Annotated in this window: 438 protein-coding genes, 1 tRNA gene, 1 other RNA gene and 4 pseudogenes (1 of these 444 cut by a window edge); 257 read left to right on the top strand and 187 right to left on the bottom strand. The window is 71.8% G+C overall.

The window, feature by feature from the left end; all coding sequences use genetic code 11:
• Positions 1-462: the 3' end of an alpha/beta hydrolase gene (locus AB0M80_RS02220; protein ID WP_364557653.1), read on the top strand. It extends 729 nt beyond the left edge of the window; 462 of the gene's 1,191 nt are visible here — the last part of the coding sequence; the start codon falls outside the window, past its left edge; it ends in the stop codon at positions 460-462.
• Complete coding sequence (gene tsaE / locus AB0M80_RS02215) at positions 459-920, top strand: tRNA (adenosine(37)-N6)-threonylcarbamoyltransferase complex ATPase subunit type 1 TsaE (protein ID WP_364557650.1); 462 nt, start codon at positions 459-461, stop codon at positions 918-920. The genes AB0M80_RS02220 and tsaE overlap by 4 nt, the downstream gene beginning before the upstream one ends.
• A 93-nt stretch (positions 921-1,013) precedes the next feature.
• On the opposite strand, the gene AB0M80_RS02210 is transcribed toward tsaE, so the two are convergent.
• The 3 genes from AB0M80_RS02210 to AB0M80_RS02200 all read right to left on the bottom strand — a co-directional run bounded on the left by AB0M80_RS02210 (position 1,014) and on the right by AB0M80_RS02200 (position 4,835).
• Positions 1,014-1,976: a serine hydrolase gene (locus AB0M80_RS02210; RefSeq protein ID WP_364558556.1), complete on the bottom strand. Its 963-nt coding sequence runs from the start codon at positions 1,974-1,976 to the stop codon at positions 1,014-1,016.
• 113 nt (positions 1,977-2,089) lie between these two features.
• The gene (locus tag AB0M80_RS02205; RefSeq protein ID WP_364557647.1) at positions 2,090-3,418 is read right to left on the bottom strand and encodes a carboxyl transferase domain-containing protein; all 1,329 of its coding nucleotides are present in this window, start codon (positions 3,416-3,418) and stop codon (positions 2,090-2,092) included.
• Entirely contained in the window at positions 3,411-4,835 is a 1,425-nt protein-coding gene (locus AB0M80_RS02200) for an acyl-CoA synthetase (protein ID WP_364557645.1), read from the bottom strand. The genes AB0M80_RS02205 and AB0M80_RS02200 overlap by 8 nt, the downstream gene beginning before the upstream one ends.
• 99 nt (positions 4,836-4,934) lie before the next feature.
• Here AB0M80_RS02200 and tsaB point away from each other — a divergent pair, with 99 nt between their 5' ends.
• Genes tsaB through tsaD form a run of 3 tightly spaced genes read left to right on the top strand, consistent with a single transcriptional unit; the run spans position 4,935 to position 7,122 of the window.
• Positions 4,935-5,600 (top strand): tRNA (adenosine(37)-N6)-threonylcarbamoyltransferase complex dimerization subunit type 1 TsaB, encoded by a 666-nt coding sequence (gene tsaB, locus AB0M80_RS02195; protein ID WP_364557642.1) that lies wholly within the window; start codon positions 4,935-4,937, stop codon positions 5,598-5,600.
• Positions 5,597-6,076 carry a ribosomal protein S18-alanine N-acetyltransferase gene (gene rimI, locus AB0M80_RS02190; RefSeq protein WP_364557639.1) on the top strand — a complete coding sequence of 160 codons (480 nt, stop codon included), beginning with the start codon at positions 5,597-5,599 and terminating at the stop codon, positions 6,074-6,076. Before tsaB ends, rimI begins: the two co-directional genes overlap by 4 nt.
• Entirely contained in the window at positions 6,076-7,122 is a 1,047-nt protein-coding gene (gene tsaD, locus AB0M80_RS02185; RefSeq protein ID WP_364557636.1) for a tRNA (adenosine(37)-N6)-threonylcarbamoyltransferase complex transferase subunit TsaD, read from the top strand. The genes rimI and tsaD overlap by 1 nt, the downstream gene beginning before the upstream one ends.
• Before the next feature lie 94 nt (positions 7,123-7,216).
• Here tsaD and AB0M80_RS02180 read toward each other — a convergent pair whose 3' ends face one another.
• On the bottom strand, positions 7,217-9,094 hold the full coding sequence (locus AB0M80_RS02180; RefSeq protein WP_364558553.1) for an N-acetylmuramoyl-L-alanine amidase: 1,878 nt from the start codon (positions 9,092-9,094) through the stop codon (positions 7,217-7,219).
• A 255-nt stretch (positions 9,095-9,349) separates the two neighbouring features.
• Here AB0M80_RS02180 and groES point away from each other — a divergent pair, with 255 nt between their 5' ends.
• Together groES and groL are read left to right on the top strand one after the other, a co-directional pair.
• Entirely contained in the window at positions 9,350-9,643 is a 294-nt protein-coding gene (gene groES, locus AB0M80_RS02175) for a co-chaperone GroES (protein WP_004559922.1), read from the top strand.
• A 97-nt stretch (positions 9,644-9,740) separates the two neighbouring features.
• A complete protein-coding gene (gene groL, locus AB0M80_RS02170) occupies positions 9,741-11,354 on the top strand; it encodes a chaperonin GroEL (protein ID WP_364557633.1) in 1,614 nt (537 codons plus the stop codon).
• Positions 11,355-11,516: 162 nt separating this feature from the next.
• Here the strand turns inward: groL and AB0M80_RS02165 are convergent, their stop codons facing one another.
• Positions 11,517-11,837: a WhiB family transcriptional regulator gene (locus AB0M80_RS02165; RefSeq protein ID WP_364557631.1), complete on the bottom strand. Its 321-nt coding sequence runs from the start codon at positions 11,835-11,837 to the stop codon at positions 11,517-11,519.
• A gap of 191 nt (positions 11,838-12,028) precedes the next feature.
• Between AB0M80_RS02165 and AB0M80_RS02160 the strand changes: the two genes are divergently transcribed.
• From AB0M80_RS02160 to AB0M80_RS02140, 5 genes are all read left to right on the top strand, one after another.
• Positions 12,029-12,973 (top strand): MerR family transcriptional regulator, encoded by a 945-nt coding sequence (locus AB0M80_RS02160; RefSeq protein ID WP_364557628.1) that lies wholly within the window; start codon positions 12,029-12,031, stop codon positions 12,971-12,973.
• A gap of 63 nt (positions 12,974-13,036) precedes the next feature.
• Positions 13,037-13,891 carry a hypothetical protein gene (locus AB0M80_RS02155; protein ID WP_364557625.1) on the top strand — a complete coding sequence of 285 codons (855 nt, stop codon included), beginning with the start codon at positions 13,037-13,039 and terminating at the stop codon, positions 13,889-13,891.
• Positions 13,892-14,022: 131 nt separating this feature from the next.
• Positions 14,023-14,619, top strand: a complete 597-nt coding sequence (locus AB0M80_RS02150) for a response regulator transcription factor (protein ID WP_003073605.1) — start codon at positions 14,023-14,025, stop codon at positions 14,617-14,619.
• A gap of 394 nt (positions 14,620-15,013) precedes the next feature.
• Complete coding sequence (locus AB0M80_RS02145; RefSeq protein ID WP_364558551.1) at positions 15,014-15,586, top strand: sigma-70 family RNA polymerase sigma factor; 573 nt, start codon at positions 15,014-15,016, stop codon at positions 15,584-15,586.
• Positions 15,587-16,522, top strand: a complete 936-nt coding sequence (locus tag AB0M80_RS02140) for an anti-sigma-D factor RsdA (protein ID WP_364557622.1) — start codon at positions 15,587-15,589, stop codon at positions 16,520-16,522. It begins immediately after the preceding gene.
• A gap of 67 nt (positions 16,523-16,589) precedes the next feature.
• Here AB0M80_RS02140 and AB0M80_RS02135 read toward each other — a convergent pair whose 3' ends face one another.
• Positions 16,590-16,985 (bottom strand): DUF5319 domain-containing protein, encoded by a 396-nt coding sequence (locus AB0M80_RS02135; protein ID WP_003073549.1) that lies wholly within the window; start codon positions 16,983-16,985, stop codon positions 16,590-16,592.
• 129 nt (positions 16,986-17,114) lie between these two features.
• Here AB0M80_RS02135 and guaB point away from each other — a divergent pair, with 129 nt between their 5' ends.
• The 3 genes from guaB to AB0M80_RS02120 all read left to right on the top strand — a co-directional run bounded on the left by guaB (position 17,115) and on the right by AB0M80_RS02120 (position 20,533).
• Positions 17,115-18,626: an IMP dehydrogenase gene (guaB, locus tag AB0M80_RS02130; RefSeq protein ID WP_364557620.1), complete on the top strand. Its 1,512-nt coding sequence runs from the start codon at positions 17,115-17,117 to the stop codon at positions 18,624-18,626.
• A 165-nt stretch (positions 18,627-18,791) separates the two neighbouring features.
• A complete protein-coding gene (locus AB0M80_RS02125) occupies positions 18,792-19,322 on the top strand; it encodes a hypothetical protein (protein WP_364557617.1) in 531 nt (176 codons plus the stop codon).
• Between the two features lie 77 nt (positions 19,323-19,399).
• Complete coding sequence (locus AB0M80_RS02120) at positions 19,400-20,533, top strand: GuaB3 family IMP dehydrogenase-related protein (RefSeq protein ID WP_364557614.1); 1,134 nt, start codon at positions 19,400-19,402, stop codon at positions 20,531-20,533.
• On the opposite strand, the gene AB0M80_RS02115 is transcribed toward AB0M80_RS02120, so the two are convergent.
• The gene (locus AB0M80_RS02115) at positions 20,517-20,717 is read right to left on the bottom strand and encodes a DUF397 domain-containing protein (RefSeq protein ID WP_364557611.1); all 201 of its coding nucleotides are present in this window, start codon (positions 20,715-20,717) and stop codon (positions 20,517-20,519) included. The two genes, AB0M80_RS02120 and AB0M80_RS02115, sit on opposite strands and share 17 nt — an antisense overlap.
• A 155-nt stretch (positions 20,718-20,872) precedes the next feature.
• Here AB0M80_RS02115 and AB0M80_RS02110 point away from each other — a divergent pair, with 155 nt between their 5' ends.
• The 3 genes from AB0M80_RS02110 (at position 20,873) to AB0M80_RS02100 (ending at position 24,880) form a co-directional block, all read left to right on the top strand.
• Positions 20,873-22,585 carry a GMC family oxidoreductase gene (locus AB0M80_RS02110; protein ID WP_364557608.1) on the top strand — a complete coding sequence of 571 codons (1,713 nt, stop codon included), beginning with the start codon at positions 20,873-20,875 and terminating at the stop codon, positions 22,583-22,585.
• Positions 22,586-22,595: 10 nt separating this feature from the next.
• Positions 22,596-23,303 carry a maleylpyruvate isomerase family mycothiol-dependent enzyme gene (locus tag AB0M80_RS02105; RefSeq protein ID WP_364557605.1) on the top strand — a complete coding sequence of 236 codons (708 nt, stop codon included), beginning with the start codon at positions 22,596-22,598 and terminating at the stop codon, positions 23,301-23,303.
• A 71-nt stretch (positions 23,304-23,374) separates the two neighbouring features.
• Positions 23,375-24,880, top strand: a complete 1,506-nt coding sequence (locus tag AB0M80_RS02100; protein ID WP_364557602.1) for an FAD-binding oxidoreductase — start codon at positions 23,375-23,377, stop codon at positions 24,878-24,880.
• On the opposite strand, the gene AB0M80_RS02095 is transcribed toward AB0M80_RS02100, so the two are convergent.
• A complete protein-coding gene (locus AB0M80_RS02095; RefSeq protein WP_364557599.1) occupies positions 24,877-26,322 on the bottom strand; it encodes an aldehyde dehydrogenase family protein in 1,446 nt (481 codons plus the stop codon). The genes AB0M80_RS02100 and AB0M80_RS02095 overlap by 4 nt on opposite strands.
• A 54-nt stretch (positions 26,323-26,376) precedes the next feature.
• Positions 26,377-27,411, bottom strand: a complete 1,035-nt coding sequence (locus AB0M80_RS02090; RefSeq protein ID WP_364557596.1) for an alcohol dehydrogenase catalytic domain-containing protein — start codon at positions 27,409-27,411, stop codon at positions 26,377-26,379.
• Positions 27,412-27,486: 75 nt separating this feature from the next.
• On the opposite strand from AB0M80_RS02090, the gene AB0M80_RS02085 reads away from it, so the two are divergent.
• Positions 27,487-28,092 (top strand): rhomboid family intramembrane serine protease, encoded by a 606-nt coding sequence (locus tag AB0M80_RS02085; protein WP_364557593.1) that lies wholly within the window; start codon positions 27,487-27,489, stop codon positions 28,090-28,092.
• Here the strand turns inward: AB0M80_RS02085 and AB0M80_RS02080 are convergent.
• Positions 28,060-28,605, bottom strand: coding sequence for a DinB family protein (locus AB0M80_RS02080; RefSeq protein WP_364557591.1), 546 nt, complete (start codon positions 28,603-28,605; stop codon positions 28,060-28,062). The two genes, AB0M80_RS02085 and AB0M80_RS02080, sit on opposite strands and share 33 nt — an antisense overlap.
• A 107-nt stretch (positions 28,606-28,712) precedes the next feature.
• On the opposite strand from AB0M80_RS02080, the gene guaA reads away from it, so the two are divergent.
• Positions 28,713-30,269 (top strand): glutamine-hydrolyzing GMP synthase, encoded by a 1,557-nt coding sequence (gene guaA, locus AB0M80_RS02075; protein ID WP_364557588.1) that lies wholly within the window; start codon positions 28,713-28,715, stop codon positions 30,267-30,269.
• Positions 30,270-30,331: 62 nt separating this feature from the next.
• Here the strand turns inward: guaA and AB0M80_RS02070 are convergent, their stop codons facing one another.
• Positions 30,332-30,574 carry a hypothetical protein gene (locus AB0M80_RS02070; protein WP_364557585.1) on the bottom strand — a complete coding sequence of 81 codons (243 nt, stop codon included), beginning with the start codon at positions 30,572-30,574 and terminating at the stop codon, positions 30,332-30,334.
• Positions 30,567-31,838, bottom strand: coding sequence for a PspC domain-containing protein (locus AB0M80_RS02065; protein ID WP_364557582.1), 1,272 nt, complete (start codon positions 31,836-31,838; stop codon positions 30,567-30,569). Before AB0M80_RS02065 ends, AB0M80_RS02070 begins: the two co-directional genes overlap by 8 nt.
• A gap of 120 nt (positions 31,839-31,958) precedes the next feature.
• Between AB0M80_RS02065 and AB0M80_RS02060 the strand changes: the two genes are divergently transcribed.
• Positions 31,959-33,266, top strand: coding sequence for a PspC domain-containing protein (locus tag AB0M80_RS02060; protein WP_364558548.1), 1,308 nt, complete (start codon positions 31,959-31,961; stop codon positions 33,264-33,266).
• 7 nt (positions 33,267-33,273) lie between these two features.
• Positions 33,274-33,954, top strand: a complete 681-nt coding sequence (locus AB0M80_RS02055) for a response regulator transcription factor (protein ID WP_364557579.1) — start codon at positions 33,274-33,276, stop codon at positions 33,952-33,954.
• Here AB0M80_RS02055 and AB0M80_RS02050 read toward each other — a convergent pair.
• Positions 33,951-34,862: a DMT family transporter gene (locus AB0M80_RS02050; RefSeq protein ID WP_364557576.1), complete on the bottom strand. Its 912-nt coding sequence runs from the start codon at positions 34,860-34,862 to the stop codon at positions 33,951-33,953. The two genes, AB0M80_RS02055 and AB0M80_RS02050, sit on opposite strands and share 4 nt — an antisense overlap.
• Before the next feature lie 103 nt (positions 34,863-34,965).
• Between AB0M80_RS02050 and AB0M80_RS02045 the strand changes: the two genes are divergently transcribed.
• Positions 34,966-35,868: a LysR family transcriptional regulator gene (locus AB0M80_RS02045; protein ID WP_364557573.1), complete on the top strand. Its 903-nt coding sequence runs from the start codon at positions 34,966-34,968 to the stop codon at positions 35,866-35,868.
• Here the strand turns inward: AB0M80_RS02045 and AB0M80_RS02040 are convergent.
• From AB0M80_RS02040 to AB0M80_RS02010, 7 genes are all read right to left on the bottom strand, one after another.
• On the bottom strand, positions 35,865-36,992 hold the full coding sequence (locus AB0M80_RS02040; RefSeq protein WP_364557570.1) for a protein kinase: 1,128 nt from the start codon (positions 36,990-36,992) through the stop codon (positions 35,865-35,867). The genes AB0M80_RS02045 and AB0M80_RS02040 overlap by 4 nt on opposite strands.
• A 13-nt stretch (positions 36,993-37,005) precedes the next feature.
• Positions 37,006-38,631: a protein kinase gene (locus tag AB0M80_RS02035; RefSeq protein WP_364557567.1), complete on the bottom strand. Its 1,626-nt coding sequence runs from the start codon at positions 38,629-38,631 to the stop codon at positions 37,006-37,008.
• A gap of 215 nt (positions 38,632-38,846) precedes the next feature.
• The gene (locus AB0M80_RS02030) at positions 38,847-39,707 is read right to left on the bottom strand and encodes a hypothetical protein (protein ID WP_364557564.1); all 861 of its coding nucleotides are present in this window, start codon (positions 39,705-39,707) and stop codon (positions 38,847-38,849) included.
• Between the two features lie 261 nt (positions 39,708-39,968).
• On the bottom strand, positions 39,969-41,690 hold the full coding sequence (locus tag AB0M80_RS02025) for a hypothetical protein (protein WP_364557561.1): 1,722 nt from the start codon (positions 41,688-41,690) through the stop codon (positions 39,969-39,971).
• Between the two features lie 334 nt (positions 41,691-42,024).
• Positions 42,025-42,339, bottom strand: coding sequence for a hypothetical protein (locus AB0M80_RS02020; protein ID WP_364557558.1), 315 nt, complete (start codon positions 42,337-42,339; stop codon positions 42,025-42,027).
• 65 nt (positions 42,340-42,404) lie between these two features.
• Positions 42,405-42,701 carry a chorismate mutase gene (locus AB0M80_RS02015; protein WP_013222709.1) on the bottom strand — a complete coding sequence of 99 codons (297 nt, stop codon included), beginning with the start codon at positions 42,699-42,701 and terminating at the stop codon, positions 42,405-42,407.
• A 161-nt stretch (positions 42,702-42,862) separates the two neighbouring features.
• Complete coding sequence (locus AB0M80_RS02010; RefSeq protein WP_364557555.1) at positions 42,863-43,288, bottom strand: DUF1707 domain-containing protein; 426 nt, start codon at positions 43,286-43,288, stop codon at positions 42,863-42,865.
• Positions 43,289-43,456: 168 nt separating this feature from the next.
• On the opposite strand from AB0M80_RS02010, the gene pcrA reads away from it, so the two are divergent.
• Positions 43,457-45,871, top strand: a complete 2,415-nt coding sequence (gene pcrA, locus AB0M80_RS02005; protein ID WP_364557552.1) for a DNA helicase PcrA — start codon at positions 43,457-43,459, stop codon at positions 45,869-45,871.
• A gap of 839 nt (positions 45,872-46,710) precedes the next feature.
• Here the strand turns inward: pcrA and AB0M80_RS02000 are convergent.
• A complete protein-coding gene (locus AB0M80_RS02000; protein ID WP_364557549.1) occupies positions 46,711-47,391 on the bottom strand; it encodes a M23 family metallopeptidase in 681 nt (226 codons plus the stop codon).
• A 779-nt stretch (positions 47,392-48,170) separates the two neighbouring features.
• On the opposite strand from AB0M80_RS02000, the gene AB0M80_RS01995 reads away from it, so the two are divergent.
• The 9 genes from AB0M80_RS01995 (at position 48,171) to AB0M80_RS01955 (ending at position 58,361) form a co-directional block, all read left to right on the top strand.
• Positions 48,171-49,952 (top strand): hypothetical protein, encoded by a 1,782-nt coding sequence (locus tag AB0M80_RS01995; RefSeq protein ID WP_364557547.1) that lies wholly within the window; start codon positions 48,171-48,173, stop codon positions 49,950-49,952.
• Positions 49,942-50,265 (top strand): hypothetical protein, encoded by a 324-nt coding sequence (locus tag AB0M80_RS01990; protein ID WP_364557545.1) that lies wholly within the window; start codon positions 49,942-49,944, stop codon positions 50,263-50,265. The genes AB0M80_RS01995 and AB0M80_RS01990 overlap by 11 nt, the downstream gene beginning before the upstream one ends.
• 118 nt (positions 50,266-50,383) lie before the next feature.
• On the top strand, positions 50,384-51,553 hold the full coding sequence (gene sucC, locus AB0M80_RS01985) for an ADP-forming succinate--CoA ligase subunit beta (protein ID WP_364557542.1): 1,170 nt from the start codon (positions 50,384-50,386) through the stop codon (positions 51,551-51,553).
• Position 51,554: 1 nt separating this feature from the next.
• Entirely contained in the window at positions 51,555-52,445 is an 891-nt protein-coding gene (gene sucD, locus AB0M80_RS01980) for a succinate--CoA ligase subunit alpha (RefSeq protein WP_086843519.1), read from the top strand.
• A gap of 207 nt (positions 52,446-52,652) precedes the next feature.
• Positions 52,653-53,432, top strand: coding sequence for a DUF5336 domain-containing protein (locus tag AB0M80_RS01975; protein WP_364557539.1), 780 nt, complete (start codon positions 52,653-52,655; stop codon positions 53,430-53,432).
• Positions 53,433-53,872: 440 nt separating this feature from the next.
• Positions 53,873-55,315 carry a DUF6350 family protein gene (locus tag AB0M80_RS01970; protein WP_364557537.1) on the top strand — a complete coding sequence of 481 codons (1,443 nt, stop codon included), beginning with the start codon at positions 53,873-53,875 and terminating at the stop codon, positions 55,313-55,315.
• A 77-nt stretch (positions 55,316-55,392) separates the two neighbouring features.
• On the top strand, positions 55,393-56,010 hold the full coding sequence (gene purN, locus AB0M80_RS01965) for a phosphoribosylglycinamide formyltransferase (RefSeq protein ID WP_364557534.1): 618 nt from the start codon (positions 55,393-55,395) through the stop codon (positions 56,008-56,010).
• Positions 56,000-57,571 (top strand): bifunctional phosphoribosylaminoimidazolecarboxamide formyltransferase/IMP cyclohydrolase, encoded by a 1,572-nt coding sequence (gene purH, locus AB0M80_RS01960; protein ID WP_364557531.1) that lies wholly within the window; start codon positions 56,000-56,002, stop codon positions 57,569-57,571. The genes purN and purH overlap by 11 nt, the downstream gene beginning before the upstream one ends.
• Before the next feature lie 25 nt (positions 57,572-57,596).
• Positions 57,597-58,361 (top strand): hypothetical protein, encoded by a 765-nt coding sequence (locus AB0M80_RS01955; protein WP_364557528.1) that lies wholly within the window; start codon positions 57,597-57,599, stop codon positions 58,359-58,361.
• Here the strand turns inward: AB0M80_RS01955 and AB0M80_RS01950 are convergent.
• Positions 58,358-59,116 (bottom strand): hypothetical protein, encoded by a 759-nt coding sequence (locus tag AB0M80_RS01950; RefSeq protein WP_364557525.1) that lies wholly within the window; start codon positions 59,114-59,116, stop codon positions 58,358-58,360. The genes AB0M80_RS01955 and AB0M80_RS01950 overlap by 4 nt on opposite strands.
• A gap of 45 nt (positions 59,117-59,161) precedes the next feature.
• Entirely contained in the window at positions 59,162-59,650 is a 489-nt protein-coding gene (locus tag AB0M80_RS01945; RefSeq protein WP_364557522.1) for a GNAT family N-acetyltransferase, read from the bottom strand.
• Positions 59,651-59,703: 53 nt separating this feature from the next.
• Here AB0M80_RS01945 and AB0M80_RS01940 point away from each other — a divergent pair, with 53 nt between their 5' ends.
• The 5 genes from AB0M80_RS01940 to AB0M80_RS01920 all read left to right on the top strand — a co-directional run bounded on the left by AB0M80_RS01940 (position 59,704) and on the right by AB0M80_RS01920 (position 66,694).
• Positions 59,704-60,258, top strand: a complete 555-nt coding sequence (locus AB0M80_RS01940; protein WP_364557520.1) for an HD domain-containing protein — start codon at positions 59,704-59,706, stop codon at positions 60,256-60,258.
• A 157-nt stretch (positions 60,259-60,415) separates the two neighbouring features.
• Positions 60,416-61,111: a hypothetical protein gene (locus tag AB0M80_RS01935; protein WP_364557517.1), complete on the top strand. Its 696-nt coding sequence runs from the start codon at positions 60,416-60,418 to the stop codon at positions 61,109-61,111.
• A gap of 229 nt (positions 61,112-61,340) precedes the next feature.
• Positions 61,341-62,903, top strand: a complete 1,563-nt coding sequence (locus AB0M80_RS01930; protein WP_364558545.1) for a DNA polymerase Y family protein — start codon at positions 61,341-61,343, stop codon at positions 62,901-62,903.
• A 2-nt stretch (positions 62,904-62,905) separates the two neighbouring features.
• Complete coding sequence (locus AB0M80_RS01925) at positions 62,906-63,355, top strand: hypothetical protein (RefSeq protein ID WP_364557514.1); 450 nt, start codon at positions 62,906-62,908, stop codon at positions 63,353-63,355.
• Positions 63,356-66,694, top strand: coding sequence for an error-prone DNA polymerase (locus AB0M80_RS01920; RefSeq protein WP_364557511.1), 3,339 nt, complete (start codon positions 63,356-63,358; stop codon positions 66,692-66,694).
• Here AB0M80_RS01920 and AB0M80_RS01915 read toward each other — a convergent pair.
• Genes AB0M80_RS01915 through AB0M80_RS01905 form a run of 3 tightly spaced genes read right to left on the bottom strand, consistent with a single transcriptional unit; the run spans position 66,687 to position 68,668 of the window.
• Positions 66,687-67,415: a methyltransferase domain-containing protein gene (locus tag AB0M80_RS01915; protein WP_364557508.1), complete on the bottom strand. Its 729-nt coding sequence runs from the start codon at positions 67,413-67,415 to the stop codon at positions 66,687-66,689. The genes AB0M80_RS01920 and AB0M80_RS01915 overlap by 8 nt on opposite strands.
• A 31-nt stretch (positions 67,416-67,446) precedes the next feature.
• On the bottom strand, positions 67,447-67,878 hold the full coding sequence (locus AB0M80_RS01910) for an acyl-CoA thioesterase (protein WP_364557505.1): 432 nt from the start codon (positions 67,876-67,878) through the stop codon (positions 67,447-67,449).
• Positions 67,844-68,668 carry a helix-turn-helix domain-containing protein gene (locus tag AB0M80_RS01905; RefSeq protein WP_364557503.1) on the bottom strand — a complete coding sequence of 275 codons (825 nt, stop codon included), beginning with the start codon at positions 68,666-68,668 and terminating at the stop codon, positions 67,844-67,846. Before AB0M80_RS01905 ends, AB0M80_RS01910 begins: the two co-directional genes overlap by 35 nt.
• Before the next feature lie 73 nt (positions 68,669-68,741).
• Here AB0M80_RS01905 and AB0M80_RS01900 point away from each other — a divergent pair, with 73 nt between their 5' ends.
• A complete protein-coding gene (locus tag AB0M80_RS01900; protein ID WP_364557500.1) occupies positions 68,742-69,224 on the top strand; it encodes a VOC family protein in 483 nt (160 codons plus the stop codon).
• A gap of 44 nt (positions 69,225-69,268) precedes the next feature.
• The gene (locus AB0M80_RS01895) at positions 69,269-69,856 is read left to right on the top strand and encodes a pentapeptide repeat-containing protein (RefSeq protein WP_364557497.1); all 588 of its coding nucleotides are present in this window, start codon (positions 69,269-69,271) and stop codon (positions 69,854-69,856) included.
• Positions 69,857-69,903: 47 nt separating this feature from the next.
• On the opposite strand, the gene AB0M80_RS01890 is transcribed toward AB0M80_RS01895, so the two are convergent.
• A complete protein-coding gene (locus AB0M80_RS01890) occupies positions 69,904-72,933 on the bottom strand; it encodes a glycohydrolase toxin TNT-related protein (protein ID WP_364557494.1) in 3,030 nt (1,009 codons plus the stop codon).
• Between the two features lie 187 nt (positions 72,934-73,120).
• On the opposite strand from AB0M80_RS01890, the gene AB0M80_RS01885 reads away from it, so the two are divergent.
• The gene (locus AB0M80_RS01885) at positions 73,121-73,975 is read left to right on the top strand and encodes a bifunctional methylenetetrahydrofolate dehydrogenase/methenyltetrahydrofolate cyclohydrolase (RefSeq protein WP_103341087.1); all 855 of its coding nucleotides are present in this window, start codon (positions 73,121-73,123) and stop codon (positions 73,973-73,975) included.
• Positions 73,975-74,298 carry a DUF3017 domain-containing protein gene (locus AB0M80_RS01880; RefSeq protein ID WP_364557491.1) on the top strand — a complete coding sequence of 108 codons (324 nt, stop codon included), beginning with the start codon at positions 73,975-73,977 and terminating at the stop codon, positions 74,296-74,298. Before AB0M80_RS01885 ends, AB0M80_RS01880 begins: the two co-directional genes overlap by 1 nt.
• Here the strand turns inward: AB0M80_RS01880 and AB0M80_RS01875 are convergent.
• Complete coding sequence (locus AB0M80_RS01875; protein WP_364557488.1) at positions 74,295-75,482, bottom strand: MFS transporter; 1,188 nt, start codon at positions 75,480-75,482, stop codon at positions 74,295-74,297. The genes AB0M80_RS01880 and AB0M80_RS01875 overlap by 4 nt on opposite strands.
• A gap of 194 nt (positions 75,483-75,676) precedes the next feature.
• Entirely contained in the window at positions 75,677-76,000 is a 324-nt protein-coding gene (locus tag AB0M80_RS01870; RefSeq protein ID WP_364557485.1) for a metalloregulator ArsR/SmtB family transcription factor, read from the bottom strand.
• Between the two features lie 108 nt (positions 76,001-76,108).
• Between AB0M80_RS01870 and AB0M80_RS01865 the strand changes: the two genes are divergently transcribed.
• A complete protein-coding gene (locus tag AB0M80_RS01865) occupies positions 76,109-77,287 on the top strand; it encodes an MFS transporter (protein WP_364557483.1) in 1,179 nt (392 codons plus the stop codon).
• On the opposite strand, the gene AB0M80_RS01860 is transcribed toward AB0M80_RS01865, so the two are convergent.
• Complete coding sequence (locus tag AB0M80_RS01860; RefSeq protein WP_364557480.1) at positions 77,284-77,472, bottom strand: DUF1918 domain-containing protein; 189 nt, start codon at positions 77,470-77,472, stop codon at positions 77,284-77,286. The two genes, AB0M80_RS01865 and AB0M80_RS01860, sit on opposite strands and share 4 nt — an antisense overlap.
• A gap of 83 nt (positions 77,473-77,555) precedes the next feature.
• Here AB0M80_RS01860 and AB0M80_RS01855 point away from each other — a divergent pair, with 83 nt between their 5' ends.
• Positions 77,556-77,936: a hypothetical protein gene (locus AB0M80_RS01855; protein WP_364557477.1), complete on the top strand. Its 381-nt coding sequence runs from the start codon at positions 77,556-77,558 to the stop codon at positions 77,934-77,936.
• Positions 77,926-78,507, top strand: coding sequence for an HhH-GPD-type base excision DNA repair protein (locus AB0M80_RS01850; RefSeq protein WP_364557475.1), 582 nt, complete (start codon positions 77,926-77,928; stop codon positions 78,505-78,507). The genes AB0M80_RS01855 and AB0M80_RS01850 overlap by 11 nt, the downstream gene beginning before the upstream one ends.
• Positions 78,508-78,518: 11 nt before the next feature.
• On the opposite strand, the gene AB0M80_RS01845 is transcribed toward AB0M80_RS01850, so the two are convergent.
• Positions 78,519-79,298: an AraC family transcriptional regulator gene (locus tag AB0M80_RS01845; RefSeq protein WP_364557472.1), complete on the bottom strand. Its 780-nt coding sequence runs from the start codon at positions 79,296-79,298 to the stop codon at positions 78,519-78,521.
• A 50-nt stretch (positions 79,299-79,348) separates the two neighbouring features.
• On the opposite strand from AB0M80_RS01845, the gene AB0M80_RS01840 reads away from it, so the two are divergent.
• Both AB0M80_RS01840 and AB0M80_RS01835 read left to right on the top strand, forming a co-directional pair.
• Positions 79,349-79,762: a DUF2000 domain-containing protein gene (locus AB0M80_RS01840; protein WP_364557470.1), complete on the top strand. Its 414-nt coding sequence runs from the start codon at positions 79,349-79,351 to the stop codon at positions 79,760-79,762.
• Between the two features lie 75 nt (positions 79,763-79,837).
• Positions 79,838-80,326, top strand: coding sequence for a hypothetical protein (locus AB0M80_RS01835; protein ID WP_364557467.1), 489 nt, complete (start codon positions 79,838-79,840; stop codon positions 80,324-80,326).
• On the opposite strand, the gene AB0M80_RS01830 is transcribed toward AB0M80_RS01835, so the two are convergent.
• From AB0M80_RS01830 to AB0M80_RS01815, 4 genes are all read right to left on the bottom strand, one after another.
• Positions 80,316-80,654 carry a hypothetical protein gene (locus AB0M80_RS01830; RefSeq protein WP_364557464.1) on the bottom strand — a complete coding sequence of 113 codons (339 nt, stop codon included), beginning with the start codon at positions 80,652-80,654 and terminating at the stop codon, positions 80,316-80,318. The genes AB0M80_RS01835 and AB0M80_RS01830 overlap by 11 nt on opposite strands.
• Positions 80,655-80,721: 67 nt before the next feature.
• Positions 80,722-81,339: a class I SAM-dependent methyltransferase gene (locus AB0M80_RS01825; RefSeq protein WP_364557461.1), complete on the bottom strand. Its 618-nt coding sequence runs from the start codon at positions 81,337-81,339 to the stop codon at positions 80,722-80,724.
• Positions 81,340-81,348: 9 nt separating this feature from the next.
• On the bottom strand, positions 81,349-81,729 hold the full coding sequence (locus AB0M80_RS01820) for a DUF2203 domain-containing protein (protein WP_364557458.1): 381 nt from the start codon (positions 81,727-81,729) through the stop codon (positions 81,349-81,351).
• Positions 81,730-81,754: 25 nt separating this feature from the next.
• On the bottom strand, positions 81,755-82,276 hold the full coding sequence (locus AB0M80_RS01815) for a hypothetical protein (RefSeq protein ID WP_364557455.1): 522 nt from the start codon (positions 82,274-82,276) through the stop codon (positions 81,755-81,757).
• Between the two features lie 258 nt (positions 82,277-82,534).
• On the opposite strand from AB0M80_RS01815, the gene AB0M80_RS01810 reads away from it, so the two are divergent.
• Together AB0M80_RS01810 and AB0M80_RS01805 are read left to right on the top strand one after the other, a co-directional pair.
• Positions 82,535-83,758: an NADP-dependent isocitrate dehydrogenase gene (locus tag AB0M80_RS01810; protein WP_364557452.1), complete on the top strand. Its 1,224-nt coding sequence runs from the start codon at positions 82,535-82,537 to the stop codon at positions 83,756-83,758.
• A gap of 182 nt (positions 83,759-83,940) precedes the next feature.
• Positions 83,941-84,237 carry an SH3 domain-containing protein gene (locus AB0M80_RS01805; RefSeq protein ID WP_364557449.1) on the top strand — a complete coding sequence of 99 codons (297 nt, stop codon included), beginning with the start codon at positions 83,941-83,943 and terminating at the stop codon, positions 84,235-84,237.
• A 328-nt stretch (positions 84,238-84,565) separates the two neighbouring features.
• On the opposite strand, the gene AB0M80_RS01800 is transcribed toward AB0M80_RS01805, so the two are convergent.
• Positions 84,566-85,324 (bottom strand): MBL fold metallo-hydrolase, encoded by a 759-nt coding sequence (locus AB0M80_RS01800; RefSeq protein WP_364557446.1) that lies wholly within the window; start codon positions 85,322-85,324, stop codon positions 84,566-84,568.
• Between the two features lie 67 nt (positions 85,325-85,391).
• On the opposite strand from AB0M80_RS01800, the gene AB0M80_RS01795 reads away from it, so the two are divergent.
• The 6 genes from AB0M80_RS01795 (at position 85,392) to AB0M80_RS01770 (ending at position 90,772) form a co-directional block, all read left to right on the top strand.
• Positions 85,392-86,210: an exodeoxyribonuclease III gene (locus AB0M80_RS01795; RefSeq protein WP_364558542.1), complete on the top strand. Its 819-nt coding sequence runs from the start codon at positions 85,392-85,394 to the stop codon at positions 86,208-86,210.
• A 415-nt stretch (positions 86,211-86,625) separates the two neighbouring features.
• Complete coding sequence (locus AB0M80_RS01790) at positions 86,626-87,003, top strand: hypothetical protein (protein WP_364557443.1); 378 nt, start codon at positions 86,626-86,628, stop codon at positions 87,001-87,003.
• A gap of 46 nt (positions 87,004-87,049) precedes the next feature.
• Complete coding sequence (trpS, locus tag AB0M80_RS01785) at positions 87,050-88,084, top strand: tryptophan--tRNA ligase (RefSeq protein ID WP_364557440.1); 1,035 nt, start codon at positions 87,050-87,052, stop codon at positions 88,082-88,084.
• Between the two features lie 75 nt (positions 88,085-88,159).
• Positions 88,160-89,170, top strand: coding sequence for an inner membrane protein YhjD (gene yhjD, locus AB0M80_RS01780; protein ID WP_364557437.1), 1,011 nt, complete (start codon positions 88,160-88,162; stop codon positions 89,168-89,170).
• Positions 89,171-89,228: 58 nt separating this feature from the next.
• Positions 89,229-90,338 carry an acyl-CoA dehydrogenase family protein gene (locus AB0M80_RS01775; RefSeq protein ID WP_364557434.1) on the top strand — a complete coding sequence of 370 codons (1,110 nt, stop codon included), beginning with the start codon at positions 89,229-89,231 and terminating at the stop codon, positions 90,336-90,338.
• On the top strand, positions 90,335-90,772 hold the full coding sequence (locus AB0M80_RS01770) for a helix-turn-helix domain-containing protein (RefSeq protein WP_364557431.1): 438 nt from the start codon (positions 90,335-90,337) through the stop codon (positions 90,770-90,772). The genes AB0M80_RS01775 and AB0M80_RS01770 overlap by 4 nt, the downstream gene beginning before the upstream one ends.
• Here AB0M80_RS01770 and AB0M80_RS01765 read toward each other — a convergent pair.
• Positions 90,769-92,019, bottom strand: coding sequence for a D-alanyl-D-alanine carboxypeptidase family protein (locus AB0M80_RS01765; RefSeq protein ID WP_364557428.1), 1,251 nt, complete (start codon positions 92,017-92,019; stop codon positions 90,769-90,771). The two genes, AB0M80_RS01770 and AB0M80_RS01765, sit on opposite strands and share 4 nt — an antisense overlap.
• 43 nt (positions 92,020-92,062) lie before the next feature.
• On the opposite strand from AB0M80_RS01765, the gene AB0M80_RS01760 reads away from it, so the two are divergent.
• Positions 92,063-92,302 (top strand): hypothetical protein, encoded by a 240-nt coding sequence (locus tag AB0M80_RS01760; RefSeq protein WP_364557425.1) that lies wholly within the window; start codon positions 92,063-92,065, stop codon positions 92,300-92,302.
• A 68-nt stretch (positions 92,303-92,370) separates the two neighbouring features.
• Complete coding sequence (locus AB0M80_RS01755) at positions 92,371-93,765, top strand: S8 family serine peptidase (RefSeq protein WP_364557423.1); 1,395 nt, start codon at positions 92,371-92,373, stop codon at positions 93,763-93,765.
• Between the two features lie 61 nt (positions 93,766-93,826).
• Here AB0M80_RS01755 and AB0M80_RS01750 read toward each other — a convergent pair whose 3' ends face one another.
• Genes AB0M80_RS01750 through sdhC form a run of 4 tightly spaced genes read right to left on the bottom strand, consistent with a single transcriptional unit; the run spans position 93,827 to position 97,232 of the window.
• Entirely contained in the window at positions 93,827-94,597 is a 771-nt protein-coding gene (locus AB0M80_RS01750; RefSeq protein ID WP_364557420.1) for a succinate dehydrogenase iron-sulfur subunit, read from the bottom strand.
• Positions 94,597-96,351 carry a succinate dehydrogenase flavoprotein subunit gene (gene sdhA, locus AB0M80_RS01745; protein WP_364557417.1) on the bottom strand — a complete coding sequence of 585 codons (1,755 nt, stop codon included), beginning with the start codon at positions 96,349-96,351 and terminating at the stop codon, positions 94,597-94,599. The genes AB0M80_RS01750 and sdhA overlap by 1 nt, the downstream gene beginning before the upstream one ends.
• Positions 96,352-96,370: 19 nt before the next feature.
• Positions 96,371-96,787, bottom strand: coding sequence for a succinate dehydrogenase hydrophobic membrane anchor subunit (locus AB0M80_RS01740; RefSeq protein WP_364557414.1), 417 nt, complete (start codon positions 96,785-96,787; stop codon positions 96,371-96,373).
• A 1-nt stretch (position 96,788) separates the two neighbouring features.
• Positions 96,789-97,232 carry a succinate dehydrogenase, cytochrome b556 subunit gene (gene sdhC / locus AB0M80_RS01735; protein WP_364557411.1) on the bottom strand — a complete coding sequence of 148 codons (444 nt, stop codon included), beginning with the start codon at positions 97,230-97,232 and terminating at the stop codon, positions 96,789-96,791.
• A gap of 497 nt (positions 97,233-97,729) precedes the next feature.
• Between sdhC and AB0M80_RS01730 the strand changes: the two are divergent.
• From AB0M80_RS01730 to AB0M80_RS01695, 8 genes and pseudogenes are all read left to right on the top strand, one after another.
• Positions 97,730-98,190, top strand: a pseudogene (locus AB0M80_RS01730) (glycoside hydrolase family 27 protein); the annotation flags it as partial.
• Positions 98,170-99,408 carry an NPCBM/NEW2 domain-containing protein gene (locus AB0M80_RS01725; RefSeq protein WP_364558540.1) on the top strand — a complete coding sequence of 413 codons (1,239 nt, stop codon included), beginning with the start codon at positions 98,170-98,172 and terminating at the stop codon, positions 99,406-99,408. The pseudogene AB0M80_RS01730 and the gene AB0M80_RS01725, both read left to right, overlap by 21 nt.
• Before the next feature lie 320 nt (positions 99,409-99,728).
• The gene (locus AB0M80_RS01720) at positions 99,729-100,871 is read left to right on the top strand and encodes a BMP family ABC transporter substrate-binding protein (protein WP_364557408.1); all 1,143 of its coding nucleotides are present in this window, start codon (positions 99,729-99,731) and stop codon (positions 100,869-100,871) included.
• 76 nt (positions 100,872-100,947) lie between these two features.
• Positions 100,948-102,531, top strand: coding sequence for an ABC transporter ATP-binding protein (locus tag AB0M80_RS01715; protein ID WP_364557406.1), 1,584 nt, complete (start codon positions 100,948-100,950; stop codon positions 102,529-102,531).
• Positions 102,528-103,619 carry an ABC transporter permease gene (locus AB0M80_RS01710; RefSeq protein WP_364557403.1) on the top strand — a complete coding sequence of 364 codons (1,092 nt, stop codon included), beginning with the start codon at positions 102,528-102,530 and terminating at the stop codon, positions 103,617-103,619. Before AB0M80_RS01715 ends, AB0M80_RS01710 begins: the two co-directional genes overlap by 4 nt.
• Positions 103,616-104,881 carry an ABC transporter permease gene (locus AB0M80_RS01705; protein WP_364557400.1) on the top strand — a complete coding sequence of 422 codons (1,266 nt, stop codon included), beginning with the start codon at positions 103,616-103,618 and terminating at the stop codon, positions 104,879-104,881. The genes AB0M80_RS01710 and AB0M80_RS01705 overlap by 4 nt, the downstream gene beginning before the upstream one ends.
• 9 nt (positions 104,882-104,890) lie before the next feature.
• Positions 104,891-105,280 (top strand): cytidine deaminase, encoded by a 390-nt coding sequence (locus AB0M80_RS01700; RefSeq protein WP_364460478.1) that lies wholly within the window; start codon positions 104,891-104,893, stop codon positions 105,278-105,280.
• Positions 105,277-106,554, top strand: a complete 1,278-nt coding sequence (locus AB0M80_RS01695) for a thymidine phosphorylase (protein ID WP_364557397.1) — start codon at positions 105,277-105,279, stop codon at positions 106,552-106,554. Before AB0M80_RS01700 ends, AB0M80_RS01695 begins: the two co-directional genes overlap by 4 nt.
• Here the strand turns inward: AB0M80_RS01695 and AB0M80_RS01690 are convergent.
• Positions 106,551-107,075, bottom strand: coding sequence for a hypothetical protein (locus AB0M80_RS01690; RefSeq protein WP_364557394.1), 525 nt, complete (start codon positions 107,073-107,075; stop codon positions 106,551-106,553). The genes AB0M80_RS01695 and AB0M80_RS01690 overlap by 4 nt on opposite strands.
• Before the next feature lie 192 nt (positions 107,076-107,267).
• Positions 107,268-108,392: a PA containing protein gene (locus tag AB0M80_RS01685; RefSeq protein ID WP_364557391.1), complete on the bottom strand. Its 1,125-nt coding sequence runs from the start codon at positions 108,390-108,392 to the stop codon at positions 107,268-107,270.
• Between the two features lie 212 nt (positions 108,393-108,604).
• Here AB0M80_RS01685 and AB0M80_RS01680 point away from each other — a divergent pair, with 212 nt between their 5' ends.
• Complete coding sequence (locus tag AB0M80_RS01680) at positions 108,605-109,699, top strand: adenosine deaminase (protein WP_364557388.1); 1,095 nt, start codon at positions 108,605-108,607, stop codon at positions 109,697-109,699.
• A 110-nt stretch (positions 109,700-109,809) separates the two neighbouring features.
• Positions 109,810-111,012, top strand: coding sequence for an MFS transporter (locus AB0M80_RS01675; protein WP_364558537.1), 1,203 nt, complete (start codon positions 109,810-109,812; stop codon positions 111,010-111,012).
• Between the two features lie 57 nt (positions 111,013-111,069).
• Here the strand turns inward: AB0M80_RS01675 and AB0M80_RS01670 are convergent, their stop codons facing one another.
• The gene (locus tag AB0M80_RS01670) at positions 111,070-112,338 is read right to left on the bottom strand and encodes a primosomal protein (protein ID WP_364557385.1); all 1,269 of its coding nucleotides are present in this window, start codon (positions 112,336-112,338) and stop codon (positions 111,070-111,072) included.
• A 151-nt stretch (positions 112,339-112,489) separates the two neighbouring features.
• Here AB0M80_RS01670 and AB0M80_RS01665 point away from each other — a divergent pair, with 151 nt between their 5' ends.
• Positions 112,490-114,994 (top strand): DUF3516 domain-containing protein, encoded by a 2,505-nt coding sequence (locus tag AB0M80_RS01665; RefSeq protein WP_364557381.1) that lies wholly within the window; start codon positions 112,490-112,492, stop codon positions 114,992-114,994.
• Positions 114,995-115,034: 40 nt separating this feature from the next.
• Here AB0M80_RS01665 and AB0M80_RS01660 read toward each other — a convergent pair whose 3' ends face one another.
• Entirely contained in the window at positions 115,035-115,625 is a 591-nt protein-coding gene (locus tag AB0M80_RS01660; RefSeq protein ID WP_364557379.1) for an NAD(P)-binding domain-containing protein, read from the bottom strand.
• Positions 115,626-115,692: 67 nt separating this feature from the next.
• Here AB0M80_RS01660 and AB0M80_RS01655 point away from each other — a divergent pair, with 67 nt between their 5' ends.
• A complete protein-coding gene (locus AB0M80_RS01655; RefSeq protein ID WP_364557376.1) occupies positions 115,693-116,016 on the top strand; it encodes a helix-turn-helix domain-containing protein in 324 nt (107 codons plus the stop codon).
• Here the strand turns inward: AB0M80_RS01655 and AB0M80_RS01650 are convergent.
• The 4 genes from AB0M80_RS01650 to AB0M80_RS01635 form a co-directional block, all read right to left on the bottom strand.
• Positions 115,907-116,608 (bottom strand): hypothetical protein, encoded by a 702-nt coding sequence (locus tag AB0M80_RS01650; protein ID WP_364557373.1) that lies wholly within the window; start codon positions 116,606-116,608, stop codon positions 115,907-115,909. The genes AB0M80_RS01655 and AB0M80_RS01650 overlap by 110 nt on opposite strands.
• 196 nt (positions 116,609-116,804) lie before the next feature.
• The gene (locus tag AB0M80_RS01645; RefSeq protein WP_364557370.1) at positions 116,805-116,999 is read right to left on the bottom strand and encodes a ferredoxin; all 195 of its coding nucleotides are present in this window, start codon (positions 116,997-116,999) and stop codon (positions 116,805-116,807) included.
• Positions 117,000-117,035: 36 nt separating this feature from the next.
• Positions 117,036-118,226 carry a cytochrome P450 gene (locus AB0M80_RS01640; RefSeq protein WP_364557367.1) on the bottom strand — a complete coding sequence of 397 codons (1,191 nt, stop codon included), beginning with the start codon at positions 118,224-118,226 and terminating at the stop codon, positions 117,036-117,038.
• Positions 118,227-118,236: 10 nt separating this feature from the next.
• Positions 118,237-119,460 carry a cytochrome P450 gene (locus AB0M80_RS01635; RefSeq protein WP_364557365.1) on the bottom strand — a complete coding sequence of 408 codons (1,224 nt, stop codon included), beginning with the start codon at positions 119,458-119,460 and terminating at the stop codon, positions 118,237-118,239.
• 179 nt (positions 119,461-119,639) lie between these two features.
• Between AB0M80_RS01635 and AB0M80_RS01630 the strand changes: the two genes are divergently transcribed.
• Both AB0M80_RS01630 and AB0M80_RS01625 read left to right on the top strand, forming a co-directional pair.
• On the top strand, positions 119,640-120,278 hold the full coding sequence (locus AB0M80_RS01630; RefSeq protein ID WP_364557363.1) for a helix-turn-helix domain-containing protein: 639 nt from the start codon (positions 119,640-119,642) through the stop codon (positions 120,276-120,278).
• 286 nt (positions 120,279-120,564) lie between these two features.
• Positions 120,565-121,218: a hypothetical protein gene (locus tag AB0M80_RS01625; protein WP_364557360.1), complete on the top strand. Its 654-nt coding sequence runs from the start codon at positions 120,565-120,567 to the stop codon at positions 121,216-121,218.
• A gap of 46 nt (positions 121,219-121,264) precedes the next feature.
• Here the strand turns inward: AB0M80_RS01625 and AB0M80_RS01620 are convergent, their stop codons facing one another.
• The 4 genes from AB0M80_RS01620 to AB0M80_RS01605 all read right to left on the bottom strand — a co-directional run bounded on the left by AB0M80_RS01620 (position 121,265) and on the right by AB0M80_RS01605 (position 125,245).
• Positions 121,265-122,146 carry an aldehyde dehydrogenase family protein gene (locus tag AB0M80_RS01620; RefSeq protein ID WP_364557357.1) on the bottom strand — a complete coding sequence of 294 codons (882 nt, stop codon included), beginning with the start codon at positions 122,144-122,146 and terminating at the stop codon, positions 121,265-121,267.
• The gene (locus tag AB0M80_RS01615; RefSeq protein ID WP_364557355.1) at positions 122,139-123,572 is read right to left on the bottom strand and encodes an aldehyde dehydrogenase family protein; all 1,434 of its coding nucleotides are present in this window, start codon (positions 123,570-123,572) and stop codon (positions 122,139-122,141) included. Before AB0M80_RS01615 ends, AB0M80_RS01620 begins: the two co-directional genes overlap by 8 nt.
• Positions 123,572-124,546, bottom strand: coding sequence for a deoxyribose-phosphate aldolase (gene deoC, locus AB0M80_RS01610; protein ID WP_364557352.1), 975 nt, complete (start codon positions 124,544-124,546; stop codon positions 123,572-123,574). Before deoC ends, AB0M80_RS01615 begins: the two co-directional genes overlap by 1 nt.
• A gap of 84 nt (positions 124,547-124,630) precedes the next feature.
• Complete coding sequence (locus tag AB0M80_RS01605) at positions 124,631-125,245, bottom strand: DUF1707 domain-containing protein (RefSeq protein ID WP_364558534.1); 615 nt, start codon at positions 125,243-125,245, stop codon at positions 124,631-124,633.
• An 85-nt stretch (positions 125,246-125,330) separates the two neighbouring features.
• On the opposite strand from AB0M80_RS01605, the gene AB0M80_RS01600 reads away from it, so the two are divergent.
• The 4 genes from AB0M80_RS01600 (at position 125,331) to AB0M80_RS01585 (ending at position 128,321) form a co-directional block, all read left to right on the top strand.
• Positions 125,331-125,765 (top strand): protein-tyrosine phosphatase family protein, encoded by a 435-nt coding sequence (locus tag AB0M80_RS01600; protein WP_364557349.1) that lies wholly within the window; start codon positions 125,331-125,333, stop codon positions 125,763-125,765.
• Between the two features lie 5 nt (positions 125,766-125,770).
• Positions 125,771-126,394 carry a uracil phosphoribosyltransferase gene (gene upp, locus AB0M80_RS01595; protein ID WP_364557346.1) on the top strand — a complete coding sequence of 208 codons (624 nt, stop codon included), beginning with the start codon at positions 125,771-125,773 and terminating at the stop codon, positions 126,392-126,394.
• 80 nt (positions 126,395-126,474) lie between these two features.
• Entirely contained in the window at positions 126,475-127,044 is a 570-nt protein-coding gene (locus tag AB0M80_RS01590; protein WP_364557343.1) for an RNA polymerase sigma factor, read from the top strand.
• On the top strand, positions 127,041-128,321 hold the full coding sequence (locus AB0M80_RS01585) for a hypothetical protein (RefSeq protein WP_364557341.1): 1,281 nt from the start codon (positions 127,041-127,043) through the stop codon (positions 128,319-128,321). Before AB0M80_RS01590 ends, AB0M80_RS01585 begins: the two co-directional genes overlap by 4 nt.
• On the opposite strand, the gene AB0M80_RS01580 is transcribed toward AB0M80_RS01585, so the two are convergent.
• Positions 128,294-128,911, bottom strand: a complete 618-nt coding sequence (locus tag AB0M80_RS01580; RefSeq protein WP_364557338.1) for a TetR/AcrR family transcriptional regulator — start codon at positions 128,909-128,911, stop codon at positions 128,294-128,296. The genes AB0M80_RS01585 and AB0M80_RS01580 overlap by 28 nt on opposite strands.
• 83 nt (positions 128,912-128,994) lie before the next feature.
• Here AB0M80_RS01580 and AB0M80_RS01575 point away from each other — a divergent pair, with 83 nt between their 5' ends.
• The 8 genes from AB0M80_RS01575 to AB0M80_RS01540 all read left to right on the top strand — a co-directional run bounded on the left by AB0M80_RS01575 (position 128,995) and on the right by AB0M80_RS01540 (position 137,640).
• Positions 128,995-129,396, top strand: a complete 402-nt coding sequence (locus tag AB0M80_RS01575) for a MerR family transcriptional regulator (RefSeq protein WP_364557335.1) — start codon at positions 128,995-128,997, stop codon at positions 129,394-129,396.
• Between the two features lie 50 nt (positions 129,397-129,446).
• Positions 129,447-130,370, top strand: coding sequence for an aldo/keto reductase (locus AB0M80_RS01570; RefSeq protein ID WP_364558531.1), 924 nt, complete (start codon positions 129,447-129,449; stop codon positions 130,368-130,370).
• Between the two features lie 248 nt (positions 130,371-130,618).
• Positions 130,619-132,160 (top strand): NAD(P)-binding domain-containing protein, encoded by a 1,542-nt coding sequence (locus tag AB0M80_RS01565; protein ID WP_364557332.1) that lies wholly within the window; start codon positions 130,619-130,621, stop codon positions 132,158-132,160.
• A complete protein-coding gene (locus AB0M80_RS01560; protein ID WP_364557329.1) occupies positions 132,160-133,230 on the top strand; it encodes an alpha-hydroxy acid oxidase in 1,071 nt (356 codons plus the stop codon). The genes AB0M80_RS01565 and AB0M80_RS01560 overlap by 1 nt, the downstream gene beginning before the upstream one ends.
• A complete protein-coding gene (locus AB0M80_RS01555; protein WP_364557326.1) occupies positions 133,227-134,456 on the top strand; it encodes a cytochrome P450 in 1,230 nt (409 codons plus the stop codon). Before AB0M80_RS01560 ends, AB0M80_RS01555 begins: the two co-directional genes overlap by 4 nt.
• Positions 134,453-135,733, top strand: coding sequence for a cation:proton antiporter (locus tag AB0M80_RS01550; RefSeq protein WP_364557323.1), 1,281 nt, complete (start codon positions 134,453-134,455; stop codon positions 135,731-135,733). The genes AB0M80_RS01555 and AB0M80_RS01550 overlap by 4 nt, the downstream gene beginning before the upstream one ends.
• Positions 135,734-135,796: 63 nt before the next feature.
• Positions 135,797-136,444, top strand: coding sequence for a response regulator transcription factor (locus AB0M80_RS01545; RefSeq protein WP_364558528.1), 648 nt, complete (start codon positions 135,797-135,799; stop codon positions 136,442-136,444).
• The gene (locus AB0M80_RS01540; RefSeq protein WP_364557320.1) at positions 136,441-137,640 is read left to right on the top strand and encodes a HAMP domain-containing sensor histidine kinase; all 1,200 of its coding nucleotides are present in this window, start codon (positions 136,441-136,443) and stop codon (positions 137,638-137,640) included. Before AB0M80_RS01545 ends, AB0M80_RS01540 begins: the two co-directional genes overlap by 4 nt.
• A 176-nt stretch (positions 137,641-137,816) precedes the next feature.
• On the opposite strand, the gene hisS is transcribed toward AB0M80_RS01540, so the two are convergent.
• The 8 genes from hisS to AB0M80_RS01500 all read right to left on the bottom strand — a co-directional run bounded on the left by hisS (position 137,817) and on the right by AB0M80_RS01500 (position 145,342).
• A complete protein-coding gene (hisS, locus tag AB0M80_RS01535) occupies positions 137,817-139,106 on the bottom strand; it encodes a histidine--tRNA ligase (RefSeq protein WP_364557318.1) in 1,290 nt (429 codons plus the stop codon).
• Positions 139,107-139,140: 34 nt separating this feature from the next.
• The gene (locus AB0M80_RS01530; protein WP_364557316.1) at positions 139,141-139,530 is read right to left on the bottom strand and encodes a hypothetical protein; all 390 of its coding nucleotides are present in this window, start codon (positions 139,528-139,530) and stop codon (positions 139,141-139,143) included.
• Positions 139,531-139,613: 83 nt separating this feature from the next.
• Complete coding sequence (locus tag AB0M80_RS01525; RefSeq protein WP_364557313.1) at positions 139,614-140,780, bottom strand: amidohydrolase family protein; 1,167 nt, start codon at positions 140,778-140,780, stop codon at positions 139,614-139,616.
• Position 140,781: 1 nt separating this feature from the next.
• Positions 140,782-141,945, bottom strand: a complete 1,164-nt coding sequence (locus AB0M80_RS01520) for an MAB_1171c family putative transporter (protein ID WP_364557310.1) — start codon at positions 141,943-141,945, stop codon at positions 140,782-140,784.
• Between the two features lie 58 nt (positions 141,946-142,003).
• On the bottom strand, positions 142,004-142,525 hold the full coding sequence (locus AB0M80_RS01515; RefSeq protein ID WP_364557307.1) for a hypothetical protein: 522 nt from the start codon (positions 142,523-142,525) through the stop codon (positions 142,004-142,006).
• Positions 142,522-142,950 carry an XRE family transcriptional regulator gene (locus AB0M80_RS01510; RefSeq protein ID WP_364557305.1) on the bottom strand — a complete coding sequence of 143 codons (429 nt, stop codon included), beginning with the start codon at positions 142,948-142,950 and terminating at the stop codon, positions 142,522-142,524. The genes AB0M80_RS01515 and AB0M80_RS01510 overlap by 4 nt, the downstream gene beginning before the upstream one ends.
• A gap of 305 nt (positions 142,951-143,255) precedes the next feature.
• On the bottom strand, positions 143,256-143,708 hold the full coding sequence (locus AB0M80_RS01505) for an NAD(P)H-dependent oxidoreductase (protein ID WP_364557302.1): 453 nt from the start codon (positions 143,706-143,708) through the stop codon (positions 143,256-143,258).
• On the bottom strand, positions 143,708-145,342 hold the full coding sequence (locus AB0M80_RS01500) for a phospho-sugar mutase (RefSeq protein ID WP_364557299.1): 1,635 nt from the start codon (positions 145,340-145,342) through the stop codon (positions 143,708-143,710). Before AB0M80_RS01500 ends, AB0M80_RS01505 begins: the two co-directional genes overlap by 1 nt.
• Positions 145,343-145,372: 30 nt before the next feature.
• Between AB0M80_RS01500 and AB0M80_RS01495 the strand changes: the two genes are divergently transcribed.
• Positions 145,373-146,533: a nucleotide disphospho-sugar-binding domain-containing protein gene (locus tag AB0M80_RS01495; RefSeq protein ID WP_364557296.1), complete on the top strand. Its 1,161-nt coding sequence runs from the start codon at positions 145,373-145,375 to the stop codon at positions 146,531-146,533.
• Positions 146,534-146,604: 71 nt separating this feature from the next.
• Here AB0M80_RS01495 and AB0M80_RS01490 read toward each other — a convergent pair whose 3' ends face one another.
• Genes AB0M80_RS01490 through AB0M80_RS01480 form a run of 3 tightly spaced genes read right to left on the bottom strand, consistent with a single transcriptional unit; the run spans position 146,605 to position 148,762 of the window.
• Positions 146,605-147,384: a purine-nucleoside phosphorylase gene (locus AB0M80_RS01490; protein WP_364557293.1), complete on the bottom strand. Its 780-nt coding sequence runs from the start codon at positions 147,382-147,384 to the stop codon at positions 146,605-146,607.
• On the bottom strand, positions 147,381-147,806 hold the full coding sequence (locus tag AB0M80_RS01485; protein ID WP_364557290.1) for an ABA4-like family protein: 426 nt from the start codon (positions 147,804-147,806) through the stop codon (positions 147,381-147,383). The genes AB0M80_RS01490 and AB0M80_RS01485 overlap by 4 nt, the downstream gene beginning before the upstream one ends.
• Positions 147,806-148,762, bottom strand: coding sequence for a hypothetical protein (locus tag AB0M80_RS01480; protein ID WP_364557287.1), 957 nt, complete (start codon positions 148,760-148,762; stop codon positions 147,806-147,808). Before AB0M80_RS01480 ends, AB0M80_RS01485 begins: the two co-directional genes overlap by 1 nt.
• A 108-nt stretch (positions 148,763-148,870) precedes the next feature.
• On the opposite strand from AB0M80_RS01480, the gene AB0M80_RS01475 reads away from it, so the two are divergent.
• Complete coding sequence (locus AB0M80_RS01475) at positions 148,871-149,497, top strand: MerR family transcriptional regulator (RefSeq protein WP_364557284.1); 627 nt, start codon at positions 148,871-148,873, stop codon at positions 149,495-149,497.
• Here AB0M80_RS01475 and AB0M80_RS01470 read toward each other — a convergent pair.
• Positions 149,494-151,239: a serine/threonine-protein kinase gene (locus AB0M80_RS01470; RefSeq protein ID WP_364558526.1), complete on the bottom strand. Its 1,746-nt coding sequence runs from the start codon at positions 151,237-151,239 to the stop codon at positions 149,494-149,496. The two genes, AB0M80_RS01475 and AB0M80_RS01470, sit on opposite strands and share 4 nt — an antisense overlap.
• Positions 151,240-151,391: 152 nt before the next feature.
• Here AB0M80_RS01470 and AB0M80_RS01465 point away from each other — a divergent pair, with 152 nt between their 5' ends.
• The 6 genes from AB0M80_RS01465 to AB0M80_RS01440 all read left to right on the top strand — a co-directional run bounded on the left by AB0M80_RS01465 (position 151,392) and on the right by AB0M80_RS01440 (position 159,324).
• Positions 151,392-153,245, top strand: coding sequence for a methylmalonyl-CoA mutase family protein (locus AB0M80_RS01465; protein WP_364557281.1), 1,854 nt, complete (start codon positions 151,392-151,394; stop codon positions 153,243-153,245).
• Positions 153,242-155,410, top strand: a complete 2,169-nt coding sequence (gene scpA / locus AB0M80_RS01460) for a methylmalonyl-CoA mutase (protein ID WP_364557278.1) — start codon at positions 153,242-153,244, stop codon at positions 155,408-155,410. The genes AB0M80_RS01465 and scpA overlap by 4 nt, the downstream gene beginning before the upstream one ends.
• Positions 155,411-155,413: 3 nt before the next feature.
• Positions 155,414-156,409 carry a methylmalonyl Co-A mutase-associated GTPase MeaB gene (gene meaB / locus AB0M80_RS01455; RefSeq protein WP_364557275.1) on the top strand — a complete coding sequence of 332 codons (996 nt, stop codon included), beginning with the start codon at positions 155,414-155,416 and terminating at the stop codon, positions 156,407-156,409.
• Positions 156,410-156,458: 49 nt separating this feature from the next.
• A complete protein-coding gene (locus AB0M80_RS01450; RefSeq protein WP_364557272.1) occupies positions 156,459-156,764 on the top strand; it encodes a hypothetical protein in 306 nt (101 codons plus the stop codon).
• Between the two features lie 205 nt (positions 156,765-156,969).
• A complete protein-coding gene (locus tag AB0M80_RS01445; protein ID WP_364557269.1) occupies positions 156,970-158,271 on the top strand; it encodes an amidohydrolase in 1,302 nt (433 codons plus the stop codon).
• 219 nt (positions 158,272-158,490) lie between these two features.
• The gene (locus AB0M80_RS01440; RefSeq protein WP_364558524.1) at positions 158,491-159,324 is read left to right on the top strand and encodes a DUF559 domain-containing protein; all 834 of its coding nucleotides are present in this window, start codon (positions 158,491-158,493) and stop codon (positions 159,322-159,324) included.
• Positions 159,325-159,393: 69 nt separating this feature from the next.
• On the opposite strand, the gene AB0M80_RS01435 is transcribed toward AB0M80_RS01440, so the two are convergent.
• Positions 159,394-159,846 carry a gamma-glutamylcyclotransferase gene (locus AB0M80_RS01435; RefSeq protein WP_285988293.1) on the bottom strand — a complete coding sequence of 151 codons (453 nt, stop codon included), beginning with the start codon at positions 159,844-159,846 and terminating at the stop codon, positions 159,394-159,396.
• A gap of 128 nt (positions 159,847-159,974) precedes the next feature.
• Between AB0M80_RS01435 and AB0M80_RS01430 the strand changes: the two genes are divergently transcribed.
• From AB0M80_RS01430 to AB0M80_RS01415, 4 genes are all read left to right on the top strand, one after another.
• The gene (locus AB0M80_RS01430; protein WP_364557266.1) at positions 159,975-161,375 is read left to right on the top strand and encodes an NAD(P)H-quinone dehydrogenase; all 1,401 of its coding nucleotides are present in this window, start codon (positions 159,975-159,977) and stop codon (positions 161,373-161,375) included.
• Between the two features lie 72 nt (positions 161,376-161,447).
• The gene (locus AB0M80_RS01425; RefSeq protein WP_364557263.1) at positions 161,448-161,927 is read left to right on the top strand and encodes a hypothetical protein; all 480 of its coding nucleotides are present in this window, start codon (positions 161,448-161,450) and stop codon (positions 161,925-161,927) included.
• Positions 161,928-162,080: 153 nt separating this feature from the next.
• Positions 162,081-162,728 carry a class F sortase gene (locus AB0M80_RS01420; protein WP_364557260.1) on the top strand — a complete coding sequence of 216 codons (648 nt, stop codon included), beginning with the start codon at positions 162,081-162,083 and terminating at the stop codon, positions 162,726-162,728.
• 80 nt (positions 162,729-162,808) lie between these two features.
• Positions 162,809-163,612, top strand: a complete 804-nt coding sequence (locus AB0M80_RS01415) for a VOC family protein (protein WP_364557258.1) — start codon at positions 162,809-162,811, stop codon at positions 163,610-163,612.
• Between the two features lie 48 nt (positions 163,613-163,660).
• Here AB0M80_RS01415 and glpK read toward each other — a convergent pair whose 3' ends face one another.
• Both glpK and AB0M80_RS01405 read right to left on the bottom strand, forming a co-directional pair.
• A complete protein-coding gene (gene glpK, locus AB0M80_RS01410; protein ID WP_364557255.1) occupies positions 163,661-165,175 on the bottom strand; it encodes a glycerol kinase GlpK in 1,515 nt (504 codons plus the stop codon).
• A gap of 33 nt (positions 165,176-165,208) precedes the next feature.
• Positions 165,209-165,958, bottom strand: coding sequence for an MIP/aquaporin family protein (locus AB0M80_RS01405; RefSeq protein WP_364557253.1), 750 nt, complete (start codon positions 165,956-165,958; stop codon positions 165,209-165,211).
• A gap of 235 nt (positions 165,959-166,193) precedes the next feature.
• Between AB0M80_RS01405 and AB0M80_RS01400 the strand changes: the two genes are divergently transcribed.
• Positions 166,194-167,927: a glycerol-3-phosphate dehydrogenase/oxidase gene (locus AB0M80_RS01400; RefSeq protein ID WP_364557250.1), complete on the top strand. Its 1,734-nt coding sequence runs from the start codon at positions 166,194-166,196 to the stop codon at positions 167,925-167,927.
• A 152-nt stretch (positions 167,928-168,079) separates the two neighbouring features.
• On the opposite strand, the gene AB0M80_RS01395 is transcribed toward AB0M80_RS01400, so the two are convergent.
• The 6 genes from AB0M80_RS01395 to AB0M80_RS01370 form a co-directional block, all read right to left on the bottom strand.
• The gene (locus tag AB0M80_RS01395) at positions 168,080-168,610 is read right to left on the bottom strand and encodes a GNAT family N-acetyltransferase (protein ID WP_364557248.1); all 531 of its coding nucleotides are present in this window, start codon (positions 168,608-168,610) and stop codon (positions 168,080-168,082) included.
• Positions 168,611-168,669: 59 nt separating this feature from the next.
• Positions 168,670-169,695, bottom strand: a complete 1,026-nt coding sequence (locus AB0M80_RS01390; RefSeq protein WP_364557245.1) for a hypothetical protein — start codon at positions 169,693-169,695, stop codon at positions 168,670-168,672.
• Between the two features lie 75 nt (positions 169,696-169,770).
• Positions 169,771-170,157: a DUF1707 domain-containing protein gene (locus AB0M80_RS01385; protein ID WP_364557242.1), complete on the bottom strand. Its 387-nt coding sequence runs from the start codon at positions 170,155-170,157 to the stop codon at positions 169,771-169,773.
• A 19-nt stretch (positions 170,158-170,176) separates the two neighbouring features.
• Positions 170,177-170,713, bottom strand: a complete 537-nt coding sequence (locus AB0M80_RS01380) for a DUF1707 domain-containing protein (protein WP_364557239.1) — start codon at positions 170,711-170,713, stop codon at positions 170,177-170,179.
• Positions 170,714-170,771: 58 nt separating this feature from the next.
• Positions 170,772-172,565, bottom strand: a complete 1,794-nt coding sequence (locus AB0M80_RS01375) for an acetyl/propionyl/methylcrotonyl-CoA carboxylase subunit alpha (protein ID WP_364557236.1) — start codon at positions 172,563-172,565, stop codon at positions 170,772-170,774.
• Between the two features lie 106 nt (positions 172,566-172,671).
• Positions 172,672-172,947 carry an SAV_915 family protein gene (locus AB0M80_RS01370; protein WP_364557233.1) on the bottom strand — a complete coding sequence of 92 codons (276 nt, stop codon included), beginning with the start codon at positions 172,945-172,947 and terminating at the stop codon, positions 172,672-172,674.
• A gap of 114 nt (positions 172,948-173,061) precedes the next feature.
• Between AB0M80_RS01370 and AB0M80_RS01365 the strand changes: the two genes are divergently transcribed.
• Entirely contained in the window at positions 173,062-173,784 is a 723-nt protein-coding gene (locus AB0M80_RS01365) for a hypothetical protein (RefSeq protein ID WP_364557231.1), read from the top strand.
• Between the two features lie 52 nt (positions 173,785-173,836).
• On the opposite strand, the gene AB0M80_RS01360 is transcribed toward AB0M80_RS01365, so the two are convergent.
• Together AB0M80_RS01360 and AB0M80_RS01355 are read right to left on the bottom strand one after the other, a co-directional pair.
• A complete protein-coding gene (locus AB0M80_RS01360; RefSeq protein ID WP_364557228.1) occupies positions 173,837-175,189 on the bottom strand; it encodes a dicarboxylate/amino acid:cation symporter in 1,353 nt (450 codons plus the stop codon).
• A gap of 100 nt (positions 175,190-175,289) precedes the next feature.
• Positions 175,290-175,919, bottom strand: a complete 630-nt coding sequence (locus AB0M80_RS01355) for a nucleoside triphosphate pyrophosphatase (protein ID WP_364557225.1) — start codon at positions 175,917-175,919, stop codon at positions 175,290-175,292.
• Positions 175,920-176,037: 118 nt separating this feature from the next.
• Here AB0M80_RS01355 and AB0M80_RS01350 point away from each other — a divergent pair, with 118 nt between their 5' ends.
• On the top strand, positions 176,038-177,900 hold the full coding sequence (locus AB0M80_RS01350) for a glycoside hydrolase family 3 N-terminal domain-containing protein (protein ID WP_364557221.1): 1,863 nt from the start codon (positions 176,038-176,040) through the stop codon (positions 177,898-177,900).
• A 70-nt stretch (positions 177,901-177,970) separates the two neighbouring features.
• Here the strand turns inward: AB0M80_RS01350 and AB0M80_RS01345 are convergent, their stop codons facing one another.
• The 4 genes from AB0M80_RS01345 to AB0M80_RS01330 form a co-directional block, all read right to left on the bottom strand.
• Positions 177,971-179,587: a DHA2 family efflux MFS transporter permease subunit gene (locus AB0M80_RS01345; protein ID WP_364557218.1), complete on the bottom strand. Its 1,617-nt coding sequence runs from the start codon at positions 179,585-179,587 to the stop codon at positions 177,971-177,973.
• Positions 179,568-180,194: a helix-turn-helix transcriptional regulator gene (locus AB0M80_RS01340; protein ID WP_364557215.1), complete on the bottom strand. Its 627-nt coding sequence runs from the start codon at positions 180,192-180,194 to the stop codon at positions 179,568-179,570. Before AB0M80_RS01340 ends, AB0M80_RS01345 begins: the two co-directional genes overlap by 20 nt.
• Positions 180,195-180,332: 138 nt before the next feature.
• The gene (locus AB0M80_RS01335) at positions 180,333-181,916 is read right to left on the bottom strand and encodes a TROVE domain-containing protein (protein WP_364557213.1); all 1,584 of its coding nucleotides are present in this window, start codon (positions 181,914-181,916) and stop codon (positions 180,333-180,335) included.
• 101 nt (positions 181,917-182,017) lie between these two features.
• Positions 182,018-182,086 (bottom strand) — tRNA-OTHER (locus tag AB0M80_RS01330).
• 361 nt (positions 182,087-182,447) lie between these two features.
• On the opposite strand from AB0M80_RS01330, the gene AB0M80_RS01325 reads away from it, so the two are divergent.
• Together AB0M80_RS01325 and AB0M80_RS01320 are read left to right on the top strand one after the other, a co-directional pair.
• On the top strand, positions 182,448-183,341 hold the full coding sequence (locus AB0M80_RS01325) for an LLM class flavin-dependent oxidoreductase (protein ID WP_364557211.1): 894 nt from the start codon (positions 182,448-182,450) through the stop codon (positions 183,339-183,341).
• Between the two features lie 9 nt (positions 183,342-183,350).
• Positions 183,351-183,809, top strand: coding sequence for a MarR family transcriptional regulator (locus tag AB0M80_RS01320; RefSeq protein ID WP_364557209.1), 459 nt, complete (start codon positions 183,351-183,353; stop codon positions 183,807-183,809).
• A gap of 5 nt (positions 183,810-183,814) precedes the next feature.
• On the opposite strand, the gene AB0M80_RS01315 is transcribed toward AB0M80_RS01320, so the two are convergent.
• The 8 genes from AB0M80_RS01315 to AB0M80_RS01280 form a co-directional block, all read right to left on the bottom strand.
• Positions 183,815-184,036: an acyl-CoA carboxylase subunit epsilon gene (locus AB0M80_RS01315; RefSeq protein WP_364557206.1), complete on the bottom strand. Its 222-nt coding sequence runs from the start codon at positions 184,034-184,036 to the stop codon at positions 183,815-183,817.
• Positions 184,033-185,670 (bottom strand): acyl-CoA carboxylase subunit beta, encoded by a 1,638-nt coding sequence (locus AB0M80_RS01310; RefSeq protein ID WP_364557203.1) that lies wholly within the window; start codon positions 185,668-185,670, stop codon positions 184,033-184,035. Before AB0M80_RS01310 ends, AB0M80_RS01315 begins: the two co-directional genes overlap by 4 nt.
• A gap of 71 nt (positions 185,671-185,741) precedes the next feature.
• Positions 185,742-186,422, bottom strand: coding sequence for a DUF6338 family protein (locus AB0M80_RS01305; protein WP_364557200.1), 681 nt, complete (start codon positions 186,420-186,422; stop codon positions 185,742-185,744).
• A gap of 6 nt (positions 186,423-186,428) precedes the next feature.
• Complete coding sequence (locus tag AB0M80_RS01300; RefSeq protein ID WP_364557197.1) at positions 186,429-186,656, bottom strand: hypothetical protein; 228 nt, start codon at positions 186,654-186,656, stop codon at positions 186,429-186,431.
• Between the two features lie 35 nt (positions 186,657-186,691).
• Entirely contained in the window at positions 186,692-187,339 is a 648-nt protein-coding gene (locus AB0M80_RS01295; RefSeq protein ID WP_364557194.1) for a response regulator transcription factor, read from the bottom strand.
• Positions 187,336-188,442: a sensor histidine kinase gene (locus AB0M80_RS01290; protein ID WP_364557191.1), complete on the bottom strand. Its 1,107-nt coding sequence runs from the start codon at positions 188,440-188,442 to the stop codon at positions 187,336-187,338. The genes AB0M80_RS01295 and AB0M80_RS01290 overlap by 4 nt, the downstream gene beginning before the upstream one ends.
• Positions 188,443-188,476: 34 nt before the next feature.
• The gene (locus tag AB0M80_RS01285) at positions 188,477-189,274 is read right to left on the bottom strand and encodes an SRPBCC family protein (protein ID WP_364557188.1); all 798 of its coding nucleotides are present in this window, start codon (positions 189,272-189,274) and stop codon (positions 188,477-188,479) included.
• A gap of 55 nt (positions 189,275-189,329) precedes the next feature.
• The gene (locus tag AB0M80_RS01280) at positions 189,330-189,746 is read right to left on the bottom strand and encodes a MarR family transcriptional regulator (RefSeq protein ID WP_364557185.1); all 417 of its coding nucleotides are present in this window, start codon (positions 189,744-189,746) and stop codon (positions 189,330-189,332) included.
• Positions 189,747-189,823: 77 nt separating this feature from the next.
• Here AB0M80_RS01280 and AB0M80_RS01275 point away from each other — a divergent pair, with 77 nt between their 5' ends.
• A complete protein-coding gene (locus AB0M80_RS01275; protein WP_364557183.1) occupies positions 189,824-190,387 on the top strand; it encodes an NAD(P)H-dependent oxidoreductase in 564 nt (187 codons plus the stop codon).
• Positions 190,388-190,409: 22 nt separating this feature from the next.
• Here the strand turns inward: AB0M80_RS01275 and AB0M80_RS01270 are convergent, their stop codons facing one another.
• Both AB0M80_RS01270 and AB0M80_RS01265 read right to left on the bottom strand, forming a co-directional pair.
• Positions 190,410-190,532 (bottom strand): hypothetical protein, encoded by a 123-nt coding sequence (locus AB0M80_RS01270; RefSeq protein ID WP_364557181.1) that lies wholly within the window; start codon positions 190,530-190,532, stop codon positions 190,410-190,412.
• A complete protein-coding gene (locus AB0M80_RS01265) occupies positions 190,529-190,894 on the bottom strand; it encodes a helix-turn-helix domain-containing protein (protein ID WP_364557179.1) in 366 nt (121 codons plus the stop codon). Before AB0M80_RS01265 ends, AB0M80_RS01270 begins: the two co-directional genes overlap by 4 nt.
• Positions 190,895-190,976: 82 nt before the next feature.
• On the opposite strand from AB0M80_RS01265, the gene AB0M80_RS01260 reads away from it, so the two are divergent.
• Together AB0M80_RS01260 and AB0M80_RS01255 are read left to right on the top strand one after the other, a co-directional pair.
• Positions 190,977-191,834, top strand: a complete 858-nt coding sequence (locus AB0M80_RS01260; RefSeq protein ID WP_364557177.1) for an NAD(P)-binding domain-containing protein — start codon at positions 190,977-190,979, stop codon at positions 191,832-191,834.
• A complete protein-coding gene (locus AB0M80_RS01255) occupies positions 191,831-192,580 on the top strand; it encodes an SDR family oxidoreductase (RefSeq protein WP_364557175.1) in 750 nt (249 codons plus the stop codon). The genes AB0M80_RS01260 and AB0M80_RS01255 overlap by 4 nt, the downstream gene beginning before the upstream one ends.
• On the opposite strand, the gene AB0M80_RS01250 is transcribed toward AB0M80_RS01255, so the two are convergent.
• On the bottom strand, positions 192,564-193,340 hold the full coding sequence (locus AB0M80_RS01250) for an NAD(P)H-dependent oxidoreductase (RefSeq protein ID WP_364557173.1): 777 nt from the start codon (positions 193,338-193,340) through the stop codon (positions 192,564-192,566). The two genes, AB0M80_RS01255 and AB0M80_RS01250, sit on opposite strands and share 17 nt — an antisense overlap.
• A gap of 70 nt (positions 193,341-193,410) precedes the next feature.
• Here AB0M80_RS01250 and AB0M80_RS01245 point away from each other — a divergent pair, with 70 nt between their 5' ends.
• Positions 193,411-194,409 carry a helix-turn-helix domain-containing protein gene (locus AB0M80_RS01245; protein WP_364557171.1) on the top strand — a complete coding sequence of 333 codons (999 nt, stop codon included), beginning with the start codon at positions 193,411-193,413 and terminating at the stop codon, positions 194,407-194,409.
• A gap of 23 nt (positions 194,410-194,432) precedes the next feature.
• Positions 194,433-195,317 (top strand): transglutaminase domain-containing protein, encoded by an 885-nt coding sequence (locus AB0M80_RS01240; protein WP_364557169.1) that lies wholly within the window; start codon positions 194,433-194,435, stop codon positions 195,315-195,317.
• Here AB0M80_RS01240 and AB0M80_RS01235 read toward each other — a convergent pair.
• Positions 195,274-196,176 carry a LysR family transcriptional regulator gene (locus tag AB0M80_RS01235; RefSeq protein ID WP_364557167.1) on the bottom strand — a complete coding sequence of 301 codons (903 nt, stop codon included), beginning with the start codon at positions 196,174-196,176 and terminating at the stop codon, positions 195,274-195,276. The two genes, AB0M80_RS01240 and AB0M80_RS01235, sit on opposite strands and share 44 nt — an antisense overlap.
• Before the next feature lie 96 nt (positions 196,177-196,272).
• Here AB0M80_RS01235 and AB0M80_RS01230 point away from each other — a divergent pair, with 96 nt between their 5' ends.
• Positions 196,273-196,656 (top strand): nuclear transport factor 2 family protein, encoded by a 384-nt coding sequence (locus AB0M80_RS01230; RefSeq protein ID WP_364557165.1) that lies wholly within the window; start codon positions 196,273-196,275, stop codon positions 196,654-196,656.
• A 422-nt stretch (positions 196,657-197,078) separates the two neighbouring features.
• On the opposite strand, the gene AB0M80_RS01225 is transcribed toward AB0M80_RS01230, so the two are convergent.
• Both AB0M80_RS01225 and AB0M80_RS01220 read right to left on the bottom strand, forming a co-directional pair.
• Positions 197,079-197,729 (bottom strand): TetR/AcrR family transcriptional regulator, encoded by a 651-nt coding sequence (locus tag AB0M80_RS01225; RefSeq protein WP_364557163.1) that lies wholly within the window; start codon positions 197,727-197,729, stop codon positions 197,079-197,081.
• A gap of 25 nt (positions 197,730-197,754) precedes the next feature.
• Entirely contained in the window at positions 197,755-198,573 is an 819-nt protein-coding gene (locus tag AB0M80_RS01220) for a class I SAM-dependent methyltransferase (protein ID WP_364557161.1), read from the bottom strand.
• Between the two features lie 189 nt (positions 198,574-198,762).
• Here AB0M80_RS01220 and AB0M80_RS01215 point away from each other — a divergent pair, with 189 nt between their 5' ends.
• On the top strand, positions 198,763-199,350 hold the full coding sequence (locus tag AB0M80_RS01215) for a dihydrofolate reductase family protein (protein ID WP_364557159.1): 588 nt from the start codon (positions 198,763-198,765) through the stop codon (positions 199,348-199,350).
• On the opposite strand, the gene AB0M80_RS01210 is transcribed toward AB0M80_RS01215, so the two are convergent.
• From AB0M80_RS01210 to AB0M80_RS01195, 4 genes are all read right to left on the bottom strand, one after another.
• Positions 199,340-200,194, bottom strand: coding sequence for a sigma-70 family RNA polymerase sigma factor (locus AB0M80_RS01210; RefSeq protein WP_364557156.1), 855 nt, complete (start codon positions 200,192-200,194; stop codon positions 199,340-199,342). The two genes, AB0M80_RS01215 and AB0M80_RS01210, sit on opposite strands and share 11 nt — an antisense overlap.
• Positions 200,195-200,276: 82 nt before the next feature.
• Positions 200,277-200,675, bottom strand: coding sequence for a nuclear transport factor 2 family protein (locus AB0M80_RS01205; RefSeq protein ID WP_364557154.1), 399 nt, complete (start codon positions 200,673-200,675; stop codon positions 200,277-200,279).
• Between the two features lie 55 nt (positions 200,676-200,730).
• The gene (locus AB0M80_RS01200; protein ID WP_364557151.1) at positions 200,731-201,069 is read right to left on the bottom strand and encodes a VOC family protein; all 339 of its coding nucleotides are present in this window, start codon (positions 201,067-201,069) and stop codon (positions 200,731-200,733) included.
• 11 nt (positions 201,070-201,080) lie between these two features.
• Entirely contained in the window at positions 201,081-201,407 is a 327-nt protein-coding gene (locus AB0M80_RS01195) for a DUF6223 family protein (RefSeq protein ID WP_364557149.1), read from the bottom strand.
• 192 nt (positions 201,408-201,599) lie between these two features.
• Here AB0M80_RS01195 and AB0M80_RS01190 point away from each other — a divergent pair, with 192 nt between their 5' ends.
• Together AB0M80_RS01190 and AB0M80_RS01185 are read left to right on the top strand one after the other, a co-directional pair.
• Entirely contained in the window at positions 201,600-202,706 is a 1,107-nt protein-coding gene (locus AB0M80_RS01190) for a histidine kinase (RefSeq protein WP_364557146.1), read from the top strand.
• The gene (locus AB0M80_RS01185; protein ID WP_364557143.1) at positions 202,703-203,350 is read left to right on the top strand and encodes a response regulator transcription factor; all 648 of its coding nucleotides are present in this window, start codon (positions 202,703-202,705) and stop codon (positions 203,348-203,350) included. Before AB0M80_RS01190 ends, AB0M80_RS01185 begins: the two co-directional genes overlap by 4 nt.
• Before the next feature lie 21 nt (positions 203,351-203,371).
• Here AB0M80_RS01185 and AB0M80_RS01180 read toward each other — a convergent pair whose 3' ends face one another.
• Entirely contained in the window at positions 203,372-204,400 is a 1,029-nt protein-coding gene (locus AB0M80_RS01180; protein ID WP_364557140.1) for a C40 family peptidase, read from the bottom strand.
• Between the two features lie 81 nt (positions 204,401-204,481).
• On the opposite strand from AB0M80_RS01180, the gene AB0M80_RS01175 reads away from it, so the two are divergent.
• From AB0M80_RS01175 to AB0M80_RS01155, 5 genes are all read left to right on the top strand, one after another.
• Positions 204,482-205,276 (top strand): biotin--[acetyl-CoA-carboxylase] ligase, encoded by a 795-nt coding sequence (locus AB0M80_RS01175; RefSeq protein ID WP_364557137.1) that lies wholly within the window; start codon positions 204,482-204,484, stop codon positions 205,274-205,276.
• Positions 205,277-205,361: 85 nt separating this feature from the next.
• Positions 205,362-205,970: a PH domain-containing protein gene (locus tag AB0M80_RS01170; protein ID WP_364557134.1), complete on the top strand. Its 609-nt coding sequence runs from the start codon at positions 205,362-205,364 to the stop codon at positions 205,968-205,970.
• Positions 205,970-206,899, top strand: coding sequence for a hydroxymethylglutaryl-CoA lyase (locus AB0M80_RS01165; protein WP_364557131.1), 930 nt, complete (start codon positions 205,970-205,972; stop codon positions 206,897-206,899). Before AB0M80_RS01170 ends, AB0M80_RS01165 begins: the two co-directional genes overlap by 1 nt.
• 108 nt (positions 206,900-207,007) lie before the next feature.
• On the top strand, positions 207,008-207,991 hold the full coding sequence (locus AB0M80_RS01160) for a TNT domain-containing protein (RefSeq protein WP_364557128.1): 984 nt from the start codon (positions 207,008-207,010) through the stop codon (positions 207,989-207,991).
• A complete protein-coding gene (locus tag AB0M80_RS01155) occupies positions 207,991-208,251 on the top strand; it encodes a hypothetical protein (RefSeq protein ID WP_003105220.1) in 261 nt (86 codons plus the stop codon). The genes AB0M80_RS01160 and AB0M80_RS01155 overlap by 1 nt, the downstream gene beginning before the upstream one ends.
• A 15-nt stretch (positions 208,252-208,266) precedes the next feature.
• On the opposite strand, the gene hisN is transcribed toward AB0M80_RS01155, so the two are convergent.
• Positions 208,267-209,052 (bottom strand): histidinol-phosphatase, encoded by a 786-nt coding sequence (gene hisN / locus AB0M80_RS01150; protein ID WP_364557125.1) that lies wholly within the window; start codon positions 209,050-209,052, stop codon positions 208,267-208,269.
• Between the two features lie 42 nt (positions 209,053-209,094).
• Between hisN and AB0M80_RS01145 the strand changes: the two genes are divergently transcribed.
• Both AB0M80_RS01145 and AB0M80_RS01140 read left to right on the top strand, forming a co-directional pair.
• Complete coding sequence (locus AB0M80_RS01145; RefSeq protein WP_364558522.1) at positions 209,095-209,790, top strand: response regulator transcription factor; 696 nt, start codon at positions 209,095-209,097, stop codon at positions 209,788-209,790.
• 3 nt (positions 209,791-209,793) lie between these two features.
• Complete coding sequence (locus AB0M80_RS01140; protein WP_364557122.1) at positions 209,794-211,077, top strand: ATP-binding protein; 1,284 nt, start codon at positions 209,794-209,796, stop codon at positions 211,075-211,077.
• A 55-nt stretch (positions 211,078-211,132) separates the two neighbouring features.
• Here the strand turns inward: AB0M80_RS01140 and AB0M80_RS01135 are convergent.
• The 5 genes and pseudogenes from AB0M80_RS01135 to AB0M80_RS01115 all read right to left on the bottom strand — a co-directional run bounded on the left by AB0M80_RS01135 (position 211,133) and on the right by AB0M80_RS01115 (position 217,008).
• Positions 211,133-211,776: pseudogene (locus AB0M80_RS01135) on the bottom strand (response regulator transcription factor).
• Positions 211,777-211,795: 19 nt separating this feature from the next.
• Complete coding sequence (locus tag AB0M80_RS01130) at positions 211,796-212,644, bottom strand: NAD(P)H-binding protein (protein ID WP_364557120.1); 849 nt, start codon at positions 212,642-212,644, stop codon at positions 211,796-211,798.
• A gap of 9 nt (positions 212,645-212,653) precedes the next feature.
• The gene (locus tag AB0M80_RS01125) at positions 212,654-213,943 is read right to left on the bottom strand and encodes an MFS transporter (RefSeq protein ID WP_364557117.1); all 1,290 of its coding nucleotides are present in this window, start codon (positions 213,941-213,943) and stop codon (positions 212,654-212,656) included.
• 236 nt (positions 213,944-214,179) lie between these two features.
• On the bottom strand, positions 214,180-214,704 hold the full coding sequence (locus AB0M80_RS01120; protein WP_364557115.1) for a GtrA family protein: 525 nt from the start codon (positions 214,702-214,704) through the stop codon (positions 214,180-214,182).
• Positions 214,705-214,779: 75 nt separating this feature from the next.
• Positions 214,780-217,008, bottom strand: coding sequence for a sigma-70 family RNA polymerase sigma factor (locus AB0M80_RS01115; RefSeq protein WP_364557113.1), 2,229 nt, complete (start codon positions 217,006-217,008; stop codon positions 214,780-214,782).
• Between the two features lie 270 nt (positions 217,009-217,278).
• On the opposite strand from AB0M80_RS01115, the gene AB0M80_RS01110 reads away from it, so the two are divergent.
• From AB0M80_RS01110 to AB0M80_RS01080, 7 genes are all read left to right on the top strand, one after another.
• Complete coding sequence (locus AB0M80_RS01110; protein WP_364557111.1) at positions 217,279-218,124, top strand: GGDEF domain-containing protein; 846 nt, start codon at positions 217,279-217,281, stop codon at positions 218,122-218,124.
• Between the two features lie 70 nt (positions 218,125-218,194).
• Entirely contained in the window at positions 218,195-219,544 is a 1,350-nt protein-coding gene (locus tag AB0M80_RS01105; protein WP_364557109.1) for a glycosyltransferase 87 family protein, read from the top strand.
• Positions 219,519-220,730, top strand: coding sequence for a glycosyltransferase 87 family protein (locus AB0M80_RS01100; RefSeq protein ID WP_364557106.1), 1,212 nt, complete (start codon positions 219,519-219,521; stop codon positions 220,728-220,730). Before AB0M80_RS01105 ends, AB0M80_RS01100 begins: the two co-directional genes overlap by 26 nt.
• Before the next feature lie 12 nt (positions 220,731-220,742).
• On the top strand, positions 220,743-221,927 hold the full coding sequence (locus AB0M80_RS01095) for a 5-(carboxyamino)imidazole ribonucleotide synthase (RefSeq protein WP_364557103.1): 1,185 nt from the start codon (positions 220,743-220,745) through the stop codon (positions 221,925-221,927).
• A 14-nt stretch (positions 221,928-221,941) separates the two neighbouring features.
• Complete coding sequence (purE, locus tag AB0M80_RS01090; protein WP_364557100.1) at positions 221,942-222,439, top strand: 5-(carboxyamino)imidazole ribonucleotide mutase; 498 nt, start codon at positions 221,942-221,944, stop codon at positions 222,437-222,439.
• 99 nt (positions 222,440-222,538) lie between these two features.
• Positions 222,539-223,681 carry a hypothetical protein gene (locus AB0M80_RS01085; protein WP_364557098.1) on the top strand — a complete coding sequence of 381 codons (1,143 nt, stop codon included), beginning with the start codon at positions 222,539-222,541 and terminating at the stop codon, positions 223,679-223,681.
• Entirely contained in the window at positions 223,678-224,529 is an 852-nt protein-coding gene (locus AB0M80_RS01080; protein ID WP_364557095.1) for a hypothetical protein, read from the top strand. The genes AB0M80_RS01085 and AB0M80_RS01080 overlap by 4 nt, the downstream gene beginning before the upstream one ends.
• A gap of 58 nt (positions 224,530-224,587) precedes the next feature.
• Here the strand turns inward: AB0M80_RS01080 and AB0M80_RS01075 are convergent, their stop codons facing one another.
• Positions 224,588-226,261: an AMP-binding protein gene (locus tag AB0M80_RS01075; RefSeq protein ID WP_364557092.1), complete on the bottom strand. Its 1,674-nt coding sequence runs from the start codon at positions 226,259-226,261 to the stop codon at positions 224,588-224,590.
• Positions 226,262-226,367: 106 nt separating this feature from the next.
• Here AB0M80_RS01075 and AB0M80_RS01070 point away from each other — a divergent pair, with 106 nt between their 5' ends.
• The 5 genes from AB0M80_RS01070 (at position 226,368) to AB0M80_RS01050 (ending at position 230,730) form a co-directional block, all read left to right on the top strand.
• Positions 226,368-227,525, top strand: coding sequence for an acyl-CoA dehydrogenase family protein (locus AB0M80_RS01070; RefSeq protein ID WP_364557089.1), 1,158 nt, complete (start codon positions 226,368-226,370; stop codon positions 227,523-227,525).
• Between the two features lie 290 nt (positions 227,526-227,815).
• Positions 227,816-228,745 carry an alpha/beta fold hydrolase gene (locus AB0M80_RS01065; RefSeq protein WP_364557086.1) on the top strand — a complete coding sequence of 310 codons (930 nt, stop codon included), beginning with the start codon at positions 227,816-227,818 and terminating at the stop codon, positions 228,743-228,745.
• A 68-nt stretch (positions 228,746-228,813) separates the two neighbouring features.
• Positions 228,814-229,239 carry a hypothetical protein gene (locus tag AB0M80_RS01060; protein WP_364557083.1) on the top strand — a complete coding sequence of 142 codons (426 nt, stop codon included), beginning with the start codon at positions 228,814-228,816 and terminating at the stop codon, positions 229,237-229,239.
• Positions 229,240-229,361: 122 nt separating this feature from the next.
• Positions 229,362-230,177, top strand: coding sequence for a DUF1206 domain-containing protein (locus tag AB0M80_RS01055; protein WP_364557080.1), 816 nt, complete (start codon positions 229,362-229,364; stop codon positions 230,175-230,177).
• A 112-nt stretch (positions 230,178-230,289) separates the two neighbouring features.
• Entirely contained in the window at positions 230,290-230,730 is a 441-nt protein-coding gene (locus AB0M80_RS01050; protein ID WP_364557078.1) for a DoxX family protein, read from the top strand.
• 61 nt (positions 230,731-230,791) lie between these two features.
• Here AB0M80_RS01050 and AB0M80_RS01045 read toward each other — a convergent pair whose 3' ends face one another.
• Positions 230,792-231,505, bottom strand: coding sequence for a TIGR03089 family protein (locus AB0M80_RS01045; RefSeq protein WP_364557075.1), 714 nt, complete (start codon positions 231,503-231,505; stop codon positions 230,792-230,794).
• Positions 231,506-231,611: 106 nt separating this feature from the next.
• Between AB0M80_RS01045 and AB0M80_RS01040 the strand changes: the two genes are divergently transcribed.
• On the top strand, positions 231,612-232,448 hold the full coding sequence (locus AB0M80_RS01040; RefSeq protein WP_364557072.1) for an NAD(P)H-binding protein: 837 nt from the start codon (positions 231,612-231,614) through the stop codon (positions 232,446-232,448).
• Between the two features lie 34 nt (positions 232,449-232,482).
• On the opposite strand, the gene AB0M80_RS01035 is transcribed toward AB0M80_RS01040, so the two are convergent.
• Both AB0M80_RS01035 and AB0M80_RS01030 read right to left on the bottom strand, forming a co-directional pair.
• On the bottom strand, positions 232,483-233,628 hold the full coding sequence (locus AB0M80_RS01035; protein WP_364557069.1) for an LCP family protein: 1,146 nt from the start codon (positions 233,626-233,628) through the stop codon (positions 232,483-232,485).
• Positions 233,629-233,851: 223 nt separating this feature from the next.
• Positions 233,852-235,390 carry an LCP family protein gene (locus tag AB0M80_RS01030; RefSeq protein ID WP_364557066.1) on the bottom strand — a complete coding sequence of 513 codons (1,539 nt, stop codon included), beginning with the start codon at positions 235,388-235,390 and terminating at the stop codon, positions 233,852-233,854.
• A 138-nt stretch (positions 235,391-235,528) separates the two neighbouring features.
• Here AB0M80_RS01030 and rfbB point away from each other — a divergent pair, with 138 nt between their 5' ends.
• Complete coding sequence (gene rfbB, locus AB0M80_RS01025; protein WP_364557064.1) at positions 235,529-236,518, top strand: dTDP-glucose 4,6-dehydratase; 990 nt, start codon at positions 235,529-235,531, stop codon at positions 236,516-236,518.
• 5 nt (positions 236,519-236,523) lie between these two features.
• Positions 236,524-237,429 (top strand): dTDP-4-dehydrorhamnose reductase, encoded by a 906-nt coding sequence (rfbD, locus tag AB0M80_RS01020; RefSeq protein ID WP_364557062.1) that lies wholly within the window; start codon positions 236,524-236,526, stop codon positions 237,427-237,429.
• A 24-nt stretch (positions 237,430-237,453) separates the two neighbouring features.
• Here rfbD and AB0M80_RS01015 read toward each other — a convergent pair whose 3' ends face one another.
• From AB0M80_RS01015 to AB0M80_RS01005, 3 genes are read right to left on the bottom strand one after another with little or no spacing between them, the layout of a single operon-like run.
• On the bottom strand, positions 237,454-238,539 hold the full coding sequence (locus tag AB0M80_RS01015; RefSeq protein ID WP_364557060.1) for a glycosyltransferase family 1 protein: 1,086 nt from the start codon (positions 238,537-238,539) through the stop codon (positions 237,454-237,456).
• Positions 238,532-241,033, bottom strand: coding sequence for a glycosyltransferase (locus tag AB0M80_RS01010; RefSeq protein WP_364557058.1), 2,502 nt, complete (start codon positions 241,031-241,033; stop codon positions 238,532-238,534). Before AB0M80_RS01010 ends, AB0M80_RS01015 begins: the two co-directional genes overlap by 8 nt.
• Positions 241,034-241,065: 32 nt before the next feature.
• The gene (locus tag AB0M80_RS01005; RefSeq protein ID WP_364557056.1) at positions 241,066-242,001 is read right to left on the bottom strand and encodes a glycosyltransferase family 2 protein; all 936 of its coding nucleotides are present in this window, start codon (positions 241,999-242,001) and stop codon (positions 241,066-241,068) included.
• A 9-nt stretch (positions 242,002-242,010) separates the two neighbouring features.
• Between AB0M80_RS01005 and AB0M80_RS01000 the strand changes: the two genes are divergently transcribed.
• The 3 genes from AB0M80_RS01000 (at position 242,011) to AB0M80_RS00990 (ending at position 245,251) form a co-directional block, all read left to right on the top strand.
• Positions 242,011-243,087 (top strand): glycosyltransferase family 1 protein, encoded by a 1,077-nt coding sequence (locus AB0M80_RS01000; RefSeq protein ID WP_364557054.1) that lies wholly within the window; start codon positions 242,011-242,013, stop codon positions 243,085-243,087.
• Between the two features lie 105 nt (positions 243,088-243,192).
• Positions 243,193-244,323, top strand: a complete 1,131-nt coding sequence (locus AB0M80_RS00995; protein ID WP_364558519.1) for a glycosyltransferase family 1 protein — start codon at positions 243,193-243,195, stop codon at positions 244,321-244,323.
• Between the two features lie 67 nt (positions 244,324-244,390).
• The gene (locus tag AB0M80_RS00990; protein ID WP_364557051.1) at positions 244,391-245,251 is read left to right on the top strand and encodes a glycosyltransferase family 2 protein; all 861 of its coding nucleotides are present in this window, start codon (positions 244,391-244,393) and stop codon (positions 245,249-245,251) included.
• Here the strand turns inward: AB0M80_RS00990 and AB0M80_RS00985 are convergent.
• Entirely contained in the window at positions 245,248-245,706 is a 459-nt protein-coding gene (locus tag AB0M80_RS00985) for a hypothetical protein (protein WP_364557049.1), read from the bottom strand. The two genes, AB0M80_RS00990 and AB0M80_RS00985, sit on opposite strands and share 4 nt — an antisense overlap.
• A gap of 141 nt (positions 245,707-245,847) precedes the next feature.
• Between AB0M80_RS00985 and AB0M80_RS00980 the strand changes: the two genes are divergently transcribed.
• Positions 245,848-246,936, top strand: coding sequence for an NDP-sugar synthase (locus AB0M80_RS00980; RefSeq protein WP_364557046.1), 1,089 nt, complete (start codon positions 245,848-245,850; stop codon positions 246,934-246,936).
• 3 nt (positions 246,937-246,939) lie between these two features.
• Positions 246,940-247,836: a DNA-3-methyladenine glycosylase 2 family protein gene (locus AB0M80_RS00975; protein WP_364557043.1), complete on the top strand. Its 897-nt coding sequence runs from the start codon at positions 246,940-246,942 to the stop codon at positions 247,834-247,836.
• A gap of 19 nt (positions 247,837-247,855) precedes the next feature.
• On the opposite strand, the gene AB0M80_RS00970 is transcribed toward AB0M80_RS00975, so the two are convergent.
• Genes AB0M80_RS00970 through AB0M80_RS00940 form a run of 7 tightly spaced genes read right to left on the bottom strand, consistent with a single transcriptional unit; the run spans position 247,856 to position 252,616 of the window.
• Positions 247,856-248,083, bottom strand: a complete 228-nt coding sequence (locus AB0M80_RS00970; protein ID WP_364557040.1) for a hypothetical protein — start codon at positions 248,081-248,083, stop codon at positions 247,856-247,858.
• A 2-nt stretch (positions 248,084-248,085) separates the two neighbouring features.
• The gene (locus AB0M80_RS00965; RefSeq protein WP_364557037.1) at positions 248,086-248,451 is read right to left on the bottom strand and encodes a GntR family transcriptional regulator; all 366 of its coding nucleotides are present in this window, start codon (positions 248,449-248,451) and stop codon (positions 248,086-248,088) included.
• Positions 248,448-248,942 (bottom strand): hypothetical protein, encoded by a 495-nt coding sequence (locus AB0M80_RS00960; protein ID WP_364557034.1) that lies wholly within the window; start codon positions 248,940-248,942, stop codon positions 248,448-248,450. Before AB0M80_RS00960 ends, AB0M80_RS00965 begins: the two co-directional genes overlap by 4 nt.
• Positions 248,943-248,969: 27 nt before the next feature.
• Positions 248,970-249,515, bottom strand: coding sequence for an NUDIX hydrolase (locus AB0M80_RS00955; RefSeq protein WP_364557031.1), 546 nt, complete (start codon positions 249,513-249,515; stop codon positions 248,970-248,972).
• Positions 249,512-250,858: a coenzyme F420-0:L-glutamate ligase gene (locus AB0M80_RS00950; protein ID WP_364557028.1), complete on the bottom strand. Its 1,347-nt coding sequence runs from the start codon at positions 250,856-250,858 to the stop codon at positions 249,512-249,514. The genes AB0M80_RS00955 and AB0M80_RS00950 overlap by 4 nt, the downstream gene beginning before the upstream one ends.
• Entirely contained in the window at positions 250,842-251,840 is a 999-nt protein-coding gene (cofD, locus tag AB0M80_RS00945) for a 2-phospho-L-lactate transferase (RefSeq protein WP_364557025.1), read from the bottom strand. Before cofD ends, AB0M80_RS00950 begins: the two co-directional genes overlap by 17 nt.
• Positions 251,837-252,616, bottom strand: coding sequence for a GNAT family N-acetyltransferase (locus AB0M80_RS00940; RefSeq protein ID WP_364557022.1), 780 nt, complete (start codon positions 252,614-252,616; stop codon positions 251,837-251,839). The genes cofD and AB0M80_RS00940 overlap by 4 nt, the downstream gene beginning before the upstream one ends.
• Before the next feature lie 58 nt (positions 252,617-252,674).
• On the opposite strand from AB0M80_RS00940, the gene AB0M80_RS00935 reads away from it, so the two are divergent.
• The 3 genes from AB0M80_RS00935 (at position 252,675) to dapC (ending at position 254,375) form a co-directional block, all read left to right on the top strand.
• On the top strand, positions 252,675-252,857 hold the full coding sequence (locus AB0M80_RS00935; protein ID WP_364557020.1) for a hypothetical protein: 183 nt from the start codon (positions 252,675-252,677) through the stop codon (positions 252,855-252,857).
• 109 nt (positions 252,858-252,966) lie between these two features.
• Positions 252,967-253,287: a ferredoxin gene (gene fdxA, locus AB0M80_RS00930; RefSeq protein WP_003083029.1), complete on the top strand. Its 321-nt coding sequence runs from the start codon at positions 252,967-252,969 to the stop codon at positions 253,285-253,287.
• Positions 253,284-254,375: a succinyldiaminopimelate transaminase gene (gene dapC, locus AB0M80_RS00925; protein WP_364557017.1), complete on the top strand. Its 1,092-nt coding sequence runs from the start codon at positions 253,284-253,286 to the stop codon at positions 254,373-254,375. Before fdxA ends, dapC begins: the two co-directional genes overlap by 4 nt.
• On the opposite strand, the gene AB0M80_RS00920 is transcribed toward dapC, so the two are convergent.
• A complete protein-coding gene (locus tag AB0M80_RS00920) occupies positions 254,369-254,986 on the bottom strand; it encodes a TetR/AcrR family transcriptional regulator (RefSeq protein WP_364557015.1) in 618 nt (205 codons plus the stop codon). The two genes, dapC and AB0M80_RS00920, sit on opposite strands and share 7 nt — an antisense overlap.
• 81 nt (positions 254,987-255,067) lie before the next feature.
• On the opposite strand from AB0M80_RS00920, the gene AB0M80_RS00915 reads away from it, so the two are divergent.
• Positions 255,068-256,480 carry an FAD-dependent monooxygenase gene (locus AB0M80_RS00915; protein ID WP_364557012.1) on the top strand — a complete coding sequence of 471 codons (1,413 nt, stop codon included), beginning with the start codon at positions 255,068-255,070 and terminating at the stop codon, positions 256,478-256,480.
• A 4-nt stretch (positions 256,481-256,484) separates the two neighbouring features.
• On the opposite strand, the pseudogene AB0M80_RS00910 reads toward AB0M80_RS00915, so the two are convergent.
• The 3 genes and pseudogenes from AB0M80_RS00910 to AB0M80_RS00900 form a co-directional block, all read right to left on the bottom strand.
• Positions 256,485-256,949, bottom strand: a pseudogene (locus tag AB0M80_RS00910) (CHAD domain-containing protein); the annotation flags it as partial.
• A gap of 119 nt (positions 256,950-257,068) precedes the next feature.
• Positions 257,069-258,052: a 2,3,4,5-tetrahydropyridine-2,6-dicarboxylate N-succinyltransferase gene (dapD, locus tag AB0M80_RS00905; RefSeq protein ID WP_364557010.1), complete on the bottom strand. Its 984-nt coding sequence runs from the start codon at positions 258,050-258,052 to the stop codon at positions 257,069-257,071.
• 28 nt (positions 258,053-258,080) lie between these two features.
• Complete coding sequence (locus AB0M80_RS00900) at positions 258,081-258,491, bottom strand: hypothetical protein (protein ID WP_364558516.1); 411 nt, start codon at positions 258,489-258,491, stop codon at positions 258,081-258,083.
• Positions 258,492-258,535: 44 nt separating this feature from the next.
• On the opposite strand from AB0M80_RS00900, the gene dapE reads away from it, so the two are divergent.
• On the top strand, positions 258,536-259,606 hold the full coding sequence (gene dapE, locus AB0M80_RS00895) for a succinyl-diaminopimelate desuccinylase (protein WP_364557008.1): 1,071 nt from the start codon (positions 258,536-258,538) through the stop codon (positions 259,604-259,606).
• Positions 259,607-259,743: 137 nt separating this feature from the next.
• Complete coding sequence (locus tag AB0M80_RS00890; protein WP_364557006.1) at positions 259,744-260,544, top strand: DUF3152 domain-containing protein; 801 nt, start codon at positions 259,744-259,746, stop codon at positions 260,542-260,544.
• Between the two features lie 4 nt (positions 260,545-260,548).
• Here AB0M80_RS00890 and AB0M80_RS00885 read toward each other — a convergent pair whose 3' ends face one another.
• From AB0M80_RS00885 to AB0M80_RS00860, 6 genes are all read right to left on the bottom strand, one after another.
• Positions 260,549-261,601, bottom strand: coding sequence for a chitinase (locus AB0M80_RS00885; RefSeq protein ID WP_364557003.1), 1,053 nt, complete (start codon positions 261,599-261,601; stop codon positions 260,549-260,551).
• A 142-nt stretch (positions 261,602-261,743) separates the two neighbouring features.
• Positions 261,744-263,348: a M28 family peptidase gene (locus AB0M80_RS00880; protein WP_364557001.1), complete on the bottom strand. Its 1,605-nt coding sequence runs from the start codon at positions 263,346-263,348 to the stop codon at positions 261,744-261,746.
• A gap of 101 nt (positions 263,349-263,449) precedes the next feature.
• A complete protein-coding gene (locus AB0M80_RS00875; protein WP_364556999.1) occupies positions 263,450-265,711 on the bottom strand; it encodes a M4 family metallopeptidase in 2,262 nt (753 codons plus the stop codon).
• A gap of 331 nt (positions 265,712-266,042) precedes the next feature.
• Positions 266,043-267,311 carry a helix-turn-helix transcriptional regulator gene (locus tag AB0M80_RS00870; protein WP_364556996.1) on the bottom strand — a complete coding sequence of 423 codons (1,269 nt, stop codon included), beginning with the start codon at positions 267,309-267,311 and terminating at the stop codon, positions 266,043-266,045.
• Positions 267,312-267,382: 71 nt separating this feature from the next.
• Positions 267,383-269,401: a M4 family metallopeptidase gene (locus AB0M80_RS00865; RefSeq protein ID WP_364556993.1), complete on the bottom strand. Its 2,019-nt coding sequence runs from the start codon at positions 269,399-269,401 to the stop codon at positions 267,383-267,385.
• A 255-nt stretch (positions 269,402-269,656) separates the two neighbouring features.
• Entirely contained in the window at positions 269,657-270,943 is a 1,287-nt protein-coding gene (locus AB0M80_RS00860; RefSeq protein ID WP_364556990.1) for a helix-turn-helix domain-containing protein, read from the bottom strand.
• A 120-nt stretch (positions 270,944-271,063) separates the two neighbouring features.
• Between AB0M80_RS00860 and AB0M80_RS00855 the strand changes: the two are divergent.
• The 4 genes and pseudogenes from AB0M80_RS00855 to AB0M80_RS00840 form a co-directional block, all read left to right on the top strand.
• A pseudogene (locus AB0M80_RS00855) lies at positions 271,064-271,324 on the top strand (cellulase N-terminal Ig-like domain-containing protein); the annotation flags it as partial.
• Between the two features lies 1 nt (position 271,325).
• A complete protein-coding gene (locus AB0M80_RS00850) occupies positions 271,326-272,612 on the top strand; it encodes a glycoside hydrolase family 9 protein (protein ID WP_364558513.1) in 1,287 nt (428 codons plus the stop codon).
• 9 nt (positions 272,613-272,621) lie between these two features.
• Positions 272,622-273,407: a TIGR00730 family Rossman fold protein gene (locus AB0M80_RS00845; RefSeq protein ID WP_364556988.1), complete on the top strand. Its 786-nt coding sequence runs from the start codon at positions 272,622-272,624 to the stop codon at positions 273,405-273,407.
• On the top strand, positions 273,407-273,991 hold the full coding sequence (locus AB0M80_RS00840; RefSeq protein WP_364556986.1) for a TIGR00730 family Rossman fold protein: 585 nt from the start codon (positions 273,407-273,409) through the stop codon (positions 273,989-273,991). Before AB0M80_RS00845 ends, AB0M80_RS00840 begins: the two co-directional genes overlap by 1 nt.
• On the opposite strand, the gene AB0M80_RS00835 is transcribed toward AB0M80_RS00840, so the two are convergent.
• A complete protein-coding gene (locus AB0M80_RS00835; RefSeq protein WP_364556983.1) occupies positions 273,988-274,824 on the bottom strand; it encodes a LysR substrate-binding domain-containing protein in 837 nt (278 codons plus the stop codon). The two genes, AB0M80_RS00840 and AB0M80_RS00835, sit on opposite strands and share 4 nt — an antisense overlap.
• Positions 274,825-274,894: 70 nt before the next feature.
• Here AB0M80_RS00835 and AB0M80_RS00830 point away from each other — a divergent pair, with 70 nt between their 5' ends.
• Both AB0M80_RS00830 and AB0M80_RS00825 read left to right on the top strand, forming a co-directional pair.
• Positions 274,895-275,611, top strand: a complete 717-nt coding sequence (locus AB0M80_RS00830) for an SDR family oxidoreductase (RefSeq protein ID WP_364556980.1) — start codon at positions 274,895-274,897, stop codon at positions 275,609-275,611.
• Positions 275,612-275,683: 72 nt separating this feature from the next.
• Positions 275,684-276,112, top strand: coding sequence for a peptidase inhibitor family I36 protein (locus AB0M80_RS00825; RefSeq protein WP_364556977.1), 429 nt, complete (start codon positions 275,684-275,686; stop codon positions 276,110-276,112).
• On the opposite strand, the gene AB0M80_RS00820 is transcribed toward AB0M80_RS00825, so the two are convergent.
• Positions 276,109-276,783 (bottom strand): lysophospholipid acyltransferase family protein, encoded by a 675-nt coding sequence (locus tag AB0M80_RS00820; protein ID WP_364556974.1) that lies wholly within the window; start codon positions 276,781-276,783, stop codon positions 276,109-276,111. The genes AB0M80_RS00825 and AB0M80_RS00820 overlap by 4 nt on opposite strands.
• Positions 276,784-276,834: 51 nt before the next feature.
• Between AB0M80_RS00820 and AB0M80_RS00815 the strand changes: the two genes are divergently transcribed.
• A complete protein-coding gene (locus tag AB0M80_RS00815) occupies positions 276,835-277,737 on the top strand; it encodes a glucosyl-3-phosphoglycerate synthase (protein WP_364556971.1) in 903 nt (300 codons plus the stop codon).
• Here the strand turns inward: AB0M80_RS00815 and cydC are convergent.
• Genes cydC through AB0M80_RS00795 form a run of 4 tightly spaced genes read right to left on the bottom strand, consistent with a single transcriptional unit; the run spans position 277,673 to position 282,977 of the window.
• On the bottom strand, positions 277,673-279,265 hold the full coding sequence (cydC, locus tag AB0M80_RS00810; RefSeq protein WP_364556968.1) for a thiol reductant ABC exporter subunit CydC: 1,593 nt from the start codon (positions 279,263-279,265) through the stop codon (positions 277,673-277,675). The two genes, AB0M80_RS00815 and cydC, sit on opposite strands and share 65 nt — an antisense overlap.
• A complete protein-coding gene (gene cydD / locus AB0M80_RS00805; RefSeq protein WP_364556965.1) occupies positions 279,262-280,818 on the bottom strand; it encodes a thiol reductant ABC exporter subunit CydD in 1,557 nt (518 codons plus the stop codon). The genes cydC and cydD overlap by 4 nt, the downstream gene beginning before the upstream one ends.
• A 9-nt stretch (positions 280,819-280,827) precedes the next feature.
• The gene (locus AB0M80_RS00800) at positions 280,828-281,814 is read right to left on the bottom strand and encodes a cytochrome d ubiquinol oxidase subunit II (protein WP_364556962.1); all 987 of its coding nucleotides are present in this window, start codon (positions 281,812-281,814) and stop codon (positions 280,828-280,830) included.
• Between the two features lie 2 nt (positions 281,815-281,816).
• Complete coding sequence (locus AB0M80_RS00795) at positions 281,817-282,977, bottom strand: cytochrome ubiquinol oxidase subunit I (RefSeq protein ID WP_364556959.1); 1,161 nt, start codon at positions 282,975-282,977, stop codon at positions 281,817-281,819.
• 60 nt (positions 282,978-283,037) lie between these two features.
• Between AB0M80_RS00795 and AB0M80_RS00790 the strand changes: the two genes are divergently transcribed.
• From AB0M80_RS00790 to AB0M80_RS00770, 5 genes are read left to right on the top strand one after another with little or no spacing between them, the layout of a single operon-like run.
• A complete protein-coding gene (locus tag AB0M80_RS00790) occupies positions 283,038-283,355 on the top strand; it encodes a helix-turn-helix transcriptional regulator (RefSeq protein WP_364556956.1) in 318 nt (105 codons plus the stop codon).
• Positions 283,352-284,020: a permease prefix domain 1-containing protein gene (locus tag AB0M80_RS00785; RefSeq protein WP_364556953.1), complete on the top strand. Its 669-nt coding sequence runs from the start codon at positions 283,352-283,354 to the stop codon at positions 284,018-284,020. Before AB0M80_RS00790 ends, AB0M80_RS00785 begins: the two co-directional genes overlap by 4 nt.
• Positions 284,017-284,340 (top strand): DivIVA domain-containing protein, encoded by a 324-nt coding sequence (locus AB0M80_RS00780; RefSeq protein WP_364556950.1) that lies wholly within the window; start codon positions 284,017-284,019, stop codon positions 284,338-284,340. The genes AB0M80_RS00785 and AB0M80_RS00780 overlap by 4 nt, the downstream gene beginning before the upstream one ends.
• Complete coding sequence (locus AB0M80_RS00775; RefSeq protein ID WP_364556948.1) at positions 284,337-284,807, top strand: SRPBCC family protein; 471 nt, start codon at positions 284,337-284,339, stop codon at positions 284,805-284,807. Before AB0M80_RS00780 ends, AB0M80_RS00775 begins: the two co-directional genes overlap by 4 nt.
• Positions 284,800-285,363, top strand: a complete 564-nt coding sequence (locus AB0M80_RS00770; protein WP_364556945.1) for a DNA-3-methyladenine glycosylase I — start codon at positions 284,800-284,802, stop codon at positions 285,361-285,363. Before AB0M80_RS00775 ends, AB0M80_RS00770 begins: the two co-directional genes overlap by 8 nt.
• A 21-nt stretch (positions 285,364-285,384) precedes the next feature.
• Here the strand turns inward: AB0M80_RS00770 and AB0M80_RS00765 are convergent, their stop codons facing one another.
• Positions 285,385-286,179 carry an enoyl-CoA hydratase-related protein gene (locus tag AB0M80_RS00765; RefSeq protein ID WP_364556942.1) on the bottom strand — a complete coding sequence of 265 codons (795 nt, stop codon included), beginning with the start codon at positions 286,177-286,179 and terminating at the stop codon, positions 285,385-285,387.
• Between the two features lie 198 nt (positions 286,180-286,377).
• Here AB0M80_RS00765 and AB0M80_RS00760 point away from each other — a divergent pair, with 198 nt between their 5' ends.
• Both AB0M80_RS00760 and AB0M80_RS00755 read left to right on the top strand, forming a co-directional pair.
• Positions 286,378-286,545 carry a DUF3117 domain-containing protein gene (locus AB0M80_RS00760; RefSeq protein ID WP_013222969.1) on the top strand — a complete coding sequence of 56 codons (168 nt, stop codon included), beginning with the start codon at positions 286,378-286,380 and terminating at the stop codon, positions 286,543-286,545.
• A gap of 90 nt (positions 286,546-286,635) precedes the next feature.
• On the top strand, positions 286,636-288,087 hold the full coding sequence (locus AB0M80_RS00755) for a leucyl aminopeptidase family protein (RefSeq protein ID WP_364556939.1): 1,452 nt from the start codon (positions 286,636-286,638) through the stop codon (positions 288,085-288,087).
• On the opposite strand, the gene AB0M80_RS00750 is transcribed toward AB0M80_RS00755, so the two are convergent.
• Positions 288,012-288,782, bottom strand: coding sequence for an alpha/beta hydrolase (locus AB0M80_RS00750; protein ID WP_364556936.1), 771 nt, complete (start codon positions 288,780-288,782; stop codon positions 288,012-288,014). The two genes, AB0M80_RS00755 and AB0M80_RS00750, sit on opposite strands and share 76 nt — an antisense overlap.
• A gap of 119 nt (positions 288,783-288,901) precedes the next feature.
• Between AB0M80_RS00750 and AB0M80_RS00745 the strand changes: the two genes are divergently transcribed.
• Positions 288,902-289,243 carry a helix-turn-helix domain-containing protein gene (locus AB0M80_RS00745; RefSeq protein WP_364556933.1) on the top strand — a complete coding sequence of 114 codons (342 nt, stop codon included), beginning with the start codon at positions 288,902-288,904 and terminating at the stop codon, positions 289,241-289,243.
• Here the strand turns inward: AB0M80_RS00745 and AB0M80_RS00740 are convergent.
• Positions 289,240-290,136, bottom strand: coding sequence for a LysR family transcriptional regulator (locus AB0M80_RS00740; protein WP_364556930.1), 897 nt, complete (start codon positions 290,134-290,136; stop codon positions 289,240-289,242). The two genes, AB0M80_RS00745 and AB0M80_RS00740, sit on opposite strands and share 4 nt — an antisense overlap.
• A 62-nt stretch (positions 290,137-290,198) precedes the next feature.
• On the opposite strand from AB0M80_RS00740, the gene AB0M80_RS00735 reads away from it, so the two are divergent.
• Positions 290,199-291,386 carry an MFS transporter gene (locus AB0M80_RS00735; RefSeq protein ID WP_364556927.1) on the top strand — a complete coding sequence of 396 codons (1,188 nt, stop codon included), beginning with the start codon at positions 290,199-290,201 and terminating at the stop codon, positions 291,384-291,386.
• Positions 291,387-291,395: 9 nt separating this feature from the next.
• Here AB0M80_RS00735 and AB0M80_RS00730 read toward each other — a convergent pair whose 3' ends face one another.
• Positions 291,396-292,040 carry an O-methyltransferase gene (locus tag AB0M80_RS00730; protein WP_364556924.1) on the bottom strand — a complete coding sequence of 215 codons (645 nt, stop codon included), beginning with the start codon at positions 292,038-292,040 and terminating at the stop codon, positions 291,396-291,398.
• A gap of 212 nt (positions 292,041-292,252) precedes the next feature.
• On the opposite strand from AB0M80_RS00730, the gene sigE reads away from it, so the two are divergent.
• The 4 genes from sigE (at position 292,253) to tatB (ending at position 295,792) form a co-directional block, all read left to right on the top strand.
• Positions 292,253-292,843: an RNA polymerase sigma factor SigE gene (sigE, locus tag AB0M80_RS00725; protein ID WP_364558510.1), complete on the top strand. Its 591-nt coding sequence runs from the start codon at positions 292,253-292,255 to the stop codon at positions 292,841-292,843.
• On the top strand, positions 292,840-293,490 hold the full coding sequence (locus tag AB0M80_RS00720; RefSeq protein WP_364556921.1) for a zf-HC2 domain-containing protein: 651 nt from the start codon (positions 292,840-292,842) through the stop codon (positions 293,488-293,490). The genes sigE and AB0M80_RS00720 overlap by 4 nt, the downstream gene beginning before the upstream one ends.
• Before the next feature lie 284 nt (positions 293,491-293,774).
• Positions 293,775-295,292: a trypsin-like peptidase domain-containing protein gene (locus AB0M80_RS00715; RefSeq protein ID WP_364556919.1), complete on the top strand. Its 1,518-nt coding sequence runs from the start codon at positions 293,775-293,777 to the stop codon at positions 295,290-295,292.
• 77 nt (positions 295,293-295,369) lie between these two features.
• Positions 295,370-295,792: a Sec-independent protein translocase protein TatB gene (gene tatB, locus AB0M80_RS00710; protein ID WP_364556916.1), complete on the top strand. Its 423-nt coding sequence runs from the start codon at positions 295,370-295,372 to the stop codon at positions 295,790-295,792.
• Positions 295,793-296,027: 235 nt separating this feature from the next.
• Here tatB and AB0M80_RS00705 read toward each other — a convergent pair whose 3' ends face one another.
• The 4 genes from AB0M80_RS00705 to AB0M80_RS00690 are packed head-to-tail and all read right to left on the bottom strand — an operon-like array spanning position 296,028 to position 299,945.
• A complete protein-coding gene (locus tag AB0M80_RS00705) occupies positions 296,028-297,173 on the bottom strand; it encodes a P-loop NTPase (protein ID WP_364556913.1) in 1,146 nt (381 codons plus the stop codon).
• A 10-nt stretch (positions 297,174-297,183) separates the two neighbouring features.
• Positions 297,184-297,693, bottom strand: a complete 510-nt coding sequence (locus tag AB0M80_RS00700; protein WP_364556910.1) for a DUF1003 domain-containing protein — start codon at positions 297,691-297,693, stop codon at positions 297,184-297,186.
• Positions 297,686-298,963, bottom strand: a complete 1,278-nt coding sequence (locus AB0M80_RS00695; RefSeq protein WP_364556908.1) for a CBS domain-containing protein — start codon at positions 298,961-298,963, stop codon at positions 297,686-297,688. The genes AB0M80_RS00700 and AB0M80_RS00695 overlap by 8 nt, the downstream gene beginning before the upstream one ends.
• 10 nt (positions 298,964-298,973) lie before the next feature.
• Positions 298,974-299,945 (bottom strand): aminoglycoside phosphotransferase family protein, encoded by a 972-nt coding sequence (locus tag AB0M80_RS00690; protein WP_364556905.1) that lies wholly within the window; start codon positions 299,943-299,945, stop codon positions 298,974-298,976.
• A gap of 94 nt (positions 299,946-300,039) precedes the next feature.
• Between AB0M80_RS00690 and AB0M80_RS00685 the strand changes: the two genes are divergently transcribed.
• Positions 300,040-300,927, top strand: coding sequence for a slipin family protein (locus AB0M80_RS00685; protein WP_364556902.1), 888 nt, complete (start codon positions 300,040-300,042; stop codon positions 300,925-300,927).
• On the opposite strand, the gene AB0M80_RS00680 is transcribed toward AB0M80_RS00685, so the two are convergent.
• Together AB0M80_RS00680 and AB0M80_RS00675 are read right to left on the bottom strand one after the other, a co-directional pair.
• Positions 300,924-301,673, bottom strand: a complete 750-nt coding sequence (locus AB0M80_RS00680; RefSeq protein ID WP_364556899.1) for a DUF4190 domain-containing protein — start codon at positions 301,671-301,673, stop codon at positions 300,924-300,926. The two genes, AB0M80_RS00685 and AB0M80_RS00680, sit on opposite strands and share 4 nt — an antisense overlap.
• 45 nt (positions 301,674-301,718) lie before the next feature.
• Positions 301,719-302,120, bottom strand: a complete 402-nt coding sequence (locus tag AB0M80_RS00675) for a DUF4190 domain-containing protein (protein WP_364556897.1) — start codon at positions 302,118-302,120, stop codon at positions 301,719-301,721.
• A 141-nt stretch (positions 302,121-302,261) separates the two neighbouring features.
• Here AB0M80_RS00675 and AB0M80_RS00670 point away from each other — a divergent pair, with 141 nt between their 5' ends.
• The 6 genes from AB0M80_RS00670 to ugpC all read left to right on the top strand — a co-directional run bounded on the left by AB0M80_RS00670 (position 302,262) and on the right by ugpC (position 308,668).
• The gene (locus AB0M80_RS00670) at positions 302,262-303,458 is read left to right on the top strand and encodes an acyl-CoA dehydrogenase family protein (RefSeq protein WP_364556894.1); all 1,197 of its coding nucleotides are present in this window, start codon (positions 302,262-302,264) and stop codon (positions 303,456-303,458) included.
• A gap of 125 nt (positions 303,459-303,583) precedes the next feature.
• Positions 303,584-304,108: a general stress protein gene (locus AB0M80_RS00665; protein ID WP_364558508.1), complete on the top strand. Its 525-nt coding sequence runs from the start codon at positions 303,584-303,586 to the stop codon at positions 304,106-304,108.
• 244 nt (positions 304,109-304,352) lie between these two features.
• Positions 304,353-305,675 (top strand): ABC transporter substrate-binding protein, encoded by a 1,323-nt coding sequence (locus AB0M80_RS00660; RefSeq protein WP_364556891.1) that lies wholly within the window; start codon positions 304,353-304,355, stop codon positions 305,673-305,675.
• On the top strand, positions 305,672-306,643 hold the full coding sequence (locus tag AB0M80_RS00655) for a sugar ABC transporter permease (protein WP_364556888.1): 972 nt from the start codon (positions 305,672-305,674) through the stop codon (positions 306,641-306,643). The genes AB0M80_RS00660 and AB0M80_RS00655 overlap by 4 nt, the downstream gene beginning before the upstream one ends.
• Positions 306,643-307,482 (top strand): carbohydrate ABC transporter permease, encoded by an 840-nt coding sequence (locus AB0M80_RS00650; RefSeq protein WP_364556885.1) that lies wholly within the window; start codon positions 306,643-306,645, stop codon positions 307,480-307,482. Before AB0M80_RS00655 ends, AB0M80_RS00650 begins: the two co-directional genes overlap by 1 nt.
• A 4-nt stretch (positions 307,483-307,486) precedes the next feature.
• On the top strand, positions 307,487-308,668 hold the full coding sequence (gene ugpC, locus AB0M80_RS00645) for a sn-glycerol-3-phosphate ABC transporter ATP-binding protein UgpC (RefSeq protein ID WP_364556882.1): 1,182 nt from the start codon (positions 307,487-307,489) through the stop codon (positions 308,666-308,668).
• Between the two features lie 51 nt (positions 308,669-308,719).
• Here the strand turns inward: ugpC and AB0M80_RS00640 are convergent, their stop codons facing one another.
• Positions 308,720-309,592 (bottom strand): hypothetical protein, encoded by an 873-nt coding sequence (locus AB0M80_RS00640; protein WP_364558505.1) that lies wholly within the window; start codon positions 309,590-309,592, stop codon positions 308,720-308,722.
• A gap of 287 nt (positions 309,593-309,879) precedes the next feature.
• Between AB0M80_RS00640 and AB0M80_RS00635 the strand changes: the two genes are divergently transcribed.
• The gene (locus tag AB0M80_RS00635) at positions 309,880-310,074 is read left to right on the top strand and encodes a PspC domain-containing protein (RefSeq protein ID WP_364556880.1); all 195 of its coding nucleotides are present in this window, start codon (positions 309,880-309,882) and stop codon (positions 310,072-310,074) included.
• A gap of 39 nt (positions 310,075-310,113) precedes the next feature.
• Positions 310,114-310,527, top strand: a complete 414-nt coding sequence (locus AB0M80_RS00630; RefSeq protein ID WP_364556877.1) for a hypothetical protein — start codon at positions 310,114-310,116, stop codon at positions 310,525-310,527.
• A 3-nt stretch (positions 310,528-310,530) separates the two neighbouring features.
• Here AB0M80_RS00630 and AB0M80_RS00625 read toward each other — a convergent pair whose 3' ends face one another.
• Complete coding sequence (locus AB0M80_RS00625) at positions 310,531-311,196, bottom strand: TetR/AcrR family transcriptional regulator (protein ID WP_364556874.1); 666 nt, start codon at positions 311,194-311,196, stop codon at positions 310,531-310,533.
• A gap of 118 nt (positions 311,197-311,314) precedes the next feature.
• Here AB0M80_RS00625 and AB0M80_RS00620 point away from each other — a divergent pair, with 118 nt between their 5' ends.
• Positions 311,315-312,814: an MFS transporter gene (locus tag AB0M80_RS00620; protein ID WP_364556871.1), complete on the top strand. Its 1,500-nt coding sequence runs from the start codon at positions 311,315-311,317 to the stop codon at positions 312,812-312,814.
• A 48-nt stretch (positions 312,815-312,862) separates the two neighbouring features.
• Here AB0M80_RS00620 and AB0M80_RS00615 read toward each other — a convergent pair whose 3' ends face one another.
• The 6 genes from AB0M80_RS00615 to corA all read right to left on the bottom strand — a co-directional run bounded on the left by AB0M80_RS00615 (position 312,863) and on the right by corA (position 318,380).
• Positions 312,863-313,522 carry a response regulator transcription factor gene (locus AB0M80_RS00615; protein ID WP_364556868.1) on the bottom strand — a complete coding sequence of 220 codons (660 nt, stop codon included), beginning with the start codon at positions 313,520-313,522 and terminating at the stop codon, positions 312,863-312,865.
• Complete coding sequence (locus tag AB0M80_RS00610) at positions 313,519-314,664, bottom strand: histidine kinase (protein WP_364556865.1); 1,146 nt, start codon at positions 314,662-314,664, stop codon at positions 313,519-313,521. The genes AB0M80_RS00615 and AB0M80_RS00610 overlap by 4 nt, the downstream gene beginning before the upstream one ends.
• Positions 314,661-315,494 carry a type II CAAX endopeptidase family protein gene (locus tag AB0M80_RS00605; protein ID WP_364556862.1) on the bottom strand — a complete coding sequence of 278 codons (834 nt, stop codon included), beginning with the start codon at positions 315,492-315,494 and terminating at the stop codon, positions 314,661-314,663. Before AB0M80_RS00605 ends, AB0M80_RS00610 begins: the two co-directional genes overlap by 4 nt.
• Before the next feature lie 139 nt (positions 315,495-315,633).
• The gene (locus tag AB0M80_RS00600) at positions 315,634-316,473 is read right to left on the bottom strand and encodes a chromosome partitioning protein ParB (RefSeq protein ID WP_364556860.1); all 840 of its coding nucleotides are present in this window, start codon (positions 316,471-316,473) and stop codon (positions 315,634-315,636) included.
• Complete coding sequence (locus tag AB0M80_RS00595) at positions 316,470-317,120, bottom strand: metallophosphoesterase (RefSeq protein WP_364556857.1); 651 nt, start codon at positions 317,118-317,120, stop codon at positions 316,470-316,472. Before AB0M80_RS00595 ends, AB0M80_RS00600 begins: the two co-directional genes overlap by 4 nt.
• Positions 317,121-317,297: 177 nt before the next feature.
• Positions 317,298-318,380, bottom strand: coding sequence for a magnesium/cobalt transporter CorA (gene corA / locus AB0M80_RS00590; RefSeq protein ID WP_364556855.1), 1,083 nt, complete (start codon positions 318,378-318,380; stop codon positions 317,298-317,300).
• A gap of 331 nt (positions 318,381-318,711) precedes the next feature.
• On the opposite strand from corA, the gene AB0M80_RS00585 reads away from it, so the two are divergent.
• Together AB0M80_RS00585 and AB0M80_RS00580 are read left to right on the top strand one after the other, a co-directional pair.
• Positions 318,712-319,215, top strand: a complete 504-nt coding sequence (locus AB0M80_RS00585) for a MaoC family dehydratase (RefSeq protein ID WP_364556852.1) — start codon at positions 318,712-318,714, stop codon at positions 319,213-319,215.
• A 7-nt stretch (positions 319,216-319,222) separates the two neighbouring features.
• Positions 319,223-320,317 (top strand): DUF2332 domain-containing protein, encoded by a 1,095-nt coding sequence (locus AB0M80_RS00580; RefSeq protein WP_364556850.1) that lies wholly within the window; start codon positions 319,223-319,225, stop codon positions 320,315-320,317.
• Here the strand turns inward: AB0M80_RS00580 and AB0M80_RS00575 are convergent, their stop codons facing one another.
• Entirely contained in the window at positions 320,318-320,731 is a 414-nt protein-coding gene (locus AB0M80_RS00575) for an NUDIX domain-containing protein (RefSeq protein WP_364556847.1), read from the bottom strand.
• A 196-nt stretch (positions 320,732-320,927) separates the two neighbouring features.
• Between AB0M80_RS00575 and AB0M80_RS00570 the strand changes: the two genes are divergently transcribed.
• The 7 genes from AB0M80_RS00570 (at position 320,928) to AB0M80_RS00540 (ending at position 327,229) form a co-directional block, all read left to right on the top strand.
• Positions 320,928-321,092, top strand: a complete 165-nt coding sequence (locus tag AB0M80_RS00570; RefSeq protein ID WP_162146229.1) for a hypothetical protein — start codon at positions 320,928-320,930, stop codon at positions 321,090-321,092.
• A gap of 21 nt (positions 321,093-321,113) precedes the next feature.
• Positions 321,114-321,674, top strand: coding sequence for a PH domain-containing protein (locus AB0M80_RS00565; protein ID WP_003095467.1), 561 nt, complete (start codon positions 321,114-321,116; stop codon positions 321,672-321,674).
• A gap of 49 nt (positions 321,675-321,723) precedes the next feature.
• Positions 321,724-322,596, top strand: a complete 873-nt coding sequence (locus tag AB0M80_RS00560) for a PHP domain-containing protein (protein ID WP_364556844.1) — start codon at positions 321,724-321,726, stop codon at positions 322,594-322,596.
• A gap of 1 nt (position 322,597) precedes the next feature.
• Positions 322,598-323,227 (top strand): MarC family protein, encoded by a 630-nt coding sequence (locus tag AB0M80_RS00555; RefSeq protein ID WP_364556841.1) that lies wholly within the window; start codon positions 322,598-322,600, stop codon positions 323,225-323,227.
• Between the two features lie 123 nt (positions 323,228-323,350).
• Positions 323,351-325,813, top strand: a complete 2,463-nt coding sequence (locus AB0M80_RS00550; RefSeq protein ID WP_364556838.1) for an alpha-L-rhamnosidase C-terminal domain-containing protein — start codon at positions 323,351-323,353, stop codon at positions 325,811-325,813.
• A gap of 111 nt (positions 325,814-325,924) precedes the next feature.
• On the top strand, positions 325,925-326,776 hold the full coding sequence (locus AB0M80_RS00545) for a PD-(D/E)XK nuclease family protein (RefSeq protein WP_364558502.1): 852 nt from the start codon (positions 325,925-325,927) through the stop codon (positions 326,774-326,776).
• Between the two features lie 12 nt (positions 326,777-326,788).
• Positions 326,789-327,229, top strand: a complete 441-nt coding sequence (locus AB0M80_RS00540; RefSeq protein ID WP_364556835.1) for a hypothetical protein — start codon at positions 326,789-326,791, stop codon at positions 327,227-327,229.
• Between the two features lie 420 nt (positions 327,230-327,649).
• Here AB0M80_RS00540 and AB0M80_RS00535 read toward each other — a convergent pair whose 3' ends face one another.
• The gene (locus AB0M80_RS00535; RefSeq protein WP_364556832.1) at positions 327,650-328,966 is read right to left on the bottom strand and encodes a hypothetical protein; all 1,317 of its coding nucleotides are present in this window, start codon (positions 328,964-328,966) and stop codon (positions 327,650-327,652) included.
• A gap of 26 nt (positions 328,967-328,992) precedes the next feature.
• Complete coding sequence (locus tag AB0M80_RS00530) at positions 328,993-330,615, bottom strand: DEAD/DEAH box helicase (RefSeq protein WP_364558499.1); 1,623 nt, start codon at positions 330,613-330,615, stop codon at positions 328,993-328,995.
• Positions 330,616-331,032: 417 nt separating this feature from the next.
• Between AB0M80_RS00530 and AB0M80_RS00525 the strand changes: the two genes are divergently transcribed.
• From AB0M80_RS00525 to AB0M80_RS00515, 3 genes are all read left to right on the top strand, one after another.
• Positions 331,033-331,686, top strand: a complete 654-nt coding sequence (locus AB0M80_RS00525) for a ferritin-like fold-containing protein (protein WP_364556830.1) — start codon at positions 331,033-331,035, stop codon at positions 331,684-331,686.
• A gap of 119 nt (positions 331,687-331,805) precedes the next feature.
• Positions 331,806-332,036: a DUF3107 domain-containing protein gene (locus AB0M80_RS00520; RefSeq protein ID WP_364556827.1), complete on the top strand. Its 231-nt coding sequence runs from the start codon at positions 331,806-331,808 to the stop codon at positions 332,034-332,036.
• A gap of 120 nt (positions 332,037-332,156) precedes the next feature.
• On the top strand, positions 332,157-332,606 hold the full coding sequence (locus AB0M80_RS00515; protein WP_364556825.1) for a pyridoxamine 5'-phosphate oxidase family protein: 450 nt from the start codon (positions 332,157-332,159) through the stop codon (positions 332,604-332,606).
• Between the two features lie 5 nt (positions 332,607-332,611).
• Here AB0M80_RS00515 and AB0M80_RS00510 read toward each other — a convergent pair whose 3' ends face one another.
• The gene (locus tag AB0M80_RS00510) at positions 332,612-332,929 is read right to left on the bottom strand and encodes a DUF4873 domain-containing protein (RefSeq protein WP_364556822.1); all 318 of its coding nucleotides are present in this window, start codon (positions 332,927-332,929) and stop codon (positions 332,612-332,614) included.
• A complete protein-coding gene (locus AB0M80_RS00505; protein WP_364556819.1) occupies positions 332,926-333,696 on the bottom strand; it encodes a TetR/AcrR family transcriptional regulator in 771 nt (256 codons plus the stop codon). Before AB0M80_RS00505 ends, AB0M80_RS00510 begins: the two co-directional genes overlap by 4 nt.
• A gap of 55 nt (positions 333,697-333,751) precedes the next feature.
• Between AB0M80_RS00505 and AB0M80_RS00500 the strand changes: the two genes are divergently transcribed.
• On the top strand, positions 333,752-334,660 hold the full coding sequence (locus AB0M80_RS00500; RefSeq protein ID WP_364556816.1) for a diiron oxygenase: 909 nt from the start codon (positions 333,752-333,754) through the stop codon (positions 334,658-334,660).
• A complete protein-coding gene (locus tag AB0M80_RS00495; protein ID WP_364556814.1) occupies positions 334,657-335,574 on the top strand; it encodes an alpha/beta hydrolase in 918 nt (305 codons plus the stop codon). The genes AB0M80_RS00500 and AB0M80_RS00495 overlap by 4 nt, the downstream gene beginning before the upstream one ends.
• Here AB0M80_RS00495 and AB0M80_RS00490 read toward each other — a convergent pair.
• The gene (locus AB0M80_RS00490; protein ID WP_364556813.1) at positions 335,561-336,187 is read right to left on the bottom strand and encodes a TetR/AcrR family transcriptional regulator; all 627 of its coding nucleotides are present in this window, start codon (positions 336,185-336,187) and stop codon (positions 335,561-335,563) included. The genes AB0M80_RS00495 and AB0M80_RS00490 overlap by 14 nt on opposite strands.
• A gap of 112 nt (positions 336,188-336,299) precedes the next feature.
• Between AB0M80_RS00490 and AB0M80_RS00485 the strand changes: the two genes are divergently transcribed.
• The 12 genes from AB0M80_RS00485 (at position 336,300) to AB0M80_RS00430 (ending at position 350,957) form a co-directional block, all read left to right on the top strand.
• Entirely contained in the window at positions 336,300-337,277 is a 978-nt protein-coding gene (locus tag AB0M80_RS00485) for an alpha/beta hydrolase (protein WP_364556810.1), read from the top strand.
• 82 nt (positions 337,278-337,359) lie between these two features.
• Complete coding sequence (locus AB0M80_RS00480) at positions 337,360-338,517, top strand: DUF3152 domain-containing protein (protein WP_364556807.1); 1,158 nt, start codon at positions 337,360-337,362, stop codon at positions 338,515-338,517.
• A 114-nt stretch (positions 338,518-338,631) separates the two neighbouring features.
• On the top strand, positions 338,632-339,807 hold the full coding sequence (moeZ, locus tag AB0M80_RS00475) for an adenylyltransferase/sulfurtransferase MoeZ (RefSeq protein ID WP_364556804.1): 1,176 nt from the start codon (positions 338,632-338,634) through the stop codon (positions 339,805-339,807).
• A 92-nt stretch (positions 339,808-339,899) separates the two neighbouring features.
• The gene (locus AB0M80_RS00470; protein WP_364556802.1) at positions 339,900-340,697 is read left to right on the top strand and encodes a TIGR02569 family protein; all 798 of its coding nucleotides are present in this window, start codon (positions 339,900-339,902) and stop codon (positions 340,695-340,697) included.
• Between the two features lie 51 nt (positions 340,698-340,748).
• On the top strand, positions 340,749-341,174 hold the full coding sequence (locus AB0M80_RS00465) for a hypothetical protein (protein ID WP_364556799.1): 426 nt from the start codon (positions 340,749-340,751) through the stop codon (positions 341,172-341,174).
• A 196-nt stretch (positions 341,175-341,370) separates the two neighbouring features.
• On the top strand, positions 341,371-343,419 hold the full coding sequence (locus AB0M80_RS00460) for a molybdopterin oxidoreductase family protein (protein WP_364556796.1): 2,049 nt from the start codon (positions 341,371-341,373) through the stop codon (positions 343,417-343,419).
• A complete protein-coding gene (locus AB0M80_RS00455) occupies positions 343,416-344,843 on the top strand; it encodes an FAD-dependent oxidoreductase (RefSeq protein WP_364556793.1) in 1,428 nt (475 codons plus the stop codon). Before AB0M80_RS00460 ends, AB0M80_RS00455 begins: the two co-directional genes overlap by 4 nt.
• Positions 344,840-346,234 (top strand): nitrate/nitrite transporter, encoded by a 1,395-nt coding sequence (locus AB0M80_RS00450; protein WP_364556790.1) that lies wholly within the window; start codon positions 344,840-344,842, stop codon positions 346,232-346,234. The genes AB0M80_RS00455 and AB0M80_RS00450 overlap by 4 nt, the downstream gene beginning before the upstream one ends.
• Position 346,235: 1 nt before the next feature.
• On the top strand, positions 346,236-348,758 hold the full coding sequence (gene nirB / locus AB0M80_RS00445; protein ID WP_364556788.1) for a nitrite reductase large subunit NirB: 2,523 nt from the start codon (positions 346,236-346,238) through the stop codon (positions 348,756-348,758).
• Positions 348,755-349,096, top strand: coding sequence for a nitrite reductase small subunit NirD (gene nirD / locus AB0M80_RS00440; RefSeq protein ID WP_364556785.1), 342 nt, complete (start codon positions 348,755-348,757; stop codon positions 349,094-349,096). Before nirB ends, nirD begins: the two co-directional genes overlap by 4 nt.
• Positions 349,093-350,196 (top strand): uroporphyrinogen-III synthase, encoded by a 1,104-nt coding sequence (locus tag AB0M80_RS00435; RefSeq protein ID WP_364556782.1) that lies wholly within the window; start codon positions 349,093-349,095, stop codon positions 350,194-350,196. Before nirD ends, AB0M80_RS00435 begins: the two co-directional genes overlap by 4 nt.
• A gap of 95 nt (positions 350,197-350,291) precedes the next feature.
• A complete protein-coding gene (locus tag AB0M80_RS00430) occupies positions 350,292-350,957 on the top strand; it encodes a DUF4097 family beta strand repeat-containing protein (protein WP_364556781.1) in 666 nt (221 codons plus the stop codon).
• 23 nt (positions 350,958-350,980) lie between these two features.
• Here AB0M80_RS00430 and AB0M80_RS00425 read toward each other — a convergent pair whose 3' ends face one another.
• Positions 350,981-352,084: a crosslink repair DNA glycosylase YcaQ family protein gene (locus AB0M80_RS00425; protein WP_364556778.1), complete on the bottom strand. Its 1,104-nt coding sequence runs from the start codon at positions 352,082-352,084 to the stop codon at positions 350,981-350,983.
• Between the two features lie 9 nt (positions 352,085-352,093).
• A complete protein-coding gene (locus AB0M80_RS00420; protein WP_364556776.1) occupies positions 352,094-352,489 on the bottom strand; it encodes a DUF3224 domain-containing protein in 396 nt (131 codons plus the stop codon).
• Positions 352,490-352,552: 63 nt separating this feature from the next.
• Here AB0M80_RS00420 and AB0M80_RS00415 point away from each other — a divergent pair, with 63 nt between their 5' ends.
• Together AB0M80_RS00415 and AB0M80_RS00410 are read left to right on the top strand one after the other, a co-directional pair.
• Positions 352,553-353,521: a YafY family protein gene (locus AB0M80_RS00415; RefSeq protein ID WP_364556773.1), complete on the top strand. Its 969-nt coding sequence runs from the start codon at positions 352,553-352,555 to the stop codon at positions 353,519-353,521.
• Entirely contained in the window at positions 353,514-354,329 is an 816-nt protein-coding gene (locus AB0M80_RS00410) for a uroporphyrinogen-III synthase (protein WP_364556770.1), read from the top strand. The genes AB0M80_RS00415 and AB0M80_RS00410 overlap by 8 nt, the downstream gene beginning before the upstream one ends.
• Here AB0M80_RS00410 and AB0M80_RS00405 read toward each other — a convergent pair.
• Complete coding sequence (locus AB0M80_RS00405; RefSeq protein WP_364556768.1) at positions 354,326-354,649, bottom strand: MGMT family protein; 324 nt, start codon at positions 354,647-354,649, stop codon at positions 354,326-354,328. The two genes, AB0M80_RS00410 and AB0M80_RS00405, sit on opposite strands and share 4 nt — an antisense overlap.
• A gap of 237 nt (positions 354,650-354,886) precedes the next feature.
• Here AB0M80_RS00405 and AB0M80_RS00400 point away from each other — a divergent pair, with 237 nt between their 5' ends.
• Together AB0M80_RS00400 and AB0M80_RS00395 are read left to right on the top strand one after the other, a co-directional pair.
• A complete protein-coding gene (locus AB0M80_RS00400) occupies positions 354,887-358,060 on the top strand; it encodes an ATP-dependent DNA helicase (protein ID WP_364558497.1) in 3,174 nt (1,057 codons plus the stop codon).
• A gap of 94 nt (positions 358,061-358,154) precedes the next feature.
• Positions 358,155-361,397 (top strand): ATP-dependent DNA helicase, encoded by a 3,243-nt coding sequence (locus AB0M80_RS00395; protein ID WP_364556765.1) that lies wholly within the window; start codon positions 358,155-358,157, stop codon positions 361,395-361,397.
• 146 nt (positions 361,398-361,543) lie between these two features.
• On the opposite strand, the gene AB0M80_RS00390 is transcribed toward AB0M80_RS00395, so the two are convergent.
• A complete protein-coding gene (locus AB0M80_RS00390; protein WP_364556764.1) occupies positions 361,544-361,912 on the bottom strand; it encodes a hypothetical protein in 369 nt (122 codons plus the stop codon).
• 91 nt (positions 361,913-362,003) lie between these two features.
• Here AB0M80_RS00390 and AB0M80_RS00385 point away from each other — a divergent pair, with 91 nt between their 5' ends.
• A complete protein-coding gene (locus AB0M80_RS00385; RefSeq protein WP_364556762.1) occupies positions 362,004-363,083 on the top strand; it encodes a potassium channel family protein in 1,080 nt (359 codons plus the stop codon).
• A gap of 81 nt (positions 363,084-363,164) precedes the next feature.
• A complete protein-coding gene (locus tag AB0M80_RS00380; RefSeq protein WP_364558494.1) occupies positions 363,165-363,593 on the top strand; it encodes a hypothetical protein in 429 nt (142 codons plus the stop codon).
• Here the strand turns inward: AB0M80_RS00380 and AB0M80_RS00375 are convergent.
• Entirely contained in the window at positions 363,586-364,608 is a 1,023-nt protein-coding gene (locus tag AB0M80_RS00375) for a neutral zinc metallopeptidase (protein WP_364558491.1), read from the bottom strand. The two genes, AB0M80_RS00380 and AB0M80_RS00375, sit on opposite strands and share 8 nt — an antisense overlap.
• 251 nt (positions 364,609-364,859) lie before the next feature.
• Here AB0M80_RS00375 and AB0M80_RS00370 point away from each other — a divergent pair, with 251 nt between their 5' ends.
• The 5 genes from AB0M80_RS00370 to AB0M80_RS00350 are packed head-to-tail and all read left to right on the top strand — an operon-like array spanning position 364,860 to position 370,095.
• Positions 364,860-366,062, top strand: a complete 1,203-nt coding sequence (locus AB0M80_RS00370) for a hypothetical protein (RefSeq protein ID WP_364556759.1) — start codon at positions 364,860-364,862, stop codon at positions 366,060-366,062.
• Positions 366,056-366,697 carry a DUF4129 domain-containing protein gene (locus tag AB0M80_RS00365; protein WP_364556756.1) on the top strand — a complete coding sequence of 214 codons (642 nt, stop codon included), beginning with the start codon at positions 366,056-366,058 and terminating at the stop codon, positions 366,695-366,697. The genes AB0M80_RS00370 and AB0M80_RS00365 overlap by 7 nt, the downstream gene beginning before the upstream one ends.
• Positions 366,694-367,833 carry a DUF4350 domain-containing protein gene (locus AB0M80_RS00360; protein WP_364556753.1) on the top strand — a complete coding sequence of 380 codons (1,140 nt, stop codon included), beginning with the start codon at positions 366,694-366,696 and terminating at the stop codon, positions 367,831-367,833. The genes AB0M80_RS00365 and AB0M80_RS00360 overlap by 4 nt, the downstream gene beginning before the upstream one ends.
• Positions 367,830-368,801 carry a MoxR family ATPase gene (locus tag AB0M80_RS00355; protein ID WP_364556750.1) on the top strand — a complete coding sequence of 324 codons (972 nt, stop codon included), beginning with the start codon at positions 367,830-367,832 and terminating at the stop codon, positions 368,799-368,801. The genes AB0M80_RS00360 and AB0M80_RS00355 overlap by 4 nt, the downstream gene beginning before the upstream one ends.
• Position 368,802: 1 nt before the next feature.
• Positions 368,803-370,095, top strand: a complete 1,293-nt coding sequence (locus tag AB0M80_RS00350; protein ID WP_364556749.1) for a DUF58 domain-containing protein — start codon at positions 368,803-368,805, stop codon at positions 370,093-370,095.
• Between the two features lies 1 nt (position 370,096).
• On the opposite strand, the gene AB0M80_RS00345 is transcribed toward AB0M80_RS00350, so the two are convergent.
• Positions 370,097-371,104, bottom strand: coding sequence for a stage II sporulation protein M (locus AB0M80_RS00345; RefSeq protein WP_364556746.1), 1,008 nt, complete (start codon positions 371,102-371,104; stop codon positions 370,097-370,099).
• Positions 371,105-371,138: 34 nt separating this feature from the next.
• On the opposite strand from AB0M80_RS00345, the gene AB0M80_RS00340 reads away from it, so the two are divergent.
• Entirely contained in the window at positions 371,139-372,101 is a 963-nt protein-coding gene (locus AB0M80_RS00340; protein ID WP_364556743.1) for an RDD family protein, read from the top strand.
• 12 nt (positions 372,102-372,113) lie between these two features.
• Here the strand turns inward: AB0M80_RS00340 and AB0M80_RS00335 are convergent, their stop codons facing one another.
• Positions 372,114-373,376 (bottom strand): neutral zinc metallopeptidase, encoded by a 1,263-nt coding sequence (locus AB0M80_RS00335; RefSeq protein WP_364556740.1) that lies wholly within the window; start codon positions 373,374-373,376, stop codon positions 372,114-372,116.
• A 401-nt stretch (positions 373,377-373,777) separates the two neighbouring features.
• Between AB0M80_RS00335 and AB0M80_RS00330 the strand changes: the two genes are divergently transcribed.
• The 11 genes from AB0M80_RS00330 to AB0M80_RS00280 all read left to right on the top strand — a co-directional run bounded on the left by AB0M80_RS00330 (position 373,778) and on the right by AB0M80_RS00280 (position 387,759).
• Positions 373,778-375,499: a DUF2207 domain-containing protein gene (locus AB0M80_RS00330; RefSeq protein WP_364556738.1), complete on the top strand. Its 1,722-nt coding sequence runs from the start codon at positions 373,778-373,780 to the stop codon at positions 375,497-375,499.
• Between the two features lie 2 nt (positions 375,500-375,501).
• On the top strand, positions 375,502-377,103 hold the full coding sequence (locus AB0M80_RS00325; protein ID WP_364556735.1) for a DUF2207 domain-containing protein: 1,602 nt from the start codon (positions 375,502-375,504) through the stop codon (positions 377,101-377,103).
• 9 nt (positions 377,104-377,112) lie between these two features.
• Entirely contained in the window at positions 377,113-378,405 is a 1,293-nt protein-coding gene (locus AB0M80_RS00320; protein WP_364556733.1) for a pitrilysin family protein, read from the top strand.
• On the top strand, positions 378,402-379,781 hold the full coding sequence (locus AB0M80_RS00315) for a pitrilysin family protein (RefSeq protein WP_364556731.1): 1,380 nt from the start codon (positions 378,402-378,404) through the stop codon (positions 379,779-379,781). Before AB0M80_RS00320 ends, AB0M80_RS00315 begins: the two co-directional genes overlap by 4 nt.
• Positions 379,781-380,800, top strand: coding sequence for an NAD(+) diphosphatase (gene nudC / locus AB0M80_RS00310; RefSeq protein WP_364556729.1), 1,020 nt, complete (start codon positions 379,781-379,783; stop codon positions 380,798-380,800). Before AB0M80_RS00315 ends, nudC begins: the two co-directional genes overlap by 1 nt.
• 205 nt (positions 380,801-381,005) lie before the next feature.
• Positions 381,006-382,217, top strand: a complete 1,212-nt coding sequence (locus tag AB0M80_RS00305; protein WP_364558488.1) for an ROK family transcriptional regulator — start codon at positions 381,006-381,008, stop codon at positions 382,215-382,217.
• An 11-nt stretch (positions 382,218-382,228) separates the two neighbouring features.
• The gene (locus tag AB0M80_RS00300) at positions 382,229-383,587 is read left to right on the top strand and encodes an extracellular solute-binding protein (protein ID WP_364556727.1); all 1,359 of its coding nucleotides are present in this window, start codon (positions 382,229-382,231) and stop codon (positions 383,585-383,587) included.
• Positions 383,584-384,609, top strand: a complete 1,026-nt coding sequence (locus AB0M80_RS00295; RefSeq protein WP_364556724.1) for a sugar ABC transporter permease — start codon at positions 383,584-383,586, stop codon at positions 384,607-384,609. Before AB0M80_RS00300 ends, AB0M80_RS00295 begins: the two co-directional genes overlap by 4 nt.
• Positions 384,606-385,496, top strand: coding sequence for a carbohydrate ABC transporter permease (locus AB0M80_RS00290; protein WP_364556721.1), 891 nt, complete (start codon positions 384,606-384,608; stop codon positions 385,494-385,496). Before AB0M80_RS00295 ends, AB0M80_RS00290 begins: the two co-directional genes overlap by 4 nt.
• Positions 385,493-386,758, top strand: a complete 1,266-nt coding sequence (locus AB0M80_RS00285) for a 6-phospho-beta-glucosidase (RefSeq protein ID WP_364556719.1) — start codon at positions 385,493-385,495, stop codon at positions 386,756-386,758. The genes AB0M80_RS00290 and AB0M80_RS00285 overlap by 4 nt, the downstream gene beginning before the upstream one ends.
• Positions 386,755-387,759: a BadF/BadG/BcrA/BcrD ATPase family protein gene (locus AB0M80_RS00280; RefSeq protein ID WP_364556716.1), complete on the top strand. Its 1,005-nt coding sequence runs from the start codon at positions 386,755-386,757 to the stop codon at positions 387,757-387,759. The genes AB0M80_RS00285 and AB0M80_RS00280 overlap by 4 nt, the downstream gene beginning before the upstream one ends.
• Before the next feature lie 48 nt (positions 387,760-387,807).
• Here AB0M80_RS00280 and AB0M80_RS00275 read toward each other — a convergent pair whose 3' ends face one another.
• The 4 genes from AB0M80_RS00275 to AB0M80_RS00260 form a co-directional block, all read right to left on the bottom strand.
• Positions 387,808-388,317: an SRPBCC domain-containing protein gene (locus AB0M80_RS00275; protein WP_364556713.1), complete on the bottom strand. Its 510-nt coding sequence runs from the start codon at positions 388,315-388,317 to the stop codon at positions 387,808-387,810.
• Positions 388,314-388,637 carry a metalloregulator ArsR/SmtB family transcription factor gene (locus AB0M80_RS00270; protein ID WP_364556710.1) on the bottom strand — a complete coding sequence of 108 codons (324 nt, stop codon included), beginning with the start codon at positions 388,635-388,637 and terminating at the stop codon, positions 388,314-388,316. Before AB0M80_RS00270 ends, AB0M80_RS00275 begins: the two co-directional genes overlap by 4 nt.
• Positions 388,638-388,745: 108 nt before the next feature.
• A complete protein-coding gene (locus tag AB0M80_RS00265) occupies positions 388,746-390,113 on the bottom strand; it encodes a gluconate:H+ symporter (protein WP_364556707.1) in 1,368 nt (455 codons plus the stop codon).
• Positions 390,110-390,604: a gluconokinase gene (locus AB0M80_RS00260; RefSeq protein WP_364556704.1), complete on the bottom strand. Its 495-nt coding sequence runs from the start codon at positions 390,602-390,604 to the stop codon at positions 390,110-390,112. The genes AB0M80_RS00265 and AB0M80_RS00260 overlap by 4 nt, the downstream gene beginning before the upstream one ends.
• A 101-nt stretch (positions 390,605-390,705) precedes the next feature.
• On the opposite strand from AB0M80_RS00260, the gene AB0M80_RS00255 reads away from it, so the two are divergent.
• Both AB0M80_RS00255 and AB0M80_RS00250 read left to right on the top strand, forming a co-directional pair.
• Entirely contained in the window at positions 390,706-391,419 is a 714-nt protein-coding gene (locus AB0M80_RS00255; RefSeq protein ID WP_364556702.1) for an FCD domain-containing protein, read from the top strand.
• Between the two features lie 40 nt (positions 391,420-391,459).
• Positions 391,460-392,350, top strand: a complete 891-nt coding sequence (locus AB0M80_RS00250; RefSeq protein WP_364556700.1) for a cobalamin biosynthesis protein — start codon at positions 391,460-391,462, stop codon at positions 392,348-392,350.
• A gap of 34 nt (positions 392,351-392,384) precedes the next feature.
• On the opposite strand, the gene AB0M80_RS00245 is transcribed toward AB0M80_RS00250, so the two are convergent.
• Together AB0M80_RS00245 and AB0M80_RS00240 are read right to left on the bottom strand one after the other, a co-directional pair.
• Positions 392,385-393,221, bottom strand: a complete 837-nt coding sequence (locus tag AB0M80_RS00245) for an SURF1 family cytochrome oxidase biogenesis protein (RefSeq protein ID WP_364556697.1) — start codon at positions 393,219-393,221, stop codon at positions 392,385-392,387.
• Between the two features lie 59 nt (positions 393,222-393,280).
• Entirely contained in the window at positions 393,281-393,745 is a 465-nt protein-coding gene (locus tag AB0M80_RS00240) for a low molecular weight protein-tyrosine-phosphatase (protein WP_364556694.1), read from the bottom strand.
• A gap of 323 nt (positions 393,746-394,068) precedes the next feature.
• Between AB0M80_RS00240 and AB0M80_RS00235 the strand changes: the two genes are divergently transcribed.
• The 4 genes from AB0M80_RS00235 (at position 394,069) to AB0M80_RS00220 (ending at position 398,836) form a co-directional block, all read left to right on the top strand.
• Entirely contained in the window at positions 394,069-394,899 is an 831-nt protein-coding gene (locus AB0M80_RS00235; RefSeq protein WP_364556691.1) for a Nif3-like dinuclear metal center hexameric protein, read from the top strand.
• 10 nt (positions 394,900-394,909) lie between these two features.
• The gene (locus AB0M80_RS00230; protein ID WP_364556688.1) at positions 394,910-395,647 is read left to right on the top strand and encodes a C4-type zinc ribbon domain-containing protein; all 738 of its coding nucleotides are present in this window, start codon (positions 394,910-394,912) and stop codon (positions 395,645-395,647) included.
• Positions 395,648-395,724: 77 nt separating this feature from the next.
• Positions 395,725-396,909: a bifunctional RNase H/acid phosphatase gene (locus AB0M80_RS00225; RefSeq protein WP_364556685.1), complete on the top strand. Its 1,185-nt coding sequence runs from the start codon at positions 395,725-395,727 to the stop codon at positions 396,907-396,909.
• 184 nt (positions 396,910-397,093) lie between these two features.
• Positions 397,094-398,836: a hypothetical protein gene (locus AB0M80_RS00220; RefSeq protein ID WP_364556682.1), complete on the top strand. Its 1,743-nt coding sequence runs from the start codon at positions 397,094-397,096 to the stop codon at positions 398,834-398,836.
• Positions 398,837-398,986: 150 nt separating this feature from the next.
• On the opposite strand, the gene AB0M80_RS00215 is transcribed toward AB0M80_RS00220, so the two are convergent.
• The 4 genes from AB0M80_RS00215 to AB0M80_RS00200 all read right to left on the bottom strand — a co-directional run bounded on the left by AB0M80_RS00215 (position 398,987) and on the right by AB0M80_RS00200 (position 404,253).
• Positions 398,987-400,228, bottom strand: coding sequence for an SLC13 family permease (locus tag AB0M80_RS00215; protein ID WP_364556679.1), 1,242 nt, complete (start codon positions 400,226-400,228; stop codon positions 398,987-398,989).
• A 167-nt stretch (positions 400,229-400,395) separates the two neighbouring features.
• The gene (locus tag AB0M80_RS00210; protein ID WP_364556676.1) at positions 400,396-403,239 is read right to left on the bottom strand and encodes an AAA family ATPase; all 2,844 of its coding nucleotides are present in this window, start codon (positions 403,237-403,239) and stop codon (positions 400,396-400,398) included.
• Positions 403,240-403,270: 31 nt separating this feature from the next.
• On the bottom strand, positions 403,271-403,678 hold the full coding sequence (locus AB0M80_RS00205; protein ID WP_364556674.1) for a hypothetical protein: 408 nt from the start codon (positions 403,676-403,678) through the stop codon (positions 403,271-403,273).
• Positions 403,675-404,253, bottom strand: coding sequence for a sigma-70 family RNA polymerase sigma factor (locus AB0M80_RS00200; protein WP_364556672.1), 579 nt, complete (start codon positions 404,251-404,253; stop codon positions 403,675-403,677). Before AB0M80_RS00200 ends, AB0M80_RS00205 begins: the two co-directional genes overlap by 4 nt.
• 247 nt (positions 404,254-404,500) lie before the next feature.
• Here AB0M80_RS00200 and AB0M80_RS00195 point away from each other — a divergent pair, with 247 nt between their 5' ends.
• The 13 genes from AB0M80_RS00195 to AB0M80_RS00135 all read left to right on the top strand — a co-directional run bounded on the left by AB0M80_RS00195 (position 404,501) and on the right by AB0M80_RS00135 (position 419,649).
• On the top strand, positions 404,501-405,169 hold the full coding sequence (locus AB0M80_RS00195) for a DUF4142 domain-containing protein (protein WP_364556670.1): 669 nt from the start codon (positions 404,501-404,503) through the stop codon (positions 405,167-405,169).
• 8 nt (positions 405,170-405,177) lie between these two features.
• Positions 405,178-405,990, top strand: a complete 813-nt coding sequence (locus tag AB0M80_RS00190; protein ID WP_364556667.1) for a ferredoxin — start codon at positions 405,178-405,180, stop codon at positions 405,988-405,990.
• Positions 405,987-407,222, top strand: coding sequence for an FAD/NAD(P)-binding oxidoreductase (locus tag AB0M80_RS00185; RefSeq protein ID WP_364556664.1), 1,236 nt, complete (start codon positions 405,987-405,989; stop codon positions 407,220-407,222). The genes AB0M80_RS00190 and AB0M80_RS00185 overlap by 4 nt, the downstream gene beginning before the upstream one ends.
• A 20-nt stretch (positions 407,223-407,242) precedes the next feature.
• Positions 407,243-407,640, top strand: an RNA gene (gene rnpB, locus AB0M80_RS00180) — RNase P RNA component class A.
• 137 nt (positions 407,641-407,777) lie between these two features.
• Positions 407,778-408,632, top strand: coding sequence for a hypothetical protein (locus AB0M80_RS00175; protein WP_364556661.1), 855 nt, complete (start codon positions 407,778-407,780; stop codon positions 408,630-408,632).
• A gap of 454 nt (positions 408,633-409,086) precedes the next feature.
• Positions 409,087-409,353: a hypothetical protein gene (locus AB0M80_RS00170; protein WP_004562703.1), complete on the top strand. Its 267-nt coding sequence runs from the start codon at positions 409,087-409,089 to the stop codon at positions 409,351-409,353.
• A 12-nt stretch (positions 409,354-409,365) separates the two neighbouring features.
• Complete coding sequence (locus AB0M80_RS00165; protein WP_364556659.1) at positions 409,366-409,902, top strand: hypothetical protein; 537 nt, start codon at positions 409,366-409,368, stop codon at positions 409,900-409,902.
• Between the two features lie 3 nt (positions 409,903-409,905).
• On the top strand, positions 409,906-412,854 hold the full coding sequence (locus tag AB0M80_RS00160) for an ATP-binding protein (protein ID WP_364556656.1): 2,949 nt from the start codon (positions 409,906-409,908) through the stop codon (positions 412,852-412,854).
• Complete coding sequence (locus tag AB0M80_RS00155) at positions 412,851-414,935, top strand: magnesium transporter (RefSeq protein WP_364556654.1); 2,085 nt, start codon at positions 412,851-412,853, stop codon at positions 414,933-414,935. The genes AB0M80_RS00160 and AB0M80_RS00155 overlap by 4 nt, the downstream gene beginning before the upstream one ends.
• 3 nt (positions 414,936-414,938) lie before the next feature.
• Positions 414,939-415,538, top strand: a complete 600-nt coding sequence (locus AB0M80_RS00150; protein WP_364556651.1) for a hypothetical protein — start codon at positions 414,939-414,941, stop codon at positions 415,536-415,538.
• A 2-nt stretch (positions 415,539-415,540) separates the two neighbouring features.
• Positions 415,541-416,542, top strand: a complete 1,002-nt coding sequence (locus AB0M80_RS00145) for a C40 family peptidase (RefSeq protein ID WP_364556649.1) — start codon at positions 415,541-415,543, stop codon at positions 416,540-416,542.
• 2,650 nt (positions 416,543-419,192) lie between these two features.
• On the top strand, positions 419,193-419,420 hold the full coding sequence (locus tag AB0M80_RS00140) for a hypothetical protein (RefSeq protein ID WP_364556646.1): 228 nt from the start codon (positions 419,193-419,195) through the stop codon (positions 419,418-419,420).
• Positions 419,421-419,451: 31 nt separating this feature from the next.
• Positions 419,452-419,649, top strand: a complete 198-nt coding sequence (locus AB0M80_RS00135; RefSeq protein WP_364556643.1) for a hypothetical protein — start codon at positions 419,452-419,454, stop codon at positions 419,647-419,649.
• On the opposite strand, the gene AB0M80_RS00130 is transcribed toward AB0M80_RS00135, so the two are convergent.
• Positions 419,646-420,590: an ATP-binding protein gene (locus AB0M80_RS00130; RefSeq protein ID WP_364556640.1), complete on the bottom strand. Its 945-nt coding sequence runs from the start codon at positions 420,588-420,590 to the stop codon at positions 419,646-419,648. The two genes, AB0M80_RS00135 and AB0M80_RS00130, sit on opposite strands and share 4 nt — an antisense overlap.
• Before the next feature lie 127 nt (positions 420,591-420,717).
• Between AB0M80_RS00130 and AB0M80_RS00125 the strand changes: the two genes are divergently transcribed.
• The 5 genes from AB0M80_RS00125 (at position 420,718) to AB0M80_RS00105 (ending at position 426,055) form a co-directional block, all read left to right on the top strand.
• Positions 420,718-422,124: an RNB domain-containing ribonuclease gene (locus AB0M80_RS00125; RefSeq protein WP_364556637.1), complete on the top strand. Its 1,407-nt coding sequence runs from the start codon at positions 420,718-420,720 to the stop codon at positions 422,122-422,124.
• A gap of 37 nt (positions 422,125-422,161) precedes the next feature.
• Positions 422,162-422,938, top strand: a complete 777-nt coding sequence (locus AB0M80_RS00120) for a helical backbone metal receptor (RefSeq protein ID WP_364556634.1) — start codon at positions 422,162-422,164, stop codon at positions 422,936-422,938.
• 104 nt (positions 422,939-423,042) lie between these two features.
• Positions 423,043-424,200 (top strand): serine hydrolase domain-containing protein, encoded by a 1,158-nt coding sequence (locus tag AB0M80_RS00115; RefSeq protein ID WP_364556631.1) that lies wholly within the window; start codon positions 423,043-423,045, stop codon positions 424,198-424,200.
• 44 nt (positions 424,201-424,244) lie between these two features.
• The gene (locus AB0M80_RS00110) at positions 424,245-425,396 is read left to right on the top strand and encodes a histidine kinase (RefSeq protein ID WP_364556629.1); all 1,152 of its coding nucleotides are present in this window, start codon (positions 424,245-424,247) and stop codon (positions 425,394-425,396) included.
• Positions 425,393-426,055, top strand: coding sequence for a response regulator transcription factor (locus AB0M80_RS00105; RefSeq protein ID WP_364556626.1), 663 nt, complete (start codon positions 425,393-425,395; stop codon positions 426,053-426,055). The genes AB0M80_RS00110 and AB0M80_RS00105 overlap by 4 nt, the downstream gene beginning before the upstream one ends.
• Here AB0M80_RS00105 and AB0M80_RS00100 read toward each other — a convergent pair.
• Both AB0M80_RS00100 and gabT read right to left on the bottom strand, forming a co-directional pair.
• Positions 426,052-427,479, bottom strand: coding sequence for an aldehyde dehydrogenase family protein (locus AB0M80_RS00100; RefSeq protein WP_364556624.1), 1,428 nt, complete (start codon positions 427,477-427,479; stop codon positions 426,052-426,054). The genes AB0M80_RS00105 and AB0M80_RS00100 overlap by 4 nt on opposite strands.
• On the bottom strand, positions 427,476-428,831 hold the full coding sequence (gene gabT, locus AB0M80_RS00095) for a 4-aminobutyrate--2-oxoglutarate transaminase (protein WP_364556621.1): 1,356 nt from the start codon (positions 428,829-428,831) through the stop codon (positions 427,476-427,478). Before gabT ends, AB0M80_RS00100 begins: the two co-directional genes overlap by 4 nt.
• A 106-nt stretch (positions 428,832-428,937) precedes the next feature.
• Here gabT and AB0M80_RS00090 point away from each other — a divergent pair, with 106 nt between their 5' ends.
• A complete protein-coding gene (locus AB0M80_RS00090; protein ID WP_364556618.1) occupies positions 428,938-430,389 on the top strand; it encodes a PucR family transcriptional regulator in 1,452 nt (483 codons plus the stop codon).
• A 51-nt stretch (positions 430,390-430,440) separates the two neighbouring features.
• Here the strand turns inward: AB0M80_RS00090 and pip are convergent, their stop codons facing one another.
• Positions 430,441-431,385 carry a prolyl aminopeptidase gene (gene pip / locus AB0M80_RS00085; RefSeq protein ID WP_364556615.1) on the bottom strand — a complete coding sequence of 315 codons (945 nt, stop codon included), beginning with the start codon at positions 431,383-431,385 and terminating at the stop codon, positions 430,441-430,443.
• A gap of 447 nt (positions 431,386-431,832) precedes the next feature.
• On the opposite strand from pip, the gene AB0M80_RS00080 reads away from it, so the two are divergent.
• Both AB0M80_RS00080 and AB0M80_RS00075 read left to right on the top strand, forming a co-directional pair.
• Positions 431,833-432,759: an undecaprenyl-diphosphate phosphatase gene (locus AB0M80_RS00080; protein WP_364556613.1), complete on the top strand. Its 927-nt coding sequence runs from the start codon at positions 431,833-431,835 to the stop codon at positions 432,757-432,759.
• A gap of 1 nt (position 432,760) precedes the next feature.
• Complete coding sequence (locus AB0M80_RS00075) at positions 432,761-433,630, top strand: cytochrome c oxidase assembly protein (RefSeq protein ID WP_364556611.1); 870 nt, start codon at positions 432,761-432,763, stop codon at positions 433,628-433,630.
• On the opposite strand, the gene panB is transcribed toward AB0M80_RS00075, so the two are convergent.
• Positions 433,627-434,508 carry a 3-methyl-2-oxobutanoate hydroxymethyltransferase gene (gene panB / locus AB0M80_RS00070; protein ID WP_364556609.1) on the bottom strand — a complete coding sequence of 294 codons (882 nt, stop codon included), beginning with the start codon at positions 434,506-434,508 and terminating at the stop codon, positions 433,627-433,629. The two genes, AB0M80_RS00075 and panB, sit on opposite strands and share 4 nt — an antisense overlap.
• 238 nt (positions 434,509-434,746) lie before the next feature.
• Between panB and lysX the strand changes: the two genes are divergently transcribed.
• From lysX to AB0M80_RS00055, 3 genes are all read left to right on the top strand, one after another.
• Positions 434,747-438,070 (top strand): bifunctional lysylphosphatidylglycerol synthetase/lysine--tRNA ligase LysX, encoded by a 3,324-nt coding sequence (lysX, locus tag AB0M80_RS00065; protein WP_364556607.1) that lies wholly within the window; start codon positions 434,747-434,749, stop codon positions 438,068-438,070.
• A 63-nt stretch (positions 438,071-438,133) separates the two neighbouring features.
• Complete coding sequence (locus AB0M80_RS00060; RefSeq protein WP_364556604.1) at positions 438,134-438,700, top strand: hypothetical protein; 567 nt, start codon at positions 438,134-438,136, stop codon at positions 438,698-438,700.
• A gap of 72 nt (positions 438,701-438,772) precedes the next feature.
• Positions 438,773-439,363, top strand: coding sequence for a DinB family protein (locus AB0M80_RS00055; RefSeq protein WP_364556602.1), 591 nt, complete (start codon positions 438,773-438,775; stop codon positions 439,361-439,363).
• Between the two features lie 230 nt (positions 439,364-439,593).
• Here the strand turns inward: AB0M80_RS00055 and AB0M80_RS00050 are convergent, their stop codons facing one another.
• Positions 439,594-440,127 carry a methylated-DNA--[protein]-cysteine S-methyltransferase gene (locus tag AB0M80_RS00050; protein ID WP_364556600.1) on the bottom strand — a complete coding sequence of 178 codons (534 nt, stop codon included), beginning with the start codon at positions 440,125-440,127 and terminating at the stop codon, positions 439,594-439,596.
• An 83-nt stretch (positions 440,128-440,210) separates the two neighbouring features.
• Here AB0M80_RS00050 and AB0M80_RS00045 point away from each other — a divergent pair, with 83 nt between their 5' ends.
• Both AB0M80_RS00045 and AB0M80_RS00040 read left to right on the top strand, forming a co-directional pair.
• On the top strand, positions 440,211-441,551 hold the full coding sequence (locus tag AB0M80_RS00045) for a S8 family serine peptidase (protein WP_364556598.1): 1,341 nt from the start codon (positions 440,211-440,213) through the stop codon (positions 441,549-441,551).
• The gene (locus AB0M80_RS00040) at positions 441,551-442,174 is read left to right on the top strand and encodes a VOC family protein (RefSeq protein WP_364556596.1); all 624 of its coding nucleotides are present in this window, start codon (positions 441,551-441,553) and stop codon (positions 442,172-442,174) included. Before AB0M80_RS00045 ends, AB0M80_RS00040 begins: the two co-directional genes overlap by 1 nt.
• Before the next feature lie 57 nt (positions 442,175-442,231).
• On the opposite strand, the gene AB0M80_RS00035 is transcribed toward AB0M80_RS00040, so the two are convergent.
• Positions 442,232-443,953 (bottom strand): NAD+ synthase, encoded by a 1,722-nt coding sequence (locus AB0M80_RS00035; RefSeq protein WP_364556594.1) that lies wholly within the window; start codon positions 443,951-443,953, stop codon positions 442,232-442,234.
• Positions 443,954-444,056: 103 nt separating this feature from the next.
• Positions 444,057-446,396 (bottom strand): accessory Sec system translocase SecA2, encoded by a 2,340-nt coding sequence (gene secA2, locus AB0M80_RS00030; protein ID WP_364556591.1) that lies wholly within the window; start codon positions 446,394-446,396, stop codon positions 444,057-444,059.
• A gap of 155 nt (positions 446,397-446,551) precedes the next feature.
• Between secA2 and AB0M80_RS00025 the strand changes: the two genes are divergently transcribed.
• Positions 446,552-448,114 (top strand): alpha/beta hydrolase, encoded by a 1,563-nt coding sequence (locus AB0M80_RS00025; RefSeq protein ID WP_364556589.1) that lies wholly within the window; start codon positions 446,552-446,554, stop codon positions 448,112-448,114.
• Between the two features lie 61 nt (positions 448,115-448,175).
• Here the strand turns inward: AB0M80_RS00025 and AB0M80_RS00020 are convergent, their stop codons facing one another.
• Positions 448,176-448,793 (bottom strand): LppX_LprAFG lipoprotein, encoded by a 618-nt coding sequence (locus AB0M80_RS00020; protein WP_364556586.1) that lies wholly within the window; start codon positions 448,791-448,793, stop codon positions 448,176-448,178.
• 87 nt (positions 448,794-448,880) lie between these two features.
• On the opposite strand from AB0M80_RS00020, the gene AB0M80_RS00015 reads away from it, so the two are divergent.
• From AB0M80_RS00015 to AB0M80_RS00005, 3 genes are all read left to right on the top strand, one after another.
• On the top strand, positions 448,881-450,161 hold the full coding sequence (locus AB0M80_RS00015; protein WP_364556583.1) for an MFS transporter: 1,281 nt from the start codon (positions 448,881-448,883) through the stop codon (positions 450,159-450,161).
• A 61-nt stretch (positions 450,162-450,222) separates the two neighbouring features.
• Positions 450,223-451,566, top strand: a complete 1,344-nt coding sequence (gene glnA, locus AB0M80_RS00010) for a type I glutamate--ammonia ligase (RefSeq protein WP_364556580.1) — start codon at positions 450,223-450,225, stop codon at positions 451,564-451,566.
• Positions 451,566-453,122, top strand: coding sequence for an amidase (locus AB0M80_RS00005; RefSeq protein WP_364556577.1), 1,557 nt, complete (start codon positions 451,566-451,568; stop codon positions 453,120-453,122). The genes glnA and AB0M80_RS00005 overlap by 1 nt, the downstream gene beginning before the upstream one ends.
• Positions 453,123-453,532 lie beyond the last annotated feature (410 nt).

The following is a 453,532-nucleotide window of genomic DNA, read 5'->3' as shown; positions in this document are numbered from 1 at the left end:
GGGCTCGCGGGCTGGCAGCCGGGGCTGGTGGAGTTCGTGCGCGCGGCGGGCGGGCAGCTGACCCGGCAGGCGGTGCGCCGGCTGGCCTTCGGCAGCCGTGACGTCGCGCCGCGGCTCGTCGACTTCATGCTCGAGATGCTGGAAGTGACGCCGGTGCGCGGGCTCGTCAACTTCGTCGACACGCTCGGCAGCCACAACCGGTACGCGGCGCTGGCCGGCCTGAAGCACGCGGAAGTGCTGGTCATCGGCGGCGACTCGGACCGGTTCACGCCGTTCTCGCACGCCGAGCGGATCGCGGCCGAGCTGCCCGACGCCGAGCTGGTGCGGGTCCGCGGCGCCGGGCACATGGTCCAGCTCGAGCAGCCCGAGCTGGTGAACAGCCATCTGATCGATCTCCTGCAACGCTGTTCCGATGCGGACGGCGTGACCTCGTCCCGGCGAACCTGGTGGTGGCAGCGTTGAGCATGGTGTTTCCCACGCCCGAAGAGACAATGGACTTCGGGCGGGCCCTCGGCCGCGTGCTGCGCGCGGGCGACCTGGTCCTGCTGGCCGGGCCGCTCGGCGCGGGCAAGACGACGCTGACCCGCGGCATCGCGGACGGCCTCGGCGTCGGCGGCCGAGTCAGCTCCCCGACGTTCGTCCTGGCCCGCGTCCACCCGGCGGGCACCGCGGGCGTGCCGCTGGTCCACGTGGACGCGTACCGCCTGGGCGGCGACCTGTCCCAGCTCGACGACCTGGACCTGGACACGGACCTGGAGCGCTCGGCGATCGTGGTCGAGTGGGGCGAGGGCTCGGCGGAGCGCCTGTCGGACGACTACCTGGTGGTCCGGCTGGACCGCCGCGAGGACGATGTCCGCGAAGTGACCCTGGAACCGCACGGCACCTGGGCCGACCGCACTCCGGACCTGGTGCGGGCGTAAGTCCGCACCGGGTCGTGCCAATCGGGGTTCGGAACTGCCGGAGGGCAGCGACCGCCCTGTGTCCACGGTGGTCGCTGCCCTCTGTAGCTGCTCTCAGCCGCCGTTGGACGGCTGGTAGACCGGTGCCCGGAATGCCTTGGTGCCGGCGCCCGCGATCTTGTCGACCGCGCGCAGGAACTTCGGTCCCATCTTCGCGGTGGCCTGCCGGACCGGGTGCGTGGCCCCGAAGTCCTCCGGGGTCGCCTGGCCGTGCGCGAACATCGAGTAGATCAACACCGGCTTGCCCGCGGCGTCGAACATGATTCCCGCCTCGTTGCGGCCGTCGTTCAGCCAGCCCGCCTTCGTGGCGATCCTCGCCCGATCGACGGACGACATCTCACGCCGGATACCGTCGGTGAACGCCACCTGCGACCGCAGGATGGACAGCAGGTAATCCGTCGACGCCGGGCTCAGCAATGTCCCCGCGAGCAGCGCCTTCAGCAGGTCGTGGGTCTCGCGCGGAGTGGTCTTGCCGAGGAAGTAGCGGTTCGGGTTGGCCACCGGCGTGACCTGGGTCTTGGGGAAGCCCTTGGTCACCAGGATCTGGTTGATCTCGGCCGCCGGAACCACGAGCCCCACCAGCCGGACGCACGTGTCATCCGAAACAGTGAGGAACAGCGACAGGACGTGACCCAGCGTGAACGCGCTCGGGTACGCCTTGTCCAGGATGATGATGCCGTCGCCACCCGGCACGACGATGCTCTCCGGCACCTGGACCTGCTGGTCCAGCGTGAGCAGGCCACGGTCGATCTTGTCCATCAAGGCGACCGCGACGGCCACCTTGTTGACGCTGTACGCCTCGACGATCTCGTCGGCCGCCACATCAACGGCCACCTGGTCGGCCACGCTGATGTAGGAGTTCCAGATGCCGCCTGCCTCAGCGGCCGCGTTGTCGTAGACGCGCTTCACCTTCTGCCTGGCCCGGTCCGGTGTGGCCGGGCTGGCCTCGATGTCTGCTTCCTGCGCGAACGCGGGAGAGCCGGCCAGAATGCTTCCAGCGGCGACAGCGGTCCCCAAACCGAACGCCGCTCGCCTGTTGAGTCGATACCCCATCGCAAGATCCAACCACGGATGGATGAACCGAAACACCTCATCGAGGAATACCGTGCCGCCGACGGCCGCGACGTCGATCAGCGAGCCGGACTCACCACCGCCCGCGCCACGCCCAGGTCCACCAGGTCCTGCGGCCGCAGGTGCAGCTGGTTGGCGATGTCCGGCACCTCCGTGGCCGGGCGCTTGAGGATCGCCGCCGCGGCCTCCGGCGACGTCACCGAGAAGTAGGCGTCCGGGGCCACCCACGTCGAGCCGGCCGCGGCGAACGCCAGCGCTCCGCCCGAGCCGCCTTCGCCGATCACCAGCGTCGTCACCGGGACCGAGGCCGTCGCGACCGCCTCGAACATCTCCGCGATCGCGCCGCCCGCGCCCGCCTGCTCCGCCGCCGCGTCGTTCGCCGCGCCCGGGGTGTCGACCAGCGTCAGCACCGGGATGCCCAGGCGCGACGCCAGCCGCACCAGCCGGGCCGCCGTCCGGAAGCCCGAGGGCAACGTCGGCGTGCCGCACTGGGCCGCGTACGCGATCGTCCGCCCGTCGCGCCAGCCGAAGCCGCACGCGACACCGGGATCCGTGCCGCCGACGCGGTCGCCGCTGACGTCCTCCCGCCAGTCGAAGTACGCGTCGAGGTACTCCGGCGCCCGCGCCCGCGATGGTGACCGCGCCGCCTGGACCGCCTCCCAGCCCGTCGAAGGCACCGAAACGGCCCGCAGCGCGGACGGCGGCGGAGCCGCGGCCGACGAATGCGCGGTCAGCAGCCGCAGCCACCGTTCCAGCGCCGCGCCGAGTTCCTCCGGTGCCACCACGGCGTCGACCTGACCCCAGCCGAAATGCGCCTCCGCGGTGTACGCCTCCGGCGAGCCCGCCGGGCGCACCCGCGAGCCCGCGAAGCCGACCTGCGCTTCCGGCAGCGCGAGGATGACGTCGGCGCCCGCACCGAGCGTCGCCCAGCCGCCGCCGGTCGTCGGGTCGCGCAGCACCGAGATCTGCGGGACGCCCACCGAACGCGTCAACGCCGACGCCCGCGCGACCCGCTGCAGCTGCATCAACGCCCGCATGCCCTGCTGCATCCGGCTGCCGCCGGTCGCGATCAGCGACACCACCGGCAGCCGCACGTCGCGGGCGTGCGCGAACGCCGCTTCGATCCGGTCGCCGGTGCGCTGCCCGAGCGAGCCGCCGAGGAACCCGAACTCGAAGGCGATCAGCACGGCTTCGACGTCGCCGATCTTCGCCGTCCCGCAGAGGACCGACTCCTTTTCGCCGGTGCGTTCTTCCGCGGCGGTGCGCGCTTCGCGGTAGCCCGGCCAGCCGATCGGGCCGTCCGCGGGCTCGTCGCGCAGCGGGGTGGCGAACTCCGCGAAGCCGCGCGCGATGGCGCCGAGGATCTCGCGCGCCGGCAGCCTAGGCACCGAGTGCCCGCTTCACGACCTTGCCCATGTCGTTGCGCGGCAACGCGTCCAGGAACCGGACGACCCGTGGGCGCTTGTGCGGCGCGAGCAGCCGGGCGACGTGGTCGGCGAGCTCTTCGGCCGACGGAGGCTCGCCGTCCGGCACGATCCACGCGACGACCCGCTCGCCGAGATCGTCGTCCGGCTCGCCGGTGACGGCCGCTTCGGCGACTTGCGGGTGTTCGAGCAGCGCGTTCTCGATCTCGCCCGCGCCGATCTTGTACCCTCCGCTCTTGATCAGGTCGGTCGCCTTGCGCCCGACGATCCGGACGTACCCGTCGGCGTCGCGCGTCGCCATGTCGCCGGTGCGGAACCAGCCGTCGTCGAACGCGGCCGCGGTCGCGTCCGGCCGGTTGAGGTACTCGGTGAACAGGTTGGGGCCGCGGACCTGGATCTCGCCGACGGTTTCGACGTCGTCGAGCACCTCGCCCGCGTCGCCGACCAGCCGCAGCTCCACCCCGCGCAACGGCACGCCGACCGTGCCGGGCTTGCGCTCGCCGTCCGCGCGGACGCTGGTGTTCATCAGCGTCTCGGTCATGCCGTAGCGCTCGACGACCTGCTGGCCCGTGGCCGCGGTGATCCGCTGGTGGTCGTGCACCGGCAGGGCCGCCGACCCGGAGACCAGCAGCCGCGCGCCCTTGAGCGCCTCCACCAGCGCGGGGTCCGCACCGACCTCGCCGGCGATGCGGTGGTACATCGTCGGGACGCCGAACAGCATCGTCGCCCCGGCCGTCAGCTCCCGCGCGACGCCGTCGGTCGAGAACCGGCCGAGGTGGCGCACCGAACCGCCGCGGCGCAGCGGGCCGAGGATGCCGAGGATCAGCCCGTGCACGTGGAACAGGGGCAGCGCGTGCACCAGGGTGTCCGCGTCGGTCCAGCCCCAGGCGTCCTCCAGGGCGTCCAGTGTGGTCGCGAGCGCCCGGCGGGGGAGCACGACGCCCTTCGGCGGGCCGGTGGTGCCCGAGGTGTAGACGATCAAGGCGGGGGACTCGGGGTCCGGTTCGTCCGGGATGGACGTGCCCTCGCCGGTGAGCGGGATGTCGCGGCGCGGCAGGCCCGCGAGCCCGGCGGGCAGCTCGACGCCCGGCTCGGCCAGGACGAGCGCGGGTTCGCTGTCGGCGAGGATGTGGGCGAGCTCGCGTTCGCCGATCTTGGGGTTGAGCGGCACCGCCGGCACCCCGGCGAGCAGCGCGGCGACGACCGCGACGCTCGTGTGCACGGTCGGCGTCGCCCACACCGCGACCCGGCCGGGTGGCAGCTCGCGGGCGAGACCGCCGGCGACAGCGGCGAGGTCGTCGTAGGTCAGGGTGTGGTCGCCGAAGCGCAGGGCTTCCTTCGCGGCGCCGGCGACGAGCGTGGGGAACAACGGGTCGGGCACCGCGGGGACCTCCCAGTGTCGGACTCCAGTCGCACGTTACCGTGCGGATCCGTCCCCTGCAGCAACCAGCCGAAGGCGCTGGTCGTAGGCTGGGACACCGTGTTGGTACTGGCGATCGATACCTCGACCCCGGCGGTGACCGCGGGCGTCGTCGCGCTGGACGGCGATTCGGTGGAGACGCGCGGTGACCGCGTCACGGTCGACCCCCGCGCCCACGGAGAGCTGATCACGCCGCACGCGCTGGCCGCCGCCGAGGCCGCCGGGGTGACCCTCAAGGACCTCGACGCGATCGTCGCCGGCGTCGGCCCCGGGCCGTTCACCGGCCTGCGCGCCGGGATGGCCACGGCCGCCGCGCTCGGCCACGCCCTCGGCATCCCGGTGTACCCGGTCTGCAGCCTCGACGCGCTGGCCGCCGACGTCGCACCGGGTGACAACGCTTTCCTCGTCCTGACCGACGCCCGGCGTCGCGAGGTCTACTGGGCCGCCTACGACGCCGCGGGGCGGCGCACCGACGGCCCGCACGTCCAGCGGCCCGCCGACCTCGAGACCGACGTCGAGGTGGCGGCCGGGGACGGCGCCCTCCTCTACGCCGCCACCCTCGACGTCCGGCCGATCGAGCCGCGCTTCCCGTCGCCCGCCGGGCTGGTGAAGGTCGCTCGGAGCGCCTTGCTCGCGAAGGAACCGCCCGCCCCGCTGACGCCGCTCTACCTGCGCCGTCCCGACGCGGCCGAGCCCGCCGCGCCGAAACGGGTGACCGCTCCGTGAGACTCGAGCCCTTGCGCCGCATGGACATCGCCCGGTGCGTGGAGATCGAGAAGATCCTGTTCCCCGGCGACGACCCGTGGAGCGCCCGCGCCTTCCACTCCGAACTGGACGTGGGCAACTTCTACCTCGCCGCGCGCCCGGACGAGGGCGACGAACTGCTCGGCTACGCCGGGCTGGCCGTCGTCGGCCGCCGCCGCGGCGAGTACGAGGCGACCGTCCACACCATCGGCGTCGCGCCCGAACACCAGGGCCAGGGCATCGGCAAGGCGCTGCTGCAGGCGCTGCTGACCCGCGCCGACGAGTTCGAGGCGCCGGTCTTCCTCGAGGTCCGCACGGACAACACCACCGCGCTCGCCCTGTACGAGCGCCACGGCTTCGAACGGCTCGGCATCCGGAAGCGCTACTACCAGCCTTCCGGCGCCGACGCGTACACGATGGTCCGCCCGGCGCGGACCCGAGACGGGGTGACGCGCTGATGGCCCGCATCATCATGGGCATCGAAAGCTCGTGCGACGAGACCGGCGTCGGCCTGGTCCGGCTGCACGACGACGGCACGGTCGAGCTGCTCGCGGACGAGGTGGCCTCCAGCGTCGAGCAGCACGCCCGCTTCGGCGGCGTGGTGCCCGAGGTCGCCAGCCGCGCCCACCTCGAAGCGATGGTCCCGACGGTCGAGCGGGCGTTCGCCACAGCGGGTCTCTCACTGTCCGATGTGGACGCCATCGCGGTGACGGCGGGACCGGGACTGGCGGGCGCGCTGCTCGTCGGCGTCTCCGCGGCGAAGGCGTACGCGACGGCGCTGGACGTGCCGCTGTACGGCGTCAACCACCTGGCCGGGCACATCGCGGTCGACACGCTGCAGCACGGGCCGTTGCCGGTGCCGTGCCTGGCCCTGCTGGTCTCGGGCGGCCACACGCAGCTGCTGCGCGTCGACGACATCGCGTCTTCGATCACCGAACTCGGGTCCACTGTGGACGACGCGGCCGGCGAGGCCTACGACAAGGTGGCCCGCGTCCTCGGCCTGCCGTACCCGGGTGGCCCGCCGATCGACAAGGCGGCCAAGAACGGCGACCCGACGGCGATCGCGTTCCCCCGCGGCATGACGGGCCCGCGCGACGCGAAGTTCGACTTTTCCTTCTCCGGCTTGAAGACGGCGGTCGCGCGCTGGGTCGAAGGCACCGCTCGCCGCGGCGGGGAAATCCCGGTGGACGACGTCGCGGCTTCGTTCCAGGAGGCCGTCGCCGATGTGCTGACCGCGAAAGCGATCCGCGCGGCCAAGGAGCAGGGGATCGGCACCATAGTGATTTCCGGCGGCGTGGCGGCGAACTCCCGGCTGAAGGAGCTGGCGGCGGAGCGCTGCGCGGCGGCGGGCATCGAGCTGCGGGTCCCGCGCCCGCGCCTGTGCACGGACAACGGCGCGATGATCGCGGCACTGGGCGCGCACGTGGTGGCGGCGAAGCGCCCGACGGCACCGCTGGAGTTCAGCGCGAACCCGGCGTTGTCGGTCGAGGTGGTTTCGCTCTAGCGTCGCGCGTTCGCGTGCCGGGCAGTTCGTCGATACCGGTTCTGCGATACCTGAGTGGAGGCCGCGCTCGACGCGCGGCCTCCACCCCGGTGCGTCAGAACGCCGGGACGATCCGGACGTCGTCCGCCTTGACGAACGCGATCCGGTGCCCGAACTGGATCTGGACGTACTTGAGCTTGCCCTTCACCACCACGTGGTTCGCCGGGTCGAACGTGGTCGCCGAGTAGTACTCCGAGCCGACCGTGCCGCCCGACGAGTACTTCTGGCCGGCGAGCAACGTGTACGGCAGCGGCGCGATCGCCTGCACCGGCACGGTGGCCGGGTAGGCCTCCGGCTCGGGGTAGGCGCGCCCGAACACCGGCACCGACGTGACGCCGGGCTTCGGCGTCACGACCCAGCCGATCGCGGGCTTCGCGACCCGGGCGTTGCGCGGGTTGTGGAACCAGCCCTTCTGCCCCAGGTACCAGATCGCCGTCCAGTCGCCGCTGACGCCGGCGACGGCGTACCGCTGCCCGGTCGCCGCGCGGCTGCCGACGTCGGAGACCTCCATCGTGGACGCCGCGCCCGTCGGGTGCAGGCCGACGTCGACCAGCAGCGGGGACGCCTCGTCGGGCTGCGAGTGCAGCACGACGGCCTCCGAGCCGCGCCGCACGCAGGCGGTGCCGGGGCCGTCGCAGCCGGTGAACGCGGGCTGGTTCTTCGCGAAGTCCGGGTCGATGGTGACCAGCGACGAGCCGGGCAGGCCGAACCCGCCGAGCGGCGCGCCCATCAGGTCGAAGTAGTGCGACCAGTCCCAGTAGGGGCCCGGGTCCCAGTGCATGCCCCGGATCGTCGCGGGGGTCGTGCCCGGCACGTTGTCGTGGCCGATGATGTGCGCCCGGTCGAGCGGGATGCCGTACTTGCGCGAGAGGTAGCCGACGAGCTTCGCGCTCGAGCGGTACATGGCCTCGGTGTACCAGGTGCCCTTCGCGGCGAAGCCCTCGTGCTCGATGCCGATCGACTTCGCGTTGACGTACCAGTTGCCGGCGTGCCAGGCGACGTCCTTGGTCGGCACGTGCTGCGCGATCAGGCCGTCGGCCGAGCGGATGGTGTAGTGCCAGCTCACGTACGTCGGGTCCTGGACGAGGTCGAGGACGTTGTTCCAGTAGCCCTCGGTGTCGTGGATGACGATGTGGTCGATCTTCTGGCTGTTCGGCCGGTCGGCGAGGTCGTGGTTGCCGTAGTCGTCCTTCGGCAGCTCCTGGTACGGCGCGGGGACCGACTCGCAGGCGACCCGCTTCGGGCACTCGACGTTCGCGGCCGCCGTTTCGGCGTGCTGCGGGAGGGCCAGGTCCGGCGTCGGGCTCAGCGTGACCTGCTGGCCGTCGTCGGTCGTCCGGGCGGTCCCGGACTTGATGGTCTCGAACACCTCGTCGGCGAAGGTCTGCGCGGCAGCCTGGTCGGCGGAGCCGCTGTACCGCGCGACGGCGCCGTACCAGTCCTGGGCGCCGAGCTCCCGCTGGTACTTCGCGAGCAGGGCGGCGCCGCCCCGGATGTTCTGGGTGGGATCGGTGCGCACGGTCGCCGCGTCGGTGCCGAGGAGCCGCGCGGCCTCGTCGACGGTCTGCAGCGTGGGCGGCGGGGTGGCGGGCCCGGCCTGCGGGTGCCGCGCGGGGCGTGCGTCGTCGCCGCGCGGGTCTTCGGCCCCCTCGTCGTGGTGCGTGCCACCGGTGCCGGCTTCGCGCAGGTCGGTGAGGTGCATCGGGCCGTACCCGGCGGAGGTGCTCGGCGTGCCGGCGTTGAAGTCCCACCGCGACTCGAGGTAGGAGACGCCGAGCAGGACGTTCTGCGGAACACCGAACTCACTCGCGGCGGCGGCGAAGTCGCGCTGCCGCTGGCCGGTGGTGTCGGCCTGGGCCGGAGCAGCGGCCAGGCCGGAGAGGAGAGCGACGGCGGCGGCTACGGCCGCCGTTCTCGGAACGGGGCGGGACATGGGCATGAACCCCCAGGGTGCAGGTGCCAGAGGTGAGAACCTAACCAGAAACCCACGCCGGGGGTAAGGGGCGCGTCCGACCTGCCCGGGAGACGGGGATATCGCCCTTCGGGTGGACCCTGGTTGCACGGCTGGCACTCCCGTGGCTAGAGTGCTAATCGCACGGCCCGACAGCCCCGGCACCCGCGACGGCGGGGGTGGTAGAGCCGTAACCACATCCTGCCAACGCTTTCGACGACCGTGGAGGTCAACCCGGTGAGCGTGAACATCAAGCCGCTCGAGGACAAGATCGTTGTCCAGACGAGCGAGGCCGAGGAGACGACCGCTTCCGGCCTCGTCATCCCCGACACCGCCAAGGAGAAGCCCCAGGAGGGCAAGGTTCTGGCCGTGGGCCCGGGCCGGATCGACGACAAGGGCAACCGCGTCCCGCTGGACGTGAACGTCGGCGACGTCGTCATCTACTCGAAGTACGGCGGCACCGAGGTCAAGTACAACGGTGAGGACTACCTCATCCTCTCCGCCCGCGACGTGCTGGCCGTCATCAACTGACGTCCGCTCGCAGCGCATGACGCCCCGGGCCCCGCACAAGCCGGGGGACGGGGCGTTCCTGCGTTCTGGACCCACCGAAAGGTAAGCGGAAACCGCTATGCCCAAGCAGATCAAATTCGACGAGGACGCTCGTCGCGCACTCGAGCGCGGGGTGAACAAGCTCGCCGACGCGGTCAAGGTCACCCTCGGCCCGCGTGGCCGTCACGTCGTGCTCGACAAGAAGTTCGGCGGGCCGACCATCACCCTCGACGGCGTGACCGTCGCCCGTGAGATCGAGCTCGCCGACCCGTTCGAGAACCTCGGCGCGCAGCTCGCCAAGAGCGTCGCCACCAAGACCAACGACGTCGCCGGCGACGGCACCACGACCGCGACCGTGCTCGCGCAGTCGCTGGTGAAGGTCGGCCTGCGCAACGTCGCGGCCGGCGCCAACCCGACCGCGATCGGCCGCGGCATCGAGGCCGCCGCGGAGAAGGTCATCGCGGTCCTCAAGGAGAAGGCGACCCCGGTCAAGGGCCGCGAGAACATCGCCCAGGTCGGCACCGTCACCTCCCGCGACGCGAACATCGGCGCCCTGCTCGGCGAAGCCGTCGAGAAGGTCGGCGAGGACGGCGTCATCACCATCGAGGAGTCGTCGACCCTGGCGACCGAGCTGGTGATCACCGAGGGTGTCCAGTTCGACAAGGGCTTCCTCTCGGCGCACTTCGCGACCAACCCGGAGGAGCAGAAGGCGATCCTCGAGGACGCCTACATCCTGCTGGTCCGCGAGAAGATCTCCTCGCTGGCGGACCTGCTGCCGGTGCTCGAGAAGGTCGTCGAGGCCAAGAAGCCGCTGCTGATCATCGCCGAAGACGTCGACGGCGAAGCGCTGTCGACCCTCGTGGTGAACTCGCTGCGCAAGACGATCACCGCGGTCGCCGTCAAGGCGCCGTTCTTCGGTGACCGCCGCAAGGCGTTCCTGGACGACCTCGCGGTCGTCACCGGCGGCGAGGTGATCTCCACGGAGATCGGCATGAAGCTGGCCGACGCGAACCTCGGTTCGCTCGGCAGCGCGCGGCGCATCGTCGTCACCAAGGACGACACCACCATCGTCGACGGCGCCGGCACCAAGGACGCCACCCAGGCGCGGATCGCGCAGATCCGCAAGGAGATCGAGAGCACCGACTCCGACTGGGACCGCGAGAAGCTGCAGGAGCGGCTCGCGAAGCTCGGCGGCGGTGTCGCGGTGATCAAGGTCGGCGCGGCCACCGAGACCGAGCTGAACGAGCGCAAGCACCGCATCGAGGACGCCGTGGCCGCGACCAAGGCCGCCGTCGAAGAGGGCATCCTGCCCGGCGGTGGTTCGGCTCTCGTGCACGCCGTCAAGGAGCTCGACGGCTTCCTCGGCCTCGAAGGCGACGAAGCGACCGGTGTCAAGATCGTGCGCGACGCGCTGTCCGCCCCGCTGTTCTGGATCGCGACCAACGCGGGCCACGAGGGCGCGGTCATCGTCAACAAGGTCCGGGAGCAGAGCTGGGGGCAGGGCTTCAACGCCGCCACCGGCGAGCTGACCGACCTGCTGGCCGCCGGCATCGTGGACCCGGTCAAGGTGACCCGGTCCGCGGTGGCGAACGCCGCCTCCATCGCCCGGCTGGTCCTCACCACGGAGTCGTCCGTGGTCGAGAAGCCGGCCGACGAGGAGCCCGCCGCGGGCGGCCACGGCCACTCGCACTGACGCAGTCCACGTCCGGAGCGGGGCGGCACCTCCACGGAGGTGCCGCCCCGCTCTGCGTCTGCCGGCCCCCGCCTCCCCGCCCCTGGAGGGGGGCCGGAACGGGCTCGGACAGCACGGAGGGCGGCACCCCACCCGGTGCCGCCCTCCGAGGTCGGTGGGCGCTCAGCCGCCGGACATGCTGAACGCGCGTTTGTCGGACTTGATGATGTGCTCCCGTTCGGACTCCGAGAGCCCGCCCCAGATGCCGTACGGCTCGTGCACCGCGAGCGCGTGGCTGCGGCACATCTCCAAGACCGGGCAGCTCAGGCAGACGGCCTTCGCCCTGGCCTCCCGCCGTGCCCGCGCCGGGCCGCGCTCGCCGTCCGGGTGAAAGAAGGACGCACTGTCCATTCCCCGGCACGACCCTTCGAGCTGCCAGTCCCACATGTCGGCGTTGGGTCCTGGGAGCCTGCGCGTGTCTGCCATCCTGACCGCCTCCGTCATCCGGTCGATGCCGCTAGCTGCTCTGCTGTGGTGCCGATACTCCATTCGGTGCAACGGCGGTAACGTTAGAAGCGCGCCAATAGTTGTTCAAGCGATTCGGTGCGATTCAGCCGTTAGGCATCCCCCGGATGTGTGAGCAGGCCTTTCGCCTCCGGTTGCCGACTCCGCTGAGTGCCTGGATATTGAGCCTCGTGGGAGCTGGGTCGGGCACCGAAGAACCCACCCTGCCGGTGGCCTCTGTCGCCCGCCGGCTCGGGGTCGCGCCGTCCACCCTCCGAACCTGGGACCGCCGCTACGGACTGGGCCCCAGCCGGCACACCGACGGCCGCCACCGCCGCTACGGCAGCTCCGACATCGGCCGGCTCGAACTGATGCAGCGCGCGTTGCTGAGCGGCGCGTCGACGGCCGAGGCGGCGCGGTACGCCCTCGAGCAGATGCCGCGCTCCGGACCGCCGCAGCCGGAGGAACCGGGGGAACCTCCCGAGGCCGGCGCCGCCGACGACGGCCACGAGGTCCGCTCCCGCCTCGCCCGGCGGCTGAGCACCGCGGCCCTCGCCATGGACGTCGGCGCGGTGCAGCGGATGCTCGCCGACACCATCGCCGAACTCGGCGTGCTCCCGGCGTGGACCGGCGTGATCGAGCCGGTGCTGTCGGCGCTCGGGGCCCGCTGGCGCGGCGCCAGCGCGGGCGCCGAGGTCGAGTACCTGCTCGCGGAGTGCGTGTTCGCCGCGCTGGTGCGCGCGACCCCGGTGCTCGACGAACCCCGCAACACCCGCCCGGTGCTGCTCGGCTGCGTCCCCGGCGAGCGCGACACGATGCCGATGTACGCGCTGGCCGCGTCACTGGCCGGGCGGCGGATCGGCGCCCAGCTGTTCGGGGTGCCGCTGCCCGCCGAGGTCCTGGCGGTCGCGGTGCGCCGCAGCGCGCCCGCGGCCGTGGTGCTGTGGGCGCACGGGCACGGGGTCGCCGACGCCCGCCTGTTCGCGAGGGTCTCCCGCGGACGCCAGCGCACCAGGCTGTTCGCTTGCGGCCCCGGCTGGGACCCGGCCGGGCTGCCGGACAAGGTCGAGCTCCTGACGGACCTCCCGGGCGCGGCGGACCGCCTCGAGCACGTCCTGGTCGGCGTGCGCGGCTAACGGATCCGCGCAGCCGGTCACTTCGATCATGTTTTTGTCGGTGCGACCCGCTAGAAAGGACGGGTGCACGAACCCGCCCTGAGGGCCGCCGCGTTCGGGAGCGCTCCGCTGCCCGATCCCGCCGTCACGCGCGGCGGCGGCAGCCCGCGGGAACGGCTGCTCGCCGCCGTCGTGCTGGGGGCCCAGGGCCGGTACGCGGCCGCCGCGACCCTTCTCGACGGACTTCGAAACGGGACCGACCCCCTCGAAGCCTCCCTCGCCGCCAGCACTCTCGCGGCGCACCGGCGGCAGCTGGGCGGCCACCGGCACGCCCGTGCGCTCGACGGTGAGGCCTTCGCCAAAGCCGCCGGCCTGGAAACCGGGCGCGATCCCGACGGCCTCGACGCCGCCGGTGCGAGAGCCGACGCCCTGCTCGGCCTCGCCGCCGACAACCTCGCACTGGGCCGGTTGAGCGCCGCCCGCAGGCTGGCCGCCCGGGCCGCCGCCCAGGACGCCGGGTGGCGCGCGCGGGTCCGGGGCGGCTGGGTCGGTGCCGAAATCGAACTCGCCGCAGGTCAGGGCGCCGCCGCGGTGCCGCACGCCGAGCGGTCCTTCGAAACGGCGCTCGCGCGCGGTGCGCGGCGGCACTCGGTGAAATCCGGGATTGTGCTGGCTGTCGCCCTGCGGGTGGCCGAGGCTCCCGATCACCGGAAGATTTCGGACGACCTTGTCGGAAATGCAATGGCGGCCGCCGAGGAATGCGAACTCCTTTCACTTTTGTGGCCGGCGGCCCTCGTCGCGGTCGACCTGCGCCCAGGACACGCCGAGGAGTATCGATTCAGAGTGGCGCAGGTGTTGCACGCAGTGTTACGAAGCGCAGATCCTTGCGGGAGGAGGGTTGCGGGGGAATCACCATGGGTCCCCGTCCCGGGTGGTTGAGCCGTCGGAATGGGGTGTTCCGGCATCCGGGCTAAGAAAGTTCAAAAAAAGCCACCGGATCGTGTCAAGGTTCGGGCTAAAGCGTCCGATAGGGGAAGAGGAATGTCACCCGGCTGCAGGAAGGAAACCCCGTGACGACGGTCTTGATCTGCGACGACCGACGCAGTGTCCGTGAAGGGCTCACCCGAGTGATGTCCGCGGTCCCTGGGGTCAGTCGCATCGACTGCGTAGCGCACGGTGACGAGCTGCTGGCCCGGTACTCCCGTCAGCCCGTCGACGTCGTGCTGGTCGGGACGCAACGCGCGGTCCCGACGGGTGTCGAAGCCACCCGGCGGCTCGTCTCGGCCAACCCCCAGGCGAACGTCATCGTCTTCGGCGCCCCGGACGACGCGGGCAGCATCGCCGCCGCGATCGCCGGCGGTGCCCGCGGCTACCTCCGCTGGGACGCGTCCCGGCCGGAGCTGGTCGCCGCACTGGCCCACACCCTCGCGAGCACCTCGGTGCCCGCGCCCCGTCAGCCGTCCGACCCGGGCGTCCAGCTGACCGAGCGCGAGCTTCAGGTGCTCCGCGGGATGAGCCAGGGCAAGAGCAACGGCCAGATCGGCCGCGAGCTCTACCTGTCCGAGGACACGGTCAAGACCCACGCCCGGCGGCTGTTCCGCAAGCTCGGCGTGCGCGACCGCGCGCAGGCCGTGGCGCACGGCTTCCGTCGCGGCCTGGTCAGCTGACCCGTCCACGCGGCACTCTCCTCGATCCTGACACGGCCGGATGCAGGTGACGACGGGCCAGGGCGCACCGCCCTGGCCCGTACCTGTGTGGTCCCCATCACACTCCGGCGCCCACCAGGGCACCCTCCGCGGCGGCCCCCGCCCCGGTCCCCGTCCCTCCGACGGATCTCGTACCCGCGACGCCCGTTCGCTCGTTGGATCGGTGTTGCCGGGCGCGGGACGGCACGACAATCCGTATTTCCGCGGCTCCCGAGGCCGCGGCGCGCCGGGGAGCACCGCGCGCGCCGAGCCGGGGCGGAGCGAAGGTACGGTAGCGGTCTCCGGCGCGCGGTGGAGGCGACCACGAGCCGGGTTCTTTGCACACCTACGCGTAACACTGGGACTGTTGTCTGCGATGGCCAATGTGGGGGATGGACTGGATGAACCGGTCGCCGCTGCTGTCGAGGGAGATCCCCAGGCAGTGGAGCGGCTGCTGGCTGCCATCCGTCCACTGGTAGTGCGGTATTGCCGCGCCCGGGTTGGCAGGCAGGAGCGATCGTTCGCTTCAGCGGACGACGTTGCGCAGGAGGTGTGTCTCGCGGTGCTAACGGCATTGCCCTCGTACCGCGATCAAGGCCGCCCGTTTCTGGCCTTCGTGTACGGGATCGCCCAGCACAAGGTGGCCGACGCGCACCGCGCGGCGGCGCGCAACCGGTCCGAGCCGGTGGCCGAGATACCCGACGAGGTCGAAGTCGGGGTCGGGCCCGAGCAGCGGGCGCTGCAAGGTGAACTGAACGAGCGGATGTCCCAGTTGTTGCAGGTGCTGCCGGACAAGCAGCGGGAGATCGTGGTGCTGCGCGTGGTCGTCGGCCTGTCGGCGGAGGAGACCGCGGATGCGGTCGGCTCCACCCCCGGCGCCGTCCGCGTCGCCCAGCACCGCGCCCTCGCGCGGCTGAGAAAGGTCCTGGCCGCGGAGGAGGTGATCTGAGTGACCGGTCACGAGAAGAGATTCGAGCCGGACGACGTTTTCGGCAGTGGCCTGACGGCGTCGGAGGCGGAGTTCGCCGCCGACCTGTCGGCCGTGCAAGCCGACGACGCGCTGCTCGATGCGCTCGGCGGGTCCGACCCGGCGCTGGCCGACGGTCTCGGCGACCAGGAGCTCAATGCGTTGCTGGTGGCGTGGCGAAGAGACATCGACAGCGAGCCCCTGGCCGAGCTCGTCGACGTCGACACCGCGGTGCGCACCGTCAGTACCGCCGCTCTCGCGAGGCGGCACGCTTCGAGCGGACGCCGCCGCAGGCTGCTCGTCCCCATTGCTGTCGCCGCCGCTGTGCTGGCGATCGCGTTCACCGGGACCGGGCTGGCCGCGCGCTCCGCGCAACCCGGAGACACGCTGTGGGGCCTCGCCAAGGTCCTCTACTCCGACCACACCCGTTCGGTCGAGGCGGCCGCGACCGCGAAGCTCGACCTCGAGAAGGCCAACCTGGCCATCGCGGGTGGCAACCTCGACGCCGCCCGCCAGGCCCTCCAGGACGCCCAGGCCGCCCTGTCGCAGGTCACCGACGAGGAGAACCGCGACCAGCTGATGGAGCAGCACCGGCAGCTCGCCGCCCAGCTGCAGAACCCGGAAGCGCCGGTCCAGGGCCCGATCCAGACCTCGGTGCCGCCGGTGGTCCCCGGCGCCCCCTCGTCGCAGGTGCCGCCGGCCGGCTCGGCGACGTCCATCCCCGGCAGCGGCAGCGGCACCACGAGCCTGCCCGGCAGCGGGACGCCGACCCCGACGCCCCCGCCGCCGACCACCGAGACGCCGACCCCGACGCCCACCCCGCCGCCGACCACCACGGTCGCGAGCGGGAACGATCCGGGCACGCCGCGCAGCGAGTCCGCCGGCGGCCAGCCGCAGGGCGTCAGCGAAACGCCGTAGAACCGGACAGGTACGAAAAAGCCCTGGTGAGTTTGCTCACCAGGGCTTTTTCGTGGGTTGCGGACGCTCAGTAGGCGCTTTCGTTGGCCGTCACGCCGTCGGCGAAGCCGCGGCAGTAGTCCCAGCTCACGTAGTCGCCGGGGTTCGGGTCGTAGGCCGGCTCGTGCGGCCGCATCCGCCCGTCGGCCAGCAGTTGCTCGAGGCTCGCCCGCAGCAGGTGCCAGTCGTGGTAGTGCGGTTCGTCGCACTCACCGCAGTCGACGACGATCCCGCGAACCCCGCGGGGTTCGAGGAGCGCCTGGTAGACGGCCAGATCCGAGAGATCGGCCAGGAGTTCGGTGCGTTCGGAATCGCTGATCGGCTCGTCCAGCCGGTCCTCGGGGTCTCCGAATGCGCGGGCCGGGTCGTCCGGGTCGTCCGCGAACGGGTCTGGAGGCAGGACATCATGCGCCACGGCCTGCACGGTACCGGGCGGCCCCGCCGGCCCGCCCACCGCCCGGGGCGGGCGGTGGGCGGCAGATATCATGAGGGGAAGGCTCCGAGTCGCCACAGCGACCCCGCTCATCCCGCGCCAGGAAGGCCCTTCACCCGCATGACCAGCGACGGCACCACCGCCCCCGTTCCGGCCAAGTTCGCCATGCTCGGCCTGACCTTCGACGACGTGCTGCTGCTGCCGGCCGAATCGGACGTGGTCCCCAGCACGGTCGACACGAGCACCCGGCTGACCCGGAACATCACCCTCGGCGTCCCGCTGGTGTCCGCGGCGATGGACACCGTCACCGAGGCGCGGATGGCCATCGCCATGGCCCGCCAGGGCGGCATCGGCGTGCTCCAGCGCAACCTGCCCGTCGACGAGCAGGCCGCCGCGATCGAGGTCGTCAAGCGGTCGGAGGCCGGCATGGTCACCGACCCGGTCACCTGCTCGCCGGACGCCACGCTGGCCGAGGTCGACGCCCTGTGCGCGCGGTTCCGCATCTCCGGGGTGCCGGTGACCGACGCGGCCGGGACGCTGGTCGGCATCATCACCAACCGCGACATGCGGTTCGAGGTCGACCACAGCCGCCCGGTGTCCGAGGTCATGACGAAGGCGCCGCTGATCACCGCGCAGGTCGGGGTGTCGGCGGACGCGGCGCTCGGCCTGCTGCGCCGGCACAAGATCGAGAAGCTGCCGATCGTCGACGGCGCGGGCAAGCTGCGCGGCCTGATCACGGTCAAGGACTTCGTGAAGACCGAGCAGTACCCGAAGGCGACGAAGGACCCGGACGGGCGGCTCATCGTCGGCGCGGCGGTCGGGGTCGGCCTGGACGGGCACAAGCGCGCGATGGCGCTGGCCGACGCGGGTGTCGACGTGCTGATGGTCGACACCGCCCACGGGCACTCCCGGGCCGTCGTCGAGATGGTCTCGCTGCTGAAGAAGGAGCTGGGCGACTCCGTCGACATCGTCGGCGGCAACGTCGCGACGCGAGCCGGCGCGCAGGCGCTGGTCGACGCGGGCGCGGACGGCATCAAGGTCGGCGTCGGCCCGGGCTCCATCTGCACCACCCGGATCGTGGCGGGTGTCGGCGTGCCGCAGATCTCGGCCATCTACGAGGCCGACCAGGCGGCCCGGCCGGCGGGCATCCCGGTGATCGGCGACGGCGGCATCCAGTACTCGGGTGACATCGCGAAGGCCATCGCGGCCGGGGCGTCCACGGTGATGCTGGGCAGCCTGCTCGCCGGCACCGCCGAGTCGCCGGGCGACCTGATCCTGGTCAACGGCAAGCAGTTCAAGGTCTACCGCGGCATGGGCTCGCTGGGCGCGATGCAGTCCCGCGGCCAGGGCAAGTCCTACTCGAAGGACCGTTACGCCCAGGACGACGTGCTCAACGAGGACAAGCTGGTGCCCGAAGGCATCGAAGGCCGGATCCCGTTCCGCGGCCCGCTCGCGAACGTCGTGCACCAGCTGGTCGGCGGCCTGCGCGCGGGCATGGGCTACGCCGGCGCCGAGACGATCGCGCAGCTGCAGGAGGCGCAGCTGGTCCGGATCACCGCGGCCGGCCTCAAGGAGAGCCACCCGCACGACATCACGATGACCGTCGAGGCGCCGAACTACACGACCCGCTAGTCCTGGGGCTCGTCGATGCGCCGCCTGTTTCACGGCACGCGTGGGACAGGCTGGTTCACGGCACCCGTTAGGCCGGTCGTGCACCTGCTGGGTCATCGTGACCTAGCGTGCTTACGGTAATCGGTCTATCGCCTTCTGTGGCGGTCGTAGTGTGCACTAGAGCGCATGACGGTCGGCCGGTTCACCCGCGTGCTGCGCAAGGTGTTCTTCACGGCCGTCGCCTTGGTGTCGCTGTTCCTCGGCGGCGTGGTCTGCCTGATGTGCCAGGTGCTGGCCGGCCGGGACGCGCCGACCTACCGCGTCGAGGGCCACGTGGTGTCCCACGAGCAGGGGGCGCTCCCGGTCGGCGGGGACGAGGACGCGGAGAGCCACACCATCGCCGTGGACGCCGCGGGCGGGCGGCACTACCGCGTCACCGCGGTCGGTCCCGGCCTGGACCTGCCACCCGGCCAGCCGGTGACGCTCGACGTCTCCGCGGCCGACGGCAGCATCGCCTACCTGCGCGCGGGCGGCGGGGTCGTCGACCTGCGCTCGGGCGTGATCCGGCCGGTGGTGCTGATCGTCGCCAGCCTGCTGGCCCTGGGCGCGGTGTACTTCGGCGCCGTCCGGCTCAACGTCTACCCGCCGGTGGCGACCTGGCTGGCCCTCGCGCTGGGCGCGGTGCTGGCGCCGGTCGCCGTGTTCGTGCGGGTCTAGACCCCCGTGCGCGGGTCACCCACGCGGCCTAGCGACAATGGGGCACGGCAGATCGTCGTCGTTCGAGGAGGCTTCACGTGCGGGACCTGGTCGAGATCGGGATGGGCCGCACCGCGCGGCGGGCGTATGACCTCGACGACGTCGAGATCGTGCCGTCGCGGCGGACCCGGTCGTCTTCGGTGGTGTCCACCTCATGGCAGATCGACGCCTACCGCTTCGACCTGCCGCTCGTCACGCACCCGACCGACGCGATCGTCTCGCCCGGCACCGCGGTCGCCGTCGGCGAGCTGGGCGGCCTGGGCGTGCTGAACGCCGAAGGCCTCTGGGCGCGGCACGCGAACGTCGAGGACGCCATCTTCCAGCTGGTCCGCGCGGCCGAGGACCTCGAGGACCCGACCGCGGTCGGCCGCGTGCTGCAGGAGCTGCACGCCGCGCCGATCCGGCTCGACCTGCTGACCGAGGCCATCAAGACGGTCCGCGAATCCGGCGTCACGGTGGCCGCGCGCGTCAGCCCGCAGCACGCCGCCGAGCTGACCCCGGACCTGATCGCGGCCGGCGTCGAGATCCTCGTCGTGCAGGGCACGATCATCTCCGCCGAGCACGTCGTGCGCGACGCCGAGCCGCTGAACCTCAAGGACTTCATCGGCCGCCTCGACGTCCCCGTCATCGCCGGTGGCGTCAGCGACTACCGCACCGCGATGCACCTCATGCGCACCGGCGCCGCGGGTGTCATCGTCGGCCACGGCTACACCCCGGGCGTCACCAGCACCGACCGCGTGCTCGGCATCGGCGTCCCGATGGCCACGGCGATCATCGACGCCGCGGCCGCCCGCCGCGACTACCTCGACGAGACCGGCGGCCGGTACGTCCACGTGCTCGCGGACGGCGGTATCACGGTGTCGGGTGACATCGCCAAGGCCATCGCGTGCGGCGCGGACGCCGTGATGCTCGGCTCCCCGCTGGCCGCCGCCTCGGACGCGCCCGGCCAGGGCCTGTACTGGACGGCGGCGGCCGCGCACCCGTCGCTGCCGCGCTCGCGCGTGGCGGCCGGCCCGGACTACGCCGTCGACCTCAAGACCCTGCTGTTCGGGCCGTCGTCGGACGCGGAAGGCGTGGTGAACCTCTTCGGGGCGCTTCGCCGGGCGATGGCGAAGACGGGCTACTCGGACCTCAAGGAGTTCCAGCGGGTGGGGCTCACCGTTCGCCGGTGAGCTGCGCGAGGAACGCGGCGAAGGCGCCCGTGGAGTAGACGAGCACCGGGCGGGCCGGGAGTCCGGCCTGCTTGGTGTCCCGCACGCCGACGACACCGGCCGCGGTGCCGATCTCGACGCAGGCGTTCTCTTCGAAGTGGCTGTGGCTCGACTTGCGCCAACCGGTCAGCTGCTGGGGGCCCATCGTGGTCCCTCCCGGAAATCGTGTCCCGCCCGGCGGGTCCTCGCCGACGTGGACATCGAGCACTGTGGTAGTTACCCACAATTGCCGTCGGACAACCATAACTCGCGAGTAACTTACCTCTGGTCAGAACGCGGGGCCGGAGTTACGCTCCAGGTGTGACTGCCAGTAACACCACCACCAATGCGGGTGGCCTCGACTACGACGTCGTCGTGGTGGGGTCGGGGTTCGGCGGCAGCGTCGCGGCGCTGCGGCTCACCGAGAAGGGCTACCGGGTGGCCGTCGTCGAGGCGGGCCGCCGGTTCGCCGACGACGAGTTCGCGAAGACGTCGTGGGACCTCAAGCGCTACTTGTGGGCGCCGCAGGTCGGCTGCTACGGCATCCAGCGCATCCACATGCTCAACGACGTCATGGTGCTGGCGGGTGCCGGCGTCGGCGGTGGCTCGCTCGTGTACGCGAACACGCTGTACCGGCCGCTCAAGCCGTTCTACGCCGACTGCCAGTGGGCGCACATCACCGACTGGGAGTCCGAGCTCTCCCCGCACTACGACCAGGCGAGCCGCATGCTCGGCGTGGTCACCAACCCGACCGTGACCCCGTCGGACGTCGTGATGCGCGACGTCGCGAAGGACATGGGCGTCGCCGGCTCGTTCCACCCGACGCCCGTCGGCGTCTACTTCGGCAAGCCGGGCGAGCGCGCGAAGGACCCGTACTTCGGCGGGGCCGGCCCCGAGCGCACCGGCTGCACCGAGTGCGGCTCGTGCATGACCGGTTGCCGCGTCGGGGCGAAGAACACACTGGTCAAGAACTACCTCTACCTCGCGGAGAAGAACGGGGCGAAGGTCATCCCGCTGACCACGGTGACCGCCGTGACGCCGTTCGACGGCGGCTACGAAGTCAGTCTCAAGAAAACCGGGACGACGTCGAAGCGGTTCCGGACCACCATCACCGCCGAGAAGGTCGTCTTCGCCGCCGGCACCTGGGGCACCCAGAACCTGCTGCACCGGATGAAGGACACCGGACGGCTGCCGGGGCTTTCGCGCCGGCTCGGCGAGCTGACCCGCACCAACTCCGAGGCCATCATCGGCGCCGCCCGCACCGAGGTCGACGAGAGCCGCAACTTCAGCCGCGGCGTCGCGATCACCTCGTCCATCCACCCGGACGAGAACACCCACATCGAGCCGGTCCGCTACGGCAAGGGCAGCAACGCCATGAGCCTGCTGCAGACCATCGCCACCGACGGCTCTTCGCCGGTGCCGCGCTGGCAGCAGGTCGCGCGGTTCCTGCTCCGGCACCCGATCCAGTCGGCGCGGATGCTCAACGGCTACCGCTGGAGCGAGCGCACGGTGATCCTGCTGGTGATGCAGAGCCTCGACAACTCCATCACCACCTACACCAGGCGCGGGCTCTTCGGCCGCCGCAAGTACACGTCCAAGCAGGGCCACGGCGAGCCGAACCCGAGCTTCATCCCGGCCGGGCACGAGGCGAACGTCCGCGCCGCCGAGCACATCGGCGGCATCGCCGGCGGTACCTGGGGCGAGATCTTCGACATCCCGCTGACGGCGCACTTCATCGGGGGCGTCCCGATCGGCGCCACCGCCGACGAAGGCGTCATCGACCCGTACCACCGGGTCTACGGCTACCCCGGGCTGTCGGTGGTGGACGGCGCGGCGATCACCGCCAACCTGGGCGTGAACCCGTCGCTGACCATCACGGCCCAGGCCGAGCGCGCGTTCTCCTTCTGGCCCAACAAGGGCGAGGAGGACGCGCGGCCGCCGCAGGACGTGCCGTACGCCCGGCTGGAGCCGGTGGCGCCGAAGAACCCGGCCGTTCCGGCCGAGGCCCCCGCGGCGCTGCGGCGATCCTCCTAGACTCGGGGCCGTGACGGCATCCGATAAGGCACCCGCGCTGCTCGACGGCGTCCGGCGGCTCGACGACGAATGGGCGCGGGCCATCGGTGGCCTCGGCGAACCCGAGCTGCGCGCCCCCAGCGCGTTGCCCGGCTGGTCGCGCGCGCACGTCCTCGCGCACGTCGCGCGCAACGCCGATGGCCTGCACAACCTGCTGACCTGGGCGGACACCGGCGTCGAGACCCCGATGTACCCCAGTGCCGATGCGCGCGAGCGGGATATCGAGGCCGGCGCGCAGCACGCGGCCGCCGACCTGCTCGCGGACTTCGTCGCGTCGGCCGGGCGCTTCGAGCGGTACGCCGCCGCGATGCCGGACGACGCCTGGGCGCGGGAGGTCCGCAACCGGCAGGGCGCGCCCGTCACCGGGGTGGTCGTGGCGCGGATGCGGCTGTCCGAACTGACCATCCACCTCGCCGACCTCGACCGCGGCTACGACCTCGACCGCGTGCTGACGCTGCTCGGCCCGCTCGCCGAGGACGTCGTCCAGCACGCCATCACCTCCCGCGGCGCCCACCTCCCCGCGCTCCGCCTGGTCGCCGACGGGTTCGAGTGGACGATGGGCGCGGTCTCCGGCGCGACCGTCCGCGGGTCCGCCGGCGAGCTCCTGGCCTGGCTCAGCGGGCGCTCCGACGGCTCCGCCCTCGACGGCGACGTGCCCCGGATCCCGGCCTGGGCGTAACCGGTCCGCTCCGCCCGGTGAACGCCCTGCGCCCGCTCTACACTGGGCGTTCCCGGCCCGAGGAGTCCGCTGTGGACAGTGAGCACGACCAGGGGCGGTCCGGCGTCCCCCGGAGGACGTTCCTGCGCATCGCGGGCGTCTCGGCGGCCGGAGCCGTCGCCGCCGCGTGCGGGCCGGACAGCCCCACGGCCCCGGTCGCTTCGACCGCCCCGGCCGCCACGACGTCCGCGCCGCCCGCCACCGGGCTGCCCTCCGGGCCGCCGAACTGGGACGAGCTGCGGACCCAGCTGACGGGCGGCCTGCTGCGGCCGGTCAGCGAGGGCTACGACACCGCCAAGCTGGCGTTCAACCCCCTGTTCGACAGCAACAACCCGGTCGCCGTCGCGACCGCCTCGACCGTCCAGGACGTCCAGGCCTGTGTCCAGGCCGCCGCCGGGCGCGTCACCATCGCGGCGCGCAGCGGCGGTCACAGCTACGCCGGTTACTCGGTGCCCGAGGGCGGGCTGGTCGTCGACGTGGCCGCGCTGAACAAGATCGAGGTCCAGGGCGGCAAAGCCGTGATCGGCGCCGGCGCGAAGCTGAAGGACGTCTACGCCGCGCTGGCACGGGCCGGGCGCGCGCTACCCGCCGGGTCCTGCCCGACGGTCGGGATCGCCGGGCTGACCCTCGGCGGCGGCATCGGCGTGCTCGCCCGCAAGTACGGCCTGACCTGCGACCACTTGAGTTCCGCGCAGGTCGTCGTGGCCGACGGCCGGACGCTCACCGCGTCCGCGGGCTCCGAACCGGACCTGTTCTGGGCCCTGCGCGGCGGGGGCGGTGGCAACTTCGGCATCGTCACCGAATTCACCTTCGACACCGATCCGGCGCCGGAGGACCTGACGGTGTTCTCGCTGCACTTCCCGGCCGGGGCCGCGGCCGGCGTGCTCGCCGCGTGGCAGCAGTGGATCGCCTCGATGCCGCCGGAGCTCTGGGCCAACCTGGTGCTCTCGGGTGGTTCGCCGGTCCAGTGCCGCGTCGGCGGCTGCTACGTCGGCGGTACCGCCGGCCTGAACACGCTGCTGAACAACCTGACCACCAACGCCGGCGCCCGGCCGACGCAGCGCGTGGTGAAGAGCCTGGACTACCTCGGCGCCATGAAGTACTTCGAGGGCAGCTCGAACCGCCAGTCGTTCGTCGCGTCGTCGCGGATCATCACCACCCCGGTCGATGCCGCGAAGCTCGTCGCGGTCGCCGACGGCCGGCCGGGCATGGACCTGCTCATCGACGGTCTCGGCGGCGCGGTGGCCGGGCCGGCCAAGGACGCGACCGCGTTCTGGCACCGCGACGCGCTGGCCAGCGTGCAGGTCTACGCGCCGGCGACGGCGAAGACCCGGGCGACGGTCACGAAGTCGGTCGGCGAGGTCGTCGCGGGACTCGCCGCGGCCGGTGCGGGTGGCGGGTACGTCAACTACATCGATCCCGCCCTGCCCGACTGGAAGGCCGCCTACTACGGCGACAACGCGGGACGGCTCAAGGACGTCGCGCAGAAGTACGACCCCGACAGCGTCTTCCGGTTCGGGCAGGGCGTCACCGGTTAGAGGTCGATGCCGGTGAAGACGGTGACGCGTTCTTCCGTCAGGTCGTGCATCGCGGCGAGCACGCCTTCGCGGCCGACGCCGGAGCCCTTGACGCCGCCGTAGGGCATCTGGTCGGCGCGGTAGGACGGCACATCGCCGATGATCACGCCACCGACCTCCAGCTCGGCCGACGCGTGGAACGCCAGCTGGACGTCGGTGGTGAAGACCCCGGCCTGCAGGCCGTACGCGGATTCGTTGACCGAGCGGAAGGCGGCGTCCACACCGTCCACAACGGACACCGCGAGGACCGGGCCGAAGATCTCCTCCGCCCAGGCCCTGGTGCCCGGCGGGACGTCGGTGAGCAGCGTCGGGGCCACGGTCGCGCCCTCGCGGGTGCCGCCGGTGAGCACCTTCGCGCCGGCCTCGACGGCCTCGTCGACCCAGGCGATGATCCGTTCGGCGGCGGCTTCGTCGACCACCGGGCCGACGTCGGTGTTGCGGTCGTACGGGTCGCCGGTCCGCTGCGCCTCGACGGCTTCCCGCAGCGCGGGCACGAACTCCTCGGCCACGGCGGCGTCCACGATCACCCGCTGCACCGCGATGCAGGACTGCCCGGCCTGGTAGTTGCCGAAGGTGGCGATGCGGTGGGCGGCGCCTTCGGGGTCGGGCCAGTCGCGCAGGACGACGGCCGCCGCGTTGCCGCCGAGCTCGAGCACGACGTGCTTGCGCGGCGCGGCGTCCTTGAGCGACCAGCCGACCGGACCGGAGCCGGTGAAGGACACGACGGGCAGCCGCGGGTCGGCCACGAGGGCCTGGGTGTCCTCGTTCCCCAGCGGCAGCACCGAAAACGCGCCTTCCGGCAGGTCCGTCTCGGCCAGGATCTCGCCGAGGACGAGCGCCGACAACGGCGTCCGCGGCGCGGGCTTGACGATGATCGGGGCACCGATCGCCAGCGACGGCGCCACCTTGTGCGCGACCAGGTTGAGCGGGAAGTTGAACGGCGCGATGCCGAGCACCGGCCCGCGCGGGACGCGGCGGGTCAGCGCCAGCCGCGCCTCGCCCGCCGGGTCGGTGTCGAGGCGCTGGACTTCGCCGGTGAAGCGGCGGGCCTCCTCGGCGGCGATGCGGAACACCGACACCGCGCGCTTGACCTCGGCCTCGGCCCACTTGAGCGGCTTGCCGTTCTCGGCGGTGATCACTTCGGCGATCTCCTCGGCGCGCGCGGCGAGCGCGCGGGAGACGTGGTCGAGGGCCCCCGCGCGCAGGTGCGCGGGGCTGCGCCGGAACTCCTTGGCGACCGAGGCCGCGGCGGCCACCGCGCGTTCGACCTGCTCCGGCCCGGGCACGGCGACCGTGGCGACCTCGCTGCCGTCGTACGGGTGGTGCACGACGAGGGTGGTGGCGCCCGGTTCGGGGCGACCGGCGATCCAGGCGGGGCGCGGCTCGGGGGTGATCATGTCCATGCGTACCAACGTAATCCGGGTGGGGATCCGGCAGCGGAACCCCACCCGGACGGGTCACGGCTTGATGAGCACCTTCAGCGCTTCGCGGTCCGCCATCGCGCGGTAGCCGCCGGGGACCTCTTCGACGCCGATCGTGCGGTCGAAGACCTTGCCGGGCTGGTACCGGCCGTCGAGGACGTCCGGCAGCAGCTCGGGGATGTAGTGCCGGGCCGGGGCGACCCCGCCGGTGACGGTGATGTTGCGCCGGAACAGCGTCGGGCCGATGGGCCCCTCCTCGTACTGCGGGACGCCGACCCGGCTGACCGCGCCGCCCGGGCGCACGACGCCGATGGCCATCTCGAAGGCGGGCTTCGTGCCGACGCATTCGAGGACGGCGTGGGTGCCCTCGCCGCCGGTCAGCTCGCGGACCTTCGCGATGCCCTCCTCGCCGCGCTCGGCGACGACGTCGGTCGCGCCGAACTCGCGCCCGAGGTCGGTCCGCGCCCGGTGGCGTCCCATGAGGACGATTCGTTCGGCGCCCAGCCGCTTCGCGGCGAGGACGGCCGAGAGACCGACAGCGCCGTCGCCGATCACCGTGACGTTCTGGCCGCGGGTCACCCGCGCCTTCGTCGCGGCGTGGTGACCGGTCGGGAAGACGTCCGACAGCGTGAGCAGCGACGCGAGCAGCGCGTCGTCCTCGGTGTGCGGCACCTTGACGAGGGTGCCGTCGGCCTGCGGCACGCGGACCGCTTCGCCCTGGCCGCCGTCGACGCCCTTCGCGCCCCAGAAGCCGCCGTGCAGGCAGGACGTCTGGAGCCCTTCCCGGCAGAACTGGCAGGTGTTGTCGGAGTAGACGAAGGGCGCGATGACGAGGTCGCCCTTCTTGATGCTTCTGACGTCCGCACCGGCCTCCTCGACGATCCCGAGGAACTCGTGCCCGATCCGGCGGCCGTGCTCGCTCGGCGCCATGTCGGCGTACGGCCAGAGGTCGCTGCCGCAGATGCAGGACCGCACGACCCGCAGGATGACGTCGGTCGGCTCGGCCAGCTTGGGGTCGGGGACCGTTTCCACCCGCACGTCACCGGCGCCGTAGATGACTGTTGCTCGCATGCAGGTGCCTTTCCCTGGGTGGAAAGTGACAAACGGAAGGGGTGCGGCCACGTTGACGCGCCTAGATTTTCGTCCATGACCTCGCGCACCGCATCCCGCAGCCCGTTCGGGGCGCTCGCCCCGGTGGCCCGCCGCCCGTACCTGACCGCCGTGGTCTTCGCGGTGACCTTGGCCTGCGGCATCGCGCAGCTGGTGCACCCGCCGCTGTACGACGCGATGCACCGCGACGCGGCCCGCATCGACGCCGGCGAGTGGTACCGCCTGGTGACCGGCATGTTCTTCCAGGACGGCTGGGCCTTCGGCCTGACGTCGAACCTGCTCTGGCTGGCGGTCTTCGGCACGCTCGCCGAGCGCGTGTTCGGCCGCGCGCGGTGGCTCGTCCTCTACTTCGGCTGCGGCCTGTTCGGCCAGGTCATGAGCTACGTCTGGCTCAATCCGGTCGGGGCGGGCAACTCGATGTGCGTCACCGGCCTGATCGGCGCTCTGGCGGCGGTGGTCATGGTCGCTTCGGGCCGCTACGGCGTGGTGCTGCCGGTCCAGTTCCGCGTCGTGGCGTTCGCGGTGCCGCTGCTGGCCGTGGTGGACACGCTGGTGCACGACAACCACGGCCTGCCCTGCCTGCTCGGCCTGGCCCTGGGCTTCCTGCTGCTACCGGCTCCGGTAAAGGTCGCGCAGCAGTAGCACCTCCGCGCAGTGGTGGATCATCTCGCGGTGGATGTGCAGCACCAGCGTGGCCATCGGGTACTCCGCGTACGGGCCCTCCGCCGGCCCGCACGGCCGTGCCATGGCCTCTTCGTCGAGTGACTGCACCCCGGCGACCCACTGCGCGTAGAGGTCGTCGAGTTCCGAGAGCGCCTCCGCGGCCGTCCCGGGATAGGGAAACGTGTCGTAGCCGATCGGCGCGCCGCCGAAGTGCGACCCGATCCGCGCGCCGAGCACGCCGACCAGGACGTGGCCGAGCCGCCACGCGATCGTCGTGACCGGCGGCGGGGTCGGTTCGGGGAAGGCGAAGTCGATGGTGAACGGGCCGGTGCCGGGTTCGTCGTCCGACTTGCGCGGCCGCACGGTCCAGCAACCCGGGACCGGCTCCCACCGGTATTCCTCGTCGGTGAGGCCCTCGAGCTTCGGGCGCACCAGGACCTTCCAGTGGAAGTCGAGCTGGTCGGTCAGTTCCTTCGTCCAGTTCACAGCCATACCGCGCACCGTAGGTCCGATCGAGGACAGGGGCGGCCCTGAATCCCGGGTGGCCCAGCCCACCTGGGACGATGGGGGAGAACCCACTTCTCTTCTGGAGGCGCCAGGTGCCCAGTCCCACCGGTCCGGTTCTCGTCGTGGACTTCGGGGCGCAGTACGCGCAGCTGATCGCCCGGCGCGTCCGCGAGGCGCAGATCTACTCGGAGGTCGTCCCGCACAGCGCGTCGACCGAAGAGATCCTCGCGAAGAACCCCGCGGCGATCATCCTCTCCGGCGGCCCTTCGAGCGTGTACGCCGAAGGCGCGCCGGGCATGGACCCGAAGCTCACCGAAGCCGGCGTGCCGATGTTCGGCATCTGCTACGGCCACCAGCTGCTGGCCAGCGCGCTCGGCGGGGTCGTCGAGCCGACCGGGGTCCGCGAGTTCGGCCGCACCGAGGTCCGCGTCACCGGCGACGGCGGTGTCCTGCACGCCGGTCTGCCCGCGCACCAGCCCGCCTGGATGAGCCACAACGACAGCGTCACCAAGGCCCCGGAGGGCTCGGTCGTCACCGCGTCCTCCGACGGCGCCGAGGTCGCCGGCTTCGAAGACGTCGAGCGCCGCTTCGCCGGCGTCCAGTACCACCCGGAGGTCGCGCACTCGCCGCACGGCCAGGAGGTGCTGCGCCGGTTCCTGCGCGACATCGCCGGTATCGAGCCGCAGTGGACGACGTCGTCGATCGTCGAAGACCAGGTCAAGCGGATCAGCGAGCAGATCGGCGACGGCCGCGCGATCTGCGGCCTGTCCGGCGGCGTCGACTCCGCCGTCGCCGCCGCGCTGGTCCAGCGCGCCATCGGCGACCGGCTGACCTGCGTGTTCGTCGACCACGGCCTGCTGCGCGCGGGCGAGCGCACCCAGGTCGAGCAGGACTTCGTCTCCGCCACCGGGGTCAACCTCGTCACGATCGACGCACGGGAACGCTTCCTCGACGCGCTGGCCGGCGTCACCGACCCGGAGCAGAAGCGCAAGATCATCGGCCGCGAGTTCATCCGCGTGTTCGAGCAGGCCGAGCGCGACCTCAAGGCCGCGGGCGACTACCGGTTCCTCGTCCAGGGCACGCTGTACCCGGACGTCGTCGAGTCCGGCGGCGGCGAGGGCACGGCCAACATCAAGAGCCACCACAACGTCGGCGGCCTGCCGGACGACCTGCAGTTCGAGCTGGTCGAGCCGCTGCGGCTGCTGTTCAAGGACGAGGTCCGCAAGGTCGGCACCGAGCTGGGCCTGCCCGAGACGATCGTGCAGCGCCAGCCGTTCCCCGGGCCCGGCCTGGGCATCCGCATCATCGGCGCGGTCGATCAACACCGCCTCGACACCCTGCGTGCGGCCGACCTGATCGCGCGCGAGGAGCTGACGGCGGCCGGGCTGGACCGCAGCATCTGGCAGTGCCCGGTGGTGCTGCTCGCCGACGTCCGCAGCGTCGGCGTCCAGGGCGACGGCCGGACCTACGGCCACCCGGTGGTGCTGCGCCCGGTGTCGTCCGAAGACGCGATGACCGCGGACTGGACGCGGCTGCCCTACGAAGTCCTGGAGCGGATCTCGACCCGCATCACCAACGAGGTCGCGGAGGTCAACCGGGTGGTGCTGGACGTGACGTCCAAGCCGCCGGGCACCATCGAGTGGGAGTGACCTCCCGGTGAACGGACTCGAGGCCCCGGCGTGGGATCCGGGGCCTCGAGAGTTCCGGTGGGTCAGCGTCGCCGCTTGCTGCCGAACGACGCGGCGAGGAGCAGCAGCCCCACGAACACCGCACCGCCGGCGATCACCCAGCGGAAGTCGAACGAGGGCAGCCAGCTCGCGCCGTCCGAGAGGACGTACGCCGACACCAGCAGCGTCGCGACGCCGACGATCAGGGTGAAGATGTCCAAGCCGCCGCGCTGGGCGGGCTGGGCGTCGGCCGGGTTGTCGTAGGCGTAAGGGTTCTGGTCAGCCACGTCGCACCTCCACGTTGCCCACACTGTTCGAGACGTGCAGGGTGATCTGCTGGCCGCCGACGCCGTCGCGGCCGTTGTCCGTTCCGGTCAGCGCTTCCTGGCTGACGCCGTCGCTCGAGCGGCCGAAGCACGACGCCTCGCCGGCGCCGGTGTGGCAGTCGAAGGTGACGTCCGCGGTCTCCGGCACGATGACCGTGGTGTCGCCCGCGCCATTGGACACGGTCGTCGCGTAGGGCGCGCCGGCCGCCACCTTGGTCAGGTCGATGTCGAGGTCGCCCGCGGCGTGCTGGTAGACCGGCAGCACGTCGGCCACCGCCACCGGCGTCGCCCCGAAGTCGCCGACGCCGCCGCGCACGTCGAAGTTCTCGAACGGCGCTGTCGTCAGGACCATCCCGGCGATCGCCAGCGGCACCGCGAGCCCGATCAGGCCGCGCCCGCCGCCGGTGAACGCACCGGTGACCAGGCCGATCCCGACCACGCCGAGCACCAGGCCGATGATGTGCTGCGCGGTGAACCAGCCGGCGCCGTCGAGGGCGGCGAGCACCCCGGCCCCGGCGGTCAGCACGGCGAGCGCGAAGGTGGCCGAGCCGACCTTCGACCGGGGACGCCGCTGCGGCGCCCGGTACGACGGCGACGGCGTGGGTCGCGGCTCGTGCACGGGCGGCGCGTCGGGCAGGTCCCAGCCGGCCGGGTCGGCGGCGAGGGGGTCCCAGCCCCGTGCCGGCGACGGCGCCTCGGCGGTGTCGGTCATGGTGAAGGCTCCGTTTCCGGTGAAGGCCGGGTACGACGTCCGCGCCGCAACGGGCGCGGGGCGGTTCTCGTGGCCGCGGCTGCGGTGCAGCAGGTAGAGCGCGGTGGCGATGAGGGCGCAGCTGATGAGCCCGCCGCCGTCGAACCACGAGCCGGTGATCGAGCCCCCGGTGCTGACGACGGTGAGGACCATGAGCACGACGGCGAACGCGGGCGAAACCGACGACCGGCCGCGCCCGATGAGGCCTTCGAAGCCGGAGACCTCGTCGCTCTCACCCGGCAGGAACAGCCACCCCAGCAGGTAGAAGGGAACGCCGAAGCCCCCGAAGATCGTCGTGACCACCAGGGCGATCCGCACGACGACGGGATCGATCCCGTACCGGTGACCGATGGCCGCGGCCACCCCGGCCAGCTTCCGCCCGGCGTGCGGCCGCCGGGGCCGGCTGGCCCAGAAGTCCTTGACGGTCTCCTCGAAGCCGTTCAGGACACCCGCCTTCTCACTCGCACCACTCATACCGAGAAGCATGCGGCACCCGCGGCGGCGGAACATCCGGGATGGTCCCTGAGGTTTCCCCTGGCTCGGGGGCGTCCACCGGATCAGGGGTTTCCCCGATGGAACCGCACACCGGTGCGTGTGACCATGGACGGCGTGCAGGAGTCCCTCGACCACGTCACCGCCGAGCAGGCGATCCCGGCCACCACGGACCCGTCCGCGCCGAAGATGTACCGGCGCCGGTCCGGGCGGGCCATCGCCGGTGTGGCCGGCGGTCTCGCCGACCACCTCGGTGCGCCGGTCGTCTGGGTGCGGACGGCCTTCGCGCTGCTGGCCGCGCTCAACGGCGCCGGGCTGCTCGCCTACGGCCTCCTCTGGGTGTTCGTCCAGCAGCAGTCCGAAGAAGCCGCGGACGCGCCGACCCCGAAGGAACGCCAGCAGGCGTTCGGCCTGATCGCGCTGGGTGTCGGCCTCGCCGTCGCCAGCGGGACGCTCACCGGGTTCATCAGCGGCTGGGTGGCGGTGCCCCTGGCCGTGGCCATGCTCGGTGCCGCGGTCGTCTGGCGCGAGGCCGACGAGTCGCAGCGCCGCCGCTGGAAGGTCGGCGCGAAGGACGGCTTCGCCGGGGCGTTCCTCGGCGGGGGCGGCTGGTCGGCCGCCATCCGGATCGTCGCCGGCGTTGCGCTGGTGATCACCGGCATCGGCGTTGTCGTGCTCCGCAGCGGCAGCCTCGACCAGGTCCAGTTCGCGCTGATCGCCGTCATCGCCACCCTGATCGGCGTCGCCGTGCTGACCGTGCCGTTCTGGCTGCGGCTGGTCCGGGACCTCTCCGACGAGCGCAAGGCCCGCATCCGCACCGACGAACGCGCCGAGATCGCCGCCCACCTGCACGACTCCGTGCTGCAGACCCTCGCGCTGATCCAGAAGCAGAGCGAGTCACCGCGCGAGGTCGCGCGGCTGGCCCGCAGCCAGGAGCGCGAGCTGCGCGGCTGGCTCTACGGCCCCAACGGGTACGGCAAGCCGGCCGAGAAGGTCGAGGAAGCCACCGGGCAGTTGTCCGAAGCGCTCGCGACGGCGTGCGGCGAGGTGGAGGACACCTTCGCCATCTCGGTCGGCCAGGTCGTCGTCGGCGACGCGGAACTCGACGAGGCGCTGGTCGCGCTCGTCCAGGCGGCCCGCGAGGCGATCGTCAACGCCGCCAAACACGCCGGCGTCGAGGAGGTCAGCGTCTTCGCCGAGGTCGAGCCGACGTCGGTCACGGTGTTCGTCCGCGACCGCGGCAAGGGCTTCGACCCCGACGTCGTCCCGGACGACCGCCACGGGCTCGCCGACTCGATCCGCGGCCGGATGACCCGCCACGGCGGCACGTGCAAGGTCCGCACCGCGCCGGGGGAGGGCACCGAAGTGCAGCTCGCCATGCCGGTGAAAGCGGGCAAGGGAGCGGCGTGAGGCGGCTATGCTCGAAGACGTGACGGAAAGCCAGCGTGAACCGGTCAAGGTGTTCCTCGTCGACGACCACGCGCTGTTCCGCGCGGGGGTGCGCACCGAGCTCGACTCGATCACCGACGAGGTCCGCGTCGTCGGCGAGGCCGGTTCGGTCGCCGAGGCCGTCGCCGGGATCGCCCGCACGAAGCCGCAGGTGGTGCTGCTCGACGTCCACATGCCCGACGGCGGCGGCGCCGAGGTGCTGCGCCGCGTCCGCCCGGAGCTGCCGGACGTGGTGTTCCTGGCCCTCTCGGTCTCCGACGCCGCCGAGGACGTCATCGCGGTCATCCGCGCCGGCGCGCGCGGCTACGTCACGAAGACGATCTCGTCGAAGGAACTGGTCCGCGCGGTGGTCCGCGTCGCGGACGGCGACGCGGTGTTCTCGCCGCGACTGGCCGGCTTCGTCCTGGACGCATTCGCCGACCGCCCCGGCTCGGCCCCGATCAGCGACCCCGAGCTGGACCTGCTGACCCCGCGCGAGCGCGACGTCCTACGGCTGCTGGCCCGCGGGTACGCCTACAAGGAAATCGCGTCGGAGCTGTTCATCTCGGTGAAGACGGTGGAGACGCACGTGTCGAGCGTCCTGCGGAAGACCCAGCTGTCGAACCGCTACGAGCTCTCCCGCTGGGCCTCCGACCGCCGCCTCGTCTAGACGCGCTCCTCCACCACGACCGGCTCCGGCGCGGCCACCCGCTTCGGGAGCCGCGTCAACGCCACCCCGCCGAGCACCACGACCATCCCCGCGATGACCCGCAGGTGCAGCTGCTCGCCCAGGAACACCGCGCCGAGCAGCACCGACACCACCGGCAGCAGGTAGCCGACCACGGACGCCGCGACCGCGCCTTCGCTCGCCAGCAGCTGGTAGTTCAGCGCGAAGGCGAAGCCCGTCGACCCGATGCCCAGTACCAGGACCGCGAGCAACGGCCCCGTGGAAACGTGCACCGGCGCGAATCCGCCCGCGGGCAGCGCCAGCACCAGCATCCCGCTGGCCAGCAGCATCTGGCCCGCCGAAGTCGCGTACGGCGACAGCGACGGATCCGACAGGTACTTGCCCTCGTAGACGAACGCGAAGCCGTAGCTCGCCGCCGCCGCGAGGCACGCCAGCGCGCCCCAGCTCACCAGCCCCGACGCCTGCCACGGCGCGAAGATCAGCAGGATCCCGCCGAGGCCGACGATGAGCCCGGCCAGCCGCGCCCCGGTCATCCGCGACGACGTCCCCATCAGCGGGGCCGCCAGCAGCACCCACAGCGGCGTCGTCGAGTTCAGCACGCCGGTGATCCCCGAATCGACCGTCGTCTCGCCGATCGCGAACAGCAGGAACGGCAGCGCGTTGTGGAAGAACGCCGCGACCGCCAGGCGTCCCCACATCCGGCGGTCACGCGGGAGCCGGGCCCGGTGCAGCCGGCACAGCACCAGCAGCATGGCGGCGCCGAGCACCAGCCGCGCCAGCACCAGCTGCACCGGCGAGAACATCCCCAGCCCCAGCTTGATCCAAAAGAAACTCGAGCCCCACATCAGCGCCAGCGCGGCGATTCTGAGCAGGGTCTTCGTCTCGCCCACCCCAGTCCTCCTTCGACAACCAGGGCCAGCTTCGTCGGGGGCAGACGTAAGGACAAGCCAAAATAACTGCAGGGATACTTAAGCTCAGCTGTACGATCGGAGCATGCTCGACGTTCGCCGCATGCAGGTCCTCCGTGCCGTCATCACCAGCGGGTCGATCACCGCCGCGGCCCGCAACCTCGGCTACACGCCGTCCGCGATCAGCCAGCAGCTGTCCGCGCTGGAACGCGAGGCCGGCACCGAGCTGCTCGAACGCGTCGGGCGCGGCGTCCGGCCGACCCCGGCGGGGTCGCTGCTGTCCGAGCACGCCGAGACGCTCAGCGCCGAGCTCGCCAAGGCCGAAGCGGCGTTGACCGAGCTCAAGGAGGGCCGCATCGGCCGCGTCTCGATCCGCTACTTCGCGACGGCCGGCGCGTCGCTCGTCCCGCCCGCCATCGCCGCGGTCCGCCGGGAGCACCCCGGCGTGCGCCTCGACCTCAAGCTGGTCGAACTCGACGACCCGCTCCTGGACGTCGAATCGGGCGAGGCGGACGTCGCGATCACCGTCTTCCCCCGCAAGACCCCGCCCGCCAAGGGCGTCGAGCTGGTGCACCTGCTCGACGACCCGTACCGCGCCGTGCTGCCGAAGACCCACCCGCTGGCCCGCAAGCGCGTGCTGGACCTGACGGAGTTCGCCGAGGAGCCCTGGGTCGGCGTCGACGGCCTGCCCGGCGTGTGCCGCGACATCCTGTTCGGCGCCTGCGCGTCCGCCGGCTTCGCGCCGAACGTCGTGGTCGAATCCGAGGACTACCAGACGGCGCAGGGGTTCGTCGCCGCCGGCATCGGCGTCGGCCTGATCCCCGAACTCGGGCTCGGCGCGCAGCACCCCGGCGTGGTCGTCCGCAAGATCCGCAACCCGGAGCCGGTCCGCGCCATCCACGCCGCGGTGGCGTCCCGGGCCTGGGGCCACCCGGCCGTCCGCACACTGCTGGAAGCCATGCGCGCGGCGACCGCGAAGGTCGCTTAGACGAAGAACAGCTCCGTCACGAGGATGCCGACCAGCACCGCCACGAGGATCGCGGCCACGGTGATCAGCGTCTTCTTCGACACCGGCAGGTTCCACGTCTCGGCCTGCGGCTGAGGTCCCCGCGCGGGCGCCGGCGCGTACTGCGCCGGCTGCGGTACCGGCTGCATCCGTTGCGTCTCCTCCGCCGAGGAGTAGCCGGGCGCGGCGACCGGGACCTGCTGCTGGAACTGCGGTCCCGACGGCGGGATCTGCTGCTGGAACTGCGGTCCCGACGGCGGCATCGGCGGTCCCGCGGGCGCCAGCCCCGGGTTGAAGGGCGGTGGCGGCGGGGGCGGGATGCCGGGCGCGGTCGGCGGGATGAACGCCGTCTCGCGGCCTTCGGTGATCGCCTTCAGCGAGCGGACGGTGTCCGCCATCGTCGGCCGGGTCGTCGGGTCCGCGCGCAGCATCTTGCGCAGCGCCTCGGTGAGGACGCCCGAGTTCTGCGGCGGGCGTTCGGACGACTGGCCGTCGTCCCCGAACGGTGGCACGCCTTCCACGGAGGTGTAGAGCGTCGCGCCGAGGGAGAAGACGTCGGCCGCCGGCGTGCCCGGGAGCCCGCGCGCGACCTCGGGCGCCACGTACGCCGGGCTCGGGCCGCCGCCGCTGATGCCGATGTCGGTGAGCTTCACGCCGCCGTCGTCGGCCAGCAGCACCGTGCCCGGCTCGAGGGTGCGGTGCACGAACCCGGCCGCGTGGATGGCCGCCAGTGCGTTCCCGAGCTGGATGCCCAGCTGCGCCGCCTGATCGGGGGTGAGCCTGCCGTGCTCGGCGAGGAACGTCGCCATGCTGCGGGACGGGATGTACTCCATCACCAGCCAGACGTCCTGGCCGTCCGGCAGCACGTCGAACACCTTGATCGCGCACGGGTGCTCGATGCGCGCCGCGTCCTTGCCCTCCTGCATGGCGGCCGCGCGCGCCTGCTCGGCGCGCTCACCCGCCCCGACCGGCAGGTACATCCGCTTCATCGCGACGGTGCGGAACAGCCGCGTGTCGAACGCCAGCCACACGATGCCTGCGCGGCCGCGGCCGATCGGCTGGTCCAGCCGGAACCGGCCGCCGACGATGGTTCCTTCAGAACTCAAGTCGGATCCTCGATCATCCGTTGGCCGGCGGCGGGCTCGACGTTGTGGTGGGGTCTGCGCTTGTCGTCGGCGACTCGGAAGTCGACGGCTTCGTCGGCGTTGTCGACTTCGGTGTCGTGGTCCTCTCCGGTTCGGTGTTCCGCGACGTCGTCGCGCGCTTCGACGACGAGGTCGTCTCCGACACCGGAGGGGGTACTTCCGCCGTGCTGATCGGCTCTTCCGTCGTCGACGGGAAAGACTCCGACGTCGCGACGGGCGCCGGCTTGGTGCTCGACACCGGCGCGGCCGGCGCCGAGGGGTTGTTCGGGCTCAGCAGCCAGACGACGAGCGCGACCAGGCCCACGACCACGATGCCGCCGATGATCGCCGGGCGCTTCCACGAGCCGGGCTTCTCGTCGTCCTCGTCGGCCGGGCCGGTCTGCGGGCGTGACCGGGGCGGTGGCGGCGGGGCGGGCTCGTCGTCGTAATCGTCATAGTCGTCCTCGTACCCGCCCTGCTCGTGCGGCGGTACCGGCACCGCGCGGGTCGCGGCCAGCCCCGGCGGCACGCCGCCGGCCGCGGCGTGGTCGTCGTCGCGGTAGTCGCCGTACCCGTCGTAGTCGTTCTCCGGGTAGCCGGTGCCCTCCGGGTAGTCGTCCTCGTCGTAGTACGGCACGGCCTGCGTCGGGGGCCCGCCGCCGAGCAGCGTGCCCGAGTGGCCCGCGGGGACCTCGTCGAACATCTGGGTCGCGTTCGGGTCGGCGACGGCGGCCGCGCCGAGGACGCCGGCGGACGGCGCCAGCATGGTCTCGTCCGCCGGGCCGCCGAGCGGGGTCTCTCCGCGCGCGACGGCCGCGAGCAGCTCCTCGCACTCTTCGGCGGTCGGCCGGTGCTCGACGTCCGGGTGCAGCAGCACGGCCAGCACGCTCGCCAGCGGCCCGGACTGGCGCGGCGGGTTGATCTGCCCGGCCGCGACCGCGTGCAGCAGGCTCAGCGTGTTCTCGGACAGCCCGAACGGCGGCTGGCCCTCGCACGCCGCGTAGAGCGTCGAGCCGAGGGAGAAGACGTCGGACTCCGGCCCGGGCTCGCCGCCGATGGCGACCTCGGGGGCCAGGTAGGCGGGGGTGCCGGCGATCATCCCGGTCTTGGTGACCGTGACGTCGTCCTTGGCGCGGGAGATGCCGAAGTCGGTGATCTTCACGACGCCGTTGGCTCCGAGCAGGATGTTGCCCGGCTTGATGTCGCGGTGCACGATCCCGACCGCGTGCGCCTCGCGCAGCGCCGCGGCGACCTGGGCGCCGATGCGCGCCACCTCGGTCGGCGGCAGCGTGCGGCGTTCCTGCAGCACGGCGGCCAGGCTGGTGGAGTTCAGGTACTCCATGATCAGGCACGGCTGGCCGCTGTCGTCGGTGACGACGTCGAAGACGGAGATCGCGTTCGGGTGGTGCAGCCGGGCCGCGATCCGGCCCTCGCGCATCGTCCGCTGGCGGGCGTCCTCGGCGTCGTGCTCGTCCAGGTGCGGCTGGAGCAGGAGCTGTTTGATGGCCACGGTGCGGCCCAGGACCTCGTCCTGCGCCTGCCAGACGGCTCCCATCGCGCCCGTGCCGATCCGGCCGGCGATGCGATATCGACCGGCGACCAGACGACCCTCGTCGCTCACGCGACCTCCCTTTGGGCTCCGACTTCACCAGGGCGTGAGGATCGGTACCTGGTGACGCGGCCACGAGCATGCCGCTTCGCTGGAGCGTATGCACATGTCGTGGGCTCTGAACCGGCTTTTTCGAGACCGGCTCGTGACAAGGCTAGGCGCTCACTCTGCGCACACGAATCCGGCACGGACACTTGAGCCAGGGGTGAACGGGTGATCGCGGTGCGCTACATGTACTGGGCCGAGACGAGCTCGGCTTCGGTGATCAACCCACCCGCGTCGGCCACCCGGAAAAGCTGGGTGACGCGCACCAGTGCGCCGTCCGGCCGGTGCAGCGTCGCGACCGCGAGGATCGAGCCGTCCGGCTTGATCTGCGTGTCGGCCTCCTGGACGTCGATGGCGTCCATCGCGCTCCAGGTGCGGACCAGCTCGCCGGCCGTGCCGTCGGCCAGTGCGGGGCTCAGCAGCGCCAGCGCGCCCGCCGAGTTGCGGGCGATGGCGGCGTAGAAGTCCTTGACGGCCTGGATCTTGCGGCTCGCGCTGCGGGCGTCGGCAGCCTTGTCCGGAACCGGGGTGGCGGCGGCCGGCACCGCTTCGGTTCGCGGGCTGCCGTTCGCCGGGTGGGTGGCCGCCGGCGCGTTCTCGGAGTGCGTGCCCGGCGTCGTCCCGGCCCGCTCCGGCGCGCTGCCGCCGGCCTGGTGCTGCGGCACGGCGAGGCCGCCGAGCTCCGCGGCACCGGTGAAGCCGGCCGGCGTGGCCTGGCCGCCGGAGGGGGACGCGGCGCGGTGGGAACTGGTCAGCATCGGCGCGGCGATCACCGCGCCGGCGACGAGCGCGCCCGCGGCGACGAGCCCGGTCAGCTTCGCGCGGCGCGCGAACCGGCTTTCCGGGTCGCCGGATTGCTCGGCCAGCGCCGGCTCGCGGGCCGGCTCGGTCCGCGCCGGCAGGAACTTCTGCGGGTCGCGGAAGACCTGCTCGAGATGGTCGCGTTCGGCGTCGGCGACGCCGTCCAGGATCTCGGCCGGGATGACGTCCTCGACGCGGACGGCGTGGGGTACCTCACGCCGGGTGCGCTGCCGATCAAGCACGAAAGTCCTCGCTCTGGTGTTCCGGGGACGGCGACCCGGCCGTTCGCCGGATTGCCGTTGGTCCGGTCGGCCGACTCGTGGCCGGGGTTCCGGATTCGCTGTCGTCAGGTAACCCCGTGTGGACGAACACCGCCAGGGTCTGTCGCCGGAATGCCGTCATCACACGACGAGCGGCAGCTTATGTCACCCACCCGGACCAGGCATAACCGCTCGGCGCACCGCACGTGCATCAGAACGGGCGAACCGCACGTGCAAGGTTGGCTACTGTCCGTCAGCCGCGATCTTGTCGCCGTCGCCGAAGGTCAGCGTGCGCTCCTCGATCGTCTTGGTCCCGTCGGTGTGGGTGACCTCGACGGTGTTGACCGTGACACCGCGCTGCTGATCGATGCTGACCTTTTTGACTTCGAAGTAGGCGATGCCGGCGTACCGCCGGGCGAGCGCCTGTGACCCCTGGTCGTGCAGCCCGCCGGTGGTCACCGACGACGCCGCGGCGGGGTCGGTGGTAACGGTGTTGAAGAACTTCTCCGAGTTGTCCCCCATGGTCTGGGCGTCCGGCGGGAAGGAGTACCACCACGGCGGCTTGACCGGGGTTTCGCGCTGGGCGGGCGTGACGGGCGGCTTCCGCGGCGGACCGCTCGGGGCGGCCGCGGCGGCCGGGCCGGTCGTCGCCGGCTCCGGCGCGGCGGTGCTGCCGGCCGGCGGGGTAGGCACGCCGTCGACCGGCCCGGCGCCACCGTCCGCGGGGGGCTTCCCGGCGGTGCTCCCCGGCCGGGACGCCGTCTCCGGTCCCGCCGCGGAACCGCCCTCCGTGGGCGGCCGGTGCTCCCCGGTGGGGTCGGCGATCGTCGGCGCGCCCTGGTAGCCCGGCCACGCGCCCTGCACGGCCTGGTCCATCGGTGGCTTCCCGACCAGGAAGGATCCGGCGCACAGCAGCCCCACGACCACGGCGCCGGACGCGCCGGTGGCGAACCAGGCCGCCTTCCGCCACGTCTTCGGCGGCGTCACCGACGCGGGCACCGACCCGATGGTGAAGCCGCCCAGCCCGTCGATCGGGGGCGCGGAGTAGATGCGGACGTCGTCTTCGTCCAGGTCCACGCAGCGCGGCGCCGGAGCGGCCAGCGAGACGCGGGTGCGACGGGCGGCCTGATCGGCACGGGACTCGGCGACCGGCGCCTCGTGCGGCGCTTCGGCGGGGTTGGACTCGATGTCGTCATCCTCGAAGGCGTCGAGAGGCAGGCTGCCGTGCGCGGCCGGGAAAAGCGGCGGCGCGGGCCGCCGGTCACGGGGCTGCGGCAGCGACGGCTGCGACGGTTGCGGCAGCCACGGCAGTGACGGCTGGGGGAGTGGGAGCGATCCGGTCATCGGCAGGTCGGCTGGTGCTTGGCCGGTGGGGTAGCGGCGCCGGGGGCGGGAGGCGGGCATCGGCAGGTCGGCCGGCGTCTGTTCAGGGGGGTAGCCGCGCCCGAAGCTGGGTGTCGGGAGGTCGGCCGGCGTCGGTCCGATGTCGTGGCCGCGCAGCGGGAAGGGGCCGGTCATCGGCAGGTCGGCCGGCGTCTGTTCAGGGGGGTAGCCGCGCCCGAAGCTGGGTGTCGGGAGGTCGGCCGGTGTCGGTCCGATGTCGTGGCCGCGCAGGGAGAAGGGGCCGGGCATCGGCCGATCGGCCGGCGCCTGCCCAGTGGGATAGCCGCGCCGGAGGCGGGAATCGGACACGGGCAGATCCGCCGGCGCCTGCCCGGTCGAGTAGCCGCGGAAGGGGTGGGAGCCGGGCATCGGCGGGTCGGCCGGCGCCTGTCCGGTGGGGTGACTCCGCATCAGCGGCGATCCGGTCATCGGCGGGTCGGCCGGTGCCTGTCCGGCCGCGTGGTGGCGCACGGGGCGGTGCTGGGGCAACGGCGGCGTCCAGCTCTCCGCGCCGCCGCGCCGGTGCCGTCCGGGATGCGCGGGCGCGGTGCCGCGTCCGTGGAACTCCGTGCCGTGGCTCATGTGAGCTCGACCACCCGGCGGAACGGTCCTGACGCCATCCGGCCCCGGGACGACCCGATCGGAGCACCCTCACGCGCGGAATCCTGTTCGGAATCCTGCGCAAATGCACGCGCACGCGACTGTGGACGCACGGGGCCGCTGCCCCCGCGCGTCTTGCCGGCCTCGCCCGACCCGGACGCAAGGGTCCTCACGACGTCAACCCTAGGAGCATCCGGCGGAGAAAGTCGCCCCCAAACCTGCAAGTTGCAGAGGTTTCACTCGGTCGGGCGCGACCGAACGGGCGATGGTGACGCTGCGAAGTTTCCCGTCGGCCATCGGGCCCTGATCAGGCCTTTCAGCCTCCCGTGCGGTAACGGTCCCGGGTGGATTGCAGCGCCTTCGTCGCCACGACGCCGCTACCGGCCGCGACGATGATCGCGAAGACGTCGAGCGTCGGCCCACCGGCCGTGAGCAACCAGGCGAACAGCGAAGCCGCGGTCGTCCCGCCGGCCACCGCCCACCGGCTGCGGACGTACTGCGCGACCGGAGCGCCTCCGGCGCGCTTACCGGCCGCGTTGTTGAGCAGCGCCAGATACCCCACATGGCCCAGCGCGGCCAGCACACTCACGAGCGTGACGATGACGGCGATGAGGTTCACGAGCCAGTCCATGACCACAGTCTGCCCGCACCCGGGCCACCGGTGCCTCGGGGAAGTCCCCGAATTCGCCGCAACCGTTACCGGCCGAGCCGCCCGCGTCCGAGGTTCAGCAGCGCCATGGCCAGCTGCCGGCCGTCCGGGCCGAGTTCGCGGTAGCGCGCGAGCACGTCCATCTCGCGGTTGTAGACGATGCGCGTGCCGCCGGCGGCCATCCGCGCGGCCCCGATCGTCTTGGACACCTCGACCCGGCGTTTCACCAACCGCAGGATCTCCTTGTCCAGCCAGTCGATCTCCTCGCGGAGCGACGCGATGTCGTCGCCCGCGGGGGTGTGCTCGGCGGGCTGGCCGTCGGCGTTCGTCGCGTGTGCGTTCATCGGGGCCTCTTCCTTGAAGCCCGGACCCGGCCCCAGGGACGGCGACAGCCCCGGGTCCGTGGACTCCGGGGCTGGCGTGATGGCGGTTCGGGCACTACGCGATCACGGGAGCCGGAGTCCGGGTCCCGTAAAAAAATCGCTCTGCGTAGTGCCGCATGCGATCAGTATGGCACAGCGGCACCGGAACGCTCCCGGAACGAGCGCACCCGAGCATGAACCAAGAGGCTCACCGCGAGCCAGAACATCGGGAAGGCCGGCCAGAAGAACCCGGGCCCCAGCACCGCCCAGCGGACGATCGCCAGCACCGCGACCGCGACCGCCACGGCGAGGTGCAGGCGCAGCGCGGGATGGCACCGCAGCGCCTCCCGGGTGAGCGGGAAGCCGGGCCGCGGCGGCGCGGGCCGCGGCAGGTCGGTGGTGAGCGCGGTCAGTTCGTCGGTGAACCGCGCGGCGTAGACGCGGGTGAGGCGCTCTTCGACCTCGTCGAGGGTGAGCCGGCCTTCGGAACCGGCGTTCTGGACGGTGGTGGCGACGCGTTCGCGATCGGCGTCGGCGGCCCGGATGCGGGCGGGGCTGGTGTCTTCCATGTCCGTCGATGCTCCGCGCGCCGGGCCCGCGGCGCGTCGGCCGGCAGGCGACACCTCCCGCTACGCCCGCCGCGGTAGCCCACCCGCCGAGCACCCCGCCGGAACGGCTCGCGCCGCGTCGGCAGGCTTTGCCGGAGCCCTACCCGCCCGGGGTAGCGTGGACGCACGATGGACACCCTCTTCGATCTCCCCGCCGCCACCCCTGCGCGCAAGCCCGCCGCCGGCGGGCAGGCCGAGCTGCTCGACGACCTGAACCCCGCCCAGCGCGAAGCCGTCACCCACGCCGGTGGCCCGCTGCTGGTGGTGGCGGGCGCGGGATCGGGCAAGACCCGGGTGCTGACCCGCCGGATCGCCTACCTGCTGGGTCAGCGCCGGGTGCACCCCGGCGAAATCATGGCGATCACCTTCACCAACAAGGCGGCCGCGGAAATGCGCGAGCGCGTCGCCGCGCTCGTCGGGCGCCGCGCGAACGCGATGTGGGTGTCGACGTTCCACTCGATGTGCGTGCGGATCCTGCGCCGTGAAGCCAAGACGCTGGACATGTCGTCGAGTTTCTCCATCTACGACTCCGACGACACCAAGCGGCTGATCACCTTGGTGGCGCGGGACCTCGACATCGACCCGAAGCGGTACGCCGCACGCACGCTCGCCGTGCACATCTCGAACCTGAAGAACGAGCTCACCGACCCGGAGACCGCCGCGGCGAACGCGGGCAACGACCTCGAGCGCCGCGTCGCCGAGGTCTACGGCGAGTACCAGCGGCGGCTGAACCAGGCCAACGCCTTCGACTTCGACGACCTCATCATGCGCACGGTCTCGCTGCTGCAGGCGTTCCCGGACGTCGCCGAGTACTACCGGCGGCGGTTCCGCCACGTGCTGGTCGACGAGTACCAGGACACGAACCACGCGCAGTACACCCTGGTCCGCGAGCTGGCCGGGACCACGCCGAACGAGTCGGGCGTCGAGCCGGCGGAGCTGGTCGTCGTGGGCGACGCGGACCAGTCGATCTACGCCTTCCGCGGCGCGACGATCCGGAACATCGAAGAGTTCGAGCGGGACTTCCCGAACGCGCACACCATCCTGCTGGAGCAGAACTACCGCTCCACGCAGACGATCCTGTCCGCGGCGAACGCCGTCATCGAGCGGAACCCGAACCGCCGGGCGAAGCGGCTGTGGACCGATTCGGGCGACGGCGAGAAGATCGTCGGCTACGTCGCGGACAACGACCACGACGAAGCCGCGTTCGTCGCGGGCGAGATCGACGCGCTGGCGGAGAAGGGCGAAGCCGACTACTCCGACGTCGCCGTCTTCTACCGCACCAACAACCAATCCCGCGTCTTCGAAGAGATCTTCATCCGGCTCGGCCTGCCGTACAAGGTCGTCGGCGGCGTGCGGTTCTACGAGCGCCGCGAGGTCCGCGACATGATCGCGTACCTGCGGGTGCTGGCGAACCCCGAGGACACGGTCAGCCTGCGGCGCGTGCTGAACGTGCCCAAGCGCGGCATCGGCGACCGCGCGGAGGCCGTCGTGGCGACGCACGCCGAGCGTGAGCGCATCTCGTTCGCGCAGGCGCTGCGGGACGCCGTCGAGGGCAAGGTGCCGCTGCTGAACCCGCGCTCGGTCAAGGCGATCGGCGGGTTCGTGGCGCTGCTCGACGAGCTGGGCGTGCTGATCGCGGACGGCGCGGAGGTGCACGACGTCCTGGAAGCCGTGCTGGACAAGACCGGCTACCGCGTCGAGCTCGAGGAGTCGGACGACCCGCAGGACCACACGCGCGTGGAGAACCTGGACGAGCTCGTCACGGTGGCGCGCGAGTTCACCGAGATCACCGCCGCGGTCGTCGCGGACGAGAACGCCGAGCTGGTCGTGGACGAGGGCGTCCCGGCGCCGGGCTCGTTGCCGGCGTTCCTCGAGCGCGTGTCGCTGGTCGCGGACGCCGACTCGGTGCCATCCCCCGACGGCGGCGAGGAGGGCGACGGCGGCGCTGGCGTGGTCACGCTGATGACCGTGCACACCGCGAAGGGCCTGGAGTACCCGGTGGTGTTCTGCACCGGCTGGGAGGACGGCGTCTTCCCGCACATGCGTGCTTTGGGCGACCCGACGGAACTCGCCGAGGAACGGCGGCTGGCGTACGTCGCGATCACCCGCGCCAGGAAGCGGCTGTACGTCTCGCGCGCGATCACGCGCTCGGCGTGGGGCCAGCCGTCGATGAACCCGGCTTCGCGGTTCCTCGACGAGCTGCCGCCGGACCTCGTCGACTGGCGGCGGCTGGAGCCGTCCAGCAGCGGCTTCGGCTCGTTCGGCTCCGGTTCACGCGGCACCCCGCGGGCGGCGACCACCTGGGGCGGCCGCCGGTCTTCCTCGCCGTCTTCGTCGGGGACGCCGTCGTTCGGCAAGGGCTGGAAGGACACGGTGGCGCTGAAGCTGGACGTCGGCGACCGCGTCAGCCACGACAAGTACGGCCTCGGCACGGTGATCTCCTGCGACGGCGTCGGTCCGCGAGCCACGGCCACGATCGACTTCGGCGCGGCGGGCAAGGTCCGCCTGATGCTCATCGGCAGCGTCCCGATGGTGAAGCTGTAGCGCTACCCGTCCGAGTGAATCCGGCGGCGATCCCGGCGATCGCCGCCGGAATCGTCGTACCCATCCGCTAGAACTGACCCGGTAATCGAACACGAGTTCGACGAGGGGGTAGTGCGGTGTGGACGCGGTGCTGTTTGGCCTGCTGGCCGAAGGGGTACAAAAATACCTGCGAGGAGTTCTGGGGACGACGGTTCCGGATCGGGGTCGGGAGCCTTCGGGGGCCTCAGGAATTCCCTCGCGTGCGGGAGCGGAGGCGTGCCGGCTGGCCGCCGCCTGGCGAGCGCTGCTCAGGCAGCACGAGCTCGGCGCGGACGGGCGTTGTGTCACCTGCGGCCGGGGACGCCGCTGGACGACCAGAGCTCGAAGTGCCGCGCGTGTCCGCTCCGCGAAGGGCACAGGGGGAGCTGTGCCCTGGGGCTGGCTGCCGGTGCGGCGGCCGGCGGAGCTGTGCACGGTGTGGCAGGTGGCGGTGGCCTACTTCATCCGCCGCTTGCCGGGCGGGCAGCGGTAGGCGGTTGCGGGCGCTGAGCGGCCTGCGGGCGGTTTTTTCCAGCCTGGGCGTGGTTCTGAGCGGCCGGAGGTGCCCGGAACGGCCTGGTGGCCGTTCCGCGGCGGATCGTCACCGGCTGTCGTTTCGGTGGTGCGGCCGTGCGGTTCGGACGTTCTTCGGCGGCCGATCGAGCGGCAGCGGCGCGGTGCCGGCCGGAGCGGGGATGCGCGCGACCGAGGAGCGTCTTCGGTCCTCGGCGACGAATCATGGCTCTACGGCGGGATTTCCGCTGTCACACGCGCCGGTGGTGCTTGATCGCGTGCCGATGTCCGGGTGGAGAACGAGCGGATCAGAGGGCGACGCCGCGCGCGGCCAGCCAGGGCCGGGGGTCGATCTTCTTGGTGCCGTTCTGCCACACCTCGAAGTGCAGGTGCGGGCCGGTGCTCTGACCGCGGTTGCCGATCTCGGCGATCTGCTGGCCGCACTTGACCTTCTGCCCCGCCTTGACGGAGAAGCTGTTCATGTGGCCGTAGACCTGGACCGTGCCGTCGTCGAGCTGGATCCGGACCCAGAGGCCGAAGCCGCTGGCCGGGCCGGCCTCGATCACTTCGCCGTCGGAGGCGGCGTAGATCGGGGTGCCGATCGAGTTGGCGATGTCGATGCCGAGGTGGCTCGTGCCCCACCGGGCACCGAAGCCCGAGGTGAAGGTGCCGTGCGCGGGCAGGCAGGTCTTGGGGCGAGCGGCTTCTTCGGCGGCCTTCTTGGCGGCGTCGGCTTCGCGCTTCTCGCGGGCCTGCGTGACGGAGGCGCTGTCGGCGAGCTTGGCGGCCTCGGCGGAGGCGTCGACGGTGTGGCCGGTCGGCAGGAGTTCCGGGGCGCCCCCGGTGCCCGCACCTCCCGCGGTCAGCGAAGCGCTGGCGTCCTGGCTGTTGGCCAGCGGCGTCACGGCCGCGTCGGAGTCGGTGATCGTCTTGAGGGTCGAGCCCGCAGCAGCGGCGGCGAACGCACCAGCCGCAACGGCGGCAACCACGACACGGCCGCGAAGGGCCGAAGAGGGCGGGGCGATGCGGTGCGCACCCCGGACACGAACGACCGCACCTTCCAGTGCGTCCTTCAATGCCGGGGAAGGAGCTTGGCCGCCGGGGGAGCGGTGTGAAGCCAAGACAGGGCCTTCCATCGTCGGGGAGCCAGATCGAGGACTGCGGGCGGGGGAACCCGGTGAGCAACCTCGGGGGTGGTTTGCTCGGTGTCCTACTTCGTGACCTGACTGTAATGGGGACCCCGGGACAGTAACGAAGGGGTACCGCTGTCGGCAAGACGTGCCCCCGCTGTCGGCCGATCGGGTGGAGTCCGCAGCACGCTCACCTGTGGAAATCACCCAAAGTTAGAGGGGGTTTACGGCTTTCGGTGTGACTTGCCTTACAAGGGTTTGAGGTGGTGAAGGCCCATCAAGGGCGTCCGCGGGTCCCTCCGGGCGGGAATAACGGTTTGCGAGAGGAAGTTGAAGCGCGTTCGACGACTCGCGCCCCGGCGACGGCTCGCCGGTGGCCCGGACTTGCTAGCGTCGCGGGCAATATGCCCCCACGCTCAGAGCCCCCCACCGGAAGCACCCCCGGCCCCCGGCAAGAACCCGCGGAGCGAGGTTCGACCAAGCCGGCTTCGAGTCCCCCTGGCGCACCGCAATCCTCGGAACCGCCCGCGGGCGGTTCCGGCGCGGGCCGGGCTGCGCGAGGGTCCGCCGAGCCGGTCACCAGTGGGTGGGGCAGCGCGCAAGACTCCACGGGCGGTTCCGGCAAACCGTCCCCGGCCATGCCCCCGGCCGGCTCGGCGGCGTCCCCCCGCACCACCGAACCCCCCGCCCCGCACTGGGCCGACGACACCCGAAACCGCCCTCTGGCCGGAGCGCTCGGCCTCGCCGCCCTCGGCGCCGTCTCCCTCACCGCCGGCGCCGTCGTTCCCGTTTCGCCCTCCGCCGCTCCCGGGTTCACCAGCTGGCCGTGGCTGGCCCTGCTCGCGCTCGGTCCCGTTGTCGCCGCCGTCTGGTTCGCCGTCGCCGGGAAACCCGCGCTCGGGGGCGGGCTCGTCCTCGGGCTCGCCGCCCTCGCTCCCGGGCGGCTGGTGCTCGACTCGCAGTTCGTCGTGAACGGCCCGCTCACCATCCGGCCCGAGCTGTACCTGCCCGACCGGTTCCTCGGCGGCTCGGCCGTCGGTGCCGGGTTCTGGCTGCTCGTCGCCGGGCACGTCCTCACCGGGGCCGCCGGCCTGCTCGCCTGGCGCGCCCTCCGTAGTCACGAAGAACCCGAACGCCGGCGCTGGCGGCTGCTCGTCCCGCTGCTCGCCGTCGTCGCCGGGGCGGGGCTGCTGACCGCTCCCGTCCAATCCGGCAACGGTTTCCTGCTCGCCCGCGGCGCCTTCGAAGGGCCGTGGCCCGCCCTCGGCGGCTACCTCCTGCTCGCCGCCGCCCTGCCGCTGGCCGCTGCCGTCGCGCTGGCCGCTCCGGTCGAACACGTCGCTCGCGGTGCGCTCGCCGGGCTGGCCGCGGCCGCCTGGGGGGTCGCCGCGCCGTCCGTGCTGGCCGGTCTCTTCCGGGACGATCTGCACGTCACCTGGGGGCCCGCGCTCGTACTCGTCACGACGGCGATCGTCGCCGGCCTCGCCGGTACGCGGCTGACCGAACGCACCGGCAAGCCCGAAGCGGACCTCGCCGGTGGCGCGAAGCTGCCCGGCCTCTTCTGGTGGCGGCTCACCACCGGGCTGCTCGGCCTGGCCACCGCGATCGCCGCGCTCATCGGCGCCTTCGCCCCGCAGGTCGCCGTCACCGCGCTGAACCCGGGGGCCGCCGCACCGGTCAGCGCCGCCGCCGAAAGCCCCGCCCGCTGGTTCCTCCTCGTCGCCGCGCTCGTGCTCGCCGTCCCCGCCGCCGGGGTGCTCGTCCCGAAGACGGCCGCCGTCGCGCGGCCGGTGCTCGGGGTCGCCTGGGCCGGGATCGTCCTGGCCGGCACGGCCGTCCTCAACACGGCGCTGACCGCCACCCAGGCCGGCAACCTCGCCGGGTTCGGGGGCGCGGCGGCGCCGGTCTTCACCTACGACCTCGGTGCGGGCGCCGCCTGGACGTTCGCCGCGCTCGTGCTCGCCGCACTGGCCGCGCTCGCCGCCGTCGGGACCGGCGTCGTCGAACGCGAAGACGCCGGGGACGGCACCGAGCCGGACAAGAACGTGCTCACCCCCGCCGCGGCCGGCGCGGTGCTGGCCGTCGCCGCGTTCGGGCTGCCCGTCTTCGCCGTTCCCGGCTACGTCGCCGCCGGCCTCTGGTCCCACCTCGACACCCCGTCGTGGGGCCTGCTGACCGCCGTCGCGGTCGTCGTCGGCGCGGCCGTGCTCGCGACGCGGTCCCGGCCGCGGCCGGCGGCCGCCCTGCTCGCCGGCGCCGCCCTGCTCACCGGCCTGCACGCCGCGGAGCTGCCGCTCGTCGGCGGCGCGCTCGGCGGCGCGAGCCCGGCCACCGGGTTCTGGGTCGCGCTCGCCGCCACGGCCGCGTTGCTGATCGCCGCGGGTATGGCAGTGAGTCACAGAGGACGTCGTGCGCCGTGAGCGCCTCCGGGTGCTCCTCGTCGAGTTCACCCGCCCCGATCCGGCCGCCGTCGCGCTCGGCCGCGTCCTGCGCGACGGAGGCGTGGAGGTCATCCACGCCGGCCCTGTGGACACCGTCGAACAGATCCTCCGCACCGCCGAGCAGGAGGACCCGGACGCGGTCGGCGTGCTCGGCGCCGCGCCGCCCGAAGACCTCGAGGACGCGCTCGGAGACGTCCGCGTCTTCACGGCCGCGACCGCCGGAGAAGTGGTGGAACGGCTCGCCGGTGGGCGGTCTCACACCGCTGAAGCACCGTCTGACCGCGCACGGTGACCGACTTCACCAGGTGCGGAGTCCCCTGCGTCTGCGCAGGTCGCTAACCTCGACTGGTCCGACAGCGCGGTCCGGTCGCGGACCACCTGCAGTGGCGTGTCGTCAGGAGACTGGAGTAGTGGACCTCTACGAGTACCAGGCGAGGGATCTCTTCGCCGCCCACGGAGTACCGGTTCTGCCGGGCTCGGTGGCTACCAACCCCGAAGAAGCCAAAGCCGCCGCGGAGCAGATCGGCACCCAGGTCGTCGTCAAGGCGCAGGTGAAGGTCGGTGGCCGCGGCAAGGCCGGTGGCGTCAAGCTGGCCCAGACGCCGGACGAGGCGAAGGAGAAGGCGGAAGCCATTCTCGGCCTCGACATCAAGGGCCACATCACGCGTCGCGTGCTCGTGGCGGAGGCCTCGGACATCGCGTCCGAGTACTACTTCTCCTTCCTGCTGGACCGGGCGAACCGCACCTTCCTGGCGATGGCCTCGTCGGAAGGCGGCATGGAGATCGAGCAGCTCGCCGTCGAGCGCCCCGAGGCGCTCGCGAAGATCCCCGTCGACGCGATCGCCGGCGTGGACAAGGCGAAGGCCCTCGAGATCCTGAAGGCCGGCAACTTCCCGGCCGACATCATCGACGAGGCCGCCGACGTCGTGGTGAAGCTCTGGGAGACCTTCGTCTCCGAGGACGCCACCCTGGTCGAGGTCAACCCGCTGGTCCGCGACCCGCAGGACAAGATCATCGCCCTCGACGGCAAGGTCACCCTCGACGAGAACGCGGACTTCCGCCAGCCGGGCCACGAGGCCCTGGTGGACAAGGACGCGGAGAACCCGCTCGAGGCGAAGGCCAAGGCCAAGAACCTCAACTACGTCAAGCTCGACGGCCAGGTCGGCATCATCGGCAACGGCGCGGGCCTCGTGATGTCCACTTTGGACGTCGTGGCGTACGCGGGCGAGAAGCACGGCGGCGTGAAGCCGGCGAACTTCCTCGACATCGGCGGCGGCGCGTCGGCGGAGGTCATGGCGGCCGGGCTGGACGTCATCCTCAACGACCCCGACGTGAAGAGCGTGTTCGTCAACGTCTTCGGCGGCATCACCGCCTGCGACGCGGTGGCGAACGGCATCGTCGAGGCCCTGAAGATCCTGGGCGACGAGGCCGCCAAGCCGCTGGTCGTCCGCTTGGACGGCAACAACGTCGTCGAGGGTCGCCAGATCCTGGCCGACGCGAACCACCCGCTGGTCACCGTGGTGGACACAATGGACAACGCGGCCGACAAGGCTGCCGAGCTCGCCGCGGCAGGTGCGTGAGATGTCGATCTTCCTCAACGAGAACAGCAAGGTCATCGTCCAGGGGCTCACCGGCTCCGAGGGCATGAAGCACGCCACCAAGATGCTGAAGTCCGGCACGAACATCGTGGGCGGCGTCAACGCCCGCAAGGCCGGCCAGACCGTCACCATCGAGGGCAAGGACCTCAAGGTCTTCGGCACCGTCGAAGAGGCGATCAAGGAGACCGGCGCCGACGTGTCGGTCATCTTCGTGCCGCCGAAGTTCGCCAAGGATGCGGTCATCGAGGCGATCGACGCCGAGATCCCGCTCGCCGTGGTGATCACCGAGGGCATCCCGGTGCACGACTCGGCCTACTTCTGGGCCCACGCCGTCGCGAAGGGCAACACGACCCGCATCATCGGGCCGAACTGCCCCGGCGTGATCAGCCCCGGCAAGTCGAACGCCGGCATCATCCCGGCCGACATCACCGGCCCCGGCAACATCGGCCTCGTGTCGAAGTCGGGCACGCTGACCTACCAGATGATGTACGAGCTGCGGGACATCGGCTTCTCCACCGCGGTCGGCATCGGCGGTGACCCGATCATCGGCACCACGCACATCGACGCCCTCGAGGCGTTCGAGGCGGACCCCGAGACCAAGGTCATCGTGATGATCGGCGAGATCGGCGGCGACGCCGAAGAGCGCGCCGCGGCGTACATCAAGGAGAACGTGACGAAGCCGGTCGTCGGCTACGTCGCGGGCTTCACCGCGCCCGAGGGCAAGACCATGGGCCACGCCGGCGCCATCGTCTCCGGCTCCTCCGGCACGGCCGCCGCCAAGAAGGAGGCCCTCGAGGCCGCCGGCGTCAAGGTCGGCAAGACCCCGAGCGAGACCGCCGTCCTGGCACGTGAGCTGTACAACAACCTCGGCTGAGGTTGACGCAGCACTCCTGGTGAGGCCGGGCACCGCACAGGTGCCCGGCCTTTCCTCGTCCCGGCACGAAACCTCGCGACGGATTCACACGTCTGGTGGGCTGGCGGCCTTCGAGTGCGCTAGCGTTCTGCGCACACAAGCCACCTCGTCTTTCCCCCTGGGCGCCGCGCGCCCGGAGTGCCGGTCGAACCGACAGGAGTGCATCCGATGACCTTCCCCAGCGGTGGGCCTGGCTACCCCCAGCAGGGTGGCGGCCAGCAGCCCCCCGGACCGCCGTCCAGTGGCTTCCCGGCGCAGCAGCCGCACTCGCACTCGCACCAGGCGCCGTCCGGTGCGGCGAGCCTGACGCAGAACCTGCCGCTGCTCCTCGCCCTGGTCGTCGCCGCCCTCGGCCTCGTGCAGTACTTCCTCGGCTTCTCCGACAACGGCGAAGTCGGCCTCGGCGGGACGCTCCTGCTGGCCGGTGGCCTGCTCGCCGCGATGCACGCGCTGCCGAAGGGCCCGAAGACGCTGCCGTTCGCCGCGCTGCTGAGCGTCCTCGGTGCGCTGGAGGTGCTGGACGCGCTGGTCGGAATGCAGACTTCGCCCGGCATCGTCACCGTCATCCTGATCCTGGGGATCCTGCAGATGCTCGTCGCGGTCGGCGCGCTGCTGATCGCGCACGACGTCATCAAGCCGCCGACGCCCAAGCCCGCCGCACCGTCCTACGGCGGCCAGTACGGCCAGCCCGGCCAGCAGCAGCAGTACGGCCAGCCCGGTCAGCAGTTCGGCCAGCCGGGCCACGGGCCGGGCCCGGTCGGCGGCTCCGCTGAGCCGTCCGCGCCGTTCTCGCAGCCGGGCCAGTACGGCTCGCCGAACCCGCCGTCGACCACCCCACCCCCGGGGCAGCAGGCCACGACGTACGCCCCGCAGCAGGGCCAGTTCTTCCAGCAGCCGCCGCCGGAGAACCCGGGCACGCCGCCCGGTGGCTTCGGCAAGTCGAACTGACGCAGCCCGGAACCCGGACACCCGCTGTGACGCTCCCTGTCACAGCGGGTGTTTCGCGTCCGGGGTGACCCGACCGGGTGGGTGACCGCGGCTGGCGGCGGCGTGGCTGATCCGGGTGAGCCTGCTCGGGCACCCGCTGGGAGCTCCCTGTCACGGCGGGTGTTTCGCGTTCGGGGTGACCAGGCCGGGTGCGTAACTCCGGCTGGCGGCGGCGTGGCTGATCCGGGTGAGCCTGCTCGGGCACCCGCTGGGAGCTCCCTGTCACGGCGGGTGTTTCGCGTTCGGGGTGACCAGGCCGGGTGCGTAACTCCGGCTGGCGGCGGCGTGGCTGATCCGGGCGAACCCGCTCGGGTGTTTCGCGTCCGAGGTGACCCGACCGGGTGAGCAACCCCCTCCGGCGGCGGCGTGGCTCACCCGGATGGACCAGCCCGGATGCCAGGGTGCGGATCATGGATCTGCTCACCGACGACCCCCACCCGCCGGGTGCCGCGGTGGGCGACCCACGGCCCGGCGTCGAACCCGCCGGCGCGGCCAGGCTGCGGATCCTGCTCGCCGCCGCCCTTGGTCCGCTGGTCACCGGCTACACCGCCGTCGCGACCGTGCTGGCCCTGGTCGCCCTCACCGCCGGGCGCACCGCCTTCTCCGGCACCGGGGTGCTGCTGGCCGCCGGGCCCGGCTGGCTCGCCGCGCACCAGGTGCCCCTCGGCCTCGGCGGTCACCCACTCGGGGTGCTGCCGCTGCTGCCGACGCTGGGCGTGGTCGCGTTGGGCGCGCGGACGGCGTCGGGCGCCGCCCGCCGCCTCGGCTGCCGGTCGTTCCGCGAAGCCCTGCCGGTGCTGGTCACGATCACCGGCGCGCACGCCGTGTCCGGGCTCGTCGTCGCGCTGTGCGCGCAGGGCTCGCCGGTGACGGCGAACCCGGTGACCGCCTTCGCCGTGCCCGGGCTGCTCGCCGCGGCGGCGTCGTGCGCGGGCATCACCCGGTCGTGCGGGCTCCCGGACGTCGCGGCGGAGCGCCTCGACCCGCTGGCGCTGCGCGGGCTGCGGGCCGGCGCGATGGGCCTGGCGGTCCTGGTGACCTGCGGCGCCGCCGTGTTCACCGTCGCCACCGGGCTGTCGTGGGGGACGGTGTCCGACAGCTACGAGCCCGGGTTCGGCACCAGTTTCGGGCTCTTCCTGCTTTCCCTGCTGTACCTGCCGAACGCCGTGACGGCCGCGCTGTCCTTCGTCGCCGGGCCCGGGTTCTCGGTCGGCTCGCTGACCGTCGGGATGTTCGGTTACCACGGCGGCTCCGTGCCGGCCGTCCCGCTGCTCGCCGGCCTGCCCGAGCACCACGCGGCGTGGTGGCCGGCGCTGCTGGTGCTGCCCGCGGCGGCCGGCGCGCTGACCGGCTGGTCGCTGCGCAAGGTCGACGCCGAGCCGGCGCAGCGCATCCGCGCGGTCGCGGTGGCCGGCGCCGTCGTCGCGCTCGGCTGCGTCGTGCTGGGCACGCTGGCCGGCGGGCGCCTCGGCGACGGCCCCTTCGACCCGGTGAGCGTCCCCGTCGGCGTCGCTTCGGTCGTCGCCTTCTGCTGGATCGTCATCCCGGGTTCGTTCGTCGCGTTCTTCGCGGGCGAGCACGAGCCGCCCGCGCCGCCGCCGGAAGCGCTCGAAGACAACGAGGCTTTCGAGGACGCCGAGGAGATCGACGTCGAAGCGGCGTCCGAAGCCGTCGAGGAACTCGAAGCGGCTGCAGTGTCCGAAGAGGACGCGCAGTTCGAAGCCGAGGCCGAGGCCGAGCTCGGCCTCAAAGAACCGGCGGAAGCCGCCCCCGAAACCGGCGACGCTGTGACCGGAGGCACCGAGACCTGCGGCGACGTCGAGCCGGGCGAGGGCGACCGTTAGGGTTGACGTGACCTGGTGAAGCGCCGTGCGCCCGGCTGCGCACCGCCCGCGGCAAGGAGCCCGCTCTGTCTCAACGGTTGGAGCTGCCCACTCCGGTGAAGCTCGTCGTGCTCGCGTCGGGCTCCGGCACCCTCCTGCAGTCGGTGCTGGACGCCACCGGGCGGTCCGGCTTCCCGGCCAAGGTCGTCGCCGTGGGCGCCGACCGCACCGGCATCGAGGCGCTCGCCCGCGCCGAGCGCCTGAGCATCCCGTCGTTCGCCGTCCGCGTCGCCGACCACCCGGACCGCGCCGCGTGGGACAAGGCGCTGGCCGAGGCCGTCGCGGCGTACCGGCCGGACCTGGTCGTCTCCGCCGGGTTCATGAAGATCCTCGGGAGTGAGTTCCTCGGCCGCTTCACGGTGATCAACACGCACCCCGCGCTGCTCCCGTCGTTCCCCGGGATGCACGCGGTCCGCGATGCACTGGAGGCCGGGGTCAAGGTCACCGGCTCGACCGTGCACTTCGCGGACGCCGGAGTCGACACCGGGCCGATCATCGCCCAGGAAGCGGTCGTCGTGGAGCACGACGACACCGAAGACGTCCTGCACGAACGGATCAAGGCCGTCGAACGCAGGCTGCTGGTGGAAACGATCGAGCGACTCGGCCGCGGTGGCTGCACCGTGGACGGACGAAAGGTGACATTTCGTGAGCACTGACCTGGGACGGCGCCCGGTCCGCCGGGCGCTGATCGGCGTCTCGGACAAGGCGGGCCTCCTGGACCTCGCGACCGGCCTGCACGCGGCCGGCGTCGAGATCGTCTCCACCGGCGGCACGGCGAAGGCCATCGCCGACGCCGGTGTCCCGGTCACGCCGGTCGAGCAGGTCACCGGCTTCCCCGAGTCGCTCGACGGCCGGGTGAAGACGCTGCACCCGCACGTGCACGCCGGGCTGCTGGCCGACCAGGGCAACCCCGACCACGTCGAGCAGCTGCGCAAGCTGGACATCGCGGCGTTCGACCTGCTCGTCGTGAACCTGTACCCGTTCGCGCAGACCGTCGCGTCCGGCGCGAGCCCCGAGGACTGCGTCGAGAACATCGACATCGGCGGCCCGGCGATGGTCCGCGCGGCGGCGAAGAACCACGGCAGCGTCGCGGTCGTCGTCGACCCGGCCCGCTACGGCTGGGTGCTCGAGCGCGTCGCCGACGGCGGCTTCGGCTTCGAAGACCGCAAGCGCCTCGCGGCGCAGGCGTACGCGCACACGGCGGCGTACGACACGGCTGTCGCCTCGTGGTTCGCCAGCGCGTACGCCCCCGACGAGGACACGGTCGACGCCGGCTTCCCGGACTTCCTCGGCGCTACCTGGGAACGCGCCGACGTCCTGCGCTACGGCGAGAACCCGCACCAGAAGGCCGCGCTGTACAAGAGCGAGCGGCCCGGTCTGGCGCACGCCGAGCAGCTGCACGGCAAGGCCATGTCCTACAACAACTACGTCGACACCGACGCCGCGCGCCGCGCCGCCTTCGACTTCGCCGAGCCCGCCGTCGCGATCATCAAGCACGCCAACCCGTGCGGCATCGCGATCGGCGCGGACATCGCCGAGGCCCACCGCAAGGCCCACGCCTGCGACCCGGTTTCGGCCTACGGCGGCGTCATCGCGACGAACCGGCCGGTCAGCCGCGAGGCCGCGGAGCAGATCGCCGAGGTCTTCACCGAGGTCGTGCTGGCCCCGGACTTCGACGCCGAAGCGCTGGAGATCCTGCAGCGCAAGAAGAACATCCGGCTGCTGAAGCTGCCGGTGATCGAACGGCCGTTCCCGATCGAGTTCCGCCCGATCTCCGGCGGCGTGCTGCTGCAGACGATCGACGCGATCGACGCGCCGGGCGACGACCCGGCCGGCTGGCAGCTCGCCACCGGCAACCCGGCCGACGAGCAGACCCTGCGCGACCTCGAGTTCGCTTGGCGTTCGCTGCGCGCGGTCAAGTCCAACGCCATCCTGCTGGCCGCCGACGGCGCGACCGTCGGGGTCGGCATGGGCCAGGTCAACCGGGTCGACTCGTCGCGGCTCGCGGTGGCGCGCGCGGGCGACCGGGCCAAGGGCTCGGTCGGCGCGTCGGACGCGTTCTTCCCGTTCCCGGACGGCCTGGAGGTGCTGGTCGAGGCGGGGGTCCGCGCGATCGTGCAGCCCGGTGGCTCGGTCCGCGACGCCGAGGTCATCGCGGCCGCGGAGAAGGCGGGCGTCACCATGTACCTGACGGGGACGCGCCACTTCGCGCACTGACCCGCGCTTCGAGAGGGAGGGCTCGATGCAGCAACCGCCGCAGTACGGCTACGGCCAAGGTCAGGAGGGGTACCCGGGTCAGCCGCAACAACCCGGGTACCCGCCGCAGCAGGGCTACCCGCAGCAGCCGGGCTACCCGGCGCCCGGGTACCCGCCTGCCGGGTACGGCGCGCCGATGCCGCCGCCGAAGAAGAAGCGGACCGGGCTGATCCTCGGGATCATCGGTGGCGTCGTCGTGCTGCTCGGCGCGGGCATCCCGCTGGGCATCTTCGCGAGCGACTACTACGCGAGCACCGGCGCGGCACCGTCGTCGTCGCCGGTGCCCGCCGAATGCCAGGTCCCGGCGGAGGTGTTGGAGAAGGCGGGCTTCCCGAGTTTCGTCCTGGGCGGCCCGGGCACCCAAAATGTGCCGAACCTCGAGCAGGTCGGGTGCAGCTGGAAGCCGGGGCCGGACGAGTACGTCCGGGACGCCACCATGCACGTCCAGATCACGCGGTACACCGGGGAGAACGCGCGCGAGAGGGCGAACGGCGACGTCATGCCGACGAGGCCGGAGCTCACCCCGACGGACGTGCGCGGCATCGGCGACAAGGCGATGCTGGTCCGGCTGGCCACCAGAAGCGCGTTCAGCGGAGCCGAACTGCACGTCCTGAAGGGCACGACCGTCGTCATCCTCGAAGTGTCCGGCTGGGACAAGGGGTTCTTCTCGAACTCGCCGATGCCGCAGGAGGAGTCCGACGCCACCGTGCAGGCGGTCGGCGCGGAGATCGTCAAGAAGCTGTCACGCTAGGCGGGCGCCGGCAGCGTCTTGCAGAGCGCGACCGGGAACTTCGGCTCGGCCGCCAGGATCTCCGCGCAGCCGGCGGACCGGGCCTGCGCGAACGACGTCCACCCCGTGTCGCCCCAGCGGAAAGCGGTGCGGGCCGGCGGGTCGGTCTGGCGCATCAGGAGGTCGAGGACCAGCCAGCCCGGGTCGCAGACGCGGGTGGTGCCCGGGCTTTCGGCGCCCGCGGCGGACACCGCCGCGCCGATCCACGCGGGGTCGCAGTGGTCGGCGGGCGGGGCGCAGGTGCCCTGGCGGTCGCAGTGGCCCCAGCCCGCGCCGAGCTTGTGCCAGGCGTTGCCGGTGTCGGCGTTGAGGATCACCGTCCGGTCGGCGATCGGGCCCGACGTCGTCAGCCGCAGCTCCGCGGGCACCTTGTCCTGGCAGCCGCCCGCCGCGGGACGGGTCGAGTAGACGACGTCGGCGCGGATGTCGGTCTTCGCCTCCACGACCTGCTCGATCCGCGGCTCGCGGACGCAGCCGGGGTCCTTGCCGGGCAGCGCCACCTGCACGAACAGGCTGTGTTCGTCCGGGCCGGGGCGGATCCCGGTGACGTCGGCGCGGAACGAACGCCACGCCGCGCCGATGGTCGTCGGCGCCGGAGCCGCGGCCGTGGCCCCGGGCACCCCGCCGCCGGCGGTCAGCACGACGGCGACCACCGCTCCCGCCGCGACGAGCGCGCCGGCGATCCACAGGATCGGCCGTCTCCGCGGTTCGGTCATCGCCACCCCCCAAGTCCACCGGGCAATCTAGCCGACGCCGCAGCGTCAGGCGCCCGGACCGGGTTTTTCGCGCAGTGTGACGTCCTTCTCCAGGTACACCGCGCCGCGGATGTGGCCGCCGGCCGCGGGCGCGTCGGTCAGCCGGTAGCCGGCCCGCTGGTACAGCGCGATGTTGCGGGCGCTGCGCGCCCCGGTGAACAGGGCGAACCGGCGGGCTTCGACGGGCGCCTGCGCTTCGGCGTGGGCGAGCAGCCGCCGTCCGAGCCCGCGCCCGGCGAAGTCCGGCGCGACCATCAGCCTGCCGAGTTCCCAGCGGTCCCCGTCCAGGCGGGCGCGCACGGCGCCGATCAGCCGGTGGTCCTGCCGCAGCACCCACACCGACCACGTCTTCGTCCAGTCGCGGACGTCTTCGAGGGTTTCGTGCAGGGCGGGGATGTCGAGGGTGTCGTTGAGGACGGCCTCCTGGACCCAGCAGCAGCGCTGCAGAACCAGCAGTTCGGGGCAGTCCTCGGGGCGGACGTCGGTGAGCTCCACGCCGTCTGTCTAATGATCGGCTCCGGCGCGGGCAACTTCATTACGGTGGCGGGGTGAACTTGCGCAACGCCCTCGATGCGCCCGGGTACGCCCCACTCCCGCCCCGGGCCCGGACCTTGCTGGAGACGCTGGCTGCGCCGCCGCGGCTGGGGGCGCACCTGCGGGTCGTGCACGACGTCGCCGTCACGTTGACCGGCTGGGCGGGGCCGCGGGTGGATTTCGACGCGCCGGCGGTGTTGTTCGGCGCGGCCACGCACGACATCGGGAAGGTCCGGCACCCCGCGGAGCTGTCCGGTGCGGGGTCGGAGCACGAGCTCGCCGGGTACTCGTTGCTGCTTTCGGAGGGGATCGAGGAGGGTTTGGCGCGCTTCGCGCGGACGCACGGCTCGTGGGACGTTCCCGACGCCCCGTTCGAAGACCTGCTCGTCACGCTGGCGGACAAGGTGTGGAAGGGAAAGCGCGTTCCGGACCTGGAGCAGCAGGTCACCGAGCGGCTCGGCGGGCCGCCGTGGGAGACCTTCCTGGCCCTCGACGACGAGCTCGAGCGGATCGCCGCGGGCGCCGACGCGCGCCTGGCCTTCCAGGCCTCGTACCCCACGACCGGGTGACTTGACACCCCGGACGGTTCACGGTTGACTTGTCCATGTCGAACAGGTGTTCGACAATGGAACCGCCGCCTTCCCCGCGGCGAACCAGTGCCGTCGGTCGCGTTCTTTGGGAGAGGCTCGGCCGCCGGCCCTAGTCCGTGGTGGGGAGGTGCGTGCGGTGACTGCTGTGGTGGAGCCGCCGGTGGCCCGGCTGGCGGCCCTGCCCGGGGTCAGCACGGCGAGCCGGGTGGCGGCCCAGGCCGAGCGGGCCAGGGCGACGGGAAGGGTGCTCCCGGTCGTCCCGGCGCTGGCCGGGCTGCTGCCCGACGCCGGGCTTCGGCGCGGGAGCACAGTGGCGGTCCACGGGGGGACGTCGCTGCTGCTCGCGCTGCTCGCCGAGGCCACCGCGCGCGGGGCGTGGGCAGCGGTGGCCGGCCTGCCGTCGCTGGGGCTGGCGGCGGCGGCCGAGTACGGCGTGGACCTCGCCCGGCTGGCGCTGGTCCCCCGGCCGGGCGTGGAACTCCCGGCGGTGATCGCGGCGTTGCTCGACGGCGTCGACCTGGTGGCGGTCCACGCGGAGACGGTGCAGGCGGCCGTGGCGCGGCGGCTGTCGGCCCGTGCCCGTCATCGTGGCGCGGTGCTGCTGTCGGTCGGGGCGTGGCCGGGCGCGGACGTACAGCTGTCGTGCCGTCGCTTGCCTTGGTCGGGCCCCGAGGAGGGGTACGGCCACCTCCGGGAGCGCCGGGCAGTGGTCCGGGCCCAAGGCCGCGGCGCGGCGGCCCGCCCGGTCTCGGCGGAGCTCCGCCTCCCGGCAGCGGGCGGCGAGGTGACCCGGGCGGTCCCTGCGCGGGAACTCCGTGAGGCCACGGCATGAGCCCCCACCTCCGTCCTGCCCCCTCCCGCCTCCCGCGCCCCCGGCTCACCCCCCGTCCCCGACCCAACCACGCGAGTCGACCCCTCAATCACGCGTGTCGGCCGTCTGGGTACGTGTGTCGGCCGTTCAGGCACGCGTGTCGGTCTTCTGCGTACGCGTGTCGGCCGTCGCTTGGGGAGGTCGCATGACCGTCCCGGCCCAACGCGGCACCCCCGGCACGCCCACCCGCATGCTGGTCCTGTGGTGCCCGGACTGGCCCGCCGTCGCGGCCGCGGCCGTCGGCGGGGTTGGCGCGACCCAGCCCGTTGCCGTCTTCAGTGGCAACCGGGTCGTTGCCTGCAACGCCGTGGCCCGGCGGGGTGGTGTCCGGCGGGGGATGCGGCGGCGGGAGGCGCAGTCGAACTGTCCGGAGCTGGCCGTCTTCGGGGGGGACGACGGCCGGGACGCGCGGCTGTTCGAGGCCGTCGTGCGGGCGGTCGAGGGACTCGTCGTCGGCGTTGAGGTCGTGCGGCCCGGTCTGGTCGCCGTCCCGGTCGCCGGCGCCGCGGGTTACTTCGGCGGGGAACACGCGCTCGTCGAGCGGCTCGTCGACGAGGTCGCCGCCGCGGCCGGGGTCGAGTGCCAGGTCGGCGTCGCCGAGGGCCTCTTCGCCGCGACGCTCGCCGCCCGGTGCGGTGAGTTCGTCGAACCCGGGCGGGTCGCCGAGTTCCTCGCTCCGCTTCCGGTCACCGAGCTCGACCAGCCCGGCGCCGACCGCGCGGAGCTGGCCGACCTGCTGCGCCGGCTCGGGTTGAAGACGCTCGGCGCGTTCGCCGCCCTGCCGGAACGGGACGTCGCCAACCGGTTCGGCGCCGCCGGGATCCTCGCGCACCGGCTGGCGCGCGGCCGTTCCGAACGGCCGCCGCTGCGCCGCCGTCCGCCGCCGGAACTGAGCCTGACCGAGGAGTTCGACCCGGTCGTCGAGCGGGTCGACGTCGCGGCGTTCCTCGCCAAGGGCCTCGCGGCGCGGTTCTGCGCGGGCCTCGCCGGGCAGAGTCTCGCCTGCACCCGGCTCGGCATCTACGCGGTCACCGAGGAAGGCGAACACGTCGGCCGGGCGTGGCGGTGCGCGGAACCGCTGACCCCCACCGGCGTCGCCGACCGCGTGCGCTGGCAGTTCGAGGGCTGGCTGCGCGCCGCACCGGGGCAACGCCCGACGTCCGGTGTGGTGCGGCTGCGGCTGGACCCCGAGGAGGTCGTCGAAGGCCGGTCGTTGCAGCTCGACCTGTGGCGCAACGGCGGCTCCGACGAAGATGACGAGCGGGCCGCCCGCGCGTTCGTGCGGGTCCAGGGCCTGCTCGGGCCCGAAGGCGTGCTCACCCCGGTGCTCGACGGCGGCCGCGACCCCGCGGGCCGGGTCCGGCTGGTGCCCTGGGGCGACCCCCGCGAGCGGACGACGCCGCCGGACGCGACCTGGCCGGGACGGCTGCCGTCCCCGTCCCCGGCGACGGTCCTCGACCGGCCGGTGCCGGCGCAGGTCTTCGACGACGGTGGCCGGGCCGTCGGGATCACGGCCCGCGACCAGGTGACGGCGCCCCCGAGACGGCTGACCATCGCGGGCGGCGCGGCTCGGGAGGTCGTGGGCTGGGCGGGCCCGTGGCCCTTGACGGGCGACCGCCGGCGGCCGGGCCCGCGGCGGGCGCGGCTGCAGCTGGTGCTGGCCGGCGAGGGAGACGAGCCACCCGAGGCGGTGCTGGTGCACGGCGCAGGCACGGAAAATCCACTGTGGACGGTCGAGGGAGTGTACGACTGAGCATGGACGAGGACTACGCACGACGGCTGCGAAACTGGCTGCGAGCCAAGCCCGGAGCAACGCCTCGCGGGACTTCGGAGGAGCGCGAGTGGTTGCGCGAGATTCCCGAGCCGGCAACGGATGAGGGGCGCGCTCACCAGGCCGACTCGCCCGACCGGTGGTCGGTGCACGGGCAACTGCCCGAGCCGCCCGCCGAAGACGACGATTGGGTCTGCCCGGTGATCGCGTTGCCGGTTCCACGCTCTTCCCGGGAAAACGGGTGCCGCATGAGCGACGCCGAGGCCCGCTCCCGCCGGAACCACCCGACGAACGTGGATCGCCGCGCGGAGCCGCCGAGCCCCCACCCCATGTTCGACGCCGAGGCGAGCTCCCGCTGGAACCACCCGACGAACTGGCACCGCCGACGCCGCGAAGCCGAGCAGCAGCGGCGAGACGAGCCCGGAGGCCACTGAATGGGCTGGAACAACCCACCCGTCCGCTGGAAGGACCTCGCCCGCACCCTCGCCGGCGGCCTCCCGCACGGCGACCGCGGCGACCGCGGCAACCGCGGCGACCACGGCGACAGTCCCGCCTGGAGCCGTCACCGCGACTCCTACCGCCGCCCGGCCGACCTTCCCGCGCGTGGCCGTGACGATGGCGGCGAGGCCGTCCGCGTCCCCTACGCCGAGCTGCACTGCCACTCCAACTTCAGCTTCCTCGACGGCGCCAGCCACCCCGAAGAACTCGTCGAAGAGGCCGCGCGGCTCGAACTCGACGCCATCGCGCTCACCGACCACGACGGCATGTACGGCGTCGTGCGCTTTGCCGAGGCCGCCCGGGAACTCGGCGTCAACACCGTCTTCGGCACCGAACTCAGCTTCGGGCTTTCCGGTCCGCAGAACGGCGTCCCCGATCCGGAAGGCGAGCACCTCCTGCTGCTCGCCCGCGGTGACCAGGGCTACCGGGCCCTCTGCCGCGCCATCACCGCCGGCCAGATCCACCACCAAGCCGAAAAGGGACGGCCCAGTTACGACCTCGGTGCGGTCGCCGAGGAGGTCGCCGGGCAGTGCGTGGTGCTGACGGGCTGCCGCAAAGGCGCGGTGCGCTCGGCCCTCGTCGCGCACGGCCCGGCGGCCGCCGCGGAACAGCTCCGGATCCTCGTCGACCGCTTCGGCCGCGATCACGTCTACGTCGAGCTCACCGACCACCGGCAGCCGCTGGACAGCACGCACAACGACCTGCTGGCGAAGCTCGCCGGGAACCTGGGCCTGCCGACCGTCGCCACCACCGCCGCGCACTACGCCCGGCCCGAACGCGCCCCGCTGGCCGATGCCCTCGCCGCGATCCGGGCCCGCCGGGGGATCGACGATTTGGAGGGCTGGCTGCCGGCCGCCGGAACCGCGTTCCTGCGCAGTGGCGCCGAAATGGACGTCCTGTTCCGGCGGTACCCCGGCGCGGTGCGGCGCAGTGCCTTGCTGGGCGCGGAATGCGCGTTCCCGCTGAAGCTGATCGCGCCCGAGCTGCCACCCTTCGACGTGCCCGAGGGCCACACCGAAACGACCTACCTCAGGAAACTCACCGAGGAAGGCGCCGAGGAGCGCTTTGCCGGCAAAGCCCACGAAGAGAAGGCGAAGGCGCAGGTCAAGCACGAACTGGCCATCATCGAAGAGCTCGGCTTCCCGGGCTACTTCCTGATCGTCTGGGACATCGTGCGGTTCTGCCGCCAGCACCACATCCTGTGCCAAGGCCGCGGCTCCGCGGCGAACTCGGCCGTCTGCTACGCGCTCGGCATCACGAACGTCGACTCCGTCGCCTACGAGCTGCTCTTCGAACGCTTCCTCGCCCCGGACCGGGACGGCTACCCCGACATCGACCTCGACATCGAGTCCGACCGCCGCGAAGAGGCCATCCAGTACGTCTTCGAGAAACACGGCCGCCTGAGAACCGCCCAGGTCGCGAACGTGATCACCTACCGCGCCCGGTCCGCCGTCCGCGACGCCGCCCGCGCGCTGGGCTACTCCCCGGGCCAGCAGGACGCCTGGAGCAAGCAGATCGACCGCTGGGGTTCGCTGCGCAGCACCGAAAAGGACCACGACCACGACATCCCGGACGAGGTCGTGCAGCTTGCCTTCGCGCTCGAGGACTTCCCGCGGCACCTGGGCATCCACTCCGGCGGGATGGTCATGTGCCAGGAGCCGGTGAGCCAGGTCGTGCCGGTCGAGTGGGCGCGGATGGCCGGCCGCAGCGTGATCCAGTGGGAGAAGGAGGACTGCGCGGCCGCCGGGCTGGTCAAGTTCGACCTGCTCGGTCTCGGCATGCTGTCGGCGCTGCACTACATGATCGACCTCGTCGAGGAGTACAAGGGCGAGCGTGTCGACCTGGCCGAGCTCGACCTCGCCGACCAGCGGGTCTACGACATGCTGTGCGGCGCCGACGCGATCGGGGTCTTCCAGGTGGAGAGCCGCGCCCAGCTGGCCACGCTGCCGCGGCTGCAGCCGCGCGAGTTCTACGACCTCGCCGTCGAAGTCGCGCTGATCCGGCCCGGCCCGATCCAGGGCGGCTCGGTGCACCCGTACATCCGCCGCAAGCAGGGCCGCGAGAAGTGGACCTACGACCACCCGCTGCTGGAGAAGGCGCTGCACAAGACCAAGGGCGTGCCGCTGTTCCAGGAACAGATGATGCAGATCGCACTGGACGTCGCGAACTTCACCGCGGCGGAGGCCGACCAGCTGCGGCACGCGATGGGGTCGAAGCGATCGGACCGCAAGATGGACCGGCTGCGGCAGCGGTTCCTCGAGGGCGCCGCCGCGAACGGGGTCGAAGAAGAACTCGCGCAGAAGATCTTCCTGAAGCTCAAGGCCTTCGCGAACTTCGGGTTCCCGGAGAGCCACGCGCTGAGCTTCGCGCACCTGGTCTTTTCGAGCGCCTACTTCAAGTACTACCACCCGGACGCGTTTCTCGCGGGCCTGCTGCGCGCGCAGCCGATGGGGTTCTACTCGCCGCAGTCGCTGGTCGCCGACGCGCGGCGCCACGGCGTCACCGTGCACGGCCCCGACATCAACCGCAGCCTGCCGCACGCGACGCTGGAAACCTTACCGGACAAGGGAAAGCTCCACGCCGTACGCACCGGGCTGAGCACCGTGCGGAAGATCGGGGAAGACGTCGCGAAGCGGATCGTGGCCGAGCGGGCGGAGAACGGCGAATACCGCGACATGGCCGACGTCGCCCGCCGGGTGCGGCTCACCACGCCGCAGATCGAGGCGCTGGCCACGGCCGGTGCGTTCGCCGGTTTCGGCGGGAATCGCCGCCAGGCGCTGTGGATCGCGGGCGCGGTCGCCGGGGAACGCCCGGAAAAGCTGCCCGGCCTGGTCGGCGCGCAGGCGCCGGTGCTGCCCGGAATGGACGGCCTCGACGTCGCGGCGGCGGACGTCTGGGCGACCGGGGTGTCGCCGGACAGCTACCCGACCGAGTTCATCCGCGACCGCCTCGACGAGCTCGGGGTCGTCCCGGCCGGCGGCCTCGCGGACCTCGACGACGGCGCGCGCGTGCTGATCGGCGGGGCGGTCACGCACCGGCAGCGCCCCGCGACCGCGGGCGGCGTCACCTTCCTCAACATCGAGGACGAAACGGGGATGGTCAACGTGATCTGCACGCTCGGCCTGTGGCAGCGTTACCACCGGGTCGCGCGCAGCAGCCCGGCGCTGCTGATCCGCGGGGTGGTGGAGAAGGCCGACGGCGTGGTCAGCGTCCTCGCCCACCGCCTCGAGCCGCTGCCGATGCGCATCAAGGCGAAGTCGCGGGACTTCAGGTGAGGGGGCGCCGGACGATCGTGATGATCTCGGGGCTCGTCTCGGTCACCGGCGAACGGTCCCAGTAGCCGTACTGCTCGTCGACGACCAGCCCGGCGTCTTCGACGAACCCGTTGAGCGAGGGGACGTCGAGGAAGCGCAGGGTGCTCTCGCTGTACTTCGGTGCGTCCCAGTCCGGGCTCTCGTACGTCGTCGTGAAGCTGACGTACCCGTTCTCGAACGGCCCGGCGTCGTTCCACGACCGGACCTCACCGGTTTCCCAGACGTGCGAAGGCGTCCAACGCTCCCAGCCGCGGGCGGCCGGATTGCGCGTCTCGAAGCCGAACCGGCCGCCGGGGCGCAATGCGCGGCGAACGGCCGAGAACGCCGTGCGCAGCTCCTCGTCGGTCAGCAGTACCTGGAACGCGTGGCCGGTCATCACCGCGAAGTCGAACTCGCCGTCCCAGGCGGCGGTCGACAAATCGCCGAGTACCCATTCGACGTCGTCGCGGCGGCGGCCCTGCGCGAGCATCCCCTCGGCGGGGTCGAGCCCGACGAGCCGTCCTTCGTGGCCGGACTCGCGCGCCCAGTGCAGCAGGGAACCGGTGCCGCACCCGACGTCGAGGACGGACTCCGCGGCCATGATCATCGGCAGGTAGAACGCGAAGTCGCCGCTGCTCTCCCGCGGGTTCATCGCGTCGTACAGCGAGGCGAGGCCGGCGTCGGCGTAGTGCTCATCGGGCATGGCGTCACCGTAGTGATCGACACCGGGAGCCTCATCCGGTTTTCGGGCCCAGGCCGAGCAGTTCGGGGCGCGCGGCCAGCTCCCGCCAGTACGCGCCGGGGTCGGGCAGCAACCGCCGGCGGTCGAGGTCGAGCAGGCCGGACACGCTCGCGACGTCGGCGACCAGCGTGCCGTCCGGCGTGCGGAACTCCTGCGTGACCCGCGAAGTCTTGCCGGTGCCCCAGTGGAACGCGCAGCTGACCGAGACGTCGCCGCGCGGCAGGAGTTCGCGGTGGAACCGCACGGTCGTCTCCAGGTTGACCGGGCCGATCCGGCGCGCGGTCAGCTCGGCCGGATCGATCCCCGCGGCCTGCGTGCACGCCCAGCGCGCGTGGTCGGCGTAAGCGAGGTAGGCCGGGCCGCGGACGTGGCCGTTGGCGTCGATGTCGTCACAGCGCACCGGGATGGTGACGTGGAAGGTCATGCCCGCGATCGTGGCCCCAGGCCGCGGGCGCCGTCTGGAACTTTTCGGCCACCCGCACCAGCGCCGCGGGGGAGGAGCCCGACAGGCGGCGGCATTCGCGGCCGAGGTGGGACTGGTCGGCGTAGCCGAGGTCGGCGGCCACGCCGGCCAGCGACGTCCGCCGGGCGGCCAGGGGATCGAGCTGACGCAGGAACCGCTGGAACCGCCGGACGCGGTGCAGCTGCCGCGGCCCGGCGCCGACCGCGTGCACCAGGTGCCGCCGCAGCGCGCGTTCGCTGACGCCCACCGCTTCGGCGACCTCCGCGCCGCGAGCCGTCACACCGAGCGCGTGGACCGCGGCGAGCACCCGCCGGTCCGGCGCCGCGCTTCGCCGGGCGACGAGCCGTTCGAGAACTCCGCGCCGGCCGTCGGGATCGGCCGTCGCCGCCAGCACTTCTTCGGCCCGCCGGGCATCCGCACCCCAGAGATCGCTCAGGCGCACCTCGCCCGCGGGCAGTTCCGGCATCGGCGTGCCGAGTACGGCGGCCGCAGCACCGCACCGCAGCCGCACGCCGACCCGCGACGAGGACGCCGGGACCCACAGCCACAAGGGAGCGCCGACGGTGACGACGACCGTGAGCGCGTCGCCGTCCCAGACGAGGTCCGCGCACCCGTCCGGGAGCACGCGCAGGGGGCGCGCCCAGCCGGTGTGCCCGTGCCAGCCGCAGGCGAGCACGTCCGCGAGCGCGGGCGGCGGCGCCACTTCGCGGTACACCGACCGCGCCGCCACCGGCCGCAGCGGAATTCCCATGAACCCAGTATGCAGCGGCCAGTAACTGACCTGTTTCGGTCCTAAGTTCGACTGGACGAACCGAGGAGGAAACATGGTCAACCCCGTTCCCGACGGCTACACGACGGTCACCCCGTGGATCATCGGCCGCGACACCGATGGCCTGCTCGACTTCCTGAAGCGGGCCTTCGACGCCGAGGAGCTCGGCCGGGTCGTCGGCGAGGACGGCAAGATCGGGCACGCCGAGGTCCGCATCGGCGACGCCGTCGTGATGGCCTTCGACAGCCGCGACGACTGGCTCGACACCCCCGCCTACCTGCGGCTCTACGTGCCGGACAGCGAGGAGACCCAGCGGCGCGCCGTCGAAGCGGGCGCCACCGAGGTGACGCGCCAGACGGTGCTCTTCTTCGGCGACCGCGTCGGCCGGGTCCGCGACCCGTTCGGCAACCTCTGGTGGATCCAGACCCGACTGGAGGACCTCGACGAGGCCGAGCTGGTGCGGCGCGCGCAGCTGCCCGAGTACGTCGACGCCATGCGGTACGTCCAGAGCGCGGAGCTGGTCACCGGCCGTCCATAGTGGACGGATGCGAGGCCTCTCCGCCGGTGTGGCACCCTGGGGCCGTGCTGGAGACCGGGGAGGACTACCGCGAAGCGGTGCTGTCGGGACAGTGGTGGGAAAAGCGGCGGTTCACCGGCTGCGACTTCACCGGGGCGGACCTGAGCGGGCTGCGGACCCGAGGCTGCACCTTCGACGACTGCGTGTTCAGCCGGGCCGATCTGTCGCGCTCGCGCCACGACGCATCGGCGTTCCGCTCGTGCACCTTCGACCGGACGGTGCTCGCCGAGAGCCGCTGGACGGCGTGCTCGCTGCTCGGCACGTCCTTCACCGACAGCGGGTTCGGCGGGATCGCGCTCACCGAGTGCGACCTCTCACTGGCGTCCCTGGCGAAGGCGCGGCTGCGCAGGCTGGGGCTGTCGGGCCTGCGGCTGCGGGAAGCCAACCTGATGGAAGCCGACCTCACCGGCGCCGACCTGCGCGGCAGCGACCTGACCGGCGCCCGCCTGCAGGGCGCGAAGCTCGAAGGCGCCGACCTGCGCGGCGCGCGCCTCGACGCGAACGCGCTGGTGCAGGCCGACCTGAGGGGGGCCGAGGTCGACGTCGAAACGGCGATCGCCTTCGCCGCCGCCCACGGCCTCGTCATCCGCTGAAACGCGAAGAACCGGCGATCGGAGCCGCCGGTTCTTCGCTGGGAAAGTCAGTCGATCGGGGGTTCGCCCGGGTCGAGTTCGATCAGGTCGCCCTCGGCCAGGAGTTCCTCGATCGACGCCGGCAGCAGGTACGCCGACCCGCCGCCCGGCTGGTTGAACCACGGGATCGCGACGCCGGCCAGCGCCTCCAGCGGCCGTTGCACCCGGTAGACGTGGTACGGGCGGTTGACCCACTCCGGCACCAGCGACCGCTCGGCGAACGGCGTGCCCGCCGCATACGTCAGGTTGCCGTTCGGGCCGCCGAAGCGGTCCAGCTCGCTGCCCGCGGGCAGCTCGCGCAGCTCCTTGCCGCGGAACAGCGTCAGCGGCGGCTCACCGGCCATCGGCGAGATCGGCCACTGCTGCTGGCCACCGCCGCCCCCGCCGTTGACGGCCGGGCGGCCCGGTTCCTCCCGGCGCGGCAGCGCGGACGGTGACGCGGACGGCCCCGGCGGGACCGGCGGCACGCCCGGCGGCACGGGGGCCAGGACGGTCGGAGCCGACTGCGGCGGCTCCCGCCGAGGCGGCACCGGGGCCGGCGGCAGCAGCCCGACCTGCTGAGCCTGCGGCGGCGGCCCGGCCGGGACCGGGGCGGGCGGAGCGGGCTGACGCGGGGGTGCCGGCGGCTCGTCGTCCTCGAGGTCGCCGAACAGCTCATCGGCGCTGGTGAACGCCGTCTGCTCCTGCGCGGGCACCGGCTCGGGCTTGCGGACCGGGTACGAGCCGGTCGCGATCTCGGGCGACAGCGTCGCGACGACCCGCTGCGGCGCCGGTTCCGGCTCGGGTTCCGGCTCCGGCGCGGGCGGCTCCTCGGTGGGCACCTGGCCCTCCGGGTTGAGCAGCAGCTTGCCGAGCATGAACGCGGCCGCGTCCTCGGCGTCGCCGAACACCGCGGGGTTGCTGAGCTTGCCGTCGTACCAGCCGACACGCCAGCCGTCCTCGACCTGCTCGACGCTCCACCCGTGTTCGGCGGGTTCGCCCAGCTTGTAGTCGCTTTCGGGCACGTCGAGCTCGTCCAGCTTGGCCTGCAGGCCGGCGAGCACCGGGTGGTCCGGGGTCTCGCGGCGCAGCGCCCGGCGGCCCGGCCGGGGTGCCTGCTGCTGCGGCGGACCGGCCGGCTCGGCCTGGGCGGCGGGCTGGGGCGCAGGCGCCTCCGGCACCGGCAGCAGGCCGGGCACCTCGGGCTGGGTGATCATGGTCGGCGGGCCCGGGTCGAACACGGGCTGCTCCCCGCGCCGGGGCGGCTGGCCCGGGGGCTGGAAGGCGTGCGGAGGCCCGTCTTCCGGCCGGGCCGGCTGACCCGGCGGCTGGAAGGCGTGCGGGGACCCGTCTACGTGCCGCGGCGGCTGGAAGGCTGCGTGCTCGTCGTCCTGCCGTCCCGCCTGGCCAGGGGCGAACGCGGGGTGTTCCAGTTCGTCGTGCCGTCCGGCTTGGCTGGGGTCGAAGGGGGCGTGTCCCGGTTCGTCGTGCCGTCCCGCTGGGGCGGGGTCGAAGGCGGGGTGTTCCAGTTCGTCGTGCCGTCCCCCTTGGGCGGGGGCGAACGCGGCGTGTCCCGGTTCGTCGTCCCGTCCGGCCGGTCCGGAGTCGAATGCGGCGTGCGCGGGCTCGTCCTCCCGGTGGGCCGCCGGTTCCTCCTCGTGCCGGGGCGGACCCGGCTCGAACGCCTGCTCGGCGGCCGGGAAGGCGCGCTCGTCCTCCCGCGGCGGCTGGAACGCGGCGTGCTCGTCGTCGCGCCGAGGGAAGGGCGTGCCGTCCCGCGGCGGCTCCTGCTCGTGCCCGATCGGCTGGTCGGGGACGTATTCCGCGGTCTCCTCGAGGTCGGGCACGCGGCCCGGCTCCGGCGACGAGCCGTTCGCCCCCGCGGCGTGCTCGGGCTGCTGGGCGTACTCCTCTTCGCCGTACTGGTGGTCCTCCTCGGCGAAGCGGTCGTCGAACTCCTGGTCGTCGTAGCCCTCTTCGGCGTATTCGTGCTCTTCGGCCGGAGCCTCCGGCTCGGCCGGGGCGTGCACCGAGAGCGGCGCCTCCACCGGTGCGGGCGGTTCCTGGTGCTGCGGCGGCGCCGCGGCGGGCGGCGGGCCCGCGGGGGCCTGCTGCTGCGGTGGCACCGGCTGCTGGGGCGGCGGCGGACCCTGGGGCGGCGGGCCGGCCGGGCGCTGCTGCGGCGGCGGTGGCTGGTTGCCCCGGGTCAGGTACGCGGCGGCGGCCTGCAGCAACGGCTCGTCCACCGGCGGCAGCTTGAAGCCGACCGCGCGGACGTGCTCGACCAGGTCCGGTTCGGGTGAAACGCCGTACTTGTGGAGGTAGAAGTTGACGGCGGCGGGCCAGATCCACTGGCCGTCGCTGTGGAAGGCGACCGGGACGGTGGCCTCCGGGTTCGCGGCCAGCCGGTCGATGTCGTAGCCGCGCTCGGGCACCACCAGCGGCGCGTGCTCCAGGTACTCCAGCAGCCGGTCCTGCTCCTCGCCCTCGAGGTCGGGGCGGTTGATCACCGGCCGGCCCGCCGGGCCGACGGTGTCGAAGATGCGGGCGATGCGGAAGTGCGGCCCCGGCTGCTCCGGGCCGAGCCCGGACATCCGCCGGATCAGCCATTCGGGCACGTTCTCCTCGGTGCGGGGGAACATCCGCAGCTCGTCGGAGTAGGCCTGCGGCGGCGGCGCGAGGTTCCACACCGGTTCGTCGCGGTTGTACTCGAGGTTGTAGCTGGAGGGGTGGTCGAGCTGGTAGCGCGCGTTGAACCACGTTCCGCGGCCGTCGCGGTACATGCCGCCGCGCAGCCTGCCGAACAGGGTTGCGATGTCGTGGGTGGCGAGCCACTCGTGCACCGTGCCGTCTTCGGTGACGATCTCGCCGGTGAGCTCGTGGTACCTCCCGACGGCTCGGTACTCCGCGGTGACCTTGCGCCAGTCGCGGGGGGCGGCACGGAGCAGGGCAAGTCCGATCTGCTTGACCAGGGTGTCCTGCTCGGTCGCGTTCAGCTGCGTCGTCGGTTGTGCCACGGGGACATTTTGACTGTTCGCGCGCGCAAGTGCACCCCGCATGTGGGTTTTGCCGCCCGGTCACCCGGTGGCACACGGCCTGACCTCGGGTGATGCGACGTGCGGTAGATCACAGCTTGATCGCGGGCATCGTCGCGAATGGACCGTGTGGGGTAGCGATCACTCTACGCGGTGCGACCGACCGCGCCTGGAAGCGACGCGCGGGGGCCGCTTTGCCAGAATGGGGCCCGTGACGGCGAAGATTCTCGACGGCAAGGCCACCAAGAACGCCATTTTCGCGGAGCTCGAGCCGCGCGTCGCGGCCTTGGCCGCGAAGGGGGTGACGCCGGGCCTGGGCACCGTCCTGGTCGGCGACGACCCGGGCTCGCACTCGTACGTGCGGATGAAGCACGCCGACAGCGGCAAGATCGGGATCAACTCGATCCGCCGCGACCTGCCGGCCGACATCACCCAGGAGAAGCTCGAAGCCGTCATCGACGAGCTGAACGCCGACCCGGCCTGCCACGGCTACATCGTGCAGCTGCCGCTGCCGAAGCACCTCGACGCGAACCGCGTGCTCGAGCGGATCGACCCGGAGAAGGACGCCGACGGGCTCGCGCCGGTCAGCCTCGGCCGGCTCGTGCTGGGCCAGCGCGGCGCGCTGCCGTGCACGCCGTACGGGATCATCGAGCTGCTCAAGCGCCACGGCGTCGAGCTGAACGGCGCGCGCGTCACGGTCGTCGGCCGCGGCATCACCGTCGGCCGCACGCTGGGTCTGCTGCTGACCCGTCGCAGCGAGAACGCCACCGTCACCCTGTGCCACACCGGCACGCGCGACCTCGCCGCCGAGGTCCGCCGCGCCGACGTCGTGGTCGCCGCGGCCGGCGTGCCGGGGATCATCACGCCGGACATGGTCGCCCCGGGCGCCGCGGTGCTCGACGTCGGCGTGTCCCACGTGGACGGCAAGCTCACCGGCGACGTCCACCCGGGAGTCGCCGAGGTTGCCGGCTGGATCTCGCCGAACCCCGGCGGGGTCGGCCCGATGACCAGGGCGATGCTGGTCAGCAACGTCGTCGAGGCGGCGGAACGCTCGGTCCAGGGCTGATGACGGTGACCGAGGACCGGCGGGACATCGGCGACCGCCGGAGCAGGCAGACCCGGTTCACGCAGCTGCCGTTCACGCTGGTGCTCCTGGTGGTGGCCGTCGCCGCGCTGCGGATCTTCCAGTACCACTGGCGGGAGGGCGCGGCGCTGATCGGCGCCGCGCTCCTCCTCGCCGCGGTGCTGCGGGCGGCGCTGCCGACGGCCAAGGCCGGGCTGCTGGCGATCCGCGGCAAGGTCGTGGACATCGTGACCTTCACCGCGCTCGCGGCGGCCATCCTGTTCGTCGCTTTGACGATCATCGGCGGCCCGTTCGGCTCCTCTTAGGACGCCATCGCGAGTTCGCGCCGCCGTTCGACGCGGGCTTCGCGGCGGTCCAAAGTGCCCGAGACGATGGCCAGGGTCAGGCCGAAGACCGCGAGCAGTGCGCCGACCCAGTTGGGGGCGACCAGGCCGAGGCCGCCCGCGATGACCAGGCCGCCGAGGTAGGCGCCGATCGAGTTGGCGATGTTGAACGCGGACTGGACGGCGGCCGACACCAGGGACGGAGTGCCGCCTGCCTTTTCCATGATCCGCGCCTGCATCATCGGGCCGATCATGAACCCGGCGACGCCGACGAAGAAGATCGTGATCGCCGCGCCGACCTTGCCCTGGGCGGTGATGGTGAAGATGCCCAGCACCGACGCCAGCGCCAGCAGCGCGATGTAGAGGCTCGGCATCAGCGCGCGGTCGGCGAGCCGGCCGCCGAGCAGGTTGCCGATCGTCATGCCGACCCCGGCCAGCGAAAGCAGCAGGGTGACGTTCGACGGCGAGTAGCCGGCGACGTCGGTCAGCATCGGCGTGATGTAGGACAGGCAGGCGAACACACCACCCAGCCCGAACGTGACGATCGCCAGCGCCAGGTGCACCTGCGGCCGCTTGAACGCGCCGAGTTCGTTGCGCAGCGACGCCTCGGCGGCGGGCTTGCCCTGGTGCGGGACGAGCTTCGCGATGGCCGCGATGGCGACCAGCCCGATCAGGGCGACGACGCCGAAGGTGGCGCGCCAGCCGACCTGCTGGCCGAGCAGCGTGCCCAGCGGCACGCCGATGACGTTCGCCAGGGTCAGGCCGAGGAACATCATCGACACGGCCTTCGCGCGCTGGCCGGGGCCGACCAGGCTGGAGGCGACGACGGCGCCCGCGCCGAAGAACGCGCCGTGGGGCAGGCCGGCGAGGAACCGGAACGCGACGCCGAACTCCTGGTTGGGGGAGAACGCGAACAGGCCGTTGCCGAGCGTGAACAGGCCCATCATGGCCAGCAGCATGGTCTTGCGCGGCAACCGCACGGCGGCCGCGGTGAGCAGGGGGGCGCCGATGACGACGCCGAGTGCGTAACCGGAGATGAGGTAGCCGGCGGTCGGGATGTCGACGCCGAAGTCGGCGGCCGCCTGGGGCAGCACGCCCATCATGACGAACTCGGTGGTCCCGATGCCGAAAGCTCCGATGGCGAGCGCGAGCAGCGCGACGGGCACGGCACTCCTTCCAAGGTGGGTAAACGATTACTCAGCCGATCGCAGGTTGGGTACTGGATCGGTTCAGTTGACGGGCAAAAATAGAGACAGCCGATCGGCCCCAGCGCCGTGAGCTGCCTACGCCCTAGTCCAACAAGGGAAGGGGGCCGTTGTCATCCCGATATCGGGTGACGATCCACACCGTAACGCCGTGCTCAGCGCGGAGCGGCCAGGACGCCGGCCAGCAGGCCCGGGAACAGCGCGTCGAGATCCTTGCGGCGCAACGAATTGAACCGCGTCGTGCCTTCCTGGCGGCCGGCCACGACGCCGGCGTGGCGCAGGATGCTCAGGTGGTGGGTGAGTGTGGACTTGGTCACCGGCACGGTGAGCCCGCCGCACGCGATTTCCTGCCCGGTGGCCGCCAGCTGCCGGACGATGGCCAGGCGCACCGGGTCGGCGAGGGCGCGGAGCACGCCTTCGATGGTGATCTCGTCCCGGGTCGGGTGGGCGATCGGGGGCAGGGTGTCGGTCTTGGCCATGCGCCCATTGTACGACGCTGGTCGAAATTGCGGCAGGGACGTAGTACGGTGACTGTCGAACTACGACGTTCGTCGAACCAATCCCTGCTTCGCTTGGGGGCTCAGTCCATGTCCGCATTTGCTCCTTCGAGGATCTCGGTCCTCGCCTTCGGCGCCTTCGGCGTCGGGACCAGCGGCTACATCGTCGCCGGGCTGCTGCCCGCGCTGACCGGTGAGCTGCACGTCTCGGCCACGGCCGCGGCGCAGCTCGTGACCGCCTTCGCCATCGCGTACGCGGTCGGCTCGCCGGTGTTCGCCGCCGCCACCGGCACCTGGGAACGCCGCACGCTGCTGGTCGCCGCGCTCGCCGTCACCGGCGCCGGCAACCTGTTCGCCGCGCTCGCACCCGGCTACGGCTCCCTCCTCGTCGCCCGGGTGGTGACCGCGGTCGGCGCCGCGGTGTTCACCCCCGCGGCGAGTGCCGTGGCGGCCGAGCTGACCGCGCCCGAGCGCCGGGGCCGCGCGGTCGCGCTGGTGTTCGGCGGCCTGACGGTGGCGCTCATCTTCGGCGTGCCGCTCGGCAGCCTGATCTCGCAGCACCTCGGTTACCGGCCGGCGTTCGCGCTGGTCGCCGTCTTCTCGCTGGTGAGCGCGCTGGCCGTGCGGCTCGCGCTGCCCCGGGTCGCCGCGCCGCCGCGGGTGAGCCTGGCCGAGCGGTTCGCCGCGGGCCGCGACCCGCGGGTGCTCGTCATGCTGGCCACCACGGTGCTCGCCTGCCTGGCCGCGTTCATGGTCTACACGTTCGTCTCGCCGCTGCTGGCCGCCACCGCCGGCGTGCACGGCACCACCGTCACGGTGCTGCTCTTCTGCTACGGCGTCGGCGGCGCGATCGGCAACTTCGCGGGCGGCCGGGTGACCGACCGCTGGGGCTCGCGGACGCCGCTGCTCGTGGTCACCGCGGCCACCACCGTCGTGATGGCGTTGCTGCCGCTGACGACGGCGACGCCGATCGCGGCCGGGATCTCGCTGTTCGTGTGGGGCCTGGCGACGTGGTCGTTCAACCCGCCGGTGCAGCACCGCTTGATCGAGCTGTCGCCGGGCCACGCCGGGCTGGTGCTCTCGCTCAACGCGTCCGCGATCTACCTCGGCGTCGGCCTGTCCGGCGTCGTCGGGGGAGCGGTGCTCGCTTCGGGCGGCCCGCTGCTGCTGCCCGAGGTCGCGGCCGCGCTGACCCTCGTGGCCCTGCTGCTGGTGGGCTCGACGTGGGGGCGGGTCCGCGAGCCTCGGGAACAGGTCGCCGTCGGCTAATCGGCGTGCGTCAGGACTTCGCAGTCGGGGCCGGGGTAGACGAGCCCCTCGTGCCCGTCGGCGAACCGCACCAGATAGGGCGGCGCGCCGTCGGGGCCGCGGACTTCGAGGATTTCGCCGTGCTGCTCGGCCGACCCGACCGTCCGGCCGTGCACCTGGATCCGGTCTCCTACTCCTGCGTGCATGGGCTTCACCTCCGTGTCCAGGGTAGGAGCGGGCCGGGGCCGCTGGTAGCCCGGCGATCGGGTGGCGTGGGAGGGTTTCCGAAGTGGACGGTCAACGGGCCGCGGTGGCGGAGAACGCAGCGTGGTGCGCGCTGGTCGGCGGCGGCGGGCGCTGGGGCCCGCGCGCTTGGTCCGTGGCGGTGCTGTCCCGCGGCGAGAACCTGGTCGTGGCCCACCGCGGCGACGACGTGGCGGGGCTGTCCAACTTCTCGGGCCCGGACGAAGGCTGGCCGGGCGCGGTGGCAGCGGTCGCTTCGGCGTTCCCGGGGCTGCCGGTGGTCGGCTACGAACACGGCGAAGCGCTGCAGGTCGCCCTCGGCCACGGCGCACGGCCGCTGGGTCCGCTGCGCGTGTGGGTTTCTTCGGCACTCCCGGAGATCCCCCGAGGTGGCGCGGCCTGCCAAGATGGCCCGCATGACGCGTGAACTGCACCTGACCGGCGAGGAAGCGGCCGACCGGCTGCTCGGCGAGGACCCGGTGGCGCTGCTCGTCGGCATGCTGCTCGACCAGCAGATCCCGATGGAGGTCGCCTTCATCGGGCCGCGGAAGATCGCCGACCGGATGGACGGCTTCGACGTCCGCAAGATCGCCGAGGCGGACCTGGAGGAGTTCGTCCAGCTGTGCGTGACACCCCCGGCGATCCACCGCTACGGCGGCTCGATGGCCCGTCGGGTGCACGCGCTCTGCCAGCACGTCGTGGAGCACTACGACGGCGACGCGGAGGCCATCTGGACCGCGGGCCGCCCCAAGCCGGACGGCGCGGAGGTGCTGAAGCGCCTGAAGGCCTTGCCGGGCTACGGCGAGCAGAAGGCGAAGATCTTCCTGGCCCTGCTGGGCAAGCAGCGCGGCGTCCACCCGAAGGGCTGGCGCGAGGCAGCCGGCGCGTACGGCGACCGCGGATCGCGTCGCTCGATCGCGGACGTCGTGAGCCCGAAGACACTGCAGGAGGTCCGCGCCTTCAAGAAGGCCGAGAAGGCCGCAGCGAAGGCTCAGTAGCGGCGACGCCGTCACCGGGTTTTCGCGTAGCGCGACGGCGTCGTGCCCAGGTAGCGCTTGAAGTGCCGCGTCAGGTGGGCCTGGTCGGTGAACCCGGCCGCGGCGGCGACTTCGGCGGCCGGGGCGCCGCCGAGCAGCAGCCGGCGTGCTCGGTCGACGCGGCGGCCCGTCAGGTAGCGGTGCGGCGGCAGGCCGAACCGGGCCCCGAAGCAACGGACCAGGTACGCGGGGTGCGCGCCGAGCGTCTCGGCGGCTTCGGCGAGGGTCAGCGCTTCGGGGAGCTTCGCGTCGAGGAGGTCCCGGAGGTCGTCGGCGAGGCCGCGTTTCGGGGGGTGCGACGCCGGCCGCCCGAGGTGGGTGCGCAGCCGGTCGGCGACCAGCACGAGCCGGCTCTCCGCCTCCAGCGCGTCACCGGGCTCGGCGAGGGACTCGTGGAGCTGGTGGATCCGGGTGCGCAGCAGGCCGTCGGCGACGCTCGGCCGGTCGACCGCCGCGCCGATGAGGTCGTGGCCCAGCACCGACGCGTCCAGGTAGAGCACGCGCTTGCGGAAGCCGTGGCTGGTCGCGGCCCGTCCGTCGTGCGCGACGTTCGGCGGCAGCAGCGTCACGGCCGGGCCGAGCGCGCCGTGGTGGTGGCGGTCGAGGTCGTAGCGGATGACGCCGTCGTCGACGATCAGCAGCGTCCACGTGTCGTGCGTGTGGAGTGGGTAGGCGTGCGTGGTGAAGCGGGCGTGGAAGACCTCGGCGATCCCCGGGACCGCCGGCTGCCAAGCCGAGACGCGCGCCTCCATGTCAAGAACGTACAAGACGCGCGGGTGGCCGCCGGGTGAGTCTTTCCGGCATGAGTTCCTTCGACACGAAGATCGCCGTTCTGCTGCGCGACGACCTGGCGTCCTGGCAGCGGCTGAACGTCACCGCGTTCCTGGTGAGCGGAATCGCCCACGTGACCCCGGAGCTGATGGGCGAGCCCTACGAAGATGCCGACGGCACGCAGTACCTGCCGATGTTCGGCCAGCCGATCATGGTCTTCTCGGGCACGGCGGCCGTCCTGACCGCGGCGCACGGCCGCGCGCTGGGCCGCGGGCTGCGGTTTTCGATCTTCACCGACGACCTGTTCCACACGGGCAACGACGCCGACAACCGGGCGGCGGTGCGCGCGGTGCCGGCCGAGAAGCTGGCGCTCGCCGGGATGGCGGTGCACGGGCCGAAGAACGCGGTGGACAAGATCCTCAAGGGTGCTGCATTGCACCGTTGAGCCCTTTCCCGGTTCCCGGAGTGCTGGCAGCATGATCGTGATGCCGCAGCCGGCGGCCTCGGGATGGGGGGTTCCGTGAATTCACTTCGTCGTGCCTGCGTGGTCCTGTCGGCGGCGGCCGGGCTGGGCTTGGCGTTCGTCCCGGTCGCTTCGGCGGATTCGGTGCAGACGGTGGACTACACCTCGGAAGACGGCGCCTGGCCGCTGAAGGGCAGCGCCCACTACGCGGCGCCGGGCGACGAGATCGCCGTCTGGGAGAACCACGGCGTGCTGAAGATCGACGTCCAGTCGGGGCTGAAGGATCTGCGCGTCGAGCTGAGCGCCCCGGCCGGGGAGACCCTGCACACGGGCACGTACTCGGGCGCGCGGTTCCGCGGCCAGAGCGACCCGGCGCTGACCACCCCGGGGATCTTCGTGGTCACTGGGAACTTCGGCTGCGGCGACGACTACGCGGACTTCACGATCGACCGCCTCGACGCGACCGGCGTGGACGTCACGTTCGTCCAGCACTGCGGCAGCCCGGACGGCCCGGCCACCCACGGTGAGGTCCACTTCACGGCCTGAGCCGCTCCACCGGCGGCAACGTCCCGGAGGTCACCCAGGCGACCCAGCCGGTGGGCCGGAAGACGCAGTTCCCGGACCACACGCGGCTCGCGCGTCCGCCGAGCAACCGGACCGCACGCCACAGGTCGTCGTCGGCGTCCTTGCGTTCGAAGGTGACGCGGTTCGCCGCGGTCGCGCAGAAGACACCGGTGGGCGAAGACGTCAGCCGGTCCCGGCGCTGGAGGAACCAGCCGTCGGGATCGGCGGGCGTGCCTGCCCAGCTTGACGGCTCCTCGATGCAGTGCCCGGCGACGGCCGGATCCGCGCTGAGCTCGAAAACCTCGACCACGGAGACCTCGCCCGGCACGCGCCGGTAGTCCGCGTACGACTCCAGCCGCAGCGAGACCGCTCCAGGTTCACGGGGCCGTCGCGTGCACCAGGAAGACGCTCCGCACCCGGTCCCCGCCGTCGACCGTGAACGTCCTCGCCGAGACGTCCACGAACCCGGCCGCTGCCGCCAACGCCGCCGCCCCGGCCTCGTCGAGCGGGAAGGACAGGTCCCCGGGCACGAACTCCGCGAACGGCCCGGACGGCTTGAAGCGCGCCCCCGACACGACCGAGAACGCCAGCCGCCCACCCGGCTTGAGCACCCGCAGCCAGTCCGCGAACGCGACGGCCCCCAGGAAGTGCAGCGAGGACGCGCACAACACGACGTCGGCGGACCCGTCCGGCGACGGCATCGGCACCGCCGGCCCGACCTGCCACGTGATCAGCCCCGACGGATCCAGCGAATCGGCCTTCGCCTCGGCCTTCGCGAGCATCGCCGGCGAAAGGTCGACGGCCAGCACGCGCCCCGGCTTCAGCCGCAAAGCCGCGTACGCCGCGAAGCCCGTTCCGGTAGCGACGTCGAGGACGAGCTCCGGCTCGGCAGGCAGCGGCGCGACCAGCGCATCCGCCACCTGGGCGTGGAAGGTGTCTTCGTCGTAGTGCTCGGCCGTACTGTCGAAGAGGGCAGCCCTCGATGCGTGGTCCACGAACCCAACCTAGTCCGGCCGGCCAGCGGTTTTCAGCGGCCGGCGGCCGGCGAAGCCCAGGTCGGCGCGGTGGTACCAGCCCAGCTCGCGGTCACCCTCGAGCCAGCACAGCAGCACGTCCGTGCCGTCCAGCTCGGCCGGGAAATCGACCAGCAGCGGCGCGAACCCCTTGAGCTCGGCGCCGGTGCGCTGCACCGTCGTCATCAGGTCGTCGAGGCGGGCCTGCGCGGCCTTCCACTCGGGCAGGCCGCCCAGCTCGGTGGCCCGGCCGCCCGGCCGCAGCGATGCCGCGAGCTCCGCGGCGTCGGCGCGGACGCGGACCAGTTCGTCGAGCACCGGCCGCAGGCGCGCCAGTTCGTCGCGGGCCTCCGCGACGGTGAACAGTCCCATCCGCCGATGATGCCACCGGCGTGCGTCAGGCTTCGCGCCGCCGCCGGACCAGCGCGTTGGCCAGCCCGCTGCCGACCAGCAGGAAGCCCACGGCGAGCAGGCCGCCGATGAAGAGGAAGTCCATGACGCCGTAGGCGATGTCGCTCTTCGGCATCAGGTTCACCAGCCGGAACCCCCATTCCGGCATGGCCATCGCGGCGACGCCGGGCAGCACGCCGTAGATCAGCCCGCCGAGGATCGGGCCGACCGCCGACAGCGCGCCGAGCGCGGCGACGACCAGCAGCAGGATCGCCCCGCCGGCCAGCAGCGCGATGCCCAGCGCGTCGCGGTTGGTGCTCAGCGTGGCCTGGATCAGCTGCTGCTGGCGCAGCCCGCCCCAGCTCACCAGGCCCAGGGCGACCGGCGTGAGCACGAGCCCCCCGAGTGCGCTCACCACGTGCGCGCCGCCCCGGCGCGGCCGCTCCTCGAGCACGTCGGTCGTGTCGCCGGAGTCCTCGTAGTCGTTCTCGTAGTCGTCTTCGTAGTCGGCGTACCGATGGGTCGACATGGCCGTCACCTCCCGCATCATGGATTCACGGGTGGCATCGTGCCCTGGTTCACCGCCGAACGCGACGGTCGCTCGCCGAGCGGTCGGATCGGCTGACCGGCGGCTTCCCGCCCGGTGATCCGTGCCACAACGGGCGGGTGGAGACTTGATGCCGACCACTACTGGAACTATCCAGCTCGGTCAAGCAGTACGCTTGTACCGCTACCGGCGAGACGTTTTGAAGCAACGCGAAGATCCGCGGAAGGAGCACCGCTGCTCATGGCCAAGATCAAGGTCCAGGGCACCGTCGTCGAACTCGACGGCGATGAGATGACCCGCATCATTTGGCAGTTCATCAAGGACAAGCTGATCCACCCGTACCTGGACGTGAACCTGGACTACTACGACCTGGGCATCGAGGAGCGGGACCGCACCGACGACCAGGTCACCATCGACTCCGCGAACGCCATCAAGAAGCACGGCGTCGGCGTCAAGTGCGCCACGATCACCCCGGACGAGGCGCGGGTCGAGGAGTTCGGCCTCAAGAAGATGTGGCTGTCCCCGAACGGGACGATCCGCAACATCCTCGGCGGCGTGATCTTCCGCGAGCCGATCGTCATCCAGAACATCCCGCGGCTGGTGCCGACGTGGACGAAGCCGATCATCATCGGCCGCCACGCCCACGGCGACCAGTACAAGGCGACCAACTTCAAGGTCCCCGGCCCGGGCAAGCTGACCATCAGCTACACCCCGGACGACGGCTCCGAGCCGATGGAGTTCCAGGTCGCGCAGTTCCCCGAGGGCGGCGGCGTCGCCATGGGGATGTACAACTTCAAGAAGTCGATCGAGGACTTCGCGCGCGCGTCCCTGCAGTACGGCCTCGACCGCGGCCTGCCGGTCTACCTCTCCACCAAGAACACCATCCTCAAGGCCTACGACGGCCAGTTCAAGGACGTGTTCGAGGAGATCTTCCAGAACGAGTTCAAGGCCGACTTCGACGCCAAGGGCATCTCCTACGAGCACCGCCTGATCGACGACATGGTCGCCGCGGCGATGAAGTGGGAGGGCGGCTACGTCTGGGCGTGCAAGAACTACGACGGTGACGTCCAGTCCGACACGGTCGCCCAGGGCTTCGGCTCGCTCGGCCTGATGACATCGGTGCTGCGCACGCCGGACGGCCGGACCGTCGAGGCCGAGGCCGCGCACGGCACGGTGACCCGGCACTACCGCCAGCACCAGCAGGGCAAGCCGACCTCGACGAACCCGATCGCGTCGATCTACGCCTGGACCCGCGGCCTCGAGCACCGCGGCAAGCTGGACGGCAACCAGGAGCTGATCGGCTTCGCGAACACGCTGGAGCAGGTCGTCGTCGAGACCGTCGAGAGCGGTCAGATGACGAAGGACCTCGCGCTGCTCATCAGCAAGGACCAGCCGTGGCAGACGACCGAGGAGTTCCTCGCGACGCTGGACGACAACCTGGCGAAGAAGATCGCCCAGGGCTGAGTTTTTCGACTGGAAGCCCCCTTCCCGCTTCGCCGGGAAGGGGGCTTTCGCTTGATCACGCGTTGTCACCTTGCGCGTGAGCCGCTGGCGCCTCCGGGTGGTTGCTGCGTCCGGCGCTGTCGGTCCGGGTAAAGGATTGCCTACCCTTGGCGGTGGACGGGGCTCGCGGGTTGGAGGCAGGCATGTCGAAGAAGACTTTGCTGATCTTGGGCGCCATCGTCCTGGTTGTCATCGTTTACGCCATGAACACGGGCAAGCAGGCTTCGGGCGCTTCGGCCACCGGCTGCAAGGTGACCGTGACCGCGGACGTCCTGAACGCCCGCGAGGCGGCGGACGGCAACGCCAAGATCGTCGGCAAGTACCTGCGCGACGCCCAGTTCGACGCGCTGCCGGGCGTGCAGAACGGCTTCCGGAAGGTGGCCGACGACAAGTGGGTGGCGGCGGCGTTCACCGAGCCCGTCGCCGGTTCTGCCTGCTGATTTTCAGGTCCTTCGGACGCCGAGCTTCCTCGCGCGTTTTTTGTCGGTGGTCGGTGCTAGAACTGATCACGTCGAAAAACGCTGGTGGGCGGCGGTGAGGCGCCAGGAGGGAGAGCACGTCCGGGGGCGGGCGACAACTGAATCGCGGCACGAGCCGGAAGGGTCCGCGGGGTCTCCAGGGGGAGTCTCGCGGGCTGGTCGGAATGGTCGGGCTGGGGCGGCGTGGGTTGGCGGGGATCGGTCCTGGGGACCGCGCTCGGACGGGGGTCGGAGCGCGAAGGGGAGATCTTCGGCGGGCTGGCGTCTCCCAGTCGCGGTCGAGCGGGCGTCAGAGCGCGACCGTGAGGTCCTCTTCCGCGACCAGCACCTCGCCGCCGAACTCGGCGCGGGCCTCCTCGGCCGCCGCGGTGCGGTCGGTGCCGGGCCAGAAGTGGGTGAGCAGGAGCCTGCGGGCGCCGGCTTGTGCGGCCCAGTGGCCCGCCTCCGCCGCGGTCATCAGGTAGCGGGGCTCTCCCTCCGGCGGTGGGGTGCGGAGGGTGGCGTCGCAGATGAACAGGTCCGCGTCGCGACCGAGGTCGGCCAGCAGGGGTGACGGTCCCGTGTCGCCGGTGTAAGCCACCGTCAGCCCGGGCGCGGTGAGGCGCACGCCGAAGTTCGGCTGGTGGTGCGGCAGCGCGTGCGGCGTCATGCGGAACGGCCCGATGTCGGCCGGCTCCGCGAGGTCACGCACCTCGAACAGCGTTGCCGGGTGCGGACGCGGCTCCATCGCCTCGAGCCGGCGGGTGGTGCCGGGCGTGCAGTGCAGGGGCAGGCGCGCCGAGGGGTCGCCGGCCTGGACCGTGTAGTGCCACGCCCGGCCCAGCGCGCTCACGTCGGCGCAGTGGTCGGGGTGCTCGTGGGTCACGACCACGGCGTCGGGCAGCCCGTCGCGGCAGTGCGTGAACAACCGCGAGGCCGCGCCGTACCCGAGGTCGAGGACCACGCGAAAGCCGCTGTGCGCGAGCAGGAATCCGGCGCAGGCACGGCCGGGCTCCGGCCACGCGCCGCAACTGCCCAGCACGGTCAGCCGGCTCGCCGCTTCGCTCATGAGCGACAAGTCTGGCAGAGCCGCCGACCAGCCCCGACGGCCCGGCGACGCCACCCCGGCCGGTAGCGTGCACGGCGTGCTGACCGTCTCCACCGTGAACGTCAACGGCCTCCGCGCCGCCGCCAAGAAGGGCTTCGTCGAGTGGCTCGCCGCCACGAAGGCCGACGTCGTCGCCTGCCAGGAGGTGCGCGCCGAAGCGAGTCAGCTGCCCGCCGAGGTCGTCGAGCCCGCAGGGTGGTTCTCGGTGCACGCGCCGTCGGCCGTCAAGGGGCGCAACGGCGTCGCCGTGTACAGCCGCGTCGAGCCTGAAGAGGTGCGCGTCGGCTTCGGGGAGCCCGAGTTCGAGGACAGCGGGCGCTACCTCGAGGTGCACTTCCCGACCGTCGTCGTCGCGAGCCTCTACCTGCCCAGCGGGGACGTCGGCACCGCACGCCAGGACGAAAAGGAACGCTTCATGGCCGCGTTCCTGCCCTACCTCGCCGAGCTGCGGGCCAAGGCCGCCGCGGCGGGGCGGGAGGCCGTCGTCGTCGGGGACTGGAACATCGCCTACGACACCGCCGACCTCAAGAACTGGCGCGGCAACCGCAAGAGCTCCGGCTTCCTGCCCGAGGAACGCGCCTGGCTCGGCCGGGTCTACACCGAGGCGGGCTACACCGACGTCCAGCGCCGGCTCGACCCCGACGGCCCCGGCCCGTACACCTGGTGGTCCTACCGCGGCCAAGCCTTCGACAACGACTCCGGCTGGCGCATCGACTGCCAGCTCGCGACGCCCGGCCTCGCCGGCAAGGTCGTCGAAGTCGTCGTCGAACGGGCCCCCGCTTACGACCAGCGCTGGTCCGACCACGCTCCGGTCACCGCGACCTACGACATCGAATTCCCCGGCTAGGACCGCGAAAAAGGCCTCTCCGGCCGGAAGCCGGAAAGGCCCTGCTCGCCGCGCCCGGCTCAGCAGGAGAGGTTGCCGTCGGGACCCGAGGATCCCGGCGAACCGCGTGTTCAGGACTGATCCGCGCTGGGACAAATGGCTCAGCGTGAGCAAATCTCGCGGAGAACGGGTGACCTCCGGTCGGACACGCTCCGGTCACCCTCTACGTCAAGTAGTAGTCGGCCCTCACTCGTTCGGGTGGTTGGCGTGAACCGTGGGGGTGCCCGGGCCGTATTACCGGATGAGCGCTACCCTCGCTTCCGAGTCGATCAGTACCGGCCGGTCTTGACACGCTCGGTAGTTTTCTGACCAGTAGCACGCAGCGTCTCACTCGGATGGGTGAGCGTTTCGCTCGTCACTCGCGGGAGGCACTCCGGTGCGCAACCCAGGTCGAACCCTGTTGCGGTCCACGCTGCGCGGCTTCCGCGCGGCCGCGGTGGTCGCGCTCGTCCCGGCCGGCCTGCTGCCGGCGGGTGGCGGCAGCGCGTTCGCCGCCGTCACGACGACCGCGCGGGCCGACTCCAACGCGGAGACCTTCGGCTTGCTCGGTCCCGTCGGACTGGTCGCGGTCGCGCTCGGCATCATCGGCATGACGCTGGGTGTGCTCCGCCAGCGCCGCAAGACCCGCCTCGCCGAGGCCGCTCCCGCCGTCCCGGAAGTCCCCGACCCGGTCACGGCGATGGCCGAAGCCGTGCTCGGCGAGCCCGACGTGTCGCCGGCTCGCCCGTTCCTCACCCAGCGTCCGAACGCCTGAGGGCCCTCGGCGCCCGCCGGTCGTCCCGGCCTGGAAGAATCCTGACGTGTCCGAAGAGCAGACCGTCGCAGCAGAGCGCCGCCCGCGGGTCCTGTCCGGGATCCAGCCCACCGCCGACTCGTTCCACCTCGGCAACTACCTCGGCGCGCTGCGCCAGTGGGTGCGGATGCAGGACACCCACGAGACGTTCTACTGCGTGGTCGACCTGCACGCGATCACCGTCGAGCAGGACCCCAAGGTGCTGCGGCAGCGCACCCGCGTCTCGGCCGCCCAGCTGCTGGCCATCGGCATCGACCCGCAGCGCAGCGCCCTGTTCGTGCAGAGCCACGTGCCGGAGCACGCCCAGCTGAGCTGGGTGCTGGAGTGCCAGACCGGCTTCGGCGAGGCCGGCCGGATGACGCAGTTCAAGGACAAGTCCGCGAAGCAGGGTGCCGACCGCTCCAGCGTCGGCCTGTTCACCTACCCGATCCTGCAGGCCGCGGACATCCTGCTGTACCAGGCCGACGCGGTCCCGGTCGGCGAGGACCAGCGCCAGCACCTGGAGCTGACGCGCAACCTCGCGCAGCGCTTCAACAACCGGCTGGGCAAGACGTTCGTCGTGCCCGAGCCGTACATCATCAAGGACACGGCGAAGATCTACGACCTGCAGGACCCGACGGCCAAGATGAGCAAGTCGGCCTCCAGTGCCAACGGTCTCGTCGAACTCCTCGAAGACCCCAAGCGGTCCGCGAAGAAGATCCGCTCGGCGGTCACCGACACCGGGCGCGAGGTGGTGTTCGACGCCGAGAACAAGGCGGGCGTGTCGAACCTGCTGACCATCTTCTCGGCGCTGACCGGGCGGTCGATCGCCGACCTCGAAACTGCGTACGAGGGCAAGGGCTACGGCGACCTGAAGAAGGACCTCGGCGAGGTGTTCGTCGAGTGGGTGACGCCGGTCCAAGACCGCGTCAAGTCCTATTTGGACGACGTGGCGGAGCTGGACAAGGTCCTCGCCGCGGGCGCCGAGCGCGCCCGCGAGGTGGCGTCGAAGACGCTGGCCAAGACGTACCAGCGGATCGGGTTCCTACCGCCGGTGCGGTGAGGCCGGCGCGGCCCGGTCTCCCCCACGCCTACTGCTCGCGTTGCGGGGTTCACCGGGCGTGGTTAGCGTTTCACGGTGGCGAACGAAGAAACGAAGGAAAAGCTGCTGCCGCGGCTGCGGCGGAAGTACCCGTGGCTGGATCACCTCATCCGGGCCAACGACGCCTTCACCGAGCGGTACGGCAACCACTACGCCGCCGCGATCACCTACTTCAGCGTGCTGTCGGTCTTCCCGCTGTTCATGGTCGCGTTCGCCGTCGTCGGGCTGGTCGTCAACCACGACCAGACGATCATCCACAAGATCACCGACGGCATCAACGACGCCGTGCCCGAGGGGCTGCGCGGCCTGGTGAAGAGCATCGTCGACGGCGCGCTCGACTCGGGCAGCGGGATCGGGATCTTCGGGCTGCTGATCGCGCTCTACTCCGGGATCGGCTGGATGTCGAACCTCCGCGACGCCCTCACCGCGCAGTGGGGCCAGGAGAAGCAGCAACAGCCCCTCGTGAAGACGACCCTCAAGGACCTGGTCGCGCTGATCGGCCTGGGCGTGGCGCTCATCGTCTCGTTCGCGCTGACCGCCGTCGGGGGCGGGGTCGGGCAGTTCCTGCTCGAACTCGTCGGTCTCGAACGCGCCACCTGGGCGATCGTCCTGCTGCGCGGGGCCACGATCGTGCTCGGCCTGCTCGCCAACACCCTGGTCTTCCTGTGGGTCATCGCGCGCCTGCCGCGCGAGCGGGTCGAGCTGCGCAGCGCCGTCAAGGGTGCGGCGTTCGCCGCCGTCGGGTTCGTCATCCTGCAGCAGGTCGCCACCCTCTACCTGGCGAGTGTCACGAAGTCGCCGTCGGCCGCGCTGTTCGGGCCGGTGATCGGCCTGCTCGTGTTCGCCAACCTCGTCTCCCGCTTCCTGCTGCTCGTCACCGCGTGGACCGCGACGGCGAAGGAGAACCAGCACGAGGTCGTCGCGCCCCCGCCGCCGGTGCGGCTCGAGCAGCAGGTCACCGTGCAGCGCGGGCCCGGGTTCGGCGCCGTCGCGGGGGCGTTCGGCGCCGGGGCGCTGCTCGCGTGGCTGGGCCGCCGCAAGCCTTGACACCCGGCCGGGCGGTAAAGAAACTGAACCGGTAAGAAATGCGAACCGGAGGGGTTTCGTGCTGCTGGACGCCGCCCGCGAGTGTGCCGACCTCGCCAGGACCGTCGCGACCGTGACCGAACGCGAGCGCGCTCTGCCGCCCGAACTGGTCGCGAAGCTGACTGACGCCCAGCTCTTCCGCACCGGCGTCCCCGGCTACCTCGGCGGTCCCGAAGCACCGCCCGCCGTCAGCCTCGAAACCGCCGAGACGATCGCGCGCGGCGACGCGTCGGCCGGCTGGTGCGTCTCGATCGCCGTGACGAGCAGCCTGCTCTCGGCCTACGCCCCGCGCGAGTGCGCCGAGGAGGTCTTCGGGGACCCGAAAACGGTCGCCGCCGGGGTGTGGGCGCCGCGCGGGACCGGCGAGAAGGTCGACGGCGGGTACGTCGTCTCCGGCCGCTGGGCGTTCTGCAGCGGCATCCCGCACGCGGACTGGCTCTTCGCCGGGTTCGTTCACGAGAAAGCGCTCTACGTCGCCGCGTTGCCGAAAGCCGAGATCGAGGTGCTCGACACCTGGCACACCAACGGCCTGCGCGGCACCGGCAGCCACGACTGCGTCGCCGACGCACTGTTCGTCCCGGACCACCGCGTCTTCTCGGTGATGGCCGGGCCACCCGCGGACGCTGTGGCGCTGCACCGGTTTCCGCTGTTCGGGTTCTTCGCCCTTTCGGTCGCGGCGGCCGCGCTGGGCAACGCGCGCGGCGCGATCGACGACCTGGTCGAACTCGCCTCGACGCGCAAACCCCTCGGCTCCAGCCGGTCGCTGGCCGAGCGGTCGCCGACGCAGGCCGCCGTGGCGGAGGCCGAGGCGGCCCTGCGTGCCGCGCGGCTGCTGTTCTACGGCAGCATCGACGACGCCTGGCAGGCCGCGCAGGGCGCCGAACCGGTGCCGGACGCGCTCAAACTGGGCCTCCGGCTGGCCGCGACGCACGTGACGCGCACGGCCGCGAAGGTCGCCGAAAGCATGTACGACCTCGGCGGCGGCGCGGCGATCTACGAGACTTCGCCGTTGCAGCGCCGGTTCCGCGACGCGCACACCGCGACCGCCCACTTCCAGGTGAACCGGGCCAGCTACGAGCTGTCCGGCAAACTGCTGCTGGGCGTCCCGGCCCGGACGGAACAGCTGTGACCGACCTCGGGCACCGGTTCACGGCGGACTCGGTCGGCCGCGCGCTCGACCTGGTCGGCGAGCGGTGGAGCCTGCTCATCCTGCGCGAGACGTTCTTCGGCGTGCGCCGCTACGGCGAGTTCGCGCGCAATCTGTCCATCCCGCGCCCCACGTTGTCCGCCCGGCTGAAGACCCTCGTCGACGCGGGGGTGCTCGAACGCGTCGACCCGGTGCCGGAGTACGTGCTGACCGCTGCGGGGCGTGACCTCTTCGGCGCCGTCGTCACGCTCATGCAGTGGGGCGACCGGTACCTCGCGGGGCCGGAAGGGCCGCCGATCCTGTTGCGGCACCACGACTGCGGCGAGATCGCCGAGACGTTCGTGGCCTGCGGGCACTGCGGTGGCGCGATCGCCACCGACCGGGTGACCCCGGAACCCGGGCCCGGTTTCCGCTAGCGCTCGGCCCGCCTGCGCTGGTGGCCGACCACGAACCCGCCGACGATGATCAGGAACACCACCAGCGTGATGATCCAGCCGGTGACGCCGAACGGGTCTTCCTTCGGCGCGGCGGCCGCCGCGGACGTGCTGCCGTGGCCGGTGCCGCCGTCGGCGAGCACGGACGGGTCGCCGTTCGCCGACGTGGTGGCCGGTGCCTGGTAGGTGATCCGGCCGACCGGCTCGGCGTGGTCGTTCTCCAGCTCGAAGCCGTAGTCCAGCAGCTTCGCCGCCTGGTCGACCACCTTCGTCGGCTTCTGCTCGGCGCGCAGCATGACGACCGCGAGCCGCTTCCCCTTGCGCTGCGCCGCGCCCACGTAGGTGTGGCGGGCGTCGTCGGTGAAGCCGGTCTTGCCGCCGAGGAAGCCGGGGTAGACGCCGAGCAGCTTGTTGTCGTTGTAGATCGGGATGGCCGGCTTGCCGCCGGCCGGCGGGATCTCGAAGTTCTTCGTCGAGACGACCTTCGCGAACTCAGGCTGCTTCATCGCGTAGTGGAAGATCAGGCTGAGGTCGTAGGCCGAGGTCGACATGCCCGGCCCGTCCAGGCCCGACGGCGTCGCGGCGCGCGTGTCGAGCGCGCCGATGCGGGCGGCCAGCGCGTTCATCTTCGCCACCGCGGAATCGGCGCCGCCGAGCGCCGTGGCGAACGCGTGCGCGACGTCGTTGCCCGAGTGCATCAGCAGGCCGTGCAGCAGCTGGTCGACGGTGTACTGGCCACCGGCGGCGAGGCCGACGCAGGTGCACTCCTGCTCCGCGTCCTCCTTCGTCGCGACGACCACCTGCTGCGGGTTCAGCTCGGTGACGACGACCAGCGCGAGCAGCGTCTTGATCAGCGACGCGGGCCGCTGCCGGGCGTGCGGGTCCTTCGCCGCGACGACCGCGCCGGTGTCGAGGTCCTGCACCAGCCACGACGCCGCGGTGTTGCCGTCCGGCGGGTTGAGCGCGCCGTCCGGGGTGACCAGGCCGCACTCGGCCATCCGCGAGCCGCCGGCCGGGACCGCGGGCACGGCCAGTGGCGCCGGGGCCTGCTTGCCCGGTGCGGGCTTCTCCGAGGTGTCGACCGGCGGCGGGGGAGCCTGGCGGTTCGCGCACTGGCCCTGCTGCGGCGCGGCCGACGCCGGCGCCGGCGCCGGGGAGCCGAGGGCCAGGAGGGCGGCGGCGAGCGTCGTCGTGAAGACCTTGAGCGACCGGGAGACCACAGAGTGCACCCACGCAATCTAGCGCCGCGACCGGCGTCGCATACTCAGGGGCATGCGCATTTCGCGAGGCACCTCGCTGTTCCTGCTGGCCTTCGGTGGGTGGTCGTGGATCATCTGGATCACCTTCGCCAAGAACCTGTGGGACAGCGACCGGGCCTGGACCCCCGACGGCTCGCCCACGGCCTACTTCGTGGTGCACGCCGTGCTGACCGTCGTGTCGTTCGTGCTCGGCACGATCATCGGCGTGCTGGGCTGGCGCGGGGTGCGCGCGGCTTCGCGCGTCGACGCCTGAATCCCCTCCTTGGTCGGTGGCGCGGGCCTGCGGGCCGGTTTAGGTTGACCACCGAACCTGGAGGTGGAATGTCCCGTTTACGCCGAATGGCGGCCCCGCTCGTGCTGGCCGTCGGGGGCGGCCTGTTCGCCGCGGCACCGGCCGCGGAGGCCGCACCGGCCGTCTGCGACACGACGAGCACGCCGTACACCTACGTCGTGACGTACCAGCCGGGCACCCGCGCGTCGGCCGTCGACAAGGAACTGGCGGCCAAGTGCGGCACGAAGGTGGCCTACTACGCCGAGATCGGCGTCGCGATCGCCAGCTCGCGCAACGCGGACTTCCAGCAGAAGATCGGCGTCTACCGGGCCTACTCGGGCGGCAAGGACGTGGCTTCGGCCGCCTCGGCCCGGACTTCGCTGGGCGCGGTGCGGACGCTGGAGGACACGCGCTCGACGGCCGCGGCGGGTGACCTGTCCGCGCAGCAGTGGGACATGAAGGCCATCCACGCGCCGGAAGCCAACAAGATCTTCCAGGGCAGCCGCGCGGTGACGGTCGGCGTGCTCGACTCGGGCATCGACGCGACGCACCCGGCTCTCAGGGCCGCGGTCTCCGCTTCCGCTTCGGCCGGCTGCGTCACGGGGGCGCCGGACCTTTCCCCGGCGTCCTGGGCCCCCACGACGTCGGACCACGGAACGCACGTGGCGGGCACGATCGCGGGCAAGGACCAGGCCGCGGGCTTCACGGGCATCGCGCCGGGCGTGCGGCTGGCCTCGGTGAAGGTCGTCAACGACGCCGGCTACATCTTCCCGGAATCCGCGGTGTGCGGGTTCGTCTGGGCGGCCAAGCACGGCTTCCAGGTGACGAACAACAGCTACTACGTCGACCCGGGCATGTTCTTCTGCTCCCGCGAGCCGGGCGACGCGGCGGCTTACGAGGCCGTCCGCCGCGCGATCGAGTACTCGACCCACCACGGCGTCCTGAACGTGTCGGCGGCGGGCAACTCGGGCTTCGACACGACGGCGCAGACGTCCGACCCGAACCGCCCGCACCCGGTGGACTCGTCGTGCGGCATCCTCCCGAAGGCGATCGACGGGGTCGTGACGGTGTCGTCGGTGGGCTACGCGGGCACGAAGTCGTCGTTCAGCAACTACGGCGAAATCGACGTGACGGCCCCGGGCGGCGACTTCATCCAGACCCCGCCGGAGGGCGCGGGCCCGTCGTGCCCGCTGTCGACCACGGTGTTCGGCGGCCCGTACGGCTCGAAGTGCGGGACGTCGATGGCTTCCCCGCACGCGGCGGGCGTCGCGGCGTTGCTGGCTTCGCGGTTCCGGGGGATCCCGCCGCAGCTCCTGGCGAAGATCCTGACGGGCGAAGCGGACCCGGTGAAGTGCGCGTCGACCGAGACGGAGTGCACGGGGCCGGTGAAGAACAACTCGTACTACGGCCACGGCCTGGTCAACGCCCTGGACGCGGTCCGCTAGCGACAACGGAGAAAGGCCTCCCCGCTCAGCCGAGCGGGGAGGCCTTTTTTCGTCGGAGCACTCAGACGCGCTTGAACAGCAGGGCGCGCTTCACTTCCTGGATCGCCTTGGTCACCTGGATCCCGCGCGGGCAGGCGTCCGTGCAGTTGAACGTCGTCCGGCAGCGCCAGACACCCTCGCCGTCGTTCAGGATGTCCAGGCGCTCCTCCGCTGCCTCGTCACGCGAGTCGAAGATGAACCGGTGGGCGTTGACGATCGCCGCCGGGCCGAAGTACGAACCGTCGTTCCAGTACACCGGGCAGGACGACGTGCAGCACGCGCACAGGATGCACTTCGTCGTGTCGTCGAAGCGGTCGCGGTCGGCCTGGGACTGGATCCGCTCGCGCGTCGGCTCGTTGCCGTAGTTGATCAGGTACGGCTTGATCGCGCGGTACGCCTCGAAGAACGGGTCCATGTCGACGTACAGGTCCTTCAACGTCGTCAGGCCCTTGATCGGGGCGATCGTGATCGTGGTCTTCTTGCCGTTCTTCTCCAGCAGGTCCTTCATCAGGACCTTGCAGGCCAGCCGGTTGATGCCGTTGATCTGCATGGCGTCGGACCCGCACACGCCGTGCGCGCACGAGCGGCGGAACGAGAACGTCCCGTCGATGTAGTCCTTGACGTAGAACAGCAGGTTCAGCAGCCGGTCGGTGCGCTGCGCCGGGACGTCGTAGGACTCCCAGTGCGGCTCGGTGTCGACCTCCGGGTTGAAGCGGAGGATCTTCAGCGTGACCGTGATCGGGGTGTGCTCGTCGGACGCGGCGGGAGCGTCTTCGGTGGTGGCCGCAGTCATCAGTACTTCCGCTCCATCGGTTCGTAGCGGGTGAAGGTCACGGGCTTGTAGTCCAGCCGGATGTCGGAGTTCAGCCCGGCGCCCTGCTTGTAAGCCATGGTGTGCCGCATGAAGTTCGTGTCGTCGCGGTGCGGGTAGTCCTCGCGGGCGTGACCGCCGCGGGACTCCTTGCGCGCCAGCGCGCCCACCACGAGCACCTCGGCGAGTTCCAGCAGGAAGCCGAGTTCGACGGCCTCGAGCAGGTCGGTGTTGTACCGCTTGCCCTTGTCCGCCACGGTGATCCGCTGGTACCGCTCCTTGAGCGCCTGGACGTCGGTCAGCGCCTGCTTCAGCGTGTCCTCGGTCCGGTACACCGAAGCGTGCGAGTCCATCGTCTGCTGCATTTCCTTGCGGATGTCGGCGACGCGCTCGTCGCCGTGCTCCGACAGCAGGCCCGCGAGCTGCTCCTCGACCAGCTTGGTCGGCTCCTCGGGCAGCTCGACGTGCTCGTGCGCCAGCGCGTACTCCGCGGCGGCGATGCCGGCGCGGCGGCCGAACACGTTGATGTCGAGCAGCGAGTTGGTGCCGAGCCGGTTGGAGCCGTGCACGGACACGCACGCGACCTCACCCGCGGCGTACAGGCCGGGGATGACGTTCTCGTTGTCCCGCAACGCTTCGCCGTGCACGTTGGTCGGGATCCCGCCCATCACGTAGTGGCAGGTCGGGAACACCGGCACCGGCTCCTTCACCGGGTCGACGCCCAGGTAGGTGCGCGAGAACTCGGTGATGTCCGGCAGCTTCGTCTCGAGGACCTCGACCGGCAGGTGCGTGACGTCGAGGACGACGTAGTCCTTGTTCGGGCCGCACCCGCGGCCCTGCAGCACCTCCTGCACCATGGAGCGCGCCACGATGTCGCGCGGCGCCAGGTCCTTGATGGTGGGGGCGTAGCGCTCCATGAACCGCTCGCCGTCGGCGTTGCGCAGGATCCCGCCCTCGCCGCGGACGGCTTCGGAGATCAGGATGCCCAGGCCCGCGAGGCCGGTCGGGTGGAACTGGAAGAACTCCATGTCCTCCAGCGGCAGGCCCTTGCGGAAGATGATGCCGAGGCCGTCACCGGTGAGGGTGTGCGCGTTCGACGTCGTCTTGAAGATCTTGCCCGCGCCGCCGGTGGCGAACACGATCGACTTCGCCTGGAAGACGTGCAGCTCGCCGGTGGCCAGCTCGTAGGCGACGACGCCGGAGGCGACCGGGTGGCCGTTCTCGTCTTCGGACAGGATCAGGTCCAGCACGTAGAACTCGTTGAAGAACTCGGTGCCGTGCTTGACGCAGTTTTGGTACAGCGTCTGCAGGATCATGTGACCGGTGCGGTCCGCGGCGTAGCAGGCGCGGCGGACCGCGGCCTTGCCGTGGTCACGCGTGTGCCCGCCGAACCGGCGCTGGTCGATCTTGCCCTCGGGCGTGCGGTTGAACGGCAGGCCCATCTTCTCCAGGTCGAGCACCGCGTCGATGGCCTCCTTGGCCATGATCTCCGCGGCGTCCTGGTCGACGAGGTAGTCGCCGCCCTTGACCGTGTCGAAGGTGTGCCACTCCCAGTTGTCCTCTTCGACGTTCGCCAGCGCGGCGCACATGCCGCCCTGGGCCGCGCCGGTGTGGGACCGGGTCGGGTAGAGCTTGGTGAGGACCGCGGTGCGGGCACGCTGGCCGGACTCGATCGCCGCGCGCATGCCGGCGCCGCCGGCACCGACGATCACCACGTCGTACTTGTGGAACTGCATGAAAAAGTCTCCGAGACTTTTAGTTCGCGGGCATGTTCGGGTCGAAAGTGAAGATCACCATCGTGCCGACGGCCAGGATGAGCACCATGGACGTGTACAGCAGGATCTTCAGCCAGAACCGCGTGCTGTCCTTGCGGGCGTAGTCGTCGATGATGACGCGCAGGCCGTTGCCGCCGTGGATCTCGGCGAGCCACAGCATCAGCAGGTCCCAGAACTGCCAGAACGGCGAGGCCCAGCGGCCGGCGACGAAGCCCCAGTTGATCCGGTGCACGCCGCCGTCGAGGATGTTCATGATCAGCAGGTGGCCGAGCACCAGGATGATCAGCGCCATCCCGGAGATCCGCATGAACAGCCAGCTGTAGAGCTCGAAGTTGCTGCGGCGCGCGGCGGGGCGCTTCGGCGAGCGCGGCTTGTCGAGGGTGAGCGACTCGGCCATGTCAGTTACCCCCGAAGAGCATTTCGGCGGTGCGCTTCAGCATGAAGAACGCACCGGGGACCATCACGACGACCCAGACCACGCCGATCACCCAGAGCATCGTCTTCTGCAGCTTCGGGCCCTTCGACCAGAAGTCGACCAGCATGACGCGGATGCCGTTGAGCGCGTGGAACAGCACCGCGCCGACCAGGCCGACCTCCAGGAGGTTGACGATCGGCGTCTTGTAGGTCTCGATGACCTGGTCGTAGGTGTTCGGCGACACGCGCACCAGCGCGGTGTCGAGCACGTGCACGAACAGGAAGAAGAATGTGAGCACGCCGGTGATGCGGTGCAGGACCCAGGACCACATGCCGGGGTCGCCCCGGTAGAAGGTCCCCTGCCGGCGTGAGGCACCCGCCCGATCGCTCGCCTCTGCCGCTGTGGCAGTGCTCGCCGTGGTGGACATCGGTGAACGGCCTCCAACGTCTGACTGTGCGCCCGGTGGCCGGTGAGGTCCGCAGCCGCTGCCGGAGCGGCGGCGATGCCGAGATCATCGTCATCGAGCCTGGATGAAACGGATGCTAGACCCGCACCCGGAGTGCGGCTCACCTCCGGGTTCCCCTCTGTGATGGACCAGACACCGGTACTCCGGCACCGCCACCCGGCGGTGTGGTGCAGCGCACTCGGCGGCGCGGCGCGGTGCGGTGTCCCGGTGAGTGGAGATCCGACCTCTGTAGGATCTGATATCTGATGCGCTACGCCGAACGGCTGGCAGCTCTCGTGTGTCATTGACCATTCCGGACGCCGTTCCTAGTGTCGCTCGGGCAAACATCGGATCTCTCACGATGGGGTGACGTTCTGGTGAGACGACTCGGCCTGGTGATCGCCGTCGCGGCTCTGCTGCCCGTGGTGTCGGTCACGCCCGCCCAAGCACTGCCCGACGGACTGGCGGCGACCCCGCCGATGGGCTTCAACAACTGGAACACCACCGGCTGCGCCGTCGACGAGCGGCTCATCCGCGTCACCGCCGACATCTTCGTCGACAAAGGACTCAAGGCCGCCGGCTACGAGTACGTCAACGTCGACGACTGCTGGGCCGAACCGGAACGGGACGCCGAAGGGCGCATGCAGGCGAACAAGGCCCGGTTCCCGAGCGGATCAAGGCGCTGGCCGACTACGTCCACTCGAAAGGGCTGAAGTTCGGCATCTACACCAGCGCGGGCACGCTGACCTGCGCGAAGACCATGCCCGGCGCGCTCGACCACGAGGGCGTCGACGCGCGGACGTTCGCGGACTGGGGTGTCGACTACCTCAAGTACGACAACTGCAACAACCAGGGACGGCCCGCGCTCGAGCGCTACACGAAGATGCGGGACGCGCTGAAGAAGCCCGGTCGCCCGATCGTGTACTCGCTCTGCGAGTGGGGCGAGAACAAGCCGTGGGAGTGGGGTGCCGACGTCGGGCACCTGAATCAGCACTGCGGCGCGGAGCGCCTCCGTGTCCTGCGCAACGCCGAGGTCATCGCGCTCGACCAGGACCGCCGCGGCGTCCAGGCCCGCGTCCTGTCCAACCAGGACGGACACTGGGTGTTCGCCAAGCCCCTCGCCGGTGGCGACGTGGCCGTCGCGTTGTTCAACGAGACGACCTCCGGGGCCACGATCGGCACCACCGCGGCCGCCGCCGGGCTGCCGAAGGCCGCCGGGTACACCGCGCGCGACCTCTGGGCGCACCGCGACCTCCAGACGGCGGGCCGGATCTCCGCGGTCGTCCCGCCGCACGCGACGGTCGTCTACCGGGTCCACGCGGGCGGCTCGTGGTGGCGGAACGCGCCGCTGGTGAGCACCGGCATCGAGCTGGCCGCGCCGGTGCCGGGCGTGCCGGGGGAGATCACGCCCGCCGGGAAGCCCTTCGAGGTCACGGTGTCCGCCACCGACGAGGCCCGTGTCCCGGTGTTCGACCCGCGCGTCACGCTCACCGCGCCCGGCGGGTGGCACGTCGAACAGCCGGCCCGGCCGCGGGCCGTCGTGCTCGGGACCGGGGAGACCGCTGCAGGGCGCTGGCGGGTGACTCCGCCCGCCGGGACCGAGGGCACGACAGCGGTGCTGAGCGGCGGCGTCACCTACCGGGCGCTCGGGTTCGGGCAGGTCGGCTGGACCGGTTCCCAGCAGCTGACCGTGCCCGCGGCGCCGCCGGCCGCGCCGGCGTGGGCGAGCGACCTGCGCTGGGCGGCGGAGAAGAACGGCTACGGCCCCGTCGAGCGCGACATGTCCAACGGCAGCACCCCCGCCGGCGACGGCAAACCGCTGACGATCAACAGCGTCGTTTACCCGAAGGGGCTCGGAGCGCACGCGCCGAGCGAAGTCGTCTTCTACCTCGGCGGCCGCTGCACGGCGTTCACCGCGGACGTCGGCGTGGACGACGAGCGCGAGGCGACGAACAAGCAGGGCTCGGCGACGTTCGAGGTGTACGCCGACGGCGTGAAGGTGGCGGCCACGGGGGTCCGGACGTGGCAGGACCCGGCGGTGCCGCTGGCGGCGGACCTCCACGGGGCCCGGTACCTGCGGCTGGTCGTCACCGACGGCGGGGACGGCAACTCCTACGACCGCAGCGACTGGGCCTCGGCGCGGCTGGCTTGCGCCTGAGTGCCCTCATCTCACAGAGTGACCGGGTCGGTCCAACTGTCGGCCGGCCCGGCACACTGAGTGACGCGAAACGGTATTTCGGCCGCCCCGAAGGGACGCAACCCGCCGAAAGCCGCATCTTGTCCGGGTGATGATCACGTTCGGTGTCCAGTTCGTCGCACGTGCGACTCGTGAGTAAACGTTTGTGTTACGTAGCGTGCCTTTCCTATGGCGCATTCCGGTCCGGCGGGTACGGTCTGGCGGTCGACCCGGCAGTAGGGCCGGGTCGTGCCCTTGACCATCCGCTGGATCAGCGGGGAGGGAGAAACACGTTGCGTCGCATGCGTGGAACCGCGCTGGCCGCCGCGGCCGTGGCCGGGGTGCTCGTCCTGGCCGGGTGCGCCAAGGACTCGAGCGGTGGCAGCAGCAACAACAGCGCCGCGCCTTCGTCGGGTGGCTCGGACTGCGTCACCGCGCAGAAGCCGCCCGCCGCGCCTGCCGCCTCGAGCAGCACGGCCGCCGCCGGTGGCAAGGTCGACGGCAGCAAGCTGAAGATCGGCCTGGCCTTCGACGTCGGCGGCCGGGGTGACGCGTCGTTCAACGACGCCGCCGCCGCGGGCACCGACAAGGCGAAGTCCGACCTCGGCGTGACGACGGTCAGCGAGAGCACCGCCAGCGCCAGCGAGGCCGAGTCGGCCAAGCAGCAGCGTCTCGACCAGATGGCCTCCTCGGGCCTGAACCCGATCGTCGCGGTCGGTTTCGCCTACGCGAAGTCGGTCGAGGCCGTCGCGGCGAAGTACCCGAACACCAAGTTCGCCATCGTCGACGACGACTCGATCAAGCTGCCGAACGTGACGTCGCTGGTCTTCGCCGAGGAGCAGGGTTCGTTCCTGGCCGGCGTCGCCGCCGCGTACAAGAGCAAGAGCTGCCACATCGGCTTCGTCGGCGGTGTCAACACCCCGCTGATCCAGAAGTTCGAGGCCGGCTTCCTGCAGGGCGCGAAGACGGTTTCGAACAAGATCAAGATCGAGGACGAGTACCTCACCCCGGCCGGTGACTTCTCCGGGTTCCAGGACCCGCCGAAGGGCAACGCGAAGGCCGCGGCCGAGATCGCCAAGGGCGCGGACGTCATCTACCACGCCGCCGGCGCCTCGGGCAAGGGCGTGTTCGACGCCGCCAAGGCGGGCAACGCGCTGGCCATCGGGGTCGACTCCGACCAGTACAACCAGAAGACCGTCGAGGCCGACAAGGACGTCATCATCACGTCCATGCTCAAGCGGGTCGACGTCGCGGTGTTCGACTACATCACCGCGCTGGCCAAGGGCGACCTGACGACCCTGCCGAAGCGGTTCGACCTCAAGGTCGACGGCGTCGGTTACGCCACCTCGGGTGGCAAGGTCGACGACATCAAGGACGTCCTGGACGGCTACAAGGCGCAGATCATCTCGGGCGCCATCACCGTTTCGGACAAGCCGCAGAAGTAGCGCACTACGCGTCGGGGCTCGGAGGGATTTCCCTCCGAGCCCCCACGTGTTTCACAGATATGGAATTCTCCCGCCCATGAGCACAGCCGAGGCCCCGGCCGAGGCCGTCCCCGACCGGGGCGCCCCCGCCGTCCAGCTGACCGGGATCACCAAGCGCTTTCCCGGCGTGGTGGCCAACTCCGACGTCAACCTCACCGTCACCGCCGGCGAGGTGCACGCCATCTGTGGCGAGAACGGCGCCGGCAAGTCCACCCTGATGAAGATCCTGTACGGCATGCAGCCGCCGGACGAGGGCACCATCGCGATCAACGGCGAAGAGGTGAAACTGCGCAACCCGCAGGACGCCATCCGCGCCGGCATCGGGATGGTGCACCAGCACTTCATGCTGGCCGACAACCTGACCGTCGGCGAGAACGTCTTCCTCGGCGCCGAGGGCCTGCACGGCATCGGCCGCGCCGCCCGCGCACGGCTGGCCGAGCTCGCCGAGCGGACGGGCTTGCGCGCCGAGCCGGACACGCTGCTGGAGGAACTCGGCGTCGCCGACCGCCAGCGCGTCGAGATCGTCAAGGTGCTCTACCGCGGGGCGAAGATCATCATCCTGGACGAGCCGACCGCGGTGCTGGTCCCGCAGGAGGTCGACGCGCTCTTCGCGACCGTGCGCGAGATGAAGGCCGGCGGGTACACGTTCCTCTTCATCTCGCACAAGCTCGACGAGGTCCGCGCGATCGCCGACACCGTCACGGTGATCCGGCGCGGCACGACCGTCGGCACCGCCGACCCGAAGACCATCACCTCCCGCCAGCTGGCGGAGATGATGGTCGGGTCCGAGCTCCCCAGCCCGGAAACCCGCGAATCGACCGTCACCGACCGACCCGTGCTGCGGCTGACCGGGCTGACGCTGGGCGCCGAGGGCTCCGGCCGCAACGTGCTCGACGACGTCACCTTCACCGTGCGCGCGGGCGAGGTCCTCGGCATCGCCGGGGTCGAGGGCAACGGCCAGACCGAGCTCGTCGAGACGATCATGGGCATGCGCAAGGCGAGCGGCGGCACCATCGAGCTCTTTCATGAGACTGGCACTGGCGTAAGCGAGGCCAGGGACATCACCAAGGTGGGCACCCTCGCGCGGCGCGAGGCCGGCATCGGCTACATCGCCGAGGACCGCACCCGGCACAGCCTGCTCCTCACGCAACCGTTGTGGGTCAACCGGATCCTCGGCTACCAGACCCGGGAACCGGTTTCGAAGGGACAGCTGCTCGACATCGCGGGCGCCCGCGCCGACACCGAGCGGATCGTCCGCGACTACGACGTCCGCACGCCGGGCATCGACGTCCCGGCCGCGGCGCTCTCGGGCGGCAACCAGCAGAAGCTGATCGTCGGCCGGGAGCTGTCCGGCCACCCGGTCCTGCTGGTGGCATCGCACCCGACGCGCGGCGTCGACGTCGGCGCACAGGCGCTGATCTGGGAGCAGCTCCGCCAGGCCCGCGCCGCCGGGCTCGCGGTGCTGCTGATCTCCGCCGACCTCGACGAGCTGATCGGCCTGTCCGACACCATCCGGGTCATGCTGCGCGGGCGCCTCGTGAGCGAGGCCGACCCCGCCACGGTGACCCCGCAGGAACTCGGCTCCGCGATGACCGGCGCGGGAGAGGGTGACGAAGAATGACCTCCTGGCGCACCAAACTGCTGCCGCCGCTGCTGGCGATCGTGTTCGCCGTGCTGCTGTCGGCGATCGCGCTGATCATCTCCGGGGCGGACCCGCTCCAGGCGTACGGCACGATGATCAGCCAGATGTTCAAGGGCTCGACCGCGGTCGACACCGTGAACCTGGCGACCGTCTACTACCTGTCCGGGCTCGCGGTCGCCATCGGCTTCCAGATGAACCTGTTCAACATCGGCGTCGAGGGCCAGTACCGGTTCGCCGCCGTCGTCGCGGCCATCGCCGGCGGCGCGATGAAGCTGCCGCCGGTGATCCACGTGGTCGCGATCCTGGTGGTCGCGGTCCTCGCGGGCATGGCCTACGCGGCGGTTCCGGCCGTCCTCAAGGTGACCCGCGGGGTCAGCGAGGTCATCTCGACGATCATGCTCAACGCGATCGTCGCCGGGATCATCGCCTTCCTCATCAACGCCGACCAGTTCGGCGTGCAGACCGGCAACAACATCGGCACCCGCGTGATCGAGCCGTCCGGCCGGATCCCGGGCATCCCGCTCGGCTCGGGCACGCTGTTCGGCTTCGTGCTCGTCGCGGCCGTTGTCGGCGTCGCCTATTGGTTCATGCTCAACCGCACCCGGTTCGGCTTCGAGCTCAAGGCGTCCGGCGAGTCCACCACCGCGGCCGCCGCGGGTGGCGTGAGCGCCAAGAAGATGACGCTGATCGCGATGCTGCTCTCCGGTGGTGTCGCCGGTCTGGTCGCCATGCCGGAGCTGCTCGGCCGCGACTACAACTACGGCATCACCGCGACGCAGATGTACGGCTTCACCGGCATCGCGGTCGCGCTGCTCGGCCGCAACCACCCCGGCGGCATCGCGCTCGGCGCGCTGCTGTGGGCGTTCCTCGACACCTCCGCGGTGTCGCTGGAGCAGATCAACGTGTCCAAGGAGATCGCGACGATCATGCAGGGCATCATCGTGCTGTCGGTCGTCGTGGCGTACGAGGTCGTGCGGCGCGCCGACCTCGCGGCCGAACAACGCAGGGTCGGGCGCGCACTCGCCGCCCGCAAGGGCTCCTCGGTCGCCGAAGGGGGTGCGGTGTGATCACCGACGTCGCTCCCGAGTCCGGCTCGACCACGCCGGTCCGCCGCCGGCGTGGCCGGATCCCCGGCTGGCTCCGCGGGGTCATCTGGGCCGTGATCGCCATCGCCGTCGTCTCCACGGCGTCCTACTCCACCGGCGTCGCCGCGCTGACGTCGTCGAACACCGCGTCGACGGCGTTGCGCCTGGCGCTGCCGATCCTGCTGTGCGCGCTGGGCGGCCTCTGGGCCGAACGCGCGGGCGTGGTGAACATCGGCCTCGAGGGCATGATGATCCTCGGGACCTGGGGCGCCGCCTGGGGTTCGTACTACGGCGGCGTGTGGTCCGGCCTGCTCGCCGCGCTCGCGTTCGGCGCGCTGGGCGGCCTGCTGCACGCGGTGGCGACGGTGACGTTCAACGTCAACCACATCGTCTCCGGCGTCGCGATCAACCTGCTGGGCCTGGGTGTCACGAAGTACCTGGCGAACCTGATCTTCGCGCCGATCTCGGGCAACCCGCGGCAGTCGCCGGTGGTGCCGAAGTTCGACACCTACTCGGCGACGTTCCTCTCGGACTGGCTGGGCGACCTGGAGAAGGAACAGCGCGTCGGCATCTCCGACGTCGCCGGCATCCTGCGCGGGCTCGTCACCGAGGTGGCGCCGCTGACGATGATCGCGATCATCCTGGTGCCGGTGAGCTTCTGGGTGCTGTGGCGGACGCGGTTCGGCCTGCGGCTGCGTTCCTGCGGCGAGAACCCGGTGGCCGCCGAGTCGCTCGGCGTGAACGTGTACCTGCACAAGTACGTGGCCGTGGTGATCTCCGGCGCGCTCGCCGGGATGGGCGGCGCGTCGCTGGTGCTGCTGCGCGGCGGCGCGGACTACCTGGAGAACCAGACGAACGGCCGCGGGTACATCGGTCTCGCGGCGATGATCTTCGGCAACTGGCGGCCGGGCGGCCTGCTCGGCGGCGCGGCGCTGTTCGGCTACGCGGACGGCCTGCAGCTCGCCGGCGGCGGGGAAGCGGTGCTCGCGCTGCTGTACGGCGCGGTGATCCTGGTCGCCGTGATCGTCGTCGTGCAGCTGTTCCGGCGGCAGTGGATCGCGGCCGGGCTCGGCGTCGTCGGCGCGGGCGTGCTGTACGCGATCTACTGGGCCAACGACACGCTGTCGTCGGACCTGATCCCGTACACCGCGCACTTCGTGACGCTGATCGTGCTGGCCGTGGCTTCGCAGCGGCTGCGGCCGCCGAAGGCCGACGGCCAGCCGTACCGGCGAAGGGAGGACTGAGTGTCTGACGTGTCTACAGTGGATTGGGACGCTCTGCGTTCGCAGGCGATCGAAGCGGCTTCCCATGCGTACGCGCCTTATTCGGGCCTGCACGTCGGGGTGGCCGGGATCGTCGACGACGGTCGCGTGGTCACCGGGTGCAACGTCGAGAACGCGTCCTACGGGCTCGGGTTGTGCGCCGAGTGCACGATGGCCGGGCAGCTGCGGCTGTCCGGCGGCGGGCGCCTGGTCGCCGTGGCGTGCCGCAGTGGTGCCGGTGACCTGCTGATGCCGTGCGGGCGCTGCCGCCAGATCCTGTTCGAACTGGGCGGTTCGGCTTGCCTGGTGGACACCCCGCGCGGGGTGCTGCCGATGTCCGAAGTCCTGCCGGACGCCTTCGGCCCGGACGACCTGCCGTGACGGGCTTCGCGGCGGTCGACGTCATCCGCACGAAGCGGGACGGCGGCCGGTTGACCGACGAGCAGATCGACTGGGTCGTCGACGCGTACACCCGCGGTGTCGTGGCCGAGGAGCAGATGTCGGCGCTGGCCATGGCGATCTTCCTGAACGGGATGGACGCGGGTGAGATCTCGCGCTGGACGCACGCGATGATCGCCTCCGGTGAGCGGCTGTCCTTGAACGTCTCGCGCCCGACGGTGGACAAGCACTCGACGGGCGGGGTCGGCGACAAGATCACGCTGCCGCTGGCGCCGCTGGTGGCCGCGTGCGGCGCGGCGGTGCCGCAGCTGTCCGGGCGCGGGCTGGGGCACACGGGCGGGACGCTCGACAAGCTGGAGTCGATCCCGGGCTGGCGGGCTTCGCTGTCCACCGCCGAGATCGCGGCGCAGCTGGAGGACGTCGGCGCGGTGGTCTGCGCGGCGACGTCCGGCCTGGCGCCCGCGGACAAGAAGCTGTACGCGCTGCGGGACGTGACTTCCACGGTGGAGTCCATCCCGCTGATCGCGAGCTCGATCATGAGCAAGAAGATCGCGGAAGGCGCGTCCGGGCTGGTCCTGGACGTGAAGTTCGGGTCGGGCGCGTTCATGAAGACGCTGGAGCAGGCGCGTTCGCTGGCCTCGACGTTGACCTCGATCGGCGCCGACCACGGCGTCCCGACGACGGCGCTGCTGACCGACATGAACGTTCCGCTGGGGCGGGCGGTCGGCAACGCGGTGGAGGTCGCGGAGTCGGTCGAGGTGCTGCAGGGCGGCGGCCCCGCGGACGTGGTCGCGCTGACTCTCGCCCTGGCCCGCGAGATGCTGGCGCTGGCCGGTATTTCCACGGACCCCGCCGCGGTGCTGGCTTCGGGCGAAGCGTACGAGGTCTGGTGCCGGATGATCTCCGCCCAGGGCGGCGACCCCTCGGCGCCGTTGCCCACGCCGTCTCACGTCCACGTGGTTTCGGCGCCCGCTTCGGGTGTGCTGGCTTCGCTGGACGCGTACGCGGTGGGCGTCGCCGCGTGGCGGCTCGGCGCGGGCCGGGCCCGCAAGGAGGACCCGGTCCAGGCCGCGGCCGGCGTGCTGTGCCTGGCGAAGCCGGGTGACGCCGTCTCGGAGGGCGAGCCGCTGCTGGAGCTGCACACCGACACGCCGGACGCGGTCCCGGCGGCCCTGTCGGCCCTTGAAGGCGGCTTCACGATCGCGGACTCGGCCCCGGTGCCGGGCCCGATCGTCGTGGAGACGGTGCGGGGCTAGGACACCTGAATGGTGGCGGCGACCGGCGTGGCGCCGCTGCCACCGCAGGAACCGATCCACGTGCCGGTGCTGTAGTAGAGGACGTAGCTCCTCGTCGCCAGGGTGACCGGCCCGGCGGTGGGCAAGGTGAGCTGCCCGGTGCCGCCGGTCATCCGGAACGGCGTGCCGGCGGCGATCGCGGGGTTGGTCATGCCGGCGGCGTCGACCCGGCCCGAAGCGGCGCCTCCGAGTTCGAGCGCGACGTAACCCGTGTACTTCCCGGCGGGCTCGGTTGGGCCCCAAGCCGGCGCGACCTGCTTGAGGTCGGCCTGCACGGTGACGGTCTGGCCGGCGGTCGCCGTCGCGGGTGCGGTCACGGTGATTTCGAAGGTCTTGACCCCGGCGGGTCCGCCGAAGGAACCACAGCCCCAGGTGACGGAGACGGTCCCGGCCTCGGCCGCGGCGGGAGCGACTACCCCCAGTCCGGCGGCGACGGCCACCACGGCCACGGTCTTGCCGATCTTCTTGCGCAGTACCTTCATCGCGAATCCCCCTCGGTGTCGGGTTCCGAGGATGGCGTGAGCCGGGACGCGAGGACGTCTCCCGAAATGCCGGACTGGTCCGTTTCGCTAGCAAAATGATCACCCGGTCGAGTGATCTCCAACGTCGTTCATGGCCCGGACATGACGAGGCCCCCGCCGGAAACCGGCGGGGGCCTCGGTCAGCGGGCTTGCTTACTCCGTGGGCTCTTCCGAGCCGTCGCCCGTCTTGGCCTTCGCGTCGGCGGGCTTCGGAGCCCGGCCGTTGCGGGAGCTGCGACGCGGCTGGCGCGGGGCCGGCGGGGGCGGGGAAATCTGCTGGACGGCCGGGCCGCCGCCGAGCATCAGCTCCGCGAACGTCGCCATCGCTTCGTCGAGCTGGCCGCCGATGCGGCGGACGCTCTCATCGTTGCTCCTGCGGACCAGCGAGTCCAGCGAGTCGGTGTCCGGCTGCTTCGACAGCGTGCCCTCGACCTTGGCCAGGCCGGTCTTGAGCGCGCCGTCGAGGTCGCCGATGCCGGACAGGAAGCCGTCTTCCACCTTGTCGAGGCGGCCGGCCAGTTCGTCCAGGCGGGTGGTGACCGTTTCGAGCCGGTTGCCCAGGTTCTCCAGCCGGTCGGACGCGTCGATCATCTCGCCGGTCTCGGTCAGCGCGACCTTGAGGGCCTCGGTGTTCGCGTCGATCCGGTCGTGCGTCGTGCGGCCCAGCTCGCCGACCCGCTCCTGCGTGACGCGGCTGAGCTCGTCGACCTTGTTCCGCAGCTCGTGGTCGGCGTGGTCGACGCGGTCGCGCAGCGCCGACTCGGCCTGCTCGATCCGCTCGCGGACCGGGCCGTGCACCGACTGCGGCAGCGCCTCGAGCTTCGTGTCCTGCTTGTCGAGGTGCCCGCCGAGCTCGTCGATCCGGCGGTGGATGTTCTGGAGCTTGTCCTCGAGCCCGTCCATCCGCCCGGCGACGCCTTCGAAGCGCGCGGCGACGCCGTCGAGGCGGCCGTCGAGCTGCGCGAAGGGCTTGGCGAGCTTGTCGACGATGCTCTCGACCGCGCGGGTCAGCGCGGCGATCGCGCCGTCCTGCGCCTCGAGGCGGGACATCGTCTCGTCGAGGCGTTCGGCCAGGACGCTGACCTCGGTGCGGTCGGGCATCTCGGACAGCCGCTTGCGGACCGCGCCCAGCGAGTCCACCGGCGCGAGGCGGGCGTAGATGTCGTCGAGCGCGTCGAAGATCTGCTGCTGCTCGCTCTCACGCACTTCGGCCGCGCGCACCAGCATGTTGCGCATCCGGTCGAAGGACGGGGCGGCAATGTGGTTGTCAGTGGTCACTGCTGTGTGTCCTTCGTCGGCGGGGAAATGGAGGGACGTGCCACGAAGCTTATCGATTGCGAAATTGCTGTGCGTATGGCCCCCGTGAAGTGCCTATTGCGGAGGCCGCCCCCGGATGGCCGATTCGTCACATGATCGGCAACGCTGAGGGTGAACCCGAAGCTGAGAGTTACCGCCATGTAGGGGAATGACAACGAGGTTACCGTTGGGGCATGCCTGACGAAAGCCCTGTTCTGCCCAGCGAGACACTCCTCCGCGCGCCCAAGGTGCTGCTGCACGACCACCTCGACGGCGGCCTGCGCCCGGCCACCGTCGCCGAGCTCGCCGAGGCCACCGGCTATGCCGGTCTCCCCACCACCGACCCCGCCGAGCTGGGCCGCTGGTTCCGCCGTGCGGCCGATTCCGGCTCCCTCGTTTCCTACCTCGAGACCTTCGCGCACACCTGCGGGGTGATGCAGACGGAGGAAGCGCTGGTCAGGGTGGCCGCGGAGGCGGTGGAGGACTTGGCCGCCGACGGCGTCGTCTACGCCGAGGTGCGCTACGCACCGGAGTTGTTCGTCGAACGCGGTCTGTCACTCGATGCGGTGGTCGAGGCCGTCCAGGCGGGGTTCACGGAGGGCGCACGGCGAGTGGCCGCGAACGGTGGCCGCATCCGCGTCGGGACGTTGCTCTGCGCGATGCGCCAGCACGCCCGCGCGCTCGAGATCGCGAACCTGGCCATCCGCTACCGGGACGCGGGCGTCGCCGGGTTCGACATCGCCGGGCCCGAGGACGGATTCCCGCCGACCCGCAATCTCGACGCGTTCGAATACCTGCGCCAGAACAATGCGCATTTCACCATTCACGCGGGCGAAGCCTTCGGTTTACCGTCCATTTGGGAAGCGATTCAGCACTGCGGCGCCGAGCGGCTCGGGCACGGTGTGCGCATCATCGAGGACATCAAGACCGACGCGGACGGCACGGTCCACCTTGGACGGTTGGCCGCGTACGTCCGCGACCGCCGCATCCCGCTGGAGATCTGCCCGACGTCGAACGTCCAAACAGGCGCGGCGCCCTCGATCGCCGAGCACCCCATCGGCCTGCTGAAGCGGCTGCGCTTCCGGGTGACCGTGAACACGGACAACCGGCTGATGAGCGGATGCACGATGACCAGCGAATTCGCCGCGCTGCACGAGACCTTCGGCTATGGCCTCGACGACTTCCGCTGGTTCACCATCAACGCGATGAAATCCGCGTTCATCGATTTCGACACCCGGATCGCGCTCATCGACGACGTCATCAAGCCCGGGTACGCCGCCCTGGCCTGATCGCCGCTCCCGGGACCGCACCCGCCCGCAAGGTGGTTGCGGTCCTTAGGCACGCCAACTATCGTTCACTATGTAGGAATAACTTCTCATTATTTGAGACGGTGACGAAGATGGCGCAGGTCGCGAGCGGTTCGGGTGCGCAGGTGCAGGCAAGTCGTCGGCGGTGGCTCATCCTCGCGCTCGGCCTCGCGGCGCAGACCGCGAGCTGCTCCTTCCTCTACGGCCTCCCGTTCCTGGTCCCGGCCATGCGCGCCGCGGAGGGGCTGACGCTGGCCGAGGCCGGCACGGTCGTCGCGGCGCCGAGCATCGGGCTGCTGTTCACCCTGATCGTGTGGGGCGCGGCTGCGGACCGTTACGGAGAGCGCCTCATCATGGCCCTCGGCCTGGGCAGCTCGGGGTTACTCCTGGTGTACGCCGGGGCAGGAAATCACCCGGTCGGGCTCCTCTTTGGGGTGTTTTTAGCGGCCGGCGCCTGTACGGCGTCGGTGAACGCGGCGAGTGGTCGCGTCGTGATGGGCTGGTTCGCGAAGTCCGAGCGGGGCGTGGCGATGGGGATCCGCCAGACGGCCCAGCCGCTCGGCGTCGGCGTCGCCGCCCTCGGCCTGCCGCCGCTGGCCGCGCACTTCGGGTTCCGCGCGGCGGTCCTGCTGCCGGCGGCGCTGGCGATCGTCGTGGCGCTGCTGGTGGCGTGGCTGGTGACGGACCCGCCTCGGCCCCCGCGGGCGGCGACGGGGGAGAAGCCGCCTTCGCCGTACCGGCACGCGACGCTCTGGCGGGTGCACGGGGCGAGCGCGCTGCTGGTGGTGCCCCAGTTCGCGGTGTCGGCGTTCGCGCCGGTGTACCTGGTGGCCGTGCAGCACTGGAGCCCGCTGTCGGCGGGCTGGTACCTGGCGGTGGTCCAGGTGCTGGGCGCCGCGGGGCGGCTGGGGTCGGGCTGGTGGTCCGACCGGGTGGGCAGCCGCCTGCGCCCGATGCGGCAGCTCGCGTTCGCCAGCTGCTCGGTCATGCTCCTGGTGGCGCTCGGCGACACGACCTGGCCGTGGCTGGTGCTGCTGGCGCTGGCCTTGGCGGGGGTGATCACGGTGGCCGACAACGGCCTCGGCTTCACGGCGTCGGCGGAGCTGGCGGGCCTGGCGTGGTCGGGCCGCGCGATGGGCACGCAGAACACGGGCCAGAACATCGCGGCCTCGCTGACCCCACCGTTGCTCGGCCTGGTGATCGGCGACAGCAGGTACGCACTGGCCTTCTGCGTCGCGGCGATCTTCCCGGCCCTGGCGATCGCGGTGGTCCCGACCCGCGCCGAACACGACTGACGGCACGACGAAGGCCGCCTCCCCGACCCCGCGGGAGGCGGCCTTCGACAGCGGAACTTACGCGACCGTCAGGCGGTTCTCGAAAGTTTCGACGAGCTTCCGCCAAGCGCCCTGCTCCGCGTCGAACGGCGCCGAAGGCTGGAGGCGCGTCGGGTCCGGGCGGAGCACGTACGACACCAGCCAGCCCAGGCTTTCGTTGCCCGCCAGCGCCGTCTCGGCCGAGTCGTCGCCCGCCCACTCCGCCGCGTCCGTGACCAGCTCGACCGCCAGCTCCAGCTGCGTCGGGTCGATCGCCTCCGGGCCTTCCGCGATGTCCGCGTCCAGGCCCGTCAGCACGTACGTGTTCTCCGGGTCGACCTCGATCTCGAGCTCGCCCGCCGTCGCCTTCGCCAGGACCTCGTCCCACGTGGACACGTCGGCGAGGTCGGTGTCGGCCAGGTCCTTGCCGTCGGCGAGTGCGCGGGCGAGGGCTTTCTCCGACGTGAAGACGTCGATCTCGCCCTCGCTGCCGAGGAACACCGGCGCGTCGTCGAGGTAGCAGCGCAGCGTGTAGTACTCCGCGCCGGACGTGATGATCTTGATCGGGTCGATGCCGACCTCGGCCCAGAACCCGACCGGGCCCTCGTCTTCGTCCTCGTCCTCTTCCGCGTCGGCGGAGTCGGGCGTGTCGATGGCCTCGAGGTCCTCTTCGCCCTCGGCGCCGGCCTCGGCCTCCGCGGACTCCTCGTGGAACGCCGCCAGCTCCTCGGCGGTCTGCTCCAGCACCTTCTCGTCGACCTCCGGCTGGGTCACCAGGCCGTCGATCGCGTCGAGCACGGTGTCCCACTTCTGCGACACCGTCTCGGACAGGTCGTTCCACACCTGCACGCCGACGCTGCCGGTGAACGGCAGCGTGCCCTGGTCGAGCAGCGAGAAGCCCTCGGTCGAGTCGAGGATCTCGTGGACCTCTTCGAGGTCGCAGACGTCGGCGAGCGACCGCACGATGCCGACGATCTCCGCCAGCTCCGCGATGTGCCAGACGTCCGGCTCCTCGGCGACGAGCTCGGGCACGCCGACGAGGTCGTACGTGTGGTCCTCGTCCGGGATCAGCTCGGGCACGTTCAGCGACGGCACCGCGTCCCAGGCCGGGTGGTCGAGCAGGTCGTGCCGCTCGGACGTGCGGACGAAAGCGGCCAGGTGAGCGGCGTCGGGGAAGGCGTACAGGTCGTCCTCGTCGCCGAGGAACGCTTCCCACTCCTCGCCGTCTTCCCGCCAGCGCGGGGCCCACAGGGTGACGACGTCGCCCTGCGGCAGCCCGAGTTCGATCGGGATGATGTCCTGTGCCATTCCTAAGCCCTCCGGATTACCGCCCGTGTGCGCGCGAGACCGAAAGTATGCTCCAGTCCATGCGCGGTACCGCGAAGCCTACGGGTTTCGCGCGCGCGACGCGATTGCCCCTGCCGACTTTGCGGTGAGCGGATGAGACGATGGGGGCCTGATGACTCTCACCGACCTCCTGCCCGCGGACCCCGACCCCGACACGCTCTTCGAAGCCTTCTCCACCTGGACGGCCGAACGGGGCCTCGAGCTGTACCCGGCGCAGGAGGAGGCGGTGATCGAGGTCGTCTCCGGAGCGAACGTCATCCTGTCGACGCCGACCGGCTCCGGGAAGAGCCTCGTCGCCGTCGGCGCGCACTTCACCGCGCTCGCCCAGGGCCGCCGCAGCTACTACACCGCCCCCATCAAGGCCCTCGTCTCGGAGAAGTTCTTCCAGCTCATCGACATCTTCGGCGCCGACAACGTCGGGATGATGACCGGCGACTCCAGCGTCAACCCGGACGCCCCGATCATCTGCTGCACGGCCGAAATCCTGGCGAACATCGCGTTGCGGTTCGGTGCGGACGCCCCCGTCGGGCAGGTCGTGGCCGACGAGTTCCACTTCTACTCCGAGCCCGACCGCGGCTGGGCGTGGCAGGTGCCGCTGCTCGAGCTGCCGAACGCCCAGTTCATCCTCATGTCGGCGACCTTGGGTGACGTGTCCTTCTTCGAGAAGGACCTCACCCGCCGCACCGGACGCCCGACGGCGGTGGTCACGTCGGTGCAGCGCCCGGTGCCCCTGACCTTCCGGTACGCGCTGACGCCGCTGCACGAGACGATGTCCGAGCTGCTCAACGGCGGTCAGGCGCCCGTCTACGTCGTGCACTTCTCGCAGGCCGCGGCCATCGAGCGGGCGCAGACGCTGATGAGCATCAACGTGACGACGAAGGCCGAAAAGGAGGCCATCGCCGAGCTGCTCGGCGACTTCCGGTTCTCCGCCGGCTTCGGCAAGACGCTCTCGCGGCTGGTCCGCCACGGCATCGGCGTCCACCACGCCGGGATGCTGCCGAAATACCGCCGGCTGGTCGAGACGCTCGCGCAGTCCGGGCTGCTCAAGGTGATCTGCGGGACCGACACCCTCGGCGTCGGCATCAACGTGCCGATCCGGACCGTCGTCTTCTCCGCGCTGACGAAGTACGACGGCGTCCGCCAGCGGCACCTCAAGGCGCGCGAGTTCCACCAGATCGCCGGCCGGGCCGGGCGCGCGGGCTACGACACCGACGGCTACGTCGTCGTGCAGGCGCCGGACCACGTCGTCGAGAACGCCAAGGCCCTCGAGAAGGCCGGCGACGACCCGAAGAAGAAAAAGAAGATCGTCCGGAAGAAGGCGCCGGAGGGCTTCGTCAACTGGACCGAGAGCACGTTCGACCGGCTGATCGCGGCCGAGCCGGAGCCGCTGACGTCCAGCTTCAAGGTCACCCACTCGATGCTGCTGAACGTGGTTTCGCGCCCGGGCAACGCGTTCGACTCGATGCGGCACCTCCTGGAGGACAACCACGAGGACCGGCCGGCGCAGCGCAAGCTGATCCTGCGCGCCATCGCGATCTACCGCGGGCTGCTCGCCGCCGGCGTCGTCGAACGGCTGTCCGAACCGGACGAACAGGGCCGGGTCGTCCGGCTCACCGTCGACCTGCAGTTCGACTTCGCGCTCAACCAGCCGCTTTCGCCGTTCGCCCTGGCCGCGATCGAGCTGTTCGACCTCGAGTCGCCGAGCTACGCGCTCGACGTCGTATCCACTGTGGAATCCACAGTGGACAACCCGCGGCCGGTGCTCTCGCAGCAGCAGTTCAAGGCGCGCGGCGAGGCCGTGCAGGCGATGAAGGCCGAAGGCATCGAGTACGACGAGCGCATGGAGCTGCTCGAGAACGTCAGCTACCCGAAGCCCCTCGAAGAGCTGCTGCAGGGCGCGTTCCACAGCTACCGGCAGGGCCACCCGTGGGTCGACGACTACGAGCTGTCGCCGAAGTCGGTCGTGCGGGACATGTACGAGCGCGCGATGAACTTCGTCGAGTACATCGGCTTCTACCAGCTGGCCCGGTCCGAGGGCCTGGTGCTGCGCTACCTCGCGGACGTCTACGACGCGCTGCGCCACACGGTTCCGGACGAGGCGAAGACCGAGCCGCTGCAGGACCTCATCGAGTGGCTCGGCGAGCTCGTCCGCCAGGTCGACTCCAGCCTGCTCGACGAGTGGGAAGCGCTGCGGCACCCTTCGGAGGAAGGGCCGGTGTCGCACCGGCCGCCGGAGCTGCCGCCGGCCGTCACCCGCAACGAGCGCGCGTTCCGCGTCCTGGTGCGCAACGAGCTGTTCCGCCGGGTCGAGCTGTTCGCCCGGCGGGCGTACAACGTGCTGGGCGAGCTCGACGCGGCGTCCGGCTGGGACGCCGACGCCTGGGAAGACGCCATCGAGGACTACTTCGAGGAGTACGACTCGCTCGGCAGCGGCCCGGACGCGCGCGGCCCGCAGCTGCTGCTGATCGACCAGCAGCCGGACGTCTGGAAGGTGCGGCAGATCTTCGACGACCCGGCGGGCGACCACGACTGGGGCATCAGCGCCGAGGTCGACCTGGCCGCTTCGGACGAGGCCGGGATGGCGGTCGTCCGCGTGACCGACGTGGGTGCGCACTAGGCGGTCGATCCGGCATGGGCGGGCCGTCGAAGACGGCCGCTCAGCCCACCGGCGCGAGGATCGCCTGGGCGTCTTCGCCCGCGAACCACAGGCCGATGGCGAACGCCGCCGTCGCCTCCAGGAGGGCGGCGCGGTCCAGACCGCCGCCGTGGACCGGAGTGGCGCCGATGTCGCGGACCAGCCGGCCGACCACCTCCAGCGCCGCCGGGTCGTCGCCGCACAGGGGGACCGACAGCGGGCGGCCGTTCCACGCCGGGGGTGTCAGCTGCCAGACGTCCGTCGGCGCCAGGTTGAACGCCTTCACCACGTGGGCTCCCGGGGCGGCCGCGGCGATCCGCGACGCCACCGGGGCGCCCGTCAACGCCGGGTCGTTGGTGCAATCGACCAGGACTTTCCCGGTGAGCGAGCCGGCCGCCGCGAGGACCTCGCCGACCGCTCCGGCCGGGACAGCCAGCAGCAACACGTCGGAAGCCGCCGCCACCTCGCGCCACGTCCCCGTGGATGCACCGAGCCGTGCGGCCAAGGCCGTGGGGTCGGAACGGCCGCTCACCAGCAGTTCGTGCCCGGCGCGCGCCCAGTGCGCGCCGAGCGCGTCCGCCATGCCGCCCGTGCCGAAAATCCCGATCCGCATTCGTCCTCCTCGTGCTTGGCTGTACCAGGACGACGGTAGGAACCCCGGCAGGAACCGAAAGGTAACCATGGACTTTCTCGCCGACTGCCGGACGCGGCTCGCGTTCGACCTGGTCGCCAACACGTGGAACCCGGTGACGCTGTGGGCCCTGCGCGACGGCCCCCGCCGGCACGGCGAACTGCGGCGGGCGATCGGCGGGATCAGCGCGAAGGTGCTCACGGAAACCGTGCGGCGCTTGGAGTTCGACGGTCTCGTCGAGCGGCGCGAAGGCGCGTACGCGCTCACACCGTTGGGGAAGACGCTGCTCGAACCGATCGAGGGCTTCGGTCGGTGGGCCGCCGAGCACGGCGACGACGTCGTCGCTGCTCAAACCCGAGCACGACCAGCATGACCAGTGACAACGCCGGCAGCGGGCGGCCCCAGAACGTGCTGATCGTGACGTCGGCCAACGGCGTGAAGACGCCGGCGGCGAAGACCCACGTCGGCGCCGTAGGCGGCTTCGCGGCCGAAGACCACGACGTCCGCTTCCACGGCTTCGCCACCGAAAGCCACACCTGGAAGGCGAGGACGCTCGCCATCAGCGCCGTCCCGGCGACCTGCGGCCAGGCGACGACGTCCGCCGCGCCCGCGCGGGCCGCCGCCGCGGAGTCGTGCAGCGCGCCGGAAAGCAGGAAGATCCCGGCGTAGAGCTGCGCGAACGTCAGCACGAACTTCGCCAGTACCCACCAGTGCCGGAAGTAGCCCCACGCCGTCGATCCGGCCAGCACGAGCCCGGTGAACGCCGCGGCGTTGGCCATCGGCGCGAGCAGGACGGTGTCGATCCGCTGCGCCATCGACGTCGCGGCGACGGCCTGGCCGGGATCCGACGCCGCCAGCGACATCAGCACCACCAGCCCGAGGGCCTGGCTCATCCAGGCGACGGACGACACGACGTGCAGCCAGACGACGGCCTGGCGCCAGCGGGGAGAAGTCTTCGTAGTCACGGGATCCAGGCTCGCCGAGCAGCCGCGGCGGCACATCGGGCGCGACCCGGGTTTCACCCCGGACCCGCCAGAGCCGTGGTCTGCACCCGGTGCAGTACGACGCCCGGTCGTGCGTACTCCCGTGGAGGTATCACCGCGCCGTGAATGCCACCTTGAGGGACTCAACGTCCCTCGAGGTGGCATTCACGGACCTGGGTCACTCCTGGAGGGAGAGGGCCTGGCTCGGACAGACGTGCACGGCTTCACGGGCCTTTTCGACCAGCTCGCCGTGCGGCTGGTCGTCGAGCACGATCACCGTGCCGTCCTCCTCGCTCTGGTCGAACAGCGAGGGCTCGGTGAGTACGCACTGACCGGCGCCGACGCACTTGCCGGTGTCCGCGATGATCTTCATGGTCCTCTTCTCCTGTGGTGGTATGGCAGTTCGTCTCTACCAGGTCACCGGCAACCGGTACAGGCCGAAGATGGCCGCGTCGTCCTTGAACGGCAGGTCGTCGACCGGTGCGGCCAGCTTGAGTTCCGGGATGCGGCGGAAGAGCGTGTCGAAGACGATTTGCAGTTCCATCCGGGCGAGGTTCTGGCCGAGGCACTGGTGCGGTCCGAACCCGAAGGCGACGTGGTGGCGCGCGCCGCGCTCGATGTCCAGCTCGTCGGGGTTTTCGAACGCGGTTTCGTCGCGGTTGGCCGCGTAGCCCAGCGCCAGCACGCCTTCGCCGGCCCGGATCAGCTGCCCGCCGACCTCGACGTCCTCGACGCACAGCCGGGCCGTGGCGGCGTCGACGATGGTGAAGTACCGCAGCAGCTCCTCGACGGCGTCGAGCGTCTTGCCCGGGTCGTCCTTGACGAGAGCGAGCTGGTCCGGGTTCTCCAGCAGCCCGACCGTGCCCAGCGAGATCATGTTCGCCGTCGTCTCGTGCCCGGCGACGAGCAGCAGGAATCCGGTCGCGGCCAGCGATGCCCGCCGGTAGGTGCCGTCTTCGCGCAGCTTGACGATCTGCCGGCCGAGCAGGTCGTCCGGCGGATTCGCCTCCTTCCCGGCGATGAGGTCGCTCATGTACTCGCGCACGGCCTCGACCGCGGCCCGCCGTTCCTGCGGGGGCGTGTCGCGCTTGATCAGCTTCGTCGTGTGCGTCTGGAAGAAGTCGTGGTCGGCGTACGGCACGCCGAGCATCTCGCAGATGACCAGCGACGGCACCGGCAGCGACAGCGCCTCGACCAGGTCGCCCGGCTTCGGGCCGGCCAGCAGCGCGTCGATCCGCTCGTCGACGATCTCCTGGATCCGCGGCCGCAGCGCCTCCATCCGGCGCACGGTGAACTCGCCGAGCACGGCCTTGCGAGCCGGCCCGTGCTCCGGCGCGTCCATGGTGATCATGGTGCGCTCGTCGTCCGGCCGCCGGAACCCCGGCACCAGCTGCGGGAAGTCCGGGTGCTGCCGGTCGGCGCTGAACCGCCGGTCGTTCAGCACGGTCCGGACGTCTTCGTGCCTGCTGACCACCCAGGCCTTCCGGCCGCCGGGCAGCCCCACCCGGGTGACCGGCTCCTCCTCGCGGATCTCGGCGTACGCCGGCGGCGGCGCGAACGGGCACGTCCGCGTCATCGGGAACTCGTGAACGGCGGTCATGGCGTCCCCCTCACCAGGTCACGGGCAGGCAGTAGAGACCGAAGATCGACGAGTCGTGCTTGAACGGCAGCTGGTCCACCGGTGCGGCCAGCTTGAGCTCCGGGATGCGGCGGAAGAGCGTGTCGAAGACGATCTGCAGTTCCATCCGGGCCAGGTTCTGGCCGAGGCACTGGTGCGGCCCGAAGCCGAAGGCGACGTGGTGGCGCGCGCCGCGCTCAAGGTCGAGGTCGTCGGGGTTCTCGAACGCGGTCTCGTCGCGGTTGCCGGAGTAGCTGAGCCCGAGCACGCCCTCGCCTTCGCGGATCAGCTGCCCGCCGATCTCGACGTCCTCGGTGGCGACGCGCGAGGTCGCGAACTCGGCGATGGTGAAGTACCGCAGCAGCTCCTCGACGGCGTCGAGGGTCTTGCCGGGATCGTTCTTGATGATTTCGAGCTGGTCCGGGTTCTCCAGGAGCGCGACGGTGCCGAGCGAGATCATGTTCGCCGTCGTCTCGTGCCCGGCGAGGAGCAGCAGGAAGGCCAGCGAAACGAGTTCGTCGTGGGCGACGTCGCCGTGCTCTTCGCGCTGCTTGAGGATCTGGCGGCCGAGCAGGTCGTCGGTCGGCTCGGCCTCCTTGGCGGCGACGAGCCGGTCGAGGTACTCCTGCAGCTCGTCGACGGCCTTGACCCGGGTTTCCTGGTCGATCTCCCGGTTGAGCAGCGTCGAGCTGCGCACCTGGAAGAAGTCGTGGTCGGTGTAGGGGACGCCGAGCTGCTCGCAGATGACCAGCGACGGCACCGGCAGGGACAGCGCCGAGACCAGGTCCGCGGGCTTCGGACCGGCCAGGATCGCGTCGATGTGCTCGTCGACGATCTGCTGGATCCGCGGCTGCAGGGCCTTCATGCGCTTGACGGTGAACTCGCCGACGACCTCGCGCCGGGCCGCGCCGTGCTCCGGGGGGTCCATGTTGATCAGCGACGCGGTGAAGTTGGTCCGCCGGATCGGGCGGCCGTCCCGCGTCAGGAACGGGAAGCCGGGGTTGAACCGGTCGGAGCTGAACCGCGGGTCGGTCAGCATCTGCCGGACCTCCTCGAGCCGCGTCAGCGCCCACGCCTCCTGACCTGACTGCAGCTTGACGCGCTGGACCGGACCGGCTTCACGCAGCTTCTCGTAGGCCGGCGGCGGGGCGAACGGGCAGGTGCGGAGCAGTGGAAAGGTCTCGTCCCGCGTGGCGGGCTCGGCCAGTTCAGTCATTTCGGACCCCCTAAATCGGACGGAAAGTATGCGGAGGATTACATTCCGGTTCTCTCGTCCAAGGTACCGAAGCGGAAGGACATCGTCCACTAGATGCCGGCTACCCGATCGAGGAGGCAGTGCGTGGCCCGTTGACCATGCGAGAATCACCCCGCGCGATTCAGCGAGAGGCGAACGGCATGACGGCAGACCCCGAGACCACCCTGCGGGCGGACGCGCGGCGCAACCGCGACCAGATCCTGGCCGCCGCGAAGAGCATGTTCGCCGTTTCCGGTCCCGAGGTGCCGATGGAGGAGATCGCCCGCGCGGCCGGTGTCGGCGTCGGCACGCTCTACCGCCGGTTCCCGGACCGCGACGCGCTCGTCCGCGCCGTCGCCATGGACAACTTCGAGCGGGTGCTGATCGATGCGCGCGTCATCGCCGCCGAGGAGACGTCGTCGTGGCGCGCGCTGGAGCGCCTGCTGCGGCAGTCGGTGGCGCTGCAGCTGAGCGTGCAGCTGGCGATGGTGTCGCACCGGGCGCTGGTGATCCTGAAGAACGACCCCGAAGTCCGCCGGCTGCGCGACGAGATTCTCGAGGTCCTCGACGGCTTCGTCCACGGCGCGCAGGCCGAGGGCAAGCTCCGCCCGGACGTCGGCGCGGGCGACATCGCGATCCTGTTCGCCACGCTGCTGCGCCAGATGCGCGCGAAGTCCCCGGACGTGGCCGAGATGGCGGCGCGCCGGTGCGTCGGCATCATGATCGACGGCCTCAGCGCCCGGCCGGGCACCGAGCTGCCGGGGCGTCCGATCACTTCACGGGACCTCGACCCCGACTGACTCCGCCGATTTCCGTGTTAGGGTTCCGCCTCGTTCTGCCGGAATGGTGGCCACGGGCGGGAAAATGCGACGAAGAATGCTATCCGTGTTGTTGGCGATTTCCTTTCCGGTGATCGCCGGGTGCGGTGGAGCGCCCGTCGACGGCGTGGCGGCCGCTCCGGCGCCGCCGCCGGATCCGGTGGCCACGTCTTCGGCTGCTGCCTCTTCTGCCGCATCGGCGACCACCGGCTCACCCGCGTCCCGACCTGCGCCTCCGTCGACTCCGGCGCCCCCGTCGACCACGCCGGTGCGGAGTTGCCGCAGCCCGGAGTTCACGACCAGCGACCCCGACGGCGGCTGGCCGGACGGCGGCTACTACGTCCACAACAACATGTGGAATGCCGGTGAAGCGGGCCCGGAAACGTTGCGGGCGTGCGCGTACGACAACTGGTACGTCGAATCCACCCAACCCGATTCGACGTCGGTGAAAACCTATCCGAACGTGCACAAGGACATCGACGACCAGAACGGGAAACCGTTCAACGACTATTCGGTGATCAAATCCACCTTCGCCGGCCGCGGCCCGGGCACCGGCGTCTACGACGTGGCCTACGACCTCTGGCTGAACGGCGTGGGCGACGGCGAGGGCGTCACCGAGGTGATGGTGTGGACGGAGAACCGCAAGCAGCAACCCTCGGGCGACAAGCTGACGACGTACACGGCCGGCGGCTTCACCTACGACGTCTGGGCGGACGAGGACGGGTACGTGGCGTTCGTTTCGCGGTCGACGCAGTACGCGGGCAGCGTCGACCTGAAGGCGATGATCGCCTGGGCGATCGGCAAGGGCCTGATCCCCTCGAACCCGACGGTCAACCAGATCGGCTACGGCATCGAGTTCTGCTCCACCGCCGGCGGGAAGGCGCGGTTCACGTTGTCGGACTTCTCGGTGACGATGAGCTAAAGGCCGCCACCCGGGCGTACCCGGGCAGCGGCCTCCGCTCGTGCCCTCAGACGCCCAGCGGGTGCCAGACCGTCTTCGCCTCCAGGTACCGCCGAAGCCGCGTGAGGTCCGGAGCCGTCGTCCAATCCGGCTCGGTCTCCGGGACTGTCAGCACTCTCTTCACCGTGTTCGCCGCTTCGCTTGCCAGGCCCGGGCGGTCCGCCGGGGCGGCTCCCGTCGGGTCCAAGGCGTTGACGTCTCCGTGCGAGGCCAGCCAGGGGCCCAGTTCGGCCGCGTGGCCCGTGAGGATGTTCGCCACGCCGCCCGGGACGTCCGACGTCGCCAGGACCTCCGACAGCGTGATCGCCGGCAGGGGCCGCTCCGCGCTCGAGACCACCACCGCCGTCGAGCCCGTCGCCAGGACCGGGGCCAGCACCTCGACCAGGCCCAGCAACGACGAACCCTGCGGCGCCAGCACGCCCACCACGCCCGTCGGCTCCGGGAGCGTGAACGAGAAGTACGGGCCCGCCACCGGGTTCGCCGAACCCAGCACCGAAGCGATCTTGTCCGTCCAGCCCGCGTACCAGACCCAGCGGTCGATCGCCACGTTCACCAGGGACTCGGCCTTCTTCGCCGCCAGGCCTTCCGACGCCGAAACCTCCGCGATGAACTGGTCGCGGCGGCCTTCCAGCACTTCGGCCACCCGGTAGAGCACCTGGCCGCGGTTGTACGCCGTGGCCGCGGCCCAGCCGGGGAACGCCTTGCGCGCCGCCACCACCGCGTCCCGGACGTCCTTGCGGGACGAGTGGGCCGCGTTCGCCAGGAACTTGCCCTTGCTGTCGGTCACCGGGTACACCCGGCCGGACTCCGAACGCGGGAACTTGCCGCCGATGTAGAGCTTGTACGTCTTGGCGACGGAAATCCGCTCAGACTGCGTCGAATCAAACACTGAGGTACGCCTCCAGCCCGGTGCGGCCGCCTTCGCGCCCGAAGCCGGATTCCTGGTAGCCGCCGAACGGAGCGGCGGGGTCGAAGCGGTTGAAGGTGTTGGCCCAGACCACGCCGGCGCGCAGCTGGTTCGCCATCCACAGGATCCGGGAACCCTTCTCGGTCCAGATGCCGGCCGAAAGCCCGTACGGCGTGTTGTTCGCCTTCGCCACAGCCTCGTCCGGGGTGCGGAACGTCAGCACCGACAGCACCGGGCCGAAAATCTCCTCGCGCGCGATCCGCATCGACTGGTGGACGTTCGCGAACACCGTCGGGGCGAAGAAGAACCCGCGGTCCGGGAGCGCGCACGGGCTGGACCAGCGCTGCGCGCCCTCGGCGTCACCCGATTCGACGAGCCCGCGGATCTTCGCCAGCTGCTCGGCCGAGTTGATCGCGCCGACGTCGGTGTTCTTGTCCAGCGGGTCGCCGACGCGCAGCGTCGAGACGCGGTAGCGGAGCTTCTCCAGCACCTCCTCGGCGATGGACTCCTGGACCAGCAGGCGGGAGCCCGCGCAGCAGACGTGGCCCTGGTTGAAGAAGATGCCGTTGACGATGCCCTCGATGGCCTGGTCGAGCGGCGCGTCCTCGAACACGATGTTCGCCGCTTTGCCGCCGAGCTCCAGCGTCAGCTTCTTCGCCGTGCCCGCGACCTGGCGCTGGATCGCCTTGCCCACCTCGGTCGAACCGGTGAAGGCGATCTTGTCGATGTCGGCGTGTTCCACGATGGACGCACCGATGTCGCCCGCGCCGGGCAGGATGTTCGCCACGCCCGGCGGCAGCTCGGCCTGCTGGCAGATTTCGGCGAACACCAGCGCGGTCAGCGGGGTCGTCTCGGCCGGCTTCAGCACCACGGTGTTGCCGGTGGCCAGCGCCGGGGCGATCTTCCAGGCCAGCATCAGCAGCGGGAAGTTCCACGGGATGATCTGGCCCGCGACACCCAGCGGCCTGGGGTTCGGGCCGTAGCCCGCGTACTCCAGCTTGTCGGCCCAGCCCGCGTGGTAGAAGAAGTGCGCGGCCGCCGTCGGGACGTCGGAGTCGCGCGACTCCTTGATCGGCTTGCCGTTGTCGAGGCTTTCCAGCACGGCCAGCTCGCGCGAACGTTCCTGGATCAGCCGCGCGATGCGGAAGAGGTACTTCGCGCGCTCGGTGCCCGGCATTTTCGACCAGACACTCGTGTACGCCTTGCGCGCGGCCTTGACCGCGGTGTCCACATCGGACTTCGACGCGGTGCCGACCTCGGCCAGGACCTCTTCGGTGGCCGGGTTGATCGTCTTGAGCGGCTCACCCGAGCCGTCGACGAATTCGCCGTTCACGAACGGCTTGTAGGAGTCCTTCAGGTTCGCGATGGCGCGCGACTCCGGCGCCGGTGCGTACTCGAAAACAGGCATCAGTCCACCGTCACGTAGTCGGGGCCGCTGTAGTGGCCGTCCACCTGGGTGCGGCGCTGCAGCAGCAGGTCGTTGAGCAGGCTGGACGCGCCGAAGCGGAACAGGTCCGGGGTCAGCCACTGCTCGCCGGCGACCTCGTGCACGGCGACCAGGTACTTGATCGCGTCCTTCGTGGTCCGGATGCCGCCGGCGGGCTTGACGCCGCGCAGCTCGCCGGTCTGCACGTGCCAGTCGTGGACGGCCTGCAGCATGATGTGGGTGACCGGCAGCGTCGCGGCGGGGGAGACCTTGCCGGTGGAGGTCTTGATGAAGTCCCCGCCGGCCAGCAGCGCCAGCCACGACGCGCGCCGCACGTTGTCGTAGGTCGCCAGCTCGCCCGTCTCGAGGATGACCTTCAGGTGGGCCTCGCCGCAGGCTTGTTTCACGGCTTGGATTTCTTCGAAGACGTCCATGTACCGGCCTTCGAGGAAGGCCCCGCGGTCGATCACCATGTCGACCTCGTGCGCGCCCGCGTCGACGGCGATCTTGGTGTCGGCCAGCTTGATTTCGCGGCTGGTGCGCCCGGCGGGGAAGCCGGTGGCGACGCTGGCGACGTGCACGCCGCTGCCCTTGAGCGCATCGACGGCGGTGGCGACCATGTCCGGGTACACGCAGACGGCGGCGACGCGCGGGGTGTCCTGGCGTTCGGGGTCGGGCCGGACGGCCTTCGCGGCGAGCGCCCGGACCTTGCCGTGGGTGTCGGCGCCCTCCAGCGTGGTCAGGTCGACCATGGAGATGGCGGTGTCGATGGCCCACCGCTTGGCGTCCTTCTTGATGCTGCGCGTGCCGAGGCCCGCCGCGCGCTGCTCGACGCCGACCTGGTCGACACCGGGCAACCCGAACAGGAAGCGGCGCAGGCTCGCGGCGTCGCGAGTCGCGTCCACCAGCGGTGCCGGGGTGGCCGGCGCCGCTGACGTGCTGGTCGTGGCTGTCATGGGCCTGAGTCTAGGCGGCGGGTCCGACAACGCGAGTCCCCGTGCACTGTGACGCTCGGTGCCACTCGCGTCACGTTGCCGAGGTCAGTCCCCTTCGATCTGCGGCGGTTCGGACCGCTTCGCCCGCTTCCGGTACACGACGACCCCACCCCAGAAGGCGAGCCCGTTGATCTTCACCGTCGGGGCCGTCGGCGGGGCCGGGGGCGCTCCCGACTTGTCCTCCAGCACGAACCCGCCCATGAAGCCGATGCCCGTGACGTCCACGTTGATGTCGTCCGGGACCGTGATCTGGATGCCGCCCATGATCGCGACCGCCGTGATCGTGCAGTGCTTGTCCGCGAACCGGGCCTGCCTCAGGTCGATCTCCGCGCCGCCCCAGAACGCGAAGCTGTTGTGCTGCGGCGGCAGGACCCAGCTGCCCTTGCGGACCGCGCCGGACAGCACGCCGATCGACACCGGCGAGCCCGGGTGGCCGCCGATGCGCTGGTCCGGGAAGCCCAGGGCGCGGGTCACCGCCGGTTCGACGGCTCCCGAAGCAGACGGCAGGTCCACCGTCACCGGTTTGAGTTCGCCGAGCGTTTTGGCCGCGTAGACCGTCGAGAGGCGCTCTTCCAGCTCGTTGACCGTGATCCGCCCTTCGGAGAGGGCGTTGTGCAGCACCTGGGCGACACGTTCACGGTCCGCGTCGGAAGCCCGCATCTGGTCGGGCGTCAGTTCGCTCACCCGGGGCAGCCTATCGGCGAAAACCACTCAGCGTGTCCATCTTCTGGAGGACACTGGTCCGATGGGATCCACGACAGTCGAGTTCCCGGACGGCGTCCGGGTCCGCGGCCGTGGGCTGGGGCGCCCGCGGCCCGACGAACCCGAGCCGGACTTCGGGCTCTACCTGGGCACGAGCCGGTTGCGGCGCAAGCACGGCGGGGGCATCACCTGGCCCCACGAATGGGTCACGTGGCCGGATTTCCTGCTGCCGACGCACCCGGGAACCGCACGGCGCCAGATCAAGGCGCTGCACGACCGGGCGAAGACGGAATCCGTCGAAGTCGCCTGCTACGGCGGCGCCGGCCGGACCGGCACGGTGCTGGCCTGCCTGGCCACGCTCTCCGGCGTTCCGGCTGAGGACGCCGTCGCCTGGGTGCGGGCGCACTACCACGAACGAGCCGTCGAAACGCCCTGGCAGCGCGGCTGGGTGAAGAGCTTCGCCAAACAGCTAGATTGACCCGCATGGATGTGCACGTCGTCGACCACCCCCTCGCGAAGGCCCGGCTCTCCACGATGCGCGACGCGCGCACCGACAGCGCCGCGTTCCGGGCCGCGCTGCACGAGCTGACCGTCATGCTGGTCTACGAAGCCACGCGCGACGTGCCGGTGAAGATCGAGCGGATCCACACGCCGGTCGCCCGCACCGAGGGCTACACGCTGGCCAAGCCGCCGCTGCTGGTCCCGGTGCTGCGCGCGGGGCTGGGCATGGCCGACCAGGCGCACAGGCTGATCCCGGACGCGCAGATGGGCTTCGTCGGCCTGGCGCGCGACGAGGAGACGCTGAAGCCGACGCCGTACCTCGAGTCGCTGCCGGAATCGCTCGCCGACCGGCCGGTGCTGGTGCTCGACCCGATGCTCGCCACCGGCGGCTCGATGGAGTACACGATCCGGCTGCTCACCGACCGCGGCGCCGACGACGTCACGGCCATCTGCGCGCTCGCCGCACCGGAGGGCCTGGCGCACCTGGAGAAGACCGGCCTGCCGGTGCGGGTGGTCACGGCGAGCATCGACGAACGCCTCAACGACTCGGGCTTCATCGTCCCGGGCCTCGGCGACGCGGGTGACCGCCAGTACGGCGCCGTTTAGGGCGGGGGAGCGCCGCCTCGGGTGGCCTGGTCCGGTGAAGCCGCGCGCAACGTCCCCGCCGGTGCCGGCCACTGAGGGGTGTGACCAGCCATGTGACGGGGGCGCCGGTGGGTGACCGGGCACTGTGGGACCGCGCGGCCGGCGGGGACGAAGCGGCCTTCGGCGAACTCTTCGAGCGCCACGCCGAGGCCGTCTGGAACCACGCCTACCGGCTGACCGGCTCGTGGGCCGGCGCCGAAGACCTGACGTCGACGACGTTCCTGACCGCCTGGCGCCGCCGCGCCGACGTGACGCTGGTGCGCGACAGCGCGCTGCCGTGGCTCTACACGGTGGCCGGCAACGCCGCCCGCGACGAACACCGGGGCGCGAGACGGCGGCTGCGGCTGCTCCGGAAGATCCCGGACGCGCCGGTGGTGTCCGACCACGCCGACGCGGTGGCCGAGCGGCTCGACGGCGAGCAGCGGCTCCGCGAGATCGTCGAAGCCGTCCGGACGCTGCCGAAGGCGCAGCGGGAGGTCGTCGAACTGTGCCTGCTCGGTGACCTGAGCGCCGCCGACGCCGCGGCGCTGCTGTCCGTCGCCGAGGTCACCGTCCGCGCCCACCTGTCCCGGGCCCGCGCCCGGCTGCGCACGCTGCTGGAGGACAAATGAGCGACGACTTCGGTTTCCGAGGCCTGCCGCCCCGGCGCGGGCTGCCCGACGACGTCCGCGCCCGCTTGCGCGCCGAAATCCGCCAGGGCATCGGGAAACCACGGCGGGCGAAGCACGTCTGGTACGCCGCCGCGGCGGCCGTCGTGGTGCTGGCCGCGGGCGCGGTCGTCGCGACGCAGATGGTCCGGCCGCAGCCCGTGGCCGGACCCGCGCCGGGGCCGGGCACCGAGGTCCCCAACCGGCTCACCCTCGACGTGCGGGTGGCGACCTCGTCGCTGGACCGCTGCTGGGCCGCGGTCCAGGCGGCAGGCAAGCAGGACCGCGTGCCCCCGCGCGCGGAGTGGGTCCCCCTGTTCACGGAGGTCATGCGGGCGGACTCGGTGGTCGCGGCGACCGCCGCCGGCCGGCCGATGTTCTGCGAGACCACCGAGACGACCGTGACGCTGTCGGACCCGGCAGCCACCCCCGCCTACGCGCCGGACACGCGCACGGGACTGCTGCTGCACAGCGCGACCGGGATGGTCGGCGGGGTCCTCGCCCCGGGAGAGGACCGGCTCTTCCTCGACTCGCGAACCGAGGACGGGGACAACATGTCGCAGTCCATCTCCTTTTCCCCGGTCACCCGGCAGTTCGTCGGGATGACCCGGAGCGACCCGGTGCGGACGACGCTCACCATCGGCCGGCCGATGCAACCGGGCGCGAAAACGTTGCCCCCGGCGCCGCCGCCCCTGCTTTCGGTCGTCGACCGGCCGGTGACCGCCGACCGGACGTCAGCCGCGGGCCGGGCGCTGGGCGACTGCCTGGCGGCGGCAGAGTTGGAGGCGATCCCCGACGCCGCGGCCTACGCGCCGGGGCCGCTGCTCGAGACGGACGAGTACCGGGTGGTATCGGGCCGCTACGGCAACCGGCTCGTGGTGTGCACGACCGAGCCCGACTACCGGCGGCCGGGGAGGGCGAAGTCCCGCGCCTTCGCCGATCCGTTCGGGCCGCAGGCACCGCCGGCGCACACCTTGCCGGTGGACACCCTGGGCCATCCCCAGACGGGTGCCCCGCCGGGGAAGGCCCGCCGGCCGTTCGCCGCGGCCCTGCCCACGACGGCGGTGAAGGCGACCATCGACTTCGGGATCGGAGCGAGCGTCGAGGCCGACGTCGTCGACGGCATGGTCGTCGTGTGGGCCCCGGCGAACATCCAGGTCCTCCCGGAGACGAAGGTCCACGTGCAGGCGCGTGACGCGCGGGGCGGGGTCGTCTACGACGGGTCGTTGCCGCTGGTCTGAGGCCGCAGCCAGCCGGAGGCGTTCGCGCGCAGGGCGGCCTCGTACGAGTTGGTGACGTCGAACCCCTCCGGCAGGTTCCCGGTCAGTTCCAGGGACACCAGGCCGTGCACGATGCCCCAGCACCCGACCGCGATCGTCTCCGGCGGGACGTCGAGGAAGACGCCGTCGGCGACGGCGCGGCGGATGATCCGTTCCAGGGGCTCGAGCGTTTTGCGGGCGAGCTTCTCGGCGTCCTCGTTCGGCTCGAACCCGGGTACCGATCTGCTGAACATGATCCCGTACAGGTGCGGGTCGGCCAGCGCGCTGGTGCGGTAGGCGCTGCCGAGCGCGACGAGGTCCTCGACGGCGTCGCCGGTCAGCGGCGTCCCGGCCATCCGGGCGCCGAAGCGGCGGAAGCCCTCGTTGTAGAGGGCGTTCACCAGATCGGGTTTGCTGCCGAACAGCGAATACACGGCGGTGGTCGACGTCCCCGCGTCGGCGGCCAGCTTGCGCAGGGAAAGCGCCTTCGGCCCGTCGGACGCGATGAGCTCGCCGGCCCGGTCGAGCAGCTTGAGCCGGAGCGCTTCGTCGTGCGTGCGGGGTCGCGCCATGTACCCAGCGTATCGGAACGGTGTTATGGATGACCAGGCGTGGAGTTGACCTGGAGTGCACTCCAGGTCGTAGTGTCGAGCGCATGAGCTACTCGATAGCGGAAGCCGCTCGACGTAGCGGACTGTCCATCGACACCCTCCGGTACTACGAGCGCATCAAACTGCTCGACCCGCCCGCACGGGACACCGCGGGCCGCCGGGCCTATTCCGACGACGACCTCAACTGGCTGGGCTTCCTGACCAAGCTGCGCACCACCGGGATGCCCATCAAGAGCATGCGCGAGTACGCCTCCCTGCGTCGCCACGGCGTCGCGAGCGCGGGCCGCCGCAAGGCCTTGCTGGTGGAACAGCGCCGGTCGGTCGCCGAGCGGATCGCCGAACTGCAGGGCTGTCTGGACGTCCTGGACTACAAGATCGAAAACTACGAACGGGTCGAGCAGAAGGTGCTCGGGATCGAACCCGGCATGGAGGGAATTTCCGCGTGAAGAACAGGAAGCTGGGCGGCCTGGAAGTCGGCGCCCAGGGGCTCGGCTGCATGGGGATGAGCCAGGCCTACGGCGTCCGCGACAACGACGACGAGTCGATCGCGACCATCCACCGCGCGCTCGACCTCGGCGTGACGCTGCTGGACACCGCGAACGTCTACGGCAACGGCGTCAACGAGGAGCTGGTCGGCCGCGCGATCGCCGGCCGCCGCGACGAGGTCGTGCTCGCGACGAAGTTCGGCATCGTGTGGACGGACGGCGCCATGGGCGCCCGCGGTGACGCCGCGTACGTCAAGCAAAGCTGCGACGAGTCGCTGCGCCGCCTCGGCGTCGACCACATCGACCTCTACTACCAGCACCGCGTCGACCCGGACACGCCGATCGAGGAGACCTGGGGCGCGCTCGCCGAGCTGGCCGAGGCCGGGAAGATCCGGTACGCGGGGATCTCGGAGGCCGGTGCCGCGACGATCCGGGCCGCGCACGCCGTGCACCCGGTGACGGCGTTGCAGAGCGAATGGTCGCTGTGGACGCGCGGCATCGAAGGCGAAATCCTCGACACGTGCCGCGAGCTCGGCATCGGGATCGTCCCGTTCTCCCCGCTGGGCCGCGGGTTCCTCACCGGCGCGGTGACGTCGGTGCGTGACCTCCCGGAGGACGACATGCGCCGCGGGCTGCCGCGGTTCGCCGAGGGCAACTTCGAGCGGAACATCGCGATCGTCGAGGCCCTGCGCGCGCTGGCCGAGGAGAAGGGCGTCACCGCGGGCCAGCTCGCGCTGGCGTGGGTGCAGGCGCAGGGCGAGGACGTCGTGCCGATCCCCGGGACCAAGCGCCGCACGTACCTCGAGGAAAACGTGGCGGCGGCGTCGCTCGAGCTGACCGCGGCCGACGTCCAGGCGATCGAAGCGGCCGCCCCTGCCGACGCGATCGCGGGAGAGCGCTACCCCGAGCGGCTCGCGCGCGCGGCCGGGAAGTAAGCCCGTATCCCGCGTGATGGGAGACGGAACTCGCGTGATGGGAGACGGAACTCGCGTGATCCGGGCCGTCACGGCTCCAAACACGCGAGTTCCGGCTCTGATCACGCGGCTTACGCGGCTGATCACGCGAGTTCCGGCTGCGGTCACGGGCGCGGCCGGGAAGTAACGCAGCTCTGAGGCGTTTCTGAGATCTCCGGGGCAGGCTCGGCGCCGATCACGTGGTCGGTGCCGAGCTCCAGGAGGTCGTCGTGGCGGAGGAAGTGCTCGATTGTCTGGTCGTCGGGGCCGGGCCGGCCGGGCTGCAGCTGGGGCAGTTCCTCGGCCGGGCCGGGCACCGGTACCTGGTGCTGGAGGCCGGCTCCGCGCCCGGTCACTTCTTCGAGACCTTCCCGCGGCACCGGACCCTCATCTCCATCAACAAGAAGCACACCGGGTACACCGACCCGGAGCTCAACCTCCGGATGGACTGGAACTCGATCCTCGCCGACGGCGACGACAACCCGGTGCTGTTCACGGACTACAGCGAACTGCTCTTCCCGGACGCCGAGGACTTCCTCCGCTACCTCGCCGACTACGCCGCGAAGCACGAAGTGGACGTCCGCTACGACACGCGGGTGACGCGCATCCGCCGGGAGCCGGAAAGCGCTCTCTTCGTCCTCACGGCCGGTGCGGCCGAATTCAAGGCCCGGCGGCTGATCATGGCGACCGGCGTGACCAAGCCGTACCTCCCGCGGTTCCCCGGTGTCGAGCTCATCGACCAGTACGTGGACGTCAGCGTCGACCCGGAGGAGTTCACCGACCAGCGCGTCCTCGTGCTCGGCAAGGGCAACTCCGCCTTCGAGACCGCCGACAACCTGATCGAGAAGGCCGCCGTCGTGCACGTCGGCGGGCCGAGACCGGTTAAGCTGGCCTGGCGCACGCACTTCGTCGGCCACCTCCGCGCGTACAACGCGGGCATCCTGGACATGTACCAGCTCAAGCTGCAGCACGCGATCCTCGACGGCGACGTGCGCGAGGTCCGCAAGGACGCCGACGGCTACCACGTCAAGTTCGCCTTCGCCCGCGCCGACGAGGTCGTCAAGGAGATCCGCTACGACCGGGTGATCGCCTGCACCGGCTTCCGGTTCGACGCGTCGCTGTTCGACGAGGACTGCCGTCCGCAGCTCACCATCGACGACCGGTTCCCGGCGCAGACCTCGGACTGGGAGTCGGTCAACGTGCCCGGCCTCTTCTTCGCGGGCACGATCACGCAGGTCCGCGACTTCAAGAAGGCCACGAGCGCGTTCATCCACGGCTTCCGCTACGGGGCCCGCGCGCTGGTCAAGGTGCTGAACGAGCGCTACCTCGACATCCCGTGGCCGCACACCGTGCTGCCCGCCAAACCGGACGCGCTGACCGACGCGGTCATCACCCGGATCAACCGGACTTCCGCGCTCTACCAGCAGTTCGGCTTCCTCGCCGACGTCGTGGTCGTGGACGGTGACACCGCCCGCTACCTCGAAGAGGTGCCGGTCGACCGGGTGCTGGACGACCCGCCGGAGGACGCCTACGTCGTCACCCTCGACTACGGGCCGGACCACGACAAGGTCGACCCGTTCGACTTCGTCGCCCGCGCCGCCCAGGACCGGGCCAACGACCGCGGCGAGGGCCACTACCTGCACCCGATCGTCCGGCACTACCGCCGCGGCGAGCTGGCCGCCACCCACCACGTGACCGAGAACCTCGAGAACGAGTGGGACAAGGAAGTCCACGTCGGCCCGCTGACCGCCTTCTTCACGCAGGAGCTGTGATGCGCACGGTCGCGGAGTTCGAGGCGGTGGCCCGGGAACGCCTCGAGCCGGCGCACTACGACTACTTCGCGGGCGGCGCGCAGGACGAAATCACCCTGCGGGAGAACGAAACGGCGTTCCGGCAGCTGCGGCTGGTGCCCCGGGTGCTGCGCGGCAGTGACAAGCGCGACCTGAGCCTGACGCTGCTCGGCACGCCGTCGTCGATGCCGATCCTCGTCGCGCCCACGGCGTTCCACCGGCTCGCGCACCCCGACGGCGAGCTCGCCACCGCCCGGGCGGCGGCGCGGGCGGGCACGATCATGATCGTCAGCATGGCCGCCACGACGGCGATCGAGGACATCGCCGCGGCGGCCCGCGAGGTCGCGCCGGATCCCGGGCTGTGGTTCCAGCTCTACCTGCAGCCGGATCTGGAGTTCACCGAGGCGATCGTGCGGCGCGCCGAAGCGGCAGGCGTCAAGGCGTTCGTCGTCACCGTCGACTCGCCCGTGCTCGGCCGGCGCGACCGCGACGACCGCAACGCCTTCCACGACCTGCCGCCCGGGCTGGCCGTGGAGAACCTGCGCAACCTGGGCGAAAACCGCAGCGGCGGCAACGCCAGCCATGTCCGGGAGATCGTCATGTCGGCCGGGCTGAACTGGGACCACATCGCGTGGCTGCGCTCGAAGACCAAGCTGCCCGTGCTGATCAAGGGTGTGCTCCACGCCGAGGACGCGCGGCTGGCCGTGCACCACGGCGTGGCCGGCCTCGTCGTGTCCAACCACGGCGGCCGCCAGCTCGACACCGTGCCCGCGACCATCGACGTGCTGCCCGACATCGCGGCGGCCGTCGGCGGCGCCTTGCCGGTGCTGCTGGACGGCGGGATCCGGCGGGGCACCGACATCGTCAAGGCGCTGGCGCTGGGTGCGGACGCCGTCGGGATCGGCCGCCCGATCGTCTGGGGCCTGGCCGCGGGCGGCCGCGAAGGCGTCTCGGACGTGTTGGAAATGCTGCGGGCCGACTTCGATCAGGCACTCGCGCTCTGCGGCGGGCGGAACCCGGCCGACCTCACCCCGGACCAGGTGCGGCGATGATCGGCAAGGTGCTCGGCTGGCTGCCCGCCCGGGTCGTCGCCCTGCGGATGAGGATCTTCGCGCTGGTCAACGGCCAAGACGCGGTGACGATCCCGGGTCCGCAGGTCGGCGTCGCCGACTTCCGGCGCGTCTACGCCGACCCGGCGGCGAACGGCCGCAGCCGCGGCGCCGCGCTGTCCGACCTGTTCTGGTACTGGCTGTCGCCGGGGCCCGAGGTGCACCAGGAACACCTCGAAGCCGGGCCGCGCTACGACGAGGTCGCCAAGTGCACCCGCCACATCCTGGTCAAGTCCAAAAAGGACTCCGAAGAGCTGACCCGGCGCGTCGCCTGCCACGTCCTGGACGGCGTCGGCCCCGGGCTCGTCCGGCTGCGTGACGAGATGATGCCGATCTGGGCCGAGCTGTACTACGAGCTGGTGTTCGACGAGCCGTGCCCGCCGGAAGCGCGGGACCTCATCGTGGCGCACGCGGACGACGTCGCCTCGGCGCTGAAGTGTGTGCGGCCGCGGAACATGCGCCGCCGGGCGCGGCTGACGAAGTACCTCGGACAGCGCCTCGCCGACGTCCCGCACCCGCTCCCGGAGTCCCTGACGCCGGCGGAGCAGGCCTACTACCTGCAGGGCACCTTCTTCACCACTGCCGTCGTGCAGATGTCGGAAGCGATGGCGCACCTGCTGATGATCATCGCGCAGGACGAAAGCATCCAGCAGCGGCTCGTCGACCACCCGGAGGACATCGACCGTGTCATCGACGACGGGTTGCGCGAGTACCCGTTGTTCGGCATCGCGCACCGGATCTCCACCGCGGACATCGAGCTGGACCACCTCACCATCCCGGCCGGAACGGTGCTGTGCTTCAGCTACCCCGATTTCGCCGCCCAGTCCACAACGGATGAGTTCATCCCCTTCGGCGTCGCACAGAACCGTGCTTGCCCGGCGCGCGGGCTGGCGCCGCCGACCATGCGGGTCGTGACGCGGGAAGTGCTGCGCCGCTTCAGCCTCGCCTCCACGGCCGCGCACACCCGCTCGATCCCCAACCGGGGGCCGGTGCTGCTGACGCCCCGCGGTGCCCGCCACCGGCGCCGGCCGCTCGTCTGGATCGCGGTCCGCGACCGCTGGGAAGACGTCTGGCGCAGCTTCGCCCAGCTCGTGTTCGGCACGTACATGGTCCTCGATGCCCGTCATCAGGCCCTTTGCTCGACCTACTTCGCCGGAGGCAACCGATGAGCCCGTCCGAAGCGGCACCGGTCTTTTTCCTCGCCGTGGTGGTGATCCTGGCGGTGGTCCGGCTGGTCTGCCTGGCCGCGGTCAAGCTCGGCCAGCCACCGGTGGTGGGGGAGATGATCGCCGGGGTGCTGCTCGGCCCGTCGCTGTTCGGGCTGCTGCTGCCGGACGTGCAGGCCGCGCTGTTCCCGGACGGCATCCGCTCGCTGCTCTACGTCGGCGGCCAGATCGGCCTGGTCATCTACATGTTCGGTGCCGGCTACGAGTTCAACCTGAGCAGCATCGTGCAGTCGCGGAAGTCGGTCGCGGCCATCTCCTCGGCCGGGACGCTGGTGCCGCTGGCGCTCGGGATCGGGGTCGCGGTCCTCGGCACGTCGTGGGTCGACATCGGCAAGGACGGCGTTTCGCCGGTCACCTCGGCCGCGTTCGTCGGGGTGGCGGTGGCGATCACGGCGTTCCCGATGATGGTCCGGATCATCACCGAACGCGGGATCGCGTCGACCAGGTTCGGCTCGCTGGCCCTGGCCTGCGGCGCGCTCGACGACGTGCTCGCGTGGCTGCTGCTGGCCGTCGTGCTGGGCATGCACGCGGGGTCCGCCGGGCCGGTCGCGCTGGCGCTCGGCGGTGGGCTGCTGTTCGCGCTGGCCGTGTTCACCTTCGGGCGGCGCCTGCTGAACCGGATGATGGGCAGCGACCGGGTGACCGTCGACCAGCGGGTGCTGATCACCTCGATGACCCTGTTCGCGGCGGCCTGGTTCACCGACACGGTCGGGCTGTACGCGGTGTTCGGCGCGTTCTGCATCGGCGTGGCGTTCCCGCGCGGTCTCGCCTCCGACGCGGTCCTGGCGAAGATCATGCCGATCGGCCGCATCGTGTTCGTCCCGCTGTTCTTCACCTACTCCGGCCTCAACACCCGGTTCGCGCTGCTCGCCGACCCGAAGCTGCTCGCCTTCGCCCTGATCACGGTGGTGGTCGCGATCGTCGGCAAGCTGGGTGCGTCCTGGGGCGCGGCCCGGCTGGCGGGGGAGCCGCCGGCGATCGCCTCGCGCGTCGGCGTGCTCGTCAACGCCCGCGGCCTGATGCAGCTGATCGCGCTCAACATCGGGCTCGCCGCCGGGATCGTCTCGTCCGCGTTGTTCACGGTGCTGGTGCTGGTCGCGCTGGTCACGACGATCATGACCGCGCCGTTGCTGAGCTGGCTCGACCGGCGCGATGCCCGCAAGGGGACCACCGAGGTACTCCTGACGGCCGAACCGATCCCGGTGACCGGGAAAAGTTGATCCTCGAGTTCGGAAAATCACTGCCAGTATGGATCCGTGCGCGATGGGGTGGCGAAATCGAGGGTGCTGCTGGTCGAAGACGACCGGGAACTGGCGGGCATGCTGGGTGAGCTGCTCGCGGACGAAGGCTACGAGACCGAAGCGGCCCACGACGGCCAGCGGGGCTTGCACCTCGGGCTCACCGGGCACTACGACGTGCTGATCATCGACCGCCGTCTCCCGGTGCTCGACGGGCTGGAGCTGCTCCGGCGGCTGCGGACCCGTGCGGTGACCACGCGGGTCCTGGTGCTCTCGGCGCTGGGCGAGGTGGCCGACCGCGTCGCCGGGCTCGACGCCGGCGCGGACGACTACCTCGTCAAGCCGTTCGAGGCCGAGGAACTGCTGGCCCGGCTGCGTGCGCTGGGCCGCCGTGACCTCGAAGGCGCCGAGTGCCTCCCCCTCGGCACGGCGGCGCTCGACTTGCTGCGCCACGAGGTCGTGCTGCCGCGCGGCGAGCGGATCACGTTGTCCGGGCGGGAGTTCGAGCTGCTGCGGACGCTGGCGCAGCGGCCGAAGGCGATCCACCCGCGGGCGGCGCTGCGCACGCGGGTGTTCGCCGAGTCGACCGGCGAGTCCATTGTGGACACGTATGTGTACTACCTGCGGCTCAAGCTCGGCCGCGACGCCGTGCGGACCGTGCGCGGCCTCGGGTACCAGATCGGCGTGGTGTGAAGCCCCGCGGCGACCCCGAAGAGCGGGCCCTGCGGCGGGCGCGGTGGGCGATCACCGCGCAGATCGCCGTCGTGGTGTCGCTGCTCGTGGCCGTCGCGGGCGCGATCGCGTACGGGATACTGCTGGCCGGGCAGCACGCCGACGCCGACCGGGTACTGACCAGGACGATCCAGCTCGGCCCCGGCACGACCCCGCCCGGCTGCGTCTGGCTGTTCACGCCCGGGGCACACGCGCCTTCGGGGACACCTCCGGCGGGAATGCCGCTCCCCGAACTGAACGCGTTCGTGCCGTCGCCGGGCGACGTCCACACCGAACGGCGGTCGATCGGCGGGATGACGCACACGATCCGGGTGGAGAACCGCGGCGGCGTCGTGTCCCAGGCGTTCTTCGAGGAGCGCTACCAGATCCAGGACCGCGCGTCGCTGGTGTTCGGGCTCGGCGTCGCCGAGGTGCTCGCGCTGCTGGCGGCCCTGGGGTGCGGGCGGGTGCTGGCCCACCGGGCGATCCGGCCCCTGGAAGACGCCCTGCGCCGGCAGCGGACCTTCGTCGCGGACGCGTCCCACGAACTGCGGGCCCCGCTGACCCGGCTGCACACGCGGGCGCAGCTGCTGGCCCGGCGGTCGTCCGGCCGCGACGCGGCCGAGCTCGACCAGCTGGTGCGCGGCACGCGGGAGCTCGGCGAGGTCGTCGAGGACCTGCTGCTGTCCGCGCAGGCGTGCGGCGAACGGCCCTCGTTGGAGCTGGTCGAGCTGGGCGTGCTGGCCGAGGAAGCCGTCGCGGCGGAGGCGGTCCGCGCGGGGGAGAGCCGGATCCGGCTGGCCGTGACGCGGGAGCGGCGGCCGTACGTCGTCCAGGGCGTGCCGACGGCGTTGCGTCGCGTCCTGTCGGCGTTGCTGGACAACGCGCTCGGCCACACCCCGCCGGGCGGGTCGATCGAGGTCTCGCTCGGCGTACCCGACGAGCGGCACGTGGAGCTGCGGATCCAGGACACGGGCGTGGGCTTCCCGCCGGCCGATGCGGACCGCATCTTCGAGCGCTTCGCCCGCGGCTCCGACGGCGACGGCCGCCGCTTCGGCCTCGGCCTGGCCCTGGTCCGCGAGGTGGTCACGGGCCACGGCGGCACGATCGCGGCCGCCGCCCGCCCCGGAGCCGGAGCCACGTTCACCCTCCGCCTCCTCCGCGCCGACCCGATGTGATCCGGCAGCCGACACGCGTGATCCGAGCCGTTCGACGGCGGACTGGCGCAGGTGTCCGTTGGTGTGGCACGCGGCTTCGGCCAGCTCTGCCCGTGACGGCCGGCGGCTCAGCGGCGTTTCCCGCATTCCCCTTCGGCGCCCAGGATGCCCCGGGCGCCGAAGGGGAGTCGAACCGATTACGCCAGCAGGGCCTGGACGGCTGCGGGGGCGTCGGCGATCGCGACCGGGTTCTGCTCCCGCGTGGCCAGGCTCCGGACCGTGACGTTTCCGGCGGCCCAGTCCTCCTGGCCGATGATCACCACCGCGGCCGCGCCCGCCTTGTCCGCGCGGGTCAGCTCCTTGCCCAGCTTGCGGTGCTCGATCGGGGTCGACGTCCGCAGCCCTGCGGCACGCAGCGAGTGCGCCACCGAACGAGCCGCGTCCGAGAGGTCCTCGGTCACCGGGATCACCATGACGTCGACCTCGCTGCGCGGGGCCGGCGTCAGCCCGTGCGTGTCGAGGAAGTCGATCAGCGTCACGTCGCCCATGCCGAAGCCGATGCCCGGGATCTGCTGCGGCGTGAACATCGACGCGAGGTCGCTGTAGCGGCCGCCGCCGAAGAGGGCGCGGCGGTTCTCCGGCGAGGTGTCGAAGACCTCGAACACCGTCGACGTGTAGTACGCCAGCCCGCGCACGATCATCGGCTCGTACTTCACCAGCGAGCCCGCGCTGCTGTTCAGCACGCGCACCAGGTTCGACTGCTCCCGCACCTCGGCCGGCAGCTCGTCCAGCAGCGCCTCGCCCGCGTCGAGCGTCTCGGCCAGCTTCTCGAACTGCTTGTCCGAGAGCCCGATCTCCCCGGCGCTCTCGGCCAGCTTCTCGCGCGGGTACTTCTCCCAGCGGTCCACCAGGGCGAACACCTGGGACAGGTGGTCCTCCGACACACCGGCGACGTCGGTGAGCGCCGAGGACAGCAGGTTCCGGTCGTTGACGCGCAGCACGAACATGTCCGGCGTCGCGCCGAGCGCGGCCATCAGGTCGTGCACCAGCTCGAAGATCTCGATCTCGCAGTTGGCGCTGTCCGAGCCGAAGATGTCCGCGTTGATCTGCCAGTGCTCGCGCACGCGGCCACGCTGCGGCGCCTCGTAGCGGTGGCAGTTCGGGTGGCTGTACCAGCGCACCGGGAACGACAGCGACTTCGCGCTCCCGGCGATCATCCGCGCCACCGACGGCGTCATCTCCGGGCGCAGCGCGAGCCGCCGCCCGCCCTTGTCGGTGAGCGTGTACAGCTGCTTGTCCGCGATCTCCTGGCCGGACTTCCGCTCGTAGATCTCGGCCGATTCGAGGATCGGGCCGTCGTAGCGGAGGAAGCCGCGGCGCTCGAGGACGTCGTAGAGATGACCGAACACCTGGGTACGCACGGACATTTCGGCGGGCAGGAAGTCCCGGGTCCCCTTGTAGGGCGCGGTCGGCAGGTATTCAGGCACGTCATCAGCTTAACGACCGGCCGCATGCGGGTTTTCAGGGGAAGGCGACTCCGTACGCCGTGAGCAGCGTCGCCGCGGCCAGGAGCACCGCGCCCACGGACGTCACGCGCCCGCCGACCTTGCCCCGGCCGGGGATCAGGTGAACGAAGAATCCACCCGATTGGGCGAGGATTCCCCACAGCAGCAGGAAACAGGTGACCCACAGCGTGGTGTCGGACAGGGTGGTGCGGCTGAGGATCTGCAGCGCGACCAGGGCGAGCACCAGCAGGACGCCGGCGTGGGCGTGGCCGGCGCGGAACATCGCGCGCTGGTGTTCGGTGAGCTTGCGGTCGCGCATGACGCCCATCAGCGCGTAGCCGCCGTACATCACGGTCGGCAGCGAGACCAGGGCGATCACCGTGAACAGCTGAGTGGGTCCGTGCATCGGGGCTCCTTCGAAGGATGAGGACGCCACAGTAACACTGTTTTAAAACGCTGTCACCAAACTGCTCGTGCCCCGTCGCGGAACTAGGCGATGCGGCCCTGGGCCAGCACCAGCAAGGGGTTGCGGAGAGCGGTGAGCGACGCGAGGGGGTCGCCTTCGACGACCAGGACGTCCGCCGCGAGCCCGGCCTCGAGACGGCCGGTCACCGAGGCGAGCCCCAGGCCGGCGGCGCTGTCCTCGGTCGCGATCTCCAGGATCCGGCGCCGGGGGAAACCGAGCCATTCGTACAGCTCCAGCGCGCCGACCGGGTCGTCGAACACCGAGCCGGGCAGGCCCGCGTCGGTACCGGAAAGCAGCCGGACGCCGTGTTCCTCGAGCCACGGCAGCCGCCCGTACATCGCCTGCGCGACGTCGTCGCCGAGCTTCTCGACGATCACGCGCCAGTTGCGGCTGCTCGTCGAGCACGCCGCAATGCCTTCGGCGGCCATCCGCTTCGCCACGTCCGAGCGGCGGTCGAACGACTTCGGCCCGGTCAGGAAGCTGCAGTGCTCGATCGTCGCCACCCCGGCCTCGACGGCGGCCTCGATCGCGTCGGCGCCGTGGGCGTGCGCGGCGACCGGCAGCCCGTGCCGCGCCGCGTGTCCGGTGACCACGCCAAGCTGCCGGGCGTCGAACTGCGACTCCCACATGTCGGCGCCGCCCTCGGTGATCTGGCCGCCGCTGGCCATCACCTTGATCACGTCCGCGCCCGCCGCCGCGTTCGCGTCGATCAGGGCGCGGATTTCGTCGTCGGAAGCCGTTTCGCCCCCGAAAAAGTGGCAGTGGCCGCCCGGCACGGTGATCGGCGGCCCGGACACGAGCAGCCGCGGCGCCGCGGAACCCTCGAACGACCGCCGGACGGCCGCGCCGAGGTGGCCGCGGTCCCCGAGGTCCCGCACGGTCGTGACGCCGCTGCGCAGCAGCTGCCGCACTCGCGACCGCGCGCCGTCCAAGGGCGAGGAGTCCGCTTCGAAGTGCGGCAGCATCTCGCGGGACGCGTCGAACGCCAGGTGCACGTGGACGTTGCACAGCCCGGCCAGCGCGGTACCGGTGGGGAAGTCGTGCCGGGAAGCATCCGGTGCGGCCTGCGCGACGACGTCCGCGCGCGGGCCCGCCGCGACGATCACACCGTCGCGCACCAGTACGGCACCGTCCCGGACCGGCGCCGACGGTCGCGGCAGCACCCGGCCGGCGGTGATCAGCGTGTCCACGTCACTTCCCGTTCTCCATCGCGGCCGACAGAGCGAGCAGCGGCCGGACGTCGGATTCGAGGTCGTCGGCCCCGGCGGGCAGGACCTGCTTGGCGCGGCCGTCGCTGGCTTCGCCGGCCGCGTGCCGCCGCAGCGCCGCCTTCAACGCTTCGGCCGCGGCGCCGGGATCGGTGGCGACGACCTCGCCGAAGTCCGCGTCCAGGTACGGCGACAGCTGCACCAGGCCGTCCCGGATCTCGATCACCCGGCGGTAGTGCACGCGGTGGGTGCCGCGTGGGGACAGCCGGTCGCCGCGGCGCGGCGGCGTCCGCAGCACGATGCTGGGGAACGCCCCGACCAGGACCGTCCACAAGGGAGCGAGAGCCTGGTGTTCGCGCCGGTGCTGGCGGCGGCGCCGCAACGCCGAAACCCGCGCCCGCAGCCCCGGGTAGGTGACGCCGACGAGGAACAGCATCCCGCCGGCGATCACGAACGGCACGCCGAGCAGCAGCAGGACCTTCACGACGGGACCGAACACCCACGCCACCACGATGTAGAGCGCGCGGAAGATGCTGCCGGCGGCGGCGCTCGCCATGCCGATCGCACTCAGCCGCAGGCCGATCCGCAGGTTCCGGTCGGCCACCCGCTGATACCGCACGATCCAGGCCGTGCAGGCGACGAGACCGTAGATCAGGTACAGCCCGGCGCCGAGGTAGAAGACCGCGACCCCGCTGTCGTGGATCGTCGACGGCCCCAGCGGCAGGCCCCGCAGCTGGAGGGGCGTCCGGCTCATCGCGACGAGCATCAGCGCGATCGCCGCCGCCAGCGGCACCAGCTCCACCACCACCCGGCGGTACCGGCGGGGGCCCAGCGCCGAGCCGAGGAAGAAGATCACCAGTGCGCAGAGGCCGCACGCCAGCAGGGCGTTGTTCGCCACCCGCGCCGCACCCCGCCCGAGGAGCGCGTCCACCTCGTCGGAGATCACCGGTTGCTGCAGCAGGAACGCCGCCGCGAACCCGGCCACGCACGCGGTGACGGCCCAGTTCGGCACCGTCGGTGCGCGCTGCACCTGGTAGATCCGCCACGCGAGCGCGGCGGCGAACAGCACCAGCGCGATCAGGTTCACGGGACGGTGCCTTTCGGGACCAATCCGACCACAGTCACGGCCGGATGGCTTTCGCAGCATCGGTTGCGTGCCGCTCGGGGGGCCGGCCTGCTTTTGGTCGGATTGGTAAGAAGTGTGCTCACAACCACCCTTGGTGATCGCCGAGCGCCCCCTGGATCCGGCGGAGATCCCGGTCAGCGGCGCGCCGGGGGATCGTGTAGTTCAGGACCGACGCCCATTCGAGGATGATCGTCGCGACCGTTTCGGCTTCCCACTCGTGCGCGTCATCGTAGGACGAACGCCGCAGTGCGCGGTGTACGGCATCCGGGTCAAGATCCGGCGCGGGACCGCGCAGGAAGTCCGCCGGCTCGGCGTCGCCGTGCGGGTGGTGGTCCGCCAGCATGTGCCCCAGCTCGTGCAGGATGATGTGGTCCTGGTGCGATTTCGTCGTTTCGGCCTGGTAGAAGATGTAGTCCGCGGACGACGTCGCGATCCAGCAGCCGAACGGCCCCGGCACCTCCAGCGGGTACGCGATCAGCCGGATCGGCCGCCCGCGTCGCTCGCCCAGCCGCGCGCACAGCACCTCGACGTCGAGCGGCGGCCCGATGTCCAGCTCCTTGAGCAGTTTCCGGCAGCGGCGGCGCAGCTCGCGTTCCTTCATCGCACGGTGCTTCCCGGACCCCGCCCCTCGCGGTCCCCCGGGGGGCGGCCCTCGCGTTCGGCCCGCTCGTAGCGTTCGACGAGCTCCAGGAGGTCCATCACCTGCCGCCGTCCCTGCGGGGACAGCTCCTGCGCGCGCATGGCCATCAGCTGGGCCTCACCCGCGGGCGCCGCGGCCACCTCTTCGTCGAAGAAGTACGTCACCGGCACGCCGAACAGCTTCGCCAGCGCCTCGACGTAGTGGATCTTCGGGTTGACCCGCTTGCCTGTGGCGAGCTGCTGCAGGTAGGCGGGCGACATCGCCGGGCCGCCCGACCGCTCGACAGCGGCGGAGATCTCCCGGTAGCTGTGCGGTGCGCGGCCGTCCACCCGAGCGGCCTCGATCAGGGCGCTCAGACGTTCCGCGAAGGTGCGTTCCCGTGCCATCTCCACCCCCTGGGAATCCAGCCGCGAAAATTCTAACCGGAAACCACTGTACGCACATGTTGACAGCCATCGTATGCAGTGGTTTACAGTTGGCTCGCCTCTCGCCTGGCGGTCCGTGCCCTGGGGGTGCACGGAACGGCTCAGGCGAGAGGTTGTCGCGCCTTCGACTCGTCATGATCGGCGGTCTGTAGTACGCTTCGGGGGCCAAGGTCGATCGCACTCGTGGCGAACCCTTGGCCACGGCCTGTTGCCGGAGGTCGACCCCCAGGGCTTCCGGTGACAGGCCCCTTAATTTCCGGCCACGCTCAGCCCATCAGGGTGGCGGCCACCGTGGCGCCCAATTCGGTACACGCCGCCAAAGTCTGTTTGTCCGGATCACCCGTCGTGATGACGGATTCCGCCGCTTTGGCCCACGACAAGCCCGTCGTGATGGCCAGCAACTGGCGTTCCGTGCCCGAAGTGTCGCTGTTGCCGTGAATCCAGTACCCGAACGGGCGGCCTCGCGTCGCGTCCAGGCACGGGTAGTAGATCGTGTCGAAGAAGTGCTTCAGCGCGCCGCTCATGCTGCCCAGGTTCGCCGGCGTGCCCAGCAGGTAGCCGTCCGCCTCGAGGACGTCGGGGACGGTGGCCGCCAGAGCCGCGCGGCGGACCACCTCCACCCCCTCGACGTCCGGGTGCGTCGCGCCCGCCACGACCGCTTCGAACAGCGCCTGCGTCGACGGCGACGGCGTGTGGTGGACGATCAGCAACCTCGGCATCAGGCGAGCAGCTCCTCGACGTCCGCGCGCAACGCCGTCAGCCGTTCCTGCGCCGCCCCCCGCGCGTCCGTCAGCGCGCCCGTCACCGGGGCCACCACCTGCAGGTACGCCTTCAGCTTCGGTTCGGTCCCGGACGGCCGCACGACCACGCGCACCCCTTCGCCGGTCAGGCGCACCACGTCGGCGTCCGGCAGCAGGTCTTCGAGCACGACCTCGACGCCGCCGAGCCGCGACGGCGGCGTCTCCCGCACCTTCGCCATCAGCCGCCCGCGGACCGCCAGGTCCGTGACGCGCAGCGAAACCTGGTCGGTCAGGTGGACGCCGTGGTGCTGGGCCAGTTCGTCGAGCACGTCCAGCGGCGTGCGGCCCTGCGCCTTCAGCTGCGCGGCGAACCCGGCGGCCAGCGTCGCGGCGGCGATGCCGTCCTTGTCCCGCACGAAGCCGGGGTTCACGCACAGCCCGAGCGCCTCTTCGTAGGCGAAGACCAGCCCATCGCCGGCTCGCACCAGCCACTTGAAGCCGGTCAGCGTCTCGGCGTAGCGGGCGCCCTCGGCCTTCGCGATCTCGCCGAGCATCGACGACGACACGATCGTGGTGGCCACCAGCGGGTCCGGCAGCACCGTTCGGTCCACTGTGGACAGGACGTACGAGCCGAGCAGCACGCCGGTCTCGTCGCCGCGCAGCATGCGCCACCGCCCGTCCCGTTCGCGCACGCCCAGTGCGCAGCGGTCGGCGTCCGGGTCGAGCGCGATCGCCAGGTCGGCGTCCACATCGGACGCCAGCGCCAGCAGCAGGTCCGTCGCGCCCGGCTCCTCGGGGTTCGGGAACGACACGGTCGGGAAGTCCGGGTCCGGCACGGCCTGGGCGTCGACCAGGTGCAGGTCGGTGAGCCCGGCCCGTTCGAACGCCGCGCGCAGCGTCTCGGCGCCGACGCCGTGCAGCGCCGTCGCGGCCACCCGCACCGCGCGCTCGTGCCCCATCGGCAGCGTCGCGACCTCGTCGAGGTAGCGGTCCAGCAGGTCGGTGACCTCGGCGCCGGGCTCCCGCGGCACGCCGACGGCGGCCGGCGCGGCCTCGATGGCGCGCTCGATCTCGCCGTCCGACGGCGGGACGATCTGCCCGCCGGTCGCGTCGTAGAGCTTGTACCCGTTGTCCGCCGGGGGGTTGTGCGACGCGGTGATCTGGATCCCGGCCACCGCGCCGAGCCGGCCGACGGCGAACGCGAGCACCGGCGTCGGCAGCGGCCGGGGGAAGACCTTGACGTCGAAGCCCGCCGCGGTCAGCACCTCCGCGGCCGCGGTCGCGAAGGCTTCCGAGCCGTGCCGCGCGTCGCGGCCGACGACGACCAGCGCGCCGCCGTGCCCGTGCGCCTTCAGCCACTCCGCCACCCCGGCCGTCGTGCGGGTGACGACGGCGACGTTCATCCCGTTCGGCCCGGCGCGCACCGGGCCGCGCAGGCCGGCAGTGCCGAACTCCAGGGGGCCGGCCATCCGGCCGGCCAGGTCTTCGGCGGCGCCGGCGTCGCCGCCCATCGCGCGGGCCAGCACGGCCTGCAGCTCGGCGCGGGAGCCGTCGTCGGGGTCGTCGGCGATCCAGCGGAAAGCGGCGTCACGCAGGGTGGAATTCAATGTCACCGCGTCAGCCTACGGGCTATGGTCGGGTAGGTGCGCTTACTGTTCACCTCACTGGGGTCCTTCGGTCACACCTTCCCGCTCGTCCCGCTGGCGGTCGCCGCGCGCGACGCGGGCCACGACGTCGTCTTCGCCACTTCCGAAGATTTCCTGCCACAGCTGCGAAAAGCCGGGCTCGAAACGGCGGTCGCCGGGCTCGCCATCAAGGACGCGTTCGGCCAGGCGTTCGCCGAGGCCGGGCCGTCCGGCCCGCGACGCCCGCCCGGCGACATCCCGCGGGAGGAGCTGTTCCCGGTCGTCGCGAAGGTGTTCGGCGAGCTGATGCCGAAGCGGTTCGTCGCCGACCTGCTGCCGCTGTTCGAGCACGTCCGGCCGGAGCTGGTCGTGAGCGAGGCGGGCAATTCGGGCGGGGCGTTCGCCGCGCTGAAGGCCGGGCTTCCGGTGGTGGCGCACGGATTCGGCCGGGTGTCCAGCGACGACCCGATGGCCGTCATGATCCGTGCCGCGATCCGCGAGCACGGTGCCACGTTGGGGATCGAGGTCGGCGAGGACCTGGCGTTCGGCGGCCCGTTCATCGACATCTGCCCGGAGTCGGTGCAGGAGCCGGGTTTCGTGGCGCGGACCCGCCGGGTCCCGCTGCGCCCGGTCGGCTGGAGCGAGCCGGGCGAACTGCCGCCGGGCGTGCTGGACAAGCGGCGTCCGCTGGTCTACCTGACGCTCGGCACGGCGATGGGCCACGCGGGCGTGCTCACCGAGGCGATCGCCGGTCTGTCCGGTTTGGACGTCGACGTCCTGGTCGCCACCGGCCCGTCCCTGCCCGATGACGCGCTGGGCGAGGTCCCGGAGAACGTCCGGCTCGAGGCGTGGGTCCCGCAGGCGGCGCTGCTCCCGCACGTCGACCTGGTGGTCCACCACGGCGGCAGCGGCACGACGCTCGGCGCGTTCGGCGCGGCCCTGCCGCAGCTGCTGATGCCGCAGGGCGCGGACCAGTTCAGCAACGCGGACACGGTGCTCGCGGCCGGCGTGGGCGACCGCCTGCTCGGCACGGAGGTCACGGCCGAGGCCGTGGCTGCGAAAGCCCGTCACCTGCTCACGGACTCGTCGGTCCGCGACGCGGCCCGCGTCCTGGCCGAAGAGGTCGCGGCGATGCCGTCCCCGGCCGACGTCGCCGCCCAGCTCCCCACCCTGGTCTGAGTTCCGGCTCGAATCACGCGAGTTCCGGCTTGAATCACGCACTCACGTGATTCAAGCCGGAACTCGGCAGGTCAGGCGCGGGTGACCAGTTCCCGGAGGAGGGAGCCCATCCGGGTCGCGGCCGCGCGGCCGGCTTCCAGGACCTCTTCGTGGTTCAGCGGTTCCCCGGTCATGCCCGCGGCCAGGTTCGTCACCAGGGACAGGCCGAAGACCTCGACGCCGGCCGCGCGGGCGGCGATCGCCTCCAGGACCGTCGACATGCCGACCAGGTCCGCGCCCAGCGTGCGCAGCATCCGGATCTCCGCCGGCGTCTCGAAGTGCGGCCCCACCAGCCCCGCGTAGACGCCCTCCTCCAGCGACGGGTCGATCTCGCGGGCGACGCCCCGCAGCCGCGCGGAGTACAGGTCCGTCAGGTCGACGAAGTTCGCGCCGACGATCGGGGAGCGCGCGGTCAGGTTCAGGTGGTCCGAGATCAGCACCGGCTGGCCCACGTGGAAGCCCTCGCGCAGCCCGCCCGCCGCGTTCGTCAGCAGCACCGACCGGACGCCGGCCGCGGCCGCGGTGCGCACGTTGTGCACCACCTGGTCGACGCCCTTGCCCTCGTAGAAGTGCGTCCGCCCCAGCATCACCAGGACGTTCTTGCCGCCGACCTTCAGCGAGCGGATGGTGCCGCCGTGGCCCACCGCGCCGGGCGTGGTGAAGCCGGGCAGTTCGGCGAACGGGATCTCCGTCTCGCACTCCCCGATGACGTCCGCCGCCGGGCGCCAGCCCGACCCCAGGACCACCGCGATGTCGTGCGCGTCCACGCCGGTGCGCTTGGCGATGGCGGCCGCGGCCTCGTGTTCACTCATGCGAGGGAGCGTATCCGGACGCTCCTCACCACCAGGAACACCACCAGCCCGAACGGCGAGAGGAAGATCGTCAGCGCCAGGATCGGACTGACGATCCACGGCGAGATCTTCAGCGAGCGAGCCTCGAGGTACATCCACCGCGCGATGAACAGGTCGAACGCGATGAGGTGCGCCCAGACCAGCCCGGCACCCCACGGCGTGGCCAGCAGCGTCTGCAGGACGCCGAGGTCGGGCCGGAGCATCGCCCGCCCCCACTCGCCGAAGTGCGGCAGCACGAGCCCGAAGTAGCACACGAGCGGCAGCAGCGGCACCCACGGCGACGCCATGATCCGCGCCGTCCAGCGCCACTTCGGCGCCAGGATCATCAGCGCCCAGAACGGCGTCGCCAGCGGGAACGCCCAGGTGAACAGTGCCTCGGCCATCACGCCGCCACCCGCTCCGGCGCGCGGACGACCGCCAGTGCCCCCAGCCCGACGGCCCCGGCCAGCAGCGCGAACGCCCACAGCGTCGTCGCGTCGGGGTGCACGATGGACTGTGCCCGCAGGGCCTGCCAGGTGACCAGCGCGATCAGCCCCGCGTAGCCGGCCGCGCCGATCAGGACGAGCCGCGCGCGGACGACGTCATCCCGCAGCCCGGGGAAGCGCGCGGCCAGTGCGGCCAGCGCGATGGCCAGCAGCGGCAACGCCTGCAGTGCGTGCATCCCGACGAAGTGCGGGATCCGCAGGTCGCCCGCCACCGTGCTCCAGCCGAGGATCGGCAGGCCGGGGCCGCCGTCGGCGAGGCCGACGGTGTGCCCGCCGACCACGTCCCGCCGTCCACCGGTCTGCCAGTGGGCGAGCTGCTGCGCGGTCGGGTTCGTCATCAGGGCGCCCAGCGACATCCCGGCGAGCGAGAGCACGGCTCCGGCGCGCACGGCCCAGAAGCTCGCCCGGTCGGGCACCTTGGTGAACAGCATCAGCACGGTCAGCGCGAGCGTCGCGACCCACAGTCCCGCGATCATCACGCCCATGATGCGGAAGATCGCGGCGTCCTGCGGGGTCGCGCCGTTGAAGTGGCTCGCGCGGCCGCGCGCGGCCTGGAACACCAGCAGGACGTACTCGGCGGCGAAGAGCAGCACCAGGGCGCTCGTCAGCACGCTCGCCGTGCGCCGGAACCGCGGCAGCAGCGAGACGAGCCAGCTCCACGTGCCGAAGTAGAGCGCCGCGGACACCGCGAACTTGAACGGCTTGGCCCAGATCGGCGCGCCCGCCAGGGTCCGCTGGTCGAGGAGCAGGGCGGCGACGCACAGCACCGCCAGCACCCCGTAGGCGGCGGCCGCGAGCGTGGACGGCCGGTGCCACCCGTTCGTTCTGCTCCGGAGATCGGCAAGGATGGTCATGGTGGCCTCCCAGAATGGATAGCGATGCTCTCTGTTGTGGGAAGTTAAACTATCCATACTGAGAAGTCTTCAGGATTGCCCCGGAGACCGACCCCTGGAGCGATGCGCATGCGGATGGCCGAACTGAGCGCCGAGTCGGGGGTGCCGGTCGCGACCGTCAAGTACTACCTGCGCGAAGGCCTGCTCCCGCCCGGCGAGCGCACCAGCCCGAACCAGGCGCGGTACGCCGCGGCCCACGTCCAGCGGCTGCGGCTGATCAAGGCGCTCACCGAAGTCGGCGGCCTGTCACTGGCCTCGGTCGCTGCCGTGCTGCGCGCGATCGACGACCGCGAGACCCCGCACCGAACGATGGGTGTCGTCCAGCGGGAGCTGGCCGGGCCGGCGCCGAAGGTGTCCGACGAGGGCGTCGAGTGGGCGACTGCGCTGCTTGACGACCTCGTCCACCGCCACGGCTGGAAGCGGCACGAACCCGGGAACGCCGTGGTCGACAACCTCGTCGCCGCGCTGGCCACGGCGAAGGAACTCGGCCAGGAGACGCTGACCGAAGGGCTCGACGAGTACGCCCGGCTCGCGAAGCGCGTCGCGGAACTCGATCTCGCGGCGGTGGCCGGCCGGACGTCGGTGGAGGAGATCATCGAAACCGGGCTGGTCGCCACCGTGCTCGGTGACCGGATCTTCGCCGGGTTGCGCTACCTCGCCCAGGAGCGGGTGTCACGCGAGGTCCTCGAAAGTTAGTCCGAGACGCTCAGGGTGGGGGCGACCCGGTCGAAGACGTCCTGGCGGCCCGAGTTCTCCTGCTCGGCCGGCACGGTGACCGAAAGGATCCACAGGCTGGTGCCCGCCTGGGTCAGGTTCATGAACGTCACGCGGGTGCCGCCGCCCCCGCCGCTTTCCGGCAGGGTGCCGCCCTCGGCCAGGCGGTAGGTCAGCGTCGTGCCCTTGCCCCCCGGCAGCGGCGACGGCCCGAACAGCTGGAACGCGTCGCCCGGGTAGGACGCCTTCAGCCAGGAGATGTACTCGTCGTCGCCGGGGAACTGGGCGAAGTACTTGGCCAGCCGCTCCACCCGGAGCGACCGGCGGCCGTCGGGCGAGACGTACTGGACCGCCGTGCTCGCCCCGAACTTCGTGGTGGTGTGCGGGGCGACGAACTTCTGCCAGCCCGCGGGTACCTGGAGGCCGAACTGCCCGCCGTTGCCGGTCACGTAGCTCGCGTCGCCGGACTGCTGCACCAGCGACGGGGCCGGCACGTCGGTGGGGCCGTTCGACGTGCTCCGCGGGGCGGCCTCCGGGGGCAGCAGCGACTGCCCGCCGACCGCCCTGGCCAGCGCGAACCCGCCGCCCGCGGCGAGGAGGAACAGCAGGATCGCCACCGCGACGAGCACGGCGGTGGCCGTGGAGGTGCGCCGGGCCGGCCGCGTCAGAGGCGGCGGCGGGACGAACACCGTCGGCGGGTCTGTGGCCGGTGCCGGGGCGGGCGGGCGCAGGAACGGCAGCGGGCCCGGGTCGGCGGCGAGCTCGCTGCTCGACGCCTCGGCCTTCTTCTCCGCCTTGACCTTGCCCTTGTCCTTCTCGGGCAGGACGGTCTTGATGACCTGCGTGTCGGTCGCGTCCGGCTGCGCGGAGGTCTTCTTGCCGTCCGGGGTGTGGAACAGCTCGGCCCCGAACAGGTCGAGCGGCGTCTTCGTCTGCAGCGGGTAGAGCCGGTGCCGGACCTCGCGCAGCGTGATCCGCTTGTTCGGCTCCTTCTTCATCAGCGCACCGATGACGTCGGCCAGCGGGCCGGCCTTCGGCTGGGGCACCTTCCCGTTGACGACCTTGCCGACCGTCTCCAGGGGGTCGCCGTCGGCGTCGTACGGCGGCGCGCCCTCGACCGCGGCGAACAGCGTCGCGCCGAGGCCCCAGAGGTCCGCGGCCGGTGTGACGGCGCCGCCGGAGGCCACTTCCGGCGCGATGTAGGCGGGCGAGCCGAGCATGATCCCGGTGCGGGTCATGGTCGCTTCGGAGACGTTGCGGGCGATGCCGAAGTCGGTCAGCTTGATCCGGCCGTCGCTGGCCACCAGGACGTTGCCCGGCTTGACGTCGCGGTGGGTGATCCCGGCGGAGTGCGCGGCCTCCAGCGCGGACGCCACGGCGATGCCGACCGCGGCGGCCTGCCCGACGGTCAGCGGCCCGTGGTCGCGCAGGATGTGCGCCAGGCTGCGCGAGGGCAGCAGCTCCATCACCACGAACGGCTGGTCGTCCTCGCGGGCGACGTCGTGCAGGATGATCACGTTCGGGTGGGACAGCACGGCGATCGCGCGCGCCTCGCGCAGCGTGCGCTCCCGCAGCTCGTCCGCCTGTGACGCCGGGATGCCCGGCGGCACCTTCATCTCCTTGACGGCCACCTGCCGGTGCAGGAACTCGTCGTAGGCCGACCAGACGGTGCCCATCGACCCGGAGCCGAGCACCGAACGCAGCCGGTAACGACCGGCGACCACTCGTGTCTCTTCGCTGGAGGGGGGCACGCGCCAATTGTGGCGTACGCGACCGGCAGTCCCGACGCAGCGTGCGGGTTCCGGCCCCTAACGTGCCCCCTAGCGCGACTAGAGTCACAGGTCGAGCGCGGCGAGTGCCTCTACCATCACAGGTTATGACTGAAGTGGCCGGTCCGGAGTCAGTGCCGATCTCCGAACTCGACCTGGCGGCCGAGTTCCCCCAGGCGACGCGCGAGCAGTGGCAGGAGCTCGTCGCGGGTGTGCTGCGCAAGAGCGGCAAGCTCCCCGAAGACTCCACAGCCTCCACGGACTTCGCGGGCGCCCCGGAGAGCAAGCTCGTCACGCGGACCTACGACGGGATCGAGATCCAGCCGCTGTACACGGCCGAGGACGTCCCCGGTGACCTCGGCTTCCCCGGTCTGCCGCCCTACGTGCGCGGCGCCCGGCCGGAGGGCCAGGTCAGCACCGGCTGGGACGTGCGGGCCCGGTTCACCGGCGACGACGCCCGCGCGGTCAACAAGGCGATCCTCGCCGACCTCGAAGGTGGCGTGACGTCGATCTGGCTCTCGGTGCCACCCGAGTCGCTCGCCGACGCGCTGAACGAGGTGTACCTCGACCTGGCGCCCGTGGTCCTGGACGCCGGTGCTTCGTACGAAGCCGCTGCCGAAGCGCTCTTCGAGCTGTTCGCCGAACGCGAGATCCCGGCGAGCGAGGCCACCGCCGTGCTGGGCGCGGACCCGATCGGGCTGGCGGCCCGCTCCGGCTCGGTCGTGACGCTCGAACCGGCCGCCGCCCTCGCGGCGCGTGTCGCCGGGAAGTACCCGAAAGTGCGGACGATCGTCGCCGACGGCCTGCCGTTCCACGAAGCCGGTGGCTCGGACGCGCAGGAGCTGGGGGCGCTCGTCGCCGCCGGTGTCACCTACCTGCGTTCGCTGACCGACGCCGGGCTGGACGTCGAGGCCGCGGCCGGGCAGCTCGAGTTCCGGCTCGCCGCGACCGCCGACCAGTTCTCGACCATCGCGAAGCTGCGCGCGGCGCGCCGCCTGTGGGCGCGCGTCGCCGAGGTCTGCGGCTTCACCTCGCCCATGCGCCAGCACGCCGTGACGTCGCCGGCCATGCTGACCCGGCGCGACCCCTGGGTGAACATGCTGCGCACGACCGTGGCCTGCTTCGGCGCGGGCGTCGGCGGCGCGGACGCGGTCACCGTGCTGCCGTTCGACGCCGCGATCGGCCGTCCGGACGGGTTCTCCGCCCGGGTCGCCCGCAACACCCACGCCGTGCTGCTGGAGGAGACCAAGCTGGCCGGCGTGGCCGACCCGGCGGGCGGCTCCTGGTACGTCGAGAAGCTCACCGACGACCTCGCGCACGCCGCCTGGGCCGAGTTCACCGCGATCGAGGCGGCCGGCGGCCTGGTGGCGGAGCTGGCGTCCGGCGCGCTGGCGTCGCGGCTGGCCGAGACGTGGGAGAAGCGCTCGAAGCGGATCGCGACCCGCCGTGACCCGCTCACCGGCGTCAGCGAGTTCCCGAACCTGGCCGAGAAGCCGGTGGTCCGCGCGCCGGCGGAGTCCACTGTGGAAGGTGGGCTGCCGCGGCACCGGTACGCCGAAGGCTTCGAAGCCCTTCGAGACGCGTCCGATGCCTACCTCGCCGCACACGGTTCGCGGCCCCAGATCTTCTTGGCCACGCTCGGCCCGGTCGCCGCGCACACCGCGCGCGCCGGGTTCGCCGCCAACCTGTTCCAGGCGGGCGGGATCGAAGCCGTCAACCCGGGCGCCACGGACGACCTGCCCGGCGCGTTCCGGGCGTCCGGCGCCCGGATCGCCTGTCTCTGCGGCACCGATGCCGCGTACGCCGCCGAGGCGTCCGACGTGGCCGCGTCCCTCGGCGCCGAGTACGTCTTACTGGCGGGCAAGGGGTCCTACGACGGCATCGACGGGAACGTCTTCGCCGGGTGCGACGCCCTGGAAGTCCTCAACGGCCTGCACGCCAAGCTGGGAGTTGCGCGATGACCATCCCGAACTTCGCCGGCGTCGACCTCGGCACGCCCGCACCCGCCGACCGCGAGACCTGGGCGCGCGCGGTGGAGAGCGCCACCGGCAAGGGCCCCGACGCCCTCGCCTGGGAGACGCCCGAAGGCATCGGCGTCAAGCCGGTGTACACCGCCGCCGACCTGTCCGATGTGGACTTCCTCGGCACGTACCCCGGCATCGCGCCCTTCCTGCGCGGCCCGTACCCGACGATGTACGTCAACCAGCCGTGGACCATCCGCCAGTACGCCGGGTTCTCCACCGCCGAGGAGTCCAACGCCTTCTACCGGCGCAACCTCGCCGCCGGGCAGAAGGGCCTGTCGGTCGCCTTCGACCTGGCCACCCACCGCGGCTACGACTCCGACCACCCGCGCGTCTCGGGTGACGTCGGCATGGCGGGCGTCGCGATCGACTCCATCTACGACATGCGGCAGCTCTTCGACGGCATCCCGCTGGACAAGATGTCGGTGTCGATGACCATGAACGGAGCCGTACTGCCGGTACTGGCGCTGTACGTGGTGGCAGCAGAGGAGCAAGGGGTCAAACCCGAGCAGCTCGCGGGGACCATCCAGAACGACATCCTCAAAGAGTTCATGGTCCGCAACACCTACATCTACCCGCCGCAGCCGTCGATGCGGATCATCTCCGACATCTTCTCGTTCACTTCGCAGCACATGCCGAAGTACAACTCGATCTCCATCTCCGGCTACCACATGCAGGAAGCCGGCGCGACCGCCGACCTCGAGCTGGCCTACACGCTCGCCGACGGCGTCGAGTACCTCCGCGCCGGCGTCGACGCCGGGCTGGACGTCGACAAGTTCGCGCCGCGGCTGTCGTTCTTCTGGGCGATCGGCATGAACTTCTTCATGGAGGTCGCGAAGCTGCGCGCGGCGCGTCTCCTGTGGGCGAAGCTGGTGAAAGGCTTCTCGCCTGCCAATTCGAAGTCGCTTTCGCTGCGGACGCACTCCCAGACGTCGGGCTGGTCGCTGACCGCGCAGGACGTCTACAACAACGTCGTCCGGACGTGCGTCGAGGCGATGGCCGCGACCCAGGGGCACACGCAGTCGCTGCACACGAACGCCCTCGACGAGGCCCTCGCGCTGCCGACGGACTTCTCCGCGCGGATCGCCCGCAACACCCAGCTCCTGCTGCAGCAGGAGTCCGGCACCACGCGCGTGATCGACCCGTGGGGCGGCAGTGCCTTCGTCGAGAAGCTGACCTACGACCTCGCGCGCAAGGCGTGGGGCCACATCACCGAGGTCGAGCAGGCCGGCGGCATGGCCAAGGCGATCGACGCGGGCATCCCCAAGCTGCGCATCGAGGAGGCCGCGGCCCGCACCCAGGCCCGCATCGACTCCGGGCGGCAGCCGGTGATCGGCGTGAACAAGTACCAGGTCACGGGCGACGAAGACATCGACGTGCTCAAGGTCGACAACGCCGGTGTCCGCGCCCAGCAGCTGGAGAAGCTGCGGCGGCTGCGTGACGAGCGTGATCCCGCGGCCACCGAGGACGCGTTGCGGCGGCTCACCGAGGGCGCTCAGCAGGGCGGCAACCTGCTGGAACTGGCCATCGACGCGGCCCGCGCGAAGGCCACGGTCGGCGAGATCTCCGACGCGCTCGAGAAGATCTGGGGCCGCCACTCCGGCCAGATCCGGACCATCTCGGGGGTGTACCGCGAGGAGGTGGGGAAGACGCAGAACGTCGAGAAGGCCCGTCAGCTGGTCGAAGAGTTCGCCGCGGAGGAGGGCCGCCGTCCGCGGATCCTCGTCGCGAAGATGGGCCAGGACGGCCACGACCGCGGCCAGAAGGTGATCGCCACCGGCTTCGCCGACCTCGGGTTCGACGTCGACGTCGGCCCGCTGTTCTCCACCCCGGCCGAGGTCGCCCGCCAGGCGATCGAGGCGGACGTGCACGTCGTCGGCGTCTCGTCGCTGGCCGCCGGGCACCTGTCGCTGGTGCCCGCGCTGCGGCACGAGCTCGCCGAGCTGGGGCGCGAGGACATCATGGTCGTGGTCGGCGGCGTCATCCCGCCGCAGGACTACCCGGCGCTGCGCAATGCCGGAGCTGCCGCGATCTTCGGTCCCGGCACGGTGCTCGCGGACGCGGCCATCGACCTGCTCGGCCAGTTGTCGGCGCAGGAGTCCTGACCCTTGCCGCGCAAGATCGACGTCACCGCCTACGCCAAGGGGGTCCTGGCGGGTGACCGCGGGACGCTGTCGAAGGCGATCACGCTGGTCGAGTCGCAGCGGGAGGACCACCGCGCGCTGGCGCAGGAACTGCTGGTCGAGCTGCTGCCTGCGGCCGGTGGCGCGCGGCGCGTCGGTATCACCGGCGTCCCCGGTGTCGGCAAGTCGACATTCATCGACCAGCTGGGCACCGACCTGACCACGGCCGGGCACCGGGTGGCCGTGCTGGCCGTCGACCCGTCGTCGACGCGGACCGGCGGGTCGATCCTCGGCGACAAGACCCGGATGGCCCGGCTGGCGGTGGATCCGCGGGCGTTCATCCGGCCGTCGCCGACGTCCGGGACCTTGGGCGGGGTCGCGCGCGCCACGCGCGAGACCATCGTGCTGATGGAGGCCGCCGGCTACGACGTCGTGCTGGTCGAGACGGTCGGCGTCGGGCAGTCCGAGGTGACCGTGGCGAACATGGTCGACTGCTTTCTCTTCCTGACGCTGGCCCGCACCGGCGACCAGCTCCAGGGCATCAAGAAGGGCGTGCTGGAGCTCGCCGACGTCATCGCCGTCAACAAGGCCGACGGCGACCACGAGCGGGACGCGCGCCGCGCCGCCCGGGAGCTGGCGGGCGCGTTGCGGATGATCTACGGGCCCGAAGCGTCCTGGACGCCACCGGTGCTGACCTGCAGCGGCCTGCACAACCGGCGTCTCGACGAAGTCTGGGGCGCGATCGAGCAGCACCGCGAAACGCTCACGGCGTCCGGCGAACTCGACGTCCGGCGGCGGCAGCAGCAGGTCGACTGGACCTGGGCGATGGTGCGCGAACAGCTGCTGGGTCGGCTGGCGGCGCATCCGGAGGTGCGAACGGTCGTTCCCGACGTCGAACGGGCGGTGCGGGACGGTGAACTGACGGCTACCCTCGGTGCACAGCGGATCCTCGACGCGTTCGGTCCACCGCGTGGTGGCTGACGTCCGGGCGGTCCGCGGGCAGAATGCCTGGGCGTGGCGAAAGGATGACATGGCGAAACTGCGGGGTCTGGTCCTGGTCGGCCTGCTGGGCGCGGTGCTGTTCACCGCGTCGCCTGCGCTGGCCGGGCAGCTGCGTCCGGTGGCCGTTCCGGTGACGGTGGCGCACGTGGCGGCGGTGCCCGTCCCGGCACAGGCCACGGCTGATCCGGGCCCGGTGCTCGACCCGGCCCAGACCGACAAGGCCAACAGCGAAAAGACCAAGAACAAGCTGATCGCGGGCCTGATCGCGGCGGCTCTGCTCGGCATCGTGATCTGGGGCCGCAAGATCCGTTCGAAGAAGGCCAAGGGTTCCTGACGCCGGATCGCGTTCGGCTTTGCCGAAACTCTGCACGCCGTTCAACGCAGATCCGCTACCGGCCGTCTAGGACGGCCGTTTTCGAGGCGCGGCTTGCCGCCTGCATGGTGCACGATCGTCTGCAAATGCGTACGACAGATCGATCGGCACGACGCGTGACCCCAGCCGCTGCGCGGGTTGCCCGTGTTGCGGGAGGAGGTGCGGCGTGACGGTGTTGGACTCACGGCCGGACGTTCCAGGCGACCCCCAAGGGCGCATCATCAACCCCATGGAGGGGTCCGAGGCGCTCATTTCCGAGGCCGGCGTAAGCATGGCTCCCGTGGAGGACCTTGGTGCGGGCCGCGGCCCGTTCTGGCTGGACGACTGGCTGCGCGCCAACGCGACCGACGTGCTGGCGTGGCGCCGGCACATCCACGGGCACCCGGAGCTGTCGCGGCACGAGTTCGCGACCACGGAACTGGTCGTCACGCTGCTGCGCGCGGTCGGGCTCAAGCCGTGGGTGCTGCCGGGCGGCACCGGCGTGGTCTGCGACATCGGCCGTGGTGAGCGGTGCGTGGCGCTGCGCGCGGACATGGACGCGCTACCGCTCACGGAGGCGACCGGGCTGCCGTACGCGTCGACCGTCGAGGGCGCGGCGCACATGTGCGGCCACGACGCCCACACGGCGATCCTGCTCGGCGCGGCCCGCGCGCTGGCCGGCGCGCCGGAGCTGCCCGGCCGGGTGCGGCTGATCTTCCAGCCGGCCGAGGAGGTCATGCCCGGTGGCGCGCTGGACATGATCGCGGCGGGCGCGCTGGACGGCGTCGAGCGGATCTACGGCCTGCACGTCGACCCGCGGCTCGAGGTGGGTTCCGTGGGGATGCGCGTCGGCGCGCTGACGTCCGCGGCGGACCTGATCGAGCTGCGCCTGACGTCGCCGGGCGGCCACACGTCCCGGCCGCACCTGACGGCCGACCTGGTGCACGCGCTGGGCACGGTGATCACTTCGCTGCCCGCGGTGCTCTCCCGCCGGGTCGACCCGCGGTCGGGAACGGTCCTGGTGTGGGGCGCGGTCCACGCGGGCCAGGCGGCCAACGCGGTCCCGCAGGACGGCGTCCTGCGCGGCACGCTGCGCACGGCCGACCACGAGGTCTGGACGGCGCTGGAGCCCCTGGTGGCGTCGTCGGTGGAGTCCCTGCTGGCCCCGACGGGGGTCGGCTTCTCGCTGGACTACCGCCGAGGCGTCCCCCCGGTGGTCTCGGACGCCGAGTCGACGGCCCTGATGCGCGCGGGCACCGAAGCGGCCCTCGGCGAGGGCGCGGTGGCGTCGACAGAGCAGTCTTCCGGCGGCGAGGACTTCGGCTGGTACCTGGAGCACGTCCAGGGAGCCTTCGCCCGCCTCGGCGTCTGGTCCGGCCCCCCGGCCCCCCAATCCGACATCCACCGCCCCACCTTCGTCCTCGACGAGCGTGCCCTCCTCTGCGGAGTCCGAACCCTCGTCCACACCGCCCTAACCTCCCTCGCCTAACCCGTGTCGTCCACCTGGATACGCGTGTCGTCCATCCAGGTACGCGTGTCGTCCGTCTGTGCACGGAAGTTGTCCCCAGAGTTATCCACAGGCAGATAGTTATCCACAGGTGTGGAATCAGGCCCTTCCGAAGATCACGGGAAGGGCCTGATCCTGAGTGTCGTGAGCGACTGGGGTGGACGGCACGGCGCGGCAACACGTCGCCGTGCCGTGGACGAAATGGGGCAGCGCGCCGTACGTGAGGCGCTGGCGAGCGGCTTGCTCACGCAGCCTTGGCGCGGGGTAGTCATGCGTGCCAATGATGCGCTTAAGCTGAAAACGAGAGCGGAGGCGGCCCTGCTGGCCGTGGCCCCGCCGGTCGTGTTGTCCGGGCAGACATCTCTTGCCTTGCACGGGATTTCGGCTGCCGAAGGATCGGCCATCCACGTCACCGTGCCGTACGAGCGCCGGATCAAGTCGAAGCCGGGACTCGTCGTCCACCAGGGGTACTACCGGCCGACGGACGTGATCGAACTCGACGGCCTGGCCACGTTCCCGATCGATCTTGCGATGGCCGAGTTCCTCTGCGATGGCGACCGCCGGACCGCCTTCGCTGCGCTCGACGAGTCTCTCCGAGGCCTGCCCCCGGACCACTTCGGGAAGCTCCGTGAGAACATCCGCGGCCGTCTCGACGACCGCCGGGATCGCCGAGGTATCCACAGGGCGCTGACGCTTCTCGACCTTGCCACCGGCAAGGCGGAATCGCCGCCGGAGAGCATCCTCAGACTGGTTGTGGTCGGGGCCGGGTTCCCCGTCCCGGAGCCGCAGTACCAGATCACCGACTTCGATGGCCGGTTGATCTACCGGCTCGACATGGCGTGGCCGTCGCGGCGTATTGCGCTCGAGTACGACGGGTATGCCGCCCACGAAAACCAAGGCGACTACGACGCGGAGCGAGATAGCCGAATGACCGCGCGCGGCTGGCTCACTATCCGCGCCGCCGCGGAGGACCTTCGCGATTCGAGCCGATTGCTGAGGGAACTCCGCGAAGCATTCCGGCTCCGATCCGCCTAGGCTTCCGCCCCGAACGGACGACACGCGTACTCAGCCGGACGACACGCGTACCTGGATGGACGACACGGGTTAGCCGGTGATGCCGGAGCAGGGGCGGGTTCTCAGGTCGTCGACGTAGTCGGCCGGGGCGCCGGCCGCTTCCGCGGCGTCGGCCAGGACGCCGAGGTAACGCGCGGACGGGAGGCCGCCTTCGTAGGCGTCCAGGACGTACAGCCAGGCCAGGACCGAGCCGTCCATGGTCTGGACGCGGAGGCGGATCTTCGAGTGGATCCCGAGCTCGCCGCCTTCCCAGCGGTCCAGCCCGGTCTCGTCCAGCGGGGTCACGTCGTAGAGCACGACGAAGACCCGCGATCCGGGGTCCTCGACGATCGTGGCCAGGGCACCTTCCCAGCCGAGGTCCTCGCCGCCGAAGGTCAGGCGCCACCCCTCCAGCCAGCCGGAGCCGGCCATCGGAGAGTGGGGCGCTCGCTCCAGCATCTGGGCGGGCTCCATGTTCGATCCGTACGCGGCATACAACGGCACGACGACAGCGTAGCGACACCTCCCTCACCCGAGTGGACGCACTCGCCGTGTTCGCCCACTTCAGTGTCCGGTCACCTTCGCCGCGTACGGTGAGACCACCGCAAGTACGCACTTCGAGGAGGACTCAGGTGACCAGGATCGTGATCATGGGCGGGGGCCCGGCCGGCTACGAAGCCGCGCTCGTCGCGGCCCAGCACGGCGCCGACGTCACGATCGTCGAACGGGACGGCCTCGGTGGCGCGTGCGTCCTCTACGACTGCGTCCCGTCGAAGACGTTCATCGCGAGCTCGGGCGCGCTGGCCAAGATGCACGACCTCGGCGAGCTCGGCATCAACACCGACATGGCCGACACGAGCATCGACCTCCCGACCGTCCACGGCCGGGTGAAGGGCCTCGCGCTCGCCCAGTCCGCCGACATCCGCGCCCGCGTCCAGCGCGAAGGCGTCCGCGTCGTCATCGGCGAAGCACGCTTCTGCGACGAAGAGCCCGGCCTCGCGACCCACAAGGTCGCCGTCACGACGAAGGACGGCACCGAGAAGCTGCCCGCCGACGTCGTCCTGATCGCCACCGGCGCCACCCCGCGCGTGCTGCCCGGCGCGGTCCCGGACGGCGAGCGCATCCTCGACTGGCGTCAGCTCTACGAGCTCCAGGAGCTGCCCGAACACCTCGCCGTGATCGGCTCGGGCGTCACCGGCGCCGAGTTCGCGTCCGCCTACACCGAGATGGGCGTGAAGGTCACCGTCGTCTCCAGCCGTGACCGCGTGCTGCCGCACGAAGACGCCGACGCCGCCGCGGTGCTCGAAGAGGTCTTCTCGCAGCGCGGCACGACCGTCGCGAAGCAGGCGCGCGCCGACCGCGTCGAGCGCACCGAAAAGGGCGTCAAGATCCACCTCGCCGACGGCCGCGTGATCGAAGCCAGCCACGCGCTGATGACCGTCGGATCGGTCCCGAACACCAAGGACATCGGCCTCGACAAGGTCGGCATCTCGCCCGGCCCCGGCGGGTTCATCACCGTCGACCGCGTTTCGCGCACCTCCGTTCCCGGGATCTACGCCGCCGGCGACTGCACCGGCGTGCTCATGCTGGCCTCGGTGGCGAGCATGCAGGGCCGCATCGCGATGTGGCACGCGCTGGGGGAGGGCGTCGCGCCGATCAAGCTCAAGACCGTCGCCGCCAACGTGTTCACCCACCCGGAGATCGCCACCGTCGGCATCAGCCAGCAGGCGATCGACTCCGGCGAGGTGCCCGCGCGCACCATCATGCTGCCCCTGGCCACCAACGCGCGCGCGAAGATGGAGGGCCTCCGCCGAGGCTTCGTGAAGCTGTTCTGCCGCCCCGCCACCGGCGTGGTCGTCGGTGGCGTCGTCGTGGCGCCGCAGGCGAGCGAGCTCATCCTTCCCATCGCGCTCGCCGTCCAGAACCAGCTCACAGTGGACCACCTGGCACTGACATTTTCGGTGTACCCGTCGTTGTCGGGCTCGATCACCGAGGCCGGGCGCCAGCTCATGCGCCACGACGATCTCGACTGATCGGGCACGCAACCCGGGCGCCCCCGTCGCGTCTTGTCGGTGGTAAGGCTGAAGGACGCGAAAGGTGCGAAGGTGCGCAAGACGGTGGTTTTCGTTGCAGCAGTGGTGATCGGGGCGACGGCGCTGGCGGGACCGGCGGTGGCGCAGAGCACCGGTTCCACGCCGAGCGCGAGTCCGACGTCCGGCCCGGCGCCGAGCACCACCGCGGGTTCGGTTCAGCTCAACGTGAACACCGCGATCAACCAGACGCTGGTGGACAAGTACGTCCGCGACGCGCCGAACGTCGCACTGGCGAAGTGCGAAGGCGCTTCGCCGGCGTTCTCCTCGCCGGTGCTGACCTTCACGAACTACACCCCCGGCCCGTTCATGGGCGCCGACGCGAACATCAGCGCCGACGTCGAACTGAAGCCGGGCACCGCGGCGGGGACGTACCCGCTGACCGTCACCTGCGGCGGCCAGACGTACAGCACGCAGTTCACGGTGCCCGCCGCCCAGGTCGCGAAGGTGCCGTCCGGCGCCGCGAAAGCGGGCGACGGCAGTATGGCGGGCTGAGTTCCCGAATCCGGAAACGACCACCTCGGAGCGCCGCTCCGAGGTGGTCGTTTCCGTTCGAGACCTGCGCGCGGCCGCGGAGGTACCGTCAGGACTCAACCGATCGGTCCACCCGGACGTGTGAACTTGCAGGCGCCGGTCACGGGGGAGAGCATGACCACGAGAATCACGAGCAGACGGGGTGTGCTGATCGCCCTCGTCATCGCGTTGCCGGCGGCGCTGGCCGTGCTGGTCCTGACGCTCGGCGGCGGATCCGGGCCGCCCGCTGCGCAACCACCACCCGCCCAGCCGGTCGCGGTGATGCCGGAACCGCAGGGTGCGCGCCAGGACGCCGTCGCGACGCTGCCCAAGTCCGAGCCCGTCTCGATCGACATCCCGAAGATCGGCGCCCGCTCGTCGCTGATCCCGCTGGGGCTCAACCCGGACAACACCATCGAGGTACCGCCGGTGACCACACCGCTGCAGGCGGGCTGGTACACCTACGCGCCGACGCCGGGCGAGACCGGCCCGGCGGTCGTCCTCGGGCACGTCGACGGCAACCACCGGAAGGGCATCTTCTTCCGGCTCAAGGAGCTGGCCGCCGGCGACCGGATCTCGATCGCCCGCAAGGACGGCACCACGGTGGTGTTCGAAGTGACGAAGGTGCACCAGGTGCCGAAGAAGGATTTCGAAGGTGAAGGCGTCTACGACGACACGGCCGGTCCCGAGCTGCGGCTGATCACCTGCGGCGGCGTCTTCGACCGGAACGCGCGCAACTACGTCGACAACATCGTCGTCTACGCCCGGCTGGTCCAGGCCTGATTTTCGGTTTTTGTCGGTGCCCGGTGCCAGACTGTGCCGGTCGTCACCAGAGGCGGCGCAGACGAGGGTTGGGAGTCGGCATGGTGTTCCGGGACGAAAGATGGCCCGACGGTACGCCCGGCTGGGTGGATCTGATGGTGCCCGACCAGGCGAAGGCGGTGGCCTTCTACGGCGGCCTGTTCGGCTGGGACGTGCAGCGGGGCGGTGAGGAGACCGGCTTCTACGGCATGGCGGAGCTGCGGGGACGCCCGGTCGCCGGCATCGGCGGGATCCCGCCGGGCCAGGACATCACCCCGGCGTGGACGACGTACCTCGCGGTGTCCGATGCGGACCGGACGGCCGCGGCGATCACCGAGGCGGGCGGGCAGGTCGTCATGCCGGTGATGGACGTGCTGAAGGAGGGCCGGATGGCCGTCGTGGCCGATCCGGCGGGCGCGGCCTTCGGCCTGTGGGAGGCCGGCAACCACATCGGCACGCAGGTCACGGCGACCCCGGGCACCCTGGCGTGGAACGAGTGCATGAGCCGGGACTACCCGGCGGCGAAGGCGTTCTACGAGGAGGTCTTCGGCTACGGCTTCCAGGACCTGTCCGGTGACGACTTCACCTACACGGTGCTGCTCATCGACGGGCGCCCGATCGGCGGGCTCGGCGCGGTGCCCGGGTCGGTGCCGCCGGAGGTGCCGTCGTACTGGACGGCGTACTTCTGGGTGGCGGACGTCGACGCGAGCGCGGCGAAGGTGACCGAGCTCGGCGGCTCGGTGCAGGGGAAGCCGTTCGACTCGCCGTACGGGCGGCAGGTGCGGGTCACCGACGACCAGGGCGTGCCGTTCATGGTCGTCGCCCCCAACGAGCAGTCGGGCGAGCCGGAGGGCTGGGAAGGGTGAGCAGGCGGGCCGGGAGCGCCACGAGGCGGCACCCCCGGCCCTCGCCGGTCAGTCCTCTTCGGAGACCCAGTCGAAGGTCTTGGTGACGGCCTTCTTCCAGTTGCGGTACTCGCGCTCGCGGCGGGAGTCGTCCATCGCCGGATCCCACTGCTTGTCCTGGGCCCAGTTGGTGCGGATGTCGTCCTCGGACGCCCAGAACCCGACGGCGAGACCGGCGGCGTACGCGGCACCCAGCGCGGTGGTCTCGTTGACCACCGGGCGGATCACCGGCACGCCGAGGATGTCGGCCTGGAACTGCATGAGCAGCTCGTTGACGACCATGCCGCCGTCCACCTTGAGCGACTTCAGCGGGACTCCGGAGTCGGCGTTCATCGCGTCGATGACCTCGCGCGACTGGAAGGCGGTCGCCTCCAGCACCGCGCGGGCGAGGTGGCCCTTGTTGACGAACCGGGTGAGCCCGACGATCGCGCCGCGAGCGTCGGACCGCCAGTAAGGAGCGAACAGACCGGAGAACGCCGGGACGAAGTACGCGCCGCCGTTGTCCTCGACGCTGCGCGCGTGCTCCTCGATCTCGGCCGCGGTCGCGATCATGCCGAGGTTGTCGCGCAGCCACTGCACCAGCGAACCGGTGACGGCGATGGAGCCTTCCAGCGCGTAGATCGTGTCGTTCGAGCCGATCTTGTAGCAGACCGTGGTGAGCAGCCCGTTCTGCGACATCACCTTTTCGGTGCCGGTGTTGAGCAGCATGAAGTTGCCGGTGCCGTAGGTGTTCTTGGCTTCGCCGGGCGAGAGGCAGGCTTGGCCGAACGTCGCGGCCTGCTGGTCGCCCAGGATGCCCGCGATCGGGACGCCGGCCAGCGCGCCCTTCTCGCGGACCTTGCCGTACTCCTCGGACGAGGAACGGATCTCCGGCAGCATCGAAAGGGGGATGCCCATCTCGCCGGCGATCTCGGCGTCCCACTGCAGGGTGTCGAGATCCATCAGCATGGTGCGGGAGGCGTTGGTCGGGTCGGTGACGTGCACGCCACCGTCGGCCCCGCCGGTCATGTTCCACAGCACCCAGGTGTCCATGTTGCCGAAGACCAGGTCACCGGCCTCGGCCTTCTCGCGCGCGCCCTCGACGTTGTCCAGAATCCACTTGATCTTGGGGCCGGAGAAGTAGGTCGCGAGCGGGAGGCCGACCTTGTCGCGGTAGCGCTCCTGGCCGCCGCCGAGGTTGCCGAGCTCGGTGACGATCCGGTCGGTGCGGGTGTCCTGCCAGACGATCGCGTTGTACACCGGCTTGCCGGTGGTCTTGTCCCAGACGAGGGCGGTTTCGCGCTGGTTGGTGATGCCGACGGCGGCGATGTCCTTGGCCGTCAGGTCGGCCTTGGCCAGCGCGCCCGCGGCGACCCGGCGCGTGTTCTCCCAGATCTCTTCGGCGTTGTGCTCGACCCAGCCGGCGCGGGGGAAGATCTGCTCGTGCTCGCGCTGGTCGACCGAGACGACGCGGCCCTCGTGGTTGAAGATCATGCACCGGGTGGAGGTGGTGCCCTGGTCGATCGCGGCTACGTACGAAGTCATTTGTGCTCCCGGAATCGGCGTCGGAGGAGGCGATCAGGTCAGGTTGTGGACGAGGAGGTAGACGAGTGCGGCGAGGGCGCCGCCGACGAGCGGGCCGACGACGGGGATCCACGAGTAACCCCAGTTGGCGTTCGCCTTGTTCCGGATCGGCAGCAGGAAGGCGTACGCGATGCGCGGGCCGAGGTCGCGGGCCGGGTTGATGGCGTAGCCCGTCGGCCCACCGAGCGAGGCGCCGATCACCAGCACCACGAACGACACGCCCGCGTAGCCCAGCGCGGAGTTGCCGAAGTTCGGCGTCCCGCCGTCGCCCGTGGCGTAGGTCGGGCTGAGCAGGATCCACACGACCAGGACGAAGGTGCCGATGACCTCGGTGACGAGGTTCCACGCGACGTTCGGGATTTGGGGTCCGGTGGAGAAGATGCCGAGGGTGTTCTCGGGCTCGGGGTGGTCGTCGAACTGCAGCTTGTAGGTGGCCCAGCACAGCACCGCGCCGATGATGGCGCCGGCCATCTGGCCGATGACGTAGAAGGGGACGTCGGCCCAGGGGGTTTTGTCGGCGATGGCGAGCCCGAGGGTCACCGCCGGGTTCAAGTGCGCGCCGCTCGGCGCAGCGATGCTGGCGCCGGTGAAGACCGCGAACGCCCAGCCCAAGTTGATGAACAGGAAGCCCGAATTGAAGCCGTTGTTCTTGCGCAGCACGTGGTTGGCCACCACGCCGTTGCCGAGCAGGATCAGGGCCGCCGTTCCCAGTAGTTCCCAAACGATTATTGCCCCAGCACTCACCGCTGCACCTCCACACTGGACACTCTGCGCAGGGTCGATCACGGCGTGCCACGGCACCGTTGCCGACCCACGTCCGCGCGACGTTACCGGGGCGTAGAAGCTACTTCCAAGCGCCGGGCCGCCGAATCTTTTTCAAGATCGCGGAGGGTTACGCCACAAGTGTCATCCGTGGACGGGCGGAGGGTCACCGGGTCGTGCGATGCTGGAAGCCTCGCCAGCACGAGGAGGATGTCACGTGGCGCAGCACGCAGCGGAGACGAACCCGGCTCGACTGGGCCCGGCCAAGCGGGAAGAGACCTGGCAACGGCTCGGCAACGAGACCTTCGACCTCGTCGTGATCGGCGGCGGCGTCGTCGGCGCGGGCACGGCACTGGACGCCGCGACGCGGGGACTGCGGGTCGCGCTCGTCGAAGCCCGCGACCTCGCGTCCGGGACGTCGAGCCGGTCGAGCAAGCTCTTCCACGGCGGCCTGCGGTACCTGGAGCAGCTCGAGTTCGGGCTGGTCAGGGAGGCGCTGCGCGAGCGTGAGCTGATGCTGACGACCCTCGCGCCGCACCTGGTGAAGCCGGTGAGCTTCCTCTACCCGCTGACGCGCCGCGTGTGGGAGCGGCCGTACACCGCGGCGGGCCTGCTGATGTACGACACGATGGGCGGCGCCCGCAGCGTCCCGGGGCAGAAGCACCTGACCCGCGCCGGCGCGCTGCGGATGGTGCCGGCGCTCAAGCGGTCGGCGCTGATCGGCGGGATCCGCTACTACGACGCCCAGTCCGACGACGCCCGCCACACGATGACGGTGGCGCGGACGGCCGCGCACTACGGCGCGGTCGTGCGGACGTCCACGCAGGTCGTCGGGTTCCTGCGCGAGGCCGACCGGGTGTCCGGCGTCCGCGTGCGCGACGTCGAGGACGGGCGCGAAACGGAGGTCTCGTCGGCCGCGGTGATCAACTGCACCGGCGTGTGGACCGACGAGCTGCAGCGGCTGTCGGGCGGGCGTGGCCGGTTCCGGGTGCGCGCGAGCAAGGGCGTGCACATCGTCGTCCCGCGCGACCGGATCGTGTCGGAGTCGGGGATGATCCTGCGCACCGAGAAGTCGGTGCTGTTCGTCATCCCGTGGGGCAACCACTGGATCGTCGGGACGACGGACACGGACTGGAACCTCGACCTGGCCCACCCGGCGGCGACGAAGCACGACATCGACTACATCCTCGAGCACGTGAACACGGTCCTGGCGACGCCGCTGACGCACGACGACATCGAAGGCGTGTACGCGGGCCTTCGCCCGCTGCTGGCGGGAGAGAGCGAAGAGACGTCGAAGCTGTCACGCGAGCACGCGGTGGCGAGGGTGGCCCCGGGCCTGGTGGCGATCGCGGGCGGCAAGTACACGACGTACCGGGTGATGGCGGCGGACGCCGTCGACGCGGCGGCGGTGGACCTGCCGGGCCGGTCCCAGCCGTCGATCACGGACAAGGTCCCCCTGCTGGGCGCGGACGGTTACCACGCGCTGGTCAACCAGGCCGACCACCTGGCCGCCGAGCACGGTCTGCACCCTTACCGGGTGAGGCACCTGCTGGACCGCTACGGCTCGCTGGTCCACGAGGTCCTCGCCTCGGCGGAGGGCCGCCCGGAGCTGCTGAAGCCGATCGAGCACGCCCCGGATTACCTGGGCGTCGAAGTGGTGTACGCGGCTTCGCACGAGGGGGCGCTGCACCTGGAGGACGTCCTGGCCCGCCGAACGCGCATCTCGATCGAGTACGCGCACCGAGGCGTCGACTGCGCCGAGCAGGTGGCGGCACTGGTGGGTGAAGTCCTCGGCTGGTCCCCCGAAACGGTGAAGCACGAGATCGAGGTCTACCGGGCGAGGGTGGAGGCGGAGCGCAAGTCCCAATCGCAGCCGAGCGACGAAGCGGCGGACGCCTTGAGGTCGGCGGCCCCGGAGGCCCGGTCGGGCATCGTGGAGCCGGTGAGCTGAGGGTTGTCCACAGCCCCGCCGGGTTGTGGACACCTGAGGCCGGCGGGCGCCTTCGGACGGGTTTTGTCCGGGGCGGCCGATAGACTGGCCTTGGGGCCGCCCCCCTGGGAGTGGCGGGGGATGTTCGGCGGGCGGGAACTGCCGAGTGGCGGTCAGGACGTCCGGTGCCAGCGGATCAGGCGTTCACCCGTCGGAGCCGGATCCGGTTCCGGGCCGATCAACGTGAACCCGCATCGCTGCGCCACGATCGCCGATGCCACGTTGCTCTCTTCGTACCGGTAGCTGATCTCCGCCAGCCCCAACCCCCCGAAGCCGAAGCGAAGTGCCGCGTTCAACGCCGTCGTCGCGATGCCCTTGCCGCGCTCCGTGGGGTGGACCCAGACCGTCGCCTCCGCGTACTCCGCGTCGAGGTTCAGCTCGCGTAGGCCCACTTCGCCCAGGAGCCTTCCCGATGTCGGCTCCGCTATCGCCCACGAACAGCGCTCGTCGCACGCCCACTGGGCCGCTCGCAGGGCCACGTACTCCGTGGCCTCGGCCAGGGTGCGCAAGCGGTAGTTGAGCACGTACTTGCGGTGCGTCGGGTCGGCGAACGCCTCCATCAGCAGCGGACGGTCGTCGATGTGCCGGTCGGCGCGCAGCTGGCGCAGGTAGTACGTGCCCGCGTTGATCTCCACCGGTTCCACTCCACCGAGCCTAGCCAGGCCGGGAGCACGCCGCTCCCGGCCTGGCGATCACGACCGGCTCACGGGTTGAAGCGCCAGATCACCGGCACGCCACCTTCGTCGAGCGGGCCGTTCGACGCGCAACCCACGAACGTGCCGTCGTCACTGACGTGGAACGGCTGGTAGCTGAGGTAGCTGCCGGGCTGCTTCAGGCCGCCGCCCGGAATCGTGCCGCGCCACGCGATCGGGTTGCCGGCGGACGTACCCGGGATCGGGGCCAGCCCGGCCGTCAGGCCGCCGCCGTTCAGGTCGATGGCGTAGTCGCCGCCGGTCAGCGGCACCGGGTTCTCCGGCGTCGTCCACCGCACCGCCTGCGACGTGTTGGCGTTCGACGCGAACCCGACCACGACGCCGTTGCGGATCGCCGAACCGTGCGGGTTCGAGAAGCCGGCGATGTCGGCCAGCGGACGGCTCACCCCGTTCTTCCAGACGACGTCGCGCTGGAACCCGTTGAACAGGATCGCGCCGTCGTCGTCGATGTCGGTCACGCCGTCCGTGCCGGCCGGCCAGTCCAGGACCGTCGGGGCCGTGGCCCCGGCAGGCCAGACGGCCGGCAGGTGCTTCGCCGGATCGCCGGTGGGAAGCGTTCCGACCGCGTCGCCGCGCCGGTTCACCGCGTGCAACCCGAAGTCGCCGTACCCCGGCGGTGCCGCCCAGAGGTGGAAGCCGGTGGCGTCGAGCGTGAAGGTCCGGTCGGCGCCGGTGTCGTAGTCGAGCGCCTCGCCGTACACCCGGCCGGCGCTGTCTTCGCCCTGAACCATCGCCCACTCGAAGCCGTCCGGTACGCCGCGCAGCACCGGCTTGCCGCCCCGCCAGCTCACCACCTGCAGCTTGTTGTCGACGATGAACGACCCGGTGTACTCGCCGTGTCCGTCCGAAGCGGTCAGATAGCCGCGCCCCGCGGGGTTGGCCCCGGCGGGCAACGGCAGCAGCGTCGCCTGCCAGCCCAGCCGTCCGGTCGCGGCCTGCGCCGGCCCCGCCGCCAAGGCCGCGACGGCGATCGCCACGGTGGCGAGCACCCCCGATCGCGCCCACATCTTGTTCATGGATCCTCCTTTTCCCCCGACCTGCGTGATCACCACGTCGGAACGCGGGAACAGGTTGTCCGGCAAAAGGAGCAATCAGGACCGGCGGCGGCGGGCCCCCGCGATCATCGCGACGACCAGCGGCAGCGCGACGGAAATGATGAGCAGCCGGCCCCGGGAAAGGATCAGCACCGCGATCGCGAGGACGATCGCGATCGGCACCGCGCCCGCGGTCAGGAAGCGCACCAGCGCGTTGTCGTCCGAAGACGCCACCGGGACCCGGGGCACGGCAGTGCCGTTGAGCAACGCGCTCGGACGAGGCGACGGCAGGTCGTCGAACAGCGGGATGAGCTCGCTGACCCGCTTGGCCGCGGTGACCTTCGCGGTCCGCGCCCCGTACTCGTCGATGTCCAGCCGCCCGGTGCGGACGTGCTCTTCGAGGACGTCCAGGGCGTCCTGGCGCTCGGCGTCGCTCAACCGCATGTCGTCACCCACGGCGGGATCAGCGGCCCGGCTCGCGTCGGTAGGAGTCGCGCAGCTCGCGCCGGCGCCCCCGGTCGCGCAGGTGCCGCTCGTGGCGGTCGCGGCGGTGGTCGTGCCCGCCGTGCCCGCCGTGCCCCCACATCGACCTGCCGAAGACGGCGATCCCGATCGGGACGAGGATCAGCGCCCCGTGCGCGATGCCGGTGGCGATGAGCGCGATCGTGACGAGGAAGGCCAGCGGCACGAACGCGGTGATGAAGCGCTGCGCCGGGGACCACTGCGCCGGCGCCCCGGAACGCACCGGTTCGGGCTCCTTCGCCACCTCGGGAGCCGCGACGGCCTTCGGGACGTCGTCGTACTGCGGGTGCGGGGCCGGCAGGTCCGCGAAGACCTCGCCGAGCTCGCCGCGCGTTTTGGCCGCGGTGATCCGGGCCGAGCGTTCGCCGTACTCGTCGATGTCGATCCGTCCCGCGGTCATGTGCTCACCGAGCGCGGACAGCGCGGACTCGCGGTTCTGGTCGCTGATCCGCAGCTGCGGAGACGGGACTTCGGTCACGTAGTCGATGGTAGGCCGCCCCGGGGGCGGCCCACCACGACATCTGTAACGAACAGTGCTACTTGATCTCGAGAAGCTGCGTGCCCTGCGTCACGGCGGCGCCGACCTCGACCGAAAGACCGGTGATCGTGCCCGATTTGTGGGCGGTGACCGGGTTCTCCATCTTCATCGCCTCGAGGACGACGATCAGCTCACCGGCTTCGACCGTCTGGCCCTCTTCGACGGCGACCTTCACGATGGTGCCCTGCATCGGCGCCGTGACGGCGTCGCCGCTCACCGACGCCTTGGTGCCGCCGGCGCGCTTGCGCGGCTTCGCCTTGATCGCGGTCCCGCCCCCGCCCCCGCCTTCGAGCGCGAACCCGCCCGGCAACGACACCTCCAGGCGCCGCCCGCCGACCTCGACCACGACGTTCTGCCGCGGCTGTTCCTCGGCGGCCTCGACGTCCGGCGCCACGAACGGCTCGATCCGGTTGTCGAACTCCGTCTCGATCCAGCGCGTGTGCACGCTGAAGCCGTTTTCGTCGCCGATGAACGCCGGGTCGTTCACGATCACGCGGTCGAACGGCAGGACCGTCGCCATGCCTTCGACGACCATCTCGTCGAGCGCGCGGCGGCTGCGCTCGAGGGCGTTGTTCCGGTCCGACCCGGTGACGATCAGCTTCGCCAGCATCGAGTCGAACTGCCCGCCGATGACGCTGCCCGACTCGACGCCGGAGTCGACGCGCACGCCCGGCCCGCTCGGCGCGACGAACTTCGTCACCGTGCCCGGCGCGGGCAGGAAACCGCGGCCGGCGTCCTCGCCGTTGATGCGGAACTCGATCGAGTGGCCGCGCGGCTCGGGGTCTTCGGTGATCCGCAGCTTCTCGCCGCGCGCGATGCGGAACATCTCGCGGACCAGGTCGAGGCCGGTGGTCTCCTCGGACACCGGGTGCTCGACCTGCAGCCGGGTGTTGACCTCGAGGAAGGAGATCGTGCCGTCGACGGCGACGAGGTACTCGACCGTGCCGGCGCCGTAGTAGCCGGCTTCCTTGCAGATCGCCTTCGCGGACTCGTGGATGCGCTTGCGCTGCTCGTCGCTCAGGAACGGCGCGGGCGCCTCTTCGACGAGCTTCTGGTGCCGTCGCTGCAGCGAGCAGTCGCGGGTGCCGACGACGATCGCGTTGCCGTGCATGTCGGCCAGCACCTGCGCCTCGACGTGCCGCGGCTTGTCCAGGTAGCGCTCGACGAAGCACTCGCCGCGGCCGAACGCGGCGACCGCCTCGCGCGTGGCCGACTCGAACAGTTCGGGGATTTCCTCGCGGGTGCGGGCGACCTTGAGGCCGCGGCCGCCGCCGCCGAACGCGGCCTTGATGGCCACCGGCAGGCCGTGTTCGTCGGCGAACGCGACGATCTCGGCGGCGTCCTTGGCCGGTTCCTTCGTGCCCGGCACCAGCGGCGCGCCCGCGCGCATGGCGATGTGGCGGGCGGTGACCTTGTCGCCGAGGTCGCGGATGGCCTGCGGGCTCGGCCCGATCCAGGTCAGCCCGGCGTCGAGGACGGCCTGGGCGAAGTCCGCGTTCTCGGAGAGGAAGCCGTAGCCCGGGTGCACCGAGTCGGCGCCCGAACGCTTGGCCGCGTCCAGGAGCTTGTCGAAGTTCAGGTAGCTCTCGGCGGCCGTCGAACCGCCCAGCGCGAAGGCTTCGTCGGCCAGGCGGACGTGTGGCGCGTCGCGATCCGGGTCGGCGTACACCGCGACACTGGCCAGGCCGGCGTCCTTGGCCGCTCTGATGACGCGTACCGCGATTTCGCCACGGTTGGCGACCAGGATCTTGGTCACCGGACCACCCGTGGATTCGCCGACCTGCTCGGCCACCCCGCACCTCCTGCGTCCGACAGCTGCATTGCTGACCGCCCACGCGGCATCAGGGAAGTCTACGGATATGAGGTCGGGAGTCTCTTGAGTGAGAGGTGAACCACGCTCAGACGTGGTGGCGCAGCTCCTCGGGCAGCGGCGAATCGAGCACGATCACGTCGTACGGGTTCGCCGAGTGGATCTTCGCCAGGTGCTCGGTGTTCACCAGCGCCCACGGCTGGTGCTCGCCGCAGCAGTCGATCAGCCGGTCCAGCGCGGTGAACGCGACCAGCGCGGTGCGGCCGTCCGGCGTGCGGCGCAGCTCGATCGACGCGCCTTCGGTTTCGGCGCTGACCGGGCCGGTCGGGAGGTAGAGGGCCGGCGGCAGGTTCGGGTTCGTCACCCGGACAACATAGACGGACACGTTCCGCTACACGTGACCCCGTCGGGTTGAACCGGCCACATCGCGCCGGGGCGCTGCCGACGGACGGTCGCGAAGCGGCTTACGCTCTGTCTTATGCGGACTACGGCGGCGCGGACGCCCCGGCCGGCGCTGCTCACCGCGGTGCTGGCCGCGATGGTGACCGTCGGCGCGATCGGCGCCGTGTTCCTCCTGCGCCCGCGGCCGGAGGTGCCGTCCGGCCTGGCCGAACCCGCCGCGGCCCCGGTGCCGCCCGCGGTGACCTGCGGCGGCAGCCCGTGCCGCGAGCTCGCGGCGGTGACGGTCGGCGGCACGCCGGTGGTGCTGCTCACCGACGCGGTGGGTGGTTCGGCGCGGCTGCGCGTCGGGCCCGAGCCGGGGACGGTGTTCGAACTGTCGATCGCCCAGCTGGGCGTGCGGCTGGACCGGAACTCGCTGCGCTGCATCGACGGCCCGGCCCCGGCGTGCCTGGTCCGCGGCGACGTCGGCGACGACGGCACGGCCGCGTACGGCGAGCTGCTGGTCGGCAGCGGGGGAGTGTGGCGCGACCCGGGCAAGCCGTTCTACGCGGACGCCGGGACGCTGGCGCTCTACGACGTCACGGCCGACGCCAGCCCCGACGTGATCGTGGTCCGCCACGACTGCCCGGACTCGGCGTCCGGCACCCCGAAGTGCGCGGCGGCCCCGGTGCTGGGCGAGGTGTACGATCTGGCGGGCCGGTCGGTGGGCTGCACGCGGCGGGTGACGTCGCCGTCGGACCTGCGCGGCTGGCCGGACATCCGCCTCACCCGCGCCGACCTGCGCGCCTGCCCGTCCTGAACACCGTGAAGGCCACCTCGAGGACTCGAGGTGGCCTTCACGGACTTGCGGATCAGGCGGGGGCGGGTTCGGTGTGGCGAGCCGCGGAGCCGTCGTCGGAGTGCTCGGGACGGTCGGTGGGCGCGTTGAGGACCTCGTCGTCGAGGAGGCCTTCGCTGCGCGCCACGATCGTCGGGACCACGATCTGGCCCGCGACGTTCGTCGCCGTGCGCATCATGTCCATGATCGGGTTGACCGAGTAGATCAGCGCCAGGCCCAGCGCCACCTGCTTGGCGTCGAGGCCGATGAACGACGTCGTCAGGGTGAACGCCGTCAGCCAGCCGGTGGTCCCGGCGGTCGCCAGTGCGCCGACGACGGCGACCACCACGATGCCCGCGTACTGCCAGAAGTTCAGCGACACCCCGGCCAGGTTGGCGACGAAGATCGCCGCGATCGCCGGGAACACCGCCGCGCAGCCGTCCATCTTGGTCGCGCTGCCGAGCGGGGTCGCGAAGGCCGCGTACGCCGGCTGGACGCCGAGGTTGACCGCGGACTGGCGGGTCAGCGGGAGCGTCGCGGCCGAGGACTGCGAAGCGAACGCGAACTGGATCGCCGTGCCCGCCTTCGCGAAGAACGTCAGCGGGCTGACCTTCGCCACGAACTGCAGCAGGATCGGGTAGACGACGAAGAGCACGACCAGGCAGCCGACGTACACCGCGAGCGTGGTGGAGAACAGCGGCCGGAACAGCGCGTCGCCGTAGTTCGAAACCGCCGCGCCGATCAGGCCGATGATGCCGATCGGGGCGAGCCGGACGATCCAGCCGAGGTAGCGCTGGATGATCTCGAACACGCTCGTCGTGAAGTCCACGAACGGCTTGGCCTTGTCACCCAGGCTGTACGCGGCGGCGCCGATGACCAGCGCGAGGAACAGCACCTGCAGCGTCTCGCCGTCGGCAAACGCTTTCACGAAGTTCTCCGGCAGCAAGCCGTCGACGAAGGCGCTCCACGAGCCCCAGTGGTCCACGCTCTGCGCGGCCTTGTCGGCGTTCTTCGCGGTCGCTTCGACGCCGCCGAGCCCGCCGGCGCCCGGGTTGAAGATCCGGCCGACCGCGATGCCGATCAGCGACGCGATGAACGACGTGATCGCGAACCACAGCACGGTCTTGCCGCCGAGGCGCGCGGCGGTGCGGCCGCCGCCGAGCCCGCGGAGGCTGTTGATGCCGACCACGATCGCCGTGAAGACCAGCGGGATCACCGCGATCTGCAGCAGCGTGGTGAAGATGGTGCCGATCTGGTCGAGGAGATCGGTCAGCCAGCCGGCTTCGGTCTGCCGCGCGACGACACCCAGCAGGGCGCCGACGACGAGCGAGCCGAGAACCGCGGCCGCGAACACCCGCGGCTTGGTGTATGTCCGTACGAAAGACACGGGGCGACTCCGGTGCTCGAAAGTATCTTGTATTGCCTCGTCAAGAGAACGTTAGGCAAGCGAGCACTCTTCCGGATCACCCGTTGGTGTGGCGCCTTTCTCAGGATGCGGGAGGCCGCCAGAGATCCACGACACTCACGCCGACCTCGGCGAGCAGCCGGCGCGTCAGCGGGAGGCTGATGCCGATGACGCTCGTGTGGCCGCCGTCGAGACTTTCGACGAACCAGCCGCCCAGGCCGTCGATCGTGAACCCGCCGGCCACGTGCAGCGGCTCGCCGCTGGCGACGTAGGCGTCGATCTCCTTCTCCGTCGGCGTGTCGAAGCGGACGGTCGTCGACTCCCGGCCGGACGCCTCCTTGGCGCGCGTCCCGCTGTCGAGCCGGACGACCGCGTGGCCGGTGAGGAGTTCACCGGATGTTCCCGCCATCGCGGCCCAGCGGCTCCGCGCGATCTCCGGGGAACCCGGCTTTCCGACCATCTGCCCGCCGATGTTCAGCATCGAGTCGCAGGCGACGACGACGGCGTCCGGGTGTATCGCGGCGACCTTGTCGACGACGGCTTCGGCCTTGGCCGTGGCGAGGGCGGTGACGAGCTCCGACGGCGACGGATCGGTCAGCGACGCGGCAACGGCGTCCTCGTCGACGCCGGACACGAACACGGCGGGATCGAGGCCCGCGGAGCGCAGGAGGGCGAGGCGGGCGGGGGACTGGGAGGCGAGGACGAACTGCACACCGGAAACGTACCCGGCCGCCTGTCGTGACCGAATTGTGACCGGCGTCACTCTGCTGGAGAGCTATTTTGTTGTGGCTCGCAACTTATGGATCTACGGATCGTCACGGAGAGAACACATGCCGCTCCTCCGCACCACGAGATCGCTGCGCGCCACCAGAACCACCGTCTTGGCCGGCCTCCTCCTCGCGGGCACGGCCGTCGTCCCGATGGCGTCCGCGTCCGCGACGCCGCTCTACCGGAACCCGCACGCCTCAGTGTCCGAACGGGTCAAGGACCTGATGGCGCGGATGACGCTCGACGACAAGGTCGGGCAGATGACCCAGGGCGAGCGGGGCGCCGCGACCCCCGCCCAGTCCGCCGCCGCCCGGCTCGGGTCCATCCTCTCCGGCGGCGGTTCGACGCCGACGCCGAACACCCCGGCCGGGTGGGCGGACATGGTCGACGCCTACCAGAAGGCGGCGACGTCGACCGGTCTCGGCATCCCGATCATCTACGGCGCCGACGCCGTGCACGGCCACAACAACGTCTACGGCGCGACGGTCTTCCCGCACAACATCGGCCTGGGCGCGGCGAACGATCCGCGGCTGGTGGAGAAGATCGGCGCGGTCACCGCCGAAGAGACCGCCGCCACCGGCGTCAAGTGGGCCTTCGCGCCTTGCCTCTGCGTCGCCCGCGACGACCGCTGGGGCCGCACGTACGAATCCTTCGGCGAGATCCCCCGCAACGCCGTCGAGAACTCCGTGGTCATCGAGGGCCTGCAGGGCCGCGAGCTCGACGACAACACGTCGGTGCTGGCCACGGCCAAGCACTTCATCGGCGACGGCGGCACCACCGGTGGCGACGACCAGGGCAACACCCAGATCAGCCTGGACGAGCTGCGGCGCATCCACTTGCCGCCGTTCCGGGCCGCGGTCGACCACGGCGTCGGCTCGGTGATGATCAGCTTCAACAGCTGGAACGGCGTCAAGGACCACGGCAACAAGTTCCTGATCACCGACCTGCTCAAGGGCGAACTGCGCTTCTCCGGGTTCGTGATCTCCGACTGGAACGGCATCGACCAGATCGACGGCCAGGAAGGCTTCACCGCCGCCGAGGTCAAGCAGGCCGTCAACGCCGGGATCGACATGATCATGGTCCCCTACGACTACCGGAAGTTCATCGACACGCTGAAGGCCGAAGTCCTCAACGGAGACGTCCCGATGTCCCGCATCGACGACGCCAACCGGCGGATCCTCACGAAGAAGTTCGAGCTCGGCCTGTTCGAGCACCCGTACACCGACCGCTCGCTGCAGCAGGACTTCGGCAGCGCGGCGCACCGCGCCGTCGCGCGGCAGGCGGTGCGCGAGTCGCAGGTGCTGCTGAAGAACGACGGCGTGCTGCCGCTGGCCAAGCGGAACAACAAGATCTTCGTGGCCGGGAAGAACGCGAACGACATGGGCAACCAGGCCGGCGGCTGGACGCTGACCTGGCAGGGCCAGAGCGGTGAGCGGGTCATCCCCGGCACGACGATCCTCGACGGCATCAAGGCCGGTGCCGGGAAGGACACGGTGGTGACCTATGACCGTGCGGGTGGCGGAATCGACTCCGGCTACAACGTCGCGGTCGCCGTGGTGGGCGAAACGCCGTACGCCGAAGGGGACGGAGACCGGCCGGGCGGCCTCGGCCTCGACGCCGAAGACCTCGCCCTGATCGCCAAGCTGAAGGCCTCGGGCGTGCCCCTGGTCGTGGTGACCGTCTCCGGGCGGCCGCTGGACATCGCGGCGCAGCTGCCGTCGGTGAAGGGGCTGGTCGCGGCCTGGCTCCCGGGCTCGGAAGGCGCCGGCGTCGCGGACGTGCTGTACGGCGACTACAACCCGACCGGGAAGCTGAGCTTCACCTGGCCGAAGAGCTCCTCCCAGGAACCGATCAACGCCGGTGACGGCAAGCAGGGCCTGTTCCCGTACGGGTACGGCCTGTCCTACCGCCGCCACCACCGCTAGACCACCGCTCCCGCGGTCCGTGCAGGCCCCCGTTCCGGTACCCGACACCGGAGCGGGGGCCTGCACGGGTTCAGGCCGTGGCCGCTTCCGGAGCGGGTGCCGCCGGTGTCTGCCAATGCGGCTTGACCCGCCGCATCACGGCCGCCGAAACCACCCCCAGCAGGAGCACGCCCATCGGCAGCAGCATCGTCACGCGGGCCGCGTCCGTCAGTCCACTGTGGACCGCTTCGGTGGCCAGCTTCCCCGCCTGCGCGGCGATCTCCGCGGGCAGCCCCGGCATCGGCGACGGACCGCCCGCCGAGCCGAACTCCCCGGTGCTCGCCGCCGCGTGCGCGATCCCTTCGGTGAACGGCGCCCGGTACTGCTCCGGCAGCTGCGAAGCCGCCTTCGTGGCCTCGTCCGCGATGGACGCGCTGATCCGAGCCTGCAGCAGCACGCCGATCGCCGCGCTGCCGAGCACGCCACCCACCTGGCGCGCGGTGTTGAAGATGCCGGACGCGGTCCCGGCCAGCCGCGGCTCGACCGAGCCCATCGTCAGGTTGCTCATCGGCGAGAAGATGCAGCCGATGCCGAGCCCGCACACCAGCAGCGCCGGGACGAACGACCACGGGCTGCTCGTCGGCGTCGCCTGCAGCGCGATGATCCCCAGCCCGGCCGCGAGCGCCGCCAGGCCGAACATCACCAGGTACTTGCCGTTCACCTTGTCCGACGCGCGCCCGACGAACGGCGCGATGATCCCGGACAGCAGCGACATCGGTGCGGTGAGCAGGCCGGCCATGGTCGGGCTCAGCCCGAGCACCGACTGGATGTAGATGATGAGCGGCAGGAACATGCCGGTCATCGCGAAGCCGACGGTGGTCGCGGTGAGCGTCCCGGCCGAGAAGTTCCGGTTCGAGAAGACCTGCAGCGGCAGGAGCGGCTCACGCTTGTTCACGCGCTGCCACACCACGAACGCCACCAGCAGCAGCACGCCCGCGCCGATGATTTCGAACACGGTGATCCCGCCCCAGACCGTGCCCCAGTCGTACTGCTGGCCGTTCTGGACGCCGAACACGATGCACAGCAACGCCAAGCTCGAGAGCACGATCCCCAGCAGGTCGAACGAGTGCGAGTGCTTCGGCTGCCAGTCCGGCACCAGCATCAGCGTCGCCACGATGGCGATCACGCCGATCGGCACGTTGACGAAGAAGATCCACTCCCAGCCCAGGTGGTCCACCAGCACGCCGCCGAGCAGCGGGCCCGCGATCGTCGCCAGCCCGGCGACGCCGCCCCACATGCCCATCGCCGGGCCGCGCTTGGCCGGCGGGAACAGGTGCGTGATGAAAGCCAGCGTCTGCGGCGTCATCAGCGCGGCGCCCAGCCCCTGCACGGCGCGCGCGGCGATGAGCATCTCGACGCTGCCGGACAGGCCGCACCACAGCGACGCGCCGGTGAAGACGACCAGCCCGGCGAGGAAGACGCGCTTCGGGCCGAAGCGGTCGCCGAGCCGGCTGGTGAACAGCATCGGCACGGCGTAGGTGAGCAGGTAGACGCTGATCACCCAGACGACCGCGTTCAGCCCGGCGCCCAGCTCGCGCAGCATGGTGGGGATCGCGATCGACACGATCGTCGTGTCGAGCAGGATCATGAAGAAGCCGAGGCACAGCGCGCCCAGCGCCGCCCACGGGTTAGCTTGTCTTGCGTTCATCGTCGTCTTCCTTGGTGATGAGCGTGAGCTTGGGTTGTCCGTCGTCCTGGAACGGGATCCGCCCGGACCGCAGGTCGTCGAGGAGCCGTTCGGTCCACTCGAGCTCGAACTTCCGTTGGTCGCACTTGTAGCGCCAGTCCAGCCAGTAGATCGGCGGCGTCTGGTCTTCGGCCAGCCGCAGCAGCACGGCCTGGTCGGCGGCCACCGCGGCGCGCAGCCGCGTGACCCGGTGTTCGAGCTCGATCAACGAGGTTTCCTTCCCCAGTTCGTCGATCACGGCGAGCCCGGACAGGTAGGCGGGGAACTCTTCGACGAGGTCACCGAGCAGCTCGCGAGCGCGCTGGTTGAACTCGTCCAGGCCCGTCTGCGTCATGCCGTAGACGGTCCGTTCGGGCCGCCGCCCGTCACGCTGGGTGTCGACGATCTCGATGAGGCCGTCGCGGTTCAGGCGTTCCACGGTGTGGTAGAGCGAGCCCGCTTTCACGTTGACCCGCATGTTGACGTACCGCTCGCGCATGAGCTGGGTCATCTCGTACGGGTGCATGGGCTTCTCGTGGAGCAGCTCCAGCACGGCGATGCCGAGTGGCGTCAGCTTGGCCGCAGCCATGGCGGAATCCCTCCATGTCGTTTATTCCAGATGGACTATACGACGTGGGCTAGTGCCGGGTCCACGCTCATTTTTGTGACGGTCCGTACACGGCGTGAAGCCCCCATGATCTCGTCATGGGGGCCTCCACGGCGTCTTTCAAAACGGCCAGTCGGCGTTCTTGCCCCGCTCGAGCAGCGGGATCATCCGGAACGCCTGGTCGGTCAGGCCGCCGAACGTGTGCCGCTGCGCGCGGCCGGACGGCGCGTGGCCGGCCAGGTAGCCCGCCAGGTTCCACGTGTACAGCGGCACGTGTGCGGGCAGCGCCTGTCCGACGTCGCCGTACGCGGCCTGCTCGTCGGTGAGGATGACGACGCGGTCGTGCTTCGCGAAGTGCTTCTTCACCGCGCCCGCCGTGTCGGTGCCGCCGCCGATGAAGAACCCGCCGGACTTCCAGCGCTCGACGTCGCTCAGCAACGATCCACCCCGGGTCAGCTTGAACACCTGGGTGCTCTTGCGGCTCCAGTAGCCGTCCGAGAACGACACGACGTCGGCCTTCGCGCAACGCCGTCCGAGCGCCAGGCCGAAGACCGCGGCCGCGTCCCAGCGCATCAGGCTGCCGTCCTTGCTGAAGCGGTCGTTCATCGACGCCGAGGTGTCGACGAGGATGAGCGTCCGGCCGCCCAGCACCGGCACGTTGGCCAGCGCGTGCGCGATCGCCTGCTCCAGGGCCCACGCCCACCGCAGCGACGGCGCCGCGCGGTGAGCCGCCAGGAACCGCATCGGCAGCTGCCGCGACTTCGCGACCTGCGCCGGGTCGGCGAGCCGCTCGGCGACCCGCTGCGCGACGGCGTCCGAGACGCCGGCCTCGTCGAAGTTGCGGAGGTTCCGCAGCAGGGCCATGTAGCCCATCGACGGGATCAGCGCCTCCCAGACGCGCGCGTCCAGCGGGCCCTGCAGCCACCCGGCGACCGACTCCCACGTCATGCCCGCGACCCGCAGGACGCCCGCCGCCCCGGGCCGGCTGAACAGCTCACGCCGGCGGCCCGCGTCCCACGACAGCAGCTCGCGCCGCATGCGCAGGGTCGCCAGGCAGTCCGGGACCGCGTTGCCGCGGTGGTGCCGCTCGTCGAGGATGTGCCGGAACAGCTCGCCCTGTGCGTCGTCGCGCTTCGCCGGGTGGGTCAGCTCGAGGACGTCGGCGAACCGGAACGCCCGCGCGGCGGAGTCCCACTTGACGAAGGACCGCTCGTCGTACAGCTTCGCCGCCGCGTCGGCGACGCCGCGCTTGACCGGCTTCGGCACGGCCCGGCCGTGCACGGAAGTCCAGTACGCGAGCAGCTCACCGGGCTCGTCGGCCCGCTGCAGCACATCGGCGACGACCTGGCGGCTCACCCCGTCGAGGCCGGCGTCCCGCCGCGCCTTGGCGAACTCGGCCGCGCCGACGAGCGAGGCCGTACGCAGGTTCGCGTCGGTGCGCAGCCAGCGCAGGAACCGGGCGGTCCACTGCGGATCGTCCGAAGTGGATCGATGGATCAGCTCGGCGTACCGGGTGTCGCGGGCGTCCGCGGACTCGTAGAAGGTGTGCTCACCGACCAGGTTGCTGACGGCGAGCAGGAAGAGCGCGGACTTCGCGTCGCGCGCGTAGCCGGCGCCGCCCTCGTAGGTGACGGTGGACGGCGTGGCCTCGCCGCGGACCGGCGAAGTCGCGGCGGGTGCTCGTGCGGTGTTGAACTTGCTCATTTTTCCCCCCTCCTGGAGGGAGCCACGGCCACAGCGACGCCCGAGATCGAAGTCGGTGAAGGTACGTTTGCTGCTCTGCCCCTGAGCTACCGGACCGTGTGTGGTCCGGGAGGGATTCGAACCCCCGACCTGCCCATCAAGAGTGGAAGTAACCCTCGCCTGCGCACCGGGCATCGGTGCGGCCGTGGCTCCCGAGATCTGGTTCGCCTGCGTGGCGACGCACCGGGAGTGCGTGTGAAGTTGGGTGCCCGAGGTCTCGGCCGGCGAAGGTGCCGACCGGCCACGGTGAGGTGGCCGGGTTTGGATTCGAACCAAGGGGATACCGGAAGTAACCTTCCCCGTCGCACCGGGCGAAACCCAAGCTAGCAAGGAAAGCGCGTCGGCTCGAACGGTTTTTTCGCCCGGCGCCCTTGGGGTGACCTCCCACGCCAGGAGTCGCTGCTACCGCGCCGGCGCGCCCGGCAACGTCGAACAGTTCGCACTAAGAACTACCTGTGCTATGTTCGTAGTACGAACTAACTGGGAGGAATCATGGTGCACTTCGGCATCGGCGTGTCCACGGCGGTGGCCGCCGTGTCCGAGACCCTGCGGCTGGCCGTCCAGGCCGATCGCGGCGGGCTCGACCTGGTCACGGTGTCCGATCACCCCTACTACGCCGACCGCCTCGACGCGTACGCCGAAATCGGGGTTCTGCTGGGGAAGACCGAACGGGTTTCCGGTCTGGTCAGCGTCACGAACCTGCCGACGCGGCCCGCGTCGATGCTGGCTCGCACCGTCACTTCGCTGTCCGCGCTGAGCGGTGGCCGGATCGTGCTCGGCATGGGCGTCGGCGGGCTGTGGGACGACATCGCGCGGCTCGGGTTCACCAAACTGACTCCCGGGCAGGCCGTCCGGGCGTTCGAGGAGGGGATCCGGCTGGTGAAGCTGCTCGGCGGGGGTGGCGAGCCGGTGACCTTCGACGGCGAGTTCTACCAGGTCACCAATCTGGAGCCGGCCGCGGAAAAGATGCCGCCGGTGTGGACCGGCTCGGTCGGGCCGAAGTCGCTCGCCGTCACCGGCCGCGTGGCCGACGGGTGGATGCCCGGCCACGCCGCGGACTGGCTCAGCGAGCGCTACCGCACGTCCCGTCCGCTGATCGACAAGGCCGCGGTGGACGCCGGCCGCGACCCCGCCGACATCGCCACCGTCTACAACTTCCCCGGCCGCATCACGGCGCAGCCCCTTCCAGAGACCCGCGCCGACGACGGACGCTGGATCGGCGGCTCGCCGGACCAGTGGATCGAGGAGCTGACCGGCGCGGTGCTGGAGCACGGCGCCGCCGGGTTCGTGCTCTTCGGGCCGGGCGGCAGCACACCCGACGAGGTCGCCACCGCGCGCTGGGCCGAAGAGATCGTGCCCGCCGTGCGGGAGGCCGTCGCGAAGTAGGCTGACGGGATGGGGAAGAGCGGGGCGGACCTCGGTGTCGTGGCCGGGCTCGTGCGGGCGTCGTTCCTGGTGAACGCCGTCTACGCCGAGTCCGCCCGCGAGTACGGGCTCACCGTGCAGCAGGGACAGCTGCTGTGCGTGCTGATGGGCCGGCCGTACGGCATGGGTGACCTGGGCGCCACGCTCGGCCTGGAGAAGTCCAGCCTCACCGGCCTGGTCGACCGCGCGGTCCGGCGCGGGCTCGTCCGGCGCGAGCCCGACCCGGACGACCGCCGTGCCGTGCACGTCGTCCTGACCGAAGAAAGCCGCGCACTGGCGGAGGACTTCTACGCGGCGACGTGCCGCAGGGTCGACGAGCTGGCCACGAGCCTGAGCACGCCGGACCGCGACCGGCTCGCGGCGCTGCTGGGCACGATCGTCCGGGAGAACGAAGCCCCGGCGGTCTTCCTGGACACCCTGCGGCGCTGAGCGCGTCAGCCCTGCGGGAAACCCGAAGCGCGCCAAGCACCTTCGCCGGGGTGAAGCGGCTTACGCAGTGAAGCCGCGTGATCGCCCCACCACGACGTACGCGGCTTCGGCTTCTCCGGCGTCTTCGCCACCGACGCCGCGGCGACGACCGCCGTCAGCGCCGCCAGCTCGGCGTCGCTCGGGTTGCCCCGGACCACCCGCAGCAGGGGGTTCTGTTCGCCGCTCACAGCGGGATGTTCCCGTGCTTCTTGGGCGGCAGCGATTCCCGTTTGTTCCGCAGCAGCGACAGCGCCCGCGCGACGTGGCCGCGGGTGTGCGCCGGCACGATCACCGAGTCGACGTACCCGCGCTCCGCCGCCGCGTACGGGTTCAGCAGCGTGTCTTCGTACTCCTGGATCAGCTCGGCCCGCAACGCGTCGACGTCGCGCCCTTCGGAAGCCGCGTTGGCCAGCGTCTTGCGGTGGACGATGTTCGCCGCGCCCTGGGCACCCATCACCGCGACCTGCGCGGTCGGCCACGCCAGGTTGATGTCGGCGCCCAGGTGCTTGGAGCCCATGACGTCGTACGCGCCGCCGTAGGCCTTGCGCGTGATCACCGTGACCAGCGGGACCGTCGCCTCCGCGTACGCGTAGATCAGCTTCGCGCCGCGGCGGATGATGCCGTTCCACTCCTGGTCGGTGCCCGGGAGGAAGCCCGGGACGTCGACGAAGGTGAGCACCGGGATGTTGAACGCGTCGCATGTGCGGACGAACCGCGCGGCCTTCTCGGACGCGTCGATGTCGAGGCAGCCGGCGAACTGCGTCGGCTGGTTGGCCACCACGCCGACGCTGCGGCCGTCGACGCGGCCGAAGCCGACGATGATGTTCGGTGCGAACAGTTCGTGGACCTCGAGGAAGTCGCCGTCGTCGACGACCCGGTTGATCACCTCGTGCATGTCGTACGGGGTGTTCGGCGAGTCCGGGATCAGCGTGTCGAGCTCGCGGTCGGTGTCGGTGACGTCGTCGAAGAACCCGGCCGGGCTGTCCGACGGCTCGAACACCGGCGCGTCGGACAGGTTGTTCTGCGGCAGGTGGGAGAGCAGTTCCTTGACGTAGGCGATGGCGTCCTCGTCGTCGGAGCCCAGGTAGTGCGCGACGCCGGACTTCGTGTTGTGGGTGCGGCCGCCGCCGAGCTCCTCGAAGGTGACGTCCTCGCCGGTGACCGTCTTGACGACGTCCGGGCCGGTGATGAACATCTGCGAGGTCTCGTCGACCATCACGACGAAGTCGGTGAGCGCCGGGGAGTAGACGTGGCCGCCCGCGTTCGCGCCCATGATCAGCGAGATCTGCGGGATCACGCCGGAGGCCTGCACGTTGCGGCGGAAGATCTCGCCGTAGAGGCCGAGCGAGACGACGCCTTCCTGGATGCGCGCGCCGCCGCCCTCGTTGATGCCGATGATCGGCCGGCCGGTCTTGATCGCCAGGTCCATCACCTTGACGATCTTCTCGCCGTAGACCTCGCCGAGGCTGCCGCCGAAGACCGTCACGTCCTGGCTGAACACGCACACCGGGCGGCCGTCGACGGTGCCGTGGCCGGTGACGACGCCGTCGCCGTACGGGCGGTTCTTCTCCTGCCCGAAGTTGGTCGAGCGGTGCCGGGCCAGTTCGTCGAGTTCGACGAACGAGTTCTCGTCGAGGAGCAGCTCGATCCGCTCGCGCGCGGTCTTCTTGCCCTTGGCGTGCTGCTTCTCCACCGCGCGGGCCGAGCCCGCGTGCACCGCCTCGTCGTACCGGCGGTACAGGTCGGCCAGTTTGCCGGCCGTGGTGTGGATGTCCGGTTCATCCTCGGGCGGCGTCCCGAGCGGCTCCGTCGCACTGCTCATGCCACGGGAGCTTAGCTACTTGCCGGTCACTTGGCGTGTGGCGTAGGCAACGTCCGTGGCGTTCGCCTCGTTCACCCGGGCGGTGGGGTGAGGGGTTCGCCGGTGATGGCGTCCAGGTAGGTGACGCGCAGGTAGGTGATCTTCGCCCCCGGGATGACCACTCGGCGCCAGTCCTCGCCGATGACCTTCGTCCCCGCATCGGTTTCGCAGGTCAGCGCCTCGCCTTCGAGGACGAGCTCGCGCTCGGCGAGCGGGCCCGACGGCGTGTACGAACGGACGTAACCGTAGAACGACGTGCCGTTCTCCAGCACCGCGTGCGCCCACGCCCGGGTTCCGGCGGGCCGGTCCGCGCGCAACGCCTGGGCCCACGCCGAGCGCTGCTGCACGGTGGCGGCCTCCCCGCGGCGGCGGGCGAAGAACGCTTCGAAGCCGGTCGCGAGCGCACAGGCCAGGGCGAGCTCGACGGCGACGCTGACGACGATCAGCGTCAGGTGCTCGCGCGCGTAGGCCTCGCCGCGGGACAGCCAGTCCGCCGGGCTGGCGAACAGCCGGGCGCCGGTCGCCTGCACCGCGGTCAGGACGAGCAGCGAGACCAGCGTGAAGACGAGACTGCCGAGGGCGACGCGGGAGGCTTCGCGGAACGCCGTCTCCTGGTGGCGCCCGCGGCGGCGTTCGCGGCGCAGTTCGAACACGATCCCCGGCGCGACCAGCGCCAGGAAGCCGGCCAGCGCGCCGAGGGTCTGGGGGATCACGCCGGCTCAGCCGGTCGGCCCGCCGCGCCGGGGCGGGGGTCCGTCCTCGGAGTCGAGCTGGCGCATCGGCTGGGCGGGGCGGTGGCCGGGGGCGCCGCCCTGGTTGCCCCAGCCGGGGCCCGACGGCATGGGCTCGGGACTCCAATAGTCACCACCCCAGTCCTCCTCCCGCAGCTCGGCCGGCGGCGGCGGAAGGAGCTCGTCCTCGCCCGGCTCGCGACGTTCGGTGCTCATCGGCTTCCCCCTCGTGATCGGCCGCTTCACACTACTCAGGACGCGGTGGGCCGGACCAGCCCGGATTCGTACGCGGCGATCACCAGCTGGGCCCGGTCCCGCGCGGCGAGCTTGTGCAGCAGCCGGCCGATGTGGGTCTTCACCGTCGCGATGCCGAGGTGCAGGCGCGCCGCGATCTCGTCGTTGGACAGCCCCCGCGCGATCAGCGTCAGCACCTCCTGCTCACGGGCCGTCACCGCGTCCAGCCGGGTCACCGGCCCCGACGGCAGCCGCGCGAACTCCGCCACCAGGCGGCGGGTCACCGAGGGGGCCAGCAGCGCGTCGCCGGAGGCCACGACTTCGATCGCCGCCAGCAGATCCGCCGGGCGGGTGTCCTTCAGGAGGAACCCGCTGGCACCCGCGCGCAGCGCCGCGTAGACGTACTCGTCGAGGTCGAACGTCGTCAGCATCAGCACCCGGGCATCGGTTTCCGCGCAGATCCGGCGGGTCGCCTCGATGCCGTCCATCTCCGGCATCCGGACGTCCATGAGCACGACGTCCGGCCGCTCCACGCGGGTCAGGGCGACCGCCTCGACGCCGTCGGACGCCTCGCCGACGACGGTCAGCCCGGGCGCGCTGTCGACCAGCACCCGGAAGCTCCCGCGCAGCAGCGCCTGGTCGTCGGCGATCAGGACGCGGGTCATCGGGTCGCCACCGGTGCTTCGTAGGGCAGCCGCGCGAAGACGCGGAAGCCGGTTTCACCGGGCGCCGCGGAGAATTCCCCGTCGTAGACCGCGACGCGTTCGCGCATCCCGATCAGCCCGTGGCCCGGAACGGCCTCGCCGCCGCGGCCGTCGTCGAGCACTTCGATGCGCACCTCGCCGTCGCCGCCGGTGACGCGGATCCGGCACGTCGCCGCGTCCGCGTGCTTGACCACATTGGTCAGTGCCTCCTGCACGATCCGGTACACCGACTGGCCGACGCCGTTCGGCAGCTCGGTGAGGCCGTTGACGACGAGGTCGACGGTGGGACCCGCCTGCTGCGCGCGCTGGACGAGCGCCCGCAGGTCGTCGAGCGTCGGAGCGGGCGCCAGCGCCGGGACGCCGGTGTCGTCGCGCAGGACGCCCAGCATCCGCCGCAGCTCGGCCAGCGTCTCGCGGCTGGTGTCTTCGATGACGCGCAACGCTTCCCGCGCTTGGTCGGGCTGCTCCGGCGCGACGTGGTTGCCGACCGCCGCCTTCACCGCGATCAAGCTCATGCTGTGCGCGACGACGTCGTGCATCTCGCGCGCGATCCGCAGCCGTTCCGCCGAAACCGCCTCTCGCGCATGGTTTTCCCGTTCGATGGCGGCGTATTCGCGGCGGCCGTGGACGGCGATGCCGAGCGCGAACCCGACGATCAGCGCCGACGCGCCGAAGTTCACCGTCGTGGCCGTGCTCGGGTTCGGCACCGCGAACCCGAGCACTCCGACCCCGAGCAGCCCGGCCGCGAACCCGATCCGCGAGGCGCGGCTGCCCTGGTGCACGACGAACGTGTACAGCGCGCACCCCGCCGAAACCACGGCGATCGCCAGCACCGGCCCGCCGATCGGCACGGCCGCCGCGGTCAGCACCAGGGACAGGACGTAGGCCGGCTTCGGTGACCAGCGCCGCAGCACGATCGGGGCGACGCTCGCCAGCAGGATCGTCCAGCCGAGCCAGCCGGGCAACCACGGCGGCAGCGACCACGCGCCGGCGGCGAGGTTGCCGCCGGCGCCGATCGCCAGCACGAGGACCGCCAGTACGTCGAGCACGACGCGAATGCGCATGCAGCGAACGTAATGCGGATTCCCCGTCCGCGCGTCAACCTTGGGTCGGACGCTCCGCGTAATGCTTCTTCACGGCTTCGACGCGCTCGGGCGGCCAGTCCGGCAGCTCGACGCCGTGGGTGGCGGCGAAAAGCTTGTCCAGCTGCTCGTGCCGCCGGGCGAGCTGCGCCGGGACGTCGTCGCCGGCCGCTTCGGTGAACTCGACGCGGGTGCCGTCGAGGGGGTCGTGGACCAGGCGCCAGCCGGGTTCGTCCGGCAGCAGCGGCCGGACCTCGTCCACGGGCTTCCAGACGAGGTCGCGGCGGAAGCGGATCGTGCCGTCTTCGAGGACTTCGCCGTCGTCGAGACCGAACTCCTCCACATAGGACGCCATCCGCTCGTGCCACTGCTGCGGCTGTTCGAAGGCGAGGCCGCCGAGCCGCGCGTCGAGGGCGTCGAGGCAGACGTCCCAGCCTGCGGCGGTGCGTCCCGCGGCGAGCTTCGCGATCGCCGGCTCGCCGCGGCCGAAGGTGTGGGTGAACTGCAGGAGGCTGCCGTCGCCGTCGGGGGAGATGAGCCAGCGCAAGGTGTCGTCGTTCCAGACGAAGGTGAACTCACGCGGTGGGTCGGCGGTGACGACCCGTCCGGTCGTCGCGGTTTCCTCGCCGGGGAAGGTGAACCGGATGGTGCCGCCGTCACGCAGGTCGACGTCGACCCGCGCGGGAAACCAGTGCGCGAGTTCGGCCGGGTCCGTGATCGCCCGCCAGACCTTTTCCGGCGCGTGCTTCAGGCGGCGCTCCAGCCGGAGCACCGGGCGTTCCTCGACGGTCTGCAGTTTCGCTCGTCCGGCCACGGCGTCCTCCCGTTGATTGCCTCTGCCGGTATATAACCATCGAGGAATATGCGGGTCAAGCGCCGCGGACGGCGGAGACCGCGGCGGCCAGTTCCGGGTCGCCCGCGGCCTTGTCGAGCGCGGTCCGCAGCACCGCGCAGTACGTCGGCTCGGTCTCGGAGTAGCGCTTGCGGCCGGCGTCGGTGATCACGGAGTAGACGCCGCGGCGGTCGTCCTCGCACAGGTCGCGGATGGTCAGGCCGGCGTCTTCGAGGCGGGCGCACATCCGGCTGACCGAGCTCTGGTTGAGCCCGATCGCTTCCGCGAGCTCCTGCATCCGCAGGCCGCCGCGGGGGCCTGCGACCAGCTTGCCGAGCGCGCGGTACTCGGACAGGCCGAGCCCGTGGCGCCGCTGCAGGGCTTTGGCGAGTTCCTGTTCGATCCGGGCGTGCAGCACGAGAACCCGTCCCCAGGCCTGTTCGTCGACGGTCATCTTCCGGCCTCCTCTTGACGTCAGGATAGTCCAGGTCCAGTATTTATATGTACATGCAAGTAACTGAGAGGGTGAACATGAGCGACCGCAGCTTCCTGTTCCTGGTCGGCGCCGCGCGGGCCGGCGGCAACACCGAGATGCTGGCCCGGCGCGCGGCGAGGGAACTGCCCGGAGACGTCGGGCAGCAGTGGATCCGGTTGCCGGAGGTGCCGCTGCCGCCGTTCGAGGACCGCCGTCACGGCGTCGGCGACCACCCGGCGCCGGGGGAGCACGAACAGCTGCTGATGGACGCGACGTTCGCCGCGACCGACATCGTGATCGCGTCGCCGGTGTACTGGTATTCCGTTGCGGCGAGCGTGAAGCTCTACCTCGACTACTGGTCGGGCTGGATGCGCCTGCCGGTGGAGTTCAAGCCGCGGATGCGCGGGAAGACGCTGTGGGGCGTGAGCGTGCTGAGCGAGACGGCGCGCGAGGCGCAGCCGCTGATCGGCACGCTGGAACTCTGCGCCGAATACCTCGGCATGAACTGGGGCGGGGTGCTGCTCGGCAACGGCAGCCGCCCCGGTGACGTGCTCCTGGACGCCGACGCGATGACGGCCGCGCAGACGTTCTTCGCCGGCGCGGACCTGGTCACCGCCTGAGCGAGCGGGGCGGCCTTCGCGCTCAGCCGTGCCGGGCCGGTTCGACGGCGGTCGCGAACTGGGCGCGGACGTTCTCGTCGAGGTCCGGCCGCCGTGGCGCAAGCTGATCGAGGAACTGCCGCTCAAGGCGGGGCAACGCGATCACGTTGAAACAGTGTGCGATGGCGCCGGCGTGACGCCGCGACGCTTCGCGATCCCGGCCATGTTCTCCTCGCCCCAGTCGCCCAGTGGCAGCAACGCCGTGTTCAGCCGCTGACCCAGGCCCGTCAGCGAGTACTCGACCTTCGGCGGCACCTCGTGGAACACCTCACGGTGCACGATCTCGTCCGCCTCCAGCTCCCGCAGGGCCTGGATCAGCATCTTCTCGCTGATCCCCGTCACCTTCCGCTTCAGCTCGCCGAACCGCAGCGGCTCGGCGTGCAGGGCCCAGAGGATCAGGGCCTTCCAGCGGCCGCCGATCACGTCGACGGCCGCGTCCAATCCGCAACGGTACGTTCGAGGCTGCATCCAGGATCCTTACGTTTTGGTGGGTACCCGACTTATTAGTCGGTACTTGTCCAGTGTAAAGCGCACCCGCAGCATGGAATCCATGGGAGAAAGCAAGAAACAGGTGGGCGTGCTCGGCCTGGGGCGGATGGGTGCCGCCCTCGCCGGGGCGCTGCTGGGGGCGGGACACGACGTCTCGGTGTGGAACCGGTCGCCGCTCAAGGCGGGGCCGCTGCTCGATCGCGGGGCCCGGCTCGCGGCCACGCCGGCGGAGGCGGCTTCGGCAGGCGTCGTCCTCAGCTGTCTGTCCACATACGACACCCAGCAGCCGGTGCTCGACGCGGCGTCGCTGCGCGGCCGGACGCTGGTCAACCTCACGTCCGGGACACCGGAACAGGCGCGTGGCGTCGCGAAGTGGGCCGCTTCGGAGGGCATCGACTACGTGGACGGCGTGATCATGGCCGTGCCGCAGGGTATCGGAACACCAGAGGCACAGATCCTCTACGGCGGCTCGGAAGCGGCGTTCGCGGCGCACCGCGACGTGCTGGAAGTGCTGGGGACACCGGTGTTCCTCGGCGAGGACGCCGGACTGGCGGCGCTGTACGACCTGGCGCTGCTCGGCATGATGTGGTCGACCATGGGTGGCTACCTGCAGGCACTCGCGCTGGTCGGGACCGAGGGCGTCACGCCGGAGAAGTTCACGCCCATGGCGTCGGCGTGGCTCTCGGCCGTCGGCGGGTTCCTGCCCGGCATCGGCGAACAGGTCGCCAGCGGCGACTACGCCACCGATGTGTCCGCTTTGGACATCAACGCCGCGGGGCTCGGCCTGCTGGTGGAGACGAGCCGCGCGCAGGGGATCAGCACGGCGCTGCCCACTGTGCTGCGGGAATTGTTCGACCGTGCGGTCGCGGCGGGCCACGGCTCGCACGCGATCGCCAGCGTCATCGAGGAGATCCGGTGAAGTACCTGGGGAAGAAGGCCGTCGTCACCGGCGGCACGCACGGCATGGGGCTGGCGGTGGTGCGCGCCCTGCTCGACGGCGGCGCGGAGGTGCTGCTGACCGGCCGGGACGTTTCACCGCTGGAAGGGACGCTGCCGGGCAAGGCGCACCTGCTGTCGTCGGACGCGGCTCGCCTGGCCGACGTCGAGGAACTGGGCGCGGTGGCCGCGGAAACGCTCGGCGAGCTCGACCTGGTGTTCGTCAACGTCGGGTTCTCGACGCTGACGCCGTACGAGGACGCGACGCCCGAGCTCTACGACCGGACGTTCGACGTCAACACCAAGGGCGCGTACTTCACGGCGCGGCGGCTGGCGCCGCTGGTCCGGCCGGGTGGCTCGTTCGTGTTCACGACGTCGGTGGCCGAAGGGGCCGGGATCGCCGGGATGGGCCTGTATTCGGCGGCGAAGGCGGCGGTGCGGTCGTTCGCCCGCACGTACGCGGCCGAACTGGCCCCGCGCGGGATCCGGGTGAACGTGGTCAGCCCCGGCTACACCGACACGCCGACGATGGGCGTCACCGGGGTCCCGGCCGAAGTGCTGGCGGAATTCAAGGCGATCGGCGACGAGATCACGCCGTTGAAGCGCCACGCCACCGCGGAGGAGGTGGCGGCCGCGGTGCTGTTCCTGGCTTTCGAAGCGACGTTCACCACCGGCGCCGACCTCCCCGTGGACGGCGGTCTCGGCCAGCGCCTCACCCTGCCCGCGTGAGGTGCACGCCCAAGCCGGTGCGGCCCGGCGCGCGGTCGGGGCGGAGGACCAGATCGTCGTCGTAGTCGCCGCCGTTCTGCGTCCGGAACGGGATCGGGCCGGTGGTTCCGAGCGTCCGTAGGCGTTCGCGAAGCCGTTCCCGCGCTTCGGCGAACTGGTCGTCCGGCACGCGGTCGGCGCCGTGGACCGCCACCGGCGGCAGCACCGACATCCCGGCGTAGAAGAGCGTCCCGTGGTGCAGCGGGAACAGGACCTCGTCCAGCGCCCCGTTCACCCCGCGCGGTCCCATGGCCGGCTCGCGGGCACCCGCGGTGAGCACCACCATCGCGCGCTTGCCCGCGAGCCGGCCTTCGCCGTAGCGCAGGGTCCGGCCGTCCTCGGCGCGGACGCCGTAACCGAAGCCCTTCACGAAAACGCGGTCGAACCAGCCCTTGAGGATCGCCGGCAGGCCGTACCACCACAGCGGGAACTGCACGACGACCGCGTCCGCCCACACCAGCTTTTCCTGCTCGGCGACGATGTCCGCGCTCAGTTCGCCGCGGGCGTGCGCCCGCGCCGACGTCGCCCCGACGACCAGCCGGTCGTCCCCGGCTTCGGCGCCGAAGTCGGCGGCGTCGACCACCGGATTCCACTTCATCGCGTACAGATCCGACTCCCGGACGCGGTGACCGAGCTCGCGGAGCGTCCGGAGCCCGTCGTCACGGAGGGCCCCGCTCAGCGAGCGCGGCTCGGGATGCGCGAAAACCCACAACACGTTCATGCCTCGATGATCACGCGGCCGCGCGGCTCGATCGAGTGGCCCGATGGCCACCTTGTGCAAGAATCGGGCCATGGCCGAATTCCTCCACCCGCACCGCCACCACGTCGCCGTCCTGGTCCGCCACGGCATGCTCGTGATGGAACTGGGCATCGTCCACCGCCTCTTCGGCCAGGCGCGCTCGGCGGCCGGCGAGCCGCTGTACGAGGTCGTGACCTGCACGCTCGAACCCGGCCCGGTACGCACCGACGCCGACTTCACCATCCCGGTCGACCGCGGCCCCGAGGTGCTGGCCGAGGCTGACACGGTGCTCATCCCCGCGTCCCTGGCCGAGTACGAGCCGCTGGCGCGCGTGCTGACCCCGCCGCTCAAAGCCGCACTCGACCGCATCCCGGCGGACGCGCGCATCGCGTCGATCTGCACCGGCGCGTTCGTGCTCGCCGCGGCCGGGCTGCTCGACGGCCGCCCGGCCACCACCCACTGGCGCTCGGCCGAAGAGCTCCAGGACCGGTTCCCCGAGGTCGACGTCGACCCGTGCGTCCTCTACACCGACGACGGCAACGTGTTGACCTCCGCGGGCGTCGCCGCCGGGATCGACCTGGTCCTGCACATGATCCGCCGCGACCACGGCGCCGCCGTGGCCAACGAAGTCGCCCGCGGCACGGTGGTGTCCCCGCATCGGGAAGGCGGCCAGGCCCAGTTCGTCCGGCGGCCGGTGCCCGAGCCCCGCACGTCGTCGACCAAGGTCGCGCGGGCGTGGGCGCTGGAGAACCTGCACCGGCCGCTGACCCTGCGCGAGCTCGCCGCCCGCGAGGCGATGAGCACGCGCACCTTCACCCGCCGCTTCCGGGAGGAGGTCGGGATCTCGGCCCTGCAATGGCTGACCCAGCAACGGGTCGAGCGCGCCCGCCAGCTGCTCGAGGAGACCGACCTCCCGGTCGACCGCGTCGCCACCGAGGCCGGGTTCGGCACGGCGGCGTCGCTGCGCCAGCACTTCCAGGCGGCGCTCGGGGTGTCACCGAGTGCGTACCGGTCGACGTTCCGCGGGGAACTGGCGGCCCAGGCCGGCTGAAAATCCCGCTAACGTCGGCGGTCATGGACGACTTCTACGTCAGCCAAAGCCGCTTCACCGACCCGGGCCCGCTGGGGGAGTGGCTCGACGCCACCCCGCGTGACATCGCCGCCCTGCGCGAGGCGGCGTCCGAGCTGGTGTTCCACTACTGGGCCTTGGGTGACATCGCCGAGCACGGCTTCCCGCCGGCCCGCCGCGAAGAAATCACCCTGCGGTACGCCGCGGACATGTGGGCGCGCCTGCGCGAGCTCGACCCGGCGCCACCCGGCGGCCCGCGGCCGCCGCTGAGCCGGATCGTCGGCTGCTGCCGCGACTTCACGCTGCTCTTCGTCTCGATGGCGCGCCACCACGGCATCCCGGCCCGCGCCCGCGTCGGTTTCGCGAGCTACCTGATGCCCGGCTGGTACATCGACCACGTCGTCGCCGAAGTCCGCGGCGACGACGGTTGGCAGCTGGTCGAACCCCAGCTGCCGCCCGGCTTCCGCGACCCGGTGGACGACGCGGAGCTCGACCTCCTCGACGTCCCCCGCGACCGGTTCCTGACCGGCCCCGACGCGTGGACCGCGGCCCGCTCGGGTGAGCTCGACCCGGCCCTGCTGGTCGTTTCCCCGGACCTGGACATCCCGTTCCTGCGCGGCCTCCCGTATGCGTGGCACAACCTGGTACTGGACCTCGCCGCCCTCAACAAGCACGAGATGCTCCAGTGGGACACCTGGGGCGCGCTCGACGACTCGGTTTCGCTCGCCCCGGCCACCCTCGCCCGCGCCGACGAGCTGGCCGAGCTGATGGCCGACGCGGACGTCGAGCAGCTGCGGGTCGCGTTCGAGGCCGATGACGTCCGGGTGCCGCCGGTCATCCGCACGGTCACCCCGCCGGGACGGCTCCCGCTCGAGGTAGTGCTTCGCTGACCTCGGCGGCGGTCCGCACGAACCGCGCGATCCGCAGGTCCCGCGCCCCGGCCGGCCAGGCGAGGGCCAGCGAGTACGGCGTCGCGTCGAGCACCGGCCGGTAGACGACGTCGTCCCGCGAACGCAGTTCGGCGACCGACGAGGGCAGCAGCGCGATCGCCTGCCCGAGCGCGACGGTCTCCAGCAGCTGAGCGCTGTCGTGCACCACCGGCCCCGGCGTCACCGGCCCGCCGGTCACGTCCTGCCCGGACCAGTAGGCCCGGTCCGCGGCCGACGAGAGCGGCCAGCACGGCGTCGGCCGCCCGGCGAAGTCGGCACAGGTCAGCGCGGACCGCCCGGCGAGCTCGTGGTCCGACGGCAGCGCGGCCACCCGCGGCTCGCTGAAGAGCACCTCGACGTCCAGGCCGTGGTGGGTGCTGCCCTGGCAGCCGAGCACCGCCACGTCGGCCCGGCCGTCGCGCAGCATCTCCGCCTGTTCGCCGAACCCGCTGACCCGGACGTCGACCGGATCCGGGTGCGCATCGGCGATCCGCCGCAGCAGATCGGTCGCGACGCCCGGTTTCGCGGTGACGACGAGCGCGGGCGTCCGTTGCCCCGCCCGCCGCGTGCGCCGGACCGCCGCGGTGACGGCGTCCAAGGCCTTCGCCGACTCCGCGAACAGGACGGCCCCGGCCGGCGTCAGCGACACGTGCCGGCTGGTGCGTTCGAAGAGCTGGACGCCGAGCCGCCGTTCCAGCAACCGGATCGCGCGGGACAGCGGCGGCTGCGCCATCCCGAGCCGCTCGGCGGCGCGGGAGAAGTTCAGCTCTTCGGCGACCGCGCGGAAGTACCGCAGCTCACGGACCTCGACATCGTCCATACCGGGAGAGTATCGCGGCAGACTCCACAGGTCTTTCCCTTTCTGTTTCGCGCATGGTGGGCTTGGTGTCGATAACTCCACAAAGGACGGACACAGATGACGGAATCGCAGCGCAACAAGGAAGTGGTCATGGCTTTCCTCCGGCTGGCCTTCACCGAGAAGCGCCCGGCTGACGCCTTCGCCGAGTACGTCGGCGACGGCTACGTCCAGCACAACCCCCACGCCCCGGCGAGTGCGGAGGCCTCGGCCCGGTACCTGGCCGGGTTCGTGGCGCGGTTCCCGGACCTGAGCCTGGACGTGCACCGGGTGATCGCCGAGGACGACCTCGTCTGCACGCACAGCCTGCTCCGCCTGACGCCCGGCTCGCGGGGCAGCGCGATCGCGGACGTGATGCGGGTACGCGACGGCCGGATCGCCGAGCACTGGGACGTGGTGCAGGAGGTCCCGGAGACCACGGCGAGCGGCAACCCGATGGTTTAGGTGGGTTGTTCCGGGAGCCGGTTTGAGGTGGCTTGCCGGGGTCGTCGGGACGGATGGCTGCTGGGGTGGGGCCGGATCCGACCTTGGTTGAGCGCCGGGGCGGTTCGGGTGGGCGGGAAGGGTGCGGCTTGTGTCGGCTTGTGGGGTCGTGGGGCGGGTGACTGCCGCGGCGAGCACTGGCGCGGGGCCGGATCCCACCCCGGCCGAGCGCCGGGGCGGTCGCGCGGGCGGGAAGGGTGCGGCTTGAGTCGGCTTGCCGGGTCGTGGGGGAGGCGGGTCGGACCCCACGGCCGAGCGGAGCCGCAGGCCCCAGCCGCCGGGACATCAAGCCCGGGACATCAAGCCCGGGACATCAAGCCCGGGACATCAAGCCCGGGACATCAAGCCCGGGACATCAAGCCCGGGACATCAAGCCCGGGACGTCACGCCTGGGCGACCACGCCGGGCTCGGCCGGCGACGATCCGGTGTCCGCCGGTGCGATGCCGTGGAGGGCGGCGTGGACCACCGCGTCCACCGTCGGCGGGTCGAGCGGGCCCGTGTGCGGGAAGACCGCCGCCATCACCGAGGCGTGGCAGTAGCCGACCAGCAGGACCGCCGTCGCGTCCACTTCGGACTCCGGGCGCAGCCGGCCCAGTGCGCGTTCCTGCTCGAGGTAGGCCACCAGCCGCTCGCGCCAGTAGCCGGACCGCTCGTTGATCTCCGCGAACCGCTGCAGCACCTTCGGCTGCCCGACCAGGCCGGTGAACGCCGGCACGAGCACCTTGTGCAGGGCCAGCCCGAACTCCAGGTGGCGGCGCAAGTTCCCCTCGAGAGTGCCTTCGCCGGCCACCGGCAGCTCGCCCAGCTCAGCCTCCGTCGTGCGCACGTGCTCCAGCAGGGCGCGGGCCACCAGCTCCTCCTTGTCGGAGAAGTGGTTGTAGAGCACGCCGTCGGCGACGCCCGCCATGCGCGCGATCTCGCGCACGGTCATCCCGGTCGTGCCGTGGGTGGCGATCATCTTCCGCGCGGTCTCGACCAGCAGGTCGTGCAGCGACTGCCCGTCCCGCTGGGCGGCGGCTCTCCTCGGTGACATCACCACCATCGTACGGGCGCCTTCGTCACGGCCTCCTTCCCGTGACCAGCCACGCCGCGCCGCGCAGGCGGACCGCGTCCGAACCCGCGAACGGCTCCAGCGCCGCCGCGAGGGCTTCGGTCGCCTTGGCCGCCGTTGCGCTGTCGACCAGGCTCAGGTGGTGGCGGACCGGCCCCCAGCCGGCGATGAACCGCGCCGCGTCGGGCACGTCGCGGCCCCAGACCTGGTCGGCTTCGACGTGGGTGCACGCCACGTCTTCGAAGCCGGCTTCGGTCAGCACCGCCCGGGTCCGGTCCGGGTCCGCGAACGACGTCGGGCCGCTGCCGTCCGGCCCGGTCGGCTGGGGCAGGTAGGCCGCCATCGCGCCGAACACCCGGCCGAGATCGGTGCCGGAGAGGGCCGTCATGCAGAGGAACGCGAGCCGCCCGCCCGGGCGCAGGGCACGCCGGACGTTGGCGAACGCGGCCACCGGGTCGGCGAAGAACATCACCCCGAACCGGCTGATCGCCAGGTCGAACCCGCCTTCGGCGAACGGGTGGACCTGGACGTCACCCTGCTCGAACGCCACGTTCGGCACCTCGGCCGCCCGCGCCCGCGCGGTCGCGAGCATCGGCCCGGACAGGTCGACGCCGATCGCGGACCGGGCGCGAGCCGCGGCGAGCCGCGTCAGCTGGCCGTTGCCGCAGCCGATGTCGAGCACCCGATCCTCCGCGTCCACCCGATCGAGCAGACAGCCGTTGAAGCCGCTGTTCACGGCGTCGTAGCGGTCGGCGTGTGCCGCCCAGTGTTCGCCCTCGTAGCCGTTCCACGCCTCTGCCTGCGCGGTGTTGACGATGCCGGTCATGCCCGTCCCCTCCGTTATGAACGCACGTTCATGAACACGTGTTCATGGTGCCGCGGCCGGTGGTGGCTGTCAAGGTGTCGGCCACCCGCCGCCGGATATCAGCCAGGTGGCCGATCTTCCGGCCGTGCGGTCGCGGCAGACTTCACCCCCAGCAAGGAACCGCAGCTGGCCAGCTAAAAGGAGCCCACCATGGCCGACGTCATCGCCAACATGTCCATGTCCCTCGACGGCTTCGTGGCCGACCCGGAAGACCGCGTCGATCACCTGTTCGGGTGGTACGGCAACGGCGACGTCGAGGTCCCCACCGCCGTCGACTGGGCCACCTTCAAGACCTCCGAAGCCAGCGCGAAGATGCTGCGCGCCGCGATGGACAACCTCGGCGCGCTGATCACCGGCCGTCGCCTGTTCAACCTGACCCAGGGCTGGGGTGGCACGCACCCGATGGGCGTCCCGGTCTTCGTCGTCACCCACGAAGAGCCCGCGGACTGGCCGCATCCGGACGCGCCGTTCACCTTCGTCACCGACGGCCTCGCCAGCGCCGTCGAGCAGGCGAAGAAGACCGCCGGCGACAAGATCGTCGCGGTGGCCAGCACGACGATCGCCCAGCAGTGCCTGAACCTCGGCCTGCTCGACGGCGTCCAGGTCGACCTCGTCCCCGTGCTGCTCGGGTCCGGTGTCCGCCTCTTCGACCACCTCGACGCCACCACCAAGCTGACCGGCCCGGAGGTCGTCGAGGGCACCGGCGTGACGCACCTGTTGTACCGGATCAAGCGCTGAGGAGCGTGACGTGCAGCGCGGCGAGGCGGCCGGGATCGGCGATCACCTCGTACGCCGCCACCCGCTCGCCTTCGACCGTCACGGCCAGGGCGAGCGCCAGCCGTCCGCGGGGCGCGACGACCACGCCGACCGCGCCGTCGACCAGGGCCGCTTCGGCGAACCGGGCGCGTTTCCCGAACACCTGGGTCTCCTCGGCCACCGCGCGGGCCCCGCGCGTCTCGAGCGCCGCACCCACCGGGAGCGCGGCGGCGTCGGCACGGCGGACGACGTCCGGGGCCAGCACGTCGAGCAGCGCGGTGAGGTCGCCGCCGCGCGCCGCGGCCAGGAATGTGTCGACCACCCGGCGGTGCCGGGCCAGGTCGGCCGGGGGTAGCGGGGAGGTGCCGCGGATCCGCTGCCGGGCGCGGCTCGCCAGCTTCTTCGCCGCCACCGGCGTGCGGTCCAGCACCGGGGCGATCCGGTCGAACGGCATCGCGAACAGGTCGTGCAGCACGAACGCGATCCGCTCGGCCGGGCCGAGCGCGTCCAGCACGACGAGCAGGGCGCGGCCCACCGAGTCGGCGAGCGCTGCTTCGTCCGCCGGATCGGCGTCGTCCACCGGCTCCGGGAACACCTCGAGCGCCTCCTCGCGGCGGGCTTTCCGCGAGCGCAGCACATCGAGGCAGACGCGGGAGACGACCGTCGTCAGCCAGGCCGCCAGGTTGTCGACGGAGTCGACCCGGTACAGCCGCAACCAGGCCTCCTGCACGGCGTCGTCCGCTTCGGCCGCCGAGCCGAGCATCCGGTAGGCCAGCCCGCGCAGCCTGCCGCGTTCGGCCTCGAACTCCGCCGCCAGGTTCGCCATCGGTCACCTTTCGCTCGTGTCCACCGTCGCCTTCTCGACGTATCCCCACGCCCGGAGGTGACCGGATGATCCGGGCCGCCGGTTACGTCGAGCAAGCGGCCGCGATGGCGGCGGTGTCCCAGTAGAACGGGCGGACTTCGGTGATGCGGCCACCGGCCACGGTGATCGTCTGGAGGATCGGGAACTCGAGCTCGCGGCCGGTGGCGCGGGCGCGGGCCCGCACGTTCGTCAGCACGACGAGCGGGGACGTCGTGGCGAGGAACGTCTGCTCCCCGAAGTCGAAGGCGGCCCACGTGCGGCTCATCGCCGCGAAGAACCGCCGCAGGCCGTCGTGGCCACGCCAGACACCGCCGTACGGCAGTCCTCCGGCTTGGTGCAGCACGAAGTCCGGGGCGAAGAACTGCTGCAGCGGCGTGAAGTCGCCGGTGGCGAAGTATTCGGCTTCGGCGGCGTACATGCCTTCGAGAACGGAGACGCTCATGACGATCACGGTGGCGTGCCGGCGGGCACGCCACCGGCGGAAACCGGACGTCGCGCTAGTCCTCCGGGCACCACACCGCCAGCTCGCTCCCGCCGGGCTCGCGGAAGTGGAAGCGGCGCCCGCCGGGGAAGGCGAACGGTTCCTTCGTCACCACGCCGCCCGCTGCCTCCACCGCCTTCCGGGCCGTCGCCAGGTCGTCCGTGCGGATCGTGAGCAGGGGCGCGCGTGGCTGTTCGGCCGGGTCCGACTGGAACCCCAAGGTGAGCCCGGCGGCCCGGACGTCGGTGTAGTCCGGGCCGTACGGCGTCACCGTCCAGCCGAACGCGCGCTCGAAGAACTGCCCGGACGCCGCGGCAGAGGTGGACGGGAACTCGGCGAAGTCGACTTCGTACATGCTCGGTGACGCTAGCGGCGACCACCGACAAAACCGCGCGAGCGGGCCGTGGCCAGCCCGCCGAGGACGAGGGCGACCAGTCCGATCACCAGGGCCGCGTAGCCGCCGACGATCCCGTAGCCGGTGCCGGGACCGCCCTTGGCGGCGGCCACGACCCACCCGCCGATGATCGCGGCGGCCAGCCCACCGGCCAGTGCCACGACGGCTCCCCGGCCGCGGGCCAGGGCCAGCCCGCCCGCGACCACCCCCACCAGCCCCAGCAGCGCGGCGATCAGGGACCAGAGCCGTCCCGGCGTCAGGTCGTAGGAACTGACGGCGGCGAGGACGTGGACGTCCATGAGGTGCTCCTTCTTTTCGGATCGGACGCCGGAGAGCATGGCCGCCGAACCCCGAGCCCGTCGTCGTGCGGGAGTCGGCACTTCGCGCTGCCACGCACGGAGCAGGAACCGGGGGACTACCGCGGCCGCAGTAGCCCGGAAATCCTCTGCGCGCGGGATTTCCCCGCGTGAACGCCCGGTTAGGGTGCGGAGATGAGCCGGGCACGGATCGTGGACGGGGTGATCGCCGTCGGAGTGGCGGCGGCCCTGCTGATCGCCGGGCTGTCCGCACGGCGTCAGCCCACCGACCTCGACGCGCTGGGGTACGCGGCGCTGGTGGCCGGCGGGCTGGCACTGGCCACGCGCCGCCGGGCGCCGGTCGCCGTGCTGGCGGAGACCGCGGTGTGCGCGCTGGCGTACCAGGCCGCCGGCTTCGAAGTACCCGTCGTCGCTTACCTCTTCGCCGTGTACGCCGCCGTCCGGGCGGGGCACCGGATCGCCGCGGTGGTGGCTTCGGTCCTGATGCTGGTCGCGGTCCCGCTCACGCTCCTGGCTTCGGGCCTGCACAACACCGGTGAAGCGTTCACGCAGTCGCGGGACGTCCTCCAGCTGGCGTGGCTGATCGCCGCCGGAGCGGCCGGAGAGGCGCTGCGCCAGGCAGAGCGCCGGGCCGACGAGGCCGAGCGCACCCGCGAGGAAACCGCGCGGCGGCGCGCCGACGAGGAGCGGCTGCACATCGCGCGGGAGCTGCACGATTCGCTCACGCACCAGATTTCGGTCATCAAGGTGCAGGCCGAAGCCGCCGTCCACCTGGCCCGCAAGCGGGGCGAGGACGTGCCTGCCGCCCTGCTGGCGATCCGGGACGCCGGCCGGGAGGCGGCCCGGGAACTGCGCGCGACCCTGGAGGCGCTGCGCGACGACGACAAGGACCCGCCGCACGGGCTCGACGACGTCCCGGACCTCGTGCGCCGGGCCCGGACCGCCGGTCTCGACGCGCAGCTGACGGTCGAGGGCCGGCGCGACGCCGTGCCGGCCGCGGTCGACCGGACCGCCTACCGGATCGTCCAGGAGTCGCTGACCAACATCGCCCGGCACGCCGCCGCGGCCACCGCGTCGGTCCGGATCGACCACCGGCCCGGTGCGCTGGTCATCCGCGTCGACGACGACGGCAGGGCCACAGTGGACACCGCGCCGGAGCCGGGTGTCGGCCTGCTGGGCATGCGCGAACGCGTCGCCGCTCTCGGCGGCCGCCTCGAAGCCGCGCCCCGCCGCGAGGGCGGCTTCCGCGTCCAGGCCGAATTGCCCGTGGACCCGGCGTGATCCGCGTCCTGCTGGCGGACGACCAGCCGCTCATCCGCAGCGGGTTCCGCGCGCTCCTCGACGTCGAGGACGGCATCGAGGTGGTCGCCGAGGCCGCGGACGGCGGCGAGGCCGTCGAGCTGGCGCTGGAGCACCTGCCGGACATCGCGCTCGTCGACGTGCAGATGCCCGGCGTCGACGGCATCGAGGCGACGCGGCGCATCGCCGCGGACCCGGCGCTGGCCGCGGTGCACGTCGTCATCCTGACCAACTACGGCTTCGACGAATACGTCTTCGACGCGCTGCGCGCCGGCGCGGCGGGATTCCTGGTCAAGGACATCCAGCCGGAGGACTTCCTGCACGCCGTGCGGGTGGCCGCGCGGGGTGACGCGCTGCTGGCCCCGTCGATCACCCGCAAGCTGATCGACCGGTTCGTCACCCAGCCGCTCACCCCCGGCGCGGGGCTGGCGGAGCTGACCAACCGCGAGCGGGAGGCCGTCGCCTTGGTCGCGCGGGGCCTGTCCAACGCCGAGATCGCCGCGCGGATGGTGATCAGCCCGCTGACGGCCAAGACGCACGTCAACCGCGCGATGATGAAGCTGCACGCCCGGGACCGCGCCCAGCTCGTGGTGTTCGCCTACGAATCGGGCCTGGTGGGAGGTTGACGTGACCGGGACGGTGCGCCGTCAGGCGGGTCGGCCCGCGCCCACGTAGTCGTCGCCGTTCGAGTGGTACGTGTGGATCTGGATCGCCTGGCCCTGGGTCGGGGCGTTGATCATCAGGCCGTTGCCGAGGTACAGCCCGACGTGGTGGATGCGTGTCGCCGGGCTGCCGTAGAACACCAGGTCGCCCAGGCGCGGTTCCTGCGTCGGCGGGACCGGCGGGAGCGCGCGGAACTGGCTGTCCGCCGTCCGCGGCAGGGCGACGCCCGCGCTGTCGTACGACGCCTTCGTCAGGCCCGAGCAGTCGAAGCCCGCCGCACCCGCGTCCGGGCCGTTGCCGCCCCAGACGTACGGGAGGCCGAGCTGGCCGAGCGCGAACCGGGCCGCCCGCACGCGCGCCGAACCGGCCGACGCCGGGTCGAGCGAGAGCGTTGCGTACAGCTGCGCCATGCCGAGCACGCGCTGGCGGAACAGCTCGGTCTCGTTGCCCGGGTGGTACGCCGCGATCGCCTTCCACCAGCCGGGGCCGGCGCCGAGGTCGGTGCCGCCCGCGCACAGTGCCCGGCCGGCCGCGATCGATGCGTCGGTGCCGTACTTCTTGGTTTGCGCCGCCGACAGCCCGAGGAGGTTCCCGCCGGCGCGGCCGTGGTTCGACGCCGCCGCGCCGACGCCGGCCAGGGTGACCCACGACAGGTGGCATGACGGGTCTTCGCTCCGCAGCGCCAGCTCACCGTTCGCGTAGCCGATCAGCGCGTCCGCGGGGATGTCGAGGGGCCCGGCCAGCTGGTCGGCCCACTGCTGCAACGGGCTCTTGCCGCCCTGGCCGGACGCGCCTTGGCCCGGTTCCTGCGCCTTCACCGGTGCGCTGACTTCGAGGACCGACGGGCCCGACACCGCGTCCCGCACCACCGGCAGCTGAGCCGGGGCGGGCACGGGTTCCGGTGCCCGGTCGGCCAGCAGCCAGCCCGCCGTGACCAGACCCGCGACGAGCGGCAGCGCGACCAGGCCGCGCAGCGCCGCGCCGCGGGCCCAGGAGGTCGGCTTGGTAGTCACAGGTTCCAACTTAGAAGAGCACACCCCTTGGTGAACGACCGAGTAGCTTGCACGATAGGGGGACTCCCATATGGTGGGCACATGTCTGAGATCGACGCCTCCCGGCTCGCTGCGGCGCTCAAGGATCGGTACGCGAAGATCGACGTCGTCGAGCGCACCGGCTCCACCAACGCTGACCTGCGGAAAGCCCTTGAAGACGGGGCTCCGGACCGGACCGTGCTGCTGGCCGAGGAGCAGACCGCCGGCGTGGGGCGCCGCGCCCGGTCGTGGAGTTCGCCGAAGGGCGGCCTGTACCTCAGCGTGGCGCTGCGGCCGGGCGTCCCGTTCTCGGCGCTGAGCTCGCTGTCCATTGTCGCCGGGCTCGCCGTCTGGGCGGCCGTGTTCGGGGCCGGCGTCCGCGCCACGCTCAAGTGGCCCAACGACGTCCTCGTCAACGGCGCCAAGTGCGCCGGCATCCTCGCCGAGGCCGTGGCGGGGGCCGACCCGTCGATCGTGCTCGGCATCGGCCTCAACGTCCTGCCGCTCGGCGACGTCCAGCCGGGTCCGGGCGGGCTGCCCGCGACGTCACTGGCCGAGCAGGGCGCCCTGAACACCGACCGCACCGACATCGCCGTCGCACTCCTCAGGGAGCTCGACGAGTTCGAACGGCAATGGCGCCTGGCCGGCGGCGACCTCACCAAGGCCGGGATGCTCGGCGCCTACTGCGCCCAGTGCGCGACCCTCGGCCAGGACGTCGAGGTCCAGCTGCCGGACGGCACCACGTTGACCGGCCGCGCGGCCGACATCGACGCCGCCGGCCAGCTGCAGGTCGACGTGCCGGGCGGGCGGCGGCACACCGTCTTCGCGGGTGACGTGGTCCACGTGCGCCCGGCCTGATTCTTCGGGGCGTTGCGCCCACTGCCCCCTCGCCTCGCCGGTACGGTGGGACGACACCGCCGCACCGACCTTGGGAGCGTCCGCCGTGGCTTATCCGGACGAGTTGCTCAGCGAGCAAGAGCACGTCGTGGTGCACAGTCACCCGCACATCAAGATACTGATCTTCCCGACGCTCGCACTGCTGGTTGCCCTGGGCGCGGGCACCTGGGGCGTGGTCATGACCAAGGACGCTTCGTCGCCGTGGAACTCGATCGGGCTGATCGCCATCGGGGTCGTCGTGCTGGTGCTGGTGGTGTGGCTGTTCCTGGCACCGTTCGTCCGCTGGCGCACCACCCACTTCATCGTGACGACCGACCGCCTGATCGCCCGCGAGGGCGTGCTCAAGCGCACCGGCATCGACATCCCGATGGGCCGGATCAACAGCGTCCAGTTCGAGCACGGCCTGCTGGACCGGGTCTTCGGCTGCGGCACGCTGATCATCGAGTCGGCCTCCGACGAGCCGCTGCGGTTCGAGGACATCCCGCACGTGGAGAAGGTGCACACGGTGATCTACCGCGAGGTCAACGACAACCCGTACGACGACTACCGGCCGGGCGCCCCGCAGCAGCACCAGCAGCCTCAACAGCCCCAGCGCACCGAGCCGCTGCCGCCCCAGGGCGGCGGGCACCCGCCCCGCGGCGAACGACGCCGCTGATGGGCACGCGCGCACTGGGCCTGCCCGAACGGGTCCCCGCGGTGGGTGAACTTCCGGACCGGGTCACGATCTGGGAGGTCGGCCCGCGTGACGGGCTGCAGAACGAGCAGGCGATCGTCCCGGTCGAGGTCAAGCTGGAGTTCCTCGACCGGCTCGCGGGCGCCGGGTTGACGACGCTGGAGGCGACCAGCTTCGTCCACCCGAAGTGGGTGCCGCAGCTGGCCGACGCCGAGCAGCTGCTGGCCCGGCTCGACCGCCGCGAAGGCGTCCGGTACCCGGTGCTGGTGCCGAACGAGAAGGGCCTGAACCGGGCCCTCGAAGCGGGGGTCGAGCACATCGCGATCTTCGCCAGCGCGACGGAGACGTTCGCGCGCAAGAACCTCAACTCGTCGCTGGACGAGCAGTTCGCGATGTTCGAGCCGGTGGTCACGCGGGCCCGGGAGGCGGGCCTCGACGTGCGCGGGTACCTCTCGATGTGCTTCGGCGACCCCTGGGAAGGGGCCGTGCCGGCGAAGCAGGTCGCCGCCGCCGGCCGCCGCCTGCTGGACATGGGGTGCTCGCAGCTGTCGCTGGGCGACACCATCGGCGTCGCGACGGCCGGGCAGGTCGAAGCGCTCATCGGGCTGTTCGGCGATGTCGGTACTTTGGCCGTGCACTTCCACGACACCTACGGTCAGGCTCTGGCGAACACCTTGGCGGCGCTCCGATGTGGAGTGTCGACTGTGGACTCTTCGGCGGGCGGGCTCGGCGGCTGCCCGTACGCCGAATCGGCCACGGGGAACCTGGCGACCGAGGACCTGGTGTGGATGCTCGACGGGCTCGGCGTCGCTCACGGCGTCGACCTGGACGCGCTGGTGGGGGCCAGCGCCTGGATGGCGGGACAGCTCGGCCGCCCGAGCCCGTCCCGCGTGGTCGCCGCGCTGAACTGACCTCGTTGCACCGCCGGGGGCGGGGTGCGGTATCAAGGGGGACCGGCAGCGCCGCGGCCGCGTCGAACAGCGTGTGCCCCAGGGCACCGACCGAGCCGGAGGATGGGTGTGACCGAGCCTTCCGAGGCGGGCTCCGAACCGGTCGAGGCCGACCTCGACACCGGACCGGTACAGCTGCCCGGGTACGGCCTGACGGATTCGGGCGCCTTCGAAGAGGCGCCGACCCCGCCCTCGGGCAGCCCCGCGGCGTGGCCGCACGCGGTGTCGCCGCTGTTGCCGCCGTTCCCGCTGCCCCCGGCCCCGCCGGCACCTCCGGTCACACCGGCACCCCTGGTCACGCCGGCACCGGCCGGGCCGCCTCCACCGGTGGCCGGTCCGCCGCCGAACCCGGGTTCGCCCGTGCCGCTGCCGCCGCTCGGCTCGCCGCGCACCGAACGGGAGAGCATCGTCGCGCTGTTCCTGGTGCACATGTTCCCGATCGGGCACCTGCCGGTGGCGATGGACAAGCCGGCGCGCCAGCTGCCGCTGCCCGAGGACCCGGACGGCTTCGGCCCCAACGACCACCCGGACGCCCGGCTGATCTTCGACGACCAGGCGCTGACCAACGTCACCGCGGGCTTCCGCCGCTCGCCGACCGCGCCGTCGCGGCCGGTGCCGCGGCACCTGACCGAGGGGTACGTGCCGTACGCGCGGGCGACGCAGGCGGTGTGGATCCGCCGGTTCGTCGTCGGGCACAGCGAGCTCGGGCCCGAGTACGCGTGGCCGCCGGGCGAGGAGTTCCCCGAAGGCAGCCTGGACCACCCCGAGCCGGTGATGGTCCCGGCCGACACGGTCCTCGACCGCTTCGGCCCCGCGCACGGACGGGTGTTCTTCGCCGACGGCACGCCGTTCGCGGAACGCTCGCTGCCGCCCGGGATGCTGGACGCCGAATACCGGCGGTACGTCGTGGTGCGCGCGGTGCCGATGTGGCGGTCGGAGACCGCGAACTGGTTCGGTCAGGTCGGCGGCGGTACCCGGTACCGTGCCCTGCTGGCGGCCGACGAACTCGTCACGCTCGGCTACCTCGCCGAGGCCAAGGGGGAAGAGGACTGATGAACACCCAGTCGATCCAGCGGTGGCTCGGCGTGCTGGGCGTGCCGCCGGAGGTCGTCTCGCTCGGCGCCGAGGTGGACAACGCCTGGTGCCTGATGCAGGGCGAGGACGAGGCGTGGGAGGTGTTCTGGCGCGAGCAGGGCAACCGCTACGACTGGGCGCGGTTCACCAGCGAACAGGTGGCGTGCCACTACCTCTTCGGCCGGCTGGCCTGGGCGCAGGTCGCCCGCGGCGCCGTCGGCCTGCTGCCCGGTTCCTGAAAGCGGCCCATCCCGTCAGCGCTTGAGGATCGCCAGCGCTTCGTCGTGCAGCCGGCCGTTCGTCGACAACGCGCTGCCGTTGTCGTACCGCCCGACGCCGTCGAGATCGCTGAACCGGCCCCCCGCCTCGGTGACGATCACCTGCGCGGCCGCGACGTCCCACGGGTTGACGATGCACTCCGCCGCGACGTCCAAGGCGCCTTCGGCCACCAGCACGTGGTGCCAGAAGTCGCCGAACGCGCGGGTCTCCCAGCACGCGTCCACCAGGCCCAGGTACTTCTCGCGCGAGTGGTACTCGGTCCACGAGTTGAGGTCCGTTGTGGACAGATAGGCGTCCGAAAGGGACGAAACCTTCGAAACCGACAACTGCCGGGTCCCGGCGGCGTCCGAAGAGAACGCTCCGGAACCCGAAGCCGCCCACCAGCGGCGGCCCAGCAGGGGTGCGCTGATCATGCCGACCACCGGGTCGCCGTCCGAAACCAACGCGATCAGGGTCGCCCAAACGGGTACTCCGCGGAGGAAGTTCTTGGTCCCGTCGATCGGGTCGAGCACCCACGCGCGGCCCGTGGCGGCCGAGCCGCCGCGCTCTTCGCCCAGTACCGCGTCGTCCGGGCGCTCGGCCGCCAGCAGCGACCGGATCGCGTCCTCGACCGCGGTGTCGGCGTCGGTCACCGGGGTGCGGTCGGGCTTGCGCGCCACCGCCAGGTCCAGGGCGCGGAACCGCGCCGTCGTGATCGCGTCGGCGGCGTCGGCCAGCCGGCCGGCGAGAGCCAGATCATCTTCGTAGCCAGGCACGGTCACGATGGTTTCACGCCCGCTCGCCGTAGAGTTGGCCAGGTGAGCCTGGTCCTACTCGCCGAAGACGATCCGGCTATCGCCGAACCGCTCTCCCGCGCCCTCGAACGTGAGGGATACGAGATCCACGTCGTCACCGACGGCCCTTCGGTGCTCGACGCCACCGCCGCCCAGCGCGTCGACCTGCTCGTGCTGGACCTCGGCCTGCCCGGGATGGACGGCCTCGAGGTCTGCCGTCGCCTGCGCGCCAACGGCACCGAGCTGCCCGTCCTGATGCTCACCGCCCGCACCGACGAGGTCGACTTCGTCGTCGGCCTGGACGCGGGCGCCGACGACTACGTGGCCAAGCCGTTCCGGCTCGCCGAGCTGCTGGCCCGGATCCGTGCCCTGCTGCGCCGCCGGGTGCCCGAGGTCCTGGAGGCCGGCGGGGTGCGGATGGACCTGGGCGCCCGGCTGGTCACCGTGGACAACCACGAGGTCCAGCTGGCGAACAAGGAGTTCGAGCTGCTGCGCGTGCTGATGACCCGCGCCGGGCAGGTCGTCAGCCGTGACGAGATCCTCGCCGAGGTCTGGAACGACCTCGAGTCGAAGACGTCCAAGACGCTCGACATGCACATGTCGTGGCTGCGCCGGAAGCTCGCCATCGCCGCCGACGAGGCCGCCGGCCGGACCAGCAAGACCCACGACGGCGAACGGCGGATCGCGACCGTCCGCGGCGTCGGCTTCCGCTTCAACAGCGAATAAGCCGTGCGCCGCCGCATCCTGCTGGCCATCCTGCTGGCCGTCGCCGTCACCGCGGCGGTCCTCGGCATTCCGCTGGGCATCGTGGCGAGCTGGCAGATCGAGTCGAGCTACCGCGAGACGCTCGCCGAGAACGCCCGCGCGGCGGCGGCGATCCTCGACACCGAGATCGCCAACGGCCAGGAGATCGACCTCGACCAGGTGCGCGCGGCGGTCCCGGCGAACGGGCTGCTCACCGTCCGGGCCAGCGGCCAGACCGAGAAGCGCTACGGCAGCAGCCCGGGCGCCGACACCGTCACCGAGACGGCCGACCTGGCCCGCGACGGCAAGGTGGAGATCGCCGTCCCGGCCGGTCCGATGCACGAACGGCAGACGACGGTGACGCTGGTCGTCGTGCTGCTGGTGCTGCTGTCGGTGGGCACCGGCGCGGTCGTGGCGATCGCGACGGCGCGGCGGCTGGCGAAGCCGCTGCGGCACGTCGCCGAACGCGCGGCCCGCCTCGGCGGCGGCGACTTCCGGCCCGACCCGAGCCGCTACGGCGTCGGCGAGCTCGACATGGTCGCCGAAGCGCTGGACGCGTCCGGCACCGCGCTGGCCCAGCTCGTGCAGCGGGAACGCCAGCTCGTCGGGGACGTCTCGCACCAGCTGCGCAGCCGGCTGACGGCGTTGCAGCTGCGGCTGGAACCACTCACGGTGCACCCGGACGACGAGGTGGCCGACGAGTCGAAAGCCGCCCAGGAGCAGGCCGACCGGCTCGCCGAGGCGCTCGACGAGCTGCTGGCGGCGGCCCGCGCGGCGCGCGAGGTCGGCGCGGAACCGGTGGACCTGCCGACGCAGCTGCCGGAAATGGCGCAGGAGTGGCGCTCGCTGCTCCGCTCGGAGGGCCGCAACCTGCGAACGCGCGTGGCCGACGGGCTGATGGCGCGGGCCACCCCGGGCCGGCTGCGCGAGGTGATCGGGGTGCTGCTGGACAACGCGCTGCGCCACGGCTCGGGCACGGTGACTCTGATCGGCCGCCGCGGCGACGCCGAGGGCACGGTGGTGATCGAGGTCAGCGACACGGGCCCCGGCGTGCCCGACGAGCTCGCCCCGCACATCTTCGAGCGCGGCTTCTCCGGCGGCGGCTCGACGGGCGTCGGCCTGGCGCTGGCCCGGGCCCTGGTCGAGGCCGACGGCGGCCGCCTGGAGCTGTCGAACCGGCGACCGGCGGTGTTCAGCCTGTTCCTCAAGGTGCCGCGGCCGAGCGACGTCCCCGAGGTGCGCTGGCCGGCCGAGCGCGTCCCGCGTTAGGCGCGGCGGCGAAGGTTCAGCGACCGCTCGTCGGCGATCTCCGGAAGGGCGTGCGTCAGGACCGGCCGAGCCCGGCGTTCCTCGCCCGGACGATCGCCTCGGCCCGGTCGGCGACGTGGAGCTTGGCGAAGACGTTCGAGATGTGGTTGCGCACGGTCTTGGGGCTCAGGCAGCGCATGTTCGCGATGACGCCGTTGCTGTGCCCGGCCGCGATCAGCGCCAGCACCTCGCGCTCGCGCCCGGTCAGCTCCGGGAACACCGGCTCGCCGGCCGGCGGCTGGTTGAAGAAGGCGAGCACGCGGTTCGCGATGTCCGGGCCGAAGATGGCCTCCCGCCGGGCGACCGCCCGGACGGCGCGGATGATCTCGTCCGGCTCGGCGTCCTTGAGCAGGTAGCCCCGGGCACCGCGCGCATCGCCGCGAAGACCGACTCGCTTTCGTCGGCCATCGTCAGCATCAGCACGCCGGTGCCCGGGTTCGCGGCCACGATGTGCCGGGTCGCCTGGATCCCGGACAGGTCGGGCAGGTGCAGGTCCATCACCACGACGTCCGGGCGCAGCGCGTCGGCGGCTTCGACCGCTTCGGCGCCGCTCACGGCTTCGCCGGCGACCTCGATCCCGGGTTCGGCGGCCGGCAGCGTGCCGACGCCGATCCGGAACAGGGGATGGTCGTCCACGACGAGGACGCGCAGGTCGCTCATCCGCCTCACCGCCCCATCGTCACTCCTGGTGATGGTACGCGGACGCGTTCTCCCGCGCCCAGGTCGCGAAGGTCAGCGGCGGCCGGCCGAGCAGCCGCTCGACGGTGTCGAAGACGACGTGCTCGTGCGGGGCGGACTCGCGTTTGAGGGCGAAGAAGCCGTCGACGGCCTTCGCGGGCCAGCCGTACCCCCGGATCATGCGGTCCCTCGCAGCGCTTTCGGTTTCTTCGACGTACTTCAGCGGACGGCCGATCGCTTCGGACAGGATGGCGACCTGCTGCCCGGCGGTGAGGGCTTCGCCGCCGGTGAGTTCGTAGGTCGCGCCTTCGTGCCCGGACGTCGTCAGCGCGAGTGTCGCGACGGCGGCGATGTCCCGCACGTGGACCAAAGCGGACGGCGGATCGGTTTCGGGCACGTACACGGCGTTTTCTTCGCGGATCGAGCCCAGCCACGCGAACCGGTTGTCCATGAAGGCGCCGGGCCGCAGGATCGTCCACGCCGGTCCGGCTTCGCGGACCGCCTGCTCGGCTTCGGCGTGCGTGAGGGTGATCGGATCCTTCTGTCCGAAGTGGACACCGGTGGTGGACAGCTTGACGAGGTGGGTGACGCCGGTCTGGGCGGCGGCTCGGGCGACGGCCGCTTCGCGGTCGGCGCTGTGGCCCTGGGTCAGCACGAACACGCGGTCCGCGCCGTCCAGCAGGGCGGGCAGGTCCGAGGTGCCGAGGTCGCCGCGGACGACTTCGGCACGCGGGTCGAGCCGGGCCTTGGCCGGGTCGCGGGTCAGGGCACGGACGGTGGCACCCGCGTCGAGCAGGGCGGGGACGAGGTGGCGGCCGACCTTGCCGGTGGCGCCGAGGACGAAGATCATCGTGGTCTCCTATCGGGAAAGCGGGACGTGGGGGAGCGCGAACGCCGTGACGAGGCCGAGCGCGAGCACGGGGAGCAGCGCGAGGAACACGCCGTGGGTACCGGCGTGGTAGGCGAAGCCGAGCGCGACCGGGCCGAGGGCCGAGCCGAGCGCGCGGGCGAGGTTGACGCCGGCGGCGACCGCGCCGCGGTCCGCCGGCGGCGCGGTGTTCTGCGTGGCCATGGCCAGCACCTGCAGGTTCAGCCCGGCGGCGACGCCGAAGACGACCAGGCAGCCGAGGACGGACGGCAGGTCGTCCAGGGTGAGCAGGCCGAGCACCGCGAGCAGGCCGAGCGCCATGCTCAGCCGCGGTGCCCAGCGGTAGGTGCCGGTGCGGGCGATGATTCTGCTCGCGACGGCCGAAGAGACCGCAACGGCGATCGTCATCGGAAGCAGCCGCAGCCCGCCTTCGGCCGGACCGGCGTCGGCCTGCAGGAGAACCGCGATGTAGTTGAGCGAGCCGAGGAAGGCGAACCCGGCGAGCACGCTGAGCAGCACGGACACGGTGAACGTCCGATCGCGGAACAACCGCAGGGGCAGCACCGGCGCCTCGGCTCGCCGTTCGACGAACACGAAGGCCAGTGCCGTGGCCGCGCCGAGGGCGATCGACCACGGTGTGAGCAGGGTGAACCCGGTGATCGCCGTGCCCAGCAGGACGACGCCGGCGAAGTCGAACGGCGCTTCGCGGCGTCGTTTCGGCAGGTCGAGAGCGCCGAGCAGAGCCACGGCGACCAACCCGAGCGGCAGGTTGACCAGGAAGATCGACCGCCATCCGGCGAGCCCGGTGAGCAGCCCGCCGACGACCGGACCCGCGAGTGAAGCGACGGCGAAGCAGATCGAGAACCAGCCGAAGTACTTCGCGCCTTCGCGAGGCGTGAACATTTCGCCGAGCGAAGCGCCGACGGAGACGAAGAGGCCACCGGAACCGGCGCCCTGCAGCACCCGGCCGGCGATCAGGAACGCGGCCGACGGCGCCAGGCCGCAGGCGAGCGAGCCGAGCAGGAAGAGCGCGAGCGCGGCCAAGAGCACGCGTTTGCGGCCGAAGACGTCACCGAGCTTGCCGTACAGCGGCGCGGTGGCGCTCCCGGCGAGCAGGTAGGCGGTGGTGACCCAGGCGTAGGCCCCGGTTCCGCCGAACTCGGCGGCGATCCGGGGGAGTGCGGTGGCGACGACCTGGGCGTCGAGCATCGCGAGGAAGACGGACAGGAACAGGCCCGCGAGGGCGGTTTTCAGGGCGCGCGAAGGCGCGATTGTGCTCAAGGAAAGTCCTCGTCAGAAAGGGACGGGTGATACGGACGCGCAGAACACGCGTCCCGTCGAGTCGGGAAAAGGCTCCATCGTCATCCGCGGACGGATGCGACCTCTTCGCGCTCGGAAACCACCTCGAATCGTCCCGCTCGCCCGGCCGAACCCGGACGGCGTCCTCACGAAGGAACACTGACGAGGATGACTGTAGACAACTACATGTCAGAAGACAAGTACTTTTGCCGACCCGGTCAGGGCAGCTCGGAGTGGTCGTTGTCCCGCCGCCGCTGGCCCAGCTCGTCCGGGAACACCCACTTCTTGAAGCCCCAGAAGCGGAAGAACATCGCCAGCAGCATGCCGATGATCGAGCCGCTCGCGAAGTCCGCGATCTCCTGCACCAGGAACGTCACGTGCGGGACCTCGAGGTCGAGCACGTAGCGCGAGACGATCAGGGGGACCAGGTTGACGCCCACCGCGATGCCGCTGATCACGAAGAACAACGCCGCTTCGTGGTGCCGTTCGCGCCCGCCGCGGGTCCGGAACGACCACTCGCGGTTGAGGATGTAGGACACGATGGTCGCGACGATGATCGCGATCGCCTTCGCCGTGGTCGGTTTCGGCTCCAGCACCGTCAGCTTGAGCGTGTACCAGACCCCGTTGTCGACCAGGAAGGTCGTGCCGCCCACGATCGCGAACTTCAGCAGCTCCCGGTGCTTGATCAGCACCGAACGCAGTGGCTCCGGCGTGCGCTTGAGCACGGTTTCCACAACGGTCACACCATGCAGTCTAGGAGCACACCGCGTTGACCTGTGGCTCAGGCGCCTTGCTGTCGTGAATGTCCGGGTCGTCCGCTACCCGGTCAGCCAGCCGAAAGCCTTCTCGGGGGTGACTGTCGGTGGCTTGGCGCCGGGCTTCCCGCTGGGCCGCGGCGGTGCGCTCGTCGTGGTCGAGGACACCGGCGGCTCGGTCGTCGGCTCTTGTGTCGTCGTCACCGGTGGCTTCGGTGTCGGCTTCGACGGGGTCGGCTTCGGGGGTTTCGTCGGCTTCGGGAGCGACGGCGTCGTCGTGGGCAGCGGGTCCTGGCCGCACCAGTGGCGCCAGCAGCCGAAGTCCACGGTCACCGGCGGCGCCGACGCCCGGCCGAGTTTCGCGGTGATCGTCACCTGCCCGTTCCCGGGACGGCCCTTCAGCCGCACCCACAGGTTGACGTGCCGGCCGGGGGCCAGCGCGCTCTTCGTCGTGCAGCTCGCGCCGTCGGCCGTCGGCGTGCAGGGGAAGCCGCGCAGGCTCCACCACTGCCAGAGCGGGTGGTCGAAGGTGACCGTGACCGGCTTGGTCGTCTCGCCGGTGTTGCGGACCCGCACGTAGACCAGCGGGTTGTGGTTCCAGGGGAACGCCGAGAGGCCATCGCCCTGCGCCTCGAGGACCACGGCGTCCCGCGGGAGTTTCACGGTGACCTTGACGCTCACGTCGACGGAGATCTGCACGCCGGCCGTGACCGATCCGGTCACGGTCCCGCCCTCGGCGTCTTCGTCGGCTTGCAGCCGGAAGTTCAGCGTCGCGCTCTCGCCGGGCTGCAGGCCGGCGCCGGTCTTGCAGGTGACCGTGCCCTCGCCGCCCGGGCAGTTCACCGAGATCGGGCCGACGGCCTGTGCGTGGGCCGCCGGCGCGCCGCCACCGCCGGTGTCGACGGCGTGCACTCCACGCGGCAGCTTCAGCGCGACCGCCACCGGCTCGGACAGGCTGCCGCCGTCGTTGCGCACGGTGATCGGCAGGTTCGTCGCGGTGCCCGGGGTGAGCTCGACGCCGTCCGGCGGGGTCGTCGCGGACATCGACGGCGGCGCCGGGGCGGGCGGGGCCGGCGTGGGCGGTGCCGGCGCGGGCGGCGGTGCCGGCGCCGGCGGTTCGACCGGCGGCGGGGCGGGTTCGACCGGCGGCGCCGCGGGCGGTGCGATGGGCCGCGGGCCCGGTGGCTGCGGCTGCTGCGGCGCGGGCGGGACCGGGGGCTGCGGCTTCGGGGCCGGCGGTTCGACCGGCTGGGCGGACGGGGGCGGCGCCTGAGCGGCGACCGGGATCTCCTGCGCCCCGCCGCCCGCGGTGAGCGCGATGACGACGGCCGCGACGATCGCCGTGCCCGAGGCGGCGACCCCGGCGAACTGGCGGGGCCCCGCGGCCGCGGCACCCGCGGACGCGCCGGCCTTGCCCCCGGCCGCCGCGGCACCGGCGGCGGCCGCACCAGCGGTGGCCGCCGTGGCCGCGCTCGCCTTCGCGGCGCCGATGGTGGCGAGGTAGCCCAGTGCGGCACCGCCCAGGACGATCGGGGCGATGATCGCGCGCAGCCCGCCGTTGACGTCGGCGAGCTCCGCGGCCAATGCCCGGCACCGGTCGCACTCGTCGAGGTGGGTCTCGACCTGGGCGCGTTCCCGCTTGGACAGCCCGTCGCGGGTCCACGCGCCGAGCCGCTCGGCGCAGGCGCCGCAGCGTTCCTCGGCGTTCTCCTGCAGGTGGACCTGCAGGTACGCCTGACGGAGGCCCTCGCGGGCGCGGTAGGCGAGCGCGGAGACGCCGTTCGCGGTCAGGCCCAGCAGCGGCGCGACCTCGGCCGGGCTCTGCTGCTCGATCTCGGTGTGCCAGAGCACCGCCTGCCAGCGTTCCGGCAGCCGTCCGAACGCCTTGGCGGCCATCGTCCGCTCGAGGCCGGCGACCGCGGTGTCGGAAAACGGCACGGTCAGCGCCTCGGCCGCGGCGCCGCCGACCTCGGTCATGTCCTCGTTGAGGTCGACCCGGCGCTCCTTGCGGGTGCGGTCGTACGCGGTGTGACGCAGAGCGGTCAGCAAGTACGCCCGGAAGGCTGTGTGCGGGCCCTTGCCGCCACGGAGCGTGTCGAGCACCTTGGCGAACGCCTCGGACACGAGGTCGTCGGCTTCGGAGCTGGAGCGGGCCAGCTGACGGGCCAGGTTGTGGGCCGCACCGGTGTGCCGTTCGTAGAGCGTCCCGTACGACGCGAGCTGGCCGGAACGGACCTCCGCGATCAGCTCGGCGTCACTCTTTCCGCTGAGATCGGCGGGAACGGTGGACACGGCACTCCTAGGTCGGGTAAGGCCAGGACCTGCTATTACAGGCTGATCCCGGGCGCGAGACAAGTGTGACTGACCCACCCCCGGCGGTCACGTCGTGGTCGGCGTGATGACTCCGACGGCGGAGCAAAATCACCCACCCCCCGTGCCGTCCGGGGAAAAGATCCACGACAAAAAGTGGTCAGTACGCGTCACGGCGCCCGCCGGGGCACGTCCTCACGGTGAAGCACCCAGCAAGATCCCAACAGAACGGACGAAAGGGGCGGGTGGCCAGTGGATGCTCCGGCTACGCGGCCCGGGTCCGGCGACACCCCGCCCGCCCGGGCCGAGCGCGACGCTTCCCTGCGCGCGCTGCGAGCCCGCTGGCGCACGGCCAGCCTCGCCGCCGGCTGGCGGTTCCCCAGCGACTGGGCCCTGCCCGAGGTCGACGCCGTCTGTGCGGCCGTGATGGCCAAGGGCCACGTCGAGGCCGCCGAAACCGCGCTGGCCGGGCTGGCCAGGGCCCGGGCGACGGCCGGGGCGGGGCTCGCGGAGACCCTCACCGACCTCGCGGCGCTGCACGCGGTGCTCGGCCACGGCGGCGACGGGTTCGTCGCCCCGGACGTCGACGCCACACCGGCGCGGCTGCTCCGGACCACCGCGCTGGCCTGGGCGGACGTCGCCACCGACCAGCTCGTGCACACCGAGGTCACCGACTCGCTGACCGGCCTGCCCACGGCCGCCTACCTGCGCACGCGGCTGGCGGAGATCTACCGCGCCGCCGCCGCGTGCGAGCGGCCGGCCGCCGACGACCACGTGCTGCTGGTCGTCTCGCTCGACCTCAGCGCCGTCGCCGGGTTCCCGCGGCTGACCGGGATGATCCTGGTCGCGGACGCGTTGCGGACGGTGTTCGACAGCGGGCAGAGCGTTGCTTCGCTGGGGCCGTCCGTCGTCGCCGCCTTGGTCGTGAAGGACGAGCGGGTCGCTTCGCACGGCGTCGCGCTGCGGAGGGCGTTGCACGAGCGGCTTTCGGTCGACGCCCAGCTGGCGGACCTCGGCAGGCCCCGCGTTTCGGTGGTGCGGCTGCCCGCCACCCACGAGCTCGCGTGCGACCTGCTGGCCCACCTCGCGCGGGCGTAGAACACGCGAAAGCCGGGTTCCGCCCGGACCCTTCTGACCTGGACCGGCCCGGTCATGATTTCCTGGTGCGGTGACCCGGACCGTTTCCACCGACGTCGACGGCGAAGTCGCGGCCAGATCCCAGCACCGTCTGGCCCTGCGGAAGTCACTCGCCCGCCTGTCCGTCCGCCCGCGGTCGATCCTGATCCTGTCGGTGATTCCGCTGGTCGCGATCGGGTACGGCCTCTACGGCTGGCAGCACGACTGGGTGCTGGGCGTGGACAGCGCGGTCTACCGCGCGGGCGCGCTGACGCTGCTGCACGGTGACTCCCTCTACGACGCCAACACGCTGCCCGACGAGCCGTGGTGGTCGCTGCTGCCGTTCACCTACCCACCCACGGCAGCACTCATCTTCGTCCCGCTCGCAGCGTTCCCGACGCAGGTCTCGTGGGGCTTGATCACGGCTGTCTCGCTGATGGCGATGGCGCTGTCGATCCGGATCGCGATCGGCGCGCTGCCGCGCCCGGCCTCGGACGGACCGCGCTGGTGGGCCTCGCCCGCCCGTTCGACCATCGTGTTCTTCCTGGTCCTGCTCGCCCTCGAGCCGGTGTGGCGGACGATCTTCCTCGGCCAGATCAACCTGATCCTGATGGCCATGATCCTGCTGGACATGCTGGTCATCGGGACGAGGGGCAGTCGCTGGGGCGGTGTGCTGGTGGGCGTCGCGGCGGCGATCAAGCTGACGCCGCTGGTGTTCCTCGGGCACCTGTTCATCACCGGCCGCCGCAAGGACGCCCTGCGCGGGCTCGCGACGTTCGTCGTGCTCCAGGGCCTGATGTTCCTGATCAACGCGCACGACGCCGCCAAGTACTGGACCGTCACGCTGCCGGACACCGGCCGGATCGGGCCGGTGCACTGGGCGGGCAACCAGTCGCTGAACGCGCTGATGAACCGGGCCACCGACCTCGCACCGTGGGCGTCGAAGGCGGCCATGGGCATCGGCTTCCTGCTGGCGATCCCCGCGCTGTGGCTGCTGATGCGCTTCCACCGCAAGGGCCAGGCGCTGGCCGCGCTGCTCGTCACCGCGTTCTGGACGCTGCTGATGTCGCCGATCTCGTGGACCCACCACTGGGTGTGGGTGATCCCGCTGATCGTGCTGCTGGTCTCGCGGCTGCCGAAGACCACGCCGAAGACGGCGTGGAAGCGTTGGGTCGGGACTGGCCTGGTTGGGTTCGTGTTCGTCAGCTGCGTACTGCTGATCCTGCCGAACGGCCGCAACGTCGAGCTGCACTGGAAGGTGTGGCAGAACATCGTGGGAGACGCCTACATCCTGATGCCGGTCGTGCTGGCTGCGGCGCTGATCCTGCGCTGGGGGCTGCAGCGGCGGGCGCGGAAGAAGGCCGCTTCGGACGAGCATGTCGACGTCGCGACCGGCGTCTGAGGCGCGCACCGGCCGCCTTCTCGCCGGGGGTCTCGCGGTTCTCGTCCTGGCTTTCGGTGTGGTCGTCTGGCTGGCCGGGTGGCACCTGGGTGCGGACAGCGCCGTGTACCGCGCGGGGGCGTTGACGCTGCTGCACGGCGACCCGCTCTACACGCGGGACGTCCTGACCGCGCTGCCGGACTGGGTGCGGCTGCCGTTCACCTACACCCCGGCTGCCGCGCCGCTGTTCCTGCCGCTCGCCCTCGTGCCGTCCGGCCTGGTCTGGGGCGTGCTCGGGTTTTTGTCGGTGGTCGCCCTTATGGTCGTGATCACGGTGGTTTCGTCGTCGCCGGGGCGTTCCCAGCAGCTTTGGGTGAAAAGCTGGTGGGCGCTGCCGGCGGGAACGGCCATCGCTCTGGCGCTGGAACCGGTGTGGAAGACGCTGTTCCTGGGCCAGATCAACTTGATACTGATGGCGTTCGTGGTGCTGGACGTCCTGGTGCTCTCCGCGCGTGGGTCGCGCGGGGCGGGTGTGCTGATCGGCGTGGCGGCGGCGATCAAGCTGACCCCGCTGATCTTCGTGCCGCACCTGTTCTTCACGGGCCGGTGGAAGGACGGGCTGCGGGCCCTGGGCACGTTCGTGGCGCTCGAAGCGGTGATGTTCGCGGTCATCCCGGTCGACGCGGCGCGGTTCTGGCGGGATTCGGCGACCGACCCGACCCGGGTCGGGTCGGTGCACTGGATCTTCAACCAGTCGCTCAACGGGCTGGTCAACCGGGCCTCGGAGCTGGCCCCCTGGTCGCTGGCGGTGGCGGTCGGGGTGGCGGCGGTGCTGGCCGTGCCCGCGGTGTGGCTCGTGGTGCGGCTGCACCGGCGCGGTGAGGACGTGGCCGCATTGCTGGTCACGGCGTTCTACGGGCTGCTGCTGTCGCCGGTGTCGTGGTCGCACCACTGGGTCTGGTGCGTGCCCTTGCTCACGCTGCTGGTGGGCAAGGCGCGGTGGTGGGCCGCGGCGGCGGTCGCGACGCTGTTCGTCTCGCAGGTCGTGATGCTGGTGCCCAACGGCGGCGACACGGAGTTCGGCTGGGGCCTGGGCTGGTCGGTCCTGGGCAACGGCTACGTGCTCGCGGCGGCGGCCGGGATCCTTGGACTCGCGGCGCGTGAGCTACGCCTGGTCCGGCGGTCGGCGCAGGTTGTCACCGTTTAGTCTGAGCGGGCTATGGACAAACACACCGGTCTGCCCGTCGTGGGCATGGTGGGCGGCGGCCAGCTCGCCCGGATGACCCACCAGGCGGCGATTTCCCTCGGCCAGTCCCTGCGCGTGCTCGCCGCGAGCGAGAACGAAGCCGCGGGGCTCGTCGCCGGCGACGTCACGCTCGGACACCACACCGACCTGGACGCGCTGCGGAAGTTCGCGGCCTCGGTCGACGTGCTCACCTTCGACCACGAGCACGTGCCCGGCGAGCACCTCCTGACGCTGGCGATGGAGGGCCACGTCATCCGGCCGGCGGCGACCGCGCTCGGCTTCGCGCAGAACAAGCTCGTGATGCGCGAGATGATGGCCGGCCTCGGCGTGCCGGGCCCGGCCTTCGCCGAGGTGTCCACTGTGGACGACGTGCTTGCCTTCGGCGGCGAGCACGGCTGGCCGGTGGTGCTCAAGGCGTCGACCGGCGGGTACGACGGCCGCGGCGTCTGGATGCTGGACACCGCCCAGCACGCGCGCGAGACCGTGCCGGAGCTGCTGGAAGCGGGCACGGCGCTGCTGGTGGAGGAGAAGGTGGCGATGCGGCGGGAGCTGTCCGCGCTCGTCGCCCGCTCGCCCTTCGGCCAGGGCGCGGCGTACCCGGTGGTCGAGACGGTGCAGCAGGGCGGCATCAACACCGAGGTGCTGGCCCCGGCGCCGGGGCTCGACGACTCGCGGGTGCACGAGGCCCAGGACCTGGCGCTGCGCGTCGCGTCGACGCTGGACGTCACCGGGCTGCTCGCGGTCGAGCTGTTCGAGACCGACACCGGGCTGCTGGTGAACGAGCTGGCGATGCGGCCGCACAACTCCGGGCACTGGACCATGGACGGCGCCCGCACGTCGCAGTTCGAGCAGCACCTGCGGGCGGTGCTCGACTACCCGCTGGGCCGGACGGACCTGGTCGCGCCCGCGTGCGTGATGGCGAACGTGCTGGGTGCCGCGGAGCGGCCCGAAATGGGGCCGGACGAGCGGCTGCACCACCTGTTCGCGCGGTACCCGGAGGCGCGGGTGCACCTGTACGGCAAGCAGGAGCGGCCGGGGCGCAAGCTCGGGCACGTCAACTTCACCGGCGAGCGCATGGAGGACCTGCGCAACCGCGCGCTGCTGTCGGCGCACTGGCTGTCCCACGCCGTCTGGCTCGACGGCTACGAGATCCACTGACGGGAGTGTTCGGTATGGCGCCGCAGGTGGGCGTGATCATGGGCAGCGACTCGGACTGGCCGGTGCTGGAGGCGGCCGGGGCGGCGCTGGACGAGTTCGGCGTCGAGTACGAGGTCGGCGTCTACTCGGCGCACCGCACGCCGCAGCGCATGCTGGACTACGCGACGTCGGCGGCTTCGCGCGGGTTGAAGGCGATCATCGCGGGCGCGGGCGGGGCGGCCCACCTGCCGGGCATGGTGGCGTCGGCGACGGTGCTACCGGTGATCGGCGTCCCGGTGCCGCTGAAGTACCTCGACGGCATGGACTCCCTGCTGTCGATCGTCCAGATGCCGGCGGGTGTTCCGGTGGCCACGGTCTCGGTCGGCGGCGCGCGCAACGCGGGCCTCCTGGCGGTCCGGATATTGGCGGCGTCCGACGAAGGCCTGCGGGCGAAGATGGCGCAGTTCCAGGCGGACCTGGAAAAGCTGGTGCTGGACAAGGACGCGGCCCTGCGCGAAAAGACCGGCCACTGACCGGTCCGTTCGTGGCCTCCTGCCCGGATTCCGCTCCCGCGACCGGGCGAACCCGCTAAGGTCCTGACTCCGATTTCCCGGAGTTTCGAGGGGCGATAAGTGGCGGATTCCCGGCCGGACGACGGCGTCGCGGTGCCCTGGCTCGCCGGGCTCGTCCTGGCGGGTGTCGGGGCCGGGCTGGCCGTCGTCGCGCTGACGTTCCCCTGGGTCTCGGTGCGGACCGATCCGCGGGCTTCGGCGTTCACCCTGACGGTGACGAGCATCGAGCGGCAGGGCCCGACGTTCGCGGTGCTCCTCGTGCTCACCGTGGTGGGTGCGGTCGTGGCGTTCGCGGCCGCGCGCCGCCGGGCTGGGATCCGGTGGCTGCTGGTCGTGGTGTGCGCGCCGCTGCCGGCGCTGGCCGCGCTGTTCGTCGGGTTGCGGGCCAACGCCGCCGACCTCGGCTCGAGCCTGCCTTCCGCCGGTGTGGACCCCGAACGGGCGCAGCCGGACCTGCTGGTGACGCCGGCCCAGGGCCTGGTGTTCTACACGGCCGGGCTGCTGTTGCTCGGGCTCGGGGTGGCCGTCGCGGGTGTTCCGGCGGCGACGCGCATCCCGATCGCGACGGCGCCGAAATCGGCTCCGGCACGGCGCACACCGGTCGTGCGGCTGACGGCGCTGGTGCTCGCCGTCCCGCTCGTCGTGCTCTCACAGGCACTGGCCTGGTTCGAGATCGACAACACCGAAGGTGTGCTCCCGGCCGTCGTCACCGGCTGGCCCGGGATGTACCGCGCCGGGCTGATCGCGATCCTGGTGCTGCTGGTCGGCACGGCCGTGACGACGGGCTGGCGGCGAGGCGCCCTGCGCATCGCGGCGCTGTACGTCTGCGGCGGCCTCTACGGCGTGTTGCTGATCAACGCCTGGCTGCTGTGGGACCCGAGCGGGTTCGCCGACCGCGTCAGCGCACAGCGCGACGAGCTGGCCCTGGGTGTCGGCTTCTTCGCGGCGCTGGCGGCGGTACCGCTGCTGGCGGTGGTCGTGGGTCCCCGGATCACCGAGGCACTGGAGGCAGCGGAGGCAGCGGAGGCAGCGGGGGAGCCGGAGGTGGCGGCGGAACCGGGGCCGGATGCGGAGGCGGAGGCGGCGCCGGCGCCAGGACCGGCGCCGGAGGCGAAGCGAACGCCCGAGGCGGTGTCCGAGCCGGCGGCGGATCTCCGTGCGGCGTCCGGCACCGGCGCTAACCAGGAAGGCGCCGAGGCGTGAACCGGAAGCGGAAACCGGTCGTCGCCGGCCGGAGCACGGCGCTCCGGCCCGCTCGGCGGCCGAACCCGGGGGTCGCGTGGTGGCGGGGGCTGGGCCGGGCGCCGAAGTGGCTGCTCGCCACGGTGACGCCGCTGGTGCTGGCCGTCGCCGTCCCCGGGGTCGCTCCGCTGGTCGCCGACCGGACGCGTGACCTCTTCGACGGCGAAGTCCTGACCGCGCGCGGGGAAAGCTACCCGGACCTCGTTGCCGGGCAGTACTGGGCGACCGATGCGGTGCTGACCGGGCCGGCGTCGAGCCAGGTGTTCGACGAGGTGCGCCGGCACACCAGTGCCCAGCTGGGCACCTCCGGCCACCAGGTGACGCTGGAAAGCCACCGGGCGGGCCGGATCGACATCGAGACGATCGCCGCCGTGGTCGAGGAGCGTCGCGCGCCGCTGGCGGGCACGGCGTTCGTCGCCGATCCGCAGGGCAGCGAAGAGACGGCCCTGGTCGAGTTCCGGCTCGATTCCGGTGCGGGCCGCGAAATTCCCGCGCTGGTCCCTGGCGACGCCGCCGGCGCGCGGCCGTACCTCTCCGACGGCAAGATCCGCTTCGTCGAGCAGGGCAAGCCGGAGCACCTGGTGATCCGCGCGAAGACCGAGCGGTGCTTCTGCCTGTGGCGCGTCCGCATCGAGTACTCCTACCGCGGCGACAAGCGCACCCTCGTCGTGCCACCGCCCGGCCGCCCGGCCTTCGCGACGACGGCGTGGGGCCCTCACGACGTCGAGTACAACATGCGCACGGAGGGTCCCCAGCGGTACGACTGCCGGGCCCAGCCGGCGACCTGCCGGTTCAAGCCCGGTTCCTGACCCTTCGATCCGCGCCGGCGGCTCGAGGGCCCTCTTGCCGTTGGGGAAGGGCGACGGGCTAGTCCAGCTCGCCGATCAGCTGGGCCCGCAGCTGCCGCTTCAGCACCTTCCCCGCGGCGGACACCGGGATCTGCTCGACCACGTGGATCTCCCGCAACCGCTTGTACGGCAGCACCTTCTCGTTGACCGCGACCATGAGCTCATCGGCGTCCAGCGAGCCGCGCGGCACGACGAAGGCCACCGGGAGCTCGCCGACCTCGGGGTCGGGGCGGCCGACCACCGCCGCCGCCGCGACGCCCGGCATGGTGATGAGCAGTTCCTCCAGCTCGCGCGGGAAGACGTTGTACCCCTTGTACAACAGCATGTCCTTCTTGCGATCCACTATGGACAGATAGCCGTCCGCGTCGAGGATGCCGATGTCACCCGTGTGCAGCCAGCCACCGACCAATGCGGCCGCCGTCTCCTCCGGACGGTTGCGGTAGCCGAGCATGATCTGCGGCCCCCGCAGGCAGACCTCACCCTTCTCGCCCGCCGGCAACGGGTCTTCGCCACCCTCGGCCGGGACGATCTTGACCTCCGTGTCGAAGATCGGCAGGCCCACCGAGCCGACCTTGCGCGTGCCCGAACGGTACGTCGGTGAGATCACCGCACCCATCGTCGCCTCGGTGAGGCCGTAGCCCTCGGTGACCACCACGCCCGGGAACCGGGAGCGCAGCGCGTTGATCATCGCGTGGTTCATCGGCGCCGCGCCCGAGCCGATCGAGCGCACCGACGAGAGGTCGGCGGTGTGGAACGACGGCGTCGCGAGCAGGGCGGCGAACAGCGCCGGGGCGCCGCCGATGCCGGTGACGCGGAGCCGTTCGGCGTCGGCGACGTACGCCGCCGGGTCGAAGCGCGTGTGCAGGACGATCGTGGTCCCGGCGAGCACCGCCGCGTTGAGGCCGCCGATGATGCCCATCGCGTGGAACCACGGCGTCAGGTTGATCGCGACGCCGGCGCCCAAGCGCGTCGGCCACTCGGCTTCGCTGCCGATCTGATCGAGCGTGACGTCGCCGCGCGCGTCGAGCGCCGGGACCGAGCCGGCGCCCCAGCAGGCGTGCTGGAGGGTGTTGACCACGACGTTGCGGTGGGAAAGCCGCACGCCCTTGGACCGGCCGGTGGTGCCGCCGGTGTAGGCGAGGTGGGCGAGGTCTTCGTGCAGCGCGAACTCGACCGCGGGGCGCGTCTCCGGCTGCTCCGCGCCGAACGCCTCGAAGTCGACAGCACCTTCGGGCAGGTCACCGGTGGGCTGCACGACCACGGTGAACCGCGCCGGGATGCGGTCGGCGACGCTCGCCAGTGCCCCGGCGACCGGGCCGAACGTCACCACGGCGGCGGCCTCGCAGTCGGTGAGCTGGAAGGCGAGGTCGTCCGGCGGGAGCAGCGGGTTCGCCGGGCTGAACGTGGCCCCGGCCAGCAGCGTGCCGTAGTAGGCGACCGGGAAGGCCAGGCAGTTCGGCAGGTGCAGCGCCACGACGTCGCCGCGGCCGATGCCGCGTTCGCGCAGCGCGTTGGCGAACCGGCACGCGGCGCGGTAGGTCTCCGTGAAGGTGATGCTGTGGCCGTCGTGGGCGAAGGCGGTCCGGTCGCCCCAGCGCGCGGCTCCGGCCGCCAGGATCGAACCGACCGGGACTTCGGGGTAGTCGAGGGAAGCGGGCAGACCGGGCGGCGTCGTCGGCGCGGTGATCGGCATCACTCGACCATACGAATTGTGCGGTCAACGCCACAAGGACGACCCAGGTGAACGAGCGCTAACATCGACCGAACCCCTCCCGACGTTGCAGAGAAGGTGACCGGAAGTGACCGACGGCCTGTACCAGCTTGCCGAGGAGCACGAGGAGCTGCGGGCCGCGGTCCGGGCTCTGGCCGAGAAGGAGATCGCGCCGTACGCGGCCGAGGTCGACGAGAACGAGCGCTACCCGATCGAGGCGTACAACGCGCTGGTCAAGTCCGGCTTCAACGCCGTCCACATCGGCGAGGAGTACGACGGCCAGGGCGCGGACGCCGTCGGCGCCTGCATCGTCATCGAAGAGGTCGCCCGGGTCGACGCGTCGGCGTCGCTGATCCCGGCGGTGAACAAGCTGGGCACCCAGCCGATCATCCTGTCGGCTTCGGAGGACCTGAAGAAGCTGGTGCTGCCGTCGATCGCGTCGGGCGAGGCTTCGGCGTCGTACGCGCTGTCGGAGCGCGAGGCGGGATCGGACACCGCGTCGATGCGCACACGCGCCCGGCTTGACGGGGACCACTGGGTGCTCAACGGCACCAAGGCGTGGATCACCAACGCGGGTGAATCGTCCTGGTACACGGTGATGGCCGTGACCGATCCGGAGGCGGAGAAGAAGGCCAACGGGATCTCGGCGTTCGTCGTGCACAAGGACGACCCGGGCTTCTCGGTGGGCCCGAAGGAGAAGAAGCTCGGCATCAAGGGTTCGCCGACGCGGGAGATCTACTTCGAGAACTGCACGATCCCGGCGGACCGGATCATCGGAGAGCCGGGTACCGGCTTGAAGACGGCGCTGCGCACGCTGGACCACACCCGGCCGACCATCGGTGCTCAGGCGCTGGGTATCGCCCAGGGTGCTCTGGACGCGGCGGTGGCGTACGTGAAGGACCGCAAGCAGTTCGGCAAGTCGATCGCCGAGTTCCAGGGCGTCCAGTTCATGCTGGCCGACATGGGCACGAAGATCGAGGCCGCTCGTCACCTCGTCTATGCCTCGGCGGCGGCTTCCGAGCGTGGGGACAAGCGGGCGGGCTTCATGGCCTCGGCCGCGAAGGCGTACGCGTCCGACATTGCGATGGAGGTCACGACCGACGCTGTTCAGCTCTTCGGTGGGGCTGGGTACACCCGCGACTTCCCGGTGGAACGGATGATGCGGGACGCGAAGATCACGCAGATCTACGAAGGCACCAACCAGATCCAGAAGGTCGTCATGGCCCGGGCCCTGCTGAAGGGGTAGTTCGTTCGGTTTCCGGCACCCCGAAGCCTGATTGTGACTACGGCCGGCGGTACCGCGTCAAGGCGGGAAAGCGTGCCTTGACCCGGTGCCGCCGGCCGTGTTTTGGGCTTCGTATCGGGGTGCAGGGAGGAGGTGTGGCTGCGGGTCTCGGTGACCCAGCTCAGGGGCTGGCACAGCCAGCCCAGCGGCGGTAGAAAATGACCCACTAGGGGGATTGTCTTCGCAACCTACCCGCGCGTTAAACCTCTCGGTGACGTGGATCACCATCGGTTCACAGAGAGGTGAAACGGATGGGCGCAATGACGCGCAGGTGGCTGGGGGCGGCGGCTGCCGCGGTGGTGGCGGTCTTGGTGGGGGCGGGGACGGCCCGAGCGGCCGAGACGGAACCCACCGGGCCGGTGCAGCCCAACATCCTCACCGCGGCCCTCTACTCGCTCGGTGCGCCCACCATTGCGCCGCCCGGGGCGAACGACTGGAACTGCACGCCCAGCGCACAGCACCCCAACCCCGTCCTGCTCTCCAACGGGACCACCGCGAACGCCTACGAAAACTGGGCCAACCTCTCCCGGAAGCTGGCCAACGCCGGTTACTGCGTCTTCGCCGGCAACTTCGGCGGGGCGCCCGGCTCCTTCCTGCAGACCGTCGGGCCCGTCGCCGATACCGCGAAAGCGCTTGCCGCCTTCGGGGACAAGATCCTGCGGGCCACCGGGGCGTCGAAACTCGATGTCGTCGGGCACTCGCAGGGCGGGATGAACGTCCGGTACTGGATCAAGTACCTCGGGGGCGCGGACAAGATCAGCCGGCTCGTCGGGCTGTCGCCGTCCAACCACGGCACCGACCTCTTCGGCCTGCTGAGCACCCTCGAAATGATCCCGGGTGTCCCCGCCACGCTCGGGACCGTCTGCCAGGCGTGCAACGAGCAGGCCGTCGGCTCGGACTTCCTCACCGACCTCAACGACGGTGGCGAAACCGTGCCCGGCATCCAGTACACCGTCATCCAGACCCGCTACGACGACGTCGTGACGCCGTACAGCAGCGCCTTCCTCGAGGCGGCGCCGAACGTCAAGAACATCCTGCTGCAGAACGTCTGCGTGCTGGACTTCACCGACCACCTCGGCATCACCTACGACCCCGTCGCCGAAGGGCTCGTGCTCAACGCGCTCGATCCCGCCCACGCGAAGACGCCGCCCTGCGTGCCGGTGCCGCCGGTGATCAGCTGAAATTCGCCACATGAGAGATAACGCACCGCCGGGGCGGATTTCCGCTCCGGCGGTGTCACTCTCGAAGCATGTACTGGCCGGTTCCGGCGTCCTGGACGCCCCACGACGAAGCCGAGCTGGTCGCCGGCTGGCGGCTGTGGCTCGAGCTGTCCGACCGCGCCTGGCCGACGGCCGCCTGGGACGGGACCCCGGCCGGCGCCGTCCGCCAGCTGCGGGATCTGCTCGCCGCGTGCGATGAGATCGAGACGGCCTATCGAGCGGCCGCCGACGAGCCGTCGCCCGGTTTCCTGAGCCTGACGCAGGGGCTCGCCGTCACCGCGGGTTCGGCGATCTCGCTGTGGTTCGACGACTTCGACCAGCTCGACGGCGAGCGCGCGGCCCTGCTGCACGACGACCTCGCGCGGTTCGCCGAGCAGGCGGAGCAGGTGCTGACGCTGCTCGCGGTCAACGGCGGCTGGGCCGGCCTGGGCGAGGTGCGGCGCCGCCGCGCGTGATGTCCACTTGCGACGGTGGGTAGGCGGCCGGTCGCGCATCCGGCCGGGATCACCCCAACGCCGCAACGACGTTGCCCCACTTGGCCCAGCCGATCATGAGTCGGGCTGGGTACTCAGAAGGCATGAACCGGACAGAGGCCACCGCCGAAAGAGGCGAGAAGAGCAACACCGCACAACTGCTCGGCCGGGTCGGCATGGCGTGCTACGGCGTCGTGCACCTCGTCCTGGCCTACCTTGCCCTGCAGGTTGCCTTCGGCGGCAGTGAGCAGGCGGACCAGAAGGGGGCCCTGGAGCAGATCGGCTCGACGGCGTTCGGGCAGATCCTGCTCTGGATCGTCGCCATCGGGCTGGTCCTCTTCGGGCTGTGGCAGTTCCTGATGGCCGCCACCGGCTACGACTGGGTCAGCGGCGGGAAGCGGACGCGCAAGCGGCTCGGCGCCGCCGCCCGCGGTGTCGTCGTCATCGTGCTGGGCTTCACCGCCTTCCGGCTCGCCGCCGGCAGCAGCAGCGGCGGGTCCAGTAGCCAGAAGCAGCAGGAGGCCACCGGCAAGCTGCTGTCGCTGCCGGCCGGGCCGGTCCTGGTGGTCATCGCCGCGGCGGCCATCCTGGGCGTGGCGATCGCCGCCGGGGTCAAGGGCGTGAAGCAGAAGTTCCTCGAAGACCTCAACGCTTCCGAGCTGCCCGGCCGGTCGCGCCGCTGGGTCGGCTGGCTGGGCACCACCGGGTACCTCGCCAAGGCCGTCGTGTTCACCGTGGTCGCCATCCTGCTGGCCATCGCCGGGTTCAACGCCGACGCGCACAAGGCGGGCGGCCTGGACGCCGCGCTCAAGACGCTCGCCGCCCAGCCCTTCGGCACCGTTCTGCTGACCGTGGTGGCGCTGGGCCTGGCCGCGTTCGGCGTCTACAGCTTCGCCGCCGCTTGGGCGCACAAGCGCTGAGCGGCCCCTGTCGGTTTCCTGTCGATCACGCTCCGGAGCTTCGGGTCGGGTGCCCGGTGCCCTACTTTGGGTCGGGTCAGTTGAAATTTCACCTACCTGGGAGCTGAACCGGATGTTCGGACGATTCAAGGACGTGGCCCTGTTGCTGGGGAGGATCGGCGTCGCGGTCGTCTTCCTCGCGCACGGGCTCCAGAAGTGGAACAACGGCATCGACGGCACGGCCAAGTTCTTCGAGATGTCGGGTATCCCGCTGCCCACGGTCGCCGCGATCTTCGCGATGGCCGTCGAAATCCTCGGCTCGATCGCGTTCATCGTCGGGTTCCTGCTGCCGCTCGTCGGCGTCGGCTACGTCGTGATCTCGGTCGGCGCGCTGCTTTCGGTGCACATCGACAACGGCCTGACCGGCCGGGGCGGCTACGAGCTGGTCCTGGTGCTGGCGCTCGCCGGCCTCGCCCTCGGCTTCAACGGCGGCCGGCTCTCGCTCGACCACCTGCTGTGGGGGCGCAAGCGCGCCCGCCGCGACGCCGAGGTCGGCGAGCTGCAGAACGCCTGAGCCCAAGTCCGTGAATGCCACCTCGAGGGACGTTGAGTCCCTCAAGGTGGCATTCACGGCTTCAGGCCGGGAGGTCCGCCGTGGTGCGTTCCGCGTCGCGGCGGGCGGCCAGTTTCGCCGGGTCCGCGTTGCTCACGTGGACCAGGTGTGCGCCCGCGGCGAGGGGGACGAGCAGGCCGTCGAGGATGCCCTCCGGTTCGCTCCAGTCCCGGGTGGACAGCACCCGGTCGGCCGGGGTGAGGCCGAGTTTCGCCGCGCGGGCCCTGGCTTCGGCCAGCACCTCGTCCACAGTGGACTCGAACAGGGCCGCCGTGGTGCCGGGGACCGGGAAGAGCGGGCTGTACTGGTCGCCCGCGAGGCGCGCGTCGGTCAGGTAGTCGAACGCGCCGCCGCCCGGCGGCTCGTCGAGGCCGCGGCCCATCGGGTCCAGCGTCACGACGGCGGTGGCCGCCGCGCCGGTCGGTTCCGGGTCGTCCGGCCCGACGAACGCCACCCGCGCGCCGGTGCCCTCGGTCACCACGCGCGCCCCGCACCACCACGCCCCGAGCAGCACGCCGACGGTCTGCCAGTGCGCCGGGAGCTGCACCGCCACGGCGTCGCCCGGCTCGATGTCGAACTCCTCGGTCAGCCAGTTGGCCGTTTTCGCCGCCCAGTTGGCGGTCGTCGCCACGGACAGCTCGACGCGGCTGCCCAGCTGGTCGTCGTAGTGGGTGATCAACGGTTTGGCGGGCGAGGCCAGCAGCAGCGGGCGCAGCAGCTCGTCGGTCAGGCTCATGTGGACAAGGCTAAAGCGCGGACCACGTGCTGTGCCGGTTGACACCGGAACCCCGGCCTCAGTACGTTTGCTTTGAAAGCAAATTAATCTAGGGCTGGGGGCCACCATGACCATTCTCGTCACCGGGGCGAGCGGGCACGTCGGGCGCGCGGTGCTCGACGCGCTCCTCGCCGCAGGTCAGGACGTCCGCGCGTCGAGCCGTGACGCCGCTGCGCTCGACGTTCCGGACGGCGTCGCGAAGGTGAGCGCGGACCTGGAAGACCCCGCGACGCTGGAGCCTGCGCTCGACGGCGTTTCCGCGGCCTTCCTCTACGTGCGCCCGCAAGGCATCGACGGTTTCGTGAAGGCGGCCGAAGCGGCCGGCGTGCGCCACGTCGTGTTGCTGTCGTCCGGCGCGACGCTCGAGCCGCAGTCGGCGCAGAGCCGCATCGCGCGCCTGCACCGGGTGGTGGAGGAGGCGCTGATCGCGGCGCCGTTCGCGGAGACGCTCCTCAACCCGGGCTCGTTCGCGACGAATACCCTGGGCTGGCGCGCGGACGTCGCCGAAGGTGTGGTCCGCACGCCGTACCCGGACTCGCGGGTCGGCGCGATCCACGAGCGCGACATCGGCGACGTCGCGGCGAAGATCCTGGTGGACGGCTCGCACGCGGGGGAGGCACTGCAGCTGAGCGGGCCGGAGCCGATCAGCTTCCGGGAGCAGGCGGCGGTGCTGGCGGAGGTCCTGGGCCGGCCGCTGCGGGTCGAGGAGCTGACGCCGGAGCAGGCGGCCGAGCGGATGACCGCGCTGGGCTGGCCGCCCGAGGTGCCGCCGGAGATCCTGCGCGCGATGGAGCGGACGACGCGGGAGCCGTCGGTGGTGACGGACGTGGTGCGCGAGGTGACCGGGAAGGCGCCGCGGACGTTCCGGCAGTGGGCGGAGGAGCACCGCGCCGACTTCGCCTGACGAAGACGGCGCTCATGTGAAAGTGCCGCCTGGGTCAGTTGACGCAGGGAACTCCGGGCGTGTCTCGGAGCAGCGGTGCCGCGCCGGGGGCGGCACCGCTGCCCGAGCCGCCGCCCGCCGGGGCCTGGGGGGACGAAGGCGCGGCCGTCCGGCCCGCCAAGCCCGCCACGAACTCGCGGACCGCCTTCAGGTCGATCTGCACGATGCTCTGGCCGTCCTCGCTCCGGCCGTTCGCCGTGACCACCGGGATCGTCGCGAACGCCAGGTCGCCGGAGGCGATCCCCTTCGCCTGTTGCGCGAACTGCAGCAGGTCGAGGCCCGGGTCCAGGGTCAACGAGCGGTGCACCGCGTCCATCAGGCCGGTCATGGTGCCCGGGCTGGTCAGCGTGCCCGCCGAGAGCACCTGGTGCAGCGCCGACGACAGGAACGCCTGCTGCCGCACGATCCGGTCCAGGTCGCCGCGCGGCAGGTTCTTGCGCTGCCGGACGAACGACAGCGCCTCGCCGCCCGAGACCGTCTGCTCGCCGCGGCGGAAGTTCGCTCCCGAGTCCTTGTCCTCGGTCGCGTGGTTGAGGCACACCTTGACGCCGCCGAGCGCCTCGGTCATCAGGTAGAAGCCCAGCAGGTTGATTTCGGCGTAGTGGTCGATCCGCACCTGCGTCAGGTCCTGCACCGCCTGCACCAGCACCCGGCGGCCCTCGGTGTCGGAGTCGCGTTCGACCTTCGCCTGGTCGCGCTCGCCCTGCCCGCGCAGCGCCTGCGCGAAGTGCGCCTTCGCGATGCCGTACGCCGAGTTGATCTTCGCCTGGCCCCGGCCGGGGATGGCCGTCCACGTGTCGCGCGGGATCGAGACCGCCGACGGCTTGCCGCCGTTCTTCGGCACCCGCAGCAGGATCATCGTGTCGGTGTTCACCGCGCCGTTGTTGGCTTCGGTGCGCAGCTGCCGCAGCATCCGCGCCGGCAGCGCGTTGCCCTGCGCGTCCGTCCGCGCGTCGCTGCCGACGAGCAGGATGTCCTCCGCGCCGTCGTCCGCCGGCGGCGGCGCGGGCTCCCCGGCCCGCGGGGTGAGCGCGTCGGTCGTCGGGACCGTGCTCTGCAGCTGGTCCTTCGTGACGTAGGCGTACCCGCTGGCGCCGAGCGCGAGCAGGGACACCAGGCCGATCGCCACCCGGCGCGTCACCCGCCCCGCCCGTCGCGCGCGCGACGGCGCCTGCCGCGGAAACGGCGACGGCTTCTGTGTCGTCCGGGGCTTCGCCCCGGGCCGGGGGCTTCGCCACCCGGACCCCCCGGAGCCCCCGGAGTGGGGGGCGTCGCTCTCCGTCACCGGATCGGCGGTCTTATCCGGTTCTTCCTGGTCTTCTGCCACGCTGGCCTTCCTCCCCCGAACACCCTGCGTACCCAGTCTAGTTGACGCAGGGGACGTCGCCCGCCGTGATCGGCGGCGCGGCGGGGGCGGGGACCGCGGTCGTGGCGGCCGGCGGCTTCGCGGCCGTGGACGTCGGCGCGCCACCCGGGCCGGCGGCCGAGTTCCGGAAGTCCTTGCCGAGCAGCACGCGCACGTGCCCCGCGGGGACGTCCCGGTCCGGCTCGGCCTGGACGGTGGTGCCCAGCGCCTGCTTGACCAGGCCCAGCGCGGTGTCGTCGGCCGGGTTGTACCGGACCACGGTGGTGTTGCGGGTGCTCAGCCGCTGGTCGGCGGCCAGCGTGAAGCCCTTGCCCTGCAGCATCGTGTGCGTCTGGCCGGCCACGGCGGGCGAGCCCGAGCCGTCGAACAGCTCGACCGTGACGGCCTTCGCGCCGGGCAGCTGCGTCGACGTCGGGGCCGCCGGGGTGTCACCGTCCGCCGTCAGCCGCGCCACCTCCGCCGCCACCTGGGCCGGGTCGACGCGCAGCACGTCGGCGCCGCCGATCTTCGCGTTGCCCAGGGTCGGGATCGTGCGGAACTCGATGTTGCCACCGGTCAGCCCGCGCATCTGCTCGGCGAACTCCATCAGGTCCCAGCCCTGCGAAACCACGACGGACTTCTTCACCGCGGTCACCAGGTCGGCGATCTTCCCCGGGCTGGTCAGCACGTCGGATGAGATGACCTTGCGGGCCAGCCCCGAGAGGAACGCCTGCTGGCGGGCGATCCGGCCGAGGTCGGCGCCCTCCAGGTCGTAGCGCTGGCGGACGAACGCGAGCGCCTGCACGCCTTCGATCGTCTGCCGGCCGGCCGGCAGGTCCACGCCGGACCGCTTCTCCTTGACCGGCGCCTTGAGGCACACCTCGATGCCGCCGATCGACTTCGTGATCTCGTAGAAGCTCGCCAGGTTGACCTCGGCGTAGCGGTCGATCATGCCCGGCTTGCCGATGAACTTCTCGAGCGTGGCGATGAGGTTCTTCCGCCCGGCCACCTTCGCCTGCGCGTCGGCCTCCTTGAGGTCGGTCATGCCCTGGCGCTGCAACGCTTTGTAAGTGTCCGTGTACGCGTAGACGAACGCGCTGTTGAGCTTGTGCTTGCCGAAGCCGCCGGTCAGCTCCACCCAGGAGTCGCGGGGGAACGAGATCGCGGTCGCGCGCTTCCCGTTCTGAGGGATGTGCACGAGGATCATCGTGTCGGTGTTCAGTTCGCCGTCGGAAACGCCGGCGTGCAGCATGTCCAGCACCTCGCGGGGCAGCGGGTTGCCCTGCGCGTCGGTGCGGCTGTCCTGGCCGACCAGGAGGATGTCGATCGCGCCGTCGAGCGGCTTGGCGTGCGCCTCGGTGTCGGCGAAGACGTTCGTGGTCGTCAGACCGGTGTTCGGGTCGCCGATGTAGTGCCAGCCGTACCAGGTCAGGGCCAGGACGGCCACCGACAGCAGGGAAACCACGGCCTTGCCGCCGCGGCGGGCGAGGACCGCGGCACCGTGGCCGGTGTCTTGCCTCCGGCGTGCCGGGATGGTCGGCGCAGCCTGATCGGTCACGCGCTTCCTCCCCTGTGACCCCGTGCTTCCCCCAGGACACCTGTGTGTCTCCACCACAGACTCTACTGAGGGTGTTGTGGGACCTCCGTAGGCTGGGGGCGGATTGCCCCACCCGGGGCGCGAGGGAAAGGCGGGAAGATGCGGGTCCTGGTCACCGGTGGTGCCGGCTTCATCGGGTCGCACTACGTCCGGCAGGTGCTGACCGGCGCCTACCCGGCGCTGCGCGACGCCGAGGTGGTCGTGCTGGACAAACTCACCTACGCGGGCAACGAGGCCAACCTGGCCCCGGTCGCCGCCGACCCGCGGTTGCGGTTCGTGCGCGGTGACATCTGCGACACCGCCCTGGTCGCCGAGGTGATGACCGGCGTGGACCTGGTCGTGCACTTCGCCGCCGAGTCGCATGTGGACCGCTCGATCCTCGGCGCCGCCGACTTCGTGCTGACGAACGTGCTCGGCACGCAGAACCTGCTGCAGTCGGCCCTGGAAGCCGGCGTCGGCAAGTTCGTGCACGTGTCCACCGACGAGGTGTACGGCTCGATCGAGCACGGTTCGTGGACCGAGGACAACGTGCTGGAGCCGAACTCGCCGTACTCGGCGTCGAAGGCGTCGTCGGACCTGGTGGCGCGGTCGTTCTTCCGCACCCACGGGCTGCCGGTGTGCATCACCCGGTGCTCCAACAACTACGGTCCGTACCAGTTCCCGGAAAAGGTCATCCCGCTGTTCGTCACGCACCTGCTCGACGGGCGGAAGGTGCCCCTCTACGGCGACGGGCTCAACGTCCGTGACTGGCTGCACGTGGACGACCACTGCTTCGGCATCCAGCTGGTCGCCGAGGCGGGCCGGCCGGGCGAGATCTACAACATCGGCGGCGGCACCGAGCTCACCAACCGCGAGCTGACGGAGAAGCTGCTCGAGGCGGTCGGCGCGGGCTGGGACAGCGTCGAGCCGGTCGAGGACCGCAAGGGCCACGACCGCCGGTACTCGGTGGACATCACGAAGATCAACAAGGAGCTGGGGTACGCTCCGCGCGTGTCCTTCGAGGACGGTCTGGCCGCGACAGTGGCCTGGTACACGGACAATCGCGCGTGGTGGGAACCGCTGGCCGAGCGAACCGCGCTCCGGAAGTAGAGGAAGTGCCTGTGCGGCTGACGGTGCTCGTGCCCGGGGGTTCCGGGCAGCTCGGCCGGGATCTCGCCGCGTTGGCGTCCCCTTCGGTGGACGTCGTCGCCCCGGGGTCCGCCGAGCTGGACGTGACTTTGACCGGGCAGGTCCTCGCCGCGGTCGGCGCGTTGGCCGATCGGGCGCGGGAGACGGGTTCGGCGCCGGTCGTCATCAACGCGGCGGCGTACACGGCGGTGGACAAGGCCGAGGAGGACGAGGAACGCGCGTTCGCGGTGAACGCCGACGGCCCGCGCGTGCTCGCGGCGGCCTGCGCGGCCCGGCGGGTGCCGCTGATCCACGTGTCGACGGACTACGTGTTCCCGGGCGACGCTTCCGCGCCCTACGAGCCGTCCGACGAACTCGGGCCGCGTTCGGCGTACGGCCGCACGAAGGCGGCGGGGGAGGACGCGGTGCTCGGGTCCGGCGCGTCTTCCTGGGTGGTGCGGACCGCGTGGCTGTACGGCAAGTCCGGGTCGAACTTCGTGAAGACCATGGCCCACTTGGAGTCCACCCGACCCGAACTGTCCGTTGTGGACGATCAGATCGGCGGTCCTACCTGGACGGCCGACCTGGCCGCGGGTCTTCTCGAGCTGGCTTTCCGCGTCGCCGCCGGTGACGGTCCGGAGCGGCGGATCCTGCACTGCACGAACGCGGGTTCGGTGACCTGGTGCGGCTTCGCGAAGGCGATCTTCTCGCACCTGGGCGCGGACCCGGAGCGGGTCAAGCCGTGCACGACGGCGGAGTTCCCCCGCCCGGCGGCCCGTCCGGCGTACTCGGTGCTGTCCCCGGCTTCGTGGCGCGAAGCCTGGCTGACCCCGCTGCGGTCGTGGGAAGAAGCCCTCGACGCCTACTTCGCGGCTGAGCAGGCAAGTCCGTGAAGGTGGCATTCACGGCTGGTGGGGTCAGTGGCGGCCGGAGGCGAGGCGGTACGCGCCTACCGTGAGTTCCGCGCACGTGCGCCAGGTGAAGTTCGCCGCGTGGGCGCGCCTGGACGCCGACGTCGCCACCGCGTGCGGGTCCGTCACCGCCGTGCGCAGGGCCTCCGCCAAGCCGTCCACGTCGCCGTACGGGACCAGGCTCGCGCACTCGCCCGCCACCTCGCGCAGAGCCGGGATGTCCGTGCACACCACCGGGACGTCCGACGCCATCGCCTCCAGCACCGGCAGCCCGAACCCCTCGTCGCGCGAGGGCAGCACCAGCGCCGACGCCCCGGCCACCACCGTCCGGAGGTCCACGTCGGACAAGTAGCCCGTCTGGCTCGTCCGCGACGAGCGGGGGAACGGGCCCGGGCCCGCGAACACCAGGTCCGGCAGGTCCGGCGCCGCCTCGTGGGTGCGGGTCAGCCAGTCCAGGCCCTTGCGGGGGCCCGCCGCGCCCGCGAACAGCAGGTACCGGTCGGGCAGCCCCAGCCGGGCGCGTCGCTCGTCGTCCGGCGGTCGCGCGGTGAACCACGCCGGGTTCACGCCCAGCGGGGTCACGACGATCTTGTCGCGGGAGACGTCCAGGCGGGTCGCCACCGCGTCCGCCACCGCCGCCGTCGGGGTGCAGATGACGTTCGCCCGGCGCGCGCCGCGGCGGACCAGCGCCGGGAGGTCGCGGTCGCTCGGGGCGAGCTCCTCGGGATTGTCCAAAAAGGCCAGATCGTGGATCGTCACCACGCCGGCCGCCCGCAACCGGCCCGGCAGCACGAAGTTGGTGCCGTGCACGACGTCGGTCGGGCCGGCGAACAGCTCCACCGGCGGGAAGTCCGAACGCAGCCACGCCATCCGCAGCAGCCGCGCCGCCACCGGCATCCCGCGAGCCCGTGCGCCGTACGGGAGCACGTGCCGCAGCCGTCGCCAGCCGCGCAGGGTGAACGCCACCGCGCGCGTGTCGACCTCCGGGATCGACACCAGTTCTTCGCTCAGCGCGGCCGTGTACCGGCCGATGCCGGTGCGCGCGCCGAGGAGGGGAGTGCCGTCGAGGAGAACCCGGAGAGACCTAGCCACGGCGGAGCCGTTGCTTCGCGACCTTGAGTGCCCGGCCGCCGACGCGCCGCGCGAGCTCGCCGGGCCCGCCCGCGTCGAGGTACTCGCGGATCAGGTCCACGTCCCGGCGCAGCATCGCCCGGCCGCGCACCGACGGCGTCTTCACCAGGTCCGCCGATCCGGGCAGCCGGTCGGCGGCCGGACGCGGGTCGCGGCAGAACTCCACCAGCGGCTTCAGCGCTTCGGGCCACGCGAACCGCTGGGCGACGACGGCGAGCCGCTCGACGCAGCCCGCGGCGAACTCCTCGTCGTACAACGCCTTTTCGAGCGCGTCCGCCAGTGCGCCGGGGTCCTCCGCCGGGACCACCACGCCGAGCCGCTCCGCCCGGACCAGGTCGGCGAACGAGTCGCCGTCGGTGGTGACGATCGGCAGCCCGGCCCACAGGTAGTCGAGGACGCGGGTGCGGAACGCGAACGTCGTCTCGACGTGCTCGTAGTGCGTCGTGACGCCGCAGTTCGCGTCGAGCAGCCAGTTCTGGCGCTCGTGGTAGGGCACCCACTGCTCGTTGAAGTAGACGTGCTTGCCGGTCAGGCCCAGCGAGTCGGCCAGCCGGATCGTCCGCGCGCCGATGTCCATCTCGGCGACCTCGGGGTTCGGGTGCTTCATACCGAGGAACACGAGCCGGACGTCGCCGCGGTTGCGGCGCAGCCGGTCGATCGCGCGGACCAGCGTCAACGGGTCGAACCAGCTGTACACCCCGCCCGCCCACAGCACGACGTGGTCGGTGCCGCCGATGCCCAGCGACGACCGCAGGCCCGGCCCCGTGCGCACCGGCGGCTCCGGCGGCAGGCCGAAGGGGACGACCGCGAGCAGCGACTGCGTCGTCGGGTCCGCGTCGTAGAGGCGCGGCGAAAGCCGGCCCATCGCGGCGAGGTGACCCAGCCAGAAGTGCCGCTGCCGCTCGGACGCGCAGAGGAAGAAGTCGCCCCGTTCGAGCTGCGCGTCGAGCACCTTCGTGACGCCGGCGAGGTCGGCCGCGCGCTTGTCGTCGGCGACGCCCTTGCCCTGCTCCAGCAGTTCGAGGTGCATCGGGTCGTACAGGTCGGCGACGACGATCTTGCTGCTGTGCTGCTTCTTCAGCGACGGCGCCAGTTCCAGCACGTGACCCTGCAGGACGACGACGTCGGCCCAGGCGATCGGCGCGTCCAGCTCGCGGTGCTTGCCCGCGCTGACCCGGAACGGCGCGGGCGGCGGCGTCGCGAGCGGGTTGGTGGTGACGAGGTGGACGTCGTGCTCGGCGGCGAGCGCGAGGGCGATGTTCCAGGCGCGGATCGCCGGACCCGCCATCCGCTCGGTGAGGGCGTCCCCGGTGAGCACCAGAATCCGCCGGCGCTGCCCGAAGGCCTTTTCGATGCCGAACGCCTCGACGAGGATGTCGTGCGCGGCCAGGTAGCGCGGCAGCGGGTAGGCGGGCTCCAACGCCTTGCGCAGCAACGGAAGCAGGTCGGCGTCGGTGCGGACGCGGGCGGCCTGTTCGACCGCGCGGGACGCGGCCAGCGAGGGGAGCAGCTCGACGAACTGGTCGATCGCCAGCAGCCCGGCGAGCGTGGTGCGGGGGATCGCGACGTCGCCGGATTCGATCGGGCCGACACCCTGCTCCAGGTCCAGCTGGGTCGCGTCCAGCTCGCCGCGGGCGGTGGCGCGGCGCACGGCCAGTGCGAGCGCCGCGGGCAGTGCGCGGGCCAGGGTCTCGTCGGAGAGGTTCTTGTAGAGCGCGGCCAGGGCGTTGCGCTCCAGCAGGAAGGTCTCGCGGCCGGTTTCGGGGGCGTCGACCGACGCCATCGTGGCGTGGTGGCGGTGGTAGGTCAGCGACCCGGGGACGTACCGGACGCGCCAGCCGCGGAGGTTGAGCCGCCAGCCGAGGTCGACGTCCTCGTAGAACATGAAGAACCGCTCGTCGAAGCCGCCGAGCTCGGCGAACACGCCCGCCCGGACGAACATCGCGGAGCCGGTGCCGAACAGGACGTCTTTGGCGACCTCGTGCTCGGCGGCCGGGACGTCGGCCAGCGGCGAGCCCGCGTGGCGCTTGTAGCCCATGCCGAACCAGGTCAGCCCGCCGTCGACGAAGTCGGCGCCGGTGCCGTCCCAGTCGAGGACCTTGCTGGCCACCGCGGCGACGCGGGGCTGCGCGCGCAGCTCGGCGACGGCGGCGGCGACCCAGCCGGGCGCCGGGCGGGCGTCGTTGTTGAGGAAGGCGAGGACGGTGCCCTTCGCGTGCTTCGCGCCGAGGTTGCAGCCGCCCGCGAAGCCGGTGTTGCGCCCGGCCTCGACGACCTGGGCCTGGGGAACGGCCTCGCGGATGCGCGCGGCTTCGTCGGAGTTGTCGACGCAGATCAGCTCGAGCTCGGGGTAGTCGTGCTCGGCGAGCGCGCGCAGACAGGTGATCGTGTCGTCGGCGCCGCGGTAGTTGACCACGATCACCGAGACGAGCGGTTGCGGATCCCCCTGCGCCAAAGCCAGCTCCTGTCGTCGGAATGCCAGCAAGCTTAAAGGCCTGCCCATGCTTCCCAGACCGCGCCTCGGCCGAGCGCCGCGCGACGGCTGATCTTGCGACGGGCGAGCAACGTCGCCGGTAGCCGCGCGGCCACCTCGGCCAGGACCCGGCAGCGCAGGCCGAAGCGGAAGTTCGCCGCCTCCGGCCGCCCGGGACGCAGCGGCAGCACCGCCGTCAACACGGCGAATCGGACCAGCTGGTTCACCGCGACGCCGCGGGGCGCGCAGCGCAGCAGCATGAGCAGCCGGTTGCGCTCGTTCCAGCGGTGGAACAGCGGCGAGCCCGGTTTGCTGCTGACGCCGTGGGCGTGCCGGACGCGGGCGTCCGGCACCGCGACGACGTCCCACCCGGCCAGCCGCAGCCGCCACGCCGTGTCGGTGTCTTCGTAATAACAGAAGAACCCGGCCGGGACGCCGCCGACGTCGCGCAGGGCGCCGACGCGCAGCAGGGCCGCGCCGCCGCAGAAGCCGAACACTTCGCCGGCGGGCTCGGTGACGTCGGCGCCGTGGCCGTCGGCGGTCAACCGGACGCCGGCGGACTGCGTGGTGCCGCCGGGGAGCACGAGCAGCGAGGTCGCCGCGGCGGCCGGCGGCGCCTTTTCGAGGGTGTCCTCCAGCGTCGCGAGCCAATCCGGCGTGGGTTCGGCGTCGTCGTTCAGCCACGCCATGAGCGGGGTCCCGACCTGGTTCACGGCGACGGCGAGGGCGCCCGCGTAGCCGGTGTTGCGCGGGAGGCGGAGGACTCGCGGGCGCGACGGATGAGCTGCGAGCAGGGCGGCGGTGCCGTCGTCGGAGGCGTTGTCGACCACGAGCGTCCGATGTGGACGCGTCTGCGCGGCGAGCGCGTCGAGGCAGGCCGTGATGTGCCCGGCGCCCCGCCAGGTCACGACTACCACCGTGGTGGCGGGATTCGCGGTCACGTCCCGCACAATAGCCGCGTGCCCGAACTGGTCGTGCTCGCCGAGCAGCTCCTCGCGCCCGTGCCCGGTGGCACCGGGCGCTACACGGCCGAGCTGCTCCCCGCGCTCGCGCGGACCGCGCCACCGGGCTGGACGGTGTCCAGCGTCGTCGCGCGGCACGCCGAGGTGGACGCGGCTCGGCTGGAGGGCGTCGAGGGCCCCCGGGTGCTGCGCATCCCGCCGCGGGCGCTGGTCGCCTTGTGGCAGCTGGGCCTGCGCTGGTGGCCGGGCGGCGACGCGGTGCACGCGCCGACGCCCTTCGCGCCGCCGCGCGCCCCGGCCGGGCGGACGCTGAGCGTGACCGTGCACGACACCGTGCCGTGGACCCACCCCGAGACCCTGACCGCGCGCGGGGTGAGCTGGCACCGGTCGATGATCGCGCGGGCCGCGCGGCGGGCGTCCGGGCTGGTCGTGCCCACCCGGGCGGTCGCCGACGAGCTGGCGGTGCTCATCGACGTCGACGTGCCGGTGCGCGTGGTGCCGCACGGCGTGCGGGTGCCGTCGGGCTCGGCCGAGCTGGACCTGCCGGACCGGTACGTGCTGGCCGTCGGCACCATCGAGCCGCGCAAGGGCATCGACGTGCTGGTCGACGCGGTCGCGGCCCTCGAAGGCACGGCGCTCGTGCTGGCCGGGCAGCCGGGCTGGGGCGGCGTCGACCCGGTGGCGCTCGCGGCCGAGCGCGGCCTGCCGGCGGACCGGCTGCGGGTGCTGGGGAAGGTGACGGACGCCGAGCTGGCGACCGCGCTGCGCCGGGCGGGCGTGCTGGCCGTCCCGAGCCTCGCCGAGGGGTTCGGGCTGGGCCTGCTGGAGGCGATGGCGGCCGGCGTCCCGGTGGTGCACACCGACGTCCCGGCGCTCGCCGAGGTGGCGGGCGGCGCCGGCGTCGTGGTGCCCCGCGGTGACGCGGCCGCGCTGGCGACGGCGCTGCGCGAGGTACTGGGGTCGCCGTCGGTGGCGGCGAAGCTGGTCCGGTCGGGGCGGGAGCGGGCCAAGGCGTTCACCTGGCGTCGCGCCGCGGAGGCCGTCTGGGCGATCCACCGGCGGGTGCACGACTGAGGCTCGTTTCGGGGGCCGCACCAGCCTCACCTGCCCGGTTTGCCAGTTCCTCACCATGGCGGGAGGGCCCCGCCGTACTCTGCAGGGGTGAGCGATGACCCCCGGGTGCTGATCGACGCGACCGCGGTTCCCGCGGACCGCGGCGGCGTGGGCCGGTACGTGGATTCGCTCGTCGCCGCCCTCGACGCGGACGGGGCGCGGATCACCGTCGTCTGCCAGCCCCGCGACCTGCAGCTCTACGACCGGCTGGCGCCGCGTTCGCGGGTCGTGCCCGCTTCGCCGGCGACGACCACCCGCACCGCCCGGCTGACCTGGGAACAGGCGACCCTGCCGCGGCTGGCGCGCCGCCTCGGCGCGGACGTCGTCCACTCGCCGCACTACACGATGCCGCTCGCGACGTCGGCCGCGTCGGTGGTCACGCTGCACGACGCGACGTTCTTCACCGACGCCGTGCTGCACTCGTCGGTGAAGGCCCGTTTCTTCCGCGCGTGGACCGCGACGGCCTTGCGCCGGGCGACGCTGTGCGTGGTGCCCTCGGCGGCGACGGCCACGGAGCTGGCCCGCGTCGGCCCGGTGCGGCACGCTTCCTTGGAAGTCATTCACCACGGTGTCGACACGGAACGGTTCCACCCGCCGTCCCCTGCGGAAGTGGCGGCCGCTCGCGCGGCTGTCGGCCTGGGGCGGACGCCGTACGTGGCTTTCCTGGGTGCGCTGGAGCCGCGCAAGAACGTGCCGGCGCTGATCCGCGGCTTCGCCCGCGCGGTGGCCGGCCGCCCGGACGCGCCGGCGCTGGTGCTGGCCGGTCAGCCGGGCTGGGACACGCAGGTGGAGCGGGCGCTGGACGCGGTCCCGCACCGGCTGCGCGTCATCCGGGCGGGCTACCTGCCGTTCGGCACGCTGGCGGGGTTTCTGGGCGGGGCGGAGCTGGTGGCGTACCCGTCGTTGGGCGAGGGGTTCGGGCTGCCGGTGCTGGAGGCGATGGCCTGCGGCGCATGCGTGCTGACCACGCGCAGGCTGTCGTTGCCGGAGGTGGGCGGCGACGCGGTGGCGTACTGCGGCGTGGGCGCGGGCGACGTCGCGGCGGCGCTCGGTGAGCTGCTGGACGACCCGGGGCGGCGGGCGGAGCTGGCGACGGCGGCGCAGCAGCGCGCGAAGGAGTTCTCGTGGGCCACGACGGCGGAACGGCACCGGGAGGCGTACGCCAAAGCCTGGTCCCGCCACCTCCGCACCCGCTGACACCTTCCTCCGTGCTGCTGGACCGGGGCACCCGGTTCACCCTCGGTGACGCGTGGACAATGGCCGGGTGACTGAGCAATCCCGCTATGGCGACGATGTCGGCGTCGTGACCGTGACCTACTTCTCCGAGGACACCATCGAGCGGTTCCTCGACACCCTCGAGAAGGCCACCGAACGCGAGGTCAAGGTGGTCGTCGCGGACAACGCGTCCGTCGAGGGTGCCCTCGAGCGGGCCACCGCCAACCGGAAGAACGTCCAGCTGCTCAGCATCGGGGAGAACGTCGGCTACGGGACCGCCGCCAACCGGGGCGTCGCCGAGCTCGACGACTCCTACGGCTGGGTCGTCGTCGTCAACCCGGACCTCGAATGGGAGCCCGGGTCGCTCGATGCGCTGCTCGAGGTCACCCGGCGGTGGCCGCGCGGGGGTGCCTTCGGGCCGCTGATCCACGATCTCGACGGCACCGTCTACCCCTCGGCGCGGCTGCTGCCGTCCTTCGGGCGCGGGATCGGGCACGCCGTCTTCGCGAAGGTCTGGCCCGGCAACCCCTGGACCAAGCAGTACCGGCAGGAGAGCGGCACGCCGGTCGAGCGCGTCTCGGGCTGGCTGTCCGGCTCGTGCCAGCTGTTCCGCCGGGAGGCGTTCGACTCCGTCGGCGGCTTCGACACGCGGTACTTCATGTACTTCGAGGACGTCGACCTCGGCGACCGGCTGGCGAAGGCGGGCTGGCTGAACGTCTACGCGCCGTCCTCGCGGGTCACGCACGAAGGCGGGCACTCGACGTCGCAGGCGTCGAAGAAGATGCTCGCGGCCCACCACGCCAGCGCCTACCGCTACCTCGCCGACCGCCACCAGGGGCTCGCCTGGAAGCCGGTGCTGGCCGCCGTGAAGCTCGGCCTCGCGCTGCGGCTGAAGCTGGAAACCCGCTAGATCCCGTCGAGCCGGCGCGACAGGTCGGACTTGCCCATGTTCTGCGTCACCGTCGGCACCAGGCCGGTGTCCTCCGGGCCGGGCTCCTTCAGCGGGCTCGTGACCGGCTCGGCCTGGGGACGGCGGGACAGCGGGGTCGGCATCGACATCGGCGTCGTCGGCGCGGGCGTGCTCAGCGGCGTGGTCTGCTGCGGGCGGCGGCCGCCCTGAACCTCCATCCGCCGGGTCGGCGCCGAGCCGGCCAGCGGGTGGTCGTTCTCCTCGATCAGCGACGCCGGCAGCTGCGTGGTCGTGTCGGGGTCGCGGCTGCGGTCGAGCCCGTCGATCTGCGCTCGCGGGATCTGCTGGGTGTTCGACGAGTCCATCGGTGACGTCGCGCTGTCGGGTGTCACGACGAACACACCGCGCGCTTGGGCTCGTGCGAGCAGGGCGTCCGCCCGATCGCGGGGGTCCATCCCCTCGGCCTCCCGACTGACCCGGGGCCCTCTGGGGAAAGGCCCGCCTGTTTCCTGTCTAGGGTAGGCCCTCCGGGCGACCTCCGTCAGGGTTTCCCGCGGCTTGTCGCTCAGCGGTGCGTGATACAAGAGGAGATTTCCGTGACGTCCGAGGTCGAAAGCGACACCGTCGACGCCGTCGTGCTGGTCGGGGGCAAGGGCACCCGGCTGCGCCCGCTCACCCTTTCGGCGCCGAAGCCGATGCTCCCGACAGCCGGGACGCCGTACCTGAGTCACCTGTTCTCCCGCATCCGCGAGGCCGGCATCCGGCACGTCGTGCTGGGCACGAGCTACCGGGCGGAGGTCTTCGAGGAGTACTTCGGCGACGGCCGGTCGATCGGCCTCGAGCTCGAGTACGTGGTCGAGGAGGAGCCGCTCGACACGGCGGGCGCCATCCGGAACGTCTACGACAAGCTGCGCGCCGAGCAGGTGATCGTCTTCAACGGCGACATCCTCTCCGGCGCGGACCTCGGTGAGCAGCTGCGGGTGCACCGCGAATCCGGCGCCGACGTCACGCTGCACCTGCAGCGCGTGCCGGACCCGAGCCGGTTCGGGTCGGTGCCGACCGACGAGACCGGGCGCGTGCAGGCGTTCCTCGAGAAGACACCGAACCCGCCCACCGACCAGATCAACGCCGGCTGCTACGTCTTCCGCCGCCCGGTGATCGAGGCCATCCCGACCGGGCGGCGGGTGTCGGTCGAGCGCGAGACGTTCCCGCAGCTGCTGGAGCAGGGCGCGCACATCCAGGGGTTCATCGATGCGTCCTACTGGCTGGACGTCGGCACGCCGGAAGCGTTCGTGCGCGGATCGGCCGACCTCGTGCGGGGCCTGGCGCCGACGTCGGCGCTGCCCGGCCGCCCCGGCGACTTCCTGGTGCTCGACGGCGCGTCGGTGGCCGAGGACGCCCAGCTGAGCGGCGGTTCGACGATCGGCGTCGCCGCCGTGGTCGGCTCGGGCGCGAAGATCGACGGCTCGGTGCTGTTCGACGGCGCGGCCGTCTCCGAGGGCGCGATCGTCGAGCGTTCGGTGCTCGGGCACGGCGCCCGCGTCGGCGCCGGCGCGGTGCTGCGCGGCGTGGTGCTGGGCGACGGCGTGTCCGTCGGGGCCGGGTGTGAGCTCCTGGAAGGCGCCCGCGTCTGGCCGGACGTCGTCCTGCCCGACGGATCCATCCGCTTCTCGAGCGACGCGTAGCCGATGTTCTGGCGTCCCGCGTTCGAGGTCGACCTGGGCCGGGTCCTGGGTCCGCTGAAGCGCGGCCGCGGGTCGCTCAACATCCTCACCGACGAGCGCGGCATCACCTGGCTCGCGTCGAACACCCCGGACGGCCCCGGAACGCTGGCGCTGCGCCGTCTTCCGGACGGCCGCATCGAGGCGGCGGCCTGGGGGGACGGGGCCGACCGGCTGCTCAGCGGCGTCCCGGCGCTGCTCGGCGCGAACGACGACGACTCCGGCTTCGTCGCGCACCACGACGTCGTCGCGCGGGCTCGCCGGGCCAACCCGGGACTGCGGCTCGGGGCGACCGGGGTGGTGTGGGACTGGCTGGTGCTCGCCGTGCTGGAGCAGAAGGTGACCGGCAAGGAAGCGATCCGGTCGTGGGCCGAGCTGTGCCGGCGGTTCGGCTCGCGCCCGCCGGGACCGGGGCCCGAGCGGCTGCGCGTGCCGCCGACGCCGGCGGCCCTGCGGGCCCTGCCGGACTGGCACTGGCACCGCGCGGGCGTCGACATCAAGCGCCGCACGGCCCTGGTCAACGCGGCTCGCGTGGCGCACCACCTGGAGCGGGCGGTCGAGCTGCGCGGGCTCGAGGGACGGCACTGGCTGCGCCAGGTCCCCGGCATCGGCGTGTGGACGGCGGCGGAGATCGCCCAGCGCGCGTGGGGTGACCCGGACGCGGTGAGCTTCGGCGACTACAACATCCCGTCGATGGTCGGGAGCGCCCTGCTGGGCACGAAACTCGACGACGCGGGGATGGCGGAGGTGCTGGCGCCGTACGCGCCGCAGCGGCAGCGGGCGGTGCGGTACCTCGAGGCGGCCGGGCACACGCGGCCACGGTTCGGGCCGCGGATCGAGCTGCGCGACTACCGCGCGATGTGAGGGCTGCCGCGGCTTGGGGTTACTGCTGCGGGGGATAGCCGCCCGGCGGGGGCGGGGGCGGGTACGGCGGCTGCTGGCCCGGGAAGCCTGGGGGCGGCGGCGGGTATCCGGGCTGCTGCGGGTAGCCCGGGTACTGCGGCGGGTACGGCGGCTGCTTCGGCTTGCTCGCCTTGACGACGATCAGCACGACCGCGGCGATGCCCGCGAGGAACAGCAGGATGATCAGGAGCGACAGCACACTCAACACGGTCAGCTCTCCCCCTCGTCGAGCGCGGCGCGGACGATCGACAGCGCTTCGGCGTCGTCGAGGCCGAGCTTACGGGTGGTCTTCGCGTACTCGGCCGCGGCCTGCTGGGCGCGGCGGCGGCTCTGGTCGCCCGCCGCCGCGACGAAGCTGCCCGCGCGGCCGCGGGTCTCGATCAGTCCCGCCTCCTCGAGCTCGCGGTACGCCCTCGCCACCGTGTTCGGGGCGATGCCCAGGTCGGCCGCGAGCCGGCGGACCGTGGGCAGCTTCGTGCCCACGGCCAGGCTCCGGTCGTTGATCCGCGCCGCGAGCCCGGACCGGACCTGCTCGAACGGCGGGACCGGTGAGCTGCTGTCGAAGGGGACGATCACCAGCTCTGCGGACCCGCTCCCGGGCCCGGCATCGGCTGCTGCCCCGGGTACGGGCCCTGCGGCGCGTACTGCTGCTGCGGCATCGGCTGCGACGGCGGATAGCCGGGCTGCTGCGGCATCGGCTGCGACGGCGGGAACCCCTGCTGTGCAGGCGCAAACCCCGGCTGCGCAGGCGGGAACCCCTGCTGTGCAGGCGCAAACCCCGGCTGCGCAGGCGGGAACCCTTGCTGCGCAGGAGCGAAACCTTGCTGTGGCGGGTTTCCCGGCCCGAAGCCCTGCTGGGGCGGCGGCGGGAAACCCGGGTTCGGCGGGAACTGCCCGCCGTTCTTCATCGCCTCTTCGCGGCGCATCTTCGCCACCCGCACCGCCACCACGATCACGAACACGATGATCGCCAGGATCAGCAAACCGACGACGATGTAACCGAACACCCCGTCGCCGCCGCCACCGCCGGAGTGGTAATGCACCCGCTCGGGGAACTGCGTAGCCATGTGGTCCCTCCCTGTCCGCGGTCCAGGTTAGTGCCCGGCACCGACAGGAACGGCCGCTTTCACCAGATCGGCGAGATCCTCCGAGCCGGCCGGGAGCGCGTCCGCCGGCCACCACCGGAGGTCGTCGGACTCGGCACTGCGCACCGGCTCCGCCCCGGGGGGCGCGTGCACCGCGAACCGGACGTCGAAGTGCCGGGTCGGCACCCCGAGCGAGCACGTGATCGGGTGGACGTCGAGGTGCACCGGCTCCGGGGAAAGCCGCAGCCCGTCGATGCCCGACTCCTCGGTGGCCTCCCGCAGCGCGGCCCCGGCCAGTGACGCGTCCGAAGGCTCGCAGTGGCCGCCGAGCTGCAGCCACCGCCCGACCCGCGGGTGCAGGGTCAGCAGCACCCGCGTGCCGGTGTGGTCCAGAACCACCGCCGACGCCGTCAGGTGCCCGGCCGCGCAGGACCGCTGGCAACTGTCCTCCCGCGCGGCCAGGTACCCGAGGAACGCCTGGCGCAGCGACTCCTGGGAAGCGGCCGCAGGCCGCCACGACTCCAGCGTCGCGACGGCGTCCGCGTGCAGGCTCACAGCTCCAGCAGTCCTTCCCCGGCCAGGGCCGGCCCACGCGGGTCCGGCTCGGTGAGCGGCACCCCGATGGCGACCGAGCCGAGCGGCTGCCAGCGTTCGTCCAGCCCCAGGACGTCGCGGACGACGTCGGCGGCGAAGATCGTCGACCCGATCCAGCACGAACCCAGGCCTTCCGCGGCCAGCGCGACCAGCAGGCCCTGCACCGCGGCGCCGCCGGCGACGGTGAACATCGTCTTCTCGCACTCGTTGCGGCGGTCGTCGCGGTAGGTGTGCGCGCCGTCCGGCACCAGGAACGGGATGACGACTTCCGGAGCCCGGTACAGGATGTCGCCCCGGCTGAGCCGCTTCGCGATCTGCTCCGGCGTGAAATCGTCGCCGGTCAGGTCGGCCTGCCACGACTCGCGCATCGCGTCGAGCAGCTTCTTCCGGACGCCGGCGTCGCGCAGCCAGACGAACCGCACGGGGTGCGTGTGGTGCGGCGCGGGCGCGGTCAGCGCCGAGCCGACGGCCCGCCGGATCGAGGTGGGCGAGACCGGCTCGTCGGCGAACTGCCGCACCGAACGCCGGGCCGGGACGGCTTCGCGCCTGCCCTGGGCGATGGCTTCGTTCGTGCCCAGCCGGAAGAGGTCCTCCTCCAGCGGGCGGACCAGGTCCCGCGCCGTCGAACCGTCGTCCTCGAGGAACAGCCCGCGCACGACCGCGGCCGGCGTCCCGCCCAGCTTGCCCTTGACCAGGTCGGCGGCCGCGGCGAGCTCGTCGGCGACGGCGACCTCGGTGACGGCGAGCTCGTTGCCCTGCCCGTCGACCGTCCCGCGGTAGGCGTGCAGCACGCGCAGCCCGGACGAACCGATGGCGGCGTCGGTCTGCCCGACCCGCCAGGCCCGCCCCATGGTGTCGGTCACGACGACGGCGACCTCGACGCCGAGCCGCTCCCGCAGCCCGTTGCGCAGCGCCAGCGCCGAGGCGTCCGGGTCGGCGGGCAGCAGAGCGACCTCGTCACCGGCCACATTGGACGCGTCGATCCCGGACGCGGCCTGCACGATGCCGAGCGGGTTCTGGGTGATCACCGTCCGCCCGATCCGCGCGACGATCCGCACGGCCTCCTGCTCGACGAGCTTCCGGCGCTCGGCGTCGCGGGCTTCGGGGTCCGAAGGCACCTTCACGAGCCTGCCTTCGGCCTTCGAGACGATCTTGCTGGTCACGACCAGGACGTCACCCGAGCGCAGCCACGGCGCGGCGGCCACGATCGCGCCGGTCAGGTCGTCGCCCGGCCGGAACTCGGGCAGCCCGGTGACGGGGAGGATCTCCAGCTTCGGGGAAGCGTGGTCAGCGGTGTTGGTCAACGGGGGCTCCAGCCAGGTCGAGGGCGGCGCGGGCCATCGCCGCGGTCGCGTCCACATCGGACATCAGCAGCGGCACGTCGCGGACGGTCACGCCCGGCACGTCCGCCGGTTCGCCTTCCGCGATCAGCCAGCCGTCGAGCACGCCGCCGTCCTTGCGCGCGCCGTAGTGCCGGCCCACCGCCTCCGCGGACGTCTCGACGCCGATCGCGGTCAGGCACGCGTCGGCCATCCCGCGCAGCGCCTTGCCGCCGATGATCGGCGACACCCCGACGACGCCGGCAGACGTCTTGCGCAACGCGTCCCGGACCCCCGGCACGCCCAGCACGGTGCCCACCGAGACGACCGGGTTCGACGGCGCGAACAGCACCGCGTCGGCCCCGGAGATCGCCTCCAGGACGCCCGGCGCGGGCTTGGCCTCGTCGTTGCCGACCGCGACGATCGAGTGCGCCTTCGGCTCGGCGCGGTAGCGCACCCACCACTCCTGGAAGTGGACGGCCTTCTGCTGGCCGTCCTGCTCCGGGTCGTCGATCACGACGTGCGTCTCGACGCGGTCGTCGGACATCGGCAGCAGCCGGACGCCGGGCTGCCAGCGGTCGCACAGGGCTTCGGTCACCGCCGACAGCGGGTAGCCCGCGCGCAGCATCCGCGACCGGATCAGGTGGGTGGCGATGTCCTTGTCGCCGAGGCCGAACCAGGTCGGCTCGGCGCCGTAGGCGGCCAGCTCCTCCTTGACGACCCACGTCTCGCCCGAGTGCCCCCAGCCGCGTTCTTCGTCGATCCCGCCACCCAGGGTGTACATGCAGGTGTCCAGGTCGGGACAGATCCGCAACCCGTGCATCCAGACGTCGTCGCCGGTGTTCACCAGCGCCGTCACCTCGTGCGGCGAGTCCGCCGACCCTTCGGCGGGCATACCCAACGCCGCCTTGACACCCAGCAGGAAACGGGCCCCGCCCACTCCACCGACCACTACCACGATCTTCACGACGTCGAATCCTCGCACGAGCCGGGTGCGGGCACCCAGTACCGGTATCTGTGGTGCGGGGCGTAGCCGAGCCCCGCGTAGAGCGCGAGCGCGCCCGAGTTCCCCTCCGCCACCTGCAACACCGCGCGGTCCGCCCCGTGTTCCGCGCCCCAGGCCCCCACGGCGCCCATCAGCGCCGACGCCAGCCCGCGGCGGCGGAAGGCGGGGGCGACCTCGAGCCGCCCGACGTGCAGCCAGTCGTCGACCAGGGCCGCGCGGACGACGCCGGCGGTGCGGCCGTCGACCTCCGCGATCCCGTAGCCGATCTTCCCGCCGGCCAGGACCTGCCGCGCGGCGGGGGAGTCCTCGCCCGGGCGCAGCACGAGTTCCCACCATCCGGGCACCGGCTCGTCCGGCACCCTCACGGGAAAGCGCCCACCCGGGGGTGGCACTTCCACGGGAAAGTGCCGGTTGCCGAGGGGTGCGGTGAGGACGGCCACCTCGTGGCCGGCGCCGTGCCCGGTGGCCGGGACCCACCCCGCGGTGGCGATGGCGTGCTCGTTCGGGCTGTCCCGGACCACCTGGACCATGGGGGCGATCCCCCTATCGTGGGCGAAGTCACACGCCGCGCGCAGGGCGTCGCCGACCGGTCGGCCGGGGTCGCCGACGGCAAGTGCGCTGTTCGCGCGGCCGGTGAACCCGTCCGCCCAGCGCAGACACCACTCACCTAGGGGTTCCTCGACCAGTGGCGGCCATGCTCTGCTGCAGGTGGTTTCGAGCCTTTCTCGGGCGTTCACCGCTAGATTGTGACCGAGGCGGTGAAAGTCGCGGAGCGGATTTCGGCAGGAGGTGACCGTGGGTATCCAGCGCAAGGACGAGCGGCACAACGAGAAGCTCGTCGACGAGATCGCCGAGGGGTTCAACCGAGCCGTGGGGGAGAAGAAGCCCGAAAGTGACCCAGACGAAGCGCCCAAGCCGCGCTTCGTCATCACCGGCGACGCCCGGGCCACCCCGGCCCCGCGCCGCCGGCCGGGGTGAGCGCCATACCCGGAGTATGGCTAAGGCTTGCCTCACCGACCGAACGGGTGCCCGAACCGCGTAGTGTCGGCCCCGACTGGCTGTTTGCAGAGAAAAGCAGGAGTACGCAGTGACCTACGTGATCGCCGAGCCCTGCGTCGACGTGCTCGACAAGGCGTGTATCGACGAGTGCCCCGTGGACTGCATCTACGAGGGCGAGCGGATGCTGTACATCCACCCGGACGAGTGTGTCGACTGCGGCGCCTGCGAACCGGTCTGCCCGGTCGAGGCGATCTACTACGAGGACGACGTCCCGGACAACTGGTCGGACTACACCAAGGCGAACGTCGACTTCTTCGACGAGCTGGGCTCGCCCGGCGGTGCGTCCAAGGTCGGCAAGACGGCCCACGACCCGGCCTTCATCAAGGCGCTGCCCCCGCAGGGCGAATGAGCCCGGTCGCGCTGCCCGACTTCCCCTGGGATTCGCTCGCCGAGGTCAGGGCCACGGCGCAGGCGCATCCCGGCGGGGTCGTCGACCTCTCCATCGGCACCCCGGTCGACCCGGTCCCGGTCAAGATCCGGGAGGCGCTCGCGTCGGTCTCGGAGATCCCCGGGTACCCGACCACGCACGGCATCCCGGCCCTGCGGGAAGCCGCCCGCGCGGCGCTCTCGCGGCGGCACGGGGTGGACGGCATCGAGCCGGACGCCGTGCTGCCGACGATCGGGTCCAAGGAGGCCGTGGCCTGGCTGCCGCGGCTGCTCGGCTTCGGGCCCGGCGACGTCGTCGTCATCCCGGAGCTGGCGTACCCGACGTACGAGGTCGGCGCGCTGCTGGCGGGCGCGTCCATCCTGCGGACCGACGGCCTGACCGCGCTCGGCCCGCAGAAGCCGGCGATGATCTGGCTGAACTCGCCGTCCAACCCGACCGGCCAGGTGCTGCCGGTCGAACACTTGCGCAAGGTCGTCGAGTGGGCGCGCGAGCGTGACGTCGTCGTGGTCTCCGACGAGTGCTACCTGGCGCTCGGCTGGGAGACCGACCCGCTGTCGGTGCTGCACCCGGACGTCTGCGACGGCCGGACCGACGGGCTGATCGGGGTGCACTCGCTGTCGAAGTCGGCCAACCTGGCCAGCTACCGCGCCGGGTTCCTGACCGGTGACCCCCGCCTGATCGCGCGGTTGCTGGAGGTCCGCAAGCACGCGGGCATGATCGTGCCGCGCCCGGTCCAGGAAGCGATGGTCGCCGCCCTGACCGACGACGAGGCACTGGCCGCCCAGCGCGAGCGCTACGCCCGCCGTCGGCTGGTTCTGCGGAAGGCGTTGCTGGACAACGGCTTCCGCGTCGACCACTCCGAAGCCGGGCTCTACCTCTGGGTCACCCGTGACGAAGCCGCCACCGCGACGGTCCAGTGGCTGGCCGAGCGCGGGATCCTGGTCGCGCCCGGCACGTTCTACGGCCCTAAGGGCGGCCGGCACGTCCGAGTCGCGCTGACCGCGACGGACGAGCGCGTCGACGCCGCCGTGGAGCGGCTCACTCAGTAGTCGCGGCCGGTGAGGCCCCGGTAGACGAACCGGGTGAGCAACTCGACGGCTTCTTCGTCGGTCGGCGGGGTCCAGCCCGCGGGCGAGCCGTGCAGCCACGTCGCCGCGAACGAGTCGACGAGGTTGTACATCAGCATGCCGCAGCGGCCGGGGTCCGCCGGCAGCCGCAGGCCGGCGCGGGTGATGTGGGCGAGGTGGTCGTCAAGGTCGGCCGCCTGGGACGCCCCGAACTGCGCCACCGTGCGCGCGAACGACTCGCTGACCATCGCCGCCTGGCGCAGGGCCAGCATGGTCGCGGCGTTGTCCCGGTAGAAGTCCCAGTACTGCTTGACGTGCCAGCGCACGGCCGCGGGGTCGCTGAAGTCGGTCAGGTGGCCCTCGCGGTGCGCGCTCTCGTCGCCGGACGCCCCGATGTCGGCCAGGAGCGCTTCGAGCAACTCCTCCTTGCTCGCGAAGTGGTTGTAGAACGACCCCGCGGCCCGGCCCGCTTCGGCGGTGATGTCCGTGATCTTCGTGTTCAGGTAGCCCTTCCGGGCGAAAACGCGCTTGGCCGCGGCCTTGAGCGCGCTCTCGGTCTCCGTGGCCTTCTCCTTGCGGCTCGTCGCCGTCATCGCCACCTCCCTTGACACGGGACGCTAGCAGCGCCATTCTGAATTAAGATTCACTGAATTTGAATTCACCAGGAGGGTGACATGGACACACGGGTGCTGATCGCGGGGGCGGGACCGACCGGGCTGACCCTGGCCATCGAGCTGGCGCGGCGCGACGTCGCCGTGCGGATCATCGACAAGGCGGAGACGTTTTTCATGGGCTCACGCGGCGACGGCATGCAGCCGCGCACGCTGGAGGTCTTCGAGGACCTCGGCGTGCTCGACGCGGTGCTGGCGGCGGGGGCCGCGCCGGTCCCGATGAAGATCCACGTCGGCGGCGAGGTGGCCGGCGAGCGGATGATGTTCGACCCCGTGGAGCCGACGCCGGACAAGCCGTACCCGACCGGCTGGTTCCTCGGCCAGTCGCAGACCGAGGGCATCCTGCGCGACCGGCTGGCGGAGTTCGGCGTGCACGTCGAGCTCGCGACCGCGCTGACCGCCTTCGAGCAGGACGCCGACGGCGTCACAGCCACCCTGAGCACCGGCGAGACCATCCGTGCCGCGTACCTGGCCGGGGCCGACGGCGGCAAGAGCTTCGTGCGCAAGGCGCTGGGGATCCCGTTCGAGGGGAGCACCGACGAGTCGATCCGGATGCTGCTCGGCGACGTCCACGCCGAGGGCCTCGACCGCGGCTTCGGGCACTGGTTCGGCGCGCCGGACGACCCGATGCGCGGCATGATGTTCAGCCCGCTGCCGGGTACGCCGTGGTTCCAGTTCGCCTCGGCGCTCGGCGATGGCGACGTCGAGGCCGAGACGGCGCTGCCGGCGATCCAGGCCCGGCTCGACGCGCTCTCCGGCGGCGGGATCACGCTGTCGGATCTGGCCTGGTCGACGGTGTGGCGGCCGAACGTCCGGCTGGCGGCGAAGTTCCGCGAGGGCCGGGTCTTCCTGGCCGGCGACGCCGCGCACGTCCACCCGCCGACCGGCGGCCAGGGACTCAACACCGGCGTCCAGGACGGCTACAACCTCGGCTGGAAGCTCGCCGACGGCGCACCGGAGCTGCTCGACAGCTACGATGCCGAACGGCGGACCGTCGCGGCCCGCGTGCTCGGGGTTTCGACCGCGCTGATGCAGAAGTACGTCGACGGGGACGAGGACGCGCACGAGCGCGGCGAGGACACCCGGCAGCTGGACATCAGCTACCGCGGCGGCCCGCTGTCGCCGGCCGGAACCGGTGCGCTGCAGCCGGGCGACCGCGCCCCGGACGCACCCCTGCTCGACGCGAACGGCAAGCGCGTCCGGCTGTTCGAGCTGTTCCGCGGCCCGCACGCGACGGAACTGGTCTTCGGCGACGGCGCGGTGGGTGAGAACGGCTACCGGATCCTGCCGGCGGGCAGCGTCGCGACGGGCCCGGACCTGGTCGACGACGGCGGCCACGCGTACGCGGCTTACGAGGCGGACGGTGGGCGGCGGGTGCTGATTCGCCCGGACGGGTACGTGTGGTCGATGACCTGAACGGTCAGGCGTGGAGGGCTTTGGCGGCGGTGTCCACCGCTTCCCAAGCTCCCCGCCAGGCCGCGGACAGGGCGCGGACCGCCTTGGCCAGCCTGCGCCGCGGCTTCGCCAGTCCGGCGATCAGGTCGTGCGGCTCGTCGGGCACCTCGGCGGACGAGCGCGTCAGCAGGCTGACCTCGCGCAGCAGGGTCGAATACCGCGCGCTGGACAGCCGCCGCTTCGCCGTGGCGCGCTCGCTGACGAACTTCGACACCAGACGGCGGCCGGCGGCCTGGTCGCGGACCTCGAAGCCGGCGATGACCTCGCGCAGGTGCCCGATCAGGACGTCGTAGTCGCGCACCTCGCCGGGCGACTGGCCGAGCCAGCCCAGCTCCGCGCGCACCGGCTCGGCGCCGTCGCCGACCAGCCTCCCGGACAGCTTCAGCACGCTGCGCATCCGCCGCAGGGCGACGCGCATCTGGTGCAGGTCTCACCCCCTGAATGGTGAGTGACCGGAACAATCCCGCCTGAAGCCGTGAATGCCACCTTCACGGACTTCGAAGCTGTGAAGGTGGCATTCACGGACTTTGGACTCAGACGTGGGCGGACTCAGTCGTTGGCGTGCAGCGCCGCGTTGAGCTCGACGCCGGAGCCGGTCCGCGGCACGACCTCGACCGCGCCCGTCGCCGAGTTGCGCCGGAAGACCGCGCCCGAGATGCCGTTGAGCTCGCGGGCCTTGACGACCTTGCCCTCGACGACGACCTTCGTGCCCGCCGTGACGTACAGCCCCGCCTCGACGACCGTGTCGTCGCCCAGCGAGATCCCGACGCCGCCGTTCGCGCCGATCAGGCAGCGCTCGCCGAGGGAGATCGTCTCCTTGCCGCCGCCCGAGAGCGTGCCCATGATCGACGCGCCGCCGCCGACGTCCGAGCCGTCGCCGACGACCACGCCGGCCGAGATCCGGCCCTCGACCATCGACGCGCCGAGCGTGCCGGCGTTGAAGTTGACGAACCCTTCGTGCATCACGGTCGTGCCGGCCGCCAGGTGCGCGCCGAGCCGGACGCGGTCGGCGTCGCCGATCCGGACCCCGGACGGCAGGACGTAGTCGACCATCCGCGGGAACTTGTCGACGCTGTAAACGGTCACCGCGCCGCGCGAGCGCAGCCGCAGCCGGGTCGTCTCGAAGCCCTCGACCGGGCACGGGCCGTGGTTGGTCCACACGACGTTGGCCAGCAGGCCGAAGATGCCGTCGAGGTTCTGGCCGTGCGGGCGGACCAGCCGGTGCGAGAGCAGGTGCAGCCGCAGGTAGAGGTCGTGCGTGTCGGCCGGGGCGTCGGCGAGCTTGCCGATCGTGGTGCGCACGGCGACGACCTCGACCCCGCGGTCGGTGTCCGGGCCGAGCAGCGCCGCGGCGGCCTCGCCGAGCAGCTCGGTGGCCTCGGCCGCGCTCAGGCGCTCGGTGCCGGCGGTGCCGCCGTCAGTCAGCTTGGGGTGCGGGTACCAGGTGTCGAGGACCGTCCCGTCGGTCGCGACGGTGGCCAGCCCGACGCCGCTGGCGCCGGTCGTTTCGGGGTTCGGGCTCTGCTCGCTCACGGCCTTCACCGTAGTGGAGTGACGCGGATCAACCACTCGTGGGCCGCGCGTCTACCTGCTTCTTCAGGCCCGAGAGCGCGGCGGCGATGTCGACCAGCGCCTGCGAGCAGGGGCCGCCCGCGGCCGGGACGGTGGTGCAGCCCGCGCCGCGGAACTCCCCGACGGCCTGCTCCACCCGGCCGGCTTCGGTGACCAGCTGCGGGTCGCGGTCGTTCGCGCGCTTGCGGGCCGCGCCCGGCACGTTGGCGACCTCCGTGACGTACTTCTCACAGCCCTTCGGCAGCTGGGTGCGCGGGCTCGCGTAGCACTGGTCCACGGTCAGCGCGGCCAGCTTCGTCGGGAGCGCGTCCGGGCCGGGCTCGCCGGCCTGCCGCTTGGGGGCCGGCCCGGCTTCGTTCCCGCAGCCGGACAGGACCAGGACCAGCAACGCGCCGCCCACGGCGACCGGAAACCTACGCACACCCCCACGGTAGCGTGCGGGGCATGAGCCTGGACCTGCACGCCGACCCGGTGGACCTGACCGCGGCGCTGGTGGACGTCTTCAGCGTGTCCGGCGCCGAGGCCGAGCTCGCGACCGCGGTGCAGGACGCGTTGCGGGCGCAGGCGCCGCACCTCGAGGTCGTCCGCAACGGCGACGCCGTCCTCGCGCGGACGAACCTCGGCCGCGAAGCGCGGGTCGTGCTCGCCGGGCACCTGGACACCGTGCCGGAGAACGGCAACCTCCCTTCCCGGCGCGAAGGCACCGGCGACGAAGAGATCCTGCACGGCCTCGGCACGGTCGACATGAAGGGCGGTGACGCGGTTTTCCTGCACCTCGCCGCGACGCTGCCGGAGCCGAAGCACGACGTCACCTTCGTCTTCTACGACAACGAAGAGGTCGAAGCGGTCAAGAACGGCCTCGGCCGGATCGAGCGCGAGCTGCCGGAGTGGCTGGCCGGTGACCTGGCGATCGTCGGCGAGCCGTCGAACGGCGTGATCGAAGCCGGCTGCCAGGGCACCATGCGCGTCGAACTGCGCTGCACCGGGACGCGCGCGCACACCGCGCGGGCGTGGATGGGGGAGAACGCGATCCACGCGCTCGCCGAGCCGCTGCGGCGGCTGGCGGAGTACTCGCCGCGGACCGTCGACATCGACGGGCTGACCTACCGCGAAGGCCTCCAGGCGACTTCGATCGGCGGCGGGGTGGCGGGCAACGTCGTCCCGGACGAAGCGGTGCTGACGGTGAACCACCGCTTCGCCCCGGACCGCGACGCTGCGGCGGCCGAGCGGCACCTGCGCGAGGTGTTCGACGGTTTCGAGCTGTCCGTTGTGGACCTCTCGCCGGGCGCGCTGCCGGGCCTGTCCGCCCCCGCGGCGGCGGAACTGGTGGCGGCGGCGGGCGGCCGCGCGGCGGCGAAGCTGGGCTGGACCGACGTCGCCCGGTTCGCGGCGCGGGGCATGCCGGCGGTGAACTTCGGCCCGGGCGACCCGACGCTGGCGCACACGAAGCAGGAGAACGTCCGGGCCGCCGAGATCCGCCAGGTCACCGACGTGCTCCGCAAGTTCCTGACCTGAGTCCCAGCGCCCGTTTGTGGCTGTCGTCACACTCGGGTGTGCTGAACTGCGGTGACGCTGCGCTACCGGGACTCACCGCAACTTTTCCCGGCCGCGGTCCGTATGTCCTGGTGAAACCGCGCACCCGGGGAGGACCCATGCCGAAAACCGCGAGACGGGCCGCGGCCGTCGCCGTGCTCGCCCTGGCGGTGTGCGGGGCCGTGGCCGGCTGTGAGCAGCAGCCCGTCGCCGCGCCGGCGGCCGGTCCGATCGTCACGGACATCGGTGACGCCACCTCGGTCCCGCCGCCGCCGGCCGAGCGGGAGCCCGTGGTGCCGGCCGCGCCCGTCGAGGTCGCCATCACCTTCCCGCGGACCGGGTCCGGCCAGTGGATGTTCACCCCGGGCAACGACGAAGTGGCCGGGAGCCGCGGCAGGCTGCTGCGCTACCGGATCGCTGTGGAGACCGACATCGACGGCGTCGGGCCCGCCGACTTCGCCCGCCGCATCCGGGCCATCCTCGGCGACCCGCGGGGCTGGACCGCCGGCGGTCAATGGCGGCTGCAGCAGGTCGGCCCGGCCGACAGCGCCGACTTCACGATCTACCTGGCGACGCCGGCCAGCCGAGACAAGCTGTGCGGCGGCACGCCGGACAGCTACACCTCCTGCCGCAACGGCAGCAACGTCGTGCTCAACGTCGCCCGCTGGGCCAACGCCGTGCCGAACTACGGCGCGCCGCTGGAGGTCTACCGGCAGTACATGGTGACCCACGAGACCGGGCACCGGCTGGGCCAGGGCCACGAGCTGTGCCCCGGCGCGGGACGACCGGCGCCGGTGATGGAGCAGCAGACGCTGGGGCTGCACGGCTGCGTCCCGAACCCGTGGCCGTTCCCGGACGGCCGCGCGTACGCGGGCCCGCCGGGCGAGTACGACGACCCGATCCCGGCGGGCGACTCCTGAGCGCTTACCGGCCCTGCAGGGACTTGACGTTGTTCCCGAACGTCCAGCCCTTCGAGCCGTCCCAGTTGATCGACCAGTCCATCAGGCCCTTCAGGCCCGGAACCGAGCGCCACGCCTGGGAAACCAGGCTCGGCGACAGGTACCCGCCGCCCGCACCCGGCTGGGCGGGCAGGCCGGGGACCTGCTTGTCGTAGGGCACGCGGATCGTCGTGCCCTGCACGACCAGGCCCTGGTTCAGGCACTGCGTCTGCACGGTGAAGCCCTGCACGGTCCCGGCCTGGTACGAGTCGCCGGAGCAGCCGTACATGCTTCCGTTGTAGTACTGCATGTTCAGCCACCACAGCCGGCCGTTGTCCGCGTACTTCTTGACGATCGGCAGGTACGCGCCCCAGATCGAGCCGTAGGTGATGCTGCCGCCGGTCACGTACGCGGTTTCGGGCGCCATCGTCAGCCCGAAGTTCGACGGCATCCGCGCGAGCACGCCGTCGATGATGCGGATCAGGTTCGACTGCGACGCCGAGAGCGTCTTGATGTTCCCGCTGCCGGTGAGCCCGGTCTCGATGTCGATGTCGATCCCGTCGAAGTTGTACTGCTGCAGGATCGGCACGACCGTGGCGACGAACCGGTCGGCCACCGCGGACGACGACAGGTCGATCCCGGCGGCCGCGCCGCCGATCGACAGCAGGATCGTGGCCCCCGCGGCCTTCGCCGCGCACATCTCGGCGGGCGTGGACACCTTGACGCCGGCGTCCATCCCGTTCTCCCACAGCACGGTCCCGTCGGACCGGATCACCGGGAAGGCGGCGTTGACGACGTTGTAGCCGTGCTGCGCCATGCGGCTGTCGGTGATCGGCACCCAGCCCATCCCGGGGTGCACGCCGTTCGCGGCGCCGTCCCAGTTCTCCCAGTACCCCTGGAGGACCTTGCCCGCGGGCCGGGATTTCACCGCGCACGTGTCGGCTTGCACCGCCCCCTGCGCGGGGGCCGGCACGAGCAGCGGGACGGCCAAGACCGCGGCCAGAAGGGTTCCGAACCAGCGGGTTCTGCGACCGGACATACCGGCTCCCATCGTCGTTGAGGCGAACGCGGCGTGTCCGTCCAACATAAGTGGCGCCGGGAAGGGGTGACTACCTACGATCGGGTGGTCTAGACAAATTGCCGGGGGCGGCACTTCCCCCTGGAAGTGCCGCCCCCGGGACTCAGACGGTCAGCGTCCAGGAGGACAGGTAACCGGTGTCGGCCGGGCCGACGTCGCGCAGCCGCAGCTGCCAGGCCCCGTTCGCGGCCTCGGAAGAGGCGTTGACGGTGTAGGTGGTGTCGAGGTTCGGCGTCGAGTCGCTGCTGGAGTTCTTCAGCCGGTACGCCGTGCCGTCCGGGGCGACGAGGTCGAGGACCAGGTCACCGCGGTAGGTGTGGGTGATGTGCACCTCGACCTTCGTGGTGCCGGACGCGTTGCGGGCGCAGCCGCCGACGGTCGCCGTGCTGTTCACCGCGGCACCCGGGTAGTCCGGGATGTCCAGCCGCGTGGAGTTGCTCACCGGGGCGCAGGAAGACGTTCCGACACCGAGCGAGAACGACGCCGTGTGGTCGACGCTCGCGCCGTCCGCGGTCACCGTGATCGGGAAGGTGCCGTTCGGAGTCGACGCGGAAGTCGTGATGGTCAGCGTCGAGGAACCGCCGGACTGCACGGTCGCCGGGCTGAACGACGCCGTCGCACCCGCGGGCAGGCCGGACGCCGACAGGGAGATCGACTGGGCCGAGCCGGACGTCGTCGCGGTGTTCACGGCGACCTGGAGCGACTGTCCGGGTTGGACGGTCCCGGCGGTGGGGTTCAGCGCGACGGAGAAGTCGTTGCCCTGCGTCGTCGCGACGGCCAGCTTCCAGAGCGCGTACCCGATCGCGTCGGAGTTCTTCTCCAGCGGCGCGTCCGGGATGTTGGAGATCGTGTCGCAGGCGCGGTGGTAGCAGTTGTCGAACGGCGAACCCGCGGTGCCGCCCCACTTCTGGGCCTGCGCCGAGCTCTTGATGTCGCCGGCGCCGGTGGCCAGGCCGCCGACCGGGATGCCCGCGCTCTTGAAGGACGCGTGGTCGGAGCGGCCGTCGCCTTCGCTGTCGCCCTCGGTCTGGATGCCGATCGAGGAGAAGTACTCGTCGAAGATCGCCTTGACCGACGCGACGTCGTCGTAGACGAAGTAGCCCCAGTTCTTGGAGCCGATCATGTCGAAGTTGAGGTAGGTCTTGATCTTCGTGCGCTCGCTGCTCGGCAGGTTGTTGACGTAGTACTTGGAGCCGACCAGGCCGGACTCCTCGTCGGCCCACCAGCCGAAGCGGACGCGCTTGGCCATCGCCGGGTTGGTGCGGGCGAGCGTCAGTGCCGTCTCGAGGATCGACGCGCTGCCGGAGCCGTTGTCGTTGATGCCGGGGCCGGCGCTCACGCTGTCGAGGTGCGCGCCCAGCATGATGACCTGGCTCGCGTCACCCTGCGGCCATTCGGCGATGAGGTTCTGCGACTGCCCGAGGCAGCTGGTGCACGTCTGGCGCGTCGTGGTGTACCCGGCGTTCTTGAGCAGGTTCTCCACGTAGGTCACGGAAGCCGCGTAACCGGCGCCGCGCGGCGAACGTGTCCCGCCGTTGTTGTTGGCAATGGTCTGCAGCTGGTTGAGGTGGGCCTTGATGTTGGCCAGCGAGATGTCCGGCGCGGCAAGGGCCGTGGCGGTCGCGGCGGTGGCCGCGGGCGCGGTCACCACACTCAGCACGGCAGCCAGGGCGGTGACCCCGGCTCCGAGTCTTGTCTTCCACTTCATGGCGGTGAGTTCCTTCGGTGGGGGTTGGGAGAACCGCCGTGAATGCCACCTTGACGGACGTGAAGTCCCTGAAGGTGGCATTCACGGCTTGGGGGCGGGGACTACACGGTCAACGTCCAGGAGGACAGGTAACCGGTGTCGGCGGGGCCGACGTCTCGGATGCGGAGCTGCCACGCGCCGTTCGCGGCCTCGGCGGAGGCGTTCACGGTGTAGGTGGTGTTGATGTCCGGGGTGGAGCTGCTGCTGGAGTTCTTCAGCCGGTAGGCGGTGCCGTCCGGCGCGACCAGGTCGAGGACCAGGTCACCGCTGTAGGTGTGGGTGATGTGCACCTCGACCTTGGTGGCGTTCGATGCGTTGCGCGCGCAGCCCGCCACGGAGTTGGTGCTGTTGACCGCGGCACCCGGGTAGTCCGGGATGTTCAGCCGGGTCGTGTTGGTCACCGGAGCGCACGACGAAGTGGTCCCGACCGTCAGCGCGTACTGGGCCGTGTGGTCGGTGCTGGCCCCGTCGGCGGTGATGGTGATCTGGCTGGTGCCGGTCGGGGTCGACGACGTCGTCGCGATGGTCAGCGTCGAGCTGCCGCCGGAGGAGATCGTCGCCGGGCTGAACGTCGCGGTCGCGCCGGCGGGCAGGCCGGCGGCGGACAGCGTGATCGACTGCGCCGCGCCGGAGGTGATCGCGGTGCTGATCGTGGTGGTCGCCGAGCCACCCGGCTGCACGGAACCCGAAGCCGGGTTCAGCGCGACGGAGAAGTCCGGCCCGCCGCCGCTGCACGAGGTCGGCTCACCGCTGGCGGTGGGGACGGAAACGGCGTCCCACGCGGCCTTGGTGGCGTTGTACTCGGTGCAGCTGCCCGGGAAGAGCGCGATCGCGGCTTCGAGGGTCGCCTTGCGGGCGGCCTTGTGGTTCCACGACGAGGTCTTCTTCAGCAGGCCGTTGTAGAAGATCTTGCCGGCCTTCTGGATGCCGATGCCGGTGACGCTGGAGTTGTTGCAGGTCGGGCTGGCCGGCTTGCCGGCGGGCGCGGACCCCTCGGCGAGCAGGTAGAACCAGTGGTTCTGCGGGCCGGCCGCGGCGTGCACCTCGGTGCTCGGGATCGACGACGAGTAGCAGTTCGGGTCGCCGACCTTGGACGGCTGGTACATGTAGCGGATCGGACCCTGGCCGACCAGGTTGACGCCCTCGCCGACCTCGTAGTCCGGGGTGTCCTTGGCGTTGTTCGCGTACGCCTCGGTCAGCGCGCCGAAGATGTCACCGGTCGACTCGTTCATGCCGCCGTTCTCGTTGCCGGAACCGGCACCGCCCGGGGTGAACTGGAAGATGCCGTGCCCGAACTCGTGCCCGACGACGTCCATCGAGGTGGCCTGGCGCTTGTTGTCCTGGGAGTGACCGAAGTGCGTCGAGGAGCCGTTCCAGTAGGCGTTGACGTCGGACAGGCCCACCGAAGCCGGGTAGCCGGTGCCGCTGCCGTTGATGCCGTTGCGGCCGAGCCAGTCGGCGAGCATCTTCCACTCGGTCTGGACGCTGTAGAGCACGTCGACGCAGCCGGTCTCGAGGTCCGTGCCGGAGCCGTTGCCCCAGTTGTCGTCCGGTCCGCTGTAGACCGAACCGCCTTCGCGGCCGCAGCTGATGCCGGTGCGGCCCGGGTCACGCATGGTGTACGTGCTGCCGGACTGCGTCGTGTCGATGGAGACGTTGCCGACGTAGAAGCTGTTGCCGGCGCCGGCGAGGTCCACCGTGCCCGGCTGGGCCTGGCGCTTCGCTCCGGAGTCGAACGTCTTGACGTCGTCCCGCTTGTCGAGCACCGCGCCGGTCGCCGCGTCGACGAACACGTGCAGGTTGCTCGGCGCCGTGGCGGTGCGCCCGGCGACGACGACCTCGTACGCGAGCTTCGGGCTCGCCCCGCCCAGCACGACCTTCTCCGGCGTGCTCACGCTGTCCACAGTGGGCAGTTGAGCGCGCGCGGTGGCGGCGGCCTTCGCCGCGTCGACCAGCGCCTGCGTCCCGACGGTGATCGGCGCGGTCTCCGCGGCGCTGGTGCCCCGGACGCGCCCGGCGCCGTCGGCGACGACGACCGCGTCCCCGCCCACGACCCGCAGGCCCTGGTAGCTCCGCTGGTAGGCGCCGTAGAAGAGGCCACCGCCACCGGCGGTCAGGCCGACGCGCTGGAACGATTCGCCCGCGCCGCGGTGCAGTGCGTCGAGACCGGCGGCCGCGGCCTGGTCGGCCGCGCGGGCGGCCGCCGCTTCGGGTGCGGCTGGTTGTGCTTGGTGCGCTGCGCTCGCCGGGGTCACCGGTAACGCGAGCGTCATGGCGAGCCCGGCGGCGGCCGCCAAGCCCGTGCTGAAACCACGATGGGTCATCGAGGTCTTCCTTCCACGAAGGCAGAATCGAGGTCCGGTAAGGGGAAAGGGTCCTGGGTAAGGGGAAAGGCACAGACGTGTCCGGGGTGCTAACAGCAGGTATGCGTCCGGACGCATCCGAGTAAAGGATCAGCGGATCGGGGCGTCAATGCGCCGAACGGACCAACGGCGCGTTCCGGATTATCGAATCAATTCGTACAAACCCCGCCGCAGCAGGGGATTCTCGCCGTGTTCCGTGCCGGAACGACTTTCGTAGGGATTGTCGGCGACACCATCCGAACGCCGGACGATCTCGATCATCGGGATTCGTTAGTACCGCTCAGGAATCGGTTCAGTCGGCTTCCGCGCCCAGCGCGATCAGCCCGTTCCGCAGCACGTCCGCCGCTTCGGCCTGCTTCCCGGCCTCGCCGAGCAGCTCGCTCAACGGCCGCAGCGCGCGGACCAGCACCCCGCGGGCGCCCAGGCCGGTGGCGAGCTCGACGGCGGCCCGCAAGTCCTCGGCCGCTCGCCGGGCGTCGCCGCGGGCCCTGGCCAGCGACCCCAGCTGCAGCCGCAGCTCCGCGGCCAGCGCCGTGCCCGCCAGGTGCTTGTCGGCGCGGACCTGGTCGAGCAACCCGGCCGCCGTCTCCAGCCGGCCCGCCGCGAGGTACTCCGCGGCGAGCTCGACGGTGATCGCCGGGACGTCGTCCGGCCACGCCGTCTCCCGCGCCGCCCCGAGGTCGGCCAGCGCGCCTTCGACGTCACCCGACCGGCCGCGGACCCGGGCCCTGGCCAGCAGGCAGTACGCCATCGCCGGGTGCAGCGCCCGCTCCTGCATCAGGTCGTAGGCCGCGGCGACCGACGCGGCGGCGTCGGCGAACCGGTCCGCCGCCAGGTGGCTGCGGCCCACTTCGACGTGGCTGCGGGTCAGCTCCGCGAGCACCGCCGGGCGGCCCCGGGCGAGCCGCAGCGCCGAGCGGGCGTACTCGGCCGCCCGCTCCAGGTCGCCCTGGCGCAGGTGCCGCTCGGCCAGGCAGGCCCGCAGCGTCAGCAGCATCGACGGCTGCGGGTAGCCGTCACGCAGCAGCTCGGCGTGGCAGGTTTCCAGCAGGTGCACCGAATACTGCACTTCGCCCCAGGCGGTCAGCACCGCCGCGCGCAGCGGCACGACCATCGCCCGCACCGGCGGCGGCTCGCCCGCCAACGCCGTCTCGGCCTCCGCGACGTACTTCGTGCGGACGTCGCCGGTCGAGTACCCGGCCAGCCACAGCAGCGCGATGCCGGCCTGCCGCGGCCGGTCCAGGCGTTCGGCGCGGCGCCGGATCCGCTGCATCCGCGGGGTCGCGCGGCGGGCGTCGCCGGCCAGGAACCGTTCCGCCGTCTCGATCAGCTCGAGGTCCAGCTCGATCAGCTCGCGGGGGGAGCGGCCGCCGAGCAGTTCGTCGGGGTCGATGCCCAGCTGCTGGGCGAAGAACCGCAGCGCGTCCCCCGACGGCGTCCGGGCGCCGGTCTCGACCGACGACACGTACGCCGCGGAGTACTGCGGCCCGGCGAGTTCGCGCTGCGTGAGCCCGCGTTCGGTGCGCAGCTCACGCAGGCGTTCGCCGACGCTTTCGCTCACTCGGGTGCCTTCCGCCGTGGACGTCCAGGGTAAGCCGCGCGGTGGTGTCGTCCACCACCGCGCGGCCGGGATCAGCAGGCGCCGCCGTCGCTCCAGACGGCCCACGAGGTGGGCGCGCCGGGCTCGGCACCGGTCGAATACCACAGCGACGTCCACTTGTGACCGTTGTGGCCGACGACGTCGTCGGGCACGTAGGCCTTAGCGACGTCCCATTCGGTGAGCCCGTCACAGCCGGTCGGCGGGGTGCCGGTGCCGACCGTCAGCGAGAACTGCGCGGTGTGGTCGGCCTCGGTGCCGTCGCCGGTGACGGTCACCTGGCTGGTGCCTTCCGGCGTGGTCGCCGAGGTGGTGATGGTCAGCGTCGCGGTGCCGCCGGAGGAGACGCTCGCCGGGCTGAAGGTCGCCTTCGCGCCCTCGGGCAGGCCGGTCGCCTGCAGCCGGACGGTCTGGGCGTTGCCCGAGGTGATCCGGGTGGTCACCGTGGTGGTCGCGGTCTGTCCGGGTTGGATGGCCGCGGACGTCGGCGACAGCGTCAGCGAGTAGTCGTTGCCCGCGGGCGGCTGACCGCTGCACGTCGGCTCACCGCTGACCGCGGCGACGCTCACGGCGTCCCAGGCGGCCTTCGTCGCGTTGAACTCGGTGCAGCTGCCCGGGAAGAGCGCGACCGCGGCTTCCAGGGTGGCCTTGCGCGCGGCGCGGTGGTTCCACGACGACGTCTTCTTCAGCAGGCCGTTGTAGAAGATCTTGCCGGCCTTCTGGATGCCGATGCCGGTGACGGTCGAGTTGTTGCACGTCGGGCTGGCGCTGCTGCCCTGGGACAGGAGGTAGAACCAGTGGTTCTGCGGGCCCGCGGCGGCGTGCACCTCGGTGCTCGGGATCGACGTCGAGTAGCAGTTCGGGTCGCCGACCTTCGACGGGTTGTCCATGTAGCGGATCGGGCCCTGGCCGACGAGGTTCACGCCTTCGCCGACGGTGAAGTCCGGGGTGTCCTTGGGGTTGTTGGCGTAGTACTCGGTGAGTGCGCCGAAGATGTCGCCGGTGGACTCGTTGAGCCCGCCGTTCTCGTTGCCGGAGCCGGCGCCACCCGGCGTGGTCTGGAAGATGGCGTGGCCGAACTCGTGCCCGACGACGTCCATCGGCGTCGCCTGGCGGCGGTTGTCCTGCGAGTGCCCGAAGTGCGTCGAGGAACCGTCCCAGTAGGCGTTGACGTCGTTGAGGCCGACGCTCGCGCGGAAGCCGCCGCCGGCACCGTCGATGCCGTTGCGGCCGAGCCACTCGGCGAGCATCTTCCACTCGGTCTGGACGCTGTAGAGCGTGTCGACGCAGGCGGTTTCGAGGTCGGTGCCGGAGCCGTTGCCCCAGGTGTTGGTGCTCTTCGTGAAGATCGAGCCGCCTTCGCGGCCGCAGGCGATGCCGCGGCGGCCGGGGTCGGTCATGGAGTACGAGCTGCCGGAGCCGGAGGTGTCGATCGGGACGGTCCCGGCGTAGTAGGAGTTGCCGGTGCCCGCCTCACGGACGTCGTCGCGCGTGTCGAGGACGGCACCGGTCGCGCTGTCGACGAAGACGTGCAGGCGCGTCGGGGTGACGCCGTTGTGCCCGCTGACGACGACTTCGTAGGCAAGTTTCGGAGCGTCCCCGGCCAGCACGATCAGCTTCGGGCTGCTGGACTCGTCTACTGTGGACACTTTGCTGCGTGCGGTCTTCGCCGCCTGCTCGGCTTCGAGGGTGGCGTGCGTGCCGACGGTGATCGGAGCGGTGGGCGCGGCCTCGGTGCCGCGGACGCGCCCACCGCCGTCGGCGACGACGACGGCGTCCCCGCCGACGACCGGCAAGCCGTGGTAAGTGCGCTGGTAGGAGGCGTAGTAGAGCCCGCCGCCACCCGGGGTGACCCCGGTGCGGACGAAGGCCTCCCCGGCGCCCTTCGCGAGCCGATCGGCGCCGCTGAGGGCAGCCTGGTCGGCGGCGCGGGCGGCGAGCGCCTCGGGCGGGGTGGCGGCGGGAGGTGCGGGAGCGGCGGCGGCCGGGATCGCCGGCACCGCCAAGGTCAGGGTCAGGCCGGCGATCGCCGCCAGCCCTCGTGGGGATCTCATGGGGAACCTTTCCGGGGACCGTGAGGAATGTGCCCGGAGGAATAACTGGAGTTATTGCGCCGGACGCGTCCGAGTAAAGGTTCCGCTGGTCCGCCGGTCAATGGGCCGAACGGAGCAGTGCGCGGGATCGTTGATCGCCGGGCCGGGGGCAAACCCGCAGCTCACGGCGAGGTTAGGAGCTGGTCTGAACCAATTCACAGACTTTCGTAGGAATGTGGTTTTGGTCCGGACCACTGCGCCCGCTGGTCCGCCGGATCAGGCCTCGGTACCGGCCGCCGAGTCCAGGCCGCGGCGGTAGGCCTCGACGGCCTCGTCGAGCTGACCACGTTGTCGGAGCACGTCACCGAGCCGCAGGGCCGTCGAAACCGCCGCGCCGTGCAGCGACGCCCCCGTCTGGATGTCCGCGGCCTCGCGCAACAGCCGGGTCGCCGGCTCGAGGTCGCCCTGGGCCTGGGCGATCTGCCCCAGCAGGCTCGTCGCCTCGCCGAGTGCTTCGACGTCGCGGGACAACAGGTCCCGGACCCCGGCGACGAGCGAAGCCGCCTCCTCGGGTGCCCCCTGCCGGAGCCGGACCTCGGCCAGCTCGAGCGTCGCCCCGGCGACGCCTTCCTCCGCGCCGATCGCCGCGAGCTGATCGCGCGCCGCCGTCAGCTCCGCGCGGGCCTCGTCCAGCCGGCCCAGCCGTCGCAGCAGGTACCCGCGGGCCCAGCGGCAGCGGGCCGCGTCCCGGTCGAACCCCACCGACGCGAACAGCCGGCACGCCTCGGTGAGGTCGTGGTCCGCCCGGTCCGCGCGGCCGATCGCCTGCCACACCTGCGACGCCTGCCGGTGGAACCGCGCGACGAAGTCCGGCCGCGACGCCGCGCGCGCCAGCCGGCGGCCGTCCTCGGCCGCGCGGCGGGCCCGGTGCAGGCCGCCCATCTCCACCAGCGGGTGAATCAACGTCGTGAGCAGGCACAACTCCGCGTCCGGGTCGGACGGCCGCGCCGCCAGCTCGTCCTCGACCCGCGCGATCGCCGTGCCCGCGTCGCCGCTCAGGTAGCGGCAGCCGGACCAGCGGTGCACGATCATCGCCCGCAGCCACGGCGGCGCCGCGTCGGCCAGTTCCTCCGCGTGCTCCAGCGCTCGCTGCGCCGCCGAAACGTCGAAGAGCTGCCACTTCACCTCGGCCTGGCAGAACCGCGCGTAGCACTCGACGTCGTCGAGGTGGTAGCCCGCCGCCTGCTTGCCCACCGCGGCGAACCGCTCTTCCGCCGCGGCGACCCGGCCCTGCGCCAGGTCGCGGTAACCCTCGTCCAGCGCGGCGCGCAGCTCGTCGGCGACGCCGGGTGGACGGCCGAACCGCAGCTCGTCGACGGTCAGGCCGAGCCGCTGCGCCAGGTAGGCCAGCATCTCCTCCGACGGCGGGCGGCTGCCGGTCTCGACCTTCGCCAGGAAGCCCCGGTCGTAGCCCGGTTCGGCCAGCTCGCGCTGGGTCCAGCCGCGGCCGGTGCGCAGCCGCCGGATCCGCGCGCCGAGCGGTTCGGCGGGTGCGCTGGTCATCTCCCCACGGTAGGTCATCGGCGGGAGTGCCGCGGAAACGGACATATTGACGCCTCCGGCCGCACCGGGATAGCGTTCTCCGCTAAATAGGAAACTTTCCTAACAAAGCGGCGGCCGATCATGCGCCTGCTTCCCCTCGCGACGGCGGCCGTGCTCGCCGTGCCCCTCGCCGCGACGCCGGCCGAGGCCGCCACCGCGCCGGCCGCCGTGCGGGTCGATCAGGTCGGCTACGCGCTGGGCGAGGCGAAGCACGCGTACCTGCTCGGCGGCGCGCAAGGGACGGTCACCGTCCTCGACGAGCGCGGCCGCACGGTCCGCGAGGGCCGCACCGGCGCGAGCCTCGGCGTCTGGAACGCGCGCTACCCCGCGGTGTTCGACCTCAATCTGTCCACTTTGGATAGATCGGGCACCTACCGGATCAAGGCGGCGGGCGCGACGTCGCCGCCATTCCGGATCGACACCGCGCGGCGCCTGTTCCGCCCGCTCGTGCGCGCCACCACCGAGTTCTTCCAGGCCCAGCGCGACGGCCACGACGTCGTCCCCGGCCGGCTCGACCGCAAGCCATCGCACCTCGCCGACCGGCTACGCGGAACCGGAGTTCGAAGGCGAAGGCGACCACGACGTCTGGCGCAACCCGCAGGACGACGACGTCCTCGACGTCAAGCCCGGCGATCCCGCCTACTTCGTCAAGCACCGGCCGGTGTTCCCCGCGGCCCCGGCGGGCGCGCCGCTGTCCCCGAACCTCGCCGGCCGCGTCGCGGCCGCGTTCGCGCTCGGCGCCCAGGTGCAGGCCCACCGCGACCCGCGGCTCGCCCGGCACTACCTCGCCGAGGCGGCGGCCGTGTTCGCACAGGCCAGGACGGCGGACGTCGGCGAGCGCGTCAGCGCGTTCCCGCACGCCTACTACCCGGAGTCCAGCTGGGAGGACGACCTGGAACTGGGCGCGACGCAGCTCGCACTGGCCGCCCGCGAACTGGGAGACCCGCGCGCCGACGGCTGGGCCCGCGACGCGGCGAAGTGGGCGAAGGCCTACATCGGCAGCGGCGACACCAGCACGTTGAACCTCTACGACACCAGCGCGCTCGCCCACGCCGATCTGGCCGGCCTGCTGCGCACCGGCGTCCCGGGCGCGGCGCTCGGCGTCCGCGAACTGGCCGCGGACCTGCGGCGTCAGCTGGATTCCGGCGTCGAATCGGCGAAGACGAGTCCATTCCGGACGGCGGTGGACGTCACCGGCTTCGATGCCGCGAGCAAGAGCTTCGGCTTCGCCGCGACGGCACGGCTCTACCAGCGCGTCACCGGCGACACCCGCTACGCCGCCTTCGGCGCCCGGCAACGGAACTTCACCCTCGGCGCCAACGCCTGGGGCGTGTCGCTGGTGGTCGGCGTCGGCACGACGTTCCCGCAGTGCCCGCACCACCAGGCCGCGAACCTCGCCGGACCTTCGAAAGTGCTCTACGGCGCGGTCGTGAACGGACCCAACGGTGCCGGCAACTTCGAAGACCTGCCCTTCCCGGCGGCCGCCAAGGAATGCACCCGTCCGGATGAATCCTTCGACGGGCGGGGAAGCCGCTACGCCGACGACCTGAGTTCATGGCCCAGCAACGAGCCGGCCATCGACTTCACCTCCACGGCGCTTCTCGCATTCTCGCTGGCGGTCAAGTCGTAGCATGGCCGGGTGAGCGAACAGTCTGAATTCCCCGACGGCCAGTACCCCGAGCGCCCGGTCGAGCGTCAAAAGGGCCCCGTGGTGCTCCGCGGCGACCGCCGTGACCAGGGCAGCACGACCGACCAGCGGCTGCTCGACTCGCGCGGGCCCAGCGACTGGGTGCACACCGATCCCTGGCGGGTACTGCGGATCCAGGCCGAGTTCGTCGAGGGCTTCGGCGCGCTCGCCGAGGTCCCGCGCGCGGTCACGGTGTTCGGCTCGGCGCGCACCAAGCGCGACCACCCGGAGTACGAGCTCGGCCGCAAGATCGGCGGCGCGCTGGCCAACGCGGGGTTCGCCGTGATGACCGGCGGTGGGCCGGGCGCGATGGAGGCGGTCAACCGCGGTGCGGCCGAGGCCGGCGGCTTCTCCGTGGGGCTGGGCATCGAGCTGCCGTTCGAGCAGGGCCTGAACCCGTGGGTCGACCTGGGCGTCAACTTCCGGTACTTCTTCGCCCGCAAGACGATGTTCATCAAGTATTCGCAGGCCTTCATCTGCCTGCCCGGCGGTTTCGGCACGCTCGACGAGCTGTTCGAGGCCCTGACGCTGGTGCAGACCAAGAAGGTCACGAAGTTCCCGGTGGTGCTGTTCGGCAGCGACTACTGGGGCGGGCTGTACGACTGGATCGCCAAGACCGTGCTGGCCGAGGGCAAGGTCAGCCCGCACGACCTGGACCTGCTGCACGTCACCGACGACATCGACGACGCCGTCCGCGTCGTGCAGGATTCGTACCAGGCCTGGGAGGACACCCACTGATGCGCCGGATCTGTGTCTTCTGCGGGTCCTCGATGGGCTTCTCGCCGCGCTACGCCGAGCAGGCGGCCGCGCTCGGGAAGCTGCTGGCCCAGCGCGGCATCGGCCTCGTCTACGGCGGCGCGAGCGTCGGCACGATGGGCGTGGTCGCCGACGCGGCCCTGGCCGCGGGCGGCGAGGTGATCGGCGTGATCCCGGAGGCGCTTTCGAGCGTCGAGATCGCGCACGCCGGGCTGACCGAGCTCCACGTCGTCGTGGACATGCACGAGCGCAAGGCCAAGATGGCGGCGCTGTCCGACGGCTTCCTCGCTCTCCCCGGCGGCGCGGGCACGCTGGAAGAGCTGTTCGAGGTCTGGACGTGGGCGCAACTCGGCCTGCACGGCAAGCCGATCGGGCTGGTCGACGTCGACGGGTACTACGCGCCGCTGATGACCTTCGCCGACCACATGGTGACCGAAGGGTTCGTCAAGCCGGACTACCGGGCCCTGCTCCTCACCGACCCCGACCCCGCGGTCCTGCTCGACCGGTTCGAGACCTACGATCCGCCGGCCCCGCCGAAGTGGGCCAAGGAGCCACCGGGTATCTAGGCGACCGGGTTCCCGGCCGCGACCGCGGTGCTCGCCCGGACGAAGGCGGCCACGGCCCGCGACCGCGTCCGGTCCGGCCAGGCCAGCAGGACCGAAGTTCTCGGCGCGTCGAGCACCGGCACGTACACGACGTCCGGCCGCGCGTGGCGCCGGGCCGACTCCGGGACCACCGCGACGACCTGGCCCAGCGCCACCAGCTGCAGCAGCTGGCCGGGATCGCGCACCTCGGGCCCGCGCACATCGCTGCCGGGCCAGCGGGGGAACGGCTCGCCGTCGAGGTCGGCGAGCACCAGCGCTGCCCGGCCGGCCAGCCGGTGGCCGCGGGGGAGCACCGCCACCTGGTCCTGTTCCAGCAGCAGCTCGGTGTCGAACCCCGAGAGGTCGTCGTGCGGCGCGTGCAGGAACGCCAGGTCGACGCGGCCGTCGCGCAGCATCCGGGCCTGCTCGTCGATCCCGCACACGACGATCTCGACCTCGACGGCGTCGGGGTCCTGCCGGTAGCCGGGCAGGACCCGCTCGAGCAGGCCCGCGTCACCGTCGGTTTTCATCGCCACCAGCAGCCGCGGCACCTCCTGCCCCGCCCGCTGCGCGCGGTGCACCGCCGCCTCGACCGCGTCGAGGGCTTTACGGCTCTCCGCAAGGAAAACCGCGCCCGCCGGCGTCAGGGTCACGCCGCGGCTCGTGCGCTCCAGCAGCGTGACGCCCATGCGCCGTTCGAGCTGCTGGATCGCGCGGGACAGCGGGGGCTGCGCCATGCCGAGCCGCTGCGCCGCGCGGCCGAAGTGCAGTTCTTCGGCGACGGCGACGAAATACGCGAGCTCCCGCGTCTCCATACCGCCAGAGTATCGGCCGATGCGGCATCGGTGTTGGCCCGCGTGGCCGCCCTGCTGGTGTGCTGGAGCCATGGACGAAATCACTTTGGTCACCGGCGCGAACAAGGGCATCGGCCGCGAAATCGCCGCCCGGCTCGCCGCACTCGGGCACACCGTCGTCGTCGGCGCCCGCAGCGCCGAACTCGGCGAGAAGGCCGCCGCGGAACTGGGCGCCGATTCGGTGGTCCTCGACGTGACGGACCCGGCTTCGGCCGCCGCGGCCGCGGACACCATCGAAGCCCGCTACGGCCGGCTCGACGTCTTGGTCAACAACGCGGCCATCAGCCGCCCGCCGGGTACGGACCTGTCGCACCAGCGCCCCAGCGCCGCTGACCTCGGCACCCTGCGCGCGATCTTCGAGACGAACTTCTTCGGCGTCATCACGGTCACGAACGCCCTGCTGCCACTGCTGCGCCGCTCGGCCGCGCCGCGCATCGTCAACGTCTCCAGCAGCGGATCGTCGCTGACGCGCAACGCCGACCCGGCCACCGAGCTGCCCATTTCGGCGGGCTACACCCCGTCGAAGACCGCGCTGACCGCCTTGACCCTGCAGTACGCCAGGGAGCTGCGTCCCGACGGGATCCTCGTCAACGCCGTCTGCCCGGGTTACTGCGCCACGGACCTGAACGACCATTCCGGGTACCGCACGCCGGCCCAGGGCGCGGTGTCGGCGGTCCGCATGGCGACGATCCCCGCGGACGGCCCGACCGGCACCTTCGTCGACGACGAAGGCCCGGTGCCCTGGTGACGGCCTAAACCGCCGGGGCGGCCCGCGCGTGGAGACGGCGACAACCCGCTCGCCGAAGGGGAGGAACCCACCATGGTCCACTCGAGCAAACGCGCGCTCCGGCGGGTGGCGGCCGTCGTGCTGGCCCCCCTGGCCGCCTTGGCGCTGGCCGCGGCGCCCGCCTCGGCCGCGACCAGCGGATATTCGTCGGTCAGCTCCTGGGAAGACTGCCCGGCGGGGTGGTTCTGCGCCTGGGAGAAGGCCGACGCCACCGGGCACTGGGCCCGCTTCCAGGACGGCTCGTCCGACCTGACCAAGGCGATCAACGGCTACGTGTTCAACGACAAGTTCCAGTACGCGTACAACCGCACGAACAACCTGTGGCGCCTCTACGAGAACATCGAGTACAACATCGACCGCCCGGGACGCACGCTGACCATCTCGCGCAATTGGCGGGGGCCGCTGGCCCCGAAGTACAGCTTCGCGGGCCTCACCAGCTCCCTGATCTGGCTCGCCAACTAGGCGACGCCTTCGCTGGGCCGCTTGTGGTAGGTGTCCACGTACTCCTGGCCCGAGATCTCCAGGATCTGGTACATGACCTCGTCGGTGACCGACCGGCGGATCGCCGGCGAGTAGTCCTGGCCCTCGTAGCGGGAGAAGTCGAGAGGCTTGCCGAATGTGATGGCGATCTTCGCCGGACGCGGGATGCGCTTGCCCGCGGGCTGGAGGTTCTCGGTGCCGGTCAGCGCGACCGGCACCACCTTCGCGCCGGTCGCCAGGGCCAGCGCCGCGACGCCCGTGTGGCCGCGGTGCAGCCGGCCGTCCAGGGAGCGGGTGCCCTCCGGGTAGATCGCGAAGACGCCGCCCGCGTCGAGCACCTTGCGGGCCGCCTCCAGTGCGGCGAGCCCGGCCTGGGCGTTGCCGCGCTCGACCGGGACGTACCCCAAGCCGCCGAGCAAGCCGGCCAGTGCCTTGCCCTTGAGGCTCTTGCCGACGAAGTACTCCGCCTTGCCGAGGAACTTGACCTGCCGCGGCGTCGTGAACGTGATCACGCCGGTGTCGAGGGCGGCGCGGTGGTTGGCCGCCAAGAGCACCGGGCCCGTGGCGGGCACGTTCTCCACACCCCGCACATCGGGCCGGTACACCGCCCTGGCCAGCGGGCCCAGCACGAACCGGACAAGCAGCGCGATCAAGTGGTCCTCCTCCTCGGGTGCGGTGACACCAGCATGGCACGATCGTTACTCGTGAGTTGGTTCGAGCGGCGTACGTGGCAGGAGCCCGGGTGGACGCCCGAGGACATCCTGGCCGCGAAGGGTGACCGGACGGTTTCGGTCGTGCTACCGGCCCTGGACGAAGAGCGGACCGTGGGTGATGTCGTCGCGTCGGTGCGGCCGCTGGTCGGTTCGGTCGTCGACGAGCTCGTCGTCATGGACTCGGGTTCCACGGACGCCACCGCCGAAACCGCCGAAGCCGCGGGCGCGCGCGTGGTCCGCCGCGAAGACGTCCTGCCGGAACTGCCGCCGGTGCCCGGCAAGGGCGAGGTGCTGTGGCGCTCGCTGGCCGCGACCAGCGGCGACCTCGTCGTGTTCCTCGATGCGGACCTGGTCGACCCGGACCCGGCGTTCGTGCCGTCGCTGCTCGGGCCACTGGTCTGCGCCCCGGGCGTGCACCTGGTCAAGGGCTTCTACCGCCGTCCGCTGCGGCTGGAGAGCAGCGGCGGCGGCCGCGTCACCGAGCTGCTCGCGCGGCCGGTGCTCTCGGCGCTGCGCCCCACGCTCGGCGGGCTGGTCCAGCCCCTCGGCGGCGAGTACGCGGGCACGCGCGAGTTCCTCGAATCGGTGCCGTTCGCCGCCGGGTACGGTGTCGAGATCGGGCTGCTGCTCGACGCCGAGGCGCGCTACGGCCTCGACGGGCTCGCCCAGGTCAACCTCGGGGTCCGCAAGCACCGGAACCGGTCGCTGCCGCAGCTGGGCGTGATGTCCCGGCAGATCCTCGGCACGGCCCTGGACCGCTGCGGCGTCGCGGCAGCCGACGCGCCGTTCACCCAGTTCGTGCAGGTCGACGAGGAGTGGCTGCCGGACGTCACGAACGTCCGGGTCGCCGATCGGCCCCCGATGCGGGAAGTGCTCGCCCGTCCTCGAGGGTGAGGATCTCGTCGAAGCCGCCGAGGTGCTCGGGGCGGTGGGTAACGAGGACGACGGTGCCCTTCGCCTTCGCCAGGACGCGCTCGAGGACGGCGTCGCCGTGGGCCGGGTCGAGGCCTTCGACGGGCTCGTCGAGCACGAGGACCTTCGGTGCCGCCAGGACGGCGCGGGCGAGGATCAGCCGCTGCCGCTGGCCACCGGACAGGGCCTCGCCGTCCGGGCCGGTGTCGCGGCCGAGGTCCAGGTCGAACCCGGCGGTCTCGCAGGCTTCCCGCAGCTCTTCGTCGCTCGCGTCCGGCTTCGCGAGCAGGAGGTTCTCGCGGACGGTCGTGTGGAAGACGTGGGCGTCGGCCTCGGCGCCCGAGATGATCCGCGAGAGGTCCGCGTACTCACCGAGCGGACGGCCGTCGAGGGTCACGCGGCCCGTCGCCGGGACTTCGGTGCCGAGGAGCAGGCGAAGCAGGGTGGTCTTGCCGGCGCCGCTGGGGCCCAGGATGCCGACGCGCTTGCCGGGCGGCAGATCGAGGTCGATGCCGCGCAGCGCGGGGGCGCGGCCGGGATGCCGGACGGTGGCCTGCCGGATCCGGAAGTGCCCGGTCCGGGCGGTGCGCCGGCCCGGACCGGGCGCGGGCGTGGCGAGCACAGCCTTGACACGGCCGGCGGACGCGCGGATCTCCGGAACGCGCCGGGCGGCGCCGATGAGCGGGAGGACGACCTCGAACGTCGTCATGGCGGCCAGGGCCAGCGCTGCGGTCCAGGGCACCGAGGCGTGGGCGAGCACGGCGACGGCGATCGTGGTGAGCAGCTGGACGAGCGTGCCGGCGGCGGTGAGCACGGCGGTGCGGGCCGAAGTCTGCCGTTCGCGCCGCGCGAGGTCGTCGACGATCTCGGTGGCGCGGGCGCGGTGCTCGTCCAGTGCGCCCGCCGCGGCGAGTTCCCGGTGGCCGGTCACGAGTTCGACGGCCCGTTCGGCCAGCTCGGCGCGCTTCGGGGCATGGTCACGGGCGGCGGCCCGGCTGATGCGGACGACCAGCGCCGGAAGGGCCACGCCCGCGACGAGCAACCCGCCGCCGAGCGCGAGGGCGGCCGGCCCGGAAGCGACGGCGGTGACGGCGACGGCGGCGGCCCCGACGAGCCCGGCGGTTCCGGCGGGCAGCAGCCACCGCAGGACGGCGTCCTGCAGAGCGTCCACATCGGACACGAGCCGGGTGACGAGGTCCCCGCCGGAGTACCGCGAGCCGGGCACGAGGGCCTGGTAGACCCGGGTGCGCAGGGTGCCGAGCCACCGCAGGACCACTTCGTGCCCGGCGAGCCGTTCGGCGTACCGGAGCCCGCCGCGGAGCAGGGCGAGGGTCCGGACGGCGACGATGGCGACGGTCAGGGCCCCGAGCGGAGGCCGTTCGGCGGCGCGCAGGAGCAGCCAGGCGGCGGTGGCCATCAGGGCGAGCGCGGCGAGTTCGGCGCCGGCGCCGAGGAGGGCGGCGCGGAGGAGGCGAAGGGTGTCCCTGGCGGACACGGCCCAGAGGTTCACGCGGCCACCTCCGTGCCCACCCGGCCGCCGCGTAGCTCCACCACTCGCTCCGCCAGCCCGATCATCGCCGGGCGGTGGGCGACCAGCACCGCCGTACGCCCGGGCAGCAGCCGCCGGGTCGCCGACAGCACCGCCGTCTCCGTGCGGGAGTCGAGCCGCGCCGTGGGTTCGTCGAGCAGCACCAGGCCGGCCGCGGTCCGGGCCAAGGCCCGCGCCAAACCGACCCGCTGCCGCTGACCCGCCGACAACACCTCGCCCAGCTCGCCCAGCGGAGTGGCGAACCCGTCGGGCAACCCCGCGGCCACGGAGTCCAGCGAAGCCGCCTTGGCCGCGGCCGGAACGTCCGCGGCGGGGAGACCGAGCGCGATGTTCGACGCCAGCGATCCGCGGAACAACGTCGGACGCTGCGGGACCCATGCCACCTCGGCCAGCCAATCCGCGGGAGCCAAGGAGCGCAGGTCCACGCCGTCCACCAGAACCCGCCCCGAAGAAGGCGTCACGAACCCGAGCAGAACGGCCAGCAGCGTGCTCTTCCCCGATCCGCTCGGCCCCACCAAGGCGATCCGCGAGCCGGCGGGCACCGACAAGTCCACTTCGGACAGCGCAGGAACCTTGTCGTGGAAAACCGAAACCCGCTCGAAGAGCACCGAAGGCGCACCCCGCCGTCGAGTGAAAGTGCCCGAACGGAAGGAAACCGCCGGAACGGCGAGCGCCTCCCGCAACGCCGTCAGCCCCTCCGCTGCCGCGTGGAACTTCGCGCCCGCCGCCCGGAGCGGCAGGTAAGCCTCCGGTGCCAGGACCAGGATCAGCAGCGCTGTCCGCGCGTCCAGGCCACCGGCCAGCAACCGGAAGCCGATCGGCACCGCCACCAGCGCCACGGACATCGTCGCCACCAGTTCCAGCACCAGCGCCGACAGGAACGCCACCCGCAGCGTCTTGACGGTCGCGTCGGCATGGGCGGAAGCCATCGAACGGACCGTCGTGGCCTGCTCCGCCGCCCGGCCGAACACCCTCAGCGTGCCGAGCCCGCGCACGACGTCGAGGAAGTGCCCGCCCAGCTTCGTCAGCAACTGCCACTGGACGGACGCCCGGGTGTGCTTCCCGACCAGGATCGCGAACACCGGGATGAGCGGCAGCGTCGCGGTGACGACGAGCGCCGACGTCAGGTCCGTCGTGAACAGCCGCACGATGACCGCGACCGGCACCACCACCGACACGACCAGCGACGGCAGGTAGCCGGTCAGGTAGCTGTCGGTGGCGTCGACACCGCGAGTGATCTGCGTCGCGACGACGCCCGCGCGGTTCGAAGAAGAGCCGAGCAACCGCCGGCGCAGGCCGCCGCGCACCGAGGCCGCGAACCGTCCACTGAGGACACCGTGCCCCCACGAAAGCACCACCCGCGCCGCGATGGCCACGACCAGGAACAGCGAAACACCGCCGCCGGTCAGCAGCGTGGCGAGACCTTCGGCTTGGAGGAGTACCGACAACGCGGTCAGCACCCCGAGCAAGCTCAACGCGAGGAGGTACCGCCGGAGTCCGGGCAGAGCAGGCACGACGTCCCCCTAGAAGTGCAGCAGCGAACGCTGGTCGAGCGGACGGCGGTGCGCGCGCCAGGTCAGCCACTGCACCACCAGCAGCACCAGCACCGCGGGCGGCGCGAACCAGGCCAGCACCGCGAACGTCTCCGGAGCCGTCGCCGCCTGGCCGACGCTCAGCGCGTAGTGCGAAGACACCAGCACGGCCGGGAACCGCAGCGTGCCGGCGAGCAGTGCCGGGCACGCCGAGAGCACCATCGAACCGACGAGCGCGACCCGGTACCGCTTCGCGGAAAGCCCGAGCCAGGTGACGGCGAGGGCGGCGAAGGCCAGTGCGGCCACGCCCGTTCCGAGTGCGGTGACGCCGTCGAGCGCGAAGGCGCCCCACGCCGTGGCGATCACGAGGAAAGCGAGCACGGGGGCGGTGAAGGCCCGGGCCAGCCGCGCCGCGCGGCCGGTCAGCTCGGCCGGCGCCCGCACGGCCAGGAACGCCGCACCCTGGAGGCAGAACAGCGCGACGAACCCGAGCCCCCACAGCACCGCGTACGGGCCGAACAAGGCGAGGGCGTCCCCGGACGGCGAGCCGTCGGCGTCCAGGGGCAGCCCGAGCACCAGGTTGCCGAGGAACAGGCCCCACGACAGCGCCGTCACCAGCGCGCCGCCGACGATGCCCGCCGTCCAGGCACCGCGCCGCGCGTCCGGGCGGCGGCTGCGCAGCTGCATCGACGCCGTGAACGTCACCAGGCCGAGCAGCAGCGTCACGACCAGGACGTACGCCCCGGCGAACACCTTGTCCTCCAGGTGCGGGAAGGCGCCGAACAGCAGGCCGACGGCCGCCACCAGCCACACCTCGTTGGCCAGGAAGAACGGCCCGAGCGCGCCGAGGGTCTGCCGTCGCCGCCGCTCGCCGGCTTCGAACCCGGGCAGGAGCATGCCGACGCCGTAGTCGTACCCCGCCAGCGCGAAGTACCCGCAGGTCAGCAGGCCCAGTACGCCCCACCAGAAGGTCGCCATGGTCAGACTCCGCTCAGGACGAGCAGCTCGGCGGGCTCTTCGACCGGGTCCGGGCCGCGCTTGGCGACGCGCGCCATGAGCACCCAGTCGGCCACCGCGAGCGCGGCGAACAGCAGCGAGAAAGCGATGAAGGAGAACAGGATCTGGCCGGCGGGGACGTCGGCGATCGCGTCGGCGGTGCGCAGCTTGCCCCAGACCAGCCACGGCTGCCGGCCGAGCTCGCGCACCAGCCAGCCGAGGATCGCGGCCACGAACGGCAGCGGGATCGCCGCGACCATCAGGTAGTGCAGGAACCGGGCCTTCGTGACCCAGTTCCGGATCAGCAGCAGCGCACCCAGCAGGGCGCAGAGGAGCATGACGAACCCGAGGACGATCATCAGGCCCAGCGGCAGCCCGACACCGCCGTCCTCGAGCTTGTCCGGCTGGTACTTCGCCAGCTCCCCGAACTGCGCGAAGCCCTGGTTGACGACGAAGACCGCGCCGATCAGCGACGCCACCACGCCGATCCGCATCGACCGGCGGAAGAACTCGACCTCGCCGGTGCGCTTGAGGAAGTGCCAGGCGCTGACGCCGACCACGAAGAACCCGCCGGTCAGGATGGCCGCGCCGACGACGTGCGGCAGCGACGCGGCCAGGGCCGGGTTGGTGAACAGTGCGCCGAAGTCGTCGAGGCGCAGCGTGCCGCCTTCGAGCCGGCTGCCGACCGGGTTCTGCAGGAACGAGTTCGCCAGCATGATGAACAGCGCCGACGCGTAGGCGGTCAGCGTGACCAGCCAGATCAGCGCCAGGTGCAGCCACCGGTTCATCCGCCCGAAGCCGAAGATCCACAGGCCGAGGAAGGTCGATTCCAGGAAGAACGCGACCAGCGTCTCGATGGCCAGCGGCGCGCCGAAGACGTCGCCGGCGAAGGCGGAGAGCCCGGTCCAGGTCAGCCCGAACTGGAACTCCATCACGATGCCGGTGACGATGCCCAGCGCGTAGTTGATCACGTACAGCCGGCCCCAGAAGCGGGTCATCCGCAGCAGTTCGGGCCGGCCGCCGACCGTCGCGCGCGTCTGCATCACGGCCACCAAGGTGACCAGCCCCAAGGTGAGCAGCACGAACAGGAAGTGGAACGAGGTCGTCGTCGCGAACTGGAGTCTCGCGATCGGAAGAGCGTTCATGTAGGCAGCCTACACATAGACTGGCTACATGTAGCGAGCCGACGTGTAGACTGCGTACTCATGAAGGCGGACACCCTGCGCGGACACCTCGACGCGTTGCTGCTGGCCGTGCTCGACGGCCGGAAACTCCACGGCTACGCGATCATCGAGGCGCTCCAGCTGCGCAGCGACGGCGCACTCGACCTGCCGACCGGCACCGTGTACCCGGCGCTGCGCCGCCTCGAGCGGGCCGGCTGGCTGGCCAGCGAATGGGACGTCGTGTCCGGCCGCAAGCGCCGCACCTACCGCCTCACCCGCTCCGGCGAGCAGGCCCTGGCCGCCGAACGCACCGAGTGGCGGCAGTTCACCACGGTCATCGGGGGAGTGCTGGGCGCATGATCGACGAGTACCTGGGGGACCTCGACCGGCGGCTGCGCGGCTGCGGCCGGTTCAAGGCCGATCTGCTGGCCGAGGCTCGCGACGGCCTCACCGACGCCGCCGACGCCTACCGGGCGGGCGGCTGGAGCGACGAGGACGCCGAGCGCCGCGCGGTCGCCGACTTCGGGCCGGCGGCCGTCGTCGCCCGCGACTACCAGGCCGAGCTCGGCATGCTCAGCGGCGTCCGGACGCTGTGGAAGCTCGTCCTCGGCGTCCCGGCGATGCAGATCGCCTGGGACTACGCGCGGATCCTCACCTTCGGCGAGTGGACGAAGCTGCCGACGCCGACCCCGGAGTGGTACAAGGTGGTCGCGCACGCCACCCACGGCGCGGTGTTCCTCGTGCCGGTGATCGGGGTGCTCGCCCTGCTCGGCATCCGCTGGCTGAGCCGCCGCCTCGACGGCACCGGGCTCGCCCGGTTCTGCGGGATCCTCATCGCGCTCGCGGTCGGCGTCAACCTCGCCTCCGTCGGTCTGCTGATCGGCGCGACCGGCGTCGTCGATGTCTCCCGGCTGTTCCTCAGCGTCCCCTGCGCGTTGCTGATGATCGCCTGGGTGCTGCTTTCGCTCCGGCTCGTCGTGCTCGCGAGACGATCCTGGGGTGGGTATGCCACGATCGTCGCGTGACGACCGCGCTGATCTACCTCGTAGTCATGCTGCTGGTGGCGGCCGTGGTGTTCCTGCTCGCCGCCGTCGTGTTCGGCCGGGGTGAGGAGCTCGCCCCGTTGCCGCCGGGCAGCTCGCCCACGCGGCTGCCCGCCGAGGACATCACCGGCGAGGACCTGCAGGACGTCCGCTTCCAGCTGGTGCTGCGCGGCTACAAGATGTCCGAAGTGGACTGGGTGCTGCGGCGGCTCGGCGTCGAGCTGGACGAGCTGCGCGCCCGCGTCGCCGAGCTGGAGCAGCGCGAGCGCGAGCGGGAGACCTCACCCGAGAGTGCCCCGTGACGGATCTGGTGCTCTCGGTCGACGTCCGCGCCCCGGCCGGGACGACCTGGCTCGCGCTGACCGACTGGACCCGCCAGTGCGAGTGGATGCTCGGTACCGAGGTCGAAGTGGTCGAGGGCAACGGCCGCAGTGTCGGGTCGCGGCTGTCGGCGTTCACCGGCGTGGCCGGTATCGGCTTCACCGACACCATGGAGATCACCAGCTGGGAACCGCCGGTGCGGTGCGGGGTCCGGCACCTCGGCCGCTTCGTGCAGGGAACCGGCGTGTTCCAGGTGGTCCCGAAGGGGGCGGCGCGCTCGACGTTCGTCTGGGCCGAGCACCTGCGGCTGCCGTTCGGGCCGCTGGGCAGGCTCGGCTGGCCGGTGGTGCGGCCGGCGTTCGCGCTGGGGGTGCGCCAGTCGCTGCGGCGGTTCGCGCGGTTCGCGGAGAACTATTCGGTGGGTGGGTTCGGGGGCCCGGATGAGTGAGCTGATCGGCGCCGACGGCGTCGCGCGGTGCAGCTGGGGCAATGCGACCCCGGACTACGCCGACTACCACGACCAGGAGTGGGGCACGCCGCTCCACGGGCAGGACGAGCTGTACGAGCGGCTGTGCCTCGAGTCGTTCCAGTCGGGGCTGTCGTGGATCACGATCCTGCGCAAGCGCGAGGGTTTCCGGAAGGCGTTCAAGCAGTTCGAGCCGGCGAAGGTGGCGAAGTTCGGCGACGCCGACGTCGAACGGCTCATGCAGGACGCGTCGATCGTGCGGAACCGGGCGAAGATCCTGGCCGCGATCAAGAACGCGCGGGCGATCGCGGACTTGGCCGAGCCGCTGGACGACCTGCTGTGGTCGTTCGCGCCGGCGTCCCACCGGCGTCCGGAGACGATGGCCGACGTCCCGGCCATCACGGACGAGTCCAAGGCGATGGCGAAGGAGCTGAAGAAGCGCGGCTTCGTCTTCCTCGGCCCGACGACGTGCTACGCGCTGATGCAGGCCACCGGCATGGTCGACGACCACGTCCGGGGCTGCTTCCGGGCGGCTTGAGCCCGGAAGCGGCCCCGGCGGCTACTTGCCCTGGAAGTCCGGCTTGCGCTTGCCGACGAAGGCCTCGACGGCCTCGCTGTGGTCGGCGGTCGCGCCGAGCGCGGTCTGGGCGGCGTCCTCGGCTTCGAGCGCCTCGTCGAACGTCGACTGCGCGGCCAGGTTGAGCACGCCCTTGATCTTCGCGTAGGCGACGGTCGGCCCGGCCGCGAGCTTCGCCGCCACCTTCTGGGCGCGGGCGGCGAGTTCCTCGTCCGGCACGACCTCGCCGACCAGGCCGAGCCGCAGCGCCTCGGCGGCATCGACGGTCCGCGCCAGCAGCATCAGCTCGGCGGCGCGGCCGTAGCCGACCAGCCGCTGCAGCGTCCAGGACGCGCCCGAATCCGGGCCCAGCCCGACGTTGGCGAACGCCATCAGGAACGACGACGACTCGGCGGCGATCCGCAGGTCGCTGGCGTAGGCGAAGGCGGCCCCCGCCCCGGCGGCGGTGCCGTTGACCGCCGCGATGACGGGCTTCGGCATGGCCACGATCGTCTTGACGATCGGGTTGTAGTGCTCCTTCACGGTGTGTAGCGGGGCGGGGTCACCCGCCTGCAGCAGTCCCACGTGCTCCTTGAGGTCCTGGCCGGCGCAGAACGCCTTGCCCGAACCGGTCAGCACGACGGCGCGGACTCCCTTGTCGTCCGCCGCCTCGCGCAGTGCCGCGAGCAGTGCTTCCTTCAGCTCGACGGTCAGCGAGTTGTACGCCTGGGGCCGGTTGAGGGTGAGGGTGCGCACCCCGTCGGCGTCGGCGATCAACAGGACGTCGGATGTGGTCACGTCTTCTCCTTGCGCGGAAAACTTCGGTCGGCCGAGAGTCTTTCACCTCGCGCGGGCCGCATACCAGCACCGATACGACGCCAAAAGATCGGTCCGCTGATGCGCCCGGCCGCTGATGAGGGACAATGGACAGCAGACCCGGCTGGCTTTCACGCGAGCGCGACCCGGGCGCGCCGGTTGAGACGGAGGGAGCACGCTATGGCGGCCATGAAGCCCCGGACCGGAGATGGTCCCCTCGAAGTGACTAAGGAGGGGCGGGGCCTCGTGATGCGCGTACCGCTCGAAGGTGGTGGGCGACTCGTCGTCGAACTCTCCGCGGAAGAAGCGAAGGACCTCGGCGCCGCACTGGCGGAGGTCACCGGCTGAACCGGCTCCCTCGAACCGTCCTTCCGTCGCACCCCGGTCTCCCTTCGGAGGCCGGGGTCGCGGTTCCTCTGCGCCCGAAGGTTGCTCACTGTGCGTAATCCGCTACCGCCCGTTCCGGCTACTCTGCTCGACATCGAGGTCGCGGGGGAGCTCCGCCGCGGCGTCCCGACGGCCCGGCTGGTGGCCGCGCCCGACAACGATGACGTCGAGCCCTTGGAGATCGAGGGCGTCCGGATCACCGGCAAGGCGGGCGACGTGCAGACGGTGCCCGGCGGCGGGCCCCGCTGGATCGCGGGGCTCGGCGGCGGCGAGCCGAAGGAGTACCGCAAGACCGGCGCGGCGCTGGTCCGGGCTCTGAACGCGGCGCTGGCGGACGACCTCGAAAACGGGGGCAAGGCGTTCCGCGCGGTGCAGCTGGCGCTGCCCGAGGAGGCCTCCGGTGAGCACGTCACCGAGCTCGTGCTGGGGCTGCTGCTCGGCGGCTACCGGTACAAGGTGTCCGGAGAGGACCCGAAGCCGGTCGTGCGGACGGTGCGGCTGATCACCGGCGACCAGGCGGTGCCGGAACTGGTCGAGCGGGCGGCGGTGCTGGCCGCGTCGACGGCGTTGACGCGCGACCTCGCGAACACGCCGTCCAACGTGAAGACGCCGGCCTGGCTGGCGGACACCGCTGCCCGCGTGGCCGGTCCGCGGGTCGAAGTGACCGTCCGGGACGAGAAGTGGCTCGCGGGGGAGGGTTTCGGCGGCGTGCTGGCCGTCGGCGGCGGTTCGGCGCGGCCGCCGCGGCTGATCGAGATGGCCTACCAGCCGCCGGGTGCGGCGAAGCACCTGCTGCTGGTGGGCAAGGGCATCACGTTCGACACCGGTGGCCTGTCGATCAAGCCGGCCGACGGAATGCACCTGATGCGCACCGACATGGCGGGCGGCGCGGCGGTGATCGCGGCGACCCGCGGCATCGCGGCCCTCGGGCTGCCGGTGCGGGTGACGGCGCTGGTCCCGTGTGCGGAAAACCACGTCTCGGGGTCGGCGTACCGGCCGGGCGACATCGTCCGCCACTACGGCGGCAAGACGACCGAGGTGGGGAACACGGACGCGGAGGGCCGCATGGTCCTCGCGGACGCGCTGGCCTACGGGATCCGTCGCTTCACCCCGGACTACGTGGTCGACGCCGCGACGTTGACGGGCGCGATGAAGGTCTCGCTGGGCCTGCGCACGGGCGGCCTGTTCGCCTCCGACGACGACTTGGCCGCGCTGGTTTCCGCCGCGGGCGCGCGGGTGGGCGAGGCGTGGTGGCGGATGCCGTTGGTGGAGGACTACGCCGAGAACGTCCGCGGCGAGTTCGGCGACGTGCGCCAGACCCCGGGCGGCCCGGGCGGCATCACGGCGGCGCTGTTCCTGCGCGAGTTCACCTCCGGGCTGCCGTGGGCGCACCTGGACATCGCCGGGCCGGCGCGGTCGGAGAAGAACTACGACGACGTGGTGCCGGGCGCGACCGGGTTCGCGGCGCGGACCCTGGTGGAGCTGGCGGCCTCGCTGGGCTGAGCGGCTTCGAGGAGCAGCTCGGTGAGCTCGGCGGGCGTGGTGATCATGCAGTCGTGGCCGGTCGGCAGCTCCCGCACGCGCGCGCCCGGCGGGACGGGACGGCGGGTGATGCCGTCCGGCCGCCCGCCGACGCAGTGGATGTGCGTGCGCGGGATCGCGTGCACCGCGGGGTTGTCCAGCCGCACCGGTTGCCGGAGGCACGCCACCGGCTGGTCCGAGAGCATCGAGCGCAGCCAGGTGACGTCCTCGGGATCGGTGACCCCGAACAAGCCGAGGGGCGGCGGCAGCTCCGGCAGCGGCGGGATCCGCCAGCCGTCGACGGCGGCGTCGACGAGCTGCTTGGTGACGGGCAGGACGTCCATCGCGGTCTCGCCGTCTTCGGGCACCATCGCGTCGAGGTACACCAGGTGCGCGACGCGGTCCGGGAGCCGGTTGGCGACCGACGAGATGACCAGCCCCGCGTAGCTGTGCCCGACGAGCACCACGTCGGTGAGCCGCTCGGCCTCGATCAGCCCGGCGATGTCGTCGACGTGGGTGTCGAGCCCCACTTCGGGGCTCAGCAGGTGCGCCTTGTCGCCGTAGCCGGTCAGCGACGGCGCGAACACCCGGTGTCCGGCCGATTCCAGCAGCGGAACCACCCGCTGCCAGGACCGTCCGCTGTGCCAAGCCCCGTGTACCAGCAGAAACGTCGTCATGCTCACCTTGGTTCCTATCAGTGCCTCGGTACCATTCGGTAACCAGAACCATCGTGATCCACTGGACGCGCACCGGGCAATAAGGCACTTTCCGGTGCCCCGGTTCTCTGGAGGTAACCGTGCAGGACCCGTGCCAGGCCCGCGAAGTCCTCGGGATCGTCGGGGACAAGTGGGCGTTGCTGGTGGTGCGCATGCTCAAGGACGGGCCGCGCCGCTTCACCGAACTCAAGCGGGCCGTCGACGGCATCAGCCAGCGCATGCTCACCGTGACCCTGCGCGACCTCGAGCGCGACGGCCTCTTGACGCGCACGGTCCGCAACGTCATGCCGCCGCACGTCGACTACGAGCTGACGCCGATGGGCCGGACGCTGCGCGAGGCCACCGCGCCGCTGCTCGAGTGGAGCATCGAGCACCTGCCGCACATCGGCGCGGCCCGCGCGGCGTACGACGAACGCGGCTAATCCCGCGTCGCCAGGACGTGGTCGCGGAATCCCGTCACCGCCGGGGTCATCGGCTCGCCGGCCCGCCACGCGAGCCCGATCGTCCGGTACGGCCGGGGGGACAGCGGTACCTCGGCCACCCCCGCCGGGCTGCCCGGCCCGAAGCGTGGCAGCAGCGCCACGCCCAGCCCCGCCGCCACCAGGCCGCGCACGGTGTCCGACTCCTGGCCCTCGAACGCGATCCGCGGCGTGAAGCCCGCCGCCGCGCAGAGCTCGTCCGTCAGCGTTCGCACCCCGTACCCCTGCTCGAGCAGCACGAACTCCTCCTCCGCCAGCTCCGCCACCCGCACCTCCCGGCGCCCCGCCAGCCGGTGGCCCGCCGGCACCGACAGCAGGATCTCCTCGTCCACCAGGCCCGCGCAGGCCAAGGCCGGGACGTCGGGCAGCGGCGCGACCAGGGCCAGGTCCAGCTCGCCGCCGGCCAGCCGGTCGACCATGTCCTGCCGCGAGCCTTGGACCAGCGTGAACCGCACCCCCGGGTACCGCGCCCGGTACCCGCGCAGCAGCGAGGGCACCAGCGACCGCCCGAGCAGGTGCAGGAACCCCAGCACGACGTGCCCCGACTCCGGCGACACCTCCTCGCGCGCCAGCCGGACGCCGGTGTCGACCGCGGCCAGGCCGCGGGCGGCCGCTTCCGCCAGCAGTTCCGCCGCGCGCGTCAACCGGATGCCGCGGCCGTCCGGGACCGTCAGGGGTGCACCCAGCGCGTCGGCCAGCGCGGCGAGACGGCGGCTGACCGTCGGCTGCGGTATGCCCAGCAGTTCCGCCGCGCGTGTGACGTTCCTCGTCTCCCGGAGCGCGGCGAGAAGGGGCAGGTGCGGCGCGACCTGGGCGGACAACGAATCATACGACACCGGATCGATTATGCTCGATCAGCGCATTGGACGTATTGGTTAGTCCTGCTTACTTTCAGGACGTGACCTCCACCCGCCGAGTCAAGACCGCCGTCGCCGCGGCCGGGATCTCCTCCTTCGCCCTGCTCTACGCCCCGCAGCCGGTGCTGCCGCAGCTGGCCGCGCAGTACCACCTCGATCCCGGCGGCGCGGCGCTCGCGATCAGCGTCGCGACCGGCGCGCTCGCCGTCGCCGTCCTGCCCATCGCGGCCCTGTCCGAAGTGGTCGGCCGGCGGCCGGTGATCCTGACGTCCGTCATCGCGTCGGTGGTGTTCGGCCTGCTGGTGCCGCTGATGCCGACGTACCCGGCGGTGCTCGTCGTGCGCGCCCTGCAGGGGGTCGCGATCGCCGGGTTCCCCGGGGTGGCGGCCGCCTACCTGGCCGAACGGCTCGGCCGTGCGGGCGTCGCCGCCGCGGTCGGCGCGATGATCGCCGGCAACACCGTCGGCGGCATGCTCGGCAGGCTGGCCAGCGGGTTCACCGCCGGACCGCTCGGCTGGCGCGGCGCGCTGTTCGTCGTCGCGGGCGTGGGGGCGGTGTGCTCGGCGATCACCGTCGTGACGCTGCCGCCGGTCACCGGCCCCCGTGGCGACGCCCGCCTCCGCACGGTCGCGCGCGGGCTCGTCACGGCGTTGAGCAAACCGGTGCTGCTCGCCCAGTACGCCGTCGCCCTGCTGGCGATGGGGTCGTTCGTCGCCCTCTACAACGCCGCCGGCTTCCGGCTGACCGGCGAGCCGCTGGACCTGTCCCCGGCGATCGCGTCACTGGTGTTCCTCGCCTACGCGAGCGGCTCGGTGTCCTCGGCGGCGGCCGGACGGCTGGTGGCCCGGGTCGGCCGCCGCCCCGCGCTGATCGGCGCGCTGCTGCTGACGGCCGCCGGCGCGGCGCTGACGCTGCCGGACTCGCTCCCGTTGGTCATCGCCGGGTTTCTGGTGCTGACCTGCGCGTTCTTCGCCGCCCACGCGGTCGCGAACGGCTGGGCGGCCGCCGACGCGCCCGAGAACGCGCGCGGCCAGGTCGGCGGCATGTACACGGCGACGTACTACCTGGGCAGCAGCGTGGGGGGCGCCGCCGGGGCCTGGGTGTACGGCCACGCGGGGTGGGGGTGGCTGATCGCGGTGGTGGCGGCGTGGCTGCTGCTGGCGGTGGCGGCGGTCGGCGCCGGTACCCGGGTCCGCGCCGAGCGGCTCGCGCTGGTGAACGCCGGCTGAAAGCTTCCGTCAGGTGGCCGCGGCGACCAGCAGCCCGCCGCCCACCGGCAGGAGGGCCGGGACCAGGCGTTCGTCCTCCCGGAACGCGCGGGCCACCTCGCGCAGGGCCAGGGTCTCCGGATCGCGGTGGGCCGGGTCGATCACCCGGCCGCCGGCCAGCACGTTGTGGAACGCGATGATCCCGCCGCGCCGCAGCAGCGACACGCCCAGTTCGTAGCAGCCGGGGTACTCGATGTGCGCGGAGTCGACGAACACCAGGTCGTAGCCGCCGGGGGTGAGCCGCTGCAGCACGTCGAGGGCCCGGCCGATGATCAGCCGGGTCCGGCCGGGCGCGAACCCGGCCTCGCGGAACGTCGCGCGCGCCGCCCGCTGGTACTCCGGCTCGACGTCGATCGACGTCAGCACGCCGTCGGGCGCCATTCCGCGCAGCAGGCACAGCCCGCTCACCCCGGCGCCGGTGCCGACCTCGACCACGGCCTTCGCGCACAGCGTCGCCGCCAGGAAGCGCAGCGTCGCGCCCGCACCCGCGCTGAGGGGGGTGCAGCCCAGGTCTTCGGCCCGGGCACGGGCCGAAGACAGCACCTCGTCGTCGGGCAAGTACCCGTCGACGAACCCGGAATCGACCGGTGCGGCCGCAGGGGTGGGCGTGTTCACGCACGGAGGTTAGCGTTGGTTGTCGATAAATCCGCGCAGGCTCCCTGGTAAGCACCCCGGGAGAAGTTCTCAGCCTGCTCTCAGTCCAGTCTCACTAGAACCATAAGGAACCCGGAGAGACTGAAATCCGAACCCACGGGGAGCACCGTGGCCACAGCCCGCGTTGGGTGGAGCAGACAGGAGAAACGCTGATGGAGGTGCCTGCTCCCGCGATGCAGAACGCCGTTGCCGACACCGGGGCCGAGCCGGTGAGCCTGGACGAGGCGGCGTGGACGCCGCCGTCCTGGGACGAGGTCGTGCGCGAACACGGTGACCGGGTCTACCGGCTCGCCTACCGCCTGACCGGCAACGCCCACGACGCCGAGGACCTGACGCAGGAAACCTTCATCCGGGTGTTCCGCTCGCTGGCGTCCTACAAGCCCGGCACGTTCGAGGGCTGGCTGCACCGGATCACCACCAACCTGTTCCTGGACATGGCCCGCCGCCGCTCGCGCGTGCGGATGGAAGGCCTGCCCGAGGACACCGACCGCATCGTGGGCGACGACCCGAGCCCCGAGCAGGTCTACTCGGACACCCACCTGGACCCGGACCTGCAGGCGGCGCTCGACGAGCTGCCCCCGGAGTTCCGCGCCGCCGTGGTGCTGTGCGACGTCGAAGGGCTGTCGTACGAGGAGATCGGCGCGACGCTGGGTGTCAAGCTGGGCACCGTCCGCAGCCGCATCCACCGCGGGCGTCAGGCGCTGCGCGCGTCGCTCGAGCGTCGTCGCGCTTACGCACCGCAGTCTGCGAAGGTGACGGTATGACCGCACCGCGAGGCTGGGCACTCCCCGAGTCGCACCTGCTGCCGGACGTCGTGGTGGCGTTCGTCGACGGCGAGCTTTCCCACGGCGCGCGCGACCGCGCGGCGTCGCACATCAACCGCTGCGCGGCGTGCGCGGCGGAGGTGCGGGCGCAGCGTCAGACGGTCGAGGCGATCCGCCGCGCGGGGGCGCCGTCGATGTCGGCCGGGTTCCTGGCGAGCCTCCAATCGATCCCGCAGCACACCGAGCTGCCGAGCACCCCGGACAACCTGGCGATCACGGCCGACGGCCAGCTGGTCGCGGTCCAGCGCCCCGACCGGGTCGCGGGCCTGCGCGACGCGGGCGTGCTGGGCGGCGTGGCCCCGTTGGGGTCGTCGGCCCCGCTGGGCCAGTCCCCGAACGTCCTCGGCGGCGGCCGCTTCAAGCGCCGTGCCGCGCAGGGGGCGGGCGTGGTCGTGTCGGGCCTGGTGCTGAGCGCGCTGGCCCTGGTGGGGACGTCGGCGGACGGAGACGGATCGCCGGAGCCGGGCGGCGGGGCGCCGCAGCCGGCGAACCTGCTGCCGGCCCAGATGGCGGTGCCCCAGCAACCGGCGCCGGTTTCGACCCCGGTGAGCACCACGCCGGTGGCGGTGCCGGCCGGTATCCGCTGAGTGGACTTTGAAGGCCGCTGCGAATCCCGTTCGCGGCGGCCTTCGGTGTGCCCGGCCCAGGTGAGGCCGGTGGACAGCTGCGGGTGCCGACGGCGAAGCGCCGCCACGCCGCGGTGCTCCACAGCCGGTCCAGCGCGATCCGGCCGAGCCGCTGCCCGGCGCGCGCCGATCCGGTGCCCGGACCGCAAGTCCAAGAAACAGCCACTTCACCCACGGACCGGCAGACTCGGAGCACCGGGCTTGGGTATCGTCACGCCCAGCCACCTGATCTTCTGCACCGGGGAATGATGACCGAGCCGAACGAGAATCCCGAGCAGCCCGGCGCGCGCGAAGCCGACCGGCTGGGCCCGCGGCCGCTCGCGCGGCCGGCCGTCGATCCGGCGCAGGCCGCCGTGTTCGGCAGGCCGCAGGGCGTCGACGGGGCGTTCGACCAGCTCTACACCCCGCAGAAGACCAACGGCGTCAACCTCGCACCACCCGCGCCCGAGTCGCTCGCCGAGGCCTTCCGGCGGCCGCCAGGGGCCGAAGGCGTGCTGCTCGAACGGCCACGCGAAGCCACCGGGGACGCGCGGGAAGCCGAGCCGCACCTGTGGGCCGGGACCCGTGATCCGTGGCGTGATCCCGGGGCCGCCGCGGTGCTCGCCGGGCCCGCCATGCCGCCCGAGGACGAGGAAAAGCCCGCCCAACGGCCACCCGGCGCACTGCTCAGCCTGCCCGAGGTGATCTTCGGCCGGCGCGTGCAGCCGAAGGCGCTCGTCCTGCTCGGCGTCGTCGCGCTGCTCATCGGCGCGGCCGGCGGCTTCGTCGGCTGGTGGATCGCCGACACCGGCACCGAGCTCACCGGCTCCGCCACCATCGCCGAAGCCGAGGCCGGCAAGGAACGCCCCGCCGGTTCCGTCGCCGAAATCGCCAAGCGCGTCGCGCCCGCCGTCGTCTCGCTCGAGGTGTTCAAGCCCGGCGCCGAGTCCGGTGAGCAGGGCTCCGGCGTGATGGTCGACCCCCAGGGCTACATCCTCACCAACGAACACGTCATCTCCTCCGCCGCCGCGGACCCGGGCGTCAAGATCACGGCCGTCTTCATCGACGGCACCCGCACCGAGGCCAAGCTGGTCGGCGCCGACCAGAAGACCGACCTGGCGGTCGTGAAGGTCAACGTCACCAACCCGACCGTCCTGCAGGTGGGCAAGTCCGCGGACCTGCAGGTCGGCGACACCGTGATGGCGATCGGCTCGCCGCTGGCGCTGCAGAACTCGGTGACCGCCGGCATCGTCAGCGCGCTGAACCGGCCGATCACCGCCGGCGGCGACAGCGGCGCCCCGCCGGTCACCTACGAGGCCATCCAGACCGACGCCGCGATCAACCACGGCAACTCGGGCGGCGCGCTCGTCGACTCCACCGGCGCGCTGGTCGGGATCAACTCGTCGATCCGCTCCGCCGGCGCGGACGGCGGCAGCATCGGCATCGGCTTCGCCATCCCGAGCGACTACGCGATCAAGATCGCGAAGGCGCTGATCAAGGACGGTAAGGTGCAGCACGCCGACATCGGCATCAACGCGTCCTCGACGGTCGCGGGCTCGTCCACGATGGGTGCCCAGGTGAAGAACGTGGCGCCCGGCGGCCCGGCCGCGAACGCGGGCATCAAGGAAGGCGACGTGATCACGAAGATCGGCAACCGGCTCGTCCGCGACTCCGCGGAACTGACGGTCGCGGTCCGCGCGCACGACGTCGGCGAAGTGGTCCCGGTGTCGCTGGCGCGCGACGGCGCCGGCTTCGTCGTCGACGTAACCCTGGCTTCCGACTGAGTTCCCGCGTTCGGCCTGCCGGAGCGCGGCGGGAGGCGGGTACCCTGGGCGGGTAGGTTCCGAGCGGAGGTAGACGGGTGTTCGACAGTGTCGGATGGGGGGAAATCCTCGTCCTCATCATCGCCGGTCTCTTCATCCTCGGCCCGGAACGGCTGCCGGAGGCGGCGTCCTGGCTCGCGAAGAGCGTGAAGAAGGTCCGCGACTTCGCCACCGGAGCGCGTGAGCAGCTCCGCGAGGAGATGGGCCCGGAGTTCGACCAGCTGCGCAAGCCGCTGGAAGACCTCCGCGGACTGCGGAACTTCGACCCGAAACGGGTGGTGACGCAGCACCTCTTCGACGGCGACGCCGACCCGCTCGGCCTGAAGGGCATCACGAACGGCAGCAGCACCCCGGCGAACGGGACCAACGGCGCGAGCGGCTACCCGGTCGGCCAGACCCAGTCCGCGCCGGAGCCCCTCAAGCCGGGCGAGCGCCCGCCGATCGACCCGGACGCCACGTAGCTTGCTTTCGCTCGGCCGTGAGGTGGACGGCCGGTGTCGGCGACGGCCGGGCAGCCTCGATCACCTGGACCAGCCCTGTTGCCGATCAACCGTGCCGGGTCGGGCGATAGGTCAGCACCTGCGTGTCGCCGTCGAAGGTCCGGGCCTCGAGCAGGGAAAGCGCGCGCCTTGTGGCGGCCTCATCCCTGCTACGAACACCCCTGCCCCGATCCGGCCGGGTGGCCCAGAGCCGCCGTCAGCGACCAGCCGGGGTCACGTTCAGCATCATCCCGGCCAGCCCGCGGGCCTTGACCGTCAGCTTCTTCGCCGCGTCCTTCAGCACCACCGACGCCGGGGCCTCCGGCGCGGCCAGCACCAGCGGCGTCCCCGCGTCACCCTGCGCCACCATCTGCGGGTCCATCGGCACCTGGCCGAGCAGCGGCACCTCCGACCCGATCGACTTCGACAACGACGAAGCCACCGCCTGCCCGCCACCGGAACCGAAGAGCTCCAGCCGGGAACCGTCCGCCTGCTCCAGCCACGACATGTTCTCGATGACCCCCGCCACGCGCTGGCGCGTCTGCAGCGCGATCGCGCCCGCGCGCTCGGCGACCTCCGCCGCGGCCTGCTGCGGCGTCGTGACCACCAGGATCTCCGCGTTCGGGATCAGCTGGGCCACCGAGATCGCGATGTCGCCCGTGCCCGGCGGGAGGTCCAGCAGCAGGATGTCCAGGTCGCCCCAGAAGACGTCCGCGAGGAACTGCTGCAACGCGCGGTGCAGCATCGGGCCGCGCCACACCACCGGGGTGTTGCCCGGGGTGAACATGCCGATCGAGATCACCTTCACGCCGTGGGACTGCGGCGGCATGATCATCGTGTCGACCTTGGTCGGCTTCTCGCGCGCGCCCAGCATGCGCGGGATCGAGTGGCCGTAGATGTCCGCGTCCACGACGCCGACCGACAGCCCGCGCTGAGCCATCGCCACCGCCAGGTTCACCGTGATCGACGACTTGCCCACGCCGCCCTTGCCGGAGGCGACGCAGTACACCCGCGTCATCGAGCCCGGCTGCGCGAACGGGATCACCGGCTCGGCCGCGTCGCCGCGCAGGGACTTCCGCAGGTCGGAGCGCTGCTCGTCGCTCATCACGTCCAGCTCGACCTTGACGTCGACGACGCCCGGGAGCTTCGCGACGGCCTCGCGGGTGTCGTTGGTCAGCGTCGCCTTCAGGGGACAGCCCGCCACCGTCAGGTAGATCCCGACCGTGACGACGCCGTCGTCGCCGACGACGACATCCTTGACCATCCCCAGGTCCGTGATGGGTTTGTGGATCTCGGGGTCTTGCACGCTCTTCAGCGCGCTGCGGACGTCGTCGACGCTGGGGAGCTGCTGCGTACTGGTCACCCCATCCATGTTACGTACCGGTAGGGGTGCGGCTCGGCTTGGCCTTCCGGGGCTGGACGTCGAGGTCCTCCCGGAGCCGGTCCAGCTCGCTGCGCAGGTAGTCGCGCGTCGCCACCTCGCCGACCGCCAGCCGCAGCGCCGCCAGCTCCCGCGCCAGGTACTCGGTGTCGGCCTTCGTCTGCAGGGCCCGGTTCCGGTCCTCCTCCAGGGAGACGCGGTCACGGTCGTCCTGCCGGTTCTGCGCCAGCAGGATCAGCGGTGCCGCGTACGCCGCCTGGGTCGAAAACGCCAGGTTGAGCAGGATGAACGGGTACGGGTCCCAGCGCAGCGACACCGCCGCGATGTTCAGCACGACCCAGACGATGACGAGCAGCGTCTGCCAGAACAGGTACTTCCCGGTGCCGAGGAACCGCGCCAGCCGTTCGGACAGCCTGCCGAACGTGTCCGGGTCGATGTTCAGCCTGAACCGGTTCTGGCCGCGGGGCTGGTCGAGCCGCCGTCCCGAAGTCAGTTCAGGCACGGTCTTCCTCCAAGGTGTCGTGCAGGCCGGTCTCGCGCCAGTCCTCGGGCAGCAGGTGGTCGAGGACGTCGTCGACGGTGACCGCGCCGATCAGGTGGTCCTCGGCGTCGATGACCGGCCCGCAGGTCAGGTTGTAGGCGGCGAAGTACCGCGTGACCTCGGCCAGCGACGCGCCCGGCTTCAGCGGCGGCAGCCCGGTGTCCACGGCACTGGCGACCAGCTCCGCCGGCGGCTCCCGCAGCAGCCGCTGGAAGTGGACGACGCCGACGTAGCGCCCGGTCGGCGTCGCGGTGGGCGGGCGGCAGACGAACACCATGCTGGCCAGCGCCGGGGGCAAGTCGGCGTTGCGGATGTGCGCCAGCGCCTCGGCGATCGTCGTGTCCGGGGTCAGCACCACCGGCTCCGGCGTCATCAGGCCGCCCGCGGTGTCGGACGAGTACTCCAGCAGCCGCCGGACCGGCGCGGACTCCTCCGGCTCCATCAGCTCCAGCAGCCGGCTCTGGTCGGCCGGCGCGAGCTCGGCCAGCAGGTCGGCCGCGTCGTCGGGGTTCATCGCCTCCAGGACGTCGGCGGCGCGTTCCTCGGCCAGGTAGGCCAGCAGTTCCTTCTGGTCGTCGTCCGGCAGCTCTTCGATGACGTCGGCGAGGCGCTCGTCGTCCATCGCGTCGGCGACCTCGTGCCGCCGCTTGAGCGGCAGGTCCCGCACGGTCGCGGCGATGTCGGCCGGGCGCATGGTGTCGAACAGCACGAGCAGCTGCCCGGCGCCCTGGGGCTGCCCGGTGAGGTCGGTCAGGCCGAGCCCGGCCACCTCCGACCACGGCAGCACCTGCATGGGGGAGCGGCGGCGGCCCAGCCCGATCCGCCGTTCCCGGATGGCGAGCTTGGCCAGGACCCAGTCGCGGGTGCGGGTCGGCTCCATCCCGGCGTCGACGACGGTGATCCGGGTGTCCGACCCGGCGAGGGTGGCGTGCGCGTCGAGCAGCTGGCCGAGCACCAGGACCTCGTTGGGGCGCTGGTTGAACTGGCGCATGTTGACCGAACCGGTGGCGAGCGTCACGGCCGTCGGCTCGATCGAGGTGACCCGCAGCATCGGGACGAAGACGCGCCGCCGCGTGGTCAGCTCGACGACCAGGCCCAGGATCCGCGGCGGCTGCGCGTCGAGGCGCAGCCCGACGACCAGGTCGCGGACGCGGCCGATGGACTCGCCGTCCGGGCCGAACACCGGCAACCCGGACAGCTGAGCTGCGAAAACCCTGTTGACCGCGGCCATGCCGCTGACACTATCGGCTGGCTGCCCACGGAGCGATTTCCGCCACCGGACTTCTTTCGGGGGTCCGGGTGGCGGAGCCCCCGGCCCGGGGCGAAGCCCCGCGTGTCACTGTGACGAAGGCCGGGTCGTCGCTGTCTTCGCCGGACTCCACGTACTCCTCGACCATCCAGATCCAGTTCTGCACGGCCCGCACCAGCGTCCAGGCCCGCGCCTTCGGAGCGTCCAGCTCCTGGGAAGCGACGATCAACGCGAACCGTTCGTCCAGTGTGGACTCGGTGAAGCGGTTCCAGAACAGCGGGATGACGCCCCACTCGAGGTCGCCCGCCAGCGGCTTCGGGTCGATCACCAGCCACGGCTCGCGCGTGCCGGCCAGGACGTTCTGGAAGTGCAGATCCTCGTTCACCAGCAGTTCACCCGCCGACGGCCCGAGCTCGCGGCAGATCGCGACGGCGTCGGCGACCAGCCGCCGGTCGAACGGCTCGCCCAGCTCGGTCCACCGCCGGGGCAGTTCCTCGACGAGGGCTTCGGCTTCGGTACGCAGGCGCCTGCTCATCGACGCGGGCGCCGGGACGGCCAGGCGCCGCGCCAGCGAACCGAGCACCGGGATCGCTTCGCGCAGCGGGAGGTCGTCGAGGGTGCGCCCGGCGTCGAGCCGTTCGAGCAGCAGGACGCCGTCGTCCGGCGCGGAATCCAGCAGCAGCACCGCACCCCGACCGGCCCATGTGGACAGTGCGAGTGGCTCGTCGGCGGATTCGGAGTCCCGCCAGCCCAGCTTCAGCACCACCGGGGTGCCGTCGGCGAGCCGTGCGGGCTGCACCACGCCGACGTAGCCGTGCATCGCTTCGCCCTCGAACGTCAGGCCCCACTTCCGGGCGTACTCCGCGGCGAGCTCCGGCAGGGCCGCCAGCCACGCGACGGCGCCGTCGCCGAGCACCCGCGGCGCCCGGGCGGCGAACAGCGGGGGGATGTGAAGAACGGTCACCTCCCCAGCCTGACAGCCGCGTCCAGCGCGTTTCGCCCTCGTCGACACGGGCGTACGCTGGGATTTCAGGGGGGAAGCAACCCCGGGAGCAGTCATGGTGGTGGAGATTCTCAGCGCCGTCGTCGTCGCGGGCGGAGCCTGGCTCGCGGCCGGTGTGCGCGTGGTGAAGCAGTACGAACGCGGCCTGATCTTCCGGTTCGGCCGGGTACGGGCCCGGGTCGCGGAACCCGGCCTGCAGCTGCTGGTGCCGTTCGCGGACCGGATGCAGAAGGTCAACATGCAGATCGTGACCATGCCGGTGCCCGCCCAGGACGGCATCACCAGGGACAACGTCACGGTCCGCGTCGACGCGGTCGTCTACTTCAGGGTCATCGACCCGGTCATCGCCGCGGTCAACGTGCAGGACTACCGGTCGGCGGTCGGCCAGGTCGCGCAGACGTCGCTGCGCTCGATCATCGGCAAGAGCGACCTCGACGACCTGCTCTCCAACCGCGAGCGCCTCAACGAGGGCCTGGAGCTGATGATCGACAGCCCGGCACTGGACTGGGGCATCCACATCGACCGCGTCGAGATCAAGGACGTCGCGCTGCCGGAGGCGATGAAGCGCTCGATGTCGCGGCAGGCCGAGGCGGAGCGGGAACGGCGCGCACGCGTCATCTCGGCCGACGGCGAGCTGCAGGCGTCGCACAAGCTCGCCCAGGCCGCGGCGACGATGGCCGACACGCCGGCGGCCCTGCAGCTGCGGCTGCTGGAAACGGTCGTGCAGGTCTCCGCCGAGAAGAACTCGACGCTGGTGCTGCCGTTCCCGGTGGAGCTGCTGCGTTTCCTCGACTCGAACACGCGGCACGGGGTGTCCGCGACCGAAGCCGCGCCCAAGCCGCCGCCGGAACCCGAGGCGGCCGAGGCGAAGCCGGAGGTGAACGGGCACGCGACGCCGTCGCCGCGCAGCCCCGGCGACGCGGTGCTGCCGGCGGCGGACTAGTTGCCGAGGTAGCCGTTCGTTCCGAGGATGATGATCGTGGTGAAGAAGCCGACCCAGAGCGCGACCACGACGTAGCCGACGATCACGGCGGCCGTTGCCATTCCGCGGCCGCCCGCTTCGCCGCGGTTGGTCTTGCTCAGCGCGATGTGGCCCATGACGAGCCCGGCGATCGCGGTGATCCCGGAGCAGAAACCCAGGATCGAGCAGACCAGCGCGCCGATCGCCAGCGCGTTGTCCTGCCCGCGCGGCGGTGTGGGGTACGGCTGCCCGTACGGCACGGGTTGCGCGTACGGCCGGCCGTACGCGGGCGGGTACGGCTGCTGGAACGTCGGCTGCGGGTAGGGGGGCTGCGGGTACACCGGCTGCGGCTGGCCCGGCGCCGCGTACGGCGTGCCCGGGATGTGCGCCGCCGGGGTTTCGTACGCGCCGGGCGGCAGCTGGCCGGGCTCCTCCGCGGCGACGGTCGTGTCCGCGGCGGCGGCCGGGGGCTCGGCCACGGTGGTGTCCGCGGCGGCCGGGGTCTCGGCCACGGTCGTGTCCGCGGCGGCGGCCGGGGACTCGGCCACGGTGGTGTCCGCCTCGGCCGGAGGCTCGGCGACCGTGGTGTCGGCCGCGACCGTGGGGTCGGGCGATGGCGGGTCGTAGTCCTCCGGCTCGTACGCCGTGGCGTCCGCCGCCGGCGGCGGCTCGTACGCCACGGTCGGATCGGTGGCCGGACGGTCCTTGTCCCCGGGCGAATCGGTCATGACGGGTCCCCTCGGTGCGTGCAGGAAGCCAACGTTAGCGCCCGGTCAGCGCCAGTCCCCGAGGAAGCCGAGGGCGAAGCCGAGGATGACCAACGCGATGCCGATCGCGATCCCGGCGTAACCCACGATGATCGCCGCCAGTGCGACGCCCTGGCCCTCGGCCTCGCCGCGTTTGGCCTTGCCGTACGCGATGTGGCCCATGACGATGCCCGCGATGGTCACGAGCACGCAGAGGAAGATGCCGGCGATCGAGCAGACCAGCGCGCCGACCGCGAGCCCCGAACCTTCCCGCGGCGGGCCCTGCATCCCGGGGTAGCCGGGGTACTGCGGGTAGCCCGGCTGCTGGTAGCCGCCGCTCGGGTACTGCTGGCCGTACCCGGGCTGCTGGTAGCCGCCCGAAGGCGGCTGCTGGCCGTACGGGTTGTTCGGGTCCTGCGGATAGCTCATGATCTCTCCCCTCCGCGCCGCACTTTACGGGGCTGATCCCGCCGAGCGTGAGCGCCCTCATAGCAGGGCCGCGGCTTTCGGGTCATACTCACCGGTAACCCAGCGCCGGGAGCGGCGTCGTACTCCGGAAAGGGAGCCGTGATGGCCCGTCTCGCCCAGACCGCCGGCCTGACCGACGTGCAGTCGGAGATCCTCGCGACCGTCCGCCAGTTCGTGGACAAGGAGGTCATCCCGCACGCGCAGGAGCTCGAGCACGCCGACACCTACCCCACCGACATCGTCGAGGGCATGAAGGAGATGGGCCTGTTCGGGATCACCATCCCGGAGGAATACGGCGGACTCGGCGAGTCGCTGCTGACCTACGCGCTGGTCGTCGAGGAGATCGCGCGCGGCTGGATGAGCGTGTCCGGCGTCATCAACACGCACTTCATCGTGGCGCACATGATCTCCCGCCACGGCACCGAGGCGCAGAAGCAGCACTTCCTGCCGCGGATGGCCACCGGCGAGGTTCGCGGCTCGTTCTCGATGTCGGAGCCCGACCTGGGTTCGGACGTCGCCGCGATCAAGACGCGCGCCAAGAAGGACGGTGACGGCTATGTCATCGACGGCTCGAAGATGTGGCTGACCAACGGCGGCTCGTCCAACCTGATCGCGCTGCTGGTGAAGACCGACGAAGGCGCCGAGAAGCCCCACCAGAACCTGACGACGTTCCTGGTCGAGAAGCCGGAGGGCTTCGGCGAGGTGGCGCCCGGGCTCACCATCCCCGGCAAGATCGACAAGATGGGGTACAAGGGCGTCGACACCACCGAGGCGGTCTTCGACGGCTACCGCATCGGCGCGGACATGGTGCTCGGCGAGGCACCGGGCAAGGGTTTCGCGTACATGATGGACGGTGTCGAGGTCGGCCGCGTGAACGTCGCGGCGCGCGCGTGCGGCATCGCGATCCGGGCGTTCGAGCTGGCGGTGGAGTACGCCCAGCAGCGCAAGACGTTCGGCAAGGCGATCGCCGAGCACCAGGCCGTGGCCTTCAAGCTGGCCGAGATGGCGACCAAGGTCGAGGCGGCGCACCTGATGATGGTGAACGCCGCCCGCCTCAAGGACTCGGGCGCGCGCAACGACGTCGAGGCCGGGATGGCGAAGCTGATCGCCTCCGAGTACTGCGCGGAGGTCACGCAGGACTCGTTCCGCATCCACGGCGGTTACGGGTACTCGAAGGAGTACGAGATCGAGCGGCTCATGCGCGAAGCGCCGTTCCTGCTGATCGGCGAGGGCACCAGCGAAATCCAGAAGACCATCATCAGCCGGGGCCTGCTGAAGGAGTACAAGTCCCGGTCGTGAGCAGGATTTGTCGCCCTGTCGACAAATCGGGCCGCTCGCCGGTGCCCGGCCTTTCGGGGTAAGCGGCTCGCACGGCCAGGGTGTTCTTGACAAGATGGACGCCCAGACCCACGAGTGCGCAGGTGATGATGGTGAGTAGTCCCTTTGGCGGGGGGCGGGGGCCCGGTGGCCTGCCGCGGCTGCCGACCCCGCCGACCGGCTGGCCGATCGGGTCGTACGCGACCTACGGCGAGGCGCAGAAAGCGGTCGACTTCCTCGCGGACAGCGAGTTCGCCGTCGGCGACGTGACGATCGTCGGGGTCGACCTGATGCTCGTCGAGCGCGTGATCGGGAAGCTCAGCTGGGGTCGCGTGCTCGGCACCGGCGCGGTGTCCGGTGCCTGGTTCGGCCTGTTCGCGGGGCTGCTGCTCGGGTTGTTCGTCAACCAGGGCTTCGCGTTGCAGGTGCTCACCGGGCTGGTGCTCGGTGTGCTGTCCGGGCTGATGTTCGCCGCGATCGGGTACAGCATGTCACGGGGCCGCCGGGACTTCTCGTCGGCGAGCCAGCTCGTCGCCGGCCGGTACGACGTCCTGTGCCAGCCGCGCTCGGCCGAACGCGGCCGGGAACTGCTCGCCAAGCTGGCCCTCAAGCCGCCGTCCGCGAACCCCTAGGAACCCCTCCCCTAGCAGGAAAAAATCACGATTCGACGCGCGGTGGGCTGAATCGTTACCGATACTGCTTGCGGGGTGTGATCGCCCGGCATAAGTTGGCCGACACCAGTCGGGCGGCCTCGCCCCACCAGCGCGGCGGCCCGAGCACTAGCACGTCGGGGTGCTGGCGCGGTTTCGCCTCATCGCGTCGCGGTGCCCCAGCGGGTACCGCGGTAACCGGCGTGCACGCGGGTGAGGAGGCCTTATGGGGAAAAGGATCGGTACGGGTAAACGGGGACGTTCACCCGGCCGCACCGCCGTCCTGCTGGGGGCAGGGGCATTGGTGACCGGCATGCTGGCCGGTTGCGGTACGGGCGGCGGACTGAAGATCAACGTCTACTACGCGCCCGAGGACAGCTTCCAGAAAGTCGTCGACAACTGCAACCAGGCGGCGGGCGGGCGCTACGAAATCGTCTACAACAAGCTGCAGCGCGGCTCCGACGACCAGCGGCTCCAGATGGCGCGGCGGCTGGCCGCGGGCGATCCCGCGATGGACGTCCTGGGGCTCGACGTCACCTGGGTTTCGGAGTTCGCCGAAGCCGGGTGGATCGACGAATGGAAGGACCAGAACAAGGCCGCGGCTTCCGCGGGTGTCCTGCAAGGACCGCTGGAAACCGCGACCTACAACGGGAAGCTCTACGCGGCGCCGAAGAACACGAACGTCCAGCTGCTCTGGTACGACGACCGCATCACGCCCACGCCCCCCAAGACGTGGGACGAGATGATGCAGAAGTCGCAGGACCTCAAGGCGCAGGGCAAGCCGTACAGCATCGTCTTCACCGGCGCGCAGTACGAAGGCTTGGTCGTCTTCTACAACACGCTGGTCGAGTCGATGGGCGGGCACATCCTGTCCGACGACGGCAAGTCCGTGGTGATGGACGACGGCGCCGTGAAGGCACTGGCGCTGCTCAAACAGGTCGCTTCGGCGGGGATCACCGACCCGTCGCTGACCAACTCGAAGGAGGACGACGTCCGGCAGACGTTCCAGCGCGGTGACGCCGCGTTCGAACTGAACTGGCCGTTCGTCTACGCCTCCTACGCGAAGGACAAGCCGCAGGACGTCTCGCACATGAAGTGGGCGGTCTACCCCGAGGCGAAGCCGGGCACGCCGGCCAAGACCACGATCGGCGGCTACGACCTCGCGGTCAGCTCGTTGTCGGAGCACAAGCCCGAGGCGTACGAGGCGGCGCTGTGCCTGCGGAGCGCGGAGAACCAGAAGTTCTCGGCGATCAACGACGGCGTCCCGCCGACCATCGAATCGGTGTACCACAACGACACGCCGCTCGACCCGTCCAAGCCGGCAGGGGACGACAACCCGAACATGGCGAGCAAGTACCCGATGCGCGACGCCATCCTGGACGCGCTGAAGGACGCCGCCGTGCGGCCGCTGACCCCGGCGTACCAGAACATGTCGACGGTGATGTCGAAGATCCTCTCGCCGCCGGCCGAAATCGATCCGCAGGCCACCGCGGCCAAGCTGCGTGAGCAGCTGGGCGACGCGCTCCAGTCGAAGGGAGTGATCCCGTGACCGTTCAGGACTCGACCCCGGCCGACACCGCCGGGGCCACCGTCGCCGGAGAGGCGACGTCGCACAAGAAGGGCAAACCCGCGCTCTCGGAAGGGAAGAAGGCCGAACGCCGGCTCGGGCTCTGGCTGTGCGCGCCGGCGTTCTTCGTGATGATCGCCGTCACCGGCTACCCGATCCTCTACTCGATCTGGCTGTCGCTGCAGCGGTACGACCTGCGGTTCCCGGCGCAGCAGGAGTTCGTCGGCTTCGACAACTACGCGGCCGTGCTGTCCAATTCGTACTGGTGGACGGCGTTCGGCACCACGATGTTCCTCACCGTGGTGTCGGTGGCGATCGAGTTCGTCCTCGGCATGGCGCTGGCGCTGGTGATGCACCGGACGCTGGTCGGGCGTGGGCTCGTACGAACTGTCGCCCTGATCCCGTACGGCATCGTCACGGTCGTGGCGGCGTTCTCGTGGTACTACGCGTGGACGCCGAAGACCGGGTACCTGGCGAACATGCTCGCCACCGACGCGGCGCCGCTGACCGAACAGTGGCCGTCGCTGTTCATCATCATCGGCGCGGAGGTGTGGAAGACCACGCCGTTCATGGCGCTGCTGCTGATGGCGGGGCTGGCGCTGGTGCCGGACGACCTGCTCAAGGCCGCGGCGATGGACGGCGCGAGCGCGTGGCAGCGGTTCACGAAGGTGATGCTGCCGGTGATGAAGCCGGCGATCCTGGTGGCCCTGCTGTTCCGCACGCTCGACGCGTTCCGGATCTTCGACAACATCTACGTGCTCACCAGCGGCGCGCAGGACACCGGGTCGGTGTCCATGCAGACCTACAACAACCTGGTCAAGGGCCTCAACCTGGGGATCGGGTCGACGATGGCGGTGCTGATCTTCCTCACGGTGGCGATCATCGCGTTCCTCTTCATCAAGGTGTTCGGCACCGCCGCACCGGGTTCGGACAACGGGGGTAAGCGCTGATGGTGATGGGAACCGTCACGACGGGCCGCAAGGTGCGCTGGGGCCTGGTCGACATCCTCGTGCTGGTGTTCGCGCTGGTACCGGTGCTCTGGGTGCTCTCGCTGTCGTTCAAGACCAAGGACACGCTGACCGACGGGAACTTCATCCCGCGGTCGTGGACGTGGCAGAACTACGCGGACATCTTCCAGACCTCGGAGTTCCTCCGGGCGCTGGTGAACTCGATCGGCATCGCGATCATCTCCACGGTGATCGCGGTGGTGCTGGGCACGATGGCCGCGTACGCGATCGCGCGGCTGGACTTCCCCGGCAAGCAGCTGCTCGTCGGGCTGTCGCTGCTGATCGCGATGTTCCCGCAGGTGTCGCTGGTGACGCCGCTGTTCAACATCGAGCGGAACCTGGCGCTGTTCGACACGTGGCCGGGGCTGATCCTGCCCTACATCACGTTCGCGCTGCCGCTGTCGATCTACACGCTGTCGGCGTTCTTCCGGGAAATCCCGTGGGAGCTGGAAAAGGCGGCGAAGATGGACGGCGCGACGCCGGCGCAGGCGTTCCGCAGGGTGATCGCGCCGCTGGCCGCGCCGGGCGTGTTCACCACGGCGATCCTGGTGTTCATCTTCTGCTGGAACGACTTCCTGTTCGCCATCTCGCTGACGTCGACCACGGCGTCGCGCACGGTGCCGGCGGCGCTGTCGTTCTTCACCGGGTCCTCCCAGTTCGAGGACCCGACGGGGCAGGTGTGCGCGGCCGCGGTCGTGATCACCGTTCCGATCATTGTGTTCGTGTTGTTCTTCCAGCGTCGCATCGTGGCGGGGCTGACCTCCGGTGCGGTGAAGGGGTAGCGCTATGGCAGAGATCGTGCTCGACAAGGTGTCGAAGAAGTACCCCGACGGTGCCCTCGCCGTGTCCGAGGTGGACATCACCATCGCCGACGGCGAGTTCATCATCCTGGTCGGCCCGTCCGGCTGCGGGAAGTCGACGACGCTGAACATGGTGGCGGGCCTGGAGGACATCTCCTCCGGTGAGCTGCGCATCGACGGCAAGCGCGTCAACGAGAAGGCCCCGAAGGACCGGGACATCGCGATGGTGTTCCAGTCCTACGCGCTGTACCCGCACATGAGCGTGCGGGAGAACATGGCCTTCCCGCTGCGGCTGGCCAAGGTCGACGACAAGACGGTGCGGGCGAAGGTCGAGGAAGCCGCCAAGATCCTCGACCTGACCGCGCACCTGGACCGCAAGCCGGCCAACCTCTCCGGTGGCCAGCGGCAGCGCGTCGCGATGGGCCGGGCGATCGTCCGGAACCCGAAGGCGTTCCTGATGGACGAGCCGCTGTCCAACCTGGACGCCAAGCTGCGCGGCCAGATGCGGACGTCGGTGTCGAAGATCCAGAAGCAGCTCGGCACGACGACGCTGTACGTGACGCACGACCAGACCGAGGCCATGACCCTGGGCGACCGGGTCGTGGTGCTGCGCGGCGGGTACGTGCAGCAGATCGGGGCGCCGCAGTTCCTCTACGACAACCCGGCGAACCTGTTCGTGGCCGGGTTCATCGGCTCGCCGTCGATGAACTTCGTCCCGGCGACGCTGGAGAACAACGAGCTGCACAGCGCCCTGGGCACGACGCCGCTGACGGACCGCGTCCGGCAGCTGGTGGAGCGGGCGAACGCGCCCCGCGACCTCCTCGTCGGCATCCGGCCGGAGCACTTCGAGGACGCGGCAATGGTCGAGGCCGAGCAGAAGGCGGGCGGCGGCACGTTCACCGCGCACATCGACGTGCTCGAGTCGATGGGCTCGGAGAAGTTCGCCCACTTCACGGTGGAGGGCGAAGCCGCCACCGCCGCGGAGCTGGCCGAGCTGGCCGCGGACAGCGGGTCCGCGGACGTGCCGGGTTCGGAGTCCCAGATCGTGGCCCGCCTCTCGGCGGAGTCGTCGGCGGCGGAGAACGCCGACCTCGAGGTCTGGTACGACGCGGACAAGATCAAGCTGTTCGACCCGTCGAACGGCAAGAACCTCACCTACGAGGACTGAGCAAGTTCGTGAATGCCACCTTGAGGGACGCTAAGTGCCTCAAGGTGGCATTCACGGCTTTCCGGGGGTCGGGAGGCGGGGGAAGATCGACGTCGCGGCGGTGCGGGCCAGTGCGCACGTGCCGTCGCCCGCCGTGCCGGCCGTCTCGACCACGCTGATCTCCGCCAGTTCCCGGTGGCCCGGCAGACCCGGGGCCGGCTGGGTGGTGTCGATCAGGCAGAACGCGCCCGCGAGCCGGACGCGGGCCTCCCGGCCGCCGAGCGTCTCGGCCGGGCCGGCCGGCTCCGTCGTCTCCACCGTCAGCTTCAAGCTGGCCTTGCCGCGGATGCAGCTGTGCCCGGACAGCCCGATCGTCGGCTGGCTGGCGGGACCGGCGGCGGCGTCGAGGTCGTGGTTGTCGAGCAGGACACACGGCGCCACCCGGCCCCACGAGCGGTCCGGGAACGTCAGCCGCCCGACCTTGCGCGCGGTGATCGCGGCCAGCGCCGAGCCGACGGCGGCGTCTGCGACGCCACAGCGGGCGGCTTGGTCGCCGGCGTCGTCGGTGACCGACAGGTCGAGCCGGGTGCCGTCGGCGAAGGTGATCGCGCGGGTGCACGCGCTGCGGTCGTTGAACATCGACTGCTGGATCGCGACGCCGTCGGGCACCGGCCCGAGGTAGGCGTAGGGCCTGATGTTCGGGTCGGAGTCGAAGGCCAGCGGCCCGACGAGGATAGTCCGCGGACCGGCTTCGGCGCGGCAGCTTTCGTACGTCGGGACGGCGATAGCGCCGGGCGCCACCTGGGGCACGTCCAGCAGGCTGCAGTAGTCGACGCTGCCGAAGTCGCCGAGCGCGTCGGAGGCGGTCAGCGGGGTGGGTCCGGAATTCTGCTCGGGCACGGCGTGGGTGGTGGCGCAGCCACCGGCGAGCAGGGCGCAGAGCATCGCGACGGCCAAGCTTTTCGGAAGCGGGTACACGGGGTGCAAGTATCACCGCTTCGGGCGGAAAAACCAGCCCTGACGGGGACATCTCTCACTCTTTTCCGCACCACGCCCGGAGTACCCGCAGTTCAGGCGGTTTTCCGTGCGCGCACGCGGGTTTCGCCGGTGTCTTGAACGGTTTTCGCCTTTGTCGCCCCCCTAAGGGAGCGATCCACCCCGCGAGCGATGCGGGAGCGGGTACTCCGGTGGTGAAGTGGAGGTATCGGAACTTCGAGGAAAGGGAATTCACGATGAGCGCACCGGTCACCCGCCGACTGTCCCGCCCCCGCCACGGCCGCATGATCGGCGGCGTCTGCGCGGGTCTGGCGCAGCGGTACGGCATGAAGCCCGGCACCGTGCGGCTGCTGGCCGTGCTGTCCTGCCTGCTGCCCGGGCCGCAGTTCGTGGCCTACATCGTCATGTGGGCGGTCATCCCGGCCGAGTAACCCGTTGGCGGGCAACATGAATCCCGTTACGCTGCGGCGATGCAGTGGGGGGAAGAACGCAAGGCCTGGGACGTCGCGTTCCGCGAGCTGGTCGAAGGCGAACCGCTCATGGGCTTCCTGCACCTGGTCGGCGCCCTCGAAATGCCGCCGGGGCAATGGCTCCCGGCGGCCTCCGACGCGCTCGCCGTCGCGGCGCTGGCTTCGCTTGCCCGGATCACCGGCGCAGCCCCGGTGGACCGCTCGTCGAGGCGCTGCGCGGCGGGCCCGGCGGAGGCCGAGGCGGTGCGGACGCTCGCGGAGTCGGGCCCGTTGTCCGAGGAGGCGGCTCCGGTGTTGCGCAGGATCCTGGCCACGGACGAGCCGCTGTGCTGGACCGGCGGCTGGGGCGGCATCCCGCGGGACCGGGCGTTCCGCCGGGACGTCGCCCGGGCTCTGGCGCACTGCGCCGGCTGAAAGTCAGGGGCGCCAGCAGGACATCGCCTCGTCGACCTCGTCCACGCCGAGCGGCGGGCGCGGCAGCTTCGACGGCTCGCCGGGCCGGGCCCGCAGGCCGTCGAGCAGCATGGCGAGGCACCGGCGCCACAGGTCCGGCTCCACCGCGGACGTGAACTCGATCACCGAGCCGATCATCATGTGCAGCAGCGGGGTGTCCGTCGGGGAGAAGTCGGCGCGCAGGCCACCCGCCGCCTGGGCTCGTTCGACGAGCTGTGTGATCAACGGCACCAGCCGCGCTTTTCCCTCGGCCACGTGCTCGTGGCCGAACTTGTTCGACAGCATGATCTCGCGCAGCCCGCGATCCCCCGAGTGGAGTTCGATCGACTTCCAGGTGAAGTCGACGAAGGCCTGCCAGGCGTCCTCGGCCTCGAGTGCTTCCTCCGCGAGGGTGCCGATCTCCTCCATCCGCTCGGCGAACATGGCTTCGACCAGGTGTTCCTTACTGGGGAAGCGGCGGTACACCGTGCCGACGCCGAGGCCGGCGTGGTGAGCGATGTCGTCCAGCGTGGCTTCGAGCCCGCGCCGGCCGAACACCTCGCGGGCCGACGCGAGGATGCGACGGCGGTTGAGTTCAGCGTCACGCCGCAGCGGCCGCGCCGGTGCGGCGGGACCAGCGTCCCGTGCCATGTCGTCCAGTCTAGCCCTTGAAGTAGAGGCACCATCTCCGGTTCTTGTGTACCTTGGGTCGCGTAAGGGGAGATACCTACTCCACATAGCCTTGTGATCACCTTCTGTGAGGACACCCATGCCCGAGTCCACCCTCGCCGTCGCGCCGCCGGGGGACGCGCGCGCCGGCGAAAACCCCCACCACGCCAGACGCTGGCTGATCCTGGTGGTGATCGGCATCGCGCAGCTGATGGTCGTGCTGGACGCGACCGTCGTGAACATCGCGCTGCCTTCGGCCCAGGTCGACCTGGGCTTCTCCAACGACGCCCGGCAATGGGTCGTCACGGCCTACGCGCTCGCGTTCGGCAGCCTCCTGCTGCTCGGCGGGCGGCTCGCGGACCTCTTCGGCCGCAAGAACGCCCTCCTCGTCGGCCTGGCCGGCTTCGCCGTGGTGTCCGCGATCGGGGGTGCGGCGGGCAGCATCGAGATGCTGCTGATCGCCCGGGCGGCCCAGGGCGTGTTCGGCGCGCTGCTCGCGCCCGCCACACTTGCGCTGCTGACCACGACGTTCACCGACCCGAAGGAACGCGGCCGCGCGTTCGGCGTGTTCGGCGCCATCGGCGGTGGCGGCGCGGCGGTCGGGCTGCTGCTCGGCGGTGTGCTCACCGAGTACCTCGACTGGCGCTGGTGCATGTTCGTCAACATCATCTTCGCGGTCGTGGCGCTCGTCGGCAGCTCGGTCCTGCTGCGCAACCAGAAGGACGCCGGCCCGCGGCCGAAGCTCGACCTGCCGGGCACGGTGACGGCGTCGGCCGGGCTGTTCGCGCTGGTCTACGGCTTCGCGAACGCCGAGTCGGACTCCTGGTCGGCGGTGTCGGTCTGGGGCTTCCTGACCGCCGGCGTCGTGCTGCTGGGCGTGTTCGTGTGGCTGCAGCAGCGCGTCCGGCACCCGCTCCTGCCGCTGCGCGTGCTGCTCGACCGGGATCGCGGCGGCTCGTACCTGGCGATGTTCCTGCTGGCCATCGGGATGTTCGCGATCTTCCTGTTCCTGACGTTCTACGTCCAGCAGAACCTGCAGTTCACGCCGATCCAGAGCGGCTTCGGGTTCCTGCCGATGGTGGCGACGCTGATGCTGGCCGCCACGACGGCGACGAGCGTGCTGCTGCCGCGGTTCGGCCCGCGGCCGCTGGTGCCGACCGGCATGGCGATCGCCGCCGGCGGCCTGTTCTGGCTGGGCGCGATCGGCCTCGACAGCACGTACGTGTCCGGCGTACTGGGCCCGCTCCTGGTGATGGGCTTCGGCATCGGGCTGGCGATGGCGCCGGCGATGAGCGTCGCGACGTTCGGCGTCGAGGCGCGCGACGCGGGCGTCGCGTCGGCGGCGGTGAACACGATGCAGCAGGTCGGCGGCTCGATCGGTACGGCGCTGCTGAGCACGCTGGCCGGCAACGCGGCGACGTCCTACCTCGCGGGCAAGACCCCGACGCCGCAGCTGGCGGCCGAGGCGTCGATCGAGAGCTACACGACGGCGTTCACCTGGGCCGCGGTGATCTACGTGGCCGGTGCGGTGCTCAGCGGCCTGCTGCTGCGCCCGGGCGTTCCGAAGGGTGAAGCGGCGCCGGGCGCCGTGCACATGTAGTTCCCGCCACGCGGAAACGGGCCTCCCGGATCGGCCGGGAGGCCCGTTTCACGTCACCAGGCCGTGGCGGTAGGCGTAGACGACGGCCTGGACGCGGTCGCGGAGGTCCAGTTTGGTGAGGATGCGCGACACGAAGGTCTTGACGGTTTCCTGGCTGATCACGAGCCGCGCCGCGATTTCGCTGTTGGAGAGGCCGTCGGCGAGGAGGCGGAGGACCTCCAGTTCGCGGGGCGTCAGCGGAAGGTCGCGGGCGGTGTCCCCGGCTGGCCGGATCCGGGCGGCGTGCCGGCCCACGAGCCGGCGCGTCACGTCCGGGTCCAGCAGCGCCGCGCCCGTGGCCACGGTCCGGATCCCGTGCAGCAGCCGGTCGGGCGGCGCGTCCTTGAGGAGGAACCCGCTGGCTCCCGCGCGCAGCGCCTCGTAGACGTACTCGTCCAGGTTGAACGTCGTCAGCACGAGCACCTTGACCGGGTGCGGTACCCCGGCCCCGGCCAGCAGGCGGGTGGCCTCGATGCCGTCGAGCACCGGCATGCGCACGTCCATCACCACGACGTCCGGGTGCAACCGGCCGGCGAGCTCGACCGCGGCCCGCCCGTCCCCGCACTCGCCCACCACCTCGAAGTCGGGCTGGGCGCCGATGATCGTCACCAGCCCGGTGCGGATCAGCATCTGGTCGTCGCAGACCAGTACCCGGATCGGCGCGGTCACGCCCGGGCCCCCGTCGGGATGCGGGCCCGGACGACGAAGCCGGCGCCGTCGAGGGAGTCCGCGCTGAAGTCGCCGCCCAGCACGCCGACCCGCTCCCGAAGACCGGCGAGCCCCCGGCCGCTGCCACCGGGGGACGTGCTCGGCGCACCGGCCGTGCTGACCTCCACGGCGATCTCCCGTTCGCCGTGGTCCACGCGGACCGACGTGCGGCTGCCGCGGGCGTGCTTGAGCGCGTTCGTCAGTGCCTCCTGCACGACCCGGTAGGCCACGAGATCGGCGCTGCCCGCGGACTCTGCCGGCGTGCCCTGCTGGCTGAACTCCACCGGCTGCCCGGCCTGGCGGGCGTGCTCCACGAGCGCCAGGAGCCCGCCTGCGGACGGCGTCCTGGCCTCGGTGCCGTGATCGGGATTGAGCAGGTCGAGCAGGTGCCGCAGGTCGGTGATGGCCCGCCGGCCGGTGTCGGTGATCGCGGTCAGGGTCGCCTCGAGCCGGTCCGGCGCGGCGGTCAGGTACCGGGCCGCTTCGGCCTGCACGACCATCGCCGTCACGTGGTGGGTGACGACGTCGTGGAGCTCGCGGGCGATGGCGGCGCGTTCGGCGGCCCGGGAGTCCTCGGCGACGCGGCGCCGGAGGACGGCCTCCGCGGCCCGGGTGGTGCGCAGCCACGCCCCGATGCCCCACGCGAACACCAGCAGCAGGAAGAACGTCACGAACTCCGACAGCGGCTCCGAACCGAACGGGGAGAGCCCGATCGCCAACAGCACGTACGCCACGGAAAACAGGAGCGCGGTGGTGCGCCGGCGCCGGTCCAGGTGAGCTCCGGCGCTCACCAGCGCGACGGCCAGTGCGGTGCCCGCGACCGAGTGGTAACCCCGGAACTGGTCGGCGGCGAAGCCGATCGCCACCAGCGTGAGGCACCCGGCGGGCCACCGCCGTCGCACGGCGAGCGGAAGGCTTTCGAGGGCGACGACCACGACGGCCAGCGCGTCGAAGGGGCGGGCCGGCACGCCGCCGAGCTGTGTCCCGTGGCTCTGCACCACCGGCAGGAACGACGCCACCAGGAACAGCAGCCCGATCGGGAGGTCGCGGACCACGACGTCGAGCCGGCGCCACCGCGCCAGGGCCGCCCGGTGATCGATCACCGGGAAAGTGTAGTGACGTCGGCGGCCCGGGCGGCGCGTCGGCGGGGCACCAGCCGGCCGCGCCGGTGGGCCAGCCACAGGAACGCGCACGTCGCCAGGACGCAGAACAGCACGGAATAAAGGCTGCCCTCCGGGCCGAAGTCGCCGCCGGTGACGACCGCGGGACCCGACGTCGCGGCGTCCAGCAGGCCCTGCGGGGTGCCGTTGCCCGAGACCTCGGTGCCGAAGATCCCGGCCGCGGCGAAGTTCCAGCCGAAGTGCAGGCCGATCGGCAGCCACAGCTTGCGGGTGGCGGCGTACGCGGCGGTCAGCAGGCCGCCGGCCTCGATGGCGATGGCGATGGCCCCCCACAGGGACGCGTGCGGGTTGAACAGGTGCGAAAGGCCGAACAGCACTCCGGTCAGCACCAGGGCGATCCACGTGCCGGTGCGTTCCTCGACGATCCGGAACAGGATGCCGCGGAACAGCAGCTCTTCCGTCACCGCGGCGGCGGCCATGAAGCCGAGGAGCCCGGCCGCACCCGCCGCGGTGCCCCAGCCGCGGATCTCGTAGTCACCGAGGAAGGCGATGTTCGCGATGACGGACCCGAACAGCGCGAGCCCGATCAGCACGCCCCGGCCGAGCGCGAACCCGGCTCCCGGCCCGGCCAGCTCGGCGACCGGGCGGTGCTCGGTCCGTCGCACCACCCACCGGTAGCCGGCCACCCCGGCGACGGCGGTCAGGACACCGAGGATCAAGGTGAGCCACGGATTCCCGCCCACCGCGGCGACCCCCTGTTGGCCGATGAACGCGATCGCCGCAACGGCCAGCAGCTGCCAGACGAGCCTCATGAGAACCCTTTCGCCGGATCCGCGGCCTGTCCCGCGGCTGCGACGAACGCTAGGGATCCGGCGGCCGGGAATCGTCACCACGGAGTGGACACCTGCGCGTAGCTCGCACGGGGGACGCGTTGACGCCGGGGCTGGAGTTCTAGTGCTGCCGGGAGCGGAGGGTCTCGATCACGTCGTCGTCCCAGCGGTGGGTCCTGATCAGCCGGTACCGCTCCGCCGCCACCCACATGTAGGCCTCCGCGTCCGTGCGGTCGCCGATCAGGCCCGCCTGGCGCAGCATCGCCACCACCGGGACGAACTCCTCGTCGAACCAGCGCTGCGCCACGCTCGCCCGGTCGCAGAACTTGCCTTCGTCCTGCATCAGCCGGAACCCCCACGCCTCCACGTGCTCGCCCAGCTTCGCGTAGTCCCACGGGTCCGACACGATCACCGACGCCCGCGCGTGGCCGGTCAGCGGGACGCGGTCCAGGAACAGCCGGCGGTAGTCCTTGACGATCAGGTCGCCGCGGTGGCGGATGCCGCTCGGGTCCAGTTTGGTCCGGACCACCGTCACCGAAGCCTCTATTGTGGACAGTCCTTGCGCGAACGCGACCGAGACGCGGTGGTGGCCGTCGATGATGAAGTGCAGCTCGCCGACGCGGTAGACCTCGATCGGCGGGATCTCCTCGCCCCGGCGGGCGGCCAGCGCCAGGCGTTCCCAGCGCTCGCGGACGCGGGCGGACGTCGGCCGGAAGCGGCGGTCGAAGTCGCGGCTGCGGTCGACGGTGCCCACGATCGAGTCCAGCTTGATCACCCGCAGCCCGATCCGGTGCTCGCCGAGGTAGCCGAGCGCCTCCACCACCTCGTGGAACGGCAGCATGATGTTGACGTCGTCGGGCTCGCGGCGCAGCCACGTCGACAGCCGCGAAAGCACCTGGCCCCGGCGCGCGCGGAGGAAGTCGTTCTCCGCGTCGGCGCGGGGGAATCCCGTCTCTTTCATGAGAACTCCATGATCCGGTGGCCCACCACGTTGCGGATGCGGGTCTCGCCGACGACCCGGTCCGGCACCGGCTCGCCGTGGGGGTGGATGTGCCCGTGCAGCAGCCACTTCGGGCGCAGCGCCTCGATCGTCCGGTGCAGGCAACCGAACCCGCGGTGCGGCGGGTCCGCCCGGTCACCCAGGTTCAGCGGCGGCGAATGCGTCAGCAGGACGTCCACGCCGCGGCCGTCCCGCCACCGCCGCAGCCGGGCGCGCCGGACCAGCTTGCGGGCCCGCCGCGCCTGCTGGCGCTGCGTCCACTGGTTCGGCCCGTCGTTGTAGCGGATCGAGCCCCCGAGCCCGGCGAACCGGAGCCCGGCGACGTCGACGACCCGGCCGTCGGCGTTGATGCCGCCCGCCGGGCCCGGCCAGACCGTCGGGAAACCGTCCTTCATGGACAGCCCGCCGTAGCGCGTGTAGCCGCTCAGGTCCGGGTCGTGGTTCCCGGGCACGAACACGCACGGCACGTCGAGCGCGCCGGCCAGGAACGCGAGGTAGTCGTAGGGGAGGTCGCCGGCACCGATGACGAGGTCGACGGAGACGGTGCGGACCGCGTCGGTCCACAACCGCTCGTCGACCTCGTCGGAGACGACCAGCGCTTTCGGCATGGACCCAGGATAGGACGCCCGGGCCTCATTTCATCCCGTGCGCGAACCCCGGGTCGGCGACGATGACGAAAGTGATGACGAAGATCCACACGAGGCTGAGCGCGAGCGCCCAGAACTTGAGGTTGGACAGCATGCGAGGCATCACGAATCCTCCGAATACGGTGGGGAAGAGGGGACCTAGAGCCAGCCGTTCTTCCGGAATATTCGGTACAGCAACAGGCAGATGCCGAGGATCACGCTGATCACCAGCGGGTACCCGAACTTCCAGTGCAGCTCGGGCAGGTAGTCGAAGTTCATCCCGTAGATGCCGGCGATCATCGTCGGCACGGTGATGATCGCCGCCCACGACGTGATCTTGCGCATATCGGTGTTCTGCTGCAGGGAAATCTTCGCGACGGTCGCGTCGACCAGGGTGGACAGCAGTTCGTCGAACGCCGCGACCCGCTCGGACACGGTCGTGAGGTGGTCGGCGACATCGCGGAAGTAGGAGCGGACCTCGTCCGGCACCAGCCGCGTGTAGCCCTCGGCCAGCCGCTGGATCGGCGTCGCCAGCGGCATCACGGCCCGGCGCAGCTCGAGGACCTCCCGCTTCATGAGGTAGATCTGCTCGGCGCTGACCTGCGACCGGGGCGCGAAGACCTGCGCCTCCATCACGTCGATGTCGTTCTCGATCCGCCCGGTGACGTCCAGGTAGTGGTCGACGACGTGGTCGGTGATCGCGTGCACGACCGCGGAGGGGCCCAGCTTGAGCCGCTCCGGGTCCTCGTCCAGCTCGCCGCGCAGCCGCGCCAGCCCCGAGTGGTTCCCGTGCCGCACGGTGATCACGAAGTCGCGGCCGAGGAACACCATCAGCTCGCCGGTCTCGACGATCTCGTTCGCCGTCGTCGGCGACTCGTGCTCGACGTACCGCACGGTCTTGACCACCAGGAACAGCGTGTCGTCGTAGCGTTCCAGCTTCGGCCGCTGGTGCGCTTCGAGCGCGTCCTCGACCGCCAGCTCGTGCAGCCCGAACGTGTCCGCGACCCCCTGGATCTGCTGGGCGTCCGGCTCGTGCAGCCCGATCCAGACGAACCCCTCGTGCCGCTTCCGGACCTCCTTGATCGCCTCGGAGTGGGTCCAGCGGCCGGGCAGGCGTTCACCGGCCACGTACACCGCGCAGTCGACGACGTACGCGGACAGCGGCACCGCGACCGGGCGAACCGGGACGGCGCCCTTGTTGCCGCGGCCGCGAAGGCCGCCGAGCGAGGGAATGGCAGGCATGGGATCTCCTGGGCGTCGTGCGTGGTCGTGCGAGACGACTGACCAGGGGCGGAAATGCGTCCGCCCGGCGACACACCAGCGTTCCCGGGGGAGAGAAGGCCTACCGGGAGATGAGCCGGCCGGCCGGTGAGGTGGGAACGCTGGGACTACTAGGGAGCGGACTATCGCCACTACTCATCGAGTTCCTCACCTCCTTCGAGCCGGGTCCAGAGTGGTGGGGCTCGCGTTGACGCGCGAACACCGATGGTTGAGGGTACTCCTCACCACGGATGCGTGTCGTACCAGCCTCACGCGGCGTTACGCGAAGCGTGTTACGCGAACGGAGAGACGAGTGCAGTTCGGTCGGTACTACGAGGAGTTCGAGGTCGGTGCGGTCTACAAGCACTGGCCGGGCAAAACGGTCACCGAATACGACGACCACCTCTTCTGCCTGCTCACCATGAACCACCACCCGCTGCACCTGGACGCGCACTACGCGCAGGAGTCGACCGACTTCGGCAAGAACGTCGTCGTCGGCAACTACGTCTACTCGCTGCTGCTCGGGATGTCCGTGCCCGACGTTTCCGGCAAGGCCATCGCGAACCTCGAGGTCGAATCGCTCAAGCACGTGAAGCCGACCTTCCACGGCGACACGATCTACGGCGAGACCGAGGTGCTCGACAAGACGCCGTCGAAGTCCAAGGACGACCGCGGTGTCGTGTACGTCGAGACGCGTGGCTACAAGCAGGACGGCACGATCGTGTGCACCTTCCGGCGCAAGGTGATGGTGCCGAAGCGCTCCTACGGGGAGACTCGGGGCGGGGAGCAGCCGGGCCGGCCGGTGCCGCACGAATGAGGCTCTGATGGACCTGGACGGGATCAAGGGGATACTCCGCACGTTCGCGGAAGCCGAGGCCCGCGGGGTCTCCCCGCTGTACGAGCACTTGGCGCTGCAGGCCGCTGCGGACGACGACGTCGCCGGGCTGCTCGCCTCGGCCCGCGACGGCGAGGTGCGGGCGACCCTGCTGATGGCGGCCGCGCACCGGCTCGTGCAGGCGGATCCGATCCACCCGCTTTCGCGGTACTACCCGTCGCTGGGCGGTTTCGACGGCGTCGACTCCGAGACCTGGCCGCTGTTCCGGTCGTTCCTGCTGGAGCGGGCGGACAAGGCGCGCGCGCTGATCGCCGCGCGCTACACGCAGACGAACGAGGTCAGGCGGGCGGCGCTGCTGTACCCCGGCGTGGCGCGGGCGGCGAAGGAAGCGGGCGGGAAGGTCGCGCTCCTGGAGGTCGGCTGCAGCGCCGGGCTGTTGCTGGGCCTCGACCGCTTCGGCTACCGCTACCAGTGCGACGGCGGCGAGCAGCTGAGCGCGGGCCCGGCGAAATCGGCGGTCGGGCTGCACTGCGCGCTGGACCTGGCCCCGGGCGCGGCGGTGCCCAAACTGCCGAAGAAGCTGACCGTGACTTCGCGGGCGGGGCTCGACCGGGCACCCGTGGACCTGTCGGACGAGGACGAGCTGGCCTGGCTGGAGGCGTGCGTCTGGGCCGACCAGCCCGACCGCATCCGGTTGCTGCGGACGGCGGCGGCCGAGCAGGCGAAGCACCGCCCGCGGCTCATCACCGGTGACGGGGTCGACGATCTGGCGTCGGCCGCGGCTTCGCTGGACGGGCCGCTGGTCGTGGTGACGAGCCACGCGCTGGCGTACTTCCCGGCCGACCGGCGGGCCGCGTTCGTCTCGGAGCTTGCTTCCCTGGCGGCCTCGCGGCCGGTGTGGTGGGTTTCGGAGGAGTTCTACGACGCCGGGTTGGAGACCGTGCTGCCGGGCCGTTCGGACCTCTCCGGTTCCGACGGGCTCGCGACGCTGGGCGTCGTGCGGTGGGAGGACGGGAAGCCCGAGGCCCACGCGTTGGCGCGGACGGCGCCGCACGGGCAGCGGATGACCTGGCTGCCGCTGTAGTCAGGCCCGCGGCAAGGCGTCCCACTCACGCAGCGTCACGAAAAGCCGATCCACCAGCTCCCCGGCCGCTTCCAGGGTCGCCAGGTCCGCCGCATCGGACCAACGGGCCTCGGAGGCGTCATCACCGGCCGTCAAGACCCCGCCGGCGACTTCGCAGGCGTAGTCGTGGATTTCGTACGGCCCTCGCGTCACCGTGCCGATCAATGTGCCCGGAATCACCTTGAGGCCCGTTTCCTCCCGCAGCTCCCGGACCACGGCCGTTTCGTCTGATTCGCCCGGTTCGACCCGGCCACCCGGCAGAGACCATTGCCCCGAACCGGGGTCATTGACCCGGCGGATGAGCAGCAAACGGCCGTGGTCGTCGAACGCGATCCCGCCGACACAGCGGATCGTGGTGCTCGTGAGGCCCTCCATGTCCCGAAGGGTAGACGTCACCGACTTGAAAACCGCTGTCCTGTACACGGAGAGTAGCCATACGGTACACTTCGGACCGCGTGCTGCCCCAAGCGCGGGACTTCCCTCCCCAGCGCTTGTCCAGTGCGGTACAACGTAAAAAGTCAGGATCTCTGCTGTTGTCCGGTGTCACCGTAAGAGACGGGATTTGATCACGGTGAACGTGAAGAAGATTGCGGGCCTCGCCGGTATCGCATTGGTGCTGTTCTTCGTCATCGCCCAGCCTGGGCAGGCTGCCGGCCTCGTCGGCAACATCATCGACTTCCTCAGGAGCTCGGCCGAATCGGTGATCACCTTCGTCAGCAACGTGTTCAAGGGCTGATCGCGGGGTTACCCTCGAACCATGTTCGCGCCACGCGACCCCGACGAGTACCTCCTCGACACCGAGCGGCGGGTCATCCGGATCCGCCGCCACTGGGCGGTGCTCCTCTGGGACACCTTCGAGGCGGCCGCGCTGCTGGCCGTCTGCGTCCTGGTGTCCTACCTGCTGCCGCCGGCGCTGTACATCGGCCAGAACATCCTCTGGTACGTCGCGCTGCTGGTCGTCCTGCGGTTCGCCTACGTGGTGATGGAGTGGTGGGTCGAGCGCCTGGTGGTCACCGACAAGCGGTTCGTCATGACCACCGGGGTGTTCACCACCAAGGTGCTGATGATGCCGATCAGCAAGGTCACCGACCTCAGCTACGTCCGCACGGCCACCGGCCGCATGATGGGCTACGGCACGATGGTGGTCGAGTCCGCCGGTCAGATCCAGGCGTTGAACAAGATCGACTTCCTGCCGCGGCCCGAAGAGTTCTACGACACGATCTCCGAGCTGGTCTTCGGCGACAAGCAGAAGCAGGCCGAGCGCTTCTCGATGATCAAGGCCCAGCGGGCCGCCCGGGGCAAGAAGCCGGTCGGGTGACGCGCGCCGGGGTGTCCCGGCCGCAGTGTGACGCACCGCATCGTCGACAATGGACACGATGCGCATCGACCTGCACGCCCACTCCACCGCTTCCGACGGCACCGACACGCCGGCCGGGCTCGTCGCCGCGGCCGCGAACGCCGGGCTCGACGTCGTCGCGATCACCGACCACGACACCACCGCGGGCTGGGCGCCCGCCTCCGAAGCGGTGTCACCCGGCCTGACGCTGGTCCCCGGCGCCGAGCTCTCGACGGTGTCGATCGACCCCGAGACGGGCCGGCAGATCAGCGTCCACCTGCTCGCCTACCTCTTCGACCCGACGTCCGAGCCCGTCGTCACCGAGCAGACCCGGCTGCGGCTCGAGCGCCGCACCCGGCTGCGCCGGATGGCCGAGCGGATGGCCGCCGACGGTCTCCCGATCGACGCCGACGAGATCTTCGGCCTGCTGCCCGAGGACTCCCCGCCGGGGCGTCCGCACCTGGCTCAGGCGCTGGTCCGGGCGGGACTGGTCAAGTCCGTCGACGAGGCCTTCGCCGACTATCTGAGCCCGCGCCGCGGCTACTACGTCGCCCGCCGCGACACCCCGGTCGAGGAAGCCATCGACATGATCGCCGCGGCCGGCGGCGTCACGGTCATCGCGCACCCCTTCGCCTTCAGCCGCGGCGCCACGATCAGCGAGGACACCCTCGCCGGGCTGGCCGTGCGCGGCCTCACCGGCGTCGAGGCCGACCACCCGAACCACGACGCGCCGACGCGGGCGCGCACCCGCGAGCTGGCCGCCGAGCTCGGCCTGCTCGTCACCGGGTCCAGCGACTACCACGGCACCAACAAGACGATCGCGCTCGGCGAGTGCACCACCGACCCCGGGCCGTTCGAGGAACTCGTTTCGCGCGCGACCGGCTACCAGGTCGTGAAGGGCTGACATGGCGTTCGCCGACGTCTTCGACGCGAAGCTCTTCATGAGCGCGACGATCACCCTGATCGTCATCATGGACCCGCCCGGCACCGTGCCGGTGTTCCTCAGCCTCGTCGGCCGCAAGCCGATGGCGACCCGGGCCCGCGCCGCCCGGCAGGCCGTGCTGGTGTCGCTGCTGGTCATCACGCTGTTCGCGGTCGCGGGCCAGGCCATCCTCGCCTACCTCGGCATCGGCATCCCCGCCCTGCAGGGTGCGGGTGGCCTGCTGCTCCTGCTCATCGCGCTGCAGCTGCTCACCGGCAGCGGTCACGAGACCGAGGCCGCGGCCGACGACGTCAACGTCGCGCTCGTGCCGCTCGGCACGCCGCTGCTGGCCGGGCCCGGCGCGATCGCCGCCACCATCGTGTTCGTCCGGCAGGCCGACGGGCACATCGGCGCGTACATCGCCCTGGCGCTGGCGATCGTCACGACCCACCTCGTCATCTACCTCTGCATGCGCTACTCCGGCCTCGTCATCCGGCTGATCAAGGAAAGCGGCATCACGCTGCTGGCCAAGGTGGCCGGCCTGCTGCTCGCGGCCATCGCCGTGGAACTGGTCGCGAACTCCGTCCGCGGGTTCATCGCCGGCGGGAACTGACCCGCCACCCGGGTTGTCCTGCCGGACAGGATGCGCACGGGTCGTTGACATCGTTGGCACCGCTCCCGCAGCCTAAAACTCAGCTCAGCGTTTGAAACGATTCAACGCCTTGCGGAGGCCTCGATGAAGTGGCTCAGAGCATTCCTGCCGGTGGCGGTCCTGGTGGCGAGCGGCGTGGCCGCGACGCCCGCCTCGGCCGCGCCCGGCTGGCAGAAGTACGTCGTCGCACCGTCGAGCCGGGACGTGCGGCCGGTGCGCGTGCTGTCCACCACCGGCGACGTCACCAACCCGGACGGCCTGCTCGGACGGGGCGTGGCGACGTTCAAGCGGCAGGCGCCGCCGCCGAAGCCGGCGTGGCCCGCGGGCACCACCGCGGCCGCGTCGTCGTTCCACGCGCCGAACAACGGCGGGAACGGCCGGCCGCGCACGTACGAGCCCGGCAACGCCGTCGACGGCAACACCGAGACGTTCTGGAACGACGACACGATCGGCGCCTACCCCGACGTCCTGACGATCACCGCGGGCGCGCCGGTCGCGCTACCCGGCGTCACCGTGCTGTCCAATGTGGACGGCGTGCCGCAGGACTTCACGGTCGAGGTGCTGGACGCGGGTGCGTGGCGCGTCGCGGCTTCCGTGAGCGGGAACACGGCCGTGCAGCGCGCCGTCGCGTTCGACCGGCCGGTGACGACCGCGCAGGTCCGGATCACCGTGACCAAGGACCAGAACACGCCGTCCGGCGAGTTCAGCCGCGTCACCGAGGTCTGGCCCGGCCTGGTCGCCGACCCGCCGGTGCCGTCGGCGGTCGTCGACTTCGGCAAGGTCGTCGCCGGTTACCCGAAGATCGCGTTCGCGGGCGCGTCGGCGAACCGGCCGGGCGTCCGGCTGGCGTTCTCCGAAACCCTGCAGTACCTGGGGGAGCGCTCCGACTTCACGCGTTCGGACTTCTCCGGCGGGCCGGGCACCGACCAGTACGCCGTGCCCGCGGCGCCGACGGTGTGGCGGGACACGAAGGGCTGCGCCGCCGGTACGCAGGTCTGCGCCGACGGCCTCCACGGCTTCCGCTACCTGCGGATCAGCCTCGACGCGCTGGCGTCGGACGCGCCTCTGGCCCAACCGTCGGGCGAGGTGCGGATCAGCGGTGTCTCGCTCGACTTCACCCCGTACCTCGGTACGCCGTCGACCTACCGCGGCTGGTTCGAGTCGTCCGACGAGGACCTGAACCGGTACTGGTACGCCGCGTCCTACACCAACGAGCTGGGCATGGACACCTTCCGAGAGTCCGATGTGGACCCCCGCGGCGCGTTCTCGCCGTCGCTGGACGGGAAGCTGGTGCTGCACGACGGCGCGAAGCGCGACCGGGACCCGTACGTCGGCGACGTCGCGGTGTCCGGGCTGACCCAGTACCTGACGCACCAGGACGGCACGGCGGCGCGGAACGTCCTCGCCGACCTGGCCGACCACCAGCGCGCGGACGGCTGGATCCCGCCCGCGTCGATCAACGGCTACACGCTGCCGCTGTTCGACTATCCGCTCTGGTGGGTGACTTCCAGCTGGGACTACGTCCTCTACACAGGCGACACCGCGTACGCGGCTTCGTACTACTCGCACCTCGTGAAGACGCTCGACGCCTGGTACCCGTCGGTGACCGATTCGCGGGGGCTGCTCGCGAAGGGCCTCAACGGCACAGGCGGCTACGGCGACTACGCGTTCCTGCCGCGTACGGGCGAAGTGACGTACTACAACGCGTTGTACGTCCGGGCTCTTCAGGGCGCTGCCGGTCTGGCGCGGGCGACGGGGCACGCGGCGGACGCGGATCGGTGGCTTTCGCGGGCTTCGGGCGTTGCCGCGGCGGTGAACCAGTACCTGTGGGACCCGGCGGCGGGTGCGTACCTCGATTCGGCGACGGGCGCGGTGCGCCACGGCCAGGACGGCAACAGTCACGCGATCCTGGCCGGGATCGCGTCGCCCGCGCAGGCGTCTTCGGCGTTGGCCCGGCTCGCGGCGGGCGCGTTGCCGTACGGGAACCCGTTCATGGACAACGACACTCTCGTCTCCGACGGTACGAAGCGCGTGTACGCGTTCACGTCGTTCCCCGAACTGCAGGCGCGGTTCCGGACCGGGCAGACGGCGTCCGCGATCGACCAGATCAAGCGGATGTACGGCTGGATGGCCACGCACGACCCGGGCATCACGGCGTGGGAGGGCATCGGCGAAGGCGGTTCGCACTACGAGCAGGGGTACACCTCGGCCGCGCACGGCTGGTCGACCGGCGTCGTGCCGGCGTTGACGAACGAGCTGCTGGGTGTCTCGCCGACTTCGCCGGGGTTCGCGACGTGGACGGTTTCGCCGCACCCGGGTTCGGTTTCGTGGGCGCGGGGAGCGGTGCCGACACCGAAGGGCGCGATGTCGGCTTCGTGGTCTCAGCAGGGTTCGGTGTTTTCCCTGACGGTGACCGCGCCGCGCGGGACGTCCGGCTCGCTGGTGGTTCCGGCCGGCCGCCTGGTCCTGCTGGACGGCCGGGCGGTGCGCGGCGGGGGCTCCTTGGCGGTGTCCGGCGGGACGCACACGGTGCTCGTGGTCCGGTGACGAAAGCCGTGAATGCCACTTAGCGTCCCTCAAGGTGGCATTCACGGATTTCCGGGTCCCGCGCGGAAAGTGTCGGTGGTGGTGCGTAGCGTGGGGATCGTGAAGGACCAGATGGGCTTCGATTTCGGCGTCGCGCAACCGGTGCGGCTGACGAAGGTGTCCCCGGCGCGGCTGGCGACCTTCGACGACTGCCCGCGCCGGTACCGGCTCGCGTACCTCGAACGGCCGACACCGCAGCGCACCGGGCCGTGGGCGCACAGCACCCTGGGCGCGGTGGTGCACAACGCGCTGCGGGCGCTGTTCGACCTGCCGGTGCTCAAGCGGGTGCCGCAGCGGGCCGTGGCGCTGGTGGCCGAGCACTGGAAGGACGCCGGGTTCGAGGACACCGACCAGGCCGCGCGGTACCGCGCGCGGGCCAAGGGCTGGGTGGCGGAGTACGTCGAAGACAACGACGTCAGCCACGACCCGGTCGGGCTCGAGCGGTGGGTGTCGGCGCCGGTCAGCTCGTCGCCGGGGGAGAAGCCCACGATGATCATCGAGGGCCGCGCGGACCGGATCGACGCGCGTGCGGGCGAGCTGGTGATCGTCGACTACAAGACGGGCCGCCGGGCGCCGGACGAGTACGAGGCCCGCGCGTCGCAAGCGCTTGCGCTGTACGCGGTCGCGGCGGCGCGGACGTTGCGGATGCCGTGCACGGCGGTGGAGCTGCACCACTTGCCGAGCGGAACGATCGCGGCGGCGGAGCACACGGACGAGAGCCTGCGGCGGCACCTGCACCGCGCGGAAGAGACCGCCGGGGACCTGAGGCTGGCCACGGATACTCTGGAGGCGGGTGGCGACGGGGACGTGCTGTTCCCGCCCCGCCCGGACCGGCGTTGCGCCTGGTGCGACTTCAGGCCGAGCTGCGCGGTGGGCCGGGAAGCGGCTCCGGCGGTGCAGCCGTGGGACCTGCTCGCGCCCTGAACGGGAGGGAACGTGGCTTCACCGGACACCGACGAACTGGCGACGATCCCGCTCCCGGCCGGCGAGCCCGCCCGGGCTGCTTCACCGGCCACCGAGCCGGAGACCGCGCCGCAGGAGCGGGCCGAACCCCAACGGATCGAGCCGGACGCCGCTGCACCGGACGGTTCCGCACCGCCCAAGCAGCGCGGCCGCTGGTGGCGTGGATTCACCGGCTCGCTGGCCGCCGGGCTGGCGGTCCTCGCGGTCGGAGTGCTCGCGGTGGCGGGCATCTGCCTCTTCACGGGCGCACCGGGCCCCGGCGCGACCCTGCTGATCGGCCACCCGGTGGCGGCGGTGCTGGCCCTGCTGGCTCAGCGAGTCGCCGACCGCCGCAACGGGCCCGCTGCGGTGGGAGCGGGCGTAGCGGTGGCGCTGTTCGCGATCTCCGCACTCACCCTCTTCTGGCTCACCTGACCCGGCTCCCGCCTCCGCTCACGCCAGTTCGGGCCTCAATCACGCGAGATACGCCCTCAGTCACGCGAGATACGTGCTCAATCACAGGTGATGCCCCGCTCAATTACGCGCGCGCCCCCGTAGCTTGGCCTCGCATCGCGAGTTTGAGGCTCGATCTCGGGTGACCGATCCGGAACTGGCGTGATCCGGCCGAAACTGGCGTGACCCAGGCCGGATCTCGTGTGATTCGGGCCGGAACTGGCGTGACCCAGGCCGGATCCCGCGTGATTCGGGCCGGATCTCGCGTGATTCGGGCCGGATCTCGTGTGATTCGGGCCGGATCTCGTGTGGCTGGAGCCGGGACTGGCGTGATCCGGGCCGGGACTCGTGTGATTGCCGGCGGATCTCGTGTGGCTGGAGGGGCATCTCGGGCCCGGCGGGTTACTTGAGGGCCGTCAGGGTGGTGCCGCGCTGTTCGAGCAGGACCGGGCCTGCCGCGCTCAGGCGGACCACGCCCGGGTAACCGCGGCGCTCGACCCCCACCGTGCGGAGCGTCGATCCGTCGGTCTCGTTCAGCACCGCCAGGCCGCCCTTGATCGGGATCACCAGCTGCTGCGCGAACGTGATTCCCGGGCCCAGCGCGCTGCTCAGCGTCCAGCGCGGCGAAAGGTCGTCGCGGGAGAGGGCCACGACCTTCGACCCGCTGAACCAGTACACGTTCTGGGCCGTCTGGGTCGTGGCTTCGGCTCCCGACGGCGGGTCCTGGGCGAGGTCACCGGCCGGCACGTCCAACGGGTACGCCGCGCGCTGGGTGCCGTCGCCGTTGTACGTCACCAGGAGCTTCTGGTCCGGGAGGACCACCGCCGTCACGTCGCCGGACATCGCGATCACGCGGGCGCGCTTGCCCGCCAGCACCGAACTGAAGCTGACCTGCGGCTCGTCGTCCTTCTCCGGCGCCGCTTTGTACACCGTCAGGCGGTCGGCCGGGTCGCCCGGGCAGCGCTCGATCACGCCGACCTTGCCCGACGCCGCCGCGACCGTGCCGTACGTGCAGCCGGTGCGGGGCTGCTTGCCCGCGTTGACCAGCGCCGGGACCTGACCGTACTCGGCGCTCTGCACCAGGTCGTCGCGCCACGTCGTGAGGAGGCTCTTGCCCGTCGCGGTGACGTGCGAGCCGTCGCCGACCAGCTGGGTGCCCAGCTCGGCGTTGCCGTTGCGCTGCGCGGTGATCCGGCCCGTGCCCGGGTCGAGCTGCGTGACCTCGCTGCAGTTCCGGGTCTTGTGGTAGACGGCGTTCAGCCGCCCCCACGTCTCGTTCACCGTGCACAAGGGCAGGTCACGCGTGTAGTGCCAGCGGATCTGCCCGGTCAGCGGGTCGCGGGCGGCGACCTCGCCGCCGTCCGCGGTGGCCACCGAGTCGCCGGCCACGACCGGGACCGGCGTCGCACCGCTGGGGGCGCTCCAGATTTCGGTCAGTGACCCGGGCACCTTGTCCGGCGCCGCGGGCAACGGCGGGGGCGGCGCCGCCTTGGTGTGGTCGGTGGCCGCGCTGTCGCTCGTCACGCCGATGACCAGCGCGACGGCGACCACGCCCACCGCGACCAGCGCGGCGATCACCCGGTCCCGGCCGCGGTTCCAAGGCGAACGACGTGCCTTGACCCGCGAGGCGGGCGGGGTGACCTCGACGTCTTCGAGGACGTCTTCGGAGCCGTACTCGGGTTCAGGCGCGCTTTCAGGCGCCTTTTCGACGTCGCTCACGTACCCGAACCCCCGATGGAGAAGCTTCAGTCTGCCGACGCAGGTGTATCAGAAGTCGCGGCCGGACGGCGACGGCGGCGTCGGCGAGCCGGACGCTCGGCGTTCTCGCCGGCCTCCTTCTCCGCGGCCGGGCCGGTCGTCTCCGGGGCGTTGCCGCTGCGGGTGCGGCGGCGGGCCCGGGTGCGGCCTTCCGACGACGACGCTTCGGAACCGGCCTCCGGCGAAGCCGCGGCCGCGTTGTCCGCCGCCTCGATCTCCTCGGCCGATTGCGTGCCACCGCGGGTGCGCTTGCGCGGCGCCCGGGCGCGCTTGCGCGGCGCCTCTTCCGCAGGACCGGCCGCCTCGTCGGCCTTGCCCCGGCCACGCGGGCCGCGGCGCTTGCCGCCCAGGTCCTCTTCCTCCTCGGCGGCCAGGCCCGCCCGCGTGCGGTTGGCCAGCGGCAGCCGGCCCTTCGTGCCCGCCGGGATGCCCAGGTCCTCGAACAGGTGGGGCGACGACGAGTACGTCTCCACCGGCTCCGGCTTGTCCAGACCGAGGGTGTCCGAGATCAGCTTCCAGCGCGGCATCTCATCCCAGTCGACGAGGGTGACCGCGACGCCGGTGCGGCCCGCGCGGCCGGTCCGGCCGATGCGGTGGACGTAGGTCTTCTCGTCGTCCGGGCACTGGTAGTTGATCACGTGCGTGACGTCGTCGATGTCGATGCCGCGGGCCGCGACGTCGGTGGCGACCAGGACGTCGACCTTGCCGGAGCGGAACGCGCGCAGGGCCTGCTCGCGCGCGCCCTGGCCGAGGTCACCGTGCACGGCGGCGGCCGCGAAGCCGCGCTCGACCAGGTCGTCGGCCACCTTCTGGGCGGTGCGCTTGGTGCGGCTGAAGATCATCGTCAGGCCGCGGTCGGCGGCTTGCAGCACGCGGGCGATCACCTCGGGCTTGTCCATCGAGTGGGCCCGGTAGACGAACTGGGTGGTGCGCTCGTGGATCGCGCTCGCGTCGTTTTCCTCGGCGCGGATGTGCGTCGGCTGGTTGAGGAACGTGCGGGCCAGCGTGATGATCGGCCCCGGCATGGTGGCCGAGAAGAGCATCGTCTGGCGCTTGTCCGGCACCATCCGCAGGATGCGCTCGATGTCGGGCAGGAAGCCCAGGTCGAGCATCTCGTCGGCCTCGTCCAGCACGAGCCCGCGGACCTTGCCGAGCACCAGGTGCTTCTGCTCGGCGAGGTCGAGGAGCCGGCCCGGGGTGCCGATCACGACGTCGATGCCCTTGCGCAGCGCCTCGATCTGCGGCTCGTACGGGCGGCCGCCGTAGATGGCCAGCGTGCGGATGCCGAGGTGCTTGCCGGCGCCCTTGAGGTCGTTGGCGACCTGGATGCACAGCTCGCGGGTCGGCACCACGACCAGCACCTGGGGGGTGCCGTCGCCCGGCACCTCGACGCGGTGCAGCAGCGGGACGCCGAAGCCCAGCGTCTTGCCCATGCCGGTGCGGGCCTGGCCGATGAGGTCGTCGCCGGCCATCGCGAGCGGCAGCGTGAGCTCCTGGATCGCGAAGGTCCGCTCGATGCCGGCTTCGACGAGTGCCTTGACGATCTCCGGCTTGACGCCGAAGGACGCGAAGGTCGGGGCTTCGGGCTCGACCTCGACGCCCGCCTGCAGCGGGTGCGAGGTGTCGAGCGCGGCCGGGCCGGTCTCGCTGTGCTCCAGCGCGACGGCGGCGGGCTGTTCGGTTGTGGAAATTTCTGCGGTCAGGGTGATCGCCTCTCTCGTGACCAGCGCGCACAACCCTGGGTCCCGTTCGACACTCGACCGGGAGTAAACCCTGGTCCCTGGCGCTGATGTCCAAGCGCGGAACCGGTCCGTCCCGGGAATGCCGGAAGAGGCGTGCACGCACATTGCAGTACGTCGGCGGGCCTCCTGGCCTGCCTGTTCCCGACGCCGGTATGGCGTACGGAAGCTTGATATCGAACGCCAGTGTACCTGGTCAGCAGTTTTTCGACAGTACCCGGCGCGCCGGAGCCCGTGTGATCGGTCTCGTCGCGGCACGTCCGGGCGCTTCGGCGATACCCTGCCCCCGTGACCGAGCCGAAAGAGATCTCCGAAGGCGTAGTCGACCTTCTGGGTGTGATCGCCTATCTCGAACTGTCCGCGTTCGACCGGCTGGCGGAGGACGCGCGCAGCGCCCCCACGCTGGCCGGACGCGCCGCGCTGGCGACCATGGCGGCCGCCGAGATCGGTCACTACGGCCTGCTGTCGACCCACCTGGCCGCACACGGCGTCAAGATCGAGGACGCCATGGCCCCGTTCGTGGCCCAGGTCGACGCCTGGCACGCTTCGACGCCCCCGAAGTCGTGGCTGGAGTCATTGGTCAAGGCCTACGTCGGCGACGGGCTGGCCGCCGACCTCTACCGCGAGATCGCCAGCTGGCTCGACCCGGAGACCAAGGACCTGGTGCTCACCGTGCTCGCCGACACCGGCCACTCCGCCTTCGCCGAACGCGAGGTCGCGGCCGGCATCGAGGCCGACCCGAAGAGCCGGGACAAGCTCGCCCTGTGGGGCCGCCGCCTGCTCGGCGAGGCCCTGACCCAGGCCCAGTACGTCGTCGCCGAGCGCGACGGGCTGGCCGAGCTCATCATCAGCGGTTCCGGCGACCTCTCCGGAATTGCCGCGCTGTTCCGGCGGTTGCAACAGGGGCACACCAAGCGCATGCAGGCGCTCGGCCTGGGCTGATCCCGATGGAGTACCCGGAAGTGACGACGCGGTCGGGCGCGGACATGCGCCACCGGAACGAGCCCGTTCGGTTAGCCTTGCCGAGCACATCCCTTACGAATTTCCAGCGGAGGTCCCACGTGGAGGTCAAGATCGGCATCAAGGACACGCCGCGCGAGCTGGTGGTGTCCAGTGGCCAGTCTCCCGAAGAGGTGGAGAAGCTGGTCGCCGAGGCCCTGACGGCCGGTGACGGGCTCTTCCGCATCAACGACGAGAAGGGGCGCAAGTACATCGTCCCCTCCGACCGCATCGCGTACGTCGAGATCGCCCCGTCCGACGTCCGCAAGGTCGGCTTCGGCGTCGGCGGCTGACACAGCGAGCCGGTGAAGGCCACCTCGGGACGTTCCCGGGGTGGCTTTCGCATGCCCGGGTTCACCGGATCGGTGAGCTTTGCTTGGAGTGTCGGGATCGGGGCGCCTAGCTTCGGCCGGGTGACCACTTTCGAGCCGACGGCCGTCGCGGACCTCGTGCGCAGCACCCTCTCCGCGCACAAGTCGCTGTTCCTCGCCACTTCGGGCAGCACCGGACCGTGGGTCGGCGGGGTGTACTTCGCCGAAAGCGGCGAGTTCACCCTGAACGTCGTGCTCGAGGACCGCGGCCGGACGCTGGCCGCCATCCGGGAGGACCCGCTGGTCGCGGTCGTGGTCTCGACGGGCTCGCCGATGCAGCCGTTCCTGCAGGCGCAAGCGCTCGCCGAGGTCGTCGGCGGCGAAGAGGACGCACGGGTGCGGGAACTGCTCGTCACCAAGGTCCCGGAGGCCGCGGCCTTCCTCGACGCGCCGGTCACGGCGGTCCGGCTGACCGTCCGCAAGTGGCGGGCCACCGACATCGCGAACGGCTGGCTGCCCGGCCGCGAACTGCCCGGCCCGCGCCTGCCCTGACCCTTTCAGGCGTTGAGTTCCTCCAGCGTCGTCGGGACGTGGAACGGCGGGGTGCTGGTGCCCGTGATCCGGTACCGGCCCCACGGGTCCGGGTCGGACAGTTCCCCGGTCGCCGAGTGCGCGCCGGCCTGGATCGACACCCGCTTCTTCTTGCCGCCCGCCAGGCGGGTCAGCTCGTCGTTCACCGCCACCCGGCCGTACCAGCGGTAATAGCCGTCGATCGGCTGGAAGTAGCCGCGCAGGTCGACCGCCGCCGTCAGGGTCACTCCGTCGACCACCAGGGTCGCTTCGCCGCTGTAACCGTCTTCGTCGTGCTCGCTCATGACGTTTCCTCCAACGACTCCGGGGTGCGGCCCAGCTGGACCACCTTGTTGGCTTCCAGGGGCAGGTTCGGGTCGATGATCACGCCGTTCTGGCGGGTCAGCCCGTCGATGGCCGCCCAGATGATCTGGGTCAGGTACTCGACGACCGCGTCGCGGCTCATCGACCGGCGGTCCAGCCACCACTCGCCGGTGTTCTGGACCATGCCGACGATGCCGTGCGCCCACGGCTCGGCCGCGCCGGAGTCCATGTTGAACATCCGCATGTAGTCGCCGAGCAGCGCCGTCAGCGCCGTCGCGATCAGTTCCTTGTCCTCGGCCACGACGTCCGAGGAGACCGGCTTCTCCGGCCGCCCGTGCGCCAGGAGCCGGTAGAGGTTGGGGTGCTCCTCGATCACGGTGAAGAACGCGTCCAGCGCCATCCGGATCCGCGGCACCGGCGCCAGCTCGGCGTTGATCGCCGGGATCAGCCGCTCGAACAGGATCTCCGTGCCGCGCTGGCCGAGCGCCACGTACAGGTCGGCCTTGTCGTCGAAGTGCCGGTACAGCACCGGTTTCGTGACGCCCGCCTCCGCGGCGACGTCCTCCATGCCGAGGTCGGGGCCGTGCGTGTCGAGCGCCCGCAGCGCGGCTTCGACGAACTCCTTGCGCCGCGCGATCCGGTGCTTGCGCCAGCGGTCGCGCCGGGCGTCGCCGGTCGGCTCCTCGCCTCGGGAGGACTTGCTGGACTGCTTGCCGGAGCGCTTGACACGTTCGATCACGAGAGTCATGCTACGCACAGGTAACTGTTACCTCAAGTTACACATGACGGAAGGGGTGTCGGCGATGACGCGGACGCTGAAGGAACCGGACCGCGAGAAGACCGCGGAGCGCCTGCTCAAGTCGTCGGCGAACAAGTTCTACGACCCCGACGTCGACATCGACTGGACCGCGCCGCTGGTCGAAGGCAAGCGGTACATCCTCGACGAGCGCTCCTCGCTCTACGGCACCGAACTGTGGGAGAAGCTCACCCCCGAGCAGCGCCTCGAGCTCGGCAAGCACGAGGTCGCGAGCGTCGCGACCACCGGGCTGTGGTTCGAGATCCTCCTCATGCAGATGCTGCTCAAGGAGGTCTACGAAGAGGACCCGACGTCCGCGCACGCCCAGTTCGCGCTCACCGAGATCGCCGACGAGTGCCGCCACTCGACGATGTTCGCGCGGATGGCGGCCCGGATCGGCTGCCCCGCCTACGGCCCGGTGCCGTGGCTGCGACGGCTGGCGAAGCTGATGCCGTCGATCTCCTACGGCCCGGCGCGCTACGGCGCGATCCTGGTCGCCGAGGAGGTCCTCGACCGGCTGCAGCGCGAGCAGATGAACGACGAAGGCGTCCAGCCGCTGGTCCGGATGGTCAACCGGATCCACGTGCTCGAGGAAGCCCGGCACGTCACCTTCGCGCGCGAAGAGGTCACCCGCGGCATGGCGAAGCTGTCGAAGGCCGAGATCGGCTACCAGCAGTTCGTCATCGCGCTCATTTCGTACTTCGTGACGCGGGCGTTCATCAACCCGGACGTCTACAAGGCGGTCGGCATCCGGCCGCGTGACGGCGTCGAGGCGGCGCTGAACAACCCGCACTGGCAGGGGACGATCGCCTGGGCGGGGGAGAAGATCATGCCGTTCCTCGAGGAGTCCGGCCTGGTCGGGCTGCCCGGGAAGTACTTCTGGCGCAAGTCTTTCCTGCTCCCGGCGGCCCGATGACGACCGCGTCGCGGCTCCGGGACCCCTCGGCCGGGCACCGGTTCGTCGCGAGCGACGGTGCCGCGCTGCACGTCTCGCAGTCGGGGCCGGCTGATTCGGCGGTCTCGCTGGTGCTCGTCCACGGCTGGACGCAGGACCACCGGACGTGGGACTTCGTCCTGCCGCACCTCGACCCCGGCCTGCGCGTGCTGCGCTACGACCTGCGCGGCCACGGCGGCTCGGCGCCCGCCCGGCCCGGCGGGGCCACGATCGCCCGGCTCGCCGACGACCTCGCCGAGCTGGTCGCCGAGCGCGTCCCGGACGGCCCGCTGGTCCTGGCCGGCCACTCGATGGGCGGCATGACGCTCATGGTGCTCGCCGAACGGCACCCGTCCCTCGTCCGGGAGAGGCTGGCCGGGGCGGCGTTCGTGGCGACGTCGTCGGGCGACATGGACCGGCTGACGCTCGGCTTCCCGGGCCTGGTCGGCCGGAGCGTGACGCGCTTCGAGCCACGGGTGGCGAAACTGCTGGCCAGGCTGAAGTCGGACACGCTGCGGCTGCGGCCGGGGATGGTCCGCTCGGGCGCGCGGCGGCTGGTGTTCGGGCTTCGCCCGGGCCGTGAGCAGGTGGACAGCGTGGTCGAGCAGCTGTTGGCGGCGCACCCGGCGAGCGCGGGGCTGTTCCTGGACGCGATCGCGTCCCACCGCGGCGTCGGCGGCCTGGGCGCGCTGTGCGACGTGCCGTCGGTGGTGCTGGCGGGCGAGAAGGACCGGCTTTGCCCGCTGGCGCACGCGAAGGTGATCGCGGACGAGCTGCCGCACGCGGAGTTCGTCCGGTTCCCGGGCGCGGGCCACATGCTCCCGCAGGAACGCCCCTTCGAGGTGGCCCGCCGTATCTCCGCCCTGGTCCGGGTGGCCGCGGTCAGGAATCCTTGAGGGGGAAGCCGCCGCCGATGCCGCGCCAGGCCAGGTTGGCCGTCAGGGCCACCGCTTCCTCTCGGCTCATCGACTGGTGGTGCTGGAGCCAGAACCGGGCGCTGACCTGGCTCATCCCGACCAGGCCCACGGCCAGCAGCCGCGCCTTGTCCTCGTCGAGGCCCGCGTCCGCGGTGATCGTCTCCGTGATCGCGTCCACGCTCGCCGACGTCGCGCGGTCGACCGCCTCCTGGACCGCGGGCTCGCCGCGCAGGTCGGACTCGAACACCATCCGGAACGCGCCCGCGTCCTCGCTGACGAAGTCGAAGAACGCGCCGACCGTCGCCGGGACGCGCTGCTTGTTCTCCGTCGTCGAGTCCAGGGCGTTCTGCACGCGCTTGACCAGCTCGTCGACGTGGCTTTCCAGCAGCGCGATGTAGAGGTCGAGCTTGCCGGGGAAGTGCTGGTAGAGCACCGGCTTGCTGACGCCGGCCACTTCGGCGATCTCGTCCATCGCGGCGGCGTGGTAGCCGTTCTCGGCGAAGACCCGCTGCGCCGCGGCGAGGAGCTGGGCCCGGCGCTCGGTCCGGGGCAGCCGCACCCCGCGTTGCTGCAGCCGCGTCATCTCCGTCATGCTCGTCCTCCCGTCTTCGCTTCTTCGACGGGCGGGGTCGCCACCGCGTGAAGTCGCCTGAAGATTACTCGCCGGTACGTGTGCCGCGCCAAGGGTCGGGCATTCTGGATCCGTGAACACCCCCGTGCAGGCGCGGCCGCCACTGACCCACGTGCCGCTTTCGAGCAGGGCGTTGCCGTCGCTCGACCCGCTCCCGCCGCCGTGGCCGGCGGCCTTCGAAGAAGTCGGCACCGCCCGGCTCCTCGTCCGCCGCACGCCGGGCCCGGACGGCGTGCCCGCGGTGTACGTGCACGGCCTCGGCGGCTCGTCGACGAACTGGACCGACCTGGCCGCGCTGCTCGCGCCGGTCGCCGGCGGCACCGCTCCCGACCTGCCCGGCTTTGGCTGCTCGGAGCCCGAGAACGGCTTCGACTTCACCCTCCAGGCCTACGCCGACGTCGTCGCGCGGCACATCGAGGCTGTCGGCGCTCGGGTGCACCTGTTCGGCAACTCCATGGGCGGGGCGATCTCGCTGCTCGTCGCGGCGCGGCGGCCGGACCTGGTGAAGACGCTGACGCTCATCTCGCCGGCGGTGCCCGACCTGCGCCCCGACCCGCGGCGGCTGTCGGACCCCCGGATGGCGTTCGCCTACCTGCCGCTGGTCGGTGCGCGGGTGCGGGCCCAGCTGGCCGCGCTCGGGCCGCGGGAACGCGCCGCGCAGGTCATCAAGCTGTGCTTCGCGGACCCGTCGCGGTTCCCGGAGAGCCGGCTCGACGAACTGGCCGAGGAACACGGCGCCCGCGCCGCCTACGCCTGGGCCGCGCCTGCAATGGCCCGCAGCACGTTCGCCATCTTCCGGGCGTGGTCGACGCGGGGGAAGGCGTCGCTGTGGTCGGCCGCGCCGCTCGTCAAGGCGCCGACGCTGGTCGTCTGGGGCCGCGAGGACCGCGTCATCTCCGTGAAGCGCGCCGTGCGGACCGCCCGGGCGATTCCGCGGGCCCGGTTGCTGGTGCTCCCGCGCACCGGCCACGTGGCGCAGATGGAACGTCCGATCGTCGTCGCGAAGGCCGTCTTGGGCATGTGGGAGCACGTCGAAGCGGGCTCCTGGTAGGCCGATCGGGTGACGACGGGGTTCACCCGATGATCCGCCAGTCGCCGAGAGCGGCGCCCCGGCGCTGTGGCACTCTGGTGCGGTGGACCGGGTGAAGCAGGACGCGCGAGGCGAAGATCGGCGGCCGCCCCACCGCGCGTCGGCTCGCCGGGCGTCGCAGGAGCCCGAAGACTCTCCCCGCACCGGGCAGTACCGCCCGTCGAAGGCGCCGGCCTTGCGCGTCGACGAGGACCGCTACCGCCCGGGCGGGCGGCGGACCAGCGCCGAGCCGCTGAGCGCTTCCTGGCAGCCGCGCGTCGAACCCCCGCGGGAGAAGCAGGCGGTGGAGGCGCCGAAGTCGGGCCTCGCGAAGTTCACGAAGACCTATGGCTGGCGCGTCTACGCCCTGCCGATCCTGGTCGTGCTGACCGTGCTGGTCGTGGTCAACACGGCCAACAGCCCGGCCCAGCCGATCGCCGAGCAGGGCACCGCCGCGCCCGGCGCCGAGTCGGCGGGCGGCGACACCTCCGGTGGCGCCATCGACGGCAACGGCGAGCAGGCCATCCCGGAAAACCCGGCCACCCCGGTCGACCTCAAGGTGCCGACCGCGGACCTGCCGAACGGCATCCCGTTCACCCAGGCCGGCGCCGGCAAGTGGCACGTCGTCCCGGGCAGCGGCCCGAAGGTCGGCAACGGGAAGCTGTACACCTACACCATCGAGGTCGAAGACGGCATCGACCCGGCGAGTTACGCCGGTGACGACGCCTTCGCCACGGCCGTCGAGGGGACCCTGTCGAACCCGGCCCAGGGCTGGACCTGGGACGGCAAGATCGCGTTCCAGCGGGTGGACGCCAGCTTCCCGAACCCGTCCTTCAAGGTGAGCCTCACCACGCCGGAGACCACCCACCGGCCGGACGCCTGCGGGTTCCAGATCAAGTTCGAGGCCTCCTGCTACCGCAAGAGCCTCGGCCGCGTGCTGATCAACCTGGCCCGCTGGGTGCGCGGCGCCAAGGCGTACGGCGCCGACATGACCGGGTACCGGCAGTACGCCATCAACCACGAGGTCGGCCACGCCCTGGGCAACCAGCACGTCGGCTGCGGGGGCAACGACCAGCCGGCGCCGGTGATGATGCAGCAGTCCTTCGGCGTCAACGACGACTACGTGGCGATGCTCAACGACATCCCCGGCGGCGACAGGGGCAAGGTGGCCAAGGACGGCCGCATCTGCAAGACCAACTCCTGGCCCAACCCCACGCCGTAGGGCCGGGGGCTCCGCAAGACGGTGTATCCCAGCATCTGGACCTGGGAAGGCTTATTTGCCCGCGCGCGTTGTGCATAGTGGGATGGACGCGATCCGCGCGAGATGGAGGACCCGATGTCAGCACTGCCGCCGCTCGTCGAGCCGGCTGCCGAGCTCACCAAGGACGAGGTGGCCCGGTACAGCCGTCACCTGATCATCCCGGACGTCGGGGTGACCGGGCAGAAGCGGCTGAAGAACGCGAAGGTCCTGGTGATCGGGGCCGGCGGCCTCGGCAGCCCCGCGCTGCTGTACCTGGCCGCGGCCGGGGTCGGCACGCTCGGCATCGTCGACTTCGACGTCGTGGACGAGTCGAACCTGCAGCGCCAGGTCATCCACGGCCAGTCCGACGTCGGCAAGCTCAAGGCCGCCTCCGCGCAGGAGTCGATCGCCGACGTCAACCCGTTCGTCAAGGTGCACCTGCACACCGACCGGCTGGACTCGTCGAACGCGCTGGAGATCTTCGAGCAGTACGACCTGATCGTCGACGGCACCGACAACTTCGCCACCCGCTACCTGGTCAACGACGCCGCGGTGCTGCTGGGCAAGCCGTACGTCTGGGGCTCGATCTTCCGGTTCGAGGGCCAGGTCAGCGTGTTCTGGGAGGACGCGCCGAACGGCAAGGGCCTCAACTACCGCGACCTCTACCCGGAGCCGCCGCCCCCGGGCATGGTCCCGTCCTGCGCCGAGGGTGGCGTGCTGGGCGTGCTGTGCGCGTCCATCGGTTCGATCATGGTGACCGAGGCGATCAAGCTCATCACCGGCATCGGCGAGCCGCTGCTCGGCCGCCTGATCAGCTACGACGCGCTGGACATGAAGTACCGCGAGGTGAAGATCCGCAAGGATCCGGACACCCCGAAGATCACCGAGCTGATCGACTACGAGGCGTTCTGCGGGGTCGTGTCCGACGAGGCAGCTTCCGCGGCGTCGGGCAGCACCATCACCCCGGCCGAGCTCAAGGCCAAGTTCGACAGCGGCGAGAACTTCGCCCTGATCGACGTCCGCGAGCCGCACGAGTACGAGATCGTCAACATCAAGGGCGCGACGCTGATCCCGAAGGACCGGATCCTCTCGGGCGAGGCGCTCTCTGAGCTGCCGCAGGACAAGCCGATCGTCCTGCACTGCAAGTCCGGTGCCCGGTCCGCCGAGGCCCTCGCCGCGCTGCACGCGGCCGGCTTCAAGGACGCGACGCACCTCGGCGGCGGCGTCCTCGCCTGGGCGAAGCAGATCGACCCGAGCCTGCCGACCTACTGACCGTGGTGATCCGGGAAGGCCACCTTGACGGACCAAGTGTCCGTCAAGGTGGCCTTCCCGGCTTTCGGCCCGGGTCGCGGTAGCGTCGGGCCGTGCGGTCAACACTGGAGCGTCCTCCGGCGCACGTCTGCGCGGCCTTCGGCGGCGTCGCCGACGGCAGCGAACGGCTGCCGGACTCGACGGCGTGGCGCTGCGGCGCCCTCGTGCTCAAGCCGGTCACCGACCAGGCCAGGACGCTGTGGACCGCCCACGCGCTCGACTACGTGCGCGAACCCGGGCTGCGGGTCGCGAAGCCGGTCCGGTCCACCGACGGCCGCTGGATCGTCGGCGGCTGGACGGCGTCGCGGTTCCTGCCCGGCACGCCGGAGCACCGCGGTGACGCGTCCGTGTTGGCGGCGGTGAAGCTGCACCGGGCCACGGCCGGCCTGCCGCGCCCGGAGTTCCTCGACGCGCGCGCGGACATCGACGCGGTCGCCGACCGCGTCGCCTGGGAGGAGCTCGACGTCCCGCTCGAGGAGACGAAGGGCGGCCGCTGGTTCGAGGTCCTCGCCGGTGCCCGCCGCCCGATCCGGCTGCCTTCGCAGGTGGCCCACGGCGAACTGCTGGCGGGGCTCCTGTTCGACGACGACGACGTTCCCGGCGTCGTCGACTTCGTGCCGTACTACCGGCCGGGCGAGTACGGCGCGGCGATCGTCGCGGTCGACGCGCTCGCCTGGGGTGGTGCGGGCCGGGAGCTGCTCGAACGCTGGGCGCACCTGCCGGAGTGGCCGCAGCTGCTGCTGCGCGCGGTGCTGTTCCGGCTGGCGGCCAACGCGCTGAACCCCCGTTCGACGCAGGCGTCGCTGGACGGCTTGCGGGCCGCGGCGCGCGAGGTGTCCGGGGTCTTGTGACCGACGCACCACTCCGGGATGATGGCGTCGTGATCACTTACCGAAAGGGCCATGCCGCGTAGGCGCCCCGGAAGCCTGCGCCGCACCCGCCGACTCGTCGTCGCGGGGCCGCCGCCGGCCAAGATCCCTTACCTCTCGCGCCGCGCCATGCGGCAGCTCGCCTTCGCCGAAGCAGACGCCGGACTGTCGCCCGGTGCCGTCGCCGGCGCGCTCCGGGTCTGGCGGTACGGCACCCGGCCGCCCTTCCGCCTTTCGGAGCCGGTCTGTCCCTGCCCCGGCTGCGATCCGGTCGGGACCCGGGCCTACCTCGCGCAGCTGCTGAGCGATCTGCCGCGCCGGGAACGGGCGCTGATCGGGACCGAGCTGGCCAAGGTCGACCGCCGGTACCTGGCGCGGACGCTGCCCGACCCGTTCAGCGCAGCGGAGTGGTGGTTCGAACGGCGGCTCTCCGACCAGGAGGGCTGGGGGCCCTTGTGACCGACGTCGCAGGCGCCGTGCTTCATGTGCCGTTCGGGCCCGCTGACCTCCCGACTCCCGGTCCGTGGACGCCGATCTCACCGGCCGGGCACCGGAAGTCCCGCCGCAATGTCAACTGCCTGAAACATTCGGTCGAATCCGGTTAACAAGGCCTCCTTAGCGTCAGGGCAAGCCCGAAACGCCGAGGAGGTGCCCGATGCCGCAGGTCGACACCCACTGCCCGTACTGCGCGCTGCAGTGCGGGATGAGCCTCGACGGCGCCCGCGTGACGCCGCGGGACTTCCCGGTCAACGCCGGCGGCCTCTGCCAGAAGGGCTGGACCTCCGGTGCCCTCCTCACCTCGCCGCAGCGGCTGACCACCCCGATGCTGCGCGTGAACGGCGCGCTCGAGCCGGTCAGCTGGGACTTCGCCCTCGACCACATCGCCCGGAAACTCACCGAACTGAAGAAGGCCCACGGCCCGGACGCCACCGCGATCTTCGGCGGCGGCGGCTTGACCAACGAAAAGGCCTACCTGCTCGGCAAGTTCGCCCGCGTCGCGCTCGGCACCTCGCAGATCGACTACAACGGCCGGTTCTGCATGTCCTCGGCCGCCGCGGCGGGCATCAAGGCCTTCGGGGCCGACCGGGGGATGCCGTTCCCCGTCACGGACCTCAAGAACGCCGACGTCGTGCTGCTCGCCGGCGCGAACCCGGCCGAGACGATGCCGCCGTTCACCCAGCACCTGCGCGGCACGGACCTGATCGTCGTCGACCCGCGGCGCACCCCGACCGCCGAGCTGGCCAGCCTGCACCTGGCGCCCGCGCCGGGCACGGACCTTGCACTGGCGCTGGGCATCCTGCACGCCGTCGTCGCCGGCGGTCACCTCGACCAGTCCTATGTGGACGACCGGACGAACGGCTTCGCGGAGATGTGGCGGATCGCCGCGTCGTGGTGGCCGGAGCGCGCCGAGCGCGTCACCGGCGTCTCGGCCGCCGACATGCGCCTCGCCGCCGAAAAGCTCGCCGCCGCCCGCAACGCCTACATCCTCACCGCCCGCGGCACCGAGCAGCACGCCACCGGCACCGCGACCGTCGGTGCCTGGATCAACCTCGCGCTGAGCCTCGGCCTGCCCGGCCGCCAGGGTTCCGGCTACGGCTGCCTCACCGGCCAGGGCAACGGCCAGGGCGGGCGCGAGCACGGCCAGAAGGCCGACCAGCTGCCCGGCTACCGCAAGCTCGACGACCCGGCCGCGCGCGAGTACGTCGCCGGCGTGTGGGGCGTCGACGCGGACAGCCTGCCCGGCCCCGGCCGCTCGGCGAGCGAACTGCTCGAAGCGCTCGGGCAGGAGAACGGCCCCAAGGCGCTGATGGTGTTCGGCAGCAACGTGGTCGTCTCGGCGCCGCGCTCGCAGCGCGTCCAGGACCGGCTGGCTTCGCTGGACTTCCTGGTCGTCGCGGACTTCGTGCTGTCGGAGACCGCGGCCATGGCCGACGTCGTCCTGCCGGTCACCCAGTGGGCCGAAGAGGACGGCACGCTCACCAACCTCGAAGGCCGGGTCCTGCTGCGGCGCAAGGCCCTGGACCCGCCGGTCGGCGTCCGGTCCGACCTGGACGTCCTCGCCGAGCTCGCGCGACGGCTGGGACAGCCCGAGGAACGCTTCCCCGCCGACGCCGAGACCGTCTTCGAGGAACTGCGGATCGCGTCGAAGGGCGGCACCGCCGACTACTCCGGCGTCAGCTACGACCGGCTGCGCGCCGGCGAGGCGCTGCACTGGCCGGTCCCGGCGAACGACCACCCCGGCACGCCGCGGATGTTCCTCGACGCCTTCGCCCACCCGGACGGCCGCGCGCGGTTCGTGCCGGTCGAGCACACCGGCCCCGCCGAGCTGCCGGACGACGAGTTCCCCTTGCAAGCCACCACCGGCCGCGTGCTGCAGCACTACCAGTCGGGTGCGCAGACGCGGCTGATCGACGAGCTCAACGACGTCGTGCCGGAGGCGTTCGTCGAGGTCCACCCGGACACCGCGAAGCGCGCCGGGCTCGAAGAAGGCGACCGGGCGGTGGTCCGGTCGCGGCGCGGCGAGACCGTGGCCAAGGTGCGGTTCGTCCAGAGCCTCAAGCCCGACCTGGTCTTCCTGCCGTTCCACTTCCCCGGGGCGCAGCGCGCCAACCTGTTCACCAACCCGGCGCTCGACCCGGTTTCCCGGATGCCGGAGTTCAAGGTGTGTGCCGTTTCCTTGTCTACTGTGGATGGTGCCGCATGAGCCCCCGTGAAGTCGTCATCGTCGGGTACGGCATGGCCGGCGCCCGCCTGGCCGACGAGATCCGCCGCCGCGACCCGATCGCCGAGCGGGTCCGGCTGACCGTGCTCGGCGCGGAAAAGCACGCCGCCTACAACCGGGTGCTGCTGTCCGCCGTCGTCGCGGGCGGGATGAGCGCCGAAAGCGTCCGCCTGCACGACGACGAGTGGGCCGCGCGCCACAACATCGACCTGCGGCTCGGCGTCGACGTCTCCCGCATCGACCGCGAGAAGCGCTGCATCGAACTGGGCGACGGATCCTCCGTGGACTACGACGCCCTGGTGCTCGCCACCGGCGCGAACCCGTGGATCCCGCCGGTCGAGGGCCTCGAAGCCGGGCCCGGCGTGGTCGCCTTCCGCAGCCTCGACGACTGCGCCAAGATCCTCGACGCCGCCCGCTTCGGCGCGCCGGTCGCGGTGCTCGGCGGCGGCCTGCTCGGCCTCGAAGCCGCCCGCGGCCTGGCCGGGCGCGGCAACCAGGTGACCGTGGTGCACCCGCTGGGCCACGTCATGGAACGCCAGCTCGACGCCGCCGCCGGGCACGTGCTGGCCCGCCAGCTCACCGAGATGGGCGTGACGTTCAAGTTCGGCGCCACCGCCGCCCGCTACCTGCCCGGCGACGGGCTCAAGCTCGACGACGGCAGCCTCGTCCCGGCCGACCTGGTCGTGGTCGCCGCCGGCGTCCGCGCCGAGACGAGCCTGGCCACGGAAGCCGGCCTGGACGTCGACATGGGCATCCTCGTGGACGACACGCTGCGCACCAGCGACGGCCGCATCCACGCCCTCGGCGACTGCGCCCGCCACCCCGGTGCCCCGGCCGGGCTGATCCAGCCCGCGTGGGAGCAGGCCGAGGTGCTGGCCGACGTCCTGACCGGCACGAACGCGGCGGCCCGCTACCGCGGCACGACGGCCGTCACCCGGCTCAAGGCCCGCGGCATCGACCTCGCCGCGCTGGGCGAGACGCAGCTCGAAGCATCCGACGGCGGCGCCGAGGTGCTGACCTTCAACGACCCCACCGGCGGCCGGTACGGCAAGCTCGTCGTCCGCGAAAACCGCGTCGCCGGGGCGATCCTGCTCGGCCTGCCCGACGCGGCCGCGACCATCACCCAGTTCCACGACCGCGGCACGCTGCTGCCCGACGACCGGCTCGCCGTCCTGCTGGGCCGCGCGCTGCCCACCGGCTCCACCCCGGCGGCCAGCCCGGCCGACCTGCCCGCGGCGGCGGTGATCTGCCGCTGCAACAACGTCACCAAGGGCCGGTTGATCGAAGCCTGGAAGGCCGGGGCCACCGACACTCCCGCACTGGCGCGGGCCACGCGAGCCACGACGGGATGCGGCGGGTGCTCCGACGCCGTCGGCGGCATCGCCAACTGGCTCGCCGCGCAATGACCATCACGAACCGCCGCACGAAGGAGACCACTGTGGCCCACCAAGGCAAGCACTGGATCGAGCACTGGGAACCGGAGAACGAGGAGTTCTGGGAGTCGACGGGCAAGAAGATCGCCCGCCGCAACCTCTGGTTCTCGGTCTTCGCCGAGCACATCGGCTTCTCCGTCTGGACCCTGTGGTCGGTCATCGTCCTGTTCATGGGCAAGGACTACGGCTTCACCGCCGCCGACAAGTTCCTCCTGGTCTCGACGCCGACGCTGATCGGCGGCCTGATGCGGCTGCCCTACACCTTCGCCGTGGCGAAGTTCGGCGGCCGCAACTGGACGGTCGTCAGCGCGCTCCTGCTGCTGATCCCGGCCGTGCTGGCCGCGGTCGTGCTGCACCCGGGCACGTCGCTCGGCACGTTCCTGCTGGTCGCGGCGCTCGGCGGCGTCGGCGGCGGCAACTTCGCGTCGTCGATGACGAACATCAACACCTTCTACCCGGAGAAGCACAAGGGCTGGGCGCTGGGCCTCAACGCCGGCGGCGGCAACCTCGGCGTCGCGGCGATCCAGCTGATCGGCCTCCTGGTGATCGGCACGGTGGGCGCGACCGCGCCGCGGCTGGTGCTCTACATCTACATCCCGCTGATCGTGGTCGCCGCCGTGCTCGCGTACTTCTACATGGACAACCTCGCCACCGTGAAGGGCGACACCAAGGCGATGCGCGAGGTCGTCAAGGAGCCGCACACCTGGGTGATGTCGTTCCTCTACATCGGCACGTTCGGCTCCTTCATCGGCTACAGCTTCGCCTTCGGCCTGGTGCTGCAGAACCAGTTCGGCCGCACCCCGCTGCAGGCGGTCGCGGTGACGTTCCTCGGCCCGCTGCTCGGCTCGCTCTCGCGGCCGGTGGGCGGCTGGCTGTCCGACCGGATCGGCGGCGGCAAGATCACCTTCGCCACGTTCATCGGCATGGCGCTGGCGACGGTCGTGCTCATCCTGGCCTCGACGTCGAAGTCCCTGACGCTGTTCACGGTCGCGTTCGTCGTGCTGTTCGTGCTCGCCGGTGTCGGCAACGGCTCGACGTACAAGATGATCCCGGCGATCTTCCGCGCCAAGGCGAAGATCGCCATCGCGAACGGCGCCGAAGAGGCGGCTGAACTGCTCAAGGCGCGACGCCTCTCCGGCGCGCTGATCGGCCTGGCCGGCGCGATCGGCGCCGAGGGCGGCCTGTTCATCAACCTCGCGTTCCGGCAGTCGTTCGCCGACGCCAAGAGCGGGGTGCCCGCCTTCATCGGATTCCTGGTCTTCTACGGGCTGTGCTTCGCCGTCACCTGGACGGTTTACCTGCGCAAGCCCGCCGAACAGCCCACGAGTGAGCGCGGTCTGGCGCTCGCGGGAGCGGAGGTCTGAGATGCCCACCTTGGTCGTCGCCGGACACGGCATGGTCGCCCACCGGCTCGTGGAGGCGGTGCGCGCGGAAGACCCACGAGGAACCTGGCGCGTCGTCGTGCTCGCCGAGGAGCCGCGCCCGGCGTACGACCGGGTGGCGCTGACGTCCTACGTGGACACGTGGGACCCGGCTTCACTGGCCCTCCCGGGCTCGGACTACGCGGACGACCCGCACGTCGACCTGCGCCTCGGCGAGCTGGTCACCGAGGTGGACCGGGACGCGAAGACGGTCACCACCGCGTCCGGTGCTTCGGTCTCTTACGACGCCCTGGTGCTGGCCACCGGCTCGCGGCCGTTCGTGCCTCCGGTGCCCGGGCACGACTTGTCCGGCTGCTTCGTCTACCGGACCATCGAGGACCTCGACGCGATCCGCGCGGCCGCGGTCGACAAGCCGGGCCGCGGACGGCGCTCGGCCGTCGTCATCGGTGGCGGTCTGCTCGGGCTGGAGGCCGCGAAGGCGCTGCGGGACATGGGCCTGTCCCCGCACGTCGTCGAGATGGCGCCGCGGCTGATGCCGCTGCAGGTCGACGAGGGTGGCGGCTCGATGCTCCGCAGGATGATCACGGCGCTGGACGTCACCGTCCACACGGGAACGTCCACCAACTCCATCGAGGCCGACGGCTCGCGGCTGCTGGCCAAGCTGGGCAACGGCACCGAACTCGACGTCGACCTCGTCGTGTTCTCCGCCGGCATCCGGCCGCGGGACGACCTCGCCCGGCAGTCCGGCCTGGAGCTGGGCCCGCGCGGCGGTGTCCTCACGGATGCGTCCTGCCGCACCAGCGACCCGGCGATCTACGCGATCGGGGAATGCGCCGCGGTCGAGGGCAAGGTGTACGGCATCGTGGCGCCCGGCTACGCGATGGCGGAGATCGTCGCCGCGCAGCTGACCGGCGGTTCCGGGACGTTCCCGGAGCCGGACACGTCCACGAAGCTCAAGCTGATGGGCGTCGACGTCGCTTCCTTCGGTGACGCGCACGCGGCCACCGAGGGCGCCCTGGAAGTCGCCGTCAACGACGCGGTCGCCGGGACGTACAAGAAGCTCGTGGTCACCGACGACGGCAAGACGCTGCTCGGCGGGGTGCTCGTCGGCGACGCCACCGAGTACAACACCCTCCGCGCGCTCGTCGGCCGCCCGCTGCCGGCCGAGCCGGGCGCCATCCTCGCCCCGGCGGGCGGCGGCGCCGCGGTCGGGGTCGACGCACTGCCCGACGCGGCGCAGATCTGCTCGTGCAACGCGGTGTCCAAGGGAGCGATCACCCGGGCGATCCACGAAGAGGGCTGCGACACCGTCGGCAAGCTGAAGGCGTGCACCCGCGCGGGCACCGCCTGCGGCTCGTGCGTCCCGCTGCTGGGCAAGCTGCTCAGCGCCGCCGGCGTCGAGCAGTCGAAGGCGCTGTGCGAGCACTTCCCGCAGTCGCGCGCGGAGCTGTTCGAAATCGTCCAGGCCACGCGGATCGCGACGTTCAGCGAGCTGATCGGCCGGTACGGCTCCGGCAGCGGCTGCGCGGTCTGCAAGCCGGCCGTGGCGTCCATCCTGGCCACCCTGGGCAACGGGCACGTGCTCGGCGGCGAGCAGATGACGCTGCAGGACACCAACGACCGGTACCTGGCGAACCTGCAGCGCAACGGCACGTACTCGGTGGTGCCGCGGATCCCCGGCGGCGAGATCACGCCGGACAAGCTGATCGTGATCGGCGAGGTGGCGCGCGACTTCGGGCTGTACACCAAGATCACCGGCGGCCAGCGGATCGACCTGTTCGGGGCGACGGTGGACCAGCTGCCGCTGATCTGGCGGCGGCTCGTCGACGCCGGGTTCGAGTCCGGGCACGCGTACGGCAAGGCACTGCGCACGGTCAAGTCGTGCGTCGGGTCGACGTGGTGCCGCTACGGCGTCCAGGACAGCGTCGGGCTCGCGATCGAGCTGGAGCTGCGCTACCGCGGCCTGCGCTCGCCGCACAAGCTCAAGTCCGCGGTTTCCGGGTGCGCCCGGGAGTGCGCGGAGGCGCGGAGCAAGGACTTCGGCATCATCGCCACGGAGAACGGCTGGAACCTCTACGTCGGCGGCAACGGCGGCACGACCCCGCGCCACGCCGACCTGCTCGTGTCCGATGTGGACACCGAGACGCTGATCCGGACCATCGACCGGTTCCTCATGTTCTACGTGCGCACCGCCGACCGGCTGCAGCGGACCGCGCCGTGGATCGAGGAGCTGGACGGCGGGCTCGACCACCTGCGCGCGGTGATCGTCGACGACTCGCTCGGCATCTGCGAAGACCTCGACGCGGCGATGGCCAAGCACGTCGACAACTACGCCGACGAGTGGAAGGGCGTCCTGGAGGACCCGGAGAAGCTGGCCCGGTTCACCTCCTTCGTCAACGCGCCGGGCGCCCCCGACCCGGCGATCTCCTTCCGCGAGGAGCGGCAGCAGAAAGTGCCCGTGATGCTGGGCGTCCCCGGCTTTTCGAACAGCGAGGTGCGGCGATGACGACGTCGATCGAACGAACCTGGACGGCGGTGTGCGCGGCGGACGCCGTGCCGGAGTACTCGGGGGTCGCCGCGTTGCTGGACGGCGTGCAGGTGGCGATCTTCCGGCTGCCGGGCGACCGCTGGTACGCCCTGTCCAACTGGGACCCGTGCAGCGGAGCCGCGGTGCTCTCGCGCGGCATCGTCGGCGACGCGGACGGCGTGCCGGTGGTCGCCTCGCCGGTCTACAAGGAACGGTTCGCCCTCGACAGCGGCCGTTGCCTGGACGCCGAGGACGTTTCGGTCCCGGTGTACGAAGTGAGGGTGCGAGAGGGCGTGGTCGAAGTGGAGAGTCCGTGACCGATGTCCTCCCGCTGGCCGGTTTCGTCATCGGCATCACCGCGGCGCGCCGGGCCGACGAGCTCGGCGCGCTGCTGGTGCGCAAGGGGGCGAGCGTCCGCTACGGCCCGGCGATCCGGATCGTGCCGCTGACGGACGACACCGAACTGCACGCGGCGACGTCCCGGTTGCTGGAGGCGCCGGTGGACGCCGTGGTGGCGACGACCGGCATCGGCTTCCGCGGCTGGCTCGAAGCGGCCGAGGGGTGGGGGCTGGGGGATTCTCTGCTGGCGCGGCTTTCCGCGGCTTCGCTGCTGGCCCGGGGGCCGAAGGTGACCGGCGCGCTCCGGGCCGCCGGGCTGTCGGAGTCGTATTCGCCCGCGTCGGAGAGCAACGCGGAGCTGCTGCAGCACCTGCTCTCGTCGGGGGTCGACGGGCTGCGGATCGCGGTGCAGCTGCACGGCGAGCCGTTGCCCTACTTCGTCGACACGCTGCGCGCGGCCGGGGCGGAGGTCATCGAGATCCCGGTGTACCGCTGGGTCGGCCCGGTCGACCCGGGGCCGGTGGACCGCCTGCTCGACGGAGTCCTGGACGGCTCGATCCACGCGCTGCCGTTCACGAGCGCCCCGGCGGCGGCATCGCTCGTCGCACTGGCCCGGCGGACCGGGCGCCTGCCGGGTCTCGTCGCGGCGCTCTCGGGCCCGGTGGTCGCGGCGTGCGTCGGCCCGATCACGGCCGGCCCGTTGGCCGCTTTGGGGGTGCCGACGGTCCAGCCGCACCGGGCGCGGATCGGGGCGCTCGCCCGGACGGTGGCGGAGACGCTGGTGGCGCGCTCCCCGCGGTTGCGGGCGGGCGGGCATTCGATCGAGCTCCGCGGCCAGGCGGCCATCGTGGACGGTGAGTGGCGCGAGGTGGCGCCGGCCCCGATGGCGCTCTTGCGGGCGCTGGCGGCGTCGCCGGGGCGGGTGGTTTCCCGGCGCGAGCTGATCTCGGCGTTGCCCGGGGGTGGGGAGGAGCACGCGGTCGAGACGGCGATCGGGCGGCTGCGGACTTCGCTGGGGGGCGGGAAGGTCGTCCAGACGGTGGTGAAGCGGGGGTACCGGCTGGCGGTCGACGCCTGACCGGCGTGTCAGCGGCCGTGTCAGCGCGGTGGCCACCCGGTGTCAGCGCGACCGGCGAATGTGGTCTCACACACCGAGCCACCAGGGAGAATCCGATGCAGAAGTTCGCCACCCCCGCCCCGATCGCCACCATCCTCGACATCCCGGCCGGCCGCGTCCGGTTCGTCGCCGCGGACCGCGCCGACACCACGGTCGACGTCCGCCCCGCCGACCCCACGAAGAGCCGTGACGTGAAGGCGGCGGAGCAGGCCAAGGTCGAGTTCGGCGACGGCGTCCTGCGGATCGCGGCTGCGGCGAAGAACCAGTACTTCGGCCCGTCCGGCGCCCTCGAGGTCGTCGTCGAACTGCCCGCCGGTTCCGGCGTCGAGGTCAAGGCCGCCAGCGTCGAGCTGCGGGGCACCGGCCGGCTCGGCGACCTCGCCGTCGACGGCGCGTACGGCGAGATCGTCTTCGACGAAGCCGCGGACGTCCGCCTCACCGCCCACGCCGGTGACGTCTCGTTCGGCCGGCTGACCGGTTCCGCGGAGATCGCCACCGGCAAGGGCGACATCCGGATCGCCGAGGCGGTGAGCGGCAGCCTGGTGCTGAGCACGCAGGCCGGGGACATCTCGGTCGGCGCGGCCCCCGGCGTCTCGGCGTCCCTCGACGCGGGCACCACCTACGGCCGGATCAGCAACGCCCTCAAGAACAGCGAGGGCACGGCGGCCTTGACCATCCACGCGACCACGGCCTACGGCGACATCGACGCCCGCAGCCTGTGACCGCCCGGGCCCGGGGGGATGGGTCAGCCCACCCAGGTGACCGCGTGCTTCTCGAAGCCCCGCGCGGCCGCCACCCGGGCCGCCTCGGCCTCCGCTTCCTCGCGGACCGGCGGGGGCAGCGGATCGAACGCCGTCAGCGTGAACGTCAGCTTCGCGCCGCTGCCCTTCGTGCGCCACGTCCCCGCGACGTCGCCGTCCGCGAGCAGTACCCCCGGGTTGCCCAGCATCTTCCAGACTTCCTTGCGCCGCGCCGGGTCCGGGACCAGCAGCGCCTTGTCGCGTGCCTGGATGAACGGGTCCAGCGGCGGCAGCAGGCGCACCACGTCCGGCTCGGGCGGGTTCTCCAGCGCCTCGAGCCGGTCCGCGGGCAGGTAGCGGGTCTTGCCCTCGACCCGCACCTCGGCCAGGTCCGACGGCCACGTCCGGTCCACCACCGTGCGAGCCGTGCCCGCGAACTCCGCCGCTTCGCCGGGGGAGGCCGGGCCGTTGAGCCGGAGGTAGCGCGCCACCACCTCGGTCGCCGCGGCCGGGTCCGGTGCCTTCCGCATCCGGCCGCGGCCCTCCAGCGGGGCCAGCGTCGCCGGGGACGCCCCCGCCACCAGGCGGAGACCGCCGTGCGGAGCCGCGATGCGCATCAGCTGCTCCTGGATGTGCGTCGCGTTGCAGGGGCGGCACCACCGCGAGAACGGCGGCGGCAGCACCTTCGTCACCGCCGCGCTCACCGCGCCCTTCGTCAGCGGTTCCGTGACGACCTTGCGGAGTGCGGCGGCCGCCGTGAACACCACTTCGCGCGCGGCCAGCCCGGTCGCCGCCATTTCCTTGCGCTGCCACAGCATCCGGGCCAGCGCGTCGGTGTCGTCCAGCGGGACCAGCGCTCGGATCACTTCGGGCAGGTCCGAGCGGAGGTGGTAGTGGGGCGCGCCGCGCAGCGTCCAGGCCAGGACCAGCCGCTCGTCGTCCTCGAGGGACACCGGGCCGTCGAGCCGGGCGACGAGAGCGAGCAGCGCGGTGTCGCGCATGCTGTCCTGCAGCCCGGCCCGGACGACGGCGAGGCCGGCCGCGTCCCGCGCCGAGCGGTGCAGGCCGTGCTCGGCGATGCGGTAGGCGAGTACCTGACGACGGTCCACGTGCGGCTCCTAGAACGCGTACTCGAAGGTGTAGCCCATCTTCTCCTCGCCCATCGTGCCGCCGACGGTGCCGCTGCCGGTGAGCCCGGCCAGCTCGCCGGTGCCCGAGCCGGGGACGACGCCGAACGTCGAGGCGATGCCGTTGGCGTCGAACGTGAACTCGTGCCGCACGACGAACGTCCCTTCGCGACCGTCGACTTTGCCCTCGAAGCGCTCGAAGCTCGGCGACGTCGTCGTGCCGCTCTCGTAGCCTTCGCCCGCGTAGTACAGCAGAAGGTCGCAGATCGACTCACCCTCGATGACGCCGTCGTACGCCATCGTGGCGTGCGCGTACGCCACGCGGGGGCCACCCTCGGTGCCGCTGACGATCTTCTCGTCCCAGTTCTTCATGGTGAATGCGTTCATGAGGACCACTCTGCCGGGCATACCTGTCAGCTCGTGTCAGGTATTTCTGCCAGAATTCCGGTCATGCGCGCGAGCCGTCTCCTGTCCGTCCTCCTGCTGCTGCAGAACCGCGGCCGGATGACGGCCGAGCAGCTGGCCGAGGAGCTCGAGGTCTCGGTGCGGACGGTCTACCGGGACATCGACGCGCTGTCGGCGTCCGGCGTCCCGGTGTACGCCGACCGCGGCCGGAGCGGCGGCTACCGGCTGGTCGACGGCTACCGCACCCGCCTCACCGGGATGACCGAGGAGGAGGCCCAGTCGCTGTCGCTGGCCGGGCTGCCCGTGGCCGCGGCCGAGCTGGGCCTCGGCACGGTGCTCGCGGCGGCCCAGCTCAAGCTCTACGCCGCGTTGCCGGCCGAGCTGCGCGACCGCGCCGGGCGCGTCGCCGAGCGGTTCTACCTGGACGTCCCCGGTTGGCACCGGGGCATCGAAAGCCTGCCGACGCTGTCGGCGATCGCCGACGCCGTGTGGTCGTCGCACCGGATCCGCATCCGCTACGAACGGTGGGGGCAGCGGGTCGTCGAACGGGAGCTGGAGCCGCTGGGGCTGATCCTCAAGGCGGGCAACTGGTACCTCGCGGGCCGCTGCGACGGCACCGACCGGACCTACCGGATTTCGCGGGTGCTGGAACTCGAGGACCTCGGCGAGGTGTTCGAGCGGCCGGCCGGGTTCGACCTCGCGCAGTACTGGCAGGAGTGGTCCGAGCAGTTCGAACGCCGGATGTTCCCGCGCGTGGCGGTGGTGCGGCTGTCGCCGCGGGCGCAGGCTCTCGTACCGTTCTACGCAGGCTCTGTCGGCGCCCGCGCGTTGCGCGACTGTCGTGAGGAGCCCGACGCGGACGGCTGGCTCACCGTGGAGCTGCCGGTGGAGCCGGGCGAACCGGCCATCGGCGAGCTGCTGCGCTTCGGGCCGCACCTGGAGGTCCTGGCACCGGCGGACCTGCGGGCGGAGCTGGCGGAAGCGATCGAGGAGATGGGCGCGTTCTATGGGTGAGCTGAGCGGGATCGCCATCGGCGTCACGGCCGAACGCCGAGCCGGCGAATTCATCGCGGCGCTCGAACGCTACGGCGCCGACGTCCGGCACGCGCCGACGATCACCATCGTGCCGCTCGACGCCGACCCCGAGCTGCGCGCGGGCACCGAAGCCGTGCTGGCGGCCCCGGTCGGGTTCACGGTGGTCACGACGGGAGCGGGCTTCCGCGGCTGGCTCGACGCGGCCGGGGACTGGGGCCTGCGCGACCGGCTCGTGACGGCGCTGGGCCGGTCCCGGATCTACGCCCGCGGCCCGAAGGCTGTCGGCGCGGTCCGCGGCGTGGGCCTGCGCGAGTCCTTTTCGGCCGCTTCGGAGAGCAACGCGGAACTGTTCGCGGCCTTGGCGGCGGCCGGGGTCGGTGGCGAGCGGGTGGCCGTCCAGCTGCACGGCACGCCGCTGCCGGACCTCACGGATCCCCTGGTGCACGCCGGGGCGTCCCTGGTCGAGGTGCAGCCGTACCGCTGGCATTCGCCGCCGGACGTCACGCCGGTGCACGACCTGATCGACGCGGCCGTGGCGGGCGAGCTGGACGCACTGGCGTTCACGAGCGCCCCGGCGGCGGCGAACTTCCTGACGCTGGCCCGGTCGTCCGGACGCCACGACGAGCTGCTGGCGGCCCTGCGCGGCCCGGTGGTGGTGGCGTGCGTCGGCCCGGTGACGGCGGCTCCGCTCGAAGAGGCCGGGATCCGGACGGTGCAGCCGGACCGCCAACGGCTCGGAGCGCTGGTCAAGCTGCTGGTCGCGAAGCTCGGCGCAGGGTCGCCCTAGAACAGCCCGGGCGGCCCGGAGTCCTCCTCGCCGTCCGGTTTCCACCGGTATTTCCGCAGGTCGACGCGCTGGCCGTCGGCCAGGACGCCTTCCGCGCGCAGCCGCTCCAGCTGGTCGTGGACCAGGTGCGGTGCCGGGGTCCCGTTCGCGCGCAGGATCCGGTGCCACGGCAGGTCGTGTCCGTCCTCGGCCAGGATGGCGCCGACCATCCGCGGTGAGGGCGCCCCGGCGAGCGCCGCGATGTCGCCGTACGTCGCGACCGTGCCGGACGGCACGGACCCGATGATTTCCCGCACGCGCTCGTGCAGAACGTCGTCCATACCGACACTCTGCCGGACGGGTCCGACATTTTTCGGGGGTTTCGGGTGGCGGAGCCCCCGACTCGGGGCGGAGCCCCAGATGTCACCGACACTTTTCTCACAGCCATCCACCGCACCGCCGGGCGCCTTCACCGAACGCACCTCCGCTAAGCCGTGCCGGTGCACCACCCGGGGGACCGGGCGTGGTTCCATCGCGGGGTGAACGGGAGGCGAACGGCGCAAGCGGGCGCGCGGCTGGTGCGCACGCCGAGCACCGCCACACCCGCTTTCACCTGGGACGAAGGCGCCCGGCGGGTGCTGTCCGCACCCGGTGGGTTCCTCCGCGTGCTCGGGGGCCCCGGCACCGGCAAGACGGCGCTGCTGGCGTCCGCCGCCACCCGCCGCATCGCCGAGGGCGCCGACCCGGAGAGCGTGCTCGTGCTCACCACGTCCCGCAGATCCGCCGACGCGCTGCGGGCCGACATCACGCGCCGGCTCACCGCCGACCCCGACCAGGCGCGGCCCCTGCCGCGGACCGTCCGGGAACCGCTCGTGCGCACTGTGCACTCCTACGCCTACTCGCTGCTGCGGCTGGAAGCGATGGGCGAGGAACTCCCGCCGCCGCGCCTGCTCGCCGGCGCCGAGCAGGACGTCGTCGTCCGCGAACTCCTGGCCGGTGACCTCGACGAAGAAGCCGAGTACTGGCCCGAGCAGCTGCGGCCGGCCCTGGTGGTCCCGGGGTTCGCCGAAGAGCTGCGCGACCTGCTGATGCGCGCGGCCGAGCGCGGGCTCGGCCCGGAGGACCTCGCCGAGCTGGGCCGCCGCCGCGGGCGGGAGGAGTGGGTCGCCGCCGGGCAGTTCTGGGCGCAGTACGAAGAGGTCACGCAGCTGCAGGGCGCGGGCGGCAACGCGCTGGGTGTGGCGAGCGCACCCGCGCTGGACGCCGCCGAGCTGGTCACCTCCGCGCTGCTCGCCCTGGAGGACGACGACGAGCTGCGCGAACGGGAGCACACCCGTGTGCGGCACCTGTTCGTCGACGACGCCCACCACCTCGACCCGCTGCAGACCGGCCTGGTCCGGATGATCGGGCACACTGCGGCCGAGTTCGTCGTCGCCGGCGACCCCGACCAGAACGTGTTCTCCTTCCGGGGCGCCGACGCGCGGCTGTTCGCCGACGCCGACCCGGACGGCAGCCGGACCGTCACGCTCACCACGGCGCACCGGCTCGCGCCGGCCGTCCGCCTGGCGGTGCGGAAGATCGGCGCGACGCTGCCCGGCGCGTCGGCACACCGCAAGATCGTCCCGCCGGAGGGAGCGACCGGCGGGAACGTCCGCGTGCGCGTGATGCCGACGCCCGCCGCCGAGGCGAGCTGGATCGCCGACCAGCTGCGGCGTGCGCACCTCGTCGACGGCGTGCCGTGGTCGGAGATAGCGGTGCTCGTCCGGTCGCCGGCGCGGACCTTCCTGGTGCTGCAGCGGGCGTTGCGCGCGGCGGGCGTGCCGATCGGCTCGGCGACCGAGGAACTGCCGCTGGCTCGCCAACCCGCGGTGCGGCCGCTGCTGGCGGTGCTGAAGCTCGCGCCCGAGCCCGAGCTCCTCGACGTCGATCTCGCGGAAATGCTGCTGTCGTCCGCGCTCGGTGGTGCCGACCCCCTGGCGCTGCGGCGGTTGCGACGCGGCCTGCGCCGGCTCGAACTCGCCGGTGGCGGTCAGCGGTCGAGTGACGAACTGCTCGTGGAAGCGTTGCGCGGCGGGGACATCCTCGCCGGGCTGGCCGACGCCGAGGCGGAGCCGGTGCGGCGCGTCGGCGGGTTGCTGCGCGTCACGCACCAGGCCGTGGCGCGCGGCGAGGGCGTCGAGCAGGTGCTGTGGCAGCTGTGGCGGGAGAGCGGCCTCCAGGACAAGCTGTTGCGGCAGGCCGAGCGCGGCGGATCGCTGGCGGCGCAGGCCGATCGCGACCTCGACGCCGTCGTCGCGCTGTTCGACGCCGCGGGCCGGTACGTCGACCGGCTGCCCCGCGCGAGTGTCGCTTCCTTCGCGGACTACCTCGGGGCGCAACGGATCGCCGGCGATACGCTGGCGCCGGCCGCCGTTCCGTCCGACGGTGTTTCGCTGCTGACCGCGCACGCCGCCGCCGGTCGCGAGTGGACGGTCGTGGCCGTCGCCGGGGTCCAGGAGGGCGCGTGGCCGGACCTGCGGCTGCGCGGATCGGTGCTGGGCGTGGAACGGCTCAAGGACCTGATGGCCGGGGTGGACGACGACGCCGTGTCCCAGACCGCCCCGATCCTGGCCGAGGAGCGGCGCCTGTTCTACCTGGCGATGAGCCGGGCCAAGCAGACCCTGCTGGTCACGGCGGTGTCGGGGGAGGACGAGCGGCCGTCCCGGTTCCTCGACGACCTGGAGGAGAACGGCGCCGACGACGGCGGGCTCGACTCGCGGATGAAGCCGCCGGGCCGGTCGCTGGTGCTCGCCGAGCTGGTCGGGGAGCTGCGCGAGGTCGTCTGCGACGACAAGGCCGACCCCGCGCGCCGCCGCCGGGCGGCCAAGCAGCTGGCCCGGCTGGCCGACGCGAAGGTCCCGGGCGCGCACCCGTCGACGTGGTACGGCTTGCTCCCGGCGTCCAGCGACGAGCCGGTGCACCCGCCCGGCGACCTGATCCGCATCTCACCGTCCACAGTGGAAATCCTGACGAAGTGCCCGCTGCGCTGGATGATCGAGCGCCACGGCGGCAGCGACCCGGCCCAGCTGGCGGCGGTGACGGGGACGCTGGTGCACGGGCTCGCCCAGGCGGTCGCGTCGGGCAGCACCGACGCGGAGCTGCAGGCGGCGTTGGACGAGGCTTGGGTGCGCGTCGATGCGGGAGCGCCGTGGTTCTCCCGGCGTGAGCGTCGCCGGGTCGAGCAGATGCTGCGCAACTTCACGACCTGGCTGGAGCAGAGCCGGAAGGAGCTCAAGGAAGCCGGCGTGGAGCAGGACATCGAGGTCGAGCTGCCGGCGGGTGGCTCGGAGGACGTCCGCGTGCTGCTGCGCGGGCGGGTAGACCGCGTGGAGCTGGACTCCGAGGGGCGGCCGGTGATCGTCGACATCAAGACGGGGAAGGTCCCGGTGTCCGGCAAGGACGCGGAGGAACACCCGCAGCTGGCGGCTTATCAGCTGGCGGTGCTGCTGGGCGCGATCGAGGGCCGCACCGAGGCTGGTGGGGCGCGGCTGGTGTACGTCGCGAAGGCCAACAACAAGACGGGGGCGACGGAGCGGTCGCAGCCGCCGCTCGACGAGGTGGGCGGCAAGCAGTGGCTGGAGCTGGTGCAGAAGGCGGCCGCGTCGGCGGCGGGGCCGGACTACCAGGCGCAGGAGAACGTGGACTGCGACCGCTGCCCGGCCCGGGGCTGCTGCCCGCTGCGCCCCGAGGGCCGGCAGGTGCCGGGGCCGTGAACTATCCGGTGAGTTCGGTGGTCCTCCGGCGGTGGAGCGGCGGTGGGTTGGTGGACTATCCGGTGAGTTCAGCGAGTCCGTGCGGGGCATGCCCGTGAGCCCGCTCCTCATCGCCAACCCCGTCGAGCCCGCCGAACTCGCCGATGCTCTCGGCCTGCACCGGCCCACCCCCGAACAAGCCACCGTCATCGCCGCACCGGTCGAACCCTCGCTCGTCGTCGCCGGAGCCGGCGCCGGCAAGACCGAAACCATGGCCGCGCGGGTCGTCTGGCTCGTGGCCAACGGGATCGTCAGCCCCGACCGCGTCCTCGGCCTCACCTTCACCCGGAAAGCCGCGCGCCAGCTCGGCGAACGCGTCCGCGCGCGGCTGCGGCGGCTCGCCGGGTCCGGCCTCCTCGACCGGCTCGACCCCACCGGCGGGCTGCGGTCCACCGTGGTCGCCGGCGAACCCACCGTCCTCACCTACCACGCCTACGCCGGGCGGCTGCTGTCCGAACACGGCCTGCGGCTGCCGGTGCAGCCCGGCGTCCGGCTCCTGTCCGAAACGTCGTCGTGGCAGATCGCGCACCGCGTCGTGTCCACTTGGGACAACGAACTCGACACTGACCGCGTCCCGCCGACCGTGACCGCCGACGTCCTCGCCCTGGCCGGGGAGCTGGGTGAGCACCTCGTCTCCACCGAGCAGCTCGCCGAGTACACGACGTGGCTGTGCCGCGTCATCGAAACCGCGCCGCGCGCCAAGGGGCAGCGGGCCGCGCTGCCGCAGAAACTCACCGAGATCATGGCGGCGCAGCACTTCCGGCTCGCGCTGCTGCCGCTGGTCGACGACTACCACCGGCGCAAGCGCAACGAAGGCGCGTTGGACTTCGCCGACCAGATGTCCCTCGCCGCGCAGCTGGCCGGCGGATACCCGTCTGTCGTGCGCGGCGAGCGCGAGCGCTACGGCGCCGTGCTGCTCGACGAATACCAGGACACCGGGCACGCCCAGCGCGTGCTGCTGCGGGCCCTGTTCGGTGGCGTCGAGAACCCGCCGATGCCCGTCACCGCGGTCGGCGACCCGGCGCAGGCGATCTACGGCTGGCGCGGCGCCAGCGCGGCCAACCTGCCCCGGTTCACCACGGACTTCCCGCGTTTCGACGGCGAACGGCTCGTCCCCGCGCACGAATACGGGCTGCTGACGAGCTTCCGCAACCCGCCGGAGATCCTGGAGCTCGCGAACGCGATCGCCGAACCGCTGCGCGCCCGCGGCCTCGGCGTCGAACGGCTGCGGGCGCGTGACGGCGCCGGGCGCGCGGACATCGCGTGCGCGCTGCTGCCGGACGTCCGCGCCGAGCGCGAGTGGGTGGCCGACGCCCTCGCCCGGCGCTGGTACGCCCACCAGGAACAGACCGGCAAGCCGCCGACCGCCGCGGTTTTGGTGCGGCGCCGCGCCGACATGGCCCCGATCGCCGCCGAACTGCGGGCGCGCGGGCTGCCGGTCGAGGTCGTCGGGCTGGGTGGGCTGCTCGACGAGCCCGAGGTCGCGGACCTCGTTGCGACGTTGAAGGTGCTCGCGGACCCGCTGTCCGGGAGCGCGGCGGCCCGGCTGCTGACCGGGGCCCGGTGGCGGCTCGCGGCCGCCGATGTCGCCGCGCTGTGGCGCCGGGCCGGCGAGCTCTCCAGCCCGGAGAAGCCGGACGCCCCGGAGCTGGTCGTCGAGCGCGTGGAGCAGGCCGGGCTGATCGACGCGATCGACGAGCCGGGGGACCCGTCGCGGTACTCCGAAGAAGGCTACAAGCGCATCCGGCGGATCGGCTGGGAGCTGGCCGCGTTGCGGCGGCGGCTCGACCAGTCGCTGCCGGAGCTGGTCGCCGACGTCGAACGCACGATGCTCCTGGACGTCGAATCGTTGGCACGGCCGGGATCCGCGGGGCGGGCGCACCTGGACGCGTTCGCCGAAGTCGTCACCGACTACGCCGAGACGGCGCCGACGGCGACCCTGCTGTCCTTTGTGGACTACCTGAACACCGCCGCGCACGCCGAGGACGGGCTCACCCCGGGCGAGGTCGAGGTCGTCCCGGACCGGGTGCAGGTGCTGACCGTGCATTCGGCGAAGGGCCTCGAGTGGGAAGTCGTCGCCGTGCCGCACCTGGTGCACGAGGTGTTCCCCGGACGGCGGCGGTCGTCGTCGTGGCTGCGGACCGCGACGTCGCTGCCGGCGAAACTGCGGGGCGACGCCGAGGACCTGCCGGAGCTGCGGATCGCCGAGGGCTACGACCGCAAGGAAGTCCAAGAAGGACTGGAGCTGCACGAAGCCGGGTTCGTCGAACGGGAGCAGGCGGAGGAACGACGGCTCTGCTACGTCGCGCTGACGCGGTCCGAGCACGCGCTGATCGTCTCCGGGCACTGGTGGAACGAAAGCAGCAGCCGGGCCAAGGGGCCGTCGGAGTTCCTCACCGAAATTGCCGATGTCCTGCGCGAGACCGGTGTCGGGCAGCTCGCCGAGTGGGCGCCGGAACCGGCCGAAGACGACGCGAACCCGCTGGTCTCGGACTCGCGCGCGGGACGCTGGCCGGTCGACCCGCTGGCCGACCGGCGCACCGGCGTGCAGACCGGCGTGGAGCTGGTGACCGAGGCGCTCGCTTCACCGCCTTCGGACGAGGAAGCGTCCGAAGAGGACGATCCGGACGGGTGGCTTACCGACACCGACGTCCTGCTGGAGGAGTGGGCGCGCAAGGACGACCAAGTCAACCGGGTTCCGCTGCCGTCGCGGCTTTCGGTGAGCCAGCTGGTCACCCTGGCCGACGACGCCGCCCGGCTCGCCGGCGACCTGCGCCGGCCGCTCCCGGTGGAGCCCAACAGCTTCGCCCGCCGCGGCACGGAGTTCCACGGCTGGCTGGAACGCCGGTTCGGGGGCGACCAGCTCATCGAGATCGACGACCTCCCGGGCGCCGCGGACTTCGGCGAGGCCCCCGACGCGGACTTCGAGGAACTGCAGACGGAGTTCGAGAAGAGCGAGTGGGCGTCGCGGGTCCCGGTGGCGGTGGAGGTGACGTTCTCGGCCGACGTCGAAGGCATCACCCTGCGCGGCCGCATGGACGCGGTCTTCGCCGACCCCGACGGCGGCTGGACGGTGGTCGACTGGAAGACCGGTGCGGTCCCGCCGGAGTCCCGGCTGCCGGCCCTGTCGGTCCAGCTGGCGGCGTACCGGATGGCGTGGGCGGCGCTGAAGGGCGTCCCGGTGGAGCAGGTCCGCGCGGCGTTCCACTACGTCCGGGCGAACCGCACGATCCGCCCGGCCGACCTCCTGGACCCGGAAGGCCTCCGAAGGCTCCTCCGCGACCTCCCCGAGGCGTGATCAGCCTCGCAACCAACGTGATCAGACCCGTAACCAACGTGATCAAAGCCGTACTTGACGTGATTGGGGCCGTAACTCGCGAGTTCCGGCTTCAATCACGCGAGTTCCGGCTCTGATCACGCGAGTTGCGGGGCTGATCACGCGGGTCAGGCGTTGTCGCGGACTTTCAGGGCCCAGGCGATCAGGGGCCACTGGAGGGGGAGGCGGGCCCAGGCGATCGCGCGTTGCGGGAGCGGGGCGCGGCGGGCGTCCACCGCCATCTTGACGTTTCCCGGGAAGACGCCCAGGAACAGCAGGGCCGCCGCCAGGCCGCCGAGACGGCGGGTGCGCGGGGCGGCCACCGCGGCCGCGACCGCCAATTCCGCGACGCCCGAGCCGTAGGTCCAGGCCCGCCGGGAACCCGGGAGCGACCGCGGGATCAGCCCGTCGAACGGCTTGGGCACGGCGAAGTGCAGGACGCCCATCGCGCCCAGCACGCCGGCCAGGAGGTGCGCGGGCCGTTGCGAGGTTGCCATGAACTCATCGTTCCACGCGGCGGCGGCTCACCCGGTTCGGCTATCCTCCGGGCGTGAGTGACGCTCGACACCCGCCACCGGGAGCCGGTGCATGAAGGCCCTGAAGCGGTTGCCGCTGGGCAGTCTCACCGATCGGCCCGATCACGAGCTCGTCGGCGTCCTGCGGATGCCGGAGCTGACGATCAGCCCGCTCCGCTCGATCGTCAAGCGGATCATCGGCGCGGCGCTCGCGCTGCTGGCCACGGTGATCCTCGTCTACCTCGACCGCGACGGCTACCGCGACGCGAACGGCGACGGCCTGTCCCTGCTGGACAGCCTGTACTACGCCACCGTCTCGCTGTCGACGACCGGTTACGGCGACATCGCACCGGCCACGTCGTCCGCCCGGCTGGTGAACGTGCTGGTCATCACCCCGCTGCGGGTGCTCTTCCTCATCGTCCTGGTCGGCACCACCCTGGAAGTGCTCACCGAGCGCTCCCGCCAGGCGTTCAAGATCCAGAAGTGGAGGGCGAAGGTGCGCGACCACACGGTCGTCGTCGGGTTCGGCACCAAGGGCCGGTCCGCCGTCAACGCGTTGCTCGGCGACGAAAACATCGCCCCGGGCCAGATCGTCGTCGTCGACACCGACCAGCAGGCCCTCGACGCGGCGAGCGCGCTCGGCCTCGTCGCCGTGCACGGCTCGGCCACCCGGTCCGACGTCCTGCGCGTGGCCGCCGTCCAGCACGCGCGCGCGGTCGTGGTCGCCCCGAACCGCGACGACACGGCGGTGCTCGTCACGCTCACCGCCCGCGAACTGGCGCCCAAGGCGCACATCGTCGCGTCGGTGCGGGAAGCGGAGAACGTCCACCTGCTCAAGCAGTCGGGCGCGGACCAGGTCGTCGTCTCCAGTGAGACGGCCGGGCGGCTGCTCGGCATGGCGACGTCGACGCCGCTGGTCGTGGACATCATGGAGGACCTGCTCACGCCCGAGTCCGGCCTGGCGATCGCCGAGCGGCCGGTCGAGCCGGCGGAGGAGGGCGGGTCGCCGCGACACCTGTCCGACCTCGTCCTCGGCCTGGTCCGCGACGGCGTCCTGTACCGCATCGACGCCCCGCAGGCCGACGCCATCGAACCCGGCGACAAGCTGCTGTACGTCAAGAAGGTCACGCAGACGGAGAAGATCGAGCGGTAACCAGGGCACCTGGGTTTTGCCCGCCGGATCTGGAACCATGACCGGGTGCCCCCGCGATCTCTCGCCCTCAAGTGGCCCACGGTGGCGATCCCCGCCGCGGCGGGCGTGCTCGTCGTGCTGCTCGCCTGGCTGGCCGGGCCCGGGCTGCTGGGCATCGGCAACGACGTCCTCGGCGCGCCGGTGCAGGCGGAGGTGACCAAGCCGGCGCCGTGCGACCAGCCGGGCACGAAGGAAACCGTGCGGTTCACCATCACCGGGAAGGTCCACGAAGGCACGCTCGACGGCTGCGGGCACGGCCAGGGCGAACGCGTCGAGGTCGCCGTCCCGGAGGTGCTGCCGGACCAGGGCGCGGTCGCCGTCCACGCCGCGGACACGTCGATGGGCGCGTCGGACGCCCGGCGCCCGGTCGGGCTCGCGCTGCTGGTGTTCGCGTGCTTCTCGGGCGGGATGTACGTCTACCTGGTGCTGCGGATCCCCGCACGATCCCCGAAGGTCGCGAAGGTCAGCTGACCTCGGACGACGGCGCCGAGAAGGTGTTGCAGTCGGCGATCCGGTTGCTCGTCGCGCCCGTCCGCCACCAGGACGCGTAGTGCGCGTTGGTGCCGTGGTCGTGGCTGCGGGAGGTGTTGTCGCCGCGGGTCTCCTGGTCGTTCCAGGCCTTGTTGTACATTTCGCGGCTGATCGTGCCGCCCTGGTCGACGTGCGCGCCGAGGAACATGCCCGAGAAGCACTGGGCCTGCAGTTCCTTCCGCCGCGACATCTCGAGCCCGGCCGGGCTGTTCTGGCCCGCCTCGTAGATCTTCTGCCAGGCCGCGTCCATCAGCCCGGCGACCTCCTGCACGTGGTGGCCGTACTCGTGGGCGAACAGGGCCAGGTAGACGCCGGGGTTGTTGCCGTACTGGTCGGTCTGCAGGCCGCGGAACGGGACGTACAGGTTGTTTTCGCAGTAGTAGGCGGCGGTCGCGATGCCGACCTGGATGGTGCCGCACTCGGTCTCGAAGCTCGCGCCGGTCGGGAAGTGCAGCGCCGGCGGCGTGAACGGCAGGTGGTAGGCGTCGAGGAACGGGCCCCACGCCGCGTCGAGGCACTTGCTGGCGGCGGTGAAGAACGCTTCCGCGCCCGCCTGGGTGCTCTGCCACGTCGGCAGCGTGCAGACGCGGTTCTGCAGGCCGGCGTTCGGGTCCTGCAGGATCGGGTGGTCGGCGAGCTTGAGGATCTTCTGCGGGCCGGTCGGGCTGGGCGTCGGCAGGTCGGTCGACGGGCTCGGCGGCGCGGAGGCCGGGGCACCGGCGCCACCCGGCGGCAGCTGCGAGGTGACGTCCTGCGACGACGGGACGTCGCGGAGGTTCGGGTTCGCCAGCGGCGTGTCTTCGCGGTTGAGGGCCACGATCGCGACCAGCCCGAGCACCAGCACGGCCACCGCGCCGAGGCACACGCCGATCACCGCCGCGGGCGAACGGCGCTTCGGCGCGGACACGGTGTGCGGGCGGCCGAGCCACGGGAGATCCGGTTGCGCATCCGGCACCGGCGGCGGCTGGACGGTTCCGCGGGGCGGTACCTGGCCGGGGGGCGGTTGCGTCATCTAGGCAGTCCCGAAGGGTCTCGGTACGGACCGGGGGTACCCGATCCCGCCATTCAGCATATCGGGGGAACGGGCCGTCTCGCACCCGTCCGTGCGCATGCCGGCACGGCGCACCGACGTCACCCCAGGTCTGGCCGGGTACAACCGGCTCTGAGAGAGTGTCGTCAAGCAGGCACTGCAGGCGAGGGGCTTCGATGACAAACACCGGTGGCGCGCCCGGCGGCGAGGGCGCCGACACGCCGACACCGAGCCAGGGCATCCCCCAGGCTCCCGCCCCCGGATCGGGTGAGCCGAAGCCGCCTGAAGATCACGCCGAGTCACCGGCGACGCCGCCGCGAGGCTGGCAGGCGCCGGACACGCAGGCCACTCCGCCGTCCGGCTGGCAGGCACCCGGCCCGCAGGCCGCACCGCCGCCCGGCTGGCAGGCGCCGAACCAGCCGCCGCCCTACGGCGGTCCGCAGTACGCGCCGCAGCCGCCGCAGCCGCGGTGGAACCCGCACGGGCTCGGCAAGCCCGGCGTGATCGCGCTGCGGCCGCTCAACATCGGCGACATCCTCGACGGCGCGATCACCGCGATCCGCCGTCACCCGCTGCTCATCCTCGGCATCGGCGCGGTGATGGCGGTGATCACCGCCGCGATCACCTTCGTCCTGCAGAAGTACGCGATGGCCGAACTGCAGGGCTTCGCCTCGACGGTCCAGCTCGGCCCGGCCGCGACCGAAGCGGAGCTGCGCAACGCCCTGTTCGGCACGTTCGGCGACGTCTTCCTCGTGCTGATCTCCTCGATCCTGATCTCGACGCTGCTGCTGACCGTCACCACCGGCCTGATGGCCGCGGTGATGGGCCGCGCCGCGCTGGGCCGCGAAGTCACCTTGGGCATCGCCTGGCGTGAGGTGCAGCCCCGGCTGCTGCCGCTGCTCGGCGTGGCGTTCGTCTACGCGCTCCTCAGCACCATCGGAGTGATGCTCTGCATCGTCCCGGGCGTGCTCGTCTGGGTGTTCTGGGCGCTGGCCGCCCCGGCGCTCGTGCTCGAGCGCGGCACCTTCCGGCAGGCGCTCGCGCGCTCGGTCAAACTGGTCGGCGGTGCGTTCTGGCGGGTGTTCGGCATCCTGCTGCTGGCCCGGATCATCGAGTCGTTCTTCGAGGAGATCATCCAGCTGCCGTTCGCGCTCGGCACCGGCTTGTTCGGCCAGATGTTCAACCCGGGCAAGGTGACCGTGCCGGACACCGGCGACCTGCTGCTGCAGTCGGCCGGGCAGATCGTCTCCGGCACCATCGCGATCCCGTTCGTCGCGCTGGTCACCGTGATCGTGTACCTCGACCAGCGGATGCGCCGCGAAGGCATGGACATCGAGCTGGCCCGTGCGGCCGGGGTCCAGCCTCCGCAGGCGTGGTGAAGTCGGTGCTCGCCGACGTCCCGGTCGACATCGACCGGGATTCGGCCCGCCGCGCGGCCGCGGAGGAGCTGTCCGACCCGAAGTACCGGGACGCGCGGCCGAACTTCCTGCAGCAGACCGGGCAGTGGCTCGGGGAGCGACTGGACAGGCTGCTGGCCGCTTTGTCGTCGGACGTCCCCGGCGGGATCTTCGGGCTGGTGCTGGTCCTCGTGCTGCTGATCGTGCTCGTCGTGGTGATCCGGCTGCGCACCGGCAAGATCGCCCGCACCTCCCGGGCCGGCGGGGTCGTCTTCGGCGGGCAGCGCAAGAGTGCCGACGACTACCGCCGGTCGGCCGCGGAAGCCGCCGCCGCCGGCCGGTTCGGCGACGCCGTCCGGGACCGGTTCCGCGCCGTCGTGCGGGCCCTGGAGGAACGCGCGCTGCTCGACACCCGCTCCGGCCGGACCGCGGACGAGGCCGCCGCCGAGGCGGGACTGCTGCTGCCGAACGTCGCCGACCAGCTGCGGCAGGGGGCACGGCTCTTCGACGACGTCCACTACGGCGGCCGTGAAGGCACGGAAGCGGCCTACCGTGCGCTGACCGAGCTCGACGAACGCTGCCGCCGCGAGCGGCCGGTCGCCATGGCGGGCTCGTGAGCACCTCGGTCTCGCCCGACCTGCGCCGGATCTGGCGCGGTGCCCGGGTTCCCTTGGCGCTCGTCGCTCTGATCTTCGTCGCTGCCGCCCTGCTCCTGCTCGCCCGCGGTGAGCAGGTCCACGGTGCGCTCGAGCCCGGCTCGTACGAACCCGGTGGCGCGCACGCCCTCGCTAAGCTGCTGGAAGACCAAGGCGTGGACGTCCGGACGGTCCGCACGGCCGGCGAAGCGGACGGCGAGATCGGCGAAGACGCGACGCTGCTCGTCACCCAGCCCGACCTGGTTCCGGCGAAGCGGCTCGACCCGCTGCGGGAGCGCGCCGCCGCCGTCGTCCTGGTGACGCCGGGGGAACCGACGCTGCGCGACTCGCTGCCCCTGGTGCACCCGGTGGGCCGCAGCGAAGTCGGGACCTTGGGGCCGCAGTGCACGGTCGCCGCGGCGGTGGTGGCGGGCGACGTCACGCTCGGCGGGATCGGTTACGCCTCCCCCGGCGCGCGCTCGTGCTACCCCGGCGAGGACGGCGGCGGCACGCTGCTGCAGCTCGCCGACGCGGGCGGCACGACCACGCTGCTCGGCTCGCCGGCGCCGCTGACCAACGCGCGGCTCGCCGAAGAGGGCAACGCGGCGCTGGTGCTGCACCTGCTCGGCGCGCACCCGAAGCTCGTCTGGTACCTGCCGACCGCGGCGGACCCGGCGCTGGACGGCTCCCGCAAGTCGATCTTCGACCTGATCCCGGCCGGCTGGTACTACGGGGCCGCGCAGGCCTTCGTCGCCGTGGCTCTGCTGGCGTTGTGGCGGGCGCGGCGGCTCGGCCCGGTGGTCACCGAGCCGCTGCCGATCGTCGTCCGCGCGGCCGAAACGGCCGAGGGCCGCGCCCGGCTGTACCGGCGGGCGAAGGCGGCCGGGCACGCGGGTGAGACGCTGCGGGAAGCGGCGCGGACGCGGCTGCGGACCACACTGGGCCTGCCGCGCGACGCCGGCCCGGCGGCGCTGGTGGCCTCGGTGAGCACGCGGACCGGCCGGCAGGCCAACGACGTCGGCGCGGTCCTCTACGGCCCGCCGGTGCCGGACGACTCCGCGCTGGTCCGGCTGGCCGGCGAACTGGACAGGGTGGAACGAGAGGTGGGGCGAACGTGACCAGCGGTACCGAAAACGCGACCGGAGCCCGCGACGCGCTGATCGCGTTGCGCGCCGAGGTCGGCAAGGCCGTCGTCGGCAACGACGCCGCGGTCACCGGGCTGATCCTGGCGCTGCTCTGCCGGGGGCACGTCCTCCTCGAAGGCGTCCCGGGCGTGGCGAAGACGCTGCTCGTGCGGGCCCTGGCCGCGGCGCTGGACCTGGAGACCACGCGCGTGCAGTTCACGCCCGACCTGATGCCCGGTGACGTCACCGGCTCGATCGTCTACGACGCACACAGCGGCGAGTTCTCCTTCCGCGAGGGGCCGGTCTTCACGAACCTGCTGCTCGCCGACGAGATCAACCGGACGCCGCCGAAGACGCAGTCGTCGCTGCTGGAGGCGATGGAGGAGCGGCAGGTCTCGCTCGACGGCAAGTCGCGGCCGCTGCCGGACCCGTTCATCGTGATCGCCACCCAGAACCCGGTGGAGTACGAGGGCACCTACCCGCTGCCGGAGGCGCAGCTGGACCGCTTCCTGCTCAAGCTGACCATGGCGGCGCCCTCGCGCGAGGACGAGATCGGGATCCTGTGGCGGCACGCGCAGGGCTTCGACCCGCGCAACCTCGCGGCGGCGGGGCTCAAGGCGGTCGCGGGGGCGACGGAACTGGCGGCCGCGCGCGAAGCCGTGGCCCGCGTGACGGTCGGGCCCGAGGTGATCGGGTACGTCGTCGACCTGTGCCGGGCGACGCGGCAGCTGCCGTCGGTGCGGATCGGCGTTTCCCCGCGCGGCGCCACGGCGCTGCTGGCGGTCGCCCGGGCCTGGGCCTGGCTCGCCGGGCGCGACTACGCGACCCCCGACGACGTCAAGGCCCTCGCCCGGCCCGCGCTGCGGCACCGCCTGGACGTGCGGCCGGAGGCCGAGCTCGAAGGCGTCACCGCGGACGGCGTGCTGGACCGCGTGCTCGCGTCCGTGCCCGTGCCGCGCTGACATGGCCGTCACCGGAAGGCTCGGGCTGCTCGCGCTGTTCGGTGCGCTGGTGGTCGGGCTGCTCCTGCCGTCGAGCACCGGGGTGCTGGTGGTCGGCGCGGTGCTGCTGGTGCTCGTCGGCGTCGACCTGGTGCTGGCGGGAGGCGTGCGGCCGCTGACGTTCCAGCGGTCGGGCGACACGTCGGTGCGGCTCGGCGAGCCGTGCGAGGTGACGCTCGTGGTGGCCAACCCGGGGCGCCGCACGGTGCGCGGGCAGCTGCGCGACGCGTGGCCGCCGAGCGCGGGGGCCACCGACCGGCATGCGCTGCGTGTCCCGCCGGGGGAGCGGCGGGCTTTGGTGACTGCCCTGCGGCCTTCGCGGCGGGGTGATCGGACGGCCGCGCGCGTGACGGTCCGGTCGGTGGGCCCGCTGGGCTTGGCCGCGCGGCAGGGGTCGCACGCGGTGCCGTGGACCGTGCGCGTGCTGCCGCCGTTCCACAGCCGCAAGCACCTGCCGTCGCGGCTGGCGCGGCTGCAGCAGCTGGACGGCCGCAACGCGGTGCTGATCCGGGGTCAGGGCACGGAATTCGACTCACTGCGCGAGTACGTCATCGGCGACGACGTGCGGTCCATCGACTGGCGCGCGACCGCGCGCGCGGCGGACGTCATGGTCCGGACCTGGCGCCCCGAGCGCGACCGGCACGTGGTGCTGGTGCTCGACACGGGCCGCGTCTCGGCGGGCCGGGTGGGCGACGCGCCCCGGCTCGACGCGGCGATGGACGCGGCGTTGCTGCTGGCGGCGCTGGCTTCCCGGGCCGGCGACCGCGTCGACCTGCTGGCCTACGACCGGCGGCTGCGGGCGGCGGTGCAGGGTTCGTCGGGAGCTTCTTTGCTGACGTCGCTGGTGAACGCGATGGCACCGCTGGAGCCGTCGCTGGTCGAGACGGACGCGCGGGGCATGGTCGCGGAGGTGCTCCGGCGGACCCGCCGCCGGGCGCTGGTCGTGTTGCTGACCGGGCTGGACGCGGCGCCGCTGGAGGAGGGGTTGTTCCCGGTGCTCGGTTCGCTGACCGGCCGGCACGAGCTGGTGGTGGCATCGGTGGCGGACCCGCGGGTGGCGGAGATGCTGGCGGGCCGCGGCGACGCGGAAGCGGTCTACGACGCGGCGGCGGCGGCCCGGACGACGGCCGAGCGCCTGCGCGTGACCGAGCGGCTCGCGCGGCACGGGGTGAGTGTGGTGGACGCGGTCCCGGAGGAACTGCCGCCGGCGCTGGCGGACCGCTACCTGGCCCTGAAAGCCGCGGGCCGGCTGTAGTTCACGCCGATTCGGGCAGTGCGTCCCCGACGTCTCGGGCGTCGAGGTCGCCGACCTCGCCTTCCTTCGCCGCGCGCCGGCCGAGCGTGAAGACGTAGACCAGGAACGCCAGTTCGGCCACCACGCCGATGCCCACGCGCAGCCACGTCGGCCAGCCCGACGGCGTCACGAACGCCTCGATGATCCCGGTCACGAACAGCACGCACGTCAGCCCGAGGGCCATCACCACCACCGACCGGCCCTGCTCGGCGAGCGCCGCCGTGCGGGAGCGGCGGCCCGGGTCGATCACCGTCCAGCCCAGCTTCAGGCCGGTGCCCGCCGCGACGAACACCGCCGTCAGCTCCAGGAGGCCGTGGGGCAGCAGGAGGCCGATCATCACGTCGCCGCGGCCGGCCGCGCTCATCGCGCCGATGATGACCCCGGCGTTGAGCGAGTTCAGCCAGAGCGCGCCGATCACCGGCAGGCCCAGTGCGATGCCGAGGAACAGGCAGGTCGCCGTCACCCAGGCGTTGTTCGTCCACACGCGCGCCGCGAAGGACGTCGCGGGCCCGGTCGAGTAGTAGCTTTCGGCCTCGCCGCCGGGCTTGGTCAGCGCGTTCAGCTCGTCGGGCGTCGCGATCGTCGCGCGCACCAGTGGGTCGCGCGCGACCCAGACGGCGATCACCGCCATCACCGCGATCGACACCAGCGCGGCCGGGATCCACCAGCGCCGCGAGAGGTAGACCGCAGCGGGGAACCGGCGCGTGAAGAACAGCGCCACCTCGCGCCAGGCCGGGTTGTGCGCCCCGGAGACCGCCGACCGGCCCCGGGCGACCAGCCCGGACAGCCGCCCGACCAGGGCGGGGTCCGGCGCGACCGACCGGACGATCGACAGGTGCGTCGCGGTTCGCTGGTAGAGCGTCACCAGCTCGTCGGCTTCGGGCCCGGTCAGCTTGCCGCCGCGCCGGGTCAGCTCGCCGAGCCGGTTCCACTCGGCCGCGTGCGCCGCGACGAAGACGTCCACATCCACGCCCACCACCCTATCCGTCGTTACGCTGGGCTTCGTGCACGAGGAATCGGAGCTGGTCACCGGCGAAGCGGTCGTCCTGGACCTGCGCGTGGCCAAGCTCGCCAGCCGCGCGCTGGCGATGGCGCTGGACGTGCTCGTGCAGTTCGCGCTGCTGCTCGGCGCGGTCATGCTGCTGGCGTTCGCGGTACCGGGCGACGACGAGTCGCTCTTCCTGGCCTTGCTGCTGGTGTTCGTGGTGCTGGTCATGGTCGGCTACCCGGTGCTGTTCGAGACGCTTTCGCGGGGCCGCTCGCTGGGCAAGATGGCGGTCGGGCTGCGGGTGGTGCGCGTCGACGGCGGCCCGATCCGGTTCCGGCACGCGCTGGTGCGCGGGCTCGCCGGGTTCGTCGTGGACTTCTGGGCGCTCGGGCTGTTCGGCGCGGTCGCGGTGATCGTGTCGCTGTGCTCGTCGAACGGCCGGCGCGTGGGCGACTTCCTGGCCGGGACCCTGGTGGTCCGCGAGCGCGTCCCGGAGAGCGCCGCGTTTGCGGCGGTCGGCATGCCGCCGGGCCTCGAGGGCTGGGCGGCCCAGCTCGACCTGACGCGGCTGCCGGACGACCTCGCGCTGGCGAGCCGCCAGTTCCTCGCCCGGTTCGGCGAGCTGCGGCCGGAGGCGTCGCACGCGCTCGGCTGGGGGCTCGCGCAGCAGGTCGGCAACGCGCTGGGCACGCCGGTGCCGCCCGGGGTGCCGCCGTGGGCGTTCCTGGCGGCGGTACTGGCGGAGCGGCGCAACCGCGACCACGCCCGGGCGTTCCAGGCGTACGCGGCCCACGCCCAGGCCCGGCCGTCCTCTCCGGCCCAGTCCTATTCAGCACAGCCTCATCCGGGGCAACCGGCGCCTTCGCCTTGGGCGCCGTCCGGAGCTGCGGTCCCGGCGCCCGCGACGCAGCCGGATCCGCCGACGCCGCCGTCCGGCACTCCGGTGCCGGTGGAAAACCCGTTCACCCCGCCGAGCTGATCCGGCTTTCGGCTACGAGACATCCCCCGACGCCGAGAGCCACGTGTTGCACTGCTGGTTGCGGTTCTTCGCCGCGCCGTGCTGCCACCAGGCGATGTTGTGCTTGGCGCTGCCGTGGTCGCGTTTGCCGTTGCGGGCGTAGTCGTCGCCGCGGTCCTGGGCGTTCCAGGCCTCGTTGTAGATGTTCTTGTCGACCGAGCCGCCGGAGACCGACGCCGAGCCGAGGAACATCCCCGAGAAGCACTGCGCCTCGAGTTCCATCCGCCGCGACAGCTCCAGGCCGGCCGCCGAGTCGGCGCCCGCGTCGTACCGCTGGTTGCCGAACGCCTCGGTGATGCCGGACAGGTTCTGCACGTGGTGGCCGTACTCGTGGGCCAGGATCGAAAGGTACGGCCCGGGGTGGTTGCCCCACGCCTGGATCTCGATCCGGTCCATCGGCATGTAGATCGTGTTGTTCGCCGGGCAGTAGAACGGCGTGACGCCGGTGGTCGTGCCCCCGCTGCCGCACGGGGTCGACGATTCCGACAGCGACCGCGGCACCGACAGGTTCGGTGACCGGAACGGCAGGTCCACCGCGCCGAGCATGCGGGACCACATCGCGTCGAGGCAGCCGATGCCGGACTGGAAGAACCGGGTGGCGCTGTTCTGGTCGGTCGCCCAGCGGCTCAGCGAGCACGGGACGTTCTGCAGGCCGTAGTCCGGACGGCCGAAGAGCGGGTTGTTCCCGGTGGCCACGACCGAGCGCGGCCCGGCCGGGGGCTGCGACGTCGGTGTCCCGCGCTCGGTGGTGCGGGCCGGGCGCGTGGTCGTTCCTTCGGTCGACGAGGTGGTCGCGGTGGTTTCTTCGGTGGTGCTTTCTTCGGTGGTGGTCGGGTAGGTGCTCGAGTAGCCGGCGTCGGCGACGTGCCGCTGGTGGTTCCCGGACAGCGCAACGGCGGCGACGAGCCCGCCCCCGACGGCCACGATCGCGAAGATCGCGACGGCGACGATCACCCCGGCGTTCGACTTCTTGGCGACGTAGGGCCGGTAGCCGGGCGCGAAGCGCGGGCCGAAAGCGGCCGGCCCGGCGTAGCCGGGGGCGAAAACGGGCGGAGCGACGGCGGCCGGCGGCGGCAGGGGAGCCCGCGCGGGCGGCGGCAGGGGGCGGCCGAACGCCCCGGTCGGCAGCCCGTACGGCGGCTGCGGGCCGCGGCCGGGGCCTTGTGGCGGTGGCTGTGTGGGCCCGCCGAAGGGATTCGGGGGTCCAGGAGGACTGCCGGGGTTGTGCCCCGGCACGCTGGTTGGCGGCCCGGCTTGTCCGGGTGCGCCGCCGGGCCCCTGCGGCGGTGGCTGTGCGGGCCCGCCGAAGCGGTTCGGGCCCTGCCCAGGCGCATTGCCGCGCCCCGGCACCCGGCCCGATCCCGGCTCCGGCCGGCCCTGCGGCAGCGGCCGCGCGGCCGGCGGCGGCAGCGGCCGCGCTCCCGGGGGTGGCAGCGGCGGCCGGCCCGGCGGTTGCGGCCGGCGCGGGTCGTGTGGACCAGGACCAGGACCAGGACCAGGAACAGGACCCTGCGGGCCGTGCGTCATCGAGTGGAACCCCCCGTGCGATTTCCCCGTCGGAAGCGGCGTACCTGCGGTGATCGCGCCGTTCCGGGCGTCAGCATAGATCGGGTGCTCTAGGGTGTGGTGCTGTGTCGATGAAATGGGGGACCGCGGCCGCGCTGGCCGTCGCCGCCGTGCTGCTGGCCGCCGGTCCCGCCGCCGCGCAAGGGCCGTCGGCCGGGCCCGTCCTGCCGAACCTGCCCGCCGACCAGGCCAAGAAACCCCAACTGCTCACCGGGCAAGACGTCCAGCCGCCCGAAGGGGCCACCGCCGACGTCGCCCTCAAGGTCCTGCGCGACGGCACCCTCTCCGTCACCGAACACGTCACCGTCCCCGGCGGCCGGCAGCTGGTCTCCCGCGTCCCCCTCAGAGTTCCCGCGAGCGACGACCAGGACCGCGTCTTCGCGGTCCGCGACGTCAAGACCGACGGCACCGCCAGCAGCCAGCTGACCGGCGACCAGCTCGTCCTCACCTTCGGGGGCGGCACCGGAAGCGTCACGTACACCGTCGACGGCGCCATCGCTGACCAGAACGGCCGCCAGCAGGCCCGCTGGCAGGTCGCCAGCGGCTTCGACACCCCGCTGGCCAAGCTCACCGCGTCCTTGCTCGCCCCGTCGCCGCAATTGTCCCCTGTGGACTGTTTCGCCGGCCCGGCCGGCTCGAACCAGCGCTGCACCCTCGCCGAACTCGACCACACCGGCGTCGTGCGCCTCGAACAGAACGACGTCCGGCCCGGCGACCGCGTCGACCTCCTCGTCGGCCTGCCCGCCGGCACCACCCCGGCGAACGCGCAGTTCGCCGACATCGGCCTGCTGGCCAACGCCTTCGCGCTGACGCCATTGACCGGCATCGCCTTCGCCGTCCTGCTCGCCTTCCTCGTGGCGGCCGCGCTCTTCGTGTGGCGGCGCCGCAAGCAGGACGCCGGCGCGCTGCTCACCTCGACCGGCCCGGTCGAGGTCCTCCTGCGTGACGGCGACCGCGTCTTCTTCGCCAGCCCCGACGGCGTGCTGCCCGGTCAGGTCGGCACGGTCGTCGACGAGACCGTCGACGTCGTCGACATCAGCGCCACCGTGGTCGACCTCGCCGTCCGCAACTACCTCTGGCTGGCCGAAGTCCCCGGGAACGATTGGCAGCTCGCCCGCCGCAACCCCCCGGACGAGCACCTCCACGACTTCGAGCGCGCCGTCTACGAAACCCTGCTGCCGCCGGGCACCGACACCGTGCTGGTGTCGCAGCTGCGCGCCCGCGGCGGGCTCGACCTGCGCCGGATCAGCGACGCGATGTACGCCGACGTCGTCACCAAGCGCTGGTTCTCCCGCCGCCCGGACACCGCCCGCGGCCGGCTGACCTGGCTCGGCGCCGGTATCTTCACGCTCGGCCTCGTCGCCACCGCGGTGCTCACCTTCACCGCCGGGTACGCGCTGCTGGGCGTCGCCGTCGCGCTGGCCGGGCTCGCCGTCGTCGCGGTGGCCGCGCTCCTGCCCTCCCGCACCGCCCGCGGCCGGGCACTGGCCGGTCAGGTCCGGGGCCTGCTCGACTACCTGCACACCGCGAAAGCCGAGGACATCCCGCCCGCCGACCGCGAGCTGGTGTTCTCCCGCTCGCTGCCCTACGCGGTGGTGCTGGGCGACACCGAACGCTGGCTCGGCGCCTTCGCCGGGCTCAACCCGTCGGCGGACGGCTCAGCCGGGCTGTACTGGTACGGCGGTATGGAGACCGAGCACGACCTGCGCCGGTTCGGCACGCACTTCCCGTCGTTCCTGACCGCGCTCGACGGTGTGCTCACCGCCGCGGGCCGCGCCGCCGCGGCCCGCTGACCGTGCTCGCGGGGGCGCTCCTGGCGCTCTTCCTGGCCGCGGCCCCCGTGGACGAGCCGCCCCTGCCGACCGTGGCGCAGAGCGCCGAGATCCAGCTCAAGGTCCAGCGCGACGGCTCGTTGTCGGTCGCCGAAGCGATCTCGGTCCCCGACGGCGGCACGATGGACCGCCGGGTCGCCCTGCGGGTCCCGGCACCCCACCACCGCGACCGCGTCTACGGCGTCCGCGACGTCGTCCTGGAAGGCCGCGGGACGGCGAGCGTGGACTCCGGCGCGTTCACCGTCCACCTCACCGGCGGCACGTCGATCGTCCGGTACACAGTGGACGGTGCGGTCGCCGGGAACCGGGTCACCTGGGAGCTGGCCGGCGGCTGGAGCACCGAGCTGAAGTTCCTCCGTGCCTCCTTCGCCGCGCCGAAGATCCCGACCGCCGTCGACTGCCTGGCCGGACCGCCGGGCTCCGATTTCCCGTGCGCCGCCGCGCAGATCGACCACGCCGGGCTGACCCGGTTCAGCCAGCAGAACCTCGCGGCGGGCCAGCGGATGACGGCGACCGTCGAGCTGCCCGCGGGCACGGTTCCCGCGAACGAAGTCCTGGTCCCGGCCAAGACGATCGCCGGCGCGTTCGTGCTCACCACCCCGGTCGGCTGGGCCTGGGCGGCCTTCGGCGCGCTGCTCTTGGCCATGGCCGCGCTGGTTTGGGCGGCGCGTCGCCGTGACGCCGACGCGGGCGAGGCGAAGAAGGCCGGCCTGGTCGCCGCGAACGGCGAGTTCGCGTCGCCCGAAGGCGTGCTGCCCGGGCACGCCGGCGTCCTCCTGCACGGCCGTCCCGGGCCCGCCGACCTCGCCGCGACCGTGCTCGACCTCGCCGTCCGCAACTACCTCTGGGTGAGCGCCGAGGACGACGGCGGCCGGCGGCTGACCCGCCGCAACCCGCCCGACGAGCACCTCACCGCCTTCGAACGCGCGGTCTACGCGGCCGTCGTGCCGGACGAGCCGGTGACCCTCGCCGAACTGCGGCGGCGGCACGTCACCGTGCCCTGGGCCGAGCTGTACGCCGACGTCGCCGGCCGCGGCTGGCTCGCCCGGCGTCCCCGGCGCCTCGGCCGCGCGGGCATCCGGGTCGTCTTCTACGGCGGGTTCCTCACCGTGCTGCCGGCCTTGACCGTCGGCTACGCCCAGCTCGGCGTCATCGTCGTGCTGACCGGCGTCGCCGTCGTCGCCGCATCGGCCGCGCTGCCCGCGCGGCGCCGGGCGGGTTCAGACGTGGCGCGGCGCCTGCGCGGCGTCGGCGCGACGCTCGCGTCGGCGAAGGCCGAGGAGCTCGGCGAGCCGCAACGGGAACTGGTCTTCTCCCGCGGCTTGCCGTACGCGCTCGCTCTGGGCGAACTGGCTCCGTGGGTGGCCGCGTTCGCCGGGCTCAAGACGCCGCCGCCGATCTACTGGCACGACGGCGAAATCACCCCTGACCAGGCCGGATCCTTCGCGACGGCGCTCGCCGGCACCTTCGCCGCCGCCCGCCGCGGGCGTCTCCTCGACGGCGTGGGGCGGGACACCGGTGCTCACCCGCCAGCCGGGACGCCGGGAACCGCCGTCCCGTCGTAGGGTGGGGTCATGGCCGATCCCGAGCTCGTCCGATACACCCTCGACAACGGTCTGCGGGTGGTCCTCGCCCCCGACGCGACCGCGCCGGTGGTCGGCGTCAGCGTGCACTACGACGTGGGTTTCCGCTCCGAGCCGGAGGGGCGCACGGGTTTTGCGCACCTCTTCGAGCACCTGATGTTCCAGGGCTCCGAGAGCCTGGAGAAACTCGCGCACTTCCGGCACGTGCAGTCCAGCGGCGGGACCTTCAACGGGTCCACCCACCCGGACTACACCGACTACTTCGAGGTGCTCCCGAGCGCCGCGCTCGAGCGCGCGCTGTTCCTCGAAGCCGACCGGATGCGCGCGCCGAAGCTGACGGCGGAGAACCTGGCGAACCAGATCGACGTCGTCAAGGAAGAGATCCGGCTCAACGTGCTGAACCGGCCGTACGGCGGGTTCCCGTGGATCACCCTGCCGCCGGTGCTGTACTCGACGTTCCCCAACGCGCACAACGGCTACGGCGGCTTCGAGGACCTCGAGAGCGCCACGGTGGACGACTGCGCGGCGTTCTTCGACACCTACTACTCGCCGGCGAACGCCGTGCTCACGGTGGCGGGCGACTTCGAGCTGGACAACGCCAAGAAACTGATCGAGGACCACTTCGGCGACGTGCCGCACCGGCCGGCGCCGCAGCGGCCGTCCTTCGCTGAGCCGCTGCCGACCACCGAGCTGCAGGGCGAGGTCGAAGACCCGCACGCCCCGCTGCCCGCGCTGGGCATCGGCTACCGGATGCCGGACCCGATCAACGACGTCGACGGCTACCTGGTCTACCTGGTGCTGGCCGGCGTGCTCACCGACGGCGACGGCTCCCGCCTGCAGCAGCGGCTGGTGCACCGCGAGCCCCTGGTCGTCGACATCGGCGCCGGCGCCGGGCTCTTCGGGCCGTTCGAGGCCCGCGACCCCGACACGTTCACCATCACCCTGATCCACCCGCACGAGGTGTCCCGCGAGCGCGTGCTCGCCGCGCTCGACGACGAGCTGGAGAAGCTCGCCGAGACCCCGCCGAGCGACGAGGAACTCCGCAAGGTCACCGCCCGCTGGGCGGCGAGCCTGCACTCGGAGCACGACCGGCTGGTCTCCCGGACCCTGGCCCTCGGCTCGTTCGAACTGCTCTACGGCGACGCGTCGCTGGTGTACCGGCTCGCGGACCGGATGTCCGCCGTCACCTCGGAAGCCGTGTCGGCGGCGGCGAAGGCGCTGCGCCCGGACGCGCGCGCCGTGCTGGTGGTCAAGCCCGCTTCGGAAGGGAACAACGAGCAGTGACTTCAGCAACGCACCGCAGCGCGGAGGAGATCGGCCGCACCGCGCGGGGGCCGCGGCCGCTGCCGCCGCTCGGCGAGCAGCGGGCCGCCGTCGATCTGTCCCATGTGGACACCAAGCTTTCGAACGGCCTGCGGGTGCTGGCCGTGCGCAAGGCGACCGTGCCGATGGTCGAGGCGCGCCTGTGGATCCCGTTCGCGGGTGACGACGCGCTGCACCCGGCGATCGCCGAAGTGCTCGCCGAGACGATCCTGACCGGCACCGCGCGCCGCAACCGCATCGAGATCGACGCCGAGCTGGCGCTGATCGGCGGCGACATCGGCGCCGGCGTCGACCCGGAACGTCTGGTGCTCAACGGGTCCGCGCTGGCCGACAAGCTGCCGACGTTCCTCGACGTGCTCGGCGACGTCCTCACCGGAGCGACGTACGCCGACGACGAGATCGGCCGCGAGAAGGAGCGGCTGGTCGAGCGGATCGCCGTCTCGCGGACCCAGCCGCGCACGATCGCGCGGGAGGCTCTGCAGAAGCACCGCTACGGCGACCACCCGGCCACGCGCGAGGTGCCGAAGGCCGAGGACGTCGCCGTCGTGACGCCCGAGCAGGTCCGGGCGCTGCACCAGGCGTCGGTGCTGCCGCGGGGTTCGGTGCTGGTGCTCGTCGGCGACCTCGACCCCTCGGGGGTGATCGGCGAGCTGGAGAAGGTGCTCGGCGGCTGGGCGTCCGACCGCTCGGCCGTGCGGCTGCCGCCGCTGCCCGACCTGACCGGGCCGAGCGTGCTGCTGGTGCCGCGCGCCGGTGCCGTGCAGTCGCAGATCCGGCTTTCGGCGCAGACCGTGCCGCGCACCGACCCGGGTTACGCCGCGGTGCAGCTGGCGAACCTGGCCTACGGCGGGTACTTCTCGTCGCGGCTGGTGGAGAACATCCGCGAGAACAAGGGGTACACCTACTCCGCGCACTCCGGGTTCGAGTTCACCGACGGCACCGCCGTGGTCAACGTCGACGCGGACACCGCCACCGACGCGACGGCGCCGGCGCTGCTGGAGACGCGCTACGAGCTGGGCCGCCTCGGCCAGGTCCCGCCGGCCGGCGACGAGCTGGAGTCGGTGCGGCAGTACGCGATCGGTTCGCTGCTGACCTCGACGTCGTCGCAGTCCGGGCTGGCCGGGCAGGTGCTGGCGCTGGCCTCGACCGGGCTGGGCCTGGAGTGGCTGAGCGAGCACCCGGCGCGGGTGGCCGCGGTCACCGCGGAGGAGGTGGCCGACGCGGCGCTGAAGTACTTCGCTCCCCAGCGGTTCACCGGTGTGGTGGTCGGCGACGCGGCGGTGCTGGAGCGCAAGCTGCTGGCCCTCGGCGACGTCGTCGTGGGTGAGCCGGCCTGATGTCCGTCCCGTTCACCCTCGGTGCCCTGCCGACCCTGTCCCGGTCCACAGTGGACCGCCAGGAAGGCTTGCGCACCAACCCTTCGCGGCTGTTGTCGCGGTGGGCCGACGCCCGGGTCGTCCTCTTGGACGACGCCGGGCGCACGCCGGTCGTCGAAGGCTCTTCGACGCTGGCCTTGCGCAAAGCCGTCGACTTCGGCGCGGCGCCCCCCGCGGACGCGGTCTTCCTCGGCGAGTGGCAGGGCGTCGACTACTGGTCGCTGCCGGGCGGCCCGTCGGGCGAAGCCGACACGGTGAAGATGGCGGGCAGCTGGGGCTTCGTCGAGGAGGTCCCGCGCGCCGACGGCGAGGTTTGGGTCGAGCTGCGTGGTTACGGAGACCTGCTGGACGACACGTCGGCGGGCCTGTTCACGACGGCGCAGGCGCTGAGGTTCTGGCGGCGCCAAGCCAAGTTCTGCACCCGCTGCGGCCACCCGACGGAGCTGATCCAGTTCGGCTGGGCGAGCAAGTGCACCAACGACGGCCGCGAGGAGTACCCCCGCACGGACCCGGCGGTGATCTGCCTGGTCCACTCGCAGGAGGGGGTCAACGGCTCGCACGTGCTGCTGGCCCGCCAGCCGATCTGGCCGGCCGGGCGGTACTCGGTGCTGGCCGGGTTCGTCGAGGCGGGGGAGTCCCTGGAAGCCTGCGTGGTCCGCGAGATCCGCGAAGAGGTGGGTGCGGACGTTTCGGACGTCCGGTACCTCGGGAGCCAGCCGTGGCCGTTCCCGCGGTCGATCATGCTGGGTTTCACGGCCCGGGCGGACCGTGCGTTGCCGCTGGTCCCGGCGGACGGGGAGATCGAAGAGGCGCTGTGGGTGTCCCGCGCGGAAGTGCGTGAGGCGTTCGCGAACAGTGCGGTGCGGGGCGAGGGTTCGAAGCCGACGCCGATCGCGGACGGCAAGGCCGAGATCATCCTGCCGGGTAACTCGTCCATCGCCCGCGTGATGCTCAAGGCCTGGGCGGACGCGGAGGAGTAACCCCCGCCACCGTGCAACCACGAACGGCCTCGGCTCCCCGCCGGGGCCGTTCGTGGTTGCGCCCTGCGCACTGGGGGCAGGCGTTACCTGCTCGTTTCACCAGACCGTTGACGACTGTGCCCCGGCTCACTACAGTCCTGCGAAACCGTCTGTAAAGTATCCTAATTAAGTCGGGAGACGACGAGTGCGAGCCGGCAGCCCGCGGATGCTGCGCGAGATCAACGATCGCGCCGCCATCGAGGTCCTCCTGCGGGAGGGCCCGCTCACGCGGGCCGAACTCGAGCTCGCCATCGGGCTCTCCAAGCCCGCCACCGCGCAGCTGCTCACCCGGCTGGAGCTGGACGACCTGGTCGTCAAGGCCGGCGTCCGCGGTGGCGGACGGGGACCCCGGGCTCAGCTCTGGGCGGCCAACGGCAGCCTCGCCTTCGTCGCCGCCGTCGACCTCACCCCGCACATCGCGGACTTCGTCGTCGCGGACGTCGCCGGGGTCGTGCTCGCCGAACACCAGGTTCCGCTGCCCGTCCACGAGGGCGCCGACGTCGTCGGGACCTTCGGCGAAGCCCTGAGTCAAGTCGCCGGGGAAGCGGGCATCACCCGGCAAGAGCTCGCCCACGTCGTGATCGGTGCGCAGGGGGCGTTCGATCCGCGGACCGGCCTGCTCTCCTCCGCCCCGCACATCCCCGGCTGGCTCGGCTTCGACGTCCCGCAGAAGCTCAGCGACGAACTCGGTGTCGACGTCCTCATCGAGAACGACGTCAACCTCGTCGCCGTCGAGGAGATGACCGCCGGGAAAGCCCAGGACGTCGACGACTTCGTCATGGTGTGGCTGTCCGAAGGCGTCGGTGGCGCGGTCGTCATCGGACGGCGGCTGCTGCGTGGCGCCACCGGCGGCGGTGGCGAGATCGACTGGATGCGCGTGCCCGACCCGGCCACCGTGGACACCGGTGACGTCTGGCCCGAGGCCGGTGCCCGGTTCGGCAACCTCGTCGACTCACCCGCCATCTGCCGCCTCGCCGCGGCTCACGGCATCCAGGCCGAAACCGCTTGGGACGCCGTAACGAAAGCCGGGGCACAACACCCCTTCCTCGACGACCTCGCCAGGCGGGTCGCCGGCGGCGTCGCGAACCTCGTCGCGGTCGCCGACCCGCAGCTCGTGCTCCTCTGCGGCGACACCAGCCGCGCCGGTGGCGAGGAGTTCGCCGCGCTGGTGCAGGAAAAGCTGCACGAACTCGTCCTGCCGCGCACGCCCGTCGGCTGCGCTTCGGTGCAGGGCAACGCCGTCCGGGCGGGTGCGCTGCAGTCCGCGCTCGCCACCACCCGTGAGGACGTCTTCGGCGTCGTCACCCCCACGCTCCTCGGGTCGCGCAGGCCCGAGGGCGGCAGCACCCGTCCCCGACCGAGTAGCCCCAACCGATGAGGAGGAGGGCCATGCCCCCTACCACCCGGATCCGCCGCGGCTCGCTGTTAGCGGTTGCCGCCGCGGCGTCCGTCCTGCTGACCAGCGCCTGTTCCGGCGCCGCCGCCCCGAGCGGGGGTGCCGCGGCCGCCGCGCCCGGTAAGGACGACAAGCTGACCATCACGGTGTACTCCAAGTTCACCGACCGCGAGTACGGCGTGGTCACCGCGGGCCTGAACAAGCTCAAGGCGAAGTTCCCCAACATCGAGATCAAGCACGAAGGCAACCAGGACGACGACAAGCTCACCCAGTCGATCCGCGGTGGCAACCCGCCCGACGTCGCGATCTCCTTCTACACCGACAACCTCGGCGCCTGGTGCTCCACCGGCAGCTTCCAGGACCTGAAGCCCTACATCGAGCGCGACAAGATCGACCTCAACCAGATCCCCGAGGCCGTTCGCAACTACACCGAGTACCAGGGCAAGCGGTGCGCGATGCCGATGCTCGCCGACGTCTACGGCCTCTACTACAACAAGGACATGTTCGCGGCGAAGGGCATCACCTCGCCGCCGAAGACCACCTCGGAACTGTTCGAGGCCACCAAGAAGCTGACCGAGTTCAACCCGGACGGCTCGATCAAGGTCGCCGGCTTCCTGCCCTCGATGCCGTTCTACGCCAACCAGGCCCAGTACTGGGCACCGAACTTCGGCGCGCCGTTCCTCGGCCCGGACGGCAAGTCCGACCTCGCCACCAACCCCGGCTGGAAGGCGATGTTCGAGTTCCAGAAGCAGCTCATCGACTTCTACGGCGGCCACGCCAAGGTCGAGCAGTTCAAGGCCGGTCTCGGCGACGAGTACTCCGCCGACAACGGCTTCCACAAGGGCAAGCTGGCGATGATCTACGACGGTGAATTCCGCACCGCGTTCCTCAAGGACCAGGCGCCGAACGTCAACTACGCCACCGCGCCCGCGCCGGTGCTCGACACCATGGCCGACCACTACGGCGGCGGCTTCACCACCGGCACGATCATCGCGATCCCCAAGGGCGCCAAGAACCCCGGTGCCGCGTGGGAGCTGATCAAGCAGGTCACCCTGGACACCGACACCCTGGTGGACATGGCCAACGGCCTGAAGAACGTGCCCAGCACCAAGGCGGCGCTCACCTCGCCGAAGCTGGACCTGCAGCCGCAGTTCAAGACGTTCCTCGACATCTACGACAGCGGCAAGCTGGTGGCCAACCAGACCACCCCGATCGGCGACGCGCACCTCAAGGCGGTCAACGACTTCGCCGAGAAGTGGCAGGCCGGTTCGGTACCCGAGCTGACCGAAGGCCTGAAGAAGGTGGACGCGCAGATCGACGACGAACTGAAGCAGAAGGGCGCGGGCGGATGACTCTGTCCGATGGGGCCTCGGCGGTGAAGAGTCCCTCGCCCCGCACGCTCGCGGAGAAGGCTTCCCCGGCCGCGCCTGAGAAGGCGCGGGCGGGGGCCCGCCGGGCCAAGCGCCGCCGGACCGTCTTCTTCTTCATGGCCCCGGCGTTCCTCGGGTTCCTGATCTTCTTCGGCTACCCGCTGATCGCCACGGTCTACTACTCCTTCACCCGGTACGACCTGATCAACCCGCCGCAGTTCATCGGCTTCGGCAACTACGTCCGGATGTTCACCACCGAGCCGCTGGTCGGTACGGCCGCGTACAACACGCTGTGGCTGGTGGTCATCCTGACCGTCTGCCGCGTGGTGTTCTCCCTCGGCATCGCCTCGGTCATCTCGCGGCTGAAGTCGGGGGTCGGGCTGGTCCGGACCCTGTGCTACCTGCCGACGCTCGCCCCGCCCGCGGCGGCCACGCTGGCGTTCGTCTTCGTGTTCAACCCCGAATTCGGTCCGGTCAACCGGTTCCTGCGGCTCGTCGGCATCGACGGCGGGCTCTGGTTCAACAGCCCGGCGATGTCGAAGCCCGCGCTGACGCTGCTCGCGCTGTGGGGCTCCGGCGAGCTGATGATCATCATCCTGGCCGCGCTGCTGGACGTGCCGACCGAGCAATACGAAGCCGCGGAGCTCGACGGCGCCGGCGCGGTCCGCCGGTTCTGGCACGTCACGCTGCCATCGATCTCGCCGGTGCTGCTGTTCGGCGTGGTCAACTCGATCATCTACGCGCTGCAGTTCTTCACGCAGGCGATCGTCGCGGCGTCCGCCTCGGCAGGCACGGCCGACGTCGCCGGCAACTCGAAACTCATCGGGGCGCCGCAGAACTCGACGCTGACTTATCCGATCTGGCTGTACGTCCAGGGTTTCCGCTACTTCAACATGGGTTACGCGGCGGCGATGGCGGTGCTGCTGTTCATCGTTTCGTCGGCCTTCACGTGGATTCTGGTCCGGCAGCTGCGGAAGTCCCAGCACCAGGAGGAGGGGGCATGACCGCGTTGGCCGAAGCGCCGCAGAAACCGGCGGGCGTGCCGCCGAAAGTGCGGTTCAAGCGCAACTGGGACAAGCGGCTGTCCTTCATCGCCACCCACGCGATCGGGATCGCGCTCGGCGTCATCTTCATGCTGCCGCTGCTGTTCGTGTTCCTCACCGCGGTGATGGCGAACGACCAGGCGATGACGGCGAGCCTGTGGCCGAGCGAATGGCACTTCGAGAACTTCGTCAAGGTGTTCCAGAAGGCGCCGCTGCTCGAATACTTCGGCAACAGCCTGCTGTATTCGGCGCTGGCGACCGGGGGTGCGCTGCTTTCGGCGATCCCGGCGGCGTACGCGCTGGCGAAACTGCGGTGGCGCGGGCAGAACCTGTTCTTCATGCTGACCGTGGCGGCGATGCTGCTGCCGCCGCAGGTCACCGTCGTGCCGCTGTACGACCTGTGGGTGCGGATGGGGCTCACCGGCACACTGGTGCCGCTGGTCGTGCCGTACTTCTTCTTCGACGCGTTCTCGATCTTCCTGCTCCGGCAGTTCTTCCTCACCATTCCGAAGGACTACCTGGAAGCGGCGAAGATCGACGGCTGCAACGAGTTCCAGGCCATGTACCGCGTGCTGATCCCGATGGCCAAGCCGGGGATCGCGGCCACCGCGATGTTCTGCTTCCTGTTCACCTGGAACGACTACTTCGGGCCGTTGCTCTACACCGGCGAGAACCAGGACCACTGGCCGCTGTCGCTGGCGATCGCGTCCTTCCGCGGCATGCACCACGTCGAGTGGAACCTGACGATGGCGGCGACCGCGCTGATCATGGCGCCGGTGATCGTGCTGTTCGTGTTCGCGCAGAAGTCGTTCGTCAAGGGCATCACATTCACGGGAGTCAAGGGATGAAGCTGGCAGTCGTCGGTGGCGGGTCCACCTACACGCCGGAGCTGATCGACGGGATCGCCGGCCGACGTTCCACTTTGGACGTCGACGAAATCGTGCTGGTCGATCCGGACGCCTACCGCGTCGAGGCCGTCGGCGGGTTCAGCCAACGCATCCTCGACCACGCCGGCCACCCGGCGCGGGTGCGGACCACGCAGTCGCTCGAAGAGGGTGTCGACGGCGCGTCGGCCGTGCTGATCCAGCTGCGCGTCGGCGGCCAGCGGGCGCGGCGGTCCGACGAGACGTTCCCGCACGCCTGCGGCTGCGTCGGCCAGGAGACGACCGGTGCGGGCGGCCTGGCGAAAGCCCTGCGGACCGTGCCGGTGGTGCTCGACATCGCCGAGCGCGTCCGCAAGATCGCCGGCGATGACACGTGGATCGTCAACTTCACCAACCCGGTCGGCATCGTCACCCGCGCGCTGCTCAACGAGGGGCACCGCGCGGTCGGGCTGTGCAACGTCGCCATCAACCTGCAGAGGCAGTTCGGCAAGCTCCTGGGTGTCGGCGCGGACGACGTCAAGCTCGTCCATACGGGACTGAACCACCTGAGCTGGGAGCGCGGCGCGCTCGTCGACGGTGTCGACCGGCTGCCCGAGCTGCTGGACCAGCACCTCGAATACCTCTCGAACGAGGTCAGCGTGCCCGAGAAGTGGCTGCGGCGGATGAACGTCGTGCCGTCGTACTACCTGAAGTACTTCTACGCGCACGACGAGCAGGTCGCCAAGCAGCGCACCGAACGCCCGCGCGCGGACGTGGTCAGCGATGTCGAGGAAGAGCTGCTCAAGATCTACCTCGACCCGGAGCAGAACACCAAGCCGGAGTCGCTGGAGAAGCGCGGCGGGGCGTACTACTCCGAGGCCGCCGTGCAGCTGGTGCACGCGCTGACCGCGGGCGGCCCGGCCGAGGAGCACGTGGTGAACGTCCGCAACGACGGCACCTTCCCGTTCCTCCCGGACGACGCCGTCATCGAGACACGATCCACTGTGGACTCCAAGGGCGCGACGCCGATCCCGCAGCCGCCGGTGGAGCCGCAGTACTCCGGGCTCGTCGCGGCGACCACGGCGTACGAGTTCCTGGCGCTGGAGGCGGCGATCAGGGGCGGTCGCGACCGCGTCGCCGACGCCCTGCTGGCGCACCCGCTGGTCGGGCAGTACACGAAGGCCGACACCCTCGCCGATTCACTGGTGCAGATCAACCGCGAGTACCTGCCCTGGGCGCGCGGATGAGCGTGTCCGATTCCGCCTCCGCGGGGAAGAGTACGTCGGCGGCCGTCATCGCGATCGACGGCGGCAACAGCAAGACCGAGGTCCTGGTGATCTCGGAAGACGGTGTCGTGCTGGGGAAGTCGCGCGGCCCCGGGGCGTCACCGCAGAACATCGGCGTCGCGGCGTGCGTCGCGGCGCTGGAAGACCTGGTGCTGCAGGCGTACCCCGAATTCGGGGACAAGCCGTTCGCGACGCACACCTCCGCCTACCTCGCCGGGCTCGACTTCCCGCGCGAGGAGGAGGCGCTGCACGCGGCGCTCGCGGCCCGCGGCTGGAGCGACACCCTGACCGTCGGCAACGACACCCTCGCGCTGCTTCGGGCGGGCAGCGCGGGAGTGGGCGTCGCGGTGGTGTGCGGCGCCGGGATCAACGGCGCCGGCGTCGGCCCGGACGGCCGCGTGCACCGCTTTCCCGCGCTGGGCAAGATCTCCGGCGACTGGGGCGGCGGCTACCGGCTCGGCGAGGAAGCCCTGTGGTGGGCCGTGCGCGCCGAGGACGGCCGCGGCCCGCGGACCGCGCTCCAGCCCGCGGTGGCCGGTTACTTCGGCAGGCCGACGCTGCTGGACGTGGTGCAGGGCCTGCACTTCGAGGAGATCGACCCGGCGTCGATCCACGGCCTGTGCCCGCTGCTGTTCGAGGTGGCGGCGGCCGGCGACGAGGTCGCGCAGGACATCGTCACCCGGTTCGTCGAAGAGGTCAGCGTGTTCGCGACGGTGATCCTCCGCGAGCTGGACCTGACGGCGGACGCCCCGGAGATCGTCCTCGGCGGTGGCGTGCTGACCGGGATCGGCGCGCCGGTGATCGCGGAGATCGAGCGCCGGTGCCTCAAAGTGGCGCCGCGCGCGGTGGTCCGGGTCGTCGACGTGAACCCGGTGGTGGGGGCGGCGTTGTCCGGATTGGACACGCTGGGCGCGTCCGAGGCCGCGAAGGCGGCTCTCAAGGCGGCGACCCAGCGCGCATAGCCCTGGCGGCCTGCCTCGAAGCGGCGCGAGGCAGGCCGCCAGACCCCCTTACGGCGCGGGGACGATGACTTCGCCCGTCTCCAGCAGGGACTTGAGGTCCGAGAGGATCCACGCCCAGCCGCCACCCGCGTTCTCGCCGGGACCGGCGTTGACGTCGTCGAGCTCGCCGCTCACCAGCGCGGCGGTGTTCGGGGCGCCGGTGAGGTCGTGGGTGACGGTGAGTCTGGTGCCCGCGGTCTTGGTTTCCTCGATGTCGTAGGTGAGGGTGCTGTAGGGCTCCTCGGCGACGTTCGGGCCCATCAGCAGCTTCCACGTGACGACGAGCTTGCGCGGCGGGTCGACCTCGAGCACTTCGCCGTCGACGAGGTCGCCGGTGAAGCCGGCGTCGATGAACTCCGGCGTCGGGCGGGTGCGGTGCTTGCCACCGGGCTTGAGGTCGAAGTCGACGAGGCCGGTGTAGCCGTACTTCTGCGTCCACTCCGGCTTGGTGATGGCCTCCCAGATGCGCTCCGGGGTCGCCTTGATGTAGACGCGGTGGACCTGCACGGTGTTCGTCATGGTTCTTCGCCTTCCAGTTCGTTCTTGAGGTCGAGCAGCGCGGTGACCTGGCGCTCGGTGTACTTGTCGATCCACCGGTCGTGGATCTGGCGGATCGGGACGGGGTTGAGGAAGTGCCGCTTCTCGCGGCCTTCCTTGCGTGCGACGACGAGCCCGGCCTCTTCCAGGAGCTTCAGGTGCTTCATGACGCCGAAGCGGGTCATGTCCACCTGGGTCTCCAGCTCGGTGAGCGTGCGGCCGTCACGTTCGAAGAGCAGGTCGAGCAGGAACCGGCGGGTCGGATCCGCCAGCGCCTTGAACACCTGGTCGTCGTCGGGCACGCCACCGAGAATAGGTGACCAAAAGGTCACCTGTCAACGGACGCCAAAGCCGTGAATGCCACCTTGAGGGACGCCAAGTCCCTCAAGGTGGCATTCACGGCCCTTGAGCTAGACCAGCAGCGAAAGCGGCAGGATCAGCGCGATGGCGACCACCGAGATCAGGGTCTCCATCACCGACCAGCTCTTCAGCGTCTGACCGACCGAGAGCCCGAAGTACTCCTTGACCAGCCAGAAGCCGGCGTCGTTGACGTGCGAGAAGAACAGCGAGCCGGCCCCGATGGCGAGCACCAGCAGGGCACTCTGCGACGGGTCCATGTCCGCGGCGAGCGGGGCGACGATGCCCGCCGCGGAGACCGTCGCGACCGTGGCCGAGCCCGTCGCCAGCCGGATCGCCACCGCGACCAGCCAGCCGAGCAGCAGCGGCGACAGGCTCGCGTCCTTGGCCAGCCCGGTGATGACGTCGCCGACCCCGGCGTCGACCAGGGTCTGCTTGAACCCGCCGCCGGCGCCGACGATGAGGATGATCCCGGCGATCGGGCCGAGCGAGTCACCGACCACAGTGGACAGCTTCCCGCGGTCGAGCCCGGCCGGGCGGCCGAGCAGCACCATGCCGACCAGCACCGCCGCCAGCAGCGCGATGAGCGGGTCGCCGACGAAGTCCAGGATCTTGCGGGCCTGGCTGTCCTTGGCCAGCAGGATGTCCGACAGCGCCTTCGCCAGCATGAGCACGACCGGCAGCAGCACCGTCGTGAGCGTCGCGGCGAAGCTCGGGCGCGGCTTGTCCGGGTCGGCGCGTTCCGGGATCAGCCGCTCCGGCGGCGCGGCGTCCGGCACCAGCCGGGCCGCGAGCCTGCCGAACAGCGGGCCCGCGACGATCAGGGTCGGAATGCCGACGAGCAGGCCGAACGCCAGCGTGAGCCCGACGTTCGCGTTCAGCGCGCCCGCCGCGGCGAGCGGACCGGGGTGCGGCGGGACGAGCCCGTGCAGCACCGAAAGCCCGGCCACCGCGGGAATCCCCAGCAGCATCAACGGCTTTCCGGTGCGCTTGACCGCGAGCAGCACCACGGGGATCAGCATGACGAGGCCGATCTCGAAGAACATCGGCAGCCCGATCAGCGCCGCGACGAGCGCCATCGCCCACGGGAGGCTCTTGTCGCGGGCCTTGCCGAGCACGGTGTCGACGATCTGGTCGGCGCCGCCGGAGTCGGCCAGCAGCTTGCCGAGCATCGCGCCGAGGGCGATGAGGATGCCGACGGATGCCACCGTGCTGCCGACGCCGGCGGAGAACTTCTTGATCAGGTCGGCGATCGGCATCCCGGCGATCAGGCCCAGCGCGAGCGAACCGAGCACCAGCGACAGGAACGGGTGCAGCTTCACCTTGGTGATCAGCACGACGATGACGGCGATCGCGATGAGGGTCGCGGCGATCAGGCGGGTGTCGTGGCCGGTCCAGCCGGCGGCGACGACGGTGTTCACGCGTGCTCCCGGAAGGCGGTCAGGGCGGCCTCGGTGATCTCCTCCGGAGTGCCGGTGATGTCGAAGATCGCGCCGGGCTCGTCGGGCTGGAGGGGTTCGAGGGCGGCCAGCTGCGAGTCCAGCAGCGACACCGGCATGAAGTGGCCCGAGCGGGTCTTCATGCGCTCGGCCAGGAGCGCGCGCGGGCCGTTGAGGTGGGCGAACCAGACGTCGCCACCGCTGCGCAGGACGTCGCGGTAGCGGCGCTTGAGCGCGGACGACGTCACGACGCCGCCGGTGGCCTCGTGCTCGCGGATCCAGCCGGCGATGGCTTCGAGCCACGGCGCGCGGTCGGTGTCCGTCAGCGGGGTGCCGGCGGTCATCTTGTCGATGTTGGCCTTCGGATGGAACGTGTCGGCTTCGGCGTACTCGACGTCGAGGGCGTTCGCGAGCGCCGTGCCGATCGTCGTCTTCCCGGAGCCTGACACCCCCATCACCACGATGACGGTCATCCGCACCTCCCACTTCGTTGTGCCCAGGTGAGTGAAACTCAAAAGTACTACTTATTCAAGATGAAGTACTACTTAATCGAATCAGACGTTAGGTTGGTCCGGTGGGGACCGACAGGCACGAGCAGGTGCTGGACGCGCTGGGCGCGGCGATCGCGAACGGGTCGCTGGTGCCGGGCACAGTGCTGCGCTCCGAAGAGCTGCAGGAGCACTTCGGAGCTTCGCGGACCGTGGCCCGCGAAGTCGTCCGCGTCCTGGAGACGATGCGGCTGACCAGCAGCAAGCGGCGGGTCGGGGTGATCGTCCGGGAACCGGTGGAGTGGAACCACTACGACCCGCGGCTGATCCGCTGGCAGCTCGACGGCCCGGGCCGCCCGGCGGCGCTCGCCACGCTGAACGAGCTGCGGTCGGCGATCGAGCCGTGCGCGGCGCGGTTCGCGGCCCTGCGGGCGACCCCGGAGGAGCGCGGCCGGCTGGGCGCGCTGGGGGAGCGGCTGGCGCGGACGGCCAAGGCCCGCGACCTCTCGGCGTTCCTCGGGTTCGACATCGCCTTCCACGACCTGCTGCTGACCGCGTCCCGGAACCCGATGTTCGCGCAGCTGTCCGAGATCGTCGCGGAGGTGCTCACCGGGCGGACCGGGCACGGCCTGATGCCGCCGGAGCCGCAGCCCGAGGCGGTGGCGCTGCACCTGGCGGTGGCCGCGGCGGTGGCCGCCGGGGACGCGGACCGGGCGGAGCGGGCGATGCGGGACATCGTCGTCCAGGCGCGGGAGGAGATCGCCGCCCTGGTATCGGAGGGGGGTCCCGAGGTCGAGTAGCCTCCTCGGGAACTGGACTTTCTTTCCCCGGGGGGCACGGGTGAGCGCGGCACGCGCGATCGGACTGGTGTTGGGTGTGGCGGCCGACGGCGCCCTCGGCGACCCCCGGCGACGGCCCCCGGTGACGGCGTTCCGCCGTCTCCCGCACGGCGCGGGCGTCCTGGTCGCGGGCGCGGTGGTCTTGGGCGGGGCGGTGCTGGAGCGCGCCGGCCGCGGCCGCCCGCTGGTGCAGGCGTCGGCGACGGCGGTGACGACGTGGGCGGTGCTCGGCGCGGCCGGGCTGGCGCTGCAGGGCACCGAGCTGGCCCGCGACCTCGAGGAATGCCGCTTCGAGCCGGCGCGCTCGACACTGTCCGAACTGGACCCCCGGGTGGCCGACGGCCTGGGCGCGATCGCGCTGTCCCGTGCCTCGGTGGAGACGTTGGCGGAGAACACGTCCGACGCGGTCGTGGCCCCGCTGGTGTGGGGCGCGCTGGCGGGCGTGCCGGGCCTGCTGGGGGCGCGGGCGGTGAGCCTGCTACGCCGGTCCCGCGCCGGCCGCCGCGGCCACTGGGCGATCGACCGCCTCGACGAGCTGGTCTACTTGGTCCCGACGCGCGTGGCGGCGGCCCTGACGGTGCTGGCGGCCCCGGTGGTCGGCGGTTCGGCGGGCGGCGCGTGGCGGGCGTGGCGCCGCGACACGATCGCCCACCCGAGCCCGAACGCGGGCCGCGTGGAGGCGGCGTTCGCGGGAGCACTGGAGATCCGCGTCGGCGGCCGGACGGTGTACCCGCACGGGGTGGCGGAGCTGCCGGTGCTGGGCGTGGGCCGGAACCCGGACGCGGGGCACGTCACGCGGGCGGTGGAGCTGTCCCGCGTGGTGGGCTGGCTGGCGGGGGCGACATCGGTGGTACTGGCCGTGGTGGCCGGACTCCGGCGGCGCTCGAGCTGAGTCAGCCCCGGCCTCACCGCAGGGCCCTTCCGGCCTACCGCTGAGGGCCGCTTTCCGCGTACTCGTCCTCGGCCAGGATCTCCGCGACGGACTTCCGGCGCGTCCGGCCCGGCGAGGACTCCGAAGCCAGCGCCCCGCCCGGCTTCAGCTCGCGGACCGTGAAGTACAGCCAGCCGAGCAGCGCCATCGCCCCGAACGCGATCCACTGCAGCGCGTAGGACAGGAACGGCCCCGAGTCCGTCTGCGGCAGCGGCAACGCCCCGAGCACGCCGGGCTGGCCGACGTCGAGCTGGAAGTAGCCGGGCCGGATGTCGAGCCGGCCCGCACGCGCCACGACCCGGGAGTCGACGACGTAGCTCTGCAGCTGGCCGCCGGTCGAGGCGTCGGCGAACGCGTCGCGGTTCTTCGGGTCGGTTTCGTCCGCGCGCACCCGCGCGGTGACCTGCACGGTCCCCGACGGCGGCGGTGGATGCGGCAGCGCGGCGGACTTGCTGTCCAGCCGGACGTAGCCGCGGTCGATCAGCACGATCGTGCCGTCGGTGGTCCGCAGCGGCGTGAGCACCTCGAAGGCGCCTTCGCCCTGGACCGTCCGCAGCCGCGCGACGACTTCCTTGTCCGGCAGATACTGCCCGGTGATCGAGACGAGGTGCCACTCGGTGCGCTCGCCGGGCACGCTCCCCGGCGGCAGCAGCTGCGCCAGCGGCACCGGCGCCGCGGTGAACGACGCCTCCAGCGCGGCGTTCTGCTGCTCGCGTTCGGCGTTGCGGCTGAACTGCCACGGCGAGAGCAGCGTGAAGCAGCAGATGGCGAAGGTGAACACCACCGCCGTCAGAGCCAGCCACCCGGGCCGGAGCAGGAACCGCAACCGCACCCCACCACGGTAGGCCGTGCCCCGCCCGCGCCGCCCGCCGACCTCCGTCACCTGTGACGTCAGCCCCGGCTCGTACGCACCCACTCCAGCAAACCGGGCACGGCGCGCTCGATCATGCCGAGGACGTCTTCGAAGCCGTCGTCGCCGCCGTAGTACGGGTCCGGGACCTCGGCGCCCTCGGGCGCCGACGGGTCGAACGACCGCAGCAGCCGCACCTTCGCCGGGTCGCCGACCTGCGCGCGCAGGAACTCCGCGTGCCCCGAGTCGGCCGCCACCAGCAGATCGGCCGCCAGGTCTTCGTCGGACACTTCGGAGGCGACGTGCGCGGTCGGGTAACCGTGCGCCTTCAGCGTCGCGCGGGCGCGCTTGTCGGCGGGCTCCCCGGCGTGCCACGGGCCGGTGCCCGCGCTCGTCACGCGGACGGCGTCACCGAGGCCGGCGTCGTCGAGCCGGGACCGGAACACCAGCTCGGCCATCGGGGAGCGGCAGATGTTGCCGGAGCAGACGAAGACGATGTGCGTCACGTCCCGAGCGTAACCACCGGGTTCACCCGGTCACCCGCCCGCTCGGCGGTATCCGCGGCCCGCGCCGCGCACTTAGCGTCGATCGGGCGAGGACGCGAACCGGAAGGAGAGCGATCATGCACGGGTGCTGCTCGAAGTGCACGGGTCAGGGCTGCGGCTGCTGCGGCAACTGCAACTGACCGCACCCGGCGCCCGCGGCGGCCTGAGGCCGCCGGGGCGCCCCCAACCCGCCGAACAGAGGGAAGCGGGCGAGGGCCGCCGTCACCGTGACGAGCAAGGACCGAAGGCGCCCGGCCGGGAACGGGACATGCGAAAATCACCGCGTGTCCGCGCCCTCCGCCATTTCCGAAGTCATCGCCGTGCTCGAACGGGCTTACCCGCCCGCGCTCGCCGAGTCGTGGGACGCCGTCGGCCTCGTCTGCGGCGACCCCGGCGAACCCGTCTCGCGGGTGCTGTTCTGCGTCGACCCGGTCGCCGAGACCGTCGACGAGGCCGTCGAACTCGGGGCACAGCTGATCGTCGCCCACCACCCGCTGCTGCTGCGCGGCGTGCACGGCGTGCCCGCCGACACCGCCAAGGGCGCGCTGGTGCACCGGATGATCCGCGAAGGCATCGCGCTCTACTGCGCGCACACCAACGCCGACTCCGCCGACCCGGGCGTCTCCGACGCGCTCGCCACGGCGATCGGGCTGCGCGTGACCGGCCCGCTGGAACCGAACGACGACGGGGTCACCGGCATCGGCCGCGTGGGTGAGCTGGCCGAGCCCGAGCCGTTCGCCGCGTTCGTCCAGCGCGTCGCCGACGCCCTGCCCGCGACCGTGCCCGGCGTGCTCGGGGCGGGCGAGGAGGACCGCCCGATCCGCACCGTCGCCGTGTCCGGTGGCGCCGGTGACTCCTACCTGAAGCAGGCCACCGCGGCCGGCGTCGACGCCTTCGTCACCGCCGACCTGCGGCATCACCCCGCCGGCGAGCACCTCGCGGGCCGGGGCCCGGTGCCCGCGCTGGTCGGACTGACCCACTGGGCCAGCGAGTGGCCCTGGTGCGGGCAAGCCTCGACGGTCGTGGCGGAAGCGTTTGCGGGTAACGTCGACGTTCACGTCTCCACGCGGTGCACCGACCCGTGGAACGTCCGCGCCGAGCGCAAGCCAATCTAAGAGGAGCACCGTGAAGGCCGAACCCGCCGTGCAGCGTCAGTTGCTCGAGCTCGCCAAGGTGGACGCCGAGCTCTCGCGCACCGCACACCGCCGTCGCACCCTGCCCGAACTGGCCGAGATCGACGCGGGGGAGCAGACCGTCCGCGAGCGCCGCGACGCGCTCGTGTCGGTGGACACCGCCGCCTCCGACCTCGACCGCGAGATCGCCCGGCAGGAGAAGGAGATCGAGTCGGTCCGCGCCCGCGAGGACCGCGACCGCAAGCTCCTGGCGTCCGGTTCCGTCAACTCGAAGCAGATGACCGACATCGAGCACGAGCTGCAGTCGCTGGAACGCCGCCAGCGCGCCTTGGAGGACGACCTGCTGGAGCTGATGGAGCAGCGCGAGGCCCTCGGCCTGGACGCGCAGCGCACCGGCGCCGAGGTCGACAAGGCCGAGGCCGGGGTCGCCGCCGCGATCGCCCGCCGCGACGAGGCGTTCAAGGACCTCGACACCACCCGCGCGCGCCGCGACGAAGACCGCGCGAAGCTGCTGCCGCGCTTCCCGGAGCCGCTGCTCAAGCTGTACGAGCGCGTCCGCGAGCAGAAGGGCATCGGGGCCGCGCTGCTGCGCGCCCGCCGCTGCGGGGCCTGCCAGCTGGAGCTGGACCGCAACACCGTCAACGAGATCAAGGGCGCCCCCGAGGACGACATCATCCAGTGCGAGAACTGCGGTGCGATCCTGGTCCGGACCTTGGAGTCGGGTCTGTGACTTCGCACGGTGTCGTCGGGGGTGCAACCCCCGCACCCCACCCGAGGGGCTCCGCCCCCACGGACCCCCCGAAGCACGTGGTGGTCGAAGCCGACGGCGGCTCCCGGGGCAATCCGGGCCCGGCCGGTTACGGCGCGGTGGTCAAGGACGCCGCCACCGGCGACGTCCTGGCCGAGCGCAAGGAAAGCCTCGGCGTGGTCACGAACAACGTCGCCGAATACCGCGGGCTGATCGCCGGCCTGACCGCCGCCGTCGAGCTGGGGGCGTCCACTGTGGACGTTCGGATGGACTCGAAGCTCGTGGTGGAGCAGCTGTCCGGGCGCTGGAAGATCAAGCACCCGGACATGCAGCCGCTCGCCGCGCAGGCCAAGGAACTGGCCGCCGGGTTCGCCCGCGTCAAGTACGAGTGGATCCCGCGGGCGCAGAACTCCCACGCCGACCGGCTGGCCAACGAAGCCATGGACGAGGCGACCGGCAAGCCCGCGGCCGGCCGGCCCGGCAAGACCGCGGCGGCCGCGAAGACCGGCGCCGCAGCGGGCGGAACAGGCGCCGCAGGCACGCCCGCCACCCCGCCGAAGCTGCCGACCCGGCGCCCGGACCGCGCGGCGGTGGCCTGGACCGGCGCGCGCGGCACGCCGACCCGGCTGCTCCTGCTGCGCCACGGCCAGACGGAGATGTCGGCGCTGCGCCGCTACTCCGGCCGCGGTGACGTCCCGCTCACCGAACTGGGCCGCGCGCAGGCCGCGGCGGCGGCGAAGCGGCTGGCCGCCACCGACGGCCTGGTCGTCGACGGCGAGGCCGTGCCGATCATCGCCTCGCCGCTCACCCGCACCAAGCAGACCGCGCAGGCCGTCGCCGACGCGCTCGGCGGGCGCGTCGAGACCCACCCCGGGCTCATCGAGACCGACTTCGGCGACTGGGAAGGGCTGACGTTCGCCGAAGCGGCCGAGCGCGACCCCGAACTGCACCGCTCCTGGCTGGGGGACAGTTCGGTCCCGCCGCCGGGCGGGGAGAGCTTCGACGTCGTGCACCGGCGCGTCCGCAAGGCCCGCGACGAGCTGATCGCCGAGCACGGCGGCCGGACGTTGGTGCTGGTCAGCCACGTGACGCCGATCAAGACGCTGCTCCGGATGGGCCTCGACGCCGGGCCGCAGCTGCTGTTCCGGCTGCACCTCGACCTGGCGTCCCTGTCGATCGTCGAGTTCTACCCGGACGGGAACGCCTCGGTCCGCTTGGCCAACGACACCTCGCACCTGGCCTGACCCGCGGAAATGTGGGGTGGATCACGCTCGACCCCGACGCCTGGCGGACCCCGGATGGAGTATTGGCTACAGTGTCTCGACCGCGTCGCCGCGGTGGCGGGTCCGGCGTTCGGGCTCACTAAGGGGGCGCCAGCTCGCGCGTATCCCACCGGCAGAAGCCTGCGGGCGGAACAGTGACGAGGACATGACGGCTAGCGCACTCACCGAGACCTCCGAAAGCGACGTGCCCGACGACCCGGCCACCGGCACGACCACGCGGGGCTGGGGCGCCCGGCTGGCGCCGGTGCTGGCCGTGCTCGCCGGCGTAGCGGCGGTCGCCGTCCACGCCATCCGCTACGGCCACTGGATCGTCGACGACGCCGCGATCACCTTCTCCTACGCCCGCAGCTTCGCCGACGGCCTCGGCCCGGTGCTGCAGCCGGGCGCGCCGCCGGTCGAGGGCTTCTCCGACCCGACGTGGATGGTGCTGCTCGGCCTCGGCAAGCTCGTCGGCCTCTTCGACCACGGCACCCTCTTCGGCTTCCCGGACTACGTGCTGTTCCCGAAGCTGCTGGGCCTGCTGTTCACCGGTGGCGTCCTGACGGCCTGCTACATCGCGGCGAAGCAGATCTTCACCCGCTTCGCGTGGCTGGTGACGCTGATCGCCGGTTTGACGCTGGCGACGATCCCGTCGTACGTCATCTGGGTCGTGTCCGGCCTGGAGAACTCGCTGTTCGCGTTCGCGGTCGTCACGCTGGGTGTGACGCTGTTCGTCTCGGTGAAGCGCGATGTGCTGCTGACGCCGAAGGTGGCGCTCTGGGCCGGGGTCATGGTGGCGTTCGCCGCGCTGACCCGGCCCGAAGGCCTGATCTACGCGGGCGCGTACCCGCTCGCGGCGCTGTTCCTGCTGCGGTCCGGCCTGTTCTGGAAGAGCTTCCGGCTCGCGCTGCTATCGGTGGCGGCGTTCGCCGTGCCGTTCGGCGCGTACGTCGTCTGGCGGCACGCGGAGTTCGGACGGCTGCTGGCCAACCCGTCGGTGGCGAAGCAGCAGGGCCTGCCGGGGTTCGACGCCGTGAAGCGGCCGTTCGAGCTGGCCGGCTACGCGGGCTGGGCCGGCGTGCTCGCGCTCGCGCTGGTGATCGTGTTCGCGCTGGTCAAGGCGCCGTGGCGACGTTCGCTGATCGCGCTGCTGGTGCCGCTGGGGCTCGGGATCGTCGCGTACGGCGTGATGGTCGCCGACTGGATGTACCAGCACCGGTTCGCCAGCCCGATCTGGGCGCTGGCCGTCATCGCGGGCACCCTCTCGGCCGGTGAGCTGCTGCGCCACCGGCGGGCGCTGCTGCGCGTCGGCGTGCTCGCCGTCTTGGTCGCCGCGTTCGTCCCGTCCGCCGTCGGGTTCGCCCAGGCCGCGGACAACTTCGCGAAGAACCCGAACATCACGGCGTGCCTGGTGGCCGACCGCTTCGGCCGCGGCTTCAACACCTACGCCGACCTCCTCGGCGTGCAGGAGGCGTCGCTGCTGCTGCCCGACCTCGGCGGCTCGTCGATGACCAGCCGGCTGGAACTGGTCGACATGGCGGGCCTGGTGAACAAGCCGATTGCCGACTTGGTGCACGACAACGACCTGGCGGGCCTGCGGAACTACGTGTTCGACACGGTGAAGCCGACGTTCATCCACTCGTGGGGCCCGTGGGCGGCGGGCAACGGCATCGCGCTCGACCCGCGCCTCGACCGCGACTACGTGCTGATCTACAGCTCCCCGATCGAGGGTCTTCGCAACGGCGACTGGGTCCGCCGCGACGCGGTCACCGACCCGGCGAAGCTGAAGGCGGCCCAGGAGTACGCGGCGAAGACGATCCCGGCGGTGGCCGCGGACCGCTTCGGCGGCCCGCTGGACGACTGCGGCCCGACGATGAAGCCGGGCCAGACGATCACGATGCCCAGCTGAATCCGGAACCCGCGTGATCAGAGCCGTAACTCGCGTGATCAGAGCCGTAACTCGCGTGATCAGAGCCGTAACTCGCGACTTCCGGCCTTGATCACGCGAGTTCCGGCTTCGATCACGCGAGTTCCGGGTTCGGTGGTGGGTGGTGCCCGTTCACGAGGCCCAGCCGAGGCTCAGCCAGAGGGCGACGGTCGCCGCGGCCAGGCACAGCGGCGTCGTGATCGCTCCCAGCGCGTGGAACGTCCGGGCCGAGGGCGGTTCGGGGAGCGTCCGGCGCCACAGCAGGGTCGCCAGCGAACCGAGGTAGCTCGCGTTCGGGCCGATGTTGACGCCCAGCAGCACCGCCAGCAGCACGCCCGGCGCCGGGTGCGGGCCGAGCACGGACAGCAGGATCAGCGTCGCCGGCAGGTTGTTGACCAGGTTGGCCAGCAGCGCCGCCACCCCGGCTGCCACCAGCAGCTCGACCAGGCCCGTCGACGTCGGTAGGACGTCCCGGAGCAGGCCGCCGAGGAGGTGCTCCGACACTGCCTCCACGACCACCGCCAGCCCCAGCACGAACAGGCACAGCTGCGGCGCCGCCTCGGTGACCAGCTGCCACGGCCGGATCTTGTCCCGCGCCAGCGCGCGCACGCCGAGGATCAGCGCTGCCAGCGCCGCGATCCACACCGGCTCGACGTGCCCGAGCTGCCCCACCGCGAACCCGGCGAGCGTCAGGCCGAGGATGACGAGCGCGAACGTCGGCGTCTCGAGGTGCTGCCGCGGTTCGGGCGTTTCGCGCGGCCGCAGATCCGAGGCGAAGAACCACAGGAAGACGACCAGTTCGATGCCGAGCGTGATCAGCCACGGCAGCGCCATCAGCGCGGTGAACCCGGCGAAGGTCAGCCCCGACGCGGCGAAGGCCAGCAGGTTCGTCAGGTTGGACACCGGCAGCAGCGTCGACGCCGAGTTGGCCAGGTGCGCGCACGCGTAGACGTGCGGCCGGGCCGGCAGCTCGAGGCTCGTCGCCGTCGCGAGGACGACCGGGGTGAGCAGCACGACGGTGGCGTCCAGGCTGAGGACGGCGGTGACACCGGCCGCGGCGGCGAAGGTCAGCACCAGCAAGCGTCGCGGCCGGCCGTGGCACGCCTCGACGAGCCGGTTGCCGAGCCAGCTGAACACACCGTCCACATTGGCCAGAAAGGACAAAAGGAGGATCGCGGCCAGGAAGCCCAGCGTCGGCAGGATTTCGACGGCCCGGTGCCCGGCCGCGGCGGGTCGCACCAAGCCGAGCAGGAGCGCGACACCCGCGGCCGGCACGGCGGCCACCGCTTCCGGCCAGCCCCGCGGCCGGACGATGGCGAAGACCAACACGGCAGCCAAGAGCGCCAGGCTTCCCGCCCCGGCCCAGAAGTTCACCCTGTGCACGCTAACCGACGACGGTGGACGCGGCGCCGCCCCCCGACTTCCACACTACCGGCAGGCACCGACAATTCCGCTGGGCCGCTCGCCCGCCGGCCGGTTTTGTCAGCCCCTTCCGCTACGGTGGAAACCGGGGGCTGCGCACTCCACCGTCCGAAGTGGACTCAGCTGCCGCGCTGGGAAGACTTCGCCAGCGCACCACCGAGTTCCGCGCGCCCGGGGATGCCGAGCTTGCGGTACGCACCCGACAGGTGCAGCTCCACGGTCCGCCGCGTCAGGTGCAGCGCCGTCGCGATCTCGCGGTTGGTCAGGCCCTGCGCGGCCATCACGGCGATGCGGTTCTCCTGCCGGGTCAGGCCGTGCTCGTTGTCCTTCGCCGGGGTCAGCGCGCGCCGCGACGAGCGCAGCTCCTCCGCCGCGCGCCGGGCCAGCGGACGCGCGCCGCACTGCTCGCTCAGCTCGACCGCCTGCCGGAGCGTCTCGATGGCCTTTTCGGACTGACCGTGCCGGGACTGCAGCGTGCCGAGCTCGGTCAGCGCCGTCGCCAGCTGCAGCCGGGCCGGCGACGACCGCAGCGTCGCGATCGCCTTCTGCAGCGCCCGGTCGGCTTCGTCGTCCTCCCGGACGAGCCCGAGCGTCGTGAGTGCCGTGCCCAGCGGGCGCGGCGCACCCCAGCGGGCCGAGGCGGTCATGTCCTCGTCGGCCAGCCGGGCCGCGTCGTCGGTCTGGCCGAGCGCCAGCGCGGCGCGTGCGGCGTGCGCGCGCCAGGGCACGAACCCCGGGAACCGCATGCCGTGGTGGGCCAGCCGCCGCCCGCAGCTGAGCAGGTCCTCGAACCCGAAGCGCGTGTACCCGGTCGCGACGCGCAGGCGGCCCCGCGCGTACAGCAGGTACGTGTGGGTGAACAGGCCCTGGCTGGCGACGAAGTCCATCCGGTCCAGCAGTGACGTCGCCGCCTCGAACCGGCCGAGGTCCACCCAGCACTCGACGAGCTTAGCCGCGCACAGCACGCCGACCGGGCAGGTCGTCGTGCCGCCGCGCTCGTCGAAGCGGCGCAGCAGGGACTCGAAGTGCACGCTGGCCCGCTGCAGGTCACCGCTGGCCTGCAGCGCGATCCCGCGGGCCAGGGTGGGCAGCGCGCCGTGTGGCACGTGCACGTCCCACGGCTCGCGCTCGACGTCGAGGACCCGGCAGAGGCGGTCGACGTGCGCCGACTCGTCCGCGAGCACCGCGGTGGCCAGGGTGAAGAAGTAGTGCTGCTCGAAGAGCTGGCCGTCGTCGCCCGTCTCCTCGCGGGGGGTCCGGGTGGCGGAGCCCCCGTCCCGGGGCGGAGCCCCGGCCAGAGACAGGGCATCCGCGAAGTGCGCGACGGCGTCCTGCGCCGACTCGCCGCTGCGGACGGCGTCGAGCGCCAGCAGCGCCGAGCGACTGCGCTGCGCCGCCGGGTCGGTCAGCGGCGCCCACTGTTCCTCGAAGTCGCGGAACTCCGGGGGCGGCCCGAGCCGGCTGCCGGCCTCGGCGAGGTAGGTCATGCACAGCAGCGGCCACACGGCGTCCGGTCCGCCGGCGTCGAGCCGCGCCGCGATCTGGCCCGCCGCGCTGATCCCGAGCCGGGCGTCCTGGCCGCCGCAGAGCGACAGCAGCATCGCGGTGGCGATGAACGCGGCGGTCTCGCGGTTGCCGACGGTGTCGACGGCTTCCCGCACCCGCTTCGCCGCGGCGGGCGGGTCGAACTGGAACTCCGCGTGCGCGAGCTGCAGCAGCACGGCCATCCGGCGCCCGGAGGTGAGCCGTTCCTCCAGCGCCCGCCGCAGGTGGCGGGCGGCCAGCTCGGGCCGCCCGGAGAACACGGCGTCGCGCGCGCTCAGCCGGAGCACGTCCACGGCCCACGGGATCCGGATCGACGTCGCTTCCAGCAGGTGGGCGGCCACCCGCTCGGGCGGCGCCCCCGCCTCGCTCAGCAGCTTCGCCGCCCGGGAGTGGTTGACCGCCCGCGTGGTCTGCGGCATGTCCTTCAGCAGGGAGTTGCGGGCGAACGAATAGGTCAGCGCCGGCCGGCTGCTGTTGGCGAGCACGTGCAGCCGCACCATGGTGTCGATCGCCTGCAGCGCGTCGAGCTCGTCGACGCCGGCCAGCCGGGCCAGCAGGTCGAAGTCGGCGTCCTCGCCGAGGATCGCCGCCGCGTGCAGGATGGCCGGCGCGTGCGGGAACTCCTGCACCCGCATGTGGAGCACCTGCCCGATCTGCGACGAGCCGAGCTCGTGCGGGTCCGCGCCGGGCAGCAGCCGCGGCCGCAGGGCCTGCAGCAGGTACGGGTTGCCGCCGGTCGCCTCGCGGCAGGCGGAGGCGAGCTCACCGGGGGCGAGGCCGAGGATCTCCGCCGCGGCCGCGTCACCCAGACCGTTCAGCGCGATCGTGGCCGGCGTGCAGCCCGCCATGTCCAGCAGCGCGACCTCGCGGTGCGGGGGGTGCCCGGTCAGTGACGTCAGGATGATCAGGACCGGCAGGTCGAGCACGCGGTTGCGGATGTAGGCCAGGCACCGCATGGACCAGACGTCGGCGAGGTGGACGTTGTCGATGCCGATGAGCAGCGGGCCCCGCTCGGTCGCGTCGCGGACGATCCGGAAGAAGAGGTCGAGGGCTTCGCTCTCGCCGGCCGGCCCGCACAGCTCGGAGACGGGCGGGCGCGGGGAGCCCGGTTCCTCGAGCGCGTCGGCCAGCTGGCGGACGAGCCCGCCGGGCAGGTGGCTCTCCAGCCGCGACCCGGTGGCGAGCGCGACGGTGAAGCCCGCGTCCGCGGCCAGCGCCGCGACGGTGCGCAGGGTGGCGCTCTTGCCCATGCCGAACTCGCCGATCAGCACCGCGCTGGCGGCCGTGCCGCCCAGCGCGACCGGGAAGAGTCCGGTCAGGCGGCTGAGCTCGGGCTCGCGGCCGGGGAGCCGCGGGGCGGGACGCTTCGGTACCGAAGCCCCGCTGACGGGGTGCTCGGGATTTACTTCGGTATCCACCGTAAGGACTTTCATGTTGGGTTGGGGCAGACTACTGGAAACCGGCCGAACACGGGAGACACCGCGGAGCGCTGCCGGTACCGGCGACGACCTGACCAGGGGAGACGATGGACGCAGGCGATGCGAACCGGATCTTCCCGGTGGCCGGCCGGGCCGCGCAGAAGGCCGTCGCGGCCACGCCGAGCGCGAGCAGCAGGAGCGGGCCGGCCACCGGCCCCCGCCGTGCCCCGGCCTCCGCCGGCTTCGGCCGCCCGGCCGCACCGTCACCCGGCGGCAGGTAGCCCAGCCGGACCGCCTCCGCCAGCGCGCCGGCCACCGGGGTCAACCCGGCGGCCCGGTCCCGGCAGCGGGCGTAGCCGAGCAGGTGGGTCTCGAACTCTTCCGGATCGTCGTGGACGCCGAGCTCGTAGGCCGCGGCGTCTCCGCGCCGCCCCCTCATCGGATCGTCACTTCCCCGAGTGCCTTACGCAATTGCCGCATCGCCGTGTACAACCGCGATTTGACAGTTCCCTCCGGAATTCCGAGAATTTCGGCCGCGTGTCGAACGGTGTTTCCTGCGAGATAGGTCTCATGGACGACGGACTGATATTTCGCGTCCAGTTCCCGCAATGCCCGAGTAATCGTTAGCGCGGCTAACGAGCTGTCTGCGCGGTCGGCAGACTCGGCGTTTTCCGGGATCTCCAGAGCGACCTCCTGCGGGCGGACGCGGCGATTCCTCCAGCCGTCGATGACGATCCGCCGCGCCACCGTGAGCAGCCATCCGCGCAGCATTCCGGGCTCGCGTTCGAGGGTGTCGGAGTGCTGCCAGGCGCGGATCATGGTCTCCTGCACCACATCCTCGGTCCACTGCCGGTCGTGGTTCGTCAGGGACAGTACCTGCGCAAACAGGGTGGCGCGGAAGTCCTTGTAGAGCAGCGGGACGAAGTCGTCTCCCGCGGCGGGGCCGGTGTCGACCGCGGTGGCGGACGAGGCGAAGCCGACGTGGCCCCGACTTTCTCTGCCCAGTGCTTCCATTAAGCTCGCAACCTCACCTGACTGGCGGACCGAGGGGTCGTCGGAGCGTAGCGCAAAAATACTTAATAGGCCATATGCGTCAGATTTGCCGCTCAATTCGACGATGCATCGACGATGTCTGTCGAAGAGACGCTCACAATGTGTCTTGTGATGTAGGTCACAGTCACTAAAAGGTGACGACGAGAACCGGATCGCCCGTTCTCCTCGTAACAGGAGGTGAGGACTCCTTCGCGAAGGGACAACGGGGATGCCGCTCCGATTCGTGGCGTTGCTGGCCGCTGCGACCGCGCTCGTGCTCGGCTGTGCTCTCCCGGCATCGGCCGGGGAACTGCAGCAGACCGACCGCGCCCTGCTGACCCGGCTCAAACAGCACACGCTGTGGGCCGTGCCGTCGAGCAGGCTCGCCGTAGAGCGGGCCACCAACCGGCGCGTCCGCGCCGTCGCCGTCCGCATCGCCGACGATCAGGCCCGCCTCGACGTCGCCCTGCGCGCGGTCGCCGACCGGCTCGCCTTCACCCTGCCGGGGGAGCCCACGGACCAGGAGCGCACCTGGGCCGGCGAGATCGCCGCCGACTCCGGCGACGAGTTCGACCGCGCCTACGTCAACCGCCTCCGCGCCGAGTACGGCACTCTCTTCGCGCTCGCCTCCGACGTCCGCGCGGGCACCCGCGACGACGACGTCCGTGCGTTCGCCCAGACCGCCGTCGACACCTCCCTCGGGCACCTGACGCTGCTGGAGAGCACCGGGCTCGCCGAGACCACCTCCCTGCTCGTCTCCGCCACCGAGGACGACACCCTCGGCGGCGGGGCCATCGCCCTCGGTGCCGTTCTCGTGGCCCTCGCCGCCGCCGCCACGTTCGGGCTGCTCCGCCTGCTCGGCACCCCCGCCCCGACCTCGCCGCGCACCCGGAGGTAAGCCGCCCCATGTCCCTTTCCGCCGCGCTGCTCCCGGTGTCGCCGCACGACATCGGGATCGCCGAGGCCGCCGCCCTGTCCGGCCGCCTCACCTACCTCTGCATGTGCCTGACGCTCTGCTGGGGCGTCCTCGCCGCCACCGGCTGGGTCCGCCGGGTCAGCGGCCAGGACGCGATCCGCACCGGGCACGTCCTGCTCGCCGCGTTCACCCTCGCCACGGGCACCTTGCACGGGCTGACCTTCCTCTTCCTCGAAGACGACCCCTTCGGCGTCGCCGACCTGCTCCTCCCCTTCTACGACGGCACCCCGCGGCACGCACTGGGCATCGTCGGCCTCGAGCTCGTCGTCGCCGTGTCCGTGACCGCCGGCCTGCGCCGCGGCGCCCGCGAAGGCCGCTGGCTGCGCTTCCACCAGGCGGGGTACCTCGCCATCGGCCTGCTCGCCATGCACGCCTGGCTCGGCGCCGTCGCGAGCGGGCACCTCGCCGTCGTCTGGCTCGCGGGCATCACCCTGATCGTCCCGCCGGTGCTGCTGTCGGTCCTGCGCGTGCTGCCTGCGGCAGTGCTTGCTCGCGCCGGCCTGGTCACGCCCCCGCCCGCCGGGTCCGGCCCGGAGCCGGCCACCGTGCGCGTCGACGTCGACAGCCAGCGCTGCCACGCCTACGGGGTCTGCCAGTCCGAGGCGCCCCAGGTCTTCCAGCTCGGCCAGGACGGGCAGCTCGAGTACGAGAAGAGCCCGGGCGCCCAGCTGGTCCCGGACATCCAGGCCGCCGCGCGCGCCTGCCCCATGCGAGCCATCCACCTGTTGGGAGCCACCCGATGAGCGAACGCATCGTCATCGCCGGAGCCGGCCTGGCCGGCCTGCGCGCGGCCGAACGGCTGCGCGAACTCGGGTTCGACGGCGAAGTGGTCGTCCTCGGCGCCGAACCCGGCATCGCCTACCACCGCCCGGCGCTGTCCAAGCAGCTGCTCACCGGCGCGGTGAGCCGCGCCGACACCCTGCTCGCCGATCCCCTCGAAGTCGACGCCGAATGGCGGTTCGACACGCCCGTCACCGCACTCTCGCCGAACCGGCAGGTCGTCCACCTCCGCGACGAGGAACTCCGCTACGACGGCCTGATCATCGCCACCGGTGTCGAACCCCGCCGGATGCCCGGCGCGCCCCACGGTCACCCGCGCGTGGTCGTCGTCCGCACCCTCGCCGACACGATCGCCCTCCAGCGCGCCCTGGCCACCAACCCCGGCCCGGTCGCCGTCATCGGTGACGGCTTCATCGGCTGCGAAGTCGCCTCCAGCCTCCGTGAGATGGACCGCGAGGTAGTCCTCTTCGGACGCGCGAGAGCCCTGCTCGCCGACGTCCTCGGCCCCGACATCGGCGACTGGCTCACGGCCCTGCACACCGCCCGCGGCGTCCGCCTCGAACTCGGCACCACCATCCGCCGCTGGCGCCCCGCCCCCACCTCCGTCGGTATCGAGTTCGCCGACGGCCGCGCGCTCGACGTCGCCTGCGTCGTCGTCGCCGTGGGCAGTGTGCCGGCCGTGTCCTGGCTGCGCGGCGCCAAGCTCCCGCTCGACGACGGCGTCGTCTGCGGACCCACCTGCCACGTCGTCGGCTCGTCGACGATCGTCGCCGCCGGCGACGTCGCCCGCTGGCCCAACCTCCGCTTCGGCTCCGCGCCCCACCGCGACGAGCACTGGCTCAACGCCGTCGAAATGAGCCGCGCCGCCGCGCAGAACCTCCTCACCGGCCCCCAGGGCGCCCCGGCCTACACCCCGGTGCCCCGCTACTGGTCCGAACAGCACGGCGTCCGCATCCAGGTCGCCGGCCGCCCCGCCCTCGCCACCGACACCGTCCTGCTCGAATCGCCCGTCCCCGGCACCCGGCCCATCACCGGCTTCGTCCGCCAGGGCCGGCTCGTCGGCCTGATCGGCCTCGACAGCCCGGCCGCCGTCCTCCACTGGACCGCCGAACTCGCCCGCCAGCACCCGACGCCCGCCGAGTCCCCGCCCGCGGTCCGGCCCCGCCACCACAGCGAGGCGGTGGCCGGGTACTGAGCTACGATCCAGCCTGCGGACGAGCTGGCAGGGCGGTCGCGAGCCGGGGTGACCCGGTCCGAGGAAAGTCCGGACTCCGCAGGGCAGGGTGGTTGCTAACGGCAACCCGGGGTGACCCGCGGGAAAGTGCCACAGAAAACAGACCGCCCCGGTCCGCGAGGACCGGGGTAAGGGTGAAACGGTGGTGTAAGAGACCACCAGCGTTCCGGGCGACCGGGACGGCTAGGTAAACCCCACCCGGAGCAAGGCCAAGAGGGAGCTCACGAGCTCCTGCGCAGGCGTTCGAGGACGGCCCGTCCGAGTCTGCGGGTAGGCCGCTGGAGCCTGCCGGCAACGGCAGGCCGAGATGGATGGCCGCCGCCCCGGAAGCCGCAAGGCGACCGGGGAACAGGATCCGGCTTACATGCCGGCTCGTCCGCGCCACCCGCGCCCCCACGGGCGTCACCCGTGATCGAAGGGGCATCGGCGTGCTGCCTGCCGGGGCACGAGTGATGCCCTGGCAGGCACGCCGGTTCGTGGTTCCCCCGCGTGGTTACCCGGTAGTAGGGTGCGGCCATGGCGGGTGACGAGAAGCGGTTCAAGTCGGCGTTCGACTCCTTGCACGCACTGGCGTACTTCGCGCCCGAGGTCGATGCCGCGCTCACCGGCACCGGCTTGCGGCCGGGCCGGATGCCCTACTTCGCCGGGCGGTCCGCGGCCATGGGTGCCGTCGGCCCCGAGGTCGTCGCGGCCACCTTCTACAACTTCAACCCCGAGGTCGTCGCCCGCGTGATCCCGCGCGCCTGGACCCTGGCGACGCCGGAGCAGGTCCTGGCCGCGCGGCTCGACGGCGTGGACCAGGCGCTGACCCGCCTGCTCGGCGACCACGTGAAGAGCGACGAGGTCGCCGAGGCCGCCGAGCTCGCGCGCGAAGCCGCCGCCGGGTGCACCGGCGAAGGCCGTCCGCTCTACGCCGCGCACGCGGGCCTCGATTGGCCGGGGGAGCCGCACCTGGTCCTCTGGCACGCCATCACCCTGATCCGCGAGTACCGCGGCGACGGCCACGTCGCCGCACTGGTCCTCAACGGCCTGAGCGGCCTCGAAGCCCTGCTCACCCACGTGGCCACCGGACGCGGCTTCGTCACCGGCGCCGCCAAGCTGACCCGCGGCTGGAGCGACGAGCAGTGGGCCGCCGCCGAAGCCGGGCTCGCCGACCGCGGGATCCTCGACGCCGGCGGCGGGCTCACCGAAGCGGGTGCCGCGCTCCGCGACCGCGTCGAGATCGCCACCGAAGCCGCCGCCCAGGGGCCGTGGGAGCACCTCGGAGCCGAGCGGACCGCCCGGCTCGAGGAGCTGGGCCGTGGGCTCAGCCGCCGCGTCGTCGAAGCGGGGGCCTTCCCGGACGGCGTCTTCGCTCAGGGGCGGGCCTGAACGGCTTAAAGATCACGCTATGTAGTGAAAAGCGGGTGGGGTACGGAGCACCCTGTGACGGACAGCGCGGACCGTCAAGATCGAAATGCTCGCCGACCGGCCGAGGGCCGTGACAGAGCGGACTCACGCGACACGGCCATTCGTGTCATGTCACACTGTTCCAGGCCGCACAACGACCACAGCGCAAGTACTCAGAGTGAGCAAATCCCGGGCATGGGGGTGAGTTCGTCAGCACACTGAGAAGTATGGGTGGCCGGGGTTCAACCCGAGGGCCCTTGCCGCGATGATGGGGGCGTGGAGTTTTCGTGTGCCTGGAGCACCAAACCGGTTGACGAGCCAGCCGGTCTCTACGCTGTGCACTTTGACCACTACCCCTCGTAGCCCCCATGATGTTGTTCGAAGCACTGCCTGAGCCAGAACCGCGCGGCCCCCACCGCGCACCGGGAGTATCACCATGATGACCTTGACCACCCTCGACACGCTGGCCGCCGGCGAACTGGGCACGGGAAACGTGCGCCAGTGGCTGCTCGACAACGTCATCCCCCTGGTGCTGCTGGCCGTTGCCCTCCTGCTTCTCTGGCTGGGCGGCGGCAAGGGCGACAACGCCGGTGTCATGCGGCGGCTCGCCGGCGTGGTCATCGCGCTCGCCATCATCGGTCTCGCGGTCAGCGGCGCGGGCGTGAACGTGGGCCAGTGGATCGCCGGCCTGTTCACCGGCTGAGGCGGGGCCCGCGTGCGCATCAGGACCGATGACGAGGTGTACCGGGTCGACGCCGTGTGGCTCGGCCCGCCGAAAGCGACTTTTCCCTGGAGAGCCCGGTACGTCGCCTGGCTCATCGGTATCCCGACGTTCTTCGTGGTCCTCGGCATCGAACGCTGGGCGGGGTGGAGCTTCGGGTTCTTCTCGACGGCGTGGGGTTTCGTCGCCACCATCGCGATCACCCGGCTGCTCACGGCCAAGATCAGCCACGAGCGCCCGCTCGGCACCGTGGTCTCGATGGCCGGGCGCGAGCTCAACACCCCCCGGGAGCGGACCACCGGCACGGGCGGCGCGGTCAGCGCCAGCCGCGTCCGGGTGCGGGCCGAGCGCCCGCTGCCGAAGCACCGCCGCCGGCGGCAGTACCAGCACCACGGCGGCCGGCCGGGTGCGGCAACCCCATCCGTGCCCCCATCGCCGTTGACGGGGGCGCTTCGCGCCACAGCGCCGGTTCACCAGGGAACACCACGAGCGCGCCGGGGCCGCAGCAATGCGGCTCGGGCCGGGAGGTAGTCGTTGTTCGGTCGCGGCGGTAGCCGAGGTAAACGGGGTCGGGACTCGCACTCGGGCGCATGGCAACCGCCCGAGCAGGTCCGCGCGTCGCGGAACGGCTCGGGGAACAAGGCGCGCCTGCCCGGTGAGCAGGCGATTCCCGCGTATACCCCGTCGATCGCGGTGCGAAGCATCGACGGGCACCTGGTCCGCACGGGCGTCGAGGTCTACGCCTGGTACCGGCTGGCGCCGCAGCGCTGGTCGTTCCGCTCGGACTCGCAGCGGCGCGACCTGATCGCGGCCATCGCCGGCCAGTACGCCGAGCTGCAGGGCCGCTGGCTCCACCTGCGCGTGACGAACCGGCCGTACCCGATCCGGATGTGGGCCGAGGCGCACGTCTACAACGCGCACGGCCGCCCGCCGGACGTCCCGGGCGCGCTGTCGTTCGACGACTACCTGATCGGCGAGCAGCAGCAGCTGATGGGCCGCTCGATGGCCGAAAAAGAGGTCTACATCGGCGTCCAGGTGCAGACCCGGCGGATGGTCGACCGCGCGGTCGAGCGGGCGGCGCCGATGCTGCGCAAGATCCTGCCCGAAGCCGTGGACGCCGAGCTGACCGCGCTGGACTCCGAGGTCGAGCACCTCGACCAGGTCATCGGCAGCGCCGGGCTGGAAGGCCGTCCGGTGCACGCCGAGGAGATGTCCTGGCTGATGCACCGCTCGTGCTCCCTCGGCCTGCCCGCGCCGCGGAACATGCCCGCCGTGCCGGGCGCGGCCTGGGAGCCGGAGGACCTCGCCAGCTTCACCGACGCCGCCGACTACTACGCCGACCCGTACGCGCCGACGGTGACCGTCCGCGGCCGCACCGGCTCCAACGCCGGCGTCTCCCGGCACCTGGCGATCTTGACGGTGGGGCAGATGCACGGCCTGCAGATCCCCGAGGTCGACGACCCGTGGATCCAGCACGCCGACCGGCTGCCCGCCGCCGTCGAGGTGTCCGCGCGCATCTACGTCCGGCGCCCCGAAGAGGTCGCCAGCGAACTGCAGCGCCAGATGAACAAGGTCCGCTCGCAGGTCAAGCACTACACCGACGAACACGAGCTGGAACCACCGCAGTCGCTGTCCCGCCAAGCCGGCCGGGTGCTGGAGATCGACGACGAGATGACGTCGGGCTTCACCGCGCTCGCCACCCGCGTGCGGTCCTGGTGGCGGCTGGCGGTGTCCGGCCCGACCGAGCGCGACGCGCTGCGCCTGGCCCAGCAGCTGCTCGACCTGTACAAGCCGAAGATCGCCATCGAGCACCCCGAGGCCCAGTACGCAATGGCCCGGGAGTTCATCCCCGGCGAGCCGCTGGCGTCGGCGGCGTACATGCGCCGCGGTTCGGTGGTCTGGGCGTCCTCGGCGGTCCCGACGGCGACCGCGGAGGTCGGCGACCGCCGTGGCATCCTGCTCGGCGAAACGTGCACGGCGACCCGGCGCCCGGTGGCCTGGGACCCGTGGATGGCCCAGGAGATCCGCGACGGCTCCGGCCTGACGGCGATGGTCGCGGGCCTGGGTGCCGGCAAGTCGTTCCTCGGCGGCGGCATCGTCTACAAGACGCTGCGGGCCGGGGCGAGCTGGACGATCCTCGACCCGTCCGGCCCGCTGTCGCGGCTGTGCGACCTGCCGGAGCTGCGGCCGTACGCGCGGCCGATCAACCTGCTCAACGCCCAGCCGGGGATCTTGAACCCGTACCGGGTGGTCGCCGAGCCGCTGATCGAGCACTTCATGGACGAGGACGACCCCGAGCGCTCCTGGCGCCGCGAGAAAGCCCTTGCGGGCGCGACGCGGCGGCGTCTCGTGCTGGACGTGCTCACGGGGGTCCTGCCGTACGAGGTGTCGCGCATGGCGCAGACGCGGATCGTGCTGCTGCGCGCGGTCCGCACCGTCGGCGGCCGTTTCGACGCTGATCCGGGCCAGGTAATCGATGCCCTGCGGCGGGACTCGAGCGAGCACCACGAGCACGCGAGCGTCGTGGCGGACTTCCTCGACGAGATGCGCGAGCGGATGGCGCTGCTCATCCCGGAGACCGACGCGGACCCGTACGCGGAGACCCGCGACGACCGCTTGACGGTGCTGACGATGGCGGGCCTGACCCTGCCGAAGGACGGCGTCCCCCGCGAGTACTGGACGGACGCGGAGTCCCTCGGCGTCGAAATGCTGAACCTGGCGGCGTGGCTGACCCAGCGGTCGGTGTACGAGAAGCCGAAGGACATGCGCAAGGGCGTCTGGATCGACGAGGCGTTCTTCCTGTCCGAGGTCCCGACCGGCCGCGTGCTGATGAACCGCTTCGCGCGTGACTCGCGCAAGTGGAACGTCCGCGTGCTGCTGTCGTCCCAGATCCCGGCGGACTTCCTGAAGATCCAGGGTTTCGTGACCCTGCTGGACTCGGTGTTCGTCGGTCGTCTGGACGACGACGACGCCCAGGCCGACGCCCTGCGGCTGCTGAAGGTCCCGGTGGGCGTGGGGTACGAGCAGGTCGTCGCGGCCTTGGGCCGCCGTCCGGGCGCCCAGCGCGGCCTGGAGCGTGACGTGGAGCCCCGCCAGTTCATCTTCGGCGACGGCGCGGGCGGGGTGGAGCGCATCCGCGTCGACTTCTCGGGCCCCCACCTGGAGCACCTGCGCGCGGTCATGGACACGACGCCGGGTTCGAAGGACGCGGCGCCGTCACGGCGTCCGGGCAACGAGCTGGCCCTGCCTGCGGAGGAGAAGAAGCCGTACGTCGCGGTACCTCCGGAGGACGACATCGCGCTGGAGCAGGACTTCGAGCTGGCGGCGGAACTGGAGGTCGGCCTGGCCGACGAAAACCTCCTGGGCGCCCCGGACCCCCTGGCGTCGGAGACCGGCGAAGTAGAGGGCGGCGTCCAGCCACCGAACGGCCAGCAACCCGCCCGCACGGGTGGAAAGGGCGGCACCGGCCGGGACGCCGCATGAACACCGTGCTGACGCTGGCGGTCCTGCTGACGTTGGCCGCGGGGTGGCACTCGCTGAAGCGGCGGATCAAGGAAGGTCCGCGGCCGGGGCGGCGCACGCCGGGGCGCAAGGCGACGATGTTCGCCGTCATGCTCGTCCTCGGTCTGCAGGCCATCGCGACCGCCCCGGCGGCGAGCGCGGCGGCCTGTGGCGAGGCCCCCAACCCGGAACGCCCCGGCGCGGGCATGGTCGGCGCGGTCGACCCCGCCGAAGGCCACGGCGAAGCGGGCAGTCCGTACGTCGACTACAGCTACGCCGGGTTCGTCTGGAACACCTTCGAGACGAACTGCTCCGGGCTGAGCCTGACCCCGGCGGGCTCGACGCTCGACACCTGGGGCGGCAACCAGCTGTTCAACCTGGGCAAGAACATCGTCGGCGCGACGAATTCCCTGCACTACACCGTGCTCGAGGGCGGACTGCTCAACCCGCTCTACAGCGCGGTGAAGGCGGGTGCGGAGAAGGTCTACAACAACATCTACGCCCAGCTGTTCGGGCTGGTCGCGCTGGTCATGTCGATCATGTTGTTCCGCAACATCTGGCGCGGCGACCTCGCCGCGGTCAGCAAACGGGCGTTGTACGGCCTGGCCGGCGTGTGGCTGGCCGCGTCGTCGCTGGCGATGCTGCGGTACTTCGACCCGATCGACAAAGCGATCGTCCAGACCACGACGAACATCCAGGCCGGGTTCGTCGACGAGTCCGAGAACCGCGTCATCCGGCACGTGCTACCGACGAACCTGCACAACGAGATCGTCTACAAGAACTGGTTGCGCGGGGAGTTCGGCACGCCGACCGCGCCGCAGGCCGACCAGTTCGGCCGTCCGCTGCTGGACGCGCAGGCGTTCACGTGGGGACAGCTGCGCAACGGCGACGACGGCAACCAGGCCGTCATCGACGGCAAGAAGAACGCCTACAAGGACATCTCCACCAAGCTCGGCCCCGCCACGGGCTACTTCACCGGCGAAGCCGGCGGCCGCACCGGTGCCGGGTTCCTCTCCCTCGGCCAGGCGCTCGTCTACTCGCTCTTCCAGCTCCTCGCGAAGGCGAGCGTCCTCCTCGCCCAGGTCCTCATCCGCCTGTTCGCGCTCACCGCGCCGCTGATCGGGCTCGTCGCGCTGCTGCACCCGGAGATCCTGCGCCGCGTGCTCAAGGTCGCCGGCGGGGTCGCGTTCAACCTCGTCGTGCTCTCCGTGCTCGCCGGGGTGCACGCGCTGCTGCTGCAAGCCATCTTTGACGCCGGCAACTCGCTGAACATGCTCACGCAGATGGTCCTCGCCGGGCTCATCACCGTTCTGCTGTTCATGGTCGGGCGCCCGGTGCGGCGGCTGTGGCAGATGGTCGAGATGTCGGTCAGCATGGTCGGCGCCGCGGTGCCGTCGCCCGGCGGCGGGATCTTCTCCCGGTTCCGGCGCAACAACAACGGCCCCACGCCGCAGGACGAGTTCTGGCAGCACGTGCGCGAAACCGACGACGTCGTCGACGGCGAGCAGCGCGGCCCGCTCGGTGCCACCGCCGGCGGGGGCCGGTTCCGGCCGGAAGCCACGATCTTCGCCAACGCCCAGCGGCTCGACAGCACCTCCGGTGCGTCCCGACCGGCCGCCGCGTGGTCCGGTGCCTGGCCGGGGGCCATCGGCGGCGGATCCGCGGGCGCGCTGCCCGCCGGCGGCCGCCGCCCCGGCGCGCCGGTGTTCGGCCAGTACAACCCGGCCAACGGCGACGGCGGCGAATACGTCGTCGTCGGGGCCGGTGGCCGTCCGGTGACGCGGGAGGAGAGCCGGCGCGTCGACACCTCCCCGGTGGCCGATCGGCGCTGGAGCGACGAACCCGAGCCCGTCGTCGTGCCGTCCGACCTGCGCACGCCGGAATCGGGCTTCAGCGACTACCCGGCGCAGGACGGCCCGCGGATGCCGGGCGTGCGGGCCCAGCCGCGTCGCGTCGACCCCGAAGTCGTCGCCGGCAAGCCGGTCTTCGTGCTGTACCGGCCGTCGCGGGGCATCGAAGTCCGCGAGGAACCCCGTGACACCGACCAAGCGATGGGGCGGTGACCGATGCCGATCCGCACCAACCGCGGCCGCACCGCGGTCTACCGCCGCCTGTGGGGCTGGCCGCTGCGCTCGCCCCGCCACCTGATGGGGACGCTGGTGTTCCTGGCGATCCTGGTCACCGCGCTCGGCGTCGTGCTGCCGAAGGTGGTCGGCAAACCGCAGGCCAAGGCGTCGCCCACCACCGGGACGACCACGTCCGTCACGGCGACCCCGTCGGGTCTCGCCGCGCCGGTCCCGACGTCGAACCTGCCGACGCGGCTGGCCACGCCGCTGGCCACCCCGACGCCGACGACGCCGAACGGCGACGCGATCCGCGTCGCCAAGGCGTGGGCCGCGGCCTGGGTGAACCACCCGGCCGGCATCACCTCCGAGCAGTGGCTGGCGCAGCTGAAGCCGTTGACCACCGAGGAGTACCTGCCGGTGATGTCGACGGTGGACCCGGCGAACATCCCGGCGACGAAGGTCACCGGTGAGCCGGTGCCCGGCACGTCGTACCCGAAGTCGCTGCAGGTGACCATCCCGACCGACGGGCCGAAGCTGGCCATCACGGTGGTGAGCACCAACGCCGGCTGGCGGGTCGCCGACTACGACCAGGCGAGCTGACCGTGCGGCGCCTGGGGTTGTGGCTGGGGCTGATCGTGTTCGTCGCGATCGGCGCCCTGGTCGTGACCGCGGTCGCCGCGAAGGTCGTCATCGACAACCAGCAGGCGCAGGCCCGGGGCGTGTCCCTGATGAGCTGCGACGCTTCGGTCGGGCCGACGCAGCCCGGCCAGGGCGACCGCGGCACGGTCGACGCCTCGAAACTGGACGAAGAGCAGCGCGGGATCGTCGCGCTGATCATCTCGATCGGCAAGCAGCGGTCGCTGGCGCCGCGCGCCTGGCAGGTCGCGATCCAGGCCGGGATGACCGAGTCCGGGCTGCACAACCTGACCTTCGGTGACCGCGACTCCCTGGGCGTCTTCCAGATGCGCCCGTCGATGGGCTGGGGGACGGTGGCGCAGGTCACCGACCCGACGTACGAGGTCAACAAGTTCTACGACGTCCTGCTGGGCGTCCCGGACTGGGAGAACAAGCGGCCGGGCGACGCGGCCCAGGCCGTCGAGCGCTCGGGTTTCCCGGACCGCTACCACAAGTGGGAGCCGATGGCGGCGACGCTGGTGGAGAACGTCGGCCAGGTCGTCGACGTGGTCGCCTGCGGCACCGGCATGGGCGCGCTGCTGCCGCCGAGCCAGGCCGCCGGGCAGGCGATCAAGTTCGCGCTGGGCGAGCAGGGCAAGCCGTATGTGTGGGGCGCCACGGGACCGAATTCGTACGACTGCTCGGGGCTGATGCTGCGGGCGTACGAGTCCGCCGGGATCATCCTGCCGCGCGTCTCGCAGGACCAGTACCACGCCGGCGCGTTGCTGCCGGTACGCGAGGCGCAGCCCGGTGACCTGCTGTTCCTCGCCACCGACCCGTCGGACCCGACCTCTATTCACCACGTGATGATGTACCTGGGTGACAACAAGATCGTCGAAGCGCAGCAGACCGGCGTCCCGGTGCACACCCGGGCCTTCTCGTTCGACGAGCGCGAACTGGTGCCGCAGGCGGTCCGCCCCGGCGTTTAGCATGGGGCGAGGGCCTTGACACGAATCGGCCGATTCACCCGACGTCGCGGCGCTTCCACGAGCAGGTGGCCGCGTACAGGCAGAGGATGAGCACGTGGGACGGAAATTCGGCAGGCGGGGCAAGTCCGGCGCGGGCGAGCCCCGGGACCCGGCGGCGCTGTTCGGCGCACCTCAGCCGCCCCGGCAGAGCGCCCGTCCCGCGTCGAGCACTCCGCTCGCCGACCAGCTGAGCCAGGGGTACCCGGGGGTGGACGCGGGGTACGTCGTGCTGCCGCGTTCGCTGGCCGAGGGGATGTCGCTGCCGTGGCAGCAGCAGATGGCGGCGTTGCTGGCCCAGTTCCACGCGGAGCACGCGGCGCTGGCGTGGCCGATCTACCGGGTGGTGCCCTCGCGGTACGAGAAGCTGGCGGACCTCGACGAGGAGCAGCTCGCGGAGGCGGGCTACCTGGTGGAGATGGACGCGGACGGCGAGATGGTCTACCGCGAGCGAAGCGGCCGCAAGGTCGAGGACCCCGAGAACACGTCGGTGCTGGTGTCGTGCCTGGACCCGATCCCCAGGCCGGCGGCCCGCCCGGCCCCACCGGCGGCAGCCCCGTCCGGCCAGGCCCCGGCCCCGATGAACATCGGCCCGGCACCGGTGTGGCGCACGGTCCCGCACGTCCAGCAGACGCAGCCGGTACCGGGAACGCCGGAGCAGCACGTGCCGGCGGGGTACGAGGAGCCGAGGGCGGGAGTGCCCGGGCCGGGGTGGGAGCGCCCGGGGCCGCGTCCGGGGGCGTCATCCGCGGCGCCGGTTGTCGAGCCGGAGTGGTCGGTGGCGGCGGAATCGGACCTGCCGGGACCGGTGAAGGCACCGCAGTCACCTCCTCGGCACGCGGTCGGCGAGCCGCCTCAGGCAGCCGTCCGCGGTGCGGCAACGGAGCCACGGGCGTCGGCGGACGGACCCGCTGTCTCGCAACCACCGACAACCGACGGGCCTGGGCCTCGGCCTGAGAGTCCTGCTGCATTCGTATCGACCCCACCGGTGGGGGCTCCTGCCGAAGCCGTGCCGGAGGGTTCGGCGCCTGTCGAGCCCGACGTTGCTTCGCCATCGTCTGAGGTCCTTCAGTCCGAGGGGCAGGCGGCTGCGTCGGCGCCGGGAGAGGTGTCTCGGCCTGAGGCCGAGCCGGTGCTTCCGGATGCGGTGCCGGTTGAACCGGCGGATGCCGATCAGCCGGAAGGCGCCGCAACGGCATCGGGTGAACCGGTGCCGCGGGATGCGGGTCGGCCGGAGGCTGCGGCAACGGTCGTACCGGCGCCAGAGGGCTCCGACCAGCCCGAAGGTGCTGCGCTGGCACTGGGTGACTCGGCGCTGGATGTGGATCAGCCGGAGGTTCCTGCGTCGGCTTCCGTTGAACCGGAGCAGCCGGAAGTTGCCGCATCGGCCTTGGGTGAACCGGTGCCGCGGGATGCGGGTCATTCGGAGGCGGGCGAACCTGTGGTGGCCGAATCGGCACCGTCGGATGAGCCCTCGACTGAGGCGCCCGCACCAACCTCCGCCGAGTTCTCGACTGGCGATGCAGGCCGAACTGAGGCGGCTGCGCCCACACCGGTGGAACAGAAGCCTGTCCATCCGGTGGCGCCTGATTCCCAGCCGGGGCTGCCCACCGCGCCGCAGGGGGTGCCGTCTGCCGTTTCGCAGCCGCAGCCGCAGCCGCAGCCGCAGCCGCAGGCCCCGGCTGCGCCGGGCGGTGGACAGTCGGCCGCTGAAGGGCAAGCCGCAACCGGTCTCACGTCACAGCCGTCGGTTGCGTCGGGCAGTGCGCAGTCCAGTTCCGAAGGGCAAACCGCACCCGGCGCCATTTCGCAGCCTCCGGCTGCGTCGGTCGACGTGCCCCAGCCTGCCTCCCCGCAGGAGCAGACTCCTGTGGTCGGTTCTCATCTGCCCAGGCCGCCTTGGGGGACCGCCGATCTGTCGGCTGCGAGTGCCGGTCGGGGCCTGGCTCCAGACCTGGCTTCAAACCCGGCGCCTGGCGCCGCTCCCGCCCAGGGCATCAGTCCGGCCGGCTCACCCGTCGCACCGAGCACCGCCCCCGCTCCCAACTTCGGCCCGGGTCCGGGCGCCGCACAGCCTTCGAGCCCGGCTCCCACACACGGCATCAGCCCCCAGCCGGGCGCCGGGCCCGTCCAAGACACGGGCCCGGCCAGCGCTGCGCCGACCCCTAGCCCCGCCTCGGCACCGGGCTCCACCCCAGCGCCGGGCTCCACCCCAGCGCCGGGCTCCACCCCAGCGCCGGGCTCCACCCCAGCCCCGGGCTCCACCCCAGCGCCGGGCTCCACCCCAGCCCCGGGCTCCACCCCAGCCCCGGGCTCCACCCCAGCGCCGGGCTCCGCCCCAGCACCGAGCTCCACCCCGGCTCCCGGCTCCGCGCAAGGCACCGCCCCAGCACCGAGCTCCACCCCGGCTCCCGGCTCCGCGCAAGGCACCGCCCCAGCACCGAGCCCCAACCCGGCTCCCAGCCCCCAGCCAGGAACACCCCCGGCCCAGGCCACCAACCCACCCCCGCCCCCACGCACCAAGCCGGTCTTCCCCGGCCCGGAGTCGACCCCCCAGCCGTTCCCCACCCGGCACGCCGCCCCCGCCCGTCCCGTCTTCCCGGGGCCCGGGACCATGCCTCCCGTTCCGCCGGCGGCTCCGAACGCCCGGCCGGTGTTCCCCGGCCGGGACACGCCGCTGCCGCAGCCCTCGACCGCCCGGCAAGAGCCCGCCACTCCGCCGCGGGGGACTCCTCGTGGCTGGTTCGACGAGTTCCCCGAGCAGCCTGCCGAGACCGAAGAACCCCAGGACTTCGGGCCCACCGGCCAGCCGACCGAGATCCCTTATCGGTTCAAGCGCTGACAGCCGGGCCCGGGGGTGCGAACCTGGAGACATGTCCAAAGACCCGAACCCGGACCAGGGGTGGTACTACAACACCCGCACCCGCCAGGTCGAGCACCTGGAACGCAGCCGCAGCGTCGACCTGCTCGGCCCGTACCCGGACGAGGCCACCGCCCGGCGGGCGCTCGACATCGCCAAGGAACGCACCCGGCAAGCCGACGCCGCCGACGCGTCCTGGAACGACGACTAGACCGTCAGCCGCGGGCTCAGCACGAACTCCGGGTCCACCTGCGAGACGAGGTCGGCGCCCGCCCAAGCCTGCGCGTTTCGCAGGTGGAACTCGACGGCCTGACGCTGGTAGCGCGTCCAGTCGCGCTGCTCGGCGTCGACCGTTTCCCGCATCGAACGCAGCGTCTCGAGGTTGCGCGGCTCGAGCTCGGCGATCGGCCGGGCCGCGCCGCGCTCCGCCGCGCGTACGTGCCGCGAGGCCGACATCCACCCCAGCAGCGCTCCGCCGACCTGGTCCTGCAGGAACCCGACGTCGTCGGCGTCCGTCACCTTGTTCCCGACCACCACGAGCCGCACGCCGAAGTCGCGCGCGTAGTCCGCGTACTGGCGGTACACGCCCACACTGCGCACCGTCGGCTCGCACACCAGGAACGTCACGTCGAACCGGGTGAACAACCCGGAAGCGAACGCGTCGGCGCCCGCCGTCATGTCCATCACGACGTACTCGCCGTCGACGTCGACCATGTGGTTCAGCAGCAGCTCCGCCGCCCCGACCTTCGAGTGGTAGCACTTGACGCCGAGGTCGTCCTCGTCGAACTGCCCGGTGACGCCGAGGCGCACCCCGCCCAGCTGCCGGAAGCACGCCGAAAACACCGGGTTGTCCTCGAACGGCCGGACCAGCCGCGAGCCGCGCCCCGGCGGTGTCGTCTTGATCATCGACGCCGCATCGGGGATCCGCGGGTTGTCGCCGCGCAGGTAGTCCTTGATCAGAGCCATGTTGTCGCCGAGGGTCGGCCAGGCGAGCGCTTCCTCCTCGGTCGCGCCGAGCGCCACCGCGAGGTGCTGGTTGATGTCGGCGTCGATGGCGAGCACCGGCAGGCCGGCGTCGGCGAGGTACGCGACGAACAGCGACGACAGCGTGGTCTTGCCGCTGCCGCCCTTGCCGACGAACGCGATCTTCACGGTGGAATCCCCTTCTGGCAATGAAGACGGTTTTCATTATTACCGGCAACGTACACCCGACCGGCCCGCACCCGATCGGGCGATCGCCGGCCCCGGCTCGGGTTAGGGTTGGGGGGTGCCTCCCCTCGTGATCAGGACACACTCGGCGGGCGGGGACTTCGGCCCCCTGCGCGCCGAGTTCTCGCTGCCGGAGTCGTTCGGGCCCGACGTGCTGGCCGAGGCGGAGGCGGCGGTCCTCGACCCGCTCGCGAGCGCCGGCCCCCGTGAGGACGCGACGGACCTGCCGCTGGTGACCATCGACCCGCCCGGCGCCAAGGACCTCGACCAGGCGATGGTCGTGGAGAAGACCGCGTACGGCTTCCGGGTGCACTACGCGATCGCCGACCTCGCCGCGTTCGTGCCGCCCGGCGGCGCGCTCGACCGCGAATCGCGCCTGCGCGGGCAGACGCTCTACCTGCCCGACGGGAACGTCCCGCTGCACCCGCCGGTGCTGTCCGAAGGCGCGGCCAGCCTGCTGCCCGGCGAGATCCGGCCCGCCGTGCTCTGGACCATCGAGACCGACGAGGCGGGCGAGCCGACCGCCACCCGGGTGCGCCGCGCGCTGGTCCGGTCCACCGAGCAGTTCGACTACGAGACCGTGCAGGCCGCGCTCGACGCGGGGCGCCCGCACCCGTCGGTGGCCGCGCTGCCGGAGCTGGGCCGGCGGCGGCGCGAACTGGCCGTCGGGCGCGGCGCGGTCGAGCTGCAGCTGCCGGAGCAGGAGATCACCGGCGACCCGGACAGCGGCTGGGTGCTCGCCCGCCGCCCGCGCACGGCCGTCGACGCCTGGAACGCCGAGATCTCGCTGCTCACCGGGATGGCCGCGGCCCGGATCATGATCGACGCGCGGATCGGCGTCCTGCGCACGCTGCCCGACCCCGACCCCGAGGCCGTCGACTGGCTGCGCCGCTCGGCCGAGGCGCTGAACATCGCCTGGGCGCCCGAAACCACCGTCTCGGAGTTCCTGTCCCGATTGGACCCGGGGCAGCCCGCGTCGATGGCGCTCTACGCCGACACGACACGGCTGCTGCGTGGCGCGGGCTACACCGCGTTCGACGGCGAGCTGCCCGCGCTGACGACGCACGCGGGCATCGGCGGCGCGTACGCGCACGTCACGGCCCCGATCCGGCGGCTGGTCGACCGGTTCGCCACCGAGATCTGCCTCGCGGTGTCCGCCGGGCGCGAAGTTCCGGAGTGGGTGCGCGCGGCGCTGGCGGACGTCCCGGAGCGGATGAGCGCGTCGGACACCCTCGCCGCGAAGGTCGAGCGGGCGTGCATCGACCAGGTCGAGGCGTGGGTGCTGGCCGAGCACGTCGGCGGCGAGTTCAGCGCGGTGGTGCTGCGCGCGGACGAGAACAAGGCGGAGATCCTCGTCGAGGACCCGACGGTGATGGCGAAGTGCGCGGGGGAGAAGCTGACCGCGGGGGAGCGGATCGCGGTCCGGCTCACCGCGGTCGACGTCGAGAAGCGGAAGGTGTCGTTCGAACGCGCATGAGGACGTCCGCCGACGTACTCTCTTCCGCGGAGGCGGCATGAGAACAGTGCTCGTGGACGACCTGGGTGAGACGGTGCCGGTCGAGGGCACGGTGTCCCGGGTGGTGTCGCTCGTGCCGTCGCTCACCGAGGCGGTCGAGGTCAGCGCGCCGGGACGGCTCGCCGGCGCCACGGACTACTGCACGCATCCGTCCACTCTGGACGTTCCGCGCGTCGGCGGGTCGAAGTACCCGGACCTCGACCGGGTGCAGGAGCTGGCGCCCGATCTCGTGCTGGCGAACTCGGAGGAGAATCGCCCGGAGGACGTGGAACGCCTGCGCGCCAACGGGATCCCGGTGTGGGTGATGGCCGCGGCGGCGTCCGTGCCGGCCGCGCTGGGCTCCCTGCGGCGGATCCTGACGCAGGCGTACGAGCTGGACGAGCCGGACTGGCTGGTCGAGGCCGAGGACCTCTGGCGCGAGGTCCGGCCGGTGCGGTTCCACGCGGTGGTGCCGGTGTGGCGCAAGCCGTGGATCGTCTTGGGCCGCGACACCTTCGCGGGTGACGTCCTGCGCCGCGTCGGCGTGGCGAACGTCTACGCCCACGACGCCGAGCGCTACCCGCGCCCGGACGTCGAAGAGCTGCGGGCGCACCTGCGCACGGACGCGGACCTGCTGGTGCTGCCGGACGAGCCGTACGCGTTCACCGACGACGACGGCCCGGACCACTTCCCGGACGGGCCGTACGTCCTGGTCTCGGGCCGCCACCTCACCTGGTACGGGCCGTCGCTGGTCGACGCCCACGCGGCGTTGACGGAGACGCTGGCCGCTCTCTAGTCCTCAAGAGTGAGTTCGGGAATCGCTCTCACCGGCGATCCGCCGCGGGCCGCGGAAAACCATGATCGGAGGCAGCACCGGATCACTCCCGAGGAGCCTTCACCATGATCAAGCTCGTTGCCGCCGCCCTGCTCGCCGCCACTCTGGCGGGCACCGCCACACCGGCGTTCGCCGCCACGCCCGGCCACGCCTGCATCGCGCAGAAACCCTTGGACACCGCGGCTCTCGAGCAAGCGATCAAGGGCCTGCCGAACGACGACGTGACCGCCGCGCTGATCCGCGCCACCGGCCCGGACGGCTGCTGGGCGGGCACCGCCGGCGTCGCCGACCGCCGCACCGGGGCGCCGGTGAATCCGGACGCGCGGTTCCGGATCGGCAGCGTCACCAAGGTGTTCACCGCCGTCGTCGTGCTGCAGCTGGTGGCCGAGCAGCGGATCGCCCTGGACGGCACCGTGCAGGAATACCTGCCGGGCCTGCTGCCGGCCGGGTATCCCGCGGTGACCGTCCGGCAGCTGCTGGACTACACCAGCGGCCTGCCGAGCCCCGTGCTGGAGGACGAAAGCATCGAGTACCTGGTGGCGCACCGCTTCGACCGCTGGACGCCGGAGCGCTACGTGGCGGCGGCCTTCTCGCAGGGGCAGAAGGAGTTCGAGCCCGGCTCGGCCCAGCACTACCGCAACATCGGGTACGTCGTCGCCGGGATGCTCGTCGAGAAGGTCACCGGGCGCAGCTACGAAAGCCAGGTCCGGGACCGGATCGTGCGCCCGCTGCACCTGACCGGCACCACCGCGCCCGGGCACGACCCCGCGCTCCACGGCCCGTACGTGCACGGCTACCAGACCATGACCGACGGCTCGCTCCAGGACGTGACGCGCTGGGACCAGTCGTTCGGCTGGGCCTCCAGCAGCATCGTCTCGACGACGCGTGACCTCGACGTCTTCACCGAAGCACTGCTGGGCGGGAAGCTGCTGCCGCCGCCGGTCCAGCCGGAGCTGTTCGCCGTGCCGGCGGTCAAGGACGTCAACGGCAAGGCGGCGAGCTTCGGCATCGGGCTGCAGCGGTTCGAGCTGCCGGGCGTGGGCGAGGTCTGGGGCAAGAGCGGCGGCTGGTACGGCTACCTCGCCGGTCTCGGCGGCACGCGCGACGGCCAACGCCGGCTGGTCTACGGCCTGACGGCCAACGACGCCAAGAACGGCGACAACCCGACTCCCGTCACGCAGAAGATCGTGGTGGCCGGGATGACGCTGACCGCGCGCGGATGACCGGGTGGGCGCCGGGAACCGGGGAGGGGGCAGGATCACGTCCTGTGTCCGCCTCGCCGGTTCTCGAACCCCTGAGCCGCCGCCTGCGCGCGCTCCCCGCCGCGGGTGTCGACGCCGTGCTGGCGGCCGGGGTGGCGGTGGCCGGGCTGTGGCCGTTCTTCTCCCGCACGAACCCGGCCGGCGGGCCGTGGCACGCCTGGGGCGTCGTCGTCGTGCTGGCCGCGGCCGGCTGCCTGCTGTGGCGGCGGCGGTTCCCGGTCGCGGTGCTGCTGTGCGGCCTGCTGGGCGCGTGGGCCTACGACTTCGCCCGCAACGTCCCGGCCCAGCCCGTCTGGTACGGCGTGCTCATCGCGCTCTACACCGTCGCCGTGCGCTCGGCACCGTGGCCGCGGGTCGCCGCCTTGGCGGTCACGGTCGGCGGGAGCCTGCTGACGGCGTCGTCGGAAACCGCGTTGCGCAGCGGGATCCTGTTCGTCGCCGCCTACGCGATCGGCCGGGCCGCGGTGACGTCCCGGGCGCACGCCGAGGCCCTGCGCGAGCGGGCCGAGTGGCTCGACCGCGAGCGGCTCGCCGAAGCCGCGCGGGCGGCGGACCGGGAACGCGCCCGGATCGCCCGGGACATGCACGACATCCTGTCGCACGCGGTCAGCCTCATGGTCGTGCAGGCGGAAGCGGGCCCGGTGGCGCTGCCCGGTGATCCGGCCCGCGCGGAGGCGGCGTTCGACGCGATCGCGTCGTCCGGGCGGGACGCGATGGCCCAGCTGCGCCGGATGCTCACGGTGCTCAAGACCGACGACGGCCCGCACGACCCGCAGCCGACCCTCGCCGACCTGCCCCGCCTGGTCGAAGGCGCGTCCGGGGCGGGCACGGACATCGCGTTCGCCGTCCACGGGGAGCCGGGCGAGCTCACCCCGGACGCCGAGGTCGCCGCCTACCGCATCACGCAGGAAGCCCTCACCAACATCGTCAAGCACGCGGAGGCCCGGCACGCGGGCGTCCGCCTCGACTGGCAGGACGGCACCTTGACCCTCGAGATCACCGACGACGGCCGCGGCGGGCGCGGCACCGGCCCGGGCGGGCACGGCCTGATCGGCATCCGCGAACGCGCCACGGCGTGCGGCGGCGAAGTGACAGCCGGTCCGCGGCCGGACGGGCGGGGTTTCCGCGTCCGGGTGCGGTTCGGGGTGCGGGCATGACCGTGCGCGTGGTCGTCGCCGACGACCAGGAGCTGGTCCGGGCCGGGTTCGCGATGATACTGGGCGCGCAGCCCGACATCGAAGTCGTCGCCGAGGCGGGCGACGGCGCCGAGGCCGTCGACGCGGTCCGCGCGCACCGGCCGGACGTGCTGCTGCTCGACATCCGGATGCCCCGGATGGACGGCATCGAGGCGGCGAAGATCGTCTGCGCCGAGACGCCCTGCCAGGTGCTCATGCTGACGACGTTCGACCTGGACGACTACGTGTACGAGGCCTTGCGCGCCGGCGCGAGCGGCTTCCTGCTCAAGGACGTCCGGCGGGACGACCTCGTGCAGGCGGTCCGCGTGGTCGCGGCCGGCGACGCGCTGCTGGCGCCGTCGGTGACCCGGCGGCTGATCGCGCAGTACACCGCCCGCCCGGCGACGCCGCTGTCCCCGTCCCCGGAGCGGCTGGCGGAGCTGACCGCGCGGGAGCGGCAGACGCTGGCGATGCTCGCTCGTGGGCTCTCGAACGCCGAGATCGCCGCGGAGCTGGTGGTCAGCGAGCACACGGTGAAGACGCACGTGAGCAATCTGCTGAGCAAGCTCGGGCTGCGAGACCGGGTGCAGGCGGTGATCGTCGCCTACGAAACCGGCCTCGCCGTCCCAGGCCGTGCTTAGAGCGTCAAGCCGGTCAAGACCGTTACCCGCTCCTCCGTGAAGTCCGCCATCGCCGCCGCCGGGCCCTCCCGGCCCACTCCGGAGTCCTTCACCCCGCCGTACGGCATCTGATCGGCCCGGAAACTCGGGACATCGCCGACGATCACACCACCCACGCGAAGCGCCGCCGAGACCTCGAACGCCGTCGGGACGTCACGCGTGAACACCCCCGCCTGCAGCCCGAAGCGGGACGCGTTGATGCGCGAAACCCCGTCCGCCACCGAGGCCACCCGGACCAGCGAGACCACCGGGCCGAACACCTCCTCGGCCATGACCGCCGCGTCCTCCGGGACGTCCGCCAGCACCGTCGGCTCGACCGTGGCGCCCGACCGTCCGCCGCCGGTCAGCAGGCGGCCGCCGGCAGACACCGCCGAGGAAATCCACGACGAAACCCGGGAAGCGGCGTCCAGGCTGATCAGCGGGCCGACGTCCACGCCGTCGGTGAGCGGGTCGCCCGTCTTCAGGGCGCGGACCTGCGAAAGCACTTTCTCTTCCAACGCGTCGTAAACGGAATCGTGCGCGTACACCCGCTGCACCGAGATGCACGACTGGCCCGCCTGGTACATCGCGAACGTCGCGATCCGCTGCGCCGCGAAGTCCAGGTCGGTCCAATCCGGACAGACGAGCACCGCGCCGTTGCCGCCCAGTTCCAGCGCCACGTGCTTGCGCGGCACGCGGTCGCGGATGGCCCAGCCCACCGGGACCGAGCCGGTGAACGACACCACCGGCAGCCGCGGGTCCTCGACCAGCCGCGACGACGTTTCGTTGTCCACCGGCAGGATCGACCACGACCCCGCCGGCAGATCCGCCGCCGCCAGGATCTCGCCGAGCAGCAACGCCGTCAGCGGCGTGGCCGGTGCGGGCTTGAGCACGATCGGCGCGCCGACCGCGATCGCCGGGGCCACCTTGTGCGCCGCCAGGTTCAGCGGGAAGTTGAACGGCGTGATGCCCAGCACCGGCCCGCGCGGCACGCGCCGCACCAGCGCGAGCCGGCCGGTGCCGCCCGGGTCGGTGTCGAGCCGCTGCAGCTCGCCCGAAAAGCGCCGGGCTTCCTCGGCGGCCCAGCGGAACGTCGACACCGCGCGTCCGACCTCACCGCGCGCCCACTTCAGCGGCTTGCCCGACTCCGCCGTGATGAGCGCGGCGAGCTCTTCGGACCGCTCGCCCAAGGACCGGGACACGTGGTCCAACGCCCCGGCGCGGACGTGCGCGGGCAGCGTCGCGAACTCGTCGGCGACGTCGTGCGCGGCCTGCACCGCGGCTTCGACGTCCGCGGGGGAGGGCACGAAATGGGATCCGGCGGAAGAACCGTCGAACGGATGGTGGACGACGGCCGTCGCCCCGGCGGTCACCGGCTTCCCGGCGACCCAGAACGGGAACGTCATGCGCGGGCCTCCGTCCGGACAGCGTGCTCGAGGACCGCCAGGCCCTCGTCGAGCAGGTCGTTGGGCAGTGACAGCGGCGGCAGCAGCCGGACGACGTTGCCGTAGGTGCCGCAGGTCAGCACCACGACCCCGGCGCGGTGGCACGCGGCTGCGACGCGCTTGGTCAGGTCGGCGTCGGGCTCGGTGGAACCGGGCCGCACGAACTCCGCGGCCAGCATCGCGCCGCGCCCGCGGATGTCGCCGATGACGCCGGTCTCGGCCGCCAGCGCCCGCAGCCGCGGCAGCACGACGCCTTCGATGCGCTTGGCCGACGCGGCGAGGTCCTCGCTCTTCATCGTCTCGATCGAACCGAGCGCCGCGGCGCAGGCGATCGGGTTGCCGCCGTACGTGCCGCCGAGGCCACCCGGCGGGACGGCGTCGAGCAGTTCCGCGCGGCCGGTGACGGCGGACAGCGGCAGGCCGCCCGCGATGCCCTTGGCCGTCGCGATCAGGTCCGGCACCACGTCCTCGTCGGTGGACGCGAACCAGGAACCGGTGCGGCAGAAGCCCGTCTGGACCTCGTCGGCGACGTACACGACGCCGTTTTCGCGGCACCAAGCCGCGATGGCGGGCAGGAAACCGGGCGCGGGCTCGATGAACCCGCCCTCGCCCTGGATCGGCTCGAGCACGACCGCCGCGACCTGGTCGCCGCCGATCTGCTTCTCGATCCGGTCGATGGCCAGCGCGGCCGCCTCGGGGCCGGACAGGCCGTCGCGGAACGGGTACGAGCCCGGCACGCGGTAGACCTCCGGTGCGAACGGGCCGAAGCCGTGCTTGTAGGGCACGGACTTCGCGGTCATGCCCATCGTCAGGTTGGTGCGCCCGTGGTAGGCGTGGTCGAACACGACGACGGCTTGGCGCCCGGTCGCCACCCGCGCGATCTTGACGGCGTTTTCGACCGCTTCGGCGCCGGAGTTGAACAGCACCGACTTCTTCGCGTGGTCGCCCGGCGTCAGTTCGGCGAGCGCTTCGCAGACCTCGACGTACCCCTCGTACGGCGTGACCATGAAACAGGTGTGGGTGAACCAGCAGGCCTGCTTGCGGACGCGGTCCACGACCGCCGGCGCCGAGTGCCCGACGTTGGTCACTGCGATGCCGGAGCCGAAGTCGATCAGCACGTTGCCGTCGGCGTCGGTGAGCAGGCCGCCGCTGGCGGAGGTGACGTAGACGGGCAGCACCGAACTGACGCCGGCGGCGACGGCGTTGGCGCGCCGCTCCTGAAGTTCGCGCGAGAGGGGGCCGGGGATTTCGGTCTGCAGCCTGCGCTGCCGGGGCGCCGGGGCCTGCGGGTCGGCGGTGGTGCTTGCGGTCACGGCGTGCTCCTGCGGACGCGGGTGGGCGGACGTCCTCAGGATGAGTCCCGCGACCACCACCGTCAGCTGGCCTTTCCGGCGAAGTTGGCGCGTAGAATTGGCCGTTATGGCACTCACGCTGGCCGGACTGGCCGCCGACCGCCCGCTCGGGCTGCGGGTGCTGACCGGCGAAGACGGGCTGGACCGCCCCATCGGCTGGGTGCACCCGACGGAACTGACCGACCCGCAGGCCTTCCTCGAAGGCGGCGAGCTGCTGCTCACCACCGGCCTGGCCCTGGCCGAAGACACGGCACCGGCTTACGTGCGCCGGCTGGTGGCCGCCGGGGTCGCCGGGCTCGGCTTCGGCGTCGGGCTGAGCCACGAGTCCGTTCCGCGCTCGCTCGTGGCGACCGCGGCCGAAGTGGGACTGCCGGTCCTGGAGGTGGCTCGTGAGACGCCGTTCATCGCGATCACCCGCGCGGTCTCGCGGGCGGTGGCGGCCGACGAGTACGCGACGACGGTCCGCATCGGCCGCGCCCAGCAGGAACTGACCCGCACGGCGGTCGGCAAGGGCGGCCCGGCCGGGGTGCTGCGGAAGCTGGCGAAGCTGGTCGACGGCTGGGTGCTGCTGTTCGAACGCACCACCGTCGCCGAAGCGGCTCCGGCCGGCGCACGCGAGTACGGCACGTTGCTGCGCGAAGAGCTGGAGCGGCTTCGCACCGGCACGCGGGTTTTCGCGCTCGACGGCCACGAGGTCGTGCTGCAGACCTTGGACACCGCCGCGCGGCGCGTGCTCGCGGTCGGCACCGGCACGCCGCTCGACACCGCCGGACGGCACATCGTCAACACCGCGGTGTCGGTGCTTTCCCTGGCGCTGGAACAGGATCGTGCCCAGGCGGCGGCCCGGCAGGCGTTGCGGACCGGGCTGCTGGAGCTCCTGTCCGGCGGCCAGGCCGAGCTGGCGTTGCGGGTGCTGGAGACCACGGGTGGCGAGCCGCCGCGAGCGCCGTGGTCGGTGCTGGTGTTCCTCGGGCCACCCGCGGCTCGGCGAAAGCTGCTCGAAGCGCTGGACGGGGAGGTCTTCGCGGCGCGCTCCGGCTCGTCGGTCGTGGCGTTCGGCGGGGGCGCGGTGGTCGACACGGTGGCCGAGGCGGCGTTGCGGATCGGTGGCCTGCACGGCGGGGTCGCCGGGCCGGTCCCGGCCGAAGACTTCGCGGCCGGGCTGGAGCAGGCGGAGCTGGCGGCCCGCGCCGCGGAGGCCGAGGACAAGATCCTCATCTCGGCGGCCGAGCACACCGGCCGGGGCCTGCTGTCCCTCATCGATCCGACGGTGGCGCAGGCGTTCGCCCACGGTTTGCTGGCCCCGCTGCGCCGCCACGACGAAACGGGCCGCGGCGACCTGGTGGCGTCGCTGCGCTGCTGGCTGGAGCACCACGGCCACTGGGACGTGGCAGCCGCGCGCCTCGGCGTTCACCGGCACACGCTGCGGAACCGGATCACCAAGGTGCAGGAACTGCTGGGCCGCGACCTGGATTCACCGGGAGTACGTGCGGAACTTTGGGTGGCGCTGCAGGCTTGAAGCGCCGGCACCGTGTACCTGGCGCAGCGACACGGCTTCGGGCGGCCGGCTTCAGGGCCGGAACGAGTCCGTCGCCGCGCGCAACGCGGCGAGCACGCCCGGGTCGGTCACCGCGTGCCCGGCGCCTTCCAGCACCTTCAGCTCCGAGCCGGGCCACGCCTGGTGCAGCTCGTACGCCGTGATCGGCGGGCACACCGTGTCGTACCGGCCCTGCACGATCACGCCGGGGATCCCCGCGAGCTTGCCCGCGTCGCGGATCAGCTGCCCGTCCTCGAGCCACGCGCCGTGCGTGAAGTAGTGGACGGCGAGCCGGGCGAAGGTCAGCGCGAACGCCGGGTCGGCGTACTGGCGGACGAACGCCTCCTGCGGCCGCACCGAAACCGTCGCGCCTTCCCAGGTGCTCCACGCGACCGCCGCGCGGTGGCGGATCTCCTCGGCCGGGTCGTCGAGCAACCCGGCGTACGCGGCCAGCGGGTCGTCCTGCAGAGCGGCCGGAACGGGCGCGAGGAAGGCTTCCCACTCGCGGGGGAACAGGTGCGCCGCGCCGCCCCGGTACATCCAGTCGAGTTCGCTCTGCCGCACGGTGAACACCCCGCGCAGGATGATTTCGCTGACGCGCGAAGGGTGGGTCTCGGCGTAGGCGAGAGCGAGGGTCGCGCCCCAGGAGCCGCCGAAGAGCTGCCAGCGCTCGATGCCGAGCCGTTCGCGCAGCAGTTCCATGTCCGCGACCAGGTGCCACAGGGTGTTGGCGGTGAGGTCGCCGGCGCCGGGCGTGGATTGCCCCGACCCGCGCTGGTCGAACAGGACGATCCGGTAGGCCTCGGGGTCGAAGTGCCGCCGGGCCATCGGGGCGAGCCCGCTGCCGGGACCGCCGTGCAGCACCACGACCGGCTTCCCGGCCGGGTTGCCCGCCTCCTGGCACCGGATCCGGTGCCCGTCACCCACGTCCAGGAACCCTTCGGCGCGCGCGGCGATCGGCGGGTAGAGCTCGTCCATGCCCGACACTCTGCCCGATCGATCTTGGCCGCCGTGGTCCTGGCCGCCGTTCCGACGCCCCGCCGCCAGGGCCGGAACGGCGGCCAAGAAAGGTGGGAGCCCGCCCCCGCCGCCGGGCTGAGCGGGCTCCCGTCCGTGGTGTCAGCCGCCAGAAGCGGGGGTGACAGCCGGGTTCGAGGAGGCGACGCCGTCGGTGTGAGCACGACGGCCGGTGATCCGCACACGCATTTCCGTCCTCCTCGTCGAGGTTCGAATGTTCGTCGTGGCGGCGACGGGCTAAACGCTAAGCCAAGGCCCGAACGTCAGTCAAGAACATGACTGAAGTTCATATACGTGAACGCAGGCTGAGGGGACGCTGAGCGCGGCCATGCCCCTTGCCCGGGGTTAACGAATAGGTAGGTACGTTCCGGTGTCGGGGTTTCGAAAAGTGGCACGGAAAGGCGCGGAATGTCCACGGTGTCCTATCTCGAGGCGATTGTCGTCGGCGCCTTGCAGGGGGTGTCGGAATTGTTTCCGGTGTCCAGTCTCGGCCACAGCATCCTGCTGCCCGCCTGGCTCGGCGGGCAGTGGCAACGGGACCTGAGCATCGGCAAGGATTCGCCGTACCTCGCGGTGCTCGTCGCGATGCACGTCGCCACCGCGCTGGCGCTCGTGCTGTTCTTCCGCAAGGACTGGGTGCGGATCATCGGCGGCCTGTGGACGTCGCTCCGCCACCGCGAGGTCCGCACTCCCGACCAGCGGCTCGCGTGGCTGCTCGTGCTCGCCACGATCCCGGTCGGGCTGGCCGGCCTGCTGCTCGAAGGCCTGCTGCGCGACTTCCTCGGCAAGCCGGTGCCGTCGGCCATCTTCCTCGCGCTCAACGGCGGTGTCCTTTACGCCGCCGAGAAGTTCTCCCGCCGGCGGCCGGACGCCGAAGCGGACACTGTGGACTTCTCGGCCGAGGAGACGCTGGTCATGCGGGCCGTCTCGACCGAGGAAGCGACCGATGTCCGGCTGGCGAAGCTGCGGGTCGGCGAGGCGGTTCTCATCGGCGCCGCACAGATCCTCGCGCTGCTGCCGGGCATCAGCCGCTCGGGCATCACGATGGTCGCCGGGTTGCGCCGCGGGCTCGGCCACGAAGACGCCGCGCGGTTCGCGTTCCTGCTCGCCACGCCGGTGATCCTCGCCGCCGGCGTGCTGAAGATGCCCACGCTGTTCGCCCCGGAGAACCACGCCTCGCTCGGCCCCGCGCTCGCCGGCAGCGTCGTCGCCGGGATCGCTTCGTACATTTCTGTCCGGTTCCTGACCGGATACTTCGAAACGCGCACTTTGACGCCGTTCGCCATTTACTGCGTGCTCGCCGGAATCGGCAGCCTGCTCTTCTTCGCGGTCTGACGTGCCGTTGACCTTCGACGCCCCGGCGGTCTTCTGCGTGCTCGTCCTGGGCACGCTTTACATCCGCGCGGCGCGCCGCCGCGACTGGCCGCCGGGCCGCACGACGGCGTTCCTCGCCGGGCTCGCGACGATCCTGGTCGTCACCTGTTCGGCGCTGGCGGTCTACGACACGACCTTCTTCTGGGTCCGCGCGGTCCAGACCACCACGCTGCTGATGGTCACGCCCCTGCTGCTGGCTCTCGGCGCCCCCCTCCGGCTCCTGCTGGACACCGTCCCGGCCCGGTGGCTGCGGCGGCACGGCCGCGGCCCGCTGGCCCGCGCGCTGACGTTCCCGCCGGTCGTCACGCTGGCGCTGGTCGTGCCGGTGCTGGTGCTCTACCTGACTCCGCTCTACGACCTCGTGCTGCGGTCGCCGGTGGCCGACGGGCTGGTCCGCGTGGTGCTCGTGGCCGCCGGCTTCACGTACTTCTGGACCCGGCTCGGCCTCGACCCGACGCCGCGGGAGGACCCGCACCTGGTGTCGGTGTGGATCGCGTTCACCGAGGTGATCTTCGACGGGGCGCTCGGGCTGGTGCTGTGGCTCGGCCCGCTGCTCGCCCCGGCGTACTACGCGGCCGCCCACCCGGGCCGGGGGCCGGATCCCCGCACGGACCAGATCATCGGTGCGGGCGTGCTGTGGATCGGCGGCGACGTCGCGGGCCTGCCGTTCGTGGTGGCGTTGTTCGTCCGCTGGGCCCGCGACGACGAGCGGCGCGCGAAGCAGATCGACGTCCAGTTGGACGAGGAAGCCGCCTCGGGCGCCGCATCGACGTCGGGACTTTGGTGGGAGAACGACCCGGCCCTTTCGGACCGGTTCAAGGGCCGGGGTTAGTCGTGGAACGCGTGCTCCGGCGCCGGGAATTCGCCGCGGCGGACGTCCTCCGCGAACGCCGTCGCCGCGTTCTGCAGCACCGTCGCGACGTCGGCGTAGCGCTTGACGAACCGTGGTGCCTTGCCGCGCCGCAGCCCGGCCATGTCCTGCCAGACGAGCACCTGCGCGTCGCAGTCCGGGCCCGCGCCGATGCCGACCGTCGGGATCTTCAGCTCCGCCGTGACGCGCTTCGCGGCTTCGGCGGGCACCATCTCCATCACGACCGCGAACGCGCCGGCTTCCTGCAGGGCCAGCGCGTCGGCGAGCAGCACGTCCGCCGCTTCGCCGCGCCCCTGCACCCGGTAGCCACCGAGGTTGTGTTCACTCTGCGGGGTGAATCCGATGTGACCCATCACCGGCACGCCCGCCGACGTCAGCGCCTCGACGTGCGCGGCGAACCGGCGGCCGCCCTCGAGCTTCACGGCGTGCGCCCGGCCTTCCTTCATGAACCGCACCGACGTCTCCAGCGCCTGCTGCGGCGAGAGCTGGTAGGAGCCGAACGGCAGGTCGGCGACCACGAGGGCCCGCTTGACCGACCGGGTGACCGCCCGGACCAGCGGCAGCAGCTCGTCGACCGTCACCGGCAGCGAGGTGTCGTAGCCGAAGACGTTGTTGGCCGCGGAGTCGCCGACGAGCAGCACGGGGATCCCCGCCTCGTCGAACAGCGCGGCGGTGTACATGTCGTACGCGGTGAGCATGGGCCACGGCTCGCCGCGTTCCTTGAGCTCGCGCAGGTGGTGGACGCGGACCTTCCGGCCCGGGGCCGGGGCCGCGGGAGCGGCGGATCCGGTGCCGTAGGGGGCGGTTTCCTCAGGCCCGTTCGCGGTGGCAGTGGACATCGTCGTCGACCGTCCTTCCCTCGAGGCCTCGGTGAGGTCCCCGGGTCGTGGAGCAGGGGTGTCCCAAAGCGTGACACGCCCCCGGACCGCCCCCAACCACGTGCGACAAGCTTCACACCCCCGGGGACCACGAGCCGTCAGCCTCCAGGTTGATGTCCGGGGACAACCAACCTGGGTTCACTTACGTCAAGAAGAGGGCATGACCACCGATCGGCCGCGAAAGGCGACGAAACCAACGATGGGAAACCCCGCGAGCTCGCGTCCGCGCATTCCCGCCTGGCAGGCGAAGGCGGGCGGCATCATCGCGACCGTGGTCCAGCTGGCCGCCGTGTTCTCGGTGATCCTGCTGTTCACCGACGGCCCGCACGGCCGCTTCCTCAACGGCATCGACATGGGGTTCTCCGCCCTCAGCGTGCCGACCAGCGAGAGCCTGATCATGGTGCTGCTCCTGGTGGTCCTCGGGGGCGCCCTGCGCCGCCGCAAGAAGGCGGCGCTCTACACGCTGGTGCTGTTCCAGGTCGGCGGGCTGCTGCTCACCCTTGGCCTGCAGGCGACGCTGCTGTGGTCACCCGAACTGCTGACGCTCGGCCCGAAGCAGGTCCGCCACATCCCCGCGCAGCTGTGGGTGCTGACCGTCGCCGACATCATCTCCATCGGGCTGATCGTGTTGCTGCTCGCACTGCGCCCGGCGTTCCCGGCCCGGCTCGCGCCGAGCGCCTGGCGCGACGGCCTGAGCATGCTGTTCGGCGGGATCGCCGTGGTCATCCTGGTCGGCTGGGCGCTGACGGAGGCGTTCCCCGGCCACCTCGGTGACGCGTGGGAGCGCTTCGCCTGGGTCGTCAACCACGCCACCGGCGAGAACCTGCAGCTGCGCCGGATCGGCGTCGGCGAGGGACCCGCCTGGCTGGACGTGCTCCTCGACCTCAGCGCGACCGCGGTCGCCACCGCGGCGCTGTACCTGCTCTTCCGCGGCGTGCGCAGCCGGGGCCTGCGGACGGACGAAGACGAGCTCCGCCTGCGTCAGCTGCTCGCCGAACACGGCGAAGACGACTCCCTCGGCTACTTCGCCACCCGGCGCGACAAGAGCGTCGTCTTCGCGCCGAACGGCCGTGCGGCGGTGACCTACCGCGTCCTCGGCGGCACCAGCGTCGCCAGTGCCGACCCGGTCGGCGACCCGGAGGCGTGGCCCGACGCGGTCCGCGCGTGGCTCGACGAGACGCGCACGTACGGCTGGACCCCGGGCGTGCTCGGGGCGAGCGAACGCGGCGCGAAGGCGTACACCGGGGCGGGCCTGCGTGCGCTGGAGATCGGCGACGAAGCGGTGCTCGACGTCCGCGAGTTCAGCCTGGCCGGCCCGGAGCGGCGCTCGGTGCGCCAGGCCGTCAAGCGCATCCAGCGCGCCGGGTACACCTCGCGGGTCCGCCGCCACGGCGAGATCCCCGACGTCGAGATGACCGAGCTGCTCGCGCGGGCGCAGGCCTGGCGCGGCGCCGAGACCGAACGCGGGTTCTCGATGGCGCTGGGCCGGCTCGGCGACCCCAGCGACGCCCGCAGCGTGATGGTCGAGGCGTACGACGCCCACGGCGAGCTGCGCGGGCTGCTGTCGTTCGTCCCGTGGGGGCGGCGCGGGCTTTCGCTGGACCTCATGCGCCGTGACCGCGACGCCGAGAACGGCCTCAACGAGTACATGATCGCCGAGGTCGTCGCGGCCGCGCAGCACCTCGGCGCGCAGCGAATCTCGCTCAACTTCGCGATGTTCCGCGCGGTGTTCTCCGAGGGCGAGCGGATCGGCGCCGGCCCGGTGCTGCGTGCTTGGCGCGGGATCCTGAGCGTGTTCTCGCGGTTCTTCCAGCTGGAGTCGCTGTACCGGTCCAACGCCAAGTACGGGCCGGACTGGGAGCCGCGGTTCCTCTGCTACTCCTCGGCGCGCCGGCTGCCGCGCGTCGGCATCGTCGCGGGCGCGCTCGAAGGGTTCGTCCCGACCGGACGGTCGCGTTCGCTGCGGCTGGAGACGGTCGGCGACGGCTTCGTCGCGCGCGTCCGGGAGATCGAGGAGTCGGCGGCGACGCCGGTGCCGAAGGCCGTGCGGCGGCCCGACCAGGTCCGCGTCCGCATGGCCAAGCTCGACAAGCTGCGCGAGGCGGGGATCGACCCGTACCCGGTCGGGTTCCGGCGCGACGACCACATCGGGGACGTCGTCCGGAAGTTCACCGGCTTGGAGCCGGACACCACGACCGGGCACCGGGTCCGGATCGCCGGGCGCGTGCTGGCGATGCGCATCCTCGGCGGCCTGTGCTTCGCCCGCGTCAAGGACTTCAGCGGCGAGATCCAGCTGATGCTCGAGGCCGGCGAGCTGGACCTCACCGGCTGGCGGACCGGCGTCGACCTCGGCGACCACGTGGGGGTCAGCGGCCAGGTCGTGACGTCGAAGCGGGGCGAGCTCTCGGTGCTCGTCGACGAGTGGACGGTCACCGCGAAGTGCCTGCACCCCCTGCCCGACAAGCGGAAGGGCCTCACCGACCCCGAGACGCGGGTCCGGCAGCGCTACCTCGACCTGGCCGTCAACCCGGACTCGACGAACATGCTGCGACTGCGGTCCACCGTGGTCCGCGCGGTGCGCGACCGGCTGCACCACGCCGACTACCTCGAGGTCGAGACGCCGATGCTGCAGAGGGTGCACGGCGGCGCCAACGCCCGCCCGTTCGTCACCCACATCAACGCCTACGACATGCGGATGTACCTGCGGATCGCGCCCGAGCTGTACCTGAAGCGGCTGTGCGTCGCCGGTGTCGAGCGCGTCTTCGAGCTCAACCGCAACTTCCGCAACGAAGGCGTCGACGCGACCCACAACCCCGAATTCACGATGCTCGAGGCGTACCAGGCGTACGCGGACTACGACACGATGCGGACGCTGACCCGCGAACTCGTCCAGCACGCGGCCGAGGCGGCGTACGGCGCCCAGGTCGTCCGGAGGCCCGACGCCGACGGGAAGGTCGCCGAGTACGACATCTCCGGCGACTGGCCGGTGATCCCGGTGCACGAAGCCGTTTCGGCGGTCTTCGGCGAGGAGGTCGGCTCGGGGACGCCGGTGGCCGAGCTGCGCCGCCTGTGCGTCGCCGCGGGAGTGCCGGTGGGGGAGGACCCGAGCCACGGCGATCTCGTGCTCAAGGCGTTCGAGCACCTCGTCGAGGGCGCGACCGTGCTGCCGACCTTCTACACCGACTACCCGACCGACGTCTCGCCGCTGACCCGCCGGCACCGCGTGGACCCGCTGCTGGCCGAGCGCTGGGACCTCATCGCGTTCGGCTCCGAGGTCGGCACCGCCTACACCGAGCTCACCGACCCGATCGAGCAGCGGCGGCGGCTGGAAGGGCAGTCGCTGCGCGCGGCGAGCGGTGACGTCGAGGCGATGGAGCTGGACGAGGACTTCCTGCTCGCCCTGGAGCACGGCATGCCGCCGACCGGCGGGCTCGGTTTGGGCGTCGATCGGCTGCTCATGATGCTCACCGGGGCCTCGATCCGCCAGACGGTCCTGTTCCCCTTCGTCCGGCCGCAGGCATAACGACTCGGTGGACCTGCTCACGGCGACGGGCCTTGAGGCGGCCGGTCGCTTACGCTCTGCCTCGTGCGCACGGCTCGGATCGCCTCGGCCCTCCTGATGGGGATGGCTGTCCTGGCGTATTCGGGCTGGCTGCTGGAGTTCTTCCTGCCCACCGGGGTGTCCCCGGTGCGGGACCCGGCCGAGGCGCTGCTCGCCGGGCCGCCGGTGTTCCGGGTCCTCCTCGCCGTGTCGGGCGTCGGGTTCCTGCTCGCCGGGCCGCCGCTGCACCGGCTCGGACCGGTCCAGTGGTCGGCGCGGCTCAGTTCGATCTCGGTGAGCGCGTTCGGCCTGCTCGTGCTGCTGCAGGCCGCCTACCCCGAGCACAGCGACGTGCTGTCGTCGCTGCTCAGCGTCGTCCTGGTGGTCGGGGTGATCAGCCTGATCCTGTGGTGGCCACCGGGCTGGCGCGGGCTCGCGGTCATCGGCCTGGTGCTGGTGATGGCCACCTGGCTGGCCGTCGTGCTCGCCCGGCAGCTGGGCTCCTTCGAGGGTGTCTTCACGCGGGCCCAGCTCGTGGTGCGTGCCGCCCTGTACGGCGTCGGCGGGGTGTACGCCTTCGTCAAGCCCGCCCCGCGGCACGCTCACCGATAGCGGAATTGCCGCCCGGAGTGTCGGTGGTGGGTGGCACGATCGCCGCAGTGTCCCTAGGCGGAAGGATCGACAATGGCGGGAAACGTGCGCCCGGTGGCCGACGAGCGTGACGGGCTGCTGAGCTTCCTGGAGCAGCAGCGGTACGTGCTCAAGCTGGCCGCCCACGGCCTGACCGACGACCAGGCGAGACTCACCTCGACGAAGAGCTCGCTGTCGGTGGGCGGGCTGATCAAGCACGTCGCGACCACCGAGGACAGCTGGATCGACACGGTGCTGCAGGTGCCGCAGAAGCCGTTCGGCGAGGCGGTGGCGGAGTACGAGGCAGCGCACCGCCTGGGCCCGGACGAGACCCTGGAGGGCACGCTGGCCCGCTACGACGAGGTGGCCGCCCGCACGGTGGAGGTCATCGCGGGCATCGAAGACCTCGGCCAGGCGGTCCCGGTGCCCAAGGGCGTGCCGTGGTTCCCGCGGGACGTCGAGGCGTGGTCGGTCCGCTGGGTCCTGCTGCACCTGATCCAGGAGACGGCCCGCCACGCGGGCCACGCGGACATCATCCGCGAGCACATCGACGGCGGCACGGCGATGCCGCTGATGGCGGCGGCCGAGGGCTGGCCGGAGTCCCCGTGGATCCAGCCCTGGGCCCCGGAGTCCCAGCCGGCCTGACCGGCTCGGCTCGCGGCCGCCTCCCGCCGCGAGCCGACCGTCCAGGTACGCGAGTCGACCCTCCAAATCACGCGAGTCGACCCTCCAGGTACGCGAGTCGACCCTCCAGGTACGCGAGTCGACCCTCCAAATCACGCGAGTCGACCCTCCAGGTACGCGAGTCGACCCTCCAAATCACGCGAGTCGACCCTCAATCACGCGAGATGCCCGCCGAATCACGGCCGGCCGGCTCAGAACAGCGTCGGCTCGTCCGCCAGCGCGCCCTCGATCACGAGCATCCGGCGTTTCGTCCCGACCCCGCCCCGCGCGGAGAACCCGCCGTCCTTGCCGCCGGCCGCCAGCACCCGGTGGCACGGCACGATGATCGGGAACGGGTTGTGCCCCATGGCCTGCCCGACGGCCTGCGCCGACCCCGGCTGCCCGAGCCGGTGCGCGATGTCGCCGTAGGTCAGCGTCCGGCCGGGCGGGATCGTCCGCGCGACGTCGTACGCGCGCCGGTTGAACTCCGGCACTCCGGAGAAGTCCAGCGGAATCGAGGCCAGATCCTGACGCGCGCCGCCCAGCAACGCCGCGATCCCGTCCACCGCGGCCTGCACCGGCGCCGGCGGTGTCCCCTCGACGGCGTCCGGGAACCGCCTGACCAGCCAGGCGCGGGTCCGTTCCGCGCTGCCTTCGGGCAGGGACGTCCCGATCACGACGTCGTCGCGCCAGGCGAGCCCGCACACCCCGATCGCCGTGTCGAACACCGTGAACCCCGTCGTCATGCCGCCAAGCCTACGACCGAAGAGGGGTACCGCCGCCGAGAATGATCGCTAAGTTCGGTTTTGGGCGGATTCGAGGAGGACGTGTGCGGCGAGCAATCCTGGTGACGGCACTGCTGGTGCTCGGTCTGAGCGCCACGCCGGCGGCCGCGGACCCCCTGGTCATGCCGCACGTCGTCGTCGCGCACCACACCGGGTGGGCCGAGCGGGTGATCGAAAGAGCCGGCGGCACCGTCGTCGCGAGTTACCCGCAGGTCGGCGTCGTCGTCGCGTACACGGCGAAGGACGACTTCGCCGCGAAGGTCCGGAGAACACCGGGCATCGACGCCGTCGGCGCGACGCGCACCGCGAAGATCCCGAAGGAGTTCTTCGCGCCCCGCAAGGACGTCCGCTACACCGGCCCGAACTCGCCCAACTCCGGCCAGGTCCCGCCGGAGGGCACCGCCTGGGACGTCCCGGCGCTGCGCCTTCCCGAAGCGCACCAGGTCACCGAAGGCAGCAAACGCACCGTCGTGGGCGTGCTCGACGTCGGAGTCGATGACACCCATCCCGAGCTGAAGGACGCCTTCGACGCCAGGAACTCGGTCTCCTGCCTGTCCGGCTGGCCCGACCGCGGCCCCGGCGCCTGGCGGCCCACGCTCGACGGCCACGGCACGCACGTCGCGGGCACGATCGCCGCGGCGCGCAACGGGGCCGGCGTCGTCGGGATCGCCCCGGGGACGAAGATCGCCGCGGTGAAACTGGCCGAGCTCGACGACACCGAGACGGCCGAGAGCATGGTCTGCGGGTTCGTCTGGGCCGCCGAGCACGGGTTCGCCGTGACCAACAACAGCTACCGCTCGATCCCGTGGCGCTACAACTGCGACGACCAGCCTGACCAGGCCGCGGCGAAGCTCGCCGTCGGCCGGGCGGTCGCGTACGCCCAGCGCCGGAACGTCCTCGTGGTCGCCTCCGCCGGCAACGCCGGGATCAACCTCGACACCCGCTCGGTCGACCGCGAAAGCCCGGCCGACAGCACCCCGGTGGAACGCTCGATCAACCCGACCTGCACCCGGCTGCCGCACGAGCTGCCCGGCGTCGTCGGCACCGGCGCGCTCGACGAGAAGCTGCTCAAGGCGAGCTTCTCGAACTACTCGGCGTCCCGGATCAGCGTCGCCGCGCCGGGCGCGCGCATCTGGTCGACCTGGCCGAACGGCGAATACCGGTCGGCGAGCGGGACGTCGATGGCCGCGCCGCACGCGAGCGGCGTCGCCGCCCTGATCGCGAGCGAGCACCCGCACTGGAGCGCCGAGCGGATCAAGCGCGCCCTCTACGCCTCCGCGACGCCGCTGCCCTGCCCGGACGCCGTCTGCGCGTCCACAAGAGACGGAACGACCTACTACGGCCACGGGATGGTCGATGCGGCGAGCGCCGTCGGCGCGGGATGATGGCGTTCGTGCTCGATCACCTCGTCTACGCCGGCCCGGACCTCGCCGAGGCCGTCGCCCGCGTCACCGCCCTCACCGGGGTCACGCCCACGCCCGGTGGCCGCCACATCGGCGTGGGCACGGCCAACCACCTCGCCGACCTCGGCGCGGGGATGTACCTGGAGGTGATCGGCCCCGACCCGGCGCAGCCCGAGCCCGACCGGCCCCGCCCGTTCGGCATCGACGAGCTGACCGAGCCCGCGCTGGTCGGCTGGGCGGTCCGCACCACCGACATCGACGCGACGATCGCCGCGGCCCGCGCCCACGGCTTCGACCCGGGCGACGCGATCGAGATGTCCCGCGAAACCGGCGACGGCGAGCAGCTGCGCTGGCGCCTGACCCCGCCGACCGCCCCGGGCACCCTGCACCCGTTCCTCATCGACTGGGGCGCCGCGCCGCACCCGACGACGCGCGGCCTGCCGTCCCTGCCGCTGCTGATGGTCACCGGCACCCACCCCGACCCGGATTCGGTGCTGGCGGTGACGGACGCGCTCGGCCTGGAGCTGCTGGTCCGCCGCGCCGGCCGCGCCGGTCTGACGGCAGCCCTCCGGACCCCGGAAGGCCGCCAGGTCGCCCTCAGCTGAAAGCCGTGAATGCCACCTTCACGGACTTGGCGTCCCTGAAGGTGGCATTCACGGACCTCAGACCTTGCCCTCGCGCCACAGGTTGGTCATCGGGAGCCGCCGGTCGCGGCCGAAGGCCTTGAACGTGATCTTCGTGCCCGGCGGGTACTGGCGCCGCTTGTACTCGGCCTTGTCGACCATCCGCACCACGCGGTCGATGGTCTCCGGCTCGAAGCCCGCGGAAACCAGGTCGGCGTACCCGCGGTCGCCCTCGACGTAGTCGTCGAGGATGTCGTCGAGCAGCGCGTAGTCCGGCAGCGAGTCGGTGTCCACCTGGCCCGGCCGCAGCTCGGCCGACGGCGGCTTGCTGATGGAGTTCTCCGGGATCGGCGGGGTCTCGCCGCGTTTCGCCGCTTCGGCGTTGCGCCAGCGGGCCAGCTGCCACACGTGCGTCTTGAAGACGTCCTTGATCGGGGCGAACGCGCCGACCGCGTCCCCGTAGATCGTCGAGTAGCCGACGGCGAGCTCGGTCTTGTTGCCGGTGGCGAGCACGAGGTGACCGTCCAGGTTGGACAGTGCCATGAGGAGCATGCCCCGCGTGCGCGCCTGGATGTTCTCTTCGGCCAAGCCCGTCAAGGAAAGCTGGTCGACGTACACGCGGACCATGTCCTCGACCGGCTCGACCCGGTAGTGCGCGCCGATCCGGCGGGCGAGGTCGGCGGCGTCGTCCTTCGAATGGCCCGACGAGTACTTCGAAGGCATCGAGACGCCGTAGACGTTGTCGCCGCCCAGCGCGTCCGCGGCCAGTGCCGCGCAGACCGCCGAGTCGATGCCGCCGGAGAACCCGAAGATCACCGACGAGAACCCGTTCTTGTGCACGTAGTCCCGCAGGCCGACGACGAGCGCCGACCACACCTCGGCCTCGTCCGACAGCGGCTCGCTGATCACCGGCTCGGCCGTCGGTTCGTACGCGGGCAGCGGCTCGGAGCTCAGCACCCGGCGCCGGACGTGCAGGCCTTCGAGCTCGCCGTCGCCGGCGTGCCCGCCCGCGGCGAGGTCCATGTCCAGGACGAGCAGGTGCTCGACGAACTGCGGTGCGCGCGCCACCACCGCGCCATCCGCGGCGGCGACGAGCGAGTCGCCGTCGAAGACGAGGTCGTCCTGGCCGCCGACCTGGTTGGTGTAGACGAGCGGGGCACCCGCTTCGGCGGCGCGCCGCGCGATGAGCGGCAGCCGCTGCTCGTCCTTGGACCGCTCGTACGGCGACGCGTTCGGCGCCACGACGAGGTCGACGCCGGCGCGGCCCAGGGCCGAGATCGGCCCGCCGTCCTGCCAGATGTCCTCGCAGACGACCATGCCGATGTCGAGCCCGTGGAACCGGACGACGTCGAGCGTGGTGCCCGGCTTGAACCAGCGGTGCTCGTCGAAGACGCCGTAGTTGGGCAGGTGGTGCTTGAACTGCCGCGCGACGACCTCGCCGCGGTACAGCGCCGCCGCGGCGTCGCGCGGGCCGACCTCGTCGAGGTCGAGGTAGCCGATGTAGGTGAGCACTTCGCCGCAGCCGGCCTCGTCGAGCCGGCGCGCCAGCGACTCGACGCCCTGCCGGGAGGCGGCGGCGAAGGTCTTCCGCAGGGAAAGGTCCTCGACGGGGTAGCCGGTCAGGGACATTTCGGGGAAGACGACGACGTGGGCGCCGGCTTCGGCGGCCCGGCGGGTCCACTCGACGTGCAGATCGGCGTTGCCGTCGAGATCGCCGACGGTGGGGTTGACCTGGGCGAGCGCGATGCGCAGTTGCGGCATGCCGCCATTCTGGCGTACCGCCACCCGTCCGGCCGAGCGAATGTGGGCGAAACGCCAAGGCCCCGCCCGGAGTACCGGACGGGGCCTTCGCCGACGGAAAAGCCTACTTGCGCTTGATCATGCTCCGGACCTTTTTGATGGTCTGTTCGAAGTCCGAATCGAACGGGTTGTCGTGCACCAGGTACGTCCACGTCGTGTTCGCCCGCCGGACGCCCGCGTCCCCGAGGTCGATGCCCTCGTCGGTCAGCTCGGCCTCTTCGAGGGTCTTCGCCGCCCGCGAGTCGGCCTCGCCGATGATCTTGTGGAACTCCGGGATCGCCGCGCGGTGGAACTCGTCCAAAGGCGTCTCCCGCGCCAGCGCGCGCAGGTGGATGCTCTCGCGGACGTCGGTCAGGTACGCCAGGTGGTCGGACCAGAGCTGGTCGATGTGGAACAGCAGCACCTCGCGGCACATCTGCTCCAGCTTGTCCTGGTCGTCCAGCTTCTCCTTGAGCTCGCCGAACTTCTCCGGGTGCGCCTTCTCCAGCGCCTCCGCCGCGTACGCGGTGCGAAGCACCTTGTCGCGGTGCACCAGCAGGTCACGCCGCTGCCGCTCGATCAGCCGCGTGTAGCGCCAGGTGTTGCGGTGGATCTCCAGGTCGACGCCCTCGGCGACGCGCTGGGCGTGGTTGAGCTGCCGCAGCGCCGCCGGGTCGGTGATCTCGCCGGTCTCCTCGTCGGCGGTGATGCCCTCGGGCACGTCCGGCGCGTTCGACAGCACGAGCTCGTCGTTGAGGCTGGCGAAGAAGATCGCGCTGCCCGGGTCGCCCTGGCGGCCGGAGCGGCCGCGCAGCTGCCCGTCGAGCCGGCTCGACGGGTACCGCGCGGTGCCGATGACGTGCAGCCCGCCCAGCTCGACGACCTCTTCGCGGCTCGCGCCGTCGGTGCCGCCCAGCCGGATGTCGGTACCGCGGCCGGCCATCTGCGTGGACACGGTGACCGCGCCCTTCTTGCCGGCCTCGGCGATGATCGCGGCCTCTTCGGCGTCGTTGCGCGCGTTGAGCACGACGCACTCGAGGTCGACCTTCGCGAGCTTCTCGGCCAGCTCTTCCGACTCGGCGACGTCCTGGGTGCCGACGAGGATCGGCCGCCCGGTCTCGTGCACCGTGCGGATCTCCTCCTCGATCGCCCGCAGCTTCTGCGACGGCGACGCGAAGACCCGGTCTTCGAGGTCTTCCCGGATGTTCGGCGTGTTCGGCGGGATGACCGCGACCTCGAGCTCGTAGAACTCCCGCAGCTGCTCGGCGACGGCGACCGCGGTCCCGGTCATGCCGGCCACCTCGGGGTAGCGCGCGAGCAGGGCCTGGACGGTGATCGAGTCGAGGATCTCGCCGCGGTCGGTCGCGGCGACCTGTTCCTTCGCCTCCACGGCGGCCTGCAGGCCGTCCGGCCAGCGCTGCAGCTCGGCGACGCGGCCGCGGGCGGCGTTGATGAGCTGCACCTTGCCGTCGCGGACCAGGTAGTCGACGTCGCGGGTGAGCAGCGCGTGGGCGTGCAGCGCGACGTTGACGGCGGCGAGCCGGTCGGAGGCCTGTTCGTTGAACAGGTCGTCGACCTCGAGCCCGAGCGACTTCGCGACCACGGACGAGCCGGCGTCGGTCAGCCAGGCGTTGCGGCCTTCGCTGTCGGTCTCGTAGTGCAGGTTGAGCCGCAGCCGCCGGACGATCTTCGCGACCTCTTCGTCGGCGTCGCTGCGGTCGATCGAGCCGGCCATCACCAGCGGGACGCGGGCCTCGTCGACGAGCACCGAGTCCGCCTCGTCGACGATCGCGACCTCCGGATCGGGCTGCGCGAGGTCGTCGACCTTCGTGACCAGCCGGTCCCGCAGCACGTCGAAGCCGATTTCGGCGACGGCGCCGTAGGTGACGTCCTTGGCGTAGGCCTCCCGGCGCTCCTCCCGCGAGTCCCCCGGCTGGACCCAGCCGACCGACACGCCGAGCAGCGCGTACACCGGGCCCATCCACTCCGCGTCGCGGCGGGCCAGGTAGTCGTTGACGGTGACGACGTGCACGCGCTTTCCGCGCAGGGCGTACCCCGCCGCGGCCAGCGCGCCGGCGAGGGTCTTGCCCTCACCGGTCTCCATCTGCACGACGTGCTTGGTGAGCAGGCCCATCGTGCCCAGCACCTGGACGTCGAACGCGCGCTCGCCGAGCGCCCGCCGGGCGGCCTCGCGACCCAGCGCGCACACCTCGATCAGCTGTTCGTCGCCGAAAGCGGTGTTCTTCAGCTTCTCGCGAAGCTTGCCCGCCCGCTCGGTCAGCTCCTCGTCGGAGAGCTTTTCGAGCTCGGGTTCGAGCTTTCCGACCGCGGGCAGCAGTGCTTCGTAGCGGGTCAGCTCGACGCTGCCCGGACGCTGGATGATCCGGCGGAGCTTCTTGCCCACCCGGCTGATCAGTGCTGCCACCCCTGGTCTCCCGTTCTCTCTCGCTCGACCGGCCTCCACCACCCAACGCGGCGGTGGTGCGTTCGAGTTCCGCGGCCGGATGGGACGATCCAACCGTGTTCCCACATCCCAGCGCCAGGTCCCGCGCCCGCCGGATCACCGCAATTGCGACATCCGTGCTGTTCGCGGCCTCGCTGACCGCCTGCACGTCCACCGGCAAGACCGCGCCGCCCGCGCCGACGACCGAATCGCACCCGCCGTCCGGGCCGGTGCCCGCCGGGCTGGAGCGGTTCTACGGCCAGAGCCTGAGCTGGGCCGACTGCGCACCTTACGCGACGTCGGAGGATGCGAGGTCGGCCTTCCAGGCGAAAGACATCCAGTGCGCGCGCCTGACCGTGCCGTTGGACTACGCGAAACCGGCGGGGGAGACGATCACGCTGGGCCTGCTCCGGCACAAGGCCACGGACGCCGGCTCGCGGATCGGGTCGCTCGTGGTCAACCCGGGTGGCCCGGGCGCGTCGGGCATGGTCGCGGCCGCCGGGCTGGTCAAGCCGGTGACGAGCACCGGCCTGGCCAAGCGCTTCGACCTGGTCGGCTTCGACCCGCGGGGGATCGGGGCCAGCCAGCCGGCCATCCACTGCCTGACCGACCAGGAGCGGGACGCCGACCGCGCCGACGACAGCGAGACCGACGGCTCGCCGCCGGGCGTGCTCAAGCAGGAGACGCAGGAAAAGGACTTCGCCGCCAAGTGCGCCCAGCGCACCGAGGACGGCACCGGGATGCTGGCCAACGTCGGCACCCGCGACGTCGTGAAGGACCTGGACGTCCTCCGCTCGGTCCTCGGCGACGAAAAGCTCACCTATTTGGGCTACTCCTACGGCACCCGGATCGGGTCGGCCTACGCCGAGGCGTTCCCGAAGAACGTCCGCGCGATGGTCCTCGACGGCGCGGTCGACCCGGAACAGGACGCGGTCGAGTCGCTGGTCGCGCAGGGCCAGGGCTTCGGGACGGCGTTCACGCAGTTCGCGAAGTGGTGCGCGGCCCAGCAGGACTGCGCGCTCGGCTCCGACCCCGGCGGCGCGGTGAAGGCGTTCCAGGACCTGGTCCGGCCGCTGATCGACTTCCCGGTGGCGGTCGGCGACGGCCGCAAGCTCTCCTACGAGGACGCGACCACCGGCGTCATCCAGGCGCTCTACCAGGAAAGCCTCTGGGACACCCTGAACTCGGGCCTCAACGAGCTGAAGCAGCAACGTGGCGCGACGCTGGAGAAGCTCGCCGACATCTACAACGAGCGCGACTCCGACGGCCGCTACGGCACCACGCAGGACGCGTTCACGGCGATCCGCTGCGTCGACGACCCGCGCGTCACCGACCCGGACGTCATCCTCAAGGCGCAGGAGCAGTACGTGAAGGTCGCGCCGTTCCTCGACGACGGCCGCCCGGCGAGCGCGGCCCGCGACGCGTGCGCGTTCTGGCCGGTGCCGAACACCTCGGAGCCGCACGTGCCGAACGTCGGAGGCCTGGCGAAGACGCTGGTCATCTCGACGACCAACGACCCGGCGACGCCGTACCAGGCCGGCGTCAACCTCGCGAAGGGCCTGAAGGGCGCGCTGCTCACCTTCGAGGGCACCCAGCACACGGTGTTCCTGCAGGGCGTGAAGTGCGTCGACGAGGCGGGCACGGACTACCTGGTCGACGGCACGGTGCCGCCGGAGGGGACCCGGTGCTCCGGGCAGTAGCTGTGACAATCGGGGCTTCGCCCCGGGCCGGGGGCTTCGCCACCCGGACCCCCGCAAAGCGCTATGCCTGTTTGGTCAGCGACAGCTCGATCATCACCGGGCTGAGGTGGTTGTCGACCGGCGGGATCTGCACCCACAGCCGGACGAACCGCCGGGGCAGGGCGTCGGAGACCCACACCTTGGCGTTGAGGTCGGCGTTGATCGGCGCGAGCACGCCGTGCGCGACGGCGGCCGGCACCCGGCCGCCGACCCGCAACGCGGCCGAGCCGTCGACGTTCTCGCGACCTTCGGTCTTGGCGTCGGTCAACCCGTCGAGCAGCCGCTTCAGCCCGCCGGCCGGGCCGAGGAACGCGCTGACCGCGTACGCGTCGGGCAGCGAACCCTGGCCGTCGCGTACGTCGAAGGGGAACTTGGTGTGCCCGTCCCCGTCCTGGACGTCGGCCGTGCCGGTCGCGGCGCCGCCGTCGTCGAGGGTCGCGTCGCCCTCGATCAGGCGGAGCGGGAAGCCCGGCAGCACGCCGTTGACGCCGGCCGCGAAGTGCACGCTCCGCACCGAGGCGAACGACGTCGCGGCGTCGCGGACCAGCTCGGCGCCCGCCGGGAACGGCCCGCGCGTGTCGGGCGACCCGGTGCAGCCGGCCGTCAGCAGGAACACGAGCAGGAGGGCGAGGCGGCGCATCCCCAGAGCCTACTGTTGGCCTGATCCTTGCGGATGATGTCCTTCCGGCCACTTTCGGCTCACCGCGCGCGCGGTGAAACTGCCTGAGTGACTGTTGAGACCCGTCCTGCCCCGAAGCTGCACCGCGCCTGGTTGATCGCCGGCGCCGCCTTCGTCGCGCTGCTCGCCTCCGCCGGTTTCCGCGCCGCTCCCGGCGTCCTCATCGACCCGCTGCACGAGGAGTTCGGCTGGTCCCGCACCACCATCAGCTCGGCCGTCTCGGTGAACCTGGTGCTCTTCGGCCTCTTCGCGCCCTTCGCGGCCGCGTTGATGGAGCGGTTCGGCATCCGGCGGGTCTCGGCGACGGCGTTGGCCGTCATCGCCCTGGGCGCGGGCGGCACGGTGTTCATGACCGCGAGCTGGCAGCTCGTGCTGTGCTGGGGCGTGCTGGTCGGCCTGGGCACCGGCTCGATGGCCATGGGCTTCGCCGCGATGGTCGCGGCCCGGTGGTTCGTCCGCAGCCGCGGCGTCGTCACCGGCGTCCTGACCGCGGCGGGCGCCACCGGCCAGCTGATCTTCCTCCCGCTCATCGCGAACCTCGCGGTCGGCTCCGGCTGGCGCACGGCCTCGCTGGTGATCGCGATCGCCGCGCTCGCCGTCGTCCCGGTGGTCCTGCTGGTCATCCGCGACCACCCGGCCGACGTCGGCACCACGGCCTACGGCGCGCCCGCCGACGTCGAGGCCGCGCGCCCGGCAGCGCGGACCGGCTCGGTCCGCCGCGCCCTCTCCGTGCTGGGCCAGGCCGCCCGGACCCGGACGTTCTGGCTGCTCGCGATCGGGTTCGCGATCTGCGGCGCGACGACCAACGGCCTGATCGGCACCCACTTCGTCCCGGCCGCGCACGACCACGGCATGCCGCAGACGACCGCGGCGAGCCTGCTGGCCCTGGTCGGCGTCTTCGACGTCATCGGGACGATCTTCTCCGGCTGGCTCACCGACCGCGTCGACCCGCGGATCCTGCTCGGCGTCTACTACGCCCTGCGCGGGCTCTCGCTGGCGCTGCTGCCGCAGCTGTTCACCGGTTCGGTGCAGCCGAGCATGTGGGCGTTCATCCTGTTCTACGGCCTCGACTGGGTGGCCACGGTCCCGCCGACCGTCGCGCTCTGCGTCCGTGCCTTCGGGGACGCCGGCCCGATCGTGTTCGGCTGGGTTTTCGCCAGCCACCAGCTCGGGGCCGCGTTCGCCGCCTCGGCCGCCGGCCTGGTCCGCGACCAGCTCGGGAACTACACCCTGGCCTGGTACTCCGCGGCCGTGCTGGCCGTCATCGCGTCGGTCGCTTCGCTGGCCATCACGCGCGCGAAGAAATCCGTTGCGGTGCTCGCGACGTGACTTTGCCGGCCTCGGCGCGTCGTGAAACATCCCGTTAACACGCTGTGGTTAGGGTGCGGCCATGGATCGCCAGCAGGAATTCGTGCTCCGCACGCTCGAGGAGCGCGACATCCGTTTCGTCCGTCTCTGGTTCACCGATGTGCTGGGGTTCCTCAAGTCCGTCGCGGTGGCGCCGGCGGAACTCGAAGGCGCTTTCAACGACGGCATCGGCTTCGACGGCTCGGCCATCGAAGGCTTTGCGCGCGTCTACGAATCGGACATGGTCGCCAAACCCGACCCCTCCACCTTCCAGGTTCTGCCGTGGGAGACCCCCGACGGCGGCCCGTACTCGGCCCGCATGTTCTGCGACATCGCGATGCCGGACGGCTCGCCGTCGTGGGCCGACCCGCGGCACGTGCTGCGCCGCCAGCTGTCGAAGGCCGCGGAAGCCGGCTTCACGTGCTACGTCCACCCCGAGATCGAGTTCTTCCTGCTCTCGACCATGCCGGACGACGGCAGCGAGCCGGAGCCCGCGGACAACGGCGGCTACTTCGACCAGGCCAGCCACGCCACGGCGACGCACTTCCGGCGGCACGCCATCGAGACCCTCGAGGCGATGGGCATCTCGGTCGAGTTCAGCCACCACGAGGGTGCCCCCGGCCAGCAGGAGATCGACCTCCGCTACGCCGACGCGCTGACCATGGCCGACAACGTGATGACGTTCCGCTACGTCGTCAAGGAGGTCGCGCTGACCCAGGGCGTGCGCGCCACCTTCATGCCGAAGCCGTTCACCGACCAGCCCGGCTCGGGGATGCACACCCACGTCAGCCTGTTCGAGGGCGACCGCAACGCGTTCTACGACGCCGAAGATCCGCACGAGCTGTCGGACACCGGCAAGGCCTTCGTCGCCGGGGTGCTGCACCACGCGAAGGAGATCTCGGCGGTCACCAACCAGTGGGTGAACTCCTACAAGCGCCTGATCAGCGGGAGCGAGGCGCCGACGACGGTCTCGTGGGGCCGCGCGAACCGTTCCGCGCTCGTCCGGGTCCCGATGTATTCACCCGGAAAGGCGTCATCCCGGCGGGTGGAAATCCGTACGCTGGACTCGGCGTGCAACCCGTACCTGGCGTACTCGGTCATCCTGGCCGCCGGGCTGAAGGGGATCGAGAAGGGCTACGAGCTGCCGCCACCCGCCGAGGACAACATCTGGCAGCTGAGCGACTCCGAGCGGCGCGCCGCCGGGTACTCGCAGCTACCGCAGAACCTGGGGGAGGCGCTGGCCGAGATGGAGAAGTCCGAGCTCCTGCCGGAAGCTCTCGGTGAACACGTCTACGACTTCTTCCTCCGGAACAAGCGCGTGGAGTGGGACAACTACCGCAGCGCGGTCACCCCGTACGAACTCCGCACGCTCCTCCCGGTGCTCTGATGGGGCGGCGGCCGGTGTTCCTCGCGATCCTGGCCGCCGCACTCCTGCTCGCCCCCGCGGCGCCCGCGTCTTCCGCCCCGGCGAGGTTCGATCTGGACTCGGCCGACATCCCGGCCCTGCAGGCGCGGATGGCGTCCGGCCGGCTCAGCGCGGCCGGGTTGACCGGGCTGTACCTCGACCGGATTCACCGGATCGACGGAAGGGTGAACGCCGTCCTGGCGCTGAACCCGGCCGCTCTCGGGCAGGCTCGCGAGAGTGACGCCCGGCGTCGCGCGCACCGCCTGCGCGGCCCGCTCGACGGCATCCCGGTGCTGGTCAAGGACAACGTCGACACCCGCGACCAGTGGACGACAGCGGGGTCGCGGGCGTTGCGCAGCTACCCGGCGAAGGACGCCACGCTGATCACCCGGCTGCGGACTGCGGGCGCGGTGATCCTCGGCAAGGCGAACCTCTCCGAATGGGCGAACTTCCGCGCCGCGAAGCCGACGTCCGGCTGGTCGGGCGTGGGTGGGCAGACGAACAACCCGTACGTGCTGGACCGCAACCCGTGCGGGTCGTCCGCCGGGTCCGCGGCCGGCGTCGCCGCGTCGCTGGCCCAGGTGGCGATCGGGTCGGAGACGGACGGCTCGATCGTGTGCCCCGCCGGGATGACCGCCACGGTCGGGCACAAACCCAGCCTCGGCCTGGTCAGCCGCACCGGCGTGGTGCCGATCTCCGCCGAGCAGGACACCGCGGGCCCGATCGCCCGCAACGTCGTCGACGTCGCGCTGACCCTGTCGGTGCTGCAGGGGCGGGACCCGGCGGATCCGGCGACCGCGGAGTACCCGCGCACCCAGCCGACGGACTACGCGAAGCTGCTCCGCCCCGGGGTCCTGCGCGGCGCGCGGATCGGCCTGTGGCGGCTGCCGGTGCTCGGCCCGGCCACCGGCGCGATCATGACGTCGGCGCGGAACTCCCTGGTCAAGGCCGGTGCGACGGTCGTCGAAGTGACGCTGCCGTACCAAGCGCGGCTGGTGGAGCTGGAGTTCCCGGCCCTGCTCACGGAGTTCCACCGCGACATCGACGCGTACCTGGCGACCCGCCCCCGTGGCCCGCGGAACCTGGCCGAGCTGATCGCCTACAACCGTGCGGATCCGCTCGAGCGGACGTGCTTCGCCGGTCAGGAGCTGTTCGAGCAGGCACTGGCCGCGCCGCCGCCGACCGACCCCGGCTACCTGGCCGGGCGCGCCGAGCTCGCGGACCTTTCGCTCCGGTCCCTGGACGAGACGCTGGCGAAGTACCACCTCGACGCGATCGCGTCGCCGACCAACCCGCCGGCGTGGAAGACCGACTGCGCGGTGGGGGACAACGACGTGATCCCGTCGTCGACGCCGGCCGCGGTGGCCGGCTACCCGGACGTGACCGTGCCGGCCGGGTTCGCCGGACCGCTGCCGGTCGGGATCTCGTTCATGGGGGCGCGGTGGTCCGACGCCCGGATGCTGGCGCTCGCGGCCGACTTCGAGCGGGTCGCGCCGGCGCGGGTCCCGCCCCGGTATCTGCCGACGCTGCCGTCGTAGCCCTCAGTGACCCTCTGACCTGCGACGACGTCGTTAAGTGACCCCCCTGTTTTGGGGCCGTTCGGGGGCATGTAATCTTCTCTTCGTCGCCAGGAACACCGGGTCACACCGGGGCCGCAAGCCCCGGAGACCAGGCCGGGACGAGCGGGTTGACACCGCGGATCGGACCGGGTAATGTTCAGCGTCGGCCCACGAGCGGCCGCCGACTCCCTACGAGTAAACCCGTAGGTTTAGGCATGCTCGACCAAAAGCTTGTGAATATCGCTTGGAACAACTGCCGAGGATTTAGCCGCCGATAACGCGGATGGATTCAGAGTGTGTTGCTTGAGAACTCAACAGTGTGCTAGTGAACTAAGCCAGTAGAGCTTATTTATGAACCTCGTATGAGGTTCCTTTGAGAGCATTAAATT

Source organism: Amycolatopsis sp. NPDC051045, from assembly GCF_040682955.1.
In the GTDB taxonomy this organism is placed as follows: domain Bacteria; phylum Actinomycetota; class Actinomycetes; order Mycobacteriales; family Pseudonocardiaceae; genus Amycolatopsis.
The sequence above is the reverse complement of the archived record's forward strand: the minus strand, read 5'-3'. Positions and strand labels throughout refer to the sequence as shown.

Coding starts and splice junctions, on each gene's coding strand:
- tsaD (WP_364557636.1), top strand. CDS start 6,076: ATGGCCCGCATCATCATGGGCATCGAAAGCTCGTGCGACGAGACCGGC.
- AB0M80_RS02180 (WP_364558553.1), bottom strand. CDS start 9,094: ATGTCCCGCCCCGTTCCGAGAACGGCGGCCGTAGCCGCCGCCGTCGCT.
- groL (WP_364557633.1), top strand. CDS start 9,741: ATGCCCAAGCAGATCAAATTCGACGAGGACGCTCGTCGCGCACTCGAG.
- AB0M80_RS02165 (WP_364557631.1), bottom strand. CDS start 11,837: ATGACGGAGGCGGTCAGGATGGCAGACACGCGCAGGCTCCCAGGACCC.
- AB0M80_RS02145 (WP_364558551.1), top strand. CDS start 15,014: ATGGCCAATGTGGGGGATGGACTGGATGAACCGGTCGCCGCTGCTGTC.
- guaB (WP_364557620.1), top strand. CDS start 17,115: ATGACCAGCGACGGCACCACCGCCCCCGTTCCGGCCAAGTTCGCCATG.
- AB0M80_RS02125 (WP_364557617.1), top strand. CDS start 18,792: ATGACGGTCGGCCGGTTCACCCGCGTGCTGCGCAAGGTGTTCTTCACG.
- AB0M80_RS02115 (WP_364557611.1), bottom strand. CDS start 20,717: ATGGGCCCCCAGCAGCTGACCGGTTGGCGCAAGTCGAGCCACAGCCAC.
- AB0M80_RS02095 (WP_364557599.1), bottom strand. CDS start 26,322: ATGGACATGATCACCCCCGAGCCGCGCCCCGCCTGGATCGCCGGTCGC.
- AB0M80_RS02090 (WP_364557596.1), bottom strand. CDS start 27,411: ATGCGAGCAACAGTCATCTACGGCGCCGGTGACGTGCGGGTGGAAACG.
- AB0M80_RS02085 (WP_364557593.1), top strand. CDS start 27,487: ATGACCTCGCGCACCGCATCCCGCAGCCCGTTCGGGGCGCTCGCCCCG.
- AB0M80_RS02080 (WP_364557591.1), bottom strand. CDS start 28,605: ATGGCTGTGAACTGGACGAAGGAACTGACCGACCAGCTCGACTTCCAC.
- AB0M80_RS02065 (WP_364557582.1), bottom strand. CDS start 31,838: ATGAGTGGTGCGAGTGAGAAGGCGGGTGTCCTGAACGGCTTCGAGGAG.
- AB0M80_RS02055 (WP_364557579.1), top strand. CDS start 33,274: ATGCTCGAAGACGTGACGGAAAGCCAGCGTGAACCGGTCAAGGTGTTC.
- AB0M80_RS02045 (WP_364557573.1), top strand. CDS start 34,966: ATGCTCGACGTTCGCCGCATGCAGGTCCTCCGTGCCGTCATCACCAGC.
- AB0M80_RS02025 (WP_364557561.1), bottom strand. CDS start 41,690: ATGAGCCACGGCACGGAGTTCCACGGACGCGGCACCGCGCCCGCGCAT.
- AB0M80_RS02020 (WP_364557558.1), bottom strand. CDS start 42,339: ATGGACTGGCTCGTGAACCTCATCGCCGTCATCGTCACGCTCGTGAGT.
- AB0M80_RS02015 (WP_013222709.1), bottom strand. CDS start 42,701: ATGAACGCACACGCGACGAACGCCGACGGCCAGCCCGCCGAGCACACC.
- AB0M80_RS02010 (WP_364557555.1), bottom strand. CDS start 43,288: ATGGAAGACACCAGCCCCGCCCGCATCCGGGCCGCCGACGCCGATCGC.
- pcrA (WP_364557552.1), top strand. CDS start 43,457: ATGGACACCCTCTTCGATCTCCCCGCCGCCACCCCTGCGCGCAAGCCC.
- AB0M80_RS01995 (WP_364557547.1), top strand. CDS start 48,171: ATGCCCCCGGCCGGCTCGGCGGCGTCCCCCCGCACCACCGAACCCCCC.
- sucD (WP_086843519.1), top strand. CDS start 51,555: ATGTCGATCTTCCTCAACGAGAACAGCAAGGTCATCGTCCAGGGGCTC.
- AB0M80_RS01975 (WP_364557539.1), top strand. CDS start 52,653: ATGACCTTCCCCAGCGGTGGGCCTGGCTACCCCCAGCAGGGTGGCGGC.
- AB0M80_RS01955 (WP_364557528.1), top strand. CDS start 57,597: ATGCAGCAACCGCCGCAGTACGGCTACGGCCAAGGTCAGGAGGGGTAC.
- AB0M80_RS01950 (WP_364557525.1), bottom strand. CDS start 59,116: ATGACCGAACCGCGGAGACGGCCGATCCTGTGGATCGCCGGCGCGCTC.
- AB0M80_RS01930 (WP_364558545.1), top strand. CDS start 61,341: ATGCTGGTCCTGTGGTGCCCGGACTGGCCCGCCGTCGCGGCCGCGGCC.
- AB0M80_RS01925 (WP_364557514.1), top strand. CDS start 62,906: ATGGACGAGGACTACGCACGACGGCTGCGAAACTGGCTGCGAGCCAAG.
- AB0M80_RS01920 (WP_364557511.1), top strand. CDS start 63,356: ATGGGCTGGAACAACCCACCCGTCCGCTGGAAGGACCTCGCCCGCACC.
- AB0M80_RS01915 (WP_364557508.1), bottom strand. CDS start 67,415: ATGCCCGATGAGCACTACGCCGACGCCGGCCTCGCCTCGCTGTACGAC.
- AB0M80_RS01910 (WP_364557505.1), bottom strand. CDS start 67,878: ATGACCTTCCACGTCACCATCCCGGTGCGCTGTGACGACATCGACGCC.
- AB0M80_RS01905 (WP_364557503.1), bottom strand. CDS start 68,668: ATGGGAATTCCGCTGCGGCCGGTGGCGGCGCGGTCGGTGTACCGCGAA.
- AB0M80_RS01900 (WP_364557500.1), top strand. CDS start 68,742: ATGGTCAACCCCGTTCCCGACGGCTACACGACGGTCACCCCGTGGATC.
- AB0M80_RS01890 (WP_364557494.1), bottom strand. CDS start 72,933: ATGCGGGGTGCACTTGCGCGCGCGAACAGTCAAAATGTCCCCGTGGCA.
- AB0M80_RS01880 (WP_364557491.1), top strand. CDS start 73,975: ATGACGGTGACCGAGGACCGGCGGGACATCGGCGACCGCCGGAGCAGG.
- AB0M80_RS01870 (WP_364557485.1), bottom strand. CDS start 76,000: ATGGCCAAGACCGACACCCTGCCCCCGATCGCCCACCCGACCCGGGAC.
- AB0M80_RS01865 (WP_364557483.1), top strand. CDS start 76,109: ATGTCCGCATTTGCTCCTTCGAGGATCTCGGTCCTCGCCTTCGGCGCC.
- AB0M80_RS01860 (WP_364557480.1), bottom strand. CDS start 77,472: ATGCACGCAGGAGTAGGAGACCGGATCCAGGTGCACGGCCGGACGGTC.
- AB0M80_RS01850 (WP_364557475.1), top strand. CDS start 77,926: ATGACGCGTGAACTGCACCTGACCGGCGAGGAAGCGGCCGACCGGCTG.
- AB0M80_RS01845 (WP_364557472.1), bottom strand. CDS start 79,298: ATGGAGGCGCGCGTCTCGGCTTGGCAGCCGGCGGTCCCGGGGATCGCC.
- AB0M80_RS01840 (WP_364557470.1), top strand. CDS start 79,349: ATGAGTTCCTTCGACACGAAGATCGCCGTTCTGCTGCGCGACGACCTG.
- AB0M80_RS01820 (WP_364557458.1), bottom strand. CDS start 81,729: ATGGGACTGTTCACCGTCGCGGAGGCCCGCGACGAACTGGCGCGCCTG.
- AB0M80_RS01815 (WP_364557455.1), bottom strand. CDS start 82,276: ATGTCGACCCATCGGTACGCCGACTACGAAGACGACTACGAGAACGAC.
- AB0M80_RS01810 (WP_364557452.1), top strand. CDS start 82,535: ATGGCCAAGATCAAGGTCCAGGGCACCGTCGTCGAACTCGACGGCGAT.
- AB0M80_RS01805 (WP_364557449.1), top strand. CDS start 83,941: ATGTCGAAGAAGACTTTGCTGATCTTGGGCGCCATCGTCCTGGTTGTC.
- AB0M80_RS01800 (WP_364557446.1), bottom strand. CDS start 85,324: ATGAGCGAAGCGGCGAGCCGGCTGACCGTGCTGGGCAGTTGCGGCGCG.
- AB0M80_RS01760 (WP_364557425.1), top strand. CDS start 92,063: ATGCGCATTTCGCGAGGCACCTCGCTGTTCCTGCTGGCCTTCGGTGGG.
- AB0M80_RS01755 (WP_364557423.1), top strand. CDS start 92,371: ATGTCCCGTTTACGCCGAATGGCGGCCCCGCTCGTGCTGGCCGTCGGG.
- AB0M80_RS01750 (WP_364557420.1), bottom strand. CDS start 94,597: ATGACTGCGGCCACCACCGAAGACGCTCCCGCCGCGTCCGACGAGCAC.
- sdhA (WP_364557417.1), bottom strand. CDS start 96,351: ATGCAGTTCCACAAGTACGACGTGGTGATCGTCGGTGCCGGCGGCGCC.
- AB0M80_RS01740 (WP_364557414.1), bottom strand. CDS start 96,787: ATGGCCGAGTCGCTCACCCTCGACAAGCCGCGCTCGCCGAAGCGCCCC.
- sdhC (WP_364557411.1), bottom strand. CDS start 97,232: ATGTCCACCACGGCGAGCACTGCCACAGCGGCAGAGGCGAGCGATCGG.
- AB0M80_RS01720 (WP_364557408.1), top strand. CDS start 99,729: ATGCGTGGAACCGCGCTGGCCGCCGCGGCCGTGGCCGGGGTGCTCGTC.
- AB0M80_RS01715 (WP_364557406.1), top strand. CDS start 100,948: ATGAGCACAGCCGAGGCCCCGGCCGAGGCCGTCCCCGACCGGGGCGCC.
- AB0M80_RS01710 (WP_364557403.1), top strand. CDS start 102,528: ATGACCTCCTGGCGCACCAAACTGCTGCCGCCGCTGCTGGCGATCGTG.
- AB0M80_RS01690 (WP_364557394.1), bottom strand. CDS start 107,075: ATGAAGGTACTGCGCAAGAAGATCGGCAAGACCGTGGCCGTGGTGGCC.
- AB0M80_RS01680 (WP_364557388.1), top strand. CDS start 108,605: ATGCCTGACGAAAGCCCTGTTCTGCCCAGCGAGACACTCCTCCGCGCG.
- AB0M80_RS01675 (WP_364558537.1), top strand. CDS start 109,810: ATGGCGCAGGTCGCGAGCGGTTCGGGTGCGCAGGTGCAGGCAAGTCGT.
- AB0M80_RS01670 (WP_364557385.1), bottom strand. CDS start 112,338: ATGGCACAGGACATCATCCCGATCGAACTCGGGCTGCCGCAGGGCGAC.
- AB0M80_RS01665 (WP_364557381.1), top strand. CDS start 112,490: ATGACTCTCACCGACCTCCTGCCCGCGGACCCCGACCCCGACACGCTC.
- AB0M80_RS01660 (WP_364557379.1), bottom strand. CDS start 115,625: ATGCGGATCGGGATTTTCGGCACGGGCGGCATGGCGGACGCGCTCGGC.
- AB0M80_RS01655 (WP_364557376.1), top strand. CDS start 115,693: ATGGACTTTCTCGCCGACTGCCGGACGCGGCTCGCGTTCGACCTGGTC.
- AB0M80_RS01645 (WP_364557370.1), bottom strand. CDS start 116,999: ATGAAGATCATCGCGGACACCGGCAAGTGCGTCGGCGCCGGTCAGTGC.
- AB0M80_RS01640 (WP_364557367.1), bottom strand. CDS start 118,226: ATGACCGCCGTTCACGAGTTCCCGATGACGCGGACGTGCCCGTTCGCG.
- AB0M80_RS01635 (WP_364557365.1), bottom strand. CDS start 119,460: ATGACTGAACTGGCCGAGCCCGCCACGCGGGACGAGACCTTTCCACTG.
- AB0M80_RS01630 (WP_364557363.1), top strand. CDS start 119,640: ATGACGGCAGACCCCGAGACCACCCTGCGGGCGGACGCGCGGCGCAAC.
- AB0M80_RS01615 (WP_364557355.1), bottom strand. CDS start 123,572: ATGCCTGTTTTCGAGTACGCACCGGCGCCGGAGTCGCGCGCCATCGCG.
- deoC (WP_364557352.1), bottom strand. CDS start 124,546: ATGACAGCCACGACCAGCACGTCAGCGGCGCCGGCCACCCCGGCACCG.
- AB0M80_RS01605 (WP_364558534.1), bottom strand. CDS start 125,245: ATGCGGGCTTCCGACGCGGACCGTGAACGTGTCGCCCAGGTGCTGCAC.
- AB0M80_RS01600 (WP_364557349.1), top strand. CDS start 125,331: ATGGGATCCACGACAGTCGAGTTCCCGGACGGCGTCCGGGTCCGCGGC.
- upp (WP_364557346.1), top strand. CDS start 125,771: ATGGATGTGCACGTCGTCGACCACCCCCTCGCGAAGGCCCGGCTCTCC.
- AB0M80_RS01585 (WP_364557341.1), top strand. CDS start 127,041: ATGAGCGACGACTTCGGTTTCCGAGGCCTGCCGCCCCGGCGCGGGCTG.
- AB0M80_RS01580 (WP_364557338.1), bottom strand. CDS start 128,911: ATGGCGCGACCCCGCACGCACGACGAAGCGCTCCGGCTCAAGCTGCTC.
- AB0M80_RS01575 (WP_364557335.1), top strand. CDS start 128,995: ATGAGCTACTCGATAGCGGAAGCCGCTCGACGTAGCGGACTGTCCATC.
- AB0M80_RS01570 (WP_364558531.1), top strand. CDS start 129,447: ATGGGGATGAGCCAGGCCTACGGCGTCCGCGACAACGACGACGAGTCG.
- AB0M80_RS01560 (WP_364557329.1), top strand. CDS start 132,160: ATGCGCACGGTCGCGGAGTTCGAGGCGGTGGCCCGGGAACGCCTCGAG.
- AB0M80_RS01555 (WP_364557326.1), top strand. CDS start 133,227: ATGATCGGCAAGGTGCTCGGCTGGCTGCCCGCCCGGGTCGTCGCCCTG.
- AB0M80_RS01550 (WP_364557323.1), top strand. CDS start 134,453: ATGAGCCCGTCCGAAGCGGCACCGGTCTTTTTCCTCGCCGTGGTGGTG.
- AB0M80_RS01530 (WP_364557316.1), bottom strand. CDS start 139,530: ATGCACGGACCCACTCAGCTGTTCACGGTGATCGCCCTGGTCTCGCTG.
- AB0M80_RS01520 (WP_364557310.1), bottom strand. CDS start 141,945: ATGCTGCGAAAGCCATCCGGCCGTGACTGTGGTCGGATTGGTCCCGAA.
- AB0M80_RS01515 (WP_364557307.1), bottom strand. CDS start 142,525: ATGAAGGAACGCGAGCTGCGCCGCCGCTGCCGGAAACTGCTCAAGGAG.
- AB0M80_RS01510 (WP_364557305.1), bottom strand. CDS start 142,950: ATGGCACGGGAACGCACCTTCGCGGAACGTCTGAGCGCCCTGATCGAG.
- AB0M80_RS01505 (WP_364557302.1), bottom strand. CDS start 143,708: ATGCCGAGGTTGCTGATCGTCCACCACACGCCGTCGCCGTCGACGCAG.
- AB0M80_RS01490 (WP_364557293.1), bottom strand. CDS start 147,384: ATGAGTGAACACGAGGCCGCGGCCGCCATCGCCAAGCGCACCGGCGTG.
- AB0M80_RS01485 (WP_364557290.1), bottom strand. CDS start 147,806: ATGGCCGAGGCACTGTTCACCTGGGCGTTCCCGCTGGCGACGCCGTTC.
- AB0M80_RS01480 (WP_364557287.1), bottom strand. CDS start 148,762: ATGACCATCCTTGCCGATCTCCGGAGCAGAACGAACGGGTGGCACCGG.
- AB0M80_RS01475 (WP_364557284.1), top strand. CDS start 148,871: ATGCGGATGGCCGAACTGAGCGCCGAGTCGGGGGTGCCGGTCGCGACC.
- AB0M80_RS01465 (WP_364557281.1), top strand. CDS start 151,392: ATGACTGAAGTGGCCGGTCCGGAGTCAGTGCCGATCTCCGAACTCGAC.
- scpA (WP_364557278.1), top strand. CDS start 153,242: ATGACCATCCCGAACTTCGCCGGCGTCGACCTCGGCACGCCCGCACCC.
- AB0M80_RS01450 (WP_364557272.1), top strand. CDS start 156,459: ATGGCGAAACTGCGGGGTCTGGTCCTGGTCGGCCTGCTGGGCGCGGTG.
- AB0M80_RS01440 (WP_364558524.1), top strand. CDS start 158,491: ATGGGGCAGCGCGCCGTACGTGAGGCGCTGGCGAGCGGCTTGCTCACG.
- AB0M80_RS01420 (WP_364557260.1), top strand. CDS start 162,081: ATGACCACGAGAATCACGAGCAGACGGGGTGTGCTGATCGCCCTCGTC.
- AB0M80_RS01415 (WP_364557258.1), top strand. CDS start 162,809: ATGGTGTTCCGGGACGAAAGATGGCCCGACGGTACGCCCGGCTGGGTG.
- glpK (WP_364557255.1), bottom strand. CDS start 165,175: ATGACTTCGTACGTAGCCGCGATCGACCAGGGCACCACCTCCACCCGG.
- AB0M80_RS01390 (WP_364557245.1), bottom strand. CDS start 169,695: ATGAACAAGATGTGGGCGCGATCGGGGGTGCTCGCCACCGTGGCGATC.
- AB0M80_RS01385 (WP_364557242.1), bottom strand. CDS start 170,157: ATGCGGTTGAGCGACGCCGAGCGCCAGGACGCCCTGGACGTCCTCGAA.
- AB0M80_RS01365 (WP_364557231.1), top strand. CDS start 173,062: ATGCGGACTACGGCGGCGCGGACGCCCCGGCCGGCGCTGCTCACCGCG.
- AB0M80_RS01350 (WP_364557221.1), top strand. CDS start 176,038: ATGCCGCTCCTCCGCACCACGAGATCGCTGCGCGCCACCAGAACCACC.
- AB0M80_RS01345 (WP_364557218.1), bottom strand. CDS start 179,587: ATGAACGCAAGACAAGCTAACCCGTGGGCGGCGCTGGGCGCGCTGTGC.
- AB0M80_RS01340 (WP_364557215.1), bottom strand. CDS start 180,194: ATGGCTGCGGCCAAGCTGACGCCACTCGGCATCGCCGTGCTGGAGCTG.
- AB0M80_RS01335 (WP_364557213.1), bottom strand. CDS start 181,916: ATGAGCAAGTTCAACACCGCACGAGCACCCGCCGCGACTTCGCCGGTC.
- AB0M80_RS01325 (WP_364557211.1), top strand. CDS start 182,448: ATGGTGCACTTCGGCATCGGCGTGTCCACGGCGGTGGCCGCCGTGTCC.
- AB0M80_RS01320 (WP_364557209.1), top strand. CDS start 183,351: ATGGGGAAGAGCGGGGCGGACCTCGGTGTCGTGGCCGGGCTCGTGCGG.
- AB0M80_RS01310 (WP_364557203.1), bottom strand. CDS start 185,670: ATGAGCAGTGCGACGGAGCCGCTCGGGACGCCGCCCGAGGATGAACCG.
- AB0M80_RS01300 (WP_364557197.1), bottom strand. CDS start 186,656: ATGAGCACCGAACGTCGCGAGCCGGGCGAGGACGAGCTCCTTCCGCCG.
- AB0M80_RS01295 (WP_364557194.1), bottom strand. CDS start 187,339: ATGACCCGCGTCCTGATCGCCGACGACCAGGCGCTGCTGCGCGGGAGC.
- AB0M80_RS01290 (WP_364557191.1), bottom strand. CDS start 188,442: ATGCGCATTCGCGTCGTGCTCGACGTACTGGCGGTCCTCGTGCTGGCG.
- AB0M80_RS01280 (WP_364557185.1), bottom strand. CDS start 189,746: ATGACCGTCGACGAACAGGCCTGGGGACGGGTTCTCGTGCTGCACGCC.
- AB0M80_RS01275 (WP_364557183.1), top strand. CDS start 189,824: ATGAGCGACCGCAGCTTCCTGTTCCTGGTCGGCGCCGCGCGGGCCGGC.
- AB0M80_RS01265 (WP_364557179.1), bottom strand. CDS start 190,894: ATGCAGCCTCGAACGTACCGTTGCGGATTGGACGCGGCCGTCGACGTG.
- AB0M80_RS01260 (WP_364557177.1), top strand. CDS start 190,977: ATGGGAGAAAGCAAGAAACAGGTGGGCGTGCTCGGCCTGGGGCGGATG.
- AB0M80_RS01250 (WP_364557173.1), bottom strand. CDS start 193,340: ATGAACGTGTTGTGGGTTTTCGCGCATCCCGAGCCGCGCTCGCTGAGC.
- AB0M80_RS01245 (WP_364557171.1), top strand. CDS start 193,411: ATGGCCGAATTCCTCCACCCGCACCGCCACCACGTCGCCGTCCTGGTC.
- AB0M80_RS01240 (WP_364557169.1), top strand. CDS start 194,433: ATGGACGACTTCTACGTCAGCCAAAGCCGCTTCACCGACCCGGGCCCG.
- AB0M80_RS01235 (WP_364557167.1), bottom strand. CDS start 196,176: ATGGACGATGTCGAGGTCCGTGAGCTGCGGTACTTCCGCGCGGTCGCC.
- AB0M80_RS01230 (WP_364557165.1), top strand. CDS start 196,273: ATGACGGAATCGCAGCGCAACAAGGAAGTGGTCATGGCTTTCCTCCGG.
- AB0M80_RS01225 (WP_364557163.1), bottom strand. CDS start 197,729: ATGTCACCGAGGAGAGCCGCCGCCCAGCGGGACGGGCAGTCGCTGCAC.
- AB0M80_RS01220 (WP_364557161.1), bottom strand. CDS start 198,573: ATGACCGGCATCGTCAACACCGCGCAGGCAGAGGCGTGGAACGGCTAC.
- AB0M80_RS01215 (WP_364557159.1), top strand. CDS start 198,763: ATGGCCGACGTCATCGCCAACATGTCCATGTCCCTCGACGGCTTCGTG.
- AB0M80_RS01210 (WP_364557156.1), bottom strand. CDS start 200,194: ATGGCGAACCTGGCGGCGGAGTTCGAGGCCGAACGCGGCAGGCTGCGC.
- AB0M80_RS01205 (WP_364557154.1), bottom strand. CDS start 200,675: ATGAGCGTCTCCGTTCTCGAAGGCATGTACGCCGCCGAAGCCGAATAC.
- AB0M80_RS01200 (WP_364557151.1), bottom strand. CDS start 201,069: ATGTACGAAGTCGACTTCGCCGAGTTCCCGTCCACCTCTGCCGCGGCG.
- AB0M80_RS01195 (WP_364557149.1), bottom strand. CDS start 201,407: ATGGACGTCCACGTCCTCGCCGCCGTCAGTTCCTACGACCTGACGCCG.
- AB0M80_RS01190 (WP_364557146.1), top strand. CDS start 201,600: ATGAGCCGGGCACGGATCGTGGACGGGGTGATCGCCGTCGGAGTGGCG.
- AB0M80_RS01175 (WP_364557137.1), top strand. CDS start 204,482: ATGTCTGAGATCGACGCCTCCCGGCTCGCTGCGGCGCTCAAGGATCGG.
- AB0M80_RS01165 (WP_364557131.1), top strand. CDS start 205,970: ATGGGCACGCGCGCACTGGGCCTGCCCGAACGGGTCCCCGCGGTGGGT.
- AB0M80_RS01155 (WP_003105220.1), top strand. CDS start 207,991: ATGAACACCCAGTCGATCCAGCGGTGGCTCGGCGTGCTGGGCGTGCCG.
- AB0M80_RS01130 (WP_364557120.1), bottom strand. CDS start 212,644: ATGATCTTCGTCCTCGGCGCCACCGGCAAGGTCGGCCGCCACCTCGTC.
- AB0M80_RS01100 (WP_364557106.1), top strand. CDS start 219,519: ATGTCGACGTCGCGACCGGCGTCTGAGGCGCGCACCGGCCGCCTTCTC.
- AB0M80_RS01095 (WP_364557103.1), top strand. CDS start 220,743: ATGGACAAACACACCGGTCTGCCCGTCGTGGGCATGGTGGGCGGCGGC.
- purE (WP_364557100.1), top strand. CDS start 221,942: ATGGCGCCGCAGGTGGGCGTGATCATGGGCAGCGACTCGGACTGGCCG.
- AB0M80_RS01075 (WP_364557092.1), bottom strand. CDS start 226,261: ATGCCGATCACCGCGCCGACGACGCCGCCCGGTCTGCCCGCTTCCCTC.
- AB0M80_RS01065 (WP_364557086.1), top strand. CDS start 227,816: ATGGGCGCAATGACGCGCAGGTGGCTGGGGGCGGCGGCTGCCGCGGTG.
- AB0M80_RS01060 (WP_364557083.1), top strand. CDS start 228,814: ATGTACTGGCCGGTTCCGGCGTCCTGGACGCCCCACGACGAAGCCGAG.
- AB0M80_RS01055 (WP_364557080.1), top strand. CDS start 229,362: ATGAACCGGACAGAGGCCACCGCCGAAAGAGGCGAGAAGAGCAACACC.
- AB0M80_RS01050 (WP_364557078.1), top strand. CDS start 230,290: ATGTTCGGACGATTCAAGGACGTGGCCCTGTTGCTGGGGAGGATCGGC.
- AB0M80_RS01045 (WP_364557075.1), bottom strand. CDS start 231,505: ATGAGCCTGACCGACGAGCTGCTGCGCCCGCTGCTGCTGGCCTCGCCC.
- AB0M80_RS01040 (WP_364557072.1), top strand. CDS start 231,612: ATGACCATTCTCGTCACCGGGGCGAGCGGGCACGTCGGGCGCGCGGTG.
- rfbB (WP_364557064.1), top strand. CDS start 235,529: ATGCGGGTCCTGGTCACCGGTGGTGCCGGCTTCATCGGGTCGCACTAC.
- AB0M80_RS00985 (WP_364557049.1), bottom strand. CDS start 245,706: ATGGACCCCCGCGATCGGGCGGACGCCCTGCTCGCACGAGCCCAAGCG.
- AB0M80_RS00975 (WP_364557043.1), top strand. CDS start 246,940: ATGTTCTGGCGTCCCGCGTTCGAGGTCGACCTGGGCCGGGTCCTGGGT.
- AB0M80_RS00960 (WP_364557034.1), bottom strand. CDS start 248,942: ATGGCTACGCAGTTCCCCGAGCGGGTGCATTACCACTCCGGCGGTGGC.
- dapC (WP_364557017.1), top strand. CDS start 253,284: ATGAGCCCGGTCGCGCTGCCCGACTTCCCCTGGGATTCGCTCGCCGAG.
- AB0M80_RS00920 (WP_364557015.1), bottom strand. CDS start 254,986: ATGACGGCGACGAGCCGCAAGGAGAAGGCCACGGAGACCGAGAGCGCG.
- AB0M80_RS00915 (WP_364557012.1), top strand. CDS start 255,068: ATGGACACACGGGTGCTGATCGCGGGGGCGGGACCGACCGGGCTGACC.
- dapE (WP_364557008.1), top strand. CDS start 258,536: ATGAGCCTGGACCTGCACGCCGACCCGGTGGACCTGACCGCGGCGCTG.
- AB0M80_RS00890 (WP_364557006.1), top strand. CDS start 259,744: ATGCCGAAAACCGCGAGACGGGCCGCGGCCGTCGCCGTGCTCGCCCTG.
- AB0M80_RS00885 (WP_364557003.1), bottom strand. CDS start 261,601: ATGTCCGGTCGCAGAACCCGCTGGTTCGGAACCCTTCTGGCCGCGGTC.
- AB0M80_RS00880 (WP_364557001.1), bottom strand. CDS start 263,348: ATGAAGTGGAAGACAAGACTCGGAGCCGGGGTCACCGCCCTGGCTGCC.
- AB0M80_RS00875 (WP_364556999.1), bottom strand. CDS start 265,711: ATGACCCATCGTGGTTTCAGCACGGGCTTGGCGGCCGCCGCCGGGCTC.
- AB0M80_RS00865 (WP_364556993.1), bottom strand. CDS start 269,401: ATGAGATCCCCACGAGGGCTGGCGGCGATCGCCGGCCTGACCCTGACC.
- AB0M80_RS00860 (WP_364556990.1), bottom strand. CDS start 270,943: ATGACCAGCGCACCCGCCGAACCGCTCGGCGCGCGGATCCGGCGGCTG.
- AB0M80_RS00840 (WP_364556986.1), top strand. CDS start 273,407: ATGCGCCGGATCTGTGTCTTCTGCGGGTCCTCGATGGGCTTCTCGCCG.
- AB0M80_RS00835 (WP_364556983.1), bottom strand. CDS start 274,824: ATGGAGACGCGGGAGCTCGCGTATTTCGTCGCCGTCGCCGAAGAACTG.
- AB0M80_RS00830 (WP_364556980.1), top strand. CDS start 274,895: ATGGACGAAATCACTTTGGTCACCGGCGCGAACAAGGGCATCGGCCGC.
- AB0M80_RS00825 (WP_364556977.1), top strand. CDS start 275,684: ATGGTCCACTCGAGCAAACGCGCGCTCCGGCGGGTGGCGGCCGTCGTG.
- AB0M80_RS00800 (WP_364556962.1), bottom strand. CDS start 281,814: ATGGCGACCTTCTGGTGGGGCGTACTGGGCCTGCTGACCTGCGGGTAC.
- AB0M80_RS00795 (WP_364556959.1), bottom strand. CDS start 282,977: ATGAACGCTCTTCCGATCGCGAGACTCCAGTTCGCGACGACGACCTCG.
- AB0M80_RS00790 (WP_364556956.1), top strand. CDS start 283,038: ATGAAGGCGGACACCCTGCGCGGACACCTCGACGCGTTGCTGCTGGCC.
- AB0M80_RS00785 (WP_364556953.1), top strand. CDS start 283,352: ATGATCGACGAGTACCTGGGGGACCTCGACCGGCGGCTGCGCGGCTGC.
- AB0M80_RS00770 (WP_364556945.1), top strand. CDS start 284,800: ATGAGTGAGCTGATCGGCGCCGACGGCGTCGCGCGGTGCAGCTGGGGC.
- AB0M80_RS00760 (WP_013222969.1), top strand. CDS start 286,378: ATGGCGGCCATGAAGCCCCGGACCGGAGATGGTCCCCTCGAAGTGACT.
- AB0M80_RS00750 (WP_364556936.1), bottom strand. CDS start 288,782: ATGACGACGTTTCTGCTGGTACACGGGGCTTGGCACAGCGGACGGTCC.
- sigE (WP_364558510.1), top strand. CDS start 292,253: ATGCAGAACGCCGTTGCCGACACCGGGGCCGAGCCGGTGAGCCTGGAC.
- AB0M80_RS00720 (WP_364556921.1), top strand. CDS start 292,840: ATGACCGCACCGCGAGGCTGGGCACTCCCCGAGTCGCACCTGCTGCCG.
- AB0M80_RS00715 (WP_364556919.1), top strand. CDS start 293,775: ATGATGACCGAGCCGAACGAGAATCCCGAGCAGCCCGGCGCGCGCGAA.
- AB0M80_RS00695 (WP_364556908.1), bottom strand. CDS start 298,963: ATGGCCGCGGTCAACAGGGTTTTCGCAGCTCAGCTGTCCGGGTTGCCG.
- AB0M80_RS00685 (WP_364556902.1), top strand. CDS start 300,040: ATGGTGGTGGAGATTCTCAGCGCCGTCGTCGTCGCGGGCGGAGCCTGG.
- AB0M80_RS00680 (WP_364556899.1), bottom strand. CDS start 301,673: ATGACCGATTCGCCCGGGGACAAGGACCGTCCGGCCACCGATCCGACC.
- AB0M80_RS00675 (WP_364556897.1), bottom strand. CDS start 302,120: ATGAGCTATCCGCAGGACCCGAACAACCCGTACGGCCAGCAGCCGCCT.
- AB0M80_RS00670 (WP_364556894.1), top strand. CDS start 302,262: ATGGCCCGTCTCGCCCAGACCGCCGGCCTGACCGACGTGCAGTCGGAG.
- AB0M80_RS00665 (WP_364558508.1), top strand. CDS start 303,584: ATGATGGTGAGTAGTCCCTTTGGCGGGGGGCGGGGGCCCGGTGGCCTG.
- AB0M80_RS00660 (WP_364556891.1), top strand. CDS start 304,353: ATGGGGAAAAGGATCGGTACGGGTAAACGGGGACGTTCACCCGGCCGC.
- AB0M80_RS00650 (WP_364556885.1), top strand. CDS start 306,643: ATGGTGATGGGAACCGTCACGACGGGCCGCAAGGTGCGCTGGGGCCTG.
- ugpC (WP_364556882.1), top strand. CDS start 307,487: ATGGCAGAGATCGTGCTCGACAAGGTGTCGAAGAAGTACCCCGACGGT.
- AB0M80_RS00640 (WP_364558505.1), bottom strand. CDS start 309,592: ATGCTCTGCGCCCTGCTCGCCGGTGGCTGCGCCACCACCCACGCCGTG.
- AB0M80_RS00635 (WP_364556880.1), top strand. CDS start 309,880: ATGAGCGCACCGGTCACCCGCCGACTGTCCCGCCCCCGCCACGGCCGC.
- AB0M80_RS00630 (WP_364556877.1), top strand. CDS start 310,114: ATGCAGTGGGGGGAAGAACGCAAGGCCTGGGACGTCGCGTTCCGCGAG.
- AB0M80_RS00625 (WP_364556874.1), bottom strand. CDS start 311,196: ATGGCACGGGACGCTGGTCCCGCCGCACCGGCGCGGCCGCTGCGGCGT.
- AB0M80_RS00620 (WP_364556871.1), top strand. CDS start 311,315: ATGCCCGAGTCCACCCTCGCCGTCGCGCCGCCGGGGGACGCGCGCGCC.
- AB0M80_RS00605 (WP_364556862.1), bottom strand. CDS start 315,494: ATGAGGCTCGTCTGGCAGCTGCTGGCCGTTGCGGCGATCGCGTTCATC.
- AB0M80_RS00600 (WP_364556860.1), bottom strand. CDS start 316,473: ATGAAAGAGACGGGATTCCCCCGCGCCGACGCGGAGAACGACTTCCTC.
- AB0M80_RS00595 (WP_364556857.1), bottom strand. CDS start 317,120: ATGCCGAAAGCGCTGGTCGTCTCCGACGAGGTCGACGAGCGGTTGTGG.
- corA (WP_364556855.1), bottom strand. CDS start 318,380: ATGCCTGCCATTCCCTCGCTCGGCGGCCTTCGCGGCCGCGGCAACAAG.
- AB0M80_RS00580 (WP_364556850.1), top strand. CDS start 319,223: ATGGACCTGGACGGGATCAAGGGGATACTCCGCACGTTCGCGGAAGCC.
- AB0M80_RS00575 (WP_364556847.1), bottom strand. CDS start 320,731: ATGGAGGGCCTCACGAGCACCACGATCCGCTGTGTCGGCGGGATCGCG.
- AB0M80_RS00565 (WP_003095467.1), top strand. CDS start 321,114: ATGTTCGCGCCACGCGACCCCGACGAGTACCTCCTCGACACCGAGCGG.
- AB0M80_RS00560 (WP_364556844.1), top strand. CDS start 321,724: ATGGACACGATGCGCATCGACCTGCACGCCCACTCCACCGCTTCCGAC.
- AB0M80_RS00555 (WP_364556841.1), top strand. CDS start 322,598: ATGGCGTTCGCCGACGTCTTCGACGCGAAGCTCTTCATGAGCGCGACG.
- AB0M80_RS00550 (WP_364556838.1), top strand. CDS start 323,351: ATGAAGTGGCTCAGAGCATTCCTGCCGGTGGCGGTCCTGGTGGCGAGC.
- AB0M80_RS00545 (WP_364558502.1), top strand. CDS start 325,925: ATGGGCTTCGATTTCGGCGTCGCGCAACCGGTGCGGCTGACGAAGGTG.
- AB0M80_RS00510 (WP_364556822.1), bottom strand. CDS start 332,929: ATGAGCGAGCACGACGAAGACGGTTACAGCGGCGAAGCGACCCTGGTG.
- AB0M80_RS00505 (WP_364556819.1), bottom strand. CDS start 333,696: ATGACTCTCGTGATCGAACGTGTCAAGCGCTCCGGCAAGCAGTCCAGC.
- AB0M80_RS00500 (WP_364556816.1), top strand. CDS start 333,752: ATGACGCGGACGCTGAAGGAACCGGACCGCGAGAAGACCGCGGAGCGC.
- AB0M80_RS00495 (WP_364556814.1), top strand. CDS start 334,657: ATGACGACCGCGTCGCGGCTCCGGGACCCCTCGGCCGGGCACCGGTTC.
- AB0M80_RS00490 (WP_364556813.1), bottom strand. CDS start 336,187: ATGACGGAGATGACGCGGCTGCAGCAACGCGGGGTGCGGCTGCCCCGG.
- moeZ (WP_364556804.1), top strand. CDS start 338,632: ATGTCAGCACTGCCGCCGCTCGTCGAGCCGGCTGCCGAGCTCACCAAG.
- AB0M80_RS00465 (WP_364556799.1), top strand. CDS start 340,749: ATGCCGCGTAGGCGCCCCGGAAGCCTGCGCCGCACCCGCCGACTCGTC.
- AB0M80_RS00460 (WP_364556796.1), top strand. CDS start 341,371: ATGCCGCAGGTCGACACCCACTGCCCGTACTGCGCGCTGCAGTGCGGG.
- AB0M80_RS00455 (WP_364556793.1), top strand. CDS start 343,416: ATGAGCCCCCGTGAAGTCGTCATCGTCGGGTACGGCATGGCCGGCGCC.
- AB0M80_RS00450 (WP_364556790.1), top strand. CDS start 344,840: ATGACCATCACGAACCGCCGCACGAAGGAGACCACTGTGGCCCACCAA.
- nirB (WP_364556788.1), top strand. CDS start 346,236: ATGCCCACCTTGGTCGTCGCCGGACACGGCATGGTCGCCCACCGGCTC.
- nirD (WP_364556785.1), top strand. CDS start 348,755: ATGACGACGTCGATCGAACGAACCTGGACGGCGGTGTGCGCGGCGGAC.
- AB0M80_RS00430 (WP_364556781.1), top strand. CDS start 350,292: ATGCAGAAGTTCGCCACCCCCGCCCCGATCGCCACCATCCTCGACATC.
- AB0M80_RS00420 (WP_364556776.1), bottom strand. CDS start 352,489: ATGAACGCATTCACCATGAAGAACTGGGACGAGAAGATCGTCAGCGGC.
- AB0M80_RS00415 (WP_364556773.1), top strand. CDS start 352,553: ATGCGCGCGAGCCGTCTCCTGTCCGTCCTCCTGCTGCTGCAGAACCGC.
- AB0M80_RS00410 (WP_364556770.1), top strand. CDS start 353,514: ATGGGTGAGCTGAGCGGGATCGCCATCGGCGTCACGGCCGAACGCCGA.
- AB0M80_RS00405 (WP_364556768.1), bottom strand. CDS start 354,649: ATGGACGACGTTCTGCACGAGCGCGTGCGGGAAATCATCGGGTCCGTG.
- AB0M80_RS00390 (WP_364556764.1), bottom strand. CDS start 361,912: ATGGCAACCTCGCAACGGCCCGCGCACCTCCTGGCCGGCGTGCTGGGC.
- AB0M80_RS00385 (WP_364556762.1), top strand. CDS start 362,004: ATGAAGGCCCTGAAGCGGTTGCCGCTGGGCAGTCTCACCGATCGGCCC.
- AB0M80_RS00370 (WP_364556759.1), top strand. CDS start 364,860: ATGACAAACACCGGTGGCGCGCCCGGCGGCGAGGGCGCCGACACGCCG.
- AB0M80_RS00350 (WP_364556749.1), top strand. CDS start 368,803: ATGGCCGTCACCGGAAGGCTCGGGCTGCTCGCGCTGTTCGGTGCGCTG.
- AB0M80_RS00330 (WP_364556738.1), top strand. CDS start 373,778: ATGAAATGGGGGACCGCGGCCGCGCTGGCCGTCGCCGCCGTGCTGCTG.
- AB0M80_RS00320 (WP_364556733.1), top strand. CDS start 377,113: ATGGCCGATCCCGAGCTCGTCCGATACACCCTCGACAACGGTCTGCGG.
- nudC (WP_364556729.1), top strand. CDS start 379,781: ATGTCCGTCCCGTTCACCCTCGGTGCCCTGCCGACCCTGTCCCGGTCC.
- AB0M80_RS00305 (WP_364558488.1), top strand. CDS start 381,006: ATGCTGCGCGAGATCAACGATCGCGCCGCCATCGAGGTCCTCCTGCGG.
- AB0M80_RS00300 (WP_364556727.1), top strand. CDS start 382,229: ATGCCCCCTACCACCCGGATCCGCCGCGGCTCGCTGTTAGCGGTTGCC.
- AB0M80_RS00295 (WP_364556724.1), top strand. CDS start 383,584: ATGACTCTGTCCGATGGGGCCTCGGCGGTGAAGAGTCCCTCGCCCCGC.
- AB0M80_RS00290 (WP_364556721.1), top strand. CDS start 384,606: ATGACCGCGTTGGCCGAAGCGCCGCAGAAACCGGCGGGCGTGCCGCCG.
- AB0M80_RS00285 (WP_364556719.1), top strand. CDS start 385,493: ATGAAGCTGGCAGTCGTCGGTGGCGGGTCCACCTACACGCCGGAGCTG.
- AB0M80_RS00280 (WP_364556716.1), top strand. CDS start 386,755: ATGAGCGTGTCCGATTCCGCCTCCGCGGGGAAGAGTACGTCGGCGGCC.
- AB0M80_RS00275 (WP_364556713.1), bottom strand. CDS start 388,317: ATGACGAACACCGTGCAGGTCCACCGCGTCTACATCAAGGCGACCCCG.
- AB0M80_RS00260 (WP_364556704.1), bottom strand. CDS start 390,604: ATGACCGTCATCGTGGTGATGGGGGTGTCAGGCTCCGGGAAGACGACG.
- AB0M80_RS00220 (WP_364556682.1), top strand. CDS start 397,094: ATGACGGCTAGCGCACTCACCGAGACCTCCGAAAGCGACGTGCCCGAC.
- AB0M80_RS00205 (WP_364556674.1), bottom strand. CDS start 403,678: ATGAGGGGGCGGCGCGGAGACGCCGCGGCCTACGAGCTCGGCGTCCAC.
- AB0M80_RS00200 (WP_364556672.1), bottom strand. CDS start 404,253: ATGGAAGCACTGGGCAGAGAAAGTCGGGGCCACGTCGGCTTCGCCTCG.
- AB0M80_RS00195 (WP_364556670.1), top strand. CDS start 404,501: ATGCCGCTCCGATTCGTGGCGTTGCTGGCCGCTGCGACCGCGCTCGTG.
- AB0M80_RS00190 (WP_364556667.1), top strand. CDS start 405,178: ATGTCCCTTTCCGCCGCGCTGCTCCCGGTGTCGCCGCACGACATCGGG.
- AB0M80_RS00185 (WP_364556664.1), top strand. CDS start 405,987: ATGAGCGAACGCATCGTCATCGCCGGAGCCGGCCTGGCCGGCCTGCGC.
- AB0M80_RS00175 (WP_364556661.1), top strand. CDS start 407,778: ATGGCGGGTGACGAGAAGCGGTTCAAGTCGGCGTTCGACTCCTTGCAC.
- AB0M80_RS00170 (WP_004562703.1), top strand. CDS start 409,087: ATGATGACCTTGACCACCCTCGACACGCTGGCCGCCGGCGAACTGGGC.
- AB0M80_RS00155 (WP_364556654.1), top strand. CDS start 412,851: ATGAACACCGTGCTGACGCTGGCGGTCCTGCTGACGTTGGCCGCGGGG.
- AB0M80_RS00150 (WP_364556651.1), top strand. CDS start 414,939: ATGCCGATCCGCACCAACCGCGGCCGCACCGCGGTCTACCGCCGCCTG.
- AB0M80_RS00140 (WP_364556646.1), top strand. CDS start 419,193: ATGCCTCCCGTTCCGCCGGCGGCTCCGAACGCCCGGCCGGTGTTCCCC.
- AB0M80_RS00135 (WP_364556643.1), top strand. CDS start 419,452: ATGTCCAAAGACCCGAACCCGGACCAGGGGTGGTACTACAACACCCGC.
- AB0M80_RS00120 (WP_364556634.1), top strand. CDS start 422,162: ATGAGAACAGTGCTCGTGGACGACCTGGGTGAGACGGTGCCGGTCGAG.
- AB0M80_RS00115 (WP_364556631.1), top strand. CDS start 423,043: ATGATCAAGCTCGTTGCCGCCGCCCTGCTCGCCGCCACTCTGGCGGGC.
- AB0M80_RS00105 (WP_364556626.1), top strand. CDS start 425,393: ATGACCGTGCGCGTGGTCGTCGCCGACGACCAGGAGCTGGTCCGGGCC.
- AB0M80_RS00100 (WP_364556624.1), bottom strand. CDS start 427,479: ATGACGTTCCCGTTCTGGGTCGCCGGGAAGCCGGTGACCGCCGGGGCG.
- AB0M80_RS00090 (WP_364556618.1), top strand. CDS start 428,938: ATGGCACTCACGCTGGCCGGACTGGCCGCCGACCGCCCGCTCGGGCTG.
- pip (WP_364556615.1), bottom strand. CDS start 431,385: ATGGACGAGCTCTACCCGCCGATCGCCGCGCGCGCCGAAGGGTTCCTG.
- AB0M80_RS00080 (WP_364556613.1), top strand. CDS start 431,833: ATGTCCACGGTGTCCTATCTCGAGGCGATTGTCGTCGGCGCCTTGCAG.
- panB (WP_364556609.1), bottom strand. CDS start 434,508: ATGTCCACTGCCACCGCGAACGGGCCTGAGGAAACCGCCCCCTACGGC.
- lysX (WP_364556607.1), top strand. CDS start 434,747: ATGGGAAACCCCGCGAGCTCGCGTCCGCGCATTCCCGCCTGGCAGGCG.
- AB0M80_RS00055 (WP_364556602.1), top strand. CDS start 438,773: ATGGCGGGAAACGTGCGCCCGGTGGCCGACGAGCGTGACGGGCTGCTG.
- AB0M80_RS00050 (WP_364556600.1), bottom strand. CDS start 440,127: ATGACGACGGGGTTCACGGTGTTCGACACGGCGATCGGGGTGTGCGGG.
- AB0M80_RS00040 (WP_364556596.1), top strand. CDS start 441,551: ATGGCGTTCGTGCTCGATCACCTCGTCTACGCCGGCCCGGACCTCGCC.
- AB0M80_RS00035 (WP_364556594.1), bottom strand. CDS start 443,953: ATGCCGCAACTGCGCATCGCGCTCGCCCAGGTCAACCCCACCGTCGGC.
- AB0M80_RS00020 (WP_364556586.1), bottom strand. CDS start 448,793: ATGCGCCGCCTCGCCCTCCTGCTCGTGTTCCTGCTGACGGCCGGCTGC.
- glnA (WP_364556580.1), top strand. CDS start 450,223: ATGGATCGCCAGCAGGAATTCGTGCTCCGCACGCTCGAGGAGCGCGAC.
- AB0M80_RS00005 (WP_364556577.1), top strand. CDS start 451,566: ATGGGGCGGCGGCCGGTGTTCCTCGCGATCCTGGCCGCCGCACTCCTG.